We start from the raw sequence: 453,747 nt of genomic DNA on the forward strand, positions 1-453,747 counted from the left end.
CGGCAAGAGCGTCGAGGTCGACGGCCAGCGCATCCAGTGCGAGCACCTGCTGCTGGCCACGGGCTCCAGCAGCGTCGAACTACCGATGCTGCCGATCGGCGGGCCGATCATTTCGTCCACCGAGGCCCTGGTCCCCAAGGCACTGCCCCAGCACCTGGTGGTGGTCGGCGGCGGCTATATCGGCCTGGAGCTAGGCATCGCCTACCGCAAGCTCGGCGCCAAGGTCAGCGTAGTGGAGGCGCGCGAACGCATCCTGCCGACCTACGACGCCGAACTCACCGCGCCGGTGGCGGACTCGATCAACAAGCTTGGCATTGCGCTTTACCTGGGGCACAGCGTCGAGGGCTATACCGATGGTTGCCTGCTGGCCAGCGATGGCCAGGGCGGGCAACTGCGCCTGGAGGCTGACCAGGTACTGGTGGCCGTGGGCCGCCGCCCGCGCACCAAAGGCTTCGGCCTGGAAGGCCTGGACCTGAAGATGAACGGCGCCGCCATCGCCATTGACGAGCGCTGCCAGACCAGCATGCGCAACGTCTGGGCCATCGGCGACGTGGCCGGCGAACCGATGCTGGCGCACCGGGCCATGGCCCAGGGCGAGATGGTCGCCGAGATCATTGCCGGCAAGGCGCGACGTTTCGAACCCAGCGCCATCGCCGCGGTGTGTTTCACCGACCCGGAAGTGGTGGTGGTCGGCAAGACCCCGGAACAGGTCAAGCAAGAGGGCGTGGATTGCCTCGTCGCACAGTTCCCCTTCGCCGCCAACGGCCGCGCCATGAGCCTGGAGTCGAAAAGCGGTTTCGTGCGCGTGGTGGCCCGCCGTGACAACCACCTGATCATGGGCTGGCAGGCCGTTGGCGTGGCGGTTTCGGAGCTGTCCACCGCCTTTGCCCAATCGCTGGAAATGGGTGCGCGCCTGGAAGATATCGCCGGCACCATCCACGCCCACCCAACCCTGGGCGAAGCCGTGCAAGAAGCTGCCTTGCGCGCCCTTGGCCATGCGCTGCATATCTAGACACTGAAGCGGCACTAGCCGATTTGGCCCGCCGCGCCGCCAGGCGCTGCGGGCATTTTTTTGTTCGGCGACCCGATAGTTGCCGCTCCCGGCAATCCTGTGCCCCTTAAAGGCAAGCCTGTTCCCAGCGGCCGGCTGATGGAGCGGCCCAGGCGGCCTGTTTTATTCGCTTGCACGCACTGGCACAGCTTTTGCCAGTTTCGTCGTGCAGTTTCGAACACTCCAAGGAGGAGACATGCTGATCACCCCAACCGGCCTGGGCTGGCAGCCCGCCGTGCAACCCCAGAACCGCACCGGCAGCGAACAGGCGCCGGTCGCCTTCATGCCATCGCTTGAGGTCGCGGCAACCGGCAACACCACGGCGCAACAGAACAGCCAGGGCAGTGCCTCGCAGCAAAACGCCGAGGACAACCGCAAGGAAGCCTTCGCCAAGCTCATGGTCATGCTGCAGAACCCCGACGTTGCCGCCCGCCAGCAGGCCAGCGTCGGCAAGCAAGAGGAATCCACTGCCGTGCAGGACTTCCGCGATTACATGGCCAAGTCGCCAGCGGAGAAGATCAAGGAGAAGTTCCTTCAGGAGATGGGCCTGACGGAGGAGGAGTACAACGCCCTGCCACCGGAACAGAAGGCGAGGATCGATGAACAGATCGCCCGACGCATCCAGGATGACGTGAAAGAGAAAGCCCAGGCCAAGCTCGAGCAGCAGGCACTGCGGGCACAGGGCAACCTGAACGGCGGTGCACGGGATGACGAGAAGCTGAAAACAGCCGAACTCTGAATACCTGATCGCGGCCCGTCAACAGGCGGGCCGCATCGTTCAATAGAAGCGCTTCGGGTCGCCCGACTCGAGCAAGCTCGCCAGCTGTGTCAGGGCAAATCGCAGCTCTTCCTGACTGGTGGGCGACATCAGCACCACCCTCACCCCTCGCGGGTCCCCGCTGCGCTCCACCTGGAACTGACTGCCGCTCATGACGATCACGCCATTGGCCCGGGCCAGCAGAGCGAATTCGTCGCTGCGCCACTGTTCCGGCAGGTTCAACCAGACGTGGTAACCATGGGGCTGGCTGCGCAGCGCACCCGCGCCGAACACTTCACTGGCAATCGCCTGCCTCGCGGCGGCCTCGGCCCGGTGCATGCGAATCAACTGGCTGTCGAGGCCTTCGCCGATGACATGGCTGGCCAGCTGCGCAGTCAGCGGAGAAGGCATCCATACCGTGCTGCGCACCATGGAGGTCAAGCGCGACAGCAGCTTCGGCGGGCTGTACAGGTAGCCGATGCGCAGGGCCGGCAGCACCGACTTGGACAGGCTGGTGAGGTAGATCGAGCGGTCCGGGGCGAAGGTACTCAAAGGGCGGGTATCGGCATCGGTGGCCAGGAACCCGTAGATGTCATCGTCGAGCAGCAGGAAGTCGAACTCTTCGGCCAACGCGGCAATCTGCGCCCGCCGGGCATTGGACATGATCGCGGTGGTCGGGTTCTGGCAGGTGGCCACGCAGACCAGCATCGCCGGTTTCTCGCGCTGGCAGATTTCGCGCAGGGCCTCGGGGATGATCCCCTCTTCGTCCATCGGTACGCCACGCAGGCGCCGGCCAAGGCCGTGAGCCACCGAGATGATGCCCGGATAGCACAGCGACTCGCACAGCACCAGGTCGCCGGCCTCGGTCAGGGCACTGATTGCCACCATCAGGCCGTGCTGGGCGCCACTGGTAATGACCACCTGTTGCCACTGCGCACCCGGCAGCCAGTGCCGCAGCCACTGGGCGCCGGCTTCACGGTGCAGGGGGTGGCCACTATCGGGGGTGTAGTCCAGCGCCTGGTCGAGGTGGCTGGCGTTGGCCAGTTCGACCAGCGCGTTGCGCAGCCAGTACTGCAAGGTCTCGCCGTAGGGCTTGATGATCGACAGGTCGAGCTCTTCGGCGCGTGGCGAGTTTGCCGTGGTGAACAGTGGCCTTTGCACGGGCTTGCCGACGGAGCGCTCCTCGGCCTTGTCGCTGATCCGGTCGAGCACGTAGGTGCCGCGCCCCACTTCGCCTTGCGCCAACCCTCGGCGCGAGGCCTCGATGTAGGCACGGCTGATGGTGCCGGGGGTCACGTCCAGGGCGGCGGCCAGCTCACGCAAGGTCGGCAGCCGCTCCCCGCGCTTGAGCGTCCCGCTGGCGATGTCCCGGGCCAGCGCGTCGGCGATGGACAGGTACATTGGCTGGTTGCTTTCGCTGATCTGAGGAACCCACATGAGACGGCTACCGAGTGGTAAATGATTGTATTTTGATCATATCACATGACTTGAGTCGATCCATTAAGCGATTCAAATTGTATCCAACGTGTGTGAAGCGGCTCACAAGAGCACATTTCCAGCCTGTTCAACTCTCAAACTTAGCCACGCAATTTCAATGAGTTAACGCAATTCAGGGCCAATCCTGTTCGGCGGTTCGGTATTTTGTGTGGCGATTTTCACATTGAACCTATTGAAACAAATCAATGCATCGATATAGAGTCAATCTCATTCGACTCAATCGAATCAATCCCCCTGACACACCAATCCGGACGCACCATGGACACCATCAGAAAGGACTTTTCACTCTCAGCGCTGATCGCCGGCCTCATCGCGGTGATCATCTCCTACGCCGGCCCCTTGATCATCGTGTTCCAGGCCGCCCACCAGGCGCAGCTGAGCAACGAGGTCACCGCCTCGTGGATCTGGGCGATTTCCATCGGCAGCGGCCTGACCGGCCTGCTGCTCAGCTGGAAACTGCGGGTGCCGGTAATCACCGCCTGGTCGACCCCCGGCGCCGCCCTGCTGGTGTCGATGCTGCCGACCGTGTCGCTGGCACAGGCGGTTGGCGCCTATATCGTCGCCTCGCTGCTGATTACCGTGGTTGCCTTGAGCGGCGCCTTCGACCGCCTGATGAACCGCCTGCCCAAGGCCATCGCCGCCGCCATGCTGGCCGGCATCCTGTTCCGCTTCGGCGCCGAGCTGTTCAGCTCGATTCGCGTCCAGCCGTTGCTGGTGCTATCGATGCTGGTGGCCTACCTGGTGTTCAAGCGTCTCTCACCGCGCTACGCCATTCTCTCGGTACTGATTGTCGGCTGCGCGCTCGCCGCCGGGCTGGGCCAACTGAACACCCAGGCCCTGGTACTGGAGATGACGGTGCCGGTCTGGACGGCACCGGAATGGAACTGGCACGCCATCGTCAATATCGGGTTGCCGCTGGCCCTGGTCTCGCTCACCGGCCAGTCGGTACCCGGGATCGCCGTGCTGCGTACCTCCGGCTACCAGACCCCAGCCCGGCCGATCGTGTCGGTCACCGCCATCGGTTCGTTGCTGATGGCGCCCTTCGCCTGCCATGGCGTCAACCTGGCAGCGATCACCGCCGCCATCTGCACCGGCCGCGAAGCCCATGAAAACCCCGACAAGCGCTATATCGCCGGGATCGCTTGCGGCGCCATCTACCTGCTGATGGGCACTTTCGGCGCAACCCTGGCCTCGGTGTTCTCCGCATTGCCCAAGGAGCTGATCGCCGCCCTCGCCGGCCTCGCCCTGTTCGGTGCCATCGCCACCGGCCTTGCCGGTGCGATGGCCGACGAGAAGCAGCGCGAACCGGCGTTGATCACCTTCCTGGTCACCGCGTCGGGGATGAGCTTCCTCGGCCTCGCCGCTGCCTTCTGGGGGCTGATCTTCGGCCTCGTCGCCTACTTCGCCCTGGGCTACAGCCGCCCGAGCAAGACCAGCCAACACCAAGAGGCACGCGCATCATGAGCCAGAGCTTCGATTTCGTTGTCATCGGGGGCGGTATCGCCGGTGTCTCGGTCGCTTATCAACTCGCCGAACATGGCCGTGTCTGCCTGCTCGAACGTGAACGCCAGCTGGCCTACCACACCACCGGGCGATCGGCGGCCATCTCCATGGAAAGCTACGGCAATCAGCACATCCGTGCGCTGACCTGCGCATCCCGAGGCTTCTTCGAAGCACCACCGGCCGGGCTGGCGAGCACACCGTTGTGGTCACCTCGCGGCGCACTGATCGTCGCCACCCACGAGCGCGAGGCGCAGTTGCGCCATCGCTTCGAGGCGGTACGCCAGCATGTGCCCGACGCACGCTGGGCGGATGCCGAGCAAGTGATGGCACTGGCACCCTATCTGGCCCCTGGGCGCTGGAGCGCCGGCATCCACGAACCCGGCGCCTTCGACCTCGATGTACACGCCATCCATGGCGCCTACTTGACCGGCCTGCGCCAGCGTGGCGGCGAGGTCCGCCGTGACTGCGAGCTGTTCGGCGCTCAGCACCGGGATGGGGTCTGGCGCCTGCTCTGCGCTGATGGCAGCACCTTGCACAGCCGGCTCATCGTCAATGCCGCCGGCAGCTGGGCGGACACCTGCGCCGAACGCTGCGAGGTGCCGGCGATCGGCCTGCAGGCCCTGCGCCGCACCGTACTGGTTGTCGACCCCCATTGCGAGGTGCACAACACCCCTTACCTGGGCACCCTCGACGAAGACATCTTCATCAAGCCCGAGGCCGGCCGCCTGATCGTCTCCCCCTGTGACGAGACGCCCTCCGCGCCCTGCGACGCGCAGCCCGAGGAGCTCGACCTGGCCATCACCCTCGATCGCCTGGAGCAAGCCACCCAATTGCGCCCAAAACGTATCGTCAACCGCTGGGCCGGCTTGCGCAATTTCGTTGCCGATCGCACCCCGGTGGTCGGCGCCGACCCACGACAACCTGCTTTCGTCTGGCTCGCCGCCCTGGGCGGCTATGGCATCCAGACCGCACCGGCGCTGTCGCGCCTGTGCTGCCACAGCGCGCTTGGCCTGCCCATGCCGGCAGACCTCGCCGAACGCGGCCTCGACTATGCGCCGTTCTCACCCGAGCGCTGCCGCACCGCGACCTTCGCCACGCGCCGCGTGACCGAGGTCGCCCAGTTGCACTGATCCACCCACACAAAAACAAATGCCATCACAAGGAGTGAACACCATGCACAGCACCGCCCACGCCCAGGCCAGCCAAGCCCAGCCCTTCCTCACCGATGACAACGTCATCTACACCGACCAGGCGCCCTTCCCCCTGGGCACCTACTCCCAGGCCATCCGCGTCGGCGACACCGTCTACCTTTCCGCGCAGACACCAGTCGAGCCCAGCTCCAACGAAGTACTGGCCAAGGACTTCGAAGGCCAGCTGCGCCAGACCCTGGACAACCTCAAGGCCATGACCGAAGCCTGCGGCGGCAGCCTGGCCAACGTGGTCAAGGTCACCGCCTTCATTACCGACCTCAGCGAGTTCCCCACCCTCAACCGGGTGATGGAAGCCTATTTCAGCAAGCCCTACCCGGCGCGCACCACCGCCGGTGCCAGCGCCCTGGCCCGCGGCACCCTGGTGGCAATCGACGCGATCATGGCACTGCCACCGCGCTGACTCGCGCCTGCGGTGCCGTCATGTGACGGCGCCGCACCCTCCTTTTCCTTCTTCTGCGCGAGGACACGCAATGGACCGTCTTTGCAGGCCCTTCGTTTTGCAATGCATCACCTGCGGCACCCGCTACGCGCCGTACCAGGTCGAATACTTCTGCCCTCATTGCCGCACCGATGGCGCCCTCGACACCCTCTACGACTACGACAGCGTGCGCCGGGAATGCGACCGCGACAGGTTGGCGACCCAGGCCGGGCTGGGCATGTGGCGTTATCGCGCACTGCTGCCGCTGGACAGCGAGCGCTATGTGCCACGCCTGCTGGTCGGCAGCACACCGCTGTACGAACGCCCCGGCCTGCTCGAAACCGACAGCGGCATGAGAGTCTGGGTCAAGGACGAATCCCGGCAGCCCACCGGTTCACTGAAGGACCGCGCCAGCGCCCTGGCGGTGGCGCTGGCCCTGGAAAGCGGCGCCAGTACGGTTGCGGTAGCCAGCACCGGCAACGCCGCCTCCGCGCTCGCCGGCATGAGCGCCGAGCGCGGCCTGCGCAATGTGATCTTCATCCCCCGCACCACCCCACGGGAAAAACTGGCGCAGATGATCGGCTATGGCGCCGAGGTGATCCTGGTCGACGGCGCCTACGACGAAGCCTTCGAACAATGCCGCAACGCCTGCGAAAGCAATGGCTGGTACAACCGCACCACCGGCATCAATTCGTACATGACCGAAGGCAAGAAGACCGTCGCCTTCGAGATCTGCGAACAGCTGGGCTGGCAAGTACCCGACCTGGTCTTCGTGCCGGTCGGCAACGGCTGCATTCTCGGCGCGGTGCACAAAGGCTTCCAGGACTTGCTCAAGCTAGGCTGGATCGAACGTATGCCACGGCTGATGGGCGTCCAGGCACGGGACAGCAACTTCATGTACCGCGCCTGGTCCAGCGGCCTTCCCCTCGAGCAAGTTGAAAAACGCGCCCCGACAAGCCTGGCAAGCAGCATCAACGTGGCCTTCCCACGCGATCGCCTCAAGGCATTGCGTGCGGTACGCGACAGCGAAGGCGAGTTCCTCTGTGTCGACGACACGGCCATCGTCCAGGCCGCCTCGCGCCTGGCCGCTCGCACCGGGATCTTTCCCGAGGCCGGCGCCGCCAGCAGTTACGCCGGCCTGCTGCAGTACGCCGAACAACACCCGCACAGTCGCGAAAGCGCCGTGCTGCTGATTACCGGCAGTGGCCTTAAGGACACCTCGATCTACTTGCCCTCCACCCATACCGCCTCGTCTGCGGCTGCCCGGCAGACGCCGGCAACCGCCATTGCCTCTTGAAGGGAACGCCATGAACCTGGAAACCTGTGACGCCAACATCGCCCGACTGATTTCCCGCGAACGCTTCCGCCAGGAAATCCATATCGAACTGATCGCCTCGGAGAATTACGTGAGCCGCGCGGTGCTGGAAGCCCAAGGCTCGGTGCTGACCAACAAATATGCCGAAGGCTACCCTGGCCGACGGTACTACGGCGGCTGCCAGGTGGTCGACGAAATCGAGTCGCTGGCCATCGAGCGTGCCTGCGCGCTGTTCGGCGCCGAATACGCCAACGTCCAACCCCATTCCGGCTCGCAGGCCAACCAGGCGGCGATGCTGGCACTGCTGCAACCGGGAGACACCCTGCTCGGCATGGCCCTGGCCGACGGCGGCCACCTCACCCACGGGGCCAAGGTGAACTTCTCCGGCAAGTGGTTCAACGCCGTGACCTACGGCGTCAACCCCGAGAGCGAAACCCTCGACTACGAACAACTCGAGCGCCTCGCCCGCACGCACCGCCCGAAGTTGATCATCGCCGGGGCGTCGGCCTATGCGCGACCTATCGACTTTGCTCGGTTTCGCGCCCTGTGCGATGAAGTCGGTGCCTACCTGATGGTCGACATGGCTCACTACGCCGGCCTGATCGCTGCCGGGCTCTACCCGTCGCCAGTGCCCTACGCCGACATCGTCACTTCCACCACCCACAAGACCCTGCGTGGCCCGCGCGGCGGGTTGATCCTGGCCCGCCAGGAGCATGCCGCCGCGCTCGACAAGGCGATCTTCCCGATGTACCAGGGCGGCCCGTTGATGCATGCGATCGCTGCCAAGGCCGTGGCCTTCCACGAAGCCGACACGGAGGACTTCCGACGCTATCAGGCGCAAGTGATCGAGAATGCCAAGGGCATGGCCCAGGTGCTCACCGAACGTGGCCTGCGCATCGTCTCCGGCGGCACTGACTGCCACATGTTCCTGGTCGACCTGCAGCCCCTGGGGCTCAACGGCAAGGCCGCCGAAGCGCTGCTGGAAAGCGCGCGCATCACCCTCAACAAGAACGCTATTCCCAATGACCCACAGGCCCCGACGATCACCAGCGGCATCCGCATCGGTACCCCGGCCATCACTACCCGTGGCATGGGGCTGGAGCAGGCCAGGTTACTCGCACAGCTGATCGCCGACCTGCTGCACGCGCCGGACGACACCGAAGTGCACAGCGAGGTGTGCCGCCAGGTGGACCGGCTGTGCGAGGCATATCCCGTGTATCGCTGAAACCCGACGGCAGCCGACTCCGCACCATGGCTCAAACGGCCAGGGGTCGGTTGTATCGCTGGAGAGATATGAATGGAGCGGATGGTGTCCCAGGCAGGATTTGAACCTGCAACCTTCCCCTTAGGAGGGGGATGCTCTATCCAATTGAGCTACTGAGACCCTGAAGCCGGCAACGAACGCTGCGCGGCAGAGACGGCGAGCATGTTAACCAGCATGTAGCCATTTGTCATGCCTCAATCGGGCAATTTGCACGTCGGATTATTCTCAGGTGATGGGCCAAGCGCGCCATGCTCACCCAGCAACCTCAGCAAGGCTTCGACTGCATTGGATAATGAAGTCGAATTGTCCAGCACATGGACTGAAGCATCATAAGCCTGCATACCCGCGCTGCGCGCCAACCGCTGCTCGACTTCCTCGTGGCTTTCCCGGCCACGAGCCAGGAGTCGCTCACGCAGCACCTGCGGCGAAACAGCCAGCCCCACCGCCAGCAAGTCGGGATAACGCTCACGTGCTCGCGCCAGATAACCTCGCGAGCCATTGACCAGCACCGACAGCCCCTGGTCAAGCCAGTCATCCACCTGGATCGGAATGCCATAGGAAAGCCCATTGGCCTGCCACGACAGGGCAAATTCACCGGACTGGCGCATCGTTTCAAAGCGCTCAGCGCTGACACCGACAGCGGCCTCACCTTTCGCCTCGGCCGAGCGGGTTATCACACGCCGGGCAATTTCAACACCTTGCGTAAGCAGTTGCTCGCGCGCGGCATCGATCAGGGAATCTTTCCCGGAGCCGGACGGTCCTATCAGGAAGATCAAACGCCCCCTTGAGGATGGCGTGCCGCTTGCGTCATATTGCATAGCCACTATGCTCAATGTGAGGGGAACCCGTGCATTCTAGGTTTTTTCCCTGACCTTTGTCGCCATTTACCAGATTTTGACGACAAAGGTCTGACACCTTGGCGATTCGATAAATGTGAAACTTTTCAAACCAGTGCTCATTTCTGATAATTGGTACTGGCAAAAAGCCTTTATCCGGATCACTATTTGTCACAGAATTGACGCCAAGGAAACGGCGACCATGAGGCAAGATGAAGACCCAAAATCACATCACGGTTGAACATTTTGTCGTCGCCGCGGTCGTACTTCCACCGTGCGGCCAATTTGAGAACCGCTTCCCCTGAACCAGAACAACCGGTCAATTTATATGCGCCCAATGAAACAGGCTATCTATTCGAGCCGCACCGCTGACAAGTTCGTCGTCCGCCTGCCAGACGGTATGCGTGAGCGCATTGCCGAGGTAGCGCGCAACCACCACCGCAGCATGAACTCCGAAATCATCGCACGCCTGGAGCAGAGCCTTATCCAGGAAGGTGCGCTGGGTGACGAGCTGAGCATGCGCCTGGACAGCCCAGAGCTCAGCCTGCACGAACGCGAACTGCTGCAGCGCTTCCGCCAGCTTTCTCACCGCCAGCAAAACGCGCTGGTCGCCCTCATCGCTCACGATGTGGAAATGGCCGCCGACGCGTCCTGATAGCGATCTTCCAGCCGCACACAAAAAAGCCAGCGCAAGCTGGCTTTTTTGTGTGCGGAACAATCCATGCCCCATTGATTTGACGCGGCCTCTGTAGGAGCGGCTTCAGCCGCGATCACCCGCAAAGCGGGTGCCACACACCGCAGTGTCCGCATCGCGGCTAAAGCCGCTCCTACAGCAGGAACAGCGTCGCCAGACCCAGGAAGATGAAGAACCCGCCACTGTCGGTCACAGCGGTGATCATCACGCTGGAGCCCATGGCCGGATCGCGCCCCAGGCGCGCCAGGGTCATCGGGATCAGCACCCCCATCAAGGCGGCCAGGAGCAAGTTCAAGGTCATCGCCCCCGTCATCACCAGGCCCAGTGACCAACTGCCGTACAGCCAGAACGCCACGACACCGATCACCCCGCCCCAGATCAGGCCATTGAGCAGCGAAACCGCCAGCTCCTTGCGCATCAGCCGGCTGGTGTTGCCCGGCGAAACCTGGTCGAGCGCCATCGCGCGCACGATCATGGTGATGGTCTGGTTACCCGAGTTACCGCCGATACCGGCAACGATCGGCATCAACGCCGCCAGCGCCACGAGCTTTTCGATCGAGCCTTCGAACAACCCGATCACCCGCGATGCCACGAATGCCGTGATCAGGTTGATGGCCAGCCAGGCCCAGCGGTTGCGCAGCGAACGCCAGACGGACGCGAAGATGTCTTCCTCCTCACGCAGACCGGCCATGTTGAGTACTTCGCTCTCGCCCTCTTCACGAATCAGGTCGACCATCTCATCGATGGTCAGACGGCCGATCAGCCGCTCGCCTTTATCCACCACCGGCGCGGAAACCAGGTCATAACGTTCGAAAGCCAGGGCGGCGTCATAGGCATCTTCCTCGGGATGGAAGACCACAGGGTCATTGGCCATGACCTCCGCGACCTTCTTTTCCGGGTCGTTGACCAATAGCCGCTTGATCGGCAGGACGCCCTTGAGCTTACCGTCGTAATCCACCACGAACAGTTTGTCGGTGTGCCCCGGCAGCTCCTTGAGCCGACGCAGGTAGCGCAGCACCACTTCAAGGCTGACGTCTTCGCGGATGGTGACCATCTCGAAGTCCATCAACGCACCGACCTGCTCCTCGTCGTAGCTCAGGGCCGAACGTACGCGTTCGCGCTGCTGGGCATCGAGGCTTTCCATCAGCTCATGAACGACGTCACGTGGCAGCTCGGGCGCCAGGTCGGCCAGTTCATCGGCGTCCATCTCCTTGGCGGCGGCCAGCAGTTCGTGATCGTCCATGTCGGCGATCAGGGTCTGGCGGACGGCGTCGGAAACTTCGAGGAGGATGTCGCCGTCACGGTCGGAGCGCACCAACTGCCAGACCGTCAGGCGATCTTCCAGCGGCAGCGCTTCGAGAATGTAGGCAATGTCGGCGGGGTGCAGGTCATCGAGCTTGCGCTGCAGTTCGACGAGGTTCTGGCGGTGGACGAGATTTTCCACCAGGTCGTGGTGGTGACCTTCCTGACGGTGCGTCAGGTCCTCGACCACCCGCTGGCGCTGCAGCAGTTCGATCACCTGGGCCAGGCGATCCTGCAGGCTCTCTTGGGCTTTCTTTACTTCGACTTCGGTCATAGGCGAACTCCACTCCCAGCAGCGGAGCACGCCGGGAGAATCAATCGGTCAGATCTTTCTGTATGAATCGTGTTAGCGAGTAACTACTGGGTAAGTCCATGGTGGGATTCCACAAGCCCCGGCGGGGCTGACGGGCGCAATCATACACTGTGTAAGCTGTCGGATCGCTTAAAATTTTGGCCAGAACAATCGTTTGCGAGCCAAAGCTGTGACAACGCTCGAAGCCAACAGTGCGACGGTGGGGCGGGCGGAAAAAGCACATTGCTTTCAGGGCCGCCTAAAGACTTGGCGACCCACCTCGAACCGTAGGAGCCAGCCTTGCTGGCGAACCAGGCGACGCGAAGGATGGCACCGGCTGCGCCGGTGTTCGCCGGCAAGGCCGGCTCCTACACGGGCCGCGAGCCCCTACAGAAAAGCGTAGATGCACATCAGCGACAATTCAGTGCGCCAGAAAAACAAAAAGCCCGCTCAAATGAGCGGGCTTCTTGATGTATGGCGGACTCAGGAGGATTCGAACCTCCGACCGCTCGGTTCGTAGCCGAGTACTCTATCCAGCTGAGCTATGAGTCCGTGGGGTAGTTTTAGACCAGATTACCACTGGTGGTTGAAACAGCCTTGCAAGCAAAGCCACTTCAAAAGTGGCGGACTCAGGAGGATTCGAACCTCCGACCGCTCGGTTCGTAGCCGAGTACTCTATCCAGCTGAGCTATGAGTCCGTGGGGTAGTTTTAGACCAGATTACCACTGGTGGGTTGAAGCAGCCTTGCAAGCAAAGCCATTTCAAAAATGGCGGACTCAGGAGGATTCGAACCTCCGACCGCTCGGTTCGTAGCCGAGTACTCTATCCAGCTGAGCTATGAGTCCGTGGGGTAGTTTTAGACCAGGTTACCACTGGTTGATTGAAGCAGCCTTGTAAGCAAAGCCACTTCAAAAGTGGCGGACTCAGGAGGATTCGAACCTCCGACCGCTCGGTTCGTAGCCGAGTACTCTATCCAGCTGAGCTATGAGTCCGTGTCTTGCTGCGCATTTCAGGTCGCCTAAACATTTACATCCGCTTAAAGCGCCCTGAGCGAATAATGGCGGTGAAGGGGGGATTCGAACCCCCGATACCCTTATGAGGTATACTCCCTTAGCAGGGGAGCGCCTTCGGCCACTCGGCCACCTCACCGCAACACGAGGCGAATATTAAACACACCCTTCCTCGTTTGCAACCCTTTTTTTGAAAAAAACTTCAAAAAAATTAAAGGCTTGGCTCCTCGTCCTTCTCTTTCTTGATCCGCAGGTAGATTTCCTCGCGGTGAACAGCCACTTCTTTAGGCGCGCTAACGCCAATACGCACCTGGTTGCCTTTGACACCCAGGACCGTCACGGTGATCTCACCGTCACCAATGATCAGGCTCTCGGCGCACCGACGAGTCAGAATCAGCATAGTTTTCTCCTCACTTGAATCTTCAGGGACAACAGTCTTTGTTAACGGGGCCTGGCCGGGGACGACGGCATGAGGCCCAGGACAACTGCCAGCGGTGCCTGGACAGGGACACCACCAGCGGGCAGAAACGCGAAGGGCGCGGCAAGCCGCGCCCCTCCAGGCAGCGCCTTACTCGCCCTGTCGGGCAGGAGCATCGAGTTCGAACGCGGTGTGCAGCGCACGAACGGCCAGCTCCAGGTACTTCTCTTCGATCACCACCGAGACCTTGATCTCGGAGGTGGAGATCATCTGGATGTTGATGCTCTCCTTGGCCAGGGCCTCGAACATGCGGCTGGCGACACCTGCGTGGGAGCGCATGCCGACACCGACGATCGACACCTTGGCAATCTTGGTGTCGCCGATCACTTCACGCGCGCCGATTTCACGGGCGGTGTTTTCCAAAACGGCCAGCGCCTTCTCGTACTCGTTGCGGTGTACGGTGAAGGTGAAGTCGGTGGTGTTATCGTGCGAGACGTTCTGCACGATCATGTCCACTTCGATGTTCGCGGCGCTGATCGGGCCGAGGATCTTGAAGGCGACGCCTGGGGTGTCCGGGACGCCACGAATGGTCAGCTTGGCTTCATCACGGTTGAAGGCGATACCGGAAATGATCGGCTGTTCCATGGATTCCTCTTCATCGATGGTAATGAGGGTACCCGGACCCTCCTTGAAGCTGTGCAGCACGCGCAGCGGGACGTTGTACTTGCCGGCGAACTCCACCGAGCGGATCTGCAGCACCTTGGAGCCAAGGCTGGCCATTTCCAGCATCTCCTCGAAGGTGATCTTCTCCAGGCGCTGGGCCTGGGGCACGACACGCGGGTCGGTGGTGTAGACGCCATCGACATCGGTGTAGATCTGGCATTCGTCGGCCTTCAAGGCCGCCGCCAGCGCCACGCCAGTGGTGTCGGAACCGCCACGGCCGAGGGTGGTGATGTTGCCGTGCTCGTCGACGCCCTGGAAACCGGCGACCACCACGACACGCCCGGCCTTGAGGTCGGCGCGGATCTTCTGGTCGTCGATCTGCAGGATGCGCGCCTTGTTGTGCGCGCTGTCGGTGAGAATACGCACCTGGTTGCCGGTGTAGGACACCGCCGGCACGCCGCGCTTCATCAGGGCCATCGACAATAGGGCGATGGTGACCTGCTCGCCGGTCGAGACAATCACGTCCAGCTCGCGTGGTTCCGGCTGATCGGTGATCTGCTTGGCCAGGTCGATCAGGCGATTGGTTTCCCCGCTCATGGCCGACAGCACAACCACCAGGTCGGTGCCTTGCTCACGGAATTTCTTGACCTTGTCGGCAACCTGCTCGATCCGCTCGATGGAACCGACAGAGGTACCGCCAAATTTCTGTACGATCAACGCCATTTCAAAGGTGCCTCAGCCCTCAAGGGCCCCAAAAAACAATCCAACATGAAGAGGCCGGTGACTAGACCACCGGCCCCTTCATCTCAAAGTCCCTGCTCGGCGAACGGCACGGCGAGGGCCAGGGCCTGGTCCAGCGAGGCGACGTCGACGCCACCACCCTGGGCCATGTCCGGACGACCACCGCCCTTGCCGCCTACCACCGCGGCAGCTTGTTTCATCAGGTCGCCAGCCTTGAGTTGGCCGGAGAGGTCCTTGGTCACGCCAGCCACCAGCACGACCTTGCCCTCATGCTCGCTGCCCAACAGGATCACTGCGTGGCCGAGCTTGTTCTTCAGTTGATCGACGAGCGCCAGCAGGGCCTTGCCGTCCTGCCCATCCAGGCGGGCGGCGAGGACCTTGGCACCCTTGACCTCAACGGCCGCATTGGAGAGATCGTCCCCGGCGGCGCTGGCGGCCTTGGCCTGCAGCTGCTCGAGCTGCTTTTCCAGCTGGCGGTTGCGCTCGAGCACAGCCGACAGCTTGTCGATCAGGTTGTCGCGATTGCCCTTGACCAGTTGCGCGGCTTCCTTGACCTGCTCTTCGGCAGCGTTCAGGTAGGCCAGCGCGGCGGCGCCGGTGATCGCTTCGATACGGCGCACGCCAGAGGCCACACCGCCTTCGCTGATGATCTTGAACAGGCTGATGTCGCCGGTGCGCTTGGCGTGGATGCCACCGCACAGCTCGACGGAGAAGTCACCGCCCATGCTCAGCACGCGCACGGTATCGCCATACTTCTCACCAAACAACGCCATGGCGCCTTTGGCCTTGGCGGTTTCGATGTCAGTCAGCTCGGTCTGCACCTCGGTGTTGCGACGCACTTCGCGGTTGACGATGTCCTCCAGGGCCTTGATCTGCTCCGGCTTGACCGCCTCGAAGTGGCTGAAGTCGAAACGCAGGCGCTGGCTGTCGACCAGCGAGCCTTTCTGCTGAACGTGCTCACCCAGCACCTGGCGCAGCGCTTCGTGCAGCAGGTGGGTGGCGGAGTGGTTCAGCGAGGTGGCGTGCTGCACATCGGCATCGACGCGAGCATCAACAGTGGCGCCGACAGTCAGCGCGCCGCTGGCGATCACGCCGTGGTGCAGGAAGGCGCCACCGGTCTTGGTGGTGTCGCGCACATCGAAGCGCGCGGCACCAGCCTGCAGGTAGCCGGAGTCACCCACCTGGCCGCCGGACTCGGCGTAGAACGGGGTGCGATCGAGGACAACGACACCCTCCTCGCCTTCTGTCAGTTGCTCGACCGACTGGCCGTCCTTGTACAGAGCGATGACCTTGCCTTGGCCTTCGGTAGTGTCATAGCCGAGGAAGTCGGTGGCAGTGTCGACCTTGACCAGGCTGTTGTAGTCCATGCCGAAGGCGCTGGCGGAGCGAGCACGCTCACGCTGGGCTTCCATCTCGCGCTCGAAGCCGGCTTCGTCGATGGTCAGCTCGCGCTCGCGGGCGATATCGCCGGTCAGGTCCATGGGGAAGCCGTAGGTGTCGTACAGCTTGAACACCACGTCGCCCGGGACGACCTTGCCCTGCAGTTGGGCCAGGTCCTGCTCGAGGATGCGCAGGCCTTGCTCCAGCGTCTTGGCGAATTGCTCTTCTTCAGTCTTGAGCACGCGCTCGATATGCGCCTGCTGGCCTTTGAGCTCAGGGAAGGCTTCGCCCATTTCCGTGACCAGCGCGGCGACGATCTTGTGGAAGAAGCTGCCCTTGGCACCCAGTTTGTTGCCGTGGCGGCAGGCGCGGCGAATGATGCGGCGCAGCACATAGCCACGGCCTTCGTTCGAGGGCAGCACACCGTCGGCGATCAGGAAGCCGCAGGAACGGATGTGGTCGGCGACCACTTTCAGCGATGGCTGCTCGTCGTTGCTGCAACCGATGGCTTCGGCGGCGGCGGCCAGCAGGCTCTGGAACAGGTCGATCTCGTAGTTCGAGTGCACGTGCTGCATCACCGCACTGATGCGCTCCAGGCCCATGCCGGTATCCACCGACGGGGCCGGCAGCGGGTGCAGGACGCCATCGGCGGTGCGGTTGAACTGCATGAAGACGTTGTTCCAGATCTCGATGTAGCGGTCACCGTCTTCTTCCGGCGAGCCGGGTGGGCCGCCCCAGATGTCCGGGCCGTGGTCGTAGAAGATCTCGGTGCACGGACCGCACGGGCCAGTGTCGCCCATGGTCCAGAAGTTGTCGGAGGCGTACGGGGCGCCTTTGTTGTCGCCGATGCGCACCATGCGCTCGGCCGGCACGCCGACTTCCTGGGTCCAGATGTCGTAGGCTTCGTCATCGCTGGCGTAGACGGTGACCCACAGTTTTTCTTTCGGCAGGTTCAGCCACTTGTCCGAAGTCAGGAAGTTCCAGGCGAAGGTGATGGCATCGCGCTTGAAATAGTCGCCGAAGCTGAAGTTGCCCAGCATCTCGAAGAAGGTGTGGTGGCGGGCGGTGTAGCCGACGTTTTCCAGGTCGTTGTGCTTGCCACCGGCGCGCACGCACTTCTGGCTGCTCACGGCGCGGGTGTAGGCGCGCTTTTCCTGGCCGAGGAAGCAGTCCTTGAACTGGTTCATGCCGGCGTTGGTGAACAGCAGGGTCGGGTCATTGCCCGGGATCAGGGAGCTGGAGGCAACGCGAGTATGTCCCTGCTCTTCGAAGAAGCGGAGGAAGGCTTCACGGATTTCTGCGCTTTTCATAGGTTCTTCCACGGAAACGGCGGCCACACGTCGAATCGACGAAACGACGGCAAAGGGCCGCATTATATCGGTCCTGCAGTCTCGGTGCAGTGTGTTTATGCGATAGAAACCGTCGATTGGACGGTTTGCAGGGCTAAAGCAATAGAAAACGGCATGACCGCGATGCTATCGCCAGCGTTTCGCTACTGGCAAGCCAATTACGGCGCAGGTGGGAGGAAAATGGAATGGAGGGTGGATGAAAAGAGTTTCATCCGTGAAGGGATCCAAAACCGAGCCATTCCACCGGGCTTTGTACAAACCTCTGGGGCGGCCTCTGTAGGAGCGGCTTTAGCCGCGATCACCCGCGAAGCGGGTGCCTGGCACCGCGTCGCCTGCATCGTGGCTGAAGCCGCTCCTACACAAGGTTGGTGTCAGGCCAGGCGCTGGCCCGAGTCCGGCACAATCAGGATGCCGGCACGCAGCCCGTTCTTCACCTTGGGGTTGGGGAAGATGATCCGCGCGCCCTCCTCTTCGACGACCCAGCGCATCTCGGCCAGGTCCTCGGCCAGCAAGTAGCCCTTGCTCAGCTCGGAGAAGTTCTCGATGTCTGCCGGCAGGTGCAGGTGGAAGCTGTCGCTGTGCTTGATGATTTCGCGCGCGACGCTGAACAGTTGCAGGCCATCCAGGGTTTCTTCACTCGCAGGCTCCGAACCTTCGATGATCTGGACCAGGCGGGCTTTCAGACGGCTCAGGTTGACCTGCTGGTTCTGGCCGAACGGACGGGCCTTGCCTAGCTCCAGGGTGAAGGCTTCGGCATCCAGCTGCTCGTAGGTGAACGCACTGAAGGTGATCGACGACTTGCTCTGCAGCAACACCGCCTCCATTCCGGCCGCAGCCAGTCGCGCCAACTCACGGCGTGAGTGCTTGCGACCGTCCTTGTACGGATAAAGCGCGAACTGCTCGATCTTGGACCCGCGAATGGCGGTATGCAGGTCGTAATGCAGGCGAGTGCGCTCAGGCTTGCTGAAGAATACCCGGGCGAACTGCTCGAGCTCCGCGGCACGCAGTGCCTCGAAGCCACTGGAGAGTTCGTGGCGACCATTGAACAGGCGGTTGATGTCCTGCTCGATGAAGCGCTCGCCCTTGCGAATCGCCGCCGGGTTGCCGAACAGGAACAGTACCCGCGCACGGGGCTTTATCTCGCCGTTGGCGATACCGTGCAGCAACAACTCGAGCAACTCGATCGGCGCTGTCTCGTTGCCATGGATACCTGCCGACAGCAGCAGGTCGAGCCCGCAATCCTCGCCTTCGGGCGGGCGCACTTCCAGCGCGCCCTCCCCCAGCCAGCGCAGACGCACGCCCCTGGTGGTCACTTGGGTCTTCTCGGCCGGTTCGTGACCGGTCAGGGTCAGCTCAAGCAGTTTGCCAAGGGCAAGCATAGGCGCTTCCTTAGTGGTGGTGGCCGCAGTCCGGGCCATGGACGTGATCATCGTCACCGGCGACGTCGGCCGGTTCCATTTCCAGCTGCAGGCTAACCAGGTTGGTGGCCATCGGGCGCAGCAGCAGGTTGGCGTACTCAGTGTCGTCTTCCTCGACATCGACGCCGATCAGCAGCTGGCCACGGCCGTCCTGCTGGATCCACACTTCCTTGCCTTGCCAGACCACGGCAAAACGGGTGCAGGAGGTTTCCAGCTGGGTGCCGTCTTCATCTTCCAGGATCAGGCGCAGGGCGTCGGACATTGCTATTTCTCTCTATCAAGGTTGGCGTTGGAACGGATAGACCGAGCCCAGTTTCAGGATCTGGGTCAGCTCATCCAGTGCCGTACGGCATTCCACCAGCAGCTGCGGGTCGGCCAGGTCCGCCTCGCCGAGGCGATCGCGGTAGTGCTTGTCGACCCACTGCACCAAGGTGTCGTACAGCGAGGCGGTCATGATAACGCCTGGATTGACCGCCGCCAGTTCGTTTTCCTTCAACGCCACACGCAGGCGCAGGCAAGCCGGGCCGCCACCGTTCTGCATGCTCTGCTTGAGGTCGAATACCTTGACCTCCTTCACCGGGCCGCCCTGGCTGGTGAGCTGGCCCAGGTACGTCCAGACACGCTCATTGTTACGGCACTCTTCCGGCACCACCAGCAGCATCGAACCGTCCTCGCGGCTGAGCAGCTGGCTGTTGAACAGGTAGGAACGCACCGCGTCCTCCACCGTCACCGCCGCGCGCGGCACGCAGATGCCCTTGAAGTTGCCGCCCTTGCTGGCCAGTTTAGCCTGCAGTTGGCCAAGCACCGCGTCGGTCTCGAGGAAGGCATCCTCGTGGTAGAACAGCACCTCGCCGTTACCCACCGAGATCACGTCGTTGTGGAACACGCCCTGGTCGATCACCGCCGGGTTCTGTTGAGCGTAGACCACGCCATCATCGCTCAGCCCATGCAGGCGGGCGACGGCCTGCGAGGCCTCCAGGGTCTGGCGCGCCGGATACTTCTGCGGCGCGGGATAGCGGCTGTCGAAGGCGCTGCGGCCATAGACGAAGAACTCGACACCAGCCTCGCCATAGGCGCGGCAGAAACGGGTGTGGTTGGCCGCGCCCTCGTCACCGAATTGCGCCACGGCCGGCAGCGCTTCATGGTGGGCAAAGACCTTTTCATCGCTGAACATGGCACCCAGTACACGGCTGGTGGTCGGGTGCTCGATGCTGCGATGATACTTGCAATTGAGGTTGGCAGCGGTGAAGTGCACGCGACCATCGGCGGTGTCGGCACTCGGGCTGACGGTGGCGGCGTTGGCCACCCACATGCTCGACGCCGAGCAACTGGCGACCAGCAACGGCATGGCGTCTTTCGCGGCACGCTGGATCACTTCGGCATCGCTGCCGGTGAAGCCCAGGCGGCGCAACGCGGCGATGTCCGGACGCTCCTGCGGGGCCAGCACGCCCTGCTTGAAGCCCATCTCCATCAGGGCCTTCATCTTCGCCAGGCCCTGACGCGCCGCTTCGCGCGGGTTGGACCCCTGCTGGCTGTTGCTCTGCGAGGCTACGTTGCCGTACGACAGGCCGCCGTAGTTGTGGGTCGGCCCCACCAGGCCATCAAAATTCACTTCAAAGGATTTCATCGGCAAGGCTCCGAGACCTGTTGTTATAGGGTGACGCCCGGCGTCAGGGTCGCCGGCAGTGCAAGGCTCGCGGTCTCCAGCGAAGCCACGGGGTAGGCGCAGTAGTCCGCCGCGTAATAGGCACTGGCGCGGTGGTTGCCGCTGGCACCGACGCCACCGAACGGCGCACTGCTGGCGGCGCCGGTCAGCTGCTTGTTCCAGTTGACGATGCCGGCGCGGCTGCGCAGCCAGAAGTGCTGGTAACGGGCGTTGGAATCAGACAACAAGCCAGCGGCCAGGCCGTACTGGGTGTTGTTGGCCTCTTCGATCGCTGCGTCGAAGTCGGCGTAGCGGATCACCTGCAACAGCGGGCCGAAGAATTCTTCATCCGGGCGCCCAGCCACGGCGGTGACATCGATGATGCCCGGGGTGAGCAAGGCGGCATCGGCCTGTGGCTGGGTCATTTCCAGCAACGCCACCGCGCCCTTGCCGAGCAGTTCGGCCTGGGCCGCCAGCAGCGCGCGCGCGGCCTGCAGCGAGATCACCGAGCCCATGAACGGGGCAGGCTGCTGATCGAACGCGCCGACACTGATGCTGCGGCTGACATCGACCAGGCGCTGGATGAGCGAATCACCCCAGGCACCTTGCGGCACCAGCAGGCGACGGGCACAGGTGCAGCGCTGGCCGGCGGAGATGAAGGCCGACTGGATGATGGTGTACACCGCGGCGTCCAGGTCCTTGACCTCATCGACCACCAGCGGGTTGTTGCCGCCCATTTCCAGGGCGAGGATCTTGTCCGGGCGGCCAGCGAATTGTTGATGCAGGAGGTTGCCGGTACGGCTGGAACCGGTGAAGAACAAACCGTCGATGCCTGGGTTGGCCGCCAGCGCCACGCCAGTTTCACGTGCGCCCTGGACCAGGTTGAGCACACCGGCAGGCAAGCCGGCCTCGACCCAGCATTGCACCGTCAGCTCGGCGACCTTAGGGGTCAGCTCACTGGGCTTGAAGACCACACAGTTGCCGGCCAGCAACGCCGGAACGATATGGCCATTAGGCAGGTGGCCTGGGAAGTTGTACGGGCCGAACACCGCAACCACGCCGTGGGGCTTGTGGCGCAGCACGGCGGTGGCGTCCGCCAGCGGGCCACTCTTCTCACCAGTGCGCTCACGGTAGCTCTGCACCGAGATGGCGACCTTGTTGACCATGCTGGTCACTTCGGTGGCCGACTCCCACAGCGGCTTGCCGGTTTCTTCACCGATGCAGTGCGCCAGCTCTTCGGCGCGGGCCTTGAGCTTGCCGGCAAAGGCTTCCAGCACACCGATCCGCGCCTCCAGGCTCAACGACGCCCAGCCGGGGAACGCCTGGCGGGCGGCCTGCACGGCAGCCTCGACCTGGCCTGCGTCGGCACCCTGCCCAGTCCAGACCACGGCCTGGGTAACGGGATTGAGCGATTGCAGGGCTTCACCCTGGCCGGCCAGCCATTGGCCGGCGATGTAATGCGTGGTCATTTATTGAGCCTCCCGGCCGGCGGACAGCGGTACCGCGCGCACGTTGTCGCCAGCACCCAGGCGCAGGCGCCTGGCGGTTTGCGGATCGACCACAAGGGTGCCGGCCGCCAGACGTGCGGGCGCTGCGGTGATACGGCAGTCTTCGCGCTTGCGGTTATGGATGATGTAGGGGGTGGCGTCGTCGCCCGGCGTGCCCACGGCCAGCACCAGGGTCTCGCTGTCGCGCACGGCGCGGATTTTCGAGGTCTCGCACTCGATGGCCGGGCCTGCGTCGAAGATGTCGACGTAGCCCTGGTAATTGAAGCCTTCGCGCTTGAGCATGGCCAACGCAGGCTCGGTGTCGCTGTGCACGCGGCCGATCACATCACGTGCAGCTTGCGACAGGAAGCAGGTGTACAGCGGGAACCTGGGCATCAGCTCGGCGATGAACGATTTGTTGCCCACGCCGGTGAGGTAGTCGGCCTGGCTGAACTCCATCTTGAAGAAGTGCCGGCCCAGGCTTTCCCAGAACGGCGAGCGGCCCTGCTCGTCGGACATGCCGCGCATCTCGGCGATGATCTTGTTGCCGAACAGCTGGGGGAACTCGGCGATGAACAGCATGCGCGCCTTCGACAGCAGACGGCCATTGAGGCCGGTGCGGTAATCACCACGCAGGAACAGCGAGCACAGCTCGGAGTTGCCGGTCAGGTCGTTGGCCAGGAACAGCGTGGGGATCTCGCGGTAGATGTTCAGCTCCTGCGAGGCACTGACGGTCAGCCCGACCCGGTAGTTGTACCAGGGCTCACGCAGGCCGACGGCACCGGCGATGGCACTGATGCCGACCACCAGGCCCTCGTCGTTCTCCAGCACGAACAGGTAGTCGGTGTCGCCGCGCTCGGCTTCGCCACGGAAGCTTTTCTCGGCCCAGCCGACACGCTGGCCGAGGCGTTCCTCGTTGGCGGGAAGCGTGGTCAGCCCGGTGGTGCCGGTGCTGCGGGCCAACTCGATCAGCGCGGGTAAATCGCTGCTGCGTACAGGACGAACGATCATGCTATCTCCTTGTGCGGCGGTCTGTGCCTGCCGCGAAACTCTCTGTTCCGGCGTTTCAGACCGCGACCAGGCGCACGCTGGCACCGTCGCCGACACCCAGGGCCTCGGCGGCTTGACTGTTCAGGCTGACCGGTTTGCCCGGCACCCAGTCCAGCTCCAGCAGCACCGCGCGGTAATCCTGCAACTGGCCATTGCACACCAGGTACGGGCGCCCGCCCTTGATCGGGGCGTCGTCGAGCTTGACCGGCACCACGCGGCTCTGGGCGATGGAGCGGATGCCCGAGGTACGCGCATGCAGGGTTGGCCCGCCGTCGAAGATGTCGATGTAGTGCTCGGTCTCGAAGCCTTCGCGCATGAGGATGTCGAAGGTGATCTGCGCACGCGGATGAACCTGGCCCATGGCCTCCTGCGCCGCATCGGGCAGCAGCGGCACGTAGATCGGGTAGTGCGGCATCAGCTCGGCGAGGAAGGTGCGGCTCTTCAGGCCGCACAGGCGCTCGGCGTCGGCATAGTTGAGGTCGAAGAAGTTGCGGCCGATGGCATCCCAGAACGGCGATTCGCCCTGCTCGTCGCTATAGCCGACGATTTCGGTCACCACCGACTCGGCGAAACGCTCGGGGTGGGCGGCCATGAACAGCAGGCGACCGCGCGAGTTGAGCTCAGCGAAGGCACTGCTGACCAGCTCCGGCACCACATAGAAACTGGTCAGCAGGCTGTTGCCGGTCAGGTCGTGGCACAACGACAGGACGTGGATCTTGTTGTGGATCTTCAGCTCGCGCGAGGCGTGCACGAAGGTCTCGTTGCGAAAACTGTAGAACGGCTCGGAGTAACCGGCCGAGGCGACAATGGCCGAGCAACCGACCAGCTTGCCGGTGGTGCTGTCCTCGAGCACGAAGAAATAGCTCTCCTCGCCATTGAAACTGACTTCGGCGGCGAAGGAGGTTTCCGACGCGGCGATCTTGTCGCCCAAGCGGCTGGCATCGTCCGGCAGCGAGGTGACACCAATGGGGCTGTCGGCAGCCATGCGCTGCACTTCGTTCAGATCCGCCATTTGTGCGGGGCGCATCACCAGCATGGTGTCACTCCTTTCAGGAAAGCGCGCCGATCACATCGGCACGGAAAAACGGCGGGCACGCGCCACTACCTGCAAGCAGGTGCCCGCACTGAAATTCAGGTATCGCCGGCCCCGCTCAGGGCCGGCGAACAGACCGAGGGCTCAGCCCTGAGTCAGTTTGCGCACGGCGCGCTCGAAGCGAGCCAGGCCTTCATCGATGTCGGCATCCTCGACCACCAGGCTCGGGGCGAAGCGCACCACGTCCGGGCCGGCCTGCAGGACCATCACGCCTTCTTTCTCGGCGGCGTTGAGGATGTCCTTGGCCTTGCCTTTCCAGGCATCGCTCAGCACGCAGCCGATCAGCAGGCCGACGCCGCGCACCAGGGTGAACAAGCCGGTTTCCTGGCCGATCGCCTCCAGGCGGGTCTTGAAACGCTCATGCTTGGCTTTGATGCCTGCCAGGGTTTCCGGGGTGTTGACCACGTCCAGTACGGCGCAGGCCACGGCGCAGCCCAGGGGGTTGCCGCCGTAGGTGGTGCCATGGGTGCCGACTGCCAGGTGCTTGGCGATGTCGGTGGTGGTCAGCATGGCGCCGATCGGGAAACCGCCGCCCAGGCTCTTGGCGCTGGTCAGGATGTCCGGCGTCACGCCGTAGTGCTGGTAGGCGTACAGCGAACCGGTGCGGCCGACGCCGGTCTGCACTTCGTCGAAGATCAGCAGGGCATTGTGCTCGTCGCACAGCTTGCGCGCGCCTTCGAGGTAGGCTTTGTCAGCCGGGACCACGCCACTCTCGCCCTGGATCGGTTCGATGACCACGGCGCAGGTCTTGTCCGAGATCTGTGCCCTGAGCGCTTCCAGGTCGTTGTACGGGACGTGGCTGATGCCAGTGATCTTCGGGCCGAAACCGTCGGAGTACTTGGGCTGGCCGCCAACGCTGACGGTGAACAGGGTGCGACCGTGGAAGCTGTTCACGGTAGCAATGATTTCGTGCTTCTCGGGGCCGAAGCGGTCGTGGGCGACGCGACGGGCCAGCTTGAAGGCGGCTTCGTTCGATTCCGCGCCGGAGTTGCAGAAGAAGGCGCGCTCGGCGAAGGTCGCGTCCACCAGCTTGTGCGCCAGGCGCAGGGCCGGCTCGTTGGTGAAGACGTTGGAGACGTGCCATAGCGTATTGGCCTGCTCGGTCAACGCCTTGACCAGCGCCGGATGGCAGTGACCCAGGGCGTTCACGGCGATGCCGCCGGCGAAGTCGATCAGCTCGCGACCCGACTGGTCCCAGACGCGGGAGCCCTCGCCGCGCACGGGAATGAACGCCGCGGGGGAGTAGTTCGGCACCATGACCTGGTCGAAATCGGCACGTTGCACCGGGGCTTGCTCAACGGACATCTGAGTCTCCTGAAGAGGAACGCTGGCCTGGAAGTGGCGAGCGATGAGGGGATTGTAAGGACTGATCGGCGCCTGTCCTTGCTGCCAGGCGACAACTTGTTACAGCGCAAAACCCAGTTTTGGCAGGGTTTTCGGCAATGCGACAAACAGTGTCGCAATAGCGCAGTGTAACGGGAGAGAAAGGTATGGTGAACGGGTGTTCACTTTATAGAAGAGGCAGGTTGTTCCGGCCTCTTCGCCGGCAAGGCCGGCTCCTACACCTAGCGCTTGACTTACGCCCCGTAGGAGCCGGCCTTGCCGGCGAAGGGCCGGGCCTCGCCGGCGAAAGGCTCAGCCCTTCTCCGCCGGCGCCGAACTCAGCTCGAACGGGCTGCTGCTGCGCCGCTGGTTGCGATCTTCACGGGGTGTTGCGCCAAAGAAGTTGCGATACGCACTGGAGAAATGCGGCCCGGAAGAGAACCCGCACGACAAGCCGATCTGGATGATCGACTTGCTGGTTTGCATCAGCATCTGCCGCGCCTTGTTCAGGCGCAGTTCCAGGTAGTACTGGCTGGGAACGCGGTTGAGGTACTGCTTGAAGATCCGCTCCAACTGGCGACGGGACACGCACACATGCTGGGCGATCTCGTCGGTGGTCAGCGGCTCTTCGATGTTGGCCTCCATCAGCAGCACCGCCTGGGTGAGCTTCGGATGACTGGAGCCCAGGCGATTCTGCAGGGGGATGCGCTGGCGCTCGCCACCTTCACGAATGCGTTCGACCACCAGCTCTTCCGACACCGCCCCCGCCAGCTCCGCGCCATGATCGCGCGCCAGCACTGCCAGCAGCAGGTCGGTCACCGCCATGCCGCCGCAAGCGGTCAGGCGATCCCGATCCCAGTCGAACAGGTGGCTGGTGGCAATCACCTTAGGGAAGCGCTCGGCGAAATCATCCTGCCAACGCCAGTGCACCGCCGCCCGGTAACCGTCGAGCAGCCCCAGCGCCGCCAGTGGGTACACGCCCGCGGACAAACCACCGATCATGCAACCACTACGGGCCAGTTGCTTGAGCGCGCTCGACAGCGTGGAACCGACCGCAGCTGGCGGTTCATCGGCCAGCAGGAACAGCTTGTGGCACCCCTCCAGCCGACCGCTCCACGGCTCGCCCGGCAGGCGCCAGGCGCCGTCCTGGCCGGCCTCGGCCTGAAGGAAGGCCAGTTCGTAGACCACGTCCGGATGCACCCGCTGCGCCACCCGCAACACTTCCTCGGCCAATGCCAGGGTCAGCGGCCGGGTGCTGGGCCAGATGAGAAAGCCGATTCGCTGGGTGGTCATAGGGCGTGGTCCGAAACCTGGAAAGGAGGGGTCGCGCTTGTGGCGCCGAGGCATGCTGCGTGCGTTGCGCAGCATGCCCCATTCTGGTGCAAAAGTGCAGCGTTTACTTCAGGCTGCCGGAGAGGAACTGCTTGAGCCGCTCCGATTGCGGATTGACCAGCACTTCACGCGGACAGCCGCGCTCTTCCACCAGGCCTTTGTGCAGGAACACCAGCTGATTGGAAACCTCGCGGGCGAAGCCCATTTCATGGGTGACCACGACCATGGTGCGGCCTTCCTGGGCCAGCGACTGCATGACCTTGAGCACATCGCCCACCAGCTCCGGGTCCAGTGCCGAGGTAGGTTCGTCGAACAGCATCACCTCAGGCTCCATGGCCAGGGCACGGGCGATCGCCACACGCTGCTGCTCACCACCGGACATATGGCCGGGGAAAGCATCCTTGCGATGCGCTACGCCGACCTTGGCCAGGTAATGCTCGGCCTTCTCCAGCGCTTCTTTCTTGTTCACGCCCAGCACATGCACCGGCGCCTCGATGACGTTCTCCAGCGCGGTCATGTGCGACCACAGGTTGAAGTGCTGGAATACCATCGACAGGCGCGAGCGCATGCGCTGCAGCTGCTTCGGGTCGGCGGCCTTGAGCGCGCCGTCCTTGCCCGCCACCAGCTTCAGCTCTTCGTTGTTGAGCAGGATCTTGCCCGCGTGCGGCTGCTCCAGCAGGTTGATGCAGCGCAGGAAAGTGGATTTGCCCGAACCACTGGAGCCGATGATGCTGATCACGTCGCCTGCCTTGGCTTCGAGGGAGACGCCCTTGAGCACCTCATGGCTGCCGTAGCGCTTGTGCAGGTCTTGGATTTGGAGTTTGTACATGCTGTCGGATCTCACAGAGCGGTCAGTGCTTGCGCGGCGCCAGGTAGCCGAGCCAGCGGCGTTCGGCCAACTTGAACAGGCGCACGAGAATGAAGGTCAGGCACAGGTAGAACACGCCCGCCGTGATGTAGGCCTCGAAAGGCAGGTAGAACTGGGCGTTGACCGTGCGCGCGGCGCCGGTGATGTCGATCAGGGTGACGATCGACGCCAGGCTGGTGGTCTGCAGCATCATGATCACTTCGTTGCTGTACTGCGGCAGGGCGCGGCGCAGCGCGGAAGGCAACAGGATGCGGCGGTACATCTTCATGCGGGACATGCCGATAGCCTTGGCCGCCTCGATCTCGCCATGGGGCGTGGCCTTGAGGCTGCCTGCGATGATCTCGGCAGTATAGGCGCTGGTATTGATGGCGAAGGCCAGGCAGGCACAGAAGGTCGCGCTGGACAGCCATGGCCACAGGAAGCTTTCGCGCACCGCCTCGAACTGGGCCAGGCCGTAGTAGATCAGGAACAGCTGCACCAGCATCGGGGTGCCACGGATCACGTAGGTGTACAGCCAGGCGGTCATGTTCACCAGCGGCTGTTTCGACACCCGCATAAGGCCCAGCGGGATGGCCGCCAGCAGGCCGAAGAACAGCGACAGCGCCAGCAGCTTGAGGGTGGTCAGCAAGCCGCCGAGGTACAGCGGCATGGCGTCCCAGATGACGTTGTAGTCGAAGATCATAGTTCAGCCGCCTTGACGCCCACCGAGTAGCGCTTCTCGAGATACCGCAACGCCAGCAGCGAGACACTGGTGAGTACCAGGTACAGCGCCGCCACCGCCAGGAAGAAGGTGAAGGGTTCGCGGGTGGCATCCGCCGCCTGCTTGGCCTTGAACATCATGTCCTGCAGGCCGACCACCGAGATCAGCGCGGTCGCCTTGGTCAACACCAGCCAGTTGTTGGTGAAACCCGGGATCGCCAGGCGGATCATCTGCGGCACCATGATGCGGAAGAACACCTGAACACCGCTCATGCCGTAGGCCGCGCCCGCCTCGGCCTGCCCCTTGGGGATCCCCAGGAAGGCGCCGCGGAAGGTTTCCGACAGGTAGGCACCGAAGATGAAGCCCAGGGTGCCGATACCGGCAACCAGCGGGTTCAGGTCGATGTAGTCGTCATAGCCGAGCAGCGGCGCCACCCGGTTGAGGAGGTCCTGGCCGCCGTAGAAGATCAGCAGGATCAGCACCAGGTCGGGGATGCCACGGATCACCGTGGAGTACAGGTCACCCAGCCAGGCCAGCCAGCGGACCGGCGACAAGCGCAGCGCCACACCGACAAGGCCGAGGACGATGGCCAGGGCCATCGACGACAGGGCGAGCTGCAGCGTCAGCCACGCCCCGTCGAGGATGACTGCCCCATAGCCTTTCAACATGATTCGGATTCCTCAGGGCTTGGGAATGAAAAATGGTGCAAACCTCAGCGATTCTGCTGTTTGCACCATTGCACAGGTGAAACTCGACGGCTTACTTCGAATCAGGGCCGTAGATGTCGAAGTTGAAGTACTTGGCTTCGATCTGCTTGTACTTGCCGTTGGCACGGATAGCGTCGATGGCCGCATTGATGCGGTCGGCGTTTTCCTTGTCGCCCTTGCGCACGGCGATGCCCACGCCATCACCGAAGTACTTCACGTCGGTGAACGAAGGGCCGACGAAGGCGAAGCCCTTGCCAGCGTCGGTTTTCAGGAAACCGTCTTCCAGCAGGGTGGCATCGGCCACGGTGCCGTCGAGGCGGCCAGCGGCGACGTCCAGGTAGATTTCGTTCTGGGTGCCGTAAGGCACGACGGTGGCGCCCTTCGGTGCCAGGACTTCCTTGGCGAAGCGGTCGTGGATCGAACCGCGCTGCACGCCGATCTTCTTGCCCTTGAGCTCGTCCAGGCTTTCGCTGACGGTGGTGCCTTCCTTCATGACCAGGCGGGCCGGTGTCAGGTAGTAGCGCTTGCTGAAATCGACCGATTTCTTGCGATCGTCAGTGATCGACATGGACGACAGGATGGCGTCGATCTTGCGCACTTTCAGCGCCGGAATCAGGCCGTCGAACTCCTGCTCGACCCAGGTGCACTTCGCTTTCATCTCTTCGCACAGGGCATTGCCGATGTCGTAGTCGAAGCCGGCGATGCTGCCGTCGGGTTGCTTGAAGGCGAACGGTGGGTAGGCGGCTTCGATACCGATCTTCAACGGTTTCTCATCGGCGTGCGATACCAGGGAAAACACGGAAAGCGCCAGGGCGCCAAGCAGTGCGAGCTTCTTCATCAGGTAACTCCATCGGTACGGGGCAATACAAGGCAGTTGTAACGGCTGCCCGATATGCGAATGGGTACAACGCGAGCCGCGCAGGGTTCGACCAAGGTCGCAGACCACGAGCGAGTGAATGGCATTTTAGCGACAGCCCGGTAGTCGATATTTCTTCAAAGCGACAACTAGTTACAGAAGCGCCAGGAACCGCGGCGGGCGATATTGACAGCTCCTGCGGATTATGCAAGAGCAAAAAGAAAAATAACCTATACCCCAAGCAATAAGCGGGCCCATTATTGGCAAACCCTTGTAGCTCGGCAAGTGCAGCGTGCCGCGATGCACGAAATGCTCGCAGAAACGCACCAGGATCGCACATGAATGTTCCCGCAAGCCCCGCTTTCGCGCACAAGCGGTGACAGCCATGGTTACCGATGAATGTCGGAGTAACAGTCTGTTCATTAAAGCAAAAGCCCCGCCGATTGCTCGGCGGGGCTTTATATCGAACCTGTAGGAGCCGGCCTTGCCGGCGAACATTCCTCAGGCCGACGCCAGGTTCATCGCCTTGTGGGTGTCGATCAGGTGCTGCACCACACCCGGATCGGCCAGCGTCGAGATATCACCCAGCGCATCGTATTCGGCGGTGGCGATCTTACGCAGGATGCGGCGCATGATCTTGCCCGAGCGGGTCTTCGGCAAGCCGGGCGCCCACTGGATCACATCCGGCGAGGCGATCGGACCGATCTCCTTGCGCACCCAGTTCTTCAGCTCCAGACGCAGCTGCTCGCTCGGTTCCTCACCAGCATTGAGGGTGACATAGACATAGATACCCTGCCCCTTGATGTCGTGCGGCACACCCACCACCGCCGCCTCGGCGACTTTCGCGTGCGCCACCATGGCGCTCTCGATCTCGGCGGTCCCCATGCGGTGCCCGGATACGTTGAGTACGTCGTCCACGCGGCCGGTGATCCAGTAGTAGCCGTCTTCGTCGCGACGGGCACCGTCACCGGTGAAGTACATGCCGCGGAAGGTCTTGAAGTAGGTGTCGACGAAACGGTCGTGGTCGCCGTACAGCGAACGCGACTGACCCGGCCAGGAGTCGAGGATCACCAGGTTGCCCTCGGCGGCACCTTCGATCAGGTTGCCCAGGTTGTCCACCAGCGCCGGTACCACACCGAAGAACGGACGGGTTGCCGAGCCCGGTTTCAGCGCGGTGGCGCCCGGCAGCGGGCTGATCAGCACGCCACCGGTCTCGGTCTGCCACCAGGTATCGACGATCGGGCAGCGCTGCTTGCCGACGGTCTTGTAGTACCAGTTCCAGGCCTCGGGGTTGATCGGCTCGCCCACCGAACCCAGCAGGCGCAGGCTGGAGCCATCGGCACCGGCCACCGCCGCCTCGCCCTCGGCCATCATGGCGCGAATAGCAGTTGGCGCGGTGTAGAGGATATTGACCTTGTGCTTGTCGACGATCTTCGACACGCGAGTGATGTCCGGATAGTTCGGCACGCCCTCGAACAGCAGCGTGGCCGCACCATTGGCCAGCGGGCCGTAGACGATATAGCTGTGCCCGGTGACCCAGCCCACGTCGGCGGTGCACCAGTAGACCTCGCCCGGACGGTAGTCGAACACGCGCTCATGAGTCAGCGCGGCGTAGACCAGGTAGCCGCCGGTGGTGTGCAGCACGCCCTTCGGCTTGCCGGTCGAACCGGAGGTATAAAGGATGAACAGCGCTTCTTCCGCGCCCATCTCTTTCGGCGCGCAGTGGCTGGAGGCGACCTTCATCAGGTCTTCGTACCAGATGTCGCGGTGCTGGTGCCAGGCGATGTCGCCACCGGTGCGCTTGCACACGATGATCTTCTGCACGCTGCTGGTTTCAGGGTTGGTCAGGGCCAGGTCGACGTTGGCCTTGAGCGGGGTGCGACGCCCACCGCGCACACCTTCGTCGGCAGTGATCACCACTTTCGACTTGCAGTCGATGATGCGCCCGGCCAGTGCTTCCGGTGAGAAGCCACCGAACACCACCGAGTGGATCGCGCCGATGCGGGCGCAGGCCAGCATGGCGACCACGGCCTCGGGGATCATCGGCATGTAGATGGTCACCACGTCGCCACGGTGCACGTCCTGGCCACGCAGGGCGTTGGCGAACTTGCAGACCTGCTCGTGGAGCTCGCGGTAGGTGATGTTGCGGTGCTCGGAAGGATCGTCGCCCTCCCAGATGATGGCGACCTGGTCACCGCGCTCGGCAAGGTGGCGGTCCAGGCAGTTGTAGGAAACGTTCAGAGTGCCGTCGGCGAACCACTTGATATCGACATGGTGGTCGTCGAACGAGGTCTGCTTGACCTTGGTGAAGGGCTTGATCCAGTCCAGACGCTGGGCCTGCTCGCGCCAGAAGCCGTCCGGGTTGATCACCGATTGCTGGTACATGGCCTTGTAGGTGGCCTCGTCGGTCAGGGTACTGGCCGCAACCTCGGGACGAACGGGATACAGTGGAGCCGCACTCATCTGTGTTACCTCGGTGTAATAGTTGTTTTTGTATGGAACCGTTTGTAACTGTACCAGAGCGGCAAAGACCATTCGACGTTGGTAGTAACGTGACGGAAGGAAAACCCACCCTCCTAGCGCGGCCGCTCTAAGCCGGGGCACGGCACCATCCAGGCAGTGGAGCCGGGTAGTTTTCCACGGGATTGTTACAGATTCTGTCAAAAGACTTTATCAAAACCCCCTCTGTTTCAGCCCCAAGCGCACTCCTAGAATTCACCTCGCCAGCAACGGCAACGCGATTAACTTGGTAACAGCCCCCCACGAAGGCAACGTTAATCCGCACCTCATCCTGATAGTTAAAACTTGTTGTACTCGCGGCGCCACAAGCGTCGCGTGCCCCCTCACGACCTTAGACAGGTAAATGGAAAATGAAAGCTTTACTGGTATTGGCACTTGGCGGTTTTTGCGGCGCGGCACTGGCCGGCGAAGCAAAAGATGTCGAGCAGATTCCGGTTGAACAGTACAGTTACTCGCAGCACCTGGACATCGCCCGCGTTCTTTCCATGAGCGAAGTACCGAATGTCTGCGAAGTAGTGCCCGCCCGCATGACCTATGAAGACTCCAAGGGCCAGAAGCACATTCTCGAATACCGCGTGATGGGGAACGGCTGCTCCAACGGCTGATCCACTCAAGCCCGCTCCCACTCCGACCGCGCCAACCTCAAGCCTTGCGCGGCCCCTGTGGGAGCGGCCTTGTGTCGCGAAAAGGCTGCGTAGCGGCCCCAGAGTTTCAGTAGTGAACAAAGATCGCCGGGGCCGCCTTGCGACCCTTTCGCGACACAAGGCCGCTCCCACAGGGACAGGCGCAGCTCTCGATCAGGCTGGAAGACAACTGCCCCCGCGATTGCTATCGAACGCTAAAACTTTCCACACTCACTCAACCGACTTGCTCAACGAATAATCCCGCAACTTGTTGGCAATCGTCGTATGCGAAACCCCCAATCTTTTCCCCAGCGCCCGGCTACTTGGGAATTCACTCATCAGACTTTCCAGTACCGCTTTTTCAAACCGCCCGACAATCTGCGAAAGTTCGCCTTCCAGGGAGAACTCCCCCAACGGCTGGCGCGCGCCATAGTCCGGCAAACGAATATGTTCGCTCTTCACCACCCCGCCCTCGCACAGTGAAACAGCCTGGAACAACACGTTCTCCAGTTGGCGCACATTACCCGGCCAGTGGTACTGGCTGAGTTTATCCATCGCCGAGGTCGCCAAATGCGGCAGCGGGCAGCCGATCTGCCGGCTGGCCTGGTCGAGGAAATGCTGCACCAGCCCTTCCAGGCCATCCATGCATTCGCGCAGCGGTGGGATGTGCAGCGACAGCACGTTGAGGCGGTGATAGAGGTCCTGGCGAAACTCGCCACGGGCACACAGCTCGGACAGATCAACCTGAGTCGCACAGATTACCCGTACGTCCAGGTACACCTCCTCGTCGCTGCCGACCCGGCGGAAACAGCCATCCTGCAGGAAGCGCAACAGCTTGACCTGCAACCGCGGGCTCATTTCCCCCACCCCATCAAGGAACAGCGTGCCACCCGCAGTCAGCTCCAGCAGCCCAAGCTTACCCTCGGCCCGCGCGCCCTCGAACGCCCCCGGCCCGTAGCCGAACAGCTCGGTCTCGGCCATCGACTCCGGCAGGCCAGCACAGTTGAGCGCCATCAGTGGTGCCTGGCCGCGCGGACTGGCCAGGTGGCAGGCGCGCGCCAGCAGTTCCTTGCCGGTACCGGTCTCGCCCTCGATCAGCAGCGGCGCATCCAGCGGCGCCATGCGTCGCGCCTCGCGCACCACCGCCGCCATTACCCGCGAGCTTTGGAAGATACTGTCGAACCCGCGCAGCTCCTGCTTGCGCACGTTGTAGATGCGCTCGCCGATACGGTCGGCGCGGTGCAAGGTGATCACCGCCCCCGCCAAGGCCTCGCTGTCGTCATGCTCGGACTGCAACGGTGCGATATCGGCGAGGAACACATCCCCCTTGACCTTGATCCGCAGGCCATTGATCCGCGACTTGTTGGCCCGTATCAGCTCCGGCAGGTCGAAGTCCTCGACATAGCGCGACAACGGAATGCCGGGCACCTCGTCCACTCGCACTCCGAGCAACTGCGCCGCGCCACGGTTGGCGGCGACGATGCTGCCACCCATGTCGATCGACAGCACCGGGAAGTCCAGCGCCCCCAGCAGCGCGTTGAGCTCCATGTGTCGACGCTCGCTGGGCATCAACCCCACACGCTTGACCCCGAAAACCCCGGCGATCGATTCGAACTTCGGCCGCAACGCCTGGAACTGCAGATTGATCAAGTTCGGGCAATGCAGATAAATGGCATTGCCATGATCGCCCCCCACCTCGCCGCGCAACACGTTGATGCCGTACTCCACCAGCAGGTTGAGGATGTCCCGCAGGATGCCGATGCGGTTCTGGCAATGCACTTTGATACGCATGAAAGCTCTCGAAGCGGCCAGGTTTTTTCCTGGCACGCGGAAAAGTCGTAAAGATAAGCTGACAAAATCGACCCCAAGGCCAGCTCGATGCCCGTGATTTTCCGGCACTATGGTCATTTTGTAAAATTATCGTTACAAAACCTGGATGAGCGGATCACGAAAACTGCCTTGCCACCCCGTGCAAAGGGCTCAAGAGCGGGATATTCCTAAGGTATGTCCTGCACATAACAAGAAAGCCCTCACCAGGAGAGCCACATGAAACAGACGCAATACGTGGCACGCGAGCCCGATGCGCACGGTTTTATCGACTACCCGCAGCAAGAGCATGCGGTGTGGAACACCCTGATCACCCGCCAGCTGAAAGTGATCGAAGGTCGGGCGTGCCAGGAGTACCTGGACGGCATCGAGCAGCTCAAGCTGCCCCATGACCGCATCCCCCAGCTCGGCGAAGTCAACAAGGTGCTCGGCGCTACCACCGGTTGGCAGGTCGCCCGCGTACCGGCGCTGATCCCCTTCCAGACCTTCTTCGAACTGCTGGCCAGCAAGCGCTTCCCGGTCGCCACCTTCATCCGCACCCCGGAAGAACTGGACTACCTGCAGGAGCCTGACATCTTCCACGAGATCTTCGGCCACTGCCCGCTGCTGACCAACCCCTTCTTCGCCGAGTTCACCCACACCTACGGCAAGCTGGGCCTGGCGGCGACCAAGGAACAACGCGTCTACCTCGCACGCCTGTACTGGATGACCATCGAGTTCGGCCTGATGGAGACCGCGCAAGGTCGCAAGATCTACGGCGGCGGCATCCTCTCCTCGCCGAAAGAGACCGTCTACAGCCTGTCCAACGAGCCTGAGCACCAGGCCTTCGACCCGATCGAAGCCATGCGCACGCCGTACCGCATCGATATCCTGCAGCCCCTGTACTTCGTCCTGCCGAACATGAAGCGCCTGTTCGACCTGGCCCACGAAGACATCATGGCCATGGTCCACCAGGCCATGCAGCTGGGCCTGCACGCACCGAAGTTTCCACCCAAGGTCGCTGCCTGAGCGCCCCTGTCGATAACAACTCAAATCGGAAAACACCCATGAATGCCTTGAACCAAGCCCACTGCGAAGCCTGCCGCGCCGATGCACCAAAAGTCTCCGACGACGAACTGGCGGAACTGATCCTGCAGATCCCGGACTGGAACATCGAAGTCCGCGACGGCCACATGGAGCTCGAGCGCGTATTCCTGTTCAAGAACTTCAAGCACGCCCTGGCCTTCACCAACGCCATCGGCGAAATCGCCGAAGCCGAAGGCCACCACCCGGGCCTGCTGACCGAGTGGGGCAAGGTCACCGTGACCTGGTGGAGCCACTCGATCAAGGGCCTGCACCGCAACGACTTCATCATGTGCGCGCGCACCGACGAGGTCGCCAAGACTGCCGAAGGGCGCAAGTGATGCACTTCGCGGCCATCGGTCGGGTCCCCGGCGACCCGATCCTGGGGCTGATGGAGGCCTACGCCCGCGACGCCAACCCGGCGAAGTTCGATTTGGGCGTCGGCGTGTTCAAGGATGCCCAGGGCCTGACGCCGATCCCTGCCGCGGTCAAACAGGCCGAGCAGCGCCTGGTCGAGCGGCAGGCCACCAAGAGCTACGTCGGTGGCCATGGTGACGCGGCGTTCGGACGCCTGGTCAGCGAACTGGTGCTGGGCAGCGACTCGCCGTTGCTGGCCAGCCGGCGCGCTGGCGCCACCCAGACCCCTGGCGGCACCGGCGCCCTGCGCCTGGCGGCGGAGTTCATCGCCCACTGCCTGCCCGGCCGCGGGGTCTGGCTGAGCGACCCGACCTGGCCAATCCACGAGACGATCTTCGCCGGTGCCGGGCTCAAGGTGTCCCACTACCCCTACGTGGGCAAGGACAATCGCCTGAACGTCGCTGGCATGCTCGCCGCACTGGAGCAGGCACCGGAAGGCGACGTGGTGCTGCTGCACGCCTGCTGCCACAACCCGACCGGTTTCGATCTGGGCCAGGACGACTGGCGTGCGGTGCTCGACATCGTCAAGCGGCGCAACCTGCTGCCATTGATCGACTTCGCCTACCAGGGCTTCGGTGACGGCCTGGAAGAAGACGCCTGGGCAGTGCGCCTGTTTGCCACCGAACTGCCGGAACTGCTGATCACCAGCTCCTGCTCGAAGAACTTCGGCCTGTACCGCGACCGCACCGGCGCTCTGCTGGTGTGCAGCCACGATGCGGAAAAACTGCTGGATGTGCGCAGCCAACTGGCATTCCTTGCGCGCAACCTGTGGTCGACGCCGCCGGATCACGGCGCGGCGGTAGTCGCCGAGATTCTCGGCGATCCAGCGCTCAAAGCCCTGTGGGTCGAGGAAGTGAACGCCATGCGCCAACGCATCGCCGAACTTCGCGAAGGCCTGGTGAAGGCACTGGCCCCCCATGGCCTGGCCGAGCGCTTCGCGCACATCGCCGCGCAACGTGGGATGTTCTCCTACACCGGGCTGAACGCCGAGCAAGTGCGCCTGCTGCGTGAGAAGCACAGCGTGTACATGGTCGGCACAGGCCGAGCGAACATCGCCGGGGCCGACGCGCAACGCCTGGAGCAGCTGGCAGCAGCCATCGCCGACGTCTGCCGCTGATATCGCGGTACCTGTAGGAGCGGCTTCAGCCGCGAAGCAAGCGACGCGGAGCCAGCCCCGGCCTTGCCGGGGCTCGCGGCTAAAGCCGCTCCTACAGGGGTTTGCGCTGGCCACATCGACGCCAGCGGTGCGCTGATCGCCCACAAAAACCGACCAACGCCCGGCAAAAATCGCAAACTGTCATCCAGACTGCTGTATCCTGCCCGAGCTTTTCGAAGCCACACGCGCGCCGACGCGCCGCCTTTTCACTCACACTTGCGAGGAACGACGAGATGCATGAGATCCCGAATCTTCCCTTCCCAAGCCTGAACCCCGAAGAGCAATCCGTTGCCGCCCACGCCGAACCGACGCCCGCCGTCGACCAGAACGGCGACGATCAATCCAGCGCCGACCAGGAATAATCGCGCACCCCACCCGACTGTGTGAAAACGGCTGACCCACGGGATCACCCCATCATCGCGTTTTCACACCGTCCAGAATTCCTACCGCCGAAGGCCCCCATGCCCGATTCACCGCGCCCCCTTGCGGTCACCCTGCAAGTTGTCTCCATCGTCCTCTTCACCTTCATCGGCTACCTGAACATCGGCATCCCCCTGGCCGTACTGCCCGGCTATGTGCACAACGACCTGGGTTTCAGTGCCGTGATCGCAGGGTTGGTGATCAGTGTGCAGTACCTGGCCACCCTGCTCAGCCGCCCCACCGCCAGCCGCATCATCGACAACCTCGGCAGCAAGAAGGCGGTCATGTACGGCCTGTTCGGCTGCGGCCTGAGCGGTGTGTTCATGCTGGCCTGCAGCTTCCTGACACACCTGCCCTGGCTAAGCTTGACCTGCCTGCTCATCGGCCGCCTGGTGCTGGGCAGCGCCGAAAGCCTGGTGGGCTCGGGCTCCATCGGCTGGGGCATTGGCCGGGTCGGTTCGCAGAACACCGCCAAGGTGATTTCCTGGAATGGCATCGCCAGCTATGGTGCGCTGGCCATCGGTGCACCGCTGGGCGTGCTGATGGTCAAGCACCTTGGGCTGTGGAGCATGGGTGCGAGCATCATCCTGCTGGGCGTGGTCGGCCTGTTGCTGGCCTGGCCCAAGCGTGCCGCACCGGTGGTTGCCGGTGTGCGCCTGCCATTCCTGCGGGTGCTGGGCAAGGTGTTCCCCCATGGCTCGGGGCTGGCCCTGGGCTCGATCGGCTTCGGCACCATCGCCACCTTCATCACGCTCTATTACGCCAGCCGCGACTGGCCCAACGCCGCGCTCACCTTGAGCCTGTTCGGCGCCAGCTTCATCTGTGCGCGCCTGCTGTTCGGCAACCTGATCAACCGCATCGGCGGTTTCCGCGTAGCGATTGCCTGCCTGTCCGTCGAGACACTGGGATTGCTGATGCTGTGGCTCGCGCCCAGCGCCGAAATGGCCCTGGCCGGCGCGGCCTTGAGCGGGTTTGGTTTCTCGCTGGTGTTCCCGGCACTGGGCGTGGAGGCCGTCAACCAGGTATCGGCGGCCAACCGCGGCGCGGCGGTGGGTGCCTATTCGCTGTTCATCGACCTGTCGCTGGGGATCACCGGGCCGCTGGTGGGCGCGGTGGCGGCAGGGTTCGGATTCGCCTCGATGTTTCTGTTCGCGGCCGGGGCGGCAGGATGCGGGTTGGTATTGAGTCTGTACCTGTACCGCCAGGCGCAACGCTTGCGCAGGGCCTGACCCCATTCGCCGGCAAGCCGGCTCCTACGTAGGAGCCGGCTTGCCGGCGAACCATTCTTCAGCGCTGCGCGTACTGCAGCACCACCTCCAACGGATGGCGCAGCTGCTTCTCGGTCATGCGCTTGACCTGGCTGCGGCACGAGTACCCGGTGGCCAGTGCCTCACCCTGCTTGTCCAGCTTGGTCGCCCAGGACTGTTCGAAGATGGTCCTCGAGGCTTCCTGGTTACGCGCTTCGTGCCCATAGGTACCCGACATGCCGCAGCAGCCGGTAGCCTCGGTGACCAGCTTCAGACCAAGGCGAGCGAACACCTGCTCCCACTGCTTCGTACTGGCCGGCACGTTCGTCTTCTCGGTGCAGTGGGCCATCAGGCGGAAATTGTCGGCCTTGGCCGGCGTCTGCTCGGGCAACACGCTCATCAGCCACTCCTGAGGCAACAGCACCGAAGGGCACTCCACGCCCTCGACCTTCTGGTACTCCTGGCGATAGACCAGGGTCATCGCCGGGTCCAGCCCCACCAGCGGCACGCCGCAGTCGGCCAGGGCCTTGAGCTGGGTGGCGTTGCGGACCGCCGCCTTGGCAAAGGCGCCGAGGAAGCCTTGCACGTGCAGCGGCTTGCCGTTGGCACTGTAGGGCGCCAGGAACACTTTATGCCCCAGGCGATGGGCCAGTTCGATGAACGAGGCCAGCAATGGCGTCTCGAAATAACGGGTGAAAGCATCCTGCACCAGCACGATGCTGCGCTCGCGCTGGGCCGGCGTCAGCTCGCGCAGGGCCGGCACGCTGGCCACCTGGACACGGCAACGGGTCAGGGTGGACTGGAAGTTGAAGCGGCTGATCAGCGGACTGTCGACCATGCCGACCTTGTCCGCCAGCAACTTGCCCACCCACTTCGAACCCATCACGGCGTTGTACAGGCCTGGCGCATGGGCCAGGTACGGAATGGTGAACTCCAGCGAACCGATCAGGTAATCGCGCAGTGGACGCTGATAGCGGCCGTGGTACAGCTCGAGGAAGCGCGAGCGGAAGTCCGGCACATTGACCTTGATCGGGCACTGCCCCGCGCAGGACTTGCACGCCAGGCAACCCGCCATGGCGTCGTACACCTCATGGGAAAAGTCCGCCTGCCCCTGCTGGCGCGCACGGCTATTGCGTAGTCGCGCCGGCAGCCCCTTGAGCCAGGACGCCTTGCGCTGGGCGGCGGCCAGCACGTCGATGTTCGCCTCGCCCTGCAGGCGCAACCACTCGCGGATCAGCGAGGCGCGGCCCTTCGGTGAATGCTGGCGCTCGCGGGTGGCCTTCCACGACGGGCACATGGCGTCGTTGGGGTCGTAGTTGTAGCAGGCGCCGTTGCCGTTGCAGTGCACGGCACTGCCGAAGCTTTGCCAGACGCGCTCGTCGATGGTGCGATCCAGGTCGCCGCGCAGGGGCGCGCCATCCACCGGCGTCAGGCCTTCGGCACTGTCCGGCGGGGTGCAGATCTTGCCTGGATTGAGCTGGTTGTGCGGGTCGAACGCGCCTTTCAGACGCTGCAATGCCGGGTACAGCTCGCCGAAATAAGCCGGCACATACTCGGAACGCAGGCCCTTGCCATGCTCGCCCCATAGCAGGCCACCGTAGCGCTGGGTCAGCGCCGCCACGGCATCGGAGATCGGCTTGACCAAGGCCGCCTGGGCCGGGTCCTTCATGTCCAGCGCCGGGCGCACATGCAGCACGCCCGCATCGACGTGGCCGAACATGCCGTATGCCAAGCCATAGCCGTCGAGCAGGGCACGGAAGTCGGCAATGTAATCGGCCAGTTGCTCGGGTGGCACGGCGGTATCCTCGACGAACGGCTGCGGGCGCACCTCACCCTCGACGTTGCCAAGCAAGCCCACCGAACGCTTGCGCATGGTGTAGACCTTGGTCACCGCTTCCGCACCCTCCGCCAAGGTATGCCCCAGGCGCTCGACACTGGTGTCACGCTGCAAATGCTCGACGAACGCCTCGACCCGCGCATTGACCTCGACCGGGTCGTCACCGCAGAACTCCACCAGGTTGATGCCCAGGGTCGGGCGCTCGGCGTCGGCCGGGAAGTATTCGGCGACGCTGTGCCAGACGATGTCCTTCATCGCCAGCATCAACACCTTGGAGTCCACAGTCTCGATCGACAGCGGCTTGTGCGCCATCAACGCATTGGCGTCGCGCAGGGCATCCATGAAGCTGGTGTAGCGCACGTTGACCAGCACCGCGTATTTCGGGATCGGTAGCACATTGAGCTTGGCCTCGACCACGTAGCCCAGCGAGCCTTCAGCACCGCACAGTACGCTGTTGAGGTTGAAACGGCCCTGCTCGTCGCGCAGGTGCGCAAGGTCGTAGCCGGTCAGGCAGCGATTGAGCTTGGGGAAGGTGCTTTCGATCAGCTCAGCCTGGGTTTCCTGGATTTCCCGGGCCATGCGGTACACCTCGCCGACCCGGCCAGGCATGGCGCAGGCCTGTTCCAGCGCCGTGTCGTCGATCGGCAGGCTGTGCAGGCGCTCACCGCCGAGCAGCACGCTGTGCAGCTCGAGCACGTGGTCGCGGGTCTTGCCGTATGTGCAGCTGCCCTGGCCACTGGCATCGGTGTTGATCATGCCGCCGACAGTGGCGCGGTTAGAAGTGGACAGCTCCGGGGCGAAGAACAGACCGTGGGGCTTGAGCGCGGCATTGAGCTGGTCCTTAACCACACCTGCCTGGACCCGCACCCAACGCTCCTCGACGTTGATTTCGAGGATGGTGTTCATGTGTCGCGACAAGTCGACGACGATGCCGTCGGTCAGCGACTGGCCATTGGTGCCGGTACCGCCGCCACGCGGGGTCAGCTTGATATCGCGAAAACGTGGCTCGGCCATCAGCGTGGCGACCCGCGCCACATCGTCGGCATCTTGCGGGAACACCGCCGCCTGGGGCAGGCGCTGGTAGATGGAGTTGTCGGTGGCCAGTACCGTGCGGGTGCCGTAGTCGGCGCTGATCTGGCCACGGAAGCCGCTGTTCTTCAGGGCTTCGAGGAATTCGGGGTAGTGGGCGGCAGGCGCGCGGGGCGGCAGCTGGGCGATCATCGAAGGATGCCTCTTTGATATCGGCTGATTCACGGAAATCTTGTCGGTCCGGCATGAATGGCTCATGGGAGGATTTCGAATGCGCCAATGTTCCTGTAGTTTCGCGCCAGGGGCAAACGGATATTCCTGCCGCTATCGATGAGCTTTATGAATGAATTACCGTCACCTCACCCCTTCGATGTCGCTGCTGCTGGCCTTCGAGGCCGCCGCGCGACATGAAAGCTACACCCGCGCCGCTGCCGAACTGTCGCTGACCCAGAGCGCGGTGAGCCGCCAGGTGCAGGCACTGGAACAACAACTGGGGCTTACGCTGTTTCGCCGCGAGGGGCGCCAGGTGCAACTGACCGATGTCGGGCGCCTGTACCAGCGCGAGCTCAGCGAGGCGCTCGGGCGCATCCGCAGTGCCACGCTGCAAGCCCTGGCCTACCAGTCCGGCGTCGGCACCTTGCGCCTGGCGACCCTGCCGACCTTCGGCTCGAAATGGCTGCTGCCACGCTTGCATGCGTTCTACAGCGCGCATCCGGGCATGCTGGTGCACATTCATTCACGCATCGAAGCAATCAATTTCGACACCAGCGAGATCGACGCGGCCATCGGCGTGGCCACCCACGACCTGCCAGGGCTGATCTGCCATCGCCTGCACGCCGAGGAACTGGTGGTGATCCTGCCGCCGGACAGCGCGCATGACGGGCAATGCTGGAGCCCGGCGCGAATCAGTGAAGAGGTACTGCTCAATGTCGCCAACAACCCACACGCCTGGGGCGAATGGTTTTCCCATCACGCCCTGCCCCACCGCTCGATGCGCCTGGGGCCGAGCTTCGAGCTGACCTCGCACCTGATCCAGGCGGTGCGCGCAGGGATCGGTATCGGGCTGGTGCCGCGAATCCTGGTGGAGGAAGAGCTGGCCAGTGGCGAACTGTTCAGCCCCGGAGCACCGTTTGCCAGCCAGCGCAGTTACTACCTGATCTATCCACCGAGGAACGAGGCGCTGCCGTCGTTGCGGGCGTTTCGCGGCTGGCTCCTCCAGCAGATCTGATCATTCGCCAGCAAGCTGGCTCCTACAATTGCACGCAATATCCGTAGGAGCCAGCTTGCTGGCGAAAGGGCCGGCACAGACAACAAAAAACCCGACGCCGGTCACCCGGCATCGGGTTTTCTCCAAGCGCCTCAGCGCTTACTTGGCCACGCTACCGGCAGCCCCGTTGGCCTGCGCCCCACGCTTGCTCTTGAGCACGTAGAACACATACATCACCACCAGCCATACCGGCATCGCGTACACCGACACCTGGATACCAGGAATCATCAGCATGATGCCCAGGATCAGTACCACGAACGCCAGCACCAGGTAGTTGCCGTACGGATACCACAGCGCCTTGAACAGCGGCTTCTGGCCAGTGCGATCGAGGTGCTGACGGAACTTCAGGTGCGAGTAGCTGATCATCGCCCAGTTGATCACCAGGGTCGCCACCACCAGCGACATCAGCAGCTCCAGGGCATTCTGCGGCATCAGATAGTTGAGCAGCACCGCGATCAGCGTCACGGCCGCCGACACCAGGATCGAACGCACCGGCACGCCGCGGCGGTCGACCTTCGCCAGTGCCGCCGGAGCATCGCCCTGTTCGGCCATGCCCAGCAGCATGCGGGCGTTGCAGTAGGTGCCACTGTTGTACACCGACAGCGCCGCGGTCAGGACCACGAAGTTCAGCAGGTGCGCGGCCACGTCGCTACCCAGCAGCGAGAACACCTGGACGAACGGGCTGCTGCCGTAGCTGCCGCCGGAAGCGTCGATGCTGGCCACCAGGCTGTCCCACGGGGTCAGCGACAGCAGCACCACCAGGGCGCCCACATAGAAGATCAGGATGCGGTAGATGACCTGGTTGATCGCCTTGGGGATCACGGTCTTCGGCTTGTCGGCCTCGGCAGCGGTGAAGCCGAGCATTTCCAGGCCACCGAAGGAGAACATGATGAAGGCCAGGGCCATCACCAGCCCGCTGACACCATGCGGGAAGAAGCCACCATGGGCCCACAGGTTGGTCACCGACGCTTCAGGGCCACCACTGCCACTGGTCAGCAGGTAGGCGCCCAGGCCGATCATGCCGACGATGGCGGCGACCTTGATGATCGCGAACCAGAACTCGGCCTCGCCGAAGATCTTCACGTTCATCAGGTTGATGGCGTTGATCAGCAGGAAGAACCCCGCTGCGGTCACCCAGGTCGGGATCTCCGGCCACCAGTAGTGGATGTACTTGCCGACCGCCGACAGCTCCGACATGCCGACCAGGATGTACAGCACCCAGCAGTTCCAGCCCGACAGGAAGCCGGCGAAACCGCCCCAGTACTTGTGCGCGAAGTGGCTGAAGGAGCCGGCAACCGGCTCCTCGACGATCATCTCGCCGAGCTGGCGCATGATCATGAAGGCAATGAAGCCGCAGATGGCGTAGCCGAGGATCATCGACGGGCCGGCGGACTTCATCACGCCGGCCGAGCCCAGGAACAACCCGGTGCCGATGGCGCCGCCCAGGGCGATCAGTTGGATATGGCGGTTCTTCAAGCCACGCTTGAGTTCGCCGGACTGTGAGTTATGTCCACTCATGAACGAAGTCACCTGCTTGTTTTTATCTGTGACGGAATCGGACCCACCGCACTCGTGGCGCAGCGGAATGGGCAAGGTGGTTACCTTGGGTTCTTGGACAGGTTGGTCGCGAAAGCGCGGATCAACCGGGTGTCAGCAAGAGTGCGCGGTACGCAAGGGGGTCACAGGTAAAACGCGGCGCATTGTATACCCCTGCAAACGCGCAGGCGTCAACGCGTTGCGTCGTTTCCTGATGAAAAAACGCACCGGTCCTGGGGTGAAGGCCTGAAAAGGCGGAGTGATCGGCGTACATGGCGCCTCCGTTTTGTTGTTTTGATGCCTGGCGGTCCTGCCTGGCTTTGCACACGGCAATGGCGCTATCTCAGCGGTTGGGCGGGGGATTTGGAAGGGGGCGAATGCGGGCCCTGAGGCTCTGCGGCGAGGTTCTTGGAAAATTTTTGTTACGCAGAGCGGGAAAAATCGGGCAGGCCGGGTTATTCGGTCATTTTTGTATAAATTTATTTACAAGCCGGTTTGAAAACTTTCCACTTGCCAGGAAATTTTCAGTGCATTCAGGAACTTGGGCCGCTTTGCGGCCTTTCGCCGGCAAAGCCGGCTCCTACAGGTTGGTGTCGCCCTCCGTAGGGACCAGCTTGCCGGCCAAGCATGTCCAACAGGCACAAAAAAGCCAGCCCGAAGGCTGGCTCTTTCGTTACCAGGCGCAATCAGCCGCGTGGCTTGCCACGACCACGGCCGGCAGGCTTGTCGCCCTCAGGTCGAGCCGGGCGCTTGCGCATCTCGCTCGGGCGCTCGGCCACCGTGCTGCCACGGCCGCTCTTGCGCGGCGCTTCTTCACGCGCGGGACGTGCCGGGCGCTCGCCCTGACCTTCCTGGGCGGGACGCAGGGTGCGCACACGCTCACCACGCCCCAGCGGACGGGTCGACTTGCGCTGCAGGCGCTCGAGCTTGTCCTTGGCCTTGAGCTTCATCTCCGGCAGCGCCACCGGCTGCAGCCCGACTTCGGCGGCCAGGATGTCGATTTCGCCCTGGCTCATTTCGCGCCAGCGGCCCATCGGCAGGTCGGAGTTGAGGAACACCGGACCGAAACGCACGCGCTTCAGGCGGCTGACCACCACGCCTTGCGACTCCCACAGGCGGCGCACTTCGCGGTTGCGCCCTTCCATCACCACGCAGTGGTACCAGTGGTTGAAACCTTCACCACCCGGCGCCTTCTGGATGTCGGTGAACTTGGCCGGGCCGTCTTCGAGCATCACGCCGGCCTTCAAGCGGTCGACCATGTCGTCGTCGACCTCGCCACGCACGCGCACGGCGTACTCGCGGTCCATTTCGTAGGAGGGGTGCATCAGGCGGTTGGCCAGCTCACCGTCGGTGGTGAACAGCAGCAGGCCGGTGGTGTTGATGTCCAGGCGGCCGATGTTGATCCAGCGGCCCTCTTTCGGGCGCGGCAGGCGGTCGAACACGGTCGGGCGGCCTTCCGGGTCGTCACGGGTGCAGATCTCGCCGTCGGGCTTGTTGTACATGATCACGCGGCGGGTCGCCTCGGCGGCCTCGACACGCTTGATCAGCTTGCCGTCGACGGTGATGGCATCGTGCAGGTCGACGCGCAGGCCCAAGGTGGCTTCGACGCCGTTGACCTTGATACGGCCCTGGCCGATCCAGGCCTCGACGTCACGACGCGAGCCGACGCCGATGCGGGCCAGCACTTTCTGCAGTTTTTCGCCGGACGGCGGGGTGGGTTGTTGGTCTTGCAGGTCTTTGTCACTCATCTGGGCACCTCCCGGTGTAGTAGTGAAAGCGGGCGCGCATCATACGCGGTTCGGCGGGGGAACGCACTGGAGGGTAGAAGGTTTTTCCGGATGACCCATGGATTTCCGCCCGAAGGTGTCCTCCGTAGGAGCCGGCTTGCCGGCGAACGCGTCAGCCCTGACAACACGGGGCTCAATCCTTGAGCTCGCCCTCGGACTCACCCGCCTCTTCCGACATCTCATCGCGCAAATCATCGAAATCGGTCTTGAGCCCCTCTTCCATCGCATCCAGCTCTACGAGCAGCGAACGGAAACTGGTCTCCTCCTTCGGCTCCACCTCTTCCCCCTCCTCACCCAGGCTGGCATCGGCCAGGGCCTGCAGGTGAGCCGGCACCGGCGCCTCATCCGGGTCGAGCAGCGGCTCAGGTTCCAGTTCGCGCAATTCGGCCAACGCTGGCAGCTCGTCGAGGCTCTTGAGGTTGAAGTGATCCAGGAACGCCTTGGTGGTGGCGAACATCGCCGGGCGCCCCGGCACCTCGCGGTAGCCGACGATGCGGATCCACTCACGCTCCATGAGCGTCTTGATGATGTTGCTGTTCACCGCCACGCCCCGCACATCCTCGATCTCGCCCCGAGTGATGGGCTGGCGGTAGGCGATCAGGGCCATGGTTTCGAGCAGCGCGCGGGAATAGCGCTGCGGGCGCTCCTCCCACAGGCGGCCGACCCAGGGGGCGTAGTCTTCGCGGATCTGCAGGCGATAGCCGCTGGCCACTTCCTTGAGCTCGAAGGCGCGGCCATTGCACGACTTGCCCAGCACCTCCAGGGCCTTCTTGAAGACAGCCGGCGCCGGGCGCTCGGCCTCCTCGAACAACTCGTAGAGGCGCTCAAGGGATTGCGGCTTGCCCGAGGCGAGCAGGAAGGCCTCGATCAGCGACGCCAGTTCGCGGGGTTCATTCAGGTTCATCGGTAGTCGTCAGGTCACTCTGCCCGGGCACGGACGTGGATCGGGGCGAAAGGCTCATTCTGCACCAGTTCGATCAGGGATTCCTTCACCAGTTCGAGAATCGCCATGAAGGTGACCACCACGCCGAGCTTGCCCTCCTCGCGGGTGAACAGCTCGACGAACGGCACGAAGGCGCCGCCCTTGAGGCGCTCCAGCACTTCGCTCATGCGCTCGCGGGTGGACAGGGTCTCGCGGGTGATCTGGTGGCTTTCGAACAGGTCGTTGCGGCGCATGACCTCGGCCATGGACAGCAGGATCTCCTCCAGGGCGACCTCGGGTAGCAGCTTGCGCGCCTTGGCCTGAGGGGCCTCCAGGCGCGGCACCACGACCTCGCGGCCAACCCGTGGCAATTCGTCGATACCCTCGGCAGCAGCCTTGAAGCGTTCGTATTCCTGCAAGCGGCGGATCAGCTCGGCGCGCGGGTCGCCCTCCTCCTCTTCCACCTCGCTGGAGCGTGGCAGCAGCATGCGCGACTTGATCTCGGCGAGCATGGCGGCCATCACCAGGTACTCGGCGGCCAGTTCCAGGCGCACGCTTTTCATCAGCTCGACATAGCTCATGTACTGACGGGTGATTTCCGCCACCGGGATGTCGAGGATGTCGACGTTCTGCTTGCGGATCAGGTACAGCAGCAGGTCCAGCGGGCCCTCGAAGGCTTCGAGGAAGACTTCCAGGGCGTCCGGCGGGATATACAGGTCGACCGGCATCTCGGTCAGGGCTTCGCCGTAGACCAGGGCCAGTTGCAGCTGGAACGGCGCTTCAGCCTCGATGGCCGGCGCCTCGGGCGCGTCCACCTGGCTCACGCGTTGGCCAGGAACGGCGTGGGGTCGCCGCAACCTTCGCGAATCAACGCAGGTTCGTCGCCGGACAGGTCGATGACAGTGGATGCCTTGAGGTCACCGAAGCCGCCATCGATGATCAGGTCGACGTGATGCTCCAGGCGCTGACGGATCTCGTAAGGGTCGGTCATCGGCTCTTCATCGCCCGGCAGGATCAGGCTCACGCTCATCAAGGGCTCACCGAGCTCTTCGAGCAAGGCCAGGACGATGGGGTTGGAGGGTACGCGCAGGCCAATGGTGCGGCGTTTTTCGTGCATCAGCAGGCGCGGCACTTCACGGGTGGCATTGAGGATGAAGGTGTAGGGGCCTGGAATGTGCGCCTTGAGCAGACGGAAGGTCGCAGTGTCGATCTTGGCGAAGGTGCCCATCTGCGAGAGGTCGCAGCACAGCAGGGTGAAATTGTGGTTCTTGTCCAGCTGGCGCAGGCGGCGGACGCGCTCGATGGCGTTCTTGTCGCCGATCTGGCAGCCCATCGCATAGGCCGAGTCGGTCGGGTAGACCACGACCCCACCCTTGCGGATGATCTCGACCGCCTGCTTGATCAGGCGCGCCTGCGGGTTTTCCGCATGAATCTGGAAAAATTGGCTCACGAAGTCATCCTGTTCATACCGCCATAGGCTGTTCATGTCGGAATCGGCGCCACAGGGGTGGCAGGTCCTCGGGCAAGGGCCGGTAGGCACCGATCTCGCCCCAGGTGCCAGGGCCATGGAAGTCACTGCCGGCGCTCGCCAGCAGGCCGAACTCACGGGTGAGGATGGACATCGTCCCCACCTGCTCGGGCGGCATCATCCCATTGACCACTTCCAGTGCCTGCCCGCCTGCCTGAATATAGTCGGCAATCAGCCGTCTGCGCTTGCTGCGTGTCAGTTCGTAATGCATGGGATGGGCCAGGCTCACCCAGGCATTGGACTGGCGTAGCGTGGCGACAGTTTCCTCCAGCGTCGGCCAGTGCAGCTTGACGTCGCCCAGCTTGCCGGCCCCCAGCCACTTGCGGAAGGCCTCGCCACGGTCCTTGACGAAGCCGGCGCGCACAAGGAATTCGGCGAAATGCGGACGCGCCGGGGCGTTGCCGCTGTCGCCCAGCTCCTGCTGCACGGCCCGCGCGCCGTCGAGCGCGCCGGGCATGCCCTTGGCCGCCAGCTTGCGATCGATCTCCTCGGCGCGCAGCCAGCGGCCACGGTGCAGGTTGTCGATGGCTTCGAGCAGGGGTGGCGCATCCAACGGGAAATCATAGCCCAGCACATGAATGGTCGCGCCGCCCCAGGTGCACGACAACTCGACGCCGCTGACCCACTGCATGCCTTGTTCGGCGCACGCCTGGCGCGCCTCGGGCAGGCCTTCGAGGGTGTCGTGGTCGGTGAGCGAGAGTGTCCGCACCCCATGCTCGTGGGCCCGGGCGACCAGCGCCGTGGGCGACAGGGCGCCGTCGGAGGCCGTGCTGTGACAGTGCAGATCAACATTCATGGAGGAGCGCTTTCGCAGGAATCGATGTTTGTTATTATGCCGTCACATCCCGCTTCTGGCTGCCACTGTGAAACAATTCATCGATTTCATCCCGCTGCTGCTGTTCTTCATCGTCTACAAACTGGACCCACGCCCGGTCGAATTCGCCGGCCACGGCTTCGAGTTCGGCGGGATCTACAGCGCCACCGCCATGCTGATCGTCAGCTCCGTGGTGGTCTACGGCGCGCTGTTCCTGCGCCATGGCAAGCTGGAAAAGGGCCAGTTGCTCACCCTGGTCGCCTGCCTGGTGTTCGGCGGCCTCACGCTGGCCTTCCACAGCGAAACCTTCCTCAAGTGGAAGGCGCCGGTGGTCAACTGGCTGTTCGCCCTGGCCTTCGCCGGCAGCCACTTCATCGGTGACCGGGTGCTGATCAAGCGCATCATGGGCCATGCCCTGACACTTCCCGAAACAGTCTGGAACCGCCTTAACGTGGCGTGGATCGGCTTCTTCCTGGTGTGCGGCGCCGCCAACCTGTTCGTCGCCTTCACCTTCCAGGACTTCTGGGTCGACTTCAAGGTATTCGGCAGCCTGGGCATGACCGTGATCTTCCTGGTGGCCCAGGGTGTCTACCTGTCGCGCCACCTGCACGATGCCGACCCCTCCACCTCCAAACCCAAGGACTGACATGCTCTACGCCATCATCGCCAGCGACGTCGAAAATTCCCTGGAAAAGCGCCTGGCCGCCCGCCCCGCCCACATCGAGCGCCTGCAACAGCTCAAGGCCGAAGGCCGCGTGGTGCTAGCCGGCCCGCACCCGGCCATCGACAGCAACGACCCGGGCGCAGCGGGTTTCAGCGGCAGCCTGATCGTCGCCGAGTTCGACTCGCTGGCCGCCGCCCAGGCCTGGGCCGACCAGGACCCGTACATCGCCGCGGGTGTCTACGACAAGGTCGTGGTCAAGCCGTTCAAGCAAGTCCTGCCTTAAGCGCCAGCGCCGTAGGAGCCGGCCTTGCCGGCGAACACCGGCGTAGCCGGTGCCAGCCACCGCAGTGCCTGGTTCGCCAGCAAGGCTGGCTCCTACGGGTTACGCAGTACGCCCTATTCAAAATTTCCGACCTACGGCCGACAACCTCCTGAACCGATACGAATCAGGAGTTCCAATGCGTCAAGGTCCAATGTCCCTGCTGCTTTGCCTGTCACTGCTGTCCCCTCTCGCCGTGGCCGAGCAGCCGCTGTCGCTGGAAGCCGGGGCGCGGATCACCGAGCTGCAGCAGCGCCTGGAAGAAAGCGAGCAGCAACGCAATGCGTTGAACCAGCAGCTGCAGAGCCAGGACAGCACGCGCGAAAGCGCCCAACTGACCCGCCTGCGCCAGGACAACCAGCGCCTGAAACAGACCATCAAGGAATTGCAGGCCGGCGCCAACCTGCCCCAACGCCTGCTCACCGACCAGCAGCAATGGTTCCTGATCGGTTCGGTCGTTGCACTGTTGTCGGCAGTCTGCGGTATCTTAGCCAGCGGCGGACACAGAAGACGCCGTCAATGGTTGAATTGAGTGAAACATGAGCGAGCTGTTACTGATTGATGATGACCAGGAACTGTGCGAGCTGCTCGGCAGCTGGCTGACCCAGGAAGGGTTTGCGGTACGTGCCTGCCACGATGGCCAGAGCGCGCGCCAGGCCCTGGCCACCCAAGCCCCGGCGGCGGTGGTGCTGGATGTCATGCTGCCTGATGGCAGCGGCCTGGAACTGCTCAAGCAGCTGCGCAGCGAACATACCGACTTGCCGGTGCTGATGCTTTCGGCCCGCGGCGAGCCGCTGGACCGCATCCTGGGCCTGGAACTGGGCGCCGACGACTACCTGGCCAAACCCTGCGACCCTCGCGAGCTCACCGCACGCCTGCGCGCGGTACTGCGCCGCAGCCACCCCAGCGCCCCCAGTAGCCAGGTCGAGGTCGGCGACCTGGCCTTCAGCCCGGTGCGCGGCGTGGTCAGCATCGACGGCCGCGAGATGACCCTCACGCTCTCCGAGAGCCGTATCCTCGAAGCCCTGCTGCGCCAGCCCGGCGAGCCGCTGGACAAGCAGGAACTGGCGCAGATCGGCCTGGGCCGCAAGCTCACGCTGTATGACCGCAGCCTGGACATGCACGTCAGCAACCTGCGCAAGAAGATCGGCCCTCACCCCGACGGCCGACCACGCATCGTCGCCCTGCGCAGCCGCGGCTACTACTACAGCCTCTGATCCCTGTAGGAGCGGCTTCAGCCGCGATCACCCGCGAAGCGGGTGCCAGGTACCGTGGTGCCTGGATCGCGGCTAAAGCCGCTCCTACACCCGCCGCGCATCTTTACCCAGCCTTTACCCTCGCCTGACCGCCCTTGACCTTGCTTTCCCTAGACTGGGCTCATCCGGTAAACACCGGCCCATGACAGGAGAGACACCATGCGCAAGACCCTTATCGCCCTGATGTTCGCCGCCGCCCTGCCGACCGTGGCCATGGCCATGCCTGAAGGCGGCCCGCGTCACGACGGCCCGCATCATCGCGGTGACGCGCCTTTCGCCCAACTGGACCTGAGCCGCGACCAACGCCAGCAGATCGGCAAGCTGATGGGCGAGCAGATGCAACAGCGTCGCGACATCACCGAGCGCTACATCAACAAGCTGCCCGCCGCCGACCAGAAGGCCATGAAGGACGAGATCAAGGCCAGCCACGACAAGACCGAAGGCCAGATCCGCGCCCTGCTCAAGCCCGACCAGCAGAAGAAGTTCGACGAACTGCAGAAGGAGCGCGCCGCGCGCAAGGCCGAATGGCAGGAGTTCCAGGCCTGGAAAGCTGAAAAAGCCACCAAGGCCCAGTAAGCTGTCCACCCACGGCCCGGCCCGCAACGATGCGGGCCGGGCTTTGCCCATTGCATGGAGGTGCTTGTCGTGCGTTCACTGTTCTGGCGCATCCTGGCCAGTTTCTGGCTGGCCATCACCCTGGTCGCCGGCCTGTCGATCCTGCTCGGCCACATGCTCAACCAGGATGCCTGGATCCTCAGCCGTCATCCGGGCCTGAACAACCTGGCCAGCCACTGGGCCCAGCACTATGAACAGGAAGGCCTGGAATCGTCCCAGCGCTTCCTGGAGCGGCGCAAGCAACGCTACCGGATCGACGTCCAGGTGCTCGACGACAGTGGTGACGCCGTGGTACCCGGCACCTTCCCGCGCCGCGCCGCCGCCTTCGAGGCACGCCAGCACAACGACGAGCGCCGCCTGCCCTGGCGTCGCCTGACCGAGGAATACACCAGCCCCACCAGCGGTGAGACCTACTTGCTGATCTACCGCATCCCCCATCCGGAGCTGGCCGCTTGGCATCGCGAAAGCCTGATCTGGCCGCTCAGCGCCCTGGGGATCGCCCTGGTGGTGCTGACCTTGTTCAGCCTGCTGGTCACCCTGTCGATCACCCGCCCGCTCAGCCGCCTGCGCGGCGCTGTGCACGACCTGGGGCAGGCCAGCTACCAGCAGAACAGCCTGGCCCGCCTGGCGGTGCGCCGTGACGAGTTCGGCGTGCTGGCCAACGACTTCAACAAGATGGGTGCCCGCCTGCAGAGCCTGATCGGCAGCCAGCGCCAGTTGCTGCGCGATGTCTCCCACGAACTGCGCTCACCGCTGGCGCGCCTGCGTATCGCCCTGGCCCTGGCCGAGCGCGCCGAGCCCGAGCAGCGCCAGGCCCTGTGGCCGCGCCTGACCCGAGAATGCGACCGCCTCGAGGACCTGATCAGTGAAATCCTCGTGCTGGCCCGGGTCGACGCCGAGCAGGCCCATGCCGAACCCGTGGATCTCAACGCCCTGCTGGGCAGCGTGCGCAAGGACGCCCAGCTCAGCGCGCCGGAGCAGGAGGTGAAGCTGGAGGCGCAGCCGGGGTTGGTCCTGCAAGGGTGGCCGACTTTGATCGAGCGGGCGCTGGACAACCTGCTGCGCAATGCCTTGCGGTTCAATCCGGCAGGTCAGCCGATCGAGATTCGCGCGAGCCGCGAGCAGGAACGGATCGTGTTGAGCGTGCGTGATCATGGGCCTGGGGTGGCGGCGGAGCACCTGGCGCAATTGGGGGAACCGTTTTTCCGCGCTCCGGGTCAGGATGCGCCGGGGCATGGATTGGGGTTGGCGATTGCGCGCAAGGCGGCGGAGCGACATGGAGGGACGCTGACGGTGGGGAATCACCCGCAGGGTGGTTTCATTGCGACACTCGAGTTTCCCTGCAAGGTCAGGGTTGGCTGACCGATCCCGGGGCTGCTGCGCAGCCCTATCGCGACACAAGGCCGCTCCCACAGGTTATCGCAATCGTCTGTGGGAGCGGCCTTGTGTCGCGATAGGGCCGCACAGCGGCCCCATTTATCTCATTCGCCCCAGGCGCTGACGTACTGGGCGGTCTCCAGGATCGGCGCCGTGCGCGGCTCCCCCATCGGCGTACCGACATACAGGTAACCGATCACTTCCTCGTTCGCCTCCAGCCCCAGCCCCTTGTGCACATGGGCATCGAAAGCCATGTCGCCGGTGCGCCATACCGCACCGATGCCTTGAGCATGAGCCGCGATCAGAATGCCATGGGCAGCGCAGCCGGCGGCCAGACGCTGTTCGATCTTCGGCACCTTGAAATGGTCCTGCAAGCGAGCGACCACCACGATCAGCAACGGCGCGCGCAACGGCATCGCCCGGGCCTTGTCCAGCGCGGCCTGGGTGGCATCGCCCTTGGCCTGCACCGCTTCGGCGAACAGCTCGCCGAGCTTCTCGCGGCCCTGGCCTTCGATGGTCAGGAAGCGCCAGGGACGCAGCTGGCCATGGTCCGGTGCGCGCAACGCGGCCTGGAACAGCGCCTCGCGCTGGGCAGCGTTGGGCGCGGGGTCGGTCAGGCGCGGGACGGAAACACGGTTGAGCAATGCGTCGAGAGCCTCCATCGGCTACCCTCCTGGCAAGTTGAAAGTGCGGCCATTCTGCACTATTGCGCCGCCATCGTGGGAACGGGCTCGATCACGCGTTTACATCACCTCCCCCGCAGGTAGAATGGCGCCCTTTCCGTTGCGAGTCAGGGCAGATCACATGGCATTGCCGACCTTAAGGATCATTGGTTTCATCATCGGCATCTTCCTGATCACCCTGGCGGTGAGCATGGTCGTGCCCATGGCGACCCTGGTGGTCTTCGAGCGCACCGGCGACATGCCGTCGTTCCTCTGGTCTAGCCTGATCACCTTCGTCGCAGGGCTCGGCCTGGTCATGCCCGGGCGGCCCGAGCACGTGCACCTGCGCCCTCGCGACATGTACCTGCTGACCGTCAGCAGCTGGCTGGTGGTCTGCGTGTTCGCCGCCCTGCCGTTCCTGCTGACGCAACACATCAGCTACACCGACGCCTTCTTCGAAAGCATGTCCGGCATCACCGCCACCGGCGCCACCGTGCTCAGCGGGCTGGACACCATGTCACCCGGCATCCTGATGTGGCGCTCGATGCTGCACTGGCTGGGCGGCATCGGCTTCATCGGCATGGCGGTGGCGATCCTGCCACTGCTGCGCATCGGTGGCATGCGCCTGTTCCAGACCGAATCCTCCGACCGCTCGGAGAAGGTCATGCCGCGCTCGCACATGGTCGCCAAGTCGATCGTGGCGGTGTACGTCGGCATCACCGTGTTCGGCAGCCTGGCCTTCTGGTGGGCGGGCATGAACCCGTTCGATGCAATCAACCACGCCATGTCGGCGATCTCCACCGGCGGTTTCTCCACCTCCGACCAGTCCCTGGCCAAGTGGGACATCCCGGCGGTGCACTGGGTCGCGGTGGTGGTGATGATCCTTGGCAGCCTGCCGTTCACCCTGTACGTGGCCACCCTGCGCGGGCACCGCAAGGCGCTGATCAAGGACCAGCAGGTGCAAGGCCTGCTCGCCATGCTGGTGGCCACCTGGCTGGTCCTCGGCACCTGGTACTGGGCGACTACCGACCTGCACTGGCTCGATGCCTTGCGCCATGTGGCGCTGAACGTCACCTCGGTGGTCACCACCACCGGCTTCGCCCTGGGCGACTACAGCATGTGGGGCAACTTCTCGCTGATGCTGTTCTTCTATCTCGGTTTTGTCGGCGGCTGCTCCGGCTCCACCGCGGGCGGCATCAAGATCTTCCGCTTCCAGGTCGCCTACATCCTGCTCAAGGCCAACCTCAACCAGTTGATCCACCCACGCGCGGTGATCAAGCAGAAGTACAACGGCCACCGCCTCGACGAAGAGATCGTGCGCTCGATCCTGACCTTCTCGTTCTTCTTCGCCATCACCATCTGCATCATCGCCCTGCTGCTGTCGCTGCTGGGCGTGGACTGGATGACCGCACTGACCGGCGCCGCCGGCACGGTCTCGGGCGTGGGCCCAGGGCTGGGCGAAGTAATCGGCCCGGCCGGCAACTATGCCAGCCTGCCGGACGCCGCCAAGTGGATCCTTTCCGGCGGCATGCTGCTCGGCCGCCTGGAGATCATCACGGTGCTGGTGTTGTGCATGCCGGCGTTCTGGCGTCACTGATCACCAGGCGCGCGCGGTACTCGCTCGGGGTGGCGTCGAACCAGCGGCGAAACGCCCGGTAGAAATTGCTCGGGTCGGCGAACCCCAACAGGTAGGCGGTTTCCAGCAAGGTCGTGCCCGGCTGGGCGAGGTACTGCTCGGCCAGTTCCCGGCGGGTGTCGTCGAGCAGGGTCTGGAAGCTGGTGCCCTCGTCTTGCAGGCGACGTTGCAGGGTGCGCTGCGACAGGTGCAACGCCTGCGCCACGGATTCACGCTTGGGTTCGCCCTGGGGCAGGATGCGACACAACACCTGGCGTACCCGGTGGGTCACGCGGCTCTCCGAGAAGCGCGCCAGGTATTCACCGGCAAAACGGTCGTGCAACACCGCCATCGCCTCGTTGGCCGTGGGCAGCGGCGCTTCCATGTCGGCACGCTCGAACACCAGTGCGTCATGGGGCGCGCCGAACACCAGCGGCGCGTGGAACGCCACCTTGTACGGCTCGACATCGCGTGGTTGTGCGCCCTGGATCAGCACGCGCCGCGGCTGGATCGGCCGCCCGCTGAGCCAAGTGCTGAGCGATAACGCACAGGCCAATGAAGCCTCGGCGCTATGGCGGGTCGGCGGCAAGTGGTCGCCATGCACGGTCAACACCAGCGCATAACCTTCGGGGCCAAGGCGAAAGCTCAGGTCGGAGCTTTCCGCGATGATCCGCTGATACCGCACCAGGCGTTCAAAGCCCTCGGCCAGGGTGCGGCTGGACATCAGCGCATAGCCCACCACATGAAAAGAGGCCGGCCGCACCACCCTGGCCATGTTCAGGCCGATGGCCTCGTTGCCGGACAACTCGACCGCCAGCTGCCACAAACGCGTCATGGCATCCTGGGGGAAACGCGCGTCGGGGTCATCCAGCGCGGTGAAATCGAGCCCGAGTTGCTTGAACATGCTCCGGCAATCGAGCCCTTCCAGCTCGAGCGCCTTGACAATCCCTGATGCCCAGCTGGCTGACGTGGTTCTCTCACTCATGACAGGCTTCTTGTGCTGACCGCTCCTGCGGTGAACCAAAAGGATACTCAATTGGCGCTCATTGTCACTGGCCGGGGCCATCAGTGACTCTAGACTCGATTCAGGCTCCACGCCGTGTATGCTGTAGGCATCCGCGACTTCCGGAGCACCGCCATGACCAGCACCGCGCAGTTTCGCAGTTTTGCCGAGTTCTACCCCTACTACCTCGGTGAGCACAGCAACGCCGCCTGTCGCCGCCTGCACTTCATCGGCACCAGCCTGGTGATCGCCCTGCTCGCCTACACCCTTGCCAGCGGCAAATGGCTGTTGCTGCTGGCCGTGCCGCTGGCCGGCTACGGCTTTGCCTGGGTCGGCCATTTCTTCTTCGAGAAAAATCGCCCGGCCACCTTCACCCACCCCTGGTACAGCCTGGTGGGCGACTTCGCCATGTTCCGCGACATCCTGCTGGGGCGCATCAGCCTCTGATCGGCCCGCTGGGCCAGGTTCGCGTCCCGCCTGGCCACTGTCAAAGCCCAAGGCTTGGCCAACACTGGCGGCATACTCGGCAGCAGTGGCGCTCAGGTAATGAACAAACAAGCGAGCTTCAACCACATGCGCGACGGCACGGCCCAGGACTGGGCGATCATCGCCGACGACTTTCGCGCCTACTCCCGCCAGCTACCGCAACGCATCCTGGCCCACTTGCGCTTGCTGGACGGTGATTTCGGCGGTTTCCCCATCGATCGCCTGAGCCACTCGCTGCAGACCGCCACCCGCGCCTACCGCGACGGGCGCGACGAGGAGTACGTGGTCTGCGCCCTGCTCCATGACATCGGCGACACCCTGGGCAGCTACAACCATCCGGATATCGCAGCGGCCATCCTCAAGCCCTTCGTCAGTGCCGAGAACCTGTGGATGGTCGAGAAGCACGGGATATTCCAGGGCTACTACTTTTTCCACCACCTGGGCATGGATCGGCATCTGCGCGAGCAATTCAGCGAGCACCCGCAATACCAGCGGACCATTGAATTCTGTGCCCGCTATGACGCGGCGGCGTTCGACCCGGACTACGAAAGCCTGCCGCTCGCTTTCTTCGAACCGATGCTGGGCCGGGTGTTCGCCCAGCCACGGCAGTCGGTCTACAAGGCAGCGCTGTAGGAGCGGCTTCAGCCGCGATGATGTAGGCATCGCGGTATCTGGCACCCGCTTCGCGGGTGATCGCGGCTGAAGCCGCTCCTACAGAGGTAGAGTCAAACCGGCTCGCTCAGCGACGCCAGCTGTTCTGCTGCCTCACGCGCCTGGGCCTCAGCAAACCGATAAAGCTCGATCTGCCCGTCCCAGTGCTCGATCAGCGCCGTGCAGGACTCCACCCAATCGCCGCAGTTGAGATACTCCACCTCCCCCATCCGGCGAATCTCGGCATGATGGATATGCCCGCACACCACCCCCTGGAAACCTCGCCGGGTGCATTCATGGGCAATCGCATCCTCGAAATCGCTGATGAAGTTCACCGCGCCCTTGACCTTGTGCTTGAGATAGGCCGACAGCGACCAGTAACCGTAGCCGTAGCGCGCCCGCCAATGATTGAGCCAGCGATTGAGCACCAGGGTGAACTCGTAGGCCCGGTCGCCAAGGAAGGCCAGCCAGCGGTGGTAACGGGTGATCACATCGAACTGGTCGCCATGCACCACCAGCAGGCGCCGGCCATCCGCGGTCAGGTGCTCGGCCTCGTCCACCAGCTGGATATTGCCGAGGATCAGCTTGGAGTAACGCCGCAGGAACTCGTCATGGTTGCCCGTGACATAGATCACCTCGGTGCCGCGCTTGCTCATGGTCAGCAACCGGCGGATGACGTTGGTGTGGGCTTGCGGCCAGTAGATGCCGCCGCGCAGCTTCCAGCCATCGATGATGTCACCGACCAGATAGATGCGGTCGGCCTGGTAGCCCTTGAGGAAGCTCGACAAGTGCTCGGCCTGGCAATCCCGGGTGCCCAGGTGCACATCGGAGATCCACAGGGTGCGCACACGCTGCTTGCGTGACGGGCGGGCGAGTTCGGCATGGGTCATGGGCAGGCTCCGGCACTGTTTGCTGGAGACTGGCAGGCACGCATGACAGGCCGGTGGCAGTCCCATGACCATCCTGCGTGGGGCCTGGCACTGGGTGTACACTGCCTACCTGCCCTCGAGGACATCCCCCATGAGCACCGGCTCGCTGCTTTCGCTGCGCCACTACCGCCACGACCTGATCGCCCACAGCCACGACCACCCGCAGCTGGTGTTCGGTCTGGGTGGGCGCCTGAACTTCGAAGTACAGGGCCGTGGCGCACAGGTGGAGCGCCAGGACCTGATGGTGGTACCGGCCGGCGCGCATCACACCTGCGGCAGCCCCAGCGGCAGCCACTGCCTGGTACTGGACGTGCCGGATGAGCACTGGCTCGGTGAACACCTGGGCAGCCACGCCGACAACAGTCGCCGCCTGCTCGACCGCCCCGGCGCCCTGACCCTCGACAGCCGCCAACAGCAGTTGGTGGACTGGCTGGCGAGCAGCCCAGTGGATGATCCACTGATCGCTCGCCAGGGTGCCGTCCTGCTGCTGGCCAGCTTGACAGCGCAGGCCTGTGCGCCGGTGATCGCCAGCAAGCGCCTGCCCTACCCTGCCTTCGACGCGCATATCGAACGCCATGCCGCCCACCCGCTGCAGGTTGCAGACCTGGCTCGACTGGCCGGTTTGTCCAGTGCGCGGCTGCACGCGCGGTTCGCCAGCGAGTGCGGCATGACACCGATGGACTACATTCGCCAGCGACGGCTGCTCATGGCCCGACGGTTGCTGTGCGAAACGCTGCTGCCAGTGGGCGAGATCGCAGCGCGGGTCGGGTATGGCTCGCAGAGTGCGTTCAGTGCGGCAATGCTGCGCGCCTTCGGCAGCTCGCCGCTGGCCCTGCGACGAGAGTCTGGCGACAACTGACGCGAGGTGCGCGACAGACAGCGTTAGCTGCACCTTTTAGACTGCAGCCAACCTATTCGCCGGCAAGCCGGCTCCTACAGACCAGCACCCTACCCGTAGGAGCCGGCTTGCCGGCGAAAGGGCCTTCGCAAGCCCCCAAAATCCAAAGGACCACCATGAACCACCGCACCGCCCTCGGCGCCCTGCACATCGGCGCGCTGTTCTTCGGCCTCACCGGCGTCTTCGGCAAGCTGGCTGCCAGCGCCAGCCCCGCGATCATCGTCTTCGGCCGCGCCGCCTTCGCCGTGCTCGCCCTGGGCCTGTTCGCCAGCCTCGCCCGCCAGGCCTGGCAGCCACTAAAGGGTCGCGACCTGCGCCGCCTAGTGCTCGGCGGCGTGCTGCTGGCGGGGCACTGGGTGAGTTTCTTCATCGCGGTCAAGGTCGGCGGCGTGGCCATCGCCACGCTCGGTTTTGCCAGCTTCCCGGCCTTCACCGTCATCCTCGAGGGCCTGTTGTTCCGCGAACGCATCCGGCGCAACGAAGCGTTGCTGGTACTGCTGGTGAGCATCGGCCTGGTGCTGGTCACGCCCGCGTTCGACCTGGCCAGCGAAGCCACCGGCGGGCTGCTCTGGGCATTGCTCTCGGGCCTGCTGTTCTCGCTGCTGTCACTCACCAACCGGGCCGGCTCCGGGCGCTTGCCCGCCGTGCAGGCGGCACTGTGGCAGAACCTGGTGGTGACCCTGTGCCTGCTGCCGGTGGCCGCCCCGGGCCTTGCGGCCGTGGCACCCATGGACTGGTTGTGGATCGCTCTGCTGGGCATTTTCTGCACGGGGGTGGCCCACAGCCTGTTCGTCGCCAGCCTGGCGGTGATCAAGGCGCGCACGGCGGCGGTGGTGTTCGGCATGGAGCCGGTCTACGGCATTGCCGTGGCCTGGGCGGTGTTCGCCGAGACGCCGACCCCGAGCATGCTCGCCGGTGGCGCGCTGATCATCTTCGCCATCGTGCTGTCCAGCCGCCTGAGCGCCGAACAGCCGGCGAAACAGCGACCACTGGCCGAAGGCGCCTGATCAGCGATCGTTGTGGCCCAGGTCGCGTTGCGGGTCGATCTGGTCGCGAACCCGCTGTTTGAGCACCTTGGCCTCGGGGAAGCCACCATCGGCCTTGCGCTCCCAGATCTGCACGCCGTCGCAGGTTATGCGGAAGATCCCGCCAGTGCCGGGCTCAAGCGCCACTCGGCCAAGATCGTCGCTGAAGGTGCTGAGCAGCTCCTGGGCCAGCCAGGCGGCACGCAGCAACCATTGGCACTGGGTGCAGTAAGTGATGACAATTTCCGGCTTGGCAGTAGCCATGTGACATATCTCCAGGGAGGGGGCCGCTTATACTAGCGGTCTTTACCTCCTGGTTTGAGACTCACGATGCGCCGCCTGCTGTTCTGCCTTTTGCTGACGCTCACCTCCCTCACCGTGCAGGCCGCCGAACCGGCCCGGCCGAAGATCGGCCTGGTGCTGTCTGGCGGCGCTGCCCGCGGCATTGCCCACATCGGCGTGCTCAAGGCCCTGGAAGAACAAGGCGTGCGCATCGATGCCATCGCCGGTACCAGCATGGGCGCGGTGGTCGGCGGGCTGTACGCCTCCGGCTACAGTGTCGATGAGCTGGAAAAGCTGGCGACCACCCTGGACTGGCAGCAGGCACTGTCGGACGCGCCGCCGCGCAAGGACGTGCCCTTTCGCCGCAAGCAGGACGACCGCGACTTCCTGGTCAAGCAGAAGCTGAGCTTTCGCGACGACGGCAGCCTGGGCCTGCCGCTGGGTGTGATCCAGGGCCAGAACCTGGCGCTGCTGCTGGAAAGCAAGCTGGCCCATACGGCTGACATCCGCGACTTCGACAAGCTGCCCATCCCCTTCCGCGCGGTGGCCACCGACATCGCCAGCGGCGAGAAGGTGGTGTTCCGCCGTGGCCACCTGCCAAAGGTGATTCGCGCCAGCATGTCGATCCCTGCGGTGTTCGCCCCGGTGGAGCTCGACGGTCGCCTGCTGGTGGACGGCGGCATGACCGATAACATCCCGTTGGACGTGGTGCGTGAGATGGGCGTGGACCTGGCCATCGTCGTCGATATCGGTACTCCACTGCGCAACCGCAAGCAGCTGGCCACGGTGGTCGATGTGCTCAACCAGTCGATCACCCTGATGACCCGGCGCAACTCCGAAGAGCAACTGGCCAGCCTGCGCCGCGAAGACATCCTGGTGCAACCGTCACTGGCGAGTTTCGGTGTCACCGATTTCGGCCGCGCCCATGACATGATCGATGCCGGCTACCGCGCCACCGTCGCACTGGCGCCACGCCTGGCCGGGCTGCGCCAACCCGAGGCCGACAGCAACCTGGCGATGGCACGCTCACCCCGCCAGCGCACCCCGATCATTACCGCGATCAAGGTGGAGAACGACTCCAAGGTCAGCGACGACGTGATCCGCTACTACATCCGCCAGCCGATCGGCGAGCCGCTGGAGCTCGACCGCCTGCAGACCGACATGGGCACCTTGTACGGGCTGGATTACTTCGACCAGGTGCAGTACCGCGTGGTGCACAAGGGCGACGACAACACCCTGGTGATCAACGCCCGTGGCCGACGCGGCGGTACCGACTACCTGCGCCTGGGCCTGAACCTGTCCGACGACCTGCGTGGCGACAGCGCCTTCAACCTCGGCGCCAGCTATCGGGTCAACGGTATCAACCGCCTTGGCGCAGAATGGTTGACCCGCGCCCAGATCGGCGACCAGCAGGAGTTGTACACCGAGTTCTATCAGCCGCTGGATGTCGGCTCGCGCTACTTCATCGCACCTTACCTCGATTTCGGCTCACAGAACGTCGAGGCCACCCTCGACAACGACCCGGTCGCCGAGTATCGGCTGGAGCGCTACGGGTTCGGCCTGAACGTCGGGCGGCAGATCGGCACCTATGGCGAAGTGCGCCTGGGCGTGGGCAAGGCCTGGGGCGAGGCCGACGTGCGCATCGGCGACCAGGACCTGCCCAAGGTCAGCTTCAACGAGGGCTTCTACGAGCTCAAGTACTCCTTCGACACCTTCGACAACGTCTACTTCCCCCACAGCGGTGAGGAGATCGGCCTGACGGTGCGCAAGTACGACAAGTCGCTGGACTCGGACCAGAGCTACCGGCAATGGCTGTTCAACCTGGACAAGGCGTTGAGCAGCGGCCCGAACACCCTGGTGCTGGGTGGCAAGTACGGGCGCACGCTGGATGACGCCGAGGTGGTCACCTCGAGCTTCGTGTTCGGTGGGGCGCGGCAATTGTCGGGCTTCCGCCAGGATTCGGTTTCCGGGCAGAACATGAGCCTGATGCGCATGGTCTATTACCGCCGCATGACGCCGCGCGCCTACCTGCCGCTGGACTTCCCGCTGTATATCGGCGGGTCGCTGGAGCGTGGGCGTGCGTGGAACAACGATAACGAGTTCGACAGCGGCTACATCAATGCCGCGAGTGTATTCCTGGGGCTGGAAACACCGTTGGGGCCGTTGAACCTGAGCTATGGGGCCAACGATGCCCATGAGCGGGCGGTGTACCTGAACCTGGGGCATACCTTCTGAAAGGTTGGGGGCTGCTGTGCAGCCCATCGCCGGCGAGCCGGCTCCTACAGGTTATGCATTATCTGTAGGAGCCGGCTTGCCGGCGAAAGGCGGCCCCGCCTTCAAGACTTCTCGAGATTACCGAGGATCTTCGCATGCACCCGCATGCACACTTCCAGGTCAGCCTCGTCGACCCCGGTGAACAGCTCGGCACGCAGGGCATTGGCGATGGTCTCGATCTGGTCGATCAGCGGCTTGGCCGGTGGGCACAGTACGATCTTCTTGGCACGGCGGTCTTCCATCACCGCCTGGCGGCGCACCAGGCCCTGGCTTTCCAGGCTGTCGAGCAGGCGCGCCAGGGTCGGGCCTTCAACGCCGACACTCTGGGCCAGCTCACGCTGGGTGGGGGCCTCGTCGAAACGCGCCAGGTGCAACAACACCAGCCAACGCGCCTGGGAGAGGTTGAGCCCGGCCAGGCGGCGGTCCAGTTCGGCGCGCCAACCCCGGGACATCTGGGCCAGCTGCATGCCGAAGCGGTGTTGGTTGTCGGTCAGGGGCATAAGCAACTCATTGAATAGAACTAATTATTAGTCAGCTAACCATGCCCCGGCCGATCAGGCAACATTCAGCCGAGTGGAAACGTCGGATAATCCGGCCAGGGCATGACAAAGATCAGCAAATGGCACAAATGCCGGCTATCAGAGCCCGAACTCCACCGCCAACGCCGCCCTGACGCAATACAGGACACCTTCCGGAACCCGCGGACCGAACAGCGGCGCCACGGCGGAGACTGGTGGCAGTTCGCCCTCGCCATCGAGGAAGGCGTCCTGCACTTCCATCATCAGGTCTTCCGGCAGATCCAGCGCCTGCTCCAGGCCCAGCTCCTGGCGGCCGATGGCTTCGGCGAGCAGGCTGTAGACGTTCTTCTCGCTGCAATTGAGCTGCCCGGCGATCTGCGCTGGGGTCATGCCGGCGCGGGCCAGGCTGACCAGCTCGTGGCGCAGGTCCAGCACCACTTTCGGTGCCTCCTCCGTGCCACCGGCACCGTTGAGCACTTCGAGGAATGCCTGGCCGTAGCGCTCCAGCTTTCGCGCGCCGACACCGCTGACCTGGGCCATGTCGCTGAGGCTGGTGGGCATGCTGCGCATCATCTCCAGCAGGGTCGAGTCGGGGAAGATGACGTAGGGCGGCACGCTGTGCTCCTCGGCCAGCTTGCGCCGCAGGGTGCGCAACGCCTCCCAAAGCTCGCGCTCCTCGGCGCGCACCAACTGGCTGGCCGGGCTGCCGCCACTGCTGCCGGCGGATTTGGCCACCGTCTGCGGCTTGAGGTCGCGGCGCAGTTGCAGCGTCACTTCACCGCGCAGCAGCGGCCGGCAGCTGTCGGACAGGCGCAGGCCGCCGTAGCCTTCCAGGTCGATGTCCACCAGGCCGCGCGCCACCAGCTGGCGGAACAGCGAACGCCACTCGGCCTCGGCCAGCGGTTTGCCGACACCGAATACCGACAGCTTCTCGTGACCGAAATTGCGCACCTTCTCGGTATCCTTGCCCAGCAGCACATCGACCAAGTGGCCCACGCCGTAGCGCTGGCCGGTGCGGAACACCGTCGACAACGCCTGGCGCGCCGGCTCGGTGGCATCCCAGGTCTGCACCTGGTCGACACAGTTGTCGCAATGGCCGCAGGGCTGCTCCAGCACTTCATCGAAGTAGGCCAGCAGCGACTGGCGACGGCAGCGGGTCTCTTCGCACAGGGCCAGCATGGCGTCGAGCTTGTGCTGCTCGATGCGCTTGTGGCGCTCGTCGCCTTCGGAGTTCTGCAGCATCTGCTTGAGCATCACCATGTCCTGCAGGCCGTAGGCCATCCAGGCATCCGACGGCAGGCCGTCACGACCGGCGCGGCCGGTTTCCTGGTAGTAGGCCTCGAGCGACTTGGGCAGGTCGAGGTGGGCGACGAAGCGCACGTTGGGCTTGTCGATGCCCATGCCGAAGGCGATGGTGGCGACCATGATCAGCCCTTCCTCGTTGAGGAAACGGTGCTGGTTGGCCGCGCGGGTCTCGGCGGCCAGGCCTGCATGGTACGGCAGCGCCGGGAAGCCCTGCTCGCAGAGGAACGCCGCGGTCTCGTCGACCTTCTTGCGCGACAGGCAGTAGACGATGCCGGCGTTGCCACGCCGTTCGCCGAGGAACGCCATCAACTGCTTGCGCGGCGACTCCTTGGGCACGATGCGGTAGAAGATGTTCGGCCGGTCGAAGCTCGACAGGAAGCGCTCGGCGCCCTGCAGGTGCAGGCGCTGGACGATTTCCTCGCGGGTACGCATGTCGGCGGTGGCGGTGAGGGCGATGCGCGGCACGTGGGGGAACAGCTCGGCGAGCTGGCCCAACTGCAGGTATTCCGGACGGAAGTCGTGGCCCCATTGCGAAACGCAGTGGGCTTCGTCGATGGCGAACAGGGAAACCTCGAGGCCACGCAGGAACTCCAGCATGCGCGGCTGTACCAGGCGCTCAGGCGCCAGGTAGAGCATCTTTACCTCGCCACGGCGCAGGCGCCCGGCCAAGTCGCGCTGCTGCTCCGGGCTGAGGGTGGAATTGAGTGCGGCGGCGGCCACGCCCAGCTCGTCGAGGGTGGCGACCTGGTCGTCCATCAGCGCGATCAACGGCGACACCACTACCGTCAGGCCCGGGCGCAGCAAGCCTGGCACCTGGAAGCACAGCGACTTGCCGCCGCCAGTGGGCATCAGCACCAGGGCGTCGCCGCCGTTGGCCACACATTCGATGATCGCAGCCTGGCGCCCGCGGAAACTGTCGTAACCGAAGACATCCTTGAGGACGCGCTGAGCCTGTTCGAGCATTTGCCACTCCAAAATCGCCGTACCAACCCCGACTCAGGCTGGACGATAAATCCGCCGCGCGCGCAACGAATGCGTAAGCGGTTTTTGCCAGGCGGCGCGAAATTACCACCCAACATGAAAAAGCGCGGAGTATACCCGACTGCCCCACTACCCGGCATGCCCCGGTGACAGACGTTCCCTTTGCCCCCCGAGCGCCGCAAGGTGCTAGAATTCACCATCGTTTATTCCCCAAGGTAGCCCTGTAATGTCCTTCGCCGAGCAACTGACCCGCCTGCAAGCCTTCCTCGACGCCGATGAGCTGCACGAAGAAGCGCTGGACTACGTCGCCGCACACGGCTACCTGACCGCGCTGTCGATCTGCTCCGAGGAAGTTCCAGAACGCGAATGGATCGACGCACTGTTCGCCGAAGAGCCTCACTACACCAGCGACGCCCAGCGCACCGAAATCGAAGCCACCCTGGTCGCGCTCAAGGGCCACATTGCCCGCCAACTGGCCAGTGACGAAGAATTCGACCTGCCTTGCGACCTGGACCTGACCGACGAGCCGGACGATTCCGACCTGCGCGGCTGGTGCATCGGCTTCATGGAGGGCGTGTTCCTGCGTGAAGAGGCGTGGTTCGAGAACGCCGAGGAAGAAGTCAGCGAGATGCTGCTGCCGATCATGGTCGGTTCCGGCCTGTTCGATGAACAGCCGGAGTTCGAGGACATCGCCAAGAACGCCAACCTGCAGGACGACATGATCGTGCAGATCCCCGAGGCGCTGAGTGCATTGTTCCTGCTGCTGCACGCTCCAGACGAGAAGCCTGCCCTGCTCAAGCCACGTCACCACTGATCGACGTGGTGCGCTACCTGCTGCTGGCCATCGGCTGGCTCAGTGTCGCGCTGGGGGTGGCGGGTATCTTCCTGCCGGTGTTGCCCACCACCCCGTTCCTCCTGCTGGCCGCGGCCTGCTTTGCCCGCAGCTCGCCACGCTTCCATGATTGGCTGGTCAACCACCCCAGGCTTGGCCCGTGGATTCGCGACTACCTCAGTGGCGAAGGGATCCCGCTCAAGGGCAAGGTGTACGCCATCGGCCTGATGTGGGCGAGCATCGGCCTGTCGTGCTACCTGGTGCCGCTGTTCTGGGCGCGGCTGTTCATGCTGACCAGCGCGGTGCTGGTCAGCGCTTACATCCTCAAGCAGAAAACCTTGCACCGGCCGGGTTGATCACCGTTCGATGTAGGAGCCAGTCTTGCTGGCGAACCGCGGTTCGCCAGCAAGACTGGCTCCTACAGGCCTCACACGGTATCCACCTTCAGCGAATGATCGTTGAGCATGCCGTTGATGATGGTCGCGGTGTCATGCCCTGGGGCCACCACCCCGCCAGCGCCGGCCGTCACCCCGTAATGCTGCGCCAGGTCGACACCGGCCAGGTCGATGGTCTGGGTCGGCGCCGCGCCGGCGACGCTGCTGACTTCGATGGTCGACACTACGTTGCTGCCGGTGCCACTGACCTTGAAGTGCAGGTAGTCGTCCAGTGAAGCGCTGGTGGCGCTCTCACCCTGCAGCAGCTGTGACAGATCAAGCCGGTCGCTACCCGGGGTGAAATCAGTCACGGTGTCATGGCCGCTGTCCCCCTTCTGCCAGACGAAGGTATCGTTGCCGCCGCCACCGGTCAGGGTGTCGTCGCCCGCACCACCGGTGAGCACATTGTCGCCACCGTTGCCGATGAGCGTGTCGTTGTACTCCGAGCCGATCAGGTTCTCGATGCTGGTCAGGGTGTCCACGCCAGCCCCCACCGTGTTCTGCGCACCGGCATGGCCCAGGTCCACCACCACGCCAGCCCCCGCCTTGGCGAAGCTGACCGTGTCACTGCCCGGGCCTCCGTCCAGCAGGTCGTTGCCTGGCCCGGCGATCAGCAGGTCGTTACCCTCGCCACCATAGAGGTGATCATTGCCGGTTCCCGCCACCAGCACATCGTTGCCGGCGCCACCGTTCAAGGTGTTGTCACCGCTCCCGGCCAGCAGCACATCATCACCTGCCGTACCGTCGAGCACATGACCGGGCTGGTAGGTGATATCGACGTTACCGGTGGCTGAGCCGCCGTGACCGTCGCTGACGGTGTAGGTGTCATGCACCACCTCGTTGACCGCGTTGCTGTAGTCCACCACCAGGCTGAGCTTGTAGTTCTCGGCGGCCTTGCTGTTGCCCGTGGCATTGTCGGTGTTGACCAGGTGGATGCTGTACACCCCGTCATGACTGGCGGTGAAGCTGCCGCCATCGGCGATGCCCTGGTAGCTGCCGCCGGCCTCCTTCCACTCCATCATCAGGTTGCCGGCGGGGCGGTCATGGTCGAGGGTGAGGGTTTCGCCCTTGCGCAAGGTGACGGTCAGCGTGTCCTCATCGTTGGCGTTGCTGTTGCTGATCATGCCAAGGTAGCCCGCCACCACCAGCGCCGCGGTCATGGTCCCGGACAGGCTGGTGAACTCGCTGCGCGCCAGATCGCGGAACTGGTTCTCGGTTTTGTTCGGCGTGCCGTCGAACTGAAGGGTCTGGGCCTGGGTGCCGGCGGTGAAACCTGCGCCCTTGTCGGCGAAACCGGTGTTGAAGGTGGTTGGCGCGGCGCTCAGCCGATCATGGTCGGCATCACTGTCGTTGGCCAGCAGTGCCTCGGCCGGGACGCTGAGCGTGGCGCCACTGATGTTGGTGATGATGTGGTCGGAACCGGCCACGGGGGCGGCGTTGCCGTTGATGTTCACGGTCAGCGTGGCGCTGCTGGTGTCGCCGTCGTTATCACTGGCGGTGAAGGAGAATTTCTCCACCTGGCCGGCGCCGCCATCCTTCGGCGGTGTGTAGGTGAATTCGCCGGTATCCATGTTCACCAGCAAGGTACCGCCCAGGCTGGTCTTGATGCCGAGGCTGTTGCTGGCTGTGTCGAACACAGCCTTGTCCACACCGCCGCTGGCGGCATAGCCCCCCTGCCCGGCATTGGCCTTTGGATCGTAGGTGTAGCTGGTGCCATCCACCACCAGTACCTTGATGAAACCGCCATCGGCACCGAAGTCGCCACCGCTCATGAGGCTGCCGGTGATGGGCGCCCCTTGCACGGTGCCGGAGAGCACCGCACCCAGCTGGTTGAGGTCGGTGACCACCACCGCGTTGGTGTCGGTGTGGCTGCTGCCGTCGTAGGCCAGCGGGTCGAGGTTGCCGGCATTCACGCCACTGCCCATGCCGACAGCGAAGGACTTGATGCCGTTGTCGTCGAGGAAGGTTTCCCAGGTGGTTTCGCGGACAGCGGTGATCGAGTGACCACCGCTGGGCTCGCCGTCCGAGAAGAAGTAGCTGACATTCTGCGCCCCCACCAGCTTGCCCGCGCTGACGAAGGCTTCCTGGGCCTTGGTTGCAGCCGAGTCGTAGTAGGTCGAGCCACCGGCCGTGAGCCCGGCGATCAGGCTCTTGGCTTCACTGATCGAAACCCACACCGGGGTCTGCATCGTCGCGCCGGTGGAGAAGGTGACGATCTGGACCTTGATGTCCCCCATGTCATCGTACTTGTCGAGCAAGGTGTTGATGGCCTGCTTGGCCAGCTCCAGGCGTGTCAGGCCCGGTACACCAGACCCCGAGTTCATGCTGCTGGAGACATCGACCACCAGCAGGATGTTGGAGTCCACCTCGCCCGGGGTGATGCTGCGCACCGCGCTTTCGGCCTTGGGTACGTCGTCGACGATGTTGATGGCGATCGTGCTGATCACACTGTTGCCCAGGGCATCGGTAGCCTTGTAGGTGAACTGTTCGACGACCGTGTTGGCACCGTCGTTCGTGCCACCTGGCGTTTTCGGCGCCGAGGTCAGGGTGTAGGTGTAGGAACCGTCAGCATTCAACTGGATCTGGCCGTATTGGCCCGTGGCGTTGCCCACCAGGCTGTAGGTCAGGGCGCCGAACCCTCCGCTGACCGAGCCCACCAGGCTGCCGGAAGCGGTTTCGCCGGTCGAGCCCGGCTCGCTACCCGTTACGCTTCCAGCCGCCAAGTCATTGCCATCCTTGTGCAGGTCCAGCGCTTTTTCGTAGACCGTGACGTCGTTGTCCTGGCTGGCGACCAGCTGGCTGTTCTGCACGCTGATACGGATGACAGCGGTGCTCTCGTCACCATCGGCATCACGGAGGGTGTAGACGAAACTGTCGGCGGCAAACGGTGGCAACACGCTGTCGGGGTTGGCGTGATAGGTGGCGTTGCCTTGGGCATCGAGGGTCAGGTAGCCGTACAGCCCCGTGATCTGTTCACCCAGATGGCCGCTGGCGGAAGTCGAGGTGTCGTGGCCGAACCGCACACCCACCACGTACTGGCCATCGCCGCGCACATCGGCGCCAATTACATCGTTGGCCAGTACATTGCCGCTGATGTTGCCGCCCTGCTGCACGCCAGCGAAATCGTTCTGCGCCCTGGGCACATCGTCGACGATGCTGATGACGATGGTGCTGGTGGAGGTATTGCCCAGCGAATCCTTCACCTGGTAGGTGAAGCTTTCAGCCACGGTGTTCGGGCCGTCGTTCACATGATTGGGCGAGTTCGGTGCCGAGGTCAGGGTGTAGGTGTAGGTGCCGTCCGCATTCAACTGGATCTGACCGTACTGGCCCACGGCATTGCCCACCAGGCTGTAGGTCAAACCACCCACGCCGCCGCTGACCGACCCCACCAGCGAACCGGAAGCGGTTTCCGCAGTGGAACCCGGCTCGCTGCCAGTAATATGGCCCGCCGCCAGGTCGTTGCCATCCTTGTTCAGGTCGAGGGCCTTCTCGAAGACCTTGACCTCATCATCGACCGTGGCCAGCAACTTGCTGTCCTGCACGTTGATGGTGATGGTGGTGGTGCTTTCGTCGCCATCGGCATCACGAATGGTGTAGACGAAGTGGTCGGTGGCCCACGGTGGCAGCACACTGTTGGGGTTGGCGTGGTAGGTGCCATTGCCCTGGGCGTCGAGGGTCAGGTAACCGTACAGGCCCTGGATCGGGTCGCCGACATGGCCGATGGCGGAAGTCGAGGTGTCGTGGCCGAAGCGCACACCGACCACGTACTGGCCGTCATTGCGGCCGTCGGCGCCGATCACATCGTTGGCCAGTACATTGCCGCTCACGTTGCCGCCCTGGCTGACGTCGGCGAAGTCGCAGTGGGCCTTGGGCACATCGTCGACGATGCTGATGACGATGGTGCTGGTGGTCGCGTTGCCGAGCGAGTCCTTCACCTGGTAGGTAAAGCTCTCGGTCACGATATTCGGGCCGTCGTTCACATGATTGGGTGAGGTCGGCGCCGATGTCAGGGTGTAGGTGTAGGTGCCGTCCGCGTTCAGTTGAAGCTGACCGTATTGCCCTACCGCGTTGCCGATCAGGCTGTAGGTCAGGGCACCCACACCACCGCTGACCGAACCTGCCAACGAGCCGGATGCGGTTTCCGCAGTTGAACCGGGACTGCTGCCGGTGACCGTGCCCCCGGCCAGGTCATTGCCATCCTTGTTCAGGTCGAGCGCTTTCTCGAAGACCTTCACCTCATCGTCGACCACCGCCAGCAGCTTGCTGTCCTGCAGGTTGATGGTGATGGTGGCGGTGCTCTCGTCACCGTCGGCGTCGCGAATGGTGTAGACGAAGGTGTCGCTGGCCCACTGCGGCAGATCCTGGTTGGCGTAGGCGTGGTAGGTGCCCATGCCCTGGGCATCAAGCACCAGGTAACCGTACAGGCCCTGGATCTGGTCGCCCACGTGCCCGCTGGCCGAAGTCGAGGTGTCGTGCCCTGCGCGCACACCGACCACATACTGGCCGTCGCCACGCCCATCGGCGCCGATCACATCGTTGGCCAGCACATTGCCGCTGACACTGCCGCCTTCGGTGACATCGGCGAAGTCGCAATGCGCCCTGGGCACATCGTCGACGATGCTCACGTCGAGGGTGCCGCTGGCGCTGCTGCCATCGGTGTCCACGGCACTGACGGCGAACTGTTCGACCAGGCTGTTGGCGCCCTGCCCCGTGGCATGGCCCTCGTTGTCCAGCAACTGGTAGGTGTAGCTCACCACACCGGTCGCCGGATCATAGCCGGTGATGGTCAGGGTGTTGCCCAAGGGTGTGGTGATCGACTGGGGGAAACCTGCGGGAGCGCCGCCACTCACCACTGTGATGCCCGCCACGGTCAGGCTCTGCAGGCCGTCGAGGGCGGTCACGCTGAACGTGCCGCCTTGGGTCAGCGCACCTGGGTTGGGAGCGCTGCCGTCGGCGAGGTTTTTCTCGTAAACCTTCAGCTCGCCGCCTTCCACACCAAGGCCACCCAAGGTCACCGGGTCATTCAGGTTGCCAACGTTGAGGGTCAGGGTCGCCGTGCTGGTGTCGCCGTCGGCGTCCTTCAGCGTGTAGCTGAATTGCTCCACGCCATTGCCACCACCTTGCAGGTTCTTGAAGTCGGCATCCTCAGGATTGAGGGTGTAGGTGTAGGAACCGTCTGCCGCCAGTACCAAGGTGCCATAGGTGCCGACAAAGGTGCCGGCCACGACCGGGCCGCTGGGGATGCGGTCGGCGCCCTGGGTATCGTTGCCCAGCACATTTCCACTCAGTTCCAGGTGTTGCTCGGTGGCGGTCACCGGGTTGCTGTCGTTCACCGCCTTGGGCGCATCGTCGACGATGTTCACGTCCAGGGTGCCGTTGGCGCTGCTGCCGTCGGCGTCGGTGGCCGTCACGGTGAAATGCTCGCTGAGCCCATTGGCATCCGAGGCTGCGTGCAAGGTGTAGCTGTAGCTGACCACGCCGGTTGCTGGGTTATAGCCGGTGATGGTCAGGGTGTTGCCCAGTGCCGTGGTGATCGACTGCGGGAAGCCTGCCGCCACACCACCGCTAACCACGCTGATGCCGCCCACGCTGAGGGTCTGCAGGCCATCCAGCGCGGTAAGCGTGAACGTGCCACTCTGGGTCAGCGCGCCAGGGTTCGGTGCGCTGCCGTCGGCCAGGTGCTTCTCGAACACCGTCAGCTCGCCACCTTCCACACCCAGGCCACCGAGGGTGACCGGGTCGTTAAGGTTGCTGACATTGAGGGTCAGTATCGCCGTGCTGGTATCGCCATCAGCATCCTTCAGCGTGTAGGTGAAGTGCTCTACGCCATTGCCACCACCGTGCAGGTTCTTGAAGTCGGCATCATCGGGGTTGAGGGTGTAGGTGTAGGAGCCATCCGCCGCCAGTACCAGAGTGCCGTAGGTCCCCACGAAGGTGCCCGCCACCACCGGCCCGCTGGGGATGCGGTCGGCGCCCTGGATATCATTGCCCAGCACGTTGCCGCTCAGCTCCGGATGCTGCTCGGTGGCGGTCACCGGGTTGCTGTCGTTCACCGCCTTGGGCACGTCGTCAAGGATGATCACATCCAGCGAACCACTGGCGACATCGCCGTCGCTATCGCTGGCCAGCACGGGGAAATGCTCACCGAGGGTGTTGTCGCCGCTGGGGTGCTGTTCGGCGCCCGTCAGGGTATAGCTGTAACTGACCACGCCGGTCGCCGGGTTGTAGCCGGTGATGGTGAGCAGGTTGCCAAGCCCCGTCACGATCGAATGCCCCACGCCGGTCACGCTGCCCGCCGTGACCACATTGATGCCGCCGACACTGAGGTTGAACACGCCATCCGGCGCCACGACGGTGAAACTGCCGGACTGGGTCAGTGCCGCCGGATTGCTCGCCGAGCCTTGCGGCAGGCTGGCTTCGGACAGGGACAGCTCGCCTGGCTGAGCATTCAAGCCATTGAGCGTGACGGGGTTGTCCACCACCTCGGGGACAGGTGTGAGTCGCGGAGGTACTGCCGGCGCCCCCTCGTCATTGTGCGGGTCCAGTTCGCCAAGGTAACGGTTGTCCAGCTCGGGGATGCCATTGAAACCCGCGGTGGGAAAACCGATGGTGGGATCGACGCGCGCGGCCACTTCGGTCAGCAGCACGAAACTGTGCCCGCCCCCCAGTTCGCCATTGAAGGCGCCATGGTGCCCACCCGCCGCGGGCGCTTCGCCTTCCTTGGTCGGGTCGGCCCCTGCGGCAATGGCCCGTTGCATCCGCTCGACATCACTGAGCAGGGCATCGCTGGGCGCCGCATTCGGTGCATGGGCAGGTTGCGAGTGGCTGGCCAACAGTTCCGGGCTCAACGCCAGGCTGCTGTCACGCCCGAGGGTCAACAAACCGCCGTTCTGCAAACGCACGGCCACCGCGCCGGCGCCCCCCGTTTCCAGCTGTTCGCCGGCGAACAGGCGATCACCCTCCACCACCAGCCGACGATGGCCATCACCCTCCACTGCGAATACCTGGCCGACGACCTTGCTGACCACACCGAGTAACTTAGCCATGAGCGCACGCCTCCCCTGCCGATGGGTTTCTCGCAGTCCAAGGCTGGCGGGTCATGCATGCAATGCCCGACGCACAGGGCAGCCGGATCGTTGCTGTCACGTGCGTGGGTGATCACGCTCCCTGTGACGACTTCCGCGATAGCGGTACTGGACAGTGGCCATCATTCGATGCCAAATTTTTGTCGCCAAATTCCGCTTTCGCCTTCCTCCCCTGCTTCCTTAGCTGCAAAAAATATGGATCTTTCTCCGAGGCCCGAAAAACGCCTGTCCCAGCCGGTTCCCGTAACCACTTGAATGAAACAATGTCGCGGATTCCTTAGACCGCATAAGTTTTTTTTCGCATATACCTTATGAAAATTTCTTCTTAGCTCGCCTTATAAATGTTCTTAGCTCTGTTGTTACAAACCTGAAACGGTTTGATTCTTATATTTCGTCATTTTATTGGCGATCGCAGGACATTTTTTAAGACCAGGGAGAAGTACCCCATGCGCGTTTTAACCCCCATCACCAGTGCGATTTTGTTGGCCATGGCGTGTGCCAACACTCAGGCGATGTCGATTACCGAGGCCGTCCAGAGCGCCGTGGACCAGCATCCTGAAATCAGTGCCAGCCGCAACAGCCGGCTGTCCGCCGACGAAGATGTGAAATTTGCCCGCGGGGGGTACTACCCGACCGTCGACCTGGTGGCCGGGTATGGCCGGCAGCGTTCGGACAACACCAATACCCGTGGTTTCAATGCCGACGGCACGCGCAACCACAACAAGGAAACACTGAACTACACCCAGTCCGAGCTGCGCTTGCGGCAGATGTTGTTCGACGGCTTCAACACCGCCAACGAAGTCGGCCGCACCGAGGCGGTCGCCACGTCGCGCGCCTACTACACCCAGGCCACCGCCGAGACCGTGGCGCTGCGCGCCATCGAGGTCTACCTCGAAGTGCTCAAACGCCGCGAACTGGTGACCCTGGCCAAGAACAACCTGCAGGCGCACCTGCGGGTCAACGACCAGATCGGCCTGCGCAGCGAGCGCGGCGTGGGCAGCACCGCCGACCTCGACCAGTCCCGCGCCCGTCGCGCCCTGGCCGAGAACAACCTGGACACTGCCGAGGTCGACCTGGCCGACGCCGAAGCCAACTTCTTCAGTGTGATCGGGCGCATGCCCGATGAACTGGAAGCCCCAGCCACCATCAAGGGTGAAGTGCCGACTGACTTGCAGGGCGCTCGCCAGGGCATGCTGGAGAACAACCCCTACCTCAAGTCGGCCCAGGCCGATGTGCAGTCGGCCGAGCAGCAATACGAAGTGGCCAAGTCGCCCTTCTACCCGCGCCTGGACGCCGTGCTGGCCACCGGCGCCAACAACAACATCGGTGGCCAGAAAGGCCACGACAACAACGACTGGCAGGCTGGCGTCGAGCTCAGCTACAACCTGTTCCGCGGCGGCAGCGACAAGGCCCGCCTGCAATCCGACGCGCACAAGATCAACCAGGCCATGGATATCCGCAACAACGCCCTGCGCGAGCTGAACGAGAACCTCAGCCTGGCCTGGAACGCCATGAACAATGCACGCAAGCAGCTACCGAGCGCGCGCGAGTACGCCGAGACCACCCAGCGCGTGCGCGCCGCCTACCAGGACCAGTTCGGCCTGGGCCAGCGCACCCTGCTCGACGTGCTCGACAGCGAGAACGAGCTGTACAACGCCAACCGACGCTACACCGAAGTGCGCTACACCGAAGAGTTCTCCATGTACCGCCTGCTGGCCAACATGGGTGAGCTGCTGAGCAAGCAGCGCATCTCGTTGCCGCCGGAAGCCATTGCCAAGACCGAAGTGCGCAACGAGGCGAGGTTGCCCGACATGCGTTGAGGTTCGCCGCAACAGGCTGCCCGCCAGCGTCCAACGCGACAGGAGTAGGCCATCGTGACCAGTATGCAAAGCGCGCAACCGCGCCTGGATGTGGATGATCCGTTGCTCGATGGCCTGCTGATCCTGTGCAAGCTGCACGGCTGCCCCGCCAGCCGCGCCAGCCTGTGCAGTGGCCTGCCGCTGGCCGACCAGCGCCTGGGCCTGGCCCTGCTGCCGCGCGCCGCGGCCAAGGCCGGGTTGCAGGCGCGGGTGCTGCACCGTGAGCTGGACGCCATCTCGGCGCTCAACCTGCCGGTCTTGCTGATGCTCAACGATGGCCGCAGTGCGGTGCTGCAACGCTGGGGCGACAATGGCCGTGCGCTGCTGCTGCCCTGCGAAGCTGACGGCGGCGAGCAGTGGGTCGAGCGCGAGGCGCTGGCCGAGGCCTACAGCGGCCAGGTCCTGTTCGCTCGTCCCCGTCATTCTCTGGAGGAGGTGCGCGCCCCGCTGCTACCGCGGGTCAACGCCTGGTTCCGCGACACCCTGCGCCACTCCCGCTGGCTGTATGGCGATGCCCTGCTGGCCAGCCTGCTGATCAACCTGCTAGGGCTGATGGTGCCCCTGTTCGTGATGCAGACCTACGACCGCGTGGTGCCCAACCAGGCACTGTCGACCCTGTGGGTGCTGGTTGCCGGGCTGTTTATCGGTACCGCCTTCGAACTGGTGCTGCGCATGGTCCGCGCCCACCTGCTCGACCAGGCCGGCAAGAAGACTGACCTGATCCTTTCCGCCACCCTGTTCGAACGCATCACTGGCATGAGCATGAAGGCCCGCCCCGCCACCATCGGCGGCTTCGCGCAAAGCATTCATGACTTCCAGGGCCTGCGTGAATTCCTCACCGCGGTCACCCTGACCAGCATCATCGACCTACCCTTCGTCGCCCTGATGCTGCTGGTGATCGGCCTGCTCGGTGGCTGGCTGGTGTTGATCCCGCTGGTCGCCTTCCCGGTGGCCATGGGCCTGGCGCTGTTCATCCAGGTACGCCTGCGCGACACCGTGCAGAAGAGCCTGAGCCTGGGCGCGGTGCGCCAGGCCCTGCTGATCGAGACCCTGGGTGGCCTGGAAACCCTCAAGGCCTGCGGCGCCGAAAGCGAGCGCCAGTACCAGTGGGAGCACACCAACGGCGCCATCGCCCGCCTCGATGCCCACGCCCGCAACCTGTCGGCCCTGGCCAGCAACGGCACACTGTTCATCCAGCAGTTCTGTGGCATGGCCACCATCGTCGCCGGGGTGTACAGCATCATTGCCGGCAACCTGAGTGTCGGCGCCCTGGTCGCCAGCTACATGCTCGGCAGCCGCGTGCTCGCGCCGCTGGGGCAGATCGCCGGGCTGATCACCCGTTACCAGCAGGCTCAGCTGACCATGCGCAGCACCGACGCGCTGATGAGCCTGCCCCAGGAACGCCAACCTGAACACCAGGCGCTGGATCACACCGCGCTGCAGGGCGGCGTGAGCATCAACCACGCCACCTTCCGCTACGCCGGGCAGACCGCCCCGGCGCTCAATGACGTCAACTGTGTGCTCAAGCCTGGCGAGCGCATCGGCATCATCGGCCGCAGCGGTTCGGGCAAGAGCACCCTGGCGCGGCTGCTGATGGGCTTCCACCACCCCGACGAAGGCCAGGTGCTGCTGGACAACCTCGATCTGCGCCAACTGGACATCGCCGACCTGCGCAACCAGCTGGGCTACGTGGCCCACGACCTGCCGCTGCTGGCCGGCAGCCTGCGCGACAACCTCACCCTGGGCGCGCGCCATGTCAGCGACGCGCGCATGCTCGAAGTCGCGGAGCTGACCGGCGTCAGCGAACTGGCCCGCCAGCACCCGCAAGGTTTCGACCGCCCGGTGGGCGAGCGTGGCCAGCTGCTTTCCGGCGGCCAGCGCCAGGCCGTGCTGCTGGCCCGGGCGCTGCTGCTGGAGCCGCCGATCCTGATCCTCGACGAACCCACCAGCCACATGGACAACAGCAGCGAGGAGCAACTGCGCCAGCGCCTGCTTGCCTGGGTGCCGGGCAAGACCTTGCTGCTGGTGACCCACCGCACCTCGATGCTCAGCCTGGTGGATCGGCTGCTGGTGCTGGACAACGGCAAGATCGTTGCCGACGGGCCGAAGGACGCAGTGATCGATGCGTTGCGCAAGGGCCGTATCGGTGCTGCGCTGTGACACGAAAACCCGCCCCCACAGAGGGCCAATTTTCCTGGAGGTGAGACATGCCCCTCAGCCACAGCATCCGCAGCTACCTCCACGGCACCGACAAGCGCGCCGAACGCGACTACATGCCGGAACTGGCCGGCGCCACCCTGCAGGACTCGCCGAGCCTGTCACGCCTGACCGTGTGGCTGACCGCGACCCTGCTGCTGGTGGCGCTGGCCTGGGCCAACTTCGCGGTGCTCGACGAAGTCACCGTCGGCGAGGGCAAAGCCATCCCCTCCAGCAAGGTGCAGGTGATACAGAACCTCGAGGGCGGCATCGTCACCGAGATCTTCGTGCGCGAAGGGCAGATGGTGGACAAGGGCGCGACGTTGCTGCGCCTGGACGACACGCGTTTCAAATCCAACAAAGGCGAAAGCGAAGCCGACCGCTACGCCCTCACCGCCCAGGTCGAACGCCTGTCGGCGGAGTCAGAAGGCCGCCCCTTCGCGCTGTCGGATGAGGTGCGTGCCAAGGCACCGCAAGTGGCCGAGGACGAAGCCGCCCTGTACGACTCGCGCCAGCGCCGCCTGGCCAGCGAGAAACAAACGCTCAATGAACAGCTGCGACAGAAGACCCAGGAACTCGCCGAGTTCCGCTCCAAGGTCGATCAATACCGGTCGGCCTTGGGCCTGCTGCAGCAGGAGCTGGACATGTCCTCGCCGCTGGTGGGCAAGGGTGCCATCTCACCGGTGGAAATCCTGCGCCTCAAGCAGCGCACCGTCGAGGCTCGCGGCCAGCTCAACGCCACCAGCCTGGCAATCCCCCGCGCCGAAGCCGCGGTGGCGGAGATCAGGAGCAAGATCCAGGAAGCCGACGCGGGCTTTCGCTCCGACGCCGCCAAGGAGCTCAACGACAAACGCACGGAGCTGTCGAAGATCACCGCCACCAGCATCGCCATCGACGACCGGGTCAACCGCACCACCGTGGTGTCACCGGTGCGCGGCATCGTCAAGTTGCTCAAGGTCAACACCATCGGTGGCGTAGTGCAGCCCGGCAGCGACCTGGTGGAGATCGTGCCGATCGAGGACAACCTGCTGATCGAAGCCAAGGTACGGCCACAGGACGTGGCGTTCCTGCATCCGGGGCAGACGGCGATGGTCAAGTTCAGCGCCTATGACTACACCATCTACGGCGGGCTCAAGGCCAAGCTGGAGCTGATCGGCGCCGACACGGTGACCGATGACAAGGGCAATGCGTTCTACCTGATCCAGGTGCGCACGGAGAAAAACCATCTGGGTGGGGATAACAAGCCGTTGCTGATCATCCCGGGGATGGTGGCCACGGTGGATATCATCACCGGGCAGAAGAGCGTGCTGGACTATCTGTTGAAGCCGGTGCTGAAGGCACGAACGGAGGCGTTGCGAGAGCGGTGAGGCCACCCCCCTGTAGGAGCGGCTTCAGCCGCGATAAAGGCGACGCGGTGCCTGGTACCCGCTTCGCGGGTGATCGCGGCTAAAGCCGCTCCTACAGAGGTCTACCCATGATTACGTTGATAGGTCTCGGCCCCCATGGCTTCGATCTGCCCTTCGATCAACGCCTCGAACGGGCGCAGCAAGGCATCGAAACCGGTCGGCGCCTCCAGCACGTTCAACGCCTGCACCACCGCCTCCAGCGTCGACAGAGCGCCCGGCTCCGGCGCCTTGCGCAAGCGGTAGCGCGAGGGCGGAACATCGCCCAACGTCACCCGTGGCAGCGCCTCGAGCAACGGGTTCAGGTACAGCATCTTGCGCGCCTTGCGCCAGGTGCCATCGGGGACGATCAACAGCAGCGGCAGGCTGTCATCACTTCCATAAGCCTGCAGCACTTCGGCCCCCTCTCCAGGGAACAGCAGCACCGGTCGGTAGCCTGGCGTGGCCAGCAGTGCTTCCAGGTCGTCGAACACCTCGCCGATCCGCAGTTCAGCGTTGACCAGGCCAAGCGCCGCCAGCCGCGCGGTATTCAGGGCGTGCGAGGTTTCGCTGGGGTGCTGCAAGACGATCACTCGGGTACAGCTGTCGAGGCGTGGAATCAGCGGGCAGAGGCAATGGGAGAGCGGACGCAGGCAGCGGCCGCAGCGAGGTCTGGACATGGAGGGCTCCTTCGGGCGCGTAGTTTGCCACAGGGCTGCGTCGCAGCCCATCGCCGGCAAGCCGGCTCCAACACCAGACCGGGTAGGAGCCGGCTTGCCGGCGAACAGGCCTCAACGATTGAACCGCTCCGCCAGGCTGTGCAGGTACTCCGCCATGCGCTCCAGGTCCTGGCTGATCTCGGCGCCCTGCTTGGCCTGCCCGGCACTTTCATCGCACAGGTGGGCGATGCGCACGATCTGCTGGTTGATATCTTCGGCCACATGGCTCTGCTGCTCGGACGCCGTGGCCATCTGCTGGCTCATGCCGGTGATGCGGCTGACCGCCTGGGCAATGCCGGCCAGCGCCTCCTGCACGGCCTCGACACTGTGCACACTGTCCTGGGAGATCTGCTGGCCACGGCTGGCACTGGCCACCGCGCGGTCGGCGCCGCTGCGCAGGCTGGCAATGATGTGATGGATCTCCTCGGTCGAAGTACGGGTGCGCTGGGCCAGCGAGCGGACCTCGTCGGCGACCACCGCGAAGCCCCGGCCCTGCTCGCCAGCCCGCGCCGCCTCGATGGCGGCATTGAGCGCCAGCAGGTTGGTCTGCTCGGCAATCGAGGTGATGACATCCACCACGCCGCCAATCGACTGAGTCTGCTCAGCCAGCGCATTGACCGCCTGGCCGATATCGCCGACCGCCTCGCGCATGCTGCCCATCGCCCGCAGACTCTGCTCGGCCAGCTCGCTGCCCTGCTGGGCGAGGTGGTCGGCATCGCTGGCGGCGTGGGCCGTGCTCTGCACATTGTGGGTAACCTGCTGGATGGTCGCGGCCATCTGCGCGATGGCCGTGGCCGACTGGTCGGTCTCGCTGCGCTGGCGGTCGAGCATCTGCGCCTGGGCACCGGATAGGTCCGAGGACTGCGCGGCCCGTGACTTGACCCCGACCCCGGCGTCCACCAGGCGCGTCAGCGCGGTCTGCAGGCGCGCCTCTTCGCTGATGATGGCCAGGTCGAGCTGGCCCTGCAGGCCGGGGTTGTCGCTGTAGGTCAGGGCCACCAGCGGGCTGGTGAACGCCTTGGGGTGCTCTTCGAGCGTGCGGCGGATGGCCTGGTTCTGCCGGTGCTCGACCAGGTACCAGGCCGCCAGCAGGCTGGCCATCAGCACCCCGAGCGCCGCGTACGCGGGTAACCAGAGATAGGCGGCGGCCGACAGCAGGCCAGCGCCGATCAGCGGCCAACCATGCCCGACGCCGTGGCCCAGGCGGGCCGCCAGAGGCACCGGAGACCGGCCGGCGCGCAAGCGCGCATATAGATTTTCGGCCCGGCGGATCTGCTCACGGGTCGGCACCGAGCGTACCGACTCGTAGCCACTGATGCGGCCATTCTCGTAGATCGCCGTGACATAGGCGCTGACCCAATAGAAATCACCGTTCTTGGCGCGGTTCTTGACCACGCCCATCCAGGGCTTGCCTTGCTTGATGGTGTCCCACATATGGCCGAAGACCGCCGGCGGCATGTCGGGATGACGCACCAGGTTGTGCGGCTGGCCCACCAGTTCGTCGTAGGTGAAACCGCTGATGGCCACGAATGCGTCGTTGCAGTAGGTGATGCGGCTGTTCAGGTCGGTGGTGGAAATCAGCCGCTGGTGTTGGGGGAAGGTTCTTTCGTGCTCAGTGACGGGCAAATTCATGCGCATCGTTGGCGGTCCCTTGCTTATCCAGATGAATGGAAAAATCATCAAAGCAAGTAGATGTTTAGCAGAAGGCCATCACGTCAGCGGTCAAGTTTTGTAGGAAATTTACTCGACCTGACAGAATGTGCTGAGCAGGGCCTGGGTCAGCCTACGTTGAGCTGGCTCTTGAGCAGGTCGCGGAACGTCTGGATCAAGGGTTCCCGGCTACGACCACGGCGGATGATCAGGGAAAACGGCGCCTGGTAACCAAAGGTGGCCGGCGACAACACGCGCAGGTCGCCCTTGTCGACCCAGGCCTGGGCATAGTGCTCGGGCAGGTAGCCAATGTAGGCGCCGGAGAGAATCAGAATCAGCTGCGCCTCCATGCTCTCCACCGTGGCCGCGCTGTGCTTGAAGCCATGGCGGGCCAGTTCGGCCTGGCTCCAGTAGCCGCGCCCAACCATGCGCTGCTGGGTGACCACCGGTTCCGGGATGCGCCGCTCGGCGAACAACGGGTGGCGGCTGCTGCAATACAGCCAGTGCTGCTCGCGGTACAACGGTTGGTACACCAGGCCGCTCATCCGCGAGGAAAAGGCACCGATGGCCAGGTCCAGGCGGTTGTCCTGCACCCCCAGTTGCAGCTCGTAGGGGCTGGAGACCGACAGATGCAAGTGCACCGCCGGGTGCTCCTGGCTGTAGGCGCCGATGGCTTCGGCCAACGGCAGGGCGCGGTCGCCGACGGTGGAGTCGATCACCCCCAGGTTGAGGGTGCCGCGCAGCTCACCCTTGAGCGCCGCCGCGTACTGTTCGAAGCCGTCCAGCTCGCCCAGCAGGCGCAGTGTTTCCTGGTGGAACAGCTCGCCCTTGCTGGTAAGGCTGAAGCCGCCCCGGCCGCGATGGCAGAGCACGATGCCCAGGGCACTTTCCAGCTGGCTCATGTAGGTGCTGATGGCCGAAGTCGACAGGTTGAGGTCGCGCTGGGCGTTGGCGAACCCCTGGTGGCGCACCACGCTGGCGAAGATCCGCAGCAGTTTCAGGTCGGGCAGCGATGAGGCCATGGGGCAACGGGTCCGCGGGCTGGAAATGGCCAGAGTCTAACTCGCCTTCGCGCTGATAGTTCAGAAAATCCTGAACTAAGTTTTTGTCGGTAGCGATTCTTCCCGGGCACTACCTTGCGCAGACTGCGGCGAAATGTCCCTGTCCGCCGAGATGACCCGATCATCCAGGTGCACGGCGGCACAGGTTCGAACAAACAGAACAATCGACCGACTGATGAGGCCCACCGTGGACAAGATTCTCCACCAACCACTGGGCGGCAACGAAATGCCGCGTTTCGGCGGCATCGCCACCATGCTTCGCCTTCCCCACCTGCAAAGCGCCGCGGGCCTGGACGCCGCCTTCATCGGCGTGCCCCTGGATATCGGCACCTCGCTGCGCTCGGGCACCCGCTTCGGCCCGCGGCAGATCCGCGCCGAGTCGGTGATGATCCGCCCGTACAACATGGCCACCGGCGCCGCCCCGTTCGACTCGCTGTCGGTGGCCGACATCGGTGACGTGGCGATCAACACCTTCAACCTGCTGGACGCCGTGCGCATCATCGAAGAGGCCTACGACGAGATCGTCGAGCACAATGTCATCCCGATGACCCTGGGTGGCGACCACACCATCACCCTGCCTATCCTGCGCGCCCTGCACAAGAAGCACGGCAAGATCGGCCTGGTGCACATCGATGCCCACGCTGACGTCAACGACCATATGTTCGGCGAGAAGATCGCCCACGGCACCACCTTCCGCCGCGCGGTGGAGGAAGGCCTGCTCGATTGCGACCGCGTGGTGCAGATCGGCCTGCGCGCCCAGGGCTACACCGCCGACGACTTCAACTGGAGCCGCCGCCAGGGCTTCCGTGTGGTGCAGGCCGAAGAGTGCTGGCACAAGTCGCTGGAACCGCTGATGGCCGAAGTGCGTGAAAAGGTCGGTGGCGGCCCGGTGTACCTGTCGTTCGACATCGACGGCATCGACCCGGCCTGGGCGCCTGGCACCGGCACCCCGGAGATCGGCGGCTTGACCACCATCCAGGCGATGGAGATCATCCGCGGTTGCCACGGCCTGGACCTGATCGGCTGTGACCTGGTCGAAGTCTCCCCACCCTACGACACCACCGGCAACACCTCGTTGCTGGGCGCCAACCTGTTGTTCGAAATGCTCTGCGTGCTGCCAGGCGTGGTGCGCCGCTAAGGCGAGCCTCCCCCTGTAGGAGCGGCTTCAGCCGCGATCACCCGCGAAGCAGGTGCCAGAGACGGCGGTGCCTGCTTCGCGGCTGAAGCCGCTCCTACAGGCAATGAAAAGCACGCTGAAAGATTGACCCCGGCAGGAGCCATTCGGGAGGGCCATAGAGGCCCGCCAACACACGACAGGACCGCCGGGCGCCTTGCACCGTCCGGACGGCCGATCTCGCCATAATAAAGATAATCGGGAGACCCCCAATGGCCTTGGACATCATCGTTGTACTGATCTATGCCGTCGGCATGCTCGGGCTTGGCTGGTACGGCATGCGGCGAGCAAAAACCCATGAAGACTACCTGGTGGCCGGGCGCAACCTCGGCCCGACCCTGTACATGGGCACCATGGCCACCACCGTGCTCGGCGGCGCCTCCACCGTCGGTACCGTGCGCCTGGGCTATGTCCACGGCATCTCCGGCTTCTGGCTGTGCGCCGCGCTGGGCCTGGGGATCATCGCTCTCAACCTGTTCCTCGCCAAACCCCTGCTGCGCCTGAAGATCTTCACCGTGACCCAGGTGCTGGAGCGCCGCTACAACCCCATGGCGCGCCAGGCCAGCGCGGCGATCATGCTCGCCTATGCGCTGATGATCGGCGTTACCTCGACCCTGGCCATGGGTACCGTGCTGCAGGTGCTGCTCGACGTGCCGTTCTGGATGGCGCTGCTGTTCGGCGGCGGCGTGGTGGTGGTGTACTCGACCATCGGTGGCATGTGGTCGCTGACCCTGACCGACATCGTCCAGTTCATCATCAAGACCGTGGGCCTGATGTTCATCCTGCTGCCGGTGTGCCTGTACAAGGCCGGTGGCTGGGACACCCTGGTGGCCAAGCTGCCGGCGGCCAGCTTCAGCTGGACCACCATCGGCTGGGACACCATCATCACCTACTTCCTGATCTACTTCTTCGGCATCCTGATCGGCCAGGACATCTGGCAGCGGGTGTTCACCGCCCGTGACGAGAAAGTCTGCCAACGCGCCGGCACCACCGCCGGGATCTACTGCGTGCTGTACGGCCTGGCCTGCGCCATGATCGGCATGGCCGCCCATGTGCTGATGCCGGACCTGGCCAACCCGAACAACGCCTTCGCCGAGATGATCAAGGGCCAGTTGCCTGAAGGTATCCGTGGCCTGCTGATGGCCGCCGCCCTGGCCGCGATGATGTCCACCGCCAGCGCCGGCCTGCTGGCCGCCTCGACCACCCTGACCGAAGACCTGCTGCCCAAGCTGCGCGGCGGCAAGCAGTCGAGCCTGGGCGTCAACCGCCTGTTCACCCTGCTCACCGGCCTGGTGGTGCTGGGTATCGCCCTGGCGGTGAACGATGTGATCAGCGCCCTGACCTTGGCCTACAACCTGCTGGTCGGCGGCATGCTGATCCCGCTGATGGGGGCGATCTTCTGGAAGCGCGCCACCACCGCCGGCGCCATCGCCAGCATGTCGCTGGGCTTCGCCACTGCGCTGTTCTTCATGTTCAAGGATGGCCTGGACGCCAACTCGCCGATCTACTACAGCCTGGCCGTCGGCCTGGTGAGCTTCGTGGTGGTCAGCCTGGCCTCGCGCAAGCCGGTATCGGCAGTCAACCTCGCCTGACATGTTCGCCGGCAAGCCGGCTCCTACAGGATTTGTGTAGGAGCCGGCTTGCCGGCGAAGCAGAAACGCAAAAGGCCGCCGCATCGTGCAGATGCGGCGGCCTTTTGCCTGGTTTCAGCGGCGACGCGGCTGGCGCTTGCGCTGTTCTTCGTCGGTTGGAATCGGCACCGGCTGCAGCGGTGGCGGGAGCAAGCCCAGGGCGACGGCGAGGTCGTGGAGCCAGTTATACATGCGTTGGTTCATAATGCCCCCTTGACGGGTCAGCCTCACGGTCAATCGATTCTGCGATGCTTCATACAGATCATAGACCTATGTCCTGTACTGCGCATGCTTCTGATCTTACAGATATGGGCGATTTTGACCCGAATCAAGCGGACGCCGCAGCATCCGACGGCCGGTCAATCGTTTCGCTTTGTTGCAAATCGATCCACGCCTGCAGATTTGCACCGCGCATGCCCTGGCGCCACATCAACCAGGTCACGGCGTGATCGAAGGGTGCCTGCAACCGATGCGCGCGCACCCGGTCACGCCCAGGCAGGCTGTCGAGCATCGATTGTGCCATGAGCGCCACGCCCGCCCCAGCGATCACACACGCCAACATGCTCTGGTACGACTCGATTTCCATCACCCGGCCCATGGGCGTGTGGGCATGGGCGTACCAGGCCTCCAACCGCATGCGGTACGAGCAGCCCTGGCGGAAGGTGAACACCGCCTTGCCAGCGACATCCTTGGCGCTGTGCACCGCGGGGTGCTCGGGGCTGGTGATCAGCACCAGCGTCTCGTCGCACAGTGGTATGCCGTCCAGCCCGGCCAGGTTGAGCGGGCCGTCCACCAACGCCGCGTCCATCCGGTGGCTCAGCACACCTTCCAATAGTTCGCCGCTGGGCGCTGCCTGGACTTGCAGGTTCACCTGCGGATACGCCTGGTGGTAGCGCGCCAGCAGCGCCGGCAGATGGATGGCCGCCGTGCTGTACATGGTGCCGAGCACGAAGTCCCCCGCTGGCTGGCCACCTTGCACGGCGGCCATGGCCTCGTCACGCAGGTTGGACAGGCGGTTGGCGTAGTCCAGCAACACCTTGCCTGCCGGCGACAGTTGCAGGCGCTGACGTTCACGCAGGAACAGCTCCACCCCCAGTTGCTCTTCGAGCTGGCGCAGGCGCGTGGACAGGTTCGACGGCACCCGGTGCAGGCGCTCGGCGGCGCGGGTGACCGATCCTTCCTCGGCCACGGCCTGGAAGATGCGCAGTTGGCTGAACTCCATGATCTTCTCCAAAACAGAACAACTTGATCATCATTATTCAATTTTATTGAAAGTCAAGGCGCCCTACCCTGCCATCCATCACATCCCTTCGTGCAGGAGACTTTCCATGTCGCCCCTCGTACAACTGCTGGCCAGCGCCGTGGCGCTGATGATGGCCATGGGCATCGGCCGCTTCGCCCTCACCCCGCAACTGCCCCGGCTGATCACCGAGGGCCAGTTCGACCTGACCGCCGGTGGCCTGATCGCCGCGGCCAACTACCTCGGCTACTTTCTCGGCGCGGTAGACGGCATGTTCGCCCGCCAGCCGGCCCAGGTGCGCCTGCGCCTGCACGGCGGCCTGTGGCTGTGCGTGCTGCTGACCCTGGCCTCCTGGGCCGCCGATGGTTTCTGGAGTCACCTGTTGCTGCGCTTCGGCACGGGAGTGGCCAGCGCCTGGGTACTGGTGATGATCGCCAGCCTAAGCCAGCAGTTGGCCAGTGCCCATGGCCAACAGCGCCTCGGTGCCCTGGTGTTCGCCGGGCCGGGCGTGGGTATCGCAGTGACAGGCGCCCTGGCCTTGGCTGCGCACCTGCTCGGGCTGAACTCGGCGGCCCTGTGGCTGGTGTATGGTGTCGCCGCGCTGGTGATGCTGCTGGCGGTGCTGCCGTGGCTGCCAAAGGCACTGGAACCCGCCGCCGCAGTCACCGTCGACAGTGGTCAGCGGCGCGTCACCGGCATCGGCCGCCTGGGCCTGGTCTATGCGCTCTACGGGATTGGCTACATCCTGCCGGCCACCTTCCTGTCGCAGATGGCCAGCCAGCAGTTTCAAGGACAATGGCTGGCCGACCTGTTCTGGCCAGCGTTCGGGTTGGCATCGGCGCTGGGGGTGCTGTTGGTTAGCCTGCGTCGCCCGGGGCGGACTTCAGGCTGGCTGACGGCAACCCTGTGGTTGCAGGGGCTGGGCGTACTTGCCTGCCTGCTGGGCGGCGGCCTCGGCCTGGCCTTGGGGGTATTGCTGTGCGGTGGGCCATTCCTGGCCTGCATGCAGTTGGTGATGCAGCGCTCGCGGGAATTGGCACCCCATGCCACGCAGCGCAATGCCGGCCTGTTGACCGCGTGCTTTGCCCTTGGCCAGTTGAGCGGGCCGTTGCTGGCGGCATTGAGCAACCACTACAGCGCCAGCCTGCAGCCTGCATTGATGTTGGCGGCTGCAGGGTTGACCGTGGCGGGCATGCTGGTCATCACGGGAAACCGCAGTTTGCAGGGCTGCCCACCGGGAACCCGAATGGCCTGACAGGGAAAGCCCTGACTGCAAAAGGTAGAAACCATTTGCGGCCTTTCCCGCTGTATTTTATAAACTACATTCACCCGATGAAAACCATCGAATCCAGCAGTTTCAGGCGTTGGCTGATCGGGCTTCGGGATACCACGGCAAGGGCCAGAATCGTCGCTCGAATCAACCGGCTCAAGGAAGGGCTGGCGGGTGACGTTTCACCGGTCGGCCATGGCATGAGTGAGCTGAGAGTCCATTATGGCCCAGGCTATCGGGTGTACTTTCACCAATGCGGCGATACCTTGATCATCCTGCTTTGCGGCGGCGACAAAGGCAGCCAGCAGCGGGACATCAAGGCAGCCCGGCAGATCCTGCAGTCGTGGAGGATGCAAAATGACTGAAACGTTCCATGAGTTCGACGCCGCCGCCTATCTGACTTCCCCGGAAGCTATCGCGCAGTTCATGACCGATGCATTGGAGACAGGGGATGCAGCCTACGTGGCAAAAGCCGTAGGCGTGGTAGCTCGCGCCAAGGGCATGAGTGAACTGGCAAAGGAAACAGGCCTGTCTCGCGAACAGCTTTACCGCTCGTTCAGTGAACACGGCAATCCAACGCTCAAGTCATTCCTGACTGTAATGAAAGCGCTGGGAATTGACATGGCTGCCAGACCTCACCTGGTCCAGCAAGGCGTGGGCTGACCGACAAACGAATTACCTTGCCGGTCCCTTGGCGGCTAATGCCACTCAAGGGCCGGCACTTGCTTCTATCCTGTCATCCCACCAGCTTGCGCAACTGCTGCCGCACCCACGCCTCGGCGCTGACCATGACTACTCCGAGCAATACCATCACCGCGCCGATCACGAAGTTCAGGCTCAACGGCTCATCCAGCAACAGCACGCCGAAAGTCACGCCGAACAACGGTGTAATGAATGAGAACACCGCCAGGTTCGACGCCAGGTACTTGCGCAGCAACCAGAACCAGGTCAGGTAACTCAGGAAGGACACCACGATCCCCTGGAACAGCACACTGCCCACCGCCAGCGGGGTCAGCGAGAAATCGGCGATCTGCCCGCTGATCAGGGCGATCAGCACCAAGCCGACAAACCCCACCGCCAACTGATAGAACAAGGTCAAGGTCACCGGTGCCTCGGACAATCGCGAGCCACGCACCACCACCGTGGTCGCGCCCCAGGCCAACCCCGCCAGGATCGCCAGGCCATCGCCCAGCAACATGCGGCCATCGAGCTGATCGAGGGAAATGCCGCCAGCGAACGCCAGGGCGATCCCGCCGAACGCCAGCAGGATGCCCAACCACTGCAACAGCCGCAGCCGCTCGCTGGGCATCATGAAATGCAACCCGAGCGCTGTGAAGATCGGCGCGGTGTAGAGGAATACCGACATGTGCGCCGCCGAGGTCAGCTTCAGCCCCTCGGCGATGAACAGGAACTCCAGGCCGAACAAGCCACCGGCCAGCAGCCCGGCGCGCCAGGTCGTGCCAACCTGCCCCCAGCCACCTTTGAAGCAGACCAGCAGCCCCACCAGCAGGGCTGCTATGCCATTGCGAAACGCCGCCTGCATCACCGGGGCGATATCCACGGCGGCGGACTTGATCAACACTTGCTGGCAGCCCCAGACCAGGCACAGCCCCAGCATGACCTGGAAGGCGAAGGCGTCGGGGTTCTTGCGGGCCACCGTCATGGGCGCCCCCTTTGCAGATTGAACGACATGGCAAGGCTCGGCAGTGGGAATGGATCCTGATTATCAGACGCCAAGCCTTGTCGATACCAGCCTAAAATGCCCTGCCTGTGATTCGTGCGTCGACGGGTGACCGATCAAAGGTGTTCTCCTCCAGTGGGCCCCCTGCTGGTCCAGTTCCTGACGAGGGTGCCGACACCAATAGGGGGCCTGCATGGACTTAAGGCATCGCCAAAAAGGCACAAAAGGGAACACTTTTGCCTTTTTAGGTGTACGGTCCCGGAATGAGATGGTGCGGATTGATAGTGAAGCGCTCTGGGTTTTTCGTCCAGGCCTCACAGATCAACTTGAAGGGTGTGCGCCATCGCAGGGCCTTGAGATGTCTGGCGAAGTTTTAGGCCATCACAAAGGCCAGCACGTGCGCTTTCAGCGCTGCGAAGTCGGGATAGTGGAAGGCCTTGATCGTGGCCTCTTTGATCGTCCGGTTCATGCGCTCGACCTGGCCGTTGGTCCAGGGATGGTAGGCCTTGGTCAGACGGTGCTTGATGCCGTGTTCATGGCAGACGCGATCAAAAATGTGCCCACCGAAGCTATTGGTCGCGCCGTTGCGATACCGCGGCTGCTCAGTGAACGCTACGCCGTTGTCAGTGAGGATTGTGTGGATCCTGTAAGGAAACGCCTGCACTGTCTGACGTAGAAATTCAGCGCCGTTGCGCTTGGTTGCGGAGTCGAAAAAAGCAACGTAGGCGAACTTCGTAACGCGATCAATGGCTACGAACAGGTGCTGCTTACCACTCTCTGAATCGCCCCTGGTTTCGTAGACACCTCCAAGCCTCATAATGAGGCCCAAATAGGAGGTGCCATGAGTCGTCAGCGTTACCCCGAAGAATTCAAGATCGAAGCGGTCAAGCAAGTGACCGAAAAAGGCAAACCTGTCGCCGAGGTCGCCCAGCGCCTGGGCATGTCCGTACACAGCCTTTATGCCTGGATCAAGGTCTACAGCAAGCCCCAAGAGCAGCGTCAGCAAGACAATGATCAGCAGGCTGAACTGCGCAAGCTGCGCGCTGAACTCAAGCGGGTGACAGAAGAGCGAGACATCTTAAAGAAGGCCGCCGCGTACTTTGCCAAGGAGTGCGGCTGAAGTACGCCTTCATCAACAAGCACTCGACGGATTACCCAGTGCGTCGCCTTTGCCAAACCCTCAAGGTGCATCCCAGCGGCTACTACGCTTGGTTGGCCGAGCCTCAATCTGTCCGAGCCAAAGAAGATCAGCGCCTGCTTGGCTTGATCAAGCAGGCCTGGTTAGAAAGCGGCGGCGTGTATGGCTATCGCAAGATTCACGATGACCTGCGAGAGCTAGGAGAGATCTGTGGGCGAAATCGAGTCGGTCGCTTGATGCAGGCAGAGGGGCTGCGTTCGCAAACGGGCCATCGCCGTCGTACTGGGTTTTATAGCGGAAAACCAACAGCGGCATCGCCCAACCATCTGGCCCGGCAGTTCAAGGTCAGTGAGCCGAATAAGGTCTGGGTGACCGATATCACCTACATCCGCACCTATGAAGGGTGGCTGTACCTGGCGGTAGTGCTGGATCTGTTCTCTCGCCAAGTCATTGGTTGGTCAATGAAGCCCAGGATGAGCAGCGACCTAGCCATCGACGCCATGCTGATGGCCTTGTGGCGACGCAAGCCACAGCAGCAAGTGATGATTCACTCAGACCAAGGCAGTCAGTTCAGTAGCTCAGATTGGCAAAGCTTCCTGAAGGCCAACAATGTGATCAGTAGCATGAGCCGACGGGGAAACTGCCACGACAATGCCGTAGCCGAGAGCTTTTTCCAGCTTTTGAAGCGGGAGCGAATCCGACGAAAGATCTACGCAACGCGTGACGAAGCCCGAAGTGATATTTTCGATTACATCGAGATGTTCTATAACCCTAAACGCCGACACGGCAGCGCTATGCAGCTGTCGCCAGTAGAGTATGAGAAACGCCATTTTCTGAGCTTGGAGAGTGTCTAGAAAACCAGGGGCGATTCAGCGGTAGGTGGCAAAAGTACCAATATACGCCTCCAGCTGTCGGGTCACGTCATCAAGAAGCTTACTGGTCTCTACCGCACCTTTTGCACCAAACTGACTGACCCTTTATATTTTTAAACTTCGCCACATATCATTCAAAACAATTAACACCCTAGAATAAATCAGCAGCTTAACTTCAAAAACCACAACCCCCCCCGACAGATGAATTTCTAAAGGAATTGAAATATTCACATTCTGGGTCGCCGAAGCCTGCGAAAAAACCGCTGCAGATAGATAACTAGTAACACTTAATATATCAGAATAAAGAACATTAAAATGCTCCTCCTTAAAATTTATTGCTACGCCCTTTTCAAAAAACTTTAAGGCGCCGCCTTCTAAATAAATTTCATATACTCCCTGACCAAGCTCTGGATCACTACTGAGAGGTATATAGTCTCCAAAACCAGACACATTGAGGCTTTTCAGATGCTTGCTCGTTGCCTTTGGATGGTTCACTGCTTTAGCCCCCTCAAAAAATCTCTAAGCCCTTCTTTGGTGGCAGGAAAACTAAAAGAGAATTTCTCGCCAACTTTCCCTGCCCCTAATGCTGCGCCTTCCTCTGACGCATAGTAGCCTTTAAGGGTGACTTTCTTGGCTCCTTGAGACTGAGTGTACTCTAGGAGTTTTTTAAGTGGCCCTACTAATTCGGAAGCCCCGTCCGGACCATGACCAATAAAGCCTTTTGATGTACCTACAGCAAAGTCGTCAAATATAACCTCACCGGCATTCATCGTCACTTTTGGGGAGTATATAGTTCCGATCCCGTTAGCAGCATCAAAGGAAACTTTCCCAAGATCGGTTGCCGCAGGCAAGGTTGCTTTTGCCCCCACAACCTCTGCAGCGCTTTTCACTCCTATCCGTTCAAGCAACGGCCCCAGCAACTTACCAAGCAAAGGACCGCCAGGCACAGGCAACAGCGTCGCCAACAAACTGCCATCACTGATTGCCTTGGCATTCCGTGCCTCAATCCAGCGCTGTGTCTCCGGATCATTCTGGTCAACGTTACTTCCCGCCGCAACACATTCGGCGCTGCCACACGGGAAGTAACGCGGCGTGAAGACCTTGCCCTCGATTTCCACACTGGTGCGATAACCACCCTTTTCATCGAGCACATTACCGCTCAGACGATCCCGACCATTGCCAGCCCCCATGCCGGCCGGCCCTTCGTCTGACTGCGTCGGAGGCATCGTCCAGCTGTAACGGTCCGAGTTGGCCTTGATGTAGTCGATGACAGCAGGGTCAGGCCTGGTGAGGACCTGGACATAGGTATCCGGAAGCGTATTCACCCAATGGCCATCTTTGTCATAGATCTGCCCAGCGGAAGCCACAATGTCGCTGGCCGGGTTGAGCACGCCGTCCCGGGTCGAGGCCAGGCGTAACTGCTCTTCGATCTGGCCGACCGTGAAACGCCCATTGCTACGCGCCGCCAAGCGCGTGGCCAGGGACTTGTCGTCGTTGTGCAACTGGCGGTTATAACGCTCGGCGTTACCGGCAACCCAACTGGCGATCTGCGGATCGCCGCCTGCCAATGCCCCGGCGAGTACACCGATGACCTGCGCGGTACCAACACGGAACTGATCGTTGGTGGCAAAGCGCTGATCCAGGTACTTGCCCAGCTTGTCGCTTGCAATGGACGTCAGGCCTTCCGACGCTGCGGCCGCCATGGCACCACTGGTGAAGTTGCCACCACGCGCCTCGGCCAACGCCCCCCCCAGCACCGCATGCATCATGACCTTCGAGGCCGTCCCGGGGTCGATCCCCAGTGAATCCGCGAAGTCGCCCAGTTCCTTGTTGCTGCCTGCGGCGAGCAGGTCGAAGCCCTCCGAAACCAGGGCTCCGCCCAGGTTATCCTTGAGGCTGCCACCATTAATCGCCGTGTTGATAGTCCCGGCCACCAGGGCATGGCTGCCGCTACGCAACAGGTTCTGCCCGATGTTGTCCAGGCTGAGCATCTGCGAGGTATAACCGGGGTTGTTGACGCCGCTCTTGGTCAGGATCAACGCGCCATTGGTATTCCAGCCACTCACCAGGCTATCCAGCTTGCCCAAGGCCATCCCGGTGGCCCACTGTGTGGCGTAGCCCTTGATGGCTTGCATGCTGGTGGCGGACTTCAAGCCGGCACCGAGGTCGCCACCACCGTTGATGGTGCCCACGGCGAGGTTGCTGGCGAAGGCGCCAGCCAGCGGCCCGAGGTAGAAGCTGGCGATGATCGAAATGATCAACGCAGGCGCAGCGCCCAGGCTCGACTGGTTGTACTTCCAGCTCTCGTGAACCTCCTTGACCAGCCGCCAGTCGACATCACCGCGCGTCTCTGCGTCCTTGAGCCATGCGAGACCGGGTTCGGCGGCGACCATTGCGTCGATCGTCTGGCTGACCGTCTGCTGGTCAACCTGCTTGATATCGATATTGATCTTCCCGGCGGCACGAATGGCCAACTGGCCCTGGGCGATCAATTCGCTCTGGCGCAGGGTCTCATCCGTGCTGCCTTTGCCCTTCATGCTGGTCCAGGCCATGCTGCTCTTGGACTTCTCGTGGCTCTCCTGATGCAGGTCCTTCACCCCTTCGAAGGCGATCTCCCCGCCACTCTCCAAAGTCAGGTCCTTGCCACTCTCCAGCTTGGCCGCCTGGTAGCGCTGGTCACCGCCGCTCTCCAGCGTCAGGTCGCCTCCCGTGGTGATCTCGCTGCCGACGTGGCGCACGTCGGTCACTTCGTCGCGCTGGGTCTTCTTCTTGCCCCAGCTGCCCTTGCTCTTCTTGTCGTACAGCGAATAGTCGCTGTCGGTCTCGGCCAGCAGTTCGATATCGCCGCCGGCATAGAGATAGGCAGCATCACCGGCAGTGACGCTGCTGGACACCAGCTTCATGTCCTCACCGGTCCTCAGCGACACATCGCCACCCGCGATCAGCTGGGTGCCCACCTGGCGGACATGATCCTCCTGGATCGTCAGTTTCTTGCTCTTGGAGTAGAAGTGGTCCTCGTCGGCGGCGGAGGCCAGGGTCATGTCGCCCACCGCGTCGATGGCGATATCGCGCTTGGCCTCGATTTCACCGGCAATAGCGGCGAAGTCCCGGCCAGCCTTCAGGGTGACGTCACGGCCCGCACCCAGTTGCGAAACGGACTGGCGCACGGTGCCATTGAGCTGCCGGCCATTCTTCTCCAAGTGGTCGGCGCGTTCGGTCGCGCTGATCACAATATCGCGGCCGGTACTGACATTCAGGTCACGGCCGGCCTGCAGGACCGACCCGCCATTGAGCAGGTCGCGGCCGACATTCACCAGCAGGTCGTTACCGGCCTCGATGCGCGCGGCGCTGTCGAGGTAGTCGCTCTGCTGCTGATAGACACCGTAGTCATGCGTGATGCGCGTACGGTCGCGCTGGTTGATGAGATCGCCACTGAGGGTCGTCACGCTGACGTCGCGCCCGGTGATGATGCCACCCGCGTGGTTGACCATGTTGTTGCCCGCCAGCAGGTCGAGACGACCGCCCGACTCGATCAGGCCGGCGTTTTCCAGGTCGTTGCCCACCACCGCGGACAGGCCCCGCGTGGCGTGCAGGGTGCCGACGTTGTCGAGGTTGCGGCCGGCGAGCAGTTGCATGTCCTGGCCGGCGATCAGCGCGCCGTCCGGGCCCAGGCGGTTGTTGGCGTGGGCCAGGTACAGCACCGGCGCCAGGACTTTCTCGCCGCCGAACTCGCGCTCTTCGAGCCAGACGATGTCATGGGTCAGCGCCGCGACCTGGGCCGAGGTCAGGCCGACACCCAGGCTCAGGTTGAGCTCGGTCTTGCTGCGCACGGCATTGTCCATCAGCTGCTTGTACAGCTGCTCGCCCGAGGTCTGGCCATCGATGAACTGCTGGCCGGTGCGCGCCACCACCGCCTGCTGGATCAGGCGCTGCTCGTAGAAGCCGTCACCGAGGCGCTTCCAGCTCTTGTCCGGGTCGTAACCCAGGTTGCCGAGCAGGTAGTCGGAGCTCATGAACTGCTTGAGTTCGGTCAGCACCGGGTTGGTTTCGATCAGGTACTTGTGCGGCTGGCTGGTGTACTGGGTGTCCGGCATGCGCGTGATGCCAGGGACCTGCGCCGGCGTGCCGACCAGCGGCTCGCTGCCACGCCCCTGCGTGGCGTCCACGGCCGTGCCGACGGGGGCGTAGACACCAATGGCGCTGGCCTTGCCCGCGGGCGCCGAGCCCAGGTGGGCAACGCGCTCGATCTGCTGCTCGCTCAGCGTGGAGGTGGTGGCGTCCAGCGCCTGCAGCGAGCCCGAATGGCTGCCGGCCAGCGCCTGGCGCTGGGTAACGGCCAGGCTGGCGTTGCCCAGCGTCCATTGCGGCGCCAGGCCATTAGCCGTGTTGTTGCCTTGCCCACTCAGGCGAAACAGGCCGTTCTGGCCGACCGGCAGGCTGAAGCCCGGCAGCGCCGTCGGATCGACCTGCTTGTGCGCCAGGTCGGGCGGCAGCTGGGCATTGAGCCGGACCACCGTCGGCGGCGTGGCACTGGAAACCTGGGTATTGAACGCTTTGTTGCTGAGGCTCGAGGATGAGTGCTGCACCACTACGTTGTTGATGTCATAGGTGGCGTTGAGCTTCGCCATCCCGCCCGCCTGGATGATCGCGGGGGCGATGAACTGGCCATCGTTCTGGAGGGTGGACTCCTTGTCCCGGTCGTAGAAATACGCCACGTCGAACTTTGCGAGCAACGCCTTGAAGGCCGCCTCGTCGAAGGGGCCGGATTGCGGGTGGGCCTGGTTGTAGGCATCCACCTCGGCAATCAGTTGATTGAAGTATCTGCTCGGGATCTTCGAACCGGCGCCGATCTCTCTCTTGGACGTGCCAGAACTGGATCGAGTCCCTTCGTTGGTGATGGTGCCGGCCGTCAGGGTGAGATCATTACCTGCAGAAACGACACTGCGTGAGTTGCTGAAGGTGCCACCGTTGAAGTCCAGGTCATGGCCAGCCACCAGCGTGGCCATGGGCGAGTCTTCGTGGACAACGGTCGACTCCGTCTTGTAGACGAATACCGGCCCTCTCACCCATCCCGAGCTGCCACAGTGCTGGACGCACCAGATGGTCATGTAGCCGCCGGTGATGGACTCGGTCGCACGGAACTTGTTGCGCTCGTTGACGAAACTGGACGCTTGCAGGTCGATGTCGACACCCGCCTCGATGGTACCCGAGCTGTTCAGCACCTTGGCTGCGGCGCTGCCTGGGGCGACGCCGGCCACCAGCAGGTTGCCCAGGCTGTAGACATCCGCGTAGCGGTTGGTGAAATCACCGGCACGGATGGCCATGTCGCGGCCACTGAACAGGAAGCCGCGGCTGCCATCGGCAGCCTGCTCGTTGAGCACCGTGTCGGCCGTCAACACCAGGTCACGGGACGCGGCGATGGCGCCATGGTTGGTGATGCCAGCCGCGCGCAGCGTCAGGTCGGAGGCTGCGGACAGACGCCCCTCATTGATTAGTTGGCCGGCGATATCGATCCCGACATTGCCGCCGCCAGCGATGCTGCCGGCCCTGCCCAGGTTCATCTGTGCCGCGGACAGGGTCATGTCGGCCAGGCTGGCCAGGCGGCCGTCGCCAGAGAAGCGCCCACTCAGCGTCAGGCTGAAGCTGCCATCGCTGGCGATCAGCCCATCGTTGTGCCAGTTGCCACCGCTGCCGATCAGCGCATTCGTCGCCAGCAGTTGCCCACTGGCGGTCTGGTTGAAAGTGCCGACATTGAGCTTGAGCGTGCCGGCCTGCAGCACACTGCTGTTGGTCCAGCTGTCGGCGTTGAGGGTCAACGTGCCGCGGGTCGACAGCCTGCCGCCCGCCGCCATCACCTGCTGGCTGCTGATGCCAAAGTCGCCGAGGCCTACATGCAGGATCGTGCCATTGGCGTTGAGCAGGTCACCGGCCGCCAACGCAAGATTGCGGTTGGCGGTTTCCAGCTTGCCGTCACGGTTGTCGAGCACCCCGCCGATCTGGAAACGGCTGGTGTCGGCACCGCCCAGGGCACGAAGCTGGCCCTGCCGGTTGTCCAGGCTCGCCGCGGTAATGTCGAGGGTGCTGGCGCTTTCGATGATGCCGCCGCGGTTGTCCAGGGCGCCGCTCAGCACCATCTCGATGCGTTGGCCGAGCATCTCGCCACGCGCGTCCCCACCGTTGCGCAGGCTGGCGCCATCAAGCTTGAGCAGGCCGCCGGCAGAGAGAGCACCGTCGCGGTTGTCCAGCTCCCCGGTGCGGATCAGCGCATCACCGCTGGTCGCGGCCATCCGCCCACCGTGGTTGTCCAGCATGGCGCTCTGCAGGTCGAGGCTCAAGGCCTGGATGGTGCCGCGCTGGCCATTGGCATCACTGCCGTTGCGCAACACGCCAGTGGTGCGCACGCCGAGCGACTGCTTGAGGCTGGCCAGGATGCCACCACGGTTGTCGATGCTGGCGGCCGCCACATCGAGCGCACCGTCCTGGGCGATCAGCTTGCCGCCCTGGTTATCGACGTCGGCCGTGGTCTGGACGTTGATCGCGCCCTTGGCCTGGACGGTACCCTTGCTGTTGCCAAGGCTCGCCGCTTGCAGGCTCACGTCGCCCTGCTGGCTGTAGATCAGGCCGTCGCCCGCATTGCTCAACACCCCTGTGCTGTTGACCACAAGCTGGCCATTGGCGGCCAGGGTGCCGCGCAGGCTGTTGTCGACGCGGGTGGCGATCAGCTTGAGCAGGCCCTGGCTGGCGACCTGGCCACCCTGGTTGTCGATCAGGCTGGCGCGCTGGACCAGCAACGCCTTGCCGCTGTACAGCTTGCCCCGCTGATTGAGCAGGTCGCCCAGCAGGTCGAGGCTGAGGGCATCCTCGGTGGCCAGGCTGCCGTCGCTGTTGTCCAGGCTCGCACCGGTCAGGCTCAGCGCCTGGCGGGACGCCACGCGCCCACCGCGGTTGTCGAGGGACTGGGTGTCGATGTCGAGGCGCTCGCCCGCGTCGATCAAGCCACCGTCGCGGTTGTCCAGAGTACCGCCGACCGTCAAATGCTGAGCCCCCGCACTGGACAACACGCCCTTGGCGCTGTTGTCCAGGCTGGCCGCCGTCACGTCCAGGCGTTGCTGGGCGACCAGGGCACCGCCAGCACTGTTGCGCAAGGCGCCGGTGACGTCAGCCTGCACGGCGCCGAAACGGCTCGACAGGGTGCCCTGCTGGCGGTTGTCGAGGCTCTGGCCGATCACCTTCAGCCCCTGCCAGCCGGATATCAAGCCACCTTGGTTGTCGATGACGCCACTGTTCAGGGTCAGCTTCTGTTCACTGATCAGCTTGCCGCCACGGTTGTCCACCCCAGTCGCGTCGAACCGCAACCCCTGGGCGGTGGAGAGCTCGCCCGCCTGGTTGTCGAGCATCCCCAGGTGGTCGAGGGTCAACTGGCCGGCGGTACTGATCAAGCCCTTGCCGTTATCGAGGCTAGCGCCCCCCAGGTCCAGGGCGATGGCACTGCCGAGCAGCTTGCCGCCCTGGTTGTCGAGGCCCAGGCTAGCCAGGGTCAACGCGTCCCTGGCCTCGACCAGGCCACGGTTGCGCAGCAGGCCATCGACGGTCAGGGTCATGCCGCTCTGGCTGTTCAGGGTACCGCCGCTGTTGTCCAGCACGCCGGCGTGGACCTCCAGCGAATGGGCGCCGATCAGGCCTTTGAGGTTGTCCAAGCGCTGGCTCACGCGCAGCAGCAGGCCCTGGTTGCCGAGCAGGCGGCCATCGTTGTTGTCCAGTTGCTCGGCAGTCAGGGTGAAGGCCTGGTCGCTGGAGATCTCACCCGCCTGGTTGGCCACCGTCTTGAGGTTGTCCAGCACCAGCAAGGGGGCATTGATCAAGCCGCCGCGGTTGTCCAGGTGGCCGTGGCCCAGGTCGAGGTGGACCGATCGGTCGCTGAACAGCTTGCCGCCTTGCTGGTCGAGGCCGGTGATGGTGGCCGTGAGGTCTTCGTGGCTGCCCACACGACCGCCGTCGCGGTTGTCCAGCTGCCCGGCCTGGACCACCAGCGTGCTGTCGCCACCGATGCTGCCCTGGCGACTGTTGTCCAGGTGCCCGGTGGTCAGGCGCAGCGCGCCCTTGCCGGACAGTACGCCCTTGTCGGTGTTGTCGAAGCTGGCACTGGTGAGGGTGATGCCGCTGTCGCTCAGCAGCTTGCCGCCTTTGTTGCTCAGGTCATCCTCGGTGGTCAGCCGCAAGCTGCCTGCGCTGGTCAGAGTGCCCGTGTCGTTGTCCAGCCGCAGTGCCTTCAACGTCAGCTGGCCCTCGGCGCTGATCAGGCCCAGCCGGTTGAGTGCCGCGCCGGTCAGGGTCAGCGCCAGGTCCTGCTGGCTGGCCAGGTGGCCACCGTCGTTGTCCAGCGTCTGGCCGGTCAGGGTCAGGCCGGTCTGGGCCTCGATACGCCCATCGCGGCGATTGAGCAGTTGCTGCAGGGCCAGGGTCAGCCCGGTGCCGACAACCAGTTGCCCGCCGTCGCTGTTTTCCAGCTGTGTGCCGGTCACGCTGACGGCAGCCTTGCCAGAAATTTCGCCACCACGGTTGTCGACCTGGTCGACATCCAGGGTCATCGTCCCATTGCTGCCGAGCAGGCCCGCCTCGCGATTGTCCAGCTGGGTGCCCTTGATCCGTAGTTGCTCCAGGCCGACCAGCGAGCCTGCGGCATTCACCAGGGTGTCCGCTTCGATCTGCAAGTAACCCTTGCCGGAAATCTTGCCCTTGGCATTGTCCAGGGTCTTGGCACTCAGGTGGCCCGAAGTATCGCCAACCAGCGTGCCCTGGCGGTTGTCCAGGCGCTGGTCGATAGTCAGAACCAGGCTGGCACGGCTGCTGGCGATACCCTCGTGGTTGTCCAGGCTGGCGGCCTGCAGGTCGAGACCCTTGGCCGAAATCAGGCCCTTGGTGTTGGCCACTGCCTGGGCGATACGCACGATCAGTGCCTGTTCGCTGAGCAGCCGGCCTTGTTGGTTGTCCAACGACGTGGCCGCCAGGGTGAAGCCTTGCGGGCTGGTTATTTCACCGTGCTGGTTATCCACCTTGCCGAGGTTGTTCAGCACCAGGGTCGGCGCTTTGACCAGGCCATGGTTGGTCAACGTGCCCTGGCCGAGGTCAAGGGTGATCGAGGTCTTGCTCAGCAGGCGCCCCGCCTGCTGGTCGAGGCCGCTGGCGGTGAGGACCATTGCGCCATCGCTGTCGATACGGCTGTCGCGGCCGGCGTTTCTGACCTGGCCGGCCTTGATGGTCAAGCGGTCGTTGCCAACGACATGCCCGTTGTCACGGTTGTCCAGCGCGCCGGTGACGATGTCGATCGCGCCTTGGCTGCCGATCTCGCCAGCGCGGTTGTCCAGGCTCGCGCTGCGCAGGTCGAGGGTGCCATCAGCGGTGACCGAACCTCGCAGGTTACCGACCTCGCCCGTGGTGGCCAGGGTCAGCGTCCCGGCGCTGGTCAGCTCGCCGTCGGTGTTGTCGAGACTGGCGGCGCCAATATCCAGGTCACCCTCGCTGGTCAGCAGGCCCTTGCCGTTGCTCAGCGCCTGGCCCAGGCGCAGGCGAGCCCCCTGCTCGCCGGAAAGACGCCCGTCACGGTTATCCAGGGTCTGGCCGTCGAGGGTCAGTTGCCCTTTGCCACGCAGCAGGCCCTGGGCCCGGTTGATGACCTCAGCCACCGTGAGCGTCAGCGCCGTGTCGGCCAGTACCTGCCCAGCGCTGTTGTCCAGATGCTCACCGGTGAGGCTGAGCGCCTTGGCCGTGGACAGTTCCCCACCGCGGTTGTCGACGTTGCCCACGGTCAGGCGCATGCCCTGCCCGGCGCCCACCACGGCCCCCTGGCGGTTGACCAGCGAGCTGCCGCGCAGGGTCAGCTCGCCGTCGGCGGATAGCTTGCCGCCAAGCTGCTCCACGCGCGCGACCCGGCCATCGAGATCACCACCACTGGTCAGGCTGCCACCGCTGTTGTTCAGGTGTGCGGCCACAAGCGTCAGGTTGCCCCGCGCGCCGAATATACCGAGCTGGTTGAGCAGTTCGTTGCCGTTGTAGCGCACCCAGGCCTGGCCACTGACCAGGCCCTGATCGCGGTTGTCGAGGTTGTCGACCGTCAGTGTCAGCGCACCGGTCGCCTCGATCTTGCCGCCGCGGTTGTCCCAGTGCTGGCCCTCAAGGGTCAGCAGGTCCTTACCCACCAGCCGGCCACCACGATTGTCCACCCGCCCCGCCTCGATGCGGGTGGCGCCCAGGCCGCTTGCCAGGCCCTGGCCCTGGTTATCCAGCAGCCCGGTGATCCCGGTGGTCAACGTGCCATCGCTGAGCAGCTTTCCTTGTTCGCGGTTGTCAAGGCTGGCGGCCTTGAGCGTCAGCACCTTGCCCGCAGCCAGGGTGCCCTGGCGATTGTCCACGGCCTGCGTGATGGCCAGATCCAGCGTCTGGCCACGGGCAAGGCCACCCTGGCTGTTGTCCAGCACCTGGGCGGTCAGCTCGAGCGTGCCCTGGCTGTCGATCCGGCCGGCCCGGTTGTCGATCAGCCCCTGGCTGGTGACAGTGATGCCCCGGTTGGCCAGGACCCGCCCATTGCGGTTGTCCAGGCTGCCCAGGTTGAGCGCCAGGGCATCGAGGCCGGACAACTCGCCCGACTGGTTGTCAAGCAGCGCCCAGGTGGCACTCAGCGCCCCTTGGCTGGTGACCTTGCCACCGTCACCGTTGAACAGCTGGCCACCACCGAGGGTCATGCGCCCATCCGCGATAACCTTGCCTTGTTGGCGGTTATCCAGCGTTACGGCCTTGATATTGACGTCGCGCCCGGCGCTGAGGCTGCCACCCTGGTTGTTCAGCCGGTCAGCGCTGGTCAGGGTCAGGTCGCGGCTGGCGATCAGGCGCTGGTTGTGATTGTCCACCGCGCCCGCGTCGATCTTCAGGTCGGCGTCAGCCGCACGGCTGCCGTCAGCCCTGATACCCGCCTGGACCCCTCCCAGGTTGCTCAACTGGCCGCTGGCGTCAAGTCGCACCTGGCCCACGGCGGTCAAACCCGCCCGGTTGACCAGGTCGGCACGGCTATCCATTTGCAACGTTTGCCCGGCATGCACCGGCCCCTGCGCATCGATACCAGCCGCCTGTACCCGAACATCGCTAGCGGCGCTGGCCTGGGCCATGCTCAGCTGGCCATTGGCGTCCAATTGGATGTCGCCACCACTGGCGATCATCCGCCCGTCGAGCCGCACGCCGACGCCGGCCTCGGTGCCCACCAACCTGACCGCACCGGCATACATGCCGCCCAATGCGCTGGAGTCGATTGCCAGGGTCGGTTTCACGCTGCCGTCATCCTGACGTGCCGTGGCCGTCAATGTGCGCGCATCGACATCGTTGCGCCCGGCGACGATGGCCAGGTTGCGGGCCTGGATCTCGGCGTTGATCTTCGTGCTGCGGGCAATCAGCTCGAAGCTGTCGACGTTGCTGGCGTTGACCCCCGCCCCTTCAATGGCGATATGGCCCTGATCGACCTGGTAGCGACTCAACTGGCCGTTCTCGATCACCGGTTTGCCGGTGGTCAGGGTAGCCTGTGGCGTGTTGATGAAACCGCAACCATCGCAGGCGATGCCGTGGGCGTTGGCGACGATGACCTTGGCCGATTGCCCGGCCACTTCGGTGTAGCCGCGCAGCTGGCTGGCATTGGCGCCATTGACTTCGTTGATGATGGTGCTGGCCGCCTGGCCCTGCAGGTTCGGGTTGCCAAGGATGATGCCACCCAGTTGCGTGGCTTGCGTGCGCGCGGTGGCGTTGTTGAGGATCAGCCCCTGCTGGCCGACGTTGTAGTCGCTGAACTGGTTGTGCGACAGCCCGCTGCCGTTGGGCGTGGCGATGTTGACGATCGGCACGCCGTTGCCCGCCAGCCCCAGGCTGGTGCCCGCCCCGCTGACCGCGATGCCCTCGGCGGCCTGCGCCCACAACGGCTGCCAGAACATGACGTTGGCCAGCAGGAACGCCAGGCCGCGCTTGGGCAGCCCGCAGAAATGCGCGCGGGGCTGAATTTCAGCCGAGCGTTGGCGGGCCAGGAAGGCGAACAGGCGAACGTCCATGTCAGGTCTCGTGGGTCAGGCGGTCAAATGAAGAGGTCGAGGCGGAAATACACCGGGCGTTCCTTTTCAGGCAGCGCATCGGGGCGTTCCAGGCTGTGGGCGAAGGTCACGCTGGCGGCCAGGTGCTGGCCACGGGCGAAGAGCTCCAGCGAATGGCTGCTGGCGCGGCCGTGGTACTCGCCGTTGTAGCGGTCGTTGCTGATCACGCCCAGGTCGTAGCCCAGGCCCAGGCCGTACTCGGCCAGCATCGGCTGCAACACCGGCCAGTTCACCGGGCGGGTCCAGCGCAGGTCGCTGCGCCAGTAGCCGCCGCTGTCCCCGGACAACGACTGGTCCTTCAGCCCGCGCACCGACGACAGCCCGCCGAGGCTGATGCGTTGCGGGCTGAACAGCACGTCCTCGCTGCGCTGGCCGGTGGCCAGGCTGCTGAAACTCAGGCGCTCGCCCAGCACCTCGAAACCCTGCACATAGCTGAGCGTGGCGCTGTACTTGCGGTAGCGCGCCACCGGCTGGCCCGGGCGCGGGTGACCGTTGTCCTGGGCGTCGAAGGCGCCGATGCCTTCCTGCGTGCCCAGGTCGAGGTTGACGAAGGCATTGCCCAGGCGCCGGCCATGGTTGATGCCGAACTGTGCTTCGCTCAGGCGATTGCTGCTGGCCGCCAGGCGGCTGTCCTCGATGTAGTTGTTGGTGCGCAGGTGGGCGATGCCGGCATTGAGCGAGGTCTTGCTGGTGGCGTCGCGGTGAACCACGCGCTCGGCGCGCAGCTGGTGGTTCTGGCTGTCGCCGGTCTGTTTGAAGGCGAAGAGGTTGGCCTGGGCCAGGGAGCGGTACTCGCTTTCGCTGTAGCTGTAGGTGAAGTTCCACCAGCCCCAGGGCAGGTTGTAGTAAAGCACGCCATTCTTCGAGCCCAGAGTGTGGTCGCTGACCACGTCATGTCCACCGCGCAGCACCAGCTGGTCGGCCAGGCCCAATGGGCTGTCCCATTCCAGGCCGAGGTTGAGCATCTGCTCGCCGGTGCTGCGCTGGCCTTCGTTGTTGCGCGAGAGCGAGGCGCGCCACGGCTTCTGCGGGGTATTGCGCACCAGCACCTCGCTGCCGCCGACAGCCTTGCCCGGGGTCAGCTCCATTTGCGCCTTGTTCGACGGCAGACGGTTGAGCTGGTCGACCATCTGCTCGATCTCGCGCAGGTTCAAGCGCTCGCCGGTGCCGCCGGGGAACGTCATGGCCAGTTCATGATCGCTCAGGCCACTGCCGGCATCGGGACGCAGCCCTTCCAGGCGCCCTTCCACCACCAGCACCTGCAGATGGCCGGCGGACAGGTCCTGCTGCGGCAGGTAGGCGCGGCTGGTGACCAGGCCGCGGTCGAGGTAGTGGTCGGTGATGGCCTTGAGCAAGGCGTTGAGTTGGGTGACGCCCAGGCACTGGCCAATGAATGGCTTGAGCAAGGCGTCGCGCTCCGCAGCGGACAGGCTGTCGGCGCCCTTGAGTTCGATGGTGCGGATGGTGAAGCAGCGGGTGTCGGCCGCCGGTTGCGCTTCGCTGGGTTCGGCGGCATTGCCGGGCAAGGTGCGCAGCTCGTCGAGGCGCCGTTGCTGCTCCTGCAGTAGCCGGTCCTGGCGGTCGCGAATCAGGTCCTGGTCGCCGGGAGACGCCGCCCAAGCCGGATTCACGCTCAGCATTGCCCACAAGGCAAGGTAGGCCGTTCGGTGAGAAAAATGGAGACTTACGGACATGACTGGGCATCGAGCAAAATGGTGCGCGATGTTATTTTGCCATCACTGCAGTGTCAAATTAATATCGCCAAATTATTGGACGCCGAAAACTACAGGACCACCCGCCACTCGGGCCGTCGGTCGACCAAGCCGAACGCTCTCCCCGCCCCGCACCTCCACAGCACATACCCATTGCCGGAGATCGGAAGAATGAAAGCACTGCTATCCACTGCCTGTGCAGCCTGCCTGCTAGGCGCCCTGCCCGTCTGGGCCTGCACCCCGGAAGAGGCCACGCAGAAAAGGGAGGAGCTCGCCGGGCTGGTGAGTCGACTGACCGAACAGAATCCGCAGAAGGCCAAGGAGATCAATGACGAGCTCCAGGGTATGAAGCTCGATACGGCCAGCAAGGACCTGCCGGACAAGTGCCAGCTGATCGACAAGCGCATCCAGGAACTCAAGGCCGCGAAAAGCAGGACCTGAGATCAGCGCCGCTGTTGCGCCAGCATGTACTGGCGCAGCAGCTGGTTGATGCGGGTCTGGTAGCCCGCGCCCTGCTCCTTGAACCAGGCCAGCACATCGGCATCCAGGCGCATCGTCACGGTCTGTTTGGCGGGAACCCGCAGCTCGGCGCGGCGGAAGAAGTCATCATCGAGCTCGGGAATGTCCGAGGTGTCGATAGGTGTGTGGTCAATGCTTGCGGATGGTTTCGACATAGCGCGTTACCTCGCGTCGGGTGGCTCTTCGGGCAGAGATGATGCGGATCACATCCCCTTGCCTTTCGGTGTAGGCGACCACGCTGACCCACGCGTTGATCCAGCCCATGCTGATCCAGCGCGCCTCTGCGTAGTCGAACCGTTCATCGCGCAGCGCCAGCATCGGGTGCCGGAACATCTCGGGCACATCGTTGAAGTCGATACCGTGCTTGCGGATGTTGAGCAGGTTCTTCTCCTCGTCCCAGTCAAACGCCATGGGACACCTTGTATTTACAGCTGTACATACGCTACGCCCTCCTGGCTGAACATGCCAGAGGAGTATCGGGGTCAGCCGGTTAATTGCATGGGCTCGGGAGTAGTTTGGGAAATGGGCTACAAACACCTGGGGAAGGTGTGAATCAACCCGCCATCATTGCGATGGCGGGTTTGTCGCAAGCGTGCCTTACTCGGCCGCAGGCTTGCGCTTTTTCAGCGGCGCCAGGCCGTCGGCGCTGGCCAACGGGGCCTTGGCCTTCGGCTTGGCAGCCGGCTTGCGCTTGGCGGCGGCTTTCTTGTCGGTGCCAGTCTTCTTCTCGACCTTTTTCTTCTTGCTGCCGGCTGCCTTGCCCGACGCCTTGACCTTTTTCGGCCCGCTGTAGGTGCCCTTGACCTCTTTGATGACGCGGCGCTCGAACTGCTGCTTGAGGTAGCGCTCGATGCTCGACATCAAGTTCCAGTCGTTGTGGGTGATCAGCGAGATCGCCAGGCCTTCGCCACCGGCGCGGCCGGTACGGCCGATGCGGTGCACGTACTCGTCACCGCTGCGCGGCATGTCGAAGTTGATCACCAGGTCCAGGCCATCGATATCCAGGCCACGGGCGGCGACGTCGGTGGCTACCAGCACCTTGGAGCCGCCATCCTTGAAACGATCGATGGCCAGTTTGCGGTCTTTCTGGTCCTTCTCGCCATGCAGGACGAAGGCTTTGACTTCTTTGGCCACCAGGTGGCCGTAGATGCGATCGGCCAACGCCCGGGTGTTGGTGAAGATGATCGCTTTCTGGTAGGTCTCGTTGGCCAGCAGCCACTGCACGATCTGCTCTTTGTGCTGGTCGTGGTCGGCAGTGATGATCTGCTGGCGGGTGCCTTCGGCAAGCTGCGAGACGCTGTTGAGCATCAGGTGCTCAGGGTCCTTCAGCACCTTGCCGATGATGTCGCGCAGAGCCGCGCCGCCAGTGGTGGCGGAGAACAGCAGGGTCTGTTCGCGGTTCTCGCACTCCTTGCACAGGCGCTCCATGTCTTCGGCGAAGCCCATGTCGAGCATGCGGTCGGCCTCGTCGAGGATCAGCACCTTCACGTGGGAAAGGTCGAGGTTGCCGGCATTGAGCTGTTCGAGCAGGCGGCCCGGGGTGCCGATCAGCACGTCCGGTACCTTGCGCAGCATCGCGGCCTGTTCCTTGAAGTCTTCACCACCCGTCACCAGCCCGGACTTGATGTAGGTGAACTGGGAGAACAGTTGCACCTGCTTGAGGGTCTGCTGGGCCAGCTCGCGGGTGGGCAGCAGGATCAGCGCGCGGATTTCCACGCGTGGGCCGCTCAGGTCGACCAGGCGATTGAGCAGGGGCAGGACAAAGGCCGCCGTCTTGCCGCTGCCGGTCTGCGCCGTCACCCGCAGGTCACGCCCTTGCAACGCCAGGGGAATGGCCGCTGCCTGCACCGGCGTCGGCTCGACAAATTTCAGCTCGGCCACGGCTTTGAGCAGGCGTTCGTGCAGGGCGAATTGGGAAAACACGGCGTAACCTCGGGCAAGTGCGAAAAATTCAAGTTGCATAGGGTAACGTTTTCCTTCGTCGGAGCCGAACTTCTTTTGGTAACTTTGCCCCGATTGGCACTCTAAAGCCCCTTCGTACCGCTATACAGACCGCTTTCGCACCCATGGACATCCAACGCATCTGGCACGACACCCTCGACCTCTGGGGGACCCTCGACCAACATCCACTGCTGCATGCCGCGCTCGGGCTGGGCGTGCTGCTGCTCGTCTCGCTGCTGGTTGGCCGCCTGGCCCGCTTCCTGGTCCTGCATGCCAGCCGCCTGCTGGCCCGCCAGCCCGCGCTGCGGTGGCTCGACGACCTGCGCCAGAACAAGGTGTTCCACCGCCTGGCCCAGACCACCCCCTCGCTGGTGATCCAGTTCGGCCTGAAGCTGGTGCCGGAGCTCTCCGACACCGCCCAGCACTTCCTCGGCAACTTCGCCCTGGCCTTCACCCTGCTGTTCATGACCATGGCCCTGTCGTGCCTGCTCGATGCCCTGCTGGACATCTATGCCCGCACCGAGCATGCCCGCACCCGCTCGATCAAGGGCTACGTGCAACTGGCCAAGATGATGCTGTGGATCTTCGCCGCCATCGTGATCGTCGCCACGCTCATCGACCGCTCGCCGCTGTTGCTGCTGTCGGGCCTGGGCGCCATGTCGGCGGTACTGCTGCTGGTGTACAAAGACACATTGCTGTCGTTCGTCGCCAGCGTGCAGCTCACCAGCAACGACATGCTGCACGTGGGCGACTGGATCGAGATGCCCCAGGTCGGCGCCGACGGCGATGTGGTGGATATCACCCTGCACACGGTCAAGGTGCAGAACTTCGACAAGACCATCGTCTCCATCCCCACCTGGCGCCTGATGAGCGAGTCGTTCCGCAACTACCGGGGGATGCAGCAGTCGGGCGGTCGACGCATCAAGCGCAGCCTGTTCATCGATGCCGCCGGGGTGCGCTTCCTCACGCCGGAAGAAGAGCAGCGCCTGGGCCAGGTGCGCCTGCTCGGCGACTACCTGGCGCAAAAGCGCCAGGAGCTGCACAGCTGGAACGAGGCCCTTGGCCCGGTGGCGGAGCTGGCCGCCAACCGGCGCAAGCTGACCAACATCGGCACCTTCCGCGCCTTCGCCCTGGCCTACCTGAAAAACCACCCCAATGTGCACGCCGGCATGACCTGCATGGTCCGGCAGATGCAGACCACCGCCGAAGGCGTGCCGCTGGAGATCTACTGCTTCACCACCACCACGGCCTGGGCCGAGTACGAGCGTATCCAGGGCGATATCTTCGACTACCTGCTGGCGGTGCTGCCGGAATTTGGGCTGAGCCTGTATCAGCAACCGAGTGGCAACGACATGCGCGTCGGTTTGGCTGGCCGGTCTCAACGTGAGCAGGAACCTCGCGCCTTCAGCAACGCCTGAGAGTTGTGTTGACGGTACCGGCCCATTCGCCGGCAAGGCCGGCTCCTACAGGTACCGCGTTGAAGCGACCAACTCGTAGGAGCCGGCTTGCCGGCGAACAAAGACTCAGAAATTTATTTGCCAGGCTCAACGCAAAGCGTCATCAGAAACAAACAGTTACAACTATTTCAGAATTATTAAACGCCAGCCTTCGGCAAATACGAATACCCACCCTGCCCCGCATCTCCTACCCTGCAGCCAGCACACCGAACCGCGCCGCGCGGCTTTCGGCCAGGATTCGACACAAGGACTGCGAGCAAGCGATGCGTCAGGACATCTCCCTGGAAAAACTCGACGAACCGGATGGCACCGACCAGGCCACCCGCCGCAAGGCCCTGGCCGCGGGCAGCCTCGCCCATGGCGTGCACGACGGCCTGACCGATGTGATCTATGTACTGCTGCCGATCTGGCAGGCGGCCTTCGGCCTAAGCTATGCCCAGGTCGGCCTGCTGCGCGGCGCCTATGCCGGGATGATGGCCGGCTTCCAGTTGCTGGCCAGCCGGGGTGCGCGCCGCTGGGGCCGGCAGGCCCTGCTGGTCAGGGGCACTGCCCTGGCCGGCTTCGCCTACCTGCTGGCCGCGCAGGCCACCGACATCACCCTGTTGCTGCTGGCCTTGATGATCGGCGGCCTGGGGGCCAGCACCCAGCACCCCCTGGCCTCGGCTCTGGTCTCGGATGCCTATGATGGCAGTGGCCGGGTCAAGCAGGCCCTGGCCCAGTACAACTTCGCCGGCGATATCGGCAAGGCCATCATCCCAGGGCTCACCGGTTTGGCGCTGGTGTACATCTCCTGGCAGACCAACGCCACCCTGCTCGGTATGCTCGGCATTGCCGCCGCCTTCGCATTGTGGCTGCTGATGCCTCGGACCCAGGCCCACGACAAGGCCGGCAAGAAAGCCGGCAGCGCCGACAAGACCGGCAGCACTTCGGGCCTGATGGCGCTGATCGCCACCGGCACCCTCGACAGCGGCGTGCGCATGGGCTTCCTGACCTTCCTGCCGTTCCTGCTGCAGAGCAAAGGCGCCAACACCGAGCACATCGGCCTGGCGCTGTCGCTGCTGTTCATCGGCGGCGCCTTCGGCAAGCTGTTCTGCGGCTACCTCGGCGCACGCCTGGGGCCGGTGCGCACGGTGATCTGCACCGAACTGCTCACCGCCGTGCTGATCCTGCTGGCGCTGGTGCTGCCCTACGGCGCGCTGATGCTGGTGATGCCGCTGATCGGCGTGGCCTTGAACGGTACTTCGTCGGTACTCGGCGGCCTGGTGCCGGACTTCGCCCCACGGGACCGTCGCGACCGGGTGTTCGCCTGGTTCTACACCGGCACCGTCGGCGGCGGCGCGCTGGCCCCGGTGCTGATCGGCGCGATCTCCGACCAGGCCGGGGTGAACGAGGGGCTGGTGGTGCTGGCCTGCGTGCTGCTGCTGACCCTGCCCCTGTGCCTGGTCACTTACAACGGCATGAAGGGCTTGACCCGACGCTGAGCAGGATGCCCGCGGATCACCCACAACAAGGACGTGAACCATGACCTACGAACTCTCGGAGCGCGCCGGCCGCATCGGCGCGCCCGGCACCTCGAGCATGCGCAGCAAAGCCAATGCCTTGCGTGACGCCGGCATCAAGGTGATCAACTTCGCGGCCGGCGAGCTGGCCACGGACGCGGCGCCGGACATGCGCAGCGGCGCCATCGCCGCAGTGCACGAGCAGTGGAACCGCTATACCCCACCGCTGGGCAACCCGCGGCTGCGCCAGGCGTTGGCCAACAGTGTCAGCCAGCGCCTGGGCGTCAGCTATGGCGCCGATGAGATCGCCGTATCCAGCGGTGCCAAGCAGGCCCTGTTCAACAGCGCGATGGTACTGCTGAATCCTGGCGACGAAGTGCTCATCCCGCGCCCTTACTGGGAGACCTTCCCCACCCAGGTCGAACTGGCAGGCGCCAGGCCGGTGTTCATCGACACCCGGGCCGACCAGTACTCGTTGCGCAGTGCGGCGGTGAAGGCCGCCCTGTCGCCGCGCAGCAAAGCGATCATCATCAACACCCCGAACAACCCCACCGGGGTGGTCTACTCACCCCAGGACCTGCTCGCCATCGGTGAACTGGCCCTGGAACGCAAGCTGTGGATCATCTTCGACGAGTGCTATCGCGGCTTGCTGCGCGGCAGCCAGCAACACCACAACATCGTCAGCCTGCTGCCCGAGCTCAAGGACTCGGCCATCATCATCGACTCGTTCTCCAAGAGCCAGGCCGTGACCGGCTGGCGGCTGGGCTATGCCTGCGCCCCCAAAGCGGTGGTCACGGCCATGCACAACCTGCAGGCGCACACCACCTCCAACCCCAGCAGCCTGGCGCAATACGCCGCGTTGACCGCCCTCGATGGCGAGGCTTCCCTACGCTTTGCCGCCGACATCAACGCCCAGCTCGACCGCCAGTTGGCCACGGCTACCGCCCTGCTCGGCCAGCTTGAGGGAGTCCGCTTCGCGCCGCCCCAGGGCGCTTTCTACCTGTACCTGGATATCGGCGACCTGCTGGGCAAGCGCTACCAGGGCCAGCCCCTGCGTGACGCCAGCCACCTGTGCGAGCTGCTGCTGACCGAAGCGCGCATCGCCCTGGTGCCCGGCTGCAGCAATGGCGACCCGCGCGCCGTGCGGCTCTCCTACTCCGTGAGCGAGGACGACCTGGTCGAGGGCCTGGGCCGCTTCGCCACCTTCATCACATCGCTTGCCTGAACCCGGCCTTTCCACCCAACCGCGAGATCATGACATGAAGAAAACGGATTTCATGCTGTCATTCGTTGACCAGGCGCTGACCGATGTCCGGGACAAACGGCTGGCCAGTGCCCTGAGAAAGGGCTTCGACGTTCACGACGACCTGCTCGGCGACTACCTGGACACCTACCAGCGCATCACCTCGCAGCCGTGGTCGCGTGACAGCCTGTGCACCTTCTTCTGCGGCTGGCGCAGCCCGGATGGCGCGGCCCACGCGGTGTCCAGCATCATCGTGAGGCTGCTGCAGGAGTCCGAGGCACTCGACGATGACCAGGGCCGCCTGCGCCTGCTGGAAGCCGCGCGCCACTGCGGCGAGATCATCGTCGAGGACATCGGCCTGGGCGAGATGCACGGCCACCCGCACCACTCCAAGCTGTATGCGCGCATGGCCACGGCGATCTGCGGCTCGGACGACTGGCGCCTGCAGGACCGCTACCTGAACCCGGTGACCAAGGAATTCTCCACCTGGGTCGGCAACAAGCGCCCGCTCGCCCCGCAGTTGGTGGAAGCCATCGAGATGATGGCGATGACCGAACTGTTCAACACGGGTGAATACAACGTGATGACGCCATTGTGGAAAGACTGGCTGAAGCAGGTGCAAGGAAAGCCCGCGGGCGAAGCGCACCGTATCGCAACCTTCCTCAGCGTGCATTGTGGCGCGGTCGAGGCCCAGCATTTCTTCCATGCCACCAGCGCCCTCGAGCTCTACTGCCAGGCTACGAAGCAGCCACTCGACTACACACGGATCGAGGCGTTGTCGTGCGAGTACGTGCAACGCGCCTGCGAACACCTGCACAAGATGGAGTCGGTCCTGGCCGTCTGACACACCTCTGATCAAGGAAGTGGCCCCATGAACATCGTGAATCCCGATTCGCGCATCGACCTGCGCCAACTGTTCCATGACAAACCCTGCCTGCGCGTGCTGGAAGCGCACAGCCCGATATCGGCCATGCTGGCCCAGAGCGTGCGCCTGGAGGTCCGCGGCGCCAGCCTGGGCTATGACGCCATCTGGTCCAGTTCGCTGACCGATTCCACCCAGCGCTGCCTGCCGGACATCGAGATCCTTTCGCCCAGCGACCGCCTCGAACGGCTCAACGAGATCCTCGGGGTGTGCGACCTGCCGCTGATCTACGACGCCGACACCGGCGGCAAGGTCGAGCACTTCGCCATCCATGTGCAATGGCTGGCACGCGCCGGTGTCTCGGCAATCGTCATCGAAGACAAGTGCGGTTTGAAGAAGAACTCCCTGCTGGGCCTCTCGGTGCACCAGGAGCAGGAGACCGTGGAGCACTTCTGCGAAAAGATCAGGGCCGGCACGCAACACCGGCATGGCGACCGGATGATGATCTTCGCCCGCTGCGAGAGCCTGATCCTGGAAAAGGGCCTGGAGGATGCCCTGGCCCGCTGCAGCGCCTACACCGAGGCCGGTGCCGACGGCATCATGATCCACAGCCGCAAGCGCAGTGGCGAGGAAATCCTCGAGTTCGCCCGGCGCTTCAAGCACCGCCACCCCGCCACGCCACTGATCTGCGTGCCCACCAGCTACCCGCAACTGACGTTCTCGTGCCTGGCCGATGCCGGCTTCAACGCCGTGATCTATGCCAACCACATGCTGCGCGGCGCCTATTCGGCCATGCGCCAGGTCGCCACCAGCATCCTGGAGAACGACCGCGCCTACGAGATCGAGCCGGCCTGCATGCCGATCGACGAAATCCTCAGCCTGGTGCCGGGTACCCGCTGAGCCACAGCCGTCGCCAGGCGCGTCCGCCTGGCGACGGTGGCCTCTACCTCAGGCGGCGCTCAGGTAGGAGAGCAGCTCGGTGACATGGCGAGGCATGCTGTCGAAGTGCCTGACCAGCATCATGTGCTCCTGCCGCGCCCAGGCTTCCTCCAGGGGCCGGACCACCAGCGCACTGCAGCGCAGGTAGCGTTGCACCGCCGCGTCCGACACCACGCCGATCCCCACGCCCTCGGCGATCATCCGGCAGAGCGCTTCGCCCGTGGATACCTTGATCCTGAACTGCGCCTCGCTGCCATCGTCCCGCGCCTGCGCTTCGATGAGTCGCCCCAGGGCGGCATCGCTGCACAGCCCCACCTGCGGGTGCTTCAGCACCTCCCGCAAACGCAGTGCCGTGGCACTGGCCAACGGGTGCCGCCGGGGCAGCACGACCACGTAGTTGAGCGCGGGCATGGCAATCGAGGCGCAGCCTTCCACCGGCGCGCTACCCGCGACCATCCCCATGTCGACGGCGCCTTCGCGAATGCCGCGGACGATTTCCCCCGGGTTGCGCGCCTGCAGGTCGATGGCGATGTTCGCGTGCTCCGCCAGGTAGCGCACCAAACGCTGCTGGGTGGACTCGAAGGCGGTGAAGCCGTCGACGTACATGCGCATGCAGGGCACGGCCTGCTCTTCATGCCGCTCGAACTCGGCCTTGAGCACTTCCAGTTGGCCAAGGATCTTGCGGGCGTGGACCAGCAGGCGCTTGCCCGCCGCCGTCAGCACCAGGCCCTTGCTCTGGCGATGGAACAACCCCTCGCCCAGCTCGCCCTCCATCGACTTGATGCGCATGCTCGCCGCGCCGGGCGACAGGCAGGCGCGCCGGGCGCCCTGGGTCAGGCTGGGCGACTCGGCAATCTTTATGAACAGCTTCAGATCAGTCAGGTCAAGGTTCACGGTCTCTTCCTTGTATTGTTGTTCATGTCCATTTCATGACTGGCGATCTTGGTGTCACCTGCGCCTATCTTGCCCCTCTCCTTCAGCCTGGGCCAACCCTGGCCCCGATAAAGACAAAGGCGCCCACTGGGGGCGCCTTTGATGCAATGCGCTATCGATCAGCGCGACGAGGTCGCGCCGGGCTGTAGCGCACGCTGGCCACCCAGGCGGCTAAGCCACACCGACGCCAGGATGATGGAACCACCGATGGCCAGGCGCCCCAACGGTTCGTCCTGGTTCCAGATCAGCAGGTTCAGCAACAGCCCCACCGGCACATGCAGGTTGTTCATCACCGCCAAAGTGCCGCCGGACACCAGGCAGGCACCCTTGTTCCACCAGTACAACCCCAGCGCGGTCGGGCACAGGCCAAGGAACAGCAGCACCAGCCATTGGGTGTTGGTGCTCGGCAGGTGCTGGGCGTTGCCGAACAGCAGGAAGGCTGGCAGCACCACGATCAGCGCGCCGAGGTAGAAGTAGCCGAAGCGACGGTAATGCGGCAGGTCGCTGGGGTGGCGGGCGACCAGGTGACGGTACAGCACCTGCCCGGCGGCGTAGGTGAAGTTGGCCAGTTGCAGCAGCAGGAAGCCCATGAAGAACTCGCCGGAGATGGTGTCGAAGCGAATCACCGCCGCACCGGCCACCGCCACCAGCGCGGCCAGCAATGCCCAGGGGTTGAAACGCCGGTTCAGGGCGTCCTCGATCAGCGTGACGTGCAAGGGGGTGAGGATGGTGAACAGCAGCACCTCGGGCACGGTGAGCACACGGAAGCTCAGGTACAGGCAGACGTAGGTGATGCCGTACTGCAGCGCGCCGATCAGCAGCATCGAACGCAGGAAGCGCGGCTCGACCTGGCGCCAGCGGGTCAGCGGCAGGAATACCAGAGCAGCCAGCACCACCCGGGCGAGCACGGCGAAGTAGCTGTCGACATGGCCGGCCAGGTACTCGCCGATCAGGTTGAAGGAGTACGCCTGGATCAGCGCGACGATTATCAGGTAGCCCATGGTTGGCCCTCGTGGATCAAGGCGGGGACCTTAGCGGGTTGGCCTGACCGAGTTCAACCCTTGGAAATGTGGGGGCAGTAACGGCCTCTTCGCGGGCAAGCCCGCTACCACAAGCCTTGAAAGCAGTGCTTTATCTGTGGGAGCAACTGCCTTGCAGAGTATTCGTGGTTTGCGTTCGCCTTTATGGGAGCGGCCTTGCCGAGGCGTCGGACCGGTCGGAAAGGGCTGCGTAGCGGCCCCTGGACCTCAGTGTCGATGCAAAGATCGTCGGGGCCGCTTTGCGGCCCTTTCGCGACACAAGGCCGCTCCCACAAGGATCGCGCAAAGCGTGAGGCCAGCATAAAAAAGCCCGGCCATCGATTGGCCGGGCAGGCACACCCAAAGGAGCAACAAGGTGTCAGGTTGGGAATTCGTCGCCTGTCAGGCCACCGCGGCCAGCTTGGCCTTGGCCTGGTTCAGGCCCTTCTCGTGGAACTCGCCGCTCATGTTCAGGCCTTCGGCGTGGATGAAGTCCACGTCATGGATACCGATGAAAGCCATCACCTGGCGCAGGTAGGGTTCCTGATGGTCACTGCTGGCGCCGGCATGGATGCCACCACGGGCGGTCAGGACAATGGCGCGCTTGCCGTTCAGCAGGCCTTGCGGGCCAGTCGGGGTGTACTTGAAAGTGATGCCGGCACGCAGCACATGGTCCAGCCAGGCCTTCAGGGTGCTGGGGATAGTGAAGTTGTACATCGGCGCTGCCATCACCAGCACGTCGGCGGCCAGCAGCTCGTCGGTCAGGGCATTGGAGCGGGCCAGGGCGTCCCGTTCGGCGGCACTGCGCTGTTCATCAGGCTTCATCCAGCCGCCCAGCAGGTCGGCGTCCAGGTGCGGCACCGGGTTCACCGCCAGGTCACGCACGGTGATGTCGTCAGCCGGGTGCGCCGCTTGCCACTGCTGGATGAAATCGCGGGTCAGTTGACGGGAAACGGAATCCTGCTGGCGGGCGCTGCTTTCGATGATCAGTACGCGGGACATGGGGTGCCTCCATCGGCGGTAAGGGGTGGCGATTCGATGGAGGTGAGATTAAGGGTTGACCTATCGATAAAAAAGCGTAAAAAGTGGGATCAATCTATCGATTAATCAGTTTATTCCGCCTTGCAGTCCAGCAGGATCCGCAGCTTGATGATCTGCCGGTTGAACTTGGCGGTCACATCCACGCTCTTGCCGGCCGGCACGTTGACCCTGCGCACCCGTGGCGCCTCGGGGCCGTTGCGGAACATGACCTTGCAGGCCGCCGGTACCTGCCCATAGTTGTTCAGGGTGATGGCACCGATGTCGTAGGCCGTGTCATAGGCGGTGTAGTCGACCTTGACCCCGGTCAGCTCCTTCTCCACGTCGATGGGGTAAGCCATGGCGGTGAAGGGCAGGCACAACAGCAAAGCCGCACAACATTTCTTCATACGGGCGCTCTCCTTGAGAAGAGCGCAGCTTAGGACAACAGGAGCCCTAGATGAAAGCGCCGCGCGTAACCCTGGATCAGTGGCGGACCCTGCAGGCGGTGGTCGACCATGGCGGGTTCGCCCAGGCCGCCGAGGCCCTGCACCGCTCGCAGTCGTCGGTGAGCTACACCGTGGCGCGGATGCAGGAGCAACTGGGCGTGCCGCTGCTGCGCATCGATGGGCGCAAGGCGGTGCTGACCGAAGCCGGCAACGTGCTGCTGCGTCGCTCGCGGCAGTTGGTCAAGCAGGCCAGCCAGCTGGAAGACCTGGCCCACCACATGGAACAGGGCTGGGAAGCCGAGGTGCGCCTGGTGGTCGACGCCGCCTACCCCAGCGCCCGCCTGGTGCGCGCCCTGGCCGCCTTCATGCCGCAAAGCCGTGGTTGCCGGGTGCGGCTGCGTGAAGAGGTGTTGTCCGGGGTCGAAGAGGTGCTGCACGAAGGCATCGCGGACCTGGCCATCAGCAGCTTCAATATCGGTGGTTACCTGGGCACCGAACTGAGCCCGGTGGAGTTCATCGCCGTCGCCCACCCCGAACACGCCCTGCACCGCATGGGCCGCGAGATCACCTTCCAGGACCTGGAAAGCCAGCTGCAGGTGGTGATCCGCGACTCCGGCCGCGCGCAACCCCGTGACGTCGGCTGGCTGGGCGCCGAGCAGCGCTGGACGGTGGGCAGCCTGGGCACCGCCGCCACTTTCGTCGGCAGCGGCCTGGGTTTTGCCTGGCTGCCCCGGCACATGATCGAGCGCGAGCTGCGCGAAGGCGTGCTCAAGCCCTTGCCGCTGGACCAGGGTGGCAGCCGCCACCCGCTGTTCTACCTTTATTCGAGCAAGGAAAAGACCCTGGGTCCGGCCACGCAGATCCTCATCGAGTTGCTGCGCAACTTCGACACCGCGCCCCTGGACGTGCCCTTCGCCGCCCCCCCGCAAGCCTGAGAGGACCGCGCCCATGGCCTGTTTCGAACATGACGGTTGCCTGCTGCACTACGAGGAACATGGCCAGGGCGAGCCCCTGGTGCTGCTGCACGGTCTGGGCTCGAGCAGCCAGGACTGGGAGCTGCAGGTGCCCGAGTTCAGCCGCCACTACCGGGTGATCCTCATGGATATCCGCGGCCATGGCCAATCCGCCAAGCCGCGACGCGGCTACCGGATCAAGACCTTCAGCGAAGACCTGCTGGCCCTGCTCAAGCACCTGGGCACCGGCCCGGTGCACTTCGTCGGGCTGTCGATGGGTGGCATGGTCGGCTTCCAGTTCGCCGTCGACCACCCCGACTGGTTGCGCAGCCTGTGCATCGTCAACAGCGCCCCGGAGGTCAAGCGCCGCACCCGCAGCGACTGGATCTGGTGGCTCAAGCGCTGGGGCCTGGCGCGCCTGCTCAGCGTCGAGACGGTGGGCAAGGGCCTGGCCCAGCGGCTGTTCCCCAAGCCCGGGCAAAGCGAACTGCGGCGCAAGATGGCCGAACGCTGGGCACGCAACGACAAGCGCGCGTATCTCAAGAGCTTCGACGCCATCGTCGACTGGGGCGTGCAGGAACGCATCGGCCAGATCCGTTGTCCGACGCTGGTGATCGCCGCCGACCACGATTACACCCCGGTACAACTCAAGGCGCGTTATGTTGCCCTGATGCCCAACGCCAGGCTGGCGGTCATCGACGATTCGCGGCACGCTACACCCCTCGATCAACCCGAGGTCTTCAACCTCACCCTGCTGCAGTTCCTCGCAGCCGCCTCCACCTCTCAAGGATCTTTGAGCCCATGCTGAAAAAACTGCTGCTCACCGCCTGCTCGGTTGCCTTCGCCACCAGCGTCATGGCCTCCGACAAGACCCCGCACGTTGAGCTGGTCACCAGCTTTGGCAAAATCGAGATCGAGCTGAACGCTGAAAAAGCACCGATCAGCACGAAGAACTTCCTCGAGTACGTCGACAGCGGCTTCTACAACAACACCATCTTCCACCGCGTGATCCCGGGCTTCATGGTCCAGGGCGGTGGCTTCACCGACCAGATGGTGCAGAAGAACACCAAGGACCCGATCCGCAACGAAGCCAGCAACGGCCTGCAGAACACCCGTGGCACCCTGTCCATGGCCCGCACCTCCGACCCGAACTCGGCCACCAGCCAGTTCTTCATCAACGTCGCCGACAACGACTTCCTCAACCCGGGCCGCGACCGTGGCTACGCGGTGTTCGGCAAAGTCACCAAGGGCATGGAAGTGGTCGACCAGATCGTCAACTCGCCGACCACCGTCAAGAAAGGCATGCGCGATGTCCCGGCGGACCCGGTGTACATCAAGTCGGCCAAACGCATCGACTGACCACACGCCGCACAGGGACGTGGGTCGGGTCACACAGGAGTCTTGTCACCCATGCTGTACCGTCGTTTCGAGCAACTGATCGACATCTTCCGCGAGGCGCCCACCGAGGCGCCTCCCGGCCAGGTCTGGCCGTTCTACCTGTACTACCTGCGCCAGGTGTGGCCGAGCTTTCTCGCCCTGCTGATCGTCGGCCTGGTCGCCTCGCTGATCGAGGTGGCCATGTTCAGCTACCTGAGCCGGATCATCGACCTGGCCCAGGGCACCCCCAACGTCAACTTCTTCAGCGAACACAGCGGTGAATTGATCTGGATGCTGGTGGTCATCCTGCTGCTGCGGCCGTTGTTCTTTGGGTTGCACGACCTGCTGGTGCACCAGACCATCAGCCCGGGCATGACCAGCCTGATCCGCTGGCAGAACCACAACTATGTGCTCAAGCAGAGCCTCAACTTCTTCCAGAGCGACTTCGCCGGACGCATCGCCCAACGCATCATGCAAACCGGCAACTCCCTGCGCGACTCGGCGGTGCAGGCGGTGGACGCGCTCTGGCACGTGCTGATCTACGCCATCAGCTCGCTGGTGCTGTTCGCCGAGGCCGACTGGCGGCTGATGCTGCCGCTGCTGGTGTGGATTGCCTGCTACATCGCCTCGCTCTACTACTTCGTGCCGCGGGTCAAGGAGCGCTCGGTGATCTCCTCCGACGCTCGCTCCAAGCTGATGGGGCGCATCGTCGACGGCTACACCAACATCGCCACGCTGAAGCTGTTCGCCCACACCGATCAAGAACGCCAGTACGCCCGCGAGGCGATCCGCGAGCATACCGAGAAGACACAACTGGGCTCGCGAGTGGTCACTAGCATGGACGTGGTCATCACCTCGCTCAACGGCCTGCTGGTGGTCAGCACCACGGGCCTGGCACTGTGGCTGTGGAGCCAGTCGCTGATCAGCGTCGGCGCCATCGCCCTGGCCACCGGCCTGGTGATCCGCATCGTCAACATGTCGGGCTGGATCATGTGGGTGGTCAACGGCATCTTCGAGAACATCGGCATGGTTCAGGACGGCCTGCAGACCATCGCCCAGCCGGTCACGGTCAGCGACAAGCCCGATGCGCCGGCGTTGAAGGTCAGCCGTGGCGGGGTGCGCTTCGACCATGTCGACTTCCACTACGGCAAGGGCGGCAAGGTGATCGACGCGTTGAGCCTGGACATCCGCCCCGGCGAGAAGATCGGCCTGATCGGCCCGTCCGGCGCCGGCAAGTCGACCCTGGTCAACCTGCTGCTGCGCCTGTACGACATCGACAGCGGGCGCATCCTCATCGACGGCCAGGACATCGCCGAGGTCAACCAGGCCAGCCTGCGCGCGCAGATCGGCATGATCACCCAGGACACCTCGCTGCTGCACCGCTCGATCCGCGACAACCTGTTGTACGGCCGCCCCGGCGCCAGCGACGCGGAAGTCTGGGAAGCGGTGCGCCGGGCGCGGGCGGACGAGTTCATCCCGCAGTTGTCCGATGCCCAGGGCCGCACCGGCTTCGACGCCCATGTCGGCGAGCGCGGCGTGAAGCTCTCCGGTGGCCAGCGCCAGCGCATCGCCATTGCCCGGGTGCTGCTGAAGAACGCGCCGATCCTGGTGATGGACGAGGCCACCTCGGCGCTGGACTCTGAGGTCGAGGCCGCTATCCAGGAGAGCCTGGAGACGCTGATGCAGGGCAAGACCGTGATCGCCATCGCCCACCGCCTGTCGACCATCGCCCGCATGGACCGGCTGGTCGTGCTGGACAAGGGGCATATCGTCGAGAGCGGCAGCCACAGCGAGTTGCTGGCCCAGCAGGGGCTGTATGCGCGATTGTGGCATCACCAGACCGGCGGGTTCGTTGGGGTGGATTGAGCCACGCGTTGTCCGGTTCGCCGGCAAGCCGGCTCCTACGGTAGGAGCCGGCTTGCCGGCGAACCGGGCTATCAATCCCGGCGATACGGCAACATCCCCCGCGCCTCCTCGGCATAAGCCCGCACCCCGACCCGCTCCTGCCCAAGAAAATCCTCCACCGCCCGCCGCAACCCAGGATGGCGCAGGTAATGCCACGACCGCGTGATCACCGGCTCGAACCCGCGAATCAGCTTGTGCTCACCCTGCGCGCCCGCATCGAAGCGCTGCAGCCCCTCGGCGATGGCCAAATCCATCCCCTGGTAGAAGCAGGTTTCGAAATGCAGCCGATCGAACTCATCCAGGCAGCCCCAGTAACGCCCGTACAGGCTGTCGCCACCCAGCAGGCTCAAGGCCATGGCCACGTCCCGACCGTTCTGCCGGGCGATCACCACACGGATGGCCTCGGGCATGCGTTCGCCGACCAAGCTGAAGAACGCCCGGGTCAGGTACGGCGCGCGACGGCGCACGGCATAGGTGTTGGCATAGCAGAGGTAGACGAAATCCCACTGCGCCTCGCTCAGCTCATCGCCCTTGTACCAGGCGAATTCGATCCCCTGCCCGGCCACCTGCTCACGCTCCTTGCGCATCTGCTTGCGCTTGCGCGAACTGAGCGTATCGAGGAAGTCCTGGAAGTCCCGATAACCACGGTTACGCCAGTGGAACTGGCAGCCCAGGCGCTCCATCCAGCCCGGCAGGCTGGCAATGCTGGCGTCCAAGGCTGAATCCGTGAAGTTGATGTGCGCGCCGGACAACCCGCCCTTCTCGAGGTATTCCGGAATCGCCTGCAACAACAGCAAACCGTCGGCAGGGTCACTGGCCAGCAGCCGTGGCCCGCTCACCGGGCTGAACGGCACGGCCCCCAGCAACTTGGGGTAGTAGGCGATGCCCGCGCGCTCACAGGCATCGGCCCAGCCATGGTCGAACACGTACTCACCGAAGGAGTGCCACTTGCGATAAGCCGGCAGCAGTGCGCGCACCTCGCCATCACGCTCCAGCACCAGGTGCTCGGCGGCCCAGCCGGTATCGGGTACCACACTGCCGCTGTCCTCCATGGCCGTGAGGAACGCATGGCGCAGGAACGGCTGGCCGTCCGGCACCAGCGCGTCCCAGGTGGTCGCCGGCAGGTCGCGCAGGTGGGCAAGGCTGTGGAGGCTGGTCACATCGGCAACTCGCAGGACAAAGAACGCCAGTATTGCCAAACCGACCGTGACACTCAAATGACAGGCCGCTTACTTCACAGCAGTGCCACTGTTTAGACATTATTCTGTCATTCCCCCTCGCAATACTTGCGCCTGTTTTCCGGAACCCCAGAACCTGTCTATTCAGGCCCTTTCCGAAGACATGCCAACTTGGGGGTGGGCGCTTGAGCCTCCCCACTTTTTTCCAACGGGAGAACCTTATGCGTCTTGTTTCTACACTTACCGGAGTGAGCCTCACCGGCATGATGCTGGCTCTGAGTACTCCGGCCAGTGCTGCTGTCGACGCCAAGCTGCTCGAAATGCTCCGCGCCAATGGCTCGATCAACCAGGCGCAGTACAACGAACTGCAGGGCGACCTGGCAAAGGAAACCAAGGAAAAGGCCGACCAGAAAGCCCAGTCCGAGCGCCTGAGCTCCTTCGAACAGAAAGTGGCATGGGCCGCCAAGACCCAGATCAAGGGTGACGTGCGCCTGCGTTACGAAGACGTCAACGTCGACAACCCGATTGCCCGCAGCGGCAACCAGGACCGCGAGCGCGTCCGCGCCCGTGTCGGCTTCTACAGCGAGATCAACCCGCAGGTCGACGCCGGCGTGCGCGTGGCCACCGGCAGCAGCGCCGACGCCCGCTCCACCAACCAGAGCCTGGACAACTACTTCGAGAAGAAATCGCTGTGGGTCGACCTGGCCTACCTCGACTGGCACCCGACCGCGGTCCCCAACCTGCACCTGATCGGCGGCAAGATGAACCAGCCCTGGGTGAGCATGGGCGACATCATCTGGGACAGCGACATCAACCCCGAAGGCGTGGCGGTCACCTACAAGACCAACCTGGGCGGCGCCGAGCTGTTCGGCAGCGCCGGCCACTACAACCTGAAAGACAACGTCGACGGCGACGGCGTGCAGTTCAAGCACGACGCACAGCTGTACCACGGCCAGCTGGGTGCCAAGTTCAACGCGGCCGACACCGTCAAGCTCACCGTGGGCGGCAGCATCTACGGCTACGACAACGACAAGGAATCCGCGGCGCTGCGCTCGCTGGGCAACACCACCAACGAGTTCAACCTGGTGGAAGGCTTCGGCCAGCTGGACTTCACCGGCTTCGCCATCCCGCTGTCGGCCTATGGCCAGTTCGTCAAGAATACCGAGAGCACCGACGGCAAGGACAAGGCCTGGCTGGCCGGCCTGAAGACCAAGCTGGGCGCCTGGAGCCTGGACTACAACTACCGCGACGTGCAGCGTAACGCCGTGGTCAGCCTGTTCACCGACTCCGACTTCGGCAACGGCTTCACCGGCTCGCGTGGTCACAAGTTCAAGGTCGGCTACGAGATCGACAAGAACTTCACCGTCGGTGGCGCCTACCTGATGGCCAAGACCGACTATTCCAACCTGCCGAACAGCGACGCCGACGTCGACACGCTGCAGGTGGACCTGGAAGCCAAGTTCTAAGCCATCGCGCCCCTGCGTTGCTCAGGCGGGAAATGCCGACCCCATCCGGCATTTCCCGCCTTTTTTTGCCTTGTAGAAATGCGCAGCCCCTTCGCCGGCAAGCCGGCTCCTACAGGAGATCGCATCCCTCGGTAGGAGCCGGCTTGCCGGCGAAGGGGCCGGTAAAACCTCTACAAGACTCAGCGCTTGCGCAGCACCACGCTACCAATCGAATACCCCGCGCCAAACGAGCTCAGTACACCCAGCGAGCCCTTGGCCAGGTCATCCTGGTACAGGTGGAAGGCAATCACCGACCCCGCCGAACTGGTGTTGGCATAACGGTCGAGGATCACCGGCGCATCTTCCTCCGCCACTTCACGCCCCAGCAGCTTCTTGACGATCAGGTGGTTCATGCTCAGGTTCGCCTGGTGCAGCCAGAAGCGCTTGACGTCCGAAGGTTGCAGGTCGTTCTCGGCCAGGTGCTGGCCGATCAGCTCGGCGACCATCGGGCAGACTTCCTTGAACACCTTGCGGCCTTCCTGCACGAACAGTTTGTCCTGCGCGCCGATGCCCTCTTCCGCCGCGCGGTTGAGGAAGCCGAAATTGTTGCGGATGTTGTTGGAGAACGCGGTCAGCAGCTTGGTGCTGACGATGTCGAACTGGTGCTTCGAGGTGGCCAGGTCGGCACGCTCGACCAGCACGGCGGTGGCGGCATCGCCGAAGATGAAGTGGCTGTCGCGGTCACGGAAGTTCAGGTGGCCGGTGCAGATCTCCGGGTTGACCACCAGCACCGCGCGGGCCTGGCCCAGTTGCACGCTGTTGGCGGCGGTCTGGATGCCGAAGGTGGCCGAGGAGCAGGCCACGTTCATGTCGAAGGCAAAACCCTGGATGCCCAGCGCCTGCTGCACTTCGATGGCGATGGCCGGGTACGGGCGCTGCAGGTTGGAGCAGGCGACGATCACCCCGTCGACATCGGCGGCGCTGCGGCCGGCACGTTCCAGCGCCTGGCGGGCGGCGGCCACGCCCATCTCGCAGAGGATCGACTGCTCGTCGTTGCTGCGCTCCGGCAGGCGCGGCTTCATGCGCTGCGGGTCGAGGATGCCGGCCTTGTCCATGACGAAGCGGCTCTTGATGCCCGAGGCCTTCTCGATGAAGGCCGCGTCGGACAGCGGCGCCGCCACGACCTCGCCACGCTCGATGGCGGCGGCGTTTTCAGTGTTGAACTGCTGCGCCCAGGTGTTGAAGGAGGCCACCAGTTCTTCGTTGGAAATGCTCTGGGCCGGGGTGTACAGGCCGGTGCCGCTGATCACGACGTTGTGCACGGTCGTTCCTCTGGTCTGGGGCCGGCGCCAGACGGGCGCAGGCCAAAAATTGGGGTTCGATACTGGCACCTTGGTACCAGTTTACAATCGTAATAATCCGTAATGGCGAGGGCTTTGCCCTCGATCGCGGGTAAACCCGCTCCTACAGGGACACCACCGGCTTCAGAATCGGCGATAACCCTGTAAGAGCTGGCTTGCCAGCGAATGGGCCGCAATGCGGCCGCAAATTCCTGCAAGTGTGCCACAAATCAGCGAGGTTAGGCTTCCACCAGACTCCACTGCTTGCTCAGGCGCTTGTCGGAAACCGGCACCTTGGTGCCCAACTGCTGACCGAACAACGACACCCGGTACTCCTCCAGCAGCCAACGGTACACGGTCAGCTGCTCGTCACGCTTGCCCTCCTGGGCATGCTTGTCGGCCCGGGCCTTGTACTGCGCCCAGCAATTGGCCAGTTCGCCGCTCCATACCCGGTCCTTTTGCACCTGCGAACCCAGCTTCTCCAGGCGCAGTTCCACCGCCTTGAGATAACGCGGCAATTCCTTGAACCAGGCGCCCGGCGTCTCACGTACGAAGCCTGGATATACCAGATTGGCCAGTTGTTGCTTGATATCGTTGAGCGCCACCGCCTGGGTCAGGTCGATCTTGCCCTTGAAGCGCTTCTGCAAACCATGCCACAGCTTCAGCACCTCCAGCGTCTGGCGCGCCAGGCGCTCGGCATGCTCGGCCCAGTTGCCACGCTTGCGCTCGGCCAGCGAAGCGAGGCCTGCGCCGTCACGCGGCAACGGGTCTTCGCCTTCGAGCACACAGCTGTCCAGGCTGGCCAGCAGGATGTCCTCCACCAGCGCCTCGACCCGACCCAGCTCGCGGTACAGCAAGCCCAGCTCGGTCAGCCCCGGCAGCTTGCCGCGCAGGAACTTGGCCGGCTCCGCCAACTGCTGCAGCAACAGGCGCTGCAAGGCGCGGCGGTGCTGGAATTCAGCTTCGGCCTGGGTCGAGAAGCGCCCTTCGCGCACCGTGCCGTTATCCTCGACCAGCGCCGGGTACACGGTCATCGACAGCCCGGCGATCTTCTGCTGGGCGGTCTGCGCCACTTGCGAGAACGCCTTGGCCTGTACCGGTTGCTCGGCCTTCTCGTTACGCGGCAGGGCCAGCGCGGCCTGGCTGGCGGCGGCGAAGCGCGCAGTCAGCTCGGCCAGGTCGCGGCCTTCGCCAAGGAACTTGCCCTGGGCGTCGACCACCTCGATGTTCATGCGCAGGTGCCCCTCGACCAGGCTGGCGGCTTCGGCCCAGGCCTCGTCGGACACCCGTGCCCCGGTCATGCGCAGCAGCTCATGGCCCAGCGCCTGGGGCAGCGCGCCCTGCCCGAAGGCCAGGCGCGACAAGGCCGCCTTGACGAAGTCCGGCACCGGCACGAAGTTCTTGCGCAGGGCCTTGGGCAGGTTGCGCACCAGGGCGATGCACTTGGCTTCCAGCAGGCCGGGCACCAGCCACTCCAGGCGCTCGCCCGGCAGGTTCGGCAGCAGCGGCGCCGGCACCCGCACGGTGACGCCGTCACGTGGGTGGTTCGGTTCGAAGTGGTAGCTCAGCGACAGGCGCAGCTCGCCCACCTGCAGGTGGTCCGGGTACTGCGCGGCGGTGACTTCGCTGGCCTCGCGGGCCAGCACGTCTTCCTCGCGCATGATCAGCAGGTTCGGGTCCTTCTGGCTGGTCATCCGGTACCAGGCGTCGAAGGTCGCGGTCTGGTGGATTTCTTCCGGCAAACGCGCTTCATAGAAGGCGTACAGCGTCTCTTCGTCGGCGAGGATGTCACGTCGGCGAGCCTTGGCCTCCAGTTCGTCCAACTGTTCGAGCAGGCGCTTGTTCGCTGCCAGGCACTTGGCCCGCGACTGGATCTCGCCGCCGACCAGGCCTTCGCGGATGAACAGCTCGCGGGAAGTGGCCGGGTCGATCGGGCCGAAGTGCACGGGCCTGCGGCCGACGATGATCAACCCGTACAGGGTGATCTGCTCGTAGGCCACCACCTGCCCGCGCTTCTTCTCCCAGTGCGGCTCGAAGTGGTTCTTCTTGATCAGGTGGGTGGCCAGCGGCTCGATCCAGTCCGGCTCGATCTTGGCCACCATGCGCGCATACAGCTTGGTGGTTTCCACCAGTTCAGCAGTCATCACCCACTGCGGGCGCTTGCGGCCGATACCGGACGACGGGTGAATCCAGAAGCGGCGCTGGCGCGCGCCTTGGTAGTCGCCCTCTTCGGCCTTGTGGCCGATCTGGCTGAGCAGGCCGCTGAGGATGGCCTTGTGCATGCGTTGGTAGTCGCACGGTTCCTTGTTCACCGTCAGCTGCAGGTCGCGGCAGATCAGCGCCAACTGGCGATGGGCATCGCGCCACTCACGCAGGCGCAGGTAATTCAGGAAGTTCTTGCGGCACCAGTTGCGCAGCGGGCTGGCGGTCAGCGCCTGGCGTTGCTCCTCGAAACCGCGCCACAGGTTGACCAGCGCGGCGAAGTCGGAATCGACGTCCTTCCACTGCGCGTGGGCCTGGTCGGCGGCCTGCTGGCGCTCCGGCGGGCGCTCGCGTGGGTCCTGCACCGACAGGGCGCTGGCGACGATCAGCACTTCCTGCAGGCTGCCCTGGCGCGCGCCTTCGAGCAGCATGCGGCCCATCCGCGGGTCGATCGGCAGGCGCGCCAGCTGGCGCCCCAGCGGCGTGAGCTGGTTCTCGCGATTGACCGCCGACAGCTCCTGCAGCAGGTTGAAGCCGTCGCTGATGGCCTTGCCATCCGGCGGCTCGATGAACGGGAAGGCATCGATGGCGCCCAGGCGCAGGTGCAGCATCTGCAGGATCACCGCGGCCAGGTTGGTGCGCAGGATCTCCGGGTCGGTGAATGCCGGCCGGCCGTTGAAATCATCCTCGCTGTACAAGCGGATGCAGATACCCGGCTCGACCCGGCCGCAGCGACCTTTACGCTGGTTGGCGCTGGCCTGCGAGACCGCCTCGATCGGCAGACGCTGGACCTTGGCGCGGTAGCTGTAGCGGCTGATGCGCGCGGTGCCGCTGTCGATCACGTAGCGGATGCCCGGCACGGTCAGCGAAGTCTCGGCGACGTTGGTCGCCAGCACCACGCGCCGGCCGCTGTGGGACTGGAAGATCTTCTGCTGCTCGGCCGGGGTCAGGCGCGCATACAGCGGCAGGATCTCGGTGTGGCGCAGCTGGGCCTTGCGCAGGATCTCGGCGGCATCGCGGATCTCTCGCTCGCCGGGCAGGAACACCAGCACGTCGCCCGGGCCCTTGCCCTGGCTGCGCTCGTGGTGGGCAATCTCGTCGAGGGTGGCGAGGATCGCCTGGTCGACGGTGAGGTCGTCCTCGACCTGGTTGCCCTCCTCGTCCTGCTCGCTGGTCAGCGGGCGGTACCAGGTGTCCACCGGGTAGGTGCGGCCCGACACTTCGATGATGGGCGCGCCGTCGAAGTGCTGCGAGAAGCGCTCCAGGTCGATGGTCGCCGAGGTGATGATCAGCTTCAGGTCCGGGCGGCGGTGCAGCAGGGTCTTGAGGTAGCCGAGCAGGAAGTCGATGTTCAGGCTGCGCTCGTGGGCCTCGTCGACGATGATCGTGTCATAGCGTTCGAGGAAGCGGTCGTGCTGGGTCTCGGCCAGCAGGATGCCATCGGTCATCAGCTTGACCAGGGTGTTCGAATCGCTCTGGTCCTCGAAGCGCACCTGGTAGCCGACCAACGCCCCCAGCGGTGTGCCCAGCTCCTCTGCAACCCGCGCCGCCACGCTGCGCGCGGCAATTCGCCGGGGCTGGGTGTGGGCGATCAGGCCGTGGCTGCCACGGCCGAGTTCCAGGCAGATCTTGGGCAACTGGGTGGTCTTGCCCGAACCGGTCTCGCCGGCGATCACCAGCACCTGGTGCTCGGCCAGGGCCTTCTTGATCTCGTCGCGCTTGGCGGCGATGGGCAGGCTGTCGTCGTAGCGGATGGTCGGCACGCTCTGCTGGCGCGCGGTGACCTGGGCGCAGGAGGCCTGGACCTTTTCCACCCACTGCGCGAGCTTGCCCTCGTCGGGGCGCTTGCGCAGCTCATGCAGTTGCCGCCGCAGGCGATGGCGGTCGGCGATCATGGCGTGGTCGAGGTTTTGCAGCAACTGGTCGATGGCGTGGTCTGTCATGGGGCTTTTTAGTGATGCAGGTGAGGCCTGCTTTTTCATGATCGGCATTCGTAAGGGGTGGGATTGTCGCAGATTTGCCGGCCTGATGCTGCCTGTACCGGCCCTTTCGCCGGCAAGCCGGCTCCTACACCTAGCCCACCCTGTAGGAGCCGGCTTGCCGGCGAACCCCTTCAGAATGTTTACCCAACCCTGGAGTGAACGTCGCCATTCACTGCTTTAATCAACGTTACGCACCGTGTGAGTATCCAGAGCATGCTCCCCGACCCGATCATCGCCCGCCCGCTGTCCCGCCCTTCGCAAGCGAAGGCCAGGGCCCGTGCCGGCGAGAATCCGCTGGTCCACATCATTCTCGCCTTCTGGGCCCTGTGGCACTGCCGCCATGCGCGCCCACCGGATACTTCGCTCAAGCACCCCTGACCCAACCCGGCCATCAACGGCCGATTGACTCAGCCTGACCGCTCGCCTGCGCGGCGGTCGTGCGTGCCATGAGCGAACCCACCATGCACTTTGCACCTGTAGAGCAAGCCCGACGATTCCTGGCCGACAACCCCGATATCGACCTGATCGAACTGTTCATCCTCGACGCCAACGGCGTGCCACGCGGCAAGCTGCTGCACCGCGAGGAACTGCTGGCCGTGTTCGACACCGGTCGTCCGCTGCCCAGCACCATCCTCGGCCTGACCCTCAACGGCGACGACGTGGAAAACTCAGGCCTCGTGTGGGATGTCGGTGACATCGACTGCCGCGCCTACCCCTTGGAAGGCAGCCTGGTACGCCTGCCCTGGCGCCGCGTGCCGACCGCCGCCGTGCAGGTCAGCATGCACCCCAGCGAAGGCCTGCCGGCCAGCATCGCCGACCCGCGCCACGTGTTGATCCAGACCATCGAAGCCCTCAAGGCCGACGGCTATCACCCGGTCATGGCCTGCGAGCTGGAGTTCTACCTGCTCGACCAGCAACGCGACGCCAAGGGCCACCCACAGCCGGCGCTGGACAACGACGGCGGCCGCCCCCGCACCACCCAGGTGTATGGCCTGCGCGAACTGGAGCAGATCGAGCCGTTCCTCGCCGACCTCTACGCCGCCTGCAAGGCCCAGGGGATTCCCGCCCGCACCGCCATCTCTGAATACGCCCCCGGCCAGGTGGAAATCACCCTGGAGCACGGCGACGCGCTCGAAGCCATGGACCAGGCCGTGCGCTACAAGCGCCTGGTCAAGGGCATCGCCAACGCCCACGGCATGCAGGCCTGCTTCATGGCCAAGCCGTTCGCCCAACTGGCCGGCACCGGCATGCACATGCACCTGAGCCTGGCCGACGCCGCCGGCCACAACCTGTTCGCCAGCGAAGACAAGGCCGGCACGCCGCTACTGCGCCAGGCGGTGGCCGGCATGCTGCGCCACCTGCGCGAGTCGCTGCTGCTGTTCTGCCCCAACGCCAACTCGTTCCGCCGTTTCCAGGCCAACAGCTATGCGCCACTGGCGCCGACCTGGGGCGTGGACAACCGCACGGTCAGCCTGCGCGTGCCCGGCGGCCCGGCCAACAGCCGGCATATCGAGCACCGCATCTGCGGCGCCGACGCCAACCCCTACCTGGCCGCCGCCGCGATCCTCGCCGCCACCCACCAGGGCATCCGCGAGCAGCTCGACCCCGGCGCGCCGGTCGAGGGCAACGGCTATGCCCAGGCCACCGAGCACCTGCCCACCGACTGGCTCACCGCCCTCGACGCCCTGGAGCGTTCGAGCTGGGCCCGCGAAGCGCTGGGCGAGGCATTCCTCGGTGTGTACCTGAAGGTCAAGCGCGCCGAGTACCGCCAGTTCATGGCCGAAGTCAGCGAACAGGACTGGCGCTGGTACCTGCACCAGGCCTGAGCCCACGAGATTACAAGAAGGAACCACCATGAACGCAGCAGTGAACAACGGCGCGGCCCAGCGCGCGCCGTCCTATTACAGCGCCACCCTCAACGACCCGACCGAATACCCCACGCTCAAGGGCACGGTGCAGGTGGACGTGGCAATCATCGGCGGCGGCTTCACCGGCGTGGCGACCGCCGTGGAACTGGCCGAGCGCGGCCTGAAGGTGGCCATCGTCGAGACCAACCGCATCGGCTGGGGCGCCAGCGGGCGCAATGGCGGCCAGGTCACCGGCAGCCTGTCGGGCGACGAGGCCATGCGCACGCAGATGCGCGATCGCCTCGGCAGCGAGGTGGACGACTTCATCTGGCACCTGCGCTGGCGCGGCCACCAGATCATCGAGCAGCGCGTCGAACGCTACGGCATCCAGTGCGACCTCAAGCGCGGCCACCTGCACGCGGCAATGAAACCGTCGCACATGAACGAACTGCGCGCCTTCGAGGCCGAGGCCCAGCGCCGCGGCATGGGCGACCAGGTGCAACTGCTCGACCGCAGCGCCATGCAGCGCCACCTGCAGAGCCCGCTGTACCTCGGCGCGCTGAAGAACCGCCGCAACCTGCACCTGCACCCGCTCAACCTGTGCCTGGGCGAGGCCCGCGCCGCCCATGGCCTGGGGGCGCTGATATTCGAGAACTCCGAAGTGCTGGACATCGTCCATGGTCCGCGCCCGGCCGTGGTCACCGCCCAGGGCCGCATCGAGGCGCGCCAGGTGATGCTGGCCGGCGACGTGTACCACAAACTGGAAAAGCGCCAGCTCAAGGGCAAGATCTTCCCGGCCATGGGCGGCATCGTCACCACCGCGCCACTGGGCGAACTGGCCGAGCAGATCAACCCCCAGGACCTGGCGGTGTACGACTGCCGCTTCGTCCTCGACTACTACCGCCTGACCGCCGACAAGCGCTTGCTGTTCGGGGGCGGCGCCAACTACTCCGGGCGTGATTCGCGGGATATCGAGGCCGAGCTGCGCCCGTGCATCGAACGCACCTTCCCGGCGCTCAAGGGCGTGCCGATCGAGTTCCAGTGGAGCTGCGCCATGGGCATCGTGGTCAACCGCATCCCGCAGCTGGGCAAGCTGTCGGACAACGTCTGGTACTGCCAGGGCTATTCCGGGCACGGCATCGCCACCAGCCACATCATGGGCGAGATCATGGCCGAGGCGTTGACCGGGACGTTGGAAAAGTTCGACACCTTCGCGGCGTGCAAGCACATCAAGGTGCCGATGGGGGACTTGCTGGGGAACCCGTTGCTGGCGGCGGGGATGTGGTACTACCAGATGCTCGAGAAACTGCGCTGAGTCTTAACCCTACACAACCTCTCTGTGGGAGCGGCCTTGCGTCGCGAAAGGGGTGCGAAGCACCCCCATCGATTGATGCGTTGTCGCTGATATCCTGGGGCCGCTTCGCGACCCTTTCGCGACGCAAGGCCGCTCCCACACCGATCGCGCAGGCTGCGGGTCAGGCGATCTTCTTCAGGCCCTGCTTCTTCAGCTCTTCATCACGCAGCTCACGGCGCAGGATCTTGCCAACGTTGGTGGTCGGCAGCGCATCGCGGAACTCGATGTAGCGTGGCACCTTGTAGCCGGTGACGTTGGCGCGCATGTGCTCCATCACCTGCTCCTTGGTCAGGGTCATGCCCGGTTTGACCACGATGAACACTTTGATCACCTCGCCGGACTTCTCGTCCGGCACGCCGATCGCCGCGCTCTGCAGCACGCCCGGCAAGGCGGCGAGCACGTCTTCGAGCTCGTTCGGATACACATTGAAGCCCGAGACCAGGATCATGTCCTTCTTGCGGTCGACGATGCGCATGTAGCCATCGGGCTGGATCAGGGCGATGTCACCGGTCTTCAGCCAGCCATCGCTGTCCAGGATCTCGGCGGTGGCCTCTTCGCGCTGCCAGTAGCCCTTCATGACCTGCGGGCCCTTCACGCACAGCTCGCCCACTTCGCCCAGGGGCAGTTCCTGGCCGTTGTCGTCGATGACCTTGCACAGCGTGGAGGGCACCGGGATACCGATGGTGCCGACCTGGTTGGCATCGGACGGGTTGACCGCCGCCACCGGGCTGGTCTCGGTCATGCCATAGCCTTCGCAGATGGCGCAGCCGGTCACGGTCTTCCAGCGCTCGGCCACGCTCAGTTGCAAGGCCATGCCGCCGGACAAGGTGATCTTCAGCGCCGAGAAGTCCAGGTTGCGGAACGCCTCGTTGTTGCACAGGGCAACGAACAGCGTGTTCAAGCCGACGAAGCCGCTGAACTTCCACTTGCCCAGTTCCTTGACCATGGCCGGCAGGTCACGCGGGTTGCTGATCAGGATGTTGTGGTTGCCGATCAGCATCATGGCCATGCAATGGAAGGTGAAGGCGTAGATGTGGTACAGCGGCAGCGGCGTGATCAGGATCTCGCAGCCTTCGTGCAGGTTCGAGCCCATCAGCGCACGGCACTGCAGCATGTTGGCGACCAGGTTGCGGTGGCTGAGCATCGCGCCCTTGGCCACGCCGGTGGTGCCGCCGGTGTACTGCAGCACGGCCACGTCGTTGGGCTGCGGGTTGGCCTCGGTGACCGCCCCGCCCTTGCCCAGCGCCAGGGCGTCGTTGAAGCGCACGGCGCCCGGCAGGTTGTAGGCCGGCACCATTTTCTTCACGTACTTGATGACGCTGTTGATCAGCAGGCGCTTCAGAGGTGGCAACAGGTCGGCCACTTCGGTGACAATGACGTGTTTGACCTGGGTCTTGGGCACCACCTTTTCCGCCAGGTGCGCCATGTTCGCCAGGCACACCAGCGCCTTGGCGCCGGAGTCGTTGAACTGGTGCTCCAGCTCCCGCGCGGTGTACAGCGGGTTGGTGTTGACCACGATCAGGCCGGCGCGCATGGCGCCGAACACGGCGACCGGGTATTGCAGGACGTTCGGCAGTTGCACGGCGATGCGATCGCCGGGCTTGAGGTCGGTGTGCTGCTGCAGCCAGGCGGCGAAGGCACCGGACAGCGCGTACAGCTCGCCGTAGGTCAGGGTCTTGCCCAGGTTGCTAAAGGCTGGTTTATCGGCAAAGCGTTGGCAGGATTGCTTGAGTACCGCCTGGATATTGGGGAATTCGTCAGGATTGATTTCCGCCGTGACCCCGGCTGGGTATTTATCCTTCCAAAAATGTTCGATCATGGAAGCCCGCTCCTTCAGCAACAGCGAATTCGGTATGCGTCGATGCGCTTATTATTGATATGGGATGACGGTTCATTGCAAACCGGATCATCTGAAAGCGCGCCGAGAGTAACAGCTTTGCCAGGGGTCGCCTAGAGGCCAGGATAGGCTGAATGGTCACAAAAATGACTCAACGAACAATACAGGTCATTTTTAGAGTAATTATCCAAAATGTCGCAATAACGGCTGAAAAGGCCGAGATAGAGCCGCCAGAACCGCTACAGGAATCTGTGTGAGCGGGTTCACTCGCGAATGCGGTAGTGAACCGACCCACCCATTCGCGGGTAAACCCGCTCCTACAGGAAGCGCACCGGCCCGTTCGCCGGCAAGCCGGCTCCTACATTGAATCGCGCCGGGCGCCACACCTGTTAAACCTCACGCGATATCACGCAACTCGCGCCGCAGGATCTTGCCCACCGGTGTCATGGGCAGCGATTCGCGCACGACAATCTGCTTGGGCACCTTGTACCCCGTGAAGTTGGCCTTGCAATAGGCCTTGAGCTCATCGACATCGAGCCCGCCCTCGCGCGCCACCACGAACAACTTGACCGCCTCCCCCGAACGCTCGTCCGGCACGCCGATGGCCGCGCAGTTGGCCACTTGCGGGTGGTTCATCACCACGTCCTCGATCTCGTTGGGGTACACGTTGAAGCCGGAGACGATGATCATGTCCTTCTTGCGGTCGACAATGCGGGTGAAGCCGTCCGGGTCGATGATCGCGATGTCGCCGGTCTTGAACCAGCCTTCAGCGTCCAGCGCCTGGGCAGTGGCCTCCGGCTGCTGCCAGTAGCCCTTCATCACCTGCGGGCCCTTGATGCACAGCTCGCCCCGCTCACCCAGCGCCTGCTCGAGGCCGGCATCGTCGATCACCTTGAACGCGGTGTTCGGCACCGGCATGCCCACGGTGCCCAGGCGCGCCAGCTGGCCGTAGGGGTTGGTGCTGGCCACCGGCGAGGTTTCGGTCAGGCCATAGCCCTCGACGATGCGGCAACCGGTCAGTGCCTCCCAGCGTTCGGCGGTGGCCTTGACCAGGGCGGTGCCCCCCGAGTTGGTGACCTTCAAGGCGGAAAAATCGAGCGACTTGAAGCCAGGGTTGTCCATCAGCGCGACGAACAGGGTGTTCAGCCCCAGCAACGCCGAGAAGCGCCACTTGCCCAGCTCCTTGATGAAGCCCGGGATATCCCGCGGGTTGGTGATCAGCACGTTGTGGTTGCCGGTGACCATCATGCACATGCAGTTCGCGGTGAAGGCATAGATGTGGTACAGCGGCAGCGGCGCGATCATCACCTCCTGCCCTTCCTTGATCAGCGGCTGGCCGTCGGCGCCGCGCTGGCCGAAGCAGGCCAGGACCTGGAGCATGTTGGCGACCAGGTTGCCATGGGTGAGCATCGCGCCCTTGGCCAGCCCCGTGGTGCCGCCGGTGTACTGCAGCACGGCGACATCGTCCAGCGCCTGCGATACCGGCTTGTGGCCGAGCCCGCGCCCCTGGCGCAGCACCTGCTTGAACGACACGGCCTGGGGCAGGTGATAAGCCGGCACCATCTTCTTCACCTTGTCGACCACGGTGTTGATCAGCCAGCCCTTGAGCGCGGGCAGCATGTCGCCCATCTTCGCCTCGATCAGGTACTCGATGCCGGTGTCGTGCAGCACTTCCTGCACGCGCTTGCCGAACATGTTCAGGTAGACCAGGGCGCGGGCGCCGGAGTCCTTGAACTGGTGGCGCATCTCGCGCTCGGTGTACAGCGGGTTGGTGTTGACCACGATCAGCCCGGCGCGCATGGCGCCGAACACGGCGATGGGGTATTGCAGGACGTTGGGCATCTGCACCGCGATGCGGTCGCCCGGTACCAGCTCGGTGTGCTGCTGCAGCCAGGCGGCGAAGGCCGCGGAGTAGCGGTCGAGCTCGGCGTAGCTGAGGGTCACCCCCAGGTTGCTGAACGCCGGGCGGTCGGCGAAACGCTTGCAGGAGCGCTCGAAGACATCGACGACAGACTTGTAAGCATTCATGTCAATGGTGGAAGGCACGCCCGCCGGGCGCTTGTCGTTCCAGAAATCGGCTTGCATTTATTGTTGTTCCTCTGCCGGGACCGTCCCTGACCTGATCGCCGGGTGGCAAAAAGGCGTTCTGCCGACGTTAGCAGCAATGTCGAAGGTGGCAAATACGCCAAGTGCCGCCATTAACATTGTGAATCTTATTTCTGCCCTTCCTGCAATCTGGCCCTTTGCGCATACACTGTGTGGTCAACCTCAGCGCGCAAGGACCCGCCATGCCCCACGACGCCTTCTGGCTCCCCGCCAGCGAGCATTGCAGCCTGTATGTGCACCAGTGGCTGCCGAGCAAACCGGTCAAGGCCGTGGTGTTGCTGGCCCATGGCATGGCCGAGCACGCGGCGCGCTACCAGCGCCTGGGCCACGCCCTGAACGATGCGGGCTACGCCCTGTTCGCCCACGACCAGCGCGGCCATGGGCGCACCGCCGAGCTGGGCAGCTTGGGCCTGTTCGCCAGCCATAATGGCTGGAATGCCGTGGTCAACGATCTGGGCCTGCTGGCCCAGCACATCGGCCAGCAGTTCCCCGGCACGCCGCTGTTCCTGTTCGGCCACAGCATGGGCAGCTACATCGCCCAGGCCTACTTGCTGCACCACAGCGCCAGCCTGCAGGGGGCCATCCTCAGCGGCTCCAACTTCCAGCCCGTGGCGCTGTACCGCGCCGCGCGCCTGATCGCTCGGCTCGAAGCCTGGCGCCAGGGCCCGCTGGGCAAAAGCGCGCTGATCGACTGGCTGTCGTTCGGCTCGTTCAACAAGGCGTTCAAGCCCAACCGCACCGCCTTCGACTGGCTCAGCCGCGACGCGGCCGAGGTGGACAAGTACGTCGCCGACCCGCTGTGCGGCTATCGCTGCAGCAACCAGCTGTGGCTCGACCTGCTGCAGGGCCTGGCGCAGATCAGCCAGAAGCAGAACCTCGCGCAGATCGATCCGAACCTGCCGATCTTCGTATTGGGCGGCGAATGTGATCCGGTGAGTGCCGGCAAGCGTCTCACCCTTTTGGCCGATGCCCTACGCGCGACCGGCAACCGCCATGTGCAGTTGCGCGTCTACCCGGGCGCTCGGCATGAAGTGCTCAATGAAACCCATCGCGACGAGGTCACCGCCGACATCATCGGCTGGCTGGAGCAGGCGCTGGCCCTTGGCCGCCCCGCCCGCAGTGAATGATAGGCGCCCTCGCCCCCTCACAAGGAAGCCCCGATGACCCAGGTCACCAACACGCCTTACGAAGCCCTCGAAGTCGGCCAGAAAGCCGAATACCAGAAGTCCGTCGAAGAGCGCGACATTCAGCTGTTCGCCGCGATGTCCGGTGACCACAACCCGGTGCACCTGGACGCCGAGTTCGCCGCCAAGAGCATGTTCCGCGAGCGCATCGCCCATGGCATGTTCAGCGGCGCGCTGATCAGCGCCGCGGTGGCCTGCACCCTGCCGGGCCCCGGCACCATCTACCTGGGGCAGCAGATGAGCTTCCAGAAGCCGGTGAAGATCGGCGACACCCTGACCGTGCGCCTTGAGATTCTCGAGAAGCTGCCCAAGTTCAAGGTGCGCATCGCCACCAACGTCTATAACCAGAACGACGAGCTGGTGGTCGAGGGTGAGGCCGAGATCCTGGCGCCACGCAAGCAGCAGACCGTCGAGCTGGTGAGCCCGCCGAATTTCGTGGCGAGCTGATTGCTCGCACGGGGGCCTTGCCGGCGAACAGCCCGTACTGACTAGCCCAGCTCCCGCAGGCGCCGCTCGATATGCCGGCGCTCCGGCCCCTGACGGGCCAACGCCAGGGCCTGGCGCCAGGCGCCGCGGGCCTGTTCGACATGGCCCAATTGCCGATGCAGCTCCGCCCGCGTGGCATGGGCCAGGTGGTAGTCGCCCAGCTCGCCCCGTTCGAGAATCGCCTCCACCGCCCGCAGCCCCACCGCCGCGCCATCGCGCCTGGCCAGCGCCGCTGCCCAGTTCAGTTCCACCACCGGCGACGGCCAGTGGCGCAACAACAGCTCGTACAACCCGACGATCTCCGCCCAGTCCGTCGCCTCGGCACTGGGGGCCTCGGCGTGCAGCGCGGCAATCGCCGCCTGCACGCTGTACGGGCCAATCTCGCGGCCACCCAGGGCCTGGCGCACCAACTGGCAACCTTCCTCGATCTGCGCGCGATCCCACAGGCCACGGTCCTGCTCATCGAGCACCACCAGTTCACCCTCGTGGTCACTCCGTGCACGCTGGCGCGACGCCTGCAGCAGCATCAGCGCCAGCAGACCGAGCACTTCCGCGTCCGGCAGCAACTGCGCCAGCAGGCGCCCCAGGCGGATCGCCTCGTCGGTCAGCTCGCGGGTAACCACATCCTCCCCCGACGACGCCGAATAGCCCTCGTTGAACACCAGGTAGATCACCCGCAACACGCTCTCCAGGCGCTCGGGCAGCTCGGCCAGCGCCGGCACCTGGTACGGGATCTTCGCATCGCGAATCTTCGCCTTGGCCCGCACGATGCGCTGGGCGATGGTGGCCGGGCTCTGCAGGAAGGCGCGGGCGATCTGCTCGGTAGTGAGGTCGCAGACTTCACGCAGCGTCAGCGGCACCTGGGCATCGGCCGCCAGTGCCGGGTGGCAGCAGGTGAAGATCAAGCGCAGGCGGTCGTCGGCCAGCAGCTCCTCTTCGCCCGGGTCCTGGGCCTCGCCTTCGAGCAGCATGATCAGGTCGGCCTGTGAACGGTCGAAACGGGCGCGCCGACGCAAGGCGTCGATGGCCTTGAAGCGCCCGGTGGAAACCAGCCAGGCGCGCGGGTTGTCGGGGATGCCGTCGCGCTGCCAACGCTCCACGGCGATGAAGAAGGCATCGTGCATGGCCTCCTCGGCCAAGTCGAAATCGCCCAGCAGGCGGATCAGCGTGGCCAGGATGCGCCGCGACTCCTGGCGGTAGACGGTCTCGACCTGCCGGCGAACCTGTTCGGTGGGGGTCATCAGTCCGGCATCCGCTGGGTCACCACCTCCACCAGGCGGTCCAGGCTTTCTCCCCAGCCCTGGTGGAAGCCCATTTCCTCATGGGCGCGGCAGTCGGCGGCGGTCCAGTGCCAGGCGCGGGCGGTGTAGCGGGTCTTGCCCTGCTCGTCGTCGAAGCTGACCACCGCGGTCATGAAGGCCTTGTCGGAGGGCACCCAGCCAGGGCGAAAGGCATCGGTGAACACCAGCCGGTGCGGCGCATGGATTTCCAGGAACACGCCCTGGTGGGGGTACTCGGTGCCGTCGGGGGCGCGCATGAGGGTGCGGAACAACCCGCCCGGCCATAACTGCATCTCGCATTCCGGGGTGGTCATGCCATGGGGGCCCCACCACTGCATCAGCCACTCCGGCTCGGTCCAGGCGCGGAACACCTTGGCGGGCGGGGCGTCGATCAGGCGGCTGATGGCCAGCTCATGCTGGGGTTGTGCCGGTTGTACCAGAGTCATTGTTGTCGTTCTCCATCCGGTTCAGGGTTGCAGTTCGCGTACCGGCCGCACCTCGACGCTGCCGACTCGCGCGGCCGGGATGCCCTTGGCGATGTTCAGCGCCTCGTTGAGGTCACGGGCGTCGACCAGGTAGAAGCCGGCCAGCTGCTCTTTCGTCTCGGCGAAGGGGCCGTCGGTCAGGCTCATGCGGCCACCGCGCACGCGCACCGTGGTGGCGGTTTGCACGGGCTTGAGCGCCTCGGCGGCGAGCATCCGCCCTGAGCCCTGGATGGACTCGGCGTAGGCCATGCATTCGGCGTCTTCGGGGCTGTCGGGCAGGCTGTGCAGCAACCCCTCGTCACAATAGACCAGGCACAGGTATTTCATGATCGTCTCCAGGGTGAGGTGGCGATAGGCGGTCGACGGCGTTCAGGGTTTGAGATCGAACAGCGCTTTTTGCGTTTCCATGTCGAACGGTGCCGACCAGTGCTCATGGATCACCTGCCACTGCCCGGCGTTGCGCCGGTAGCCCACGGTGACGCGCATGAAGCCGCACTGGCTTTCGTCGTCCGCCGGGCCGCAGCGGTTGAGCCAGTGGGCCAGGCCCAGGTCGCCGTCGGCATGCACGGCCAGTTGCGCCACCTCGAACACCATGGGGCCGGTGCAGTAGCCCATGCACATTTCCCAGTGCGCGCGGTAGGCGGCCTTGCCCTTGAATTGCAGGGCCTGGATGGCGTCGAAGGCAAGAATGTCGTCGGCGTAGGGGGCGACGATGCGCGCCACATCGCGCTCGCGCACGGCCTCGATCCAACCTGCGATCAACTGGCGAATTTCGTTTTCGGCTGCGGTGTTCATCGGTGTTTTCTCCGAAGCATCTTCAGCAAGTGGCGCCAGGGCATTCCGGCGCCTTCAACACTGGTCGAACGGGAAAACGGCAAATCGACAACTGCCCGCACATTTTCAGTCGAGGGGCGTGACCGGCTTGAGGAAGTACACCACCCGCTCGGTCTCGGCAAAGCCCAGGGCCGCATGCATATGCTGGCTGCCAAGGTTGTCCAGTGCGGCGTCCGAGGCCAGTTCGCGGCAACCTTTGCCGGCCGCCCAGCGTTCGACGGCCGCGATCAGCTGGCGGGCGATGCCCTGGCCGCGCCGGGCCGGCTCGACGAAGATGCCTTCGAGGTACGCCACCGGCGACGTAGTGCTGCCATTGACGTAGTCATGGCGCACCGACGCCTCGGCCAGCCCTAGCGCCCCGCCCTGCTCGTCGTACGCCAAAAGGGCCACGAAGGTATCGGGGCGGCGGGCGATATCGGCCATTTCCGCCAGGTGCTCGGCCGCCGCGCTGTCGGGCCAGAGAGCACTGCGCAGGTGCAGCCAGGCCGGGGTGGTCGGGTTGGTACAAGGGTGAATCATGATCGCTCCAGGGGAATCCAGATTTCCATCAGGGCTTGCGGGGCCGTCGGGTCGTAGCCGGCCGGGTAGCGCTCGAAGACGGCGGCGTCGGCCTGGCGCTTGCCCGAGGCTGGCAGCCATTGGGTAAAGATGGCGTCGAAGGTCGTCTTGATGCACTCAAGGCTGCCCCGGTGTTCGAACACCGCATAGTGCTGGGGTGCCAGGACGAGGGTGGTGAAGCCCTCGGGGAGTGTGGCCGCGCCGGTCACCTCGACACCCGCCAGGTAGTCGAACGCGCCTTGGCCGTCGGGGTTGTGGCACACGCCGTAGCTGTCGTGGCCGTGCTGGCCGGGGACACGCCCGAGCCATGGGGCGAAGCGCTGCCAGAGCAGCTTGAGTTCGGCCAGGCGGGAGAAGTCGTAACGGTTGGACAAACCGGCCAGGTGCAGCGTGCGGCCGTCCTCGAAGCGAGCGGGGGTTGGCTGGGGCATGGGGGCAGGTCTCGGTGGGCGCATTCCAGGGAACCTTTCGGGCGGGGCTGCGCGTTGCCTTGGGGCTTGGAGGCACGGTAGTGGCAGCTTGCGTTTGCGTCAATCCGGGGGATTCGGGCTATAGGTTCAAGGAGCCTTCTGGCTAATTGCCGCCTCCTTATGCAAATAGCTCGATCAATTGAGCACACTTGGCCAGGATCTCCACCTGGCTTTCGGCTTCGTTTTCCTCAAACCAATTACGTATCAGCCCTACTCCCTCACGACCGTCCAAGTACGAGGGAACCATCTGAAATCCTCATCACATTCTTAATAAATACTAGATTCTTCAACAGCAACACCCTCACACACCAATAGCTTATCAAGCATCAGAAACACACAACCAACAGCACAACTACTTACCCCCTAAAATCTGCCAAACAACCCTACAAACCCAAAAACAAATTATAAAACTAGCCAGACACACAAACCAAGCACTTCACAACCGCCTAAAATCTATATCTTGCATCATCAAAACCCCCATAGAGCTTAAACAACTTATTACAGGCAACCATTATCATCACACTCTCAGAGCCAACACGTTCAGAGCGGACATTTTTCCCACACCAATCGCGAATATAGAAAGCCCCCACAGACATAGAACAAACGACGTACTCCCCCTTAAACTCAAACGACATCTCAGCCCCTTCAGGGTTTAGGTACACCGGGATATTTCCCGAATCCTCATCGCATTCCAGATACACTCCAGACATACCTATATTTACCCCTTTGCAAGCCAAGAGAGACTTGAGCAGACCCAGAATACAACTATCCACACCCGAACCGGAACAACGATAAATATCCATAAGACAGTTTTTAGGGATTTCACTCCTAACAAGATCACTCACGCCGCCGTACAGCCTAACCAATTTTTTGCAAGAATCCTTTACCCTTTCCCAGTCTGTAATCACATTCGCATCACACCACCGCTCTATATACTTAGCCCCCTCAGCCATCGAACAAACAACACTCTCATCAAAATATTCAAATGACATATCAAAGCCTTCAATATCCAGATAATCCGGAATACTGAGAGGATCACTATCACACCCAACAAATACTCCCCCCACCTCAAACCCCACACACTCAAAATCCAGAAGCCCATCAAGTAGAACATCCATATCACTTTCATACCACGCCCCATCCCACACATAAAAAATCTGCATACACGCCCTCATCACCCCTTCTTCATCACAAGTAAACATTAAGCCCCTCACAAAATAAAAATTAATTACACCCATGCAACACAGTATAACCTTCTAAAATCCATGCTTTGCATCATCAAAATCTTCATAGAGCTTCACCAGCCTATTACAGGCAGCCATTATCGCCACCCTTTCAGATCCAACACTTTCAGAGCGGAGGTTTTTTTTCACACCAATCACGGATATAAAAAGCCCCAACAGACATAGAACAAACGACGTACTCACCCATATAACCAAATGACATCTCAACCCCTTTGCCACTCAAATGCGCTGGGAAATTTTCCGGATCCTCATCACACCCCAGATAAACCCCAGACATACCTACACTTACTCCCTTGAAGTTCAAGAGAGACTCAAGCAGATCTCCAATGCAACCATTCACACCAAATTCAGAACAAAGAAAAACACCCAAAAGGCAATCTTTAGGAGTTTCATTCTTAACAAGGACAGTCATACCACCGTAAAGGCTCACCAACTTATCACAAGAGTTACTTACCCTCTCCCTTTCCGCGAGCACATTAGCACCACACCACTCCTTTATGAATTTAGCACCTTCAACCATAGAGCAAACAACATACCTATCCATATACTCAAACGACATATCAAAACCCTCAATATCCAGATAGTCGGGAATACTGAGAGGATCACTATCACACCCAAGATAGACACCTGCCATTTCCAACCCAACACACTTTAAGTCCAGAAGCCCATCGAGCAAAACACCTATAAAACTCCGGCACTCCAAGCTACTCGTCACTTCAAAAACATCCATACAAGCTTTCATTACCTTCTCATCGTTAGCGCCAATCATATTACCCCCTTCAAATACCCATTGACCCCACCCGCCAATCCAATCGGATCCGGCGTCAGATACCACCCCGTGTAATGCAGCCCGGTTTCCTCATCGTAGTACTGCCCCTGAAACCGCAGGGGTTGTCGATGTGGTCCACGTCCAGGCGCAGGACATGGCCGTAGGCGCGGTAGTAGTGCAGGGTTTCAGCGGGGCCATCGCCGTCGCGTAGAAACATTGCTATGTAGCGGAAGTTACTATCCCGTTTACGGAACTGCTCGACAGACCTGAGAGTACCCCTGCGAGCAGGGACTTACCCTTCTCCAGATTGCCCCTGCAAGCCCCAGATTTAACTTAACTATTTCAACAATAGACCCCTTATGTATACACTGCGAACCCCACCTCCAATCCAAAAATCCCTCACAGCATTTATAACCTCTGAATCCGCACGAAGCGCAGAGTAGGCTTTCTCATGCAGAAAATGATTACCCCCCTCATCCAACATATATCCATACAAGCTCTCCACCAAAATACATCCGACAGCAGCCCTAACCATCCAAGACTCCTTACACTCTTCAAGAATATGAATTGCCGGAGAAATCAAGGAAATGTCGGCCAGAATTATTTCCCAATCTTCCCCCATCTCCTCAACAGCTAGACCTAGCAGTTCGGAAACTCGCGCACACACATCTGACGGCGCCCCATAGTACGTCATCAAGCCCCTTCGAAACCCGTTCCATAGTGGATTACTAAACCAATACCTTTTTAAACACCAACCCTAGCGTCATCATACCCCTTGTAGAGCTCTACCAACTTATCACACGCAGCCATTACCACTGACCTTTCAGAACCAATCTCTTCAGAACGGACATTTTTCCCACACCAATCACGAATATAACAAGCCCCAACAGACATAGAACAAACAACGTACTCCTCCATAAACTCAAATGACATATTAGCCCCTTCAGGATTCAGGTAAACCGGGATATTATCTGGATCCTCATCGCATTCCAGATACACTCCCGACATACCTACCCCCACACCATCGAAGCTCAAAAGACACTCCAACAAAACTCCAATATGGCTATCCACATGCAAACTGGAGCAAAGATAAAAATCCAACAAGCTGCTTTTCGGAACATCACTACGCACAAGATCAGTCATGCCACCGTAAAGTCCCACCAGCTTTTTACAGAGACAAACCACTGACTCCCTTTCAAAGACTACATTTTTATCACACCACTCCTCTATATACTTCGCACCATCACGCATAGAGCAAACAACATACTCATCCATATACTCAAACGACATACAAAACCCATCAGCATCCAAATAGTCTGGAATGCTGCGCGGGTCGCTATCACATCCTAGGAAGACCCCCGACATTTCTGTACCAATGCCTTCAAGATTTAACAGCCTCTCAAGCAAAACACCAATAAAACTGTCACGCTCCAAGCTTTTACACAAATTGAAATCAAGCATGCAAGCCCCCATTACCCCCAAATCATTCTCACTAAACATAAAGCCTCCCGAAAATTATTTGATAGCCGGATGGAAATTTGACACCGCCTTAGTGTCCTTATCCAAGTAAACTCTAAAAGTCATACCATTATAGGACGAGCTATAACTAGTCGCACCTTCCGCAACTGCATCCCGATACTTTTTCAACGCCGCTCTTAGACCATTAAGATAAACCCTATCCGTTGAGTACTGAAGATCGTCATAAAGCGTTTTTGGCGTACCAAACTTCTTAATACCAACCACATTCAAACCTCTATCCAAAGCATTTCCCTCATAAAATACCTGTGTAATACCCTTAACATCACCTGGCGTTTCCGAAATAACGCGCAACCGTTTTTCATCCACCACTCTCATAAACTCACTACGACTATGCGCTCCTTTAACTCCATGCTTCTGGGTAAAGCCGTCAAACTTCTCCATGTGTTGCTTTATCCCCTTGTTAACTGGCATTCCCCGATAGGTGAATACCTCCGGACAGCACGCCTCCAACCCCAACGGATCCACCCACCCCGTCGGATTCACACCATACAAATACCCATTGACCCCACCCGCCAATCCAATCGGATCCGGCGTTAGATACCGCCCTGTCTGTGGGTTGTAATAACGGTGTCGGTTGTAATGCAGCCCGGTTTCTTCATCGTAGTACTGCCCCTGGAACCGCAGGGGGTTGTCGATGTGGTCCACGTCCAGGCGCAGGACATGGCCGTAGGCGCGGTAGCGCGCCGACCAGCGAACGCGCCCGCTGCTCGAGGTCAGCTCCTGGGGCGTGCCGAGGTGGTCGAGGTGGTAGTGCAGGGTTTCGGCGGGGCCATCGCCGTCGCGCAGCAACATCACCATGGGGCGGAAGCCGCCGGGCTCGTAGACGTAGCTGCGCCAGCGGCCCTGGCAGTGCTCGGCCAACAGGCGCTCGCCCTGCCAGATGAACGTGGTGACGGTGTCGCCGACGGCCTTGGACACGCGGCGGCCGAAAGCGTCGTAGCGATAGCGGGCCTGGCGGCCATCGGGCAGGTCGACGCAAGCCAGGCGGTGCTGGCTGTCGTAGTGATAATGGGTGACCAACTGCTGGCCATGGCCGCGGCGCTCGCTCACCTGGTTGCCGAAGCGGTCGTAGTCGTAGTGGCTGTCGCCGTGCATCAGCAGGCGGTTGGCCTCGACCCGCACATCGCGCGGGTCGCCGCGCAGGCCGCTCTGGGCCAGGAGGTTGCCGGCGGGGTCGTGGACGAAGTACTCGGCCAGTTCGCCGCGCACGGCGGTCAGGCGGTCCAGGGGGTCGTACTGGTAGGTGCGGGTGCCGCGGCGGGTGTCCTCCAGGCGGGTGAGGTTACCGCTGTCGTCGTAGTGGTAACGCCGCAGGAACACCGAGCCTTCCTTGCGATCGACCCGCTGGGCCAGCAGGCGGCCCTGGCCGTCGTACTGGAACTGGCTGAGCAGGTCGCCCTGCTGGCGGGCCACTTCGCGGCCGTGCTGGGTGCGATGGGCCGTCAGGCGCTGGCCGTCGAGGTCGATGGCCTGCAGGTGGTCGCCGGGCTGGTAGCGGTAGTCCAGGCGGCTGCCGTCGGGCAGCCGGCAGTGGCTGACCCGGCCCATGGCGTCGTAGCCGTAGTGCAGGGTCGCCCAGCCCTGGTGCTCGGTCACCAGGCGGTCGCACAGGTCATACGTGTAGGCCAGCGGCCAGTGGCCGTCAACCACCTGCACCAGGCGGCCGAGGGCGTCGTAGCGGTGCTCGACCTGCTGCCCGTCGGGCAGGGTCTTGACCAGCAAGCGGCCCTGTTTGTCCCAGGTGTAGCGGGTCAGCCACGGCTCACCGGTCTCGCCGTGCTCGGCCTTTTCCAGCAACTGGCCGTTGAGGTCGTAGCGGTAGCGGGTGACTTGCCCGTCGAAGCCGGTCTCCTCGGCGAGCAGGCCGTTGGGGTGGTAGGCCAGGCGGTAGTGTTCGCCGCGGGCGTTGACCACCTCCGACAGTTGCAGCTGGGGATTGTCGTAGCGGTAGCTGAGGAAGCTGCCATCGGGGTCGATGCGCCGGGACGGCAGGTGCAGCCCGTCGTCGTACTCGAAGCGGGTCACCCGCCCCAGTTCGTCACGCTGGGCGGTCACCCGGCCATAGGCGTTGTATTCGTAACGGCGCACGCCGCCGCCGGGCAACGACACCTCGCTGACGCGCCCGGCCAGGTCCCACTTGTACTGGGTGACCGAAGCGTTCTCGCGCTGGCGCATCACCAGGCGGCCCAGGGCATCGTAGCGGTAGCGCCGCGAGCCGCCGCCCGGCAGGGCTTCGCTGACCAGTTGCCCGGCGGCACTCCAGCCCAGCTCGTGCAGGCTGCCGTCGGCCTGGCGGATACCGACCAGGCGCCCCTGTGTATCGTAGAGGTAGCCGGTGACCTGCCCGCACGGGTCGGTCTGGCGGATCACATCGCCCTGGGCATTGCGCTGGTACAGCCAGCGCGCCTGCCCACGGCGCACTTCGCAGACATGGCCGTCGCGGTAGTGATAGTGGGTCGCTTCGCCGTCTTCGGGCTGCACCGACAGCAAATGCCCGGCTTCGTCGTAGCTGTAGACGGTTTCGGCGCCCAGGGGATTGCGCTCGGCCACCAGGCGGCCGTGGTCGTCGTAGGTCTTGTGGTGCTCGGCGCCGTCGGCGTCGACCTGGCGCACCAGCCGGGCCTTGTCGTCGTGCTGGTACACCTGCTGGCTGCCGTCGGCGTTGTGCACCGTGACGGCGCCCTGCCCGTCCCACTGGTAGCGGGCCTCCAGGCCCGGCACGCTGGACCAGTGGCGCACGCAGCGGACCTGCTTGCCTTCGCCCTCCCATTCCCAGTAGAACGCCGCGCCGCCCGCCAGCCGCCGCTCGAGGATGACGTTGGCGGCGTCGTAGCGGTAGCGCTCGCGCTCGTCCAGGCCGTTGCCGGCCTCGACCAGTTGCCCGGCGTCGTTGTAGTGGTAGCTGGCCAGGGTCGCCACGCGCACCCAGGGCGACTGCTCGCGCCCCTTCGCGTCCAGCAGCGGCTGGCGCACCTGCAGCTCCAGCGCCACCAGGCGGCTGCCCTGGTACGCCAGGTACAGGCGGTTGCCGGCGCCGTTGTCGACGTGTTCCAGGCGGCCGGCGCGGTCATGGCCGAGGGTGAGGCGATTGTCGTAGGCGTCGCTCAGGGCGACCAGGCGGCCATCGATGAAATGCAGGTAGCGCGGGCGCTCGCCGGCCTCGGCGATCACCAGTTCGCCCTCGGCCTCACCGAGGAAGATCGCCGCGTTGCTCAAGCTGTTGCAGATGAATGGGCGGCGGCTGTCAGGCATCGGGAAGCGGGTACGGCGGTTCTCGTGGTCGCACCACACCACGCCCTGGCCGTCGGCCTGCAGCTGGTGGCACAGGCTGTGGCTCCAGCCGGGGCCCAGGCCGTGGTCGATCTCGGCCGCGCTGGTGCGGTACATCCGCACCCAGGCCAACGGCAGCACGCCGAACAGCTCGGCATCCTGCAGCGTGAGCAGCTCCTCGCCGGTGACCATCGACACCGGGCAACGGTTGGTGACGGTCTCGTCGGCGCGCTGGGCGGGCTTGTCGCTGGGGGTGCGGGGCTGGCTGGGGGCGTCGGGCAGGTCCGCTTCCGGCTCCACCCGCAGCGCCGCCTGGCGCTTGCCGCGCACCACCGAGACGGCGTCGTCCACCACCATGTCGAGCTCTTGCGGGGCGCTCTTGATGGCCAGCGGCACCTTGGCCGCGCTGTTGACCTCGACGCTGCCGCCAGTGAGCAACGGCTTGGCCAGGCGGGCATGGGCCGCCAGGGCGTGGTCGCGGCTGAGGTCGATCAGCCGCTGCAGGCTGCCGAGCAGGTCGCTGGCAACGCCACCCGCGTGCTTGAGGCCCTTGGCGGTCAGCCGGAACGCCAGGCCCAGGCCACCGGACAGCACGACGCCCAGCAGCACGTCCAGCAACAGGCCGGCGTTGAGCATGGCGAAAGCCTGGGCCTGCCATTCGGGTGGGGTCAGGGCCAGCCACTGCAGGATCGCGGTGGCGTAGAAGAACATCAGCAGCTCGTCGTGGAGCATCAGGTTGGCGGTGTGCAGCAGGCTGGCCGCCTGGGCCTTGAGCTTCTGGAAGTCCGCCTCGCTGATGTGCTGCAACAGCTTGTCGCGGGCGCCATCGAGGTTGAACAGCAGCTTGACCAGGGTCTTGAGGTCGTCGAGCAGGTTCGTCAACACGCTTCTCACGCCCTTGTACATCGCCGCGTTGATGTCCTTCAGACGTTGCGAGGAGCCCACCGGCGGCATGCGGTCCCAGTACGGGCCGATGCGCTCGGTCCACTCGCTGTCCAGCCAGCCCTTGAGCTGGTCGAGCAGACCGTCGTAGGAGCCGTGCAGCGCCTGGATCTCGGCCGGGCCGACCTTGGGGTGGAACAACAATGTATAGCGGCGGTTGGCGTGGCAGCCGCTGATGGTGGCCCGGCCATGTTCGTCGAGCTGGCCCTCGAAGCGCTGCGGGGTTTGGCCTGGCGGCACCTGCTCCACCAGCGCGTAGGGCGTGCCGCCGATGGGCACGAAGGCCAGGCTCTCGAAGCGGTGCACGATGTTCAGCACGCCATTGGCCGGGCAATTGGCGTAGCCGGTGATCGCGCGCGCCCCCAGCCCCTTGGCCTGGCGCAGCACCTCGTTGCCCTCGCTGTCGGTGAAGCGCAGCTCCTGCTCCAGGTTCAGCGCCCAGCCCAGCCACAGGCTGTCCTGCAACTTTTCGAAAGTGGCCAGGCTGTGCTGGCGGAAATGGGTGATCCGCGCCGGGCCGTCGGGCTTGCGGGCGTCGAGGTTGTCGTAGAGGAACTTGGCGTAGATCAGGAGGCTCATGGGGTGATGTCCTTGTTCACGTGCGCCAGCAGCCGTTCCATGGCTGGCGTGTCGAGCGGGGCACCCAGGGCCAGGCGCTCGACCTTGCAGCGCAGGGTGGCCTCGGGGAGGGCGAAGTAGAGATCGGGGTGGACCTCGCGCAGCCATTGCATGAGGTTGTCGATGACCGGGCCGGGGTCGCGCCGGTGCAGGTGCTCGAGCAGTTCGGCGCTGACCGGCCACCAGGGGAATGGCTCGATGTTCAAACGCGCGGCCTGGCGCAGCGAGCGCGCCTGGCCGTTGCTCCAGACCCGGCTGAACACCGGCAGCAACGCGGGCGACCCAACCTGTTCGTGGTCGAGCAGGGCCAGCAACTGGTGGCCGTCCCACAGGCGCAGGAACACGGCGGTGCCGTCCGGCAGCTTCACCTGGGTCAGGCTGCGCAGGTAGTCGAACACCTGCGCGGGCGGGTGCGACGACACCGCCAGCCAGCCCCAGTCACGGCAGCGGACCGTGCCGCACCAGGCGAGGAACTCGCCCTGGGGCGCGGCCTCCACCAGGTAGGGCATGGCTTCGAGCCAGCCGGCGTAAGGGGTGCCTTTCCACAACGGCATGGGCACTTGAAGGCCGTCGTGGCGGCGGTAGGCCGCCAGCGCGTCGGCCTCGCTGACGCTGCCGAACACCACGTACAGGCGTTCACCATCGGCCAGGGGATTGGTCGCGAGCCAGGCTTCGGGGGTGAGGGCTTCACAGTTCACAGGCGCCCTCCTTGCACCGCTCGCACTCTTCGCAGAACGCGGCGTTGCGGCGGAAGGTGTCGAGCTGCGCCTGGGTCAGCGGCCGGCCTGTCACCGCCTGCTCGGCCTGGGCGGTGGCGCCCGGCGGCAGCGGCATGGCTGGGGTGCCACCGGCGACCTGTCCGTTGGCGTCGACACAGTAGGCTTTGCTAAGTGTCACGCCACTGGCATCGACCCGCAGGAAACCGCCACCGGCGCGCAGCACCACCTCGCAGCCGGCATCGAGCACCAGCCGCCTGCCGGCTGACAGGTGGACCTCCTGCCCGGCCTCGACCAGCAATGCCTGGCCGAGCTTCATGTGCCGGGAGTTGGCGATGCTCAGGTGATCGTCGCCGCGCAACTCGGTCTTGCGGTCGCCATGCACGGTGCGGTGTTGCTGGGCGTGGTACTCGCTGTGGACATCGCCGTGCACAGCGTCGTGACGCTCGTTGCGGACCTGAACGCGCTGGTCGTTGCCAACGTTCTGCTCCCAGTCGCGCTGGGCGTGAATGAAGATCTGCTCCTGCCCCTGGCGGTCCTCGATGCGCAGTTCGTTGCTGCCCTCAGCCCCCGGCGAGCTGGCCGTCTTGAACACGCTGCGGGTCTTGTTGGCGGGCAGTTCCAGGGGCGGCAGGTGCGCGGCGTTGTACAGGCAGCCGGCGACCACCGGCCGGTCGGGGTCGCCGTCGAGGAACGCCACCAGCACTTCCATGCCAACCCGGGGAATGACCAGGCTGCCGTAGCCGTTGCCCGCCCAGTTGCTGGCCACGCGCAGCCAGCAGCTGGTCTTTTCGTCGCGCTGGCCGTCGCGGTCCCAGTGGAACTGCACCTTGATCCGGCCAAACGCGTCGCAGTGGATCTCCTCGCCTGCCGGGCCGGTCACCCTGGCGGTCTGGGCGCCGTGGATGCGTGGCCGTTGGCCGGGGGCCGGTGGCCGATAGGGAGTACCCCAGGGCAGCGCCTTGAACTGGTTGCGATAGCCCTGCCAGGTCGCCGCCCCGCCTTCGCCGCCGGCCTCTTCCAGGACCTGTGGCTGATGGCCTTCGTGGGTGACCTCAGCCAGCAGCCACAGGGCATTCCAGGCGTCCCGGGGATGCGCTTCAAGCGTGAAGAAGTAACCACTGCGCAGGGCCGGCTGGTCGCTCTTGCCCTCGGCTTGCAGGTAGTCGGCCCGAAGGCTTTCGAGGGATCGCTGGCTCACATGGCGAGCGCCGTCGCGGTCGGTGAAATCCCCGGGAAAGCCGTAGTCCTCGACGTCCGGCTGGGGCACGGGCAGCTCGGGTTGATGCGCGCCGTGCAGCACCAGGTTGGGCTTCTCGAAGTCGTAGCCGCGCCGGCTGGCCCGGGCGGTGCGGGCCGCCACCCGCGCGCCGAACTGGTTGACCACCGGCTGGTCCCGCGCCTGACCACTGTCAGGCGCGAAGCGGGTCGGCCGGGCCAGGCGCGGGAAGGCGCTCTGGTCGTCGCCGAACACCAGCAGGTGGCCGTCGGGGCTGTGCTCGAAGTGGTAGTGCAGCCCCTCCTCCGCGCACAGGCGCTGGATGAACGCGAGGTCGGTCTCGTCGTATTGGGTGCAGTAGTCGCGCTTGGAGTAGACCGTGGGGCCGAGCTGGAAGCGGTAGGCGTCGGCGAGGATGCCGTGGGCCTTGAGCACTGCGGCGATGATCTGCGGCACGGTCTGCTGCTGGAAGATGCGCAGGTCGCGGTTGTGTTCGAGGTAGGCCAGGCGTGGGACCAGCTCCAGCCGGTAGTGGGTCAGCCGTGCGCCGGTGTCGCCCTGGGAGACGCAGGCGATCTGCCCGTGGATGCACTGGCCGTCGCCGCCGATCTGCAAGGTCGCCAGTTTGTGCAGCAGGTGTTCCAGGTCGATGGCCGGGTCTTCGCTGACCAGTTCGACTGCAAACAGGTAAGGCGTGCCGAGCGCCTCCTTGCCGGTGAAACGCAATACTTGCAAATCCGTTTGAACACCGTGGATCTGCAAGGTGAATCGGGGCTGATCTCCTGATCCGAACATTCGCCATCCTTATGCCAGGTACGCTCACGGCGCCGCACCCACACGAAAGTGCAAGTACGGGGCGCGTTGAAGCCGTTGAGAAGTACCTGAAGCATAAGGCAATGAAAGTGCGCAACCTTTGCGCACCCACACACAAATAAATGATTTTAAAAGAGAAACACGAATTTATTTCAATTTGTTTTTATATTAAATAACGCCAAATAGATACCCGTACAAAATAATCAATAAGACGCTTCCCAACACAAAGTAGGAGGCGTCCCACAAACCTAAAAATATCTAAACAAACTTATAAACAAAACAACGCACAAGTTCGCGCCACACATCCGCAACGAGCACTCAAACGGATGCAGCGAGAATGAATTCGCGATAACCGGAGACAATCACATACACCGCGAAATAGCAGAAAATGGCCGCCGACAGCAGGTAGGACCACGTCAGCAGCCGATCACCGAGCAGGCGCCCGCCATGGCTGGCGATGCCGCACAGCGACAGGCACCAGACCAGCCCGGCGGCGAAGAAGCCCCCCAGGAACAACCCAGCGTCGAGCAGGCTGCCGCCACCGGACCTGGAGATCAGCACCCCACCCACCGCCGCGAACCAGAGGATGGCGCTGGGCGAGGACATGGCCAGGAAGATCCCGCGCAGGAACTCGCGCCAGCCCGACTCCACCACCACCTCGCCCCGCGACTCCAGGTGCCCGCCGCGCCAGGCCGCCAGCAGCATCTTCAGGGCGAACCACACCAGCAGTGCCGAGCCGCCCAGCCACAGGGTCCAGCGCACGCTTTCGAACTGCAGCAGCACGGTCATGCCGGCCAGCGCGGCAATCGCGTAGACCAGGTCGCCGACACAGGTGCCCAGGCCCAGCCAGAACCCCTGGAGGAACCCGCGCTGCATGGCCAGGGTGATCATGGCGATATTGGCGATGCCGATATCCAGGCAAAGGGACAGGCTGAGCAGGAAACCGTTGGAGAAGGGCATGGCACACTCTGGACGAATTCAGGGGAGCCCATTGAACCCGAGGGTGTGCTTGCCGTACAGGAAGAAATTGCACGCAGTCAGCGGGGTTCCAGCTTGATGGTGCAATCGGAAAGATAGTCGTCTACGGCTTGTTGAAATGCCATGTGCAACCCAGGCAAGGTGCTGGCGTGAAAACTGATGATATCGACCACGCCGAGTACACGACCGACGAATATCTGGTCATACGCATCGTATTCAACACCGGCATCGTAGCCTTTGTAGTGCATGCAACCCATCATCGTTCTCCTGAAACACATTGCGAACGGGCAAAAATGCTACCAAACCGGGAAAGCACTTTTGCCCCAACATTCATTCAGGATTTTTCATCCCCCGCCAACACCTGCGCATACCGCCCCCGGTCCACATTCGCCCCACTGAGCACCACCGCGACACGCTTGCCGGCCTGGCGCTCGCGCTCCTGCAGCAACGCCGCCAAGGCTGCGGCGCCGGCGCCTTCGGCCGTGTTGTGAGTGGCTTCATGGTAAAGGCGCATGGCGGCCGCGATCTCACGGTCATCCACCCGCACGATGCGCGCGGCATTTTCGCGGACCAGGGCGAAGGCCTCCGGATGGGGCACGCGGCAGGCCATACCGTCGGCGAAGGTATCGGCGGTGGCGGTGGTGACGATGCGCCCCAGCTCGAAGCTCTGGGCATAGGCGTCCGCAGCGCTGGAGACCACGCCGACGATCTCGGTGTCCAGCCCCAGCAGGTTGCGCGCCTGGATCAGCCCGCAGATACCCGAGCCCATGCCGATCGGTACGTACACGCAATCCAGTCCGCTCACTGCCTCGAACAGCTCCAGGGCATAGGTGGCCACGCCGCGCACCAGTTCCGGGTGGAACGACGGCACCATCGCATAGCCACGGGCCTCGGCGATCCTCGCCGCTTCCTCCCGAGCCACATCAAAGTCGACGCCGTGCTCCACCAGTTCGGCGCCCAGTGCGCGCATGGCGGCGTTCTTCTCGCGGGAGTTGCCTTGCGGCACCACGATCACCAGCGGCAGGCCGGCCTGGCGCGCCGCCAGGGCCATGCTCTGGCCGTGGTTGCCCCGGGTTGCGGTAACCAGCCCGCGCGGCACCTGGCCGCTGGCCAACAGCGCGCGCACGTAGACCAGGCCACCGCGCACCTTGAAGGCACCGGTGGGCGCATGGTTCTCGTGCTTGACCCACACCTGGCAGCCCAGCCGCTCGGCCAGCAGCGGCCAGGCATGCTGCGGGGTTGGCGGAACGTGCTGGTGGACGAATGTGGCGGCTTCGCGCAGGGCAGGCAGGTCGAACATGGCGGGCATCCTTCATCGGTTGGGGTTGAACCGATGCTAAGCGCCGGGCATTGTATGGGTCCAAGGATATATTGCATGGGTAGCAATTTCGTGTGGACGCCAACACTGCCGGACAACAGCCAGCCCCGCTATCTCGCGTTGGTCGACGCCATCGCCAGCGCCATCGAGCGCGGCGAGCTCACGGTCGGCCAGCGCCTGCCACCGCAACGGCGCCTGGCCTGGGCCTTGGGGCTGAACCCCAGCACCACGCAGCAGGCCTACCGCGAAGCGGCGGCGCGGCACCTGGTCTCCGGTGAAGTGGGCCGCGGCACCTATGTGCTGGCGGGGAGCAAGGAGGCGACGCTGTTCCGCCTCAAGCAGCCTGATCACCAGCACCCGCTGATCGACCTGTCGACCAACGTGCCTGTGGCCGATCCGCACAATCGCGACCTGGAGCACAGCCTGCGCGTCTTGCTCGAACAGGGTGAAACCGCCCTGCTCGACCATTACCTGGGGCCCGACCAACTCATGCTGGGGCGAATCCAAGGCGCCCGCTGGCTGGCCAATCGCGGGCTGGACCTGGCACCGGAGGAGGTGCTGCTCTGCGGCGGTGCCCAGCAGGCGTTGACCCTCGTGTTGCAGTCGTTGTGCCAGGCGGGTGAGCCGGTGATGGTCGAGGCGCTGACCGCACCGGGCATCAAGGCCGCCTGCCGCCAGCTGCGCCTGCCGGTGCATGGCGTGGCCCTGGATGACCAGGGCCTGCGCCCGGATGAACTGGACCGTGTCGCCCGGGCAAGCGGTGCAAGGATTCTGGTGACCACCCCGACCCTGCACAATCCCACCGGGGCCTGCATGGACGAAGCCCGGCGTCGGGCGCTGGCGGAGGTCGCCAAGCGTCATGAGTTGCTGGTGATCGAGGATGATGTGTATGGCGCACTGACTGATCGGCCACCGCTCTACCCGTTGCTCGAAGGCCGTGGCGTGCTGATCAGCAGCTTGTCCAAGACCGTGGCTGCCGGCCTGCGCCTGGGCTGGATCGCGGCCCGGCCCGCGTTACTGGAGCAGATCGACCCTTACGCCCAGGCTACCCACTGGTCGGTATCACCCTTGAACCTGCGCATCGCCTGCCAGTGGATCGCCGACGGCACCGCCGCCCGGCGCCTGGCCTGGCAGCGGGAGGAACTTGGCGAACGCTGGCGCCTGGCGCGGGCGCTACTGGGGGATGCGCTGCCGATCGCCGGCGTGCCGTCGCCTCATGCCTGGCTGGCCACGCCAGGAGACGCCGAGGCAGTAGTTGCCCGGTGTCGGGCGCAGGGGGTGGAGATCGTGCCGGCCAGCGTGTTCGCGGTGGGCACGGACAGCGTACGGGCGGTGCGGGTCAGCCTGTCGGCGGCGCACAGCCGGGCGCAGTTGAAGCAGGGGCTGGAGCTCGTGGGAGCAACTGCCTTGCAGGGAGTTCGGGATTAACGCCTGAGTCTGTGGGAGCGGCCTTGTGTCGCGAAAGGGCCGCAAAGCGGCCCCGGCGACCTTTAAGCCAACACTGGAATCTGGGGCTGCTACGCAGCCCTTTCGCGACACAAGGCCGCTCCCACAGGGATTGCACAAGGCTCGAGGTTAACTCGCTCCCAAGAACCTTTTTTGTACGGCTCAATTCAACCGGCAACCCTCGCCCAGGGCGCGGTACTGGAGGGTATGCACCTGCCCCTGATGGTCCTCGTAGGTCATGGTGGCAGGCACCACTTCACACACGTTGGGGATGGTCGACAAGCTGATCACACGCTTGATGTCGAGGTTGGTGGAATAGTCGTACTGCTCGACCGCGGGTTGGGTGTCTGCGGTCTTGGCCTGGTCCGCGAAGGCGAACGGGGACATACCGACCAATGCAAGAATCAGTAAGGCTTTCATGGATATCGACCTTGATGGCTATCAAGCTGATCGCGTGACTTCTGATGCCGTCAATGGCGCGGAGAAGTTGTCATCGACTGCAGGGATGACACGAAGTACCGATCCCGCTTTATCGTACTGCCGGGGGGATGAGGGAAAGTCTACTCCCCGTTCGGAATAGTTGAACCCTTAGGTCGGATATTCACCCTTGCCGGATTTGCAACAATCTGCGACAAAGCTCGGCCTGACGTTCAGGGGCCGAATGGGTAGGTGCCTGTTCTGGCGCATTCGCCGGCAAGCCGGCTCCTACGGTGAGAACACTTTTGACCGCGCTGACCTGCATCCCTCTTCCACAGTTGCAACGCCGCCTGCTGGAGCACTTCTATCGACAGCACGGCTCGCGCATGCGCGCCAACGGCGAGGGAGAGCTGTGGGTGGCACGTGCCGATGAAATCGTTGGAGGGATGAGCCTGCAGGCCGAGGCTGACGGACACTGGCTTACCGGCCTGTTCGTCGCGCCACAGTGGCGTGGGCGGCAGGTCGCGTCACGCCTGGTCGAGGCGGCCTTGACGGCGCGCCCGGGCCCAACCTGGCTGTTCTGCCATCCGGACCTGGAGGGGTTCTACCAGCGCCTGGGCTTCACGCCCACCAGCGACCTGCCCGAAGCCCTGGCCTCGCGCCTGGCCCGCTACCAGCGCAGCAAGCCACTGTTGGCGATGACGCGGGGTCAGTCCTCGGCCACATCCAGACCGGGGAACAGCACCTCGGTGTAGCCGAACTTGCTGAAGTCCTGAATACGCGAGGGGTACAAACGGCCGATCAGGTGATCGCACTCATGCTGCACCACCCGCGCATGGAAGCCATCGGCAAAGCGGTCGATCGGGTTGCCGTCGGGGTCGACACCGGTATAGCTGATGTGCTTGTAGCGCGGCACCACGCCACGCAGCCCCGGCACCGAGAGGCAACCTTCCCAGCCGTCCTCGACCTCGGTGGACATCGGCGTGATCACTGGGTTGAGCAGGATGGTCCGCGGCACGGCTTCGGCATCCGGGTAGCGTTCGCTGCGCTCGAAGCCGAAGATCACCAGTTGCAGGTCGATGCCGATCTGCGGCGCGGCCAGGCCCACGCCACCGACGTGGGCCATGGTTTCGAACATGTCGTCGATCAGCTGGCGCAACTCTGCGCTGCCCAGCATGTGCTCGGGGACCGGCGGGGCGATGCGCAGCAGGCGTTCATCGCCCATCTTCAGAATGTCACGGATCATCAGGTATTCGGCTCGCGGGTCTGGGGGGCGTGTTCGACAGGGTGCTCATGGCCAAGCACGGTGATGGTATCCCGGTGCTGGTCGCCCGCGAAGTCCTTCTCGCCGGGGTTCTTGCCTTCGGCCGACAGGTGTTCGATCACCGCGTTCATCTCCGCCCCCAGCAGCAGCACGGCGGCAGAAATGTAGAAGTACAGCAACAGCACGATGATCGCACCGATGCTGCCGTACATGGCGTTGTAGTCGGCGAACGTCTTCACGTAGTAGGCAAAGCCCAGGGAAGCGACGATCCACACCACCACCGCCAGCACCGAGCCGGGGGTGATGAAGCGGAATTTCTGCTTCACATCGGGCATGACGTAGTAGATCAAGGCCACCGCCACCATCATCAGGATGATGATCGCCGGCCAGCGCAGGATGGTCCACACCACCACCACCGCCTCTTCCAGCCCCACCTGCGAAGCGATCCACTCCATGACCTGCGGCCCCAGCACCATCAACGCGGCCGCCGCCAGCAGCATGCCGGCGATGCCAACGGTGTAGATGATCGACAAGGGGAAGCGCTTCCACACCGGCCGCCCTTCCGGCACGTCGTAGGCGGCGTTCATCGCGCTCATCATCAGGCGCACGCCGGCCGAAGCGGTCCACAAGGCGATCACGATACCCACCGACAGGAGGCCGCCTTTCGATTGCTGTAATTGGTCGATCACCGGATTGACCTGCTCCAGGGCCTGGGGTGGCAGCACCAGTTCGGATTGCAGGCGCAGCCAGGAGAAGAAGTCCGGCAGGTGCAGGAAACCGATCAGGGCGATCAGGAACAGCAGGAAGGGGAACAGCGAGAACAGCATCTGGTAGGCCAGCGCAGACGCATAGGTGGACATCTCGTCATCGAGGAATTCCTTGACGGTGCGCACCAGCACGCGGTGCAGGGGCAAGCCGCGCAGGTCGGGGAAAATCATAGCGTCTCCTTTCGCCGCTTTGATCGTCGTGGCAATACGGACAAGTCTAATAGACCACGCCGCCGCTGTGACTACTCAACGCCAAATGCAAGAAAACGGCTACATAGGAATGACGAAACCGTAGGAGCCAGCTTGCTGGCGAACAGCACCTTCATGCCCGTTCGCCAGCAAGCTGGCTCCTACAGATCGCGTGGATCACCGGTTTATCAAGGCTTCTTCACCGCGTCCTTGACCTTGCCCACCGCCTGCTGCGCTTCGCCCTTGATTTCCTGGGCCTTGCCTTCGGCGCGCAGGCGGTCGTTGCCGGTGACCTTGCCGACGCCCTGCTTGATGTTGCCCACGGCCTCGTTGGCCAGCCCTTTCGCTTTGTCTTTGGTACCGCTCATGGGAAAACTCCTTGCGGGAAAGACACGGGAAATCGTGTCGACAACCGATCGACCCGCAGGCTTGCGCCAGAGTTTCAAATTGTTTGAACAGGGCCTGCCGAATGGCAAACAGGGGCATGTTGGTGTGTTGACTATACCGGCGCTTTCGCCGGCAAAGCCGGCTCCTACAGGTTCGGCGCTTGCCGCGCCCCGCGCCACCCAGCACAATGGCAGGCCTTTCTAGCGTCAACCCGCAGGAACCTGCATGAAACTCGACAAACCCACCGCCATCGCCTGCCGCAACGCGGCGCTGACCCGGCCGGTGCTCGACCGCGACAACACCCTGTTCGCCATCCTCGACAAGAAGCGCAACCTGTGGTGGTTCGAAGTGCCGGTGGCACTGCTGCGCAAAGGCCAGCCCGACTGGGTCAACCTGCTGCTGCACACCCCGGAAACCGACGAATTGCAGCACCTGAAGGTGCCGGTCAACTTCCTGCGCGCGCATCAGGAGCAGATGGAGGTGCGCCACCCCGGCAAGCGCCGCTCCACCATCAGCCTGGCCCTGAGCGCCGACCGCGATTCGCTGCTGCGCGACACCCGACCGGGTGGCGAGCAGCTGGACTTCCGGACCTTCGTGCAGGCCTGATCAGGCCCGTTCGATGCGATCGTCATGGATGACGATCCGGCCCTGCTTGAACAGCGCGCCGATCGCCTTCTTGAAGTTGCCCTTGCTGACATTGAACATCTGGCTGATCACCGCCGGGTCGCTCTTGTCGCACACCGGCAGCACACCGCCGGCCGCCTCCAGGCGTTGCATGATCTGCTCCTGCAGGGTGTCGGCCAGCGCCTCGCCGACCGGCTGCAGGCTCAGGGCGATCTTGCCGTCATGGCGCACTTCCTTGATGAAGCCCTTCTCGTGCATGCCCGAGCGCAGGAACTTGAACACCTCGTTCTTGTGGATCAGGCCCCAGTGGCGGTTGTTGATGATCGCCTTGAAGCCCATCGGTGTCTCGCCGGCCACCAGCAGCTCGACCGGCTGGCCGGCCTTGTAGTCCACCGGGGTGCGGTCCAGGTAGCGGTCCAGCTTGGCGGTGGCGGTGATGCGCCGGGTGCGCTTGTCGAGGTAGGCGTGGACCACGCAGTAGTCGCCGATCTTCAGCGGCCTGGACTCTTCCGAGTACGGCATCAGCAGGTCCTTCGAGAGGCCCCAGTCGAGGAAGATGCCGGCGCCGTTGATGTCCTTGACCTTGAGGCTGGCGAACTCGCCCACCTGCATTTTCGGCTTTTCGGTGGTGGCGATCAGCTGGTCTTCGCTGTCGAGGTAGATGAACACGTTGAGCCAGTCGTCGAGCTCCAGTTCGGCGTCCTTGGGGAAGTAACGCCGTGGCAGCAGGATTTCGCCGTCGGCGCCGCCGTCCAGGTACAGGCCGAATTCCACGTGTTTCACGATTTGCAAACTGTTGTAACGCCCAAGCAGAGCCATTTCCGAAGATCCTCAAGACAAGGCGGCTATTCTAACACCTGACCCGCCCGGCCGCCCGAGCGTCCATTCGCTCAGAACTGCCGCGCCCCCCTTGCATCCCAGCCCAGCAGGGATCCGCCCATGCTCAAGCGCCTGCTCATCGCCGTTGCTGTCGCCATCGCCCTGGCGGCCTGCAACCGCATCGACGTGGCCTACCGCAACCTCGACCACCTGGTACCCTGGTCGCTGGGCGACTACCTGGACATGAACCGCGAGCAGAAGCGTTTGCTCGACGAACGGCTCAAGGAGCAACTGGCCTGGCACTGCCGCACGCAGTTGCCCGGCTACCTCGACTGGCTCGACCAGGTGCGCTCGATGGTCGCCAACGACGCGGTGACCGATGGCGCCTTGCAACAGCGTGCCCGGGAGGCGCGCCAGGCCATCGGCCGGGTCGCCGTGGCCATCACCCCCTCGGCCACCGAACTGCTGCGCGGCATGAACGACGAGCAGGTGGCCGAGATGCGCCGGGCGTTTCGTGCCGACATCGCCAAGCGTCAGAAAGCCTACGCCGATACGCCGCTGGTCAAGCAGATCGAGCAGCGCGCCACGCGCATGCAGAAGCGCCTGGAGCCCTGGCTGGGCGAGCTCAGCACCGAGCAGCATCAGCGGGTGATGCGCTGGTCCCAGGCCCTGGGCGACCAGAACCGCCAGTGGATCGCCAACCGCGCCCACTGGCAGCAACAGCTGGTGCTGGCGCTGAACCAGCGTGGCGACGCCAGTTTCGAGCCGCGCCTGGCGCAGTTGCTGCAGCGCAAGGAGAGCCTGTGGACGCCGGAGTACCGCCAGGCGTTCCAGACCAGCGAGCAGGAGGCGCGCAGCCTGCTGGTGGACCTGATGAAACAGAGCAGCCCGGCGCAGCGTCAGTACCTGCAGCAGCAGTTGGGCAAGGTACGGGCGGATTTCAGTGAAATGAAGTGCCTGAAGCGTTGAGTAAGGCCTCTGTAGGAGCGGCTTTAGCCGCGATCACCCGCGAAGCGGGTGCCAGGCACCGCGTTGTCTGCATCGCGGCTGAAGCCGCTCCTACAGGGGATCCACGCCGGCGAACCGCTATCAACGCGACTTACGCCGGTAAGGAAACACATCGATCACTTTCCCGGCACGAATGGCCTCCTGCAGCCCCTTCCAGTAATCAGCGTCATACAACTCCCCATGCAACCGGCTGAACAACCGCCGCTGGCCGATATCGGCGAACAGGAACGGCGGGAACTCCTCGGGAAATACATCGTGCGGCCCGATCGAATACCACGGCTCCCCGGACATCTCGTCCTCGGGGTAGCGCGGCGGCGGGATATGCCGGAAGTTGACCTCCGTAAGAAAGCTGATCTCGTCGTAGTCGTAGAACACCACCCGGCCATGGCGGGTGACACCGAAGTTCTTCAGCAGCATGTCACCCGGGAAGATATTCGCCGCCGCCAGTTGCTTGATCGCCAACCCATAGTCCTCCAGCGCCTCCAGCACCTGACCCTCGCTGGCATGCTCCAGGTACAGGTTGAGCGGGGTCATGCGCCGTTCGGTCCAGCAGTGGCGGATCAGCACCGTGTCGCCTTCCAGGCTCACGGTGGAGGGCGCCACCTCCAGCAGTTCGGCCAGGCATTCGGGGTCGAACTTGCCCTGCGGGAAGCGAAAATCGGCGAACTCCTGGGTATCGGCCATGCGCCCGACACGGTCGACGCTTTTTACCAGGCGGTACTTCTCGATCACCGTGGCGCGGTCGACGGTCTTCGACGGCGAGAAGCGGTCCTTGATGATCTTGAACACGGTGTTGAAGCCCGGCAGGGTGAACACGCTCATGACCATGCCACGCACCCCCGGGGCCATCACGAAACGGTCGTCGCTGTTGGCCAGGTGGTTGATCAGGGCGCGGTAGAACTCCGACTTGCCGTGCTTGTAGAAACCGATCGAGGTGTACAGCTCGGCGATGTGCTTGCCCGGCAGGATGCGCTTGAGGAAATTGACGAACTCACCCGGCACCGGCACGTCGACCATGAAGTACGAGCGGGTGAAGGAGAAGATGATCGACACTTCGGCTTCGTCGGTGATCAGCGCGTCCGCCTCGATCCCGTGCCCTTCGCGGTGCAGCAGCGGGATCACCAACGGCCACTGCTCGTCGGGGGTGTACAGACGGCCGACCAGGTAGGCGCCTTTGTTGCGGTAGAGCACCGGGGTGAACAGTTCGATCTTCAGCTGCGGGTCCTTGCAGACCCAGTCGGGCAGGCACTCGCGCAGTTGCTCCTCCAGGCGTGACAGGTCGGCCTCCAGGTCGCCATAGGGCACGTCGAACGCATAGTCGGCGAAGATTGCCCGCAACAGCCCCTTGAGCCTGTCCGTCAGCGCATAGGTGCGCGTTTGCGCCGCACGCTCATGGACGCGCATCGAGGGCCGGGTGGTGTGGATGAACATGCAGCCGTCGCTGATCTGGTCATGGCTGAACAGGCTGCAGAACAGCGAGTTGTACCAGGTCTCCGACAATTCATCGTCCAGGCGCGGGTCGATCAGGCGGATATAGGCGTTCTTGACCAGCGGCCACTGCTCGACATCCAGCAGCACTTGCCCTTCGAACCCTTTGCGCAGCCAGCCGTTGACCTCGGCGACCTTCTCTTCATACAGGTTGATCCGCGCCGCTGCCGCGCGCTGGATGTCCTGCCAGCGTGCCTGCTCGAAGCGCTCGCGGGCACCGAGGGTGATGCGGCGGAAATGCTCGCGGTAGTCGTCGAAACCGTCGAGGATCACGCGGGCGATCTCGGCGGCGGGCCAGGGTTGGGACATACGGGGCCTCCGGTGCTGGGTGCAGCGCTGAGCTTAGCCCATTCCATTCACCGGCAAGCCAGCCCCCACAATCCAGTAGGAGCCGGCTTGCCGGCGAACAGCCTCCCCGTTTACACAGCAAGAAAGCACAAGAATCCCGCCCATCCCCTGACGTACACTCGCGCCCCTGCCCTACCGCCGGAGAATACCGTGAGCCCTACCGCCCTAGCCCGCCTGCTGACCCTCGCCGCCGTCTGGGGGGCAAGCTTCCTGTTCATGCGCATCATCGCCCCTGAGCTCGGCACGGTGCCGACGGCGTTCTTCCGCGTGTCCATCGCCTGCCTGGGCCTGGTGGCGATTCTGGCCGCGGCACGGGTGCGCTGGGACTTCCAGGGCAAGCTGGGAGCCTGCCTGGTGCTGGGGATGATCAACTCCGGGATCCCGGCAACCTTCTATTCGGTGGCCGCACAGGTGCTGCCGGCCGGTTACTCGGCGATCTTCAACGCCACCACGCCGTTGATGGGCGTGCTGATCGGGGCCTTGTTCTTCCGCGAGGCGATGACCCTGCCCAAGCTGTGCGGGATCTTCCTCGGCCTGTTCGGCGTCGGGATCCTCAGCGGCGCCGGCCCGGTGGCGCTGGACATGGCCCTGGTGCAGGGCGCCCTGGCATGCCTTGCGGCGACCACCTGCTATGGCTTCGCGGGCTTCCTCGCCCGGCGTTGGGTCGCCGGGCTGGACAGCCGGCTGTCGGCGCTGGGCAGCATGCTGGGGGCCACGTTGCTGCTCAGCCCGCTGTTCGCCTGGAGCGCACTGACCCAGCCACCGGCCAGCTGGGGCGGTTGGGAGGTGTGGCTGTCGTTGTTGGGCCTGGGGCTGCTGTGCACCGCGTTCGCCTACATCCTGTACTTCCGCCTGCTGGCCGAGATCGGGCCGGTCAAGGCCAGTACCGTGACCTTCCTGATTCCGGTGTTCGGGGTGCTGTGGGGGGCGTGGCTGCTGGATGAGCCGCTGTCGATGGCGCATCTGTATGGCGGGGTGTTGATTGGTGCGGCGCTCTGGCTGGTACTCAAACCTGCCAGAGCATGATTCGTCCTTGTAGGAGCCAGCCTTGCTGGCGAAGGCGGCCGCATTCGCCAGCAAGGCTGGCTCCTACAGGTTTACGCCTCGGCTGCGCGTAGCGCCGGCTTGCGGAACACGAACAGCAGCCCGACCACGATCAGCCCCATCCCCAGCAGGCTCAACGGCGCCAGGCGATTACCGAAGATGATGAAGTCCATCACCGCGGTCACCGCCGGCACCAGGTAGAACAAGCTGGTGACGTTGACCAGGTTGCCCTTGGCGATCAGCCGGTACAGCAGCAAGGTCGCCAGCAGCGATACCACCAGCCCCATCCACAACAAAGCGCCGATGAAGCTCATGTTCCATTCGACATGCAACGCCTGGAACGGCGCGAACACCGCGCACAGGGCAAACCCAGCCAGATACTGCAGAGGCAAGGTCCCCATGGGGTTGTCGGTGATGCGCTTCTGCAGGATCGAGCCCAGGGTCATGCTGGCCAGCGCCAGCAGGGCGAACAGCATGCCGGCGAGCGACACCCCGCCCAGGTTGATGCCCTGGTAGACCACCATCACCAACCCGGCCAAGCCAAGCCCTAGCCCGAACAAGCGGCTGAAGGAACGCTGGCGCTCCATCAGGACCACGGTGAGGATCGGCTGCACGCCCATGACCGTGGCCATGACACCCGGGGTGACATGGGTGTTCAACGCCAGCAGGTAGAAGATCTGGTAGGCGCCGAGCAGCACGCCCCCGGTGCCCAAGGCACGCAGGATCGCGCCGCGACCGCGCGGCCAGCGCAGCCCGAGCATCGGGCTGATCAGCAGCAGGCCGCACAGTGCCAGCGCCGAGCGCAACAGCAGGAAGGCGAACGGGCTGGCCTGGGCCAGGCCAAGTTTGGAGACGATCGCCCCGCTGCTCCACAGCAGGACGAACAGGCTGGTGGTGGCCGCCGAGGCCACGGATGCTTTGGATAAGACAGACATGTATTGCCACCTGTATACGGGCAAATGAGCCGTACGGAGGGCCTATCGCATAACGAGGGGATGGCCGACCGTGTTCAGTAGGGTGCGCGTGCGGTGGGGAGACGGCCAGCGGCCGGTCAGCCCAGCACCACGACTGCGCGAGTGGGCGGAGCTACGCCGCCTACGACGCCACTGACAGGTGGTGGGTAGTGACTGATCATGGCCGGCTGCTGGCTGCCACGCACGACCACGCCCGCGACAGGCGCGAGAACGTAAGCGGTGGTGGAAGGGATGGCTGGCATGAACAGGTCTTCTGGGAAGTGAGTCGTTCGGAATATAGCGGTGAATCGAGGCTTGGGCAATACGCCTTGTCGGCCTTGTTCGCCGGCAAGCCGGCTCCTACAGGGGTAGCGCATTTCTGTAGGAGCCGGCTTGCCGGCGAAATGTCAGAACAACCAGCGGTACAGCGCGTAGGCGACGACGACCGCCAGCACCGGCCGCAGCACGCGGTAGGCCTTGGGGTTGGCGCGCTTGAACTGCTTGACGCGGGTGCTGATGACATTGCTGAAGCGCTTGCTCCAGGCGTAGGCCTGGTTGATCCCGCCGACGCGTTCGTCATCGGTGTTCTGCGGCGCGGTGGCGCGGCCGAGGAAGGCGCTGACCTTGCGGTTGATGCGGGTCATCAGCGGGCTGTTGAGCGGGCGCTCGACGTCGCAGAACAGGATCACGCGGGTGACTTCGGTCTCGTTCTTGACCCAGTGCACGAACGTTTCGTCGAACATCACGTCCTCGCCGTCACGCCAGGCGTATGGCTGGCCGTCGACGTAGATGCGGCAGTTGTCCGAGTTGGGGGTGGACAGGCCCAGGTGATAGCGCAGGGAGCCGGCGAACGGGTCGCGGTGCGGGTTCAGGTGGCTGCCACCGGGCAACAGCGCGAACATCGCGCCTTTGACATTCGGGATGCCGCTGACCAGTTCGACGGTCTTCGGGCAGAGCGCCTCGGCCGACGGCAGCGGCTTGTCGTACCACTTCAGGTAGAAACGCTTCCAGCCCTTCTTGAAGAAGGAGCCGAAACCGGCGTCGTTGTCTTTTTCCGCGGCGCGGATGTAACCCTCGTCGAACAGGCGCATGGCCTCCTCGCGGATCACCTCCCAGTTGTCCTTGAGCACGTCCAGCTCCGGGAAGCGCTGGCGGTCCAGGTACGGTTTGGAGGGCACGCCGGAGAACAGGTACATCAGGCTGTTGTAGGGGGCGAACAGCGCCGAATGGTTGACGAACTGGCGCAGCACCGGCAGGCGCGCCTTGCCGCGCAGGTGCACGAACAGCACACTGCCGAAGAACACCAGCAGGACACCTGCCTTGGCGACGAAGGAAAAGGTCATGCAACACTCCTTGGAGGGGAAATCTGGCCATCCCCGGATAGCCGGACATCATAAACCCATCCTGCCCGGGTAAAAACAACCGGGGCAGGATCGCAGTGTTAAGGATTGTGCAATAAAGGTCTGGATCCGGTATTGCGCCGGATCATCGGTGAAGTGGAAATCCTGGGGACGCTGCGCGTCCCTTTCGCGACACGAGGCCGCTCCCACAGGAGTGCACGATCTGTTGTGGGAGCGGCCTTGTGTCGCGATGGGCTGCAACGCAGCCCCTCAAGGTTACTGCTGGTTTTCCTGCTCGGTGAACATGTCGCTGAACAGCATGCTCGACAGGTAGCGCTCGCCCGAGTCCGGCAGGATCACCACGATGGTCTTGCCCTGCATCTCGGGCTTCTCGGCCAGGCGCACGGCCGCCGCCATGGCCGCGCCGCAGGAGATGCCGCAGAGGATGCCCTCCTCCTGCATCAGGCGGATGGCCATGGCCTTGGACTCTTCCTCGGTGACCGTCTCGACCTGGTCGACGATCGACAGGTCGAGGTTCTTCGGCACGAAGCCGGCGCCGATGCCCTGGATCTTGTGCGGGCTGGGCTTGAGCTCCTCGCCGGCCAGGGTCTGGCTGATCAGCGGCGAGTTCACCGGCTCCACCGCCACCGACAGGATCGATTTGCCCTGGGTGTGCTTGATGTAGCGCGACACACCAGTGATGGTACCGCCAGTGCCGACACCGGCCACCAGCACATCGACCGCACCATCGGTGTCGTTCCAGATTTCCGGGCCGGTGGTCTTCTCGTGGATGGCGGGGTTGGCCGGGTTGTCGAACTGGCCTGGCAGGAAGTGCTGGGCAGGGTCCGAGGCGACGATCTCGTTGGCCTTCTCGATGGCGCCTTTCATGCCCTTGGCCTTGTCCGTCAGCACCAGCTCGGCGCCCAGCGCTTTCAGTACCTTGCGTCGCTCCAGGCTCATCGAGTCGGGCATGGTCAGCACCAGCCGGTAGCCACGGGCGGCGGCGACGAAGGCCAGGCCGATGCCGGTGTTGCCCGAGGTGGGTTCGACGATGGTCATGCCCGGCTTGAGCTTGCCGCTGCTCTCGGCGTCCCAGATCATGCTGGCGCCGATCCGGCACTTCACCGAATACCCCGAGTTGCGCCCCTCGATCTTGGCCAGGATGGTCACCCCGCGCGGGGCGATGCGGTTGATCTGCACCAGCGGCGTGTTGCCGATGGAATGGGCATTGTCGGCGTAGATACGGCTCATGGCAGGGGTCCCTTGAATGCATGGACGGGCGGATTGACCTTCAAGGGTAAGCCTGCCTTGCCAGGGCGTAAAGCCCGTTCCAGGGCGCGGGGTGACGGACCATTCAGGGACTGAATACCCGGTCTGCGTTTGCAGCCGCCAAGTGCGGGGTTATAGTCGCTGACAAATCACCAACATGTGTTGCCCGCCCCGCCCCTTCCGCCGACAAGCCAGTTCCCGTAGGAGCCGGCTTGCCGGCGAAAGGGCCCGCGCGGCCCCCCGCAGAGGATCGGTTCATGAAGTTCGAAGGCACCCGCGACTACGTCGCCACAGACGACCTGAAGCTGGCGGTCAACGCGGCCATCACCCTGGAGCGCCCACTGCTGGTCAAGGGCGAGCCCGGCACCGGCAAGACCATGCTTGCCGAGCAACTGGCCGCCTCCTTCGGCGCCCGCCTGATCACCTGGCACATCAAGTCGACCACCAAGGCCCACCAAGGCCTGTACGAGTACGACGCGGTCAGCCGCCTGCGCGACTCGCAGCTGGGCGTGGACAAGGTCCACGACGTGCGCAACTACCTGAAGAAGGGCAAGCTGTGGGAGGCCTTCGAGGCCGACGAGCGGGTGATCCTGCTGATCGACGAGATCGACAAGGCCGACATCGAGTTCCCCAACGACCTGTTGCAGGAACTCGACAAGATGGAGTTCTACGTCTACGAGATCGACGAGACGATCAAGGCCAAGCAGCGCCCGATCATCATCATCACCTCCAACAACGAGAAAGAGCTGCCCGACGCCTTCCTGCGCCGCTGCTTCTTCCACTACATCGCCTTCCCCGACCGCGCCACGCTGCAGCAGATCGTCGACGTGCACTACCCGAACATCAGCCAGTCGCTGGTCAGCGAGGCGCTGGACGTGTTCTTCGACGTGCGCAAGGTCCCGGGCCTGAAGAAAAAACCGTCCACCTCCGAGCTGGTCGACTGGCTCAAGCTGCTGATGGCCGACAACATCGGCGAAGCGGTGCTGCGCGAACGCGACCCGACCAAGGCCATCCCGCCGCTGGCCGGGGCCCTGGTCAAGAACGAGCAGGACGTGCAGCTGCTCGAGCGCCTGGCCTTCATGAGCCGGCGCGGCAACCGCTGACAGGAGCCGGGCCATGCTGCTCAACCTGTTCAATGAAATGCGCGCGGCCAAGGTGCCAGTATCGGTACGCGAGCTGCTCGACCTGCACCATGCCTTGCAGAAGGGCGTGGTGTTCGCCGACATGGACGCGTTCTATTACCTCGCCCGGGCCATCCTGGTGAAGGACGAGCGCCATTTCGACAAGTTCGACCGGGCATTCGCCGCCTACTTCAAGGGCCTGGAGAACCTCGACCGGCATATCGAGGCCTTGATCCCCGATGAGTGGCTGCGCAAGGAGTTCGAACGCTCGCTGACCGATGAGGAGCGTGCGCAGATCCAGTCCCTCGGTGGCCTGGACAAGCTGATCGAAGAATTCAAGAAGCGCCTCGAGGAGCAGAAGGAACGCCATGCCGGCGGTAACAAGTGGATCGGCACCGGTGGCACCAGCCCGTTCGGCTCGGGGGGCTTCAACCCCGAGGGCATCCGCGTCGGCGAGGCCGGCAAGCGCCAGGGCAAGGCCGTGAAGGTGTGGGACCAGCGCGAATACAAGAACCTCGACGACCAGGTCGAGCTGGGCACGCGCAACATCAAGCTGGCGCTGCGCCGCCTGCGCAAGTTCGCCCGCGAAGGCGCCGCCGAAGAACTCGACATCGACGGCACCATCGACCACACCGCCCGTGACGCCGGGCTGCTGAACATCCAGATGCGCCCCGAGCGGCGCAACACGGTGAAGCTGCTGTTGCTGTTCGACATCGGCGGCTCGATGGATGCCCACGTCAAGGTGTGCGAGGAGCTGTTTTCGGCCTGCAAGACCGAGTTCAAGCACCTGGAGTACTACTACTTCCATAACTTCATCTACGAGTCGGTGTGGAAGAACAACATGCGCCGTACCTCCGAGCGCTTCGCCACCTTCGACCTGCTGCACAAGTACGGCGACGACTACAAGGTGGTGTTCGTCGGCGACGCGGCCATGGCGCCCTACGAGATCACCCAGCCGGGTGGCAGCGTCGAGCACTGGAACGAAGAAGCCGGGTACGTGTGGATGCAGCGCTTCATGGAGAAGTTCAGGAAGATCATCTGGATCAACCCTTATCCGAAGCAGGCCTGGGACTACACCGCCTCGACCCACCTGGTGCGGGACCTGATCGAGGACAGGATGTTTCCGCTGACCTTGCAGGGGTTGGAAGACGGGATGCGTTACCTGTCCAAGTGATAGTGCCAGTACCGGCCTCTTCGCCGGCAAGCCGGCTCCTACAGGTTCGCCGCCAATCCTGTAGGAGCAGGCTTGCCGGCGAAGCGGCCGGCAGCCTCACCGCCAACGTTGCAGATAGCCCTGCTGCTCCCGCCACGCCTCATCCTGCACCACCGCCCTGAACCGCACCGCCGCCCCCGGCATGCACTGCGCCAGCCGCGCCAATGCCAACGGCGTCAACGCCCCCAGCCGTGGATAACCGCCAATGGTCTGCCGGTCATTGAGCAGCACGATCGGCTGCCCGTCAGGCGGCACCTGCACCGCCCCCAGCGGGATCCCCTCGGAAATCATCGGCGCGCCCTGGTACACCAGCTGTGGCCCGAGCAGGCGAATGCCCATGCGGTCGCCCCGGCTGTCCAGCGTCCAGTCACTGTTGAACGCCTCGAACAGGCTGGTGCCGCTGAAATCGCCGATCTGCGCGCCCATCACCAAGTCCAGCAGTGGCTTGTCGGCATACACCGGGCGCAGCGCTTCAGGCACTTCCCGTAGCACTGGCAAAGCTGCGCCGAAGGCCAGCACCTGTTCCTTGGCCAATGCCCTGCCCTGCCCATCGAGACCACCCAGTGCTTCGCGCACCACCGTTGCACAACTGCCCAGCACTGCCTCGCCCTGGAACCCGCCCGGCGCCGCCAGGTAGGCGCGCACGCCGTGCCGTGGCTGGCGCAGGCTCAGGCATTGGCCCTTGCTCAGGCGGAAACTGCGCCACGGCGCCAGCGGCTGGTCATCGATGCGGGCGTCCAGGTCGGCACCAGCCAACGCCAGCATGCAATCCTGCTCGGCCACTATCCTGAAACCACCCAAGGCAACCTCGACCACTGCATTGTCCAGGGCGTTGCCCAGCAGCCAGTTGGCCCAACGCATCGCCACCCAGTCCAGCGCGCCGCCTTGGGTCACACCCAGATGCCGCACACCAAAACGCCCGGCATCCTGCAACAGGCACAGCGCGGTGCTGGCCTCGATCCTCAACTGGCTCATGCCTGGGCCTCCAGCGGGCTGTCGTCACCGCCCAGGTTGATGAATTCCCTATGCTCGACCGCCACGAAACGCACCCGGTCGCCGGGCTGCAGCAGGCTGTTCCCTTTCCTGTCGAACAGACGCACCGGGGTGCGGCCAATCAGATTCCAGCCCCCCGGCGACACGGCCGGGTAGGCGGCGGTCTGGCGCTCGGCAATACCGACGCTGCCCGCCGCCACGCGCTTGCGTGGGGTGCTTAGCCGCGGCGTGGCGAGGCGCTCGTCGACCAGGCCCATGAAACCGAAACCCGGTGCGAACCCCAGGGCGAACACGGGGTAGTCACGCCTACTGTGCAGGCGGATCACCTCGGTTTCGCTCAGGCCTTCGCGGGCTGCCAATACCGGTAGCTCCGGGCCGACACTGGCGTGGTACCACACCGGAATCTCGTGCCGACGCCCGGCATCGCCGGCATCCGGCTGCAAGCCTTCCAGCGCTTGCAGGATCAGTTGGCGCGCCTCACTCGGCGCCAGCTCGAACTGCACCATCAATGTGGTATAGGACGGCACCAGGTCGATCAAGCGTTCACCGAACGCCGCCCGCAGACGCTGGCTGGCGGCAAGAATCCACGGCATGTTGGCTTCGTCGATGCGGTCGAACAGCCGCACCATCAGGCTGTCGATGGCGACCACTTCCAGACGTGCCTTCATGGCTGCTCCAAAGCATCGAACGCCTGGCGGATCTGGCGCACCGCAGCCACGGAGCTGTCGTTGTCACCGTGGACACACAGCGTACGCGCCTGCAAACGCACGGCACTGCCATCGTCGGCCACCAGCGTTTCGCCACGGGCCAGACGCACGGCCTGCTCAACCACCAATGCCGGGTCGTGATGCACCGCGCCGGGCAGGCGTCGTGACACCAGGTGCCCGCTGGCGGTATAGGCACGGTCGGCGAACGCCTCGAACCACAGCGGCACGCCGATCTCGTCGCCCAGTGCCTGGGCCGCACGGTCATCGGCGGTGGCCATCAGCATCAGCGGCAGGCCGGAGTCGTAGGCCGCCACGGCCTCGAGCACCGTGCGCAGCTTTTGCGGGTCGGCCATCATGTCGTTGTACAGCGCCCCATGGGGCTTGACGTAGGCCACCCGCCCCCCGAGTACCTTGCAGATGCCGTCCAGCGCGCCGATCTGGTAGTGCAGCAAGTCACGGATTTCGTCGTTGCTGCAGGCCATGGAGCGGCGCCCGAAGCCGACCAGGTCCGGGTAGGCCGGGTGGGCGCCGATGGTCACGCCGTGCGCCAGCGCCAGCGCCACGGTGCGGCGCATGGTGCCGGGATCGCCGGCATGGTAGCCACAGGCGATGTTGGCGCAGTCGATGTAGGGCATCACCTCGGCATCCAGGCCCATGCGCCAACTGCCGAAGCTTTCACCCATGTCGCAATTGAGTAGCAGGCGTTTCACCTGGCGGACTCCCGTGTCGATGTTCATGTGGCCTACCTTAACGCGCCTGGAGTTCTTTGCCGCGGGTTTCCGGCAGGCTCAGCGCCGCCAGGATCACCACGCCGTAGGAGACTGCGGCGAACGCGCCAATGCCCAGGCCCAACGGCACTTTTTCGCCCATCAGGCCGATCATCAATGGGAACAGCGCCGCGATGACTTTGCCGATGTTGTAGCAGAAGCCTTGCCCCGAGCCCCGGATGCGGGTGGGGAACAGCTCGGTGAGGAACGACCCCATGCCGCTGAAGATGCCCGAGGCGAAAAAGCCCAGCGGGAATCCGAGCCACAGCATCACGCCATCGCTGACCGGCACCTGCGTGTACAGCAGCACGATGACGAACGAGCCCACGGCGAACAGGATGAAATTCTTGCGCCGCCCCAGCAGGTCGCTGAGGTAGGCACTGACCACATAGCCGATGTAGGAACCGACGATCACCATGGCCAGGTAGCCCCCCGTGCCCAGCACGCTCAGGCCACGCTCGTTCTTGAGGAAGGTCGGCAGCCACGAGGTGATGGCGTAGTAGCCACCCAGCGCACCGGTGGTCAGCAACGAGGCGCGCACGGTGATCCAGAGCATGCCTGGGGCGAAGATCTCGTAGAAGTGCGAAGGCGCCTCGGCGGTTTCGGCGGCCTTGGCTTCGCGATACACCTCCGGGTCCTTGACCAGGCGGCGGACAAAGATCACGAAGATCGCCGGCAACAACCCCAGCAGGAACAGCGCGCGCCAGGCCTGCTCGGCCGGCAGCCAGGAGAACAGCAGCGCATAGAGGATCGCCGTCAGCCCCCAACCAATGGCCCAACCCGATTGCACCATGCCCACCGCCTTGCCACGGTCCTGGGCGCGGATCACCTCGCCGATCAGCACCGCGCCGGCGGTCCACTCGCCACCGAAACCGAAGCCCATCAGGGTGCGGGCGATCAGCAATTGTTCGTAGCTCTGGGCAAAACCGCAGAGGAAGGTGAAGAAGGCGAACCACAGCACCGTCAGCTGCAAGGTGCGCACCCGGCCGATGCGGTCGGAGAGAATGCCGGCGACCCAGCCGCCCAGGGCCGAGGCGATCAATGTGCTGGTGTGGATCAGCCCGGCCTCGGCGGTGGTGATGCCCCAGAGCATGATCAGCGTAGGGATGACGAAGCTGAGCATCTGGGTGTCCATGCCGTCCAGGCCGTAGCCGATCTTGCAGCTCCAGAAAGTGCGTCGTTGCTGGGAGTCGATGTCGCGGTACCAGGCGAAGGGGCCGCTCGAAGAACGGGCGGGGGCCTGCTGCTGCACGCCGGTCGGGTTCATGGATGCCTCGGCTTGTTGGTATTGTTTTATGGGCGACGTCGGGCGTCGCGGCCTGAGTATCATGTTCGAAGGGCGCGCCACTCGCGTCCAACGAGAAAAACAGCCGGTCTGGAACAAGAAAAACTGATCATGAACCTACGTTTCCTCGAAACCTTCGTCTGGGTCGCCCGGCTCAAGAGCTTTCGCCTCACTGCCGAGAAGCTGTTCACCACCCAGGCCTCGGTGTCCAGCCGCATTGCCGCGCTGGAGGCCGACCTGGGCGTGAAACTGCTGCTGCGTGATTCGCGTGGGGTCAGCCTGACGCCCGAGGGCGGCAAAGTGCTGGAATACGCCGAGCGCATGCTGGAGACGGCCAAGGCGATGAAGCAGTCGCTGGACAGCGACCGAGCCAAGACCGGGCGTATTCGCCTGGGGGTGATGGACACGGTAATCCACACCTGGATGAGCGCCCTGGTGGCGGAGCTCACCGAGCGCTACCCGCAGGTGGAGATCGAACTGGTGGCCGACACCGCGCTGAACCTGCGTGAGCAGCTGCAAAAGGGCTTTCTCGACGTGATCCTGCAGACTGACCTGTTGCGCGAGCAGTCCATCCGCAGCCTGGACCTGGCGCGCTACCCGATGGGCTGGATCGTGGCAGCCGGCTCGCCGCACCATCGCACTTATCCGTCGCTGGCGGAGTTGGCCCGCGAAAGGATCGTCACATTTTCGAAGAACTCGCGACCGCACCAGGAGGTGCTCAGCCTGCTGCAAGGCGCCGGGGCAGAGGCGCCGCGATTGAACTGCGTGAACTCGGTGGCGGCCATCACCCGGCTGCTGCGCGACGGCTTTGGTATCGGCGCCCTGCCACCGGCGTTGGTGGATGGCGAGTTGAGCCGGGGCGAACTGGTGTTGCTGGAAGGCTTGCAACCGCCGCCGAGCCTGGAGCTGGTGGTGGCCTGGCAGACTGGGGTGGCATTGGTGGACGAAGTGGTAACGGTCTGTCGCCAGGTGCTGGAGCGCTATGCGCGGGATGTAGGTGGGCAGCGGATCGTGCTGGTCTGAAAGGCCCATTCGCCGGCAAAGCCGGCTCCTACAGGTTGGGCGCGGCCCTTGTAGGAGCCAGCCTTGCTGGCGAATCGGCCCCTAACGCCAACTCTCTTTCACTGCCTTGCGCCGCCCGCCGAGAATTACCCAGCCCACCAACAGCAACAGGCTCTCGACCACGAACGCCAGCACGAACCCGGCGCCGATGCCCCAACCGATCGCCTCGGGCACCAGCAGGATCTGGTAGCTGTAGCCCTTGAGCGTCTCCTCACGCAACGCAGGCTCCGGTTGCACCAGTACATGCCAGGTGCGGCTCACCCAAGATCCCTGCAACGCCTGCCACTCGTGCTCGAGCAGTTGGTTGCGAATCAGCAGGCTCTCGATGCTGTTGGCATCGCTGTTGAACACCGGATCGTCACTGCTGCGGTAGTGCCGCACCAATGCCTGCAAGTCGCCATTGAAGAACCGCTGGGCAGTCTGACGGAAACCGTCGAGCGCCTGGCGCGATTCGAACAGGTGTGCCTCGACGCGCTGGCTGTAATCCTTGACCAACCCCGGGACCTGGATCCCGGCCAGCAGCCCAAAGGTGAACAACAGCAAGCGCAGGTAGCTTCTGAACATGCGGGGCGTCCTTAGCTCTGCCCGTGGGCGACGCACTCACCGTGGCGCCACAGGGCCCATTGGCCCGGCTCATAGCGGTGCCAGGTCTCGTTTTCAGTCAGGGCCTCGGTGGCGATCACCGTGACCACGTCGTTGGGGGTGGTCTCGGTGTGGAAATCAACGATCAGGTCGACATCCTTCAACCGGGCGGCGCCGAACGGCGCACGGCGGGTGATGTGCACCAGCTTGGTGGAGCAGAAGCAGAACAGCCAGTCGCCATCGCTGAGCAGGCAGTTGAACACGCCCTTGCCACGGTATTCAGCACAGGCCTCGACCAGCACCGGCAGCAACTGTTCGACCTCGACCGGTTCGGGGAAGGTGGCGCGCACGCGGTTGAGCAAGTCGCAGAACGCCGCTTCACTATCGGTGTCGCCCACTGGCCAGTAGAACGTACGCTGGCCGCTGAACTCGCCCAGCTGGCCGTTGTGCGCGAAGCACCAGTTGCGCCCCCACAGTTCGCGCACGAACGGGTGGGTGTTGGACAGGCAGACCTTGCCGACGTTGGCCTGGCGGATATGGCCGATGACCACTTCGCTCTTGATCGGGTAGCGCTGCACCAGGTTCGCCACCTCCGACTCGCTGCTCGCGGCCGGGTCCTGGAACAGGCGCAGGCCGCGCCCTTCGTAGAAGCCGATGCCCCAGCCATCGCGGTGCGGGCCGGTGCGCCCGCCGCGCTGCATCAGGCCGGTGAAGCTGAAGACGATATCGGTGGGGACGTTGGCGCTCATGCCCAGCAGTTCGCACATGTTCGCGGCTCCTGGCTTACAGACGGGGTTCGACGCGGCCCTGGCCGGGGCCGGGGCGACGTGCGGGCGCGGGGGCCGGGTCGTCGCGGTAACGGTCGCGGCGATCGGCGGCCACCGGGGCCTCGACCATCACTTCGTCGTCTTCCTTCGCCTGACGCTGGGCGGCAGCTTCCTGGGCGGCACGACGCTCACGAGCGCGTTTTTCCAACGGCCAGCGGATCAGTACGAAAACAATGTACAGGGCAAAGGCGATCATGCCGTACATGGCCAGGTCGGCGGCGGCGCGCAGCTCGTTGCTGCCCACCTTGAACGCTACATCGAGCGCGCCGATTGCGATGGCCGGGGCGAAGCTGTCCTTGACCGGGTCGACAATAGTGGGGGTGAACAGCAGGACGGCGACCAGCACCCGCAGCGGCTCGCGCAGCCAGCGCCACATCCAGCCGGTCAGCTTGAAGGCCACCAGCAGGCAGCCCAGGGCGGCAACGGCGTACAGGCCCCAGGCCAGCGTATAGTCGTGTTCGGTCATGGTGTTGGTGCATGCCAGGCAAAGAGACGCCTATGATAAACACTTTTACCGGCGCAGGCTGCCCCCGAGCGGCGCAGTGAGCCTGTCAGGGCCTCTTCGCGGGTAAACCCGCCTCCACAGGGATATCGCTGCACCTGTAGGTAGGAGCGGATTTATCCGCGAAGAGGCCAGCAGCCCCAACCAAGAGATCCCCAATGCCCAACGCCCCTCGCCCCCCCATTGCCCGCCCGGCCGAAGGCACCGACCCCTACGCCTGGCTGCAGAACCGCGACGCCCCCGAAGTGCTGGCCTACCTGAACGCAGAAAACGCCTACCAGGAAGCCTGCCTGGCCGACCAGGCCCCACTGCGCGAACAGCTGTTCGAAGAGATCAAGGGCCGCATCCAGGAAACCGACCTGTCGCTGCCCTCCCCTTGGGGCCCATACCTCTACTACACCCGCACCACTGCCGGCGACGAATACCCGCGCCACTACCGCTGCCCACGCCCGGCCGACGACAGCAACACGGTCGACGAAAGCCGCGAAGAGCTGCTGCTCGACCCCAACGCCCTGGCCAACGGTGGTTTCCTCGCCCTCGGCGCGTTCAATGTCAGCCCCGACCACCGCCTGCTGGCCTACAGCCTCGACACCAGTGGCGACGAGGTCTACACCCTGTACGTCAAGGACCTGGCCAGCGGCGCGCTGACCACCCTGCCCTTCGACGACTGCGATGGCAGCATGACCTGGGCCAACGACAGCCAGACACTGTTCTTCACCGAGCTGGACGACACCCACCGCCCCTGGCGCCTGCGCCGCCACACCCTGGGTGAGACCGGCGCGAGCACCGTGTTCGAGGAGCCCGACGGGCGCTTCTTCCTGCACTGCTACCGCGCCAGCTCCGAACGCCAGCTGGTGCTGCTGCTCAACAGCAAGACCACCAGCGAGGCCTGGGTGCTCGATGCCGCCACGCCGCAGGCCGCATTCACCTGCCTGGCAGCGCGGGTCGAAGGCCATGAGTACTATCCAGACCATGGCCAACTCGACGGCCAATGGCGCTGGTTCATCCGCAGCAACCAGGACGGCATCAACTTCGCCCTGTTCCAGGCGCCGGCGGACAGCGTGCCAGCCCGCGCGCAATGGCAGGTGCTGGTGCCGCACCGCGACGACATCATGCTCGAAGGCGTCAGCCTGAACGCCACGGCGCTGTCCCTGAGCCTGCGAGAAGGTGGCCTGCCGATCATCGAGGTGCACCCGCAAGGGTTGCCGGCCTACCGCGTCGAGCTGCCGGACGCCGCCTACAGCCTCTACGTGCAGGACAGCCTGGAGTTTGCCAGCACACGTATCCGCCTGCGTTACGAAGCGCTCAACCGCCCAGCCCAGGTGCGCCAGCTGGAGCTGGCCACAGGCGCCCAGCAGGTGCTCAAGCAGACCCCGGTGCTGGGCCCGTTCGATGCCGACGACTATGTCAGCCAACGCCTTTGGGCGGTGGCCAAGGACGGCACCCGGGTACCGATCAGCCTGGTGCGCCGTCGCGTCGACCTGGACAAGACCGTGCCGCTGTACCTGTACGGTTACGGCGCCTATGGCGAAAGCCTCGACCCATGGTTCTCCCACGCCCGCCTGAGCCTGCTGGAGCGCGGCGTGGCCTTCGCCATCGCTCATGTGCGCGGCGGCGGTGAGCTGGGCGAGGCCTGGTACCGCGCCGGCAAGCAGGAACACAAACACAACAGCTTCGGCGACTTCATCGCCTGCGCTGAACACCTGGTCGCCGAGGGCATCACCGCCCGTGATCGCCTGGCCATCAGCGGCGGCAGCGCCGGCGGCCTGTTGATGGGCGCGGTGCTCAACCTGCGCCCGGAGCTGTTCCGCTGCGCCATCGCCGAAGTGCCGTTCGTCGACGTGCTCAACACCATGCTCGACCCGGACCTGCCGCTGACCGTCACCGAGTACGACGAATGGGGCAACCCCGAGGAGCCCGAGGTGTACGCGCGGATCAAGGCCTATGCCCCCTACGAGAATGTCCGCGCCCAGGCCTACCCGGCCATGCTGGTGGTCGCCGGCTACAACGACAGCCGCGTGCAGTACTGGGAAGCGGCCAAATGGGTGGCGCGCCTGCGCACCCTCAAGACCGACCACAACCCGCTGTTGCTCAAGACCGAGATGGGCGCCGGGCACGGTGGCATGAGCGGGCGCTACCAGGGGCTGCGCGACGTGGCGCTGGAGTACGCGTTCGTCTTCAATGAACTGGGCGTGGTGTAAAACGCGTTTTTCGTTGTCATAGGGATCGGTCACCCCACCTGAAGGTGACGCGCTCCCTACGGGAGAAACTGTATTGCATTGCCTGCACTGGCCCATTCGCCGGTAAGCCGGCTCCTACGCGTTCAGCGCCATACCTGTAGGAGCCGGCTTGCCGGCGAATGGGCCAGTGCAGCCAGCACAAGACAGTTGCCCCCACAGGGTACCGCGGCGCTTTCCCGACATGCGAAGAAGAACAACACATGCCCGACACCCAGCACCTGAACGCCGAGATCCGCGACATGCTCATGGACTGCGGCTTGTTCGACACCCTGCAGCCTGGCGATTTTCTCACCGCCGCCGGTTACTTCAGCCTCACCGCCGTCGATGAAGGCCAGGCAATCTTCAACGAAGGCGACGCCGGCACCTTCATGTGCATCCTGCACCGTGGCGTAGTCTCGGTACGCAAGCGCGACGCCAACAGCACCTCAGTGGAAATCGCCACCCTGCGCAAAGGCCGGGCCTTCGGCGAGATGGCCGTGCTCGACGGCGAGCGGCGTTCGGCCACCTGCGTGGCGGCCAGCGACTGCCAGTTGCTGACCCTGGGCCGCGATTCGCTGGACAAGATGATCAACGACGCCCCGCGCATCGCCGCGCGCATCATTCGCGCCCTGGCCGTGGCCTTGTCCAAACGCCTGCGCATGCAGGACGGCCAGCGCCTGGCGCAACAGATCTAATCGTCGTCGACCGGCCCCTTGGGTGTCGGTGGTTGCAACCCAGGCAATGGCTGATCCTTGGGCGGCCCCGGCAGCGGCATGGGCGGCAGCAGCGGCGCGCCGGGCTGGTTGTCGCCTGCCTTGGGCGGCGTGCTGGGCGTGATCTGCGGGTAGGGGGTGGGCGTGGGCGTGCCAGGCGTGCCCGGCACCGGGGTCAAGGGCCGCTGTTGCAGGCCGGCGGCGTCGACCGCGGGCGCTGCGCCAAGCAACAGTGCGGCAAGAATCACAGGCAACATCTGCAGCCTCCCGTCTGAACCTTCCTACAGACTAAGCCCAATGCCACGGATTTGCCTGTCCGCCCGCCCCACAGGCGCGCTAGACTCGATGGCATAACCGTCATTCGCCTGAACCAGAAAAAAGGTCACACCATGAGCTCCACCTCCGACGCCACCGCCCGCCTCGACCGCATCCTCGCCGACGCCAAGCGCGACAAGGAAATGGGCTACCGCGACAAGGCGCTGAAAATGTACCCCCATGTCTGCGGCCGCTGCGCCCGCGAGTTCTCTGGCAAGCGCCTGTCGGAGCTGACCGTGCACCACCGCGACCACAACCACGACAACAACCCCCAGGACGGTTCGAACTGGGAGCTGCTGTGCCTGTACTGCCACGACAACGAGCACTCGCGCTATACCGACCAGCAGTACTTCGGCGAAGGTTCGCTGAGCACGCCGAAAACGTCGGTGGCCACCCACAACCCGTTTGCCGGGCTGGGCGCGCTGATGAAGAAGGACTGACCGTCGATTCACGCCCCTACCAGGTCCGCGAGCCCGTATAATCGCGCTCTTTTTTGCGAAGGGCCCCACAGGTGGCGAACAAACGGTACAGCTGCATTGGGTTGTTCAACCCCAAATCGGCGGAGAACGTCGGCTCGGTGATGCGCGCCGCGGGCTGCTATGGCGTCAATTCGGTGTTCTACACCGGCAAGCGCTACGAGCGCGCCCGCGACTTCGTCACCGACACCAAGCGGGTGCACTACGACATCCCGCTGATCGGCATCGACGACCTGCAGCGCATCATCCCCCTGGGTTGCACGCCAGTGGCCGTGGAACTGGTGGAAGGTGCCCGGCCGCTGCCGGAGTACACCCACCCCGACCGCGCCATCTACATCTTCGGCCCCGAAGACGGCTCGCTCGATGCCGACGTGCGTGCCTGGTGTGAAGAGACCATCTACATCCCCACCGAGGGCTGCATGAACCTGGCGGCGACGGTCAACGTGGTGCTCTATGACCGCATGGCCAAGGGCCTGAACACTCGGTCGGGGCCCAAGTTCAAGTAATTGGCAGGGGTGGCACCGGCTACGCCGGTGTTCGCCGGCAAGCCGGCTCCTACGGGGTTGCGGTGAAGCGCTGACTCAGTGCAGCAGCTTGCTCTGCAACACCTCGGACTGGCGCCCCAGCACGTTCTCGGCGATCTGCACGAACTCTTCGGTGCTGACACTGGACAAGCGCATCAGTGCCCGGGCGACGTCGTCCAGCGAGCGTTTGTCCTGGTTGTGAAGACGAATTTCGCGGTCCAGCGCCTGGAGCAGCAACACGCCCCGGGCGACCTGCGCGGCGTCGGCCTTGGCCCCCTTGAGTTGGGTGACTTTCGCGCCCTGCTTGTGCAGGCGGGCCTGCAACGCCTCATAGCGGTCATCGCTGATGCCGCCGGCCCTGCGCAGCAATTCGGTGGCGTAGTAGTCAGTGAGGCTTTCACCCAGCCAGTCGCTGCCATCGCGGTCGTTGATCTGGGCGAACAACTGCACCAGCTCACGTAACACCGGGCTGGTGCCATTCTCGTTGATCAACGGACGACCACTGTGCAGGTACAGCGAGTTGTTGCCGCCCAAGGCGCCGCGCCACATCTCGTCACGGGCACCGACCAGCAGCAGTTTGGGGGGATTGCGCGGGAACACCACTTGCAACTGCGGCCAGACGAACGTGAGCAAGGTCAACGTATCCATACGCCGCATGCCCTGCCCTTGCGGCGCGGCGACGGTCACTTCGGTTTCGCCCAGGCGCGCACGGCGGCTGCCGAGGTTGCCGGCGAGCATCCAGCCGGTGGGACGGTCGAACAGGCGTGATACGTCGTCGATGCGAAACTTCTGCCGACCGATCCGCGGCCAGGCGGTCTCGACACTTTTCCAACCCGGCGGCAGGTCGAAGGTCAGGCGTGCCACCAATTCAGTGCCGTCATGTTGGTCGAGCCGCGCCGGTGGCACCAGCTGGTCGCCGCGGAACAGGGCCCAGTGTGGGGTGATGCGCGTTTCATGGGCCGCACCTCGGGGCTGCTGGTCCAGCAGCACCCGATAGCTCAGGCTGGTCTTCCCGGCAGCCGGATGCCAGACGCCACGGCCACCCTGCACCTGCCACTGGCCATCGGCCAGGAAATCACTGTAGGCACCGCTTTTACCCAGGTCGAAATCCAGGCTGCGCACCACCGCGCCATCGGCCAGGGTCAGGCGCACTTCGGCCTGGCCACTCTGTGGCAGCAAGCGAACTTGATAATCAATGTCGACTTTCTTCGCCCAGACCTGAGCACTGGCCAGCAGGCCAAGAACCAACAACAGCGGGTGACGCATACAGAAACTCCTTGTTCCCCAGAGGCGGATGGCGGCTAGGCTGGGCGCCTCAACCGGCGCGGAAAATCAGATGGTCTTCCCAGTCATCCTCATCCACGTCGTTCTCGCTGAGCATGCGCCCCGAACGGGAGATCCGCTGCTCATGGACCTGCGTGCGGTCACCGCTGACCAGGTGGTGCCAGGCTGGCAGGTCCTGCCCTTCACTGACCAGGCGATAGCCACAGGTCGGCGGCAGCCACTTGAACTGGTCGGCCTTGCCCGGGGTGAGCTGGATGCAGTCGGGCACGTGCTTGAAGCGGTTGGGGTAGTCGCTGCACTGGCAGGTCTGCAGGTCCAGCAGCTTGCAGGCGATGCTGGTGTAGTAGACGCTGTTGTCTTCTTCGTCCTCGAGCTTCTGCAGGCAGCACAAGCCGCAGCCATCGCAGAGCGATTCCCACTCCTTGCTGTCGAGCTGGTCGAGGGTCTTGCGCCGCCAGAAGGGCGCGGTGTCAGCGTTCATCACACGTGTTCCTGCAGTCAACTTGAATCCGCGGCGCGCGGCGGCGCCAGTCTAGAGGCAGTCCGGCGGCAACGCCAGACCGCTTGTCAGTGCTCGCCGGACGCAGTAGCGTGCGGAGTTTCCCCCCGCCTCTCGCAGGAGCACCCATGAGCGCCAACCCTCGCATCGCCGACTACGCCATCAACGAGCAGTTCATCAACCGCTGGTCGCCACGCGCCTTCACCGGCGAGCCGATCAGCCAGGAGACCCTGCTGAGCTTCCTCGAGGCCGCGCGCTGGGCACCTTCGGCCTACAACTCGCAACCTTGGCGCTTCCTCTACGCCCGCCGCGACACGCCGAACTGGGAGCGCCACCTGAGCATTCTCAACGAGTTCAACCGCAGCTGGGCGCAGCATGCCTCGGCGCTGGTGCTGATCATCTCCAAGACCACCTTTGCCGCCCCTGGCTCCGATGAAGAGAAGCCTGCACTGTGGCACACCTTCGACACCGGCTCGGCCTGGGGCCACCTGGCGCTGCAGGCCAGCATCAGCGGTTGGCACACCCATGGCATGGCCGGTTTCGACCAGGAGCTGGCGCGCCGTGAGCTGAAGATCCCCGAGGGGTACGTGCTGCACGCGATGGTGGCGATCGGCAAGCTGGGCGACAAGGCGACCCTGGCCGAGGGGCTGCAGGCCCGTGAAGTACCGAGCCCGCGCCGGCCACTGAGCGAGCTGGCCGCAGAAGGCGAGTTCAGCCTGTAACGAGGGGGTTCGCCGGCAAGCCGGCTCCTACAGGTTTGCGTAGGAGCGGCTTGCCGGCGAACACTCAGTACCCCCGCGCGAAATCCACCTCGCCACGCAACCCCTGCCCTGCCTGGTACGCCCGCACATTCTCGACGAACAAGCGCGCCATCGCCGCCGGCGAGGTCGGTGCCGAGCTGTGCCCGGTCAGCAGCAACCCCCAGGCGGTCCAGAACGGATGGCGCTGGGGCAGCGGCTCCTGGCGGCACACGTCGATCACCGCGCCGGCCAGGTGGCCTTGCTTGAGCGCCTCCACCAGGTCGGCATCGACCACCGCCACGCCACGCCCGGCGTTGATGAACAACGCGCTGGGCTGGAAGCACTTGAACAGCGTCGCGTCATACAGGTCATGGGTGGACGGCGTATCGGGCAGCAGGTTGAGCACGTAGTCGGCCTGGCCGACCATGCGCGGCAACTGGTCCAGCCCCACCACCTCGGTGAACGGCGCCTGCTCGCGAGCGCTGCTGGCCACGCCATACAGCGTCACGCCAAATGGCACGAGGAATTCGGCAACCCGCTGGCCGATGTCTCCCGTACCAACGATCAATACCCGCCGCCCTTCCAGGGTTCGACCTGGGCGATCATCCCAACGCCGCTCTACCTGGCTCACCAGACGCGACAGCACCTCGCGCTCGTGCACCAGCATGTAGGTGAGCATGTACTCGGCCATCACCTGGCCGAAGATGCCCACTGCCCGGGTCAGCCGGTAGTCGCGCGGTAGCCCCTTGGCGAGCAGCGGGGTGATACCGGCCCAGGTCGATTGCAGCCACTGCGGCTTGTGGCCCTGGCGCAACAGGCTCGCCAGCAGGTCCGGCTGCCCCAGCCACACCGGGCAGTCGCAGGCCAGACGCGCCAGTTCGGCGGAATCGCCACTGGTCAGGACCTCCAGGTCCGGTGCCGCCTCGCCCAGCAGGCGAGCATAGTTGGCATGATCCTGTTCAGCGATCAGAACGCGCATGTGAAACACAACCTTGGCAAACAACGAAATGTGGCCCGGCAAGCGGGCCACGACAAAGAAAGGCGCTGCGGATCAGGCCGGGTCGTTGCGGCGCAGCAACTCTTCGGGCAGGTGCTCGATGTAGTCGTCGTCCGGTGGTGGCATCTGCAGGTGGTAGCCCTGGCTGTCGAGGTTCTCCAGCACTTTGGCGATGTCTTCGCGGGCCAGCTTGCGCTCGGGGCTGAGCACCAGGTCGAAGGCGTGCACGGGGGTACCAAAGAACGGCAGCAGCCCCTCGGGCACGCGCTCCAGGCCGTCGGCCTTGAGCACGTAGAGGTACATCTCGTTCTTGCGCGGGCTCTTGTAGATCGAACAGATACGTTTCATTGCTTGTCTCCGGCGCCCGCCAGGTCGTCCAGCAGGGCCTGGCCCATGCGCTCGCGGCGCCAGCCACGCAGCGACTCGGGCAATTGATAGGGGCCATTGGGGAAGCCGCTCTTGAGCAGGGCTTCGAGGGTCTTCTTGCGCAGCATCAGCTCCGGGGCGATCTGCAGGCGCTCGCCTTCGGCCTGGCCGATGGCGCGCAGGCGCTTGAGGATGCCGGAGGCCTCGATGGGCAGCGGCTCGGGCAGTGGCGCCGGCCATTGATCCTGCGGCAGGGCGGCGGCGCGCTTGATCAGCTGGATGAGGAACTCACCATCCTGGCGGATGGTGCGCGGGTGCATCTCGTCGATTCGCCCCAGCGCCGGCAGGCTGTCGGGCTGGCTCTTGGCCATCGGCCACAGCGAGTGCTCCTTGAGAATGCGGTTGCGCGGCACATCCCGGTTACGCGCCTCACGCTCGCGCCAAGCGCACAGCTCACGCAACACGGCCAATTGCTGGCGGCCGAGCTTCCAGGCCAACTTGACGTCGCGATACAGCGTCTCGGGATCGACCTCGCGGCGCAGCGCTGCCACCAGTTCGGCGCCGTCGTCCAGCACCCAGGCGAACTTGTCGTCCGACAGCCGCGGGCGCAAGGCGCTGAACAGCTCGGCCAGGTGCACGGCGTCTTCCGCGGCATAGCTGACCTGGGTTTCCGACAGCGGGCGCTGCAACCAGTCGGAGCGCGTTTCGCCCTTGGGCAGCTCGAGGCCCAGCACCTCTTGCACCAGGCGCGAATAGCCCATCGAGAAACCGATGTTCAGGTAGCCGGCCGCCAGTTGCGTGTCGAACAGCGGCTGCGGCAGCTTGCCAGTCAGGCGCAACAGTACTTCGAGGTCTTCGCTGCAGGCATGCAGCACCTTGACCACGCCGCTGTCGTCGAGCAGGTCGGCAAGCGGCTGCCAGTCACTGATCAGCAACGGGTCGATGAGGAAAGCCTGATTACCGTCGCCGATCTGCACCAGGCCGGCTTTCGGGTAGAAGGTGTCGACCCGCATGAATTCGGTGTCGAGCGCGACGAAAGGCAGCTTGCGCCAGCGTTGGCAATGCTCGGCCAGGGTCTGGTCGTCACGGATCCAGTGAATTTCGATGGCCACGAGGCTCTCCCACTTACATTGGCGCGCAGTATATACGGCGCGGGCGCTCTGGGTGAAACCTCGCAAGCCACGCCATCCTTGGTGCCGACCGTTGGTACGGTCAGCGGCCGGCTGCCAGCCATGGGCGGCAGCTGGCGAACATGTCCAGCGATTGCTTGTAGACCTCGGTATGCACCTGCAGCAAACCCAGCATGGAGTGGAACAGGTTGTCCTGCGACAGCGGTGCGTCGCGCAGCTTGGCCATGCAGTCGGTGTCCAGGCCGAAGTCCTGGGTGTAGCTGTCGGAGAACCAGGCCAGCAGCGGCACATGCTTCTGTTGATCCGGCGCCATCACGTAGGGGGTGCCGTGCAGGAACAGGTTGTACTCGCCCAGCGACTCGCCATGGTCGGAAAGGTAGATCATCGCGGTGTCGACCTTGTCCTGTTTGCTGCGCAGGGTGTCGATCAGCGAGGACAGCACCTTGTCGGTGTAGGCCAGGGTGTTGTCGTAGCCGTTGATGATTTCTTCACGGCTGCACTGGTTCAGGGCATTGCTGCGGCACACCGGGGTGAACGGCTCGGCAGCGCCGGGGTAGCGCTTGAAGTATTCCGGGCCGTGGCTGCCCATCTGGTGCAGCACCAGCACGGTGTCCTTGTCGAGGTTGTCGATCAGCTCGGCCAGGCCCTGCAGCAGGATCTCGTCATGGCATTCGCCGTCGGCACACAGGGCCGGGTCCTTGAGGTTGCTGACATCGATGAACTGCACGCGGTCGCAGGTGCCCTTGCAGCCGGACTGGTTGTCGCGCCACTGCACGGCCAGGCCGGCGCGCTGGAGAATGTCGAGCAGCCCCTCGCGGTTCTTCGCCACACTGGCAACGTAGTCCTTGCGCCCCATGCCGGAGAACATGCACGGCACCGACACGGCGGTCTCGGTGCCGCAGGAGTGGACATCGGTGAAGCTCAGCAGCCCCTGCTCCTTCGAAAGGTTTGGCGTGGTATCGCGGGCATAGCCGAGCAGGCCGAAGTTCTCCGCCCGGGCACTTTCGCCCACCACCAGCACGGTCAGCGACTTGCGCTCATGCTGCTGCCAGGCCACATCACGACGGGCATCCTCGCCATAGGCCTGGAACGGGTGCGCGGCGGTGCCGATCTGCTCGCGGACATAACCGATGGAGGCGCCGACGATATTGCTCGGGGTGAGCATCAGGCGCAGTTCGTGGTGATTGCGAAACAGCGAGGACAGCCCTTGGTAGTTGACCAGCGCCACCGACCCCAGCGCCGCCACGCACGCGCCGCTGACCACCAGTTTGCCGAACAGCTCGCGGTGCCAGGGGCGGTAGGCGATGGGGGCTTTCCATACCAGCAGGGAGGGCACGACACCGAGCAGCAGGATATACAACGCGAACTTGATCGACAGCAGGTCGCGAACTTCCGCGATATTGGTTTCGGCGACATTACGGAACATGCCCGCATCGATAAGCACGCCATATTGATTCATGAAGTAAGCCACGCCCGCGCCACTCATGAACAACAGGATCAATACCGGTTTCAATACATAACGGAAGGCCAACAACGTCAACACGAGGTTGAACGCGAACAACATCAGCACGGCGAACGCCAGGCTCAGCCACAGCCCCACCATGCCGGGCGGCACAATGGTTTCGAGGTGTTCCCAGAGAAAGGTGTTCAGGCCGATCAACAGGTAAAGGCTGGCCAGCAGCGTGACCCATTCAGTCCGCAGGGATTTGAATTTCAGCATGGTGTTCGCAGTGAGAGTTGTCAGCGGCCAGCGCGCCGGGAAGGCACTCTGGGAAGTTGGCCGAACTCTAGAAAGCGTAGCATCAATTTTTTGTGAAAAAGACGCCAACAATTGGTGGGAAGGCGTCTTTCATCGATTAAACAAGTTTCATTCAGCGATTGTTCAGCCAGGCAAGTGGAGCTTGGCGTACGGCTCACGATCAATATCGATTACTTCGACGCACAACTGGATATCCAGCCCGGCTTCGGCGGGAAGGGCTTCGTGGAGCACCTCCAGCAGGCTGCTGGACAGTTGCTGCTTGATCTGCTGAGAACGCCCGCTGAGGATCGCCAGGCGCACATGGGCAAAAGCACGCGCCCCCGGCACGGTACCGACACGGTACTGGGCGAAGGCCTGGGCGCGGCTCTTGATGTCCAGTTCGTCGGCGAACTGGCCGCTGCCGACCAGGGCGTGGTTCAGACGCAGCAGCAGTTGATCGACATTCAACTGGCGCAGGTTGTCGCTGTATTCCAGGTTCAGGTGAGGCATGGCGCGGGTTCCGGTCGCGGGAGAATGTGCGACAGCCTACCCCAGTCACGCAAAGCGGCAAAGGCGGCTATCCTCATGGTTCAGGCTCGTCTACCAACCCCTGAAAGAGGTGAACAAATGCCAGTTCCGCATGATTTGCTCGCAGACCTGCACGTTACCGCCGACCAGTTCCAGGCCCTCATCGACAAGAACCACGACCTGCACAAGCTGCACAAGGAATACAACGCCAAGGACAAGGAAGTGGTGGCCGCCGAAGGCAACGGCACCAACGACGACACCGTCAACCTGCTGCGCAAGGAGCGCCTGCTGCTCAAGGACAAGATCGAGCGGATCGTCCATCCGCCCAAGGCCTGATTACCCGATATCGATACCATCGCGGGGCAAGCCCGTTCCCACCGCTGCCGTGGGAGCGGGCTTGCCCCGCGATGTTTTCAGTTCAGGCCGACGCCTTGAGCGCCGTATCCAGGTCCTCGATCAGGTCGCGGTAGTCCTCGATCCCCATCGACAGCCGCACCAGGTTCTCGCTGATGCCCATCACGCCCTTCTGCTCCGGGCTGAGCGAGTTGTGCGACATGCTCCAGGAGTGGTTGATCATGCTCTCCACACCGCCCAGCGAGTCGGCCAGGACGAAGATCGACAGCGCCTCGACCAAGCGATTCACCGCCGCCCGGTCGCCCTTGATGCGCATCGCCACCACGGCCCCGCCGGTACGCATCTGGCGCTTGCTCAGCGCGTGCTGCGGGTGGCTTTCAAGGCCTGGGTAGTACACCTGCTCGACTTGCGGATGATGTTCAAGGAACTGCGCCACGCGCAGGGCGTTGGCGCTCTGACGCTCCATGCGCACGTCGAGGGTCTTGAGCCCACGCAGCGCCAGGTAGCAGTCGAACGGCCCCTGGATCGCGCCGACCGCCATGCTGATCTTGCGCAAACGGCCCAGCAGTTCGTGGTCGGCCGCCACCACCACGCCGCCGGTGAGGTCGGAGTGGCCGCCGATGTACTTGCTCGCCGAGTGCATCACCAGGTCCACGCCCAGGGTGATCGGCTGCTGGTTCCACGGCGAGCAGAAGGTGTTGTCGATGCAAGTCATCACGCCATGGGCGCGGGCCAGGTCGCACACCGCCTTGATGTCCACCAGGTGCAGCAGCGGGTTGGTCGGCGACTCGATCCAGATCAGTTGCGTGTCGGGGCGGATCGCCGCGGCCACGGCGTCGATGTCGTTCAGATCGACGTAGGTAGTGGTCAGCCCCGAAGTGCGCCCTCGGTAATCTTCCAGCAGGCGGAAGGTGCCACCGTAGACGCCGTTCATCACCACCACGTGGGCGTCCTTGGACAGCAGTTCCAGTACCGTGGCGGTGGCACTGACGCCCGAGGCGCAGGCGACCGCGCCGACGCCCTCTTCCAGCGCGGCGACGCAGGTTTCGTAGGCGTGCCTGGTCGGGTTGCTGACGCGGCTGTAGGCGTATTCGGGGTTGTCGTCCAGGCCGCGCTTGATGAACGAGCTGGAGGTGACGATGGCCGGGAAGATGGCATTGTCGGCGACGCTGGACTGCTCGCCAGCGTGGATGGTGCGGGTGGCGAAATTGCGCGGCTTGTCGGACATGGTCGGGTCCATTGACTGAGTGGAAAACCGCCACTATCTCATATCCATGACGGGCAGGTGCCGCCGGGAACGATCATTTCATCCTTGAGAGTGATCAGGTTCCAATGCATTCGCGCAACCGCTAATCTCTGGAAACTTTTTCCCGATTCGAGCCCCGCCACGCCATGGACAGTTTCGACCAGAACATCCTCACCCTGCTGCAGCGCGACGCCTCGATTTCACTCAAGGACCTGGCCGAGGCGGTCAACCTGTCGACCACCCCCTGCTGGAAGCGGGTCAAACGCCTGGAGGAAGAAGGCTACATCCGTGGCCGTGTCGCGCTGCTCGACCCTGAGCGCCTGGGGCTGGGCCTGACCGTGTTCGTCCAGCTCAAGACCCAGCGCCACGACAGTGCCTGGCTGGCGCAGTTCGCCGCGACGGTGACGGCGTTCGAGGAAGTGATGGAGGTGTACCGGATGTCTGGCGACTGGGACTACATGTTGCGGGTGGTGGTGGGCGACATCGCGGCGTACGACCGTTTCTACAAGAAGCTGATCACCAGTACCGACGGGCTGTCGAACATCACCTCGAGCTTTGCCATGGAGCAGATGAAGTACACAACGGCGTATCCGGTGTATCGCTGATTCTGGTGATCGAATCATTCGCGCTAACTTGTAGGAGCGGCTTCAGCCGCGATCACCCGCAAAGCGGGTGGCAGATACCGCGGTGCCTGCATCGCGGCTAAAGCCGCTCCTACAGAAACGGCGTTCAATCCGTGGATGATGCCTGGATCAGGTTGCCGGCCTTGGCCTTTTCCAGCTTGATCGCGACGAACTTTGAGGTCGGCGTGTAGGTGCCCTCGCCATAGCTCTCCAGCGGCACCAGCGGATTGGTTTCCGGGTAGTAGGCCGCCGCCTGGCCTTCAGGCACGTCATAGGCCACCAGGCGGAACCCCGACACCCGCCGCTCGCGGCCATCCTCCCACAGTGACACCAGGTCCACCTGCTCGCCCGGTTCGAAGCCCAGCCGGCGAATATCCGCCTCGTTGACGAACACCACCTCGCGCAGGCCGAACACGCCGCGATAGCGGTCATCCAGCCCGTACAACGTGGTGTTGTACTGGTCGTGGGAACGCAGGGTCTGCAGGATCAGGTCGGGCTTGTCGCCACGGGCCAGCACCTGCGCGTTGACCAGTTGCTCCGGCAACGGGCTGGGCGTGAAACGTGCCTTGCCGGTGGCGGTGCGGAAGTTGCGGTCGGCGGCGTTGTTGCCCAGGTGGAAGCCGCCGGGATGTTGCAGCCGCTCGTTGAATTCGCTGAAGCCAGGAATGACGTCGGCGATCATGCTGCGGATGCGACCGTAGTCGGCAATGGCGTATTCCCAGTCGATCGGCTTGTTGCCCAAGGTGGCCTTGGCCATGCCCGCGACGATCGCCGGCTCCGAACGCAGGTGGGGCGAGCGCGGTTTCAACTGGCCGTGGGAGATGTGCACCATGCTGAAGGTGTCCTCCACCGTCACGCCTTGCGGGCCTTCGCCCTGGATATCGATCTCGGTGCGCCCCAGGCATGGCAGGATCAGTGCATCTCGCCCGGTAACCAGGTGCGAACGGTTGAGCTTGGTGGAAATCTGCACGGTCAGCTCGCAGTTGCGCAGCGCCGCGTGGGTGCGCGGGGTGTCCGGCGTGGCCTGGGCGAAGTTGCCACCCAGCCCGATGAACACCTTGGCCCGCCCCTCCTCCATGGCCTTGATCGCCAGCACCGCGTTGTGCCCGTGCTCGCGCGGCACCTTGAACTGGAAGCGCTTTTCGATGGCGTCGAGCAGTTGAGCCTTGGGCTTCTCGTCGATGCCCATGGTCCGGTCGCCCTGCACGTTGCTATGGCCACGTACCGGCGACAGCCCCGCGCCCGGCTTGCCGACATTGCCGCGCAGCAGCTGCAGGTTGACGATTTCCTGCACGGTCGGCACCGAGTGGCGGTGCTGGGTGACGCCCATGGCCCAGCACATGATCACCCGCTCGGCCTTGCGGTACATGCACGCGGCCAGCTCGATCTCGGCCTTGCTCAGGCCGGACTGCTCGACGATGTGTTCCCAGGGCGTGGCGTCGACCACGGCCAGGTAGGCCTCGACACCGCTGGTGTGCTCGGCGATGAAGGCGTGGTCGAACACGGGCGGCTCATCGTTCAACTGCGCCTCGCGCTCCCACTGCAGGAGGTACTTGGCGATCCCGCGCATGGCCGCCATGTCACCGCCCAGGGCCGGGCGGAAGTAGGCGGTGTTGGTCGGCTCGGAGCCGTTGCTGAGCATCTCGAACGGGTGCTGCGGGTGCTGGAAACGCTCCAGGCCACGCTCCTTCAGCGGGTTGAAGCACACCACCTGGGCACCGCGCTTGACCGCCTCGCGCAGCGGCTCGAGCATGCGTGGGTGGTTGGTGCCGGGGTTCTGGCCGATGACGAAGATCGCGTCGGCCAGTTCCAGGTCGTGGAACACCACGGTGCCCTTGCCCACGCCCAGGGTTTCGGCCATGCCCACGCCACTGGCCTCGTGGCACATGTTCGAACAATCGGGGAAGTTGTTGGTGCCGTAGGCGCGCACGAACAGCTGGTAGAGGAACGCCGCCTCGTTGCTGGCCCTGCCGGAGGTGTAGAACTCGGCCTGGTCGGGCGACTCGAGGCCGTTCAAGTGTTTGGCGACCAGGGCGAAAGCCTCGTCCCAGCTGGTCTCGATATAGTGGTCGGTGGCCGCATCGTAGCGCATCGGGTGGGTCAGGCGGCCCTGGTACTCGAGCCAGTAATCGGTCTGCTCGAGCAGGGCGCTGACGCTGTACTTGGCGAAGAACGCCGGGTCCACCGAGCGCCCGGTGGCTTCCCAGTTGACCGCCTTGGCGCCGTTCTCGCAGAACTTGACCATGTCGCTTTCCGGCGACTCGCCCCAGGCGCAGCCGGGGCAGTCGAAGCCGCCGTTCTGGTTGGTCTTGAGCATGGCCCGCAGGTTCTTGAAGGCGTTCTCGCTGCCCAGCCAGCTCTTGGTCACGCTCTTGAGCGCGCCCCAGCCGGCGGCCGGCCCCTTGTAGTCCCTGATGTGTTCGTCCTGGCTCATGTTCTGTGTGTTCCGCGCGGTGTTTTTTCCAGCCTAAGAACCCACCTCGGGTGCGTCCAATCGAAATAAGTGAAGGCGTGATAAACCGTCTCGATCATGGCGCCGAAGCCACGGCCTGCAGGGCCTGGGGCCGTGATAGAGGAGACTGATCGAATGGTCGGGGAAAGCAATTTGACGCCAGGGGACGCAAGTAATAGCTTGAACCTTGTCTGCGGCTTTTCGCCGCCCCAACTCCCTTCACAGCCGAGCGCGAACGTGGAAAAGAACCCCCAGGCCCTGGTCGACGGATTCAACCGCAAAGTCGATTACCTGCGGATGTCGGTTACCGACCGCTGCGACTTCCGCTGCGTCTATTGCATGGCCGAGGACATGCAGTTCCTGCCGCGCCAGCAGATCCTTTCGCTCGAGGAGCTGTACCAGGTCGCCGAACGTTTCGTCGCCCTGGGCACCCGCAAGATCCGCCTGACCGGTGGCGAACCGCTGGTGCGTCAGGGCATCGTCGAACTGTGCGGGCGCATCGCCGCCCTGCCCGGCCTGCGCGAACTGTGCCTGACCAGCAACGGCTCGCAGCTCGGCCGCCTGGCCCAGCCCCTGTTCGATGCCGGCGTCTCGCGCCTGAACATCAGCCTCGACAGCCTCGACCCGGAACGCTTCCGTGCCCTCACCCGCACCGGCGACCTCAAGCAGGTGATCGCCGGTATCGACGCCGCCCGTGCCGCCGGTTTCCGCCGCACCAAACTCAACGCGGTGGTGCTCAAGGGTCGCAACGACGACGAGATCGTCGACCTGGTGCGTTTCGCCATCGACCGCGAGCTGGACATCTCGTTCATCGAGGAAATGCCGCTGGGGGTGATCAGCGAGCATGAGCGTGGAGAATCCTTCTGCTCCAGCGATGATGTGCGCAATCGCCTGGCCGAGCACTTCACCCTGGTCGAATCGGCCGAATCCTCCCAGGGCCCGGCCCGTTACTGGCGCCTGGCCGAAGCGCCCAGTACCCGGGTCGGCTTCATTTCGCCCCACAGCCACAACTTCTGCGCCACCTGCAACCGCGTGCGCCTGACGGTCGAAGGCCGCCTGCTGCTGTGCCTGGGTAACGAGCATTCCGTGGACTTGAAGCAGGTCCTGCGCCAGCACCCTGGCGACAGCGCACGCCTGGAAAAGGCCATCCGCGACGCCATGCAGCTCAAGCCCTACCGCCACCATTTCGAGGTGGGCGGCGAGGTGCAGATCCTGCGTTTCATGAACATGACCGGCGGCTGACCGGCCGCCTCTGGAACCGCCTTGATCGTCCACCCACGCCCCGACATGCTGCGCGTGCTGTTCACCCTCAAGGGCTCGATCGTCCAGCGCATCGCCCTGCGCTGCCTGGCAGTGACCCTGCTGGCGGCGCTGATCGTGCTTATCGAACGCCACTACCCGGCGCTGTTCTATCCGGTCAGTGCCACGCCCTTCACCTTGCTCGGCCTGTCGCTGTCGATCTTCATGAGCTTTCGCAACAACGCCTGCTACGACCGCTGGTGGGAAGGGCGCAAGGCCTGGGGCAAGATGATCATCGAAGTGCGGTCATTCGTGCGCGAAAGCGTGGTGATCGAGGATGAACAACTTCGCACCCGGATGTTGCGCAGCCTGTGCGGCTTCGCCCATGCCCTCAACGCCCGGTTGCGCAACGAAGAAGAATTGCCCCTGGCCCGCACCTGGCTGGCCGAGGACGCGCAGGTCACGGCACACAATGTCTGTGATGGCATCCTGCGCGATATCGGCAGGCAGTGTTCACAACTCGCCAAGGACGGTGCAATCAGCGAGTTCCGCTACACCATGCTGGAGCAGCGCCTGAACGGCTTGTCCGAGGTGCAGGCCACTTGCGAGCGGATCAAGGGTACTCCGCTGCCGTTCCCCTACACCCTGCTGTTGCACCGCACCATCTATATCTTTTGCCTGCTGCTGCCATTTGCCCTGGCCGAGCCGTTGGGCTGGCTGGCACCACTGTTCACCACCATCGTCAGCTACACGTTCTTCGGCCTGGATGCGATCGGCAACGAGCTGGAAGACCCCTTCGGACGCGACGAGAACGACCTGCCGACCGACGCCATGGTGCGCACCATCGAGCGCGATGTGCTGGCAGCGCTGGGGCATGAGCCGCTGCCGCCGGCGCTGGTGCCGGTGGATCATGTGCTGAGTTGATGCAGCCATTCGCCGGCAAGCCGGCTCCTACAGGTCATGTGTAGGAGCCGGCTTGCCGGCGAACCACGCTCACGGTCAGCCGCGGCTCTCGCAGGCCGCGATCGGCTTCAGATGCGCCACGAAGTTGCACGGCCGATGCCGCGCATCCAGCTGCTCGGCCAGAATCCCCTCCCAGGCCGTCCGACAAGCCCCGGTCGAACCCGGCAGGCAGCACACCAGAGTACCGTTGGCCAATCCGGCCAACGCCCGGCTCTGCACGGTCGAAGTGCCGATATCGAGGATCGACAGCGCGCGGAACAATTCGCCAAACCCATCGATACGCTTGTCCAGCAGGCAATCCACCGCCTCGGGCGTGCTATCGCGACCGGTAAAGCCGGTGCCGCCGGTGATCAGCACCACCTGCACCTGCTCGTCGGCGATCCAGGTGGCGACCTGGGCGCGGATCTTGTACAGGTCATCCTTGAGCAGCACCCGGTCTACCAGGCGGTGGCCAATTTGCACCGAGCGCGTGGCCAACAGCTCGCCGGAGGTGTCGTTATCGAAAGTACGGGTATCGCTGACCGTCAGCACGGCAATGTTGAGCGGCACGAACACCGCGTCCGGTTTCACACTCATGGGGTCTGCTCCAGGCTTGTCATCGCGCCACGTTAGAACCAAGCCCCGGCAGCGTCCAATCGATAAGGCGTACTGCATGATCAAGAGTGTCTATCACGGCGTGATCAACACCCTCTATCAAGCGGTCACCATTAAAGATTGGCCAGCCCGCGCGGAGTTGGTTAAGGTCGCGGGACCCGCCCACCCCGCTCGCCAGGCCGCCCCATGGACATCAAGCAGCTCAAGTTCCTCATCGCCCTCGACCAGACCCGCCACTTCGGCCAGGCCGCAGCGTTGTGCCACATCACCCAGCCGACGCTGTCCATGCGCCTGCGCAATCTCGAAGACGAGCTCGACCTGGTGCTGGTCAAGCGCGGCCAGCGCTTCGAGGGTTTCACCGAAGCCGGCGAACGCATCCTGGCCTGGGCCCGTACCCTGCTCGCTGCCCATGACGGGCTGCAGGCCGAGGCCGCCAGTTGCCGTGGCCAGGTGGTCGGTAGCCTGCGCCTGGGCACCGTGCCGCTGGCCAGCTTCAACCCCATGCAACTGCTGATGCCCTTGCGCGCGAAATACCCCGAGCTGAACTTCCAGTTGTCGTCGCTGAGCTCGGAACAGATCATCGACGGCCTGAGCCGCAACCAGCTCGACCTGGGCATCTGCTACCTCGACCAGGTCAATGCCAGCTTCTTCGACGTGATCGAGTTGAGCACCACCACCATGGGTCTGCTGCACGACACCCGGCACTTCGGTTTCGATACCGACACACTGCGCTGGGATGAACTCGGCGAGATCCCTCTGGGCTTGCTGAGCAAGGGCATGCACTACCGCCAGTCCCTGGACTTGAGTTTCCGCAGCCGCGGCCTGGAGCCCAACGCGGTGCTGGAAAGCGACTCGACCTTCCAGCTGATCCAGGCCATCAACGCTGGCGTGTGCTGTGCGGTCATGCCCCTGGATTGCGGGCTGGAGGAACTCAGCGAGCACATGCGCATCATCCCCGTGGCCGACGCCAGCATCCACAGCCCGGTCGGCCTGTTGCTGCGTCGCAGCGAACCTCGGTCGGCGATTGCCGAGCAGTGCTTCGACGAAGCTCGCGCACTCTTTCAGATTTCCTGACCTGTCGTAGCCTGCCGGTATTGCCTGGGGGTGAAACCGGTCAGTTGCTTGAACTGCCGGCTGAACGCGCTGTGGTCGGTATAGCCGCAACGCAGCGCCACGTCGATGATCGGCAGGTCGCTGTGCAACAGTTGGTGGGCGTGTTCCAGGCGGGCCTTGTGGATCATCTGCCGGGGCGTGAGGTGGAATACCCGCTTGCAGTAACGCTCCAGCTGCGCCACCGAGATCCCGGCGAGACGCGTCAACTCATTCATGCTGATCGGCTGGTGGAAGTGTGCACGGATATACGCATCCACGGCGGCCAGGCGCTGGTAGGCGGGGTGGGTGTCGGCGGCTGATTGCAGGTCGATGGAAATGCCCACCAAACCGATGATCCTGCCAGAAGGGTCATGCAATGGCCGTTTGTGGGTCAGGCACCAACCCGGCTCGCGACTGCCATACAAGTGCAGCTCCAGCTGATCCTCCAACACCAGCCCCTGCTCCAGCACCCGACGGTCCTGCTCGGTGTAGCCGGGCCCCAGCCGTGCCGGGAACACCTCGGCACTGGTCTTGCCCAGCAAGGGCTGCAACTGCTTGAGGCCACAGCGCTGGACCAGCGTGCGGTTGGCCAGCACATAGCGGGCCTGGTTGTCCTTGATGAAGATCGCCGCGTTGGCGATGACGTCGAGCATCGGCAACAGCCAGACCACACCGTTAAGCAAGGCCTCCAGGGATTCGGGGCGGTGCTGGTCGAGGGTCTGGTAAAGGGATATCAAGGGATTGTCGGGCATTCAGGCCTTACTCCGCAGATCAACGCACCCATTCGCCGGCAAGGCCGGCTCCTACAGGCATGGAGGACGATGCGTGACCTGTAGGAGCCGGCCTTGCCGGCGAATGGGCCAGGACTGACTGGCACAGCAGCAAGTGCTGCAGCCTATTCCCCCTCTCGGCATCCCTGCCAGCACTTTCGGCAACTATGCCGATTTCGTCATCTACCTTGGCGAAAACCATCAAGAACCCCGACCTCGATCGGTCCACTCTATGCCCCACGCAAGCCGCCCCACGACCTACAAGAGCGCGGCCGACCAAGCCGCATCGTGACATCAGACCTGCCTATCCAAAACCTACAAAAAGGCGCAACCATGTCAGGCAAATTCAAGAAACAGCTGTCATTGCTGGACCTCACCTTCATCGGCCTCGGCGCCATCTTCGGCTCCGGCTGGTTGTTCGCCGCCAGCCACGTCTCGGCCATCGCCGGCCCCGCCGGCATCCTCTCCTGGTTCCTCGGCGGCTTCGCCGTGCTGTTGCTGGGCATCGTCTACTGCGAACTGGGCGCCGCCCTGCCCCGCGCCGGCGGCGTGGTGCGTTACCCGGTGTACTCCCACGGTCCGCTGCTGGGCTACCTGATGGGTTTCATCACCCTGATCGCCTTCTCCAGCCTGATCGCCATCGAAGTGGTCGCCTCGCGCCAATACGCCGCGGCCTGGTTTCCCGGGCTGACCAAAGCCGGCTCCAGCGACCCGACGGTGCTCGGCTGGCTGGTGCAGTTCGCCCTATTGTTGCTGTTCTTCGCGCTCAACTACCGCAGCGTGAAGACCTTCGCCAAGGCCAACAACCTGGTCAGCGTGTTCAAGTTCATCGTGCCGCTGCTGGTGATCGGCGTGCTGTTCACCTTCTTCAAACCGGAGAACTTCTCGGTGCAGGGCTTCGCCCCGTTCGGCCTGTCCGGCGTGGAAATGGCCGTGTCGGCCGGCGGCATCATCTTCGCCTACCTGGGCCTCACGCCGATCATCTCGGTGGCCAGCGAAGTGAAGAACCCGCAGCGCACCATCCCCATCGCGCTGATTCTCTCGGTACTGCTCTCCACCGCCATCTACGCCCTGCTGCAACTGGCCTTCCTCGGCAGCATCCCGACCGAGATGCTGGCAAACGGCTGGGCCGGGGTGACCAAGGAACTAGCCCTGCCCTACCGTGACATTGCCCTGGCCCTGGGGGTCGGCTGGCTGGCCTACCTGGTGGTGGCGGACGCGGTGATCTCGCCCAGCGGCTGCGGCAACATCTACATGAACGCCACCCCACGCGTGGTCTATGGCTGGGCGCAGACCGGCACCTTCTTCAAGTACTTCACCCGCATCGACGAGCAGTCCGGTATCCCACGCCCGGCGCTGTGGCTGACCTTCGGCCTGGCGGTGTTCTGGACCCTGCCGTTCCCATCCTGGGAGGCCCTGATCAACGTGGTGTCGGCCGCCCTGGTGCTGAGCTATGCCGTGGCCCCGGTGTCGGTCGCCGCCCTGCGTCGCAGCGCCCCGGACATGCCTCGGCCGTTCCGGGTCAAGGGTATGGGCGTGCTTGGCCCGCTGTCGTTCATCATCGCCGCGCTGATCGTCTACTGGTCGGGCTGGAACACCGTGTCCTGGCTGCTGGCCCTGCAGATCGTGATGTTCGTGCTCTACCTGCTGTGCCGCCGCTTCGTGCCCACCGAACACCTCTCGCTGGGGCAGCAGGTGCGCTCGTCGGCCTGGCTGATCGGTTTCTATGCCGTGACCATTTTCCTCTCCTGGCTGGGCAGCTTCGGTGGCCTGGGGGTGATCGGGCATCCGTTCGACACCTTGGTCGTGGCTGCCTGCGCGCTGGGGATCTACTACTGGGGCGCGGCCACTGGCGTACCGGCGCGGCTGGTGCGGCTGGATGGGGAGGATGAGAGCGAGGCCAGTGCGCAGCCACAAGCAGCCCATCGTCCCGCAGTCATTGCTTCATGAACCGTGTGGGCCCTGTTCGCCGGCAAGCCGGCTCCTGTAGGAGCGGCTTCAGCCGCGAAAGGGCCCGAACAGACAGCACAAGACATTGCTCAATTCCAAATGGACACACTCATGAAACAACTTCATGTCATCGACTCCCACACCGGCGGCGAACCCACCCGCCTGGTGATGAAAGGGTTCCCAGCCCTCACCGGCCGCAGCATGGCCGAGCAGCGCGACGAGCTGCGCGAGCTGCATGACCATTGGCGCCGCGCCTGCCTGCTGGAGCCGCGCGGCAACGATGTGCTGGTGGGCGCACTGTACTGCCCGCCGGTCTCGGCCGATGCCACCTGCGGGGTGATCTTCTTCAACAACGCCGGCTACCTGAACATGTGTGGCCACGGCACCATCGGCCTGGTCGCCTCGCTCCAGCACCTGGGGTTGATCGAGCCCGGCGTGCACAAGATCGACACGCCGGTCGGGCAGGTCAGCGCCACCCTGCATGAGGACGGCGCGGTGACCGTCGGCAACGTGCCGGCCTACCGATACCGCCGCCAAGTGGCAGTCGACGTGCCCGGCCACGGCGTAGTCCACGGCGACATCGCCTGGGGCGGCAACTGGTTCTTCCTGGTCAGCGAGCACGGCCAGCGCATCGAACTGGACAACGTCGAAGCCCTCACCGACTACACCTGGGCGTTGCTCAAGGCGCTGGAAACCCAGGGCATCCACGGTGAGCACGGCGCGCTGATCGACCATGTCGAACTGTTCGCCGACGACGCCCACGCCGACAGCCGCAACTTCGTCATGTGCCCCGGCAAGGCCTACGACCGCTCGCCCTGCGGCACCGGCACCAGCGCCAAGCTGGCGTGCCTGGCCGCCGACGGCAAGCTCGCCGAAGGCCAGGTCTGGACCCAGGCCAGCATTACCGGCAGCCAATTCCAGGGCCGTTATGAACGCGAGGGCGATCACATCCGCCCGTTCATCACCGGCCGCGCCCACATGACCGCCGACAGCACCCTGCTGATCGACGAGCAGGATCCGTTCGCCTGGGGCATCTGACCCCGTTCATTTCCCACTGAATACCGCCAGGAGTGACAACAATGACCGACAATATCTTCACCGGCACCATGCCCGCCCTGATGACCCCCTGCACCGCCGAGCGCAAGCCGGATTTCGACGCCCTGGTGCGCAAGGGCCGCGAACTGATCGACGCCGGCATGAGCGCGGTGGTGTACTGCGGTTCGATGGGCGACTGGCCGCTGCTGACCGAGGCCGAGCGCCAGGAAGGGGTCGCACGCCTGGTGGCTGCCGGTATCCCGACCATCGTCGGCACCGGCGCGGTGAACACCCGTGAAGCCGTGTCCCATGCCGCCCACGCCGCCAAGGTCGGCGCCGCCGGCCTGATGGTCATCCCCCGGGTGCTGTCCCGCGGCGCCTCGCTGATCGCCCAGAAGCATCATTTCTCGGCGATCCTCGCGGCCGCGCCGAAGCTGCCGGCAGTGATCTACAACAGCCCCTACTACGGTTTCGCCACCCGCGCCGACCTGTTCTTCGAACTGCGTCGCGCCTACCCCAACCTGATCGGCTTCAAGGAGTTCGGCGGCGGCGCCGACCTGCGCTACGCCGCCGAACACATCACCTCCCAGGATGACGCCGTGACCCTGATGGTCGGCGTCGACACCCAGGTGGTGCATGGTTTCGTCAACTGCAACGCCACCGGCGCCATCACCGGCATCGGCAACGCCCTGCCCCGCGAGGTGCTGCAACTGGTCAGCCTGAGCAAGCGCGCCGCCAAGGGTGACGCCAAGGCCCGGCGCCAGGCCCGGGAGCTTGAGTCGGCGCTGGCGGTGCTGTCGTCGTTCGATGAGGGCTGCGACCTGGTGCTGTACTACAAGCACCTGATGGTGCTCAACGGCGACCGCGAGTACAGCCTGCACTTCAACGAAACCGACGCCCTGAGCGATGCCCAGCGCCACTACGCCGAGCAGCAGTACGCGTTGTTCCGCACCTGGTACGCCAACTGGTCGGCTGAGCAGAACCTGGCCTGACGCATCCCCATCGATTTGGCGTGACCTCTGTAGGAGCGGCTTCAGCCGCGATCACCCGCGACGCGGGTGCCACGCAGCGCAGTGCCTGCATCGCGGCTGAAGCCGCTCCTACAAACGCCACAGCGCATCCACGAAACTGCGAAGGAAGCCCCATGACCCTGAAAGGCAACCTGCTGATCGGCCAGACCAGCGTTCCCGGCAGCCGCGAAGCTGTCCGCGCCATCGACCCGGCCACCAACCAGGCACTCGAACCCGCCTATGCCGGCGCCAGCGCCGAACACGTGGCCCAGGCCTGCACCTTGGCCTGGGCGGCATTCGATGAATACCGCGAAACCTCGTTCGAACAACGCGCCTGCTTCCTCGAAACCATCGCCGAGCAGATCGAGGCCCTGGGCGACACGCTGATCGACCGCGCCCATGCCGAAACCGGCCTGCCCAAGGCTCGCCTGCAAGGCGAGCGCGCCCGCACCTGCAACCAATTGCGCACCTTCGCTCGCGTGGTGCGTGCCGGCGAATGGCTCGACGTGCGCATCGACCACGCCCAACCTGAGCGCCAGCCACTGCCACGCCCGGACCTGCGCCAGCGCCAGGTGGCCCTGGGCCCGGTGGCGGTGTTCGGCGCCAGCAACTTCCCATTGGCGTTCTCGGTAGCCGGCGGCGACACCGCCTCGGCACTGGCCGCCGGCTGCCCGGTGGTGGTCAAGGCCCATGGCGCCCACCCCGGCACCAGCGAACTGGTCGGCCAGGCCGTGGCGCGGGCGGTCAAGCTGTGCGAACTGCCCGAAGGCGTGTTCTCGCTGCTGTACGGCGCCGGCCGTCAAATCGGCATCGCCCTGGTCAGCGACCCCCGTATCAAGGCGGTCGGCTTTACCGGGTCGCGCAGTGGCGGTATCGCCCTGTGCCAGGTGGCCCAGGCGCGCGCCGAGCCCATCCCGGTGTATGCCGAGATGAGTTCGATCAACCCGGTCTTCCTGTTCGAGGCCGCCTTGCAGGCCCGCGCCGAGACACTGGCCCAGGGCTTCGTCGCCTCGCTGACCCAGGGTGCCGGCCAGTTCTGTACCAACCCAGGGTTGGTGATCGCCCGCCAAGGCCCCGCACTCGAGCGATTCATCACGGCCGCCCGCGACCACGTCCAGCAGACGATATCGCAAACCATGCTCACTCCCGGCATCGCCAGCGCCTACGCAAACGGCGTCACGGCGTTGAGTACCAACAGCAACGCCCAGGCAGCGGCCCGCGGTCAGCCCGCACAAGGCCCGAATCAGTGCCAGGCGCAGTTGTTCGTCACTCAAGGCCAGGCGTTCCTCAGCGATCCGGCGCTACAGGCCGAAGTCTTCGGCGCGGCCTCGCTGGTGGTGGTTTGCGACAGCGACGAAGAGATGCGCCAGATCGCCGAGCACCTGGAAGGTCAATTGACGGCCACGCTGCAGCTGGATGCGGGCGACCTGCCCAACGCCCGCAAGCTATTGCCCACCCTCGAACGCAAGGCCGGCCGCATCCTGGTCAACGGCTGGCCGACCGGGGTCGAGGTGTGCGACGCGATGGTCCACGGCGGCCCCTTCCCGGCCACGTCCGATGCCCGTGGTACCTCGGTGGGCACTGCGGCGATCCTGCGTTTCCTGCGCCCGGTGTGCTACCAGGACTTCCCCGACGCACTGCTGCCCAGGGCGTTGAAGCACGGCAACCCGCTGCTCCTGCGCCGGCTGCTCGACGGCAAGCGGGAAGGCGCATGAGCAATACCGATACCGACATCGCCGTGGTCGGCGCCGGCATCGTCGGCGTCGCCTGCGCCCTGCAACTGGCCCGCCAGGGGCAGCGGGTACTGCTGGTCGATCGTCAGGCCCCCGGCCACGGCGCCTCCTATGGCAACGCCGGGCACCTGGCCACCGAGCAAGTCTTCCCGATTGCCGATCTGTCGATCCTCAAGCGCCTGCCAGCCATGCTGATGGACCCGATGGGGCCATTGCGCCTGGACTGGAAGTACCTGCCCCGGGCCATCCCCTGGTTCACCCGCCTGTTGCTCAACCTGCGCCCGGCGCCCTTCCAGCGCAGCGTGGCCGGCATCCGCGCCTTGAACGAAGCCAGCCTCGGCGCCTGGCAACGCTTGCTCGGCAGCCTCGGGCGCAGCGACCTGCTCCGCGAGGATGGCTCGTTGCTGGTATTCGAACGTCCGGCGTCACGCCCGGCACTGGAGGCCCTGCAAGCGCGCCTGCAACAGCAGGCGGTGCCGGTCGACTTCTGGCCGGCCCGGGCGGTGCGGCATGCGGCGCCGCAGTTGAGCATGCAGATCCAGGGAGGGCTGTTCTTCCCCCAAACCGGCCATTTCCTCGATCCGTACAGGGTCGTCAATGCGTTGTTCGAAGCGGCCCAGGCGGCGGGCGTGCAGTTCGCCAACCGGGACATCCAGGACGGCCGATTGCACAGAAGCGGAGTGACGCTGAAAAGCAGCCAGGGCGAAGTGGATGCCAAACAGGTGCTGGTCGCCTGTGGCGCGCATTCGGCAAATCTGGTTGAAAACCTGACCGGCATCCGTGTCCCCCTGGACACCGAGCGCGGCTACCACCTGATGCTGCCCAACGAACAGCAGCGGCTGCCGTTCGCGGTCACTTCGCTGGAGCGCAAGTTCATCATGACGCCCATGGCCGATGGCCTGCGCCTGGCCGGCACGGTGGAGTTCGCAGGGCTGGACGCGCCGCCGAGCATGCAGCGGGCGTGGCAGTTGCATCGTTTGAGCCAAGGCTTGTTCCAGCGTGACCTGGATGCCCAAGGGGCGACGCCGTGGATGGGCTTCAGGCCTTCGCTGCCCGACTCTCTACCGGTGATCGACCGGGTAGCGGAGGGCCGGGTGCTGTTGGCGTTCGGGCATCAGCACCTGGGGTTGACCCAGGCGGCGGTGACGGCGGAATGGATTGGGCGGTTGGCGCAGCACCCTCGTGATGCGCATTTGGACGCGTACAAGGTGGATCGGTTTTGAGGGCGGGTTCGCCGGCAAGCCGGCTCCTACGGGGGCGACATAATTCCCGTAGGAGCCGGCTTGCCGGCGAACAGCGCACTCAGCGATAACGCTCAAGCCAGTGGGCGTAAGGTGCCGGCAACGTCCAGGAGGCCTTGTCCACCCCCAGTGCCTTGGCGGCGAAATATGGCCAATGCGGGTCGGCCAGGTGCGCACGCCCCACCGACACCAGGTCGAGCTGATCGGCCTTCAGTGCCCCTTCCGCCAGCTCCGGCGTACCGAAGCCCCATGCCGAGGTCACCGGAATGTCCGCCTCTCGGCGCACGCGTTCGGCGATCGGCCCCATGAACGCTGGCCCCCAGGGAATGTTCGTCTCGGGAATGGTGAACCCGACGCTGACACTCAGCAGGTCCAGCCCGCCCGCCTTGAAGCGGCGCGCCAGCTCGATGGACTCTTCCAGCGTCTGTTCGTCACGCCCGTCGTACTCCAGCACCCCGAAGCGCGCCGTCAGCGGCAGGTGCTCCGGCCAGACTTCACGCACTGCGGCCAGGGTTTCCAGGAGGAAGCGGCTACGGTTGTCGAAGCTGCCACCGTAGGCGTCGGTGCGCTGGTTGGAATGTTCGGAGAAGAAGCTCTGGCCCAGGTAGCCATGGGCGAAGTGCAGCTCGATCCACTCAAAGCCCGCGTCACGGGCGCGGCGAGCGGCATCGACGAAGTCCTGGCGAACCCGGGCGATGTCATCCAGGGTCATGGCTCGCGGCACCTTCGGCAGGTGCGCGCCAAAGGCGATGGCCGAAGGAGCGATGGTCTGCCAGCCACGGGCGTCATCGGCAGCGATATGGTCGTCGCCTTCCCACGGGCGGTTGGCGCTGGCCTTGCGTCCGGCGTGGGCGATCTGGATGCCCGGCACGGAGCCTGCGGCCTTGATCGCCTGCACCACCGGCACGAAGGCCTGGGCGTGGGTGTCGCTCCAGATGCCGGCGCAACCGGGGGTGATGCGCCCTTCCGGCGACACTGCGGTAGCCTCGACCACCACCAGGCCGGCGCCGCCACGGGCCAGGCCCGCCAGGTGCACATGGTGCCATTCGTTGATCAGGCCATCCTCGGCCATGTACTGGCACATCGGCGGGATGGCGATGCGGTTGCGCAGGGTGACGTCTTTGAGGGTGTAGGGTTGGAACAGGGCTGACATGGCAATTCTCCGGGGGAGATTCAATTACGGTAGTTCGATCATATTCGAACTATGGCAATTTATGAAACCCCCGTTATCATGTCGAGCATGCGAGCCTATACCCACCCCAACCCCGAAGACCTCACCCTCGAGCGCCTGCTCTACGCCCTGAGCGACCCTGTGCGCATGGAAATCGTCCGCCACCTGGCCGGCGTGCCTGAAGCCAGTTGCGGCGAACTTGACGGTGGCCGGCCGAAGTCCAGCATGTCCCATCATTTTCGCGTGCTGCGCGAAGCGGGGCTGGTGTTTACCCGCAACATCGGCACCACGCATATGAATTCGCTGCGTGGCGAAGAACTCGAGACGCGTTTTCCCGGATTGCTCGGCAGCATTCTCGGACAGCGCTGAGGCACACCCGGCCACACCAATCTCAAGCCTTGCGCGATCCCTGTAGGAGCGGCCTTGCGCCGCGAAAGGGCTGCGTAGCGGCCCCGGCATTTCGATGTTGAGCAAAGATCGCTGGGGCCGCAAGGCGGCCCTTTCGCGGCGCAAGGCCGCTCCTACAGGGGTAGGCGTAAATCCCTTGCCCGATTCTCGGGCATAAAAAAACCACGAGGCCGCCGGTGGCGACGCTCGTGGTGGGTGTTGCCGGGCTAGCCCGGCAAACCGTCTGGCCTTACAGCGCCATGTCGTTCGCAGGCTTGCTCTCGACCGGTGCGCGTGGCACGACGGTGGTACCGACGCTCTGGTCGATCACTGGCGGTTTTTCCAGCTGCAGCACTTCGGCGGTGTAGTTCCACTCTTTCTGGGTGGCAGCGGCCGAATCGTTCAGCTTGGTACCGTAGCTCGGGACGATCTCCTTGATCTTGGCCTGCCACTCAGGGGTGGCGACCTTCTCCTTGAACACGGTTTCCAGCACGTTGAGCATGATCGGCGCGGCGGTCGAGGCACCTGGCGAGGCGCCCAGCAGGCCGGCGATGGTGCGGTCCTGGGAAGCGACGACTTCGGTGCCCAGCTTCAGCACGCCGCCCTTCTCTTCGTCACGCTTGATGATCTGCACGCGCTGGCCGGCCTGCCACAGTTTCCAGTCTTCCTTCTTGGCGTTCGGGAAGTAGGTCTGCAGGGCGGCGAAGCGGTCGTCGTCAGACTGCATCAGCTGGCCGGCCAGGTATTCCACCAGTGGGTACTGGTCGATACCGACACGCGCCATCGGCCACATGTTGTGGGTGGTGGTGCTGCTCAGCAGGTCCAGGTACGAGCCGTTCTTCAGGAACTTGGTCGAGAAGGTGGCGAATGGCCCGAACAGGATCACGCGCTTGCCATCGAGCACGCGGGTGTCCAGGTGCGGTACCGACATGGGTGGCGCGCCGGTCGAGGCGATGCCGTAGGCCTTGGCCATGTGCTGCATGGCAACGGTCGGGTTCTCGGTCACCAGGAACGAGCCGCCCACCGGGAAGCCTGCGTATTCCTTGGCTTCCGGGATGCCCGATTTCTGCAGCAGCTTCAGCGCGCCGCCACCGGCACCGATGAACAGGAACTTGGCGTCGGTGGCCGATTCGGTACCGTCCTTCAGGTTCTTGTACTCGACGTGCCAGGAGCCGTCTTCGTTGCGGGTGATGTCCTGCACTTCGCTGGACAGCTTCAGGTCGAAGTTCTCTTTGGTCTTCAGGTGACCCACGAACTGGCGGGTGATCTCACCGAAGTTGACGTCGGTGCCGATCGGCGTCCAGGTCACGGCCAGCTTCTGGTTCGGGTCGCGCCCTTCCATCATCAGCGGCACCCACTTGGCGATCTGCGCGTGGTCTTCCGAATACTGCATCGAACGGAACAGCGGGCTGGCCTGCAGGGCCTCGTAGCGCTGCTTCAGGAACTTGATGTTGTCATCGCCCCAGACGAAGCTCATGTGCGGGGTAGTGTTGATGAACGAGTGCGGGTTCTGCAGCACGCCCTGGCGCACCTGCCAGGCCCAGAACTGGCGGGAGATCTGGAACGACTCGTTGATCTCGATGGCCTTGGTGATGTTGACCTTGCCGTCTTTGTCCAGCGGGGTGTAGTTGAGCTCGGCCAGCGCGGAGTGGCCGGTACCGGCGTTGTTCCAGCCGTTGGAGCTTTCTTCGGCGACGCCGTCCATGCGCTCGACCATTTCCATCGACCAGCTTGGTTCCAGCTCGTTGAGCCAGACAGCCAGGGTGGAACTCATGATGCCGCCGCCGACCAGCAGCACGTCGACTTTCTTGGTGTCTGCGGCGTGCGCTTGCATGAAGCTCGCCGCGACTGCCAGACCCAGCAAGGTCTTGCCAGCTTTCTTGAACATTGATCGATTCCAGTCAGTAGAACGGAGGGTGGGCCTGTGGCTGGCCCTGGTTTCCATGTTCTTCAGCGCAGGCTTGTTGTGATCATTGTTCAGCAGCCAGAGAGACATTGGACGCGCCAGCCTTTGGTCGGATTGACCGACAAGGCTGAAACGATTTACGGATTGTAACCGAATTGCCAGCACAAACAAACGCGGGCCGGGGCGTCAATACGACAGGTTGCCACGCGACAAGGCGCCACGCAGGACGGTGGCGAATCGCTGCGTCGAAAAACAAAAACCCCCGGCCAAGTCCTTGGCCGGGGGTCTTGGATCAAGCCGTAATCGGCCTGATCAGGGGTATCCCAGGATTACTGCTGCTGAGGCAGTTTATCGATCGGGCCGCAGCCGCCGATCATCTTGGAGATGGAAACCGATGGGTGGAACAGGTAGTCGTACGAGCAGTTCTTCGGCTGGTTGTAGACTTGGCCAGTGCAACCGGACAGCAGGGCAACGCCCGAAACAACAGCGACAGCAACAGTAGCTTTGATCAGCTTTTTCATAAAAATCCTTTAAGTCCATGATCCACCATCATTCTGATGGCGCGCGGATCATACGGGAAAATGGTAGTTGAATGAAAGGCATTAGCACACCTGCACTAGTTGCAGGCCATGAACTAGTGAGTTTTCAGCGCTGCAACTAAGCCTGCTAAATCGTTACAGGTTGCCTAATTTGGCATGAATCTGTAGGCAATCGATTTACAACAGGGTCATCTGTAGGAGCGGCTTTAGCCGCGATGCAGGCAACGCGATTTCTGGCACCCGCTTCGCGGGTGATCGCGGCTAAAGCCGCTCCTACAGAGGTCGCGCCAAATCAAAGAAATATGTTGTGCTCCATGAGCGCGCGTTTACCGGCAAAGTATCGAGAGCTGCCAAGGCAGATAAGGCTGATTGCAAAGATCAACTTGGCTGGTTATTCCTTCGCCGTCCTACAAGACCATCATCAGACTTTCCTGATTACATGTAGTCCATTTCCGAAGCACACTTCTGCCCCTTTCAAGCCATTGCAGCCACACGATGCGCGGCCTAGTCTCGACCCGTCGTTGCCAACTCAACGACCGGCTTTGACAGGCCGAATCTCTCCGAGCACGTGCGCCCCTCATGGCGGCAGTACGTGGGGCACCTCGTGTGCGCCGGGTCTCGGAGTCCTCGGTCTGTCAACCCACGTACCGCTGCCACCCTCTTGTTTGACAGCAAGCCTGTTGCAGCACCACCGACTCCGGAGATGCATATGCGCAAGATGGTTCCAGATCCGCCGACACACCTTGGCAACTCCCCGCATCAGATCGAAGACTTGCTGGTTCAAATTGCTGAATACCTTGTCTGTGCCCTAACCGCCGCCCAGCACGCCGCGATGATCCATACCAAACCACCTGGCCAGGTCATGGCATTGACCGCCGTCCACGAAATCGACAGCGCACGCACTTTGGTCGAGATGGCCTTGAGCCGTGTACAGGCAAGGCACTGATCGCGCCCCCCCCGCGAACAAGGAGAATCGGCATGAGCAACGAAAGGCCCGTTACCACTATCGGCATCGGAAGTTTTGGCGAAAGCGGTGAAATCAACAACGAACAACCGCTGTTTCGAGTCGTACCCGGCCACGCCCTGGACTACGTACTGGAGCACTCCACAACATTGATGACCTGTGCCTACACCCTGAGCGATATCGCGCTGACGCAGGACTTGAAGAACGCCCCTACATTGTTAGCCGCCGCACACTATCTCACCGGCATGGCCAAAGCACTGTCGCAAGATGTCTCCCACGCAGTTACAAACAACCCCTCTATTTAATACAAAAAGGCCCCGTAGCGCGAACTACGGGGCTCTCAGCCAAGAAGCAGGACGGGAAACTTGATCCCGTGCCCCCATGCAATGAAGTTCTCTCGAGCGAAAGAGGCGACTCTCTTCAAGGCGCGACAGATACGCAGACAGTAGCACTTAGCCATATCAACACCTTACCTAATAGCCGGTAGTCCATTTCCGAATCGAGCGTTCAGGCCTGCCAACGTATTGCCGCTGGCTGGGTGCTGCTCTAGGCTCTCCCTCGTCGGAGCCCTGGACGTACAGATCAAGGTGCTTCAGGAGCTATTCGTAGTGGAGGGCGCAGATGACTAAAAAAGACACACCAGGCGGTGGGCCGCGGAAACCTTGGGCCAACCATCTTCAGCGACTTCATGCAGCAGGCATGGGTTTGGGCGGGCGTGACAAGCCTGCAGAGTGGGTTGATGCTGCAACCATAAACGACCTGACCCGCGAAGAACTCAATGCCAAGTTCGAGACCATCGAGATCAAGATGGATGCTCGAGTAGAAGCCATTGCTTCGAAAATCGACGGTTTTCTCGGCGCCCAGACAGAACGCGACAAGCGTCTGGATGACTCGATCGCAGGTATACGTCGAGACATTGTTCGACTAGGGAACCTGAAGCTGAATATCTGGGGCGCCACGCTGACCGCTGTTGCGCTTGGTGTAGCGGTGGCAGCACTGAGCGTGACGCTCTATCAAACAGGTAAAGGCGACATCGCCATCCTGCCCCAGTCGTCACCCGCGATACAGGCACCCGCCCTGAGCCACGCCACACCCGACGCTTAGAAACACGCCGCAGCGAGTTTCTCGCTGAGCTTACCCACCTCCAAAACGACGAAGCCCCCGAAAACTTACGTTTTCGGGGGCTTCGACTACTTCGCGTATGGCGGAGAGATAGGGATTTGAACCCTAGGTACTGTTGCCAGTACAACGGATTTCGAATCCGTCCCGTTCGACCACTCCGGCATCTCTCCAATGGCGCGCATCATACCAGCGTTTTCGTTTCTGGCAAACTTTTTTTGAAAAAAATTCGCGTGGTATCAGGCGCTTGCGTGAACGCGCCGCTTACAGCGGCACGCCCAGGCGTTTGGCAACTTCTTCGTAGGCTTCGATCACGTCGCCCAGACCCTGGCGGAAGCGGTCCTTGTCCATCTTCTTGCGGGTCTCTTTGTCCCACAGGCGGCAGCCGTCCGGGCTGAACTCGTCGCCCAGGACGATCTGGCCGTGGAACACACCGAACTCCAGCTTGAAGTCGACCAGCAGCAGGCCTGCGTCATCGAACAGCTTGCTCAGCACTTCGTTGACCTTGAGCGACAGCTTCTTCATCTCGACCAGCTGCTCGGCGGTGCCCCAGCCGAAGGCGACGACGTGGGATTCGTTGATGAAGGGGTCGCCCTTCTCGTCGTTCTTCAGGAACAGCTCGAAGGTGGACGGCTCCAGCTTGATGCCCTCCTCCACACCCAGACGCTTGACCAGGCTGCCGGCGGCATAGTTACGCACCACGCATTCGACCGGGATCATGTCGAGTTTCTTCACCAGGCACTCGTTGTCGCCCAGCAGCTTGTCGAACTGGGTCGGCACGCCCGCTTCTTCAAGCTTCTGCATGATGAAGGCGTTGAACTTGTTGTTCACCATGCCCTTGCGGTCCAGCTGCTCGATGCGCTTGCCGTCGAACGCCGAGGTGTCGTTACGGAACAGCAGGATCAAGCGGTCGGCGTCGTCGGTCTTGTAAACCGATTTGGCCTTGCCGCGGTAGAGTTCGTCGCGTTTTTCCATGATGGGCTCCGCTTGCTTGAGTAGGTGGGCTAGGCGATCTGGCGCCAGTCGAGCCCATGGTCCTGGTTGGCCACCTGGAGCCAGTCCGGGTCGCACCCGAGGGTATCGACAAAGCACTGGCGGGCCAGATGTGGCAGGTTGTTCTTGCTGCTGAGATGGGCCAGCACCAGGTGCTGCAGGTGCTGCCAGCCCAGCTCGGCCACCAGGCTGGCGGCCTGGTGGTTGTTCAAATGTCCCTGGCTGCCGCCGACCCGCAACTTGAGAAAGTTCGGGTAATGACCGCGGGCCAGCAGGTCACGACAATGATTGGCCTCGATCAGCAGTGCGTCCAGCCCCTGGTAGCGCGACAACAGGTGGTAGTCGTAGCTGCCCAGGTCGGTGAGCATGCCGAAACGTCGGTGGCCATCGCTGATCACGTACTGCAAGGGTTCGTAGGCGTCGTGCTCGACCCGGGTGGCGCTGACCTGCAGGTCGCCGACCGGCAGCACATCGCCACAACCGAGAAAACCGGCCACTTCCACCGGCTTTCGCAACCCGCGCAACGTGCCTTGGCTCATGTAGACCGGTACATTGTAGCGGCGCGACAGCAACCCGACCCCATGCACGTGGTCGGCATGTTCGTGGGTCACCAGCACCGCGCTCAGTTGCGAGGCCGACACCCCGAGCAACGCCAGGCGCCGCTCGGTTTCCCGTAGCGAGAAGCCGCAGTCGACCAGGATGAACGTGTCACCACTGGCGATCAGCGTGCCGTTTCCCTGGCTACCGCTTCCAAGAACCGCGAAGCGCACTTAGCCCAGGTGGTCCTGGATCGCGCTCAGCACGCGGCGGGCTACATCAGCCGGGGCCACGGTGTTGATGTTCTTCTCGACAGTCACCTGGACGTTCTCACCCACCTTGCTCAGGCGCACCTGATAACGCTCGGCACGGGCTTCACGCTCTTCCTTGCTGGGTTCGCTGCCGAACAGGCGGCTGAAGAAGCCAGGCTCCTTCTGCTTGTCGTCGGGCTTCTCGGACAGGTTGATGTAGAACAGGCCCAGGCTGCGGTTGATGTCCTCGACGCGCCACTCGCCCTGCTCCAAGGCACGGCCCACGCCGGACCAGGCACGATCGAGGTCGGAGCCCAGGTACAGCACCGGGTTGCCGCTGCCGTCCTCGCTCAGGCTGACCTGGCTCGGGGCGTCGAAGTCACGTGCGGCGAGCAGCGACACCGAACCGCCCTTCTCGGCGTTGCGGTTCATGCTGGCAAGCATTTCGTCGACCAGCAGCGCGTCGGCGCCGGTATTGCTGGAGGTGGACGGGAAGCTCGGCTCAGCCGTGCTGCCGGCCGGGCGCTCGACGCTGACCACGTACACTTCGGAGGTGTTGCGCTGCACGCCCGGCTCCATGCGCACCCGCACACGAACTTCGCTGTCCGAGCTGCTGGAGGCGCTGGCCAGACGCTGGCCGAGGGAGGCGGACAACTCGTCGAAACGCTGCCAGGTGGTGCTGAACTCACCGGTCTGCGGACGCTCTTCGGCGATACGGAAGCCGTTGTCCTCGAAGAACTGGCGAGTCACCGGCCAGACTTCGGCCGGCGAGCGCTGGGCCAGCACCCAGCGGCTGCTGCCGCTGCGCTGCAGGCTGAAATCGCTGACTTCAGCGGTGGCCGACAGCGGTTGTGGGCGCGGCACTTCGAACTCGCCAGTAGCGCGATCATCGGCAACGTTGCGCGGGATCGGCAGCAGCGGGTCCATGCGTTTGACGTTGCTGGCGTCCGGCGGCAGCTGCATCGGCGCGGTGGGGTGCGCCTGCAGGTAGTCGCTGCCGCGGTCGCGGAAATAGCCATCCTCGCCCCACAGCCAGCCACACCCACTGGTGCTGGAAATGATCAGGGCGAGCGTGGAAAGACCAGCCAGTCGCTTCATGCGGTGTACTTCCTCGATTAAACCAGTACGCCGGACTGGCGCAAGGCAGTACGGACTTTTTCGTGACAGCCTTCGCTCAGCCAGGTCAGCGGCAGGCGGATACCCTTCTGCATCAGGCCCATTTCGACGAGCGCCCATTTCACCGGAATCGGGTTGGCCTCGCAGAACAGGTCCTTGTGCAGCGGCATGAGTTTTTCGTTGATTGCGCGGGCCTTCTCGGCATTGCCCTCAAGGGCGGCCTCGCACAGGTCGGCCATTTCGCGCGGGGCGACGTTGGCGGTGACGGAGATGTTGCCTTTACCGCCCATCAGGATGAGCTCGACGGCGGTCGGATCGTCGCCGGACAGGACGATGAAGTCCTTGTCGACGCCGTCCAGGATGGCCTTGGCACGCTGCAGGTCGCCGGTGGCTTCCTTGATGCCGATGATGTTCTTGACCTTCGACAGGCGGATCACGGTGTCGGCCTGCATGTCGCAGGAGGTGCGGCCGGGCACGTTGTAGAGGATCTGCGGGATGTCGACGGCTTCGGCGATGTGCTTGAAGTGCTGGTACAGGCCTTCTTGCGTTGGCTTGTTGTAGTACGGCACGACGAGCAGGCAGGCGTCGGCGCCGGCATTCTTGGCGTTCTTGGTCAGGTGCACGGCTTCGGCAGTGGAGTTGGCACCGGTACCGGCGATCACCGGGATACGCTTGTTGCTGTGCTTGACCCGCTCGACCACGTGCTTGATGACCAGGATGTGCTCTTCGACATCCAGCGTTGCGGATTCACCGGTGGTGCCGACAGCGACGATCGCGTGGGTGCCATTTTCCAGGTGGAAGTCTACAAGTTTGTCGAGGCTGTCCCAATCAAGACGCCCTTGTGCATCCATGGGTGTGACCAATGCCACCATACTGCCCGCAATCATGTAACTGCTCCTGCCGGAAAAAGAGAGCGGTAATGGTACTGGCGCCATCGGCCTTGCACAAGCGAAGCAGGCGGGCGGAGCATTCCCCTTCGCGCCGCTTTTCGCTACCCTTGATCCTTTGATCGTTGCAGCGCGGCCCGCCGGGCCGTCGACAGTGCGCCTCGCCTGCGTCCACAGCCATAGAAACTGGCCGGGGCCCGCTGATACTGGAGGCTTGCCCCCGTCCTGCATCGACCGCTCATCGCTTTAGGAATGCTGCATGTCCACCCCCACCGTTCGCGAACAATTCCTCGTCATCAGCGCCCTGGGCCCCAACCCCATGGAGCTGGCCAACGTCCTGAGCCGCGCGGCCTTCGACAACCGCTGCGCGGTGGTCACCTCGCGCCTGACCCGTCACGGCGAAACCAGCGCCCTGGTGCTGCAGGTCGGTGGCAGCTGGGATGCCCTGGCACGCCTTGAGGCCACCCTGCCTGGCCTGGGCAAGAAGCACGGCCTCACGCTGGACGTGGTGCGCAGCGCCGACCAGGAGGTGCGCCCGCAGGCCCTGCCTTATGTCGCCTATGTCAGCGCCGCCTATCGCCCGGACATCATCAACGAGCTGTGCCAGTTCTTCCTCGACCACCGCGTCGAGCTGGAAGCGATGACCTGCGACACCTACCTCGCCCCGCAAACCGGCAGCAGCATGCTCAACGCCCAGTTCACCGTGATCCTGCCAGCCGGCACTCAGATCAGCTGGCTGCGCGACCAGTTCCTCGACTTCGCCGACGCCCTGAACCTGGACGCGTTGATCGAACCGTGGCGCCCACAGAACCCCGTGTAAGGAAGCTCCCATGGCCGTAGCACTCGACCAACCCATTGCCGATTTCCAGGCACAGGCCACCAGCGGCCAGGCCGTCAGCCTCGCTGGCCTCAAGGGCCAGCAGGTGGTGCTGTACTTCTATCCCAAGGACAGCACCCCGGGCTGCACCACCGAGGGCCAGGGCTTTCGCGACCAGCACGCGGCGTTCCAGGCGGCCAATACCGTGGTCTTCGGCGTGTCGCGCGATGGCATCAAGTCGCACGAGAACTTCAAGGCCAAGCAGGCCTTCCCCTTCGAGCTGATCAGCGACAAGGACGAGGCGCTGTGCCAGCTGTTCGACGTGATCAAGCTGAAGAAGCTGTACGGCAAGGAGTACATGGGCGTCGATCGCAGCACCTTCCTGATCGACAAGGACGGTGTACTGCGCCAGGAGTGGCGTGGGGTGAAGGTGCCCGGGCATGTGGATGCCGTGCTGGCGGCGGCCGAGGCCCTGAACAAGGCCTGAGGCAGTCCATTCGCCGGCAAGCCGGCTCCTACAGGTCGCGATCAAGGTAGGAGCCGGCTTGCTGGCGAAAGCCTCACAACATCGGCGCGACCGACGACTCCTGCCGCGGCCAGGCATCCAGCACGGCCTTGAACAGCGTCGCCAGTGGGATCGCAAAGAAGATCCCCCAGAAGCCCCACAACCCACCGAACAACAGCACCGCGCAGATGATCGCCACCGGGTGCAGGCTCACCGCCTCGGAGAACAGCAACGGCACCAGCACGTTGCCATCAAGCGCCTGAATGATCGCGTACACCGCCATCAGGTAGATGAACTGGTCGCCCCAGCCCCACTGGAACAGCGCGATCAGCGTCACCGGCACGGTCACCACCACCGCCCCCACATAGGGCACCACCACCGACAACCCCACCAGCAGCGCCAGCAAGGCCGCGTAGTTGAGCCCCAGGCTGATGAAGGCGATGTAGGTGGCGATGCCGCAGATCAGGATCTCGATACCCTTGCCACGGATGTAGTTGGCAATCTGCCGGTTCATCTCGTCGCCCACCCGGTTGAGCAGCGTGCGCTGGCGCGGCAGGTAACCGCTGACCCAGCGACCGATCAACTCACGGTCCTTGAGGAAGAAGAACACCAGGATTGGCACCAGCACCAGGTAGATCATGGCGTTTACCAGCAGCGGCAGGCTCGATAACGAGAAGGTCAGCGCCCATTGGCCGAATTTTCCGATCTCGCCACGCACTGACTCGATGGCCCGCAGTACCTGCTCGTCGGACACCAGGTGCGGGTAGCGCTCCGGCAGCAACAGCAGCAGCGACTGCCACTTGCCGAGCATGCCCGGCAATTCGTTGAACAAGGTGATCAACTGATGCCAGAGCAGCGGCACCAGCACCAGCATGAATACCGCAAGGGCGCCCATGAACAAGGTGAACACCAGCCAAACCGCCAACCGGCTCGGCACCTTCAGCCGCTCCAGGGCGTTGACCAGCCCTTGCATCAGGAACGCCAGCACCATGCCCGCCAACACCGGCGCGAGCATGCCGCCCAACGTGAGCACCACGGTGAAGGCCAGGAACAGCAGGACCGCCAGCACCACCGCCTCCTCGTCGGAGAAGTAGCGCTGCATCCAGTCGCGAAGCACTTTGAACATTGACGATCCTTGAAAAAGACTCAGGCCTTGCGCAGCCAGTAGGTGTATACCCCGGCTTCGGCCGTTTCGCGCAGCAGCGTATGACCGGCAAGCTGGGCGAAAGTGCGGAAGTCGCGTTGCGAGCCGGCGTCGGTGGCGATCACTTTGAGCACCGCGCCGCTGGCCAGGCGGTTGAGTTCCATCTTGGCCTTGAGCAGCGGCAAGGGGCAGTTCAGCCCGCTGGCGTCGAGCTCGGCGTCGCAGGTCGGGGTATCGCTCATCAGGTACGTCTCCGGGGCGGGGCAGAAAAGTCCCGTAGGATAGCGCCACTGGTCGGCATCGCGCGACCCGGCTACAGTAAGCCTTTTGACCGACGCGAGCTTCTGCATGAATCTACTGCGCCCCACCCTGTTGACGCTGGCCTGCCTGATGGCCCTGCCCGGCCACGCCGACGACCTGCCGTCACTGGGCGATGCCAGCTCCGCGATCGTCTCGCCGCAGCAGGAACACCAGCTCGGCCGCGCCTGGCTGAGCCTGCTGCGGGGCCAGGTCAACCAGCTGAACGACCCGCAACTCAAGGACTACGTCGAGACCACCGTGTACAAGCTGGCCGAAACCAGCCAGGTACAGGACCGCCGCCTCGAGTTCATCCTCATCGACAGCAAGGAACTCAACGCCTTCGCCGCGCCCGGTGGCATCATCGGGGTCAATGGCGGCCTGTTCCTCAATGCCCAGACCGAAGGCGAGTATGCCTCGGTACTGGCCCACGAACTGGCGCACTTGTCGCAACGCCACTTCGCCCGGGGCGTCGAAGCCCAACAACGCATGCAGCTACCCATGATGGCTGCACTGCTGGCCGGTATCGTGCTGGCCGCCGGCGGCGGTGGCGATGCCGGTATCGGCGTCATTGCCGGCACCCAGGCCGCCGCGATCCAGGAACAACGGCGCTTCTCCCGGCAAAACGAACAGGAGGCCGACCGCATCGGCATCCTCAACCTGGAAAAGGCCGGCTACGATCCGCGCAACATGCCCAACATGTTCGAGCGCCTGGCGCGCCAATACCGCTATGACGCCAAGCCGCCGGAATTCCTGCTGACCCACCCGGTCACCGAATCGCGTATCGCCGACACCCGCAACCGCGCCGAACAAGCCCGCAAGGATGGCACCGAGGACACCTTGCGCTACCAGTTGATCCGAGCCCGCGTGGCTCTCACCTACGAAGGCACCCCAGGCCTTGCCGCCAAGCGTTTCCGTGCCCAGCTCGATGAGAACCCGCAGCTGGACGCTGCGCGCTATGGCCTGGCCCTGGCACAGATCAAGGGCGGCCAGCTCAACGAAGCGCGGGAGAACCTCAAGCCGCTGTTGGCCAAGGCGCCCAACGACATCACCTACAACCTGGCGCAGATCGACCTGGACATCACCAACAATCGCCTGGCCGACGCCCAGCAACGTGCCCAGCGCCTGCAGGGGCTGTATCCGGGCAACTACCCGTTGAAACAGGTGCGCGCCGACCTGCTGATCAAGCAGGGCAAGCCGGCAGAAGCGGAAAAGGTGCTGGATGACCTGGTCAAGAGCCGGCCGGACGATCCGGACGTGTGGTACGACGTTGCCGAAGTCCGCGGCCTGTCGGGCAACACCATCGGCCTGCACCGCGCCCGCGCCGAGTACTTCACCCTGGTCGGTGATTTCGACCAGGCGATCCAGCAGCTTGACTACGCCAAACGCCGTGCCGGCAGCAACTTCCCGCTGGCCTCGCAGATCGACCAGCGCCAGCGCGAGATCATGGAGCAGCAGCGGATGGTCAAGGAGATGATGGGGCGCTAAGCCCGTACCCATTCCTCTGTAGGAGCGGCTTCAGCCGCGATCACCCGCGCAACGGGTGCCAGGCACCGCGGTGCCTGCATCGCGGCTGAAGCCGCTCCTACAGAGGCAACGGCGTCAGGCGTTACCCGACACCTTCAAGCGCGCCGCCTGGGTGAAGTCCAGCATACGGTTCAGCGGCTTGATCGCCTTGGGAATCAGCGCCGGCTCGACGAAGATCTCGTTGCTGCCCTGACGCAGACAATCCAGCACCCGCTCCAGCGTGTTCATGGCCATCCACGGACAGTGCGCGCAGCTGCGACACGCAGCACCGTTGCCGGCGGTAGGGGCCTCGACGAACTCTTTATCCGGGCACAGCTGCTGCATCTTGTAGAAGATGCCGCGGTCGGTGGCGACGATGAAGGTCTTGTTGGGCAGTGTCTGCGCCGCCTTGATCAGCTGGCTGGTGGAGCCCACCGCGTCGGCCAGGTCGATCACCGCTTCCGGGGACTCCGGATGGACCAGGATCGCCGCGTCCGGGTACAGCGCCTTCATGTCGGCCAGCTGGCGCGACTTGAACTCTTCGTGGACGATGCAGGCACCGTCCCACAACAGCATGTCGGCACCGGTCTGCTTCTGGATGTAGCGCCCCAGGTGCTGGTCCGGGCCCCAGATGATGGTTTCGCCGTTGTCCATCAGGCTTTCGACGATTTCCAGCGCGCAGCTGGAGGTCACCACCCAGTCGGCCCGCGCCTTCACCGCGGCAGAGGTGTTGGCGTAGACCACCACGGTGCGCTCGGGATGCTGGTCGCAAAAGGCGGAGAAGGCTTCCACCGGGCAGCCCAGGTCGAGGGAACAGGTCGCCTCGAGGGTGGGCATCAGCACACGCTTTTCCGGAGTGAGGATCTTCGCGGTTTCACCCATGAAACGCACACCGGCCACCACTACGGTTTCGGCCGAATGATTCTTGCCGAAGCGGGCCATTTCCAGCGAGTCGGACACACAGCCGCCCGTTTCCTCGGCCAGCGCCTGGATCACCGGATCACAGTAGTAATGGGCGACCAACACGGCATTCTGCCGCTTCAGCTCTGCGGCGATGGCCGCACGGTAGTCGGCTTCCTGCTCGGGCGTCAGCGGATTGGACTGCTTGGCATCAAGGTGGGCCTGAACCAACAGGCGTTCGGAAATCTGGGTCATGATCGCTGGACCTGCGGGGGCGCGTGGGCGCGTCAGTCGAGTGTATCACCCGGCCCTGGCAGATCGGCTAATGGTGCCGGACGGCCAGCGTCACGGCCCCTCTGCGGGCGCGGATTATTATCGGACGCGAAGGCTACAGGCAATCAGGGCGATGCAAAAGGGGTTTTTGCGAAGGCCAGCAGGGCGATCGGCGTTACGCCGATCGCGGGGCAAGCCCGCTCCCACCATGGGTGAGCGGGCTGCCCCTGCGAGGTCAGCCTTGCGGCGACAGTGCTGCCAGGTGAGCGCTGATCAGCATGGCGAACTCTTCGACGGTCATTTTCTTGCCGTTGAAGTCGACCATGCCATCGGCGTACTGCAGGCTGGCTACGACGTCACTGCCCTGCACCGTGGCCATGCCGCTCTGCACGGCCATCATGCCGACCATTTCACCGGCCTGGCCGGACTGCTGGGCAATGGCTTGGGCATCGGTTTCGCCTTCGAGCAGCGCTTGCAGCGTCGCCAGGTCGCCGATCATCGGCTTGGACACACTCAGCTTGCCATGCAGTTGCGAAATCAGCTGCTTACCCAACTGATCCGGCGGCAGGTCGAAGGAGCTTGGGTTGGCGAAGTCCATCGACAGGCTGAAGCGGCTTTCGCCATTGGCAGTCTTGAACGCCAGGCTCTCCAGCGCCAGCTGAGGCTTGCCGGCGAGCATCTTCTGCAAGTCGCCCTGAACCTTGGCCTGCTCTTCAGGGGTCATGTCGAAGGACGGCATGGCCTCGCCCTCGGCGGCGGCCTGCTGGACCTCCGGCAGCTTGGTCTGGTACCACTCCATCAGCGCCTGCATGGCCGGGATGTCGATGGACTTCATGGTGAAGACCATCTCGCCGCTGCCCACCTTGCGCCCGGCGTAGCTGATGTCAGCGACCTTGTACTCCAGGCGGCCGAACAGCTTGTCCTTCGCTTCACCCTCGGCGTTGTACAGGTTGTTCTGCTGCAGCCCCTTGAGCACCAGCACTTCCTGCTTCGGCCCGCTGGTGATCTGGGCGTCGCCCAAGGCCATGTCGAGGTTGCCGACGTAGATCATGTCGTGGTCGGTCTCGGTGAGCTTGCCACCGATCTTGAAGCCATTGAACAGGATCTTGACCGGTGCCTGCTGCTCGTCGGCGAAGTTCAGTTCCAGGCGCTCTGCGTTGCCGTGGATCGTGACCGCCTTGCCATCGCGATCACTGCCCATCAGCAGTTGCAGGCCGGAGAAGTCCAGAACCTTGTCACCGTCCTGCTCGAGTTTGACCGGAGCCAGGCGGATGTCACTGTCGATGCCGCCGTCATAGCCCAGGCTGACCTGCGCGGTGACCGGCGCCTTGTCACCAGCGGCGGTGAACCAGCCGGCGGTGAAGTCATCCTTCTCCAGCGCGCTGTTGCTGGTGGCCATCACTGGCATCAGCTTGAACGCCTTGACCCGCGACCAGGGGAACGGGCCGTGCTCGATCTGGTCGACCACGCCAACGTCGAAGTTCAGCGCTTCGGCTTCACCGAGCTGCACGTTCTGGGCCTTGAGGCGGTAGTGCGCGGTGCTGGTGAAGAAGTGCTGCTCCAGCGAGGCCAGCTCGATGGTCATGCTGCCGCCGTTGCCGGCCAGGGCCTTCTTCAGTTCTTCGTTACCGCGCGCGACGGAGCGCTCCAGCTCCGCCGGCAGTTGCTTGCCGGTGTACCAGGCGCCAGCGGTGGTTGCGGCGGCGATGGCGACGGCCAGGCCGCAGAGGATGCCTACTGATTTCTTCATGAATAGAACCGATTGCTGTCCATAGGAGGGCGAATACGCGGCCCAGGGAGGTGGCTGCGCAAGGGTGCAAGAATATCACCGAAGGCCCGGGAACGCGGCGCTTTCGCTGGGTTTTCTGTCTGTCTGAGTCTTGCATGATCCTTGTAGGAGCGGCCTTGTGCCGCGAAAGGGCCGCAAGGCGGCCCTGGCGATCTTTGCGGCAACGCTGAACGCCTGGGGCTGCCATGCAGCCCTTTCGCGGCACAAGGCCGCTCCTACAAGGAGCAAGCACGGCCAAAAGATTGTCAATTTTTACGAACACCGAAATCGACTTACGCTCCCTGAAACGACAAAAACAAAGCAAAACGCGACCAAAAAACCCGATACCAATGAGGGGCATCCATCCCTTTGTCATGTTTAACTTGACACCCGCTCCCCCATCGTTTTTATTTCCCCCACCTTGCACGCGCCCCACTCACGAAGAAGAAAAAAGCGCCGCCATGATACCCAATCGCCCCAGCCCCCAAGCGCCGCCTTCCTCGCCCCGGCGCTGCCTGCCCTGATACCCGCGCCCACCCCGCGCACTCCCTTGCTCCAACATAAAAGGTGAACAACATGGAGCCTGTCCGCTCGACCTTGCCGTGCCCGCCGCACGCCGTGCCCGTTGCCCAGGATCAGGAGAGCCGCCCGCATGCAGCCTGACCACAGCGCCCCCGGCAACGGCCAATTCCGCAAATCCCTGCGCCTCTGGCATGTGGTGATCATCGGCCTGGCGTACCTCACGCCGATGACCGTGTTCGATACCTTCGGCATCGTCTCGGGCATCACCGCAGGCCATGTGCCCAGCGCCTACATCCTGGCCCTGCTAGGGATCCTCTTCACCGCAGTGAGCTACGGCACCCTGGTGCGACGCTTCCCGCAATCCGGCTCGGCCTACACCTACACCCAGCGTGCCATCAACCCGCACGTGGGCTTCCTGGTCGGCTGGTCGTCGCTGCTGGACTACCTGTTGCTGCCCATGGTCAACGCGCTGCTGGCCAAGCTCTACCTGTCAGCGATGTTCCCCGAGGTGCCGGGCTGGGTGTGGGTGACCGGCTTCGTCACCCTGATCAGCCTGATCAACATGCGCAGCGTCAACCTGGTGGCGCATTTCAACCTGCTGTTCGTCGTCGTGCAGGTGGCGATCATTGCCGTGTTCCTCTACCTCTGCTGGCGCGGCCTGGGCCACGGCGAGGGGCTAGGCACCGCCTGGAGCCTGGTGCCGTTCGCCGATGACCAGACCCAGTTCGCCGCGCTGGCCGCCGGCGCGACCATCCTGTGCTTCTCGTTCCTGGGCTTCGATGCGGTGACTTGCCTGTCGGAAGAGACCCGCAACCCAGGCAAGACCATCCCCCGGGCGATCTTCCTCACGGCCTTGATCGGCGGCGCGGTGTTCATCCTGGTGTCGTACTTCATCCAGGCCTACTTCCCGACCATGGCGCGCTTCCACGACCAGGAAGCGGCCCTGCCGGAAATCGCCCTGTACGTCGGCGGCAAACTGTTCCAGTCGGTGTTCATCGCCTGCACGGTGATCAACACCATCGCCTCGGGCCTGGCCTCGCAGACCAGCGTCTCGCGCCTGCTGTACGTGATGGGCCGCGACAACGTGATCCCGGCCAGCGTGTTCGCCCGCCTGCACGCGCGCTACAAGACCCCGGTGATGAACATCGCGGTGGTTGGCCTGATCTCGCTGTCGGCGATCTTCTTCGACCTGGTCACCGCCACCTCGATCATCAACTTCGGCGCGCTGGTGGCGTTCAGCTTCGTCAACCTGTCGGTGATCAACCACTGCTATATCCGCGAGGGCCAGAACAAGGGCCTGACGAACAACCTCAAGTATCTGGTGGCGCCGACGATAGGCTTCTGCATCATCGTCTCGCTGTGGCTGGACCTGAACCAGAACTCGCTGCTGTTCGGCGGGATCTGGGCCGCGCTCGGGGTGCTGTACCTGGCCTGGCTGACCAAGGCCTTCCGGGTCGCACCGCCCAACTACGTCGCTGAATGACACCCGCCCACGACAACGCCCGCGCCTGACCGCGGGCGTTGTGCTTGAACCAAAAGGAACGTCACCATGCCGCTGCGTCGCCTCTCCATCCAGTGGAAGATCACCTTGCTGGCCGGCCTGTGCCTGTTGGCCATCGTCGCCCTGCTGGTCGCCACCTCGCTCACCCAGGCCAGGCGCAGCGCGGCGCTGGTCAGCCAGGCCAACGCCGAGATGCTCGAGCACAGCGCGCGCCTGCGCCTGCAGGCCCACGCCGAGACCCAGGCGCTGCGCATCCAGCGTTATTTCATGGATGCCTACCAGTACGGCAACGGCTTCGCCCGGCTGGTACAAGTGCTCAAGGCACGCGGTGACGGCGACCTGCGCGCCACACTGACCGCCCAGGCCCGCAACGCCCTGGCGGGCAACCCTGACCTGACCGGGCTGTACCTGGTCTTCGAACCCAATGCCCTGGACCACCAGGACAGCCGCTTCGTCGCCCAGGCAGAGCTGGGCAGCAACGACAGCGGGCGCTTCTCGCTGTACTGGTCGCAATCGAGCCCTGGCGAGCTGCAAGCGGAAGCCATGCCCGAGTCGATGTTGGCCGACACCACGGTCGGCGCCAACGGCTCCCCCTACAACCGCTGGCTGACCTGCCCGCAACAGACTGCCAAGGCCTGCGTACTCGACCCTTACTTCGACGAGGTAAACGGTCGCCAGGTACTGATGACCAGCATCGCTCTGCCACTGCTCGAAGGCGGCAAGGTGGTTGGCGTGGTCGGCCTGGACATCGGCCTGGACAACTTGCAGCAACTGAGCCTGGATGGCCGCAAGGAACTGTTCGACGGCCAAGGGCAGGTCAGTATCGTCAGCCCTGTCGGGTTGCTGGCCGGCAACAGCCGCGATGCCAGCAAACTGGCCAAGCCCCTGGCGCAAACCGTGGCCGACGGCCTGCTACGCGTCGCCCGACCGTTCACCCCGATTCCTGACGCCGCACCCTGGCAAGTGTTGCTGGAACTGCACGAACAGGTGCTGCAGGCACCGGCGGTAGCCCTCAACCAGCGCCTGGACGCCCATAACCAGAGCGCCAACCTGAGCAGTCTGCTGATCGGCCTGGGCGCGGCAATCGTGGGCCTGCTGCTGGTGTGGCTGACCGCCCGCGGCGTGACCCGGCCGATCCTCGCCGTGGCCGCGCGGCTGAAGGATATCGCCAGCGGCGAAGGCGACCTGACGCGCCGCCTGGACTACGCCCGCGACGACGAACTGGGCCAGTTGACGGGCTGGTTCAACCGTTTCCTCGACAAGCTCCAGCCGGTGATCGCCCAGGTCAAGGGCTCGCTGCAGGAAGCCCGCGGCACCGCCGACCAGTCGGCGGTGATCGCCAGCCAGACCAGCGCCGGCATGCAGCAGCAGCACCGCGAAATCGAACAGGTGGCCACCGCCGCCAACGAGATGAGTGCCACCGCCCAGGACGTCGCCCACAACGCTTCGCAGGCCGCCCAGGCCGCCCGTGGTGCCGACCAGGCAGCCCGCGAAGGGCTGGCACTGGTCGACGCCAATCGCCAGGCCATTGATCGGCTGGCCAGCGGCATGGACACCGCGATGCAGGAAGCACGCACGCTGGAAAGCCGCAGCGAGCAGATTGGCTCGGTATTGGAGGTGATCCGCGCCATCGCCGAGCAGACCAACCTGCTGGCGCTCAACGCCGCCATCGAGGCGGCCCGAGCTGGCGAAGCGGGGCGTGGTTTTGCCGTGGTCGCCGACGAAGTACGCAACCTGGCGCAACGCACCCAGGTGTCGGTGGAAGAGATCCGCCAGGTGATCGAAGGCCTGCAACAGGGTACCCGGGATGTGGTCGAGGCCATGCATGGCGGCCAGCGCCAGGCCCAGGACAGCGCCACGCAGATGGAACAGACCCTGCCCGCCCTGCGGCGCATCGGCGAGGCGGTGGCGGTGATCACCGACATGAACCTGCAGATCGCCTCGGCGGCCGAGGAGCAGAGCGCGGTGGCCGAGGAAGTGAACCGTAACGTGGCCGGAATCCGCGATGTGACCGAGTCGTTGTCGGGGCAGGCCGACGAATCGGCGCGGATCAGTCAGGCCCTGAACCGCCTGGCCAACCAGCAGCAGGCGTTGATGGAGCAGTTCCGGGTATAAGCCGACGCCCATCGTACACCTCTGTAGGAGCGGCTTCAGCCGCGATCACCCGCACAGCGGGTGCCAGACGCCGCGTCGCCTGCATCGCGGCTGAAGCCGCTCCTACAGGGTCGACGCCACACCGAGACTTTCATGTCGCGTTGACGTTCTTTTCACGCAGCCTGCATTAGCGTCGCCTCCCTTACCGCCGCTCGCCGGATCCGGCATTTTCAGGCTCATCGAGGCATACGTGTCGACTTCTTCTACCTCCCCCCGCAAACGCATGGACTGGGCCGGCCTGGGTTGGCTGCTGCTGTTTTTCTGGTACTTCTCCGGTGTTACCCAGGCCCTGCTGCTGTTCAGCGGCACCACTGGCTTCGCCGGCTTCCGTGACGCCTTCATCCTCAGCAGTCTATGGTTGACCCCTGTGCTGTTGCTGCCGCGCCTGACCCGCCCGCTGTCCGCGCTGATCGGGTTGGTACTGTGGGCTTCGTCGCTGGTGGGCTTGAGCTACTTCGGCATCTATCACCAGGAGTTTTCACAGAGCGTCATCTTCGTGATGTTCGAATCGAACACCGCTGAAGCCAGCGAATACTTCAGCCAGTACTTCAGTGTCACCCTGTGCCTGGCGCTGTTGCTCTATACGGTCGTTGCCGTATTGCTTTGGCGACGCATCCGACCGGTCACCCTGCCCCTGCACACTCGCCTGCCACTGGTCATCGCACTGCTGGCCGCGCTCCTGGTCTACCCCTTCTACAAGCAGATGGTCACCCAGGAACGCTCGTTCGCCGATGCCCGGGAAAAGGTCGAACAGCGCATGGAACCCGCCGTGCCGTGGCAACTGGTGGTCGGCTACCGGCAGTACCGCCAGCAACTGGACAACATGCAGGAACTGCTTGACCAGAACGCCGCACTGCCTCCGCTGCAAGGCCTGAAGGACAACAATGGCGACACGCCTCGCACCCTGGTGCTGGTACTGGGCGAGTCCACCACCCGCGAACACATGCACCTGTATGGCTACAACCGCGACACCACCCCCAACCTCGATGCCCTGGCTGCCAGCGACAAGGGCCTGACGGTATTTCGCAACGTCGTCTCGCCTCGCCCCTATACCATCGAGGTGATGCAGCAGATCCTGACCTTCGGCGACGAAGAGCACCCTGACCGCTTCCTCACCGATCCGTCACTGATCAACCTGATGAAACAGGCAGGCTACAAGACCTTCTGGATCACCAACCAGCAGACCATGACCAAGCGCAACACCATGCTCACCACCTTCTCCCAGCAGACGGACGAGCCGGTGTACCTGAACAACCAGCGCAACCAGAATGCCAGCCAGTACGACGACGTGGTGCTGCCTCCCTTTGAAAAGGCCCTGCAGGACCCGGCGCCGAAGAAGCTGATCATTGTCCACTTGCTCGGTACGCACATGGACTACCGCTACCGTTACCCGGCGCAGTACGAGCACTTCAAGGACAACCAGGGGGCACCCACGGCGCTGTCGCCTGACCAGGTCGAAACCTACAACTTCTACGACAACGCGGTGCGCTACAACGACTTCGTGGTGTCCAGCCTGATCAAGCGCTATTCGGCGAGCACCCCGAACGGCTTCCTGCTGTACCTGTCCGACCATGGCGAGGACGTCTACAGTTCGGGCAACCACGACCGCCTGGGCCGCAATGAAGGCGATCCGACCCGGCCGATGTACACCATCCCGTTCCTGCTCTGGACTTCACCGAGCTGGCAAGCCAGCCACCCACGCGACCTGCAGGCGGCAGCCGCACGCCCGTACAGCAGTGCGCACCTGATCCATACGCTGTCCGACCTGGCCGGCCTCAGCTACGACCTTTACGAGCCGGCCAAGAGCGTGGTCAACGATCAGTTCGTCGCCACACCGCGCTGGATCGGTAACCCCTACGCGAAGAATGGCCTGCATGACTTCGACCAGTTGCCTACCGGCAAGGCCGACAAGCAGCAGACAGTCAGCAACGACATGCCGAAGCCGGGCAAGATCTGAGCGGGAAGGTGGCGCGGAGCCTGGCACCGGCTTTGCCGGTGTTCGCCAGCAAGGCTGGCTCCTACGGGGGCGGCGTAATGCCTTTGATCAAGGCGTGGAAACTTCCTGGCGCTTGCGTGCGTAGTCGAGGAAGGCGTCCAGGTCGCCACTGCTGAGCATGCGCGCCACCGCCTTCACTTCATCGACCGGCCAATCCCACCAGGCCGCCTCGAGCAGCGCCTCGCGTACCGGCTCGTCAAAGCGCCAGCGGATGAACTTGCAGGGGTTGCCCCCCACCACCGCGTAAGGCGGCACGTCGCGTGTGACCATGGCGCCGGCAGCAACGATCGCGCCATGACCAATGGTCACCCCGGAGAGAATCATTGCATTGGTGCAGATCCAGCAGTCGCTGCCGATCACCACATCGCCCTTGCTTGGGGCATAGTCCTTGATATCGTCCAGCCCCTTGATCATGGCCGGAAACGGATAGGTGGTCAGCCAGTCCGTGCGATGCTCACCGCCCAGCAACACCTGCACTCCCGCGGCAATCGAGGTGTAGTTGCCGATACGCAGCACCGCATCGTCACCGAACTCGGTGACCACCGGCGTGCCATAGCTGCCCACGCCCACGCTGGCGCGGGGGTAGCTCAAGCGGATCTTCTCCGCCGCCCGGTCGAGTTTATCCATGGCGCGCAGGCGTTTGCGCTCCCGGCGATTGATCAGTTTCTGCCAGAAATTCAAGAAATGTACCCAGGAGCGAAGTTGGAAGGAATCATCAACGGTGGAACAACAGGCGTTTGATACGCCTGAAGGTGGTCTTGTTGTAATGGCGCAGCGGGATGCCACGCAGCAACTTCCAGGCGTAACCCTTGTCCGACACCACCGCGTACTTCAAGGCTTTGTGCACCAGCACCGAACGCCCCCAGGCGTAGGCCGGGTGTTCGCGATACGGGGCGATGGTCTTGAGGTCGGCCTCGAGCAGCACCTTGAACTTGCGCGACAGGTTGTTGGGATGACGCCGGTAACGTGTGACGCACACTGGAAGCTCGTGGATCTCGTAGCCCTGCGACGCAATGCGCAGGGTCATCTGGAAGTCCTGGACCTTGATCGACGGATCATAGAACTTCGCCGCCCGCATGGCTTCCATGCGGTACAGCGATGCCGGAGCGCCGATCACCACGGCATCGCGCAGGATCTGCTCGAAGCTGAAGGTCTTGATCTCGCTGCGTTGCTGCACCTTGGTATCGCGGCCTTCCGTGTCCATGTAGGTGATCAGCGCGCCCACGCAACCGACTTGCGGGTGCTCGTCCAGATAACGGGCACGCACGCTGAGCGAATGCGGCAGCATGATGTCGTCCAGGTCCGGCGTCGACACATAGACGCCACGGGCATGGGCAAGCCCGGTATTCAGTGCACCGCTGACGCCCTGGTTGGCCTGGGTGAGGAGCGTGAAGTCGTAGGTCTTCTGGAGTTCGCGCAGCATTTCCACGCTACGGTCGCTCGAGCCATCATCGACGATTATGACTTCGAAGTTCGGATAATCCTGAGCAAAGATACTCTGCAGGGCTTCCAGCAGGTACTTCTCGGCGTTATAGCAGGGTGCCACGACAGAGATCAGCGGGGGCTGGGGCTCGGAGTGGTGCTCGCTTCCATGTGTCATTGATCTGAGGCGCCTCTGGCCGCGGTGGAATGGCCTCCCGACGGGCAACATGGCAGTGTTGCGCCGGGCGAATGAGAGTATTCGCGATCAGACAGTGAACACGACAAAGCCGGCATATGCAATGCCGCCCACGGACATCCGTCCTGTGGGGGAGGATCGTCACTGCCCCAGTTGCCCCAGGTCCGCCGCCAACTGCAGCCTCGCGGTATACCATTCGACCACCGAACTGACCCGGCGCTGTTGCGCGCTCGCCAGGTCGTTTTGCGCATTCAGCAGCTCGATGATGCTCCCGACACCTGCCTTGTAGCGCCCCAATGCCACCCGATGCGACTGGCTGGCACTGTCGACCAGGCGCCGACTGATGGCCAGGGCCTGGGTGCGCGCCTCCAGGGCCTGGCGGCTGCGCCACACACTCAGGGCAATGCTGCGCTCGGCTTGCTGCAAGTCTTGCTCGCGCGCACCGGCTTCATATTCGGCGGCGCGGGTTCGGCGCCGGGCAAGGAAACCGTCGAAGATCGGCACGGTGACTTGCACGCCCACCGTCCAGGTTTCGATCTGCTGGCGCGAAGCTACCTGTTCCACGGGTGTATCGTCATGCCGATAACTGCTGTACAAGGCGATCTTCGGGCGCCCCTGGGCGCGTTCCGCATCAGCCCTGGCCAGGCTCGACGACCATTCGGCGCGGGCCTTCGCCACGGACGGATGGTTGAGCCTGGCCTGCTCCATCAGGGCATCGACGCTGGCCATGAAGGCCGCTTCCTGCCCCTCGGGCTCATTCAGGGCCTCGAGTTGCAGCGGCGTGGATGGCGAAAGGCTGAGCGCACTGGCAAGTACCCCCCGGGCCGTGGCCAGGTCACCCTCGGCCAGCACCCGCTCGAGCCGGGCCTGTTCGTAGGTAGTCTGCGCCTGCAAGCGGTCGGCCTGCTCGCCCGCGCCAGCCTGGTGCTTGGCGGTCGTCACCTTGAGGCTGTCGGCGGCCAGCGCCTCGATACTGCGCCGCGCTTCGAGCAACGCGCCATTGGCCTGCACCTGGTAGAACGCCTTGCTGGTGTCGAGCACCACCTGCTGGATCTTCGCCACCCGGCTGCTGCTGGCTGCATTGAGCAGTTGCCGGGCACTTTCCACCTTGGCTTCGCGCAAGCCGAAGTCGTACAGCACCCAGTTGAGGTTCACGCCATAACTGCTGGTACGCGCATCCAACGTGGAGTTGGCGTCGGAAAAGCCCTCGTAACGGGTCTTGCGGTTGGCCCTGCCACTGCTGACGACGCCCTGCAGCGTCGGCCAGTAGGCCGACTGCTCAGCCGCCATGCTGGCCTGGCTGCTGAGCTGCGTACGCCAGGCCGCTTCGATTTCAGGGTCGGCGCACAGGGCCATGGCCACCGCCCGCGACAGCCCCAGCGCCTCACCCGACCGCAAAGGCCCGGGGCACGCCTGCAATGATTCCCCAGCGGCCAGGCATGGCAGGCTGGACAGCGCAAGCACTGCGGCCAAGCGAAGCCCCAGGCTCATGGCGCGGCGTCTTGCCGAGGACCATTGCCGGCCAACCGACCATTGACCAGGACCACCACGCGCTGGGCCGAACGTATGGTGTCTGGTCGATGGGCAACGATCACCCGCGTGATGTTCAACGTTTGCAGGGCCTGGTTCACCGCGTTCTCGCGCTGGATGTCCAGGTGACTGGTAGCTTCGTCGAGAAACAGCAACCGGGGTTTGCGATAGAGCGCACGCGCCAGCAGGATGCGTTGCTTCTGGCCGCCCGACAGTACCGTGCCCATGTCCCCAACCAAGGTGTTGTAGGCCATCGGCATGCGCACGATATCCTCATGCACTGCGGCCAGCCGGGCGCATTGCTCGACCCAGGCCTGGTCGACGTCACTGGCGAAGAAGCTGATGTTGTCGCCGATGGAACCGGCGAACAGCACGTCGTCCTGCAGCACCGTGGCGCTGATACTTCGCAGCCGGTCGAGGTTGTTCGCGTCCACCGGTTCACCGTCGAGCAGCACCTGCCCCTCGACCGGTGGCAGGATGCCAAGCATGACGTTGAGCAAGGTGGTCTTGCCACACCCGGACGGCCCGACAATGGCCAGCGATTCGCCCGGCTCGACGGTCAGCGACAAACCATCGAGCACCCAAGGCTCATGGTCTGAATAACGAAACCGCAATTGACGCACTTCCAGCCGCGGCACCGGACTATCCGGCGGCACATCCACCAACCCTCCCCGTCCCTCGGCCTGCTGCAGCACGATGTCTGCCAGACGCTCGCCGTGCAGGCGCAGCATCACCACATCCACCAGCTTGTCGATCAGGCCCGCCACCCGACCATTGAACTGGTCCTTGTAGGCATTGAAGGCAATCAGCATGCCGGCGCTGAACACCCCCTCGATCACCTGCCGGGCGCCCAGCCAGATCACCAGCAACGTCACCGTGCCGAACAGCAAACCGTTGAACGCGCGATAAAACAGTTGCAGTTTCTGCGGCCGCAGCCCGGCATTGATCTCGTCAACCAGCAAGCCCCCCCAGACGGTGGCGCGCTGCTCCTGGCGAGCAAACAGCTTGAGCGTGCGCACCCCGCGCATGGTTTCCAGGAAATAGCTCTGCTGCCGGGCGGCTCTCACCAGTTCTTCCTCGCTGGCCCGCCGCAATGGGCCGAACCAGGCCCAGCGCGCCAGCGCATAGAGCAGCATGGCGGCGACCGCGATCAAGGCCAGCGGCGGGCTGTAGAGAAACATCAAAGTCAGGGTGACCACCGTCATCACCCCATCGAGCAAGGCTTCGATGAACGACGTGGTCAGGGTGCGCTGGATCGCCTTGAGCGAGCCGAACCGCGAGACGATATCGCCCAGGTGGCGGCGCTCGAAGTAGGCCACCGGCAAACGCACCAGGTGGTTGAACACATTGATCTGCCACTGGCTGCCGAGCAAGGTGCCGAGGTACATCAGCGCCCAGGACCGCGCCAGCGACAGGGCCTGCTGGGCCACCAGCAACAGGCCGAAGCCGAGCGCCAGCACCGCCAGCAGGTCGCGGTCGGCACTGACCAGTACCTTGTCGATCACCGTTTGCAGGAAGAACGGCGTGAGGATCATGCACACTTCCAGCGCCGCGCCCAACGCCAGCACATGCCCCAGCACCCCGCCAAAGCCCTGCACCCGGCCGAGCAAACGCCGCAGCGGCAACGGGGTCTTCGTCTCACCGAGCTGAAAATCGCTGTGCGGCCACAGTTCAAGGGCAACGCCGGTAAACGCCTCGGACACCGCCTGGCGGGTCAGCCGGCACACGCCACGCGCCGGGTCGTGCAGCGTCACCCAACGCGGGCCGACTTCCTTGAGCACCACGAAGTGGTTGAAGTTCCAATGCAGGATGCAGGGCAGCTTGAGTTGCTCCAGCGCCTCCAGCTCCAGGCGCAGGGGCCGGCTGGCCAGGCCCAGCTGCGCCCCCATGGCCATCAACTGCTTGAGGGTCGCCCCCTTCATCGAGGGTGACAGTTTCTGACGCAGCGACGGCAGGTCGTGAACCTGCCCGTGGAAGGCCGCGATCATCGCCAGGCAGGCCTGGCCACACTCGGCCGCCTCGACCTGGAGGATGACCGGCAGCTTGCGACCGACGCCGAAATTCAAGGATTGGGCAATGCTCACAGTCGTTTCCCTATGCCGCGCAGCGGTTCGAGCAGCCATTCATAGAGCGGCAGGTTTTCCAGCATGATGTCAGCGTCCAGTTGCATGCCCGAACGCAGGCGTTCCTCGCGCCCGCGGGCGAACAGGCTCTGGCGCTCCAGGGTGACCCGCACCCGGTACAACGGGCCCTGCTCGCGCAACGCTTCGGAGGCCGCGCCCACGGTCATGATTTCATCGGCGGGCAAGGCGCTGCGTGAAACCGAAGCCACCGTCCCCCGGGCCAGGCCGAAGTGCTGGTAGGGATAGGCCTGGTAACGCAGCATCACGGCGTGGCCGGGGCGCACGAAACCGGCTGAGCGGCTGGGCACGTAGAGTTCGGCATAGAGTTGGCTGTTCTGCGGCACCAGGCTGAACAGGGGGCGGCTGACGTCGGCGCGGGCACCGTTGACCACGCCGATGGCGGTCACCTCCCCGGCGGCCGGGGCGGTGATGACGACCTGCCGCTTCACCTCGCTTTCCAGCAGACTGCTCTGGCTCTCCAGCAATCGTCGGTCGAGATCCGCCAGTTGCTTGGTCTGGTTGAAGGGCAACTCGGCAAGCTCGGCACGCAGGGCCGCACTGTCATTACGCAGGGCCAGCAACGAGCGGTTCAGCTCCTCGGCCCGCAGGCGAACTTCGAGCACCGCATCCTGCTTGTCTTGCAGCAGATCGCGGGAAACGAAGTCCTGGCGTTGCAGTTCCGTGTAACGCTCTGCGATGCCCTGGGCCAGGGCCAGCCGCTGGCTGGTCAGGGCGATCTGCGCGACGACCTTGTCCTGCTCGCCCTGCAACATCGCCAGGCGCCGCTGCTTGCCCTCGCGCTCCTGCTGGTGCAGCACCTTGGTTTCGACGATTTCATCGGCCAGGCTGCTGTTGCGGCGCTGGATCAGGCGGCTGATGGCGACCTGGTTCGCATCGGCATCGCCGTTGTGGGTGTCGCTGACCAAGGTCAGCAATGCTGCCCCCGCCTGTACCTGCTGGCCCTCGCTGACGGCAAGGTCCTGGACCACGCCAACCTGAGGGGCGAATACTTTGACCAGCCCCCCTTCAGGTACCAATACACCCGTGACAGCCTCGCGGCGGGTGTAGCTTGCAAGGCTGAGGAACAGCGCCAGCAAGATGCAGAACAGCACCGCGCCGGCACCCGCCAAACGCAACGACGGCGGCGAGACCAGCACCACGTTGCCCAGCTCCTTGTCCCTGCCTGCGTGCAGCGCTTCCTTTCGAAATAGCATTCCCTGACCACGATTCCGGCAAACCTGTACGGCCAGCCTAAACAGGCAGAAACCCATCGGCACTAGTACAGGTGGACTATTGCGCGAAGCTCATGGAGATCGGTTGGAGGGCGCCACGACAGTGGCATCGCGACATTAGGTCACCCGTGCTATTGCCGGAAACGGGCGGGACGGGAAAGTATTCCGCCATGCCCTGGACCTCAGGGCGTGCCTCAGACGGAACAACATCAACGAGAAAGAGGAAGCTCTCAATGAACACCGAACAAGAAAACCTCCGCACCCTAAGCACCGAAGAACTGGACCAGGTCAGCGGCGGCTTCTCGGTCGAGGCCTTTGGCTACCATGTCGGCGCCGACGTCGTGAACTATGGCCAGGGCGACATCCTGCATGTCAGCTGGGGCTCGGGCGGCTCCTACAACTTCAAGGAGTTCCAACTGTGCGCGCAGTGACTGGCCGCCTTCGGACATTCGCCTGAAACGCCATCGCCAGAGGCTCGACAGCCTTGGGCGGGCTGGACGGTGAAAACGAAAAACCCCGCTCCATTGCTGGAAGCGGGGTTTTTCATACTGCATATGGTGGGTCGTGTAGGATTCGAACCTACGACCAATTGGTTAAAAGCCAACTGCTCTACCAACTGAGCTAACGACCCGTTGGATGGCGCGTATATTACTGATTTCTCAGAGGAAATCAACACCCCATCAGAAATTTTTCAAAAATACCGGGTCGGGTCCTCTACACCGGCAGCCTTGAAGCCATCGGCACGCAGGCGGCAACTGTCGCACTTGCCACAGGCACGCCCCTCGTCATCGGCCTGGTAGCAGGACACGGTCAGGCTGTAATCCACGCCCTGGGCGATACCGGCCTGGACGATCTGGGCCTTGCTCAAGTTCTGCAAGGGCGCCTGGATACGGAAGCCCTGCCCCTCGACACCGGCCTTGGTCGCGAGGTTGGCCATGCGCTCGAAAGCCTCGACGAACTCAGGGCGGCAGTCCGGGTAGCCGGAGTAGTCGACCGCGTTGACGCCGATGAAGATGTCGCGAGCTTCAAGCACTTCGGCCCAGCCCAACGCCAGCGAAAGAAACACGGTATTGCGCGCTGGCACGTAAGTCACCGGAATGCCCTCACCCGGCGCCTCAGGCACATCGATGCTGTTGTCGGTCAGGGCCGAGCCACCGATGCCGTTGAGGTTCAAGCCGATCACCTTGTGCTCGACAACGCCCAAGTCGCGGGCGACCCGAGCCGCGGCATCGAGCTCGGCGCGATGTCGCTGGCCGTAGTCGAAGCTCATGGTGTAGCAGGCATAGCCTTCGGCCTTGGCCATGGCCACCACGGTGGCCGAGTCCAGGCCGCCGGAAAGCAGGATTACCGCGCGTTTGTCAGTCATGTCTTTTCTCTCAGCGTCCAGGTTCGTCGTTCCACAGCAGCTTGTGCAGCTGCAACTGGAAACGCACGGGCAGGTTGTCGGCGACGATCCAGTCGGCCAGGTCGGTGGCGCTCACCTGATGGTGGCTGGGCGAGAACAGCACTTCGCCCGCTCGCTCGGCCAGGTTGAACTGAATCAGCTTGGAGACCGCCCAGTCGTAGTCCTCGCGGGAACAGATGACGAACTTGACCTGGTCGTTGCGGGTCAGCAGTTCGATGTTCTCGTAGCGGTTGCGGTGCGATTCCTCGGAGCCCGGGGTCTTGAGGTCGACCACGCGGCTGACCCGGGTATCGGTGCCGGCGATGTCGAGGGCGCCGCTGGTTTCCAGCGACACCTCGTAGCCCGCGTCGCACAGGCGCTGCAACAGCGGCAAGGCGTTGGGCTGGGCCAGCGGCTCGCCCCCGGTGACACAGACGTAGCGCGGCTTGAAGCCGGCCACCTGCTCGAGGATCGAATCGAGAGTGCGCACAGTGCCGCCACTGAAGGCGTAGGCGCTGTCGCAGTACTGACAACGCAGGGGGCAACCGGTGAGGCGCACGAATACCGTGGGCAGCCCAGCCGTTCGCGTTTCACCCTGCAACGAGTAAAAGACTTCGGTGATGCGTAATGTGTCTTGCATGATCGCCACGGGCGTGACAGCTGAACAGGCTGTCCGCCTCCGTCAGGCACTGTCGCGGACTCGACATAGCGTTATCCGCGACAGCGTGTTTACAAAAAATGGGGTACGGATTCTAACGAAAAAACCCGCGACAGGCGCGGGTTTCTTTCAAATGCACTGCTTAGAGCTTCTGCAGGTCGCGTTGCGCCAGTTGCGCGGCGGAAGTGCCGGGGTACTGGGTGATGACCTGTTGCAGGATGCCCTTGACCTTGTCGGTGTGGCCCATGCGGCGCTCGACGTCGGCCAACTTGTAGAGCGAATCCGGCACCTTGCTGTGCTGCGGGTACAGTTGACTGACCTTGGCAAAGGCCTGGCCGGCACCCTGCAGGTCGCCCTTGGCAAGGTTGACTTCGCCAAGCCAGTACTGGGCGTTGCCGGCGTACTGGCTGTTGGGGTACTTGCGCAGGAAGGCAGCGAAGGCCTGGCTGGCCTTGTCGAAGTCCTTCTGCTTGATCAGGTCGAAAGCAGCTTCATAGAACAGCTTCTCTTTCGCCGGATCGCCCGGCTCGCCACTAGCGGCCGGTGGCTGCGCGGCACTTGCGCCGGCAGCGGCACCCGTGGCGGCGTTGACGGCCCCACCAGTGGAAGAATTGTCTGGAGTCGCGGCAGGTGCGGCACCGCTGCTGATGCGGCGGTCGAGATCCTGGTAGCGCTCGAGGTTTTCCTGCTTCATGCGCGACACATCGTTTTGCAGCTCTTCGATGATGCCTTGCTGGCGGGAAAGTTGGTCCTGCATCTGTTGCAGCTGCATGAACAGCTGGCCGTTTGCAGAAGCAGGGGCCGAAGCCCCTGCCCCGGCATAGGCGCCGCTCGTGCCATAACCCGCAGGTGGATAGCCACCCGCGTTGTCATCTACTACGGGAACTGCAGCCCACGCCGAGAAGGGCAGGCTGAGTGCGAGGACGGTCAAAGCACGACGGCACATACGCATAAGAACTTACTTACGCAGTTCTACGCGACGGTTTTGAGCCCAGGACTGCTCGTCGTTACCGGTAGCAACTGGACGCTCTTCGCCGTAGGAAACCAGTTCCAGCTGAGCAGGGGAAACGCCCTGCAGAACCAGGTAGCGTTGAACGGCCTTGGCACGACGCTCACCCAGAGCCATGTTGTACTCGCGGGTGCCGCGCTCGTCGGTGTTGCCTTCCAGAACAACGCGGTTGCCGTTGGACTTCAGGTCCTTGGCGTGAACGTCCAGGGAGCGCATGGCTTCTGGCTTCAGGTCCGAGCTGTCGTATTCGAAGTAGAAGGTGGTGATTGCGCGCAGGGCGGCTTCTTCGCTCAGGGAACCGTCAACAGCGCCAGTGTTGGCACCGTAGCCAGCGTTCGGATCAACAGCGCCTTCACCAGCGTTGTCACCGCCTTTCGAGGAGCAACCTACAGCTACAGCCATGGCCAGAGCCAGCGCAGCGAATTTACCAAACTTCAGCATTTCCATCGTGAAACTCCTAATGAAACCCCAGTGTGTTAAGCAAAAGTATTACGCCGCAATCAGTTCAGGTAAGGGGACCAGGACGGTTCTCTGACTTCACCTTGAGCGGTAGGAAGTGGGAGCCTCACGCGGCCATTAAGCGACACGAGCATCAAGACTCCCCGGCCCTGCTGGCGGGTGGCGTAGATTAGCATGGTGCCGTTTGGCGCAACAGTGGGAGACTCATCAAGACTGGTTTCGGTGAGAATCTTTACACTTCCGCGTTGCAAGTCCTGGGCCGCCACCTTGAAGTTGGTGAAGCCCTGCTGGCGATGGATCATCACCAGGGTCTTTTCATCCGCCGACAGTTTCGGGTTGGCGTTGTAGTTACCGACGAAAGTTACGCGCTCAGCACCGCCGCCACCAACCGACTGCTTGTAGATCTGCGGCTTGCCGCCACGGTCGGAAGTGAAGTACAGGGTGTTGCCATCCTTGCCCCAGAACGGCTCGGTGTTGATGCCCGGGCCGGCAGTGACACGGGTGATCTGGCGCGAAGCCACGTTCATCACGTAGATGTCCGGGTTACCGTCCTTCGACAGCACGAACGCCAGGCGAGTACCGTCCGGCGACCAGGCAGGGGCGCCGTTCAGGCCTTCGAAGTTGGTGATCTGCTCGCGACGACCGGTGTCGATGTGCTGGATGAAGATGCGTGGACGCTTCTGCTCGAACGAAACATAGGCGATCCGCTTGCCATCCGGCGCGAAGCGCGGCGACAGGATCGGCTCACGCGACTGCAACAGGGTCACTGCACGGGCACCGTCGTAGTCCGAACGCTGCAGGGTGTAGCGGGTGTTGTTGGTCGAGAAACGCTCGGCGGTCACATAAAGCATTCGGGTGGAGAAAGCACCCTTGATGCCGGTGAGTTTCTCGAACGACTGGTCGGCGATGTAGTGAGCCATGTCGCGCAACTGATCGACGCCACCTGCGACGCTACCGGTCAGTACTTGCTGTTCGGTGGCGACGTTGAACAGGGCGTAGCTCACCTGCAGGCGGCCACCGGATGGCACGATGCTGCCGACCATCACGTACTGCGCGCCCAGCGCTTTCCAGTCGCGGAAGATCACTTCGCTGGCCTGGGTCGGCAGGCTGATCATGTTCTGCCGCGGGATCGGCCCGTAGTAACCGGAGTTACGCAGGTCGTTGCTGATGATGTCAGCCATGTCTTCCGGCAGCACGCTGCCGCCCTGCACACCAAACGGCACTACCGCGATGGGGGTGGCCCGGTCGCTACCGCTGGTGACCAGGATGTTCTTTTCCTCTGCCATGGCCATGCCTGCCACGCAGCAGAGCAAGACCAGGAGTCCTCTCAGACGTTTAATCACAACGCTAGATCCTCAGGTGTAAATGTCATCTTGAATGAACGATACGGATTGAAATCGCTCGGCTTCAAGCCCTGCATCTCGGTCAACCGACCAATGTTCTTCACCGCGGCCACGGCCGAGCTGTCGAACGGGCCGTCGCCACTGGACTTGGCCACGCTCACATTGGTGACGGTGCCGTCCGGCAACATGTTGATCTGCAGAACTACCGTCATGCCCTTGCGCGCAGATGGCGGACGCGCCCAGCCCTCGGCCGCGCGCATGCGGATCAGGTCGTCGAAGTCGCCGGCCACCTGGTCACCCTGCTCGTCGGCCAGCGCCTGCTGCCGCTCGGTGGTGTCGGACAACAGCTCGGCCAGGGCCTGGGCTTTCTTGTCTTCCGCCGCCTTGCGGGCCGCTTCCTGTGCCTTTTTCTTCTGGGCGTCTGCAGCGGCCTTTTTCTTGGCCTCTTCAGCTGCCTTTTTCTTCGCTTCCTCGGCTGCCGCTTTCTTCTTGGCGTCCTCGGCGGCTTTTTTCTTCGCGTCTTCGGCGGCTTTCTTCTTCGCCTCTTCCGCAGCCTCTTTCTTGGCTTCCTCTTCGGCCTGTTTCTTGGCCTCTTCCTCAGCCTTCTTCTTGGCGATGTCGGCCTGCTGCTTTTCAGCTGCCTTCTTCGCTTCTTCGGCTTTCTTCGCCTCGGCGGCTTTCTTCTGTTCGGTAGCCTTGGCGGCTTCCTCAGCTTTCTTCGCTTCGGCGGCCTCGCGGGCTTCCTCAGCTTTTTGAGCGGCGTCGGCTTTCTTTTGTTCCGCGGCCTTCACGGCCTCCTGCTCGATCTTCTTCTGCTCCAGCTGCTCGACCTCGGTCTGGCGCGAAGCGGTTTTCTTCGCTTCCCCGGCAATCTTCTGATTGGTCTGGGTGGTCGCCTGGCTCTTCGACTTGAGCTGATAGAGCGTGGCCTGGACGATAGGCTTGGAAGGCGGCAGCTCGGGCGTCATGGCAAAGCTGACGAACAGCATGCCGAACACCAGCACGTGCAGGCCAATGGCCCAGACACTGGGCCAGAAGTAGCTTTCCGAGGCGGATGGCTCTCGCTGCTGCATCAGGGCGCCTCGGTAATCAGGCCAACGTTACCGACACCGGCCTTCTGCAACCCGCCCATGGCGCCCATGACCGCGCCATAGTCGACAGCCTTGTCGCCACGAATGAAGACCTGGGTCTGTTTGCCCTGATCACGACCGGCGGCGATGATCTTGGTGACCGCACCGGTCATTTCCGGCAAGGTCATGGCCTTATCCATCTGCTTGTCGGTGTCGACTTCGCTACCGAGGTTCCAGTAGTAAGTCTTGTCGGCCTTGATCGAGATAGTCAGAACCTGGACGTTGTTGTCCTGCGGCAGGGCTTCGCTGGAAACCTTGGGCAGGTCCACCTTCACGCCCTGGTTGAGCATGGGGGCGGTCACCATGAAGATGACCAGCAGCACCAACATCACATCGATGTAGGGCACCACGTTCATCTCGGCGACCGGCTTGCGTTTGTGGCGAACTCGGGCCATGGGTTTCTACCTGATCACTCTTCGCTGGTGTGTACTTTACGGTGCAGGATCGCCTGGAACTCATCGGCGAAGGTGTAGTAGCGGCCGATCAGTACTTCACTGCGCGCGGCAAAGCGGTTGTAGGCGATGACCGCCGGAATCGCGGCGAACAGGCCGATCGCGGTGGCAACCAGGGCCTCGGCAATGCCGGGGGCGACAGTGGCCAGCGTGGCCTGCTGGGCGCTGGCCAGGCCGCGGAAGGAGTTCATGATGCCCCAGACGGTACCGAACAGGCCGATGTACGGGCTGGTGGAGCCGACGGTGGCGAGGAACGGCAGGCTCTGCTCGAGCTTTTCTTCCTCACGGGAGATGGCGACGCGCATGGCACGGCCAACACCTTCCATCACCGCGTCCGGGTCGACACCTGGTTGCTGGCGCAAGCGCGAGAACTCCTTGAAACCGGCACGGAACACCTGCTCGACGCCCGAGTCCGGGTCCGGGTTGCTGCCCGCCTGGCGATACAGCTTCGACAGGTCGATGCCCGACCAGAAGCGCTCTTCAAAGGCGTCCAGCGCACGACGACCGGCGCGCAGCATGGTGCTGCGCTGGAAGATCATGATCCAGGACGTTACCGAGGCGGCCACCAGGGTGAGCATTACCAGCTGAACCACGACACTGGCATTGGCGACCAGGCTCCACATGGAGGTATGGTCGACGACGTTTGCTTCCACGCTTATTCTCCTGCGTTGGATTGAGTACCCGCACCCTCCGCCAGGAACGCGTCGCGCAGCGCTGGGGGAATGGCCCGGGGTTTGAAGGTGTCGGCACGCACGGCGGCCACCAGGAACTGCCCTTCGCAGAGCAGCGTTGCATCTTTTTCCCGCCAGACCTGCTGCACGAAGCGCAGGCTGGCGCGATTCAATTCAAGTACTTGCGCGGTTACCCGCAGTTCATCGTCCAGCCGCGCCGGCGCGTGGTAGCGCGCTTCGCTGGAATGGACCACGAACAAGAGGTTCTCACCGGCCAACTGCGCCTGGGAGAAGCCCAGATGACGCAGACGCTCGGTGCGCGCACGCTCCATGAACTTGAGGTAGTTGACGTAATACACCACGCCACCCGCGTCGGTATCCTCGTAATAGACGCGACAGCGGTGTGCGAACGGTTCCAGCCCATTTTGCGCGCGCATACTCTAGTGCTTACTCCTGTGCTTGCCAATCCGCCCCGGCAACTGTTTTTGCATCAACAATGTCGTATTGCCAGCGAGCGTATGGCATGCCAGCGGTAGGACCATGAAAATCCCGATTCGATCTGTCATTCGTCGTCCTGGGCGGCATATTCGCCACCTTCGCAGAAGCGCCCGGGGATATTCAGGCCGAAATGCAGGTAGGCATGCCGGGTGACCACGCGGCCCCGCGGGGTGCGCATGATATAGCCCTGCTGGATCAAATAAGGCTCGAGCACGTCCTCGATGGTGTGGCGCTCTTCGCCGATCGCTGCGGCAATGTTGTCGAGCCCCACCGGCCCACCATCGAACTTCTCGATCATGGTCAGCAGCAGACGCCGGTCGGAGTGATCGAAGCCACGCTCGTCGACATCCAGCAGGTTCAGCGCCATGTCGGCGACCGCCTTGGTGATCTCGCCCTTGCCACGCACCTCGGCGAAGTCGCGCACCCGCCGCAGCAGGCGATTGGCGATCCGTGGCGTGCCCCGCGCCCGGCGGGCGATCTCGAAGGCGCCCTTGTCGTCCATCGGCAGCCCGAGAATACCGGCCGAACGGCTGACGATGGTGGCCAGGTCCTTGTTGCTGTAGAACTCCAGGCGCTGGACGATACCGAAGCGGTCGCGCAGCGGGTTGGTCAGCATGCCGGCACGGGTGGTGGCACCGACCAGGGTGAACGGCGGCAGGTCGAGCTTGATCGAGCGCGCAGCCGGGCCCTCGCCGATCATGATGTCCAGCTGGAAGTCCTCCATCGCCGGATAGAGCACCTCCTCCACCACCGGCGACAACCGGTGGATCTCGTCAATGAACAGCACGTCATGGGGCTCGAGGTTGGTCAGCATCGCCGCCAGGTCGCCCGGGCGCTCGAGGATCGGGCCCGAGGTGCTCTTGACCGACACACCCATCTCCTGGGCGATGATGTTGGCCAGGGTTGTCTTGCCCAAGCCTGGCGGGCCGAAGATCAGGGTATGGTCGAGCGACTCATTGCGCCCGCGCGCGGCCTGGATGAACAGTGCCATCTGCTCGCGCACCACCGGCTGGCCGATGTACTCGTCCAGGCGCAGCGGGCGGATCGCGCGGTCCTGGACTTCTTCACGGTCGCGGCCACTGGCGGCGATCAGGCGGTCGGTTTCGATCACTTGGCAATCATCCCTTTAAGGCTGCGACGGATCAGCTCCTCGCTGCTCAGCCCAGCCTTGTCCTTGATCGCGGCAATCGCCTTGCTCGCCTCCTGTGGTTTGTAGCCCAGGGAGACCAGGGCGCTGACCGCATCAGCCTCGGCCGAGGACTCGCTGGCCACCGGCAAGGGACCGTCGGAGACCAAGGTGAACATCGCCGGGGAGGTTTCCCATGCCTTGAAGCGGTCCTTGAGTTCGACCAGCAGGCGCTCGGCGGTTTTCTTGCCGACACCGGGCACACGCACCAGTACCGAGGCGTCCTGGGCCTGCACGCAGCGCACCAGTTCGTCCACTTCGAGGCCGGACATCAGCGCCAGCGCCAGCTTCGGCCCCACGCCATTCAGGCGAATCAGCTCGCGAAACAGCTCGCGCTCACGCTTTTCCGCGAAACCATAGAGCAGGTGGGCGTCTTCACGCACCACCAGGTGAGTGTGCACGGTCACTGGCTCGCCGACCTTCGGCAGGCGGTACAGGGTGGTCATCGGCACTTCCAGCTCGTAGCCCACGCCGTTCACGTCGATAATCAGGTGCGGCGGCTGTTTTTCCGCCAGGGTGCCGCGCAAACGTCCAATCACGTTCCGATCCTTCCTCTCGGGCGCCGGTCGAAAACCGGTCCACCCTATCAGCAAATGCGCCGGGTGAGCGTGCCACCCGGACAAAATGTGTATCAGCGCATGAAGCGGTTACAGACGCAAGCGCCCGCCGCGCCGCCGTGCCGTGGCCAGCCCATGGGGAATCAGGCTGGAACGGGTGTGGGCATGGCACAAGGCGATGGCCAGGGCGTCGGAGGCATCGATCTGCGGCTTTTGTGTCAGCTTGAGCAGGTGCATCACCATCATCATCACCTGCTCCTTGTTGGCGCCACCGGTGCCGGCCACGGCCTGCTTGACCTGGCTGGCGCTATATTCGGCGATTTCCAGGCCGGCCTCGGCGGCAGCCACGATCGCCGCGCCGCGGGCCTGGCCAAGCTTGAGCGCCGAATCGGCGTTGCGCGCCATGAACACCCGCTCGATGCCCATGGTCACGGGCCCGTGCTGGCGGATGATTTCGCTCACGCCGCGAAAGACGATCTGCAGGCGCTCGTGCAGCTCACCACCGCCGGTGCGGATACAGCCCGAGGCCACGTACTCGCAACCACGGGCGGTCTGGCGAACAACACCAAAGCCGGTGATGCGCGAGCCGGGGTCGATACCAAGAATCAGAGTCATAACGCCTACGGACTTATGAAAATTTGCCGTCCCAATCGCGTGACAAGCCCGCTCCCACAGGTGCGACACAGGCTACCGGTGGGAGCGGGCTTGCCCCGCGATCGAACCGCTTTCAGAGGTTATCAGCCAAGCGTTTCCATGATCTCGTCCGAGATCTGCGCATTGGAGTAGACGTTCTGCACGTCATCCAGGTCCTCGAGCATGTCGATCAGCTTGAGCACCTTTTCGGCGCCCTCCTGATCCAGCTCGGCGCTGGTGGTCGGCTGCATCACGATCTCGGCGTCCGAGGCCTTGAAACCGCCCTCTTCCAACGCGTTGCGCACCGCATAGAAGCTGCTGAACGAGGTGAACACATCGAACGAGCCGTCTTCATTGTTGACCACGTCGTCGGCACCCGCCTCCAGGGCCGCCTCCATCAAGGCGTCTTCCTCCACCTTCAATTCGGCGGCGAAGCTGATCTGCCCCTTGCGCTCGAACAGGTAGGCCACCGAACCGTCGGTACCCAGGTTGCCGCCGCACTTGGTAAAGGCATGACGAACGGCGGCCGCGGTGCGGTTGCGGTTGTCGGTCATGGCCTCGACCATGATCGCCACGCCGCCCGGGCCGTAACCTTCGTAGCTCAGCTCTTCGACGTTGTCGCTTTCATTGGTGCCAGCACCGCGGGCCACCGCGCGGTCGATGATGTCGCGGCTCATGTTGGCACCCAGCGCCTTGTCCAGGGCCAGGCGCAGGCGCGGGTTGGAGGCCGGATCTGGGCCGCCCTGCTTGGCGGCGACGGTCAGCTCGCGGATCCACTTGGTGAAGACCTTGCCTCTCTTGGCATCCTGGCGTTCTTTGCGGTGCTTGATGTTCGCCCACTTGGAATGACCGGCCATAACGACTCCAAATCCTTGTAACAGAAACAGGTTCCGCCCCGAAGGGCGGAACGCGAAGAATCCTGCGCATCAAGCGCGGGGGCGCCCCACTGCAAGGGGCGCCCCGGCCGATCACTCGACCTTGGTCTGCTCGCGCAGACGGATGTGCAGCTCGCGCAGGGCCTTGGCGTCGACCAGGCCAGGAGCCTGGGTCATGACGCACGCGGCGCTCTGGGTTTTCGGGAAGGCAATCACTTCACGGATCGACTGGGCGCCGGTCATCAGCATGACCAGGCGGTCCAGGCCGAAGGCCAGGCCACCGTGGGGTGGTGCGCCGAACTTCAGGGCGTCGAGCAGGAAGCCGAACTTCTCTTCCTGTTCCGCAGCCTCGATGCCCAGCAGGCGGAAGACCGCTTGCTGCATCTCTTTGCGGTGAATACGGATCGAGCCGCCACCCAGCTCGGTGCCGTTGAGCACCATGTCGTAGGCACGGGACAGCGCGGTGGCCGGGTTGGCCTCGAGCTCTTCCGGGGTGCACTTGGGTGCGGTGAACGGGTGGTGCAGCGCGGTGAAGCTGCCGTCTTCGTTTTCTTCGAACATCGGGAAGTCGACGACCCACATCGGCGCCCACTCGCAGGTCAGCAGCTCGAAATCGTGACCCAGGCGGATGCGCAGCGCGCCCAGGGCCTCGCTGACGACCTTGAACTTGTCGGCACCGAAGAACACGATGTCGCCGTCGACCGCGCCAACGCGATCCAGGATGTTGTTGAGGTTGGCTTCCGGGATGTTCTTGACGATCGGCGACTGCAGGCCTTCGACACCCTTGGCGCGCTCGTTGACCTTGATATAGGCCAGGCCCTTGGCACCGTAGATGCCGACGAACTTGGTGTACTCGTCGATCTTGCTGCGCGGCATGCTGGCGCCGCCTGGCAGGCGCAGGGCGGTGACGCGGCACTTAGGATCGTTGGCGGGGCCGGCGAAGACCTTGAAGTCGACGTCTTTCAGCTGGTCGGCGACATCCACCAGTTCCAGCGGGTTACGCAGGTCTGGCTTGTCGGAACCGTAGCGGCGCATGGCTTCTTCGAAGGTCATGTGCGGGAACTCACCGAACTCCAGGTCCAGCACTTCCTTGAACAGCTTGCGGATCATGCTTTCGGTCAGGCCCATGATCTCGGACTCATCGAGGAAGCTGGTCTCGATGTCGATCTGGGTGAATTCCGGCTGACGGTCGGCGCGCAGGTCTTCGTCGCGGAAGCATTTGGCGATCTGGTAGTAGCGGTCGAAGCCGGCCACCATCAGCAGTTGTTTGAACAGCTGCGGCGACTGCGGCAGGGCGAAGAAGCTGCCGGCGTGGGTGCGGCTCGGTACCAGGTAGTCGCGCGCGCCTTCAGGAGTGGCACGGGTGAGGATCGGCGTCTCGACGTCGAGGAAGCCGTTCTCGTCGAGGAAGCGACGGATGCTGCTGGTGATGCGCGAACGCAGGCGCAGCTTGTCGGCCATTTCCGGGCGACGCAGGTCGATGAAGCGATAACGCAGGCGGGTTTCCTCGCCAACGTCGGAGTATTCGTTCAGCGGGAACGGCGGGGTTTCCGCTTCGTTGAGCACGTTCAGCTGATAGCCGAGGATCTCGATGGCACCGGAAGCCATGTTGGTGTTCACAGCGCCTTCAGGGCGCTTGCGTACCTTGCCGGTGATCTGTACGACGTATTCGCTGCGCACGCGGTCGGCGGCGGCGAAGGTTTCGGCGCGATCCGGGTCGAACACGACCTGGGCCATGCCTTCGCGGTCACGGATGTCGAGGAAGATCACCCCGCCGTGGTCGCGGCGACGATGGACCCAGCCGCAAAGGGTGACTTCCTGGCCGTCCAGGCTCTCGTTCAGTTGGCCGCAATAATGGCTGCGCATCATGATGGTGGTTTCGCTTCTCGTGATTCGTGTGTTCGGTGGAGGTCTTGGCCGCCCAAGGGGCTAATACTGCAAGACCTGGCGGGTGCAATTCAACTCAGTCGGCCTTGTCGCCGCCTGCCAGATTCTTCTTCGCCCCTGTCTTGAAGTCGGTCTCGTACCAGCCGTTGCCGCTCAGGCGAAAGCCGGGGACCGACAGCAGCTTCTTCAATGCCGGCGCCTGGCATGCCGGGCAATCGGTCAACGGCGCGGCGCTGATCTTCTGCAGCACCTCCATCCGGTGCTCGCAGGATGCACATTGATAGTCGTAAAGGGGCATGGTGTCTCTCGTCAACCACATCGCAGGCTGCCCAGGGCAGCAAAGAGCGGGATTATATATGGTTAAGCAGAGCCGTGCAGCCCGCCTGGCGATCAGTGCGTATCCGGAGCCTCCTGCAACCAGGTCACGCAGATGACGCGAACCAGCCCGCTGAAATTCCGCACCCCGCCGTGGCGCAGGTGCACCTCACGGTCTACATAGGAGAGCACCGTGCTGACCGAACAGCGGTTGGCCGCCGCGATCCGCTCCAGGATCCGCCAATACACGGCCTCAAGCCGCAGGCAGGTGGCAAAGCCGTTGAGCCGCACCGAGCGCGAGACCGGCCCGGCCTGGGCCATGTCGAAATCTGCCTTGAACGGATCGATACAGGGTCGCCCCGAGCCCCTCCCCTGCCTCGAACCTTCACCCATACCGCACATCAGATTGCCCATCGCTTCGCTCCATCGTCACGAAATCACGCCCTGTCGCTCATGCGACAGGGCTCCATTGCGTGCCAATGAAACGCGTTCACACCCCTGCGTAGCAGCGGCAAAGCCTTCCCCGTAAAAGAATGGGCCCGACACCTGGAAAGATGCCGGGCCCGTTTTCAGCGGCCTTGCCAGACGTGAGCGACGATCACTTGCCGTCGAGCAACACGCGTAACATCCAGGCCGTCTTTTCATGCACCTGCATGCGCTGGGTGAGCAGATCTGCGGTCGGCTCGTCGCTGACCTTGTCCACCACTGGGAAAATGCTTCGCGCGGTGCGTACCACCGCCTCCTGCCCCTGGACCAGCTGGCGGATCATCTCGTCGGCCGGCGGCACGCCTTCTTCTTCCTTGATCGAGGAGTGACGGGCGTAGAAGGCATAGGAACCGGGTGCCGGGAAGCCGAGGGCACGAATACGCTCGGCGATGGAGTCGACGGCCAGGGCCAGTTCGTTGTACTGCTCCTCGAACATCAGGTGCAGGGTACGAAACGCTGGGCCGGTAACGTTCCAGTGGAAGTTGTGGGTTTTCAGATACAACACATACGTGTCCGACAGCAGCCGGGACAGCCCTTCGACGATGGACTTGCGATCTTCTTCACTGATACCGATATCGATTGCCATGAAGTTCCCCTTTCCATAAGGCTTGATTGATCAAGCGGGCCCCGGAACTGTACCAAGAGATGCGCACCAGCGCCTCACGGTTTGAGAAGCCTGCGCCTTTGCTGTTAAATAGGCAGGGTGCCACCCGTGCGGATTGTCAATGCCGGGTGCATAGGCTGGCCCGCCACGTTTTCGCGCCTACACCACACGCGCACCGTGCAGCCAGCTCATCCTGTGATCGGCCTTATCAATGTGAGCCAAACCAAATGTTCAAGATCGTCCATCTGGTGACGGGCGTGGCTGCCTTGCTGCTATCGCTCATACCCAGCCTCAGAACCGACGCGACACCCTTCCTGCAACAACCCGAAGCCGTGTATCTGGCGCTGCTCGGCCTGCTCAACCTGGTCATCGCACCGGCGCTGCCGCTGTACTACAAGGGCATGCGCCAGCAACTGCAACTGGCCACCAGCGTCCTGCTGGTAGCAGCGGTCATCCTGCAGACCATCACCCTGCTGGCCCGCCCAGAGCTTGGCAACCTGCCAGCCCTGGCCTGCGCCATGCTCGCCACCGCGCTGCACCTGGCCGCAGGCTTTGCCCGCAGCGTGCGCAAGCCCCGCAGCCAGGGCACCCCCCTGGAGGCTGGCAAGCGCGATACCGGCACCGTGAAGTGGTTCAACACCTCGAAGGGCTTCGGCTTCATCTCCCGCGACTCGGGCGATGACATCTTCGTGCACTTTCGCGCCATCCGTGGCGAAGGCCACCGCGTACTGGTCGAAGGCCAGCGCGTGGAGTTCTCGGTGATGCACCGCGACAAGGGCCTGCAAGCCGAAGACGTGGTCGCAGTCTCGCGCCGCTGACCACGCACCTCCACCGCCCTCAGTAATGGGGCGGTGGAGGCTCCTCTCCGCCGCCAGCGTACTGGCCGACCATTTCTTCGTAGCGCTTGATCAGCTCGGCCACCTGCAACTGCAGGCGCTCGATCACGCGACTCTGCTCCACCACCTCGTCATTGAGTGCCTGGATGGTGTCATCCTGGAACGCCTGGCGGGTTTCCAGTTCGACGATACGCATTTCCAGCGACATTGCTCAGACCTCCTTGAAGCTATCGCCGAGCAACGCGCTCACCCGCTGGCGAATGCCTTCCACCTGTTCCGGCGCGTAGTCGACGGCCGGCACCCTGCCCCATACCGGCGCGGGCCAGGCTGCATCACCATGACGGCGAACGATGACATGCATGTGCAATTGGCTGACCACGTTGCCCAGCGTCGCGACGTTCATCTTGTCGGCGGCGAACGCATCTTTCAGGGCCTCGGCCAGGGCGGTGGTCTCCTCCCACAGCTGGCGCTGGTCAGCCTCGTCGAGCTCGAACAGCTCGCTGACATCGGCGCGGCGCGGCACCAGGATGAACCAAGGGTAGTTGGCATCATTGCTCAGCAGCAGGCGGCACAGCGGCAAATCGCCCAGCACCAGGGAATCCTGCTGCAGGCGCGAATCGAGGGTGAACACGGCAAACCTCCTTAACAAGGCGAATCGGCCCACAACAGCCGGTGGACACGGACGCGCAAGGATACCTTGCTTCCCCCGTCGCCACACAGAAGAACGCCAACGTGGCGCGGTCGTGCACGATTCTGGAGCGCCCAGCACTAGGCCAATGCACAACAGCGGTAACACTTCGCTACTTTTCGCACCAGAATGAGGCTGCCTTTCTCGCCCCCACCACACATTCGTCACATAAAACAGGCAGGATCAACAGTTGTCGGTAACACCTTGACTTTGAAGGCAGCTTTGCCGCCGAGCCAAGCGCGTTTCGCAGAAACGCCAGCAGGCAGGAAATCTCCCGTGTTTGCGGAGGTTTCAGCCATGCCCGCAAGGCAAATGTGAAAATTTCATCAACCGTTCGTAATTTTGAGCACGCTTGTTGCATTCACTCGACGCCAAGTCGGCACGACACCTGCATTGCCGGTGTACGCGACAAATAACAACAGCGGGTTTGGAATTACCAGGGAGTTTCACAAGCCATACTTTGTGTTTACACATTAATGACAGCTTGGAAACAGCGCTGGCGTTGTACGCCCCCTTAAACCGGGACGTGATTTGCGACAGGGACATAACCATGAGCGACAAGGCCATAAAGTTACCGAAAGGTTGATTACAGCCATATCGCCAAGAATAGTCAGCGTGATATACATTTTCGCCGACATAACAAGAAAGAGCTGCCCCCCATAACTAGAACACCCGGGCGCAGCGGTACTCTTCCTAAAAACCAAAGGAGCAAATCACGATGCGCGTGATGAAGTGGAGCATGATCGCCCTGGCCGTAGCGGCAGGGACCTCGCAGTTGGCTGTCGCCTCTTCGCAGGATGAATCCAAGGGCTTCGTCGAAGACAGCAAGCTGAACGTCAAGACCCGGATGCTGTATTTCAGCCGTGACTTCCGCAACGCCCCGGCTGGCACCAAGAGCCGCGCCGAAGAAACCGGCCTCGGTTTCCACGGCACCTTTGAGTCCGGCTTCACCCAAGGCACCGTTGGCGTCGGCGCCGACGCCATTGGCCTGCTCGGCGTCAAACTCGACAGCGGCAAAGGCCGCGCGGGCACCGGCCTGTTCCCCACCGGCTCCGACGGCCGCTCGGAAGACGATTACTCGAAAGGCTACGGCGCAGTCAAATTCCGCATTTCGGACACTGTCCTGAAATATGGCGGCCAGTACACCGCGATGCCGGTGTTCGCCACCGACGACAGCCGCCTGCTGCCAGAAGTTGCCGAAGGTTTCCTGCTGACCAGCAAGGAAATCAAGGGCCTCGAACTGAACGCCGGCCACTTCACCCGCCTCGACGCCCAGGCTGCCAGCTACAAAGACAGCATCGGCGGCCTCACCAGGGATCGCCAGAAACGCCCTGGCCTGACCGAGGCAAACGTCTTTGGCGGCACCTATGCCATCACTGATGGCCTGAGCACCAGCCTGTACTACTCGCGCATCGAAGATCACTTCCGCAAGTGGTACGGCAACGTGAACTGGGCACTGCCGATCAGCGACAAGCAAGGCCTGGTGTTCGACTTCAACATCTATGACACCAAGTCCATCGGTGAAAACCGCACGGGCGCCGCTGTCGCCAAAGCCGATGGCACCAACGAACTCGACAACATTGCAGCCAGCCTCTCGGCCGCCTACAACATTGGCGCCCACACCTTCACCCTGGCCTACCAAAAAATCAGCGGTGACGGCGACTACGCCTATGGCGTCGACGGCGGCGGCACCGTGTTCCTGGCCAACTCCATCGCCCGCTCCGACTTCAACGCCGAAGACGAGAAGTCCTGGCAGGTCCGCTACGACCTGAACTTCGCCGAATACGGCGTCCCAGGCCTGACCTTCATGACCCGTTACGCCCGCGGTACCGGCGCCACGACCGAGACCACCGACAACGGCAAGGAATGGGAACGCGACATCGACGTCAAGTACGTCCTGCAAAGCGGCCCGGCCAAGGACCTGAGCCTGCGCGTGCGCCAGGCCACCTACCGCTCCTCCGATGGCGTCTACTACGGCTCCAACTCGATCGACGAACTGCGTCTGATCGTCGAGTACCCGCTGAGCATCCTGTAAGCCTTTGCTTGCAATGCTTCGCGAATGAAGAAGCCCGGCCATCGCCGGGCTTTTTCTTGGCTGACAGAACCGCACAACTGCTGCATTCTGTACGCTTTCGTTTCGCCCCCGTACAATGCGGGGTCATTTCACATTCAGGCAATCGACACGGCTCACCATGCGCACCAGTCAATATTTGCTCGCGACACAAAAGGAAACCCCGGCAGATGCAGTGGTCATCAGCCACCAGCTCATGCTGCGCGCCGGCATGATCCGCAAGCTGGCCTCCGGCCTGTACACCTGGCTGCCGATGGGCCTGCGGGTCATGCGCAAGGTCGAAGCCGTGGTCCGCGAGGAAATGAACGCCGCCGGCGCCCTCGAAGTGCTGATGCCTAGCATCCAGCCTGCGGAGCTGTGGCAGGAATCCGGCCGCTGGGAACAGTACGGCCCCGAGCTGCTGCGCCTGAAGGACCGCCACGACCGCGACTTCTGTGTCGGCCCCACGCACGAAGAGGTCATCACCGACCTCGCGCGCAACGAGCTGTCCAGCTATAAACAGCTGCCGCTGAACATGTACCAGATCCAGACCAAGTTCCGTGACGAGATTCGTCCGCGCTTCGGCCTGATGCGCGGCCGCGAGTTCATCATGAAGGACGCCTACTCCTTCCATGCCGACCAGGCTTCCCTGCAGGAAACCTACGACCGCATGCACCAGGCATACAGCAACATCTTTACCCGCCTGGGCCTGGATTTCCGCCCCGTGCAGGCCGACACCGGCTCCATCGGTGGCAGCTACTCCCACGAATTCCACGTGCTCGCCTCCTCCGGCGAGGACGACGTGATCTTCAGCGACAGCTCCGACTACGCCGCCAACATCGAGAAGGCCGAGGCCATTCCGCGGGAAACCGTGCGCCCTGCCCCGACCGAAGAGCTGCGCCTGGTCGACACCCCGAACGCCAAGACCATCGCCGAACTGGTGGAAAACTTCGGCCTGGCGATCGAGAAGACCGTCAAGACCCTGATCGTGCACGGCGCCGAGGAAGGCAAACTGGTCGCCCTGATCGTCCGTGGCGACCACGAGCTCAACGAAATCAAGGCCGCCAAGCTGGAACAGGTCGCCGACCCGCTGGTCATGGCTTCCGACACTGAACTGCGCGCCGCCATCGGCGCCGGTGCTGGCTCCCTCGGCCCACTGAACCTGCCGCTGGAATGCATCATCGACCGTTCGGTCGCCCTGATGAGCGACTTCGGCATTGGCGCCAACATCGACGACAAGCACTACTTCGGCGTGAACTGGGAGCGCGACCTGCCGGTTCCACAGGTTGCCGACCTGCGCAACGTGGTCGAAGGCGACCCGAGCCCGGATGGCCAGGGCACCCTGGTAATCAAGCGCGGCATCGAAGTCGGCCACATCTTCCAGCTCGGCACCAAGTACAGCGAGGCGCTGAAGTGCCAGGTACTGGGTGAGAATGGCAAGCCGGTCGTGCTGTCGATGGGCTGCTACGGCATCGGCGTGTCCCGCGTGGTCGCCGCCGCCATCGAGCAGAGCTACGACGACAAAGGCATCATCTGGAACGACGCCCTGGCACCCTTCCAGATCGCCCTGGTGCCGCTGCGCTACGAAACCGATGTGGTACGCGAGGCCACCGACAAGCTGTACGCCGAGCTGACCGCCGCCGGCTTCGAAGTGCTGCTGGACGACCGCGACAAGAAGACCAGCCCCGGCATCAAGTTCGCCGACATGGAACTGATCGGTATCCCACACCGCATCGTCGTCAGTGACCGCGGCCTGGCCGACGGCAATCTGGAATACAAGCACCGCACCGAATCGGAAGCCCAGGCGCTGCCGCTCAATGAAGTGCTGACCTTCCTGCAGGCCCGCATCCGTCGCTGATCAACCGTTGCGCGAGTGAACATGTCCAAGCGAAGTACCTACACCCTGGGGGGCGCCGCACTGTGCGGCGCCCTGCTCCTCGGCGGCTGCGCCAACCAGATGTCCCAACGCAGCGACCACGAGGAGCGTGTCGAGCGCAAACTGCTCGAACACAGCCTGCAAATCGATGTCGGTGAGCCCAAGGTGATGGAGCTACCGCAGCGGCGTGTGCGCATTCACGAACAGAAGCGCTTCGAGGTCACCGAGTACGAAGTGACCCGCCGTTACGACCGCTACACGCCCTACCAGCCCTGGCGGGAGATCTATGAGATCCCGCTGGGCGCGGTGGCGGTGGTTGCCGGCATCGGCGCCAACGTGGTCAACGTGTTTGCCCTGGGCAACCTGCCGGACAGCGTCACCCATGACTGGCTGAGCTATGGCGTGGCCGGGGTCAACCCGTTCATGAACGCACCTTCCAACGGCCGCGCCCAGCAGAACCTGGCAGGCATCAGCGAAGTCGAGAAAGGCAAACGCGAGGAACTGGTCAACCTGCCCTGGAGCGAGCGCCTGGTCGAAGTGAAGGCCGGCAAGCTGAGCCATGAGCTGACCACCGACAGGAACGGCGTGCTGCGCCTGAACCTGCTGGACAGCCCGTTCTCCGAGCAGAACCTCAACCACATCGGCACCCTGCACCTGCAGGTGGTCGACGAAGAAAACAGCGTGCGCGGCGATGCCAGCCTGCTGGTCAGCGGCAATCTGCGCAACAAGCTGCTCGAAGCCCACGACCTGATCTTCGACGACCTGGAGGACGACGATGTCGGCCAATGGGTTCATCGGGTCAAGCGCCTTTCGGAGCTGGGCCTGGAAGAAGAGGCCAGCGAGCTGGAGCAGAGCCTGATCGAGCTGACCCGCAACGATCCGGAGCTGCAACAGGAATTCGTGCAATCCCTGACCAAGGCGACCGGGCGATTGGTTGCCGATCCAGGCGTGCAGTAATACGAGAGGGGTTGCTTTGCAGCCCCTCTTCTATATGTCTCCAAACAACTCCAACTGCTCATGCGCCCCGCGCAGGTCGCGCAACCGCACCCCTACCCCCAACAACCGCACCGGCTTGCCACCACGTGCAAACGCCTGGCTGAGCAACTGCCGGTAACTCTCCAGATCCCTTCCCGCCCCCGCCTGCTCCATCGTGGTCTGGCTGAAATCATGGAACTTGACCTTGACGAAGGGCTTGTCGGGCCGATAGCTGCTATCCATTCGCGCAATTCGTTCATTCAGACTGGATAGCAGTTCCGGCAGTTTCTCGAGGCAACTGTTCAGGTCGGGCAGGTCGTGATCGTAGGTATTCTCGACACTGACCGATTGCCGCCGGCTGTCATTCTGCACCGCACGTTCGTCGATGCCTCGCGCCAGCCCCCACAACCGTTCACCGAAACTGCCGAACTCGCGAACCAGCGCCAGCCTCGGCCAATCGCGCAACGCGTGACAGGTGTCGATCCCCAGCCGCGCGAGCTTGTCTGCCGTCACCTTGCCAACCCCATGCAGTCGCGCTACCGGCAATTGCGCGACGAACTCCTCGACCTGATCCGGGGTAATGACGAACAGGCCGTTGGGCTTGCGCCAGTCACTGGCGATCTTGGCCAGGAACTTGTTCGGCGCCACACCGGCAGAAACCGTGATGTGCAGTTGCTGGGCCACCCGTCGACGGATGTCTTCGGCAATACGCGTGGCGCTGCCGGCGAACCACTGGCTGTCAGTGACATCCAGATAGGCTTCGTCCAATGACAAAGGCTCGATCAGATCGGTGTAATCCCGGAAAATCGTGTGAATGTCCCGCGAGGCTTCGCGGTAGGCCTCGAATCGCGGCTTGACGATCTCCAGGTCCGGGCACAGTTTCAAGGCATGCCCGGAGGCCATCGCAGACCGCACGCCATAGGCACGCGCTTCGTAGTTGCAGGTAGCAATCACACCGCGCTGCCCCGGCTGCCCTCCCACCGCCATCGGCCGACCGGCCAGGCGCGGGTCGTCACGCATTTCGATGGCGGCGTAAAAACAGTCACAGTCGATATGAATGATCTTGCGCAGGGACATGGACGACAGCCAGTACTGTAAATTCATACAGATGTTACCCCAGCGCCACCCCACGAGACAGCCCGCAAGCGACAATCGGCCTGAAAGCCCCGCCCAGCCTGGCCCGCAGGCCTATTCATCACGCTAAGGGTTTGAACGAAAAAGGTTTTTTTGAAACTAATACTTGACACAGGGAAACAAATCCGTAGAATTCGATCTCACAGGCGCGGGATGGAGCAGCCTGGTAGCTCGTCGGGCTCATAACCCGAAGGTCGTCGGTTCAAATCCGGCTCCCGCAACCAGATTCAAGAAAAGGCCACTGTTTCGACAGTGGCCTTTTTTATTGCCACTCGAAAGACTTACGAAAAGTCCTGTCGAATCAACAATTAAGGTTTGACATCTCTTCGAAAGCCCGTAGAATGCGCACCTCTGACGCGGGATGGAGCAGCCTGGTAGCTCGTCGGGCTCATAACCCGAAGGTCGTCGGTTCAAATCCGGCTCCCGCAACCAGATTCAGAAAAAAGGCCACTGTTTCGACAGTGGACTTTTTTATTGCGAGTCGGAAGACTTACGAAAAATCTTGTCGAATCAATAATTAAGGTTTGACATCCCATCGAAAGCCCGTAGAATTCGCACCTCTGACGCGGGATGGAGCAGCCTGGTAGCTCGTCGGGCTCATAACCCGAAGGTCGTCGGTTCAAATCCGGCTCCCGCAACCATATTCGTCAGAACAAGCCCCGCCTATCGAAAGATAGCGCGGGGCTTGTTGCATCTGCCCCATCCTCTTCTCCTCGCGCTGCGCAAGCGCTATCTTCGCCAGCCCCAGCTCGCATGGCGTTGCGCCACCTTCCGCGCAGCTGAATGAACTATCTTTAACTATCCTGAAACAGATTAACGACCCGGCCCGGAGTAATATCTGGACACGTTTTCCAAAGGGACTTTCACTTGGCCGTACCTTGCCCGTACCTCGCGCTGACCGCTCGGGGTAATCCATGACCGCCCCCACTCCCGATACCCAGGCACCGCTGACCGCAGCCTTGCCCACAGCCGCCCATCGCCTGCCCTGGCTGGAACGCCTGAGCAAGTATCGCCAGCCCCTGGGGCTGGCGGTGACCCTGCTGTTGTTCGCCATGGGCCTGATCGCTTGCCGTCACCTGCTGAGCGAGCTGGACATCTATGCGCTGCACGACGCCATGCTCAGCGTACCGACCCATTCGCTGCTCGGGGCACTGCTGGCCACACTGGTCGGTTTTGTGATCCTGCTGGGTTATGAATGGTCCGCCAGCCGTTATGCCGCCGTGCAACTGCCGGCCCGCACGCTGGTGCTGGGCGGCTTCAGCGCCTTCGCCATCGGCAATGCCATTGGCCTGTCGATGCTCTCGGGCGGCTCGGTGCGCTACCGCTTGTATGCCCGCCAAGGGTTGGGCGCCGCCGAAGTCGCCCGCATGACCGTGTTTGCCAGCCTGTCGCTGGGTTGCGCCTTGCCTCCCCTCGCGGCGTTGGCCACCTTGAGCGACCTGTCGGCGGCGGCTACCGCATTGCGCCTGCCCGCCCCCTTGCTCGCTGGCATCGCCGTGGCCGTCCTGGTTGCAACCGCAGCCCTGGTCATCGGGCTGTATCGCCGTCGGCTGCCCGAGCAGCCTTTGGCGCACAGCCTGCTGGTGCAGTTCGGTCGCCGCACGCTGCGCCTGCCCAATGGCCGCCTGGCCGCCCTGCAACTGCTGATCACCGCACTGGATGTCGCCGCCGCGGCCACCGTGCTGTACATGCTGCTGCCGGAAGCACCGCCCTTCGGCGCTTTCGTGCTGGTCTACCTGCTCGCGCTCGCAGCCGGTGTGCTCAGTCACGTGCCGGGTGGCGTCGGGGTGTTCGAGGCAATCCTGCTGGCCGCCTTCGCCAACCAATTGGGGGCGGCGCCGCTCGCCGCGGCATTGCTGCTGTATCGACTGATCTATGTGGTGCTGCCGCTGCTGGCTGCCTGCGTGCTGTTGCTGGCCAACGAGGCGCGCCGCCTGCTGTTCGCCCAGCAAGCCATCCGCGCCGCCTCCGGGTTGGCGGCCCCGGTGCTGGCGATCCTGGTGTTCCTCTCCGGCGTGGTGCTGCTGTTCTCAGGCGCCACTCCCGAGATCGACAGCCGCCTGGAACACATGGGTTTCCTCATTCCACACCGCCTGATCGACGCCTCGCACTTCGGCGCCAGCCTGATCGGGGTACTCTGCCTGCTGCTGGCCCAAGGCCTGCGCCGGCGCCTGTCGGCGGCCTGGCTGCTGACCACCGTGTTGCTGCTGGTCGGCGCGGTGCTGTCGCTGCTCAAGGGTTTCGACTGGGAAGAAGCCTCGCTGATGTGCTTCACCGCCGCCCTGCTGGCCCTGTTCCGTCGCTCGTTCTACCGCCCCAGCCGCCTGCTGGAGCTGCCTTTCTCGCCGGTGTACCTGGTGGCCAGCGCCTGCGTGGTCGGGGCTTCGGTGTGGCTGCTGCTGTTCGCCTATCAGGACGTGCCCTACACCCACAAGCTGTGGTGGCAGTTCACCCTGGACGCCGATGCACCGCGCGGCCTGCGCGCCGCGCTGGGCAGCGCCGTGCTGCTGGTGATCGTCTCGCTCACCTGGCTGCTGCGCACTGCCCGACCGGTGATCCACCTGCCCAACGACGAAGAGCTGCAGCGGGCCAACCGTGTGCTGCTGGCCTCCGACCAACCCGACGGCGGCCTGGCCCTGACCGGCGACAAGGCGCTGCTGTTCCACCCCAGCGACAATGCCTTCCTCATGTACGCCCGCCGTGGCCGCAGCCTGGTGGCGCTGTACGACCCGATCGGCCCGGCCCAGGAACGCGCCGAGATGATCTGGCAGTTCCGCGACCTGTGCGACCTGCATCATGCCCGCCCGGTGTTCTACCAGGTACGCGCGGAGAACCTGCCCTTCTACATGGACATCGGCCTGACCGCGATCAAGCTGGGCGAGGAGGCACGGGTCGACCTGCGCCGCTTCGACATCGACGCCAAGGGCAAGGAGATGAAGGACCTGCGCTACACCTGGAACCGTGGTGGCCGCGACGGCCTGAGCCTGGAGATCCACGAACCCGGCCATGCACCGCTGGCGGAGCTCAAGGAAATCTCCGATGCCTGGCTCACCGGCAAGAATGTGCGTGAAAAGGGCTTCTCCCTCGGCCGCTTCAGCCCTGAGTACCTGCAGCACTTCCGCATCGCGCTGATCCGCTTCCAGGGCCGCCCGGTGGCCTTCGCCAACTTGCTGGAAACCCACAGCAACGAGCTGGCCAGCCTGGACCTGATGCGCGCCCATCCTGAAGCGCCGAAGCTGACCATGGAATTCATGATGGTCGGCCTGATCCTTCACTACAAGAGCCATGACTATGGCCGATTCAGCCTGGGGATGGTCCCCCTCTCCGGCTTGCAGCCGCGCCGTGGCGCACCCTTGACCCAGCGCCTGGGCTCGATGGTGTTCCAGCGTGGCGAGCAGCTCTACAACTTCCAGGGCCTGCGGCGCTTCAAGGACAAGTTCCAGCCGGACTGGGAACCCCGTTACATGGCAGTGCCGGCCGGGCTGGACCCGCTGGTGGCACTGGCCGATACCGCCGCCCTGATCGCTGGTGGCCTGACTGGATTGGTGAAACGTTGATGATCCGACGCTATTGGTTGTATGTACTGATTCCCCTGGTCCTGGCCGTCCTGGCCGGTGGCACGGCCTTCTGGCTGTGGACCCGCCCAGCGCCCGAGGTTCGCCTGGAACAGCTGACCTTGAAGGACGGCAGCAGCCTGACCCGTGCCACACCCGGTGTGCATGCCAAGGCCCGGGTCGCCATCGGCGTGCCCCAGGAGCAGGCCCTGAGCGACAAACAGCTGCTCGACCTGAGCCAGGCTGGTGAAGCCCAGCTGGTGCAGGTGATCCTGCCACCGGCCGACTGCGCCAAGCAGCAGGCCGCCATGGACGAGGCCATCGGCCAACTGGCCGACAAGCCCACTTTGGTCGCCGGTATCGGCCCAGGCGCCGCCCAGGCCTGGCGTTGGCTGGCTGCGCAGAACGACGACAAGGCCCGCGCCATCTCGGTGGACTTCACCGTCGAGCAGCCGGGTTGCCAGGCCGCCCTGCCCAAATCCGCCGCCCATGGCCACTGGAACGTCGCCTGGAACGACAACCCGGACGATGCCAGCGCCGCCTTCGTACGTGACCAGGCCAACGCCGAAACCAGTATCGCCGACTACGACATCCACCTGCCGCAGGTGCTCAAGGCCCAGCTGACCCAAGCCCTGGTCGGCCAGGACGGCAATGCCCTGGCAATTCCAGTGGTGGAAGTTCCGGCCGGCCAGACCACCGACACCGTGACCCTGTTCCTCTCCGGCGACGGCGGCTGGCGCGATCTGGACCGCGACGTGGCCGGCGAGATGGCCAAGCTCGGCTTCCCGGTGGTGGGCATCGACACCCTGCGTTACTACTGGCAGCACAAGACCCCGGAACAGAGCGCCGCCGACCTGTCCGAGCTGATGCAGCACTACCGCCAGAAATGGGGCACCAAGCGCTTCGTGCTGACCGGCTACTCGTTCGGTGCCGACGTGCTGCCGGCCATCTACAACCGCCTCTCCGCAGAAGACCAGAAGCGTATCGACGCCGTGATCCTGCTGGCCTTCGCCCGTAGCGGCAGCTTCGAGATCGAAGTCGAGGGCTGGCTGGGCAAGGAAGGCCAGGAAGCCCCGACCGGGCCGGAAATGGCCAAGCTGCCCGCCTCGAAGGTGGTGTGCATCTACGGTGTGGAAGAGACCGACGAAAGCGGCTGCACCGACAAGACTGCGGTGGGCGAGCGCATGAAGCTGCCAGGTGGCCATCACTTCGACGAGAACTATCCGGCACTGGCCAAGCGCCTGATCGACGAGATCGAGACACGCCAGGGGAAGTCCAGCGTCGCTGAGAAATGACATGAAAAAAGGGGCCGCATCTGCGGCCCCTTTTTTATGCCCTGCTAGCCCGGCTCCCGTAGGAGCCGGCTTGCCGGCGAACCGATCTCAAATTTCGACCTGGGTCCCCAATTCGATCACCCGGTTCAACGGCAGGTTGAAGAACCTCAGGTTACCGTTGGCATTCTTCAGCAGGAACGCGAACAGATTCCCCCGCCACCGCGACATCCCTTCAAGACGCGATGCGATCACCGTCTCGCGGCTGAGGAAGTAGGTGGTGCGCATCGGGCTGAAGTCCAGATCGTCCAGGTGGCACAGCTTCAGCGCCGCCGGCACGTCCGGCTCGTCCATGAAGCCAAAGTGCAACAGCACTCGGAAGAACCCATCACCATAGGCTTCGACCTCGAACCGCTCATGCTCTGGCACCCGCGGCCGATCCTCGCTGACCACCGTCAGCAGCACCACCTGGCTGTGCAGCACCTGGTTATGCAGCATGTTGTGCAGCAGCGCGTGAGGCACCGCATCGGCCCGAGCAGTGAGGAACACGGCCGTCCCCTCGACCCGGTGCGGCGGCTGCACCCGGATGCTGCTGATAAAGACCGGCAGCGGCAAAGCCCCTTCGTCGATACGGTCGACGAGAATCTGCTTGCCCCGCTTCCAGGTACTCATCAGCACGAACAGCACGATCCCCGCCAAGACAGGGAAGGCACCGCCCTGGACGATCTTCGGCACGTTGGCGGCGAAGAACAGCCCGTCGACCAGCAGGAAGCCCACCAGCAGCGGCACCGCCAGCACCGGTGGCCACTTCCACAGCAGCAGCATGACCGCCGACACCAGGATCGTGGTCATCAGCATGGTCCCGGTCACCGCCACGCCATAGGCGGCGGCCAGGGCGCCGGAGGACTCGAAACCGATCACCAGCAGCACCACGCCGACCATCAGCGTCCAGTTCACCGCGCCGATGTAGATCTGCCCCTGCTCGTCGCTGGAGGTGTGCTGGATTTGCATGCGTGGCACATAACCCAGCTGGATGGCTTGACGGGTCAGGGAGAAGGCTCCGGAAATCACGGCTTGCGAGGCGATTACCGTGGCCATGGTGGCTAGGCCGACCAGCGGCAGCAAGGCCCAGCCCGGCGCCAGCAGGTAGAACGGGTTGCGCGCGGCCTCCGGGTTCTGCAGCAGGATCGCGCCCTGACCAAAGTAGTTGAGCACCAGGGCCGGCAGCACCAGGGCAAACCAGGCGCGGGCGATTGGCTTGCGACCGAAATGCCCCATGTCGGCGTACAGCGCCTCGGCACCGGTCAGCGCCAGCACCACCGCGCCAAGAATGGCCACGCCCATGCCAGGGTGGACAATGAAGAAATTCAGCGCCCAGCCTGGGTTGAAGGCCTTGAGCACTTCCGGGCTCTGCGAGATGCCATGCACGCCCAGCGCCCCCAGCACCACGAACCAGGTGACCATGATCGGGCCGAACAGCTTGCCGATCTTCTCGGTGCCATGTTTTTGCACCAGGAACAACGCCACCAGCACCACCAGCGAGATCGGCACCACCCAATGGTCGATACCCTCGAAGGCCAGGCCCATGCCCTCCACCGCCGACAGCACCGACACCGCCGGCGTGATCATGCTGTCGCCATAGAACAACGAAGCGCCGACCAGGCCGCAGCCGACCATCAGCGCCCGCAGCTTCGGATACTCCGCCGTGGCCCGCCGCGCCAGCGCGGTGAGGGCCATGGTGCCGCCCTCACCCTGGTTGTCGGCACGCAGGATGAACATCACGTACTTGAACGACACCACCCACAGCAGCGACCACAGGATCAACGACAGGATCCCCAGCACCCCGTCGTGGTTGACCTGCACGCCATAGCCACCGGTAAAGACCTCTTTGAGGGTGTACAGCGGGCTGGTGCCGATATCGCCATAGACCACCCCGACTGCCGCCACGAGCAGGCCCATCGACCGCGCCGCCCCCTGCTTGCCTTCGTGCCCGCCCTCGGCGTGACTGCTTGCCTGAACCATCGACCACTCCCGAGAAGGCCCTAACCGACCAATAGAATCCTCACCCACGCCAGGGCATGCCAGACACCCGGACGCAACGGCGCGAAGCATAGCGCAGCGTTCGTCGCTTTTCTGCTGGTAAAGCGACCTTGTGCTCGCTAGAATTGCGCACTTTTTGATCAGAGGCGCCCAAAGCGCCCTCCAGAATCGCCCCCCGTTACCGGCCGGGCGACCTGTATTCAATACCGAGGTTAGCCATGTCCACCACTCCCGCCACCCCGAAGGTCGGCTTCGTTTCCCTGGGTTGCCCCAAGGCCCTGGTCGATTCCGAACGCATCCTGACCCAGCTGCGCATGGAGGGCTACGAAGTCGTGCCCACCTACGAAGACGCCGACGTGGTGGTGGTCAACACCTGCGGCTTCATCGACAGCGCAAAGGCCGAGTCGCTGGAAGTGATTGGCGAGGCGATCAAGGAGAACGGCAAGGTCATCGTCACCGGCTGCATGGGTGTCGAGGAAGGCAGCATCCGTGACGTGCACCCGAGCGTGCTGTCGGTCACAGGCCCGCAGCAATACGAGCAGGTGGTCAACGCCGTGCACGAGGTGGTTCCCCCACGCCAGGACCACAACCCGCTGATCGACCTGGTGCCGCCCCAGGGCGTCAAGCTGACCCCACGCCACTACGCCTACCTGAAGATTTCCGAAGGCTGCAACCACAGCTGCAGCTTCTGCATCATCCCGTCGATGCGCGGCAAGCTGGTCAGCCGCCCGGTCGGTGAAGTGCTGAGCGAGGCCGAGCGCCTGGTCAAGGCCGGCGTCAAGGAGATCCTGGTGATCTCCCAGGACACCAGCGCCTACGGCGTCGACGTCAAGTACAAGACCGACTTCTGGAACGGCCGCCCGGTCAAGACCCGCATGCTCGAGCTGTGCGAGGCCCTGAGCAGCCTGGGTGCCTGGGTGCGCCTGCACTATGTCTACCCGTACCCGAACGTCGACGACGTGATCCCGTTGATGGCCGCCGGCAAGATCCTGCCGTACCTGGACATCCCGTTCCAGCACGCCAGCCCCAAGGTGCTCAAGTCGATGAAGCGCCCGGCCTTCGAAGACCGCACCCTGGCGCGCATCAAGAACTGGCGCGAACAGTGCCCGGAGCTGGTGATTCGTTCCACCTTCATCGTCGGTTTCCCCGGCGAAACCGAGGAAGACTTCCAGTATCTGCTCGACTGGCTGACCGAAGCCCAGCTCGACCGCGTCGGCTGCTTCCAGTATTCGCCTGTCGAAGGCGCCCCGGCCAATGATCTGGGCCTGGATGAAGTGCCGGATGACGTCAAGCAAGAGCGTTGGGACCGCTTCATGGCCCACCAGCAGGCGATCAGCGCCGCGCGCCTGCAGCAGCGCATCGGCAAGGAGATCGAAGTACTGATCGACGAAGTCGAGGAGCAGGGCTCGGTCGGCCGCAGCTTCTTCGACGCGCCGGAGATCGACGGCAGCGTGTTCATCGATGGCGACCATGGCTTCAAGCCGGGCGACAAGGTCCGTTGCCGCATCGTCGATGCCGATGAATATGACATGTGGGCCGAGCCCATCTGAACGATGCCCAGCTGAAGATACCCCGCCCACTGGCGGGGTATTTTTTTGCATCTATGTTTTCCTCAATGGCCCTGAGGATCATCGGATGTCGCCCACCGTCACGCTGCAGACGCCCCACCTGAGCGACTACCCCGAGCTGGTCCGGGTCTGGGAGGCGTCGGTCCGCGCCACTCACGCCTTCCTGCCGGATGGCTACATCGTGCTGTTGCGCGAGCACGTGCTGTGCAAATACCTCGATGCCGTGATGCTGGTCTGCTGCAAGGACAGCAAGCGGCGCATCCTCGGTTTTGCCGGCGTGGCCAACGGCCGCGTCGACATGCTGTTCGTCGCACCCGAGTACCGTGGCCAGGGTATCGGCCGGCGCCTGCTGCGGCATGCGGTAAACGAACTCAACGCCGAGCGGCTGGACGTCAACGAACAAAACCCACAAGCCTTGGGCTTCTACCTGCACGAAGGCTTCGAGGTGTATGGCCGCTCGGAAACAGATGGCCTTGGACAGCCTTACCCCCTACTGCATATGAGGCTTGTTCGTACAACACCCTAGGACCTCCACTAACGAAACCGTCTTCCCTCTCCTAAAAGACGGAAATGACATCGATTTGCAGCCGCAGACCTGCGCGGACAGGTACAATGGAAGCTTTCCCTGCCTCGTGAAACCCGTGTCCATGTCCGAACCCATTCGCCTTTCCAAACGCCTCATCGAACAGCTTGGCTGCTCCCGCCGAGAGGCCGAACTGTACATAGAAGGCGGTTGGGTCACGGTCGATGGCGTGGTGGTCGAGCAACCGCAGTTCAAAGTCGCCGACCAGCGCGTCGAACTGTTGCCCGGCGCCCGCGCCGAAACCCTGGAGCCGGTGACGCTGCTGCTCAACCAGCAGGCGGGCCAGGACACGGCAGCCGCCCAGGCCAGCATGAGCATGGCCAGCCTCAGTGAAGCGCACCGCGAAGGCGTGCGCCCGCTGCACGGGCATTTTGCCCGCCAGGCTTGTATTGCCCCGCTGCTACCCGGCGCCACCGGCCTGCAGCTGTTCACCCAGGACTGGCGGGTAACCCGCAAGCTCGACGCAGACCTGCGCCGCATGGAGCAGGAATACATCGTCCAGGTGAGCGGCGAAGCCAAGCCCGGCGCGCTGGAGCGCCTTGCCCGCGGTGTGGAGCGCAAGGGCGTGGAACTGCCACGGGCCAAGGCCAGCTGGCAGAACGAACAGCACCTGCGCATGGTCCTGAAGAACCCGCAGCCGGGGCTGATCGAGCAACTGTGCGAGACCGCCGGCCTGAAGGTTCTGGCCATGCGCCGTATCCGCCTGGGCGGCGTGTCGATGGGCAAGCTGCCGTCGGGGCAGTGGCGCTACCTGGCCGCCACCGAACGTTTCTAGCCTCACCGCCGTGCCCCTGAGGGCGCGGCACCTGAACAGGATTCGCTGCAATGAACCACAACGATGTACTGCGCAGCCTGCGCTACATGCTCAAGGCCAACGACCAGAAGATGGCCGAGATCATCAAGCTCTCCGGCCTGGAGGTCACCGCCGAGGCCATCGCCGGCTACGTGAAGAAAGAAGAAGAACCTGGTTTCGTGCGCTGCCCGGAAAACGTCATGGCACATTTTCTCGACGGCCTGGTGATTCACCGTCGCGGGCGTGACGATAGCCGTCCACCGCAGCCCGTCGAAGTGCCGGTCACCAACAACACCGTGCTGAAGAAACTGCGAGTGGCTTTTGAATTGAAGGAAGACGACCTGCACGCGGTGCTCAAGTCGGTGAACTTCCCGGTCTCGAAACCCGAACTCAGCGCCCTGTTCCGCAAGGTCGGCCATGACAACTACCGCCCTTGCGGCGACCAGTTGCTGCGCAACTTCCTCAAGGGCCTGACACTTCGCGTGCGCGGCTGACCGGCGATGCAGCATACGGTCTCGCCAGTCGGCATCGTCCACTCCTGCTTCAAGGAGAAGTTCGCCATCCCGCGCCAGCCGCAGCTGGCACCCGCTGCTCGTGGCGTGCTGGAACTGTTGCCCCCGTTCGACAATGGCGATGCGGTGGCGGGCCTGGAGCAGGTCAGCCATGTCTGGTTGTTGTTCCTGTTCCATGAGGCGCTGGAGGACAAGCCACGGCTGAAAGTGCGGCCACCCCGCCTGGGGGGCAACAAGAGCATGGGGGTATTCGCCACCCGGGCCACCCACCGCCCCAATGGCATCGGGCAGTCGGTGGTGCGCCTGGAAGGTATCGAGCCCGGGCGCTTGCTGTTGTCGGGCATCGACCTGCTGGATGGCACGCCGGTGCTGGATATCAAGCCCTATGTGCCCTATGCGGACAGCATTGCCGGCGCGAGCAACCTGATGGCCAGCGATGCACCAGAGGCGATCATCGTCGAATGGAGCGAAAACGCCCTGCCCCAGGCCCATGATCAGGCACAGCGCCTGCATGAACCACTGGTGGAACTGATCGAGCAGTGCCTGGCACAGGATCCTCGACCAGCCTATCAAGTGCCACCAGCGGAACGGGTTTATGGGGTGAAGTTCTGGGATGTGCAGGTCAGGTGGCATTACCCACAACCGGATCGAATCCGGGTGTTGGAGGTGGTCCGGGAGGGCTGAAGCCCATCTGTTTGCAGGCCCGGCCCTTTCGCCAGCAAGCTGGCTCCTACAGGGTACCTGTATGGCAATCGCGATCTCGCAGGCATAAAAAAACGCAGGCCCAGGCCTGCGTTTTTGCGTTTACCGGAGTCCGCCTTACTTCTCGACGAATGCACGCTCGATCAGGTAATCGCCTGGCTCACGCATGCGCGGGGAGATCTTCAGGCCGAAGCTGTCGAGCACTTCGCTGGTCTCGTCGAGCATGCTCGGGCTGCCGCAGATCATGGCGCGGTCGTCCTGCGGATTGATCGGTGGCAGGCCGATGTCGCTGAACAGCTTGCCGCTGCGCATCAGGTCGGTCAGACGGCCCTGGTTCTCGAAGGGTTCGCGGGTCACGGTCGGGTAGTAGATCAGCTTGTCGCGCACGGACTCGCCGAAGAACTCGTTCTGCGGCAGGTGCTCGGTGATGAACTCGCGGTAAGCGACCTCGTTCACGTAGCGCACGCCGTGGACCAGGATCACTTTCTCGAAGCGTTCGTAGGTTTCCGGATCCTGAATGACGCTCATGAACGGCGCCAGGCCAGTGCCAGTGCTCAGCAGGTAAAGGTGTTTGCCCGGGTTCAGGTCGTCGAGCACCAGGGTACCGGTGGGTTTCTTGCTGATGATGATCTCGTCGCCTTCCTTCAGGTGCTGCAGCTGGGAGGTCAGCGGGCCGTCCGGCACCTTGATGCTGAAGAATTCCAGGTGCTCTTCCCAGTTTGGCGAGGCGATCGAATAGGCGCGCATGAGCGGACGGCCGCTGTCCTGCTGCAGGCCGATCATCACGAACTGACCGTTCTCGAAGCGCAGGCCCGGGTCGCGGGTGCACTTGAAGCTGAACAGGGTGTCGTTCCAGTGGTGCACACTGAGGACACGTTCGTGGTTCATGTTGCTCATCTAAGGGGCTCCTGAAGAAAGACGCGGCGCGCGCAAGACGCGCAGTTGCGCGATAGTTTAGGGGCAGCGACAATATCTGTTAACTGAATTATCAAGATATGTGTTATCGGTTATATAGATATGCGATTCACACTCCGTCAACTCCAGGTCTTCGTCGCCGTCGCCCAGCACCAGAGCGTGTCCCGGGCCGCTGGCGTGCTGGCCTTGTCGCAATCGGCCGCCAGCACCTCTATCACCGAGCTGGAGCGGCAATCCAGCTGCCAACTGTTCGACCGCGCAGGCAAGCGCCTGAGCCTGAACGCCCTGGGCCACCAACTGCTGCCCCAGGCCGTCGCCCTGCTCGATCAGGCCAAGGAAATCGAGGACCTGCTCAACGGCAAATCGGGGTTTGGCTCGTTGGCGGTCGGCGCCACCCTGACCATCGGCAATTACCTGGCCACCCTGCTGATCGGCAGCTTCATGCAGGTGCACCCGGAAAGCCAAGTCAAGCTGCACGTGCAGAACACCGCGCATATCGTGCATCAGGTTGCCCACTACGAAATTGACCTGGGTCTAATCGAAGGCGATTGCAACCATCCCGACCTCGAAGTGCAGCCTTGGGTGGAGGATGAACTGGTGGTGTTCTGCGCCCCACAGCATCCATTGGCCAAGGTCGGCCACGCCGGCATGGAGCAACTCGCCAATGAAGCGTGGATTCTTCGTGAACAGGGATCAGGCACCCGGCTGACCTTCGACCAAGCCATGCGCCATCACCGCGCCAACCTGAACATCCGCCTGGAACTGGAGCACACCGAAGCGATCAAGCGCGCGGTCGAGTCAGGCCTGGGGATTGGTTGCATCTCGCGCCTGGCGCTGCGTGACGCCTTCCGACGCGGCAGCCTGGTGCCGGTGGAAACCCCGGCACTGGACCTGTTGCGGCAGTTCTACTTCATCTGGCACAAGCAGAAGTACCAGACCTCAGCCATGCGCGAATTTCTTGAGTTGTGCCGTAGCTTCACAGCAGGTGTACGGCGCAGTGACGAAATCGTCCTGCCACCGATCGCCTGAGCACTAGCCCAGCAGGATCACGCCCCAGACCACGGCCACCATGCTCATGGCCACCAGTTGCGCGGCGCTACCCATGTCCTTGGCGTTCTTCGACAAGGGGTGGCGCTCCAGGGAGATGCGGTCGATGGCCGCCTCGACGGCGGAGTTCAACAACTCCACGATCAGCCCCAGCAAGCACACGGCAATGAGGATTGCCCGCTCCACACGGCTGACCGGCAGCCAGAAGGCCGTCGGGATCAACAGTACATTGAGCAGCACCAGTTGGCGGAAGGCGGCTTCGCCCTTGAAGGCGGTGCGCAGGCCATCCAGCGAGTAGCCGGCGGCGTTGAAGATGCGTTTGAGGCCGGTCTGGCCCTTGAATGGCGACATGGGTGCGTCACTTCACCGTTGAAAGGCCTGGAGGCTAGTTCAGTTCGAGTCAAAAAAGCGTGAACGTTCGGGCACTTAGCTGCCCGAAACCGATTCAAGTTGTTGCAGCAGCAAAGCCGCCTGAGTCCGTGTGCGTACACCGAGCTTGCGGAAGATCGCCGTCACGTGAGCCTTGATGGTCGCCTCCGAAACATTCAGTTCATAGGCGATCTGCTTGTTCAACAGGCCCTCACAGACCATGGTCAGCACACGGAACTGCTGGGGCGTGAGGCTTGCCAGGCCTTCGCTGGCGGCCTTGGCTTCAGCCGATACATCGACCTTTTCGAATGCCTGCGGCGGCCACCAGACATCACCGTCGAGCACATTGCGCACCGCTTCCTGAATCTTGCCCAGCTCGCTGGACTTGGGGATGAAACCACTGGCGCCGAACTCGCGGGACTTCACCACGACCGCCGCCTCTTCCTGGGCCGAGACCATCACCACAGGGATCTGCGGGTACTGCCCGCGCAACAGGACCAGGCCAGAGAAACCATAGGCGCCGGGCATGTTCAGGTCCAGCAGGACCAGGTCCCAGTCGGCTTTCTCGGTCAGGCTGGTTTCCAGTTCGGCGATGCTCGCCACCTCGACCAGGCGCACGTCCGGGCCCAGGCCGAGGGTAACGGCCTGGCGCAGTGCGCTACGGAACAGCGGGTGGTCATCGGCAATCAGGATTTCGTATGTGGCCATCGATCTAGGGATCCTGTTCTGTGCCAGGCGCGGGGGTACGGAATACGCCTGGCGGGCAACTCAAGGCACGAGCGGCAAGGCCGCTGGCCGGGATGGCACGGCGAAGTCCGGGGTAACGGCAGCTTCGTCATGCCTGAAGCGGCGCCAAGGATGCCGAGCACGCCCCGGGTGGTCAAGCCAATTGCCCGGTCGCCCCCGCCTACCCTGGCTGCCAGCCCGGACAGTATGTACCAATCCGTCGCGCCTGCCCCTTGGACTATAGGAAGGTATGCAAACGCCGATGCACCTCGTCCTGATCGTCCAGCGGCAGGCGACGCTTGCCGCTGAGATAGTGCAGGCTGAACACATCGAGGTAGGCATCCAGGGCCTGGGAGGCCTGGCTGTCGCCGGCCAGGTCCAGGCACATGGCCGCCACTTCCGCAGTGCAGAAATGATCGTCGCGCTTGGAACGGCGCAGGCGATAGCGTGACATCTGCTCGACCGCAAGGCTCAGCACCGGGAAACGGTCCAGGTAGGGGCTCTTGCGGAACATCTTGCGCGCTTCGGTCCAGGTGGCGTCGAGCAGAATGAACAATGGCCGTTTGCCCGGCTGGCGCACGACTTCATTGACCACCCGCTCCTCAGCCACGAATTCGCCCGGGAAGACGATATACGGCTGCCATTGGGGGTGCTCGAGCAATGCCAGCAGCCCTTCGTCCACCGACGTACGCAGCCAGCCGAATGCCGAGGTGTCCTCGATCAGGTCGGCGATCAACCAGCCGGTATTGGTCGGTTTCAATGGTTCGGTGTCATGCATCAACAGGCACACGCCGGACTCGGCCTGCACCCGTGGCTTCCAGGCACACAGGCAATGGGTGGCGATTACCCGACAATCCGGGCAGCGTTCGGCCCGGGAGCCACGGGCGACGAAGGGTTTGATGCTGCGCGCCAGGCGCTCGGCGCGCAGCCGCGCTACCGCATGGCTCATGGCTGCAGACCTTGGTATTGAAAGAGGAGGAACACGGGTACGACTCGGCGGGTAACAAGGCCCCAGTCTACCAGACGGCGTGTCATTTGCCGTGCAGGCATGCCGAGGGGTCCTTTATAATCGCAAGCTTTGGCGGCCGGGAAACCCAGCGGTTCCATGGAACGCCGCCCGCCGGCGCAGGTCAAAGCGCCAGTCATCGAACCAGGAGAGATCCATGCTGCGTGTTATTGCCCCGACCCTGAGCCTGCTGCTCGCCCTGCCTCTGGCTGCTCAGGCGGCGTCCAAGCAGGAATACGAGCTAACCCAGATGCTGGAGAAGGTCGCCAAGGAAAGCAGCGTTGGTACCCCGCGGGCCATCAACGAAGACATCCTCGACCAGGGCTACACCGTCGAGAAGGGCAAGGCCCTGGTCAACCACCTGAGCGTGCGCGAGAGCCACGCCGAACGCATGCGAGAAAATCCACAGCTGGTCCGCAGCCAGTTGGGCGACAGTGTCTGCCGCAACAATGGCTACCGCCAACTGATGTCCAAGGGCGCGGTATTGGTTTATCGCTTCACCGTCTACAAGACCAACCAGCCAGTCATGGACCAGGCCTTCGACGCGGCCAGCTGCGCGTCTGGCAACAAGAAGAAGTGATTCAGGCGGTCCGACCGTTGTGGCTGGCGCGTAGTTGCTCCTCATCGGCGCGCAGCTCCGCCAGCAACGCCTGCACATAGCGCGAATGGGGCTCGGTGCCCTGCAGGCGTCGCAAACACTCCCCCTCCAGGCTCAGATGATGAACCCGGGCCTCCCGCGCCAGGCACTGCAGCAATTGCCCATCCACCTCGATCACCAGCCGATGCATAACGCCACCTCCGCGCATCGCGCGCAACAGCACCTCCAGTAAACCAAAGCCTCTGCCAGGCAGGTTCCAACCCGACCGACGGCCTGTTCAGTTTGGGGCGGCGCGAAGCCGTGCCAGCGTCTAGATTGAAAGCGAGCACCTCACAACGACAATAAGATGGACTTGCCACTGCAACATGGCCTTGAAGGCCTACTGCAATGCCCGAGGCGCACACTCGGGCCACAGCAGCCAGCGACACACGCAGTGTCGCGGCCGGGACACCGCCATCGGCCCGGTCAGAGGTTTTGCTGCAGAAGGAGACGTTAATGCCCTACCAAACGAACGAGCGCCTGTTCAACCATTTCAAGGACAACGGCATCGACCTGAGCCACATCGACACACAGTTGCAACTGGTCGCGCCGAACAGCCCCAACCTGCCGCTCTACCGTGACATGATGCTGACCGTCCTGCGCATGGCCCACGACGACAGCAACCGCTGGAATGCCAAGATCACCTTGCAGGCCCTGCGCGAACTCGATCATGCGTTCCGTACGCTGGAACGCTACAAAGGGCGGCGCAAGGTTACCGTGTTCGGCTCGGCGCGCACCCCGCTCGAACACCCGATGTATGCCCTGGCCCGTGAGCTGGGAGCGACCCTGGCGCGCTCGGACCTGATGGTCATCACCGGCGCCGGGGGCGGCATCATGGCCGCCGCCCATGAAGGTGCCGGCACCAAGCACAGCCTGGGGTTCAACATCACCCTGCCCTTCGAGCAACACGCCAACGCAACGGTAGACGGCACCGACAAGCTGCTACCGTTCCACTTCTTTTTCATTCGCAAATTGTTCTTCGTCAAGGAGGCCGATGCCCTAGTGCTGTGCCCAGGCGGGTTCGGCACCCTCGACGAGGCCCTCGAAGTACTCACGCTCATCCAGACCGGCAAGAGCCCGCTGGTGCCCGTGGTGTTGCTGGACTCGCCCGGCGGCAGCTTCTGGCGCGACTGTCTGGACTTTATCGGCAGGCAGTTGGAAGAGAACCGCTACATCCTGCCCAGCGACCTGAAGCTGCTGCGCCTGGTGCACAGCGCCGACGAGGCGGTGGAGGAAATCAACCAGTTCTACAGCAATTACCACTCCAGCCGTTGGCTGAAGAACCAGTTCGTGATTCGCATGCTCCATCGCCTCAGCGAAGGGGCGCTGCACGATATCGAGGAAGGGTTCGCCGACCTGCGCCTGAGCGGCAGGTTCCACCAGCAAGCGGACAGTGGCGCCGAACACGAGGAAGGCAACTTCAGCCACCTGACGCGCCTGACCTTCGCCTTCAACGGTCGCGACCAGGGACGCCTGCGTGAGCTGGTTGACTTCATCAACCTGCCGGAAAACTGGGCCAAGCCCCAGCCCATACACACCACTCAGCGAGCAAGGGAAGCCTTGAAAGTCAGCTGAACGCAAAATGGCCCGCAGCGCTGCCCGATTAGAAGGGCAGCCCTGCGGGCCATCAGTCGTAGAGGTCGCGGCCGCTAAGCAGGCGCCCGATCATCTCCATGGAAAAACCACGGTAGGCGAGAAAGCGGGTCTGCTGAGCGCGGCTGCGCGGGTCTTGCGGGCGTTGCCCGGCGAACTTGCGTTGCCAGACTTCCTCCAACCGAGCCGCCCAATCCACCTCGCTTTCGCGCAGTGACTGGTCGATATCGCCACGGTCGAGGCCACGCTGACCAAGCTCCTCGCGAATACGCGCGGGACCATAGCCGGCATTGGAACGATAACGGATGAAGCTTTCGAGATAGCGGGCTTCGCTAAGCAGCCCTTCTTCGGCAAGCCGATCGAGCGCGGGCTCGATCAGCTCATCCGGTGCGCCACGCTGACGCAACTTGCGGGTCAGCTCGACGCGACCATGCTCGCGTCTAGCGAGCAGGTCCATGGCGGTCCGCCGAACGGCGACGGGGGTGTCGAGTACGGCGGACATGGGGCAGATCAATAACCGGCGTCGGCGTCAGCCATGTCGTCGGCATCGGCTTCGGCGGCAGCCGCCTTGGCCGCTGCGGCTACGGCGCCAGCGGTCAGCAGTTTCTCGCGGATCTGCTTCTCGATCTCGGCGCCAATGGCCGGGTTCTCTTGCAGGTACTTGGCGGCGTTGGCCTTGCCCTGACCGATCTTGTTGCCCTGGTAGCTGTACCAGGCACCGGATTTTTCCACCAGACCTTGAGCCACGCCCAGGTCGATGATCTCGCCGTTGCGGTAGATGCCCTTGCCATAGAGGATCTGGAACTCGGCCTGGCGGAAGGGAGGCGAAACCTTGTTCTTGACGATCTTGACGCGGGTTTCGCTACCGACCACCTCATCGCCTTCCTTGACCGCGCCGGTACGGCGGATGTCCAGGCGTACCGAGGCGTAGAACTTCAGGGCGTTACCACCGGTGGTGGTTTCCGGGCTGCCGAACATCACGCCGATCTTCATACGGATCTGGTTGATGAAGATGACCAGGCAGTTGGCGTTCTTGATGTTACCGGTGATCTTGCGCAGGGCCTGGGACATCAGGCGGGCCTGCAGGCCGACGTGCATGTCGCCCATCTCGCCTTCGATCTCGGCCTTCGGTACCAGTGCGGCCACGGAGTCGACGATGATCACGTCGACCGCGTTCGAGCGCACCAGCATGTCGGTGATTTCCAGGGCCTGCTCACCGGTGTCCGGCTGGGAGACCAACAGGTCGTCGACGTTGACGCCCAGCTTGCCGGCGTATTCAGGGTCGAGGGCGTGTTCGGCGTCGACGAAGGCGCAGGTGGCGCCGTTCTTCTGGGCTTCGGCGATGACCGACAGCGTCAGCGTGGTTTTACCGGAGGATTCCGGGCCGTAGATTTCGACGATACGGCCTTTTGGCAGGCCGCCGATGCCGAGGGCGATGTCCAGGCCCAGGGAACCGGTGGAGATGGCGGGGATGGCCTGGCGCTCGTGATCGCCCATGCGCATGACGGCGCCCTTGCCGAATTGGCGTTCGATTTGACCCAGGGCCGCAGCCAAGGCGCGCTTCTTGTTGTCGTCCATTGAAATCCTCACGTGATCGACTTGGCCCTGACGGCCGGAACAACTGTATAAGTAGCCAGTATTATTCCACAGGGATTCGTTTCCGCAAACCCCCACCGGGCGATTTACTCCGCGCCAAGCTGTAACAAGCCGTCTAGCGCGGCGATCACCGTCTGTCGGCGCACTGCTTCGCGGTCGCCGTCGAAGTGGCGGCGCTCGCTGATCACGTGCTCACCGTCGGCCCAGGCCAGCCATACGGTGCCCACCGGCTTGGCCGGCGAACCACCGTCGGGCCCGGCCACACCGCTGACCGCCACGGCGAAGCGCGCGCCACTGGCCGCCCGGGCTCCGCGTACCATTGCTTCGACCACTTGCTGGCTGACCGCGCCCACCTGGGCGAACAGCGCTTCGGGTACCTCAAGCTGCCGGGTCTTCTGCGCGTTGGAGTAAGTGATATAGCCGGCCTCGAACCAGGCCGAACTGCCCGGGATGCGGGTGATGGCCTCGGCGATGCCGCCGCCGGTGCAGGACTCGGCGGTGGTCACCTGGGCATTCAAGCGCCGCAGGTGTTCGCCCAGACGGGTGGAAAGCGCGGTGATCGGGTCCATATTCTGGCTCCTGGCAAGATTGCGCCCTACCCTACCACCCTTCACGGCGCCAGCGCGCGCACATAGGCCTGGCAGGCGCGCAGGGCGATCAGTCCGCGGTCGCCGTCGTCGGTGATGGCGACAATTCGTCGAGCATGCGCCGGGTCAAGTCGGGCGCGTACGGCGCCATGATCCACGCCGCCGGTGGCGGTGGTGGCAGGCACTGCGGCGCAGCCAGTGTCGCGCTCGACCAGGACCGACAGCCGAAGATCGGCAGTAGCAAGGCGATCACGCAGGCGAGCCTGAGTCTGTTGGGCATCGGTAAGCTCCTGGTAATGACGGGTTTCATCGTTGTGCAGGCGTTGCTCAAGGGCCTGGCGCCGGTCGCGTTCGGCAAGCAGTTGCTCATTGAGCGCCTCGACCTGTTCGACCTTCTGCTGCGCCTGCAACGCCTCGGACTCGGCCAGCAGGCGCTCGTAGCGCCAGCCCTGGACCTGCCAGGCCAGCGCCGCGCTGGACAGCACCAGCACGGCGCAAAGGCCCAGTTGCAGGCGGCTCAACACAGCACCTCGCGCGCCCGGTCCCAGAGTTCGACACGGTCGGCCAAGCCGTTCAGGCCACCATTGATATGGCGCGTGATGCGGTTGAACTCGCCGCGGTCGGCCAAGGCATTGAGCCCCCGCGAGTGCCAGAACCAGGCCGCCGATTCGCAGGCCCAGCGCGGCTGCTCGAGCATCTGCGGTTGGGCCAGCAGACGCTCGTCGCCGAACAGTGCCCGGCTACAGGCCTGGTAGTTGTTGCGCCCGGTCACCTGGATCAGGCCGCGCCCGCAATAGAGCTGGCCATCGCCGTCGGCCTCCGGTGTGTTGCCCAGGCGCACGGCCAGGCTGCCGGTGTCATAGCGTGCCAGGTAGCGGTCGCCACCGAGCTCCTTGACGTAGCGCAGTTGGCCGGATTCGTGCCCGACCTGGGCCAGGAACGCGGCAACGCGTTTGGGGTGGTCGATTTCCCAATGGCCCATGGCTTCGTTGAGGGCTGGCAGGAAGGTCGCGGCACGCTGGCCCGCGAGCGGGTAGATCTGTTTGAGCTGCTGTTCAGTGAGCGGCATCGGTGTGTTCTCCATGGCAGTCTGATCGAACGGCGGCCGGGGCCGCCAACGGCTCGCTCAAAGGCGATGGCTCGAAGCGCGTGGCTTTCACATGATTCAAGGTGCGGCAACGGCCGCACTTGATCTGGAGCTCGGAAGCGGGGGTGATGCGGGCCAGCAGTTTGTGGCAGTGGCCGCAGCGCAGGTCTTGGAACATGTGCGAGGTCCTGGAGATGTCAACGCCAGGACAACCCGGCGAAAGCGTGAGCAGGCCAATGCCTGTCTGCGTCCGACTATAGAAAGCGCGCCCGCCCGGCTGCACCGGGAAAACCTCTCCAAGTCCTTTTCAAGGCCTCGACGGGGCGGGCGTTGCTTGTGACGCTTGCGCGTCGCGTCATTGCTGGCGCAGTTGCGACGCCAGCCAGTCCGGCTCGCCAGGACGCTGCGAAGCGTCTGGATAAGCCGCAGATTGCGGCCAGTCACGCAACGCTTGCAGGTAGGCCAGCAGTTGCTTGTGCATCTCGCCCGTCAAAGTCGTGGGCCCTGCGGATGCCTGCTCGTCCATGTGACGTTCTCGCAGCCAACGCAAACGGGCGATCTGGGCATCACGCCAGTGCTTCTCATCCGAAACACTGCCCGTCTTCTCCACCGGCGCAGGCGTGTTGCCGGCTGCCAGCCAGGACTCGTATTCGTCCCAGAAGCGATGGCCACGCGGGACGGTGGCGCCATCCTCCAGGCGCAGTACCAGGTCGGCACTGCTGGTCAGTTGATATGCCATGATTGCTCCTCAGAGTTCGGCGTCGGCCGTTGCGTGGATGTAATAGGCCTGTGAAGGAGCCGCGACATCCGAGTTGTACACAATGGCGCCGCGGGTACCGGTGTACAACACGGCAGCGTTGGCCGTGGAGTGCGTGTCGCTGCCCGAGCGCCATTGCCCGGCCGTGCCGCCGAACGGGGAATACAACGCGATGCTGGGTACCGCACGCTTTTCCACCTTGAAAGGCCACTGCGTGTAGGGTTGCGACGCCGAGTTGGTCTGCCCCGCATAGACCCAGGACACCAACATGCCGCCCGTCCAGCCCTGGTTGTGGCCTGGCTTGGTGTTCAGGTCGAAGGTCTTCTCGTAGTAGCGCTGGCACAGCGCAAGTTCTTGCATCGCACTGCGTTGTTCGAACGGTGTCTCGACGGGCCCCTCCTCCAGTTGCACCTGGGCCAGGTCGAACATTTGCAGGGCGTTCAAGGGCAGGTTCCACTCCACCCGCAAGTAGTCGTTGCCGTTTGTACCCAGCACCTTCCCAGCGATGGAAGGCAACTGCACCACGACCACGTATTTCTGCCAGGTAGTGGTGATGTTCAGTTGGCCTGCCCCAACGCCGACACCTGCCGAGGGCGAACCGCCCGTGCCGAACGTCTGCCGGAAGCTCACGCTAATGCTGCGCAGCACGTCGCTCCTGGCCCAGAAACTCAGCGTCGCCTTCTTGCCGGCGAGGGTACCCACCCCCTCCACGGCCTGGGTGATCAGGTGCTGGGTGCTGCCAGTGCCGGCGATCGTCTGGTGCCAACGCAGGAAGTACTTCGGTTCGTTGGGCACCTCGGACTGCCCTGGCGTGAAACTCTGCCGGGAGATGACCACCCCTGCGTTGGCGTCCCAGTCACAGCGGTAGCGATCGGCCACATACCCGCCGATGTTGGTGGCCGGGTTCAACGTCCCACGCTGCCAGTAATCGAAGTTGCCGTTGATGATCAGGTTCCTGCGGTACACCTGCACCGGAAATTTCTGCATCGGGTCCAGTTTGGCCAGTTGCCGGATAGCCAGTACCAATTGGTCGTTGCGGTTCTCCGCCGGAACGATGCCGGCGGCCTGGATCGCATTGACCAGCTCCTCGGTCACGGCATTGCCCCAACTCGCCGGAATCAGCGACCCCGGCATCCCCGTCGCGGGGTTTTCGTCAACGAACTTGCCGTTCACCAGCCCGACGCTGGGAACACTTTTCGGATAATCCACGTTGCTTTCCTCTAGTCGTAATTGATCCGCACCTGCGTGTGCGCCGGTGCGCTGCGCCGTATCAGGCATTCCAGGGCGTTCCCCGGATTGACGCCGAATCGCTCGCCGAAATAGCTGGCACCGAAGCGCCGCCCCAGGCGCTGGCGCCCGCCGGTGTTCAGGGTCCAGATGAACTGCGCCTGCCAGGTACCGAAACAGTCCCGGCCAAAGCGCGCGCGGCCGAAGCGCGGCGCCTTGTGCTCGGTGATGCTCGGCGACGGGTAGCCCTGCCCGCGGGCCAGTTCCAGGTAGTAGGCGACGTGCTGCCCGCCCACCGCCAGCAGGCGCTGGCGCACGGCCAGGCGGCGATCCTCGAAGGCCGCCGACGGGCCGAGGCAGGCATCGGGCAGCTGCATCACGCGCTCCCAGTCCGCCACCAACTCGCTGAACGTCGCCGGGTCCATCTCGAACAGCAGGTCGCGGATGCGCCCGTCCAGGCGCGCCAGTTCCTCGGCGGCACCGGCCAGTACCTCATCCAGTTCCGGCACCCGTTCCGGATCCCAGGCCGGGCCGCTGGGCAACAGGGCACGCAGTTGCTGGTGGTAGTCGTCGGCGGTTCTCACTCCAGCCATTGGCAACCTCCGTACACCAGCAGCTGGTCGGGCTGCGCCGGCACATCGCTGCTGGGCCAGTCGAGGCGATGGTCGCGCTCACCACTGGCACCGCTGATGGCTTCGCGAATGTGGCTGAGCAGCAAGGGCTGGCCCAGTTCGGCTTCGCGTTTGTGCAGGTCGGCCAATTGCGCCTCGACGGCGGCGCGCACGGCGCTGCTGTCGGGGGTCAGGCGCAGGCGGTAGGTCACGGCGATCGGCGACGGCGCCAGCACGTGCACTTCGGCGGTGACCGGCCGCAGCGGCTCGATGTAGGCCTTGACCGCCGCCAGTTGCTGGGCGTCCGGCAAAGGCTCGGCATCCTCGTCGCGCATCACGAACACACCCACGGTGCCCGGCCCCAAGTAGTTGCGCCGGCACCACGCACGGGTTACGCCGGGGCATTCCAGCGCCCAGGTCACGTAGTCGTCGGCCGAGCCGCCATGGGGGATCACGCGGTAGGAGCGGATCACCCTCGCCCGCAGGGCCTCCAGGCTCTCGGCCGCCACGCCGCCGCGCAGGCCCGGCGCCATGACGCTGAAAGGCCCGCCGACACCGGCCACGGGCTGCACCGAGAACAGTGCCAGCCCGGCCTCGGCATTGCCGGCGGTGCCGGGGTCGAGGGCCTCGATCGCGACTTCGTTGACGCCTGCCACCAGCACCGGTGTTTCACTGATGCGGTAGCTGCGCCCATCGTCGCTCTGCAGCAAGGTGTCGGGCTCCAGCCGCGCACCGGCAAGGGCGCTGAAGGCCACCTTGCCGGTGGCGTGCTGGGCGGCCTTGCGCGGTTGCTTCAGGCGCAGCGCCGCCATGCGCTCGAGGGTTTCATCGTCGGCGCTGTCCGGGAGGATCTGCTCGGCGATCCAGTCCAGGTAGCCGTAGAGGCCATAGGCGGCGCCGCTGATGGCCCGGGCCAGGACCTGGGCGTCGGCGCGGCGCAGCGGCGCGCGGCCCAGGTCGTTCTGGGTACGGTCGATCAGTTGCGCCAGATTCGGGGTTTCAAAGGGCATAGTTCACCTGCCAGCTGTCTCCCAGGTTGATCTCCAGGCGCTCGCCATCGGCGAGCACCAATGTGGTGTGCAAGGCCAACCGCTGCAGACCGCGGCGTTCGCCGCGCACTTCGAGCGCGCGGCAATGGCCGTCGTCGACCAGCCACTGCAAGGCCTCGCGGGCATAGAATTCGGCGTCGCGGCGGGTCTGCTCGGTCAGCTTCACCCGCTGCAGCAGCCACAACCGCGAACCAATGCGGTCGTCGGCCACTTCCGGGAAGCTGTCGCCCCACCAGCCGTGGCGCTGCTCATCGTCGAGCGGGTCGTCCGGCGCCGCGCGGCGCCAGCTGAACAGGCTGATCAGCACGGCCCGCTCAAGGCCTGACTTTGTCGCAGGCGTCAGGCTCATGCCGGCCTCCCGGTCTGGCCGTTGCCGCCCTGCACGCCGCCGTGGACGTGTTGGACCTGGCTGATGCCGGCGGCCACCTGGTCGCCCTGGGAGACGATGCGCCCACTGTGGCTGAGCAGCGGCGAATCGATGTTCACCGCCTTGCCGGCGCGGATGTTCAGGGTCTCGGTTTCGATGTCGATGATCCGCCCGCGCTTGAAGTGCAGGCGATCACCTTCGTCGGTGTACAGCGCCACTTCACCGGGGGCCAGGGCCTGCAGGCGATAACGGCGGTCACTCAGGGTCAGCACCACGCCGTGGGAGCGGTCGCCACCAATGAAGGCGACGACCCCCTCGGCGCCAGGGTGGGGGTGGCTGGTGAGGCCATAGGGTTCGAAGTGCTCCAGGTCGTCCTGCAGCTCCCCGGCCAGCAGGCGCATCTGCAGGCGTTGGAGCTTGCCGGCGGATTGGGCGAGCACCAGGCTGCCGCGCGCCAGCATGCGCGTGAGTAGGTTCATGGGGATGTGCCTCTGTCGGGATCGATCAGCTGGCGGCGGCCTTGGGCCGCTGCGGATCGATCGGATTGAGTTCGAACTTGGCTGGCGGCGCGACCTCGAGGGTGGTCAGCGAACCGTTGGCGTCAAGGTCGTAGGTGACCTTGGCGATCAGCATCCAGCGGTCCAGGCCGATGATCGGGTCGAGGACCCGCACCCGCGTGTTCTGCCGCCACAGTTCGCCGTTGGACTGCCGCCAGCCCTGCACCTTGTAGGTGGCCTGCCAGGTCTGCGCCTCACGGCTGCGGGCTTCCCAGGCGACGCGGCGCTGGGCGTCGGCTTCGCTCATCGCTCGGCTTTCGTTGATCAGCAATACCCGTCGGCGCACCGCCGGGTCGAACGCCGTGGCCTCCACCTCGCAGGCCTTGCGCGCCTCCTCGCCATCCTTGCCCTTGCGCTGGCCGCACACACGGTACTCGGCGAAGCGCTTCTGCTGGCTGAGCGCGGCGCTGCCGGTCAGCACGTTGCGGCCCACCTCGAGGGCATCGCAGGCTTGCCCACCGCTGCCCGGGCGAATCAACACCAGGCACCCTTCAGCGTCGTCGGTGGAGTACGCCATCTGCACGGTCAGCAGGCGGTCCAGGGATTGAAACACCGTCTCGCCCGGTTGGATCGCATGGTGGGCGATCGGCTTGAGCGGCCCCAGTTCACTGCGCACGCGCACCCCGTAGGGAGCGGCGAGTGCCGTGGCGATCTGCTCCAGGCGCTGCTGGCGCCACTGGCCCGGCTGGTTGATTGCCGAGCATTCGACCAGGTCGACGGTCAACGACTCGCCCTGCACCGTCAGACCTGTCTGCTGGTGGCCATGGTTGATCGGCGTGGCCGAGACCCAGCCGGTCAGCACCAGGTCGGCGCCGATGCGCAACTCGCAGCGGTCGCCCGCCACGATACGCACCGCCGCGCCCTGCCCCGGCCATTGCCAGGTGATGCCAAGCTTGAAGCTGCGCGCCTGCTGCTCGAAACCGGCGCTGATGCTGACGTTGGTCCAGCCGCCGTAGTCCAGGCCGTTGACGCTGAGGGTCACGGCATTGCGAAGATCGTCCATGGGTCATTCCCTCGCTATCTGCAGCGGCTGCGGCGGCACGAAGCCGGGGTGACGCACCCGGTTGCGCTGGACGATCTCGCCGGCCCGGGTGGCGTCGGCAAAGCGCCGATAGGCCAGGACCAGCGCCGGCAGTGGCTGCTCTGGCGTTACCGTAACCAGGCGCACGCCTGAGGCCGCCACGGCGTCCAGGTGCGCGTCCAATTGCCGACGCAGGTCGCTCAGGGCCTGGTAACCCGCCGCATCGGCCTTGAGCGCGGCCTGCCAGATCACCTCGTCGAGCAACGCACGCAAGGCCAGCACATCATCGGCCACCGGTACCTGCGCACGGGCCACGGGGCTCACGCGCTGCACGGCCAGCGGCGGTACCTCGCGCAGGGATTCGCTGCGTGGGTTGACCGGCATGCGTGCCAGCAGCAGCGCCAGCTGCACCAGCAACGCCGCCTGCAGCAGGTCAGCTAGGGCCTGGGCGGCTTGCTGGGTGTCCTTGCCGCCACCTGGCGGCGGGGCATCGAGGGCGGCAGCCGCTTCGGCCTGTTGCGTGGCGCTGGCCAGCACGCCACGATAGCCGCGGCCCAGCGCCTGGTTCAAGGCGGCGGCCGAGTTCCCCGGCGCATCCGCAGGCGCGCCAGCGAAGCTGCCCAGGTTGCCTTGCAGGTCACTTAAGTAGTTGCCCAGCAACGCCCCCAGCGCCCGTGGCGCATTGACCAGCGAGTCCACCAGCGCGCCGAGGCTGTCGACCGTCGCCAGCAGCGGCTTGAGCTGCTGGTTGATCAGGTTGTAGAACCCGGACAACCGGCTGCGCAAGGCCTGCAGGTTGATCCGCGCCCGGTCGACCTGGGCCATGGCCGCCTGGAAGCGCGCCAACGCGACCTCCAGCAACGATTGCGAGGCCTGCTCCAGTTGCCGCCGGGTGTTGACCTGCGCGGTCGGGTAGGTCAACGGCGTATCCGGGTGGAACTTCATGACCAGGCTGGCCACTCCACCCGCCTTGCGCTCATGGCTCAAGGTGCACTCGCCCACCTTGACCTGCATGCGCCCCAGCCAGGGGTGCAGCAGCTCGCCACTGCCCTTGGCCAGGGCGGCGAGCAGGCGGTCACGCTGGGTGAAGCAGTCCGCACCGACGATGAAAGCCGTCAGTTCGTGCACCTGGGCCTGGCGGCCAAGGCTCTCGAAGTACGCCTGGTCGCGCTGCGGATACTCGTGCAGCGCGCCCTTGCGGCCGACCGGCACGCTGGCCTTGTCGACCCAGAACTTGACCCCGGCGAAACTCGCCGGCAACAGGCTCTCGGTCCAGTCACGCTTCATAGGCTCCTCCTTGGGACAGGGAACGCACGCCCACGTTGGAGCGGATGTTCAATCCGGGTTGATTGCTCTGGCTGGTGACCAGCGCCAGGCCGGGTGGCGGGTTCTCGAAACGCAGCAGCAGGCTGCCGTCGAGGGACGTGCGCCGGGCCTCGGCGGTCTGTTGCACCAGGCCGCTGCCGCCTTCGCCAACCAGCGGGCTGCGCAGCGGCGCGGCAGCGGCAGGCGCGGCGACAGCCTGCTGGTCGCCACCCGTCTCGCCAAAGGTGTCGAACACAGCGGAGAACGCACCGCTGAAAAACGCCCGGATCGGTTCGACGATAGGCGCCAGCTTGGCCCACCAGCCTTCCAGCCATGCCGCCACGGGCGTCCATTGCTGTTGCAGCGCGTCCAGGGGGGAACCGGCAAACAGGTTGGCCAATGCTTCCTGGATCGGCGCCATGCCGCTCAGCAACTGGCCCCACAGCTCACCGAAGAAGCCACTGACCGAGCCCCAGGCGGTGCCCAGCGCTTCAAGCGGCGACCAGTTGAACAACGTGGCGATCATCGACCAGCCTGCGGTCAGCACGCCCAAGGCCTGCCCGGCCAGCTCGCCGAGCCAGCCGACGACGGCGCCCCAGTTGTTGTACAGCAGCGCCAGCGGGCTCCAGGCGAGCACCGCCTGCAAGCCTCGCCAGCCCTGCGCAAGCATCGCTGGCACTTGGCCCGCCAGGTCGGCGAACCAGCCCACGATGGCGCCCCAGTTGTTGTACAGCAGCGCCAGCGGGCTCCAGGCGAGCACCGCCTGCAAACCTTGCCAGCCCTGCGCAAGCATCGCTGGCACCTGGCCCGCCAGGTCGGCGAACCAGCCGACGATGGCGCCCCAGTTGCTGTACAGCAGCGCCAGCGGGCTCCAGGCGAGCACCGCCTGCAAACCTTGCCAGCCTTGCGCAAGCATCGCTTGCACCTGGCCTGCCAGATCGGTGAACCAGCCCACGATGGCGCCCCAGTTGTTGTACAGCAGCGCCAGCGGACTCCAGGCCAAGATCGCCTGGAGCACGCCCCAGGCGCTCTGCAGGCCCGTCAGCAGCGGCTCACTGAGCTCACTGAAGAAACCTGTCAGCGCGCCCCAGGCACTTTGCAGCGTGGCCATTGGGTCCCATTGCAACAGCGCGTCGAATGCCGCCCCCATGCCCTGGAAGACGGCGCCGACACGTTCGCCAATCGCCGCGAAGAAACCTGAGATCGGCTCCCAGTACGCCACGATCAGGCCCACCGCCAAGGCCACGGCGCTGACCACCAGGCCGATGGGGGTGGCGTTGAACGCCAGCAGCGCCAGGGTTGCCGCGACCCTGAGTGCGGTGAAGGCCGCCGCCGCGGCGGCAACGCCCTCGACCAGCTGCGGGTTGGCCACGATCAGGTTGGACACGCCCTGAACCAGCGGCGTCAGCGCCTGGGCCACGGCCGTGAAAGCCGGTAGCAACGCCAGGCCGAAGGCCAGGGTCACCCCCTTGATCGCCCCTTGCAGTTGCTCGAGGCTTTCCTGGCCCTGGCGCACGCCGGCCTCGGGCAGCAGCTGGGCCAGCGCGTCCCGTTGCAGGCCGGTGTTTTCCAGCGGGTCGTCCTTGACCGGCCCTTGCTCGAGGTCATGCATGTGCTGCTCGAACGCCAGGGCCGCCTTGATGCCACTGACGAACGGCGCCGCAAGGCCTTCCCCCTTCAGCAGGCCGCCGATATCCAGCCCGCCGAGCTTGCTCTTCTCCAGGGCGTCGGAGAACCCTTCGACCTTGGGCGTCTGGGCCACCACCTGGCTGACCTGCTGGTTGACCTGCACCAGGTTCACCGCCAGGCGCCGGGCGTCGAGCACCAGTGAATTGAGCTGTAGTTGATCTGCCATCATTGCACCTGCTGCATCGCGTTGATCCGTTGTGCGTGCTGCAGGGATTCGCGCAGCACGTCCAGGGGCCTGGCCAGGATCTGCTCGGGATCCACCCGCCAGAACCAGGCCAGGTCATAGGCGATGGCGATCAGCCCGCCGATGCTGGTGACGCCGCACTCATGAAAAAACCGGCGACGACCCAGCTGGCGGTGTTGAGGTCGGCCAGGTCCATCTGGTTGACCGACGACGGCGGAATGCCGGCGCAGACGGCGATGTACTTGGCCGCCACGTCCATGTCCAGGCTGACCTCCTCGCTTTTGTCGATGCGGTAGGGCAGCGCCTTGATGGTGCGCACCTCCTGCACCGTGGGCCGGCGCAGGGCCAGTTCCTGCAGCACTTCGCCGTGGGCCTCCAGCGGCACGTTGAGCTTGAGTACCTGGGTCATTGCCAGCTCCCCTTGATGCCATCGAATTCCAGCGCCACTTCCGCGTCGTCGCCCTTGCTCACCGGCTCGCCCACCAGGTAGGCGCCGGCCAGCACGTACACTCGGCCGTTGCTGAACTCGCAGGTGATGGTCATGTCGGTGCCGTTGACCAGCTTCTTCAGCGGGAAGTCAGGCGTGTGCAGCGCAGTGACCTTGAGCGACGGGCGCCGCTCTTCTTCCTTGTAGTAACCCGGCACCAGGGTGGTGCGGTTGACTTCCATCAGTGGCGCCTCGCAGCCGCCCTTGATGGTCAGTTGGGCACCGTCGACCTTGACGTAGCAGGTGCCCGCGATTTTCTGCCCCATGGCATCTCTCCATAAAAACAGGCCCGCTCAGGGCGGGCCGGGATAGGTGGTGGCCGCTCAGGCGGCGTCTTCGTACTGCAGGCGGAACTGGTTGAGCAGTGCAAACACGCGCAGACCGTTGATGTAGTCCGGCGGGAACAGCACGTTGACCCGGCTCGGGTCGGTGCTCGAACGCTCCACCACTAGGTGCTCGGCGAACAGCTCGGCGTTCTCCACGTGGCCTTCCTGTTCGAGCCTGGCGTACTGGGCGATCAGCTCGCCGCGCAGGGTGCTCGGGGTGACGATCGGTTGGCCGGCGCCGAAGCGAGTGCCGTCGCTGGCCAGCTTGTGGCGGCCGTACTTGCTGGTGATCACGCCTTGCAGGCGGCGGATGATGAAAGCCGACTGGTGCAGGGTCTCGCTGTCCAGGTAGGAGTTGTCCGGCTGGCCGTAGGCGTTCTTCTGGTAGGTGGTGATCGCCCGCTGGATGCGCAGCGAACCGCCTTCGTAGTACGCCGTGGCGATGCCGTAGCTGAGCAGCGACTGGCGCTCGCTGAGGCTGAAGCGCTCGCTGGCCGGCGCCGGCTCCAGGCCTGGCAGGGTACCGCTCTGGGTCGGGCGGCTGGCGTCGGCGGAAATGAACGCCGCCGAACGCGCGGCGAAGCTGGCGGCATGCAGCCACACTGGCTGCGGCGCGCCGCGTTCGACCGCCAGCAGGCTGGCATGCTGGTCGTTGCGCAGTTGGCCGGCGGCCACCAGGCTGCCGACCGTACCGCGTTTGGCGCCATACACATGGCCATACAGCTGGCGGCTCCAGGACCAGCGGCCGGCGCTGTCGTCCATGGCCAGTTTCCAGGCATCCAGGCTATTGCTGTCAGACCACGGCAGGCAGATGAATTCGAACGGTTCGTCACCCACCGCCGCCAAGGCCTGGACCTGGTCCGGCACGCCCGCGCCACCGGCGAATGCCGTGATGGTCAGCACCAGGCCGGCCGGGGTTTGCTCGCCGTTGCTCAGGCCAAGGCGATTGAGTTGCAGGGCAATGTCGTTGCCGCTGTCACCGGTCCATTTGCAGCTCAGGCTGAGCACGCCCGCGCTGGCCACCGCCGTCACCGGCAGGTCGGGGTTGGCGTTGATCTTCAGCGCCAGGGCACTGGCCACCTGGGCGGCGGTGTTGCCCAGGGCCACGCCGGCCTGGACCCGAACGCCTGCCACGTAGAGATTGACCAGGCCTGCTTCGGTGGCGCTGCCCTCGACCTTCACCTCGGCCTTGGCCACGGCGCCTTCACTGTTGCGCAACGGCAAGCACCAGATCTCGCCCAGCGGATCAGCCTTGCGCCAGGTTTCGTACATGGCCGCGAGCATCGAGCCCTGGCCACCGAGCTGGCGCGCCACCGCCAGGCTGGGCACCAGCACCAGCTTGCCGGCCTGTTCGGCGCTGGCGTTGTCGTTCACCTGGGCGACGATCAGCCGGCGCAGGTTGGAAGAGGCGCTGTTGGCGACCGAGTTGTCCATCTCGGCGTAGAACAGCGGTACACGGATGTCCGCGGGGATGTTGCTGAATCCGACCGACATTATTTGGCTCCCTGTGGTTTTGCCGCCTTGGCGGCCTTGAGGATCACATCGCCGTCCGCCAGGCGACGGCGCCACCAGACGGTGTCTGGCACGTCGCGGCCCTCGGCGGGCAGCAGGTCGCCGGATTGCGGATCCGGCACCGCCCGGCCAGCGGCCGGGATCACGGTGATGCGTGCTGTCATGGGTTGAAGGTTCCTTGGAAGGTCATTTCGATGCGCCCGTCAGGCCCTGGCTGGCGCAGGTTCGGGTCCGCCGGGTCGATGGCGTCGACCTGCACGGTGACGCCGGTCAACGGCGGCAGTTGGTCGAGCTGGCGTTCATGCCAGGTCTCGGCGGGCTCGCTGGCCCGGCTGCGGCCAAGCTGCAGCGGGGCGATGAAACGGTGGCGATAGAGCACGCGGCGCGTGTCGCAGCGCAGCAGCTCGCCACCGGCGTACTCCACCGGCTCGCGGCCGGGGGCGGGTTTCCAACCGACCAGCGCCAACCACAGCTCGGCGCGCAGGTCGTCGAGCCGTTCGAGGGCATGGGCGGTTCCCTGCGCGCTGCTGTCGAGCAGCAACAGCACGTCGAAGCGCTCAAGCAGGCTCTGCCGCGTGGCGTTCTGCAGGTCGTTGCGGTCGGCCTCCTCACCGGCCAGCAGCAGGCAGGCGATGGGCTGGGGCCGTGGTGCGAGGTTGTCGATCGCCGTCAGGTCGAGACCGACCACGGCGGTGTCGCCCAAGCTTGGGCACAGCGCCAGTTGGGCGCTGAGGAGACTGGGTTTCATGGGGGCTCCAGGTTCGGATGGGCTGCGCAACAAGGCTCAGGCGCAGCGTGGGCGCGCTAGGCTTTCACCGCGCCTGCACGTCGTGGCGCCTGGCCCTTGGCCTTGGCCTTGCCCTGCTTGCCACCGTTGCATTGCACCGTGGTGCGCCAGCCGCTGCTGGTGAACACCTGCTCTACCGACTCGACCAGGTAGGGCCCATCGAGCCCGGCGAGGAAGCCGGTGATCGTCACGCTGCGCTCGGCGAACAGGTCGGTGCGCCCGGGCATGTCCAGGCGCACGGAGGCCGTGTCGCGGTTGAAGCTGGCCAGGCGCGCCTTGGCGGCCTGTTCGGCGGCCGCACGGTTGGGGTACAGGTGGCGGTCGGTGTGCACCGGCTGCAGGCCCTGCGGTGCGTCGCCATTGTCCAGTTCGACGACGTTCAGCTTGCCGGTCGCCGCGTCCTGGTGGCGGGTGCGCACCGCCTTGTGGGTGCTCTTGTCGGCCAGGCGGAACTGCCACTGGCTGACCTCGTTGCGGGCGATGGTCACTACCCCCAACGCCTTGCCGCTGGCGCTCTGCCCGCCTTGGCGCGGCAGCACCAGCAACTGGCCATCGGCAAGCTTGGCGATGCAGTCGTTCTGCCGGGCCAGGCGGGTGATGAAGTTGAAGTCCGACTCGCTGTACTGGTCGACCCGCGGCAACTTGACCGTCACCGGGCAGACCGCCTGCCAGCCATTGCGCGCACCGATCTCGGCGACGATGCGTTGCAGTGTCGCCGCCTCCCAGCTACCGCTGCGGATGGTCTTGCCGGTACCGCGCAGGTCACTGGCCTTGCCGCGAATGACCAGGGTGTCGGGTGGCCCCGACAGCTCGACTTCATCCACGGTGTAGCGCCCCAGGCGCGTCAGCGGCTGGCCGGCGTACCCCAGGTGAACCTGCAGCACGACACCTCGGGCAGGCAACGCCAGGGCACCGTCGCGGGCGTCGATGCGCAGCTCGAAGTCGTCCGACTCCATGCCGGGCTTGTCGGTGGTGCGCAGCAACAGCAGGCGGTCGTTGATCAGCGCGGTGATGTCCTTGCCGTCGGCCTCGATGCGGAAGATCGGTTGCATGGTTCAGGCTCCTTGCCGGTCAGTCCCACAGTTGCACGGTGTTCGCGGCCACCACGGCCAGCGCCGGCAACACGATGCGCACCCCGCTGCGAAACGGCTGGGCCTCGTCCGCCAGGCCCTGGTTGGCCTCAAGCACCGCTTCGACCGAACCATCAAGGTGGCCGTAGTAGTGCTGGCAGAGCGTATCGAGCACATCGCCCTCAGACGTTGTACAAATCCTGGCCATAGCTCACGAACTCCAGTGAAAACCCTTGTTTGCGCGGGATGCCGCCAGCCAGCAGGGCGCCCTGCTCTTCCTCGATGCTGGTCAGGCACCAGGTGCCGAGCACCTCGCCGTAGCCGGTGGTCAGCGACAGCGGCAGCAATTGGCGACCGATGCTGCGCAGTGTCTGCAACTGGCCGAGGCCGCCCTTGAAGCCAGGGAAGATCGCCCCGCGAATGCTGATGGTCTCTTCACCCAGGCTCACCGCCTGCTGCGCGGTGTCGCGGCTCAGCCGCTCCTGGCCGGCCCAGCGGAAGCGGGTCTGCCGGCGCAGCTGGTCGAAGGCGGCGGTGTCGAGGTTGAAGTAGTACGGTGCCGCGCCCGCCTTCAGCGGTTGCAGCACCAGCAGGTGCGGGAACGGCTTGACCGCTTCGGCGGCGGGGGTCGCTTCGGGCGCGAAGCCCAGCGTCGACAGCACGCCGTTGACAGTCGAGCGCACCGCCCCGACCACGCGACCGATCGCTGCGCCAGCCTTGGCGGCGTGGGCGGCGAAGCCGTCGATGCGATCACGCACCTGGCGCACCACCGCCATCGCCTGGTCGTACTTGGCGACTACCTTGGCGACACGGGCCTGGGCGTTGGTGATCGCGCGCATCGTGCGCTGCAGCTTGGCACCGATGATCGGCCCGACCACCGGCAACCCTTCCAGCTCGCCCACAGCGCCTTGTATATGGCCGATCGCGTCGTTCATGGGGTCGAGCATGGCGTCGGCACGCCGACGCCCTGCCTCTCCCGCCTTGACCAGGGCGTGCAGCGTGGCTTGCAGCTGCTCCAGGTAGGTCATGGGTCCTCCTGTTCAAAAAGAATTGGGGTGGTCGGGCAGTTGCGCGTGGTAGGCCTGCCGCTGCAGGTCCTGCATGACACGCCGGACCGCTTCTTCGAGTTGCAAGCTGAGCTGGTTCGGCGCATCCACACTGCCCTGCACGGTGATGGGTATGTTGGCGGTAAAGGTGAGCTGCTGAGTGATGGGTGGCGCCATCGAGCCTTGCCCTTGCATCGGGCGTGGCCCGGTATCCGGCAGCACCACCGGTGCAGGTGGAACGCTGAGCTGCGAAGCAGGCCCTGGTTCGGCCATGTGCTCAGGCAGGTACCTTCCTGCCGATGCGGCAACCGGCGCACCCGCCCCTGGCGACAGAGGCCCATGAGACTTGGGCAGTGACATCACCCCAATTGGCGAGCCTGCCTGCGCAAATGGCCTGAAATCGGCAGCGCGCTCGGCAAAATACTTGCCCACCGGTGCAACAACCTGCTTATCCGCTTCAAGCGCCATCGGTACCATGACGCCGCCTGTCGAGTGCATCGCATCGACTGACGTTCGAGGTTTGGGTGGCACCTGCGGCGTTGCTGACAGCAGTTGTCTGGCCATCCGTGTGCCGACCTGCTCGTCGAAGACTCCACGCCCAGGAGCGGGAGTGACCTGACGCGGGTCCCGCAGGGTGATCGCTGTGGCCGGCTTGCGAGGGGGCTCATCGGAGGCAGTGAAGAGCGTCTTGCCAATCCAACCGCCGATCACACCACCAACCTTGTCGCCGACCATGTTGCCGATCAGCATCCCGACAGGCGGCGTGACAAAGCTACCCAGCAACGCCCCTCCCAACGCCGTGCCCACCACGCCACCGATCGCACCGCCGTACCCCGCACCTTTTTCCTCGGGGGTCTTGGCGGTGGCGTAGGTGTAGACCCCCTTTACCCCGGCCTCCACCCACGGCATCTTGCCGGCTGCCTTGAAGGCAGCCTTCAAAGCGGCCCCGCGTCCAAGGGGAGCGTTGATGCCGGTAGGTGACGGCCCGGCATCCGCTCCCAGTGGATAGAGGTCGTCCACTGCCGTCACACCCTTGGCCCGGCCCAGATTACGCAGCCGGTCGCGATGCGTGTAGGCGGCAGCTCCCGCGCCTATCCCCACGGCACTGGCCAAGGTGCCCCACAACGTAGTCGCGGGAGATGGCGAGGCACCGCTCACCGACGGCGTCGGTTGCCCACTCCCAGTGTTCGTTGCCGGTGGACTTTGTGACGCATCACTGGGAGCGGCCATCAGCCCCTTGCCCAGCGCGCCACCGATCTTGTCGCCAATAAATGACAGCCCCATGGAAGCTGCTGGGGCGAGCGTCTTGAGTTTTCCACCCAACATGGCACCCGACACAGCCCCCATGAAGCCGCCAGCCGCACCGCCCACACCCTCACCCATCTGTTCGGGCGTGGAGGCAGTGGTCGCCGTGAAGATCAACTTCATCCCGGCGTCCATCCCACTCAGGGTTGCTGCCGACTTACCCGCCATCAGCGCCTGCGCCCAGCGCCCCGGTTCGGTGGGCCTCGGCATTGGTGCTGGCGCCGCATCCGCACCCAGTGGGTAGTCCTCGAAGACTGGAGCTCGATCGGTACCTTCGATGACCAACGGTGGCAGATACACCGTATCCGGCCGGCTGGACGAACTGGCTTGGGCACCGTCAGGATGGCCCTCGCTGCCAGTCGAGCCGGCCTTTGCGCTCAACGTCTTGCCGATCACCGCAGGTGCCTGGGCGATGCCTTTCGCCGCCAGGTAACCACCACCAGCAACTAGCAGCGACGTCGCTGCATCGCGCGCGGTCTGAGCGACCGGAGGCAATAGCCCCGGTGCAGGTGGGGGCGCCCGGTTGTTCAGGGCACGCTCCAGAAGTTCCTTGTTCTGCTGAAGCAGCCCAACCTGTTGTTGCTGTACTTTCAAGGACTCGGCCTGATCGTCCTTGCCCTCCACTGCCTCCGTCACTTGCCGAGGCAGGTCGACACCGCCACCGACATCAGGCGGTCGCTGGGTCACCCCCAGCGTCCCCATGGGGACCGTGCGGCGTCGCTCCTCCCCCACCGCCTCCCCAAGCTCTGGGACGGTGGCACCGACAGCGCCCAGCGCTGTCGTTGATCTGTTCGCCATCCGTGTCTCCCTTTCACTCCGCCAGCCACCAGACCATGTCGCTGAACGACATGGTCATGATTTCGCTCGCGGAAAAGTTCAGCTCCTTGGCCAGCCGCCTGGCGGCGGCCTTCTGCCGGGCGGGGTCAAAGCTCGTCGTCCTGCACCAGGCGAAAATAGCCGGTCTGCAGGCGGCTGTAGTCCTTCAGGGCCAGGCCCTCGAGGTCCTTGACGCCGACTTCGGCGAGCGAGGCGAACAGGTTCAGTTCGCGCTGCTCGTCGTCGCTCGTACCACCGGCCTGGGCATTGCGGATGTCACGCACGGTTGGGGCGCGCAGCGACAGGCTGTCGACCTGCACGCCGTTGGCCTCGCTGGGGCGCGACAGGCGCACGGTCACGCGCTCGGCGTTGACGGTCAGCCATTGCGGAAGCTGTTTCGCTTGAGCCATCGAACGTTCTCCTTAAAGACCCAGGGCTGCGCGCTGGGCGGCCAGCTGGTCGACACCGTCGATCACGCGCTTCATGCCCAGGGCATCGATTTCGTAGACCAGGCGGCCATCGACTTCGAGCTTGTAGTAGGTGACGGCGACGCTGTGCTTGATCTCGGCCTTGTCGCCGGATTTCCAGTCGCCCATGTCGATCTCTTTCAGCGAGCCGCGCAGGGTGACGATCACCGGGTTGATCTTGCCCTTCAGGCCCTTGAAGGCGCCGCGGAAGGTACCGTTGAAAGCAGTGCCGTCGGCCAGGCCGAAGAACTTCAGCGACTCGCGGCGCACGCCGGTGGTGGTGAAGGCGGCTTCCTGTTTTTCCATGCCCTGGTCCATCTGGACCGGCATGTCCATGCCGCCGGGGCGGTGCTCTTCCATCTTCAGGGTGAGCTTGGGCAGGGTCAGGCTGGGTACATCGCCCTGGAAGCTGACGCCATCGACGAACAGGTTCAGGTTGGCCAGGGTTTCGGGAATCATTGCCATGTAGATGCGCTCCTTAAGCGGCGGTATCGAGGACTTCGGTCAGCCACTGGTTGGTGACTTCGACGCGGAAATTGGGGTTTTCGGCAGGCGGCACATCGGTGAAGCGGATGTTCCAGTACACCTTGCCCTGCTCCAGCTGGCTGGCGGTGTTCAGCTCCGGGTCGGCGAAGACTTCGAAGTTGATGATCGCGCCCTGGTTCTTCAGGTCGCGCATGAAGGCCTGCAGGCCCTCGGTGACGTCCTTGACGTAGGTGGCGGTGATGGAGCGGTCCACGGCCCACTTGTGGCCGTAGAGGATCGCGTCCATGACGATGTCCATGGTGCGCACACGGGTGACGAAGGCCCATTTCGGGTCGCTCGACAGGGTGCGGTTGCCCCACAGGCGGAAGCCGTCGTCGCGGATGATGGTGGCGATGTTGGCGTTGTTCAGCAGGTTGGCGCGGCAGGTGTCGTCGCCATCGAGGAACTCCACCGCGCGGGTGGTACCGGTGATGCCGACGAACTCCTTGTTCGAAGGCGACGCCCAGAAGCCGTACTCGCGGTCGGTGTAGGCGAACAAGCCGGCGACCCAGGCCGAGCCCGGCGCATCGACGGTAGCCTCGGCGGCGTTGTCCCAGTAGCGCACGCCCGGGTCGACCAGGAAGGCGCGCTTGGCGCCGAAGTTCTTGGCGTAGGCGATGGCCGCTTCATCGGTGGTGTTGGGGCCGTCGATGATGGCGATGGCGCGCAGCTTGTCGGCCAGGGCCACCAGCGCGGTACCTACAGCCTGGGTGGCGCTGTGCTTGGGCGCTACCAGCAGGCGTGGCTGGGCGTTGAAACGGCTCTTGCCGTCGAGCAGCGCCTGCAGGCCGGTGCGCTTGCCGTCGGCCAGCACGTTGCCGATGATCGCCGCGGTCTGCTCGGCGCCGTCTTCGAGCTTGGCCACGCCGCAGGCGACGATGACCGCCTTGGCGCGGCTGTAGATGGCGCGGCAGGCCTTGGTGATCGCCGCGTCCTGGCCGAACGCCGCGACCGCTTCGCGCTCGCTGGTGATCAGGATCAGGTCGTTGGCCTTGGCGGTGACGCCCGGGCCTTCGGTGAAGGTGTCGACCAGGCCGATGATCGAGGACGATGGCAGTGCGATGCTGCGCGCGCCAGTGTCGACGTTGGTCACGGTGACGCCGTGGAAGAATCCACTCATGTAGGTTTACTCCAGGTACAGGTGTGAAAAGGCCCCGCTGGTGCGGGGCCTGGAAAGGTTTGCTTCAGGTAAGAAAACGCCCCGGCGGTGCGGGGCGTCAGGGGGTCAGTGAACTGATCCAATGCGGCGCATTCGGGCGCCTGGCCAGTTCGGGGAATAGTTCGGCTTGCGGCCACACGCGCAAGGCCTGCCGATAATCGAGCAATTCCGCGTACTGCGTGGGGGTCAACGACGGCTGGATCCCCAGATCCAGCTCCTCGCGATGACGCGATGTCAGCCATTGGCTGGCGTGCAATTGACCGTCTCGCCATGCACGCTCGGCAATCGTCCGGCCAACAGGCTCGGGCGTGGTGAAGTTTCCTTCGACCATCACATCACCGGGTTGTGTATCGGCCGGGCATTCAAGCCACTTCATCGAGGCGTGGAAGCGGCCTTGCGGGTCGATATCGGTTGTTTCTACAACGGTGTCGTCTACTAAAAGTGCCCACATAGGTCCTCCATCACCACCAAAGTTCGATACAGCCATGAGCACCCGGTGCGCCAGGTCCAAAACGCCCACCTCCACCGCACCCGGGCTTTCGAGGGCGGGAACTGTCGACTGCGGCAGCGATACTGAATGCGCCACCACCATGCCCTCCGTAAAGCGCTCCGTTAGGTATCGACACGGGAACACCACCATCTCCCATCGAGGTATTGAGATCGCCCCCATAGCCTTCACCGGAATAGGAGGAATTGCCATCGTTGGTGCCACCCGGGCCGCCGCTGGCGGAGCAAAACGTCACGAACGACGAGCTACCACCGGGCTGACCTGGTTGGCCATCATTGGCGGCACCGGCCCCACCCGCGCCAACAGCGATTTTCGCGGTGAACAAACCTGCAAGGCTTACCAGCTTTTCCGAGACACCGCCGCCGCCGCCGCCGCCAGGCCCTGGAGCTGCAGTACTCCGGGCACCGCCACCACCGCCAGCAGTCACACGCACACGCGCCAGCCTTCGGCCACTGCGCAAAACTGGTGGTACTACTGGTTCGCTGGTACCTGGGGTTTGCCAGACGATGTATCCGGTTGCCAGGCTCGCAGGCAGTTGAGCCTGCCCGACACACCACCATTTGCCCGCGCCATCAGCCCTGAGGGCCAGGAAGTCGCCCGCAAAGATGAGTTCCGTCGAAGCGAGCCCTTCGTTGGAGATCAGGGTGTCGAGCATGATCCGGTCATTGCCGCTTGCCTTGATCGACAGCGTGTTGGCCGATGTATCGCGTCTGCGCAAAATCACTTCCACCGCACCCAAGGGCTTGTCAGCGGCAGGGAGCGTGACGGTAAGGTTTCCAGCACTTGCATCAATGACGACATGCCCGAGACGCTCGGCTGACAATGACGTCGAAGCCACGATGGTATCCGCCTGCATGGTCAGTGAACGCAGCAGGACCATATCCAACTGCGAATGTAAGCTTGCCTGGCTCATTGTCCGTCTCCGGATTCGTTGATGAAATCAGGCGCTACCGGCCGCTTTCCGGCATCGGGGAATGCATCGGACTGGGGCCAATCACGCAGGGCCTGGAGGTAGGTCAATAGAGCATGGAATTGCTCGGGACTCAGATTCGTCTCAGCACCGCCTCCCAGCTCTAACTGGTCACGGTGACGATCACGTAACTTCAACGAATCCGCTAGCATCCGGTCGCGCCAACCTCGCTCGACAGCTGCGGCATTTTCAATAAGCTCTCGCAGTCCAGGCATGCCATTGCTTTCAACAACGATCTGCTTGCCGATTGCTTGGCCTCTCATCAGTACGGCATGCAGCTCTGCACTGATTTCAACCGCATCGTCGGGACGCATGCGGTCAAGCACCTTGGAGTCATAGAAACCTTGGTTTTGGGCTGAATAAAAGATCATGGGTTACCTGCCTACTGCGAAATACGAGTAAACGAGCGGGGACGACGTGTAGAAGTTGCGCACTGTAAAGGTCGACAGCGTTGTCGGTACGGCACCTCCAAACGGTGAAGTCGTGCCGTACTGAACGGTGTCTCTCACACTCACGAACACGTGGTAGAACTGGTTCGGAAAAGTGGTCGGCAACGAAAAACTATTCGTGGCATTCGCGGCAACTGTCACCTGCCCCCACTGAATGACAAAGCCACCCAACCAGCCAGGAAGTTTCAGATATCCCGCGTCAGCGAAACTGGCGGCGAAGCCCCAGCGCAGTTTTTTGGGGGTGACGGCCACTTCATCAATTTCACCCGCATTGACCTGGTCTTGAGACGCTAATCTGAGAATCCCAGGCTTCGTCTCCGTAGCCGGCCCCACTTGCGATACCAACGCGGCCACATCGACCTGCCCCTGATTCACAGGAGTACTCCAGGCCTTGATGCACCACATCACCGACTGGTTTCGAGGCCGCGTTTCAGCAGCGGCCCTAACTACCTTCGAAGCATCAAAGCGCGCGATATCACTAGCCGCTATTGAGGATGCATCTCGCGTAATCGTATTGGCGGAGGTTGATTCACCAAAGACTGTGGAAAATGCACCAGAGGCTCCTCCCATGACGCCAAGGCCAACGCCTGCTCCTCCGCGTAAGCCAATAGAGCCGGTGATGTTCTGAATCGCATCGCTCTGCGAAGTGCCCATACCTCGACCAGGATCCACGCCACGCCCATGGTCCCAGCCGCGCAGGAACTCGCCTCGGTAATCGGGGAGTCGGAAGTATCCTGCCGGCTCTGTGCCATTGTTATAGGAAGCACCGAGATAAGCCGCGAGATCCGGATAGGTCGCGACGCTTTGCAAGCTGCCATCGAGCTCGAGGTAACCAGCCGGTACCTCCGCCTTGGGGAACGGCAGGATCGCACCAACAGGTGTCGAAGAACGCAATGCCTTCAGTTCGGCAACAAGGGCCGCGACGTCGATCTGCCCCTGGTTCACCGGCGCATTCCAGGCCTTGATGCACCACATCACCGCCAAGTTGCGCGGGCGGGTCTCTGAATCGCCGGTGCTGCCAGAAATCAAACCGGCGATCGCGCCGCCCAAGGCCCCAGGAGCACTCTCCTTGTAGGCTTTTGCCGTCGCTGACGCGCTATTGCCATACGCTTTCCCGTAGATCGAGGTGACGTCTCCGGTGGCACCTGTCACAGCCGAGGCCCCTGAACCACCACCGACATTGTCGATGAACCCTACGTCCTTGTGGGTATGCGCCTTGAAGGATTCGCCCTGGGTGCTGCCCACGGCACGGCCGCTGTCTACACCACGGCCATGGTCCCAACCCCGCAGGAACTCACCACGGGTATCCGGCAGGCGGAAGAACCCTGCCGCTTCGTTGCCCGTGTTGAATGCTCCACCCAGATAGGCCGCCAGGTCCGGGTACACCGCCGCGCTCTGGGTACTGCCGTCGACTTCGAGGAAGCCCGCCGGCACCGTCCCCCTCGGGAACGGCAGCATGGTGCCCACCGGCAACGCCGACGCTGTGTTCAAGAGCGCCTGAGTCTCGGCCTTGGTGTAGCTGTTCGCGGCCTGGAACGAACTGAAGGCCAGGATCTCCACCGCCTCACCCAAGCTGCATGGGGCCTTGAAGGTGATCTTCTGGCCGTCGGACAGGTAGTCGGTGATCTCGCGGCCATTGCGCAGCACGATGGTGCTGCCGATGGTGTGCGCCAGGGTGAAGACGGTCTGGCCGACCGACGCCTCGAACGAGTAACGCTCGAATGCTTTGTTGGCACCAACGCCACCACCGAGCTGGAAGTAGGTGCCGTCGTAGTTCAGGTCGTACAAGGCGCCAGCGCGGATATCGCCGCCCACCAGGTCGACCAGGCCGTTATTACCGGACTTCTTTACCGCCACGGCGGCCAAGCCATTGATGCGCGCCGTTACGGCGCCGGTGTTGGTGGCGCTGGCCTGGAACTGGAAGCGCTGGCCAGCGGCGTAGGCCGCCAGAGCCGACTCGCCGCTCTTGAGCTTCAGCGTCAGGGCATCGGCGGTGCCGGTAGCGACACCCAGCCAGGCCAGCGGCCCGACGTCCTTGGCCGCATCGGCGCGGCGCAGGTACTGCGGGTGTGGGTCGGCGGCGTCCACGTGCGCCTTGAGCTGGTTGCGGGCGTAGAGCTCGGCCGCTTCGCGGGCCTTGTCCACGTAGTCACGCGTCGCAAGCACGATGCTCGGGTCGACTTTCAGCGTGACGTTGGCGAGGTTGCCGAACACCACGTGCATGCGGATGGTCTGGGTACGCCCGGAGCCTTGCGCCAGCAGCGGCTTGTAGCTGGGCGCCGGCTTGGCCACGGCGATGAAGTTGCCGTTGGCGTCTTCCAGCGCCAGCTCGCGGATCCACCAGCCACCGGTCTCCGGTGGCAGGACCAGCTCGGCGACCAGCACGCCAGGGTCGGCGGGCGATTGGTAGAGGGCGTTCAGTTGCGCCCGGTAGACCTGGCGCACCAGCGCGGTCTGGGTGGGTTTCGGGGTGGGATCGGGGGTCTGCGACGGGTCGCCGCCGGCATCGCCGATCAGCATGTGGGTGATGTTCCAGGGCAGCCCCAGCACGGCGGTATTGGCCTGCTGGGCGATGCCGGTGTTGGTCAGGAACCCACCGAATTGGGTGGTTGCGTTAGCCATTGAGGTAGATGTCCAGTATGTCCAGGGTTTGCTCGTTCACCAGGTTGCAGGCGCCCACATGCACATCGATGTCCGATGCCTGCCAGGGATGTACCTCCAGCAGCTCACCGTCGTAGAGGCCCACCGCCTGGTACGCGGGGATCAGGCTTTCCAGGCTGATGTCCAGGCCGACCAGGTGCCGGCTGACTGGCTTGGCGTCCTCGATCAGGCGGGTCAGCTCCTGGTAGGTCTGTTCGTCGATGCCGCTGTCCGCCACCCCGACCTTCAGGGCGAACGTGCCCGGCACCCCGGCAGGCTTGGCCTGCCACCATTCCTGCACCTCGATCAGGTAGCCGAACGGCTCGACCACCCGCCTGAGGGCGCCGAGGGTGCCCTTGTGGGCGTGGACGAAGAACGCCGAGCGGATCACCGAGCGCTTGATCGCCTCGCTCCAGCTGTCGTCCCAGCGGTCCACCGACCAGGCCCAGGCCAGCTGGTAGAGCAGGTGCGCCGGGCAGGTGTCGGGGTTGTAGAGGGTGCGCAGGCCGGCCTTGAGGTCTTCGTCGGCGGCCACTTCCAGGGCGCGCTCCAGCGGCGTGCGGTTGAGCGGCAGAAGGCTGTGCATGTCAGCCTCCGCGCTTGAGGTCGATGCCGGTGCACCAGGCCGCCTGGGCCTTGCTCGGGCGGATGTCGCTCCAGCCGATCAGCTCGACCCGGCTCACGCCGTCGATGTGCAACTGGGCGTCGATGCCGGAGCGGGCGACTTCCAGGCCGAGCCTGCGCCGTGGGTTGATCCAGGCTTGCAGGCGGCGCCGGCATTCGCCGAGGACCGTTTCGTACTCCGGGCCGTTGTCGGCCATGTGCAGCACGGCCTCGACGCGGTAGGGCAGCACCTCGGCGCTGCGCACGTTGACCCGGTCGGCGACCGGGCGAATGTCGTCGTCGTTGAGGTAGGCCTGCACCTGCGCCAGCAGCTCGGGGCTGGCCACGCCATCGCCATCCAGGCTCAGCACGGTGATGTCCACCACGGCGGGCGACGGGCTCTCGGCGGTCGCGTCAGCGACCCGGCCCGAGGCGTTGCGGGCGTGGAGGATGTAGCTGTTGCGCGGGCCGGCGGTGGTCAGGCCTTCGTAGACCAGTTGCACCCGCTCGCGCAAGGCATCGTCGGCTTCGAGGATGGCTTCGGTCGGCGGGATCGTGCTCGAGTCGGCGGCCTGGATCACCAGGCGTTGCAGGTTGACGTTGGCGGCCAGCTGGTCGAGGTCGCGGCCTTCGGCATAAGCCAGCAGCAGCGCCTTGGCGGCATCGTTGATGCGCGCCCGGTTGAGCAGCTTGCGGTAGGCGCCGACTTCCAGCAGCTTGGTGACCGGGTCGCTTTCCAGGTTGGCGTTCCAGCCATCGCCCAGCTGGGCGCGGAAGCTGGCCAGGTCCTCCTGGTACAGCGCCTCGAAATCGAGGTCTTCGAGCAGCTGCGGGGCCGGCAGCTTCGACAGGTCGACCTGGCTCATACGGTCACCTCCACCAGCGCGTCGTCGCCCAGGTAGCGGCCACTCAAGGCCAGGCTGACCTGGCCGTCGAGCACGGCCACGACCTTGACCCGGTCGAGCTTCAGGCGCGGTTCCCAGCGCCCGAGGGCCCGGGCCACTTCGGCCTGCACCGCACTCTTCCAGCCTTCGTTGACCGGCAGGTCGACGTAGCGGCGCAGCTGGCTGCCGTACTCGGGGCGCATGCGCCGGCTGCCCAGCGGGGTGGTGAGGATGTCCTCGATGGATTGGCGCAGGTGGGCGATGCCCGTCAGGGGCTGGCCGGTGCGGCGGTCCAGGCCGATCATGGGGCACCCCCTGCGGCAGGCGCACCCCGTGCTTGGGTATGCATGGCGTTCTCCTGATATGAAAGAGCCCGCAGGCGCGGGCTCAGTGCTTGTGATTGGCGGTGTTGCCAGCGGTATCGATGATCCGCCCGCCGCCGTTGATGTCGCCGCTGACCAGCAGCGGGCCATTGACCGTGACCTTGCCGGTCAGGGTGATGGCCGTGGCATCGAGGGCGATGGCGCCGTCGTTGACCACCAGGGTGCTGGCACCGACCTTGATGGTCGCGTTGCCGCTGGGCAGCTGGATGTCATAGCGCTTGGCTTGCCAGTCGTAAGCCAACGAGCCACCGTCGTCGAAGCGCCAGACCTCCACGTGATCGCGGTTGTCCGGCGCGGCGCCAGCATTGCCATAGAGGCCCGGCACGAAGGTGCCCTGGGCCGGCTCGCCACTGGGGCTGACCAGCACGCCCTGCTCGCCCAGGCTCGGTGCCCGCCAGTGGCGCGCCTTGCCGGCGGCCTGGCTGTGCCAGCGCACCCAGGCGCTGGTCCAGTCGCCGTCGGAGACCCGGACGCGGGCGGCGGCGAGGTCTACCGCCACTACCGAGCACGGGATCACCAGGCTGGCCAGCATGCGGTCGTGCATCGCCGTGGCGTAGCTCATGCCAGGTCCTCCGGGGCCAGGTACTTGTCCTTGTTGCCTGGCCCGGTATCGGGGGCGAAGCCCAGTACCAGGCTGCCCGGCGGCTGCTCGGGCCATTGCCAGTCAGGCTCGCCCAACAGCACGGGCTGATCCCAGGTCACCTTCCAGAGCGCGCCCTGGTACAGGGCCTGGACGTTGCGGACTGCCTCGACGAAGTCCAGGCCCCACAACTGCTGGCGCAACAGGTCCATCAATTGCGCGGCCAGCTCGCTGCCTTGCAGCCGAGCATCGGTGGTGCTCGGATCCGGCGTGATGATGGCCTCGCACATCACGACCAGCACCGAGCGCCCATCGCGGGGCGCCGCGTCGGCGACCATGCTGACGATGCCGTGACGCAGGGCTGGCAGCGTCGGGTTACCTGCCGTGCCCTTGTCGGCTTCGACCGTGGCCAGGTCGGGCATCGCCTTGCGAATGGAGGCCGTCACGGCCGCCTGCAGGATTGAAAGTTCACTCATGCCGGCTCCTTGCAGCCCGCTTCGAGCTGTCGTATACCGCGGCTGAACATCGAGCCATTGGCTTTCTCCGGGCAAAAAAATACCGCCGGGTGGCGGTTGTCGACTTCGAACCGTGGGCACTATGCCGGGCGCCGTGGGCGGTACTGTTGCTCGGGGAAGCCCTCGGCCCCCTCCTTCCATGCCCGCAGGGCAATCCGGTAGGCGCGCCAGTCGGCGGTGGTCATGCCTGGGATGGCAGTTGGGTCGTTGTCATCGAGCATCAGCAGCTGATCGGCGACCAGCTGCATCTGCTCGGCGACCCACAACCCCTCCTCGCCTTTCCTGACAGCCAACGCCTGGCTGTCGACAAAATCTTGATACTGCTCATCAGAGAGACTGACAAAGCCCTCCTGAAGATGCTGGTCCAAGGTGTCTTCGTTGTACGCGTAGATCCCGTCGGTGGCAGGGTCCTTGTAATAAAGCATGGCGGCTTCACCTCAGTTCGTAGAAATAGGCCAGGTTGGCAGTACCGTTGGCCGCCGCAACCGAATAGGCCGCCCCTGGAGGAATCACGCAGGTGGCCGTATTGATGTACGCACCAGCCACGCCAGCGTACTGCCCATAGATCGGAACACCACTGATATACAGGATGGCAGTTGTGTTGATGACACTGGCCGGGCCGAACAACGCCGAGACCTGGATGGGCCTGCCGGTGTCATTCGTGTAGTTGACCCCGGCGGCGCGTGCTGCGGTCATGTTCTGCCAGGACTGTCCCAGCCAGGACGGCGTGGTGTTGGCCCAGGCGCGCCATGTACTCCCGACGAGGAAGCGAACCGCTGCTTCATAACCCGTGACAGAGTACGCAACCTGAATGGCCTCGATGCCGCCGGTTCGCCCCAGGTGCAGCACCGCACCATAGGCGATGCTCGGTGGACGATTGAGGGTGTCGTTGTTGAACCTATAGATGCCACCCATCCCCACCAGTGCGTTGAGGTCGGTGGGTGTCGGCGCGTTGGTGCCGATACCGTGGTCCCCCACCTTGAGCAGCTTGCCAGCGGCGCTGTCGAATGGACTGCTGGCAAGGTCCTTGGCCGTGGTGATCTGGTTCCAGGCACTCCAGGCATTGTTGGTGAGTACCCGCAGGTATTTCAGCGGCTCTGCGGCGGGGGTGTACTCCTGAACAGAGTAAAGGTCGTTGAAGCTGCGCACCGACAGGTGCCCATTGACGTTACCGGGTACGACACCGGCCTGGTCGACATTGACATAGTAATCACCTGTCGAACGTAGCGTGTTGAGGGTCGAGGACGCCACCAACGGAGTGTGACCACCCACGCCAAAATCCCCGACCTTGAGCACCCGGCCAAGGGTGGCATCGGCGCTTGAAGTCGTCAGGCTGGCTGTCGCCGCCGTACCGAGCTTGGCTGCGTCGGCATGGACGGTCCAAACCGTCCAACTCTTGGTGTTGACGTTGTACGCCCGAGTCGCGGACTTGCCACTCACGACTTCGATGGCGAATTGAGTGACAAACCCTCCCGCGCTCACCGAGGTATGGATAAGCGGATAGGTAATGCCTGGTGGCAGATGCGCTGCGCTGCCACTCAAGGCCGACCACCAACCTGGCCCGGAAGCGTCATTGCAATCGGCAACATTGCGCGTAGCCGGGAGCAGGCCGGTGAGGCCTGTATTGTCCAGCACGGCGAAGTTGGCATTTATGCGGGAGAATGCCGTGCGGGCGTCATCGCCATCCAACCCGCTAGGCGGTGTACCCAGTCTTACTGGATCGAGTGCCATCGCTCCTCCTTGGAGCCAGTCAGATTGGCCTGGGCCAAGCAGATCGACTGGGTGTTCATCGCGACTCTCCAGTGTAGGATGGCCCCTTGCACAACGAAGGACGTGGTGCGTGCAGGGTCAGGCACAGGAGCACATTCGCGCCCGCGATCTGGTGTCCCCAGGCAAAAAAATACCGCCTGGCGGCGGTGGGTGGTGAACTTGGCCAAGTCAGGCCGGCGCTAGCGGCCAATCGATATCAGCGGGGTAACCAGGTTGCTCAGGCAACCGATTCAGCGCGACACGATAGCGCCGCCATTCTTTCAGCCGGGCGACTTCAGCCTCACTGGCTTCGTCGAGGTCGACGGCATCCTGCAGCGGAGCAATGGCTGTATCGGCAATGGCCCGAAGGCGCAGTGCTTCGGCCTGGGCAACAACCAAAGGATCAGGCGTCAGCAATTTCTGGTAGTAAGCCTCGACCTCGGCTTCGATCATTGGCACGAGGGCCTCGTTGATGTAGTCATCCTGCGAGCCATCGGCCTTGAACGCGTGGATCATAGCCAGGCCGTCCCATGGCTCGTCCCGGTAGTACTTCATGTCTGGATCAAACATCCCTGCCTCCTGTCATCGCATCTCGACCCAACTGTTCAGCGGCCCGGGGTTGTTGGCGCCGAACAGTCCGTACGACGCGCCTGTGGGGATGATGATGGCGCCGCTGTCGAGGTACTGCCCTGCGGCGCCGCTATAGGAGCCGGTAAGGGTGACACCATTGACGACCCATTGGAGATACGAGTTGACCTGAGTGACCGGGCCGACCAGGGCCTTGACCTGAATAGGCCGGCCGCTGTCATTCACATACGAGGTATTCAGCGCCCGGGCGGTCGCTTGCCAGCCCTGGCCAACCGTCCCCATCGGCGTGGTATTGACCCAGGCCGTCCAGGCACCACCAATCACGCGGCGCATGGCCGTGAACTCGTTGGTGACAGACCACGCGACCTGCACGCACTCACTGTTGGCACTGCGCCACATGGTGCGCACGACACCATAGGCAATAAAGGCCGGTCGATTGACGGTGGTATCGACAAATTGACAATCGCGGTTGTACTCGAAGTTCAAGTTGCTTGAAACAGACAAGCGAGTGGTGGGCGCACTCTTCTCATACCATCCGGTCCACGTGCCATTGATCAGCATGCGCTGGTAGATGCTGCTGTCGTTGTAGGCGGTAAAGGATTGCATGGCATAACTGCCGTTTACCGAGGTAACCCGCAGGTAACCATTGGTATTGAATGGCAGGACGTTGAGGCTCTTTCCTTCGACGTAGTAATCGCCGGTGGAGCGCAGGGCGTTGATATCCCCCTCTACCACGCCGGGGGTATAGCTGCCTATGCCGAAATCCCCCATCTTGAGCACGCGGCCAGGCGTGCTATCGACATTCGAGCTGGTCAGGCTGGCCATCGCGGCAGTGCCGAGCCTTGCCGCATTGGCATGGACAACCCAATCCGCCCAGCTCTGAGAGCTGGCATTGAAGGCCCGCGTCGCGGACTGTCCGCTCGCCACATCAATGGCGAGCTGGGTGACGAATCCACCGGCATTCATGGCAGTGTGAATGAAAGCGGACTTGATACCCGGTGGCAGATGCGCCGCCGTGCCGCTGAGTGCGGACCACCAGCCCGGCCCACTCGCGTCGTTGCAATCCGCGACATCCCGGACAACGGGTATGGGCCCTGCCAGGCCGTTTTTCTCCAATACGGCAAAATTGGCGTTGATGCGGGTGAACGCCGTGCGGGCGTCATCTCCGTCGATGCCGCTCGGTGGCGTGCCGAGCCTTACGGGGTCTAGCGTCATGATTCCTCCGTGAACGGTACCTGAGGCTTGGGATACTTGTCCTTCACGCCTCGAATGCTCCAGTAGAAGGCGTCGACAACCGGGAGTTGCCCCTTGTCCATTGCATGCCACAACGCATCGAGCTGGTCGGCCACCGAGGGATACTCGGCAGCGCGCAGCGCCCTGTGGTCTGGCCTATGCGAAATCTTCATGGATGAACCTCGCGTCCAGGTAAGGCCATTTCGAAACGACGATCTCATACCGCGCTGGGTACTCGAACTCGACTTCGATGGCCGGTGAGCCATCGGCGGTGTACTCGACCCCATCGATAGTGATCATGGCCCCCTCGGGAACACCCAGCAGGAACTGCCCATCTAAAGTGACCGGCATTTCAGGACGATCGACCACCTCGCGATCCTTGACGTAGCGGCGCACGTCATCGGTGTCGGTATGTTCGGGAAGGTAAAGACAGCCAGGGTAGTGTCTGGCCGCATCCATTGGGTCCGGCCAGGCGATCACTCGCAGGATCTGGCCGGTCGCCTTGTCGTAGTCGACGATCTTGATAGTTGAAAGCAACATCAGCGCTGAACCTCGAGAACGGTGATGGAACGGTTGTCACAACTCATGGACAGCCCCGTTATCTGACTGCCATTGGGCGCGGAGAACTGCAACCGCAGCTCGTTGTAGCCGCCATACCCGGTCAGCAGGGCCGTGGTATTGAAGCTGGAGTTCGGGCGCATGAGCGAATCCCGACCTGCCGAGCTGCAATACCCCTGCAACCAGACCGCACCATTGAGCAACACTCGCCATGAGCACCAGCCCGCCGACATCATCCCGACCTGGGCTGAAAACGTGCAAAGCTTCTCCCAGCCATTGCTGGTAAAGCCAAGGGCCTGGACCTCGACCCAATTGGGCGTGCCATGGTTGGGTGGGCTGTTGATCTGGCCGGCAGTGTAGGCCGAGTAAGGCAAAGTGACCGAGCGACCGGCGATCTTGAGCGTGTTGACGGAGAGATCAGCGATCTTGCCAGTGGTGACAGACAAGTCGGCAATCTTGGCGTTGCTGACCGACAGGTCGGCAATTTTTGCCTGGGTAATCGCTGCATCGACGATTTTCGTGCTATCGATGGTGGCTTTGCCAATGACTGTGTTGCGCATGAACACTTGGCCGTTGTCGACGGCGAATACTGCTTGCGGCTCGCCACCTGGCTGGTGCATTACGGCGAACCGGTCAGCCAGGAACAGGACCTGAGACTGCATTCCGTTCGGCGTGTTCTCCACACCGATGCCCATGCCGGCGCTGTAGTAACGCCCCTTGACGTCCACGCCGACCTTGATGCTGCGGGTCGCACGGACCTCACCATCGAGCTTGACCACCGCCTCGGATGTGTCCTCGAGCAAGGCCTTGGTTTCCCCGACCCGAGCCGTCAACGTCTGGTTGTCCCGCGCCAGCGCCGACATACCGTCGGAGAGCGTGTCAACCGTGCGTACGACCCGCGCCAGGCTGCCGTCCACCTGGGCTTTCACTTCGGTGACCTGCTGGGCGATGGCCCGGTCACCCTCGCTGAACGCGGCATACACCGACCAGGCGCCCGCATAGGCACCGGCCTGCCCGGCACGCCACCCCGCCGACTCACCCGCCATGTGCGGGCGCACTGCCGTTTCCACACCCAGCACACGGCTGGCCATGGCCGTCAGCTCACCGTCGAGTTCCTGGACGCTGGTCTGCACATTGTCCACGCGCACAGCCAAAGCGGTGACCAGGTCACCCAGCGACGAATAGACACCCATGTATTCCCAGCGAGTGGCATCGGTGACCGGCGTAGCGGCCGGCACATCGACCTTGGCCCGGTACAACTTGCCTTCATGCTTGACCAGGGCACCGGCCAGGTAGACGCCATCGGCCTTCCAGTCCGGAGCACCCGCCAGGTCGGCCACTTGCAGCGACAACGAGCTGATCTGGCGCTGCAACGCGGCATCACCGGCCTTGAGGCGTTCGTTCACCGAGCCTGGGCCGTTGCCGTCGATCTTGCCGATCTCGCCCAACAGTTGCTGGCCAAGGTGACTCTCGGCGATCTTGCCGTCCAGGTATTCGAGCACCGCCGAGGCATCCGCGCTCGACTGGCCGTAGATCCATTCGGACCATGGCCCGACGTTGCCAGTGCGGTCCACCAGCCGCGCACGGAAGTAACGCACCACCGCCGCGGCCATGCCCGAATGCAGGTAGGTCGAAGTCGGGTAGGCGAACCGGCCAAGAGCGATCGGATTCTGACCGGTACTTTCGGACGCCATCTCGATCTGTGTGTACGCCGTATCCTCGGCACCTTCGGGGAAGCCCCACGCCAATCGAATGGCGAAGATTTCCGACGATGGCCGCAAGAACGCCAGCGCAGGCGGGGCGCCTTCCTTGCCCTTGAGCGCGGTCAACATGGACAAGCGCCAGATCGAGGTGATCTCGCTCACGCTGATCGAGCGCACCCGGGCCAGATAGGCGCCCGCATAGATACCGACGACATCGACACTGGTGGCCCCGGTGCGTGGCAGGCTGATCCAGTTGCCGTCATCCTTGCGCCATTCCACCTCGTAAGCCACCGCGCCGGAAACCGCCGGCCAGGCGATGGTCAGGGTGCTGACCGCCAGGCCCTGGCTGATGGCATGGCTGCTGGAGAGGCTGACGCTGGCTGGAGGCGGCACGAGATTGATCGGCGTGACACTGATCGGCCGCTCCTCCAGGCGCGCACCGGTGTCGATGTGGTCGAACTTGCTCGGGTCGTACTGCACCGCGTTGATTTCGTAGATGCCCGGCTCAGGGCGCGAAACACTGGTGACACGGTACAGCGGGATGGCCAGCTCCGGTGCATCCAGGGCCCAGACCAGCTCGGCCCGCGGCTTGCGGGAATACGCGGTGGTGAGGGTTATCTGCCGGCCGACGACCGACTCGATGGTGCGCCCTTCGCAGGTGCCATCCGGCAGGTTGAGAATCAACCGGTCCCCAGGCTTGGCCTGAGTGTCGCGATCCAGGGTGACCTGCCGGGCAAAGCCTGTGACGAGGCGTCCGCCGACCGGGCGACCGGCCAGCAATTCGTCGGCCACCGGGATGACGTAGCCAGGCAAAGGAATACGCCCGTCCATACCGACCCGGAAGCTGATGCCGCGATCGCGTGAGTTGGTCAGCAGCGCCCATTTTCCGCGGCGCTGCGCTTCGGACTCTCGGGTACAGCCAATGGCACTGAGCTCCAGCGGGTTGTCGCCGTAGCGGCGCAACAGCTTGTCGTCGGCGATCACGGTGACATCGGTGTCGTAGTTGTTCAGCGGGTTGTCGTAGCTGACCAGCACGCGGCTGTAGCGGCTGCGCTCGGAACCGCTGGAATAGATGAACTTGCCGTCGACCACGTTGGCGCGGGTGTAGGCAAAGTCGAAATCGGTTGCCCGGGGCATGTCGGCCAGGCTGTACAGCTGGCCCTGGGCCCAGTAGGTCATGCCGCGGTAGATGCCGGCGATATCGCGCAGCAGCGACCAGGCCTCGGCCTTGCCCTGCAGGTTGAGGTTGCAGGTGAAGCGCGGCTCCTGGCCGCCCCGTCCATCGGGCACCAGTTGGTCGCAGTACTGGGCGATCCGGTACAGCTCCCACTTGTCGACCATCCACGGTTTGATCCGCCGGCCCAGGCCGAAGCGATCGTTGGTGGTGATGCCGTAGGTGACCCAGGCCGGGTTGTCGGTCCAAGCCTGCTTGAAGGTGCCGTCCCAGACGCCCACGTAGCGGCGGGTCTCGGGGTCGTAGTTACTCGGCACCGGCCATTTGCGGCCCTTGCACTCGACCGTCACCGCCGGAATGTTGCGGAACTGCTCGGCGGAGAACTCAATGTACAGCAGTGCGGTGTTGGGGTAGCGCAGCTTGGCGTCGATCACCTCGGTGATGCCGGCGATCTGCATGGTGTCGGCGATCTTGCCGGTGCTCTGGTTGGGCGTCAGGCGGCGTACGCGCAGGTTCCAGCCGTGCTCGGCCTTGGGCAGGTCGATACGCCGGGTGCGCTCGTAGGTGCTGGTGCTCTTACCATGCACGGCATCCTTGAGCACTTCCACGTAGGCGCCACCGTCGGTGGCCACGTCCACGGCGTATTCGATGCGGTAGCCGTTGACGTTGCCGGAACTGTCCATGGCCTGCAACGCGGGCCAGGCAAAGCGCAGGCGCACCGCCGACAGGCGGGTGTCATCGAGCGCGCGCACCCAAGGCTTGTCGTTGCGCAGTTCCACGCCCTGGGTGATTTCGTTGTCCACCGATGGGATACCGGGAATATGCGGCTGCTCCAGCGAACCTGGGCGCCACTCCCACTTGACCCCCGGGAAGTTGTAGCTGCCATTGGCATCCATGAGCGGGGTGCCGTCCAGGTAGATGTCCTGGGCGCTCGGTGTACCGGCGAACTCCCCCTCGCCGACGGCGATGAGCATCTTGGCGATGGCGACGGAGCGCAGGCTGTCGGGGGCCTCGACCGGTGCCTTCGGTTGTTTCTGACCACCTTTGCGACCGGTGATCACGGGTCTGTTGGTTTCGCCCATGGGTTCCTCCAGGCGTAAAAAAACCGCCTTCATGGCGGTTTGCTGTGCACCGGCGGCATCACGCCAAGGCGTCGATTCGCTCACGGGCCTCGGCGCGTTGGCGGGTGATTTGCTCGGGGATGGCCTTGCCGGTTTCAAGCAAGCGCACCACGTACCAGTCAGTGTCCTGCAATAGGCGAACATCCTCGGCCCGGCGGCTGTTGCGCATGGCCTCGTCCTGCCGCGCCTGTTGCGCCTCGGCGGTCACGGCCTGGCTGAAATCAATGTTCATCGCGGCGGCGCTCCTCACTCATCGGGGTTTCGTAGGGTGGCAACGCGACGGGGCCATCCTCGGTCACCTCCAGGGCTTCGGGAAAGCGCGTGGCCTGTGGCGCATGCACCCCATGGGGCAGCATCAGGGTCAGGTGCAGGCGCCCCTCGATACGACGCACATCGCCCATGAACCAGGGCGCGGCAATGGCCTCGACGGGCAACAAGGCGCCTTCGCCCAGGGCGCGGAAGTCGAAAGCCTCGCCATTGAGCGTGAGCACGTCGCCCTTGACCGACAGCGCCAGCGGCTGGTCGTGACGGACCGGAACCAGGTTGATGATCATCAGCGCCACCTCCCCGTGGCCGTGTAGTGGAAGACGACCCCCGCCCCTGTCGCGTAGCGGTAGGTCCATGAGCGCAGTGCCATATAGCCGGTGAAAATCGCCATGTAGGTGCCGTTCATGTTGACCAGGCCAGTGTCAGCCTGGGAGCCAGTACCAGCTGAGAATACGGGGTTGATCATGACTTTGGGCGCCTGGGCGAAGGTCGCGGCGAACACCGGGTTCACCGCGGCTTCGGCATTCAACGGCGCTGCTGGGAGAACGCACTCCCCCGTGCAGATCAAGGTGCCATCGGCGAACTTGGTGTAGTTGCCATTGGCGTTGCTGCCGGACTCGATGATCCCCCCAGCCGCGACACCGGACACCGCGCCGAGGATGTTCTGGCTGGTGTACACGCGAGCAAACGCTGGCGGAACCGTGGAGTTCTTGCTGATCGAGCGGTAGAACAGTTCGTTGGTCGACACCCCCATGGCCAGCTGGGTGCTCCACTGTGGGTCGGCGTGCCACAAGGTCTCGAGCACGCTCAGCGCGCCACCTGGTTCACCCGGCCCCTGGTAGTAGCCATAAAAGCCGGAATGCAGCTTTTGCGTGTCGATACCACGGCCACCGATGTTGCCACCGCCAGGCAAGGTCTTGCCGCCTTGGCTGGAGCTACTGATCCAGTGCCCCCAGGCGTTATTGTTGGGGTTGAAGGTTCGCACGGCCTGATCGCCGTAGATGATGTCGACCGCCTCCTGGAGGATCGCGCCATAGTCCGTGGTGCTGACCCGCAACACCACGTAGGTCAGGCCCGGTGGCCGGTTGCTGGCGGTGCCGGAGGTCGCCAGCCACACGCCCGGCGCCAGCGCCAGGTTGCAGTCCTGGATCGCGCGATCGCCGGCGACAGGCCCGCTGACCCCCATGGCATCCAGTGCCTTGAAATTGTCATTGATACGGGTAAACGCCGTGCGTGCGCTGTCGCCATCCACGGCACTGGGCGGTGTGCCCAGGTTCACTTGCTGCATGGGCATGTTGCCTCCTGGCTAACTGGACTCACAACCGATCCTCGGCATAGATCGCCGCGCTGATGATCGCCCCGCCCCACCGCCGCTTGCCCACGCACAAGGCCACCGGGTTGCCGGAGGCCGTTGTGTTGCGGGCGCTGCCGAAGGCATAGCCCGGGGTGTTTTCCGGCCCGGCGCTCATGTTCAGGCCTTTGGGCTGCGGGCTGAGCAGCTGCATCACGCCGCCCATGGCCATGGAGAACCCCACGGTGGCCATGGTGCCCCAGCCTCCGGCGGTGAACGGCAGCGAAGAACCCTGGGTGGCGATCGCCGCCACGGCGATCAGGACGACACCGATGATCGTCTGCAGGCCTCCGGCGCGCTTGCTGCCGGCAACCACGGGCACGATTCGGATCTCGTCACGGGCCTGGAAATCCAGCTCAGCCTCGCCGACATTGCGCTTGTCGCTGTAGACGGCGAACTCCAGGCCCCGGGAGCTGGCGTTGGCCAGGAAGCGCTCGAACCCCGGCAGTTGCACGCACAAGGCTTTGATCGCTTCGCGCGGGGTACGCACCGCCAGTTCGAACGCCTTGCCGAACTGACGCAGTTGGCCGCTGAGCCTGACAGTGGTCAGCGGTGGATGAATGATGGCAGCTGACATTGCAACTCCTTCTGCAGGGGGCGACCGCCTCGAGGTCGCGGTAACGAGGAAACCGGTCGCCTGCGCTCAGTCCGCCGCAGCGGCATCGCGATGGCGCAGGACCAGCCGTGTTCGGTCCAGCCAGGGGCCGCCGAAGACGATGACCTCCGATGGCCGGCCATAAAGGTGGTGCAGCAGGAACGGCCCGGCCCCACAAGGGGACCACGACTCGCCCGGCAGACGTGGGTCATGGCCGAGGAAGATCCCCGCATGGTTGGGGTGGGCGGTGCGCCCGATGGCCATGACGACCAGGTCGCCGTGGCGAGGCGCATCTACCCTGACGAACCCGGCATCGGCATAGGCCTGCTCATACAGGCTTGGCCCATGCGGGTCCTCCCACCAGCCATCCTCGCGGGCATAGGCCGGAAACGTCAGGCCCCACTCGCGGCGATACCAGTCGGCGCAGACCTGCCAGCAGTCCCACAGCCCATGCACGAACGGCCGGCCGAGCAAGGGCGTGTCACCCTTGGGCAGCACAGTGCGCAGGTCCCCTTCGGGCCAGGACAGGATGTGCCAGGGCAAGCCGGTGGCCTCGCACATCGCCAGGTCGCAGCTGGACGGCCGGCTGCTGGCGTCGGGGTGCGAGTGCACCACCGCCACGATCTCGCCCAGGTCTTCCGCCGCCGCATAGTCGCGCGGGTCGATGCGGAACTCTTCGCCAGGGTCGGAGGCGGTGTTGCGACAACGCTGGTAATCGAGCCGCCCCCCCCGGTCGATGACCAGGCCGCAGGCCTCGCGTGGGTAGTCGGCGGCCGCATGGCGACGGATCGCTTCGAGCAGGTGCGCGTCCATGGCTCAGTTCCGGGCAATCAGCGAGACAGCCGGGAAGCCACCATGGGGCAGCTCCGCCGCATCGCCGAAACGCAGCTTGCAGGACGACAGCCCACCCTTGCAGCGATCCTTCGCCGGGTCGTCCACCGGGCGGTCCTCGTCGTCGAACAGCCGGTTGCCGGTATAACCGCAGTTGGGGCCACGGTAGCCATTGGTCATCGCCCAATGGCAGTAGGTGGTCATCTGCCGGCCCGGCAGGCCATGGCTGTCGATCTCGCCAGGGGACGACAGCTCCCACTGCACCTGCTCATCGTCTTCCTGGGTCTTCTGGTCGAGGAACCAGATTTCCAGCGCTTCCTGGGTCGGGTCCGCCTGGGCGTTGCCTGCGGCGTAATTGCGCGCATCCAGGTACTGCCCCAGCGTCTGGCGCACGGTCAGCTTGAACTTGAGCAGGTCCTCGAAGGCCAGGCACAAGGCGGTGACACGACCGTCGACGTTGCCCGCACTGAACTTTGGCCGGGTCGCCCGGCCGTTGCTGTTGGCGCCGATGCCCTCGATCTGCACCGGCCAGGCCGCATACTCCTGGCCCTGCCACCAGATCGAGCGGGCAGGCAAGGTTGCCGCCTCCCCCGCCGCGGCCACCTCACCGGGTTCATGGGCGATGGCATGGCCGTGGAAGCGCAAGGTGTCGGCCCCGAACTCGCTGCCGTCGATCTCGAACAGGGTGATCTCCGCGCCCGGCTCCAGGGTCTGGATATCAGTGATCAATGCCATGCTTGAAGGCCTCCGGGGTCATGGGTGGAACGCCTGCTCGAAGGTGGCGCTGAGGCTGTACAGGCCACCGCCCTTGGCGGTCGGCTGGTAGCCCTTGCAACGGAACAGCCCCGGCTCGCCCAACGGCGCGGTCCAGCGGAACGCCCGGCTGCCCGCGTGGCGGTCGAGGAAGGTGGCGATGGCGCGAATCTTCGCCTCGTCGCCGAGGAACACCAGCGGCCAGGATTGGCTGCGGTTGTTGAGGCCATCGCCTACCGCCTGCTGATAACCATCGCCGAACTGCACTGTGCGCACGCGGTACTCGACAGTGCCGGTGGGCTCGGTCCTGGGGGTCCAGGTAAAGGTTTCCATGAAAGTTCTCCTTGCTCAGCGGCCGTGGATCGCGGCCCAGATCTGCCCGCCGGGCATCAGCTCGCGGGAAATCTGCTCGCTGGCGCCCTGGCGGGCGGCACCGGCGTAGGCGTTGGCCACGCGCTGGGTATTGGCCTCGCCAGGTGCGGCATTGCCGTCCGCGGCTGCCACGTTGATGGTCTGCTGGATCACCACTTCGCTGCTGTGGCTGTTGCCCGAGCCACCACCCAGTGCGCGCACGCCCAGAGCACCATCGGCGCCACGCGTCAGCGGCATGATGGCTTCAGGGCCGGCTTCGCCGAACAGGGCCATCGGCGCCAGGGTCGGTGAAGTCGCGACGCCGTTGGTGAAGGCGCCTCCCTTGGCGAAGACGGTACTGCCGTAAGAAAGCCCGGCGGTGTTGATCTGAGGGTTGAAGGTCGTGGTGCTGCCGCCAAGAGTCATGCTGGTGGCGGCTGGCGCGGAGCCACCGCTGAACCACGAACCGACGAGGTTCATGCCAAACCCAAGCAGGCTGCTCAGCGCCTTGGAGGCTGCAGTCTTGGCGGCCAACGCCGCCATATCGGCGATCACCGACTTGGCGAAATCGGAGAACGACAGCTTGCCGGTGGTGGCGAAGGTCTGCACGGCGGTGCCCATGCGGTCGAAGACGCTGGCAAAAACGGCTTGCGACTGCGCCGCGACATTGCTGGAGGTATCGAGGTACTCCTCCCAAGCCGCAGACGCGCCGACCATCCAGTCGCCGCGCGCCTGGCTCATCATGTCGTAGTCGTTGAGCACTTGGTTGGTCATATCGGTATGCCGGGCGCGCATGTCTTCCAACTGCTGCTGGTAGTTCGCGCCATCGGGGCCATTGGCGCCCAGCGGGTTGGCCTGTTCGAACTGGGCCCGCTCGGCATAGTAGCCCTCGTCCACCTTGAACAGCTGGTCGGCCAGCCCTCCCTGGCGTTTACTCATGCCCATCTTCGCCACTTCGAGCTCGGCCGCGGCGTGTTGCTTGCGCAACGCTTCGCTGTAAGGCCTGACGGGATCAGGCTGCTGGGCTTGCGCCCAATCCGGCGGCTGGTATGCCGTCTGGAAGCGGTCGAGTGCCTTTTTCGAGATATTCAGGCTCGAGTCGGCAACGGCGCCGACGCTCTTGAGGTACTGCTTGTTGAAAGCCTCGACGTTCTTCTGCATCTCGCGCAGGGTGCGGTCACTCAGGGCCGAGGCCCTGGACAGTGCCCATTCGAGGCTGGTGAGATCGATCGACGGGCTGAAACTGGCAATGCTGGTTGCCATGGGCCTACTCCCTGATCATTGAGAAACCCGCCGGGGCGGGCTTCGTGAAGAAAGTGGTGCCGACCATCAGCACCACTGCTGCATGGCGCTCTCGAGCGACACGCCCAGGCGTCGCTCGTGCGGCATGAAATCGATCAACTCGGCAGTGCCACCGACCTGATGGTTGGCCTGCAGCGCCAGCATGGCGATGCTGGCCTCCAGCCGGCGACCGCCGTGCAACGAGCCATGGCGCTGGATGTACTGCGCCCAGGCCCGGGCTTCTTTGTAGCTCAGCCGTTCCTTGGCCTCGCTGATCGTGCGGCCGCCGATGCCGTTGAGCACCAGCTCATGCCAGAACTCATCGGCGGCCGTCAGTTCTTTGCCGGGGTGTTACCGGTGCCGTTGACTTCGTTGATGGCGTTGAGCAACAGGAAGCCCAGCGACGGCTCGAGGTTGAAGGCATCCTCGACGTTCAGTGCCTCGTCACCCTCTTCGCCCAGGCTAATAGAGGCGGCGAGGTAGTGGGCATTGCGGCTATGGGACGACTCCTGTTCGGCGAACAGGCGCTCGATCACCCCGAACGAATGGCGACGCACATGCACCACCAGGGTCTGCGCGATCATTTCGCCATTGAGCGAATCAGGACGGTTCCAGACGACTTCCTTGCGTACCTTCTGGCTGTCGACGATGCCGCCCAGAGCCTTGAGTTGATGGATGTTCATTCAGGTCCTCCGGCTCAGGCCTTTTTCACCCAGGTGGAGCCGCCGGTGCGCTGGATGCTCACCGAGGTGGTGACCACCGCATTGAGCGCGAAGTTGAACGGGAAGTCGGCCACGTAGCCTTCGAAGGCGAACCAGGTACGGGTGGCCGGCAGCTCGAAATCGTCGCCCTTGCTGTTGACGGTGGGCGCCAGGTCCTTGCCGTCGGACCAGCCCACCACCCATTTGACGGTGGTGTTGCCCTTGGCCTCGGAAAGTTGGTGCAGGCGGATGTGGCTGGCGTTGGTCGGGTCGGCGTTGAGGCCGAGGGTCGCGGTGCCAGGGGTGCGCAGGCCTTTCTTGTAGGTGCGTTCGGCGGCATCGAGAGTGGTGTCCTCGATCTGCTCGGCCGGCGCGCCGCCCGGTTCGAACGAGGTCACGTGCTCGACTTCCAGCACGCTGAACGGGCCGTTGCCGGAGACCGGTGGGACCAGTGCGTAGATCTGGGTGCCTTGGGTAAGAATCGACATGGGGTGTTCTCCTTGAACATGATGAAAGCCGCCGCGGGGAATCCCGGACGGTCGGGTGCTTCGGGTGTTGCGTTGCAAGGGACGATCAGGCTGGCCTGGAGCCGTCCAGGTAGGGAGGCGCGTCCGGGTCCGGCTCGCGGCTCTTCAGGTAGGCCACCAGCTGCTCGTTGCTCAGGGCCAACCGTTCGATCGACTGGCCCAGGGCCGTCTGCACGGAGGCCTGGTTGCGCAAGGCCGCCAGCAGTTCGTCAAGTTGTGCTTCGTTCATGCTTCGCTCCTTGCTCAATGCCCACGGTCATCGGCGTCCGCGCCGCTGACCGGTTGCTCGATGCCCAGGCGGCGCAGCGCCCAGCGCTCATAAAGGCCGATGGCGACATCGGCCCCCGCCATGGCCGTCAGGCAACCGAAGGCGCTGGCACTCCAGATCGACATGCCGCTGGCATACAGCAGCATGACCGTCGACACACCGCAGACCATGCAGGCCCCGGAGCGCAGCGCCAGGCGCCGCAACAGCCCCCAGCCCCTGGCCCCGGCCTTGTCGGCCCGCCACATCTCGCCGGAAAGACCGCCCAGCAATGCCAGGACGATCACCAGCCAGAGCGGCATCTCCAGCAACGTCTGTTGCTCGTTCGTCACTGTCCTGTCTCCTGTGTGATGCCCGCCAGCGGCATGCCGGCGAGCGTTGTTTGTCGTTTGACTCGACATTCCAAAAAGCCCGCGTCGCAGGCTCTTCAGTAATGCGTTGTCGAACCGCCGGCCACGTCTGGTGACACCGTGCGGTTCCGCTTCAAATTGGTGACTCCGACCGCGGCCGCCTGCCCGCCGGATAACTGATCGTGGTGCTTTACGCTGCACACCCGGGCCAGTTGCCAACCCTCTGAACAGTCGAGGCCTGTTCATCGCTGCCTGTGTAACAACCGGTTGCTGACCGGCTTGAGACACAGGTTATGCATCCATGCATATGCAGTCAATGCATTTTGCAAAATATTTATGCATTGGATTTTGCTGAAATGCATGAAGGCTTTGTCCTGCATGGCGTGTAGGGCTTTTCTACAGACGAAAAAAAACCCGCCGAGGCGGGTTTTCGTTGGCGGGTGCCGGGATCAGCGGGCGTACATGCCCCACCAGAAGACATGGCCCAACAGGCTGATCTGCTCTTCCTGCATCTGCTGGAAGCTGTAGTCCTCGTCGGGATGCTCATCGCGGTTGAAGCTGCGCAGGCGAATGCCGGTGGGCAGGCGATAGACCTGTTTCACCCGTAGCTGGCCATTGTGATTGATAGCGTAGAGGTCGCCATCGATGATGTCACCAATGGTGCACTTGCCGGTGTTGACCCCAACCGTGGCGCCGTCGCGCAGCACCGGCAACATGCTGTTGCCACGCACCGTCACGCATTTGGCATGGTCGAACTGAACACCGTTGTGCCGCAAGCTGCGCTTGCCGAAGCGCAAACGGGCGTTCTCGCTCTCCTCGATGACGAATCTTCCTGATCCAGCTGCCAATTCGACCTCACGAAGAAAAGGAACGGACACCTCGTCGTCCTCGACGGGTGTTTCATCGTCCCACAGGCTGATATCGCTTAGAGCCGCGTGCACCGGCGTGAGCGCCGCCGCTTCGCGCGGCTCGCCCAGCTCCGCACGGCCGCGCAGCTGGTCGGTGCTCACGCCGAAATACTCGGCGATTCTCGACACGTGCTTGTCCGACGGGTCGACGATCTTCTCGCTGAGAATCCGCGACAGGGTGGATTGAGGGACGCCCGTGCGCCGGTGCAGCTCTGTCGGGGACAGGCCGTGGCGGTCGAGCAGTGCTCTGAGTACGGAGGCTACGTTGCGTTTTTGCATAGCGTGCATAATGCAGCCGTGACGCATGAAATGCAATGGCGTCGTGCAGGTGTGTCCCGCCAGAACCTGTTACTTGCGGACTGCGCAGATTTGCCCCACCCATCCGCCCTGCGCCGGGTGCAAAAAGCCTGTACTATTAGCGGTTTCGAAATTTGCCACCAGACCACCCGCTGTAAGGCCCTGAATGTCTGATCTCTCCGCACACACCCCGATGATGCAGCAGTACTGGAAGCTGAAGCACCAGCACCCGGACCAGCTGATGTTCTACCGCATGGGCGACTTCTACGAGATCTTCTACGAAGATGCGAAGAAGGCCGCGAAACTGCTGGATATCACCCTGACCGCCCGCGGCCAGTCGGCGGGCCAGTCGATCCCCATGTGCGGGATTCCGTTCCATTCACTGGAAGGCTACCTGGCCAAGCTGGTCAAGCTCGGCGAGTCGGTGGTGATCTGCGAGCAGATCGGCGACCCGGCCACCAGCAAGGGCCCGGTGGAGCGGCAGGTGGTGCGCATCATCACCCCAGGCACGATCAGCGACGAAGCGCTGCTCGACGAGCGCCGCGACAACCTGATCGCCGCCCTGCTGGGCGATGAGCGCCTGTTCGGCCTGGCGGTGCTGGACATCACCAGCGGCAACTTCACCGTGCAGGAGATCAAGGGCTGGGAAAACCTGCTCGCCGAGCTCGAACGCATCAACCCGGTAGAACTGCTGATCCCCGACGACTGGCCGCAGGGGCTGCCCGCGGAGAAGCGCCCTGGCGCCCGTCGCCGCGCGCCCTGGGACTTCGACCGCGACACCGCGCGCAAGAGCCTGTGCCAGCAATTCGCCACGCAAGACCTCAAGGGCTTCGGCTGCGACAAGCTCACGCTGGCCATTGGTGCCGCCGGCTGCCTGCTGGGCTACGCCAAGGAAACCCAGCGCACCGCCCTGCCCCACCTGCGCAGCCTGCGCCACGAGCGCATGGACGACACGGTCATCCTCGACGCCGCCAGCCGCCGCAACCTGGAGCTGGACATCAACCTGGCCGGTGGTCGCGACAACACCCTGCAATCGGTCATCGACCGTTGCCAGACCGCCATGGCCAGCCGCCTGCTGACCCGCTGGCTGAACCGCCCGCTGCGCGACCTGAAGGTGCTCAAGGCACGCCAGGACTCGATCCGCTGCCTGCTCGACGGCTACCGCTTCGAAAAGCTGCAACCGCAGCTCAAGGAGATCGGCGACATCGAGCGCATCCTGGCGCGTATCGGCCTGCGCAACGCCCGCCCACGCGACCTGGCGCGCCTGCGCGATGCCCTGGGCGCCCTGCCCGAGCTGCAGAACGCCATGGCCGAGCTGGAGGCGCCGCACCTGGCGCGCCTGGCCGCGATCACCGGCACCTATCCCGAACTGGCCGGCCTGCTGGAGCGGGCGATCATCGACAACCCGCCAGCGGTGATCCGCGACGGTGGCGTGCTCAAGACCGGCTACGACAGCGAGCTCGACGAGCTGCTGGCCATGAGCGAGAACGCCGGCCAGTTCCTCATCGACCTGGAAGCACGCGAGAAGGCCCGCACGGGCCTGGCCAACCTCAAGGTCGGCTACAACCGCGTGCACGGCTACTACATCGAGTTGCCCACCAAGCAAGCTGAACAGGCGCCTGGCGACTATATCCGCCGCCAGACGCTCAAGGGCGCCGAGCGCTTCATCACCCCGGAGCTCAAAGCTTTCGAGGACAAGGCACTGTCGGCCAAGAGCCGCGCCCTGGCCCGCGAGAAGATGCTCTACGACGCACTGCTCGAGACCCTGATCGGCCACCTGGCGCCACTGCAGGACAGCGCCGCGGCCCTGGCCGAGCTGGACGTGCTGAGCAACCTCGCCGAGCGCGCGCTCAACCTCGACCTGAACTGTCCAAGCTTCGTCGACGAACCCTGCCTGCGTATCGAGCAAGGCCGCCACCCGGTGGTCGAGCAGGTGCTGACCACGCCGTTCGTGGCCAACGACCTGGGCCTGGACAACAGCACGCGCATGCTGATCATCACCGGCCCGAACATGGGCGGTAAATCGACCTACATGCGCCAGACCGCACTGATCGTGTTGATGGCCCATATCGGCAGCTTCGTGCCGGCCGCCCGCTGCGAGCTGTCGCTGGTCGACCGCATCTTCACCCGTATCGGCTCCAGCGACGACCTGGCCGGCGGGCGCTCGACCTTCATGGTCGAGATGAGCGAGACCGCCAACATCCTGCACAACGCCACCGACTGCAGCCTGGTGCTGATGGACGAAGTCGGCCGCGGCACCAGCACCTTCGACGGCCTGTCGCTGGCCTGGGCCGCCGCCGAGCGCCTGGCCCAGCTGCGCGCCTACACGCTGTTCGCCACCCACTACTTCGAGCTGACCGTGCTGCCGGAGAGTGAGCCGCTGGTGGCCAACGTGCACCTGAACGCCACCGAGCACAACGAGCGCATCGTCTTCCTGCACCACGTGCTGCCAGGCCCTGCCAGCCAGAGCTACGGCCTGGCCGTCGCGCAACTGGCCGGCGTGCCGGCGGTGGTGATCCAGCGTGCCCGCGAACACCTCGGCCGGCTGGAAACCACCAGCCTGCCCCATGAAACGCCGATTGCCAGCAAGAGCAAAGGCGAGCCTGACGTGCCGCACCAGAGCGACCTGTTCGCCAGCCTGCCACACCCGGCCATCGAGAAGCTGGGCAAGCTGGACCTGGACGACATGACGCCGCGCCAAGCTATCGAAACGCTATATCAACTAAAAAACCTGTTATAACGGCCCACCGCGCAAGCTGGTAGAATCCGGCGCGGTTCGCGAGCGCTGCAGGTTATTAGCCTGGCCTGCAGCCACAACCGTGAACCGCGCTGCCCTGGAAGGAAGGGCAAGCTGCCGTCGCCTGAGGAGAGAACTAGAAATGACCTTCGTCGTCACCGACAACTGCATCAAATGCAAGTACACCGACTGCGTGGAAGTCTGTCCGGTGGACTGCTTCTACGAAGGCCCGAACTTCCTGGTCATTCACCCGGATGAGTGCATCGACTGCGCGCTGTGCGAGCCAGAGTGCCCGGCCCAGGCGATTTTCTCGGAAGACGAAGTGCCTGCCGGCATGGAGAACTTCATCGAGCTGAACGCCGAGCTGGCGGAGATCTGGCCGAACATCACCGAGAAGAAAGACGCCCTGCCGGACGCCGAAGAGTGGGATGGTAAGCCAGGCAAGATTGCCGATCTGGAACGCTGATCACCTCCAGACACGAAAAAGGCCCTTTACGGGCCTTTTTTCGTTTTCTGCGGGCAAAAAAAAGGGGCGGTTTGACCCGCCCACATTTTTTCCGTAGTCCCTGTTTGTCCCAATCATCATCCTGATGAATCGCATCCTGCGATGTCCTTGGCCTCCATCCTTGAAAGCCTGTGTCAGTCCGTAGACACAGTTCGAATACTAGCGATTCCTGCGCGCCGGACAAGCAGTAAATCTCTCGGGAAGTTTCCGCCGACATGTCTTTCAATAAAAATAAAAACCTTATATTTCAATAAGATAGAAAAAGTACGGCACTGAAAACGACTTTGATTTACTGGCCCATGCAGTGATCGCTTACAACAGCTGTAAGTGAATGCTTACACGCAAAGTAACAGAGGTAGCCAAGGAAACATTTCATTCGCATCAACGAAAACGCCCCGAGGTCATCGGGGCGTTCTGCTTGCCGCGTCGATTGCTACTGGAACAGCGATTCGCTCGACAAGCCGTTCTTCTCGAGGATCTCGCGCAGGCGCTTGAGCCCCTCGACCTGGATCTGCCGCACTCGTTCACGGGTCAGGCCGATTTCCAGCCCCACATCCTCCAGGGTGCTGCTTTCATGGCCCCGTAGCCCGAAGCGGCGCACCACCACTTCACGCTGTTTGTCGGTCAGCTCGCCCAACCATTGATCGATGCTCTGCGACAGGTCGTCGTCCTGCAGCAGTTCGCAAGGGTCGGTGGGGCGGTCATCGGTGAGCGTGTCCAGCAGCGTCTTGTCCGAGTCAGGCCCGAGCGAGACATCCACCGAAGACACCCGCTCGTTGAGCCCGAGCATGCGCTTGACCTCGGCAACCGGCTTTTCCAGCAGGCTGGCGATTTCTTCAGGGGAGGGCTCATGGTCGAGCTTCTGTGTCAGCTCGCGGGCGGCGCGCAGGTAGACGTTGAGTTCCTTGACCACATGGATGGGCAGGCGGATTGTGCGGGTCTGGTTCATGATCGCACGTTCGATGGTCTGGCGGATCCACCAGGTGGCATAGGTCGAGAAGCGGAAGCCACGCTCGGGGTCGAACTTCTCCACCGCCCGGATCAGGCCCAGGTTGCCTTCCTCGATCAAGTCGAGCAGCGACAGGCCACGATTGACGTAACGGCGAGCGATCTTGACCACCAGGCGCAAGTTGCTCTCGATCATGCGCTTGCGACCGGCAGGGTCGCCTTTTTGCGACAGGCGCGCGAAATGCACTTCCTCCTCTGGCGACAGCAGAGGCGAGAAGCCGATTTCATTGAGATACAGCTGAGTGGCATCGAGTGCCCGGCTGTAATCGATGTACTTGTGCTGCTTGAGCGATGCGCCTTGTTTCGACTTGGTCCGAACCGACGGTACAGCAGGTTCGTCTGACACCACATCCGTTTCCAAAACGATGCCTGTCTCCATCAGAAGCAGGTCATCGTCGATGTCAAACTCCGGCACTTCTTTACTGAGAGCCATTGTTATAGTCCTTTGCTGAGTTCGAACTCAGACTCGAGCGTCACCCTTCCATGGCAGCGCTGGAGCCTGTCCCCTCTACATCCAAGGAACAGGCCGGGACAATGATCAACGGCGTGGCAGGAACTGGAGAGGATCGACGGGTTTGCCCTGGCGGCGAATCTCGAAATGCAGCTTCACCCGATCAGTGCCCGTGGACCCCATTTCTGCGATCGTCTGCCCTGCCTTGACCTGCTGCCCCTCCCGAACCAAAAGCCTGCGGTTGTGACCGTAGGCACTGACGTAGGTATCGCTGTGTTTGATGATGACCAGTTCGCCGTAGCCCCTCAAGCCACTGCCGGCGTAAACCACCGCACCATCAGACGCAGCAAAAACAGGCTGTCCCAAATCACCGGCGATATCAATGCCTTTATTCAAACTACCGTTTGAAGCGAATTTTCCAATCAATACGCCGTTCGCCGGCCATGTCCAACCACCGACGGCGCGCTCTGCGGCGGGCACCTGGGCAACCGTTTGCGAGGTGGAGGATGGCGGCGTGGTCGTGGTTTTTCCGTTTTCGGCAGGTGGTGCGGTGGTCGTGACCGGGCGGCGAATGACGGTGGTCTTGCTCGACGACGATGGACTGCTCACCACGGTGGTGGTGCCACCCGAGGCGCTGCTGAAGCGGATCGGCTGACCGGGGCGAATGGTGTAGGGGGCGGGAATATTGTTGCGCGCAGCGAGTTCCTTGTAGTCCCAGCCATAACGGAAGGCGATGGAGAACAGAGTGTCACCCGGCTTGACGATGTATTGCCCCGAGGTCACGGCCGCGCGCTTGGGTGGCGCGCTGTTGCGGTCGACCACACGGGCGCCGCTCGATCCGGTGCTGGAGCAGCCGGCCAACAGGGTCCCCATGGCCAACGCAATCACCAGAAGCTTCAAACCCGATCGATCCTTGCGCTGCCGAATGACTGTGTGACCCACCCGCGCTCCCCTCATGGTGCCTTTTAACGAAAAAATGAAATGCAATATTGTTGCAATTATAACCGAGCCTCCCTGCTTGGGGTGACCCGGTTTGAACACGACACCCAACAGGCGCCACGCCAGATAGACCAAGGCCAGGCGCAGGAATTCGCTAGCGGCGCAAATATTCCCGTGGCGTGCTCAGGCCAGGGGGCCGTTGAGCAACGGCACGAAGCGCACCGCGCCCAATACACGCCGGGAGAACCCCTGCTCCTCCCGAACGATCAGCATCAGTTGCTGGGTTTCCCCTGCCGGCCCGACCGGGATCACCATGCGCCCACCCGGCGCCAGCTGGTCCAGCAGCGCCTGGGGTACTTCCGGCGCCACTGCGGTGACGATGATGCCGTTGTAGGGCGCCAGCGCTGGCCAGCCTTCGCAACCATCGCCCCAGCGGAACACTACGTTGCGCAGGTTGAGCTCCACCAGGCGCTCCTTGGCACGGTCCTGAAGGACCTTGATGCGCTCCACCGAGAACACCCGCTCCACCAGCTGCGCCAGGATCGCGGTCTGGTAGCCGGAGCCGGTGCCGATCTCCAGCACCTTGTCCAGAGGGCCCGCTTCGAGCAACAGCTCGCTCATGTGGGCGACCATGAAAGGCTGGGAGATGGTCTGGTTATGGCCGATCGGCAGCGCGGTGTCTTCGTAGGCGCGATGCGCCAGGGCCTCGTCGACGAACAGGTGACGTGGCGTTTTGCGAATGACCTCGAGCACCTTGGCGTTGGACACGCCCTCTTCATACAGGCGCTGGATCAACCGCTCCCGCGTGCGCTGGGAGGTCATGCCAATGCCACGGCGCATCAGATCGTCCTGTTCACGCATCAGAGCACGCCCTCCAGCCAGCCATCGAAGCGCTCGAAGGCATCATTGAAGGTGCGATCCAGCTGCAACGGGGTGATCGAGACATAACCCTGCATGACTGCGTGGAAATCGGTGCCCGGCCCACCATCCTCGGCATCACCGGCCACGGCGATCCAGTAGCCCTCCTTGCCGCGTGGGTTGACCACCTTGGTCGGTGCCGCCGCACGTGCCCGATGCCCCAGGCGGGTGAGCTGGATACCCCGGATGTGCTCCAGCGGCAGGTTGGGGATGTTGATATTCAACACCGTGCGCGGTGGCAACTCCAGCCGCGACTGCGCCTCGACCAGGCGGCGGGCGATGTAGGCGGCGGTGGGCAGGTTGTCCGGCAGGCGCGAGAGCAACGAGAACGCCAGTGAAGTGCCGCCGAGGAAGCGGCCTTCGAGTGCGGCGGCGACCGTGCCGGAGTACAGCACGTCATCGCCCAGGTTGGCGCCCAGGTTGATGCCCGACACCACCATGTCGGGGGTGTGCTCGAGCAGGCCGTTGAGCCCCAGGTGCACACAGTCGGTCGGCGTGCCGTTGAGGCTGATGAAGCCGTTGGCCAGCGTCTGCGGATGCAGCGGCCGGTCCAGCGTCAGCGAGCTGCCGGCACCGCTCTTGTCTTGATCCGGGGCAATCACCACGCACTCGGCATGGTCAGCCAGCGCTGCGTGCAGCGCGGCGATGCCAGGTGCGGTAACACCGTCGTCATTCGAAATCAGAATACGCATGGGCTGTCCGTCTGCCCTGCCGGCACCAGATCGACGAGTTCGCGCACCACCACGGTGGCGAAGCATCCGGCCGGAAGGACGAATTCCAGTTGCAGGATATCAGGCTCGGGATAATGCCACGTCAGCCGCCCAATAGGGAGCCGCAGGATGCGCCGTTCGTGATCCATGCCCGCTCGCGCCAGCCATTGGCACAGTTGTGGGTGGCGGGCGCCGACTTCAGTCTCGAGCGCTTGCGGCGTGCCGCCACCAGGCGCCGGCCCTTCGCCCCACAGCGGGCCGGTGGGGTGCAGGTCGAGGATTGCCAGGCGCGGATCGCTGCACTCGGCCTCGCCCGCCGCGAAGAAGCTGCGGCTGTCGGTGAAGGCCAGCAGGTCGCCGACCTGGGCATGCTGCCAGCTGCCATCGGCGACACGCGCCGCCAGCACCTGGTTGAACAGGTAGCTGCGCGCGGCGGAAAGCAGCCGCGAGCGGACATTGCGCTGCTCCGGCAGGGCCTGGCGCGTCGCCCAGTCCAGGGCGTCATGGACATTGCCGCCGGCGTGGCCGAAGCGCTGGGCGCCGAAGTAGTTGGGCACACCTTGCTGCTTGAGCTGTTCAAGACGGGCGTCGAGCGCCGGGTGATCGGCCTGCAACCCGGTCAAGCGTAGGGTGAAGCCATTGGCCGAGTGAGCGCCACGTTGCAGCTTGCGCTGGTGGCGCACCTGCTTGAGCACGCGCAAGGTTTCGTCCTCGGCGCGGGACAGGTCCGGGTCGGCCTTGCCTGGCAGGTGCAGGCTGAACCACTGCCGGGTCAGGGCCTGGCGGTCCTTCAGGCCGGCATAGCTGATCGAGCGCGCTGGCACACCGGCGGCGCGGGCCAGGCGGCGGGCGGCTTCCTCGGTGTTGAGGTCGCGCTTCTCGACCCACAACCACAGGTGCTCGCCCTGGCCGGACAGAGGAATGTCGAGGACTTCATCGACCTGAAAATCCTCGGCGACCGCCTTGAGCACCGCAGTGCCCAACGCGTCGCCCGAGGCACGCGGCCCCAGCAGTTCCAATTCGGTCATGCTGGCAGCAACAGGGCGACCGCATGCACGGCGATGCCCTCCTCGCGTCCGGTGAAGCCCAGTTTCTCTTCGGTGGTGGCCTTGACGTTGACCTGGTCGAGCTCGACCTGCAGGTCGGCGGCAATCTGCTGGCGCATGGTCTCGATATGCGGGGCCATTTTCGGCGCCTGGGCGACGATGGTGGCGTCGACGTTGCCGACCTTCCAACCTTTATTGTCGACGATACCGACCACATGGCGCAGCAGCACACGGCTGTCGGCGCCCTTGAACTGCGGGTCGGTATCGGGGAAATGCTTGCCGATGTCACCCAGCGCCGCGGCACCCAGCAGGGCGTCGCTCAGGGCATGCAGCAACACGTCGCCGTCGGAATGGGCCAGCAGGCCGTATTTGTGGGGGATACGCACCCCGCCCAGGGTAATGAAATCACCGTCGCAGAAGCGGTGGACATCGTAGCCGTGGCCAATACGCATAGAAAAACGCCCTGATTGAGTCAGGGCGTGATTCTACCTGCTTTGCAGGGGCTTGGGCGGATGTGTTTGGGGCTGTACGGGCCTCGTTCGCCGGCAAGCCGGCTCCTACGGGATCCGGTAGGAGCCGGCTTGCCGGCGAACGAGGCCCGTTGGGCTACAGCCTGCCCAACGCCACCGCATGGTGACGCAGGTGCTCATCGATAAAGCTGGCGATGAAGTAGTAGCTATGGTCGTACCCCGGCTGCAGGCGCAGGGTCAGCCGATGCCCGCCCTTGCGCGCCGCCTGTTCCAGCGCCTGTGGCTTGAGCTGTTTTTCCAGGAAGTCGTCACGATCCCCCTGATCCACCAGCAGCGGCGGGCATTCACCGGCCTCGGCCAGCAGCACGCTGGCGTCCCACTCGCGCCAGCGCGAGCGGTCTTCGCCCAGGTAACGGGAGAACGCCTTCTCGCCCCACGGGCAATCCATCGGGTTGCTGATCGGCGAGAAGGCCGACACCGAACGATAACGCCCAGGGTTGCGCAAAGCGCAAACCAGCGCGCCATGGCCGCCCATGGAATGACCGCTGATACTGCGCTGGTCGGAGGCCGGGAAATGCGCCTCGATCAGCGCTGGCAGCTCCTGCACCACATAGTCATGCATGCGGTAGTGCTGCACCCAGGGCTGCTGGGTGGCGTTCAGGTAGAAACCGGCGCCCAGGCCGAAATCCCAGGCGCCCTCCGGATCGCCTGGTACCTGCTCGCCACGCGGGCTGGTGTCCGGCGCGACGATGATCAGCCCAAGCTCGGCGGCCAGGCGCTGGGCACCGGCCTTCTGCATGAAGTTCTCGTCGGTGCAGGTCAGGCCGCTGAGCCAGTACAGCACCGGCAGCGTCTCACCCTGCTCGGCCTGGGGCGGCAGGTAGACGGCGAACACCATGTCGCAGCCCAGCACCTTGGAACTGTGCCGGTAACGCTTGTGCCAGCCGCCGAAGCTTTTCTGGCAAGAGATGTTTTCCAGCGTCATGGCAATGGCCTCAGAAGTGGATCACGCTGCGGATGCTCTTGCCCTCGTGCATCAGGTCGAAGGCCTTGTTGATGTCCTCCAGGCCCATGGTGTGGGTGATGAAGGTATCCAGCGGGATTTCGCCCTTCTCGGACATCTCGACGTAGCTGGGTAGCTCGCTGCGGCCACGCACGCCACCGAAGGCCGAACCGCGCCAGACGCGGCCGGTGACCAGCTGGAACGGACGGGTGGCGATTTCCTGGCCGGCACCGGCCACACCGATGATCACCGACTCGCCCCAACCCTTGTGGCAGCACTCCAGCGCCGCACGCATCAGCTGGACGTTGCCCACGCACTCGAAGGAGAAGTCCACGCCACCGTCGGTCAGGTCGACGATGACCTCCTGGATCGGGCGGTCGTAGTCCTTCGGGTTGACGCAATCGGTGGCCCCCAACTGACGGGCGATCTCGAACTTGCCCGGGTTGATATCCACGGCAATGATGCGCGAGGCCTTGGCCTTGACCGCGCCGATGATCGCCGACAGGCCGATGCCGCCCAGGCCGAAGATGGCGACAGTGTCACCGGCCTTGACCTTGGCGGTGTTGAGCACCGCGCCGATACCCGTGGTCACGCCGCAACCGAGCAGGCAGACCTTCTCCAGCGGCGCTTGCTTCTGGATCTTGGCCACGGAGATTTCCGGCAGCACGGTGTACTCGGAGAAGGTCGAGGTACCCATGTAGTGGAACAGCTGCTGGCCCTTGTAACTGAAACGGGTGGTGCCGTCGGGCATCAGGCCCTTGCCCTGGGTGGCGCGGATGGCCTGGCACAGGTTGGTCTTGCCGGAGCGGCAGAATTTGCACTGGCCGCACTCCGGGGTGTACAGCGGGATCACGTGATCGCCGACTGCCACCGAGGTCACACCCTCGCCGATCGCCTCGACGATTGCGCCGCCCTCATGGCCGAGGATCGACGGGAAGATGCCTTCCGGGTCGGCACCGGACAATGTGTAGGCGTCGGTGTGGCATACGCCGGAGGCCACCACGCGCAGCAGCACCTCGCCAGCCTTGGGCATGGCCACGTCCACTTCGACGATTTCCAGGGGTTTCTTGGCCTCGAAGGCTACGGCAGCGCGGGACTTGATCATCAAAGGTCTCCAGACAGAGTGTCGATTAGTGCCTTGCAGTGTAATTCACCCTGATTTGATTAATAATCTGGTCACTCACAAAACATTATTGCCATGCAGGGATAATCCATGAGCAGCCGCTGGGAAGGCATCGACGAATTCGTGGCCGTGGCCGAGTCGGGCCAGTTCACCGCAGCAGCCGAACGCCTGGGGGTTTCCTCGTCGCATATCAGCCGGCAGATCGCCCGCCTGGAAGAGCGTCTGCAGACCCGCCTGCTGTACCGCAGCACACGGCGGGTGACCCTGAGCGAGGCCGGGCAGACCTTCCTGCAACATTGCCAGCGCCTGCAGGATGGCCGGGAGGAAGCGCTGCGTGCCATGGGCGACCTGGCCAGTGAACCCAAGGGGCTGCTGCGCATGACGTGCGCCGTGGCCTATGGCGAGCGCTTCATCGTGCCGCTGGTGACGCGCTTCATGGCGTTGTACCCACAGTTGCGGGTTGAGGTGGAGCTGAGCAACCGTACGCTGGACCTGTTGCATGAGGGCATGGATTTGGCCATTCGCCTGGGCCGCCTGCAGGATTCGCGGCTGGTGGCGACACGCCTGGCGCCACGGCGCATGTACCTGTGCGCCTCGCCAGCTTATCTGGAACGCTACGGGCGGCCCCACAGCCTGTCTGAGCTGGCGCGGCACAACTGCCTGGTCGGCAGTTCCGACCTGTGGGCGCTGCAGCAGGATGGCCGCGAGATCAGCCAACGGGTGCAGGGCAACTGGCGCTGTAACAGTGGGCAGGCGGTGCTGGATGCGGCATTGCAAGGGATGGGGTTGTGCCAGTTGCCGGACTATTACGTGCTCGAGCATCTGAACACGGGTGCGCTGGTGTCTTTGCTTGAAGGGCACCAGCCACCGAACACGGCGGTGTGGGCGCTGTATCCGCAGCAGCGGCACCTGTCGCCGAAGGTGCGCAGGCTGGTGGATCACCTGAAGGAGGGATTGGCGCAGTTGCCCGAGTACCGTTCCACGCCCCTGTAGGAGCGGCTTTAGCCGCGATGCAGGCAACGCGGTTCTGGCACCCGCTTCGCGGGTGATCGCGGCTGAAGCCGCTCCTACAGGGATGGAGCCAGACAGGTGCTTAGCGGCGACCAGACCAGCGCTGGCGCAACCACTCCAGGTCTTCCGGCCGGGTCACCTTGATGTTGTCACTGCGCCCTTCGACCAGGCGCGGCGCATGGCCGGCCCATTCGATGGCCGAGGACTCGTCGGTAACGGCCACGTCCGACACCAGGCACTCGGCCAGCGCCCGGTGCAGCATACCGAGGCGGAACATCTGTGGCGTGTAGGCCTGCCAGACGGTGCTGCGATCGACAGTGGCAGCCACGCGGCCATCGGCGCCGGCACGCTTGAGCGTGTCCCGCGCAGGCACCGCCAGCAATCCACCGACAGGATCATCAGCAAGCTCGGACAACAACTTGTCCAGGTCGCTACGTGCCAGGTTGGGGCGCGCCGCATCGTGCACCAGCACCCAGTCATCATCAGACGCCCCCTGGGCGTGCAGCAGCAACAAGGCATTGAGCACCGAGTCGGCGCGCTCGCGGCCACCCGGCGCGCGTTGAATGCGCAGATCGCTGGCACAACGCAGGCCTGGCCAGTACGGATCGTCTTCGGCAATGCTGACCACCACGCCCTTGAGCGCGGAATGATCGAGGAAACAGTCGAGGCTATGCTCGAGGATGGTCTGCCCGCCCAGTTGCAGGTACTGCTTGGGACGGTCGGCAGCCATGCGGGCACCAATGCCCGCGGCGGGAATCACGGCCCAGAAGGCCGGCAGTACAGTCGTCATTTCTGCGGCAGCTGGTAGAGGGTTTCACCCTCCTTGACCATCCCCAGTTCATGACGAGCCCGTTCTTCCACGGTCTCCATACCTTTCTTCAACTCCAGGACTTCAGCGTCGAGCACGCGATTACGCTCCAGCAGCCGTTCGTTCTCCGCATGCTGGTCGGCGATCTGCTGCTTGAGTTCGGTCACTTGCGCCAGGCTGCCATTACCCACCCAAAGGCGATATTGCAGGCCACCGAGCAGCAGGAGCAGGACGAGGAACAACCAATAGGGACTGCGCATGAAGATATCCAGGGTAGAAAAGGCCGCCGCAGCGAGCTTCCGATAGCACGAAGCCTGGCCGAGGCCAGGCTTCGTCGACAGAAACCGGTTGGAGACAACCGAACGATCAGAGCGAACGTTCAGCCGGCCCCGGCTGCTGCCTTTTTACCATCTCTTGCTCAGCCGCGAAACTCGGCACGACCGCGATATACGGCCTTGGCGCCCAGTTGCTCTTCGATGCGCAGCAGTTGGTTGTACTTGCTGACGCGGTCGGAACGGCACAGCGAACCGGTCTTGATCTGGCCGGCAGCGGTACCCACGGCCAGGTCGGCGATGGTCGAGTCCTCGGTTTCACCGGAACGGTGCGAGATCACCGCGGTGTAGCCAGCGGCCTTGGCCATCTGGATGGCTTCCAGGGTCTCGGTCAGCGAGCCGATCTGGTTGAACTTGATCAGGATCGAGTTGCCGATGCCTTTCTCGATGCCTTCTTTCAGGATCTTGGTGTTGGTGACGAACAGGTCGTCGCCCACCAGCTGGACCTTCTCGCCGATCTTGTCGGTCAGGATCTTCCAGCCCGCCCAGTCGGACTCGTCCAGGCCGTCTTCGATCGAGATGATAGGGAAGCGCTCGGTCAGGCCTTTCAGGTAGTCGGCAAAGCCTTCGGCGTCGAACGACTTGCCTTCGCCGGACAGGTTGTACTTGCCGTCTTCGTAGAACTCGGAAGCTGCGCAGTCCAGGGCCAGGGTGACGTCGGTGCCGAGCTTGTAGCCGGCTTTCTCGACAGCTTCGGCGATGGCGCCCAGGGCGTCTTCGTTGGAGGCCAGGTTCGGGGCGAAGCCACCTTCGTCACCGACGGCGGTGTTCAGGCCACGGGCCTTCAGCACGGCTTTGAGGTGGTGGAAGATCTCGGTGCCCATGCGCAGGCCGTCGGAGAAGGTCTTGGCGCCAACCGGCTGCACCATGAACTCCTGGATGTCGACGTTGTTGTCGGCGTGCTCGCCGCCGTTGATGATGTTCATCATCGGAACCGGCATCGAGTACTGGCCCGGGGTGCCGTTCAGGTTGGCGATGTGGGCGTACAGTGGCAGGTCCAGGTCCTGGGCCGCGGCCTTGGCGGCGGCCAGCGACACGGCCAGGATGGCGTTGGCGCCCAGCTTGGCCTTGTTCTCGGTACCGTCCAGCTCGATCATGGCGCGGTCCAGGGCTTTCTGGTCAGCCGGGTCCTTGCCCAGCAGCAGGTCGCGGATCGGGCCGTTGATGTTGGCGACGGCCTTCAGCACGCCCTTGCCCAGGTAACGGCTCTTGTCGCCATCACGCAGCTCCAGCGCTTCGCGCGAGCCAGTGGAAGCACCCGACGGCGCGCAAGCGCTGCCGATGATGCCGTTGTCGAGCAGTACATCGGCTTCCACGGTGGGGTTGCCACGCGAATCGAGAACTTCACGACCTTTGATGTCGACGATCTTTGCCATTGTTGTAAGCACTCCAGAATTGACGAAAACAACGCAGCTTTGGGAATTCTTGCCGTTCACCAGGCGACATGGCACGGGCAGGCCTGGCGAAGGGAGCCCCTGACCGAAAGGTCAGGGGTGGAACGGGCGGTACTTTACCCGAGAAACGAGCTTTACGCGGTTTCTACCGTCGGAAAACTTTTCACCAGGTCGTCCAGTTGCTTCAGTTGCGCCAGGAACGGCTCCAGCTTGTCCAGGCGCAGCGCGCACGGGCCGTCGCACTTGGCGTTGTCCGGGTCCGGGTGGGCCTCGAGGAACAGGCCCGCCAGGCCCTGGCTCATGCCGGCCTTGGCGAGATCGGTGACCTGGGCGCGGCGCCCGCCGGCGGAGTCGGCGCGACCACCCGGCGTTTGCAGCGAGTGGGTCACGTCGAAGAACACCGGGTACTCGAACTGCTTCATGATGCCGAAGCCGAGCATGTCCACGACCAGGTTGTTGTAGCCGAAGCTCGAACCGCGCTCGCACAGGATGAGCTGGTCGTTGCCGGCCTCGACGCACTTGGCGAGGATGTGCTTCATCTCGTGGGGCGCCAGGAACTGCGCCTTCTTGATGTTGATCACAGCGCCGGTCTTGGCCATCGCCACGACCAGGTCGGTCTGGCGCGACAGGAAGGCCGGCAGCTGGATGATGTCGCACACTTGAGCGACCGGCTCGCACTGGTAGGGCTCGTGCACATCGGTGATCACCGGCACGTTGAAGGTGCGCTTGATCTCCTCGAAGATCTTCAGGCCCTCTTCCATGCCCGGGCCGCGGTACGAGTTGACCGACGAACGGTTGGCCTTGTCGAAGCTGGCCTTGAACACGTACGGGATGCCGAGCTTCTCGGTCACCCGCACGTACTCCTCGCAGACCTTCAGGGCCAGGTCACGGGACTCCAGGACGTTCATGCCGCCGAACAGGACGAACGGCTTGTCGTTGGCGATCTCGATGTTACCGACGCGAATGATCTTCTGAGTCATGGATCAGGCCTTGTTCTTCTGTGCCAGGGCTGCCTTGACGAAACCGCTGAACAGCGGGTGACCGTCACGTGGCGTGGAGGTGAACTCCGGGTGGAACTGGCAAGCGACGAACCATGGGTGGTCCTTCGACTCGACCACTTCGACCAGCGCACCGTCTTCGGAGCGGCCGGAAACCACCAGGCCGGCATCCATCAGCTGCGGCAGCAGGTTGTTGTTGACTTCGTAGCGGTGACGGTGACGCTCGGTGATCACGTCCTTGCCGTAGCAGTCGTGGACCTTGGAGCCGGCAACGATCTGGCAGTCCTGCGCGCCCAGGCGCATGGTGCCGCCCAGGTCGGAAGCTTCGGTACGGGTTTCGACCGCGCCGGTGGCATCGGCCCACTCGGTGATCAGGCCGACGACTGGGTGGCCGCTGTTGCGATCGAACTCGGTGGAGTTGGCGTCTTTCCAGCCCATGACGTTACGGGCGAACTCGATCACGGCCACCTGCATGCCCAGGCAGATGCCCAGGTACGGGACCTTGTTCTCACGGGCGTATTGCACCGCGGTGATCTTGCCTTCCACACCGCGCAGGCCGAAACCGCCCGGGACCAGGATGGCGTCGGCGCCTTCCAGCAGGCTGGTGCCCTGGTTCTCGATGTCTTCGGAGTCGATGTAGCGCAGGTTGACCTTGGTGCGGTTGGTGATGCCGGCGTGGCTCATCGCTTCGATCAGCGACTTGTACGCGTCCAGCAGCTCCATGTACTTGCCAACCATGGCAATGGTCACTTCCTGCTCAGGGTTGAGCTTGGCGTCGACGACCTTGTCCCACTCGGACAGGTCGGCGCTGTTGCATTGCAAGCCGAAGCGCTCGACGACGAAGTCGTCCAGGCCTTGTGCGTGCAGCACGCCAGGAATCTTGTAGATGGTGTCGACGTCTTCCAGCGAAATCACCGCACGCTCTTCGACGTTGGTGAACAACGCGATCTTGCGACGCGACGAAGCGTCGACCGGGTGGTCGGAGCGGCAGATCAGCACGTCAGGCTGCAGGCCGATGGAGCGCAGCTCCTTGACCGAGTGCTGAGTCGGCTTGGTCTTGGTCTCGCCAGCGGTGGCGATATACGGAACCAGCGTCAGGTGCATCAGCATGGCGCGCTTGGAGCCCACTTCGACGCGCAGCTGGCGGATGGCCTCGAGGAACGGTTGCGACTCGATGTCGCCCACGGTGCCGCCGATCTCGACCAGCGCGACGTCGGCGTCACCGGCGCCCTTGATGATGCGGCGCTTGATTTCGTCGGTGATGTGCGGGATGACCTGGATGGTCGCGCCCAGGTAGTCACCACGGCGTTCTTTACGCAGCACGTGCTCGTAGATGCGGCCGGTGGTGAAGTTGTTGTTCTGGGTCATCGTGGTGCGGATGAACCGCTCGTAGTGGCCCAGGTCGAGGTCGGTCTCGGCGCCGTCGTGGGTGACGAACACTTCACCGTGCTGGAACGGGCTCATGGTACCCGGGTCGACGTTGATGTACGGGTCCAGCTTGAGCATGGTGACCTTGAGCCCCCGCGCTTCCAGGATGGCCGCCAGGGAAGCCGAGGCAATGCCTTTCCCCAATGAAGAAACAACACCGCCCGTGACGAATATGTAGCGCGTCATGAAAAACCCTAGAAGTCTGCGTTAAGGCGGCATGGGCCGCCGGAGAAAGCGAAGGAAGGCCGAAGCCCCCGATCACCTGCGTCAATCACAGTGCATCTCGAACAACTGCCGCGTCTGTACAGACCGGGGGTATCCCCGGCATGGAGCTCGCTCGTCATTTTAAGAATCAGCCCAGCAAAAAACTGCTTGGTAATCGGCAACCTCTGTGTTTTCGCGGAACCCACAGAAGCTGTATCAAGAAGGGAGGGTAGTCTACCCGAATGTACCCTTCAGCTCAAACCTTGCACGTTCGTCGGTGGTTGCCAGTGCAACTGCCAATCGGCCTGCGTCAGTCCGGGCAGGTTGGCCACCGCCAGCAATTGCTCGCCGCGATACAGCAGCGGCAGGCGTGGGCGCACGAAGTGCGGCACCTGCAGCTCGTTGAGCAGGCGTTTGAGATCGCGCCGGCCGCGGTCGGGCACCTGCACGACCTCGCCGCCCTGGCGGTAGCGGATACGCAGGCCTTCCCCCACCTGGCCGGGTGCCAGGTGGACGCTGCCATTGCCCGGCAGGATCAGGGGCTGGGCGCTGTCCGGCCAGGGCTGTTCACCCGACACGTCGGCCAACCAGTCGCCACTCAACCACCAGATCCGCCCATGGCTGCGGTGCAGTTCGCCATCGGCCAGGCGCCAGATCGGAGAGGCATCGGGGGCGGCATCGCGCAGGTCGTTCCAGCCGGCCCAGTGGCGGCTGTCAGGCAGGCGGGAACGCTGGCCGAGCCAGAATTGCAGGGCATTGCGCTGGCGGGCCGGTGAAAGTGCCGCCAGCGACTCAAGACTCAGGGAGTCCAGCCCCAACCAGGGCAGCGGCGCATTGTCGCAGGCACACGCCAGGTCGCTGGCGGCCAATTCATCCAGCAGCCCCAACGCCTCGCCCAGGTGCTCGGCGCTGCGCGCCAGGTTGGCCTCGGCCTGGGGCCAGCGACTGCGTAACAGCGGGAACACCTCGCCACGCAGGAAGTTGCGGGCGAAGGCCGTGTCGCGGTTGGAGGGGTCGTCGACCCACACTAGGCCGTGAGCCTCGGCATAGGCCTGCAACCGCTGGCGCGACAGCCCCAGCATCGGCCGCACCAGCCCCCCCCGACCCAGCACCCGGTGTACCGGCATGGCAGACAATCCGCGCAGGCCTGCGCCGCGCAGCAGGCGAAAGAGCAAGGTCTCGGCCTGATCGTCGCGGTGCTGGCCGGTGAACAGCACATCACCAGGATTGAGCAATTGTTCGAAAGCGCCGTAGCGGGCATTGCGCGCGGCCTGTTCGAGGCTGGCGCCGGGAGCTACCTGGACAGGGATCACGTCGAGTTCGATACCCAGGGCAGCACACACCGCTCGGCAGTGATCGGGCCAGGCATCGGCGGCGGCTTGCAGGCCGTGATGAACATGGATGGCGCGCAAGGGCGGCGCAGGATGGTGCCGGGCGTAGTCGGCAAGCAGGTGCAGGAGGACAGTGGAATCCAAGCCGCCGGAGAAGGCGACATACCAGGCGGGGGCGGTGAGCCAGGGAGAGAGCTGGGGGGTGAGGTTGATCATCAGTGCCTCACTGGCCTTGCGCCTGGTTCGCCGGCAAGCCGGCTCCTACAAGGTCTGCGCAATCTTGTAGGAGCCGGCTTGCCGGCGAACGGGCCGCTGAATCAGATGCCGTAGCTCATCAGGCGATCGTAACGGCGCTTGAGCAGCGTGTCGTTGTCGAGCTTGCCGAGCATGTCCAGCTGTTCGATCAAGTCGGCGCGAACGTTCGCCGCCATCTTCGCCGGGTCACGGTGGGCGCCGCCCAGCGGCTCCTGGATGACCTTGTCGACGATGTTCAGGCTCTTCAGGCGCTCGGCGGTGATGCCCATGGCTTCAGCCGCATCGGCGGCCTTGTCGGCGGTCTTCCACAGGATCGAGGCGCAACCTTCCGGCGAGATCACCGAGTAGGTGGAGTACTGCAGCATGTTCAGCTGGTCGCACACGCCAATGGCCAGTGCGCCGCCGGAACCACCCTCACCGATCACGGTGGCGATGATTGGCGTTTTCAGGCGCGCCATCACACGCAGGTTCCAGGCAATGGCCTCGCTCTGGTTGCGCTCTTCGGCGTCGATGCCCGGGTAGGCGCCCGGCGTATCGATGAAGGTCAGGATCGGCATCTTGAAGCGCTCGGCCATTTCCATCAGGCGGCAAGCCTTGCGGTAGCCCTCAGGGCGCGGCATGCCGAAGTTGCGGCGGACCTTTTCACGTACTTCGCGGCCTTTCTGGTGACCGATGACCATGACCGGCTTGTCGTTCAGGCGCGCGGTGCCACCAACGATCGCGGCGTCGTCGGAGAAGTGACGGTCGCCGTGCAGCTCTTCGAACTCGGTGAAGATGTGTTCGATGTAGTCGAGGGTGTACGGGCGGCGCGGGTGACGGGCCAGGCGGGCAATCTGCCAGCTGGTCAGGTTGCCGAAGATGCTCTCGGTCAGGGTGCTGCTCTTGTCCTGCAGACGGGCAATTTCATCGCTGATGTTCAGCGAGTTGTCGTTGCCCACCAGGCGCAGCTCTTCGATCTTGGCTTGCAGGTCGGCAATCGGCTGTTCGAAATCGAGGAAATTCGGGTTCATAGGCTTCCGTCTTGGGTCTACGGCCAGGCGGCCGGCCGGTTGATCCGTTTGGCGCCCTACCTTAAGGGATCAGGCGCATAAAGGTCGAGATTAAAATGCGTCGTTTCAACGGTATTGCAGGAAGACGTTCTCACGCCCGAACTGGTCACGCAGTGCCTGAATCAGGCCGTCGGCCGGGTCGATGGACCACTGGTCGCCGAACTGCAGCATGGCCTTGGCATCGCTGCCGGTGTACTCCAGGGTGATCGGGCAGCCACCGCGATGGCGGTTGATCAGCTCGCCCAGCCAGCTGAGGCGGTCACCCTTGAGTGCCTCGTGGCTGAGCTTCAGGCGCAGGCTCTCGGCCAGCTTGGTGCGTGCATCCTCCATGGTCATCACCGTCTTGACCCGCAGGCGCAGGCCACCGGAGAAGTCGTCGTTGCTGACCTCCCCCTCCACCACCACCATGGCGTCGGTCTGCAACAGGGCCTGGGCGGCCATGAAGGCGTCGGCGAACAGCGAGGCCTCGATACGCCCGGAGCGGTCGTCGAGCGTGACGAAGCCCATCTTGTCGCCTTTCTTGTTCTTCATCACCCGCAGGGCAATGATCATGCCGGCAATGGTTTGGGTGTCGCGCGCCGGCTTCAGGTCGACGATACGCTGGCGGGCGAAGCGACGGATCTCGGTTTCGTATTCGTCTATAGGGTGACCGGTCAGGTACAGGCCAAGGGTGTCCTTTTCACCCTTGAGGCGCTCTTTGAGTGTCAGCTCGCGTACCTTGCGATGGTTGGCGTAGACGTCCACATCCGCCTCGTCGAACATGCTCCCGAACAGGTCGACGTGGCCACTGTCCGCGGTATGCGCGGCCTGCTCGGCAGCCTTGACAGCCTCGCCAAGCGCCGACAGCAAGGTCGCGCGATTGATGTCGATGTTGGCCTGATAGGCCTTGATCTCGTCATGGAAGTGCGGCCCCAAGCGGTCCAGTGCACCACTGCGGATCAGCGCATCGAGGGTGCGCTTGTTGACGCGCTTGAGATCGATCCGCTCGCAGAAGTCGAACAGGTCCTTGAACGGGCCACCCTGGGCACGGGCCTCGACAATGGCCTCGACCGGCCCCTCGCCCACGCCCTTGATCGCGCCCAGGCCATAGACAATGCGGCCTTCGTCGTTGACGGTGAACTTGAAGTCGGAGAAGTTCACGTCCGGCGCGTCGAGGCGCAGCTTCATGCTGCGCACTTCCTCGACCAGCACCACCACCTTGTCGGTGTTGTGCATATCCGCCGACAGTACCGCGGCCATGAACGGCGCCGGGTAATGGGTCTTCAGCCAGGCCGTCTGGTACGACACCAGGCCGTAGGCGGCGGAGTGGGATTTGTTGAAGCCGTAGCCGGCGAACTTCTCCACCAGGTCGAAGATGTTGCCCGCCAAGTCCGCGTCGATATTGTTGGCCACGCAACCTTCGATGAAGCCACCGCGCTGCTTGGCCATTTCCTCGGGTTTTTTCTTACCCATGGCGCGACGCAGCATGTCCGCGCCACCGAGCGTGTAGCCCGCCATCACCTGGGCAATCTGCATCACCTGTTCCTGGTACAGGATGATGCCGTAAGTGGGTGCCAGGACCGGCTTGAGCCCCTCGTACTGGTAGTCCGAGTGCGGGTAGGCCAGCTCGGCGCGGCCGTGCTTGCGGTTGATGAAGTCGTCCACCATGCCCGATTGCAGCGGGCCCGGGCGGAACAGTGCCACCAGTGCGATAAGGTCTTCCAGGCAGTCGGGCTTGAGCTTCTTGATCAGCTCCTTCATGCCACGGGATTCGAGCTGGAACACGGCCGTGGTCTCGGCCTTTTGCAGCAGCTCGTAGGTCTTGCGGTCATCCAGCGGGATGAAGTCGATGTTGACGTCAGGCAGATTGTTCTTTTTCTGCTCGCGGTTGATGATCTCCATCGCCCACTTGATGATCGTCAGCGTACGCAGGCCCAGGAAGTCGAACTTCACCAGGCCCGCGGCCTCGACGTCATCCTTGTCGAACTGGGTCACCAGGCCGCCGCCCTCTTCGTCACAGGCGATCGGCGAGAAGTCGGTAAGCTTGGTCGGCGCGATCACCACGCCACCGGCGTGCTTGCCGGTACCACGGGTGACCCCCTCGAGCTTGAGCGCCATGTCCCAGATCTCGCGGCCGTCCTCGTCGCTTTTGAGGAAGTCGCGCAGGATCTCTTCCTGCTCGTAGGCTTTCTCCAGGGTCATGCCCACTTCGAAGGGGATCATCTTCGACAGGCGGTCGGCCAGGCCGTAGGACTTGCCCTGCACCCGCGCCACGTCGCGCACCACCGCCTTGGCGGCCATGGTGCCGAAGGTGATGATCTGGCTCACCGCGTTACGGCCATAGGCCTCGGCGACGTAGTCGATCACCCGGTCGCGGCCGTCCATGCAGAAGTCGACGTCGAAGTCGGGCATGGAAATACGTTCAGGGTTGAGGAAACGTTCGAACAGCAGGTCGTAGGCCAGCGGGTCGAGGTCGGTGATCTTCAGTACGTAGGCCACCAGCGAGCCGGCACCCGAGCCTCGGCCCGGCCCGACCGGCACGTCGTTGTTCTTGGCCCACTTGATGAAGTCCATAACGATCAGGAAGTAACCGGGGAAGCCCATCTGGATGATGATGTCCAGCTCGAACTTCAGGCGGTCAAGGTAGACCTGGCGCTTCTCTTCGTAATTCGGTGTGGTCTCTTTCGGCCACAGTACCGCCAGGCGCTCTTCCAGGCCTTCGTGGGAGACATGGCGCAAGTAATCATCGATACCCATGCCATTAGGCGTGGGGAAGTCGGGGAGGAAGTACTTGCCCAACTGCACCGTGATGTTGCAGCGCTTGGCGATTTCCACGGTGTTGGCAATTGCGTCGGGCAGGTCGCTGAACAGCTCTGCCATTTCCTCGGCCGACTTCAGGTACTGCTGGTCGCTATAGCCACGCGGGCGGCGCGGGTCATCGAGGGTCCAGCCCTCGCCGATGCAAACCCGGGTCTCGTGGGCGTCGAAGTCCGACTGTTTGACGAAACGCACGTCGTTGGTCGCCACCAGCGGCGCGCCGAACTGGTCGGCCAGCGCGACGGCGGCGTGCACATACTCCTCATCGCCGGCGCGGTTGGTGCGCTGCACCTCGACGTAGAAGCGCTCCGGGAACATGCCCATCCAGTCACCGAGCAGCACCTCGGCTTCAGCCTGGCGACCGGCCATCAAGGCCATGCCGATATCGCCCTCCTTGCCCGCGGACAGGGCGATCAACCCCTCGCTCGCCGGGGCGATCCAGTCGCGCTGGATGATCACCAGGCCGTTGCGCTGGCCATCGGTCCAGCCGCGCGAGATCAGTTCGGTGAGGTTGCGATAGCCCTTGGGGTTCATGGCCAGGAAGCAGATGCGCGACAGCGGCGCCTCGGAGTCGGCCCCGGCCAGCCACAGGTCGGCGCCGCAGATCGGCTTGATCCCGGCGCCCATGGCGGTCTTGTAGAACTTCACCAGCGAGCACATGTTGCTCTGGTCGGTGATCGCCACCGCCGGCATGTTCATCCCGGCCAGGGCCTTGGCCAGCGGCTTGATCCGCACCAGGCCGTCGACCAGGGAGAATTCGGAGTGCACGCGAAGGTGAACGAAGGAGACCGACATGGAGGATCCTGTAGCAGAGCTGAACGACAAGGGCGGGATTGTAGCGCAAATGGCGGTGGGTTTCGGGCCACGCCGTGGCCCGTTCGCCGGCAAGCCGGCTCCTACGAGGGCACGCGCTTTGTAGGAGCCGGCTTGCCGGCGAACAGGCCCCTGATCAGATCAGGGTATTGGAATGCCCCTCACGGGCTTCCCACGCGGCGCGAACAGGTGCGAACGAACGCCGATGAATGGGGGTCGGGCCCAGCCGGGCCAATGCTTCGAGGTGCACCGGCGTCGGATACCCCTTGTGCCCGCCAATCCCGTAGCCAGGGTAGATCAGCTCGAACTCGCTCATCTCCCGGTCCCGGGTGACCTTGGCCAGGATCGAAGCCGCCGCAATCGCCGGCACCTGCGAGTCACCCTTGACCACGGGCGCCGCCGGCACCGCGAGCTTAGGGCAGCGGTTGCCATCGATCAACGCCAGTTTCGGCGTGATATGCAGCCCTTCGACCGCGCGCTGCATGGCCAGCATGGTGGCCTGGAGAATGTTCAGGCGGTCGATTTCCTCGACCTCGGCCCGGGCGATGCAAAAGCTCAGGGCCTTCTCACGGATCTCGTCGAACAGCGCGTCACGCTTGGCCTCGGTGAGTTTCTTCGAGTCGTTCAAGCCGAGGATCGGCCGGCGCGGGTCGAGAATCACCGCCGCGGTGACCACCGCACCGCACAGCGGGCCACGGCCCACTTCATCGACGCCGGCCACCAGTTCCTCGACCAGGTTGAAATCCAGTCCCATCTGCATGTCAGCGGTCCTTCAACAAGGCAAGTACGGCGTCAGCGGCCTGATTGGAGGCATCGCGGCGCAGCGTGCGGTGAATCTGGTCAAAGCTGTCGGTCTGTTGCGAGCCGTCCCCGACCAGTGGCGCCAAGGTCTGCGCCAGGGCTTCACTGGTGGCGGCATCCTGCAGCAACTCCGGCACCAACATGCGCTGGGCCAGCAGATTGGGCAGCGACACGTAAGGGCTTTTGACCATGCGCTTGAGAATCCAGTAGGTCAGTGGCGCCAAGCGATAGGCCACGACCATGGGGCGCTTGTACAGCATCGCCTCGAGCGTCGCCGTGCCAGAGGCGATCAACACCGCGTCGCAAGCGGCCAAGGCCTGGTGCGAGCGGCCATCGAGCAGCGTCAGCGGCAAGTCGCGCCCCTCGAGCATCTGCTCGACCTGGGCACGCCGCGCGGCATTGGCGCAGGGCAAGACGAAACGCACGCCCGGCACCAACTCGCGCAAACGCTGCGCGGCGTCCAGGAACAGCGCGCCCAGACGCCCCACTTCGCCACCCCGGCTACCCGGCATGAGGGCGATAACCGGGCCTTCGGCCAGACCGAGCTCGGCACGTGCGGCACCGCGATCAGACTCAAGGGGAATGGTGTCGGCCAGGGGGTGGCCGACGAAGCGCACCGGAACACCCTGCTCTTCATAGAAGCGTGCCTCGAAAGGCAACAGGGTGAGCATCAGGTCGCAACCTTCGCGAATCTTCAGCACACGCTTCTGCCGCCAGGCCCAGACCGACGGGCTGACGTAATGCACGGTCTTGATCCCGGCCTGACGCAGCTTGAGTTCGATGTTGAGGGTGAAGTCGGGGGCATCGATGCCGATGAAGACGTCGGGTTTTTCGTCGATCAGGGTGGCAATCAGCTCCTTACGCCGCTTCAGCAGCTCGCGCAGGCGCCCGAGCACCTCGACCAGCCCCATGACCGCCAGGCGCTCCATGGGGAAATAGGAGCTCATGCCCTCGGCTTCCATCAATGGGCCGCCGACACCAATGAACCGTACATCGGGGTGGCGCGCCTTGATGGCGCGCATCAGACCGGAACCGAGGATGTCGCCGCTGGCCTCGCCAGCGACCAGCGCAACACAGAGTTGAGCCATGTCAGCGGGTAATGCCGCGAGCGGAGTTGGCGATCGACTGGCGGAACAATTCGACTTCGGGGAACTGAGCGACCAGTTCGTCCAGCTCCTTCATCGCCTGTTCGACGGTAAGACCCTGACGGTAGACGATCTTGTAGGCGCGGCGCAGGGCGTGCAGCACTTCATCGCTGAAACCACGGCGACGCAGGCCTTCGAAGTTCATGCTGCGTGCTTCGGCGGGGCTGCCGAAGACCGTGACATAGGCCGGTACGTCCTTGCCAATCGCCGTTCCCATGCCGGAAAACGCATGGGCGCCGATATGGCAGTACTGGTGCACCAGCGTGTAGCCCGACAGAATCGCCCAGTCGCCCACATGCACGTGGCCGGCCAGCGCCGTGTTGTTGACCAGGATGCAGTGGTTACCGATCACGCTGTCGTGGCCGATGTGGGCATAGGCCATGATCAGGTTATGGTCGCCCAGCGTCGTCTCCGAACGGTCCTGGATGGTGCCACGGTGAATGGTGACGCCCTCGCGGATCACGTTGTGATCGCCCATCACCAGGCGCGTTGGCTCACCCTTGTACTTCATGTCAGGGGTGTCTTCGCCAATCGACGAGAACTGGTAGATGCGGTTGTGCTTGCCGATGCGGGTCGGCCCCTTGAGCACCACATGCGGACCGATGACGGTGCCTTCCCCGATTTCCACATCGGGGCCTACGATCGACCAGGGGCCGACCTCGACCCCTTCGGCCAGCTTGGCCGAAGGGTCGATGATCGCCCGAGGATCAATCGAACTCATAGGGAGCGTTCCGCGCAGGTGATCTCAGCCGAGCAGACGGGCTTGCCGTCGACCAGGGCCCGGCACTCGAACTTCCAGATCATGCTCTTGCGGCTGAGGAACTTGGCTTCCAGCACCAACTGGTCGCCCGGCAGCACAGGCTGGCGGAAGCGCAGCTTGTCGGAGCCGACGAAGTAGTAGAGGGTGCCGTCGGCCGGCTTGGCGTCGAGCATCTTGAACCCGAGAATACCGGCCGCCTGGGCCATCGCCTCGATGATCAGCACGCCGGGCATGATCGGATGCGCCGGGAAGTGGCCATTGAAGAACGGCTCGTTGATGCTGACATTCTTGTAGGCACGAATGCTTTGGGCCTCGAAGTCCAGCTCCGTCACACGGTCCACCAGCAGGAACGGGTAACGGTGAGGCAGGTATTCGCGAATCTCGTTGATGTCCATCATTTCGGGGGGAAGCCTGTAATAAGAATAGGGAGCGCAGGTACCGACCACACGCTCCTTTTGCAGATCCAAAGAGGAGCCAGCCAGCGACTATTAACGCTCACTCAGGAGAGGGTATCAGCCTTCTGATGTCGGCTGGCCACCTGAGGTCACGGTGTCAACTCGTTTTTCCAGCTGCTGGAGACGCTTGGACATCTCGTCCAGCTGGCGAATGCGCGCGGCGCTCTTGCGCCATTCGGCCAAAGGCTGCATGGCCGTACCGGAAGAATAGCCACCCGGCTCGGTAATGGAGCGGGTCACCATGGTCATGCCGGACACGAATACGTTGTCACAGACATCGATGTGGCCAACCATGCCGACGCCACCGGCGATCATGCAGTGCTTGCCGATACGGGTGCTACCGGAAATCCCGACGCAAGCCGCCATCGCGGTGTGGTCACCGACCTGCACGTTGTGGGCGATCTGGATCTGGTTGTCGAGCTTGACGCCATCACCGATACGCGTGTCCGACAAGGCGCCGCGATCCACGGCGGTGTTCACGCCGATTTCCACATCATCGCCCAACGTCACGCCGCCAATCTGGGCGATCTTGCGCCAGATACCCTTCTCGTTGGCAAAGCCGAAGCCCTCGCCGCCGATCACTGCACCGGACTGGATCACCACACGCTTGCCGATGATGACATCGTGATAGAGCGTGACGCGCGGCGCGAGCCAGCCACCTTCGCCGACCACGCAGCGAGCACCGATAAAGCAATGGGCACCGATGGTCACATCGGCACCGATGCGGGCACCGCTTTCGATCACGGCAAACGGACCGATGCTGGCGCTGGTATCGACCTGCGCATCTTCAGCCACCACGGCGCTGGGATGAATTCCCGCTACAGCCTTGGGCTTTGGATCGAACAGGTGCGAAATGCGCGCATAGGCAAGATAAGGGTCGGCCACGATCAGTGCGTTGCCGGCAAAGCCTTCGGCGTCCTCTGCCTTGAGCAGCACCGCGCTGGCCTGGGAACTCTCCAGGAATTTGCGGTACTGCTTGTTGGCGAGGAAGCTCAACTGCCCGGAACCGGCCTCCTGCAAGGTGGCCAGCCCGGTGATCTGCAGCGCCTCGGGGCCTTTCAGCGTGGCCCCGAGGGCCTCGGCCAGTTGGCCGAGTGTCATGGTCACGGTCATATCAACGCGCTTGGTTCATGCGCTCGATGACTTGGCGGGTGATGTCGTACTGAGGCTTGACATCGATGACCGCGCCGCGCTCGAGCACCAGGTCGAAGCCGCCCTTCTTGATCACTTCCTCGACAGCGCCGTCAAGCTTGGGCTTGAGCTGCTTGAGCATGTCGCGGTCGGCAACGGCCTTGGCTTCGTTCAGCTCTTTCGATTGGAACTGGAAGTCGCGGGCTTTCTGCTTGAACTCGAGCTCCAGACGCTCACGCTCTGGCTGAGGCATCTTGTCGCCGCCCTTGATCAGGCGGTCCTGGATACCTTTGGCGCTGCTTTCCAGGCCCTTGAGCTTGGTCAACTGCGGGCCGAATTTTTTCTCGGCGTCGACGGCGTACTTCTTGGCCGCGTCGGATTCGAGCAGGGCCATCTGATAGTTCAGCACGGCTACCTTCATTTCGGCGAAAGCCGGGGTGGCGACCAGCGCCGCGGCCAGGATGGCCAGTTGGGTCAACTTACGCACGATGAACTCCTGGATAAACCGTTGTCGTTAAACCAGGGCCGACCTCAGAAGGTCTGGCCCAGAGAGAATTGGAACACTTGCGTGTCGGCGTCGTCCGGCTTCTTGATCGGCATCGCCAGGCTGAAGCTCAGCGGGCCCAGCGCGGTAATCCAGGTCACGCCCAGACCGACGGAGCTGGCCATGTCCGAGAAACCGACCTTCGCACAATCAGGCTTGCTGCCGCAGTTGGTGTCGAACACGTTACCCACGTCCCAGAACACGGAAGTGCGCAGCGAACGCTGGTCCTTGACGAACGGCAGCGGGAACAGCAACTCGACACCGCCCTGCACCAGCACGTTGCCACCGAACGGCAGCGGATCCTGGTCCGGGTCGGCGATGGTGCCTGGCTTGCCGCCAGGGTTGCCTTCACCGCGGCTAGGCGTGCTGCGTGGCCCGAGGCTGCTGTCCTTGAAGCCACGTACGGAGTTGAAACCACCCGCGTAGTAATTCTCGTAGAACGGCAGGCCCGAAGTGCCACCGAAACCATCACCATAGCCCAGCTCGGTGTGCAGGCGCAGGGTGTAGTCGTTGTTGATCGGCTTGAACAACTGGCCACGGTAGTCGAGCTTGTAGAACGACAGGTCGCTGCCCGGGATGGTGGACTCCAGGGTCAGGCTTTGCGAGTGACCACGGGTTGCCAGCACGCCTTTGTTCAGGGTCGATTCGGACCAGCCGATCGAGGCCTTGAAGTTCAGGAAGTTGTCGCCTTCCTTGTCGACGAAGTCGAAGATCTCATCGACGGTGTACTTGCCGGTCTTGAGCTTGTCCTGCTGTACGGTCAGGCCATAGGTCAGGCGCGAAGTCTCGCTGATCGGGTAGCCGAGGCTGACACCGGCACCCAGGCTGTCGACCGCATAGCTGGCCACATCGACGTCGAGGTCGTCGTAGTTGGTGCTGCGGTAGAAGGCGTTGTAGCCCAGGCTGACACCGTCGGCGGTGAAGTAGGGGTCGACGAAGCCGAAGTTGTAGCGGGTCTGGTATTCGGAACGGGTCAGGCCGATGGAGACCTTGTTACCGGTACCCAGGAAGTTGGTCTGGCTGATCGAGCCACCCAGGATCAGGCCCGCGCTCTGGGCGAAACCGACGCTGGCGGTGATCGAGCCGGAAGCCTGCTCTTCGACGCTGTAGTTGACGTCGACCTGGTCGTCGGTGCCTGGCACCGGCGGGGTCTCGACGTTGACTTCCTTGAAGAAGCCCAGGCGCTCGAGACGGGTCTTCGACTGGTCGATCAGGTAGGTCGAGGCCCAGCCACCTTCCATCTGGCGCATTTCACGACGCAGCACTTCGTCTTCGGTCTTGGTGTTGCCGCGATAGTTGATGCGGTTGACGTAGGCACGCTTGCCCGGATCGACGACGAACATGATGTCGACGGTGTGATCCTGGTCGTTAGGCTGTGGCACGCCGTTGACGTTGGCGAAGGTGTAGCCTTCGTTACCCAGGCGACGAGTGATCAGGTCGGACGTGGTGGTCATCACCTTGCGCGAGAACACCTGGCCTGGCTGCACCAGCAGCAGCGACTTGACCTGGTCTTCCGGCACCTTGAGGTCACCGGACAGCTTCACGTCGCGAACGGTGTACTTCTCGCCTTCGTTGATGTTGACGGTGATGTAGACGTGCTTCTTGTCCGGGGTGATCGACACCTGGGTCGAAGCGATGTCCATGTTGATGTAGCCGCGGTCCAGGTAGTAAGAGCGCAGGCGCTCCAGGTCACCGGACAGTTTTTCGCGGGCGTACTTGTCATCGTTCTTGAAGAACGACAGCCAGTTGGTGGTCTTGAGCTCGAACAGCTGCCCCAACGTTTCGTCGTCGAACACCGTGTTGCCCACCACGTTGATGTGCTGGATCGCGGCCACGGTGCCTTCGTTGATCTTGATCTTCAGGCCGACGCGGTTGCGCGGCTGGGGGACGACTTCGGCGTCGACTTCGGCGGAGTAGCGCCCTTGAGCGACGTACTGGCGCTGCAGTTCGTTACGCACGCCTTCGAGCGTGGCACGCTGGAAGATCTCGCCTTCGGCCAGGCCCGACTGCTTCAGGCCTTTCATCAGGTCTTCGGTGCTGATCGCCTTGTTGCCTTCGATCTCGATGCTCGACACCGACGGGCGCTCGACCACGTTGATGATCAGGACATTGCCGTCGCGGTTCAGCTGGATGTCCTGGAAGAAGCCGGTCTTGAACAGCGAGCGGGTGGAGTCGACCAGGCGGCGATCATCGACCTGGTCGCCGACGTTCAGCGGCAACGCGCCGAACACGCTGCCGGCGGAGACCCGCTGCAAGCCGTTGACACGAATATCGGAGATGGTGAAGGACTCGGCGTGAACTTCAGCGATCATCAGTGCGGAGAGCACCGCAGTTAGCAGCAGACGTTTCATGAAGTCCTTTTATTCCAACTGGCAATAAACAACCCGCCGCGATGAGGCGGCAGGTTTCGCGATTGAGCGAAGCTTTTATAGTCGACCCAGATCATTGATCAGGGCGAGCAACATCACCCCGACGACCAAACTGATACCGATCTGGACCCCCCAACCTTGCACCCGATCCGAGAGCGGACGACCGCGCGCCCACTCGATCAGGTAGAACAGCAAATGCCCCCCATCCAGTACTGGGATGGGCAGCAGGTTCAGAACCCCCAGGCTTATGCTCAGATAGGCCAGGAAATTCAGGAAATCCCCAACGCCCGACTGGGCTGAAGCGCCCGCCACTTTAGCAATGGTTATCGGTCCGCTCAAGTTTTTTACCGAGAGCTCTCCGAACAGCATTTTCTTCAGCGATTCGAGGGTCAGTACGCTCATGTTCCAGGTGCGCGAAAGCCCCTCCCCCACGGCCTCCAACGGCCCGTAACTGACCTCGCGAAGCATCTGCGCCGGCCATTGCGCCGCCTTGACGCCAGCGCCCAGGTAACCACCGGAAGCTTGACCTTCGCCCTTGCGCGCCAGGGTGACCGGCACCTCCAGCTGCGCGCCATCACGCTCGACGCGCAGGCTAACCTTGCTTTCAGGGCGGGCACGCACCGCGTCGACCACCTGCTGCCAGTCGCCCAGCACGGTGCCATCGAGGGCAAGCAGCTTGTCGCCCGTCTTGAGCCCCGCTGCGGCGGCCGGGCCTTTCGGATCGATCTCGGCCAGCACCGGCTCGACCGCCGGGCGCCAAGGGCGCAGCCCCAAGGACTGGATCGGATCGGGCTCGTCGACACCCTTGAGCCAGTGACTCAGCTGAATATCGTGCTGACGCTCGACCGTGGCACCCTCGTCGAGCACACCGACCCGCAAGGTGCCACTCTCACCGAGGCGGCGAACCAATTGCAGGTTGACCGCCGACCAGCCATTGGTCGGCTTGCCATCGATGGAAACGATTTCCTGCCCGACGTTCAGACCAGCGGTCGCCGCCAGGCTACCCGTCTCGACCGCGCCAATGACTGGGCGCACCTGCTGCGTGCCCAGCATGGAGATGAACCAGAAGAACAGGATCGCCAGCAGGAAGTTGGCGATGGGGCCAGCGGCAACGATGGCGATGCGCTGGCGCACCGACTTGCGGTTGAACGATTGCTCGACCAGCGCAGGCGGGACTTCACCCTCACGCTCGTCGAGCATCTTGACGTAACCGCCCAGCGGGATCGCCGCGACCACGAACTCGGTGCCGTGCCGGTCATGCCAGCGTATTAACGGCGTACCGAAGCCCACCGAGAAACGCAGCACCTTGACCCCACAGCGACGCGCCACCCAGAAGTGACCGAATTCATGGAAGGTGACCAGCACGCCCAGAGCCACCAGGGTGCCGATAATCATGTAGAGCGCAGTCATGTCCTATCTCCGGATGACGTTCGGCGTGGCGGGCCACCGCCGATCAGCGGCCGTGGCGCCTCAACCATTCCCGGGACAGTTCCCGGGCACGCTGGTCGGCAGCGAACACCGCATCCAGCGTGGTGAGCGGTACCACAGGCTCCTGGTCGAGCACCTGTTCGATCATACCCGCGATCTCCGGGAAGCGGATACGCCGCTGGAGGAACGCATCCACCGCCACTTCGTTGGCGGCATTGAGCACGGCGGGCGCACTGTTACCGGCCTCGGCAGCCTGACGCGCCAGGCGCAGGCAAGGGAAGCGCTGTTCGTCGGGCGCCTGGAAATCCAGACGAGCGATGGCGAACAGGTCCAGCGGTGCCACGCCAGAGTCGATGCGCTCGGGCCAGGCCAGGGCGTTGGTGATGGGCGTGCGCATGTCCGGATTGCCCAACTGGGCGAGCACCGAGCCATCGACGTAATCCACCAGCGAGTGGATGACGCTCTGCGGGTGCACCACCACCTCGACCTGGGCAGGCTTGGCGTCGAACAGCCAGCAGGCCTCGATCAGCTCCAGCCCCTTGTTCAACATGCTGGCCGAATCGACCGAGATCTTGCGCCCCATGGACCAGTTGGGGTGGGCGCACGCCTGCTCCGGCGTGACATCCTGCAACGCCGCCACGGGCGTTTCGCGGAACGGCCCGCCCGAGGCGGTCAGCAGGATGCGCCGCACACCGACATTGCCCAGCCCGCGGGCGAAGTCGGTGGGCATGCATTGGAAAATCGCGTTGTGCTCGCTGTCGATCGGCAGCAGCACCGCGCCACTGCGCCGCACCGCATCCATGAACAAGGCACCGGACATCACCAGCGCTTCCTTGTTGGCCAGCAGGACTTTCTTGCCAGCCTCGACCGCCGCCAGCGTCGGCCGCAGCCCGGCAGCGCCGACAATGGCCGCCATCACGGTATCCACTTCAGACGCCGCCGCCACCTGGCAGAGCCCGGCTTCACCCTCGAGAACCTCGGTGGCGCAACCGGCGCGCGCCAGGCCCTCACGCAAGCGCGCAGCGGCGTCGGCGGAGGGAACGACTGCATAGGCAGGCCGATGGCGCTCGCACAAGGCCAGCAACTCGTCGAGACGGGAGTAGCCGCTCAGGGCGAACACCTGGTAGCGATCAGGGTGCCGGGCAATGACATCGAGGGTGCTCAAGCCAATGGAGCCAGTGGCGCCCAGCACGGTTATGCGTTGAAGACGGCTCACATCACACCCCACTCGGCAGCCCACAGCAGTACAGCGAACATCGGGATGGCCGCGGTCAGGCTGTCGATGCGGTCGAGCACGCCACCATGGCCAGGCAGCAGGTTGCTGCTGTCCTTGATGCCTTCACGGCGCTTGAACATGCTCTCGGTCAGGTCACCCACCACCGAGGACATCACCACCACGACCGCTCCCAGCAACCCCAACAGCAGTTGGCCGACACTCCAGTCCCGCGCCAGGCCGACACCCAGGGTGATCAACAGGCTGACCACCAGGCCGCCGTACACCCCCTCCCAGCTTTTACCGGGGCTGACCTGCGGCGCCAGCTTGCGCTTGCCGAAGGCCCGCCCGGAGAAGTAGGCGCCGATGTCCGCAGCCCACACCAGCACCATGACCGCCAGGATCAGCCAGTTACCCAGTGGCCAGTGCTTGAGCAGGACCAGGCCTTGCCAGGCCGGCAGCAGCACCAGCAGGCCGATGAGCAGGCGACAGGCAGCGCTGCTCCACAAATCGTTGCTGCGCGGATAGGTGAGCACCAGCCAGGTGGCCAGGGCCCACCAGATCACCGAAGCCCCCAGCACCCAAGGCGCGAGGTCCGGCATCAGGTAGAGCAGCATCAGCGCCCCGGCGACTACCGCGGCGTATGCGATACGCACGGACTGGGCCACCAGGCCGGCCAGGCGGGCCCACTCCCAGGCGCCCAGCGTGACCACGAAGCCGATGAACAGCGCGAAATCGCCACCATTGAGCAGGAAGAACCCACCCAACGCGACCGGCAGCAGGATCAGCGCAGTAATGATGCGTTGTTTAAGCATTAAGCACGAGCTCCAGCCTCGACCTGCTCGCTGGTCTTACCGAAGCGGCGCTGGCGCGAAGCGAAATCGGCCAGCGCGGTGCGCATGGCCTCGTGTTTGAAGTCCGGCCAGAACAGGTCGGAGAAATACAGCTCGGCATAGGCCAGCTGCCACAGCAGGAAGTTGCTGATGCGGCGCTCGCCACCGGTACGAATGCACAGGTCGGGCAACGGCAGGTCGCCGGTGGCCAGGCAGGCCTGCAACAGGTCAGGCGTGATGTCGTCCGGGCGCAGGTGACCGGCCTGAACCTCACGCGCCAGGCGCTGGGCGGCCTGGGCGATATCCCACTGACCGCCGTAGTTGGCGGCGATCTGCAGGATGAAGCGGTTGTTGCCCGCCGTCAGCGCCTCAGCCTCGCGCATGGCCGCCTGCAGTTCCGGATGGAAGCGCGAACGGTCACCAATGATGCGCAGGCTGATGTTGTTCTCGTTGAGGCGCTTGGCTTCACGGCGCAACGCCGAGAAGAACAGCTCCATCAGCGCCCCGACCTCTTCCGCCGGACGCTGCCAGTTCTCACTGGAGAAGGCGAACAGGGTCAGCACCTCGACCCCGGACTGGGCACAGACTTCGATGACCGCACGCACGGCATCGACGCCAGCCTTGTGCCCGGCAACACCGGGCAGAAGGCGCTTCTTCGCCCAGCGATTATTGCCATCCATGATGATCGCGACGTGACGCGGCACCGAGGACGGTGCCGCCAGCTTGGTCTTTTCCATTAAAAAACCTCGGCCTTAAACGGCCAACAGGTCCTTTTCCTTGGCTTTGAACGCAGCGTCGATTTCGGCGACGAACTTGTCGGTCAGCTTCTGGATCTCATCAGCGGCGCGACGCTCTTCGTCTTCGCTGATTTCCTTGTCCTTGGTCAGCTTCTTCAGGTCGGCCAGGGCATCACGGCGTACGTTGCGCACGGCGACCTTGGCGTCTTCTGCAACACTGCTGGCCTGCTTGGTGTAACCCTTGCGGGTTTCCTCGGTCAGGGCCGGCATCGGTACGCGGATGGTGGTGCCGGCGCTGGACGGGTTCAGGCCCAGGTCGGAGGTGAGGATGGCCTTCTCGATGGCGGCGCTCAGGTTCTTGTCGTGGGCGACGATCTTCAGGGTGCGGGCATCCTCGACGGTGATCGCGGCCACCTGGTTCAGCGGCATGTCGCTACCCCAGGCCGGGACCTTGACGCTGTCCAGGATACTTGGGTGGGCACGGCCGGTGCGGATGGACGCCAGGTTGCGGCCCAGGGCCTCGATGGACTTGCCCATGCGCTCCTGCGCGTCTTTCTTGATGTCGTTGATCATGCTTGGCCTTCCTCGATCAGAGTACCTTCAGCGCCACCCACCACGATGTTCAGCAGGGCGCCAGGCTTGTTCATGTTGAATACCCGCAATGGCATCTTGTGGTCGCGGCACAGGCAGATTGCGGTCAGGTCCATGACACCGAGCTTGCGATCCAGCACCTCGTCGTAGGTGAGGTGATCGAATTTCTCGGCGTGCGGGTCCTTGAATGGGTCGGCAGTGTACACACCGTCGACCTTGGTCGCCTTCAGCACCACATCGGCGTCGATTTCGATCGCGCGCAGGCACGCTGCGGAGTCGGTGGTGAAGAACGGGTTGCCAGTACCGGCGGAGAAAATTACCACATCCCCGGTGTTGAGGTGGCGAATAGCTTTGCGACGATCGTAATGATCGGTGACGCCGACCATGGAAATGGCCGACATGACCAGCGCCGGGATGTTCGAGCGCTCCAGGGCGTCACGCATGGCCAGGCCGTTCATCACGGTGGCCAGCATGCCCATGTGGTCGCCGGTGACACGGTCCATGCCGGCCGCGCTGAGCGCCGCGCCGCGGAACAGGTTGCCACCACCGATCACCAGGCCCACCTGAACACCGATCCCGACCAGCTGGCCGATTTCCAGGGCCATGCGATCCAGCACCTTCGGGTCGATCCCGAAGTCTTCCGAGCCCATCAGGGCCTCGCCGCTAAGTTTGAGCAAAATGCGTTTATAGCGAGGTTGGCGACCACTCACCTGCTGAGCCATTGCGAGTCTCTCCTGCGGCGTACTTTTAGAAAATTCCGTGCGGGCTGTTTGCAGCCTGCTAACTGTAGCGTGGCACTGCTTCAGTGCCAGCAGCCTTGGGCTTTATAAACCCGCGGCCGTTTTGACAAAGAGGCTGCGCGCGTGAGCGGGCAGCCTCTTTGGGGCGACAGACGCGTCTGTCTTACTGCTTGGCGGCAGCTACCTGGGCGGCAACTTCTTCAGCGAAGTTGTCAACCGGCTTCTCGATGCCTTCGCCAACCTTGAAGTAGGTGAAGGAAACGATTTCAGCACCGGCTTTCTTGGCCAGTTCGCCAACCTTGACTTCCGGGTTCATGACGAAGGCTTGCTCTTTCAGCGAAGCTTCGGCTTTGAACTTGGTGATACGGCCGTTGATCATGTTCTCAACGATGTTTTCCGGCTTGCCAGCGATCTTGTCGGCGTTCAGCTGCAGGAAGACGTTCTTCTCGCGCTCGATGGCCTCGGCGGAGATTTCCGACGCGTCCAGGAACTCTGGGTTCGACGCTGCAACGTGCATGGCGATGTTCTTGGCCAGCTCGACGTCGCCGCCTTTCAGGACAACGACAGCACCGATCTTGTTGCCGTGCAGGTAGGCGCCGACAACGTCGCCTTCTACGCGCACCAGGCGACGGATGTTGACGTTTTCGCCGCACTTGGCAACCAGGGCTTCACGCGCGGATTCGCGCGAGGCGATCAGGGGAGCCGCGTCGGTCAGCTTCTGGGCGAAGGCTTCTTCGATGCTTTCGGCAACGAAGTTCTTGAAGTCGTCTTGCAGGGCCAGGAAGTCGGTCTGCGAGTTCACTTCCAGCAGGACAGCGGCTTTGCCGTCGGTCTTGACAGCGATAGCGCCTTCAGCGGCAACGTTGCCAGCTTTTTTGGCGGCCTTGATGGCGCCCGAGGCACGCATGTCGTCAATGGCTTTCTCGATGTCGCCGCCGGCCTTTTCCAGGGCCTTCTTGCAATCCATCATGCCTTCGCCGGTACGCTCGCGCAGTTCTTTGACCAGCGCCGCAGTAATTGCTGCCATTTCAAAATCCTCTTGGAAAGTTTTTCAACCATTCCACCCGTTTGTCACGGGCGTTAAATTCTGCAAATCCGCTGTTTTTACATCAGCCAGCCCATAATGCGGAGCCTTCGCTGACAGCAGGATTTCAAGGTGGCAAAAAGGGGGCCAAGCCCCCTTTTTGCGTGCCAAGTCAGACGCTAAGCGTCAATTACTCAGCAGCAGGTGCAGCCGCTTCTTCAGCGTAGACTTCGGTGCCGCCAGCAACGTTGTTGCGGCCGCGGATGACGGCGTCAGCCATCGAAGTCATGTACAGCTCGATGGCGCGGATGGCGTCATCGTTACCTGGGATGACGAAGTCAACGCCTTCCGGGCTGCTGTTGGTATCGACAACGCCGATGACCGGGATGCCCAGCTTGTTGGCTTCGGTGATGGCAATGCGCTCGTGGTCGACGTCGATCACGAACAGGGCATCAGGCAGGCCGCCCATGTCCTTGATACCACCCAGGCTGCGATCCAGTTTTTCCAGGTCGCGGGAACGCATCAGGGCTTCTTTCTTGGTCAGCTTGGCGAAAGTGCCATCTTCGGCCTGGGTTTCCAGGTCGCGCAGACGCTTGATCGAAGCACGGATGGTCTTGTAGTTGGTCAGCATGCCGCCCAACCAGCGGTGGTCAACGTATGGCGAACCGCAACGAGCAGCTTGCTCGGCGACGATCTTGCCGGCGGAACGCTTGGTGCCGACGAACATGATCTTGTTCTTGCCCTGGGCCAGGCGCTCTACGAACGCCAGGGCGTCGTTGAACATCGGCAGGGTTTTTTCCAGGTTGATGATGTGAATCTTGTTACGCGCGCCGAAAATGTACTTGCCCATTTTCGGGTTCCAGTAACGGGTCTGGTGGCCGAAGTGCACACCGGCCTTCAGCATATCGCGCATGTTGACTTGGGACATGATAGTTCCTTGATAAGTCGGGTTGGGCCTCCACGTATCCCAATGACCAACCCGCATCTCCGAGGAAACCGGGCACCCAGGCCATCGTGTCGACACGTGTGTGGGTTTGAGCTTACGGAGGTCATCCCCCGAAAGCGGCGCATTTTATACCACAGACCACGCACGAACGAAACCCGAATAATGATTCGTCCGTCAGCGGCTTTTGCAGCACCCGGGCTTTGGGGCCAGAATGCCTTCAATAGACCACTGGATCCTCGGGATTATCCCGCCAGATCGCCGCCATGCTCTGGTAGAATCCGGCCTTTCCCGTTCGTTCGCGCCGCATGCGGCGCCGTAGAGAGCCTGTAATGACCGTCACCATCAAGACCGCAGAAGACATCGAGAAGATGCGCGTCGCCGGCCGCCTGGCCGCCGAAGTCCTCGAAATGATCGAGGAACACGTCAAGCCCGGCATCACCACCGAAGAGCTCGACCGCATCTGCCACGACTACATCGTCAACGTCCAGCAGGCCATTCCGGCACCGCTCAACTACAAGGGCTACCCGAAGTCGATCTGCACCTCGATCAACCACGTGGTGTGCCACGGCATCCCCAACGACAAGCCGTTGAAGAAGGGCGACACGCTCAATATCGACATCACCGTGATCAAGGACGGCTATCACGGTGATACCAGCCGCATGTTCCATGTCGGCGAGGTCCCTGAGTGGGCCGCGCGCCTGTCGAAGGTGACACAGGAGTGCATGTACAAGGCCATCGAGCTGGTCAAGCCGGGCTGCCGCCTGGGCGACATCGGCGAAGTGATCCAGAAGCACGCCGAAAAGAACGGTTTCTCGGTGGTGCGCGAGTTCTGCGGCCATGGTATCGGCAAGGTGTTCCACGAAGAGCCGCAGATCCTGCACTACGGCAAGGCCGGCACCGGCATGGAGCTCAAGGAAGGCATGACCTTCACCATCGAGCCGATGATCAATCAGGGCAAGGCCGATACGAAGGTGCTCGGTGACGGCTGGACCGCCATCACCAAGGACCGCAAGCTCTCGGCCCAGTGGGAACACACCCTGGTGGTGACCGCCACGGGCTACGAGATCTTCACCCTGCGCAAGGACGACACCATCCCGCGCACCTCGGCCTGACCTTCACATCACAGGAACGCGACTCGATGCCCCAGGTGGATCCCGAGCTGTTCGACCGCGGCCAGTTCCAGGCGGAACTGGCCCTCAAGGCAAGCCCCATCGCCGCTTTCAAGAAAGCCATCCGCATGGCCGGCGAAGTGCTCGACAAGCGTTTCCGTGAAGGCCGTGAGATCCGCCGGCTGATCGAGGACCGCGCCTGGTTCGTCGACAACATCCTGCAACAGGCATGGAACCAGTTCGACTGGGGCAACCCGGACGGCATCGCCCTGGTGGCGGTGGGCGGCTATGGCCGGGGTGAACTGCACCCCTACTCCGACATCGACCTGCTGATCCTGCTCGACGCCGCCGAGCACGAGCAGTACCGCGATGCCATCGAGCGCTTTCTTACGCTGCTGTGGGACATCGGCCTGGAAGTCGGGCAGAGCGTGCGCACCGTCGACGAGTGCGCCGAACAGGCCCGGGCCGACCTGACGGTCATCACCAACCTGATGGAAAGCCGCACCATCGCAGGCCCCGAGCCACTGCGCCAGCGCATGCTCGACGCCACCAGCACCGCACACATGTGGCCGAGCAAGGAGTTCTTCCTGGCCAAGCGCGCCGAGCTGAAAGCCCGCCACCACAAGTACAACGACACCGAGTACAACCTGGAGCCCAACGTCAAGGGTGGGCCGGGCGGCCTGCGCGATATCCAGACGGTGTTGTGGGTGGCGCGTCGCCAGTACGGTACGCTGAACCTGCACGCCCTGGCTGGTGAAGACTTCCTGCTGGAGAGCGAGAACGAACTGCTGGCCTCGTCCCAGGCCTTTCTCTGGCGCGTGCGCTACGCCCTGCACATGCTCGCCGGGCGCGCCGAGGATCGCCTGCTGTTCGATCACCAGCGCAGCATCGCAACGCTGTTGGGCTTCAACGACGAGAACCCCAAGCGCGCCATCGAGCAGTTCATGCAGCAGTACTACCGGGTGGTGATGAGCATCAGCCAGCTATGCGACCTGATCATCCAGCACTTCGAGGAAGTGATCCTCGCCGATGATGACAGCGGCACCACCCAACCGCTCAATGCCCGCTTCCGCCTGCACGACGGCTATATAGAAGCGGTGCACCCGAACGTGTTCAGGCGCACGCCGTTCGCCATGCTGGAAATCTTCGTGCTGATGGCCCAGCACCCCGAGATCAAGGGCGTGCGCGCCGACACCGTGCGCCTGCTGCGCGAGCACCGCCACCTGATCGACGACAAGTTCCGCAACGATATCCGCAACACCAGCCTGTTCATCGAACTGTTCAAGTGCGAAATCGGTATTCACCGCAACCTGCGGCGGATGAACCGCTACGGCATCCTCGGCCGCTACCTGCCGGAATTCGGCCTCATCGTCGGGCAGATGCAGCACGACCTGTTCCACATCTATACGGTCGATGCGCACACCCTCAACTTGATCAAGCACCTGCGCAAGCTGCAGTACACCCCGGTTTCGGAGAAATTCCCACTGGCCAGCAAGCTCATGGGCCGCCTGCCCAAGCCCGAGCTGATCTACCTGGCCGGCCTGTACCACGACATCGGCAAGGGTCGCCAGGGCGATCACTCCGAACTCGGCGCGGTGGATGCCCATGCCTTCTGTGCCCGCCACCAGTTGCCCGCCTGGGACAGCCGCCTGATCGTCTGGCTGGTCCTGAACCATCTGGTGATGTCCACCACCGCCCAGCGCAAGGACCTGTCCGACCCGCAGGTGATCAACGATTTCGCCCTGCACGTGGGCGACGAGACACGCCTGGACTACCTCTACGTGCTGACCGTGGCCGACATCAACGCCACCAACCCCAGCCTGTGGAACTCCTGGCGCGCGAGCCTGCTGCGCCAGCTCTACACCGAAACCAAGCGCGCCTTGCGCCGAGGCCTGGAAAACCCGCTGGACCGCGAGGAGCAGATTCGCCAGACCCAGAGCGCCGCACTGGACATCCTGGTGCGCGAAGGCACCGACCCGGACGATGTCGAGCAGCTATGGTCGCAACTGGGTGACGACTATTTCCTCAAGCACAACGCCGCCGACGTGGCCTGGCACAGCGACGCCATCCTCCAGCAACCCGCCGACAGCGGCCCGCTGGTGCTGATCAAGGAAACCACCCAGCGCGAGTTCGAGGGCGGCACGCAGATCTTCATCTATGCCCCCGACCAGCACGACTTCTTCGCCGTGACCGTGGCCGCCATGGCGCAGCTCAACCTGAACATCCATGACGCCCGCATCATCACCTCCAGCAGCCAGTTCACCCTCGACACCTATATCGTGCTCGACAACGACGGCGGCTCGATCGGCGACAACCCACAGCGGGTCAAGCAAATCCGCGACGGCCTGACCGAAGCGCTGCGCACCCCCGAGGACTACCCGGCGATCATCCAGCGCCGGGTGCCACGCCAGCTCAAGCACTTCGATTTCCCACCGCAGGTGACCATCCTCAACGATGCCCAGCGCCCGGTGACCATCCTCGAGATCACCGCCCCCGACCGCCCCGGCCTGCTGGCGCGGATCGGACGGATCTTCCTGGAGTTCGACATCTCGCTGCAGAACGCCAAGATCGCCACCCTCGGCGAACGGGTGGAGGACGTGTTCTTCATTACCGACGCCGACAACCAGCCGCTGTCCGACCCGCAGCTGTGCAGCCGCCTGCAGGAAGCCATCATCCAGCAGTTGCAGGCCGGCCAGGCCAGCGAAGCCAGCCCTTCCCGCATGACCTTTTGACGATTACGAGACCTTGCGCCGATGAACCATGCCCTGACCCAGCTTCAGCCCTACCCGTTCGAGAAACTGCGCGCCCTGCTCGGTAGCGTGAAGCCTGCGGCGGACAAACGCGCCATCGCCCTGTCGATCGGCGAGCCGAAGCACGCATCGCCGGCGTTCGTCGCCAAGGCCCTGGCCGACAACCTCGACAAGCTGGCGGTCTACCCGAGCACCCTCGGCCTGCCCGCCCTGCGCCAGGCCATCGCCCAGTGGTGTGAGCGCCGCTTCCAGGTACCGACCGGCTGGCTGGATGCCGACCGCCACATCCTGCCGGTAAACGGTACCCGTGAAGCGCTGTTCGCCTTCACCCAGGCCGTGGTCAACCGCGCCGACGACGGCCTGGTGGTCAGCCCCAATCCGTTCTACCAGATCTACGAAGGCGCGGCCCTGCTGGCCGGCGCCACCCCGCACTACCTGCCTTGCCTGGAAAGCAACGGCTTCAACCCGGACTTCGATGCCGTACCAGCCGAGGTCTGGAAACGCTGTCAGATCCTGTTCCTCTGCTCCCCGGGCAACCCCACCGGCGCGCTGGTGCCGATACAGACGCTGAAACAACTGATCGCCCTGGCCGACGAGCACGACTTCGTCATCGCCTCCGATGAGTGCTACAGCGAACTCTACTTCGACGAGGATGCCCCACCACCGGGTCTGCTCACCGCCTGCGCCGAACTGGGCCGCAGCGACTTCAAGCGCTGCGTGGTGTTCCACAGCCTGTCCAAGCGTTCCAACCTGCCGGGCCTGCGCTCGGGCTTCGTCGCCGGTGACGCCGAGATCATCAAGCCGTTCCTGCTGTACCGCACCTACCACGGTTGCGCCATGCCGGTGCAAACGCAACTGGCCAGCATCGCCGCCTGGCAGGACGAGGCCCACGTGCGCGACAACCGCGACCAGTACCGCGCCAAGTACGACGCGGTGCTCGATATCCTGCAGCCGGTGCTGGATGTACAGCGCCCCGATGGCAGCTTCTACCTGTGGGCCAAGGTGCCGGGCAACGATGCCGACTTCACCCGCGACCTGTTCGAAGCGCAGCACGTGACCGTGGTACCAGGCTCGTACCTGTCGCGCGAGGTGGATGGCGTCAATCCAGGTGCCGGGCGCGTGCGCATGGCGCTGGTTGCTCCACTGGCCGAGTGCATCGAGGCGGCCGAGCGGATTCGTGCGTTCCTGAGCCGCTGACAGCGCAGCACTATATACCGCACGCAGGCACGCCAGCAGAGGAAAACTCTGGGTTTCGACCACGGAGTTTTCCCATGTCTCAACTGATTTTTTCCCACCGCCTGAAGCCTGCCGACCCACATCTCGCCGAACGGCTGGCGCGACTGGAGAATCCCGGCAACGCAGCCACGACCGTTGGCGGCCGACAAAAGCGGGCCCTGGCCATGACCCGCAAGCTCTGGCGCCCCGGCCGTGTGCTGAAGGTGGCGTTCCTCGGCAGCCCCGATGAGTTCCTGAAGTCGGAAATATTCAGAACGGCTTCACAATGGCTGCTGCGCTCGGGGGCCAACCTGTCGCTTGCCCTGACCTGGGACAACGACTCCCAGGCGCAGATCAAGGTACGCACCGGCAGGACGCTGCCACGCAACGAATCCTGCGCAGGAACCGACGCCCTGGCCATGCCCGCCGAAACCATGAACCTCAACGTCGAGCCCGGCGACGCCACCTTCGAGCACGTCGTCCTGCACGAGTTCGGCCATGCCCTGGGGGCGGAACACGAACACCAGCACCCCGACGCCAGCATTCCGTGGAATGTGGAAGAGGTTGTGCGCGTGGCCAATGCGGAGCAGGGCTGGACGCGTCAGCAGGTGATGGAGGAGATGATTGCCAGGCGCACCGACATTGGCCTGGTGAAGACCCCTTACGACCCTGCTTCGGTCATGCATTACCCGGTTCCCCAGGCCTTCACTTTGGGTGACTGGGAGATTGGACTGAACAGCGGCTTGAGTGAAAAGGATCTGGCTTTCATGCGCCTGGCCTACCCTTTTCCAAACAATGCCGTCCAGACAGTTACCTGACCTGGCCCAGGTTGGCCTCACTCATGTCCAGCTCGCCCAGTACCTGCCGTACCACTTCATCGCCCACCTGATGCTGGCGATGCAGGTTGTACAGCTCCAGGCGCTGGGCGCGTAGCGCACGCAGGCGCAAGCGGCGCTCCAGCAGGTCCATCTGCTCGGCCAGGGCCCGGGCTTCGGCGGTGTCGTTGTAGCTGTCCAGCTCATCCCGGTACTCGGCCATCAGCCTGGCCTTGAGCTCGATGGCCAGCGTCGCCTGCGCAGCGTCCTGTGGTGCGCCTGCGTCACTGACCTCCTCGGCCTCGAGAGCATGAATGGCCGCTTCGGCGGTACGCCGCCAAGCCTCCTGTACTTCCTGGCGCAGGCGTTCGTCCGGACTTTTGGTAACGCCGCGCAACAAGATCGGCAGGGCGATGACGGCACTGATCAGCGACAGCAGGATCACCCCGGCGGCAATGAAGATCAGCAGGTCACGCTCGGGGAACACCTTGCCCGCGCCCATCAGCAAGGGCACCGACATCACGCCTGCGAGTGTCACCGCGCCGCGTACGCCGCCCAGCGTCAGCAACCAGCACGACCGGGCGGTCGGCATCAGCACCAGCTCGGGCTTGCCGCGCCAGCGCCGCACCACACCGATGGCCCGCCAGATACTTTGCACCCAGACAAATCGCAGCAGCACCAGTGCGGCGAAGATCGCCACTACATCCAGGCAGCGCCAGGCCAGGGTCGGCCAGACCGCCGCCTCGTCACTGACCACCGCCTTGACGATGTCCGGCAGCTGCAGGCCGAGCAGCAGGAAAATGAGGCCATTGAAGGCGAACTCCAGCAGCGACCAAACGCTGCGGTTGAGCAGGCGGGTGCTGGTCTGGCGTGGCAGCAGGTCGAGCCAGCTCTGCATCATGCCGGCAGCCACCGCCGAGAGAATGCCCGACACCCCGAGGCGTTCGGCCAGCACGTAGGCCGCGAATGGCAACAACAACATGAACACCACGTGGGTCGCCGGGTCGTCCCAGCCACGGGTGATCATCCACATCCGCAGCCGCCCGACCAACCAGCTCAGCGCAACCCCCACCGCCAGCCCGCCGAGGGCGACGAGCACGAAGGTGAGGCTGGCTTCGGTCAACGAGAACACGCCAGTAATTGCCGCCACCAAGGCGAACTTGAACGTCACCAGGCCCGAGGCGTCATTCATCAAGGCTTCGCCTTGCAGCATGTGCATCAACGGGGTGGGCAGGCGGTCCTGGGTAATGGCCGACACGGCCACGGCATCGGTGGGCGAGAGAACCGCGGCCAATGCGAAAGCCACGGGCAATGGAATAGCCGGCAGCAGCCAGTGGATGAAGTAACCGGCCCCGACCACGGTGAACAGCACCAACCCCACCGCCAGGGCCACCACCGGTCCGCGGATGCGCCAAAGTTCACGCTTGGGCATGCGCCAGCCGTCGGCGAACAGCAGCGGCGGCAGGAACAGGAACAGGAACAACTCCGGGTCCAGCGCCACATGCAACCCAAGTGTCGGCCAGGCCAGCAAGGCGCCGGCGCCGATCTGCACCAGCGGCAGTGGCAGCGGCACCACCCGACCCACCAGTTTCGACACGCTCACCAGCATCAGCAAGATAAGGACGGTATAGGCTGACTGCATCGGTGAGCTTCCTGTTTGAACGGAGAATCGACAGCGGGGCGCAACAACGCCATTGAAACAATATGTTAGCGGGGAGCGTCTATCGTGGGCCGCTGCACGATAGTCGCAGCTCGCCTCCGAATATGTAACACAATGATTCGTGAGAAGCTGTGATACACATCGCCCCCGCCTTCGAGCCCGTGGCCGTGGCGCCAACCCCATCGATACCGCATAATCGGCCCCACCCTATCTTCACGGAGTATCGGGCTGCCCGGCGGCCCTGGCATTCAATGGCTTACACTCTCTACGGCATCAAAGCCTGCGACACCATGAAAAAAGCCCGCACATGGCTTGAAGAAAAGGCCATCGGCTTCGAATTCCACGACTACAAGACCCAAGGCATCGACCGTGACAGCCTGAACCGCTGGTGCACCGAGCACGGTTGGGAAGTCGTGCTGAACCGCGCCGGTACCACCTTCCGCAAGCTCGACGATGCCAGCAAGGCCGATCTCGACCAAGCGAAGGCCGTAGAACTGATGCTCGCCCAGCCGTCGATGATCAAGCGCCCGGTACTGGACCTCGGCGACCGCACGCTGGTCGGCTTCAAGCCCGACCTGTACGCCGCGGCACTGGCCTGATCCCCGCATTACGCTCCCCCCCCCTTTCGCACGAGGTAATCGCATGTCTCAATCCCTGTTCAGCCTGGCCTTCGGTGTCGGCACCCAGAACCGCCAGGGTGCCTGGCTGGAAGTGTTCTACGCGCAGCCGGTGCTCAAGCCGTCCGCCGAGCTGGTCGCCGCCATTGCGCCGATCCTCGGTTACGAAGCTGGCAACCAGGCCATCGCCTTCACCACCGCCCAGGCCGCACAGCTGGCCGACGCGCTCAAGGGTGTCGATAGCGCTCAAGCTGCCCTGCTGACCCGCCTGGCCGAAAGCCACAAGCCGCTGGTCGCCACCCTGCTGGCTGAAGACGGCGCCCTGGCCTCCACCCCCGAGGCCTACCTCAAGCTGCACCTGCTGTCGCACCGCCTGGTCAAGCCGCACGGTGTCTCGCTGGCCGGCATCTTCCCGCTGCTGCCCAACGTCGCCTGGACCAACCAGGGCGCGGTCGACCTGGCCGAGCTGGCCGAGCTGCAACTGGAAGCGCGCCTGAAGGGCGAGCTGCTGGAAGTGTTCTCGGTAGACAAGTTCCCGAAGATGACCGACTACGTCGTGCCGGCCGGTGTGCGTATCGCCGACACCGCCCGTGTGCGCCTGGGCGCCTACATCGGCGAAGGCACCACCATCATGCACGAGGGCTTCGTCAACTTTAACGCCGGCACCGAAGGCCCAGGCATGATCGAAGGCCGCGTTTCCGCAGGCGTGTTCGTCGGCAAAGGCTCCGACCTGGGCGGCGGCTGCTCGACCATGGGCACCCTGTCCGGTGGCGGCAACATCGTCATCAAGGTCGGCGAAGGCTGCCTGATCGGCGCCAATGCCGGTATCGGCATCCCGCTGGGTGACCGCAACACCGTGGAAGCTGGCCTGTACATCACCGCCGGCACCAAGGTGAACCTGCTGGACGAGAACAACCAACTGGTCAAGGTGGTCAAGGCCCGCGACCTGGCCGGCCAGACCGACCTGCTGTTCCGCCGCAACTCGCTCAACGGCGCGGTGGAGTGCAAGACCCACAAGTCGGCCATCGAGCTGAACGAGGCGCTGCACGCCCACAACTGAGTACCTGCGGGTTCGAAGTGATAAGATCGGGTCTTGCTCTTACGGGCAGACCCGATTTTTCTTTCCAGGCCCCGCGAACATGTTCCAGCCCTCCCCCTGGCGTGCCGACTTCCCCGCCATCGCCGCCCTGCAACGGCAGCACCAGACCTACCTGGACAGCGCCGCCACCACGCAGAAACCCCAGGCACTGCTTGACGCCCTGAACCATTACTACGGCCATGGCGCAGCCAACGTGCATCGTGCGCAACACCTGCCAGGCGCCCTGGCCACCCAGGCTTTCGAAGGCACCCGCGAGAAGGTTGCCGCCTGGCTCAATGCGCCGGACACACGGCAGGTCATCTTCACCCACGGCGCCACCTCGGCCTTGAACCTGCTGGCCTATGGCCTGGAACATCGCTTCGAGGCGGGTGACGAGATTGCCGTCAGTGCGCTGGAACACCACGCCAACCTGCTGCCCTGGCAACAACTGGCGCACCGCCGCAACCTGCGTCTGGTGATTTTGCCGGTGAATGACCAGGGGCATATCGATCTGGAACAGGCCCTGCAACTGATCGGCCCACGCACCCGCCTACTCGCGATCAGCCAACTGTCCAACGTGCTAGGCACCTGGCAACCGCTGGCACCGCTGTTGGCACATGCTCGCGCCCAGGGCGCCTTGAGCGTTGTCGATGGCGCTCAGGGTGTCGTCCATGGTCGCCATGACGTGCAGCAGTTGGAATGCGACTTCTATGTGTTTTCCAGCCACAAGCTGTACGGTCCAGACGGTGTCGGGGTGCTATATGGACGCCAACAGGCGCTGGAACTGCTGCGCCATTGGCAGTTCGGCGGCGAAATGGTCCAGTTGGCCGACTACCAGAACGCCAGTTTCCGCCCTGCGCCGCTGGGCTTCGAAGCCGGTACGCCTCCTATCGCCGGCGTCATCGGCCTGGGCGCAACCCTGGATTACCTGGCCAGTCTCGACACCAACGCGGTTGCCGCCCATGAAGCCAGCCTGCACCAGCATCTGCTGCGAGGATTGGCTGATCGCGAAGGGATTCGCCTGCTCGGCTCTCCCCAGGCGGCGCTGGCCAGTTTCGTCATCGACGGCGTACACAATGCCGATATAGCCCACCTGCTGACAGAGCAGGGCGTCGCCGTTCGCGCAGGGCATCATTGTGCCATGCCGTTGCTCAAACACCTGGGGCTGGACGGTGCTATCCGTGTATCACTTGGACTGTATTCCGATAGCGACGACCTACAGCGCTTCTTCGACGCGCTCGACCAGGGCCTGGAGCTGCTGCGATGAATCTGTCGGCAGAGGCCAGCCAAGCGCTGGAAAGCTTCGAGCAGGCTCGGGGCTGGGAGCAGCGGGCACGGCTGCTGATGCAGTGGGGGAATCGCTTGGAACCGCTGGACGAAACAGAGAAAAGTGAACACAACCGAGTGCACGGTTGTGAAAGCCTGGTGTGGTTGGTGGCCACGCTGGATAACGACCATTGGCACTTCAAGGCGTCCAGTGATGCGCGTTTGCTGCGAGGTTTGCTGGCGCTATTGCTAGTACGGGCACAAGGGCTGCACAGCACGGAACTGGCTGCGCTGGACTTGAGTGACTGGTTCGCCCAGCTGGGGCTGGAGCGCCAGTTGTCACCCTCACGCAGCAATGGACTACATGCGGTGTTGCTCAGGATGGCCGAGTTGGCATCGGCAGGCTGATGCGCCACACCGCACACTTGTAGGAGCCAGCCTTGCTGGCGAACACCGGCAAAGCCGGTGCCAAATACCGTGTAGGGGTCAACGCCGCTATTGTGCCTTGACCCGCTCCGAAGGCCGCCGCGCACCGGCCACCAGCTTCTCCACCGCCTTGCTCGCGGCCACCATGCCAAAGGTCGCCGTCACCATCATCACCGCGCCGAATCCGCCCGCGCAATCCAGACGCACACCCTCGCCCACGAAGCTCTTCTGCAGGCACACGCTGCCATCCCCCTTGGGATAACGCAGCTGCTCGCTGGAAAACACGCACGGCACGCCATAGTTGCGGCTGGTATTGCGCGAGAAGTTGTAGTCGCGACGCAGGGTCGAGCGCACCCGCGAGGCCAGCGGGTCGTTGAACGTCTTGTTGAGGTCGCCGATCTGGATCTGGGTCGGGTCGATCTGCCCACCCGCACCGCCAGTGGTGACAATGGCGATCTTGCGTCGGCGGCACCAGGCGATCAGCGCGGCCTTGGCCATCACGCTGTCGATACAGTCGATCACGCAGTCGAGGTGTTCGGTGATGTACTCGACCATGGTGTCGCGGGTGACGAAATCGGCCACCGCGTGCACCGTACACGCCGGGTTGATCGCCCTCAGCCGCTCGGCCATGACGTCGACCTTGGGCCGCCCGACCTGCCCTTCCAGGGCATGGGCCTGGCGGTTGGTGTTGCTGACGCACACGTCATCCAGGTCGAACAGGGTGATTTCGCCCACGCCACTGCGGGCCAGGGCTTCGGCCGCCCACGAGCCAACCCCGCCGATACCGACGATGGCCACGTGGGCCTGGCGCAGGCGCTGCAAGCCGTCGTCACCGTACAGCCGGGCGACACCGGCAAAGCGTGGATCTTCTGTGCTCATGGCTCAACCTCGAAAAAACGGCGCGCATTATATGCCAAGCGGGCTGATCTGGGGGTTGTCGTTGGCAAGCGGCCGACCAAGCCTGCTTTAATGTTCAATCAATGAAAAAGATATGGACGACAACCGAGCGGGCCCAGAACTTCATCCTGATCCGAAAATCCAACGGATTGCCCCTTACGGCAGTGTAGGACTGGCACCCTGGTCATCCTGCCCCGCTCCACTCTTCGGAACCTCTAACACCTATGTCATCACGCAAATTCGGTCTCAACCTGGTGGTGGTCCTGGCCATCGCCGCGCTGTTCACCGGGTTCTGGGCGCTCATCAACCGCCCGGTGTCCGCCCCGGCTTGGCCGGAACAGATCTCCGGCTTCTCCTACTCGCCGTTCCGCTTGGGACAGAGCCCGCAGAAAGGCCAATACCCCAGCGAGGATGAGATACGCCAGGACCTCGAGCAGTTGAACAAGCTGACCGACAACATCCGTATCTATACCGTCGAAGGGACCCAGGCCGAAGTCCCGCGCCTGGCCGAGGAGCTTGGCCTGCGCGTCACCCTGGGGATCTGGATCAGCGACGACCTGGAGCGCAACGAGCGCGAGATCGAGAAGGCTGTCGGCCTGGCCAATACCTCTCGCAGCGTCGTGCGAGTAGTGGTGGGTAACGAGGCGCTGTTCCGCAAAGAGGTCACCGCTGAACAGATGATCGGCTATCTGGACAGGGTTCGCGCCGCGGTCAAGGTGCCCGTGACCACCAGTGAACAGTGGCACATCTGGAAAGAACACCCGGAACTGGCCAAGCACGTCGACCTGATCGCCGCGCACATCCTGCCGTACTGGGAGTTCATGCCCATGAAGGATTCGGTGCAGTTCGTTCTCGACCGCGCCCGCGAGCTGCGCAAGCAGTTCCCGCGCAAGCCGCTGCTGTTGTCCGAGGTCGGCTGGCCCAGCAATGGCCGCATGCGCGGCGGTGCCGACGCCACCCAGGCCGATCAGGCCATCTACTTGCGGACACTGGTCAACACCCTGAACCGCCGGGGCTACAACTATTTCGTCATCGAAGCCTACGACCAGCCCTGGAAAGCCAGCGACGAAGGCTCGGTGGGCGCCTACTGGGGCGTGTTCAACGCCGCGCGCCAGCAGAAATTCAACTTCGAGGGCCCGATCGTGGCGATCCCGCAGTGGCGGGCCCTGGCCGTGGTCTCGGTGGTGCTGGCGATGATTGCCCTGACGGTGCTGCTGATCGATGGCTCGGCCTTGCGACAGCGCGGGCGCACGTTCCTGACCTTCATCACCTTCCTCTGTGGTTCGGTGCTGGTGTGGATCGGCTACGACTACAGCCAGCAGTACAGCACCTGGTTCAGCCTGACGGTCGGGGTGTTGCTGGCACTGGGCGCCCTCGGCGTGTTCATCGTGTTGCTGACCGAGGCCCATGAGCTGGCCGAGGCGGTGTGGACGCACAAGCGGCGCAGGGAGTTCCTGCCGGTGCAGGATGACAGCGCCTATCGCCCGAAGGTATCTGTGCACGTGCCGTGCTACAACGAACCGCCGGAGATGGTGAAACAGACCCTCGACGCCCTCGCGGCCCTGGATTACCCGGACTACGAAGTACTGGTGATCGACAACAACACCAAGGACCCGGCCGTGTGGGAGCCACTCAAGGCTCACTGCGAGAAGCTCGGTGAGCGCTTCAAGTTCTTCCACGTCGCGCCCCTGGCCGGCTTCAAGGGCGGCGCGCTGAACTACCTGATCCCGCACACCGCGAAAGATGCCGAGGTGATCGCGGTAATCGACTCGGACTACTGCGTCGATCGCAACTGGCTCAAGCACATGGTGCCGCATTTCGCCGACCCGAAGATCGCCGTGGTGCAATCGCCGCAGGATTACCGCGACCAGCACGAAAGCGCCTTCAAGAAGCTGTGCTACAGCGAGTACAAAGGCTTCTTCCATATCGGCATGGTCACCCGCAACGACCGTGACGCGATCATCCAACACGGCACCATGACCATGACCCGGCGCACCGTGCTCGAAGAACTGGGTTGGGCCGAATGGTGCATCTGCGAGGACGCCGAGCTGGGCCTGCGGGTGTTCGAGAAAGGCCTGTCGGCCGCCTATGCCCACAACAGCTACGGCAAGGGCCTGATGCCCGACACCTTCATCGACTTCAAGAAGCAGCGCTTCCGCTGGGCCTACGGCGCCATCCAGATCATCAAGCACCACGCCGGCGCCCTGCTGCGCGGCAAGGGCAGCGAGCTGACCCGCGGCCAGCGCTATCACTTCCTGGCCGGTTGGCTGCCGTGGATCGCCGATGGCATGAACATCTTCTTCACCGTCGGCGCGCTGCTGTGGTCGGCGGCGATGATCATCGTCCCGCACCGGGTCGACCCGCCGCTGATGATGTTCGCCATCCCGCCGCTGGCGCTGTTCTTCTTCAAGGTCGGCAAGATCCTGTTCCTCTACCGCCGCGCGGTGGGGGTGGACCTGAAAGACGCCTTCGCCGCGGCGCTGGCGGGGCTGGCGCTGTCGCACACCATCGCCAAGGCGGTGCTGTATGGGTTCTTCACCAGCAGCATGCCGTTCTTCCGCACACCGAAGAATGCCGACAGTCATGGTGTGCTGGTGGCGATCTCCGAGGCCCGCGAAGAGCTGTTCATCATGTTGATGCTGTGGGGCTCGGCGCTGGGGATCTACCTGGTGCAGGGGCTGCCGAGCTCGGACATGCGCTTCTGGGTGGCGATGCTGCTGGTGCAGTCGTTGCCGTACCTGGCGGCGTTGGTGATGGCGTTGTTGTCGTCGTTGCCAAAGCCTGCGGAAAAGGCTGCCGAACCGCAGCAGGCTTGAGATCGCCGGGGGCGCGGTGCGCCCTTTCGCGACACAAGGCCGCTCCCACAGGATCACCGCAGCCCAGAAGACCTGTGCGACGCCTGTGGGAGCGGCCTTGTGTCGCGAAAGGGCCGCACAGCGGCCCCATTGGCTTATCGGTTTGATATAAGATAACGCCCCTCTGTATTCCCCGCCTTGCCCCGGAGTCCTGCAATGACGGCCCCAGCCGAGCTCTCGCCTACCCTGCAACTGGCCTGCGACCTGATCCGCCGCCCCTCGGTCACCCCGGTCGACGCCGACTGCCAGACCCAGATGATGAACCGCCTGGGCGCCGTCGGCTTCCAGCTCGAACCCATGCGTTTCGAGGATGTCGACAACTTCTGGGCCACCCATGGCACCCAGGACGGCCCGGTGCTGTGCTTCGCCGGCCACACCGACGTGGTACCGACCGGCCCGGTACAGCAATGGCAGCATGAACCGTTCGAAGCGCTGATCGATGCCGACGGCATGCTCTGCGGCCGTGGCGCCGCCGACATGAAGGGCAGCCTGGCTTCGATGGTGGTGGCCAGCGAGCGCTTCGTGCAGGACTACCCCAACCATCGCGGCAAGGTCGCCTTCCTCATCACCAGCGACGAGGAAGGCCCGGCGCACCATGGCACCAAGGCCGTGGTCGAGCTGCTCAAGGCGCGCAACGAGCGCCTGGACTGGTGCATCGTCGGCGAACCCTCCAGCACCACACTGCTGGGTGACGTGGTCAAGAACGGCCGTCGCGGCTCGCTCGGCGCCAAGCTGACCGTACGCGGCAAGCAGGGCCACGTGGCCTACCCGCACCTGGCACGTAACCCGATCCACCTGGCCGCTCCGGCCCTGGCGGAACTTGCCGCCGAGCACTGGGACGAAGGCAACGCGTTCTTCCCGCCAACCAGCTTCCAGATCTCCAACCTCAACTCCGGCACCGGCGCCACCAACGTGGTGCCGGGCGATCTGACGGCGCTGTTCAACTTCCGTTTCTCCACCGAGTCGACCGTCGAAGGCCTGCAAGAACGGGTCGCGGCGATCCTCGACAAGCACCAGCTGGAGTGGTCGATCGACTGGGCGCTGTCCGGCCTGCCGTTCCTCACCGAACCGGGCGAGCTGCTGGATGCCGTGTCGTCGAGCATCAAGGCGGTCACCGGCCGCGAGACCCAGCCCTCGACCAGCGGTGGCACCTCCGATGGCCGCTTCATTGCCACCATGGGCACACAAGTGGTCGAGCTCGGTCCGGTCAACGCCACCATCCACCAAGTGGACGAACGCATCCTGGCCAGCGACCTCGACCTGCTGACCGAGATCTACTACCAGACCCTGGTGCGGTTGCTCGCCTGATGCTTGCCTGCCCTCTCTGCCAGGCGTCCCTGGCGCGGCTCGACAACGGTGTGGCCTGCCCGGCGGGTCACCGTTTCGACCGCGCCCGCCAGGGTTACCTGAACCTGCTGCCGGTGCAGCACAAGAACAGCCGCGACCCGGGCGACAACCAGGCCATGGTCGAAGCCCGTCGCGACTTCCTCGACGCCGGCCACTATGCGCCCGTCGCCCGTCGCCTCGCCGAGCTGGCCGCCGAACGTGCCCCGCAGGCCTGGCTGGACATCGGCTGCGGCGAAGGCTACTACACCGCGCAGATCGCCCAAGCGTTGCCGGCTGCCGACGGCTATGCCCTGGATATCTCCCGCGAGGCAGTCAAGCGTGCCTGCCGCCGCGCCCCGCAGGTGACCTGGATGGTCGCCAGCATGGCCCGCGTGCCAATGAGCGACGCCAGCTGTGGCTTCATCGCCAGCGTGTTCAGCCCGCTGGACTGGCAGGAAGCCAAGCGGCTGCTCGCCCCCGGTGGCGGCCTGATGCGGGTCGGACCGACCAGCGGCCACCTGATGGAACTGCGTGAAGTGCTCTACGATGAAGTGCGCCCTTACGCTGACGACAAGCACCTGGCATTGATCCCCGACGGCATGGTCCACGCCCACAGCGAAATTCTCGAATTCCGCTTGAGCCTGGTAGAAGCCAAGGCCCGCGCCGACCTGCTGGCCATGACCCCGCACGGCTGGCGCGCCAGCGCCGAGAAACGCGCCCGGGTGATCGACCAGCCCGAGCCGTTCGAGGTCACCGTTTCCATGCGTTATGACTATTTCGTGCGCCAAGACTGAGCACACCGGAGCCCCCAGATGCGCCAACCCGATATCGAGATCTACCTCAAGGACGCCGACGTCGATCACAAGCAGATCGCCGACTGGCTGACCCAAGCCCTGGGCCCCTGCAGCGAGTGGAAGCAAAAAGGCCAGACCTTCAAGTGCACGGCCGGTAACATCCCGGTCACCTGGTTACCGAAAGCTGTGGGGAAATGGAACAGCCTGTACCTGGAAAGCGACCAGACCCCATGGGCCGATGACATCGCCTGCGCCCGCGCGGCCTATGCCGCACTGAACGTTGAAGTCCGTTGCGCGCCCGGTAGCTGGGCAGAGGAAGATGGGGAAGAAGATGCTGACCGCTGGATCCGCATCAGCGCCGACGGTGAACAGGAAATCACCTGGCGTACGAGCTGAAGTTCAAGCTCGATTGCATCAGGCTGCAAGCTCCACGGACAGCTTGCAGCTTGAAGCTTACCGCTTGAGACAGCGGTCAGAGACCGACGACGTCCTCGGCCTGCAGGCCTTTCTGGCCTTGCACCAGGGCGTATTCAACCTGCTGTCCCTCGACCAGGGTGCGATGCCCCTCACCACGGATAGCCCGATAGTGGACGAACACGTCCGCGCCACCTTCGCGCTGAATGAAGCCATAACCCTTGGCATCGTTGAACCACTTCACATTCCCAGTCTCACGAGACGACATCTGAACTACTCCGGTTTTTTATTTTGAAGATCGCCTTGCCGGCCTGGGGTCAGCACCCAGGGCCTTCGCAGCTTGCCCGAATATCCTGCAAGCAGCAGGCCGAGTATATGACACGGAACAAAAAAAAATCATGACGGCACTGATTTTTGCCGATTTTTGCTGAACTTACGCAGATACGGCAGACTATCGGCCTGGAAAACACCGAAACTCTCACCCAGGGCCCACCCCCATGACCCGTTCCCCCCTGCGCCGCCTCATCTTCGGCGCCCTGCGTCGCGTTCTCTACCTGTGGGTGCGCTCCGAAACCATCAACCAGTCCTCGCTGACGCTCAAGCTCGACCGCAGCCGCCCGGTATTCTATGCCCTGTCCTCACCGTCGCTGACCGACCTGGCCGTTGTGGACCACGAGTGCACCAAGGCGGGGCTGCCGCGTCCGGTACTGCCGGTGGCCGTCGGCCCGCTGCAGGAGCCCGCCGGGTTCTTTTACCTGACCCCCGACCCCGACTGGCTGGGCCGCCAGGACAAACGCGGCGCCCCACCCACCCTCGAACGCCTGGTCGCGGCCATCAGCCAGCACGCCGAGGAAGATACGCAGATCATCCCGGTCAGCGTGTTCTGGGGCCAGACCCCGGCCAGCGAGTCGAGCCCCTGGAAACTGCTGTTCGCCGACAGCTGGGCGGTCACCGGGCGCCTGCGCCGCCTGCTGAGCGTGCTGATCCTGGGGCGCAAGACCCGCGTGCAGTTCTCCGCCCCCATTCATCTGCGCGAGCTGGTCGACCACAACAAGGGCCATGAACGCACCGTGCGCATGGCCCAGCGGGTGATGCGCGTGCATTTCCGCAACCTCAAGACCGCGGTGATTGGCCCGGACATCTCGCACCGACGCAACCTGGTCAAGGGGCTGGTGCACGACCCGCTGGTGCGCCAGGCCATCAGCGACGAAGCTGAACGCGAGAAGATCCCCTACGCCAAGGCCGAAGCCAAGGCGCTGCACTACGGCAACGAAATCGCCTCGGATTACACCTACACAGCGATCCGCTTCCTCGAAGTGGTACTCAGCTGGTTCTGGAACAAGATCTACGACGGCGTCAAAGTCAACCATATCGAGCAGGTGCAGGGCATCGCTCCAGGCCACGAAGTCATCTATGTGCCCTGCCACCGCAGCCACATCGACTACCTGCTGTTGTCCTACCTGCTGTTCCGCAACGGCCTGACACCACCGCACATCGCCGCCGGCATCAACCTCAACATGCCGGTGATCGGTGGCCTGCTGCGCCGGGGCGGCGCATTCTTCATGCGTCGCACCTTCAAGGGCAACCCACTGTACACGGCAGTGTTCAACGAGTACCTGCACACCCTGTTCACCAAGGGCTTCCCGGTGGAGTACTTCGTCGAAGGGGGGCGCTCGCGCACCGGGCGCATGCTGCAGCCCCGCACCGGCATGCTGGCGATCACCCTGCGCAGCTTCCTTCGCTCCTCGCGCACACCGATCGTTTTCGTCCCGGTGTACATCGGCTATGAGCGAGTGCTAGAAGGCCGTACCTACCTGGGTGAACTACGCGGAGCAAGCAAGAAGAAAGAGTCGATCTTCGACATCTTCAAGGTGATTGGCGCACTCAAGCAGCGCTTTGGCCAGGTCTATGTCAACTTCGGTGAACCAATCCGTCTGGCGGGCTTCCTCGACGAGCAGCAACCGGGCTGGCGCGAGCAGGAACTCGGCCCGCAGTTCCGACCGACGTGGCTCAACGAGACCACCACGCGTCTTGGTGAGACCGTCGCCCGGCACCTGAACGAAGCGGCGGCGATCAACCCGGTCAACCTGGTGGCCCTGGCCTTGCTGTCGACCAGCCGCCTGGCCCTGGATGAGCGCGCCTTGACCCGAGTGCTCGACCTGTACCTGGCCTTGCTGCGCCAAGTGCCCTACTCGCCGCACACCACACTGCCCGAAGGTGATGGCCAGGCCCTGATCAAGCATGTACTGGGCATGGACCTGCTGGCCGAGCAAAAGGACGCAATGGGGCGCATCCTCTACCTGGACGAAGCCAACGCGGTGCTGATGACTTACTACCGCAACAACGTCCTGCACATCTTCGCCCTGCCAGGGCTGCTGGCGAGCTTCTTCCTCAGCAGCTCGCGCATGAGCCGCGACCTGCTGGGCCAGTATGTGCGGGCGCTGTACCCCTACCTGCAGGCCGAACTGTTCCTGCGCTGGACGCCCGAACAGCTGGACGAGGTGATCGACCAGTGGCTGGCGGCGCTGGTCAGCCAGGGTCTGCTGCGCCAGGAGAACGACATCTACATGCGTCCGGCCCCCAGCTCGCGGCAGTTCGTCCTGCTGACCCTGCTGGCCCGCACCATCACCCAGACCCTGCAACGCTTCTACATGGCCACCTCGCTGCTGCTCAACAGCGGCCAGCACACGCTGAGCGCCGAAGAACTGGAGGAGCTGTGCGTGATGATGGCCCAGCGCCTGTCGATCCTGCATGGCCTGAATGCGCCGGAGTTCTTCGACAAGACCCTGTTCCGCCACTTCATCCAGACCCTGGTGCGCGAGGGTGTGCTGCAGCCCGATGGCGATGGCAAGCTCGGCTACCACGACAAACTTGCCGAGCTGGCCGAGGGCGTGGCCAAGCGGGTGTTGTCGGCGGAGTTGCGCCTGTCCATCCGCCAGGTGGCGCTGCACCGGGATGAGCCGCAGGAAAACCCCGAAACCTGACACTTTGGATACGCCGTTTGTAGGAGCGCTCCACAAGGAGCGCCTCCTCAATCTGTCTATCCAGCAGAAACTACTTCCCTCTGATCGTTACCCCACCTGTTTCCCACAATGGCATCCGACACCAGCTACCGGTGTTACCCACCTACCGTGCTTGAAACAGGAACATTACATGCCAAATGAAAACATCATCGAATTGCATGGTTCGATCGATCTCGTCGACATTCCCGAATTCGACGCAGCGCCGGTTCGCGTGCTTGTGGCGGTGACTCACCCCGGCATCATTCCCCGCTCCGAATGGCTGGCATCCTGTGTCCAGCAGTACAGCGGCGCCCCGATTCCCTATCAGTTGCACCTCGATAAGCACACTTTCGAGGCCGGTGAGGCGTTGGAACTTGAAGCGATTCTGATCGCAGGCTGGGGGGAAGGCTCCGAAAAGGCACGCGTCACACTCCCGCTGGCTCTCGATCACGCCGCCACTCGCGTCGAACAGAACATCACCTTCGCGGGCTCGGAACCTGGCGGCCAGCGAATGGCGGCCCCCGACTTCAAGCAGATCACTGGCAGTGTGCTGGCCGCGAACATCGAGGATTTGTCCGGTCATCAACTGTTCACCGATTTGTATGAAGTACGTCTGAACGATGACGGGCAGAAGGTCTTCAACCAGATCTCCGAGAATGTCTACCAGATGCGTGACCTCAATGCCCCGTTCTCGCTGTACTACGACCAGCAGGTGCTGGAGAACGATGGCGTCAGACACGACCTGAGCTTCATGCTGCAGGCCCCCTCGGGCAACTTCGTTGCCGGCCGCAACCTGCGTAACATCGATCTCGAAACATTGGAAGCCGGCATGCAGGTCGAGCTGCGCAACGCCAGGTTCTGATCGCTTCACGGCAAGATCGCCCCAGGCGATGAATTTCCGCTAAAGTCCCCGGGTTGGCCACAAGCCGGCCCAAGGACTTTGGAGATTCCATGAAAAAGCTCGTCCTGCTGTGTTGCGCATCCCTGCTCGCAGCCTGCTCCAACCATGCCCCGTCCAACCAGGCCAGCCTGGACGGCGAAGTCTTCTACCTGCAGCGCATTGCCCTGCCACCGGCCGCCACGTTGAGCGTCGCCCTCCAGGATGTATCGCTGATGGACGCCCCGGCAGTGACCCTGGCCCGTCAGGCCGGCCCGGTCAAAGGCAACGTGCCGCTGCCCTTCCACCTGAAATACGACCCCGCCCAGGTCAAACCTGGCCATCGCTACGCGCTCAGCGCGCGCATCGAGCTGGACGGCAAGCTGCTATTTATCAACACCGAACACCACGGCGTGCTGCTTGATGGCAGCGACCCGCAACCTGTTCGCATCAAGGTCGACCCGGTCCGCTGAACCCGTTCCATTCTGTCTACAAGGAAAAACTCATGATTCGCACCTCCCTGCGCTTCACCACCCTGTGCGCCGGCCTGCTGCTGTCGGCCAGCGCCCTGGCCTTGTCGCTCGGCGACCTGTCCCAGAGCGATGCCTCCGGCGGCCTGAAGGACGCGCTCACCCAAGGCGCGCAGATCGCCGTCAAGCAGTTGAGTTCACCAGGCGGTTTCAGCAACAACCCCGACGTGCGCATCGAGCTGCCGGGCAACCTCGGCAAAGCCGCCAAAGCCATGAAGATGTTCGGCAAGGGTGACCAGGTCGAGGCCCTGGAAACCAGCATGAACAAGGCCGCCGAAGCCGCCGTGCCGCAGGCCCAGGCAATCCTGGTAGACGCGGTGAAGAAGATGACCGTGACCGATGCCAAGGGCATCCTCAGCGGCGGTCAGGACTCGGCCACCCAGTACTTGAACAAGAGCAGCCGCGAACAGATCCGTGCCAAGTTCCTGCCGATCGTCAAGCAGGCCACCGACAAGGTCGGCCTGGCCCAGCAGTACAACAGCTTTGCCGGGCAGGCCAAGGGCCTGGGGCTGATCAAGGATGACGCCAACATCGAGAACTACGTGACCGAGAAAGCCCTGGATGGGCTGTTCGAGATGATCGCCAAGCAGGAAGAAAGCATTCGGCAGAACCCGGCCCAGGCGGCGACCAGCCTGGCCAAGAAAGTGTTCGGCGCGCTCTGAGCCTCGACGCGCCCACCGGTTGGCGCCACGCAATACCTGTAGGAGCGGCTTTAGCCGCGAATCAAGCGACGCGGTGCCTGGCACCGGCTACGCCGGTGATCGCGGCTAAAGCCGCTCCTACAAAATCAACGCCGCGCCTGTAGGAGCCGGCTTGCCGGCGAACCGATCTTCACCCCTTCTTCACCCTGAACCACGCCGCATACAACGCCGGCAGGAACAGCAGCGTCAGCACCGTGGCCACGATCAACCCACCCATGATCGCCACCGCCATCGGCCCGTAGAACACGCTGCGCGAGAGCGGAATCATCGCCAATACCGCCGCCAGCGCGGTCAGCACGATGGGGCGGAAACGCCGCACCGTGGCCTCGATGATCGCCTGCCAGCGGTCCAGCCCCGCCGCGATGTCCTGTTCGATCTGGTCCACCAGGATCACCGAGTTGCGCATGATCATCCCCGCCAGGGCGATGGTGCCGAGCATGGCGACGAAACCGAACGGTTGCCGGAACACCAGCAGGAACAGGGTCACACCGATCAAGCCCAGGGGCGCGGTGAGGAACACCATGAACATCCGCGAGAAGCTGCGCAGCTGGATCATCAGCAGGCTCAGCACCACCACGATGAACAGCGGCATGCCGGCATTCACCGAACGCTGGCCGCGTTCGGAGTCTTCCACGGTACCGCCCACTTCCAGCAGGTAACCGTCAGGCAGCTCGTCCTTCACCTGCTGCAAGGTTGGCAGGATCTGCTTGACCAACGTGGCCGGCTGCTCCTTGTCGTAGATGTCGGCACGCACGGTGACCGTCGGCAGGCGATTGCGGTGCCAGATGATGCCTTCCTCGAAACCGTATTCCAGGGTGGCCACCTGCGACAACGCCACGCTCTGGCCATTGTCGGTGGGCAGCGCCAGGCTTCCCAGGTTGCCCAGCTCGCGACGCTCCTCCGGAGTGCCACGCAACAGGATCTCGATCAGTTCGTTGTCCTCGCGGTACTGGCTGACGTTGCTGCCGGTCAGCGAGCTCTGCAGGAAACTCGACAACTGCGCGGTACTCACGCCCAGGGCGCGGGCGCGGTCCTGGTCGATGTCCAGGTAGACCGCCTTGCTCGGCTCCTCCCAATCCAGGTGCACGTTGACCACGTGAGGGTTCTCGCGCACCTTGGCCGCCACTTCACGGGCCAATGCCCGGACCTTCTCGATATGCTCGCCGGTCACGCGGAACTGCACCGGGTAACCCACGGGCGGGCCATTCTCCAGACGCGTTACCCGCGAGCGCAAGTCGGGGAACTGCTCGTCCAACGTGGTGATCAGCCAACTGCGCAGGCGCTCACGATCTTCCAGCGACTTGGCCAGCACCACGAACTGGGCGAAGCTCGCCGCCGGCAGTTGCTGGTCCAGGGGCAAATAGAAGCGTGGCGAGCCGGTACCGACATAGGCGACGTAGTTATCGATGCCGTCCTGTTGCTTGAGCAGCGCTTCCAGTTGCTTGACGCGTTCGGCGGTGTTGTTGAGCGAGGCGCCCTCGGCCAGCTTCAGATCGACCATCAGCTCCGGACGCCCGGAAGCCGGGAAGAACTGCTGGGGCACGAAGCGGAACAGCAGGATGCTGCCGACGAAGGCCGCGATGGTCAGCAGGATCACCGTCTTGCGTCGCCGCACGCACCACTCCACCATCCGCCGCACACGCTGGTAGAACGGTGTGGCATAAGGGTCCGGCGCATGCCCGTCGCTGCCGTGGCGCGCCGCGTGCAGCTTGGCCAGGTCGGGCAGCAGGCGCTCGCCCAGATACGGTACGAAGACCACCGCCGCCACCCATGATGTCAGCAAGGCGATGGTCACCACCTGGAAGATCGACCGGGTGTATTCGCCGGTGCTCGAAGCCGCCGTGGCGATCGGCAGGAAGCCCGCCGCGGTGATCAGGGTGCCGGTCAGCATCGGGAACGCCGTGCTCGACCAGGCGTAGCTGGCCGCCTTGAGCCGGTCGTACCCCTGCTCCATCTTGATCGCCATCATTTCCACCGCGATGATCGCGTCATCCACCAGCAAGCCCAGCGCCAGCACCAGCGCGCCCAGCGAGATCTTGTGCAGGCCGATGCCGAAGTAATGCATGCTGGCGAAGGTCATCGCCAACACCAGCGGAATCGCCAGGGCGACCACCAGGCCGGTGCGCAGGCCCAGGGAGAAGAAGCTCACCAGCAGGACGATGGCCAGGGCCTCGACCAGCACCTGGACGAACTCACCAACACCCGCCTTCACCGCCGCCGGCTGGTCGGAAACCTTGCGCAGCTCCATGCCCGCAGGCAGGCCCTGGGCCAGGCGGGCAAATTCGCCTTCAAGGGCCTTGCCCAGCACCAGGATGTCGCCACCGTCCTTCATCGAAACCGCCAAACCGATGGCGTCCTCGCCCATGAAGCGCATGCGGGGCGCGGGTGGGTCATTGAAGCCGCGTTGCACCTCGGCGACATCGCCGATGCGGAAGGTGCGGTCACCGACGCGAATGGGGAACTGGCGGATCTGCTCGACGCTGTCGAAGCGCCCGCTGACGCGCAGTTGCAAGCGTTCGCTGGAGGTCTCGAAGAAGCCCGCGGTGCTGACCGCATTCTGTTCGCGCAACGCCTGCTGCACCGCCGCAAGCGGCACGCCCAGGGTGGCCAGCTTGACGTTGGACAGCTCGATCCAGATTTTTTCGTCCTGCAGGCCGATCAGCTCGACCTTGCCCACGTCCTTGACACGCTGCAGCTGAATCTGGATACGGTCGGCGTAATCCTTGAGCACGGCATAGTCGAAACCGGAACCGGTCAGGGCGTAGATGTTGCCGAAGGTGGTGCCGAATTCATCATTGAAGAACGGCCCCTGGATCTCCGGCGGCAACGTATGGCGGATGTCCGCGACTTTCTTGCGGATCTGGTACCAGAGCTCGGGGATGTCCTTGGAGTGCAGCGAATCGCGGGCCATGAAGGTGACCTGGGACTCGCCCGGGCGGGAAAACGAGACGATCTTTTCGTACTCGCCGGTTTCCATCAGCTTCTTTTCAATGCGCTCCGTGACCTGGCGCGAGACCTCCTCGGCGGTCGCGCCCGGCCACAGGGTGCGGATGACCATGGCCTTGAAGGTGAACGGCGGATCCTCGCTCTGCCCGAGCTTGGTGTAGGACATTACCCCGATCGCTGCCAGCAGGATCATCAGGAACAGCACGATCTGGCGATTGCGCAGCGCCCAGGCGGAAAGGTTGAAACCCATCGGGACTTACTCCTTGGTCGCCAGGTTCACTTCACGGTTGCTGCGGTCCACCGGGCGCACCTGCTGCCCTTCACGCAGTACGTGGCCACCGGCGGCCACCACCCAGTCGCCGGCCTGCAGGCCTTCGAGCACCGGCACGGTGTCGGCCCCGTAGGCACCAAGGCGAACGGCGGCGCGCTCCAGGCGATTGTCCTTGCCAACCCGCCACACATAGGCCTGCCCGGCTTCGGCGGTGACCGCTGACAACGGCACGGCAAGCGGCGCCTGCTCGGTGTGGGCGATGAACACACGGGCGCTCTGGCCCAGTTCAGCGGGGGTATTGCTGGAGGTGAAGGCGATGCGTGCGGCGAAGGTGCGCGAGCGCGGGTCGGCCGCTGGCGACAGTTCACGGATACGCCCTTCGAAACGCTGGTTGGGGTGCGACCACAGCTCCACGCTCACCGTCTGCCCAACGTTGAATCGGGCGAATTGCTGCTCCGGCAAGCCGATCGCCACCTCGCGCTCACCATCGGCGGCCAGGGTGAATACGGTCTGGCCCGCGGCGACAACCTGCCCCACTTCGACCTGACGCTTGGCGATGACGCCGGCCTGAGGTGCGCGCAGCACCGCGTAATCGGCCTGGTTACCAGCAACCTCGAACTCGGCCTTGGCTTGTTTCAAGCGGGCAAGGCCAGCGCGGTAGAGATTTTCGGCGTTGTCGAACTGCGAGCGGCTGACCATTTGCCGCTCCAGCAATTTCTGGTAACGGTCGCGCTCGGCGCGCACCAGCGCCAGGTTGGCCTCGGCGGCGGCCAGTTGGGCGCGATTGGCCTCCAGTTGCAGGCGCACATCCTGCGGGTCGAGTTCGGCCAGAGCCTGCTCGGCCTTGACCCGCTGCCCCTCCTCCACCAGGCGTTTGTTCACCTTGCCGCCGATGCGGAAGGCCAGCTCAGGCTCGAATCGCGCCCGCACTTCACCGGGGTAGCTGTCAGCCGAAGCGCCGGCAGGTTGGGGCTGGATCACCAGCGCCGGGCGCGGGGCCGACGGTGGCGCGGCCTGCTGGCCACAGGCGGCAAGCAGCGCGAGGGCAGCGGGCAAGGCAAGGGACAACGCACGACGCAACATGATGGAGGACCTTTGGCAGAGGGCGCATCGAATATTTATACTGACGGGTATATTAAGTCAGGGAATCGGGTCGGGGAAGCAGGCGGCTGACAGAAAAAGCGGAAAAACGCGGCGACGCGCGTTGCAGCCGGATGGCCCTCGAACCGGTAAGATGGGCGGTTTCAGAACAGATGCGGATACCCATGTCCAACGACGCACCCATCGGCCCAGGTCGGCCCAAGGACCTGGCCAAACGCGAGGCCATCCTCGAAGCGGCCAAGTCGCTGTTTCTCAGCCTTGGCTATGCCAACACCAGCATGGATGCGGTCGCTGCGGCGGCAGGTGTTTCAAAACTCACGGTCTACAGCCACTTCACCGACAAGCAGACCTTGTTCGGCGCGGCAGTCATGGCGACCTGCCAGACCCAACTGCCCGATCTGATCTTCGAGTACCCCGACAGGGTGGCGCTGGAGGACGTGCTGTTGAACATCGCGCGGGGGTTCCAGGCGCTGATCAGCTCGGACGAGTCGGTCAAGCTCAGCCGGCTGATTTTTGCCTTGGGGAGCCAGGATCCGGGGTTCGGGCAGTACTTCTACGAGGCGGGGCCGAAGCGGGTGTTGGCCGGGATGGAGGCGCTGTTGCGCTGTGTTGACCAACGCGGGCTGCTGCGCATCGACAACCCGCTGCGGGCGGCGGAGCACTTCTTCTGCCTGGTCAAGGGGGCGCCGGATTATCGGTTGTTGCTGGGGTGTGCGCCGGCGTTGACGGGGGATGAGGTGGAGGTGCATGTGCGGGAGGTGGTGGGGGTGTTCATGCGGGCTTATGGGGGATAGGCGCTCAGCTCTCAGCTCTCAGCGTGATGGTCTTTGGTTTTTTGAGCATATCCATTGGCGATGGAGACGCTGATTCACCTTTCCGCCCTTACGGCGGCCTACTTTTTTCTTGGAAAAAGTAGGCAAAACCGCTCGCTCCATCATACGGCCCCTGCGCTTCGCTCCGGGGTTCCCTCGCTCCGTTCTTGCTCCCGTGGGTACCGCGCTGAACGCCCCATCCTGGGGCGCAGCGCTCGACGGCCATCCATGGCCGTCGCCCCACTACGCAAGAACTCCACTCGGCCTCCTGAAGTCGCAATGGGCGGCGCCTGAACTACCGCGCACCAAGATCAAAAGCCGGGCGAGGCGCTGCGCGCTCGCAGAAGCGAAGAGCGAAGAGCGAAGAGCGAAGAGCGAAGAGCAGAAAGTTTGATAGTTATGTAGTGAAGTGATGGTTGTGGTGTTTGCACCAATGGTTCGCCGGCAAAGCCGGCTCCTACAAGGGTGCGGCGTGCACTTTGCCGACGAATGCGTATTCAAGGCCATGAATAAACAACTAGCGACAGCTGCGTCTGCCTAGGCGCCGCCCGTAACTTCGCGACTTCAGGAGGCTGAGCGCAGGCGTCTGGAGGGCCAGGTGCGCAGCACCCTTCGGCGTTAGCCGAAGGCGCGAGATGTAGACTTGCGCAGCAAGTCGTAGGCCGCGCGGGCCTGGAAGGCGCCGGAGCGAAGGGACCCCGAAGCGCAGCGTAGGAGCCGTATGATGGAGCGAGCGGCTTTGCCTACTTTGGCCAAGACCAAAGTAGGCCGCCGTAAGGGCGGAAAGGTGACTCTGCGTCTACATAGCAAACGGATATGCCCACATAGCCCAGAACCAACCAACTAACCAACCAACTAACCAACTAACCAACTAACCAACTAACCAACTAACCAACTAACCAACTAACAGGAAATCACCGCGCTTCCATATGCGCAATCATCAACTGCACACTCTCATTCCCCCGAAACTCATTCACATCCAGCTTGTAGGCCAACTCCACCCACCGCACTGTAGGATTCGGCCAAACCTCCCGATCCACCCCAAAGGCAATCCCATCCAGCGTCACCGCCCCACACTCGCTCTTGAGCACGACCTTGAGATGCCGCTCCCCCACGACCCGCTGCGAGACCAGCTGAAACACCCCATGGAACAATGGTTCAGGGAAGTGCTGCCCCCAAGGCCCGGCATTACGCAAGGCCCGCGCCAGCTCCAGGTGAAACTCCTCGACCGCCAGCGAGCCATCCGACAGCAACCGCCCCGTCAGGTCCTCCTCACGCAACTGCCGCCGCACCTCCGCATCGAAGGCCTCGGCAAACGCCGGGAAGTTGTCGGCAGGCAACGACAACCCAGCGGCCATCGCATGCCCACCAAACTTGCTGATCAACGACGGATATCGCGCCGCCACCGCATCCAGCGCATCGCGAATATGGAAGCCCGCCACCGACCGCGCCGAGCCCTTGAGCATCCCCTCCCCCGCATCGGCAAAGGCGATGGTCGGGCGGTGGTAACGCTCCTTCAGGCGTGACGCCAGAATCCCGATCACCCCCTGGTGCCAGTCAGCGTCGAACAGGCAAAGCCCATAGGGCATGGACTCCACCGGCAGATCCTTGAGCTGGGCCAGCGCCTCGCGCTGCATGCCCTGCTCGATGGACTTGCGGTCCTGGTTCAGGCCATCCAGCTCCTGGGCCATGTCTAGCGCCAGCGCAGCGTCCTCGCACAGCAGGCATTCAATGCCGAGGCTCATGTCATCCAGTCGGCCGGCTGCATTGAGCCGAGGGCCGAGAATGAAGCCCAGGTCGGTGGAGGTGATACGCCGATGGTCACGCCGGGCCACCTCGAGAATGGCCTTGAGCCCAGGCCGCGCACGGCCGGCGCGGATACGCTCGAGCCCCTGGTGCACCAGGATGCGGTTGTTGGCATCCAGCGGCACCACGTCGGCGACACTGCCCAACGCAACCAGATCGAGCAGTTCGCCGATGTTCGGCTGCGCCTGCGTTTCGTAGCGCCCGAGGCTGCGCAGGCGCGCGCGCAGGGCCATCAGCACATAGAAGATCACCCCGACGCCCGCCAGCGACTTGCTCGGGAACTCGCAACCAGGCTGGTTCGGGTTGACGATGGCATCGGCATCCGGCAACTGCTCGCCAGGCAAGTGGTGGTCGGTGACCAGCACCCTCAACCCCGCAGCCTTGGCGGCCGCCACACCGTCGACACTGGAAATGCCGTTATCCACGGTGATCAATAGCTGCGGCTGACGCTCCAGCGCAACCTGGACGATCTCGGGCGTCAGGCCGTAACCATACTCGAATCGGTTGGGTACCAGGTAATCGACGTGGGCCGCGCCCAGCAGACGCAGGCCCAGCACCCCCACCGTGCTGGCGGTGGCACCGTCGGCGTCGAAATCGCCGACAATGAGAATCCGCTGGCGCTGGTCGAGGGCCTCGACCAGCAGGTCCACCGCCGCATCGATACCTTTGAGCTGCTGGAACGGCAACAAACGCGCCAGGCCCTTGTCCAACTCGGTTTCCGACTGAACGCCACGGGCGGCATACAGGCGGGTCAGCAAAGGCGGCAGGTTACCCAGAAACGGCAGGGTCGACGGCAGGGGACGAGGTTCGATACGCATGGGGCCTTCGGCAATCAGATAAAGGGCAGGTCAGCCGCGCTCGCCGAGCAGCCACTCGAGCTGAACTTCGTGCTGGCCACGGTCGTCGGTGACGAACACCGTGCCTTCGCTGATCATCACGTCCCACTTGATGGTCCGCGGCATGTCGGTGGCCAGGGTTTCCAGCACCTCCTGCGGTACCGCGGCGATGCTCAGGTTCTTCAGGCCCTTGACCGCATCGACCACTTTGTTCTGCCACACCCGCAGACTACCGTAGGCCAGCAGGCTGGTGCGCTCGGTACGGCGCGAGCACCAGGTCAGGCGCTCGGCATCGGGCTGGCCGACTTCGATCCAGTGCAGGATGCGATCATCCAGGCTCTTTTCCCACAGTGCCGCTTCGTCGACGTCCGACAGGCCACGGCCGAACGACAGCTGCTCGTTGTACCAAAGAGCGTAGGCCAGCAGGCGCACGGCCATACGCTCCTCGGTCTCCGAGGGGTGACGGGCGATGGTCTGGCGAACGCTCTCGTATACACCGCGGTCGAGGTCGGTCAGATTCAGTTCGAACTTGTAGGTGGTGGACGGCTGGGCCATGGGCGATGGGCTTCTTGCGGGGAGAAAAGTGGCACAGTCTAACTGATCCTGGGCGGCAGCGGGGCGCGTGGCATTCCTGGCCCGGCTATGCCGGGCATCGCCAGCAAGGCTGGCTCCTACAGATGTGCGCAGGCGCAGGGTACCTGTAGGAGCCAGCTTTGCTGGCGAATGGGCCGGCACAGGCGACACTGGGCCATCGCCCAAGCCCTCTCCACGCGGCCATCAAACTCCGATTGTGCGGACACATTTCTTGTGCCACGCGACAGTACCTGCCGCCGCCGAGCTGTGATACAACCTGCCCTCACGCCCATTCGTCAGGATGCCCCATGCCCACGCCCAGCAAACCTCTCGCCGGCCTGAAAGTCATCGAGCTCGGCACCCTGATCGCCGGCCCCTTCGCTTCGCGCATCTGTGCAGAGTTCGGCGCCGAGGTGGTCAAGGTGGAATCGCCGGACGGCGGCGACCCTCTACGCAAGTGGCGCAAGCTGTACGAGGGCACGTCGCTGTGGTGGTTCGTCCAGGCGCGCAACAAGCAATCGCTGACGCTGAACCTCAAGCACCCCGAAGGCCGCGAGGTGCTCAAACGCCTGCTGGCCGAAGCCGACATCCTGATCGAGAACTTCCGCCCCGGCGTGCTGGAGAAACTCGGCCTGGGCTGGGATGTGCTGCATGCGCTCAACCCGAACCTGGTGATGGTGCGCCTGTCGGGCTTCGGCCAGACCGGTCCGATGAAGGACCAGCCAGGTTTCGGTGCAGTGGGCGAATCGATGGGCGGGCTGCGCTACATCACCGGCTTCGAGGACCGCCCACCGGTGCGTACCGGCATCTCCATCGGCGACTCGATCGCCGCGCTGTGGGGCGTGATCGGCGCGCTGATGGCCCTGCGTCATCGCGAAGTCAATGGCGGCCAGGGCCAGGTGGTGGATGTGGCCCTGTACGAAGCGATCTTCGCCATGATGGAAAGCATGGTCCCGGAGTTCGACGTGTTCGGTTTCATACGCGAGCGCACCGGCAACATCATGCCGGGCATCACCCCCTCTTCCATCCACACCACGCTGGATGGCCGCCATGTGCAGATCGGCGCCAATGGCGATGCAATCTTCAAACGCTTCATGCAGGCCATTGGCCGCGACGACCTGGCCAATGACGCCACGCTGGCCAGCAACGATGGCCGCGATGCGCGCCGTGACGAGCTGTACGGGGTGATCGACCGCTGGGCCAACAGCCTGCCACTGGCCGACGTGATGCAGACGCTCAACGCGGCCGAAGTACCCGCCAGCCGCATCTATTCGGCCGAGGACATGTTCAACGACCCGCAGTACCTGGCCCGCGAAATGTTCCTCCAGGCCCGGCTGCCGGATGGCAAGCCCTTCAAGATGCCTGGCATCGTGCCCAAGCTTTCCGATACGCCGGGCTCTACCGAATGGGTCGGCCCAGCCCTCGGCGAGCACACCACCGCGGTACTTACCGGCCTGGGCTACGACGCGGCGGCCATTGCCCGCCTGCGTGAAGCCGGCACGGTCTGACCTGCCTGCCGCATGCGCCTCGGTCGCCTGCCCGCGCTGTGCTGCCTGATGTTGGCCCTGCTTGCAGGGCCAGCAGCCCAGGCCAAGGAGCGCCTGCTCTGGCTGGTGCGCGACCTGCCGCCATTCACCATTTTCGAAGGGGCCGCCAAAGGCCAGGGTGTGATCGATCAGTTGTTGCCATTGCTGATCGCGCAGATGCCCGAGTACGAGCACAGCATTGTCCGAGTCAACCGCGCCCGGGGCCTGCAGATGCTTCAGGAGCCGAGCTTCACCTGCGACCCCACCTTGCTGTGGACCCCTGAGCGCGAGAAATACGTGCACTTTTCCCTGGCATCTTTGGGCGTGCTGAGCAGCGGGCTGGTGGTGCGCAGGCAGGACGAAGCACTGCTTGCCCCGTTCCTGGATGAGCAACAGGTCGACCTCAAGCGATTGCTGAACCAGACCCAGCTCAAGCTTGGCATCGTCGCCGAGCGCAGCTACAGCGCCCAGGTGGACGAAATCCTTCGCCAGCTGCCCGACAGCGCCTTCAGCCGTCACTACGGCAACGACGCCACCGCCAGCCTGTTGCAGATGCAGCAGCTGGGGCGCCTGCAACTGGTACTCGGCTACTGGCCCGAAATGCGCTACCTCATTCAGCAACAGGGCGGCTCGCTGGACGACTATCGCTTTCATCCGATCCAGGGCGTGAACCGCTATCAGTTCCTCCATGTGGGCTGCTCGGACACCCCCCTGGGGCGCGAAGCCATCGCCCATGTCGACCAGTTGTTGCCCGAATTGCGAACCGACACGCTACCTGGGCTATATGCGCGCTGGCTGGACCCTGAGCTGCAAACGGACTATCTCGAACAGGCCCGGCACTTTTTCGACGATCAATCACCGCGCTAGCCAGGCAAAAAGAAACCCCGGCCGCTGGGGAAGACGACCGGGGTCAAGCGAAAGTCCTCAGGGACTTGCGGCGGTAGCCTGGCAATACCGGAGCAAAGCACCACCAGGCCACCCTTGATCATTCTGACGGGACACTCAGGCAAAGGTTCCCTGGCGTTCCTGACGATGTTGCAAGGCAGCGATCACACAAGGTTGCAGCCGGCCCTCGGCAATCTGCAGGTCACGGTGCAGGCCATCGACCAGATCGACCAGCAGCTGTTGCTCGACCAACTGTCGCGCGCACACCTGGCGCCGCAACGTCTCGGCACCCTGTTCGTCATAGAGGGTCAGTTGGCGATTACCGCTGGCGTCGAGGGCGCCAAGCGAGGCGTGGTAAGGGGTCAGAGCGTCGTTGAGCAGCCTGCAGATTCTTTCCATCCGGATCACTCGCTGGGTGGTGGACATGGAGGAACTGACCATCGGACCTGTTGGAAAGTTCTCCACTCCAGGCCCTTCCCGACGAGCATGCGCGGTGAATATGACAGTTCAGCCAGCCCGCCCTACCCCATCGTCGGGTGAGCTTTTCAGGCGTTTGAGCGCAGCGTCCAGCACGCTGGTCGACAAAGGCCAGGGCAGCTCGGCAATAACCCTCAGCCCCCTCTTGCGGGCCTCCCTGGCCAGATCCGGGCCCTTTTCGTCGGCTTGCCCGACGAACAGCAAGGGCCGCGGCTCCGACACACGCTCAAGATGATCGATCAACGCCTGCCCGGTGCGCCTGGGCATGCCATGGTCAAGTACCAGCACATCCAGAGCGCTCGCCTGGGCGAGGCTGGCCTTGGTGGCGGACAGTTGATCGTGCAGGCGCACGTCGAACACCCCAAGGGCGTTGAAGGCCTGGTGCAGGAGGATCTGATGGGAGGGACGGACTTGGTGGATGAGGACATGAAGCCTGCGCATGTGCTTCTCCTGTTCGTGGCTGCCAGCTCGGATGGGCGCTCACTCTAGGAAGGACTGCGGCAGCCAGATATAGGAAAAAACTGAAAAAAACATGGGATTGGTCCTTAAAGAAAAAACCGCCCAAAGGGCGGCTTTTTCACTGACCGGATGGCGCTTACAGAGGCTTGCCGCGGTTACCGTGCTGGCTGACGAAGGCCTGGACAGTCTTCAGGTCGTTGGCCAACACCGTGCAGCGTTCTTCACGGCTGAACAGGTCGCTGAGGTGCGCGGGCAGCTCGAGGGCCTTGCCAACGCCGGCCTTCTCCACCGCTTCGGGGAACTTGACCGGGTGCGCAGTGCCCAGCACCACCATCGGTGTGTCCAGGCTGCGGCGGCACTCACGGGCGGCCTTGACGCCGATCGCGGTGTGCGGGTCGAGCACTTCGCCGGTGCTCTTGAACACCTCGGCGATGGTTTCGCAGGTCTGCTCGTCGGTAACGGCCAGCGAGTCGAACAGCTTGCGGGCTTCGGTCCAGCGATCTGCCTCGACACTGAAGCCGCCGCCTTGCTTGAAGGTGTCCATCAACGCGGCCACGGCGGCGCCGTTGCGGCCGTGCAGGTCGAACAGCAGGCGCTCGAAGTTCGACGAGACCATGATGTCCATCGATGGCGACAGCGTCGGGTGCAGGGCATCCTTGACGTACTGGTTGCCGCTCATGAAGCGGTGCAGGATGTCGTTGCGGTTGGTCGCCACCACCAGCTGGCTGATCGGCAGGCCCATGTTGCGAGCCAGGTAACCGGCGAAGATGTCGCCGAAGTTGCCGGTCGGTACCGAGAACGCCACCGAACGGGCCGGGCCACCCAGCTGCAGGGCGGCGTGGAAGTAGTAGACGATCTGGGCCATGATCCGCGCCCAGTTGATCGAGTTGACCGCTACCAGGCGAGTACCCTTGAGGAACGACTGGTCAGCGAAACTGGCCTTGACCATCTCCTGGCAGTCGTCGAAGTTACCCTCGATGGCGATGTTGTGGATGTTGTCACCCAGGATGGTGGTCATCTGCCGGCGCTGCACTTCCGACACGCGCTGGTGCGGGTGCAGGATGAAGATGTCGACGTTGTCGCAACGGCGGCAGCCTTCGATGGCGGCGGAGCCGGTGTCACCGCTGGTGGCGCCGACGATCACCACGCGCTCGCCACGCTTGACCAGCACGTGGTCGAGCAGGCGGCCGAGCAGTTGCAGGGCGAAATCCTTGAACGCCAGGGTCGGGCCGTGGAACAGTTCCATCACCCACTCGTTGCCGTTCAGCTGACGCAGTGGCGCGACGGCGGCATGGGCGAAGTTGCCGTAGGTCTCTTCGAGAATCTTCTTGAAATCGGCGTCGGCGATGCTGCCGTCGACGAACGGGCGCATCACCCGGAAGGCCAGCTCGTGGTACGGCAGGCCGGCCCAGGAGGCGATCTCTTCCTGGGTGAAGCGTGGCAGGTTCTCGGGAACGTACAGGCCGCCATCGCTGGCCAGGCCAGCCAGCAGGACGTCTTCGAAGTTCAGGGCCGGAGCCTGGCCGCGGGTACTGATATAGCGCATATGCAAACCTTCGGTGCTGGGCGCGGGCCGCCGTGGCGGCCCGCCGCTGAATTAATTGAGCTGTTCGACGCGGATGCGCACGACCTTGCCGACCACATCCTGGAGCGCTTCCAGGGCGACGATGGCGTCGTCGATGCGCTGCTCGACCACACGGTGGGTAAGCAGGATCATCGGCACCAGGCCATCCTGCTCTTCCGCTTCCTTCTGCATGATCGACTCGATGTTGATGCCGCGCTCCGAGAGGATACTGGCGACCTGGGCGAGCACGCCCGGGTGGTCCTTGGCCTGGATGCGCAGGTAGTAGGCGCTTTCGCAGGCTTCGATCGGCAGGATCGGGTGGGCCGACAGCGCGTCCGGCTGGAAGGCCAGGTGAGGGACGCGGTTCTCAGGGTCGGAGGTCATGGCGCGAACCACGTCGACCAGGTCGGCGACCACCGACGACGCGGTCGGCTCCATGCCGGCTCCAGCGCCATAGTAGAGCGTGGAACCAGCGGCATCGCCGTTGACCATCACCGCGTTCATCACGCCGTTGACGTTGGCGATCAGGCGGTCGTTGGGGATCAGCGTCGGGTGCACGCGCAGCTCGATGCCGGCGCTGGTGCGACGGGCCACGCCCAGGTGCTTGATGCGATAGCCCAGGGCCTCGGCGTAGTTGACGTCGGCTGTGGTCAGCTGGGTGATGCCTTCGGTGTAGGCCTTGTCGAACTGCAGCGGGATACCAAAGGCGATGGACGCCAGGATGGTCAGCTTGTGCGCGGCGTCGATACCCTCGACGTCGAAGGTCGGGTCGGCTTCGGCGTAACCCAGCGCCTGGGCCTCGGCCAGCACGTCGGGGAACGCGCGGCCCTTGTCGCGCATTTCGGTGAGGATGAAGTTGCCGGTGCCGTTGATGATCCCGGCCAGCCAGTTGATATGGTTGGCCGACAGGCCTTCGCGGATGGCCTTGATCACCGGGATGCCACCGGCCACCGCGGCCTCGAAGGCGACGATGACGCCCTTCTCGCGGGCCTTGGCGAAGATCTCGTTGCCGTGCACGGCGATCAGCGCCTTGTTGGCGGTGACCACGTGCTTGCCGTTGTCGATGGCCTTGAGCACCAGGTCGCGGGCGATGGTGTAGCCACCGATCAGCTCGATGACGATATCGATCTCGGGGTTGCTCGCGACTTCGAATACATCAGCGGTAATGGGGGTACCGGTAATCTGGCAATTCGGGTTCTGCGAGCGCATGGCAATCTGTGCCACTTCAATACCGCGCCCGGCACGGCGGGCGATCTCCTCGGCGTTGCGCTGAAGTACATTGAAGGTTCCGCCACCGACGGTCCCCAACCCACAGATGCCTACTTTGACCGGTTTCACTGTGAACTCCCCATTGAACGGCCGGCACCTGCGCCGACCGTGAAACATGCCGTCACCCCATGACGACGGCGTACTGAATGATTTACTTGGCCGCTTGCTGCTGGCCGGCCAGGGCCAGCTTGGCCACCTGCGGTGCCGGCTGGTAGCCCGGGATCACCTGGCCGCTTTCGAGCACGATGGCCGGCGTGCCGTTGACACCGATCGACTGGCCCAGGGCGAATTGCTTGCCCACCGGGTTGGCGCACTTGGCGGCCTTGATCTCTTTGCCGTCGACCATCTTGTCCAGCGCCGCGCGGCGGTCGCTCGAACACCAGACCGCCTGCAACTGCTCGTCACCCGGCGAACCCAGGCCCTGGCGCGGGAAGGCGACGTAGCGCACTTCGATACCGCGACGGTTGAGCTCGGGCACTTCGGCATGCAGCTTGTGGCAGTACGGGCAGGTGGTGTCGGTGAACACGGTGATGTGCGACTTGGTCTCGCCCTTGGCCGGGTAGACGATCATCTCGCCCGCCGGAATACCGTTGATGAGCTTGGCGATGCCTTGGCGCTCGGTCTTCTCGGTGAGGTTGACCGGCTTGCCGTCCTGGATCTGGAACAGGTAGCCCTGCATCACGAACTGGCCGTCGGCGCTGGCATACAGCACGCGGCCGCCCTGCAGCTTGACTTCGTAAAGGCCGCTGAGCGGGCTGCTGGCAACGCTCTCGACAGGCACTTCCAGCTCGAGGTTCTGCAACGACTTGCGGATCGCCTGCTCGGCGCCGGCAGTCGTCTCGGTGGCCGCGGCGGCGGCAAAGGTGCTGGCCAGCGCCAGGGCGGCGGCGGCGAAAATCTGGGTCACGCGCATGGGAACTCCTGAGGGCGGACGGGGCCGGAGGGGCGTCGCCCGCGCCTTGAACGCGGCGAACGGTCGGCCCTTGCAACAAACCGTCCAAGCCTACCACAACAGACCGGCGCAGTAGGGGTCCTCAGGCACCGGTCGGCGGAACATGAATATCATTCATCCACGCGGGTGGTGCTGGGCGTGCAGCTGCTGCAGGCGCGCCTTGGCCACGTGGGTGTAGATCTGCGTGGTGGAGAGGTCGCTGTGCCCCAGCAACATCTGCACCACGCGCAGGTCGGCGCCGTGGTTGAGCAGGTGGGTGGCGAACGCGTGGCGCAGGGTGTGCGGCGACAACGGCTTGTCGATGCCCGCCACCCGCGCGTGGTGCTTGATCCGATGCCAGAAGGTCTGCCGGGTCATCTGCTCGCCGCGCAGGCTGGGGAACAGCACGTCGCTGGGCCGCCCGTTGAGTAGTTCGGCACGACCATCACGCAGGTAGCGTTCGAGCCACAGCACGGCCTCCTCACCCATCGGCACCAGGCGCTCCTTGCTGCCCTTGCCCATCACCCGCAACACGCCCTGGCGCAGGTTGACCTGGTCCAGCGTCAGGCTGACCAGTTCGGTCACCCGTAACCCGCAGGCGTAGAGCACTTCGAGCATGGCCCGGTCGCGCTGGCCGATGGCCTCGCCCAGGTCGGGGGCCTTGAGCAACGCTTCGACATCGGCTTCCGACAGGGATTTGGGCAACGGACGGCCGAGTTGCGGCATGTCGACCTGCAAGGTCGGGTCGACGGCGATCATCCGCTCGCGCAGCAGATAGCGGTAGAAACCCCGCACGCCAGAGAGAAACCGTGCAGTCGAACGGGGCTTGTAGGCCTGGTCGAAACGCCAGGCCAGGTGGTCGAGGATCAACTCGCGACCGGCGTCAGGCAGCGCCACGCCCTGCTCCTGAAGCCAGCCATTGAACAGCGCCAGGTCGCTTCGATAAGAGGTGCGGGTGTTGTCGGACAGGCCCTTCTCCAGCCAGAGGGCATCGAGGAACTGGTCGATCAGGGGGTGGTCTAGGGCTGGCATGCAGACTCGGTGGCAAACGGCGAAATGGCGCTTAGTCTTTCATAACATTGCATGCCGAGGGAGCCCGCATGAACGAACAGCAGATTCTTTTGAGTGTCGGCGGCATTGGCGCGGCGGCGCTGCTCTGCCAATGGCTGGCCTGGCGCCTGAAGCTGCCGGCGATCCTGTTCCTGTTGCTGTGCGGTATTCTCGCTGGGCCCGTACTGGGCTGGCTGCAACCCCAGGCCCTGTTCGGCCCGCTCTTGATGCCGCTGGTGTCGCTGGCCGTGGCGTTGATCCTGTTCGAAGGCAGCCTCACCCTGCACCTGTCGCAATGGCGCGAGATCGGCAGCGTGGTTCATCGCCTGGTCACCGTCGGGGCGCTGAGCACCTGGCTGGTGATCGCCCTGGCCACCCACTGGCTGCTCGGCTTCGACTGGCCCCTGGCGATCCTGTTCGGCACCCTGACCCTGGTCACCGGCCCCACGGTGATCGTGCCCATGCTGCGGGTGGTGCGGCCCAAGGCGGCGATCGCCAACATCCTGCGCTGGGAAGGGATCGTCATCGACCCGATCGGCGCGCTGCTGGCGGTGGTGGTCTACAGCTTCATCATTGCCAGCGCCGCCGGTGACGGCGTGAGCCAGAGCCTGGTGACCTTCGCCGGCGTGATCTTCTGCGGCAGTGCGCTCGGTGTCGCCGGCGGCTGGTTACTCGGGCAGGTCATGCGTGAGCAGTGGCTGCCGGAATACCTGCACAACCTGGCTTCGCTGGCGGCGGTGCTGGGCATCTTCATCGCCGCCAACCAGATCGTCCATGAATCCGGCCTGCTGGCGGTCACGGTGATGGGCATGTGGCTGGCCAACATGCCTGGCGTGGATGTGCGGCAGATTCTGCACTTCAAGGAGAATCTGAGCGTGCTGCTGATCTCCGGGCTGTTCATTCTCCTGGCCGCGCGGCTCGATCTGCATGCCTTGCTGGGCCTGGGCCCGGCGGTGCTGGCGCTGCTGCTGGTCATCCAGTTGCTGGCGCGGCCGTTGAACGTGTGGCTGTCTACCCTGGGCTCGCCATTGAACTGGAGGGAGCGCGCGCTACTGGCCTGGATTGCGCCACGGGGCATCGTCGCCGCGGCGGTGTCGGCCATCTTCGCCATCCGCCTGGACGAGGCCGGCCATGAGGGCGCGCTGCTGCTGGTGCCGCTGACCTTCGCCGTGATCATTGGCACCGTGGTGCTACAGAGCGCCACGGCCAGGCCGCTGGCGCGTCTGCTCAAGGTGGCAGAGCCAGCGCCGAGCGGGTTCCTCGTCGTGGGTGCCAACCCACCCGCGCGGGCCATCGCCAAGGCCCTGCAACAACTGGGCTGCCGGGTGCTGCTGACCGACTCGAGCTGGGAGAACATCCGTGCCGCGCGCATGGAGAACCTGCCCACCTACTTCGGCAACCCGGCCTCGCAGCATGCCGATGCCCATCTGGATCTGGTCGGCCTGGGCCACCTGCTCGGCCTCTCGCCGGCAGGCGAGCTCAATGCGTTGGCCTGCGCGCGTTTTCGTCATGATTTCGGCCACGGCCGGCTGTTCGTGCTGGCTAGCGGGCTGGAGAAACAGCGCAGCGACAAGCACCGGGCCAGTGAAGAACACCGCGGGCAACTGCTTGGGTCGAGTCCGCTGACCTATGCACAGCTGGCAAAGCTGTTGCACCAGGGCGCCGAGTTGTACAGCACCACGTTGACCGAGGCATTTACCTGGGCGGACTACCAGCAACTGCACGGTGAGCGCGCGACATTGCTGTTCGCCCGCGACAGCAACGGTTGGGTGCATGTGGCCAGCCCGGAAAACCCGTTCAAGCCTCAACCGGGTTGGACGCTGGTGGCGCTGGTGGCACCGGAGCCCAACCTGTAGGAGCCAGCCTTGCTGGCGAACGCAGGCGCCACCGTTCTGTCATGGTGCGCAGGTTCGCCAGCAAGGCTGGCTCCTACAGGGATGGGGAACGTCAGGAGGCTGGCAGCACCGGCACCGGGCGCTTGTCCTCGTCGATGGCGACGAAGCTGAATACGCCATGAATGGCCCGCTCGCGGCCATCGAGGTACATGTTCTCGACGAACACATCCACCTGCACCTGCAGGCTGGTGTTGCCGACCTTGACCACGCTGCCCACCAGTTCGACGATCGAGCCCGCCGGAATCGGGTGCTTGAAGTCGATGCGGTCGGTGGATACGGTCACCAGCGGCAGGCGGCAGAAACGGGTGGCGGCGATGAACGACACTTCGTCCATCCACGCCAGGGCAGTGCCGCCGAACAGGGTGTTGTGGTGGTTGGTGGTGTTGGGGAACACCGCCTTGGTCACGCGGGTCACCGACAGTTCGGTGCGGCGCTGGATTTCCTGGTCTCGGCTGGTCATCTTCGGGTCACATCGCAAGGGCAGGTTTCAGAAAGCAAAAAAGCAGCCCGAAGGCTGCTTTTTTCTCGCAAGGCGGCCTAGGCCGCCAGGCAAACTGTACTCAGGACAGTTTTTCCTTGATGCGAGCGGCTTTGCCGGACAGGTCGCGCAGGTAGTACAGCTTGGCTTTACGCACGTCACCACGACGTTTCACGGCCAGGCTGTCGATCTGCGGGCTGTAAGTCTGGAAGGTACGCTCTACGCCAACGCCGCTGGAGATCTTGCGCACGGTGAAGGCGCTGTTCAGACCGCGGTTACGCTTGGCGATAACGACGCCTTCGAACGCCTGCAGACGCGAGCGGTCGCCTTCCTTCACTTTAACCTGGACGACAACGGTGTCGCCTGGTGCAAAGGTCGGGATCTCTTTGCTCATCTGCTCGGCTTCGAGCTGCTGGATGATCTTGTTGGTCATGCTGTGCTCCTAAGATGGATAACGCGATCCACCATCGATACGTTTAACTATCGTCCCGCTCGCGGAGGTATTCCTCGAGCAGCTTCTTCTCTTCTCCAGAAAGCGAGCGACTTTCCAGAAGATCGGCGCGTCGTTCGAAGGTCCTACCAAGGGACTGCTTCATCCGCCAACGCCGGATATGTGCATGGTTGCCACTTAGCAACACGTCGGGTACACGCTGATCCGCATACACCTCAGGTCGGGTGTAGTGCGGGCAATCCAGCAGACCGTCGGTGAAAGAATCTTCCTCCGCCGAGTCCACATGCCCTAAAGCTCCGGGCAGCAGCCGCGTAACCGCATCGATCAGTACCATGGCCGGCAGCTCGCCACCGGAAAGCACATAGTCGCCAATCGACCACTCCTCATCGACATGAGCCTCGATAAAGCGCTCGTCGATGCCTTCATAACGACCGGCGATCAGGATCAACGACTCCTGTTCGGCCAAGCCCTTGACCGCCTGCTGAGTCAGCTTGCGGCCTTGTGGCGAGAGGTAGATCACCTTCGCCGCAGCTCCAGTCGCTTGCCTGGCACTGGCCAGGGCGTCTTCCAGAGGCTTGATTTTCATCACCATGCCCGGACCACCGCCAAACGGCCGATCATCCACCGTATGGTGACGATCTGTGGTGTAGTCCCGCGGGTTCCAGCAGGTCACTTGCAGCAACCCCTGTTTCACCGCGCGGCTGGTAATGCCGTACTCCGTGATGGCCGAGAACATCTCGGGGAACAACGTGACGACTTCTACGCGAAGGGTATCCATCGTTTAGAAATCCGCGTCCCATTCAACGCGCATCACACCGGCTTCCAGGTCGACTGCCAGCACGCATTGCCCGGTATAGGGCAACAGACGCTCGCGATCATCCAGGCTGCCTGCACAAGGCTTGACCACCAATACATCGTTCGCGCCGGTCTCCAACAGGTGATCGATCTTGCCGAACAGGTGTTCGTCCTGATTGATGACCTTCAGGCCCACCAACTGGTACCAGTAGTACTCGTCGGTTGCCAGGTTGGGCAAAAGGCTTCGCGAAATGCAGATTTCATGACCACTCAGAAGACGGGCTTCATCGCGATCATCGAGGCCTTTGAGCTTCACGACCAGGCCCTTCTGGGAGCCACGACCGCTGACCAGCTCGACCTGCTTTACCTTGCCTTCATGCCGAAGCGTCCAGCGCGGATAATCCAACAGGTTTTCAATCGGATCGGTAAAGGAATACACCTTCACCTCGCCGCGAACGCCGTGAACCGAAAAAATCTTGCCAACGACGATGAGGTCGTCAGCCTTTTCTGGCGTCGCGTTCATACTGCTCAGGCTGCAGCCTTGGCAGCTTCCTTCAGCAGCTGAGCAACGCGCTCAGACGGCTGTGCGCCCTGGCTCAGCCAGTAGGTGACGCGCTCTTGGTTGACCGACAGCTTGACTTCGGCGCCCGATGCGATCGGGTTGAAGAAGCCAACGCGCTCAACGAAACGGCCGTCACGGGCGTTACGCGAGTTGGTCACGGTCAGGTGGTAGAATGGGCGCTTTTTCGAGCCGCCACGGGCCAGACGAATGGTTACCATGTGAACATCGTTCCTATAGTCGGTGCTGCAAAACTGAATGCCCAATGGGCACACGGGTGCCCAAAAGGCCGCATATTCTCGGGGAATACACGGACATTTGCAAATGCCTTTTTCGGCGAGCACATGCCCGACCGCTCAGTTCTGCCGGTTTAGCCGCTATGTTGCGGCCGTTATCCCGCCGAGGCGGGGGCTGGAGGGCTGCCGCGCTTCCTATATAAAGCAGGGCGGCCCTCCGGATTCGCTTACATTTTTGGCATGCCGCCACCTGGCAGCATCCCGCCAAGGCCACGCATCATCTTGGCCATGCCGCCCTTGGCGGAGAATTTCTTCATCATCTTCTGCATCTGCTTGTGCTGCTTGATCAAGCGGCCGATGTCCTGCACCTGGGTGCCGGAACCGAGGGCGATACGACGCTTGCGCGAACCACTGATCAGGTCGGGGTCGCGACGCTCGGCCGGGGTCATGGAGTTGATGATCGCCTCCATCTGCTTGAACTGCTTCTCGGCGGCGCCCTGGGCGTTGCCCATCTGCGACAGGTTCATGCCGCCGATGCTGGGCAGCTTGTCCATCAAGCCACCGAGGCCGCCCATGTTTTTCATCTGCTGCAGCTGGTCGCGGAAATCTTCGAGGTCGAAGCCCTTGCCCTTCTTCAGCTTCTTGGCGAGCTTGTCGGCCTTGGCCTTGTCGATGTTCTGCTCGGCCTGCTCGATCAGGCTGAGCACGTCACCCATGCCGAGGATGCGCGAGGCGATACGGTCGGGGTGGAACGGCTCGAGGGCTTCGGTCTTCTCGCCCATGCCGATGAACTTGATCGGCTTGCCGGTGATGGCGCGCACCGACAGGGCGGCACCGCCACGGGCGTCACCGTCGACCTTGGTCAGCACCACGCCGGTCAGCGGCAGGGCATCGCCGAAGGCCTTGGCAGTGTTGGCGGCGTCCTGGCCGGTCATGGCGTCGACCACGAACAGGGTTTCGATCGGCTTGACCGCGGCGTGCAGGGCCTTGATCTCGTCCATCATGTCGGCATCGACATGCAGGCGGCCGGCGGTGTCGACGATGACCACGTCGATGAACTTGAGCTTGGCTTCGCGGATCGCCGCTTCGGCGATGGCCACCGGCTTCTGGCTGATGTCGGACGGGAAGAAGGTCACGCCGATGTCGTTGGCCAGGGTTTCGAGCTGCTTGATCGCCGCCGGACGGTAGACGTCGGCCGACACCACCATCACGCTCTTCTTCTTGCGTTCTTTCAGGTGGCGCGCCAGCTTGCCGGCGGTAGTGGTCTTACCGGCACCCTGCAGGCCGGCCATCAGCACCACGGCGGGTGGCGCGGCGTTGAGCGTCAGCTCTTCGTTGGCCGCGCCCATCAGGCTTTCCAGTTCGGCCTGGACGATCTTGACGAAGGCCTGGCCTGGCGTGAGGCTGCGCGACACTTCGGTGCCGACCGCGCGTTCCTTGATGCTGTTGACGAAATCCTTGACCACCGGCAGGGCGACGTCGGCCTCGAGCAGGGCCATGCGCACTTCGCGCAGCGTGTCCTTGATGTTGTCTTCGGTCAGCTTGGCCTTGCCGGTGACATGGCGCAGCGTCTGTGACAGGCGGTCGGTCAGGTTTTCGAACATGGTGATCCTTTCAGGCCCAGTAAAGCCGAGGTTTTTCAGGCGCCCAGGTGAACAGGTACACGCGCTGGGCACAGCAAGGCGGCGATTATAGCGAAGAGCGACGGCGGCGCACACCTTGACGCCTGTCGGGTAGATATTCGGTGACATCAGCAGGTAAAGAGATCGCGCGCCCCACACCGGCAGGAGCCGGCTTTGCCGGCGAATGGGCCGGCATATACGGTACAAGTCGCTCGCCAGGCACAGGGGCAGGCTTCCCGGTCTTCCTTGCCCACCGCGATCTATGCCAAACTCCGTCCCTTTAGGGCTTGCCTGCCAGGACTTATGCTCTCTTCACCCAGCCTCATCCCCAATCTGCTCGCCGCCTTCCTTTATGTGGCCGCGACCATCTTCCAGGCCACCGGCCTGGCCCGTGGCGCCCGTGCCGACAAACGGCTGCTCGGCCTGCTCGGTACATTGGCAGTGTTCGCCCAGGGCGGCGCGCTGTTCTTCCAGCTGATCACACCGCTGGGCCTGAGCCTCGACTTCTTCAGTGCCGCCAGCCTGATCGCCGTGGCGGTGATCGCCCTGACGCTGGTCGCCTGCCTGAGCATTCCGGTGGAAAACCTGCTGGTCCTGCTGTTCCCGCTCGGCGCGGTGACCGCCCTGCTGGCCCAGTTCGCCCCGCCCGGCACGGTGCCGCTGATCAACGAGGAACCGGGCATACTGGCGCACATCCTGCTGTCGATCCTGGCCTACGGCCTGTTCACCATCGCCGTGTTCCAGGCCCTGCTGCTGTTGCTGCAGGACCACCAGCTGAAGAACAAGCACCCGTCCGGGCTGATCCGCAACTTCCCGCCGCTGCAAACGATGGAGAGCCTGTTGTTCGGTTTCCTCTGGGCCGGCTGGGGCCTGCTGTCGCTGTCGCTGATTTCCGGCTGGTTGTTCCTCGACAACCTGTTCGCCCAGCACCTGGTGCACAAGACCCTGCTGGCCTGCGTGGCCTGGATCGTCTTCAGCGTGCTGCTGTGGGGCCGCACCCGCCTGGGCTGGCGCGGCCACAAGGCGATCCGCTGGACCCTCGCCGGTTTCTGCCTGCTGATGCTGGCCTATTTCGGCAGCAAGCTGGTCCGCGAATTCATCCTGCATATCTGACGGCCGCCCATGGACACCCTGCCGTACGCCCCGCTGCTCGGCACACTCACACTGGCGCTGCTGTGGTCGGCGCTGTTCACTGCCGTGGACGCCGCCCGCCAGCAACTCAATGGCCAGGCTGAACCGACGCTGCCGGCCCAAGCCCTGGTGCTTGGCGCCAGCCTCGGCAAACTGCTGGTGCTGGGCCTGGCCTGCCTGATCGGCCAGCGCCACAACGGTGAGCATGGCTTCTGGCTTGCCGGCCTGGGCGCCACGCTCATGCTGCTGGTGCTGGCCGAATACCTGCCGCGGCGCCTGGCCCGGCGCAACCCGCAAGCCTTCCTCAGCCTCGGGGCCAGCCTGCTCAAGCTGCCGCTGGCCACCCTGCAACCCTTGGGCTGCCTGCTCGACGGCTGCGCCAAGCTGATCCTGCGTCCATTTCGCATCCAACCCACCGCCGTGGCGCTGCATCCCCAGGAGCACGACGACTTCGACGAAGACCCGGCCCACGATCCGGCCCGCAATGGGCTACTCGAAGGCCTGCAGGCGCTGGACAAGGTCACCGTCAACGACATCCTGGTGCCACGCAACGAAGTGGACGGCATCAACCTCGACGACCCCATCGAGCAGATCATCGAGCAACTGATCGTCAGCCGGCATACCCGCCTGCCGGTCTACCACAACGACATCAACCAGGTCGAAGCGGTGCTCAACACCAAGCTGATCAGCCATCTGCTGCCCCGCGCCGAGCTCAGTTTCGAGAAACTCCAGGCCGCCTGCTACGAGCCCTACTTCGTCCCCGAGAGCACCCCGTTGCAGATGCAGTTGCTGAACTTCCACAAGCAGCAGCGGCGCATGGGCGTGGTCGTGGACGAGTACGGCGAAGTGCTGGGCATCGTCACCCTGGAAGATATCCTCGAAGAGATCGTCGGCGAGTTCGAGGACGAACACAGCCTCGACAACCCCCATGTGTATCCGCAGCCCGACGGCACCTTCATCATCGAGGGCACGGCGTCGCTGCGCGAAATCAATCGCACCCTCGGCTGGCACCTGCCTTCCGACGGCGGGCCGAAGACCCTCAACGGCCTGGTCACCGAAGCGCTGGAAAGCATTCCGGAAAGTGCGGTGTGCCTGAAAATTGGCAGATACCGCCTGGAAATCCTTGAAACCGAGGACAATTGCGCCAGCAAGGTACTGGTCTGGACCGTGACCCGATAGCTATACTCGGGTCACGCTTACCCAGCCCTGCCGTCCCGCCTGCTACCCGCACCCGGCGCTTCACGGCCAGTCCGCACCACTGACACGCCCCGCGGTCCTGCTTCAACACCCCGAACAGCGCCCGCTCCCCGCCTCTATCCCCTGGGCTATCGTCAGTCGGGCGACCAACAACAATACGCTCCGGCTCCCGTGTGCCTGCCACATGGGCCGTGCCCCATGGAGCATGACTGTCAGGGACCTTCGCATGACTACCAGCAGCACCTACGCCGAACCGGCTTCGGCGACCCCGGCCAATTCGCCTGCCCGGGTGGCCACCGCCAGCTTCATCGGCACCGCCATCGAGTTCTACGATTTCTACGTCTACGCCACCGCCGCCGCCCTGGTGATCGGGCCGGTGTTCTTCCCTTCGGGTTCAGGCACCGCGCAGATGCTCGCGGCCTTCCTCACCTTTGGCATCGCCTTCCTCGCCAGGCCGCTGGGCTCGGCGCTGTTCGGCCACTTCGGCGACCGTATCGGACGCAAGTCGACCCTGGTCGCCTCACTGCTGCTGATGGGCGTGTCCACCACGCTGATCGGCGTGCTGCCCGGCTATGACAGCATCGGCGTGTGGGCGCCGATCCTTCTCTGCCTGCTGCGCTTCGGCCAGGGCCTGGGGCTGGGCGGCGAATGGGGTGGCGCGGCGCTGCTGGCCACCGAAAACGCCCCGCAGGGCAAGCGCGCGTGGTTCGGTATGTTCCCGCAGCTCGGCCCTTCGATCGGCTTCCTGGCCGCCAACGGCCTGTTCCTTACCCTGGCCCTGGTGCTCAGCGACGCGCAATTCCGCGAGTGGGGCTGGCGCATTCCGTTCCTGCTCAGCGCCGCCCTGGTGCTGGTCGGCCTGTACGTGCGCCTGAAGCTGGAGGAAAGCCCGGTATTCGCCAAGGCGGTCGCCCGCCACGAGCGGGTGAAGATGCCGGTGGTCGACCTGTTCGCCCGCTACTGGCTGCCGACCCTGCTGGGGGCCGCGGCGATGGTGGTGTGCTACGCGCTGTTCTACATCTCCACAGTGTTCTCGCTCAGCTATGGCGTAACCACCCTGGGCTACAGCCGTGAAACCTTCCTGGGGCTGCTGTGCTTCGCCGTGGTGTTCATGGCCCTGGCCACGCCACTGTCGGCCTGGCTGAGCGACCGTTTCGGGCGCAAGCCGGTGCTGATCGTCGGGGGTGTGCTGGCCATTGCCTCGGGCTTCACCATGGAGCCGCTGCTGACCTCGGGGTCGACCACGGGCGTGGCGCTGTTCCTGGCCATCGAGCTGTTCCTGATGGGGGTGACCTTCGCGCCGATGGGGGCATTGTTACCGGAGCTGTTCCCGACCCATGTGCGCTACACCGGTGCTTCGGCGGCGTACAACCTGGGCGGCATCGTCGGCGCCTCGGCGGCACCGTTCTTTGCCCAGAAGCTGGTGAGCATGGGGGGATTGAGCTGGGTGGGAGGGTATGTGTCGGTGGCGGCGGTGATCAGCCTGATTGCCGTGTTGTGCCTGAAAGAGACGCGCGATACAGCGCTTTGAACCCTTGGGGCTGCTTTGCAGCCCATTCGCGACACAAGGCCGCTCCCACAGGGTCTATGCGATACCTGTGGGAGCGGCCTTGTGTCGCGAAAGGGGCGCGAAGCGCCCCCCAGCAGCATCAGATCAGAACTCGACCTTGACCGCCTGCGAAGCACGGGTCGCCTTGGCACGAGCGGCCTCGACCGACTCGTCGCGCGCCAGGCACACGCCCATGCGGCGGGTACCATTGATTTCCGGCTTGCCGAACAGGCGAATGGCGGTATCCGGCTCGCTCAAGGCCGCACCGAGGTTGGCGAAGCTGGTCTGCTGCGACTGGCCTTCCGGCAGGATCACCGCCGAAGCCGAAGGACCGAACTGGCGCACCACCGGGATCGGCAGGCCAAGAATCGCCCGGGCATGCAGGGCGAACTGCGACAGCTCCTGGGAAATCAGGGTCACCAGGCCTGTGTCGTGCGGGCGTGGCGAGACCTCGCTGAACCACACCTGGTCGCCCTTGACGAACAACTCCACGCCGAACAGGCCACGCCCCCCCAGTGCATCGGTGACCGCCTGGGCCACGCGCTGCGACTCGGCCAAGGCTTTCGGGCTCATGGCCTGGGGCTGCCAGGACTCTTGATAGTCGCCCTTCTCCTGACGGTGACCGACCGGCTCGAGGAAGGTGGTGCCGCCTACATGGCGCACGGTCAGCAGGGTGATTTCGTACTCGAAGTCGATAAAGCCCTCGATGATCACCCGGCCCTTGCCGGCACGGCCGCCCTCCTGGGCATAGTCCCAGGCCTTCTGCAGATCGTCGGCGCTACGCAGCAGGCTCTGGCCCTTGCCCGAGGAACTCATCACCGGCTTGACCACGCAGGGGTAGCCCAGGTCGGCGACCGCCTTGCTGTAGTCTTCGAAGGTATCGGCGAAGTGGTACGGCGAGGTTGGCAGGTCCAGCTCTTCGGCGGCCAGGCGGCGGATGCCTTCGCGGTTCATGGTCAGCTGGGTGGCGCGGGCGGTAGGGACGACGTTGAAGCCTTCGTTCTCCAGCTCCACCAGGGTGGCGGTGGCGATGGCCTCGATCTCGGGGACGATGTAGTGCGGTTTCTCGGCCTCGATCACCGCGCGCAGGGCCACACCGTCGAGCATGTTGATCACATGGCTGCGGTGCGCGACCTGCATGGCCGGGGCATTGGCGTAGCGGTCAACGGCGATCACCTCGACCCCCAGGCGCTGCAACTCGATCACCACTTCCTTGCCCAGCTCGCCGCAGCCGCACAGCAGTACACGGGTCGCGGTCGGCGACAATGGGGTTCCGATACGGGTCATTTCAGGTCCTCGAAGGCGTCCGGGGCCGCGCCACGCTGGCTGCCGCCCGCTGAAAAATGGACCGGTATTCTACATCAGGATGCAGCGATCGCGCGCCGTGCCCGCCAAGCCATGATCAGCCACACCGCCGTGACCCCGGCGAACTTCGAGGCCAGTGCCGTGCCGATCACCGCCGGTGTCAGCGCACCGATCATGCCGAAGAAGATAAAGGTGTCCACCGGGATGCTCAGGGCCGAGCTCAGCCACAGGCGATCACGCAGGGGGCGGCGGGTGACGCTGAACACCAGCCAGTCGATCAGTTCGGAGACGAAGAACGCGGTGGCGCTGGCCAGGGCAATGGCCGGCTCCGACGTGGCGTAGGACAGCACCAGCGCCACCAGCATCGCCAGCAACGCGCCGTGGCCGTAGCGGGTCTGCACCATGTCGCGCAGGATGAACACCAGGCCACCCCAGGCGGACCAGATCACGTCCAGGTGCGGCGCGCTGGAGAAGGCGTAGTTGATCAGCACCACGCTGCTGATGTAGGCGATGAGATAGAACATGGTCTGGGTATTCAGGTGGGCAAGCCGCTCAGAGTAGCGTCGGGGCAGCCACTGGACAAGCCTGCGATCCTCGCCTTGCTGGCGAATGTGACGCCGGCAAGGCGATGCCTTGCTTTCGCCAGCAAGGCTGGCTCCTACAGGCCGATGATCAACCCAGCGGCGACCGCCCGCTCATGGCACAGTTTGAGTACCGCGCGGCGTTCCGTGTTGTCCATCCGCCCCCAGCGGGTTATTTCGGCCACCGTGCGCTGGCAGCCGGTGCAGATGTCCTGCTCGTCCAGCGCGCAGACGCTGACACAGGGCGAGGCCACCGGTTTTTCGTCACTCATCGTCAACTACCAGGTCGCGGGCATAGCGCTGGGCATTGTGTACGTAATGGGCGGCGCTGGCTTCGAGCATGCGTTTCTGCTGCTCGGTCAGCTCGCGTACCACCTTTCCGGGCGAGCCCATCACCAGCGAACCGTCGGGGATTTCCTTGCCTTCCGGGATCAGCGCGTTGGCGCCGATGATGCAATGCTTGCCGATGCGCGCACCGTTGAGGATCACCGCATTGATGCCGATCAGGCTGTAATCGCCCACCGTGCAGCCATGCAGCATGGCGTTATGGCCAATGGTCACGCCCTTGCCGATGTTCAGCGGCGAGCCCATGTCAGTGTGCATCACCGTGCCGTCCTGGACGTTGCTGTCTTCGCCGATGTCGATCAACTCGTTGTCGCCACGCAGCACCGCACCGAACCACACACTGGCACGGGCCTGCAGGCGCACCTTGCCGATCAGGGTGGCGTTGGGCGCGGCCCAGCTGCTGGGATGGGCCTCGACCCGCAGGTCGCCCAGGCGGTATTTCATGTCTCGCTCCTCACGGTTGGACGCAGGTGACGGGGTGGGCCCCGTTCAGTTCTGGATGAAACGCTCCGGTGGCTGGTGCAGGCTGATGCCGGCATCGAACAGCACGTTGACCAGCTCGACGATCATGATCGCCGACAGCCCCCAGATCTTGTAGTCGCCATAACGGTAACTGGGCACATACCAGCTGCGGCCCTGGTAATCGATGCGGTGGGTGTGCTCGCGCGGGTCCTGGCGGAAGAATGCCAGCGGCACGCTGAACACGGCGGCGATTTCCGCATCGTTGGCGCGGTACTCGACGTAATCGGGAATCAAGCCGACGAACGGTGTCACCTTCAGGCCATGCAACGAGATCAGCGGGCTGAGCGGGCCGAGCACCTCGACCAGGCCGGGGGGCAGGCCGATTTCCTCTTCGGCTTCACGCAAGGCGGTGAACACCAGGTCCGGGTCTTCCGGATCGCGCCGGCCGCCAGGGAACGCCACTTCTCCGCCATGGGTGGAAAGCCCCTTGGCACGCAGTGTCAGCACCAGCTCCGGCTCTTCGCCGCGGGTAATGGGCAGCAGCACCGCCGCTTCGGGGAAACGGCGGTCCGTCTCCAGTGACGCGGGGGTATGGTTGCTCATTCGGCGAAGAAGCTCGTCCAGCATTGCGCACTCTCGATTCCAAGGCCTGCCCTGCATGATGCACCAAAGCCACGGGGCACCCAAGCCCCGCCCGCGGTCCGCTTGCGGTGGGCGGGTCGGGCGCGCCAAGATAGCCCGACCACACAGGAATGAAAGCATGAAATTCTGCAGCGCGTGCGGCCAGCCGGTCACCCAGCGAATCCCCGACGGCGACAGCCGCCCACGGTATGTCTGCGACCATTGCCAGACCATCCATTACCAGAACCCGAACATTGTCGCCGGGGTGCTGCCCACCTGGGGCAGCCAGGTGCTGCTGTGCCGCCGCGCCATCGAGCCGCGCCGAGGCTTCTGGACCTTGCCGGCCGGCTTCATGGAGAACGGCGAGACCCTCGACCAGGCCGCCCGTCGCGAAACCGTCGAGGAAGCCTGCGCCCGGGTCGGTGAAACCCACCTGTACCAGCTGTTCGACCTGCCGCACATCAACCAGGTGCATGTGTTCTTCCGCGCCGAGCTGTCGGACCTCGACTTCGCCGTGGGTGTCGAGAGCCTGGAAGTGCGGTTGTTCGAGGAACATGAGATCCCGTGGGGCGAGCTGGCTTTCCGGACTGTCACACGCACACTAGAATGCTACTATCGCGACCGCATCAGGCAGCTGTACCCGATAGGCCATGAATACCTGCCGCCGATGAACGTCTCGTCGTCCACCACCTAAGTCTCAGGGATACGGTTTCATGCGCTGGTTGCTTGCCCTCTTCTGCCTCAGTGTCGCCTCGGTGTCGCAGGCTGCCTTCACCGAAACCATCATTCGCAAGCCAGCCTCGACGCAGCAGCCGGCGTCTCTGGCCATGGTTGCCCCGCAAGGGCCGCAGATCGACAAGGTGCTGGTGCTCAAGTCCGAGCGCCGCCTGCAGCTGATCAGCCGCGGCGAACCGCTCAAGACCTACCGCATCTCCCTGGGCAAGCAGCCCAAGGGCGCCAAGGAACGCGAGGGCGACAAGAAGACCCCCGAAGGCTTGTACTGGCTGGACTGGCGCAAGGTCAGCGACCGCTACAACCTGGCCATGCACATCTCCTACCCGAACATCACCGACGCCGCCAAGGCCCGGCGTGACGGGGTGGCGGCCGGCAGCATGATCATGATCCACGGCACGCCGATCAACGAGGAGTACCCGGAGTGGTACTTCCACACCCTCGACTGGACCGAAGGCTGCATCGCCATGCGCAACGACGACATGCGCGAGGTGTGGAGCATGGTCAAAGACGGCACCATGATCGAGATCCGCCCCTGAGCCATCGAAGCACGCCTACCCTGTAGGAGCCGGCTTTGCCGGCGAATGCGGTAGTGATCCCACCGACGCAATCGCGGGTAAACCCGCCCCTACAGGTATCGCGCGCGCCTCAAGATCTATTGCGACGCTGTCCCTACCAGCGGATTTCCCGCTGTCCTTGCAGCGCCTCGGCACCCAACCACTGCCCCCCACGCAACACGGGTGTCAGCGCCGCGTTGGGCTGCACCTCGACACTCACCTGAGCCCGCCGCGCCAGCAGATCGCCGCTCACCGCCAGGCGATGCTGCCCGTCCTGTGCCAAATATCCTGACACCTGCCACCCATCCGCGCAGCTCATCTCGATACCGCCCTGCCCCAGCCCCAGCGACCAAGGCTCGACCAGCGCCAGGTCATTCACCTCGAGCCGCCCCTGTGCCTCGCGGCACCGCCCGCCACTCCCCCGCATATGCAGCACGCCTTGCCAGAGCCCGGCCAGGCGATACCCCTGGGCGACACTGGATTGAGCGCTCAGTGCTTCGACTTCGGCTTGCCAGAGCCAAGGCCAGCCACTGGCATGCAACCGCCACCCCTGCCCCTGGAACCCCATCCATACCTGCACGTCCCGGCGCCACGGTCGCAGCTCCCAGCGCAAGGGGCCAACCGCCCCCAGGCGCATCGCCTGCCCTTGCCACAGGCTGCCCATCACGCCCTCTGCCGGCAGCCCGCTCATCCATGCCAGCCAAGGCGCAGGCAGCTCGACCAGCAGGCTCAGGCAGAACACCACCCCCAACCAAACACCCAAACGCCGGCTCAAGGCTGCACCTGCACATCGAAGCGCAGCCCGTCGCCCTCTCGTGACAACCCCCACTGCACCAACCGCGCGCCCTCCGTGCGAAGTGCCTGCAACCAGTCCAGCAGGGACTGGGCATCGCCGACCTTGCCCCGCACCTGCCAGCCTTCATCCTGCGCCTGCACTTCAAGCAACTCGACACGCCGGGCCTGAGCCGACTGGCGCAGGCGCTCAAGGCTCAAGGTCGGCCCGGTTCGCATCCCGACCGCCGACTCGGCCAAGGCGCGCCATTGCGCCAGCTCCCGCCAATAGCCGAGCCCTTCACGAAGCACCAGGAAGCACGCCAGCAACGCAATCAGCAGCCAGGCCAGCAGCATCCGCCGTCGCTGCCACCACTCGCGGCTCATGAGGCCTCCTCCAGGTCGAACACCACCTGCCGTGCTCCCTGTTCGATCTGCACCTTGCCCCCCACGGCCGCCGCCATCTCTTGCCAAGGAGGCGTCGCACCATCCCCCTCCAATGCCAACCGCCAATGCCGACCATCGAAACGCACAGCCTGCAACCGCCAGCCTGGGTTCGCCTCCAGCCAAGCCTGCAATTGCGCCTGCAACCCCTCCAGCTGGCGCAGGCGCAGTTGTTCTTCGCCGTGACTGTCACGCAAGCGCTTGAGCGCCTGGGCCGCCTGGCGTGGCGTGGCCTGCGGGCCGGTCACGGCCAGCACTTGCTCACGGTAGACCTGCGCCTGGCGCCACTGCTGGGCCAGCCAGAGGCCACCCCAACTGACGGCCAAGGCCATGCAGGCAAGGGCGAGCCGCCGCTGCGCTGGCTCCAGCCGAGGGTACTGGCGTGGGCTTCGCGCCTCGAACAAGCCAGGCAGGCCCTCCAAGGGCGCCAGCTCCTTGGGCCAGTCACCTTCGACGGGGGCCCGCGCACCTGCCGGCCAAACCATGGCGGGCACCTGGCCGAGTGACTCGGGCCAGGCCAGCCAATGGACACGCCCCTCGGCGCCCTTTCCAAGCTGCAACAGCCTTTCGCCTCGACGCCATTGCAAACATTCGTCCGCTTCAGGTTCGGGCAGCAACTGAAACTCCCCCCAACATCGCTCCACGGACAACGCCCATTCGACGCACTGGGCACGCCATTGAGCCAACCGCTGCCGGGCCACCACCAGCAGCCGCAGTTGGCCCGGAGGCCGGCCGATGCAGGCACAATCAACTTCATCCACCCCTTGCAACAGCCGGTCCTCCAGCAACAGCGGCCACTCTTCGCGCTTGAGCCCAGGCGGCGCGGCCAGCTGGAAGTGGCTGCAATGTTCACCCGGAACAATCAGGGCAACCCGCGCCGACAGGCCCGCAGGCGGCATGCCCTGCCCCTGACGGGTGGCCACGCCCTGCTCCACCAGCGCCCAGTCCCACACCGGGCCCGGACGCAGCAACAGCCACGGCCGCAGCGGCGTACGGCGCCGCCACTCAAGTTTCACGAGCGCCCCCAGGGCAGCACGAAGGTACAGGCATAGGGTGCTCCATCACGCACGAACTCCAGGCGTACACCCCGTCCGGGATGTGTCGGTTGATCGGAAGGCCAGGCCAGCCACTGGCCGGACTGGTGGTAAAGCAGGCTCATCGCGCTGACCCGCTCCAACCGTTCGCGCAACACCCACTGCGGGCTCGCGGCGGCATACAGGTCAGCGGAGGTTTCCACCAGCAACTGCTGCTCACGCGCCTCGAAGCGCAGGCGCTGACGTTGCAGCCGCGAACCGCCTTCGGCCTGCGGCCACGCCGCGGCGGCCACCCAAAGCAGTTGCTGGCGGTCGGGCTGCCAGTCCAGCCAGCGCACCGGCAAGGGCAGGCGTTGTTCATACACACGGCGCAGCACCGGGCTGTCGAAGCGCCGCTCCAACGCCAGGCAGAAGTCCACGACCTGGGTTTCCCGCTGCGGCTGATCGAGCCGCTCACGCACCCTCAGCCAGCCATTGACCAGCGCGGCCAGCAGCAGCCCAAGCAAGGCAGTCAACGCCAGGGCCACCATCAGTTCGATCAGGGTCATGCCTGTCTGCCTGCGCTTCATGGACGCTCCAGGAACACCGTGTATTGCCCCAGCGGCAGACGCTGGTCGCGGTCGGCAAACAGCAGAAGCTCGCCGCGGCGCAGGTCACGCACGCCCGTGCGCCGCAACTGCAAGTGCCAATGGCAAACCTGCGCGCCCTGGGTCAGCTCGCCAGTGTCATGATTGGTCGCCGGCCAGTACTGCTCGACCACGAACCGCGCCTGCAACTCACGGGCGCAAAGCACACCCAGGCGATGCTGCTGCACCGTGTCCTGCACCGCCAGGCGCTGACGCAGGACCTGACTGGTGATCACCGCCAACACGGCGGCAATCGCCAGCGCGACGCTTACTTCAAGCAGCGTAAAACCCTGCTCCCTGTGCTTCATTGGGCGCGGCTCACCTGCAAGCGGCCATCACGCCCCCAGTGCCAGCCCAGGCTGCCTTGCGCCCAGTACCAGCGCACACTGCCGGGCCGGGCCCAACCGTCGGGGGTGAATACCAGCACCGGCGCCGGGCTGCTCGGCCAGTCTGGACGCAGGCCCTTTGGCCACGCGCCCAGGGCCACCGGCTCGACCACCCAGCGTCCACGCTCCTGGCGCACGAACTCCGGACGCTGGCCGCTCCAGCGCAGGCCACGCAACTGCCCGGCATGACGCGCCAGGTCGCCCTGGGCCACGGTGGCAGTCGCCAAACGCTCCAGCGCCTGATCGACACCGCCGTTGCCGCTGTCGAGCCAGGCCACGGCCAGGCTGGTCATCAACCCGGCGATGGCCAGCACCACCAGCAGCTCGAGCAGACTGAAACCACCCTGGCGACGCATGTCACAACGCCCAGTTGCCCAGGTCGGCATCCAGCCCTTCGCCACCGGGCACACCATCGGCGCCCAGCGAATACACATCGACCCGGCCATGCTCACCAGGCATGCGGTACTGGTACGGCGTGCCCCACGGATCTTCCGGCAGGCGGCGGATATAGCCATCGCTGCGCCAGCTGCGTGGCAGCGGTTCCTGGGTCGGTTTCTTCGCCAGCGCGGCCAGGCCCTGCTCGTTGCTGGGGAAGCGCAGGTTGTCCAGGCGGTACATGTCCAGCGCCTGCTCCAGGGTGGCCAGGTCGGCCATCACCTTCTGCTTCATCGCCTTGTCCTGGTTGCCCAGCACACTGGGCGCAACCACGGCGATCAGCAGGCCGATGATGAAGATCACCACCATGATTTCCATCAGGGTGAAGCCACCCTGGCGCTTGTGTCGTTGCTGCATCGAAGTTCTCCTTGTCACAGTTGCAATCCCTGGTTGAGCTGCATGATCGGCAGCAACACCGCCAGCACGATGAACAGCACCACGCCACCCATCACCAGAATCATCAGCGGTTCGAACAGCGCCATCGCGGTGTCCACCTGGCGGGCGAAGCCGCGCTCCTGGTCATCGGCCACCCGTTCGAGCATGTCGGCCAGGGTGCCACTGGCCTCGCCGCTGCCAACCATGTTCACCAGCAACGGCGGAAACTGGCCTGCGCCGTCCAGCGCCCGGTGCAGGCTGGTGCCGCCCTGCACCTGCAGGCGCACCTGCTCCATCGCCACGCGGATACGCCGGTTGCCGACCGTCTCGGTGGCCACCTGCAACGCCTCGAGCAAGGCCACGCCGCTGCCGCAGAGGATCGCCAGGCTGCGCGCCAGCCGGGCGCTCTCCAGCACCTGCAGTACCTGGCCGATGCGCGGCAGGCGCAGCAGCAGGTCGTCGCGGCGCAGGCACCAGTGGGGCTTGCGCAGCAGCACGCCTGCGAACAGCGTCAGCATGAGCGCCAGCAGCAACAGGTATGGCCCGGCATGGACCAGCCCCTGGCTGAGGCCGATCAGCAACGAAGTAATGAAGGGCAGGCTCTGCCCGGAATGGGCGAATTGTTCGGTGAGCTTGGGCACCACGAAGGTCATCAGGCCGACCACCACCGCCAGCGACACGCCCATCAGCACCGCCGGGTAGATCAACGCGGTGCGCGCCTTGTGCCGCTGGCGTTGCACCTGCTCGAGGTGATCGGCCAGGCGCGCCAGCACCTGGCCCAGGCGCCCCGAGCGCTCGCCGGCCTCGACCAACGCGCAATACAGGCCGGTGAAGGGCTGCCCCTGGCGCGCCAGGCTGCGGGCCAGGCCGAGGCCTTCGGCGAGGGAGCCGCGCAAGGCCACCAGCACGGCGTGCAGGGCCGGCTGGCGCAGCTGCCGTTCCAGGGTGGCCAGGGCGTCGACCAAGGGAATGCCGGCGCCGACCAGGGTTGCCAGCTGGCGGGTCAGCTCGCACAGCTGGGCACGGCTCAAACGCTGGCGCCGTGGCTGGGCCTGGCCGGCTTCATGGCGCTGCAGGTGCCGGGCGAACAACCCCCGCTCGCGCAGCAACTGGCGCGCATGGCGCTCGCTGTCGGCCTGCACGCTGGCCTTGTGCGCCTTGCCGGCGAGGTCCACGGCCTGGTAGCGATAAGTCGGCATAGGTCAGCCCTGCACCACGCGCAACACTTCGGCGAGGCTGGTCTGGCCCTGCGCCAGGCAGTCGGCGGCCATCGCCACCAGGCTCTGCCGGCGACCCTCCAGGTAAGCCTGCATGGCCAGTTCACTCTGGCCGTCGTAGAGCAATGCCACCAGCCCGTCGTCCAGCTCGATGAATTCGTACAACCCCAGGCGCCCGACATAGCCGTTGCCCTGGCAACGCTCGCAGCCCAGCGGGTGGTAGGTTTCGGTCAGTTGCGGCCACAGCTCGCGCTCCGCGCTGTGCAGCGGCCGCGCCACCGCGCAGGTGCACAGCCGCCGCACCAGGCGCTGGGCCAGCACACCGCGCAAGCACGAGGCAATCAGAAACGGCTCGACGCCCATGTCGCGCAGGCGGGTCACTGCGCCCACGGCACTGTTGGTGTGCAGCGTCGACAGCACCAGGTGCCCGGTGAGGCTGGCCTGCACGGCGATCTGCGCGGTTTCCTGGTCGCGAATCTCACCCAGCATGATCACGTCCGGGTCCTGACGGAGAATGGCCCGCAGACCGCTGGCGAAGGTCAGCCCGGCCCGTGGGTTGATGGCGGTCTGGCCGATGCCGGCGATGGCGTACTCAACAGGGTCTTCGACGGTGAGGATATTGCGGCTGCCGTCGTTCAGGCTGTTGAGGCTGGCATACAGGGTGGTGGTCTTGCCCGAGCCGGTGGGGCCGGTGGACAGTACGATGCCGTTGGGCCGCGCCAGGCAGCTGCGCAGGCCGCGCAACACGGCGGCGGGCATGCCCAGGTTGTCCAGCGCCAGCAGGCTGGCCTGCTTGTCGAGCACCCGCATCACCACCCGTTCGCCGTGGATGCCGGGCAGGGTCGAGACACGCACGTCCACCTCGCGCCCGGCGGCGCGCAGGGTGATGCGGCCGTCCTGGGGCTGGCGCTTTTCGGCGATGTCCAAACGGGCCATCACCTTGATTCGCGACACCAGCATCGCCGACAGCGCCCGTGGCGGGCGCAGTACTTCGCGCAGGTGACCGTCGACCCGCAGGCGCACCACCAGGCTCTGCTCGAAGGTTTCGATATGGATATCCGAGGCGCGCAGGCGCAGGGCCTGGCCGAACAGGCCGTTGATCAGGCGGATCACCGGCGCTTCGTCGTCGCTTTCCAGCAAGTCCTCGATACGCGGCATCTCGCTCATCAGGCTGTCGAGGTCGACCTGTTCGCCGATGCCTTCGATCAACGCCTCGGTCGCCGCCTCGCCGGCCTGGTAGAGCTGGCCGAGACGCTCGTCGAACTGAGCGTCGTCAAGGTGTTCCAGCGCACTTGGCTGGCCATGGACCCGCAACAGCTCCTGGAGCTGGTCGCTGTCGGCGTCGCTGCGCAGCCACAACTGCCAGCCGCCTTCGGCAGGCGCCATGGCCAGGCCTGTCTGGCGCGCCAGGCGATAAGGCAGCATCACCAGTCACCGCCGTCGAGCCGCGCGCGGCTGGCCGGGAACGCCTGCAGCAACGGCATGCCTTCGGCCAGCGCCGGCAGCTTGAGCGATGTGCCCTGTTGCAAGCTTTGGTATTTCTGCTGGCTGAGCCCGGCCAGGCTCTCGCCATCGCGCAGGATGCGTGGGCGGATGAACACCATCAGGTTCTGCTTGGTGCCCTTGCTGGCGTCGGAACGGAACAGCCGGCCCAGGCCGGGAATATCGCCGAGCAGCGGCACGCGCTGGTTGCTGGTGCTGCGCTCGTCACTGATCAACCCGCCGAGGATCACCAGGCCGTTGTCCTCGACCATGACCTTGGTCTTGATCTCGCGTTTGTTGGTGATCACATCGCTGGCAGCGCGAGACTCGGCGATCGACGACACTTCCTGGACGATGTCCAGGCGCACGCTGTTGTCGACGTTGACCTGCGGCTTGATGCGCAGCTTCACCCCCACTTCCTTGCGCTCGATGGTCTGGTAGGGGTTGGCGTTGTTCTGGGTGACGGAGCCGGTGACGAAGGGCACTTCCTGGCCCACCAGGATCGACGCCTCGGCGTTGTCGAGGGTCAGCAGGGTCGGGGTGGACAACAGGTTGAAGCCGCTGTTGCCCTTGAGCGCGTTGACCAGCATGGCGAAGTTGAAGCCACCGCCGAAATGGCCGAAGCCGGCCGTGGCGCCGGTGGTCGCCGACAGCAGCTTGCCAAGCTTTGCGTTGTCGCCACTGCTGGCCGCACCCGCGATGCTGGCGATGTTCACCCCGTTGCTGCCGAAGTTGACGATGCCCGCGCCGAATTTTTCGTCGGCGAACAGCCATTGCACACCCAGCTCCTGGGCGCTGCTGTCGGACACTTCGGCGATGATCGCCTCGACCACCACCTGCGCCCGGCGGATATCCAACTGTTCGACGATGCTACGGTAGGCGGCCAGCTCGCTGTCGGGGCCGACCATGACCACGGCATTGGTGCCCTCTTCATATTCGAGGCGGATGCCGGAATCGCTGGCCGCCTGCAACGGCTTGTCCTTGCCATCGCCCTCGCCGCCTTCGGCCGGCACCGCGCCCGACTGGCTCAGCCCACGCAGCACCTTGACCACTTCGGCGGCATTGGCGTGGCGCAGGTACATCACCTGGGTGTTGCTGCTGTGCAGGTTTTCACTTGGCCGGTCCAACTGGGCGAGCAAGGCGCGCACGCGCTCGCGGCTGTCGGCGCTGCCGCGTACCAGCAGCGCGTTGCTGCGCGGGTCGGCGACCACCTGGGCGCCATCGGCGCCCTGCTCGCGGGCCAACAGTCGGGTCACCAGCCCCGCCGTGTCGGCGGCGCTGGCATGCTTGAGCGGCATCACCTGCAACGGCTCGTCACTGACCTGGTCGAGCTGGCGCAGCAGGCTGTCGATACGTTCGAGGTTGCTGCGCCAGTCGGTGACCACCAGCAGGTTGGCGGCCGGGTATGGCGTGATCACCCCGACCCGCGGGTCGATCAGCGGCTTGAGGATATTAAGCATCTGTTCGCTGGCAGCGTTACGCACATTGAACACCCGAGTGGCCACGCCATCGCTGCCTTCGGACTTCTTGCCCGGCCGTTCCACCGGCACCGGCTCCAGGCGCGCGGCCTGGTCGGGGACGATCTTCACGCTGCCGTTGGGCAGGTCCACCGTGGCAAAACCCTGGGCGCGCAGCTGGGCCAGGAAGATGTCGTAGATGGCGTCGGCATCATGGCGATCGACCGTGCGCACGGTGACCTTGCCCTGCACCCGCGGGTCGACGATGAAGGTGGTGCCGGTGATGCGCGACACGCTGTCGATGAACTCGCCCAGCTCGGTGTCGACGAAATTCACCTCATACAGCGGCGTGCCGTCGTCGGCGAACACTTCCGGCTCCTCGGCCCAGGCCAGGGACAGGCACAGGGTCAGCAACCCAGCCACGCAGTACCGTGTGATCATCATTCATCCTTGGCGCTTGAAGCCGGTCACGGCGGGGCGTGGCGGCCAGGGCAGGCGCTCGCGCCGCCCGTGGTTGTCGAAAATCAGGCCCTGGGCGTCGATGTCCTGCAGCACGATACCCGGCGCCAGGCGCTGGCCACGGCCCAGGGTGCGGACCTGCTCGCCGTGACGCAGCACCACCACGCTGGCCGACAGGGGCTGGGCCTTGAGCCCGCCCAGGTAATGAAGAGGCAAGCGGGTCAGCGGAATGACGCCGTCGTCCACCGGTGCCTGCCAATGCCCGACCAGCAAGCCCGGCAGCAGCGCCTCGGCCTGCTGCGCGGCCTGGGCCGGTTGCGGCTGGCGGCTGAGCAGCAGCACGCATTGCGCCGCCAGCCAGCCGGCGAGGGTCAGCAACAGACCCGTGACGATGCGCGGCATACCGATCACACCGCCCCCTGGCGCGGATGCCAGCCAGGGTGGCCCTGCACGTAGCGCACGTCGGGCAGTTGCAACGGTGTCAGGTGCCAGCCCGGCGCCTGCCGCGCCAGCCAAGCCTCGACGGTTTGCCACAACGGCACGCCCGCCTGGGCATCGACATGCAGGCCGAAGGTCCGGCACAACCCCTGCACAGGTTCGAACCCGACAATGCGCTTGCCGGTCGGGCTGTAGTTCACGTGCCAGGCTTGGGTCTGCCAGCGGGGCAGGTCCTGGCTGTTGTCCAGCAGCAGCGGGTCGCCGAACAACTGCTCGGCGGCGTTCTCCAGCACCTGCTCGACGGGTTGCGCGGGCACTTCGAGCACCGGTGCGGGGTAGCCACCAGTCAGGCTGATCAAGTGTTCACGGGTAATGGATTCACCGGCCTGCACGGGGAAGTCGTAGCGCAGGCCGGGAAGCAGCACCGGCATGCTCGAACCATCGGCCAGGGCCTGGTGCAACAGGTTGTCCCAGCTGCCGCCACGGGTATCGCGACGCCACAGCGCCTGTGGGGCCCGGGCCAAAGGCTGGTCGAGCCAGGCGGCATGGCCGCTGCGCTGTTGTTGCAGCACGCCGCGCAACTGACCGGCCCGGGCCAGGGTGGCAGGCGGGAGGCTTTGCTCGAACGCGGGGTAGAACCGGGCGTCGAACTGCCATTGCCCGCCCGCCTGCCGGCAACGCAGGCGAAACGCGCCACTGGCCCGACACCCGGCGAACAGCACTGGCACCCGCCGCCCACTGGCCTGGGTAACCTGCACTGGCGCAGGCCACAGATCCTGGCCCCGGGCGCACAGCAGCACGTCAATTTCAGGAATACGCTCGGCCAGCCACAGCCCCGGCCCACTGCCGACATCGGCCAGGGCCACCACCAGGTCGCCCTCGCGACGCGCCTGCTGGAAGCTGGGCAACAACGCCTGGTACCACTGCTTGAGGGAAGCTTTCTGGTCCTGGGCATAGGGGTCGGTGACACCGACCACCGCCACCCGCACACCGCCGCGCTGGAACACGTGCACACCCGCGACCCCCAGCGCCTTGGCCTGCTCGCTGGCCAGACCCGCGCCCAGGGTAATAGAAGAAGACTGTCGGTACAGCACCGTGCTGCGCTGCGGCCAGAGTACGCGTTCGTCGCTGCTGACCCGCGCCTCGCTGCCCAGCAACTGGCTGCCCTGCACCCCACTCTCACCTTGGGTGAGGTAGGCCAGGCCACTGCCGTTCCAGCACTGACCGTTCTCCAAGGTCAGGCAGCGCTCGGCACCGGCCTCGCCACGCAATTGTTCGAGCAGCGCCGCCAGCACCGCGTAGCCCCCCGTGCGAGCCTGCGCGGCCTGGTCGGCATCGAGCAACGGCGCCAGCTCCGGTTGCGCGACGCGGGCATTCGGGCCGCTCATCCAAGGCGCGCGGCCCAGGTGGCTCACCGGACCCAGGCGGGTCGCCGGGACCACGGCCTGGCCAGGCTGGCGGGCGTCCAGCGTGTCAGCCACGTACAGCAGGTCCACCGACCGCTCACCGCCAGCACCGGGCAGCGGCAGCGCGGAACAGGCGCCGAGCAGCGGTGCCAGCGCACCGATGCCCATCCAGCCAATCACGTCCCGCCTGCCCATGTTGCTTGCCATCGACCCCGCCATCCTTATCCGAGTACACATTGGGTCCCGGATAGTGCGGCGTTCTCGTGACAGTTTAATGGCAGAAAAGCGCTGTTAATTCCAAAGCATTATTTATTCAACCCGATTAAGAACCGCCCGTTTTAACGGCGCGTCACATTTCTGCAAATCAATCATCATACTTACGCCCTAAAGTCGCTGTTTCCTCCCACTCAGCCAACATAAGGACACCCTGATGAGTCGAGAATCCGGCGACAACCTGGACCGCAACCCAAGCGACAACCTGCCGATGGCCAGCGTCATGGACGCCTACCTGAGCCGTCGGAGCGTGGTGCGCGGCAGCCTGGGCGCGGCCATCGCGATGATCGCCGGCGCAGGCCTGAGCGGCTGCTTCGACAGCGGCGGCGGCTCCAACCATGACGACCCGGTCAGCGAACCACCGGTGACCACCCCGGACCCGAAGCCGGAAAAACCCAAGCTCAAGCTCGGCTTCAATTCCATCGCCGGCTCGCGCACCGACGCCTGCGTGGTCGCCGCTGGCTATAGCGCTTACGTGCTGGCGCCCTGGGGCACGCCCATCAACAGCAACGGCAACCCCTGGAAATCCGATGGCAGCAACACCGCCACCGACCAGGCCAACGCCATGGGCATGCACCATGACGGCATGCACTTCTTCCCCATCAACGGCAGCTCCGACGACGGCTTGCTGGCGATCAACTTCGAGTACATCGACACCGCGGCCCTGCACCCGGCCGGCCCGACCACCGACGCCAGCGGCAAGCGCCCGGCCGAGGAAGTGCGCAAGGAGATCAACGCCCACGGTGCCGGCGTGGTACGCCTGACCAAGGTCAACGGCCGCTGGCAGGTGATCCAGAACGACCCGCTCAACCGCCGTTTCACCACCGCCTCGCTGATGAACATCGCCGGCCCCCTGCGTGGCACCGACCACGTCAAGACCAAGTTCTCGCCCAGCGGCACCCAGTGCCGCGGCACCAACAACAACTGCGGCAACGGCTACACCCCGTGGGGCACCTACCTGACCTGCGAGGAAAACTGGCCCGGCATCTTCGTCAACAAGGGCACCCGCCCGGCCAACCAGACCCGCATCGGCGTGGGCAGCTCCAGTGGCCAGTACAAATGGGAAAGCGCGGCCGGCGATGCCAGCGAAGTGGCCGACGAATTCGCCCGTTTCAACATCACCCCGACCGGTGCCGGCGCCACCAGCGACTACCGCAACGAGGCCAGCACCTACGGCTACATCGTCGAGATCGACCCGTACAACAGCGCCACCCTGGCCGTGAAGCGCACCGCGCTCGGCCGCTTCCGCCACGAAGGCTGCTGCCCCGGCCTGCCGGTGGCGGGCAAGCCGCTGGTCTGGTACACCGGCGACGACTCCAACAACGAATACCTCTACAAATTCGTCTCCGACGCAGTCTGGGACCCGGCCGACGCCAACCCCGCCGACCGCCTGGCCACCGGCGCCAAGTACATGGACAAGGGCAAGCTCTACGTGGCGCGCTTCAACGCCGACGGCAAGGGCGTGTGGCTGCTGCTCGACGTCGCCACCCCGACCACCAACGGCAGCACCCTGGGCGCCCTGTTCGGCGACCTGCCGGGGATCATCCTCAACACCCGTGGCGCCGCCGACGCCGTGGGCGCGACGCCCATGGACCGCCCCGAGTGGACCGCCGTCAACCCGCTCAACGGCGACGTCTACCTCACCCTCACCAACAACAGTGCGCGCACCGCCGCCAAGGTCGATGCCGCCAACCCGCGCGGGCCGAACCGCCACGGCCATATCATCCGCTGGCACGACAGCGACGATCACAAGAGCTTCACCTGGGACATCTTCGTGTTCGGCGCCAACGCCGCCGGCGCCCCGGACATCAACCGCTCCGGCCTGACCGAACTGAACCAGTTCGCCAGCCCCGACGGCATGAGCTTCGATAGCCGTGGCGTACTGTGGTTCGAGACCGACAACGGCGAAACCACCCTGACCAACTACACCAACGACCAGCTGCTGGCGGTGATCCCCACCGACCTGGTCGACGCCACGGGCAAGCAGGTCCCGATCAACGCCACCAACCAGGCCGACCTGCGGCGCTTCTTCGTCGGGCCAAATGGCTGCGAAGTGACCGGTATCACCTTCACCCCGGACAACAAGACGTTGTTCATCAACATCCAGCACCCGGACAACTGGCCCTACACCGACAAGGCCACCGATACCACCCCAGCCGGCAGCACGGTGCGCCCACGGGCCGCGACCGTGGTGATCCAGCGCAACGACGGCGGCGAGATCGGCACCGCCTGACCACGTGGATCGAGGGGCGCTCCGCGCCCCTTTCAGCCACATGACCCGCCCATTACAGATCGGTTATCTGCGCGGATTCGCTCGCCACATGTCGTAACATCGCTGCGCTTGACCCTGATACAGCTACAGGGTTGAGAATCGCCGCCTTTCTTCCGACCGAGCCCGACCATGCGCCTACTGATCATCGAGGACGAACCCCGTACCGCCGACTACCTGCAGCAAGGGCTGCGCGAAAACGGCTACGTGGTCGACTGCGCCCACACCGGTACCGACGGCCTGCACCTGGCCCGCCAGCAGCCCTACGACCTGGTGATCCTCGACGTCAACCTGCCCGAACTGGACGGCTGGGGCGTGCTGCAGCGCCTGCGCGCAGAATCGTCCACGCGGATCATGATGCTTACCGCCCACGGCCGCCTGGCCGATCGGGTCAAGGGCCTGGACCTGGGCGCCGACGACTACCTGCTCAAGCCTTTCGAGTTCCCCGAACTGCTGGCGCGTATCCGTAGCCTGTTGCGGCGCAACGACCAGCACCTGCAACCCAGCACCCTGAAGGTCGCCGACCTGGAGCTCGACCCCGGCCGCCATCGCGCCTGGCGCGGTGGCCAGCGCATCGACCTGACCGCCAAGGAGTTCGCCCTGCTGCACCTGCTGATGCGCCAGAGCGGCGAGGTGCTGTCGCGCACCCAGATCATCTCGCTGGTGTGGGACATGAATTTCGATTGCGACACCAACGTGGTCGAGGTGTCGATCCGCCGCCTGCGGGCGAAGATCGACGACCCCTTCGAGGACAAGCTGATCCACACCCTGCGCGGTGTCGGCTATGTGCTCGAGGCCCGGCCTTGAAACGCGCCAGCCTGTCCCTGCGCCTGGGCCTGACCGTCACCCTGCTGGGCGCGGCGCTGGTGCTGCTGCTCGCCTGCCTGGCGGTGTTCGCCCTCGACCACGAGTTGGACAGCCGCGCGCGCAAGGACCTGGCGCGCAAGATGCTGCAGGTCGAGCACAACCTGCGGGTCGACCTGCGCAGTGACGACCTGGGCACCCGCGCCCATCCGCTGCTCGACCTGGTGATGGGGCACGACAACCTCAGCCTCAGCGTGATGGCCGTCAATGCACGCCACCCGGCCCTGATCAGCCTCGGCCCGGCGATGCAGTCACAGCATCTTCTGACGCTGGAAGTCGACGCCCGGCTGACCTTCCATGAATGGCGAGATGCGGACGGCAAGCAGATCCTCACCGCCAGCAGCCTGATGCGCCTGCGCGACGACACCCCGGTCAAGGTGCTGATGTCGCTCAATCGCGACGACGACAATGCACTGCTGCAGGCGTACCTGAACTCCACCCTGCTGGCCCTGCCGTTGTTGCTGCTGTTGATCGGCATCGCCGCCTGGAAACTGGTGCAGCGCGGCTTGCGCCCCCTACGGCACTTCCGCCGCATCGCCGGCCAAGTCTCGGCCCAGGACCTGGGTCATCGTTTGCCCGACAGCGACCTGCCCGTGGAACTGGCCGACCTGGCCCGGGCGATCAATGTCATGCTCGACCGCCTCGACGAGGGGGTGCGCCAGCTGTCGCAGTTTTCCGACGACCTGGCCCATGAACTGCGCACCCCAATCGGCAACCTCATGGGCAAGGCCCAGGTGACACTGGCCCGCGAGCGAGATGGCGAGCGTTATCGAGAAGCGTTGGAAGACAGTGTCGAAGAACTCACCCGGCTCAACCGCATCATCAACGACATGCTGTTCCTCGCCCAGGTCAGCCAGCCGCAGACACAAGTAGTCCTATCGCCCGTGGCGCTGGCCGACGAAGTGGCTCGGGTAAGCGAGTTGTTTGCGTTCAGTGCCGAGCTCAAGGACATCATCTTGAAACGCCAGGGTTGGGGCACGGCGCTGGTCGACCGACTGATGTTCCAACGGGCACTGTCGAACCTGTTGAGCAACGCCCTGCGCCACAGCCCGGAAGGCCAGCCGGTAACCGTGGGCATCGAACGGCGGGGGAACGAGGTAGCGGTCTGGGTGGAGAACCAGGGGCCGGGAATAGCCGAGGCGCATCAACCACACCTGTTCGAGCGGTTCTACCGGGTGGGTGCCGGGCGTTCGCGGCTGGAAGGTGGAACCGGGTTGGGGTTGGCGATCGTGAAGTCGATCATGCAGTTGCATGGCGGGCGGGTCGAGGTGTGTAGCCAGCCCGAAGGGCCGACACGCTTCACCCTGGTGTTCCAGGCCGAATAGGCGGGTTCGCCGGCAAGCCGGCTCCTACAGTGGGAATTGCGCATGCCCGTAGGAGCCGGCTTGCCGGCGAACAAGGTCAACGCGAAGCCGCGACGATCAGCGCCTTCATCTCCGCCACCGCCGCCTTGAAGCCAACGAACAAAGCGTGAGCCACCAGCGCATGGCCGATGTTCAGCTCGTTGATACCCTTGATCGCAGCGACCGCCTCGACGTTGTGATAATGCAGGCCATGCCCGGCATTGACGATCAGGCCCTGCCCCACGCCAAAGGCGACGCCATCGACGATGCGCTTGAGCTCTTCGGCCACGTCGGTCGGGGTTTCGGCATCGGCGTAACGCCCGGTGTGCAACTCGATGGCCGGGGCCCCCACACGACGCGAGGCCTCGATCTGCCGTTCGTCGGCATCGATGAACAACGACACTTCAGCGCCCGTACGCGACAGGCGCTCCACCGCCGCCTTGATTCGCGCTTCCTGGCCGGCCACGTCCAGGCCACCTTCGGTGGTCAGCTCCTGGCGGGTTTCCGGCACCAGGCAGATATGCGCCGGGCGAATCTTCTCGGCGAAAAGCATCATCTCCTCGGTGACGCCCATCTCGAAGTTCATGCGGGTCTGCAGCACGTCCTTGAGCAGCAGCACGTCGCGCTCCTGGATGTGCCGACGGTCCTCGCGCAAGTGCACGGTAATGCCGTCGGCACCCGCTTCCTCGGCGTCCAGCGCGGCCTTGACCGGGTCCGGATAGCGGGTGCCCCGGGCCTGGCGCAGGGTCGCCACGTGGTCGATGTTGACACCGAGAAGCATGCGGTTGCTGTGAGTCACGAAAGGGCTCTCCTGAAGATTGAGGCCCACAGCATACGTCGTGCTCAACGCTTGCGAAACAGTTCCCGGCTGACCAGCGGCTTTGTGCCCAGGTGCACCGCCAACGCCTGGCGCATCAGGCGCTTGGCCGCCAGCAAGGCGCCCGGCGCGTCCCAGTCGGCCTCGGCCAGCGCCAACAGCTCGCTGCCCTTGAACAATCCAGGCTGGAACAGCTCGACCCGCTCTAGTCCGGCATCCACCCGCAGGCGGTAGAGGCCGTCGGCAACCACCGCTGCATCATTGACGTCCTGGCTCAGGGAGAAGGCGTACCCCAGCTCATCCAACAGGCGCCATTCGAACGAGCGCAGCAACGGCTCCAGCGGCCGCCCGGCCGCCAGGGCCTGCAAGGTCAGGGTGTAGTGTTCGAACAGTGCGGGGTACGGTGCTTCCGCCGGCAGCAGGCGCATCAGCAGCTCATTGAGGTACAGCCCGCTGAACAGCGCGTCGCCATGCAGCCAGGCGGCGATGCCGGTGCTATCGAGGCGCCCGACGTTCTTCAACTCGCCACGCCCGCGCAATTCGACTTCAAGCGGCACGAATGGCCGTACCAGGCTGCCACCCTTGCCCCGCGCCCGGCGCAGCACCGCCCGCACCCGACCCTGTGGGGTGAGGAAGTCCACCAGCGCACTGGTTTCCTTGTAGGCGCGGCTGTGCAGTACGTAGGCGGGTTGGGGGGCTGGTTGTTCCATGACGATCTCTGAACCCGAGTTTGACGCAGCCACTGTTGGAGCGGCCTTCAGCCGCGAAAGGGCTGCGCAGCAGCCCCAAGATCTCGACTGCTACGTGGATCCTGGGGCCGCTTCGCGCCCCTATCGCGGCGGAAGGCCGCTCCTACAGAGAAAGTGCGTGGGCTTACAGGTCGCCGTAACCCAGCGAACGCAGGGCACGTTCGTCGTCGGACCAGCCGCCTTTGACCTTGACCCAGAGGTTGAGCATGACCTTGGAGTCGAACAGCACTTCCATGTCCTTGCGCGCCTCGGAACCGATGCGCTTGATGCGCTCGCCCTTGTCGCCAATGATGATCTTCTTCTGGCCGTCGCGTTCGACGAGGATCAGCGCATGGATGTGCAGCACATGGCCCTGCTGCTTAAACTCTTCGATTTCCACGGTGATCTGGTACGGCAGCTCCGCCCCCAGCTGACGCATGATCTTTTCGCGTACCAGCTCAGCCGCGAGGAAGCGGCTGCTGCGGTCGGTGATCTGGTCTTCCGGGAAGAAGTGATCGTTTTCCGGCAGGTGCTTGGCGATCTGCGCTTCCAGCGCATCGAGGTTGTGCCCCTGCTGCGCGGAAATCGGCATGACTTCAGCATTCGGCAGTTGTTCCTGCAGCCACTGAAGGTGCGGGATCAGCTCGGCTTTCTCTTCCATGCGGTCGGTCTTGTTGACCGCGATGATCAGCGGGCCTGTCACGTACTGCACGCGCTCGAGCACCAACTGGTCCTCGTCGGTCCAGCGGGTACGGTCGACCACGAAGATCACCACGTCGACGTCTTTCAACGCCGCCGAGGCATTGCGGTTCATGTAGCGGTTCAGCGCTTTGTCATTCGCTTTGTGCATGCCGGGGGTGTCGACATAGATCGCCTGCACGTCACCCTCGGTCTTGATGCCGAGCATGTTGTGGCGGGTGGTCTGCGGCTTGCGCGAGGTGATCGCCAGCTTCTGCCCGAGGATGTGGTTGAGCAGCGTCGACTTGCCGACGTTGGGGCGGCCGACAATGGCGACGTAGCCGCAACGGGTCGAAGTGTTCTCAGTCATTGCCATTCTCCACGCCCAGGGCGATCAGTGCGGCGGCGGCGGCGACTTGCTCGGCGATACGCCGGCTCACGCCCTGCCCGCGGCTTTTCTTGTTCAGCAGGACCACTTCGCATTCGACGAAGAAGGTCCGGCAGTGCGGTTCGCCCTGGATATCCACCACTTCGTAACGCGGCAGCTCGCAGGCACGCGACTGCAGGAACTCCTGCAGGCGGGTCTTGGGGTCTTTGTTGGTGTCGACCAGGGTGAGCCCGTCGAACTCGTCGGTCAGCCAGGCCAGGATGCGCTCGCGCGCAGTCTGCATGTCGGCGTCCTGATAGATCGCGCCGATCAGGGCTTCCAGGGCGTCGGCCAGAATCGACTCGCGGCGGAAACCGCCACTTTTGAGCTCACCCGAGCCCAGGCGCAGGTAGTCGCCCAGGTCGAAGCCGCGGGCCAGGCGCGCCAGCGTCTCGCCTTTGACCAGGCGTGCACGCAGACGCGACAGCTGGCCCTCGCGGGCCTGGGGGAAGCGCTCGAACAGCGCCTCGCCGACCACGAAGTTGAGGATGGCATCGCCGAGGAATTCCAGACGCTCGTTGTTGCGCCCGGCATAGCTGCGATGGGTCAGGGCCAGCAGCATCTGGTCCTGATTCTTGAAGGTATAGCCGAGCTTGCGCTCCAGGCGGTCAAGGGAAGCGCTCATGGGGCCACCCCTACAATGTTCAACGCGTTGTTCAAATCAACATCCTGAAAGACGGTGTGGCTGTGATCTGACGCCGGAAACGGCGAAATCTCTCGCTCCCTGAGAACACAGCCTATGTCAGAAATGCAATCGGCGCCGTCCGTGGACAGCGCCGTCGATGCTCAATGGATCAAGCCGACCCGCGACAGGTTCGGGAGGTGGCTCAGCTTGGGTTCCGGCCAGCTCATCCAGACTGCGAACGCCTTGCCGACGATGTTCCGATCCGGAACCATGCCGTGCAGTTCCTTGGGAATGTTCGGATCATCCCAGAAACGGCTGTCGTTGGAGTTGTCGCGGTTGTCACCCATCATGAAGTAGTGACCGGCCGGCACGGTCCATTGCTGGTCCGGCGGCATGCGATAGCGGGTCATTTCCTTGCGGATCAGGTGCTCGGCTTCGCCGAGTTTTTCCTTGTACAGCTCGGCGCTGCCCAGGGTGCCCGGCTCGCTGCCGACCAGTTGCTCGGCGATCGACTGGCCGTTCACGAACAGGCGCTTGTCGCTGGTGTAACGCACCTGATCGCCCGGCAGGCCAACCACACGCTTGATGTAGTTGACGTTCGGGTCGCTTGGGTAGCGGAACACCATCACATCCCCGCGCTGCGGATCACCCACCTCGATGACTTTCTTGTCGATCACCGGCAGGCGAATGCCGTAGGAGAACTTGTTCACCAGGATGAAGTCGCCCACTTCCAGCGTCGGTTTCATCGAACCCGACGGGATCTGGAACGGCTCGACCAGGAACGAGCGCAGCACCAGCACGATGAACAGTACCGGGAAGAACGACTTGCCGTATTCAACCAGCAAGGGCTCCTTGTTCAGACGTTCGACCACGGCCAGCTCGGGCTGGCTGACGCTGCCCTGGTAGTTGGTGATCGCCGCCCGCCGGCGCGGAGCCAGGAACAGCAGGTCGATCAGACCCAACAGGCCACAGACAGCGACGGCGATGACAAGCAACAGCGGGAAATTTAGCGACATAGGACCTAGCTATCCAACCTGAGCACGGCGAGGAAGGCTTCCTGTGGAATCTCCACGTTACCCACCTGTTTCATGCGTTTCTTACCGGCCTTCTGCTTCTCCAGCAGCTTCTTCTTACGGCTGACGTCGCCACCGTAGCACTTGGCCAGTACGTTCTTTCTGAGCGCCTTGACGGTTGTCCGCGCGATGATCTGGCCGCCAATGGCTGCCTGGATCGCCACGTCGAACATCTGCCGAGGGATCAGTTCCTTCATCTTTTCGGTCAACGCACGACCTTTGTAGGCGGCGTTGTCGCGGTGCACGATCAAGGCCAGGGCATCGACCTTGTCACCGTTGATCAGCACGTCCAGCTTGACCAGGTTGGCCGACTGGTAGCGATCGAAATGATAGTCCAGCGAAGCGTAGCCGCGGCTGGTCGATTTCAGGCGATCGAAGAAGTCCAAGACCACTTCGTTCATCGGCAGGTCGTAGCGCACCTGCACCTGGCTGCCGAGGAACTGCATGTCGCGCTGCACGCCACGCTTCTCGATGCACAGGGTGATGACGTTGCCCAGGTGCTCCTGGGGTACCAGGATGGTCGCGGTGACGATCGGCTCGCGGAAATCGTTGACCGCCGAGACGTCCGGCAGCTTCGACGGGTTATCGACGGTGATGGTTTCGCCGGTCTTGAGCTCGAGCTCGTAGATCACGCTCGGGGCGGTGGTGATCAGGTCCAGGTCGTATTCGCGCTCCAGGCGCTCCTGGATGATCTCCATATGCAGCATGCCGAGGAAGCCGCAGCGGAAGCCGAAGCCCAGGGCGTCGGAGCTTTCCGGCATGTATTGCAGCGACGAGTCGTTCAGCGTGAGCTTCTGCAGGGCGTCGCGGAAGTCCTCGAAGTCGTCGGAGCTGACCGGGAACAGGCCGGCGTAGACCTGCGGCTGGATCTTCTTGAAGCCTGGCAGCACTTCGACTTCAGGCGTGTTGGACAGGGTCAGGGTGTCGCCCACTGGCGCGCCGTGAATGTCCTTGATGCTGGCGATGATGAAGCCTACTTCGCCGGCTTTCAGATCAGCGGTTTGCGTGTGTTTCGGGGTGAATACACCGACGCTGTCGACCAGGTGCACCTTGCCGGTGGACTTGACCAGGATCTTGTCGCCCTTCTTGACGCGGCCCTGGCGCACGCGCACCAGCGAGACCACGCCCAGGTAGTTGTCGAACCAGGAGTCGATGATCAGTGCCTGCAGCGGCGCATCGATCTCACCTTCTGGCGCTGGAATGCTCTGTACCAGACGCTCGAGCACCTCGTCGACGCCCATGCCGCTCTTGGCACTGCAGGCCACGGCGTCGGTGGCGTCGATGCCGATGATCTTCTCGATCTCGTCCTTGACGCGGTCCGGGTCGGCCTGGGGCAGGTCCATCTTGTTCAGCACGGGCATGACTTCCAGGCCCTGCTCGATGGCGGTGTAGCAGTTGGCGACCGACTGTGCCTCGACGCCCTGGCCGGCATCGACCACCAGCAGTGCACCCTCACACGCCGCCAACGAGCGCGAGACTTCATAGGTGAAGTCGACGTGGCCGGGGGTGTCGATGAAGTTCAGCTGGTAGGTCTTACCATCCTGCGCCTTGTAGTGCAGCGTGACGCTGTGGGCCTTGATGGTGATCCCGCGCTCGCGCTCCAAGTCCATGGAATCGAGGACCTGGGCTTCCATTTCGCGCGCCGTCAGGCCACCGCACATCTGGATGAAACGGTCGGCCAGCGTCGACTTGCCATGGTCGATGTGGGCGATGATGGAGAAATTGCGGATATGACTCAAATCACTCACGGGTCAACACTCGAAAAGGCTGCGAGCCGGACGCCCGCCGAAAAATAGCCGGGAATTGTACCTCAAGCTGCGGGGATATGGGAGATTCCTCTATCAGTTGCGCCCGTGTTCGCCGGCAAGGCCGGCTCCTACAGCATTTGCAGCCTGCCCGGTCCCGTAGGAGCCAGCCTTGCTGGCGAATCAGGCAACGCGATGGATGGATGACGCCCACCTGGAACAGGGGCTGATTGTTTGCTTTACGAAAAAAGGGCAGCCGAAGCTGCCCTTTTCCTACTTCAGAACCCGCTTATTCAGCCAGTTTGAAGGTAATGAAGCTCGCACGCCCCTGGCGCAGCACACGCATGGACACCGACCGGTTCTTCGGCAGCTCCTTGGCGATTTCAGTAAACTGCTTGGCCGAAGCGATGGCCTGGTTGTTCAGGTGGCTGATGACATCGCCCGGACGCAGGCCAATCAGTGCCGCCGGGCCATCCTGGACTTCCTTGATGACCACGCCGCCCTTGAGCTCCAGCGTCTTCTTCTGCTCGGCGCTCAGGTCGGCCACGGACACGCCCAGGCGGTTGCTGCTGCGCTCGGCGCTGCCGTCGGCCCCCAGACCTGCGCCGATGTCGGCGTCATCTTCCGGCAGTGCGCCGATGGTGATGTCGAGGTTCTGGCGCTTGCCGTTGCGAATGATCTCAAGCTTGGCCTTCTCGCCGTCCTTGAGGCTGCCGACCAGGTGCGGCAGGTCGGCGGACATGATGATCGGCTGGCCGTTCATGCTCAGGATCACGTCACCCACCTGCAGGCCGCCCTTGGCCGCCGGGCCGTTTTCCAGGACCTGGGCCACCAGGGCGCCGGCCGGCTTGTCCAGGCCGAAGGATTCAGCCAGGTCCTTGTTGACCTCCTGGATCACCACGCCCAGCCAGCCACGGCTGACCTTGCCATCTTTCTTCAGCTGGTTCGACACATCGATCGCCACATCGATCGGGATGGCGAACGACAGACCCATGAAACCGCCGGAACGGGTGAAGATCTGCGAGTTGATACCCACCACTTCGCCCTTCATGTTGAACAGCGGGCCACCGGAGTTGCCCGGGTTGATCGCCACGTCGGTCTGGATGAACGGCACGTAGGTGTCGTTGGGCAGGGTACGGCCCTTGGCACTGACGATACCTTTGGTCACCGAGTGATCGAAGCCGAACGGCGAACCGATGGCCAACACCCACTCACCCACTTTCAGCTTCTCGGAGTCACCCAGCTTGACGGTCGGCAGGTTCTTGCCCTCGACCTTGAGCAAGGCCACGTCGGTGCGCGGGTCGGTGCCGACCAGCTTGGCTTGCAACTCGCTGCGGTCGGACAGGCGGACGATGATCTCGTCGGCGTCGGCCACCACGTGGTTGTTGGTCAACACGTAGCCATCGTCGGAGATGATGAAGCCCGAGCCCAGCGACTGCGCCTCGCGCTGGCGGTCGCCACGGGGCGAGCGTGGTTGCTGCGGCATGTTGCGCTCGAAGAACTCGCGGAACATCGGTGGCAGGCCTTCGAGGTCGGGCATTTGCCCGGCGGCGATGCGGCGGTCCGGCAGCTTTTGCTTGGTACTGATGTTGACCACCGCCGGCGAGGCCTGCTCGACCAGGGTGGTGAAGTCCGGCAGGGACTCCTCGGCCTGGGCACTGAGCACCTGGCCGAGCATGAGCACGGCGGCGAACATCGAGAGATAGGTTTTCAAGCGTGGTATTGACATACGGCTCCCGTCACAACGAGCGTAGTTAGCAGTAAGGTCCCTGCAGAAGCAGGAAAGGCCAGACTCCGAGAAGCCTGACCTATAGAAAATTTGCGGCAGGATTGCAAATGACAATGCCTTAATTTCATGTCAGCTCTGTGTAACAAGAGCTGTCAGGAGGCACGCCGTCATTGACGCGCCTGGGCATCCTGGGCCCGCATCGACAGGGCGACACGCTCGGCGGTGCCCAGGGGGATCTCGCCGACCACGGTAACCATCACCTTGCCTTTGGGGGTGGTGAGCCGGCGCGACACCGCCACGGTCGGGCCGAGTTGCGTGCGGATATCGTTGCCGCCACTGTCACTGATCGGTTCGAGGAAAACCGAGAAGCGTGCCAGGCCATCGTCATACATCAGGCTGCTGACCGTGCTCTTGCGCTCCGGGTCGCGACGCACGGCACTGCTGATCAATTCAAAACCAGGTGGCAGCCAGTCGGAGCGCCAGCCCGCGACCGCTTCGGACGAAGTGGTCGCGACATGCTCAACAGGCTTGCACGCCGCGCTGGCGCTGAGGTCGGCATCGGTCGGCTGGTCGTCGGTATCCAGGCGGGTCATCTGGAAGCGTTCGAGCAACTGGCCCTTGTCGTTGAGCATCAACGACCGCAAGGGCAGGCCGGTACGACGGTCCAGATGCAGTTCGAACGCATAGCGGTGCTGGTCGCGCGGGGTGAGCGTGACGATCACCGCGTCGCGGTCGGCGACGCGGGACTTGCCGGCCACGCTCAGGTCATACCAGCCCATCAGTTTCAGAGGATCGAGCACACGCGGCGCGGAATCAGGCGGTGAACCCACTCCGCTGGCCAGGGCACCACTGACGCATTGCACCTTGCCATCGACCCGAACGATTTCCTGGGCAGCGCCATCGAGCTGCAACAACCGCTCGCTGACCTTGCCATCGCGCACGCGATGCCAGATATCGTGGGTGGAGAAGCTGCCATTGCGTTCATAGACGAAGGCGCCCTGGTAACTCTGCTCTTGTTCAGCTCGTGCCAGCCTGTTCAGCCACTCGCTCGCCTCAGGCGAGGAGTTGGCCGCCAGGGCCTGCACCGTCAGGCTGCTGCCAAGCAGCAGCGACAGGAGAGGTAGCGCGCGCATGATCCTCCTTAATTAGCGGTTTTCCAGGCTGGCGGCGCGGGCGTAAGGGAGTGCGGTCTCGTTACCCTTGAGTGCCGATTCCTGGGCATGCTGGCGCAGATAGCCCGGCAGGCGCTGATCCCAGCCGGCCTGGTTCTGCAGGACACCGTTGGCCATCGGGCCAGTCGGTTGTTCGCTGCTTTCACTATAGCCTGCCAAAACAGCCGGGCCCTGGGTCTGAGGCATGCTCAGGCCTTGTTGCACAGGCTGCTGGGCGGCCAGTTCGGCGCCAGTGATCTCGTCCTGGTTGTAGAAGCGCACGCCTGCCAGCACAGCGACGGTTACCGAAGCGGCCACGGCCAGGCGGCCGATGCTGCGCCACGGGCCCTGCTTGACCTTTACTGGCACGGCCTCGTCGGCCAGCGCCGCGGACACCGCCGAGGCGATATCCAGCTTGGGCAGCAGCAGTTCCTTGTGCATCGCCGCGCGGGCGACCTGGTAACGCGACCAGGTGGCACGGGTTTCGGCATCGTCCGCCGCGTTCAGCACGCGACGCAGTTCAAGCTCGTCCGCTTCGTTATCCATCACCGCGGACAGCGATTCCTGCAAAGCTTCACGACTCATGGCGGTTCCTCTCTTGGCTATCGCCGCTGTCTCAGGATTCCTGCAACAACGGTTGCAGGGCTTTATCTATGGCCTCCCGAGCGCGAAAAATTCGAGAGCGCACGGTACCCACCGGACATTGCATGACGCTGGCAATGTCTTCGTAACTCAGACCATCGAACTCACGCAGGGTCAGTGCCGTGCGCAAATCTTCCGGCAGTTGCTGGATGGTGCGATGGACAGTGCCTTCGATTTCATCCCGCAACAACGAGCGCTCTGGGGACTCGAGATCCTTGAGACCATGATCGCCGTCGTAAAACTCCGCATCCTCGGAGCTCACATCGCTGTCAGGTGGCCGCCTTCCACGGGACACCAGATAGTTCTTCGCCGTGTTGATGGCGATGCGGTACAGCCAGGTATAGAACGCACTGTCACCGCGAAAATTACCGAGCGCCCGGTACGCCTTGATAAAGGCTTCCTGCGCCACGTCTTGCGCTTCATGGGTGTCGTGGACAAAACGCACGATCAACCCGAGAATCTTGTGCTGGTACTTCAACACCAACAGATCGAACGCTCGCCTGTCGCCGCGCTGCACGCGCTCGACAAGCTGCTGATCCTCTTCCTGGGTTAGCATGAACACTCCTCAGTGAACTCGAAGGAGCGTTGCGACAGCCATCGTTCAGGCTTGCAAACATAGACTCGGGCTTTGCGCAAAAGTTCTCCCCTCCAAGCAAGTTTCCTGCGGCCCTCGGTCGGCTCGCACGAAAGACGCGGCGCGGTCACGGCCGGCAGCGTCGATAATCTGGTTTCATACACGCAGGTGTCAGCCCGGGATAGAGCTGCCGCCCTGCGTCGCCGCGACAAAATGTGGCGTGCGGGCAGCCTTCATAGGATTTGCGCCAGCGCCGGAAAGTTCCCCGGGACGTCGCCATTGCTCCGCAAGCGCCATTGGAAATCAGGCCCCCGGGGCTGCTATAAAGGCATCCCCGGCCAGGTTTCACGATAGTTTCACAATGCCATCTGCGCCCGACTATTGTGCCGTGCCCCCTCCAAAGAATACTAGTGTCCTGACATGAGCAAACAATTCCAACATGATGTCCTGGTGATTGGCAGTGGTGCCGCCGGTCTCAGCCTGGCACTGAACCTCCCTGGCCACCTGCGTATCGCCGTGCTGAGCAAGGGCGACCTGGCTAATGGCTCGACCTTCTGGGCCCAGGGCGGTGTCGCCGCGGTGCTGGACGACACCGACACCGTGCAATCCCATGTCGAGGACACTCTCAACGCCGGGGGTGGCTTGTGCCACGAAGACGCAGTGCGCTTCACCGTCGAGCACAGCCGCGAAGCCATTCAATGGCTGATCGAGCAAGGCGTGCCGTTCACCCGCGACGAACACTACAGCGTCGACGATGGCGGTTTCGAGTTCCACCTGACCCGCGAGGGCGGCCACAGTCACCGGCGCATCATCCATGCCGCCGACGCCACGGGTGCGGCCATTTTCACCACCCTGCTGGAACAGGCGCGCCAGCGCTCGAACATCGAACTGCTCGAACAACGCGTGGCGGTAGACCTGATCACCGAGCGCCGCCTGGGCCTGGAAGGCGAACGTTGCCTCGGCGCCTACGTGCTGGATCGCAACACGGGCGAAGTCGATACCTTCGGCGCCCGCTTCACCGTGCTGGCCACGGGCGGCGCGGCCAAGGTCTACCTCTATACCAGCAACCCCGACGGCGCCTGCGGCGACGGCATCGCCATGGCCTGGCGCGCCGGTTGCCGGGTGGCGAACCTGGAGTTCAACCAATTCCACCCGACCTGCCTGTACCACCCGCAGGCCAAGAGTTTCCTCATCACCGAAGCCCTGCGTGGCGAGGGCGCGCTGCTGCGCCTGCCTAACGGCGAGCGCTTCATGCCGCGCTTCGACCCCCGTGAAGAGCTGGCGCCACGCGATATCGTCGCCCGTGCCATCGACCACGAGATGAAGCGCCTGGGCGTGGACTGCGTGTACCTGGACATCAGCCACAAGCCGGCGGACTTCATCAAGGGCCACTTCCCCACCGTTTACGAACGCTGCCTCACCTTCGGTATCGACATCACCCGCCAGCCGATCCCGGTGGTGCCCGCGGCGCACTACACCTGCGGCGGGGTGATGGTCGATGAGCGTGGCCACACCGATGTACCGGGCCTGTACGCGATCGGCGAGACCAGTTTCACCGGCCTGCACGGCGCCAATCGCATGGCCAGCAACTCCCTGCTCGAGTGCTTCGTCTACGGCCGCGCCGCCGCCACCGACATCGAGGCGCACCTGGAACAGGTCGCCATGCCCCGTGCCCTGCCCTGCTGGGATGCCAGCCAGGTCACCGATTCGGACGAAGACGTGATCATCGCGCACAACTGGGATGAACTGCGGCGATTCATGTGGGACTACGTGGGGATCGTGCGCACCAGCAAGCGCCTGCAACGTGCCGAGCACCGGGTACGCATGCTGCTGGCCGAGATCGACGAGTTCTACAGCAACTACAAGGTCAGCCGCGACCTGATCGAGCTGCGCAACCTGGCACAGGTGGCCGAGCTGATGATCCGTTCGGCGATGCAGCGCAAGGAGAGCCGGGGGCTGCATTACACGCTGGATTACCCAGGCATGCTGCCCGACGCCAAGGACACGATCCTCAGCCCGGGATGAACGCGATCGAGGTAGGCGCCAGCCTTGCTGGCGAACCGGGATCAACGCAGGCCTCAGGTCCGGGGGTGACGCCGTTCGCCAGCAAGGCTGGCTCCTACAGGTTCAGACCACCTGCGCCGGCTGAATTTCAGCCGCACTCTCAGGCGGCGATGCTCATCAGGGGCAAGTGCGTCATTGGCAACACACTGGCCCTGCCCCAACCACCGCCCCTGGCGAACGAAACGCAGTACCACCAATCCCGGCAACGCCACGCTATCCCGACATAGCCGCACCGGCTGCCAGCCTCGGGCCCGGCAATACAGCCGCCAGCCTTGCGCGTCACGACGCAGGCCGGTGATGGCTTCAGGATGAGTCAGCAAGATCCGGCGGGGAATGGCCCAGCATGCATGGGCGAGGCAGGCAATCAGCAAAAGGCCGCACAACCAGGCGGGTATCGCAACCACGGCAAGCGTGATGAGCGCCAGCGCCAGGCTGGCGAGGTAGGCCGTCAGCAGGCGCCTAGAGCCCTGCCAACGGCACTCGAAGCTGTCACTTGGGCTGGACACGGTCCAGGATGATGCGGACCATGCGCTGCAGCTCCGGGTCTTCCGATTCGCTGCGCTCCATGAACCAGCCGAACATGTCCTGGTCTTCGCAGGTCAGCAGCCGACGGTACAACGCCCGGTCATCTTCGCTCAGGCTTGGGTAGACTTCCTGGGTGAAGGGGACCAGCAGCACGTCCAGTTCCAGCATGCCGCGGCGGCTGTGCCAGAAAAGCCGGTTGAGTTCAGTTTGTTCGACCATGGGGCCCTCCTCGAATGGTCGCGCAGTATACCGCGCAGCGGACGAAGCGACACAGGGCGTTGGTCTAGTCACCTACCTATTTTGTTACTGGCGTTCTATGATGGCCGCCAGTCTTTAGCTACCGCGATGACCATGGCCGATTCCGTTTTCTTCTGTACGCTCTCCCACGAAGGCATCCTCGCAGTCCGCGGCTCCGACGCCGGCAAGTTCCTGCAAGGCCAGCTGACCTGCAACCTCAACTACCTCAGCGACGACCACGCGAGCCTCGGCGCGCGCTGCATGGTCAAGGGCCGCATGCAGTCGAGCTTCCGCATCCTGCCCGAAGGCAATGGCTACCTGCTGGCCATGGCCAGCGAGCTGCTCGAGATGCAATTGGCCGACCTGAAGAAGTACGCAGTATTCTCCAAGGCCACCCTGGCCGACGAAAGCGCGGCCTGGGTGCGCTTCGGCCTGCAGCAGGGCGATAACGCGCTTCAGGCACTGGGCCTGGAGGTACCGGGCGAAACCGGCGCGACGGTTCGCCATGAAGGCCTGATCGCCGTGACTGCTTCCACCGGCCGCGTGGAACTGTGGGCACCCGCCGACCAGGCCGCCAACGTTCGTGAAAAGCTCGCCGCGCAGCTGCCTGAAGGCACCCTCAACGACTGGCTGCTGGGCCAGGTCCGCGCCGGCATCGGCCAGGTCATGGGCCCCACCCGCGAACTGTTCATCCCGCAGATGATCAACCTGCAGGCGGTCGATGGCGTGAGCTTCAAGAAAGGCTGCTACACCGGCCAGGAAATCGTCGCGCGCATGCAGTACCTGGGCAAGCTCAAGCGTCGCCAGTACCGCCTTGCGCTCGACGAGACAGCGGTACCCGCGCCGGGCGCCGAGATCTTCTCGCCCACCCACGGCTCGTCGGTCGGCGAGGTGGTGATCGGTGCCAGCAGCGGCAATGCCGTCGAACTGCTGGCTGTGCTCAGCGCCGACGCGGTGGCCGATGACAACCTGCACCTGGGCAGCCTGGAAGGTCCGCGCCTGACACTGCTTGACCTGCCTTACGAACTGGACCGCGACCGGGAAATCCAGCGCTGACCAGCCCGCCCCGTCGATTTGGCGGGGCCGCACCACCTTTGCAGTAGAGAAGTCCATGAACAAGCTGGCCGAGATGGTCCAAGCGCAATTGCTCGCCGCCATCGACAACGACGACCTGGTCCTGCCAACGCTTCCGGAGGTTGCCCTGAGCATCCGCGAAGCCGCCGAGGACAGCGAGATCAGCGTGTCCGACCTGAGCAAAGTGATCGGCCGCGACGCCGCGCTGTCGGCGCGCCTGATCAAGGTGGTCAACAGCCCGCTGCTGCGCGCCGCCGTCGAAGTCACCGACCTGCACACCGCCATCACCCGCCTGGGCATCAACTACAGTTGCAACCTGGCCATCGGCCTGGTGATCGAGCAGATCTTCCACGCACGCTCGCCGGCGGTCGAACAGAAGCTGCGGGATATCTGGGCCAGCAGCCTGGAAGTGGCGGGGATCAGCTACGAACTGTGCCGGCGGTACACGCAACTGAAGCCCGACCAGGCCACCCTCGGCGGCCTGGTGCACCAGATCGGCGCGCTGCCCGTGCTGATCTATGCCGAAGAGCACAACGAACTGATTTCCGACCCGGTTTGCCTGCATTACGTGATCGAGCAGATCCAGCCAGCGCTGGGCGACAAGATCCTCAGTGCCTGGGAGTTCCCCGAGCAACTGGTCAAGCTGCCCAGCGAGATCCAGGACCTGGACCGGCGCACCGACACCCTGGACTACATCGACGTGGTGCAGATCGCCCGCTGCATCAGCCAGCGCGGGCGCAGCCGGCCGCTGGCCGCCCTACCCGCCTACCGGCACCTGGGGCTGCCATTCGGTACCGAACTGGATATGGAAGAATTGCTGGATGCGCGGAACATGCTGCGTTGACCCGGTTCGCCTGGAGGAGCGGCTTTAGCCGCGATGCTGGCGTCGTGGTGTCTGGCACCCGCTTTGCGGGTGATCGCGGCTGAAGCCGCTCCTACAGCGATCGCAGCTTCAATCGGCGATGAAACTCACCCGTACCTTCAACCCGCCCCGCTCCCCGTCATGCAGGCTGATCTGCGCCAGGTGCGCCCGACAGATCTCGCCGACGATGGCCAGCCCCAGGCCACTGCCCTGGGCACTGCGCCGATAGAAGCGCTCGAACACCCGCTCGCGCTCCCCTTCGGGAATCCCCGGCCCATCGTCCTCCACTTCGAGCACGGCCGGTGCCAGCACCCGCAGAACCACATCGCCACCCGGCGGCGTATGGGCCAGGGCGTTGTCCACCAGGTTGCTGAGCAACTCGTTGAGCAAGGTCGGCTCGCCCTTGAGCCACACCGGCGCCTCGGCCTCCAACGCCAGGGACACACCACGGGCGTGGGCCAGTGGCGCCATGGCCATGCCCAGCTCCCGGGCCAGCTGGCTCAGGTCCAGGCGCTGGGCCCCGCCCTCGGCGATGGCCCGCGCGCCGTTTTCCACCCGCGCCAACGACAGCAGCTGATTGGCCAGATGGGTCAGGCGATCGGTGCCCTGGGCCGCGGCTTCCAGTGTCTTGCGCCATTCGTCGGGCTCTTTGGAACGCAGGCCCAGCTCGACCCGGGCCTTGAGTGCCGCCAAGGGGGTGCGCAGCTCGTGGGCGGCATCGGCGATGAACTGCGCCTGGCGCTCGAACTGCCCACGCAGCCGCTCGGTGAAATGGTTGAGCGCGCGCACCAGCGGCCCCAGTTCGCGTTGCACCTGCACCACCGGCAAGGCGCGCAGGTCATCGGGCTGTCGCTCCTCCACCGCGCCCCGCAGCCGCTCCAGCGGGCGCAAGGCCGCGCTGACCGCGAACCACACCATCACCAGGGCCCCCAGCGCCAGCATCCCCAGGCGCAGCAAGGTGTCGGCCATCAGGCCACGGGCCATGCGCACCCGCGCCTCTTCGGTCTCGGCCACGCGGATCTCGGCCATGCCGTTCATGTTGGGTTCGCTGACCGGCTTGAGCAGGCTGACCACGCGCACGTCCTGGCCGAGGTAGGTGGCGTTGTAGAAACGCGCCAGGGCCGGGTAGTCGTCGGTACGCGGCGTGCCCGCAGGTGGCGCGGGCAGGTTCTCGTAGCCGGAGATCAGCTTCTGGTGGATATCCAGCACCTGGTAGTAGATGCGCCCGGCGCTGTCGTAGGCGAAAGTATCCAGGGCCACGTAGGGCACGTCGGCGCTGAGGGTGCCGTCGCGCTGTGACAAGCCTGCGGCGATGGTCCGCGCCGAAGCCAGCAAGGTACGGTCATAGGCGGTGTCGGCGGCCTCGCGACCGTTCCAGTAGGCGCTCAGGCCGCTGGCCAGCATCAGCACCACCAGCAACAGTGCCAGGTTGCCCAGCAGGCGCCCGCGCAGGCTGACGTTGTCACGCATCGCGATGCTCGAGCAGGTAACCCAGGCCGCGGAAGGTGACGATGGCCACCGGATGGCCGTCGAGTTTCTTGCGCAGGCGGTGGATATAGATCTCGATGGCGTCGGGGCTGGCTTCTTCGTCCAGGCCGAACACCTGGGCGGCCAACTGCTCCTTGCTCATCACCCGCCCCGGCCGGGCGATCAACGCCTCGAGCACGCTCTGCTCGCGTTGCGTGAGGGTCAGCGGTTCATCGCCCAAGGTGAATCGGCGGGTGTCGAGGTCGTAGACCAACGGCCCACAGCGCTGCTGGCGCTCGCCGCCGAGCACGCTGCGGCGCAGCAGCGCCTTGACCCGAGCCTCCAGCTCGGTCAATTCGAACGGTTTGGCCAGGTAGTCGTCGGCGCCCAGGTTCAGGCCGTGGACCCGGTCCTTCACATCGCTGCGCGCGGTGAGCATCAGCACCGGCAACGTCTTGCCGCGCCCGCGCAGGCGCGCCAGCACCTCGAAACCGTCCAGGCGCGGCAGGCCGACATCGAGCACGGCCACGGCGTAGTCCTCGCTGGCCAACGCCAGGTCGGCGGCCACGCCGTCGTGCAACACATCCACGGTCAGGCCCTGGCTCTTGAGAGCCTGGGCCACGCTTTCAGCCAGTTGCAGGTGGTCTTCGACCAGCAGCACACGCATCGGATTCTCCCAGCTTGGGTGGGTCGGTTGGCGCGGAGTGTACCGCCGTGAGGGGGCCTGTGAAGCCCTCGCAAGAAACCTTTCACGCTGAAAGGTTAGCGAAAGGTTGGTTACCTAGCATCGCACCACGGTCGCCCCGCGCGCCGCAAAAAGCACCAGCAAGGTGCAACACATAAGAACAATAAATGGAGTCACCGACGATGCTGTCCATGCAGCCGCAGGCGTTCGCGCCTACCCGTTCGTTCGCCGCCCGACCTTCCGCCCTCGCCAGCGCCTTCGCCCTTGCCGGGGTCGCGCCCCTGAGCCAGGCCGCCTTCTTCGAAGACAGCACGGCCACCTTCGAAACCCGCAACATGTACTTCAACCGCGACTTCCGCGACGGCACCAGCGCGCAGCAATCCAAGCGCGACGAATGGGCTCAGGGCTTCATGCTCAACTTCGAGTCCGGCTACACCGAAGGCACCGTGGGCTTTGGCCTGGACGCGCTGGGCATGGTCGGGGTCAAGCTCGACTCCAGCAAGGACCGCACGGGCACCGGCCTGCTGCCCACCCACGACGACGGCAAGGCGGCCGACGAGTATTCCAAGCTGGGGCTCACCGGCAAGGTGAAAGTGTCGAAGACCGAACTGAAGATCGGCACCCTGATCCCCGAACTGCCCACCCTGCAGCCCAACGACGGGCGCATCCTGCCGCAGACCTTCGAAGGTGGCCTGCTCACCTCGAACGAGATCAAGGGCCTGACCTTCACCGGCGGGCGCGTGGACAAGGCCAAGGACCGCGACGACACCAATTGGGAAGACCTGGCCCTCAACAACAAGAATGGCCGCTTCGGTGGCACCTTCAGCGCCGACAACCTCGACCTGGGCGGCGTCGACTACAAGTTCACCGACCGCATCACCGGCAGCTACCACTTCGCCCAGCTCGAAGACATCTACCGCCAGCACTTCATCGGCATGGTCGCCACCCAGCCCTGGGGCCCGGGCACCTTCGGCGCCGACCTGCGCCTGGCCGTGAGTGACGACGCAGGCTCCGCCAAAGCCGGGCGCATCGACAACACCACCTTCAACGGCATGCTCAGCTACGGCCTGGGCGGGCACAAGGTCAGCGCCGCCTGGCAGCAACTGACTGGCGACAGCGCCTTCCCCTATGTCGATGGCGCCGACCCGTACCTGGTCAACTTCGTCCAGATCAACGACTTCGCAGGCGCCGACGAGCGCTCCTGGCAGGTGCGCTACGACTACAACTTCGCAGCCCTCGGTATCCCCGGGCTGACCTTCATGACCCGCTACATCAACGGCGACAACGTCAGCCGCGCCGATGGCAGCGAGGGCAAGGAGTGGGAGCGCAACACCGAGTTCAAGTACGTGGTACAAAGCGGCCCGTTGAAAAACGTCGCCGTGCGCCTGCGCAATGCCACCTTCCGCTCCAACTTCACCCGCGACGCGGACGAAGTGCGGCTGCTGGTGAGCTACAGCGTGGCGCTGTGGTAAGCCAATTGCGGTAACCCATAACAACAATGCTCATGGAGTTAGACGATGACTTTTTCACTGCGCCGCCTCGTCCTCGCCACCGGTTGCCTGCTGCTCGCCGGCAACGCCCTGGCAGGTGAACCGAAACGCCCCGAATGCATCGCCCCGGCCTCGCCCGGCGGCGGTTTCGACCTGACCTGCAAGCTGGTGCAAAGCGCCCTGGTCAACGAGAAGATCCTCAGCAAGCCCATGCGCGTGACCTACATGCCCGGCGGTGTCGGCGCGGTGGCCTACAACGCCGTGGTCGCCCAGCGCCCGGCCGACGCCGGCACGCTGGTGGCCTGGTCCAGCGGCTCGCTGCTGAACCTGGCCCAGGGCAAGTTCGGCCGCTTCGACGAGAACGCGGTGAAATGGCTGGCGGCCGTCGGCACCAGCTATGGCGCCATCGCGGTGAAGAGCGACTCGCCCTACAAGACCCTCGATGACCTGGTCGCGGCGCTGAAGAAAGACCCGAGCAAGGTGGTGATCGGCTCCGGTGGCACCGTGGGCAGCCAGGACTGGATGCAGACTGCGCTGATCGCCAAGGCCGCCGGCATCAACCCGCGCGACCTGCGCTACGTGGCCCTGGAAGGCGGCGGCGAGATCGCCACCGCGCTGCTGGGCGGGCATATCCAGGTCGGTTCCACCGACATCTCCGACTCCATGCCGCATATCCAGAGCGGCAACATGCGCATCCTCGCGGTGTTCTCCGAAAAACGCCTGGACGAGCCGGAGATGAAAGACATCCCCACCGCCAAGGAGCAGGGCTACGACATCGTCTGGCCGGTGGTGCGCGGTTTCTACCTGGGGCCGAAGGTCAGCGACGAGGACTACGCCTGGTGGAAGGCCTCGTTCGACAAGCTGCTGGCCTCGGACGACTTCGCCAAGCTGCGTGACCAGCGCGAGCTGTTCCCGTTCGCCATGACCGGCGAAGAACTTGATGGCTACGTGAAGAAGCAAGTGGCGGACTACAAGGCGCTGGCCCGTGAGTTCGGGCTGATCCAGTAAGCCCGCCACCGTCCCTGTGGGAGCGGCCTTGTGTCGCGAAAGGGCCGCAAAGCGGCCCCAGGCTTCTAGCGTCCGCACATAGATCGCTGGGGCTGCTGCGCAGCCCTTTCGCGACACAAGGCCGCTCCTACAGGGGCCACGCCGTGTCGAACATTACCGAGGATTCCCCCATGATCCTGCAACGCCTCTTCGCCCTGGCCCTGCTCGCGCTGTGCGCCGTGCTGGCCGTGATGGCCTGGCCCTACCAGGCCGCCTTCTCCTATGAACCGGTGGGCCCACGCGCCTACCCGCTGCTGATGCTCGGCCTGATGAGCCTGGGCCTGCTCTACCTCGCCATCCGCCCCACGCCCATCGTGCGCAAGGACGACGAACCTGAGCTGGACCGCGAGACACTCATCAAGATCAGCGCCTGCGTCGGCCTGCTGATCGTCTTCGCCAGCACCTTCGAAGCCCTGGGCTTCATCCTCAGCGCCATCCTCGTCGGCGTGCCCATGGCCCGCCTGTACGGCGGCCGCTGGCTGCACAGCGCCCTGGTGGTGGTGGGCATGAGCCTCTTTCTCTACTGGCTGTTCGACCGCGTGATGGACGTGCCCCTGCCCCTCGGCCTGCTCGACGTACTGGAGAACTGACACATGGATACCTTGAGCTACCTCGGCCAGGGCTTCGGCGTCGCCCTGAGCCCGTACAACCTGGTCACCGCCCTGACCGGCACCCTGATCGGCACCGTGGTCGGCCTGCTGCCGGGCCTGGGCCCGATCAACGGCGTGGCGCTGCTGATCCCCATCGCCTTCGCCCTCGGTTTGCCGCCTGAGTCGGCGCTGATCCTGCTGGCCGCCGTGTACCTGGGCTGCGAATACGGTGGGCGCATCAGCTCGATCCTGCTGAACATCCCCGGCGAAGCCTCCACCGTGATGACCACCCTCGACGGTTACCCCATGGCGCGCCAGGGCCTGGCCGGCGTGGCCCTGTCGCTGTCGGCCTGGAGTTCGTTCATCGGTGCCTTCATCGCCACCTGCGGCATGGTGCTGTTCGCCCCGCTGCTGGCGAAATGGGCGATCGCCTTTGGCCCGGCGGAGTACTTCGTGCTGATGGTGTTCGCCATCGTCGCCCTCGGTGGCATGGCCGGCGACAAGCCGCTGAAGACCTTCATCGCCGCGCTGATCGGCCTGTTCCTGTCGGCGGTGGGCATCGACGCCAACAGCGGTGTGTACCGCTTCACCGGCGACAGCGTGCACCTGGCCGACGGCATCCAGTTCGTCGTGCTGGTGCTGGGCCTGTTCTCCATCAGCGAAATCCTGTTGCTGCTGGAGAAGACCCACCACGGCCATGTCGCGGTGAAAGCTACCGGGCGCATGCTGTTCAACTTCAAGGAAGCGGCGTCGGTGTTCTTCGTCAACATCCGCTGCGGCCTGCTCGGCTTCTTCATGGGCGTGCTGCCCGGTGCCGGCGCGACCCTGGCCAGTGCCGTGGCCTACATGACCGAGAAACGCCTGGCCGGTGAAAAGGGCAAGTTCGGCAAGGGCGACGCCCGTGGCCTGGCCGCGCCGGAAACCGCCATCGGCGCCTCCTGCTGCGGCGCCCTGGTGCCGATGCTGACCTTGGGCGTGCCCGGTTCCGGCACCACCGCAGTGATGATCGGCGCGCTGACCCTGTACAACATCACCCCGGGCCCGCTGCTGTTCGAGCAACAGCCGGACATCGTCTGGGGCCTGATCGCCTCGCTGTTCATCGCCAACCTCATGCTGATCATCCTCAACGTGCCGATGATCCGCGTGTTCACCCGCATCCTCGCCGTGCCGAACTGGGCGCTGGTGCCGGTGATCGCGATCATTACCGCGATCGGTGTGTACGCCGTGCATGCCACCACCTTCGACCTGTTCCTGATGGTCGGCATCGGCATCATGGGCTACATCCTGCGCAAGCTGGACTTCCCGCTGTCGCCGATCCTGCTGGGGTTCATCCTCGGCGGGCTGATGGAGCAGAACCTGCGCCGCGCGCTGTCGATCTCCAACGGCGAGCTGGGCATCCTCTGGTCGAGCCCGATCAGCATGGGCGTGTGGGTGCTGGTGGTCTGCATGCTCAGCCTGCCGCTGCTGCGCGGCTGGCGCAAACGTGCCCTGCAACGCCGGGCCATGGCCGATGCCTGACCGGTCGTTGCCGCTGTTCTGGGCCACAGGGCTGGTCGGCCTTGCGGGCGGTTATGCCGCCAGCAAGGTCGGCTGGCCCTTGCCGTGGATGGTCGGTTCGCTGCTGGCGATCATCCTGGTGCGCTGCCTGACGCCCTGGCAACTGAGCGAGATCCCCAACGGCCGCAAGTGCGGCCAGTGGATCATCGGTATCGGTATCGGCCTGCACTTCACCCCGGCGGTGATCGAGCAGGTCGCCGATCACTTTGCGCTGATCTTCTTCGGCGCGCTGTTCACCACGCTGTCCAGCGTGATCAGCGTGTGGCTGTTGCGGCGCACCGGCGAGGACCGTGCCACGGCGTTCTTCGCCAGCATGCCGGGTGGTTCGGGAGAGATGGTCAACCTGGGCGCGCGCAACGGCGCGGTGCTCAGCCAGGTGGCGGCTGCGCAAAGCCTGCGGGTGCTGGCGGTGGTGCTGTGCGTGCCGGCGCTGTCCAAGTTCCTGCTGGGCGATGGCGTGCCGCTGAATCATGCGGGCAGTGTCAGTTGGGGTTGGCTGGCATTGATCGCGCCGCTGGGCGTGGTCGTGGCGCTGATCTGGCAACGCCTGCGCCAACCCAATCCGTGGCTGTTCGGGCCGTTGCTGGTGGCGGCCACGGTAAGCCTTGCGGGCAATCTGCAGATCGGCTTGCCCAACGGCGCCAGCCAGATCGGCCAGTGGCTGATCGGCAGCGGCCTGGCCTGCCACTTCAACCGGGCGTTCTTCCGCCGCGCGCCGTCGTTCCTCGGGCGCACCTTGCTGGCCACGGGGCTGTGCATGCTGATCGCCGCAGGCGCGGCATGGGCGTTGAGCCTGCTCACGCACCTGGACCTGCGCTCGCTGACCTTGGGGATGATGCCGGGTGGCATCGCGGAGATGAGCCTGACGGCGGAGACGTTGCAACTGTCGGTGCCGTTGGTGACGGCGTTGCAGGTGATGCGGTTGTTGTTCGTGTTGTTTCTGGCGGAGCCGTTGTTTCGGCGTTGGAATGCGGGCAGCGACTGAGCAAATTGAACAACTGGTATTTTTGCCAGTTTCGCTCATCACAACCGAGGCGTTGAATGGGAGCTCCTCTGGCGCGTAGGAGTACACTCAATGGCCATGGTTCCGTTGACCGACCTGGAAGCCCTCATCTCACTGGTCATACAGAGTCATCAGCCCAAGCCGTGCATGGTGCTGATCCACTCCGACCAATGCCCACCCTGCATGGCGCTTCATCCAAAGCTATCGGGATTAGCCAGTGACATGGAGGGATACGCGTTCTACGCATTCAACGTGGATTCTTGCGACCCACCTTGGAAGGACTATGTGCTGACCTTACTGTTCAAGGAGTGGGACGTGAAGTACCTGCCTACACAGATACTTCTCGCCACTGGCAGAGCGCGCAAGGTCATCTTCACCACGAATTTGGACACCATTAAGAGCGAGCTTGCAGCTCTCGATGGTACGCGCGCGCAGACCCCGCTTCAGAAGTCGTAACGCACGCCCACATTCACACCATAAGGCTGTTCGATGTTCTTGCCATTGCTGTATTCCACATCGGCATGCACACGGAACTGCTTGGACAGCGCCAACGATACCCCGGCACCCAGCTCGGCACGCGAACCGGACAGGTCATTGTTGAACACGTTGTTGTTGACCTGTACCTGGTTGCGCTGGGCGAACTCGTGGGCGAAGGCGCCTTTCACGTAAGGCTGCACCATGGCCCCGCCATCGAGCGGGATGGTCTTGCCGACGGTGGTGCCCACCTTGCCCAGCAACGACTTGGCCATGTCGCCTTCGGCGCGCAAGCCATTGTCGAAGGTGTAGTCCTTGCCAGCGACGGCGGCGGTGGCCACCTGCACGAAGGGTTCGATGAAGTAGCCATCGTTGAGTTTGATGTGCTTGCCCGCCTCCACCGACGCGCTCACACCGTGGGTGTCATAGTCGCCCTTGCTGCGGGTGTGGTCGCTCATGCCGACCTTGGCATTGTTCTGGTAGCGGTTGTACTTGAGCACGGTGTCGACGTAGAAGCCGGTCTCACGGTCCAGCCAGGTGGCGTAGCCGCCCACGTAGTAGCTGTCGACGGTGCCGGAAGTACCGTAGTCGAGGTTCAGGTCCGAACGGCTGCTACCGGCCAGCACACCCACCAGCCAATCGCTGTCGGACAGCTGCATGTCCGCGCCCAGGCTCAGGCCGCGCTGGTTCTGCTGGTAACCCGCGCCCAGGGAGGCACCGCTGACGTTGTACTGGTTGCCGTAGGCACGCATCCAAACACCGGCATTGCGCCCTTCGCTGTAACGCAACTCGCCCATGCGGCTGCGCAGCGAGCTGAGTTCGCCGTAGGCCACGGTGATCGGCGTGTTGAACAGCGCCATGGCGGCCATGGTGATCGGCGCGACGGTGCGGGTCTCACGGTTCAGTACCCAGTCATTGCCGTCCTGAGACAGTTCGTAGGAGTACGCGCCCACATCGACCCGCTCACGGTCGTTGAGCAGGTGGAACTGTGCGCCGCCGTCGGCGGTGCGTACCAGTGAGAGCGACTCAACACTTGCCTCCTGGCCAGTGCTGGCTACCAACAGCCCATGGTTTCCACTGGAAGTGCCGGTGACAACCAATTGGTCCGCTTGGCCAGTGACGAAGTCACCGCCCATATGGAAGTTGCCATTGCCGGAGAGGTCGGTAACGGTAAGGGTATGGAAGCTTGGCGTGTCACCGAAGACGACGGTACCACCGCCCATGGACAATTTGCCGACATCACTGTTACCCGTAAGGGTCCAGATGGAGTCCGGGCCAATGCTGGCCTGGCCCAGCCCAATGGTGGTGCCGGTCAGTTGGGCGCCGCTGTCCAGGGTCAGGGCCCGCACTTGTTGTAAATTGCCGGTCAGCTGCGAGTGGTCAGCCAGTGCCACCACAACATCGCTACCCTCTGCGGCGACAACATCGCCGGTCAGCGTGGCGCCTTGCAGTGCCAGGTTCGCCTTGCCTCCTGCCAGCACGTTGAGATTACCGGTCAGCTGCGAACGATCAGCCAATGCCACCGCAACATCGCTACCCTCTCCGACAATAACGTCGCCGGTCAGCGTGGCACGCTGCAGTGCCAGGTTCGCCTTGCCACCTGCCAGCACGTTGACGTTACCGCTGATTGTCGAATCACTGGCGGTAAGGGCAAGGTTGGAGAAGCCGGCCACCTGGATCGCCGTCCCATTGCCAGCCTTGATAGAAGCACCGTTGCTCAGGTCGATGACCGCATCGCTGCGGGTTCGCACATCGACGCCAGGGCCTGCGGTGCTTGTTACATCACTACCGTCCAGGCGCAAGGTTGCCACGGTCGGTCGGGCCACTTCAGTCAGCATGAGCACACCGGCGCCTTGCCCGACGATACTGCTGCCGCTGACCTGA

At 64.1% G+C, this 453,747-nt stretch carries 422 protein-coding genes, 11 tRNA genes and 4 pseudogenes (2 of these 437 running past the window's edge); 146 read left to right on the plus strand and 291 right to left on the minus strand.

Annotated elements, in window-relative coordinates:
- Positions 1–1,012 carry the 3' portion of a dihydrolipoyl dehydrogenase gene (lpdA, locus tag PSEEN_RS17795; protein WP_011534948.1) on the plus strand. 368 nt of this gene lie to the left of the window's left edge, so 1,012 of the gene's 1,380 nt are visible here — the last part of the coding sequence; its start codon lies beyond the left edge, outside the window; its stop codon occupies positions 1,010–1,012.
- Positions 1,013–1,247: 235 nt separating this feature from the next.
- Positions 1,248–1,790, plus strand: a complete 543-nt coding sequence (locus tag PSEEN_RS17800; RefSeq protein WP_011534949.1) for a hypothetical protein — start codon at positions 1,248–1,250, stop codon at positions 1,788–1,790.
- Between the two features lie 39 nt (positions 1,791–1,829).
- On the opposite strand, the gene PSEEN_RS17805 is transcribed toward PSEEN_RS17800, so the two are convergent.
- Positions 1,830–3,245, minus strand: coding sequence for an aminotransferase-like domain-containing protein (locus PSEEN_RS17805; protein WP_011534950.1), 1,416 nt, complete (start codon positions 3,243–3,245; stop codon positions 1,830–1,832).
- A gap of 318 nt (positions 3,246–3,563) precedes the next feature.
- On the opposite strand from PSEEN_RS17805, the gene PSEEN_RS17810 reads away from it, so the two are divergent.
- The 5 genes from PSEEN_RS17810 to glyA all read left to right on the plus strand — a co-directional run bounded on the left by PSEEN_RS17810 (position 3,564) and on the right by glyA (position 8,977).
- On the plus strand, positions 3,564–4,769 hold the full coding sequence (locus PSEEN_RS17810) for a benzoate/H(+) symporter BenE family transporter (protein WP_011534951.1): 1,206 nt from the start codon (positions 3,564–3,566) through the stop codon (positions 4,767–4,769).
- Positions 4,766–5,938, plus strand: a complete 1,173-nt coding sequence (locus PSEEN_RS17815; protein WP_011534952.1) for an NAD(P)/FAD-dependent oxidoreductase — start codon at positions 4,766–4,768, stop codon at positions 5,936–5,938. Before PSEEN_RS17810 ends, PSEEN_RS17815 begins: the two co-directional genes overlap by 4 nt.
- 43 nt (positions 5,939–5,981) lie before the next feature.
- A complete protein-coding gene (locus PSEEN_RS17820; protein ID WP_011534953.1) occupies positions 5,982–6,419 on the plus strand; it encodes a Rid family detoxifying hydrolase in 438 nt (145 codons plus the stop codon).
- A gap of 70 nt (positions 6,420–6,489) precedes the next feature.
- On the plus strand, positions 6,490–7,734 hold the full coding sequence (gene thrC, locus PSEEN_RS17825) for a threonine synthase (protein ID WP_011534954.1): 1,245 nt from the start codon (positions 6,490–6,492) through the stop codon (positions 7,732–7,734).
- A 10-nt stretch (positions 7,735–7,744) separates the two neighbouring features.
- Positions 7,745–8,977, plus strand: a complete 1,233-nt coding sequence (gene glyA / locus PSEEN_RS17830) for a serine hydroxymethyltransferase (RefSeq protein WP_011534955.1) — start codon at positions 7,745–7,747, stop codon at positions 8,975–8,977.
- Between the two features lie 82 nt (positions 8,978–9,059).
- On the opposite strand, the gene PSEEN_RS17835 is transcribed toward glyA, so the two are convergent.
- Together PSEEN_RS17835 and phnN are read right to left on the minus strand one after the other, a co-directional pair.
- Positions 9,060–9,136, minus strand: a tRNA-Arg gene (locus PSEEN_RS17835).
- Between the two features lie 74 nt (positions 9,137–9,210).
- A complete protein-coding gene (phnN, locus tag PSEEN_RS17840) occupies positions 9,211–9,834 on the minus strand; it encodes a phosphonate metabolism protein/1,5-bisphosphokinase (PRPP-forming) PhnN (protein WP_011534956.1) in 624 nt (207 codons plus the stop codon).
- Positions 9,835–10,180: 346 nt separating this feature from the next.
- On the opposite strand from phnN, the gene PSEEN_RS17845 reads away from it, so the two are divergent.
- On the plus strand, positions 10,181–10,507 hold the full coding sequence (locus PSEEN_RS17845) for an Arc family DNA-binding protein (RefSeq protein ID WP_003254499.1): 327 nt from the start codon (positions 10,181–10,183) through the stop codon (positions 10,505–10,507).
- Between the two features lie 172 nt (positions 10,508–10,679).
- On the opposite strand, the gene mgtE is transcribed toward PSEEN_RS17845, so the two are convergent.
- From mgtE to acs, 22 genes are all read right to left on the minus strand, one after another.
- Entirely contained in the window at positions 10,680–12,122 is a 1,443-nt protein-coding gene (gene mgtE, locus PSEEN_RS17850) for a magnesium transporter (RefSeq protein WP_011534957.1), read from the minus strand.
- A 493-nt stretch (positions 12,123–12,615) separates the two neighbouring features.
- Positions 12,616–12,692, minus strand: a tRNA-Arg gene (locus PSEEN_RS17855).
- Between the two features lie 69 nt (positions 12,693–12,761).
- Positions 12,762–12,838: transfer RNA gene (locus PSEEN_RS17860), tRNA-Arg, on the minus strand.
- A 70-nt stretch (positions 12,839–12,908) separates the two neighbouring features.
- A tRNA-Arg gene (locus PSEEN_RS17865) sits at positions 12,909–12,985 on the minus strand.
- A 70-nt stretch (positions 12,986–13,055) separates the two neighbouring features.
- Positions 13,056–13,132 (minus strand) — tRNA-Arg (locus PSEEN_RS17870).
- Between the two features lie 66 nt (positions 13,133–13,198).
- Positions 13,199–13,289, minus strand: a tRNA-Ser gene (locus PSEEN_RS17875).
- A gap of 72 nt (positions 13,290–13,361) precedes the next feature.
- A complete protein-coding gene (gene csrA / locus PSEEN_RS17880; protein ID WP_003254503.1) occupies positions 13,362–13,550 on the minus strand; it encodes a carbon storage regulator CsrA in 189 nt (62 codons plus the stop codon).
- Between the two features lie 168 nt (positions 13,551–13,718).
- Positions 13,719–14,954 (minus strand): aspartate kinase, encoded by a 1,236-nt coding sequence (locus tag PSEEN_RS17885; protein ID WP_011534958.1) that lies wholly within the window; start codon positions 14,952–14,954, stop codon positions 13,719–13,721.
- Positions 14,955–15,037: 83 nt separating this feature from the next.
- Positions 15,038–17,662, minus strand: coding sequence for an alanine--tRNA ligase (gene alaS / locus PSEEN_RS17890; protein ID WP_011534959.1), 2,625 nt, complete (start codon positions 17,660–17,662; stop codon positions 15,038–15,040).
- A 410-nt stretch (positions 17,663–18,072) separates the two neighbouring features.
- The gene (gene astE / locus PSEEN_RS17895) at positions 18,073–19,080 is read right to left on the minus strand and encodes a succinylglutamate desuccinylase (protein ID WP_044488312.1); all 1,008 of its coding nucleotides are present in this window, start codon (positions 19,078–19,080) and stop codon (positions 18,073–18,075) included.
- A 10-nt stretch (positions 19,081–19,090) separates the two neighbouring features.
- Complete coding sequence (locus PSEEN_RS17900) at positions 19,091–19,381, minus strand: hypothetical protein (protein ID WP_011534960.1); 291 nt, start codon at positions 19,379–19,381, stop codon at positions 19,091–19,093.
- 15 nt (positions 19,382–19,396) lie between these two features.
- On the minus strand, positions 19,397–20,746 hold the full coding sequence (gene astB, locus PSEEN_RS17905; RefSeq protein WP_011534961.1) for an N-succinylarginine dihydrolase: 1,350 nt from the start codon (positions 20,744–20,746) through the stop codon (positions 19,397–19,399).
- A gap of 23 nt (positions 20,747–20,769) precedes the next feature.
- Positions 20,770–22,233: a succinylglutamate-semialdehyde dehydrogenase gene (gene astD / locus PSEEN_RS17910; RefSeq protein ID WP_011534962.1), complete on the minus strand. Its 1,464-nt coding sequence runs from the start codon at positions 22,231–22,233 to the stop codon at positions 20,770–20,772.
- Positions 22,234–23,262 carry an arginine N-succinyltransferase gene (astA, locus tag PSEEN_RS17915; protein ID WP_011534963.1) on the minus strand — a complete coding sequence of 343 codons (1,029 nt, stop codon included), beginning with the start codon at positions 23,260–23,262 and terminating at the stop codon, positions 22,234–22,236. It abuts the gene before it with no gap.
- A 55-nt stretch (positions 23,263–23,317) separates the two neighbouring features.
- Positions 23,318–24,337: an arginine/ornithine succinyltransferase subunit alpha gene (gene aruF, locus PSEEN_RS17920; RefSeq protein ID WP_011534964.1), complete on the minus strand. Its 1,020-nt coding sequence runs from the start codon at positions 24,335–24,337 to the stop codon at positions 23,318–23,320.
- A gap of 141 nt (positions 24,338–24,478) precedes the next feature.
- Positions 24,479–25,699, minus strand: a complete 1,221-nt coding sequence (locus PSEEN_RS17925; RefSeq protein ID WP_011534965.1) for an aspartate aminotransferase family protein — start codon at positions 25,697–25,699, stop codon at positions 24,479–24,481.
- A 330-nt stretch (positions 25,700–26,029) separates the two neighbouring features.
- Positions 26,030–27,010: a transcriptional regulator ArgR gene (argR, locus tag PSEEN_RS17930; RefSeq protein WP_011534966.1), complete on the minus strand. Its 981-nt coding sequence runs from the start codon at positions 27,008–27,010 to the stop codon at positions 26,030–26,032.
- Positions 27,011–27,113: 103 nt separating this feature from the next.
- Positions 27,114–27,878, minus strand: a complete 765-nt coding sequence (locus PSEEN_RS17935) for an ABC transporter ATP-binding protein (RefSeq protein WP_011534967.1) — start codon at positions 27,876–27,878, stop codon at positions 27,114–27,116.
- A gap of 22 nt (positions 27,879–27,900) precedes the next feature.
- Positions 27,901–28,599 (minus strand): ABC transporter permease, encoded by a 699-nt coding sequence (locus tag PSEEN_RS17940; RefSeq protein WP_011534968.1) that lies wholly within the window; start codon positions 28,597–28,599, stop codon positions 27,901–27,903.
- The gene (locus tag PSEEN_RS17945; protein WP_011534969.1) at positions 28,596–29,285 is read right to left on the minus strand and encodes an ABC transporter permease; all 690 of its coding nucleotides are present in this window, start codon (positions 29,283–29,285) and stop codon (positions 28,596–28,598) included. Before PSEEN_RS17945 ends, PSEEN_RS17940 begins: the two co-directional genes overlap by 4 nt.
- Positions 29,286–29,376: 91 nt before the next feature.
- Positions 29,377–30,162 carry an ABC transporter substrate-binding protein gene (locus tag PSEEN_RS17950; protein ID WP_044488314.1) on the minus strand — a complete coding sequence of 262 codons (786 nt, stop codon included), beginning with the start codon at positions 30,160–30,162 and terminating at the stop codon, positions 29,377–29,379.
- Between the two features lie 519 nt (positions 30,163–30,681).
- Entirely contained in the window at positions 30,682–32,643 is a 1,962-nt protein-coding gene (acs, locus tag PSEEN_RS17955; protein ID WP_011534971.1) for an acetate--CoA ligase, read from the minus strand.
- Between the two features lie 407 nt (positions 32,644–33,050).
- On the opposite strand from acs, the gene PSEEN_RS17960 reads away from it, so the two are divergent.
- Positions 33,051–33,305, plus strand: coding sequence for a DUF2790 domain-containing protein (locus PSEEN_RS17960; RefSeq protein ID WP_011534972.1), 255 nt, complete (start codon positions 33,051–33,053; stop codon positions 33,303–33,305).
- Between the two features lie 249 nt (positions 33,306–33,554).
- Here the strand turns inward: PSEEN_RS17960 and PSEEN_RS17965 are convergent, their stop codons facing one another.
- Positions 33,555–35,114 (minus strand): sigma-54-dependent phenylalanine hydroxylase transcriptional regulator PhhR, encoded by a 1,560-nt coding sequence (locus PSEEN_RS17965; protein WP_011534973.1) that lies wholly within the window; start codon positions 35,112–35,114, stop codon positions 33,555–33,557.
- Between the two features lie 255 nt (positions 35,115–35,369).
- Here PSEEN_RS17965 and phhA point away from each other — a divergent pair, with 255 nt between their 5' ends.
- The 5 genes from phhA to PSEEN_RS17985 all read left to right on the plus strand — a co-directional run bounded on the left by phhA (position 35,370) and on the right by PSEEN_RS17985 (position 39,434).
- The gene (gene phhA / locus PSEEN_RS17970; protein ID WP_011534974.1) at positions 35,370–36,158 is read left to right on the plus strand and encodes a phenylalanine 4-monooxygenase; all 789 of its coding nucleotides are present in this window, start codon (positions 35,370–35,372) and stop codon (positions 36,156–36,158) included.
- Between the two features lie 38 nt (positions 36,159–36,196).
- The gene (locus tag PSEEN_RS17975; protein WP_011534975.1) at positions 36,197–36,553 is read left to right on the plus strand and encodes a 4a-hydroxytetrahydrobiopterin dehydratase; all 357 of its coding nucleotides are present in this window, start codon (positions 36,197–36,199) and stop codon (positions 36,551–36,553) included.
- Positions 36,550–37,746, plus strand: a complete 1,197-nt coding sequence (locus PSEEN_RS17980; RefSeq protein ID WP_162042927.1) for an amino acid aminotransferase — start codon at positions 36,550–36,552, stop codon at positions 37,744–37,746. The genes PSEEN_RS17975 and PSEEN_RS17980 overlap by 4 nt, the downstream gene beginning before the upstream one ends.
- Positions 37,747–38,018: 272 nt before the next feature.
- Positions 38,019–38,147, plus strand: coding sequence for a hypothetical protein (locus tag PSEEN_RS27120; RefSeq protein ID WP_269446431.1), 129 nt, complete (start codon positions 38,019–38,021; stop codon positions 38,145–38,147).
- A 99-nt stretch (positions 38,148–38,246) separates the two neighbouring features.
- Entirely contained in the window at positions 38,247–39,434 is a 1,188-nt protein-coding gene (locus PSEEN_RS17985; RefSeq protein ID WP_011534978.1) for an MFS transporter, read from the plus strand.
- A 58-nt stretch (positions 39,435–39,492) separates the two neighbouring features.
- On the opposite strand, the gene ydiJ is transcribed toward PSEEN_RS17985, so the two are convergent.
- The gene (ydiJ, locus tag PSEEN_RS17990) at positions 39,493–42,510 is read right to left on the minus strand and encodes a D-2-hydroxyglutarate dehydrogenase YdiJ (RefSeq protein ID WP_011534979.1); all 3,018 of its coding nucleotides are present in this window, start codon (positions 42,508–42,510) and stop codon (positions 39,493–39,495) included.
- A gap of 151 nt (positions 42,511–42,661) precedes the next feature.
- On the opposite strand from ydiJ, the gene PSEEN_RS17995 reads away from it, so the two are divergent.
- A complete protein-coding gene (locus PSEEN_RS17995) occupies positions 42,662–43,546 on the plus strand; it encodes a LysR substrate-binding domain-containing protein (RefSeq protein WP_011534980.1) in 885 nt (294 codons plus the stop codon).
- 138 nt (positions 43,547–43,684) lie between these two features.
- On the opposite strand, the gene PSEEN_RS18000 is transcribed toward PSEEN_RS17995, so the two are convergent.
- The 6 genes from PSEEN_RS18000 to PSEEN_RS18025 all read right to left on the minus strand — a co-directional run bounded on the left by PSEEN_RS18000 (position 43,685) and on the right by PSEEN_RS18025 (position 50,154).
- Positions 43,685–45,103, minus strand: a complete 1,419-nt coding sequence (locus tag PSEEN_RS18000) for an amino acid permease (RefSeq protein ID WP_011534981.1) — start codon at positions 45,101–45,103, stop codon at positions 43,685–43,687.
- A 704-nt stretch (positions 45,104–45,807) separates the two neighbouring features.
- Positions 45,808–46,869 carry a 23S rRNA pseudouridine(2605) synthase RluB gene (gene rluB, locus PSEEN_RS18005; RefSeq protein WP_011534982.1) on the minus strand — a complete coding sequence of 354 codons (1,062 nt, stop codon included), beginning with the start codon at positions 46,867–46,869 and terminating at the stop codon, positions 45,808–45,810.
- Positions 46,870–47,041: 172 nt separating this feature from the next.
- A complete protein-coding gene (scpB, locus tag PSEEN_RS18010; RefSeq protein ID WP_011534983.1) occupies positions 47,042–47,812 on the minus strand; it encodes an SMC-Scp complex subunit ScpB in 771 nt (256 codons plus the stop codon).
- A gap of 14 nt (positions 47,813–47,826) precedes the next feature.
- Positions 47,827–48,525, minus strand: a complete 699-nt coding sequence (locus tag PSEEN_RS18015; protein WP_162042954.1) for a segregation and condensation protein A — start codon at positions 48,523–48,525, stop codon at positions 47,827–47,829.
- A gap of 125 nt (positions 48,526–48,650) precedes the next feature.
- Positions 48,651–49,280: an L-threonylcarbamoyladenylate synthase gene (locus PSEEN_RS18020; protein WP_044488858.1), complete on the minus strand. Its 630-nt coding sequence runs from the start codon at positions 49,278–49,280 to the stop codon at positions 48,651–48,653.
- A 13-nt stretch (positions 49,281–49,293) separates the two neighbouring features.
- Entirely contained in the window at positions 49,294–50,154 is an 861-nt protein-coding gene (locus PSEEN_RS18025) for a PHP domain-containing protein (protein ID WP_011534986.1), read from the minus strand.
- A 67-nt stretch (positions 50,155–50,221) separates the two neighbouring features.
- On the opposite strand from PSEEN_RS18025, the gene PSEEN_RS18030 reads away from it, so the two are divergent.
- From PSEEN_RS18030 to PSEEN_RS18055, 6 genes are all read left to right on the plus strand, one after another.
- Positions 50,222–50,818 carry a septation protein A gene (locus PSEEN_RS18030; RefSeq protein WP_011534987.1) on the plus strand — a complete coding sequence of 199 codons (597 nt, stop codon included), beginning with the start codon at positions 50,222–50,224 and terminating at the stop codon, positions 50,816–50,818.
- 1 nt (position 50,819) lies between these two features.
- On the plus strand, positions 50,820–51,119 hold the full coding sequence (locus tag PSEEN_RS18035) for a YciI family protein (RefSeq protein WP_011534988.1): 300 nt from the start codon (positions 50,820–50,822) through the stop codon (positions 51,117–51,119).
- Between the two features lie 175 nt (positions 51,120–51,294).
- Complete coding sequence (locus PSEEN_RS18040; RefSeq protein WP_011534989.1) at positions 51,295–51,687, plus strand: SH3 domain-containing protein; 393 nt, start codon at positions 51,295–51,297, stop codon at positions 51,685–51,687.
- Between the two features lie 7 nt (positions 51,688–51,694).
- Positions 51,695–52,372, plus strand: a complete 678-nt coding sequence (locus PSEEN_RS18045) for a response regulator transcription factor (protein ID WP_011534990.1) — start codon at positions 51,695–51,697, stop codon at positions 52,370–52,372.
- Positions 52,373–52,570: 198 nt separating this feature from the next.
- Positions 52,571–52,987: a Spy/CpxP family protein refolding chaperone gene (locus PSEEN_RS18050; RefSeq protein ID WP_011534991.1), complete on the plus strand. Its 417-nt coding sequence runs from the start codon at positions 52,571–52,573 to the stop codon at positions 52,985–52,987.
- A 54-nt stretch (positions 52,988–53,041) separates the two neighbouring features.
- Positions 53,042–54,388, plus strand: a complete 1,347-nt coding sequence (locus PSEEN_RS18055) for a sensor histidine kinase (protein WP_044488319.1) — start codon at positions 53,042–53,044, stop codon at positions 54,386–54,388.
- A 119-nt stretch (positions 54,389–54,507) separates the two neighbouring features.
- On the opposite strand, the gene PSEEN_RS18060 is transcribed toward PSEEN_RS18055, so the two are convergent.
- Complete coding sequence (locus PSEEN_RS18060) at positions 54,508–55,065, minus strand: NAD(P)H nitroreductase (RefSeq protein WP_011534993.1); 558 nt, start codon at positions 55,063–55,065, stop codon at positions 54,508–54,510.
- Positions 55,066–55,207: 142 nt separating this feature from the next.
- Between PSEEN_RS18060 and PSEEN_RS18065 the strand changes: the two genes are divergently transcribed.
- Positions 55,208–56,662 carry a TrkH family potassium uptake protein gene (locus PSEEN_RS18065; RefSeq protein ID WP_044488320.1) on the plus strand — a complete coding sequence of 485 codons (1,455 nt, stop codon included), beginning with the start codon at positions 55,208–55,210 and terminating at the stop codon, positions 56,660–56,662.
- On the opposite strand, the gene PSEEN_RS18070 is transcribed toward PSEEN_RS18065, so the two are convergent.
- Positions 56,619–57,665 carry an AraC family transcriptional regulator gene (locus PSEEN_RS18070; protein WP_011534995.1) on the minus strand — a complete coding sequence of 349 codons (1,047 nt, stop codon included), beginning with the start codon at positions 57,663–57,665 and terminating at the stop codon, positions 56,619–56,621. The two genes, PSEEN_RS18065 and PSEEN_RS18070, sit on opposite strands and share 44 nt — an antisense overlap.
- Positions 57,666–57,818: 153 nt before the next feature.
- Between PSEEN_RS18070 and PSEEN_RS18075 the strand changes: the two genes are divergently transcribed.
- Both PSEEN_RS18075 and PSEEN_RS18080 read left to right on the plus strand, forming a co-directional pair.
- The gene (locus PSEEN_RS18075) at positions 57,819–58,130 is read left to right on the plus strand and encodes an Mpo1-like protein (protein WP_011534996.1); all 312 of its coding nucleotides are present in this window, start codon (positions 57,819–57,821) and stop codon (positions 58,128–58,130) included.
- Between the two features lie 99 nt (positions 58,131–58,229).
- Positions 58,230–58,802 (plus strand): HD domain-containing protein, encoded by a 573-nt coding sequence (locus tag PSEEN_RS18080; RefSeq protein ID WP_011534997.1) that lies wholly within the window; start codon positions 58,230–58,232, stop codon positions 58,800–58,802.
- A gap of 92 nt (positions 58,803–58,894) precedes the next feature.
- Here PSEEN_RS18080 and PSEEN_RS18085 read toward each other — a convergent pair whose 3' ends face one another.
- Positions 58,895–59,710 (minus strand): UDP-2,3-diacylglucosamine diphosphatase, encoded by an 816-nt coding sequence (locus tag PSEEN_RS18085; RefSeq protein WP_011534998.1) that lies wholly within the window; start codon positions 59,708–59,710, stop codon positions 58,895–58,897.
- Between the two features lie 130 nt (positions 59,711–59,840).
- On the opposite strand from PSEEN_RS18085, the gene PSEEN_RS18090 reads away from it, so the two are divergent.
- Together PSEEN_RS18090 and PSEEN_RS18095 are read left to right on the plus strand one after the other, a co-directional pair.
- The gene (locus PSEEN_RS18090; protein ID WP_011534999.1) at positions 59,841–60,608 is read left to right on the plus strand and encodes an AraC family transcriptional regulator; all 768 of its coding nucleotides are present in this window, start codon (positions 59,841–59,843) and stop codon (positions 60,606–60,608) included.
- A gap of 155 nt (positions 60,609–60,763) precedes the next feature.
- Positions 60,764–61,654 carry a DMT family transporter gene (locus PSEEN_RS18095; protein WP_011535000.1) on the plus strand — a complete coding sequence of 297 codons (891 nt, stop codon included), beginning with the start codon at positions 60,764–60,766 and terminating at the stop codon, positions 61,652–61,654.
- Here PSEEN_RS18095 and PSEEN_RS18100 read toward each other — a convergent pair whose 3' ends face one another.
- The gene (locus tag PSEEN_RS18100; protein WP_011535001.1) at positions 61,655–61,936 is read right to left on the minus strand and encodes an Rdx family protein; all 282 of its coding nucleotides are present in this window, start codon (positions 61,934–61,936) and stop codon (positions 61,655–61,657) included.
- Between the two features lie 66 nt (positions 61,937–62,002).
- On the opposite strand from PSEEN_RS18100, the gene PSEEN_RS18105 reads away from it, so the two are divergent.
- Complete coding sequence (locus PSEEN_RS18105) at positions 62,003–64,189, plus strand: patatin-like phospholipase family protein (RefSeq protein WP_011535002.1); 2,187 nt, start codon at positions 62,003–62,005, stop codon at positions 64,187–64,189.
- 101 nt (positions 64,190–64,290) lie between these two features.
- On the opposite strand, the gene PSEEN_RS18110 is transcribed toward PSEEN_RS18105, so the two are convergent.
- Positions 64,291–64,728 carry a MarR family transcriptional regulator gene (locus PSEEN_RS18110; RefSeq protein WP_011535003.1) on the minus strand — a complete coding sequence of 146 codons (438 nt, stop codon included), beginning with the start codon at positions 64,726–64,728 and terminating at the stop codon, positions 64,291–64,293.
- A 138-nt stretch (positions 64,729–64,866) separates the two neighbouring features.
- On the minus strand, positions 64,867–67,014 hold the full coding sequence (gene recQ, locus PSEEN_RS18115; RefSeq protein ID WP_011535004.1) for a DNA helicase RecQ: 2,148 nt from the start codon (positions 67,012–67,014) through the stop codon (positions 64,867–64,869).
- 244 nt (positions 67,015–67,258) lie between these two features.
- On the opposite strand from recQ, the gene PSEEN_RS18120 reads away from it, so the two are divergent.
- Both PSEEN_RS18120 and PSEEN_RS18125 read left to right on the plus strand, forming a co-directional pair.
- Complete coding sequence (locus tag PSEEN_RS18120) at positions 67,259–67,846, plus strand: YecA/YgfB family protein (RefSeq protein WP_011535005.1); 588 nt, start codon at positions 67,259–67,261, stop codon at positions 67,844–67,846.
- Between the two features lie 8 nt (positions 67,847–67,854).
- Complete coding sequence (locus PSEEN_RS18125; RefSeq protein ID WP_044488323.1) at positions 67,855–68,220, plus strand: YbaN family protein; 366 nt, start codon at positions 67,855–67,857, stop codon at positions 68,218–68,220.
- 71 nt (positions 68,221–68,291) lie between these two features.
- Here the strand turns inward: PSEEN_RS18125 and PSEEN_RS18130 are convergent, their stop codons facing one another.
- Positions 68,292–75,344 carry a retention module-containing protein gene (locus PSEEN_RS18130; RefSeq protein WP_011535007.1) on the minus strand — a complete coding sequence of 2,351 codons (7,053 nt, stop codon included), beginning with the start codon at positions 75,342–75,344 and terminating at the stop codon, positions 68,292–68,294.
- A 485-nt stretch (positions 75,345–75,829) separates the two neighbouring features.
- On the opposite strand from PSEEN_RS18130, the gene PSEEN_RS18135 reads away from it, so the two are divergent.
- The 3 genes from PSEEN_RS18135 (at position 75,830) to PSEEN_RS18145 (ending at position 80,805) form a co-directional block, all read left to right on the plus strand.
- Entirely contained in the window at positions 75,830–77,203 is a 1,374-nt protein-coding gene (locus tag PSEEN_RS18135) for a TolC family outer membrane protein (RefSeq protein WP_011535008.1), read from the plus strand.
- A 63-nt stretch (positions 77,204–77,266) separates the two neighbouring features.
- A complete protein-coding gene (locus PSEEN_RS18140) occupies positions 77,267–79,402 on the plus strand; it encodes a type I secretion system permease/ATPase (protein ID WP_086009447.1) in 2,136 nt (711 codons plus the stop codon).
- Positions 79,403–79,449: 47 nt separating this feature from the next.
- A complete protein-coding gene (locus tag PSEEN_RS18145) occupies positions 79,450–80,805 on the plus strand; it encodes an HlyD family type I secretion periplasmic adaptor subunit (RefSeq protein ID WP_011535010.1) in 1,356 nt (451 codons plus the stop codon).
- A 101-nt stretch (positions 80,806–80,906) separates the two neighbouring features.
- Here the strand turns inward: PSEEN_RS18145 and PSEEN_RS18150 are convergent, their stop codons facing one another.
- The 4 genes and pseudogenes from PSEEN_RS18150 to PSEEN_RS18160 form a co-directional block, all read right to left on the minus strand.
- Entirely contained in the window at positions 80,907–81,500 is a 594-nt protein-coding gene (locus tag PSEEN_RS18150) for a tRNA-uridine aminocarboxypropyltransferase (RefSeq protein ID WP_011535011.1), read from the minus strand.
- A 111-nt stretch (positions 81,501–81,611) separates the two neighbouring features.
- Positions 81,612–82,640 (minus strand): methyl-accepting chemotaxis protein, encoded by a 1,029-nt coding sequence (locus tag PSEEN_RS18155; RefSeq protein ID WP_373694299.1) that lies wholly within the window; start codon positions 82,638–82,640, stop codon positions 81,612–81,614.
- Positions 82,641–82,874: 234 nt separating this feature from the next.
- Positions 82,875–83,219, minus strand: a pseudogene (locus PSEEN_RS27375) (PAS domain-containing protein); the annotation flags it as partial.
- A 98-nt stretch (positions 83,220–83,317) separates the two neighbouring features.
- A complete protein-coding gene (locus PSEEN_RS18160; RefSeq protein WP_011535013.1) occupies positions 83,318–84,211 on the minus strand; it encodes a LysR family transcriptional regulator in 894 nt (297 codons plus the stop codon).
- A 226-nt stretch (positions 84,212–84,437) separates the two neighbouring features.
- On the opposite strand from PSEEN_RS18160, the gene speB reads away from it, so the two are divergent.
- The gene (gene speB, locus PSEEN_RS18165; RefSeq protein ID WP_044488326.1) at positions 84,438–85,388 is read left to right on the plus strand and encodes an agmatinase; all 951 of its coding nucleotides are present in this window, start codon (positions 84,438–84,440) and stop codon (positions 85,386–85,388) included.
- Between the two features lie 248 nt (positions 85,389–85,636).
- Complete coding sequence (locus PSEEN_RS18170) at positions 85,637–87,016, plus strand: sodium:solute symporter family protein (RefSeq protein WP_011535015.1); 1,380 nt, start codon at positions 85,637–85,639, stop codon at positions 87,014–87,016.
- A gap of 114 nt (positions 87,017–87,130) precedes the next feature.
- Here the strand turns inward: PSEEN_RS18170 and PSEEN_RS27125 are convergent, their stop codons facing one another.
- Together PSEEN_RS27125 and ptrR are read right to left on the minus strand one after the other, a co-directional pair.
- Entirely contained in the window at positions 87,131–87,259 is a 129-nt protein-coding gene (locus tag PSEEN_RS27125; RefSeq protein ID WP_256660254.1) for a PA1414 family protein, read from the minus strand.
- A 124-nt stretch (positions 87,260–87,383) separates the two neighbouring features.
- Positions 87,384–88,277, minus strand: coding sequence for a putrescine utilization regulator PtrR (gene ptrR, locus PSEEN_RS18175; RefSeq protein ID WP_011535017.1), 894 nt, complete (start codon positions 88,275–88,277; stop codon positions 87,384–87,386).
- A gap of 106 nt (positions 88,278–88,383) precedes the next feature.
- On the opposite strand from ptrR, the gene PSEEN_RS18180 reads away from it, so the two are divergent.
- The 3 genes from PSEEN_RS18180 to PSEEN_RS18190 all read left to right on the plus strand — a co-directional run bounded on the left by PSEEN_RS18180 (position 88,384) and on the right by PSEEN_RS18190 (position 90,228).
- The gene (locus PSEEN_RS18180) at positions 88,384–89,550 is read left to right on the plus strand and encodes a YbfB/YjiJ family MFS transporter (RefSeq protein ID WP_011535018.1); all 1,167 of its coding nucleotides are present in this window, start codon (positions 88,384–88,386) and stop codon (positions 89,548–89,550) included.
- Between the two features lie 77 nt (positions 89,551–89,627).
- Complete coding sequence (locus PSEEN_RS18185; protein WP_011535019.1) at positions 89,628–89,930, plus strand: type II toxin-antitoxin system RelE/ParE family toxin; 303 nt, start codon at positions 89,628–89,630, stop codon at positions 89,928–89,930.
- The gene (locus tag PSEEN_RS18190; RefSeq protein ID WP_011535020.1) at positions 89,923–90,228 is read left to right on the plus strand and encodes an addiction module antidote protein; all 306 of its coding nucleotides are present in this window, start codon (positions 89,923–89,925) and stop codon (positions 90,226–90,228) included. The genes PSEEN_RS18185 and PSEEN_RS18190 overlap by 8 nt, the downstream gene beginning before the upstream one ends.
- Positions 90,229–90,301: 73 nt before the next feature.
- On the opposite strand, the gene PSEEN_RS18195 is transcribed toward PSEEN_RS18190, so the two are convergent.
- Positions 90,302–91,228, minus strand: coding sequence for a DMT family transporter (locus PSEEN_RS18195; protein ID WP_011535021.1), 927 nt, complete (start codon positions 91,226–91,228; stop codon positions 90,302–90,304).
- 262 nt (positions 91,229–91,490) lie between these two features.
- A pseudogene (locus tag PSEEN_RS18200) lies at positions 91,491–92,018 on the minus strand (integrase core domain-containing protein); the annotation flags it as partial.
- Positions 92,019–92,087: 69 nt separating this feature from the next.
- Here PSEEN_RS18200 and PSEEN_RS18210 point away from each other — a divergent pair.
- A protein-coding gene (locus PSEEN_RS18210; RefSeq protein WP_086009448.1) for an IS3-like element ISPen2 family transposase occupies positions 92,088–93,238 on the plus strand; the annotation gives its coding sequence in 2 pieces (ribosomal slippage) (positions 92,088–92,322 and positions 92,322–93,238; 1,152 coding nt in all).
- Between the two features lie 123 nt (positions 93,239–93,361).
- Here the strand turns inward: PSEEN_RS18210 and PSEEN_RS26710 are convergent.
- Genes PSEEN_RS26710 through PSEEN_RS18220 form a run of 3 tightly spaced genes read right to left on the minus strand, consistent with a single transcriptional unit; the run spans position 93,362 to position 107,018 of the window.
- Positions 93,362–93,751 (minus strand): hypothetical protein, encoded by a 390-nt coding sequence (locus PSEEN_RS26710; protein WP_158020264.1) that lies wholly within the window; start codon positions 93,749–93,751, stop codon positions 93,362–93,364.
- Positions 93,748–105,339, minus strand: coding sequence for a two-partner secretion domain-containing protein (locus tag PSEEN_RS26715; RefSeq protein ID WP_011535025.1), 11,592 nt, complete (start codon positions 105,337–105,339; stop codon positions 93,748–93,750). The genes PSEEN_RS26710 and PSEEN_RS26715 overlap by 4 nt, the downstream gene beginning before the upstream one ends.
- A gap of 23 nt (positions 105,340–105,362) precedes the next feature.
- Positions 105,363–107,018: a ShlB/FhaC/HecB family hemolysin secretion/activation protein gene (locus PSEEN_RS18220; RefSeq protein WP_044488330.1), complete on the minus strand. Its 1,656-nt coding sequence runs from the start codon at positions 107,016–107,018 to the stop codon at positions 105,363–105,365.
- A gap of 243 nt (positions 107,019–107,261) precedes the next feature.
- Here PSEEN_RS18220 and PSEEN_RS18225 point away from each other — a divergent pair, with 243 nt between their 5' ends.
- On the plus strand, positions 107,262–107,531 hold the full coding sequence (locus tag PSEEN_RS18225) for a hypothetical protein (RefSeq protein WP_011535027.1): 270 nt from the start codon (positions 107,262–107,264) through the stop codon (positions 107,529–107,531).
- Between the two features lie 2 nt (positions 107,532–107,533).
- Here the strand turns inward: PSEEN_RS18225 and PSEEN_RS18230 are convergent, their stop codons facing one another.
- From PSEEN_RS18230 to PSEEN_RS18240, 3 genes are all read right to left on the minus strand, one after another.
- Entirely contained in the window at positions 107,534–107,764 is a 231-nt protein-coding gene (locus tag PSEEN_RS18230; protein WP_011535028.1) for a BrnA antitoxin family protein, read from the minus strand.
- A complete protein-coding gene (locus tag PSEEN_RS18235; RefSeq protein WP_011535029.1) occupies positions 107,739–108,020 on the minus strand; it encodes a BrnT family toxin in 282 nt (93 codons plus the stop codon). The genes PSEEN_RS18230 and PSEEN_RS18235 overlap by 26 nt, the downstream gene beginning before the upstream one ends.
- A 186-nt stretch (positions 108,021–108,206) precedes the next feature.
- Entirely contained in the window at positions 108,207–109,532 is a 1,326-nt protein-coding gene (locus tag PSEEN_RS18240) for a DEAD/DEAH box helicase (RefSeq protein ID WP_373694298.1), read from the minus strand.
- 143 nt (positions 109,533–109,675) lie between these two features.
- Between PSEEN_RS18240 and PSEEN_RS18245 the strand changes: the two genes are divergently transcribed.
- The 5 genes from PSEEN_RS18245 (at position 109,676) to aepX (ending at position 115,511) form a co-directional block, all read left to right on the plus strand.
- Positions 109,676–110,968, plus strand: coding sequence for a mechanosensitive ion channel family protein (locus PSEEN_RS18245; RefSeq protein WP_011535031.1), 1,293 nt, complete (start codon positions 109,676–109,678; stop codon positions 110,966–110,968).
- A gap of 302 nt (positions 110,969–111,270) precedes the next feature.
- Positions 111,271–112,488, plus strand: coding sequence for an MFS transporter (locus tag PSEEN_RS18250; RefSeq protein WP_044488332.1), 1,218 nt, complete (start codon positions 111,271–111,273; stop codon positions 112,486–112,488).
- Between the two features lie 40 nt (positions 112,489–112,528).
- The gene (locus PSEEN_RS18255; protein ID WP_011535033.1) at positions 112,529–113,731 is read left to right on the plus strand and encodes a pyridoxal phosphate-dependent aminotransferase; all 1,203 of its coding nucleotides are present in this window, start codon (positions 112,529–112,531) and stop codon (positions 113,729–113,731) included.
- Between the two features lie 52 nt (positions 113,732–113,783).
- Entirely contained in the window at positions 113,784–114,593 is an 810-nt protein-coding gene (locus PSEEN_RS18260) for a hypothetical protein (protein ID WP_011535034.1), read from the plus strand.
- A 27-nt stretch (positions 114,594–114,620) separates the two neighbouring features.
- A complete protein-coding gene (gene aepX, locus PSEEN_RS18265; RefSeq protein WP_011535035.1) occupies positions 114,621–115,511 on the plus strand; it encodes a phosphoenolpyruvate mutase in 891 nt (296 codons plus the stop codon).
- Positions 115,512–115,559: 48 nt separating this feature from the next.
- On the opposite strand, the gene PSEEN_RS18270 is transcribed toward aepX, so the two are convergent.
- The 4 genes from PSEEN_RS18270 to PSEEN_RS18285 all read right to left on the minus strand — a co-directional run bounded on the left by PSEEN_RS18270 (position 115,560) and on the right by PSEEN_RS18285 (position 118,929).
- Positions 115,560–116,444 carry a LysR family transcriptional regulator gene (locus PSEEN_RS18270; RefSeq protein ID WP_011535036.1) on the minus strand — a complete coding sequence of 295 codons (885 nt, stop codon included), beginning with the start codon at positions 116,442–116,444 and terminating at the stop codon, positions 115,560–115,562.
- A 158-nt stretch (positions 116,445–116,602) separates the two neighbouring features.
- The gene (locus tag PSEEN_RS18275) at positions 116,603–117,484 is read right to left on the minus strand and encodes a carboxylate/amino acid/amine transporter (protein ID WP_011535037.1); all 882 of its coding nucleotides are present in this window, start codon (positions 117,482–117,484) and stop codon (positions 116,603–116,605) included.
- Positions 117,485–117,904: 420 nt separating this feature from the next.
- On the minus strand, positions 117,905–118,504 hold the full coding sequence (locus PSEEN_RS18280; RefSeq protein WP_011535038.1) for an FMN-dependent NADH-azoreductase: 600 nt from the start codon (positions 118,502–118,504) through the stop codon (positions 117,905–117,907).
- Positions 118,505–118,614: 110 nt separating this feature from the next.
- Positions 118,615–118,929 carry a 3-phosphoglycerate kinase gene (locus PSEEN_RS18285; RefSeq protein ID WP_011535039.1) on the minus strand — a complete coding sequence of 105 codons (315 nt, stop codon included), beginning with the start codon at positions 118,927–118,929 and terminating at the stop codon, positions 118,615–118,617.
- 50 nt (positions 118,930–118,979) lie between these two features.
- Between PSEEN_RS18285 and PSEEN_RS18290 the strand changes: the two genes are divergently transcribed.
- Genes PSEEN_RS18290 through PSEEN_RS18305 form a run of 4 tightly spaced genes read left to right on the plus strand, consistent with a single transcriptional unit; the run spans position 118,980 to position 123,164 of the window.
- Positions 118,980–119,903, plus strand: a complete 924-nt coding sequence (locus PSEEN_RS18290) for a LysR family transcriptional regulator (protein ID WP_011535040.1) — start codon at positions 118,980–118,982, stop codon at positions 119,901–119,903.
- Positions 119,904–119,916: 13 nt separating this feature from the next.
- On the plus strand, positions 119,917–120,729 hold the full coding sequence (locus PSEEN_RS18295) for an alpha/beta fold hydrolase (protein WP_011535041.1): 813 nt from the start codon (positions 119,917–119,919) through the stop codon (positions 120,727–120,729).
- Positions 120,723–121,280 (plus strand): peptidylprolyl isomerase A, encoded by a 558-nt coding sequence (locus PSEEN_RS18300; RefSeq protein WP_011535042.1) that lies wholly within the window; start codon positions 120,723–120,725, stop codon positions 121,278–121,280. The genes PSEEN_RS18295 and PSEEN_RS18300 overlap by 7 nt, the downstream gene beginning before the upstream one ends.
- Before the next feature lie 51 nt (positions 121,281–121,331).
- Positions 121,332–123,164 (plus strand): ABC transporter ATP-binding protein, encoded by a 1,833-nt coding sequence (locus tag PSEEN_RS18305; RefSeq protein WP_011535043.1) that lies wholly within the window; start codon positions 121,332–121,334, stop codon positions 123,162–123,164.
- 71 nt (positions 123,165–123,235) lie between these two features.
- Here PSEEN_RS18305 and PSEEN_RS18310 read toward each other — a convergent pair whose 3' ends face one another.
- The gene (locus tag PSEEN_RS18310) at positions 123,236–124,363 is read right to left on the minus strand and encodes a GNAT family N-acetyltransferase (RefSeq protein ID WP_011535044.1); all 1,128 of its coding nucleotides are present in this window, start codon (positions 124,361–124,363) and stop codon (positions 123,236–123,238) included.
- A 239-nt stretch (positions 124,364–124,602) separates the two neighbouring features.
- Between PSEEN_RS18310 and PSEEN_RS18315 the strand changes: the two genes are divergently transcribed.
- Complete coding sequence (locus tag PSEEN_RS18315; RefSeq protein WP_011535045.1) at positions 124,603–125,847, plus strand: putative porin; 1,245 nt, start codon at positions 124,603–124,605, stop codon at positions 125,845–125,847.
- Positions 125,848–126,026: 179 nt separating this feature from the next.
- On the opposite strand, the gene PSEEN_RS18320 is transcribed toward PSEEN_RS18315, so the two are convergent.
- Entirely contained in the window at positions 126,027–127,148 is a 1,122-nt protein-coding gene (locus PSEEN_RS18320) for a beta-ketoacyl-ACP synthase III (RefSeq protein WP_011535046.1), read from the minus strand.
- Between the two features lie 257 nt (positions 127,149–127,405).
- Positions 127,406–131,311 (minus strand): ATP-dependent RNA helicase HrpA, encoded by a 3,906-nt coding sequence (gene hrpA, locus PSEEN_RS18325; RefSeq protein ID WP_011535047.1) that lies wholly within the window; start codon positions 131,309–131,311, stop codon positions 127,406–127,408.
- Between the two features lie 237 nt (positions 131,312–131,548).
- Here hrpA and PSEEN_RS26720 point away from each other — a divergent pair, with 237 nt between their 5' ends.
- The 3 genes from PSEEN_RS26720 to PSEEN_RS18335 all read left to right on the plus strand — a co-directional run bounded on the left by PSEEN_RS26720 (position 131,549) and on the right by PSEEN_RS18335 (position 134,512).
- Complete coding sequence (locus tag PSEEN_RS26720; RefSeq protein ID WP_011535048.1) at positions 131,549–131,728, plus strand: hypothetical protein; 180 nt, start codon at positions 131,549–131,551, stop codon at positions 131,726–131,728.
- Positions 131,729–131,811: 83 nt separating this feature from the next.
- Positions 131,812–133,176 (plus strand): glutamine synthetase family protein, encoded by a 1,365-nt coding sequence (locus tag PSEEN_RS18330; RefSeq protein ID WP_011535049.1) that lies wholly within the window; start codon positions 131,812–131,814, stop codon positions 133,174–133,176.
- Positions 133,177–133,204: 28 nt separating this feature from the next.
- Positions 133,205–134,512: an NAD(P)/FAD-dependent oxidoreductase gene (locus PSEEN_RS18335; RefSeq protein ID WP_011535050.1), complete on the plus strand. Its 1,308-nt coding sequence runs from the start codon at positions 133,205–133,207 to the stop codon at positions 134,510–134,512.
- Between the two features lie 160 nt (positions 134,513–134,672).
- Here the strand turns inward: PSEEN_RS18335 and fadD1 are convergent, their stop codons facing one another.
- Together fadD1 and fadD2 are read right to left on the minus strand one after the other, a co-directional pair.
- On the minus strand, positions 134,673–136,370 hold the full coding sequence (fadD1, locus tag PSEEN_RS18340) for a long-chain-fatty-acid--CoA ligase FadD1 (protein WP_011535051.1): 1,698 nt from the start codon (positions 136,368–136,370) through the stop codon (positions 134,673–134,675).
- 414 nt (positions 136,371–136,784) lie between these two features.
- Positions 136,785–138,473: a long-chain-fatty-acid--CoA ligase FadD2 gene (gene fadD2, locus PSEEN_RS18345; protein ID WP_011535052.1), complete on the minus strand. Its 1,689-nt coding sequence runs from the start codon at positions 138,471–138,473 to the stop codon at positions 136,785–136,787.
- Between the two features lie 203 nt (positions 138,474–138,676).
- Between fadD2 and PSEEN_RS18350 the strand changes: the two genes are divergently transcribed.
- Together PSEEN_RS18350 and PSEEN_RS18355 are read left to right on the plus strand one after the other, a co-directional pair.
- On the plus strand, positions 138,677–139,621 hold the full coding sequence (locus PSEEN_RS18350; RefSeq protein ID WP_011535053.1) for an alpha/beta hydrolase: 945 nt from the start codon (positions 138,677–138,679) through the stop codon (positions 139,619–139,621).
- A gap of 33 nt (positions 139,622–139,654) precedes the next feature.
- Positions 139,655–140,125: a MaoC family dehydratase gene (locus tag PSEEN_RS18355; RefSeq protein ID WP_011535054.1), complete on the plus strand. Its 471-nt coding sequence runs from the start codon at positions 139,655–139,657 to the stop codon at positions 140,123–140,125.
- A gap of 41 nt (positions 140,126–140,166) precedes the next feature.
- On the opposite strand, the gene PSEEN_RS18360 is transcribed toward PSEEN_RS18355, so the two are convergent.
- The 16 genes and pseudogenes from PSEEN_RS18360 to PSEEN_RS18430 form a co-directional block, all read right to left on the minus strand.
- The gene (locus PSEEN_RS18360) at positions 140,167–141,405 is read right to left on the minus strand and encodes an RNA polymerase sigma factor (protein WP_011535055.1); all 1,239 of its coding nucleotides are present in this window, start codon (positions 141,403–141,405) and stop codon (positions 140,167–140,169) included.
- Positions 141,405–141,890, minus strand: a complete 486-nt coding sequence (locus tag PSEEN_RS18365) for an SRPBCC family protein (protein WP_011535056.1) — start codon at positions 141,888–141,890, stop codon at positions 141,405–141,407. The genes PSEEN_RS18360 and PSEEN_RS18365 overlap by 1 nt, the downstream gene beginning before the upstream one ends.
- Positions 141,891–141,911: 21 nt before the next feature.
- Positions 141,912–142,256: a YciI family protein gene (locus PSEEN_RS18370; protein WP_011535057.1), complete on the minus strand. Its 345-nt coding sequence runs from the start codon at positions 142,254–142,256 to the stop codon at positions 141,912–141,914.
- Between the two features lie 42 nt (positions 142,257–142,298).
- The gene (locus PSEEN_RS18375; protein ID WP_011535058.1) at positions 142,299–142,724 is read right to left on the minus strand and encodes a YybH family protein; all 426 of its coding nucleotides are present in this window, start codon (positions 142,722–142,724) and stop codon (positions 142,299–142,301) included.
- 105 nt (positions 142,725–142,829) lie between these two features.
- The gene (gene aac(6') / locus PSEEN_RS18380; RefSeq protein WP_011535059.1) at positions 142,830–143,282 is read right to left on the minus strand and encodes an aminoglycoside 6'-N-acetyltransferase; all 453 of its coding nucleotides are present in this window, start codon (positions 143,280–143,282) and stop codon (positions 142,830–142,832) included.
- The gene (locus PSEEN_RS18385; protein ID WP_158020265.1) at positions 143,279–143,752 is read right to left on the minus strand and encodes a GyrI-like domain-containing protein; all 474 of its coding nucleotides are present in this window, start codon (positions 143,750–143,752) and stop codon (positions 143,279–143,281) included. The genes aac(6') and PSEEN_RS18385 overlap by 4 nt, the downstream gene beginning before the upstream one ends.
- Before the next feature lie 485 nt (positions 143,753–144,237).
- Complete coding sequence (locus PSEEN_RS26330; protein ID WP_231845279.1) at positions 144,238–145,029, minus strand: hypothetical protein; 792 nt, start codon at positions 145,027–145,029, stop codon at positions 144,238–144,240.
- A gap of 112 nt (positions 145,030–145,141) precedes the next feature.
- Positions 145,142–145,804 carry a hypothetical protein gene (locus PSEEN_RS26335; RefSeq protein ID WP_011535062.1) on the minus strand — a complete coding sequence of 221 codons (663 nt, stop codon included), beginning with the start codon at positions 145,802–145,804 and terminating at the stop codon, positions 145,142–145,144.
- A gap of 14 nt (positions 145,805–145,818) precedes the next feature.
- Positions 145,819–145,979, minus strand: a pseudogene (locus PSEEN_RS27380) (RHS repeat-associated core domain-containing protein); the annotation flags it as partial.
- Between the two features lie 569 nt (positions 145,980–146,548).
- Positions 146,549–147,265 carry a hypothetical protein gene (locus tag PSEEN_RS18400; protein WP_158020266.1) on the minus strand — a complete coding sequence of 239 codons (717 nt, stop codon included), beginning with the start codon at positions 147,263–147,265 and terminating at the stop codon, positions 146,549–146,551.
- Between the two features lie 54 nt (positions 147,266–147,319).
- Positions 147,320–152,134 carry an RHS repeat-associated core domain-containing protein gene (locus PSEEN_RS18405; protein WP_011535065.1) on the minus strand — a complete coding sequence of 1,605 codons (4,815 nt, stop codon included), beginning with the start codon at positions 152,132–152,134 and terminating at the stop codon, positions 147,320–147,322.
- Complete coding sequence (locus PSEEN_RS18410) at positions 152,131–152,871, minus strand: DUF4123 domain-containing protein (RefSeq protein ID WP_011535066.1); 741 nt, start codon at positions 152,869–152,871, stop codon at positions 152,131–152,133. The genes PSEEN_RS18405 and PSEEN_RS18410 overlap by 4 nt, the downstream gene beginning before the upstream one ends.
- Positions 152,861–154,903: a type VI secretion system Vgr family protein gene (locus PSEEN_RS18415; RefSeq protein ID WP_011535067.1), complete on the minus strand. Its 2,043-nt coding sequence runs from the start codon at positions 154,901–154,903 to the stop codon at positions 152,861–152,863. The genes PSEEN_RS18410 and PSEEN_RS18415 overlap by 11 nt, the downstream gene beginning before the upstream one ends.
- A gap of 336 nt (positions 154,904–155,239) precedes the next feature.
- Complete coding sequence (locus PSEEN_RS18420; RefSeq protein ID WP_011535069.1) at positions 155,240–155,881, minus strand: LysE family translocator; 642 nt, start codon at positions 155,879–155,881, stop codon at positions 155,240–155,242.
- A gap of 77 nt (positions 155,882–155,958) precedes the next feature.
- Positions 155,959–156,156 (minus strand): hypothetical protein, encoded by a 198-nt coding sequence (locus tag PSEEN_RS18425; protein ID WP_083789192.1) that lies wholly within the window; start codon positions 156,154–156,156, stop codon positions 155,959–155,961.
- 77 nt (positions 156,157–156,233) lie between these two features.
- Positions 156,234–157,199 carry a threonine dehydratase gene (locus tag PSEEN_RS18430; RefSeq protein ID WP_011535070.1) on the minus strand — a complete coding sequence of 322 codons (966 nt, stop codon included), beginning with the start codon at positions 157,197–157,199 and terminating at the stop codon, positions 156,234–156,236.
- Positions 157,200–157,274: 75 nt separating this feature from the next.
- Here PSEEN_RS18430 and PSEEN_RS18435 point away from each other — a divergent pair, with 75 nt between their 5' ends.
- Positions 157,275–158,645, plus strand: coding sequence for an aminotransferase-like domain-containing protein (locus tag PSEEN_RS18435; protein ID WP_086009449.1), 1,371 nt, complete (start codon positions 157,275–157,277; stop codon positions 158,643–158,645).
- Between the two features lie 180 nt (positions 158,646–158,825).
- Here PSEEN_RS18435 and PSEEN_RS18440 read toward each other — a convergent pair whose 3' ends face one another.
- Positions 158,826–159,083, minus strand: a complete 258-nt coding sequence (locus PSEEN_RS18440) for a DUF2790 domain-containing protein (RefSeq protein WP_011535072.1) — start codon at positions 159,081–159,083, stop codon at positions 158,826–158,828.
- A gap of 347 nt (positions 159,084–159,430) precedes the next feature.
- Here PSEEN_RS18440 and PSEEN_RS18445 point away from each other — a divergent pair, with 347 nt between their 5' ends.
- On the plus strand, positions 159,431–159,835 hold the full coding sequence (locus PSEEN_RS18445; RefSeq protein WP_044488867.1) for a GNAT family N-acetyltransferase: 405 nt from the start codon (positions 159,431–159,433) through the stop codon (positions 159,833–159,835).
- On the opposite strand, the gene def is transcribed toward PSEEN_RS18445, so the two are convergent.
- The 3 genes from def to PSEEN_RS18460 form a co-directional block, all read right to left on the minus strand.
- Positions 159,790–160,326, minus strand: a complete 537-nt coding sequence (gene def / locus PSEEN_RS18450; RefSeq protein ID WP_011535074.1) for a peptide deformylase — start codon at positions 160,324–160,326, stop codon at positions 159,790–159,792. The genes PSEEN_RS18445 and def overlap by 46 nt on opposite strands.
- Complete coding sequence (locus tag PSEEN_RS18455) at positions 160,326–161,282, minus strand: YihY/virulence factor BrkB family protein (RefSeq protein WP_011535075.1); 957 nt, start codon at positions 161,280–161,282, stop codon at positions 160,326–160,328. Before PSEEN_RS18455 ends, def begins: the two co-directional genes overlap by 1 nt.
- Positions 161,283–161,488: 206 nt before the next feature.
- Complete coding sequence (locus PSEEN_RS18460) at positions 161,489–161,668, minus strand: CsbD family protein (RefSeq protein WP_011535076.1); 180 nt, start codon at positions 161,666–161,668, stop codon at positions 161,489–161,491.
- A 244-nt stretch (positions 161,669–161,912) separates the two neighbouring features.
- Between PSEEN_RS18460 and PSEEN_RS18465 the strand changes: the two genes are divergently transcribed.
- Positions 161,913–162,293, plus strand: coding sequence for a hypothetical protein (locus PSEEN_RS18465; protein WP_011535077.1), 381 nt, complete (start codon positions 161,913–161,915; stop codon positions 162,291–162,293).
- Here the strand turns inward: PSEEN_RS18465 and PSEEN_RS18470 are convergent, their stop codons facing one another.
- On the minus strand, positions 162,294–163,130 hold the full coding sequence (locus tag PSEEN_RS18470; RefSeq protein ID WP_011535078.1) for a CvfB family protein: 837 nt from the start codon (positions 163,128–163,130) through the stop codon (positions 162,294–162,296).
- Between the two features lie 120 nt (positions 163,131–163,250).
- Between PSEEN_RS18470 and PSEEN_RS18475 the strand changes: the two genes are divergently transcribed.
- Positions 163,251–164,099 (plus strand): DUF6279 family lipoprotein, encoded by an 849-nt coding sequence (locus tag PSEEN_RS18475; RefSeq protein ID WP_011535079.1) that lies wholly within the window; start codon positions 163,251–163,253, stop codon positions 164,097–164,099.
- Positions 164,100–164,219: 120 nt separating this feature from the next.
- On the opposite strand, the gene aceK is transcribed toward PSEEN_RS18475, so the two are convergent.
- The gene (aceK, locus tag PSEEN_RS18480) at positions 164,220–165,935 is read right to left on the minus strand and encodes a bifunctional isocitrate dehydrogenase kinase/phosphatase (RefSeq protein WP_011535080.1); all 1,716 of its coding nucleotides are present in this window, start codon (positions 165,933–165,935) and stop codon (positions 164,220–164,222) included.
- A gap of 189 nt (positions 165,936–166,124) precedes the next feature.
- On the opposite strand from aceK, the gene PSEEN_RS18485 reads away from it, so the two are divergent.
- Positions 166,125–167,000: a DMT family transporter gene (locus PSEEN_RS18485; RefSeq protein WP_011535081.1), complete on the plus strand. Its 876-nt coding sequence runs from the start codon at positions 166,125–166,127 to the stop codon at positions 166,998–167,000.
- Positions 167,001–167,071: 71 nt separating this feature from the next.
- Here PSEEN_RS18485 and PSEEN_RS18490 read toward each other — a convergent pair whose 3' ends face one another.
- The 4 genes from PSEEN_RS18490 to cysK form a co-directional block, all read right to left on the minus strand.
- Positions 167,072–167,953, minus strand: coding sequence for a DMT family transporter (locus tag PSEEN_RS18490; protein WP_011535082.1), 882 nt, complete (start codon positions 167,951–167,953; stop codon positions 167,072–167,074).
- Between the two features lie 116 nt (positions 167,954–168,069).
- The gene (locus PSEEN_RS27040; protein WP_167535663.1) at positions 168,070–168,234 is read right to left on the minus strand and encodes a hypothetical protein; all 165 of its coding nucleotides are present in this window, start codon (positions 168,232–168,234) and stop codon (positions 168,070–168,072) included.
- Between the two features lie 144 nt (positions 168,235–168,378).
- Complete coding sequence (locus PSEEN_RS18495) at positions 168,379–169,314, minus strand: aspartyl/asparaginyl beta-hydroxylase domain-containing protein (RefSeq protein WP_011535083.1); 936 nt, start codon at positions 169,312–169,314, stop codon at positions 168,379–168,381.
- 273 nt (positions 169,315–169,587) lie between these two features.
- A complete protein-coding gene (cysK, locus tag PSEEN_RS18500; protein ID WP_011535084.1) occupies positions 169,588–170,562 on the minus strand; it encodes a cysteine synthase A in 975 nt (324 codons plus the stop codon).
- A 275-nt stretch (positions 170,563–170,837) separates the two neighbouring features.
- Here cysK and PSEEN_RS18505 point away from each other — a divergent pair, with 275 nt between their 5' ends.
- On the plus strand, positions 170,838–171,683 hold the full coding sequence (locus PSEEN_RS18505) for an AAA family ATPase (protein WP_011535085.1): 846 nt from the start codon (positions 170,838–170,840) through the stop codon (positions 171,681–171,683).
- Between the two features lie 13 nt (positions 171,684–171,696).
- Positions 171,697–172,875 carry a vWA domain-containing protein gene (locus PSEEN_RS18510; protein ID WP_011535086.1) on the plus strand — a complete coding sequence of 393 codons (1,179 nt, stop codon included), beginning with the start codon at positions 171,697–171,699 and terminating at the stop codon, positions 172,873–172,875.
- A gap of 96 nt (positions 172,876–172,971) precedes the next feature.
- On the opposite strand, the gene PSEEN_RS18515 is transcribed toward PSEEN_RS18510, so the two are convergent.
- From PSEEN_RS18515 to PSEEN_RS18530, 4 genes are read right to left on the minus strand one after another with little or no spacing between them, the layout of a single operon-like run.
- A complete protein-coding gene (locus tag PSEEN_RS18515; RefSeq protein ID WP_011535087.1) occupies positions 172,972–173,889 on the minus strand; it encodes a 5-oxoprolinase subunit C family protein in 918 nt (305 codons plus the stop codon).
- Positions 173,886–174,575: a 5-oxoprolinase subunit PxpB gene (pxpB, locus tag PSEEN_RS18520; protein ID WP_011535088.1), complete on the minus strand. Its 690-nt coding sequence runs from the start codon at positions 174,573–174,575 to the stop codon at positions 173,886–173,888. Before pxpB ends, PSEEN_RS18515 begins: the two co-directional genes overlap by 4 nt.
- Positions 174,572–175,351, minus strand: coding sequence for a 5-oxoprolinase subunit PxpA (locus tag PSEEN_RS18525; RefSeq protein WP_044488343.1), 780 nt, complete (start codon positions 175,349–175,351; stop codon positions 174,572–174,574). Before PSEEN_RS18525 ends, pxpB begins: the two co-directional genes overlap by 4 nt.
- Before the next feature lie 10 nt (positions 175,352–175,361).
- A complete protein-coding gene (locus PSEEN_RS18530) occupies positions 175,362–176,648 on the minus strand; it encodes an MFS transporter (RefSeq protein ID WP_011535090.1) in 1,287 nt (428 codons plus the stop codon).
- A 129-nt stretch (positions 176,649–176,777) separates the two neighbouring features.
- Between PSEEN_RS18530 and PSEEN_RS18535 the strand changes: the two genes are divergently transcribed.
- Positions 176,778–177,689 carry a LysR family transcriptional regulator gene (locus PSEEN_RS18535; protein ID WP_011535091.1) on the plus strand — a complete coding sequence of 304 codons (912 nt, stop codon included), beginning with the start codon at positions 176,778–176,780 and terminating at the stop codon, positions 177,687–177,689.
- A gap of 81 nt (positions 177,690–177,770) precedes the next feature.
- On the opposite strand, the gene PSEEN_RS18540 is transcribed toward PSEEN_RS18535, so the two are convergent.
- From PSEEN_RS18540 to PSEEN_RS18550, 3 genes are read right to left on the minus strand one after another with little or no spacing between them, the layout of a single operon-like run.
- On the minus strand, positions 177,771–178,292 hold the full coding sequence (locus tag PSEEN_RS18540; protein ID WP_011535092.1) for a DUF2937 family protein: 522 nt from the start codon (positions 178,290–178,292) through the stop codon (positions 177,771–177,773).
- Positions 178,293–178,303: 11 nt separating this feature from the next.
- Positions 178,304–179,077 carry a class II glutamine amidotransferase gene (locus PSEEN_RS18545; protein WP_011535093.1) on the minus strand — a complete coding sequence of 258 codons (774 nt, stop codon included), beginning with the start codon at positions 179,075–179,077 and terminating at the stop codon, positions 178,304–178,306.
- A gap of 16 nt (positions 179,078–179,093) precedes the next feature.
- Positions 179,094–179,603, minus strand: coding sequence for a hypothetical protein (locus tag PSEEN_RS18550; RefSeq protein ID WP_011535094.1), 510 nt, complete (start codon positions 179,601–179,603; stop codon positions 179,094–179,096).
- A 194-nt stretch (positions 179,604–179,797) separates the two neighbouring features.
- On the opposite strand from PSEEN_RS18550, the gene PSEEN_RS18555 reads away from it, so the two are divergent.
- Positions 179,798–181,840: a S9 family peptidase gene (locus PSEEN_RS18555; RefSeq protein WP_011535095.1), complete on the plus strand. Its 2,043-nt coding sequence runs from the start codon at positions 179,798–179,800 to the stop codon at positions 181,838–181,840.
- A 239-nt stretch (positions 181,841–182,079) separates the two neighbouring features.
- On the plus strand, positions 182,080–182,553 hold the full coding sequence (locus tag PSEEN_RS18560; protein ID WP_011535096.1) for a cyclic nucleotide-binding domain-containing protein: 474 nt from the start codon (positions 182,080–182,082) through the stop codon (positions 182,551–182,553).
- Here the strand turns inward: PSEEN_RS18560 and PSEEN_RS18565 are convergent.
- Positions 182,550–182,828, minus strand: a complete 279-nt coding sequence (locus PSEEN_RS18565; RefSeq protein ID WP_011535097.1) for a hypothetical protein — start codon at positions 182,826–182,828, stop codon at positions 182,550–182,552. The genes PSEEN_RS18560 and PSEEN_RS18565 overlap by 4 nt on opposite strands.
- A gap of 132 nt (positions 182,829–182,960) precedes the next feature.
- Here PSEEN_RS18565 and PSEEN_RS18570 point away from each other — a divergent pair, with 132 nt between their 5' ends.
- Complete coding sequence (locus tag PSEEN_RS18570) at positions 182,961–183,326, plus strand: YajD family HNH nuclease (protein WP_011535098.1); 366 nt, start codon at positions 182,961–182,963, stop codon at positions 183,324–183,326.
- A 71-nt stretch (positions 183,327–183,397) separates the two neighbouring features.
- Positions 183,398–183,868 carry an RNA methyltransferase gene (locus PSEEN_RS18575; protein ID WP_044488345.1) on the plus strand — a complete coding sequence of 157 codons (471 nt, stop codon included), beginning with the start codon at positions 183,398–183,400 and terminating at the stop codon, positions 183,866–183,868.
- A 75-nt stretch (positions 183,869–183,943) separates the two neighbouring features.
- Here the strand turns inward: PSEEN_RS18575 and PSEEN_RS18580 are convergent, their stop codons facing one another.
- Entirely contained in the window at positions 183,944–185,152 is a 1,209-nt protein-coding gene (locus tag PSEEN_RS18580; RefSeq protein ID WP_011535100.1) for a hypothetical protein, read from the minus strand.
- 49 nt (positions 185,153–185,201) lie between these two features.
- On the minus strand, positions 185,202–185,651 hold the full coding sequence (locus tag PSEEN_RS18585) for a YcgN family cysteine cluster protein (RefSeq protein ID WP_011535101.1): 450 nt from the start codon (positions 185,649–185,651) through the stop codon (positions 185,202–185,204).
- Positions 185,652–185,797: 146 nt separating this feature from the next.
- Between PSEEN_RS18585 and PSEEN_RS18590 the strand changes: the two genes are divergently transcribed.
- Positions 185,798–186,391: a nitroreductase family protein gene (locus tag PSEEN_RS18590; protein WP_011535102.1), complete on the plus strand. Its 594-nt coding sequence runs from the start codon at positions 185,798–185,800 to the stop codon at positions 186,389–186,391.
- A gap of 64 nt (positions 186,392–186,455) precedes the next feature.
- Here the strand turns inward: PSEEN_RS18590 and PSEEN_RS18595 are convergent, their stop codons facing one another.
- The 5 genes from PSEEN_RS18595 to PSEEN_RS18615 all read right to left on the minus strand — a co-directional run bounded on the left by PSEEN_RS18595 (position 186,456) and on the right by PSEEN_RS18615 (position 191,150).
- Entirely contained in the window at positions 186,456–187,388 is a 933-nt protein-coding gene (locus PSEEN_RS18595; RefSeq protein WP_011535103.1) for a D-2-hydroxyacid dehydrogenase, read from the minus strand.
- Between the two features lie 72 nt (positions 187,389–187,460).
- A complete protein-coding gene (locus tag PSEEN_RS18600) occupies positions 187,461–187,754 on the minus strand; it encodes a YcgL domain-containing protein (RefSeq protein ID WP_011535104.1) in 294 nt (97 codons plus the stop codon).
- Entirely contained in the window at positions 187,751–188,884 is a 1,134-nt protein-coding gene (gene rnd / locus PSEEN_RS18605) for a ribonuclease D (protein WP_011535105.1), read from the minus strand. The genes PSEEN_RS18600 and rnd overlap by 4 nt, the downstream gene beginning before the upstream one ends.
- Before the next feature lie 100 nt (positions 188,885–188,984).
- A complete protein-coding gene (locus PSEEN_RS18610; protein WP_011535106.1) occupies positions 188,985–190,622 on the minus strand; it encodes a phosphoethanolamine transferase in 1,638 nt (545 codons plus the stop codon).
- Between the two features lie 162 nt (positions 190,623–190,784).
- Positions 190,785–191,150, minus strand: a complete 366-nt coding sequence (locus tag PSEEN_RS18615) for a 5-carboxymethyl-2-hydroxymuconate Delta-isomerase (RefSeq protein ID WP_011535107.1) — start codon at positions 191,148–191,150, stop codon at positions 190,785–190,787.
- 117 nt (positions 191,151–191,267) lie between these two features.
- Between PSEEN_RS18615 and PSEEN_RS18620 the strand changes: the two genes are divergently transcribed.
- Positions 191,268–191,504, plus strand: a complete 237-nt coding sequence (locus PSEEN_RS18620; RefSeq protein ID WP_011535108.1) for a DUF465 domain-containing protein — start codon at positions 191,268–191,270, stop codon at positions 191,502–191,504.
- Between the two features lie 82 nt (positions 191,505–191,586).
- Here PSEEN_RS18620 and PSEEN_RS18625 read toward each other — a convergent pair whose 3' ends face one another.
- On the minus strand, positions 191,587–192,762 hold the full coding sequence (locus tag PSEEN_RS18625; protein WP_011535109.1) for a trans-sulfuration enzyme family protein: 1,176 nt from the start codon (positions 192,760–192,762) through the stop codon (positions 191,587–191,589).
- Positions 192,763–192,914: 152 nt separating this feature from the next.
- Here PSEEN_RS18625 and PSEEN_RS18630 point away from each other — a divergent pair, with 152 nt between their 5' ends.
- On the plus strand, positions 192,915–193,373 hold the full coding sequence (locus PSEEN_RS18630; RefSeq protein WP_011535110.1) for an Lrp/AsnC family transcriptional regulator: 459 nt from the start codon (positions 192,915–192,917) through the stop codon (positions 193,371–193,373).
- 124 nt (positions 193,374–193,497) lie between these two features.
- On the opposite strand, the gene PSEEN_RS18635 is transcribed toward PSEEN_RS18630, so the two are convergent.
- Complete coding sequence (locus PSEEN_RS18635; protein WP_011535111.1) at positions 193,498–195,825, minus strand: FdhF/YdeP family oxidoreductase; 2,328 nt, start codon at positions 195,823–195,825, stop codon at positions 193,498–193,500.
- A gap of 255 nt (positions 195,826–196,080) precedes the next feature.
- Here PSEEN_RS18635 and moaA point away from each other — a divergent pair, with 255 nt between their 5' ends.
- Together moaA and PSEEN_RS18645 are read left to right on the plus strand one after the other, a co-directional pair.
- Positions 196,081–197,085, plus strand: a complete 1,005-nt coding sequence (gene moaA / locus PSEEN_RS18640; protein ID WP_011535112.1) for a GTP 3',8-cyclase MoaA — start codon at positions 196,081–196,083, stop codon at positions 197,083–197,085.
- 21 nt (positions 197,086–197,106) lie between these two features.
- Positions 197,107–198,006: a bestrophin family protein gene (locus PSEEN_RS18645; RefSeq protein WP_011535113.1), complete on the plus strand. Its 900-nt coding sequence runs from the start codon at positions 197,107–197,109 to the stop codon at positions 198,004–198,006.
- Positions 198,007–198,081: 75 nt separating this feature from the next.
- Here PSEEN_RS18645 and moaB read toward each other — a convergent pair whose 3' ends face one another.
- The gene (moaB, locus tag PSEEN_RS18650) at positions 198,082–198,621 is read right to left on the minus strand and encodes a molybdenum cofactor biosynthesis protein B (RefSeq protein WP_011535114.1); all 540 of its coding nucleotides are present in this window, start codon (positions 198,619–198,621) and stop codon (positions 198,082–198,084) included.
- 204 nt (positions 198,622–198,825) lie between these two features.
- Between moaB and PSEEN_RS18655 the strand changes: the two genes are divergently transcribed.
- Complete coding sequence (locus PSEEN_RS18655; RefSeq protein WP_011535115.1) at positions 198,826–199,713, plus strand: LysR family transcriptional regulator; 888 nt, start codon at positions 198,826–198,828, stop codon at positions 199,711–199,713.
- On the opposite strand, the gene PSEEN_RS18660 is transcribed toward PSEEN_RS18655, so the two are convergent.
- Positions 199,701–200,483, minus strand: coding sequence for an AraC family transcriptional regulator (locus PSEEN_RS18660; RefSeq protein WP_011535116.1), 783 nt, complete (start codon positions 200,481–200,483; stop codon positions 199,701–199,703). The two genes, PSEEN_RS18655 and PSEEN_RS18660, sit on opposite strands and share 13 nt — an antisense overlap.
- A 351-nt stretch (positions 200,484–200,834) precedes the next feature.
- On the opposite strand from PSEEN_RS18660, the gene PSEEN_RS18665 reads away from it, so the two are divergent.
- From PSEEN_RS18665 to PSEEN_RS18685, 5 genes are all read left to right on the plus strand, one after another.
- Positions 200,835–202,451 (plus strand): APC family permease, encoded by a 1,617-nt coding sequence (locus tag PSEEN_RS18665; protein ID WP_011535117.1) that lies wholly within the window; start codon positions 200,835–200,837, stop codon positions 202,449–202,451.
- A 111-nt stretch (positions 202,452–202,562) separates the two neighbouring features.
- Positions 202,563–203,489, plus strand: a complete 927-nt coding sequence (locus PSEEN_RS18670; protein ID WP_011535118.1) for a 4-hydroxyproline epimerase — start codon at positions 202,563–202,565, stop codon at positions 203,487–203,489.
- 41 nt (positions 203,490–203,530) lie between these two features.
- Positions 203,531–204,478 carry a dihydrodipicolinate synthase family protein gene (locus PSEEN_RS18675; protein WP_011535119.1) on the plus strand — a complete coding sequence of 316 codons (948 nt, stop codon included), beginning with the start codon at positions 203,531–203,533 and terminating at the stop codon, positions 204,476–204,478.
- Positions 204,479–204,630: 152 nt separating this feature from the next.
- The gene (locus tag PSEEN_RS18680; protein WP_011535120.1) at positions 204,631–206,211 is read left to right on the plus strand and encodes an aldehyde dehydrogenase (NADP(+)); all 1,581 of its coding nucleotides are present in this window, start codon (positions 204,631–204,633) and stop codon (positions 206,209–206,211) included.
- The gene (locus tag PSEEN_RS18685) at positions 206,208–207,452 is read left to right on the plus strand and encodes an NAD(P)/FAD-dependent oxidoreductase (RefSeq protein ID WP_011535121.1); all 1,245 of its coding nucleotides are present in this window, start codon (positions 206,208–206,210) and stop codon (positions 207,450–207,452) included. Before PSEEN_RS18680 ends, PSEEN_RS18685 begins: the two co-directional genes overlap by 4 nt.
- Positions 207,453–207,531: 79 nt before the next feature.
- Here PSEEN_RS18685 and xenA read toward each other — a convergent pair whose 3' ends face one another.
- Positions 207,532–208,623: a xenobiotic reductase XenA gene (gene xenA, locus PSEEN_RS18690; protein WP_011535122.1), complete on the minus strand. Its 1,092-nt coding sequence runs from the start codon at positions 208,621–208,623 to the stop codon at positions 207,532–207,534.
- Between the two features lie 51 nt (positions 208,624–208,674).
- On the opposite strand from xenA, the gene PSEEN_RS18695 reads away from it, so the two are divergent.
- Entirely contained in the window at positions 208,675–209,010 is a 336-nt protein-coding gene (locus PSEEN_RS18695) for an ArsR/SmtB family transcription factor (RefSeq protein ID WP_011535123.1), read from the plus strand.
- A 268-nt stretch (positions 209,011–209,278) separates the two neighbouring features.
- Here PSEEN_RS18695 and mqo read toward each other — a convergent pair whose 3' ends face one another.
- The gene (gene mqo / locus PSEEN_RS18700; protein WP_011535124.1) at positions 209,279–210,916 is read right to left on the minus strand and encodes a malate dehydrogenase (quinone); all 1,638 of its coding nucleotides are present in this window, start codon (positions 210,914–210,916) and stop codon (positions 209,279–209,281) included.
- Positions 210,917–211,263: 347 nt separating this feature from the next.
- Positions 211,264–211,455 carry a DUF4223 family protein gene (locus PSEEN_RS18705; protein ID WP_011535125.1) on the minus strand — a complete coding sequence of 64 codons (192 nt, stop codon included), beginning with the start codon at positions 211,453–211,455 and terminating at the stop codon, positions 211,264–211,266.
- A gap of 727 nt (positions 211,456–212,182) precedes the next feature.
- Here PSEEN_RS18705 and PSEEN_RS18710 point away from each other — a divergent pair.
- From PSEEN_RS18710 to PSEEN_RS18720, 3 genes are all read left to right on the plus strand, one after another.
- Positions 212,183–212,419 (plus strand): hypothetical protein, encoded by a 237-nt coding sequence (locus PSEEN_RS18710; protein WP_011535126.1) that lies wholly within the window; start codon positions 212,183–212,185, stop codon positions 212,417–212,419.
- Between the two features lie 32 nt (positions 212,420–212,451).
- On the plus strand, positions 212,452–212,742 hold the full coding sequence (locus PSEEN_RS18715; protein ID WP_011535127.1) for a DUF3077 domain-containing protein: 291 nt from the start codon (positions 212,452–212,454) through the stop codon (positions 212,740–212,742).
- A 316-nt stretch (positions 212,743–213,058) separates the two neighbouring features.
- Positions 213,059–213,541, plus strand: coding sequence for a hypothetical protein (locus PSEEN_RS18720; protein ID WP_011535128.1), 483 nt, complete (start codon positions 213,059–213,061; stop codon positions 213,539–213,541).
- Positions 213,542–213,639: 98 nt separating this feature from the next.
- Here PSEEN_RS18720 and PSEEN_RS18725 read toward each other — a convergent pair.
- The 5 genes from PSEEN_RS18725 to dapA all read right to left on the minus strand — a co-directional run bounded on the left by PSEEN_RS18725 (position 213,640) and on the right by dapA (position 217,340).
- Positions 213,640–213,729 (minus strand) — tRNA-Ser (locus tag PSEEN_RS18725).
- 91 nt (positions 213,730–213,820) lie between these two features.
- Complete coding sequence (purC, locus tag PSEEN_RS18730; protein ID WP_011535129.1) at positions 213,821–214,531, minus strand: phosphoribosylaminoimidazolesuccinocarboxamide synthase; 711 nt, start codon at positions 214,529–214,531, stop codon at positions 213,821–213,823.
- Between the two features lie 29 nt (positions 214,532–214,560).
- Positions 214,561–215,319 (minus strand): MBL fold metallo-hydrolase, encoded by a 759-nt coding sequence (locus PSEEN_RS18735; RefSeq protein WP_011535130.1) that lies wholly within the window; start codon positions 215,317–215,319, stop codon positions 214,561–214,563.
- Positions 215,320–216,435 (minus strand): outer membrane protein assembly factor BamC, encoded by a 1,116-nt coding sequence (gene bamC, locus PSEEN_RS18740; RefSeq protein WP_011535131.1) that lies wholly within the window; start codon positions 216,433–216,435, stop codon positions 215,320–215,322.
- 17 nt (positions 216,436–216,452) lie between these two features.
- A complete protein-coding gene (gene dapA, locus PSEEN_RS18745) occupies positions 216,453–217,340 on the minus strand; it encodes a 4-hydroxy-tetrahydrodipicolinate synthase (protein WP_011535132.1) in 888 nt (295 codons plus the stop codon).
- A gap of 259 nt (positions 217,341–217,599) precedes the next feature.
- On the opposite strand from dapA, the gene PSEEN_RS18750 reads away from it, so the two are divergent.
- A complete protein-coding gene (locus PSEEN_RS18750; RefSeq protein ID WP_011535133.1) occupies positions 217,600–218,160 on the plus strand; it encodes a glycine cleavage system transcriptional repressor in 561 nt (186 codons plus the stop codon).
- Between the two features lie 10 nt (positions 218,161–218,170).
- Positions 218,171–218,644 (plus strand): peroxiredoxin, encoded by a 474-nt coding sequence (locus PSEEN_RS18755; protein WP_011535134.1) that lies wholly within the window; start codon positions 218,171–218,173, stop codon positions 218,642–218,644.
- Between the two features lie 73 nt (positions 218,645–218,717).
- Here the strand turns inward: PSEEN_RS18755 and PSEEN_RS18760 are convergent, their stop codons facing one another.
- On the minus strand, positions 218,718–219,788 hold the full coding sequence (locus PSEEN_RS18760; RefSeq protein WP_011535135.1) for an AI-2E family transporter: 1,071 nt from the start codon (positions 219,786–219,788) through the stop codon (positions 218,718–218,720).
- A gap of 20 nt (positions 219,789–219,808) precedes the next feature.
- Complete coding sequence (locus PSEEN_RS18765; RefSeq protein ID WP_011535136.1) at positions 219,809–220,048, minus strand: sulfurtransferase TusA family protein; 240 nt, start codon at positions 220,046–220,048, stop codon at positions 219,809–219,811.
- Between the two features lie 106 nt (positions 220,049–220,154).
- Here PSEEN_RS18765 and PSEEN_RS18770 point away from each other — a divergent pair, with 106 nt between their 5' ends.
- Entirely contained in the window at positions 220,155–221,591 is a 1,437-nt protein-coding gene (locus PSEEN_RS18770; RefSeq protein ID WP_011535137.1) for a M48 family metalloprotease, read from the plus strand.
- 114 nt (positions 221,592–221,705) lie between these two features.
- On the opposite strand, the gene nadA is transcribed toward PSEEN_RS18770, so the two are convergent.
- Together nadA and PSEEN_RS18780 are read right to left on the minus strand one after the other, a co-directional pair.
- The gene (gene nadA / locus PSEEN_RS18775; RefSeq protein WP_011535138.1) at positions 221,706–222,764 is read right to left on the minus strand and encodes a quinolinate synthase NadA; all 1,059 of its coding nucleotides are present in this window, start codon (positions 222,762–222,764) and stop codon (positions 221,706–221,708) included.
- A 253-nt stretch (positions 222,765–223,017) separates the two neighbouring features.
- The gene (locus PSEEN_RS18780) at positions 223,018–224,532 is read right to left on the minus strand and encodes a YdgA family protein (protein WP_011535139.1); all 1,515 of its coding nucleotides are present in this window, start codon (positions 224,530–224,532) and stop codon (positions 223,018–223,020) included.
- 670 nt (positions 224,533–225,202) lie between these two features.
- On the opposite strand from PSEEN_RS18780, the gene PSEEN_RS18785 reads away from it, so the two are divergent.
- The 4 genes and pseudogenes from PSEEN_RS18785 (at position 225,203) to PSEEN_RS18795 (ending at position 230,684) form a co-directional block, all read left to right on the plus strand.
- On the plus strand, positions 225,203–226,555 hold the full coding sequence (locus PSEEN_RS18785) for an APC family permease (RefSeq protein ID WP_011535140.1): 1,353 nt from the start codon (positions 225,203–225,205) through the stop codon (positions 226,553–226,555).
- A 285-nt stretch (positions 226,556–226,840) separates the two neighbouring features.
- Positions 226,841–227,830 (plus strand): annotated as a pseudogene (locus tag PSEEN_RS27385) (cache domain-containing protein); the annotation flags it as partial.
- 102 nt (positions 227,831–227,932) lie between these two features.
- Positions 227,933–228,688, plus strand: a complete 756-nt coding sequence (locus tag PSEEN_RS27390; RefSeq protein WP_373694297.1) for a methyl-accepting chemotaxis protein — start codon at positions 227,933–227,935, stop codon at positions 228,686–228,688.
- Between the two features lie 229 nt (positions 228,689–228,917).
- A complete protein-coding gene (locus PSEEN_RS18795) occupies positions 228,918–230,684 on the plus strand; it encodes a phosphoethanolamine transferase CptA (RefSeq protein WP_011535142.1) in 1,767 nt (588 codons plus the stop codon).
- Between the two features lie 87 nt (positions 230,685–230,771).
- Here PSEEN_RS18795 and PSEEN_RS18800 read toward each other — a convergent pair whose 3' ends face one another.
- The 5 genes from PSEEN_RS18800 to PSEEN_RS18820 form a co-directional block, all read right to left on the minus strand.
- Positions 230,772–231,350 (minus strand): CatB-related O-acetyltransferase, encoded by a 579-nt coding sequence (locus PSEEN_RS18800; RefSeq protein WP_162042956.1) that lies wholly within the window; start codon positions 231,348–231,350, stop codon positions 230,772–230,774.
- Positions 231,351–231,438: 88 nt separating this feature from the next.
- Complete coding sequence (locus PSEEN_RS18805) at positions 231,439–232,323, minus strand: glycosyltransferase family 2 protein (RefSeq protein ID WP_011535144.1); 885 nt, start codon at positions 232,321–232,323, stop codon at positions 231,439–231,441.
- Between the two features lie 159 nt (positions 232,324–232,482).
- Positions 232,483–233,832, minus strand: coding sequence for a TolC family protein (locus PSEEN_RS18810; protein WP_011535145.1), 1,350 nt, complete (start codon positions 233,830–233,832; stop codon positions 232,483–232,485).
- Positions 233,829–235,955, minus strand: coding sequence for a peptidase domain-containing ABC transporter (locus tag PSEEN_RS18815; protein ID WP_011535146.1), 2,127 nt, complete (start codon positions 235,953–235,955; stop codon positions 233,829–233,831). Before PSEEN_RS18815 ends, PSEEN_RS18810 begins: the two co-directional genes overlap by 4 nt.
- Positions 235,952–237,208: an HlyD family secretion protein gene (locus tag PSEEN_RS18820; RefSeq protein ID WP_011535147.1), complete on the minus strand. Its 1,257-nt coding sequence runs from the start codon at positions 237,206–237,208 to the stop codon at positions 235,952–235,954. The genes PSEEN_RS18815 and PSEEN_RS18820 overlap by 4 nt, the downstream gene beginning before the upstream one ends.
- A gap of 251 nt (positions 237,209–237,459) precedes the next feature.
- Between PSEEN_RS18820 and PSEEN_RS18825 the strand changes: the two genes are divergently transcribed.
- Positions 237,460–237,657, plus strand: a complete 198-nt coding sequence (locus tag PSEEN_RS18825) for a bacteriocin (protein ID WP_044488353.1) — start codon at positions 237,460–237,462, stop codon at positions 237,655–237,657.
- A gap of 124 nt (positions 237,658–237,781) precedes the next feature.
- Here PSEEN_RS18825 and PSEEN_RS18830 read toward each other — a convergent pair.
- The 18 genes from PSEEN_RS18830 to PSEEN_RS18915 all read right to left on the minus strand — a co-directional run bounded on the left by PSEEN_RS18830 (position 237,782) and on the right by PSEEN_RS18915 (position 251,355).
- A tRNA-Lys gene (locus PSEEN_RS18830) sits at positions 237,782–237,857 on the minus strand.
- Positions 237,858–237,917: 60 nt separating this feature from the next.
- The gene (gene queC, locus PSEEN_RS18835) at positions 237,918–238,592 is read right to left on the minus strand and encodes a 7-cyano-7-deazaguanine synthase QueC (protein WP_011535149.1); all 675 of its coding nucleotides are present in this window, start codon (positions 238,590–238,592) and stop codon (positions 237,918–237,920) included.
- 10 nt (positions 238,593–238,602) lie between these two features.
- A complete protein-coding gene (gene queE, locus PSEEN_RS18840; protein ID WP_011535150.1) occupies positions 238,603–239,250 on the minus strand; it encodes a 7-carboxy-7-deazaguanine synthase QueE in 648 nt (215 codons plus the stop codon).
- 160 nt (positions 239,251–239,410) lie between these two features.
- Entirely contained in the window at positions 239,411–240,220 is an 810-nt protein-coding gene (gene ybgF / locus PSEEN_RS18845; protein ID WP_011535151.1) for a tol-pal system protein YbgF, read from the minus strand.
- A gap of 6 nt (positions 240,221–240,226) precedes the next feature.
- Positions 240,227–240,724 carry a peptidoglycan-associated lipoprotein Pal gene (gene pal / locus PSEEN_RS18850; protein WP_011535152.1) on the minus strand — a complete coding sequence of 166 codons (498 nt, stop codon included), beginning with the start codon at positions 240,722–240,724 and terminating at the stop codon, positions 240,227–240,229.
- 53 nt (positions 240,725–240,777) lie between these two features.
- Positions 240,778–242,028 (minus strand): Tol-Pal system beta propeller repeat protein TolB, encoded by a 1,251-nt coding sequence (gene tolB, locus PSEEN_RS18855; protein WP_044488355.1) that lies wholly within the window; start codon positions 242,026–242,028, stop codon positions 240,778–240,780.
- Positions 242,029–242,075: 47 nt separating this feature from the next.
- The gene (tolA, locus tag PSEEN_RS18860; RefSeq protein WP_011535154.1) at positions 242,076–243,152 is read right to left on the minus strand and encodes a cell envelope integrity protein TolA; all 1,077 of its coding nucleotides are present in this window, start codon (positions 243,150–243,152) and stop codon (positions 242,076–242,078) included.
- Entirely contained in the window at positions 243,152–243,604 is a 453-nt protein-coding gene (gene tolR, locus PSEEN_RS18865) for a protein TolR (protein ID WP_011535155.1), read from the minus strand. Before tolR ends, tolA begins: the two co-directional genes overlap by 1 nt.
- Before the next feature lie 14 nt (positions 243,605–243,618).
- Entirely contained in the window at positions 243,619–244,314 is a 696-nt protein-coding gene (tolQ, locus tag PSEEN_RS18870; RefSeq protein WP_011535156.1) for a protein TolQ, read from the minus strand.
- A gap of 2 nt (positions 244,315–244,316) precedes the next feature.
- Positions 244,317–244,769: a tol-pal system-associated acyl-CoA thioesterase gene (ybgC, locus tag PSEEN_RS18875; RefSeq protein WP_011535157.1), complete on the minus strand. Its 453-nt coding sequence runs from the start codon at positions 244,767–244,769 to the stop codon at positions 244,317–244,319.
- Between the two features lie 125 nt (positions 244,770–244,894).
- A complete protein-coding gene (ruvB, locus tag PSEEN_RS18880; protein WP_011535158.1) occupies positions 244,895–245,941 on the minus strand; it encodes a Holliday junction branch migration DNA helicase RuvB in 1,047 nt (348 codons plus the stop codon).
- Positions 245,938–246,555, minus strand: coding sequence for a Holliday junction branch migration protein RuvA (ruvA, locus tag PSEEN_RS18885; protein WP_011535159.1), 618 nt, complete (start codon positions 246,553–246,555; stop codon positions 245,938–245,940). The genes ruvB and ruvA overlap by 4 nt, the downstream gene beginning before the upstream one ends.
- A gap of 108 nt (positions 246,556–246,663) precedes the next feature.
- Positions 246,664–247,188 (minus strand): crossover junction endodeoxyribonuclease RuvC, encoded by a 525-nt coding sequence (gene ruvC / locus PSEEN_RS18890; protein ID WP_011535160.1) that lies wholly within the window; start codon positions 247,186–247,188, stop codon positions 246,664–246,666.
- A gap of 122 nt (positions 247,189–247,310) precedes the next feature.
- On the minus strand, positions 247,311–248,063 hold the full coding sequence (locus PSEEN_RS18895) for a YebC/PmpR family DNA-binding transcriptional regulator (protein WP_011535161.1): 753 nt from the start codon (positions 248,061–248,063) through the stop codon (positions 247,311–247,313).
- Positions 248,064–248,174: 111 nt separating this feature from the next.
- Positions 248,175–249,950, minus strand: a complete 1,776-nt coding sequence (gene aspS / locus PSEEN_RS18900) for an aspartate--tRNA ligase (RefSeq protein WP_011535162.1) — start codon at positions 249,948–249,950, stop codon at positions 248,175–248,177.
- A gap of 94 nt (positions 249,951–250,044) precedes the next feature.
- Positions 250,045–250,266, minus strand: a complete 222-nt coding sequence (locus PSEEN_RS18905) for an FmdB family zinc ribbon protein (protein ID WP_003254776.1) — start codon at positions 250,264–250,266, stop codon at positions 250,045–250,047.
- 92 nt (positions 250,267–250,358) lie between these two features.
- Positions 250,359–250,685: a ribbon-helix-helix domain-containing protein gene (locus PSEEN_RS18910; RefSeq protein WP_373694296.1), complete on the minus strand. Its 327-nt coding sequence runs from the start codon at positions 250,683–250,685 to the stop codon at positions 250,359–250,361.
- Between the two features lie 196 nt (positions 250,686–250,881).
- Positions 250,882–251,355 (minus strand): Dps family protein, encoded by a 474-nt coding sequence (locus PSEEN_RS18915; protein ID WP_011535164.1) that lies wholly within the window; start codon positions 251,353–251,355, stop codon positions 250,882–250,884.
- Between the two features lie 245 nt (positions 251,356–251,600).
- On the opposite strand from PSEEN_RS18915, the gene PSEEN_RS27130 reads away from it, so the two are divergent.
- On the plus strand, positions 251,601–252,191 hold the full coding sequence (locus PSEEN_RS27130) for a cold-shock protein (protein WP_011535165.1): 591 nt from the start codon (positions 251,601–251,603) through the stop codon (positions 252,189–252,191).
- Between the two features lie 19 nt (positions 252,192–252,210).
- Here PSEEN_RS27130 and PSEEN_RS18925 read toward each other — a convergent pair whose 3' ends face one another.
- The gene (locus tag PSEEN_RS18925; protein ID WP_011535166.1) at positions 252,211–252,417 is read right to left on the minus strand and encodes a SlyX family protein; all 207 of its coding nucleotides are present in this window, start codon (positions 252,415–252,417) and stop codon (positions 252,211–252,213) included.
- 3 nt (positions 252,418–252,420) lie between these two features.
- Positions 252,421–252,840 (minus strand): HIT family protein, encoded by a 420-nt coding sequence (locus PSEEN_RS18930; RefSeq protein ID WP_011535167.1) that lies wholly within the window; start codon positions 252,838–252,840, stop codon positions 252,421–252,423.
- Positions 252,841–253,615: 775 nt separating this feature from the next.
- On the opposite strand from PSEEN_RS18930, the gene PSEEN_RS18935 reads away from it, so the two are divergent.
- The 3 genes from PSEEN_RS18935 to PSEEN_RS18945 all read left to right on the plus strand — a co-directional run bounded on the left by PSEEN_RS18935 (position 253,616) and on the right by PSEEN_RS18945 (position 257,780).
- The gene (locus PSEEN_RS18935) at positions 253,616–254,932 is read left to right on the plus strand and encodes an OprD family porin (protein WP_011535168.1); all 1,317 of its coding nucleotides are present in this window, start codon (positions 253,616–253,618) and stop codon (positions 254,930–254,932) included.
- A gap of 157 nt (positions 254,933–255,089) precedes the next feature.
- Positions 255,090–256,805: a proline--tRNA ligase gene (locus PSEEN_RS18940; RefSeq protein WP_011535169.1), complete on the plus strand. Its 1,716-nt coding sequence runs from the start codon at positions 255,090–255,092 to the stop codon at positions 256,803–256,805.
- 21 nt (positions 256,806–256,826) lie between these two features.
- Entirely contained in the window at positions 256,827–257,780 is a 954-nt protein-coding gene (locus tag PSEEN_RS18945) for a hypothetical protein (protein ID WP_011535170.1), read from the plus strand.
- A 30-nt stretch (positions 257,781–257,810) separates the two neighbouring features.
- Here the strand turns inward: PSEEN_RS18945 and dinB are convergent, their stop codons facing one another.
- Positions 257,811–258,869 carry a DNA polymerase IV gene (gene dinB / locus PSEEN_RS18950; protein WP_162042958.1) on the minus strand — a complete coding sequence of 353 codons (1,059 nt, stop codon included), beginning with the start codon at positions 258,867–258,869 and terminating at the stop codon, positions 257,811–257,813.
- Positions 258,870–259,079: 210 nt separating this feature from the next.
- Between dinB and PSEEN_RS18955 the strand changes: the two genes are divergently transcribed.
- From PSEEN_RS18955 to PSEEN_RS18975, 5 genes are all read left to right on the plus strand, one after another.
- A tRNA-Met gene (locus PSEEN_RS18955) sits at positions 259,080–259,156 on the plus strand.
- 131 nt (positions 259,157–259,287) lie between these two features.
- Positions 259,288–259,364, plus strand: a tRNA-Met gene (locus PSEEN_RS18960).
- Between the two features lie 132 nt (positions 259,365–259,496).
- Positions 259,497–259,573: transfer RNA gene (locus tag PSEEN_RS18965), tRNA-Met, on the plus strand.
- Between the two features lie 273 nt (positions 259,574–259,846).
- Positions 259,847–262,489, plus strand: coding sequence for a bifunctional lysylphosphatidylglycerol flippase/synthetase MprF (mprF, locus tag PSEEN_RS18970; RefSeq protein ID WP_011535172.1), 2,643 nt, complete (start codon positions 259,847–259,849; stop codon positions 262,487–262,489).
- A complete protein-coding gene (locus PSEEN_RS18975; RefSeq protein WP_011535173.1) occupies positions 262,489–263,781 on the plus strand; it encodes a virulence factor family protein in 1,293 nt (430 codons plus the stop codon). Before mprF ends, PSEEN_RS18975 begins: the two co-directional genes overlap by 1 nt.
- An 87-nt stretch (positions 263,782–263,868) precedes the next feature.
- Here the strand turns inward: PSEEN_RS18975 and PSEEN_RS18980 are convergent, their stop codons facing one another.
- Complete coding sequence (locus tag PSEEN_RS18980) at positions 263,869–265,716, minus strand: potassium transporter Kup (RefSeq protein WP_373694295.1); 1,848 nt, start codon at positions 265,714–265,716, stop codon at positions 263,869–263,871.
- Between the two features lie 299 nt (positions 265,717–266,015).
- Here PSEEN_RS18980 and rimO point away from each other — a divergent pair, with 299 nt between their 5' ends.
- The 5 genes from rimO (at position 266,016) to tsaA (ending at position 269,937) form a co-directional block, all read left to right on the plus strand.
- The gene (gene rimO / locus PSEEN_RS18985) at positions 266,016–267,347 is read left to right on the plus strand and encodes a 30S ribosomal protein S12 methylthiotransferase RimO (RefSeq protein ID WP_011535175.1); all 1,332 of its coding nucleotides are present in this window, start codon (positions 266,016–266,018) and stop codon (positions 267,345–267,347) included.
- 85 nt (positions 267,348–267,432) lie between these two features.
- Positions 267,433–267,891 (plus strand): GNAT family N-acetyltransferase, encoded by a 459-nt coding sequence (locus PSEEN_RS18990; RefSeq protein WP_044488358.1) that lies wholly within the window; start codon positions 267,433–267,435, stop codon positions 267,889–267,891.
- Between the two features lie 121 nt (positions 267,892–268,012).
- A complete protein-coding gene (locus PSEEN_RS18995; protein ID WP_011535177.1) occupies positions 268,013–268,723 on the plus strand; it encodes an rRNA pseudouridine synthase in 711 nt (236 codons plus the stop codon).
- A 50-nt stretch (positions 268,724–268,773) separates the two neighbouring features.
- Positions 268,774–269,235 carry a YehS family protein gene (locus tag PSEEN_RS19000; protein ID WP_011535178.1) on the plus strand — a complete coding sequence of 154 codons (462 nt, stop codon included), beginning with the start codon at positions 268,774–268,776 and terminating at the stop codon, positions 269,233–269,235.
- A 6-nt stretch (positions 269,236–269,241) separates the two neighbouring features.
- On the plus strand, positions 269,242–269,937 hold the full coding sequence (gene tsaA, locus PSEEN_RS19005) for a tRNA (N6-threonylcarbamoyladenosine(37)-N6)-methyltransferase TrmO (protein WP_011535179.1): 696 nt from the start codon (positions 269,242–269,244) through the stop codon (positions 269,935–269,937).
- A gap of 135 nt (positions 269,938–270,072) precedes the next feature.
- Here the strand turns inward: tsaA and fpr are convergent, their stop codons facing one another.
- Complete coding sequence (gene fpr / locus PSEEN_RS19010) at positions 270,073–270,852, minus strand: ferredoxin-NADP reductase (protein WP_011535180.1); 780 nt, start codon at positions 270,850–270,852, stop codon at positions 270,073–270,075.
- A 120-nt stretch (positions 270,853–270,972) separates the two neighbouring features.
- Between fpr and PSEEN_RS19015 the strand changes: the two genes are divergently transcribed.
- Entirely contained in the window at positions 270,973–271,899 is a 927-nt protein-coding gene (locus tag PSEEN_RS19015) for a LysR family transcriptional regulator (protein ID WP_011535181.1), read from the plus strand.
- A 3-nt stretch (positions 271,900–271,902) separates the two neighbouring features.
- Here PSEEN_RS19015 and PSEEN_RS19020 read toward each other — a convergent pair whose 3' ends face one another.
- The 3 genes from PSEEN_RS19020 to PSEEN_RS19030 all read right to left on the minus strand — a co-directional run bounded on the left by PSEEN_RS19020 (position 271,903) and on the right by PSEEN_RS19030 (position 273,961).
- Entirely contained in the window at positions 271,903–272,268 is a 366-nt protein-coding gene (locus PSEEN_RS19020; protein ID WP_011535182.1) for a diacylglycerol kinase, read from the minus strand.
- A gap of 75 nt (positions 272,269–272,343) precedes the next feature.
- On the minus strand, positions 272,344–272,994 hold the full coding sequence (gene erdR, locus PSEEN_RS19025) for a response regulator transcription factor ErdR (RefSeq protein ID WP_011535183.1): 651 nt from the start codon (positions 272,992–272,994) through the stop codon (positions 272,344–272,346).
- A gap of 256 nt (positions 272,995–273,250) precedes the next feature.
- Positions 273,251–273,961: a tRNA-uridine aminocarboxypropyltransferase gene (locus tag PSEEN_RS19030; RefSeq protein WP_011535184.1), complete on the minus strand. Its 711-nt coding sequence runs from the start codon at positions 273,959–273,961 to the stop codon at positions 273,251–273,253.
- A 214-nt stretch (positions 273,962–274,175) separates the two neighbouring features.
- On the opposite strand from PSEEN_RS19030, the gene PSEEN_RS19035 reads away from it, so the two are divergent.
- Positions 274,176–274,598, plus strand: coding sequence for a quorum-sensing-regulated virulence factor family protein (locus PSEEN_RS19035; RefSeq protein WP_011535185.1), 423 nt, complete (start codon positions 274,176–274,178; stop codon positions 274,596–274,598).
- Between the two features lies 1 nt (position 274,599).
- Here the strand turns inward: PSEEN_RS19035 and PSEEN_RS19040 are convergent, their stop codons facing one another.
- Positions 274,600–274,806: a hypothetical protein gene (locus PSEEN_RS19040; RefSeq protein ID WP_044488360.1), complete on the minus strand. Its 207-nt coding sequence runs from the start codon at positions 274,804–274,806 to the stop codon at positions 274,600–274,602.
- Positions 274,807–275,111: 305 nt separating this feature from the next.
- On the opposite strand from PSEEN_RS19040, the gene PSEEN_RS19045 reads away from it, so the two are divergent.
- Positions 275,112–276,230, plus strand: a complete 1,119-nt coding sequence (locus PSEEN_RS19045; RefSeq protein WP_011535187.1) for an LOG family protein — start codon at positions 275,112–275,114, stop codon at positions 276,228–276,230.
- A gap of 52 nt (positions 276,231–276,282) precedes the next feature.
- Here the strand turns inward: PSEEN_RS19045 and recX are convergent, their stop codons facing one another.
- The 57 genes from recX to PSEEN_RS19335 form a co-directional block, all read right to left on the minus strand.
- Positions 276,283–276,750, minus strand: coding sequence for a recombination regulator RecX (recX, locus tag PSEEN_RS19050; protein WP_011535188.1), 468 nt, complete (start codon positions 276,748–276,750; stop codon positions 276,283–276,285).
- An 8-nt stretch (positions 276,751–276,758) separates the two neighbouring features.
- Positions 276,759–277,826 carry a recombinase RecA gene (gene recA / locus PSEEN_RS19055; protein WP_011535189.1) on the minus strand — a complete coding sequence of 356 codons (1,068 nt, stop codon included), beginning with the start codon at positions 277,824–277,826 and terminating at the stop codon, positions 276,759–276,761.
- A 104-nt stretch (positions 277,827–277,930) separates the two neighbouring features.
- Positions 277,931–278,413, minus strand: coding sequence for a CinA family protein (locus PSEEN_RS19060; protein ID WP_011535190.1), 483 nt, complete (start codon positions 278,411–278,413; stop codon positions 277,931–277,933).
- A 41-nt stretch (positions 278,414–278,454) separates the two neighbouring features.
- Positions 278,455–278,955 (minus strand): lysis system spanin subunit, encoded by a 501-nt coding sequence (locus PSEEN_RS19065; RefSeq protein ID WP_011535191.1) that lies wholly within the window; start codon positions 278,953–278,955, stop codon positions 278,455–278,457.
- Positions 278,949–279,500 carry a glycoside hydrolase family 19 protein gene (locus tag PSEEN_RS19070; RefSeq protein ID WP_011535192.1) on the minus strand — a complete coding sequence of 184 codons (552 nt, stop codon included), beginning with the start codon at positions 279,498–279,500 and terminating at the stop codon, positions 278,949–278,951. Before PSEEN_RS19070 ends, PSEEN_RS19065 begins: the two co-directional genes overlap by 7 nt.
- Positions 279,487–279,696 carry a Com family DNA-binding transcriptional regulator gene (locus tag PSEEN_RS19075; RefSeq protein ID WP_011535193.1) on the minus strand — a complete coding sequence of 70 codons (210 nt, stop codon included), beginning with the start codon at positions 279,694–279,696 and terminating at the stop codon, positions 279,487–279,489. Before PSEEN_RS19075 ends, PSEEN_RS19070 begins: the two co-directional genes overlap by 14 nt.
- 177 nt (positions 279,697–279,873) lie before the next feature.
- On the minus strand, positions 279,874–280,257 hold the full coding sequence (locus tag PSEEN_RS19080; protein ID WP_011535194.1) for a phage tail assembly chaperone: 384 nt from the start codon (positions 280,255–280,257) through the stop codon (positions 279,874–279,876).
- Between the two features lie 9 nt (positions 280,258–280,266).
- Positions 280,267–281,484 carry a hypothetical protein gene (locus tag PSEEN_RS19085; RefSeq protein ID WP_044488363.1) on the minus strand — a complete coding sequence of 406 codons (1,218 nt, stop codon included), beginning with the start codon at positions 281,482–281,484 and terminating at the stop codon, positions 280,267–280,269.
- Positions 281,485–281,495: 11 nt separating this feature from the next.
- Positions 281,496–282,095, minus strand: coding sequence for a YmfQ family protein (locus PSEEN_RS19090; RefSeq protein ID WP_044488366.1), 600 nt, complete (start codon positions 282,093–282,095; stop codon positions 281,496–281,498).
- Positions 282,083–283,123 carry a baseplate J/gp47 family protein gene (locus tag PSEEN_RS19095; protein WP_011535197.1) on the minus strand — a complete coding sequence of 347 codons (1,041 nt, stop codon included), beginning with the start codon at positions 283,121–283,123 and terminating at the stop codon, positions 282,083–282,085. The genes PSEEN_RS19090 and PSEEN_RS19095 overlap by 13 nt, the downstream gene beginning before the upstream one ends.
- Positions 283,113–283,511, minus strand: a complete 399-nt coding sequence (locus PSEEN_RS19100; RefSeq protein WP_011535198.1) for a phage GP46 family protein — start codon at positions 283,509–283,511, stop codon at positions 283,113–283,115. Before PSEEN_RS19100 ends, PSEEN_RS19095 begins: the two co-directional genes overlap by 11 nt.
- A complete protein-coding gene (locus PSEEN_RS19105) occupies positions 283,508–284,008 on the minus strand; it encodes a phage baseplate assembly protein V (protein WP_011535199.1) in 501 nt (166 codons plus the stop codon). Before PSEEN_RS19105 ends, PSEEN_RS19100 begins: the two co-directional genes overlap by 4 nt.
- Before the next feature lie 25 nt (positions 284,009–284,033).
- The gene (locus PSEEN_RS19110; RefSeq protein ID WP_011535200.1) at positions 284,034–285,089 is read right to left on the minus strand and encodes a phage baseplate assembly protein; all 1,056 of its coding nucleotides are present in this window, start codon (positions 285,087–285,089) and stop codon (positions 284,034–284,036) included.
- Positions 285,090–285,092: 3 nt separating this feature from the next.
- Positions 285,093–286,394 (minus strand): DNA circularization protein, encoded by a 1,302-nt coding sequence (locus PSEEN_RS19115; RefSeq protein WP_011535201.1) that lies wholly within the window; start codon positions 286,392–286,394, stop codon positions 285,093–285,095.
- Positions 286,384–288,267 carry a phage tail tape measure protein gene (locus PSEEN_RS19120; RefSeq protein ID WP_011535202.1) on the minus strand — a complete coding sequence of 628 codons (1,884 nt, stop codon included), beginning with the start codon at positions 288,265–288,267 and terminating at the stop codon, positions 286,384–286,386. Before PSEEN_RS19120 ends, PSEEN_RS19115 begins: the two co-directional genes overlap by 11 nt.
- A 130-nt stretch (positions 288,268–288,397) precedes the next feature.
- Positions 288,398–288,694, minus strand: a complete 297-nt coding sequence (locus PSEEN_RS19130) for a phage tail assembly protein (protein WP_011535204.1) — start codon at positions 288,692–288,694, stop codon at positions 288,398–288,400.
- The gene (locus tag PSEEN_RS19135; protein WP_011535205.1) at positions 288,691–289,038 is read right to left on the minus strand and encodes a phage tail tube protein; all 348 of its coding nucleotides are present in this window, start codon (positions 289,036–289,038) and stop codon (positions 288,691–288,693) included. Before PSEEN_RS19135 ends, PSEEN_RS19130 begins: the two co-directional genes overlap by 4 nt.
- 57 nt (positions 289,039–289,095) lie before the next feature.
- Entirely contained in the window at positions 289,096–290,592 is a 1,497-nt protein-coding gene (locus PSEEN_RS19140; protein ID WP_011535206.1) for a phage tail sheath subtilisin-like domain-containing protein, read from the minus strand.
- Complete coding sequence (locus tag PSEEN_RS19145) at positions 290,592–290,774, minus strand: DUF2635 domain-containing protein (RefSeq protein ID WP_011535207.1); 183 nt, start codon at positions 290,772–290,774, stop codon at positions 290,592–290,594. Before PSEEN_RS19145 ends, PSEEN_RS19140 begins: the two co-directional genes overlap by 1 nt.
- Positions 290,771–291,358 (minus strand): phage tail terminator protein, encoded by a 588-nt coding sequence (locus tag PSEEN_RS19150; RefSeq protein ID WP_011535208.1) that lies wholly within the window; start codon positions 291,356–291,358, stop codon positions 290,771–290,773. The genes PSEEN_RS19145 and PSEEN_RS19150 overlap by 4 nt, the downstream gene beginning before the upstream one ends.
- 56 nt (positions 291,359–291,414) lie before the next feature.
- Positions 291,415–292,449, minus strand: coding sequence for a phage late control D family protein (locus tag PSEEN_RS19155; RefSeq protein WP_011535209.1), 1,035 nt, complete (start codon positions 292,447–292,449; stop codon positions 291,415–291,417).
- A 19-nt stretch (positions 292,450–292,468) separates the two neighbouring features.
- Positions 292,469–292,675 carry a tail protein X gene (locus PSEEN_RS19160; RefSeq protein ID WP_044488368.1) on the minus strand — a complete coding sequence of 69 codons (207 nt, stop codon included), beginning with the start codon at positions 292,673–292,675 and terminating at the stop codon, positions 292,469–292,471.
- Entirely contained in the window at positions 292,650–293,495 is an 846-nt protein-coding gene (locus tag PSEEN_RS19165; protein WP_011535211.1) for a phage tail protein, read from the minus strand. The genes PSEEN_RS19160 and PSEEN_RS19165 overlap by 26 nt, the downstream gene beginning before the upstream one ends.
- Before the next feature lie 12 nt (positions 293,496–293,507).
- A complete protein-coding gene (locus PSEEN_RS19170; RefSeq protein WP_011535212.1) occupies positions 293,508–295,616 on the minus strand; it encodes a hypothetical protein in 2,109 nt (702 codons plus the stop codon).
- Between the two features lie 125 nt (positions 295,617–295,741).
- Positions 295,742–296,044: a phage tail assembly protein gene (locus PSEEN_RS19175; RefSeq protein ID WP_011535213.1), complete on the minus strand. Its 303-nt coding sequence runs from the start codon at positions 296,042–296,044 to the stop codon at positions 295,742–295,744.
- Positions 296,045–296,056: 12 nt separating this feature from the next.
- Positions 296,057–296,566 carry a phage major tail tube protein gene (locus PSEEN_RS19180; RefSeq protein ID WP_011535214.1) on the minus strand — a complete coding sequence of 170 codons (510 nt, stop codon included), beginning with the start codon at positions 296,564–296,566 and terminating at the stop codon, positions 296,057–296,059.
- A gap of 13 nt (positions 296,567–296,579) precedes the next feature.
- Positions 296,580–297,746, minus strand: a complete 1,167-nt coding sequence (locus PSEEN_RS19185) for a phage tail sheath subtilisin-like domain-containing protein (protein ID WP_011535215.1) — start codon at positions 297,744–297,746, stop codon at positions 296,580–296,582.
- A gap of 97 nt (positions 297,747–297,843) precedes the next feature.
- On the minus strand, positions 297,844–298,236 hold the full coding sequence (locus PSEEN_RS26725) for a phage tail assembly chaperone (protein WP_044488370.1): 393 nt from the start codon (positions 298,234–298,236) through the stop codon (positions 297,844–297,846).
- Positions 298,237–298,246: 10 nt separating this feature from the next.
- Positions 298,247–299,206 (minus strand): glycine-rich domain-containing protein, encoded by a 960-nt coding sequence (locus PSEEN_RS26730; protein ID WP_158020267.1) that lies wholly within the window; start codon positions 299,204–299,206, stop codon positions 298,247–298,249.
- Positions 299,203–299,634 carry a phage tail assembly chaperone gene (locus tag PSEEN_RS19200; RefSeq protein WP_011535218.1) on the minus strand — a complete coding sequence of 144 codons (432 nt, stop codon included), beginning with the start codon at positions 299,632–299,634 and terminating at the stop codon, positions 299,203–299,205. The genes PSEEN_RS26730 and PSEEN_RS19200 overlap by 4 nt, the downstream gene beginning before the upstream one ends.
- Positions 299,635–299,637: 3 nt before the next feature.
- Positions 299,638–302,334 carry a phage tail protein gene (locus PSEEN_RS27050; RefSeq protein ID WP_011535219.1) on the minus strand — a complete coding sequence of 899 codons (2,697 nt, stop codon included), beginning with the start codon at positions 302,332–302,334 and terminating at the stop codon, positions 299,638–299,640.
- Positions 302,327–302,938 (minus strand): phage tail protein I, encoded by a 612-nt coding sequence (locus PSEEN_RS19210; protein WP_011535220.1) that lies wholly within the window; start codon positions 302,936–302,938, stop codon positions 302,327–302,329. Before PSEEN_RS19210 ends, PSEEN_RS27050 begins: the two co-directional genes overlap by 8 nt.
- 1 nt (position 302,939) lies before the next feature.
- Positions 302,940–303,821 carry a baseplate assembly protein gene (locus tag PSEEN_RS19215; protein WP_011535221.1) on the minus strand — a complete coding sequence of 294 codons (882 nt, stop codon included), beginning with the start codon at positions 303,819–303,821 and terminating at the stop codon, positions 302,940–302,942.
- Positions 303,818–304,144 (minus strand): GPW/gp25 family protein, encoded by a 327-nt coding sequence (locus tag PSEEN_RS19220; protein WP_011535222.1) that lies wholly within the window; start codon positions 304,142–304,144, stop codon positions 303,818–303,820. The genes PSEEN_RS19215 and PSEEN_RS19220 overlap by 4 nt, the downstream gene beginning before the upstream one ends.
- 82 nt (positions 304,145–304,226) lie before the next feature.
- Positions 304,227–304,784, minus strand: coding sequence for a phage baseplate assembly protein V (locus tag PSEEN_RS19225; protein WP_011535223.1), 558 nt, complete (start codon positions 304,782–304,784; stop codon positions 304,227–304,229).
- Positions 304,781–305,278: a hypothetical protein gene (locus PSEEN_RS19230; protein ID WP_011535224.1), complete on the minus strand. Its 498-nt coding sequence runs from the start codon at positions 305,276–305,278 to the stop codon at positions 304,781–304,783. Before PSEEN_RS19230 ends, PSEEN_RS19225 begins: the two co-directional genes overlap by 4 nt.
- A 119-nt stretch (positions 305,279–305,397) precedes the next feature.
- Complete coding sequence (locus PSEEN_RS19235; RefSeq protein WP_011535225.1) at positions 305,398–305,742, minus strand: hypothetical protein; 345 nt, start codon at positions 305,740–305,742, stop codon at positions 305,398–305,400.
- 7 nt (positions 305,743–305,749) lie between these two features.
- Positions 305,750–307,048: a pyocin knob domain-containing protein gene (locus PSEEN_RS26735; protein ID WP_011535226.1), complete on the minus strand. Its 1,299-nt coding sequence runs from the start codon at positions 307,046–307,048 to the stop codon at positions 305,750–305,752.
- A 207-nt stretch (positions 307,049–307,255) separates the two neighbouring features.
- Positions 307,256–307,636 (minus strand): tail fiber assembly protein, encoded by a 381-nt coding sequence (locus tag PSEEN_RS27135; RefSeq protein WP_011535227.1) that lies wholly within the window; start codon positions 307,634–307,636, stop codon positions 307,256–307,258.
- Positions 307,637–307,648: 12 nt separating this feature from the next.
- Positions 307,649–308,869 carry a pyocin knob domain-containing protein gene (locus tag PSEEN_RS19250; protein WP_011535228.1) on the minus strand — a complete coding sequence of 407 codons (1,221 nt, stop codon included), beginning with the start codon at positions 308,867–308,869 and terminating at the stop codon, positions 307,649–307,651.
- Positions 308,866–309,060, minus strand: coding sequence for a hypothetical protein (locus tag PSEEN_RS19255; protein WP_011535229.1), 195 nt, complete (start codon positions 309,058–309,060; stop codon positions 308,866–308,868). The genes PSEEN_RS19250 and PSEEN_RS19255 overlap by 4 nt, the downstream gene beginning before the upstream one ends.
- Positions 309,044–309,427 carry a hypothetical protein gene (locus PSEEN_RS25870; RefSeq protein WP_011535230.1) on the minus strand — a complete coding sequence of 128 codons (384 nt, stop codon included), beginning with the start codon at positions 309,425–309,427 and terminating at the stop codon, positions 309,044–309,046. Before PSEEN_RS25870 ends, PSEEN_RS19255 begins: the two co-directional genes overlap by 17 nt.
- Positions 309,427–313,404: a TipJ family phage tail tip protein gene (locus PSEEN_RS19265; RefSeq protein WP_011535231.1), complete on the minus strand. Its 3,978-nt coding sequence runs from the start codon at positions 313,402–313,404 to the stop codon at positions 309,427–309,429. Before PSEEN_RS19265 ends, PSEEN_RS25870 begins: the two co-directional genes overlap by 1 nt.
- A gap of 58 nt (positions 313,405–313,462) precedes the next feature.
- Positions 313,463–313,675: a hypothetical protein gene (locus PSEEN_RS19270; RefSeq protein WP_158020268.1), complete on the minus strand. Its 213-nt coding sequence runs from the start codon at positions 313,673–313,675 to the stop codon at positions 313,463–313,465.
- Positions 313,665–313,997 carry a hypothetical protein gene (locus PSEEN_RS19275; RefSeq protein WP_011535233.1) on the minus strand — a complete coding sequence of 111 codons (333 nt, stop codon included), beginning with the start codon at positions 313,995–313,997 and terminating at the stop codon, positions 313,665–313,667. The genes PSEEN_RS19270 and PSEEN_RS19275 overlap by 11 nt, the downstream gene beginning before the upstream one ends.
- Complete coding sequence (locus PSEEN_RS25820) at positions 313,997–315,004, minus strand: hypothetical protein (RefSeq protein ID WP_011535234.1); 1,008 nt, start codon at positions 315,002–315,004, stop codon at positions 313,997–313,999. Before PSEEN_RS25820 ends, PSEEN_RS19275 begins: the two co-directional genes overlap by 1 nt.
- Before the next feature lie 22 nt (positions 315,005–315,026).
- Positions 315,027–315,638: a tail assembly protein gene (locus tag PSEEN_RS19285; protein ID WP_011535235.1), complete on the minus strand. Its 612-nt coding sequence runs from the start codon at positions 315,636–315,638 to the stop codon at positions 315,027–315,029.
- 66 nt (positions 315,639–315,704) lie between these two features.
- Positions 315,705–316,469, minus strand: a complete 765-nt coding sequence (locus PSEEN_RS19290) for a C40 family peptidase (RefSeq protein ID WP_011535236.1) — start codon at positions 316,467–316,469, stop codon at positions 315,705–315,707.
- Between the two features lie 3 nt (positions 316,470–316,472).
- Positions 316,473–317,222 (minus strand): phage minor tail protein L, encoded by a 750-nt coding sequence (locus PSEEN_RS19295; RefSeq protein WP_011535237.1) that lies wholly within the window; start codon positions 317,220–317,222, stop codon positions 316,473–316,475.
- Between the two features lie 18 nt (positions 317,223–317,240).
- Entirely contained in the window at positions 317,241–317,573 is a 333-nt protein-coding gene (locus PSEEN_RS19300; RefSeq protein WP_011535238.1) for a phage tail protein, read from the minus strand.
- A gap of 15 nt (positions 317,574–317,588) precedes the next feature.
- The gene (locus PSEEN_RS19305) at positions 317,589–318,854 is read right to left on the minus strand and encodes a phage tail tape measure protein (RefSeq protein ID WP_011535239.1); all 1,266 of its coding nucleotides are present in this window, start codon (positions 318,852–318,854) and stop codon (positions 317,589–317,591) included.
- A 66-nt stretch (positions 318,855–318,920) separates the two neighbouring features.
- Entirely contained in the window at positions 318,921–319,175 is a 255-nt protein-coding gene (locus tag PSEEN_RS19310) for a hypothetical protein (RefSeq protein ID WP_011535240.1), read from the minus strand.
- 29 nt (positions 319,176–319,204) lie between these two features.
- Entirely contained in the window at positions 319,205–319,555 is a 351-nt protein-coding gene (locus tag PSEEN_RS19315; protein ID WP_011535241.1) for a phage tail assembly chaperone family protein, TAC, read from the minus strand.
- Positions 319,556–319,569: 14 nt separating this feature from the next.
- Positions 319,570–320,139, minus strand: coding sequence for a phage tail tube protein (locus tag PSEEN_RS19320; protein ID WP_420806596.1), 570 nt, complete (start codon positions 320,137–320,139; stop codon positions 319,570–319,572).
- 7 nt (positions 320,140–320,146) lie between these two features.
- Entirely contained in the window at positions 320,147–320,329 is a 183-nt protein-coding gene (locus PSEEN_RS19325; protein WP_011535243.1) for a hypothetical protein, read from the minus strand.
- A 14-nt stretch (positions 320,330–320,343) separates the two neighbouring features.
- A complete protein-coding gene (locus PSEEN_RS19330; protein WP_011535244.1) occupies positions 320,344–320,697 on the minus strand; it encodes a phage holin family protein in 354 nt (117 codons plus the stop codon).
- A gap of 467 nt (positions 320,698–321,164) precedes the next feature.
- Positions 321,165–321,911: a LexA family transcriptional regulator gene (locus PSEEN_RS19335; protein WP_011535246.1), complete on the minus strand. Its 747-nt coding sequence runs from the start codon at positions 321,909–321,911 to the stop codon at positions 321,165–321,167.
- A 175-nt stretch (positions 321,912–322,086) separates the two neighbouring features.
- On the opposite strand from PSEEN_RS19335, the gene mutS reads away from it, so the two are divergent.
- Together mutS and fdxA are read left to right on the plus strand one after the other, a co-directional pair.
- Positions 322,087–324,660: a DNA mismatch repair protein MutS gene (gene mutS / locus PSEEN_RS19340; protein WP_011535247.1), complete on the plus strand. Its 2,574-nt coding sequence runs from the start codon at positions 322,087–322,089 to the stop codon at positions 324,658–324,660.
- Between the two features lie 139 nt (positions 324,661–324,799).
- The gene (gene fdxA / locus PSEEN_RS19345) at positions 324,800–325,123 is read left to right on the plus strand and encodes a ferredoxin FdxA (RefSeq protein ID WP_011535248.1); all 324 of its coding nucleotides are present in this window, start codon (positions 324,800–324,802) and stop codon (positions 325,121–325,123) included.
- Positions 325,124–325,595: 472 nt separating this feature from the next.
- Here fdxA and rpoS read toward each other — a convergent pair whose 3' ends face one another.
- The 8 genes from rpoS to PSEEN_RS19385 form a co-directional block, all read right to left on the minus strand.
- Positions 325,596–326,603: an RNA polymerase sigma factor RpoS gene (gene rpoS / locus PSEEN_RS19350; protein ID WP_011535249.1), complete on the minus strand. Its 1,008-nt coding sequence runs from the start codon at positions 326,601–326,603 to the stop codon at positions 325,596–325,598.
- Between the two features lie 105 nt (positions 326,604–326,708).
- Positions 326,709–327,563, minus strand: a complete 855-nt coding sequence (locus PSEEN_RS19355) for a peptidoglycan DD-metalloendopeptidase family protein (protein WP_044488887.1) — start codon at positions 327,561–327,563, stop codon at positions 326,709–326,711.
- 180 nt (positions 327,564–327,743) lie between these two features.
- Positions 327,744–328,382 carry a protein-L-isoaspartate(D-aspartate) O-methyltransferase gene (locus PSEEN_RS19360; protein ID WP_162042960.1) on the minus strand — a complete coding sequence of 213 codons (639 nt, stop codon included), beginning with the start codon at positions 328,380–328,382 and terminating at the stop codon, positions 327,744–327,746.
- 38 nt (positions 328,383–328,420) lie between these two features.
- On the minus strand, positions 328,421–329,170 hold the full coding sequence (gene surE, locus PSEEN_RS19365; protein WP_011535252.1) for a 5'/3'-nucleotidase SurE: 750 nt from the start codon (positions 329,168–329,170) through the stop codon (positions 328,421–328,423).
- Positions 329,158–330,216 carry a tRNA pseudouridine(13) synthase TruD gene (truD, locus tag PSEEN_RS19370; RefSeq protein ID WP_011535253.1) on the minus strand — a complete coding sequence of 353 codons (1,059 nt, stop codon included), beginning with the start codon at positions 330,214–330,216 and terminating at the stop codon, positions 329,158–329,160. The genes surE and truD overlap by 13 nt, the downstream gene beginning before the upstream one ends.
- Positions 330,213–330,686, minus strand: a complete 474-nt coding sequence (gene ispF / locus PSEEN_RS19375) for a 2-C-methyl-D-erythritol 2,4-cyclodiphosphate synthase (RefSeq protein WP_011535254.1) — start codon at positions 330,684–330,686, stop codon at positions 330,213–330,215. Before ispF ends, truD begins: the two co-directional genes overlap by 4 nt.
- 154 nt (positions 330,687–330,840) lie before the next feature.
- Positions 330,841–331,689, minus strand: a complete 849-nt coding sequence (gene fghA, locus PSEEN_RS19380; RefSeq protein ID WP_011535255.1) for an S-formylglutathione hydrolase — start codon at positions 331,687–331,689, stop codon at positions 330,841–330,843.
- A gap of 10 nt (positions 331,690–331,699) precedes the next feature.
- Positions 331,700–332,812: an S-(hydroxymethyl)glutathione dehydrogenase/class III alcohol dehydrogenase gene (locus PSEEN_RS19385; protein WP_011535256.1), complete on the minus strand. Its 1,113-nt coding sequence runs from the start codon at positions 332,810–332,812 to the stop codon at positions 331,700–331,702.
- A 108-nt stretch (positions 332,813–332,920) separates the two neighbouring features.
- Between PSEEN_RS19385 and PSEEN_RS19390 the strand changes: the two genes are divergently transcribed.
- Positions 332,921–333,823 carry a LysR substrate-binding domain-containing protein gene (locus PSEEN_RS19390; RefSeq protein ID WP_011535257.1) on the plus strand — a complete coding sequence of 301 codons (903 nt, stop codon included), beginning with the start codon at positions 332,921–332,923 and terminating at the stop codon, positions 333,821–333,823.
- A 100-nt stretch (positions 333,824–333,923) separates the two neighbouring features.
- Here PSEEN_RS19390 and ispD read toward each other — a convergent pair whose 3' ends face one another.
- The 23 genes from ispD to rpsB all read right to left on the minus strand — a co-directional run bounded on the left by ispD (position 333,924) and on the right by rpsB (position 359,948).
- Positions 333,924–334,631 (minus strand): 2-C-methyl-D-erythritol 4-phosphate cytidylyltransferase, encoded by a 708-nt coding sequence (gene ispD / locus PSEEN_RS19395; RefSeq protein ID WP_011535258.1) that lies wholly within the window; start codon positions 334,629–334,631, stop codon positions 333,924–333,926.
- Complete coding sequence (gene ftsB / locus PSEEN_RS19400) at positions 334,628–334,909, minus strand: cell division protein FtsB (RefSeq protein WP_011535259.1); 282 nt, start codon at positions 334,907–334,909, stop codon at positions 334,628–334,630. Before ftsB ends, ispD begins: the two co-directional genes overlap by 4 nt.
- A gap of 158 nt (positions 334,910–335,067) precedes the next feature.
- Complete coding sequence (eno, locus tag PSEEN_RS19405) at positions 335,068–336,357, minus strand: phosphopyruvate hydratase (protein ID WP_011535260.1); 1,290 nt, start codon at positions 336,355–336,357, stop codon at positions 335,068–335,070.
- A 152-nt stretch (positions 336,358–336,509) separates the two neighbouring features.
- Complete coding sequence (gene kdsA / locus PSEEN_RS19410; protein WP_011535261.1) at positions 336,510–337,355, minus strand: 3-deoxy-8-phosphooctulonate synthase; 846 nt, start codon at positions 337,353–337,355, stop codon at positions 336,510–336,512.
- Between the two features lie 3 nt (positions 337,356–337,358).
- Complete coding sequence (locus tag PSEEN_RS19415; protein WP_011535262.1) at positions 337,359–338,987, minus strand: CTP synthase; 1,629 nt, start codon at positions 338,985–338,987, stop codon at positions 337,359–337,361.
- 269 nt (positions 338,988–339,256) lie between these two features.
- A complete protein-coding gene (tilS, locus tag PSEEN_RS19420; RefSeq protein WP_011535263.1) occupies positions 339,257–340,552 on the minus strand; it encodes a tRNA lysidine(34) synthetase TilS in 1,296 nt (431 codons plus the stop codon).
- A gap of 101 nt (positions 340,553–340,653) precedes the next feature.
- Positions 340,654–341,601 carry an acetyl-CoA carboxylase carboxyltransferase subunit alpha gene (locus tag PSEEN_RS19425; RefSeq protein WP_011535264.1) on the minus strand — a complete coding sequence of 316 codons (948 nt, stop codon included), beginning with the start codon at positions 341,599–341,601 and terminating at the stop codon, positions 340,654–340,656.
- Positions 341,602–341,706: 105 nt separating this feature from the next.
- On the minus strand, positions 341,707–345,231 hold the full coding sequence (dnaE, locus tag PSEEN_RS19430) for a DNA polymerase III subunit alpha (RefSeq protein WP_011535265.1): 3,525 nt from the start codon (positions 345,229–345,231) through the stop codon (positions 341,707–341,709).
- A gap of 154 nt (positions 345,232–345,385) precedes the next feature.
- Positions 345,386–346,009 carry a ribonuclease HII gene (gene rnhB, locus PSEEN_RS19435; protein WP_011535266.1) on the minus strand — a complete coding sequence of 208 codons (624 nt, stop codon included), beginning with the start codon at positions 346,007–346,009 and terminating at the stop codon, positions 345,386–345,388.
- A 1-nt stretch (position 346,010) separates the two neighbouring features.
- The gene (gene lpxB / locus PSEEN_RS19440) at positions 346,011–347,138 is read right to left on the minus strand and encodes a lipid-A-disaccharide synthase (protein WP_011535267.1); all 1,128 of its coding nucleotides are present in this window, start codon (positions 347,136–347,138) and stop codon (positions 346,011–346,013) included.
- Position 347,139: 1 nt separating this feature from the next.
- The gene (gene lpxA, locus PSEEN_RS19445; protein WP_011535268.1) at positions 347,140–347,916 is read right to left on the minus strand and encodes an acyl-ACP--UDP-N-acetylglucosamine O-acyltransferase; all 777 of its coding nucleotides are present in this window, start codon (positions 347,914–347,916) and stop codon (positions 347,140–347,142) included.
- Complete coding sequence (gene fabZ / locus PSEEN_RS19450) at positions 347,913–348,353, minus strand: 3-hydroxyacyl-ACP dehydratase FabZ (RefSeq protein WP_011535269.1); 441 nt, start codon at positions 348,351–348,353, stop codon at positions 347,913–347,915. The genes lpxA and fabZ overlap by 4 nt, the downstream gene beginning before the upstream one ends.
- A 114-nt stretch (positions 348,354–348,467) precedes the next feature.
- Positions 348,468–349,523 carry a UDP-3-O-(3-hydroxymyristoyl)glucosamine N-acyltransferase gene (lpxD, locus tag PSEEN_RS19455; protein ID WP_011535270.1) on the minus strand — a complete coding sequence of 352 codons (1,056 nt, stop codon included), beginning with the start codon at positions 349,521–349,523 and terminating at the stop codon, positions 348,468–348,470.
- A 1-nt stretch (position 349,524) separates the two neighbouring features.
- Entirely contained in the window at positions 349,525–350,028 is a 504-nt protein-coding gene (locus PSEEN_RS19460; protein WP_011535271.1) for an OmpH/Skp family outer membrane protein, read from the minus strand.
- Positions 350,029–350,072: 44 nt separating this feature from the next.
- Positions 350,073–352,436, minus strand: coding sequence for an outer membrane protein assembly factor BamA (gene bamA, locus PSEEN_RS19465; protein WP_011535272.1), 2,364 nt, complete (start codon positions 352,434–352,436; stop codon positions 350,073–350,075).
- A 75-nt stretch (positions 352,437–352,511) separates the two neighbouring features.
- Positions 352,512–353,864, minus strand: a complete 1,353-nt coding sequence (rseP, locus tag PSEEN_RS19470) for an RIP metalloprotease RseP (RefSeq protein WP_011535273.1) — start codon at positions 353,862–353,864, stop codon at positions 352,512–352,514.
- Between the two features lie 43 nt (positions 353,865–353,907).
- The gene (gene ispC / locus PSEEN_RS19475) at positions 353,908–355,098 is read right to left on the minus strand and encodes a 1-deoxy-D-xylulose-5-phosphate reductoisomerase (RefSeq protein ID WP_044488379.1); all 1,191 of its coding nucleotides are present in this window, start codon (positions 355,096–355,098) and stop codon (positions 353,908–353,910) included.
- Positions 355,095–355,910, minus strand: coding sequence for a phosphatidate cytidylyltransferase (locus PSEEN_RS19480; RefSeq protein WP_011535275.1), 816 nt, complete (start codon positions 355,908–355,910; stop codon positions 355,095–355,097). Before PSEEN_RS19480 ends, ispC begins: the two co-directional genes overlap by 4 nt.
- Positions 355,910–356,665, minus strand: a complete 756-nt coding sequence (uppS, locus tag PSEEN_RS19485) for a polyprenyl diphosphate synthase (RefSeq protein ID WP_011535276.1) — start codon at positions 356,663–356,665, stop codon at positions 355,910–355,912. The genes PSEEN_RS19480 and uppS overlap by 1 nt, the downstream gene beginning before the upstream one ends.
- A gap of 15 nt (positions 356,666–356,680) precedes the next feature.
- Positions 356,681–357,238 (minus strand): ribosome recycling factor, encoded by a 558-nt coding sequence (frr, locus tag PSEEN_RS19490; RefSeq protein ID WP_011535277.1) that lies wholly within the window; start codon positions 357,236–357,238, stop codon positions 356,681–356,683.
- Positions 357,235–357,978: a UMP kinase gene (gene pyrH, locus PSEEN_RS19495; protein ID WP_011535278.1), complete on the minus strand. Its 744-nt coding sequence runs from the start codon at positions 357,976–357,978 to the stop codon at positions 357,235–357,237. Before pyrH ends, frr begins: the two co-directional genes overlap by 4 nt.
- A 181-nt stretch (positions 357,979–358,159) precedes the next feature.
- Positions 358,160–359,023, minus strand: a complete 864-nt coding sequence (gene tsf / locus PSEEN_RS19500; protein ID WP_011535279.1) for a translation elongation factor Ts — start codon at positions 359,021–359,023, stop codon at positions 358,160–358,162.
- A 187-nt stretch (positions 359,024–359,210) separates the two neighbouring features.
- Positions 359,211–359,948 (minus strand): 30S ribosomal protein S2, encoded by a 738-nt coding sequence (rpsB, locus tag PSEEN_RS19505; RefSeq protein ID WP_011535280.1) that lies wholly within the window; start codon positions 359,946–359,948, stop codon positions 359,211–359,213.
- Between the two features lie 347 nt (positions 359,949–360,295).
- Between rpsB and map the strand changes: the two genes are divergently transcribed.
- From map to PSEEN_RS19525, 4 genes are all read left to right on the plus strand, one after another.
- Positions 360,296–361,078, plus strand: a complete 783-nt coding sequence (gene map / locus PSEEN_RS19510) for a type I methionyl aminopeptidase (RefSeq protein WP_011535281.1) — start codon at positions 360,296–360,298, stop codon at positions 361,076–361,078.
- Between the two features lie 26 nt (positions 361,079–361,104).
- Positions 361,105–363,807 carry a [protein-PII] uridylyltransferase gene (locus tag PSEEN_RS19515; protein ID WP_011535282.1) on the plus strand — a complete coding sequence of 901 codons (2,703 nt, stop codon included), beginning with the start codon at positions 361,105–361,107 and terminating at the stop codon, positions 363,805–363,807.
- Between the two features lie 21 nt (positions 363,808–363,828).
- Complete coding sequence (gene dapC, locus PSEEN_RS19520; RefSeq protein ID WP_011535283.1) at positions 363,829–365,022, plus strand: succinyldiaminopimelate transaminase; 1,194 nt, start codon at positions 363,829–363,831, stop codon at positions 365,020–365,022.
- Between the two features lie 74 nt (positions 365,023–365,096).
- Complete coding sequence (locus PSEEN_RS19525) at positions 365,097–365,858, plus strand: M12 family metallopeptidase (protein ID WP_011535284.1); 762 nt, start codon at positions 365,097–365,099, stop codon at positions 365,856–365,858.
- Here PSEEN_RS19525 and PSEEN_RS19530 read toward each other — a convergent pair.
- Entirely contained in the window at positions 365,851–367,497 is a 1,647-nt protein-coding gene (locus PSEEN_RS19530) for a Na+/H+ antiporter (RefSeq protein WP_011535285.1), read from the minus strand. The two genes, PSEEN_RS19525 and PSEEN_RS19530, sit on opposite strands and share 8 nt — an antisense overlap.
- A 269-nt stretch (positions 367,498–367,766) precedes the next feature.
- Here PSEEN_RS19530 and PSEEN_RS19535 point away from each other — a divergent pair, with 269 nt between their 5' ends.
- From PSEEN_RS19535 to PSEEN_RS19550, 4 genes are all read left to right on the plus strand, one after another.
- Positions 367,767–368,114: an ArsC family reductase gene (locus PSEEN_RS19535; RefSeq protein WP_011535286.1), complete on the plus strand. Its 348-nt coding sequence runs from the start codon at positions 367,767–367,769 to the stop codon at positions 368,112–368,114.
- Positions 368,115–368,157: 43 nt separating this feature from the next.
- The gene (gene dapD, locus PSEEN_RS19540) at positions 368,158–369,192 is read left to right on the plus strand and encodes a 2,3,4,5-tetrahydropyridine-2,6-dicarboxylate N-succinyltransferase (RefSeq protein WP_011535287.1); all 1,035 of its coding nucleotides are present in this window, start codon (positions 368,158–368,160) and stop codon (positions 369,190–369,192) included.
- A 79-nt stretch (positions 369,193–369,271) separates the two neighbouring features.
- Positions 369,272–370,477 carry a cysteine desulfurase gene (locus PSEEN_RS19545; protein WP_011535288.1) on the plus strand — a complete coding sequence of 402 codons (1,206 nt, stop codon included), beginning with the start codon at positions 369,272–369,274 and terminating at the stop codon, positions 370,475–370,477.
- Positions 370,474–370,884, plus strand: a complete 411-nt coding sequence (locus PSEEN_RS19550; RefSeq protein ID WP_011535289.1) for a SufE family protein — start codon at positions 370,474–370,476, stop codon at positions 370,882–370,884. The genes PSEEN_RS19545 and PSEEN_RS19550 overlap by 4 nt, the downstream gene beginning before the upstream one ends.
- Positions 370,885–370,971: 87 nt before the next feature.
- Here the strand turns inward: PSEEN_RS19550 and tcdA are convergent, their stop codons facing one another.
- Complete coding sequence (gene tcdA / locus PSEEN_RS19555) at positions 370,972–371,781, minus strand: tRNA cyclic N6-threonylcarbamoyladenosine(37) synthase TcdA (RefSeq protein WP_011535290.1); 810 nt, start codon at positions 371,779–371,781, stop codon at positions 370,972–370,974.
- Positions 371,782–372,023: 242 nt separating this feature from the next.
- On the opposite strand from tcdA, the gene PSEEN_RS19560 reads away from it, so the two are divergent.
- The 4 genes from PSEEN_RS19560 to PSEEN_RS19575 all read left to right on the plus strand — a co-directional run bounded on the left by PSEEN_RS19560 (position 372,024) and on the right by PSEEN_RS19575 (position 377,170).
- Complete coding sequence (locus PSEEN_RS19560) at positions 372,024–374,615, plus strand: glycosyltransferase (protein ID WP_011535291.1); 2,592 nt, start codon at positions 372,024–372,026, stop codon at positions 374,613–374,615.
- Positions 374,616–374,810: 195 nt separating this feature from the next.
- Positions 374,811–375,962, plus strand: a complete 1,152-nt coding sequence (gene dapE / locus PSEEN_RS19565) for a succinyl-diaminopimelate desuccinylase (RefSeq protein WP_011535292.1) — start codon at positions 374,811–374,813, stop codon at positions 375,960–375,962.
- Positions 375,962–376,774 (plus strand): putative RNA methyltransferase, encoded by an 813-nt coding sequence (locus tag PSEEN_RS19570; protein WP_011535293.1) that lies wholly within the window; start codon positions 375,962–375,964, stop codon positions 376,772–376,774. Before dapE ends, PSEEN_RS19570 begins: the two co-directional genes overlap by 1 nt.
- An 18-nt stretch (positions 376,775–376,792) precedes the next feature.
- Positions 376,793–377,170 (plus strand): hypothetical protein, encoded by a 378-nt coding sequence (locus PSEEN_RS19575; RefSeq protein WP_011535294.1) that lies wholly within the window; start codon positions 376,793–376,795, stop codon positions 377,168–377,170.
- Positions 377,171–377,246: 76 nt separating this feature from the next.
- Here the strand turns inward: PSEEN_RS19575 and PSEEN_RS19580 are convergent, their stop codons facing one another.
- Positions 377,247–377,456 (minus strand): cold-shock protein, encoded by a 210-nt coding sequence (locus PSEEN_RS19580; protein ID WP_011535295.1) that lies wholly within the window; start codon positions 377,454–377,456, stop codon positions 377,247–377,249.
- Between the two features lie 229 nt (positions 377,457–377,685).
- Between PSEEN_RS19580 and plsB the strand changes: the two genes are divergently transcribed.
- The 4 genes from plsB to PSEEN_RS19600 all read left to right on the plus strand — a co-directional run bounded on the left by plsB (position 377,686) and on the right by PSEEN_RS19600 (position 382,259).
- Positions 377,686–380,172 (plus strand): glycerol-3-phosphate 1-O-acyltransferase PlsB, encoded by a 2,487-nt coding sequence (plsB, locus tag PSEEN_RS19585; protein ID WP_011535296.1) that lies wholly within the window; start codon positions 377,686–377,688, stop codon positions 380,170–380,172.
- Positions 380,173–380,341: 169 nt separating this feature from the next.
- Positions 380,342–381,052, plus strand: a complete 711-nt coding sequence (locus PSEEN_RS19590) for a hypothetical protein (RefSeq protein WP_011535297.1) — start codon at positions 380,342–380,344, stop codon at positions 381,050–381,052.
- Between the two features lie 89 nt (positions 381,053–381,141).
- A complete protein-coding gene (locus tag PSEEN_RS19595) occupies positions 381,142–381,540 on the plus strand; it encodes a YbaY family lipoprotein (RefSeq protein WP_011535298.1) in 399 nt (132 codons plus the stop codon).
- 32 nt (positions 381,541–381,572) lie between these two features.
- Positions 381,573–382,259 (plus strand): DUF4197 domain-containing protein, encoded by a 687-nt coding sequence (locus tag PSEEN_RS19600; protein ID WP_011535299.1) that lies wholly within the window; start codon positions 381,573–381,575, stop codon positions 382,257–382,259.
- 169 nt (positions 382,260–382,428) lie between these two features.
- Here the strand turns inward: PSEEN_RS19600 and PSEEN_RS19605 are convergent, their stop codons facing one another.
- The gene (locus tag PSEEN_RS19605) at positions 382,429–385,494 is read right to left on the minus strand and encodes an efflux RND transporter permease subunit (RefSeq protein ID WP_011535300.1); all 3,066 of its coding nucleotides are present in this window, start codon (positions 385,492–385,494) and stop codon (positions 382,429–382,431) included.
- Positions 385,495–385,500: 6 nt separating this feature from the next.
- On the minus strand, positions 385,501–386,598 hold the full coding sequence (locus PSEEN_RS19610; protein WP_011535301.1) for an efflux RND transporter periplasmic adaptor subunit: 1,098 nt from the start codon (positions 386,596–386,598) through the stop codon (positions 385,501–385,503).
- Positions 386,599–386,768: 170 nt separating this feature from the next.
- Here PSEEN_RS19610 and PSEEN_RS19615 point away from each other — a divergent pair, with 170 nt between their 5' ends.
- Complete coding sequence (locus PSEEN_RS19615; RefSeq protein ID WP_011535302.1) at positions 386,769–387,410, plus strand: TetR/AcrR family transcriptional regulator; 642 nt, start codon at positions 386,769–386,771, stop codon at positions 387,408–387,410.
- Positions 387,411–388,342: 932 nt separating this feature from the next.
- Here the strand turns inward: PSEEN_RS19615 and recJ are convergent.
- Both recJ and PSEEN_RS19625 read right to left on the minus strand, forming a co-directional pair.
- Complete coding sequence (gene recJ, locus PSEEN_RS19620; protein WP_011535303.1) at positions 388,343–390,052, minus strand: single-stranded-DNA-specific exonuclease RecJ; 1,710 nt, start codon at positions 390,050–390,052, stop codon at positions 388,343–388,345.
- Between the two features lie 30 nt (positions 390,053–390,082).
- Positions 390,083–390,625, minus strand: coding sequence for a YaeQ family protein (locus tag PSEEN_RS19625; RefSeq protein ID WP_011535304.1), 543 nt, complete (start codon positions 390,623–390,625; stop codon positions 390,083–390,085).
- Positions 390,626–390,951: 326 nt separating this feature from the next.
- On the opposite strand from PSEEN_RS19625, the gene PSEEN_RS19630 reads away from it, so the two are divergent.
- Both PSEEN_RS19630 and PSEEN_RS19635 read left to right on the plus strand, forming a co-directional pair.
- Positions 390,952–392,151, plus strand: a complete 1,200-nt coding sequence (locus PSEEN_RS19630) for a CaiB/BaiF CoA transferase family protein (RefSeq protein WP_011535305.1) — start codon at positions 390,952–390,954, stop codon at positions 392,149–392,151.
- A gap of 12 nt (positions 392,152–392,163) precedes the next feature.
- On the plus strand, positions 392,164–393,036 hold the full coding sequence (locus PSEEN_RS19635; RefSeq protein WP_011535306.1) for a TIGR02285 family protein: 873 nt from the start codon (positions 392,164–392,166) through the stop codon (positions 393,034–393,036).
- Positions 393,037–393,171: 135 nt separating this feature from the next.
- Here PSEEN_RS19635 and PSEEN_RS19640 read toward each other — a convergent pair whose 3' ends face one another.
- The 6 genes from PSEEN_RS19640 to xerD all read right to left on the minus strand — a co-directional run bounded on the left by PSEEN_RS19640 (position 393,172) and on the right by xerD (position 398,786).
- Positions 393,172–393,453 (minus strand): DUF3509 domain-containing protein, encoded by a 282-nt coding sequence (locus PSEEN_RS19640; protein ID WP_011535307.1) that lies wholly within the window; start codon positions 393,451–393,453, stop codon positions 393,172–393,174.
- A gap of 108 nt (positions 393,454–393,561) precedes the next feature.
- Positions 393,562–393,972: a response regulator gene (locus PSEEN_RS19645; RefSeq protein WP_011535308.1), complete on the minus strand. Its 411-nt coding sequence runs from the start codon at positions 393,970–393,972 to the stop codon at positions 393,562–393,564.
- Positions 393,973–394,126: 154 nt separating this feature from the next.
- Complete coding sequence (gene thrC, locus PSEEN_RS19650; protein WP_011535309.1) at positions 394,127–395,536, minus strand: threonine synthase; 1,410 nt, start codon at positions 395,534–395,536, stop codon at positions 394,127–394,129.
- A gap of 51 nt (positions 395,537–395,587) precedes the next feature.
- Positions 395,588–396,892: a homoserine dehydrogenase gene (locus tag PSEEN_RS19655; RefSeq protein ID WP_044488383.1), complete on the minus strand. Its 1,305-nt coding sequence runs from the start codon at positions 396,890–396,892 to the stop codon at positions 395,588–395,590.
- Positions 396,893–396,974: 82 nt separating this feature from the next.
- Positions 396,975–397,736, minus strand: a complete 762-nt coding sequence (locus PSEEN_RS19660) for a DsbC family protein (RefSeq protein ID WP_011535311.1) — start codon at positions 397,734–397,736, stop codon at positions 396,975–396,977.
- Between the two features lie 153 nt (positions 397,737–397,889).
- Complete coding sequence (gene xerD / locus PSEEN_RS19665) at positions 397,890–398,786, minus strand: site-specific tyrosine recombinase XerD (protein WP_011535312.1); 897 nt, start codon at positions 398,784–398,786, stop codon at positions 397,890–397,892.
- A gap of 68 nt (positions 398,787–398,854) precedes the next feature.
- On the opposite strand from xerD, the gene PSEEN_RS19670 reads away from it, so the two are divergent.
- Positions 398,855–400,660: a cation:proton antiporter gene (locus PSEEN_RS19670; RefSeq protein ID WP_011535313.1), complete on the plus strand. Its 1,806-nt coding sequence runs from the start codon at positions 398,855–398,857 to the stop codon at positions 400,658–400,660.
- A 91-nt stretch (positions 400,661–400,751) separates the two neighbouring features.
- On the opposite strand, the gene PSEEN_RS19675 is transcribed toward PSEEN_RS19670, so the two are convergent.
- From PSEEN_RS19675 to ffh, 6 genes are all read right to left on the minus strand, one after another.
- Positions 400,752–401,159 carry an acyl-CoA thioesterase gene (locus PSEEN_RS19675; protein WP_011535314.1) on the minus strand — a complete coding sequence of 136 codons (408 nt, stop codon included), beginning with the start codon at positions 401,157–401,159 and terminating at the stop codon, positions 400,752–400,754.
- A 100-nt stretch (positions 401,160–401,259) separates the two neighbouring features.
- Positions 401,260–401,610: a 50S ribosomal protein L19 gene (gene rplS / locus PSEEN_RS19680; protein WP_011535315.1), complete on the minus strand. Its 351-nt coding sequence runs from the start codon at positions 401,608–401,610 to the stop codon at positions 401,260–401,262.
- 43 nt (positions 401,611–401,653) lie between these two features.
- Positions 401,654–402,406, minus strand: coding sequence for a tRNA (guanosine(37)-N1)-methyltransferase TrmD (gene trmD / locus PSEEN_RS19685; protein ID WP_011535316.1), 753 nt, complete (start codon positions 402,404–402,406; stop codon positions 401,654–401,656).
- 3 nt (positions 402,407–402,409) lie between these two features.
- Entirely contained in the window at positions 402,410–402,946 is a 537-nt protein-coding gene (gene rimM, locus PSEEN_RS19690; protein ID WP_011535317.1) for a ribosome maturation factor RimM, read from the minus strand.
- Positions 402,947–402,951: 5 nt separating this feature from the next.
- The gene (rpsP, locus tag PSEEN_RS19695; RefSeq protein WP_011535318.1) at positions 402,952–403,203 is read right to left on the minus strand and encodes a 30S ribosomal protein S16; all 252 of its coding nucleotides are present in this window, start codon (positions 403,201–403,203) and stop codon (positions 402,952–402,954) included.
- 242 nt (positions 403,204–403,445) lie between these two features.
- Positions 403,446–404,822, minus strand: a complete 1,377-nt coding sequence (gene ffh, locus PSEEN_RS19700; RefSeq protein ID WP_011535319.1) for a signal recognition particle protein — start codon at positions 404,820–404,822, stop codon at positions 403,446–403,448.
- 321 nt (positions 404,823–405,143) lie between these two features.
- Between ffh and PSEEN_RS19705 the strand changes: the two genes are divergently transcribed.
- The 3 genes from PSEEN_RS19705 to PSEEN_RS19715 all read left to right on the plus strand — a co-directional run bounded on the left by PSEEN_RS19705 (position 405,144) and on the right by PSEEN_RS19715 (position 408,699).
- A complete protein-coding gene (locus PSEEN_RS19705) occupies positions 405,144–405,953 on the plus strand; it encodes a cytochrome C assembly family protein (RefSeq protein ID WP_011535320.1) in 810 nt (269 codons plus the stop codon).
- A gap of 9 nt (positions 405,954–405,962) precedes the next feature.
- Positions 405,963–407,150 (plus strand): transporter associated domain-containing protein, encoded by a 1,188-nt coding sequence (locus PSEEN_RS19710; protein WP_011535321.1) that lies wholly within the window; start codon positions 405,963–405,965, stop codon positions 407,148–407,150.
- Positions 407,151–407,394: 244 nt separating this feature from the next.
- Complete coding sequence (locus PSEEN_RS19715; protein WP_011535322.1) at positions 407,395–408,699, plus strand: MFS transporter; 1,305 nt, start codon at positions 407,395–407,397, stop codon at positions 408,697–408,699.
- Positions 408,700–408,822: 123 nt separating this feature from the next.
- Here PSEEN_RS19715 and purT read toward each other — a convergent pair whose 3' ends face one another.
- The 5 genes from purT to PSEEN_RS19740 form a co-directional block, all read right to left on the minus strand.
- On the minus strand, positions 408,823–410,004 hold the full coding sequence (gene purT / locus PSEEN_RS19720) for a formate-dependent phosphoribosylglycinamide formyltransferase (RefSeq protein ID WP_011535323.1): 1,182 nt from the start codon (positions 410,002–410,004) through the stop codon (positions 408,823–408,825).
- 74 nt (positions 410,005–410,078) lie between these two features.
- Positions 410,079–410,546 carry a VUT family protein gene (locus PSEEN_RS19725; RefSeq protein WP_011535324.1) on the minus strand — a complete coding sequence of 156 codons (468 nt, stop codon included), beginning with the start codon at positions 410,544–410,546 and terminating at the stop codon, positions 410,079–410,081.
- 134 nt (positions 410,547–410,680) lie between these two features.
- Positions 410,681–410,875: a DUF1289 domain-containing protein gene (locus PSEEN_RS19730; RefSeq protein ID WP_011535325.1), complete on the minus strand. Its 195-nt coding sequence runs from the start codon at positions 410,873–410,875 to the stop codon at positions 410,681–410,683.
- Positions 410,868–411,392, minus strand: coding sequence for a gamma carbonic anhydrase family protein (locus tag PSEEN_RS19735; RefSeq protein WP_011535326.1), 525 nt, complete (start codon positions 411,390–411,392; stop codon positions 410,868–410,870). The genes PSEEN_RS19730 and PSEEN_RS19735 overlap by 8 nt, the downstream gene beginning before the upstream one ends.
- Positions 411,393–411,437: 45 nt before the next feature.
- Complete coding sequence (locus PSEEN_RS19740; RefSeq protein WP_011535327.1) at positions 411,438–412,037, minus strand: CoA pyrophosphatase; 600 nt, start codon at positions 412,035–412,037, stop codon at positions 411,438–411,440.
- Positions 412,038–412,170: 133 nt separating this feature from the next.
- Here PSEEN_RS19740 and PSEEN_RS19745 point away from each other — a divergent pair, with 133 nt between their 5' ends.
- Positions 412,171–412,725 (plus strand): NUDIX hydrolase, encoded by a 555-nt coding sequence (locus tag PSEEN_RS19745; protein ID WP_011535328.1) that lies wholly within the window; start codon positions 412,171–412,173, stop codon positions 412,723–412,725.
- 19 nt (positions 412,726–412,744) lie between these two features.
- A complete protein-coding gene (locus PSEEN_RS19750; RefSeq protein ID WP_011535329.1) occupies positions 412,745–413,302 on the plus strand; it encodes a L,D-transpeptidase family protein in 558 nt (185 codons plus the stop codon).
- Positions 413,303–413,435: 133 nt separating this feature from the next.
- Here the strand turns inward: PSEEN_RS19750 and PSEEN_RS19755 are convergent, their stop codons facing one another.
- The 12 genes from PSEEN_RS19755 to PSEEN_RS19810 are packed head-to-tail and all read right to left on the minus strand — an operon-like array spanning position 413,436 to position 424,057.
- Positions 413,436–414,095, minus strand: a complete 660-nt coding sequence (locus PSEEN_RS19755) for a general secretion pathway protein GspN (protein WP_044488387.1) — start codon at positions 414,093–414,095, stop codon at positions 413,436–413,438.
- Positions 414,092–414,478, minus strand: a complete 387-nt coding sequence (gene gspM, locus PSEEN_RS19760) for a type II secretion system protein GspM (protein ID WP_011535331.1) — start codon at positions 414,476–414,478, stop codon at positions 414,092–414,094. The genes PSEEN_RS19755 and gspM overlap by 4 nt, the downstream gene beginning before the upstream one ends.
- A complete protein-coding gene (locus PSEEN_RS19765) occupies positions 414,475–415,551 on the minus strand; it encodes a GspL/Epsl periplasmic domain-containing protein (protein ID WP_011535332.1) in 1,077 nt (358 codons plus the stop codon). The genes gspM and PSEEN_RS19765 overlap by 4 nt, the downstream gene beginning before the upstream one ends.
- Complete coding sequence (locus tag PSEEN_RS19770; protein WP_011535333.1) at positions 415,548–416,138, minus strand: prepilin-type N-terminal cleavage/methylation domain-containing protein; 591 nt, start codon at positions 416,136–416,138, stop codon at positions 415,548–415,550. Before PSEEN_RS19770 ends, PSEEN_RS19765 begins: the two co-directional genes overlap by 4 nt.
- On the minus strand, positions 416,135–416,503 hold the full coding sequence (locus PSEEN_RS19775) for a type II secretion system protein GspI (protein ID WP_011535334.1): 369 nt from the start codon (positions 416,501–416,503) through the stop codon (positions 416,135–416,137). The genes PSEEN_RS19770 and PSEEN_RS19775 overlap by 4 nt, the downstream gene beginning before the upstream one ends.
- Positions 416,500–416,937 carry a type II secretion system minor pseudopilin GspH gene (gene gspH / locus PSEEN_RS19780; protein ID WP_011535335.1) on the minus strand — a complete coding sequence of 146 codons (438 nt, stop codon included), beginning with the start codon at positions 416,935–416,937 and terminating at the stop codon, positions 416,500–416,502. Before gspH ends, PSEEN_RS19775 begins: the two co-directional genes overlap by 4 nt.
- Position 416,938: 1 nt before the next feature.
- On the minus strand, positions 416,939–417,373 hold the full coding sequence (gene gspG / locus PSEEN_RS19785) for a type II secretion system major pseudopilin GspG (RefSeq protein WP_044488392.1): 435 nt from the start codon (positions 417,371–417,373) through the stop codon (positions 416,939–416,941).
- 14 nt (positions 417,374–417,387) lie between these two features.
- Positions 417,388–418,590, minus strand: coding sequence for a type II secretion system inner membrane protein GspF (gspF, locus tag PSEEN_RS19790; RefSeq protein ID WP_011535337.1), 1,203 nt, complete (start codon positions 418,588–418,590; stop codon positions 417,388–417,390).
- 3 nt (positions 418,591–418,593) lie between these two features.
- Positions 418,594–420,033, minus strand: a complete 1,440-nt coding sequence (locus PSEEN_RS19795; RefSeq protein WP_011535338.1) for a GspE/PulE family protein — start codon at positions 420,031–420,033, stop codon at positions 418,594–418,596.
- Positions 420,033–421,988 carry a type II secretion system secretin GspD gene (gene gspD / locus PSEEN_RS19800; RefSeq protein ID WP_011535339.1) on the minus strand — a complete coding sequence of 652 codons (1,956 nt, stop codon included), beginning with the start codon at positions 421,986–421,988 and terminating at the stop codon, positions 420,033–420,035. Before gspD ends, PSEEN_RS19795 begins: the two co-directional genes overlap by 1 nt.
- A gap of 3 nt (positions 421,989–421,991) precedes the next feature.
- Positions 421,992–422,408 (minus strand): pilus assembly protein PilZ, encoded by a 417-nt coding sequence (locus PSEEN_RS19805; RefSeq protein WP_011535340.1) that lies wholly within the window; start codon positions 422,406–422,408, stop codon positions 421,992–421,994.
- Between the two features lie 5 nt (positions 422,409–422,413).
- Positions 422,414–424,057: a bifunctional UDP-sugar hydrolase/5'-nucleotidase gene (locus PSEEN_RS19810; protein ID WP_044488394.1), complete on the minus strand. Its 1,644-nt coding sequence runs from the start codon at positions 424,055–424,057 to the stop codon at positions 422,414–422,416.
- A 223-nt stretch (positions 424,058–424,280) separates the two neighbouring features.
- On the opposite strand from PSEEN_RS19810, the gene PSEEN_RS19815 reads away from it, so the two are divergent.
- From PSEEN_RS19815 to PSEEN_RS19825, 3 genes are all read left to right on the plus strand, one after another.
- Entirely contained in the window at positions 424,281–426,356 is a 2,076-nt protein-coding gene (locus tag PSEEN_RS19815; RefSeq protein ID WP_011535342.1) for a PhoX family protein, read from the plus strand.
- A gap of 168 nt (positions 426,357–426,524) precedes the next feature.
- Complete coding sequence (locus PSEEN_RS19820; RefSeq protein WP_011535343.1) at positions 426,525–427,199, plus strand: heavy metal response regulator transcription factor; 675 nt, start codon at positions 426,525–426,527, stop codon at positions 427,197–427,199.
- Positions 427,196–428,581 (plus strand): heavy metal sensor histidine kinase, encoded by a 1,386-nt coding sequence (locus tag PSEEN_RS19825; RefSeq protein ID WP_011535344.1) that lies wholly within the window; start codon positions 427,196–427,198, stop codon positions 428,579–428,581. Before PSEEN_RS19820 ends, PSEEN_RS19825 begins: the two co-directional genes overlap by 4 nt.
- A gap of 76 nt (positions 428,582–428,657) precedes the next feature.
- Here the strand turns inward: PSEEN_RS19825 and pdxJ are convergent, their stop codons facing one another.
- The 10 genes from pdxJ to rpoE form a co-directional block, all read right to left on the minus strand.
- Positions 428,658–429,380, minus strand: coding sequence for a pyridoxine 5'-phosphate synthase (gene pdxJ / locus PSEEN_RS19830; protein WP_011535345.1), 723 nt, complete (start codon positions 429,378–429,380; stop codon positions 428,658–428,660).
- Between the two features lie 62 nt (positions 429,381–429,442).
- On the minus strand, positions 429,443–430,126 hold the full coding sequence (recO, locus tag PSEEN_RS19835; protein WP_011535346.1) for a DNA repair protein RecO: 684 nt from the start codon (positions 430,124–430,126) through the stop codon (positions 429,443–429,445).
- Between the two features lie 163 nt (positions 430,127–430,289).
- Positions 430,290–431,192, minus strand: coding sequence for a GTPase Era (gene era, locus PSEEN_RS19840; RefSeq protein ID WP_011535347.1), 903 nt, complete (start codon positions 431,190–431,192; stop codon positions 430,290–430,292).
- Positions 431,185–431,874: a ribonuclease III gene (gene rnc, locus PSEEN_RS19845; protein ID WP_011535348.1), complete on the minus strand. Its 690-nt coding sequence runs from the start codon at positions 431,872–431,874 to the stop codon at positions 431,185–431,187. Before rnc ends, era begins: the two co-directional genes overlap by 8 nt.
- Positions 431,875–432,035: 161 nt before the next feature.
- A complete protein-coding gene (gene lepB / locus PSEEN_RS19850) occupies positions 432,036–432,890 on the minus strand; it encodes a signal peptidase I (protein ID WP_011535349.1) in 855 nt (284 codons plus the stop codon).
- Positions 432,891–432,895: 5 nt separating this feature from the next.
- A complete protein-coding gene (gene lepA, locus PSEEN_RS19855; RefSeq protein ID WP_011535350.1) occupies positions 432,896–434,695 on the minus strand; it encodes a translation elongation factor 4 in 1,800 nt (599 codons plus the stop codon).
- 286 nt (positions 434,696–434,981) lie between these two features.
- Positions 434,982–436,388, minus strand: coding sequence for a DegQ family serine endoprotease (locus tag PSEEN_RS19860; protein WP_373694294.1), 1,407 nt, complete (start codon positions 436,386–436,388; stop codon positions 434,982–434,984).
- 200 nt (positions 436,389–436,588) lie between these two features.
- Complete coding sequence (locus tag PSEEN_RS19865) at positions 436,589–437,554, minus strand: MucB/RseB C-terminal domain-containing protein (RefSeq protein WP_011535352.1); 966 nt, start codon at positions 437,552–437,554, stop codon at positions 436,589–436,591.
- Between the two features lie 12 nt (positions 437,555–437,566).
- Positions 437,567–438,157: a sigma-E factor negative regulatory protein gene (locus PSEEN_RS19870; RefSeq protein ID WP_011535353.1), complete on the minus strand. Its 591-nt coding sequence runs from the start codon at positions 438,155–438,157 to the stop codon at positions 437,567–437,569.
- Positions 438,158–438,188: 31 nt separating this feature from the next.
- Positions 438,189–438,770, minus strand: a complete 582-nt coding sequence (gene rpoE, locus PSEEN_RS19875; protein ID WP_011535354.1) for an RNA polymerase sigma factor RpoE/AlgU — start codon at positions 438,768–438,770, stop codon at positions 438,189–438,191.
- A 438-nt stretch (positions 438,771–439,208) separates the two neighbouring features.
- Here rpoE and nadB point away from each other — a divergent pair, with 438 nt between their 5' ends.
- Positions 439,209–440,813, plus strand: a complete 1,605-nt coding sequence (nadB, locus tag PSEEN_RS19880; RefSeq protein WP_011535355.1) for an L-aspartate oxidase — start codon at positions 439,209–439,211, stop codon at positions 440,811–440,813.
- A 53-nt stretch (positions 440,814–440,866) separates the two neighbouring features.
- Here nadB and PSEEN_RS27060 read toward each other — a convergent pair whose 3' ends face one another.
- Together PSEEN_RS27060 and PSEEN_RS19885 are read right to left on the minus strand one after the other, a co-directional pair.
- Positions 440,867–441,358, minus strand: coding sequence for a protein YgfX (locus tag PSEEN_RS27060; RefSeq protein WP_011535356.1), 492 nt, complete (start codon positions 441,356–441,358; stop codon positions 440,867–440,869).
- Complete coding sequence (locus PSEEN_RS19885) at positions 441,342–441,596, minus strand: FAD assembly factor SdhE (protein WP_011535357.1); 255 nt, start codon at positions 441,594–441,596, stop codon at positions 441,342–441,344. The genes PSEEN_RS27060 and PSEEN_RS19885 overlap by 17 nt, the downstream gene beginning before the upstream one ends.
- A 132-nt stretch (positions 441,597–441,728) precedes the next feature.
- Between PSEEN_RS19885 and ygfZ the strand changes: the two genes are divergently transcribed.
- Both ygfZ and PSEEN_RS19895 read left to right on the plus strand, forming a co-directional pair.
- The gene (gene ygfZ, locus PSEEN_RS19890; protein ID WP_044488888.1) at positions 441,729–442,670 is read left to right on the plus strand and encodes a CAF17-like 4Fe-4S cluster assembly/insertion protein YgfZ; all 942 of its coding nucleotides are present in this window, start codon (positions 441,729–441,731) and stop codon (positions 442,668–442,670) included.
- A 55-nt stretch (positions 442,671–442,725) separates the two neighbouring features.
- Positions 442,726–443,532, plus strand: a complete 807-nt coding sequence (locus PSEEN_RS19895; RefSeq protein ID WP_011535359.1) for an HDOD domain-containing protein — start codon at positions 442,726–442,728, stop codon at positions 443,530–443,532.
- A gap of 108 nt (positions 443,533–443,640) precedes the next feature.
- Here the strand turns inward: PSEEN_RS19895 and PSEEN_RS19900 are convergent, their stop codons facing one another.
- Together PSEEN_RS19900 and PSEEN_RS19905 are read right to left on the minus strand one after the other, a co-directional pair.
- A complete protein-coding gene (locus PSEEN_RS19900) occupies positions 443,641–445,020 on the minus strand; it encodes a sensor histidine kinase (RefSeq protein WP_011535360.1) in 1,380 nt (459 codons plus the stop codon).
- Positions 445,013–445,684, minus strand: a complete 672-nt coding sequence (locus tag PSEEN_RS19905; RefSeq protein ID WP_011535361.1) for a response regulator — start codon at positions 445,682–445,684, stop codon at positions 445,013–445,015. The genes PSEEN_RS19900 and PSEEN_RS19905 overlap by 8 nt, the downstream gene beginning before the upstream one ends.
- Positions 445,685–445,884: 200 nt before the next feature.
- Here PSEEN_RS19905 and PSEEN_RS19910 point away from each other — a divergent pair, with 200 nt between their 5' ends.
- The 6 genes from PSEEN_RS19910 to PSEEN_RS19935 all read left to right on the plus strand — a co-directional run bounded on the left by PSEEN_RS19910 (position 445,885) and on the right by PSEEN_RS19935 (position 451,845).
- A complete protein-coding gene (locus PSEEN_RS19910; RefSeq protein ID WP_011535362.1) occupies positions 445,885–447,174 on the plus strand; it encodes an OprD family porin in 1,290 nt (429 codons plus the stop codon).
- Between the two features lie 45 nt (positions 447,175–447,219).
- Positions 447,220–448,200 carry a Bug family tripartite tricarboxylate transporter substrate binding protein gene (locus PSEEN_RS19915; RefSeq protein WP_011535363.1) on the plus strand — a complete coding sequence of 327 codons (981 nt, stop codon included), beginning with the start codon at positions 447,220–447,222 and terminating at the stop codon, positions 448,198–448,200.
- Between the two features lie 170 nt (positions 448,201–448,370).
- Entirely contained in the window at positions 448,371–448,829 is a 459-nt protein-coding gene (locus PSEEN_RS19920; RefSeq protein WP_011535364.1) for a tripartite tricarboxylate transporter TctB family protein, read from the plus strand.
- 3 nt (positions 448,830–448,832) lie between these two features.
- Positions 448,833–450,347 carry a tripartite tricarboxylate transporter permease gene (locus tag PSEEN_RS19925; protein ID WP_011535365.1) on the plus strand — a complete coding sequence of 505 codons (1,515 nt, stop codon included), beginning with the start codon at positions 448,833–448,835 and terminating at the stop codon, positions 450,345–450,347.
- Positions 450,340–451,371: an AbrB family transcriptional regulator gene (locus tag PSEEN_RS19930; RefSeq protein WP_011535366.1), complete on the plus strand. Its 1,032-nt coding sequence runs from the start codon at positions 450,340–450,342 to the stop codon at positions 451,369–451,371. Before PSEEN_RS19925 ends, PSEEN_RS19930 begins: the two co-directional genes overlap by 8 nt.
- 90 nt (positions 451,372–451,461) lie before the next feature.
- Positions 451,462–451,845 carry a TlpA family protein disulfide reductase gene (locus tag PSEEN_RS19935; protein ID WP_011535367.1) on the plus strand — a complete coding sequence of 128 codons (384 nt, stop codon included), beginning with the start codon at positions 451,462–451,464 and terminating at the stop codon, positions 451,843–451,845.
- On the opposite strand, the gene PSEEN_RS25875 is transcribed toward PSEEN_RS19935, so the two are convergent.
- Positions 451,833–453,747, minus strand: the 3' portion of a protein-coding gene (locus PSEEN_RS25875; protein ID WP_158020269.1) for an autotransporter outer membrane beta-barrel domain-containing protein. It continues 416 nt past the right edge of the window; the window shows 1,915 of its 2,331 coding nt (coding positions 417–2,331); its start codon lies off the right edge, out of view; its stop codon occupies positions 451,833–451,835. The two genes, PSEEN_RS19935 and PSEEN_RS25875, sit on opposite strands and share 13 nt — an antisense overlap.

Source organism: Pseudomonas entomophila L48 (assembly GCF_000026105.1).
GTDB lineage: Bacteria > Pseudomonadota > Gammaproteobacteria > Pseudomonadales > Pseudomonadaceae > Aquipseudomonas > Aquipseudomonas entomophila.

Excerpts from the sequence above, each read along its gene's own strand:
- PSEEN_RS26330 (WP_231845279.1), bottom strand. The coding sequence starts at position 145,029 with ATGGGTGTAATTAATTTTTATTTTGTGAGGGGCTTAATGTTTACTTGT.
- pyrH (WP_011535278.1), bottom strand. The coding sequence starts at position 357,978 with ATGGCTCAGCAGGTGAGTGGTCGCCAACCTCGCTATAAACGCATTTTG.
- PSEEN_RS19630 (WP_011535305.1), top strand. The coding sequence starts at position 390,952 with ATGCCCACGCCCAGCAAACCTCTCGCCGGCCTGAAAGTCATCGAGCTC.
- PSEEN_RS18255 (WP_011535033.1), top strand. The coding sequence starts at position 112,529 with ATGACCTACGAACTCTCGGAGCGCGCCGGCCGCATCGGCGCGCCCGGC.
- PSEEN_RS17940 (WP_011534968.1), bottom strand. The coding sequence starts at position 28,599 with ATGATCTTCGACTACAACGTCATCTGGGACGCCATGCCGCTGTACCTC.
- PSEEN_RS19095 (WP_011535197.1), bottom strand. The coding sequence starts at position 283,123 with ATGCCCTTTGAAACCCCGAATCTGGCGCAACTGATCGACCGTACCCAG.
- fadD1 (WP_011535051.1), bottom strand. The coding sequence starts at position 136,370 with ATGATCGAACATTTTTGGAAGGATAAATACCCAGCCGGGGTCACGGCG.
- PSEEN_RS18195 (WP_011535021.1), bottom strand. The coding sequence starts at position 91,228 with ATGACGGTGGCCCGCAAGAACCCCGACGCCTTCGCCTTCCAGGTCATG.
- gspG (WP_044488392.1), bottom strand. The coding sequence starts at position 417,373 with ATGCAGCAACGACACAAGCGCCAGGGTGGCTTCACCCTGATGGAAATC.
- PSEEN_RS18705 (WP_011535125.1), bottom strand. The coding sequence starts at position 211,455 with ATGAAAAAGCTGATCAAAGCTACTGTTGCTGTCGCTGTTGTTTCGGGC.
- PSEEN_RS18050 (WP_011534991.1), top strand. The coding sequence starts at position 52,571 with ATGCGCAAGACCCTTATCGCCCTGATGTTCGCCGCCGCCCTGCCGACC.
- PSEEN_RS27120 (WP_269446431.1), top strand. The coding sequence starts at position 38,019 with ATGCATGAGATCCCGAATCTTCCCTTCCCAAGCCTGAACCCCGAAGAG.
- mgtE (WP_011534957.1), bottom strand. The coding sequence starts at position 12,122 with ATGACCGAAGTCGAAGTAAAGAAAGCCCAAGAGAGCCTGCAGGATCGC.
- PSEEN_RS19180 (WP_011535214.1), bottom strand. The coding sequence starts at position 296,566 with ATGGCAATGATTCCCGAAACCCTGGCCAACCTGAACCTGTTCGTCGAT.
- PSEEN_RS17960 (WP_011534972.1), top strand. The coding sequence starts at position 33,051 with ATGAAAGCTTTACTGGTATTGGCACTTGGCGGTTTTTGCGGCGCGGCA.
- aepX (WP_011535035.1), top strand. The coding sequence starts at position 114,621 with ATGAACATCGTGAATCCCGATTCGCGCATCGACCTGCGCCAACTGTTC.
- PSEEN_RS27050 (WP_011535219.1), bottom strand. The coding sequence starts at position 302,334 with ATGGCTAACGCAACCACCCAATTCGGTGGGTTCCTGACCAACACCGGC.
- PSEEN_RS25820 (WP_011535234.1), bottom strand. The coding sequence starts at position 315,004 with ATGCCCATGCAGCAAGTGAACCTGGGCACACCGCCCAGTGCCGTGGAT.
- PSEEN_RS17965 (WP_011534973.1), bottom strand. The coding sequence starts at position 35,114 with ATGCGTATCAAAGTGCATTGCCAGAACCGCATCGGCATCCTGCGGGAC.
- PSEEN_RS18720 (WP_011535128.1), top strand. The coding sequence starts at position 213,059 with ATGACTAAAAAAGACACACCAGGCGGTGGGCCGCGGAAACCTTGGGCC.
- PSEEN_RS18095 (WP_011535000.1), top strand. The coding sequence starts at position 60,764 with ATGAACCACCGCACCGCCCTCGGCGCCCTGCACATCGGCGCGCTGTTC.
- PSEEN_RS18400 (WP_158020266.1), bottom strand. The coding sequence starts at position 147,265 with ATGCTTGATTTCAATTTGTGTAAAAGCTTGGAGCGTGACAGTTTTATT.
- PSEEN_RS19015 (WP_011535181.1), top strand. The coding sequence starts at position 270,973 with ATGCGATTCACACTCCGTCAACTCCAGGTCTTCGTCGCCGTCGCCCAG.
- PSEEN_RS17985 (WP_011534978.1), top strand. The coding sequence starts at position 38,247 with ATGCCCGATTCACCGCGCCCCCTTGCGGTCACCCTGCAAGTTGTCTCC.
- map (WP_011535281.1), top strand. The coding sequence starts at position 360,296 with ATGACCGTCACCATCAAGACCGCAGAAGACATCGAGAAGATGCGCGTC.
- PSEEN_RS19175 (WP_011535213.1), bottom strand. The coding sequence starts at position 296,044 with ATGGCTCAAGCGAAACAGCTTCCGCAATGGCTGACCGTCAACGCCGAG.
- PSEEN_RS18425 (WP_083789192.1), bottom strand. The coding sequence starts at position 156,156 with ATGGGTTGCATGCACTACAAAGGCTACGATGCCGGTGTTGAATACGAT.
- kdsA (WP_011535261.1), bottom strand. The coding sequence starts at position 337,355 with ATGACTCAGAAGATCATTCGCGTCGGTAACATCGAGATCGCCAACGAC.
- PSEEN_RS18290 (WP_011535040.1), top strand. The coding sequence starts at position 118,980 with ATGAAAGCGCCGCGCGTAACCCTGGATCAGTGGCGGACCCTGCAGGCG.
- ffh (WP_011535319.1), bottom strand. The coding sequence starts at position 404,822 with ATGTTCGAAAACCTGACCGACCGCCTGTCACAGACGCTGCGCCATGTC.
- PSEEN_RS18305 (WP_011535043.1), top strand. The coding sequence starts at position 121,332 with ATGCTGTACCGTCGTTTCGAGCAACTGATCGACATCTTCCGCGAGGCG.
- rimO (WP_011535175.1), top strand. The coding sequence starts at position 266,016 with ATGTCCACCACTCCCGCCACCCCGAAGGTCGGCTTCGTTTCCCTGGGT.
- PSEEN_RS19580 (WP_011535295.1), bottom strand. The coding sequence starts at position 377,456 with ATGTCGTCTCGTGAGACTGGGAATGTGAAGTGGTTCAACGATGCCAAG.
- PSEEN_RS19225 (WP_011535223.1), bottom strand. The coding sequence starts at position 304,784 with ATGAGCTACGCCACGGCGATGCACGACCGCATGCTGGCCAGCCTGGTG.
- PSEEN_RS17945 (WP_011534969.1), bottom strand. The coding sequence starts at position 29,285 with ATGTTGAAAGGCTATGGGGCAGTCATCCTCGACGGGGCGTGGCTGACG.
- PSEEN_RS19810 (WP_044488394.1), bottom strand. The coding sequence starts at position 424,057 with ATGGCAAGCAACATGGGCAGGCGGGACGTGATTGGCTGGATGGGCATC.
- tsf (WP_011535279.1), bottom strand. The coding sequence starts at position 359,023 with ATGGCAGCAATTACTGCGGCGCTGGTCAAAGAACTGCGCGAGCGTACC.
- PSEEN_RS19900 (WP_011535360.1), bottom strand. The coding sequence starts at position 445,020 with ATGCGTGACAACGTCAGCCTGCGCGGGCGCCTGCTGGGCAACCTGGCA.
- hrpA (WP_011535047.1), bottom strand. The coding sequence starts at position 131,311 with ATGACAGACCACGCCATCGACCAGTTGCTGCAAAACCTCGACCACGCC.
- nadB (WP_011535355.1), top strand. The coding sequence starts at position 439,209 with ATGAGCAAACAATTCCAACATGATGTCCTGGTGATTGGCAGTGGTGCC.
- PSEEN_RS19590 (WP_011535297.1), top strand. The coding sequence starts at position 380,342 with ATGCCAAATGAAAACATCATCGAATTGCATGGTTCGATCGATCTCGTC.
- PSEEN_RS18070 (WP_011534995.1), bottom strand. The coding sequence starts at position 57,665 with ATGAGTGAGAGAACCACGTCAGCCAGCTGGGCATCAGGGATTGTCAAG.
- purC (WP_011535129.1), bottom strand. The coding sequence starts at position 214,531 with ATGGAAAAACGCGACGAACTCTACCGCGGCAAGGCCAAATCGGTTTAC.
- PSEEN_RS18940 (WP_011535169.1), top strand. The coding sequence starts at position 255,090 with ATGCGCACCAGTCAATATTTGCTCGCGACACAAAAGGAAACCCCGGCA.
- PSEEN_RS18220 (WP_044488330.1), bottom strand. The coding sequence starts at position 107,018 with ATGCTGAGCGTGAATCCGGCTTGGGCGGCGTCTCCCGGCGACCAGGAC.
- PSEEN_RS18785 (WP_011535140.1), top strand. The coding sequence starts at position 225,203 with ATGCAGCCTGACCACAGCGCCCCCGGCAACGGCCAATTCCGCAAATCC.
- PSEEN_RS17900 (WP_011534960.1), bottom strand. The coding sequence starts at position 19,381 with ATGTCCGACGCCCTGCGCCTGATCCTGGAAGATGAAGACGGCACCCAG.
- PSEEN_RS19305 (WP_011535239.1), bottom strand. The coding sequence starts at position 318,854 with ATGGCAACCAGCATTGCCAGTTTCAGCCCGTCGATCGATCTCACCAGC.
- xerD (WP_011535312.1), bottom strand. The coding sequence starts at position 398,786 with ATGCCAGCCCTAGACCACCCCCTGATCGACCAGTTCCTCGATGCCCTC.
- recQ (WP_011535004.1), bottom strand. The coding sequence starts at position 67,014 with ATGCTCGAACAGGCTCAGCGCGTCCTCAAGGATGTCTTCGGTTACGAC.
- PSEEN_RS17845 (WP_003254499.1), top strand. The coding sequence starts at position 10,181 with ATGCGCCCAATGAAACAGGCTATCTATTCGAGCCGCACCGCTGACAAG.
- PSEEN_RS19040 (WP_044488360.1), bottom strand. The coding sequence starts at position 274,806 with ATGCATCGGCTGGTGATCGAGGTGGATGGGCAATTGCTGCAGTGCCTG.
- purT (WP_011535323.1), bottom strand. The coding sequence starts at position 410,004 with ATGACCCGTATCGGAACCCCATTGTCGCCGACCGCGACCCGTGTACTG.
- pdxJ (WP_011535345.1), bottom strand. The coding sequence starts at position 429,380 with ATGCTTCTCGGTGTCAACATCGACCACGTGGCGACCCTGCGCCAGGCC.
- PSEEN_RS19735 (WP_011535326.1), bottom strand. The coding sequence starts at position 411,392 with ATGAAATACCGCCTGGGCGACCTGCGGGTCGAGGCCCATCCCAGCAGC.
- PSEEN_RS19390 (WP_011535257.1), top strand. The coding sequence starts at position 332,921 with ATGAGCAGCCGCTGGGAAGGCATCGACGAATTCGTGGCCGTGGCCGAG.
- PSEEN_RS18495 (WP_011535083.1), bottom strand. The coding sequence starts at position 169,314 with ATGACCTTTTCCTTCGTCGCCAAGGCAGGTGTCCTGCTGGTGTTCTTC.
- PSEEN_RS18680 (WP_011535120.1), top strand. The coding sequence starts at position 204,631 with ATGACCCTGAAAGGCAACCTGCTGATCGGCCAGACCAGCGTTCCCGGC.
- rnc (WP_011535348.1), bottom strand. The coding sequence starts at position 431,874 with ATGAGCGCTTCCCTTGACCGCCTGGAGCGCAAGCTCGGCTATACCTTC.
- PSEEN_RS18695 (WP_011535123.1), top strand. The coding sequence starts at position 208,675 with ATGGCAATTTATGAAACCCCCGTTATCATGTCGAGCATGCGAGCCTAT.
- PSEEN_RS19170 (WP_011535212.1), bottom strand. The coding sequence starts at position 295,616 with ATGGCGAACAGATCAACGACAGCGCTGGGCGCTGTCGGTGCCACCGTC.
- PSEEN_RS18895 (WP_011535161.1), bottom strand. The coding sequence starts at position 248,063 with ATGGCCGGTCATTCCAAGTGGGCGAACATCAAGCACCGCAAAGAACGC.
- PSEEN_RS19045 (WP_011535187.1), top strand. The coding sequence starts at position 275,112 with ATGCCCTACCAAACGAACGAGCGCCTGTTCAACCATTTCAAGGACAAC.
- thrC (WP_011535309.1), bottom strand. The coding sequence starts at position 395,536 with ATGCGCTATATCAGTACCCGCGGCCAGGCTCCGGCCCTGAACTTCGAA.
- astE (WP_044488312.1), bottom strand. The coding sequence starts at position 19,080 with ATGCTTGCCCTTGGCAAACTGCTTGAGCTGACCCTGACCGGTCACGAA.
- rnhB (WP_011535266.1), bottom strand. The coding sequence starts at position 346,009 with ATGCAGATGGGACTGGATTTCAACCTGGTCGAGGAACTGGTGGCCGGC.
- PSEEN_RS19635 (WP_011535306.1), top strand. The coding sequence starts at position 392,164 with ATGCGCCTCGGTCGCCTGCCCGCGCTGTGCTGCCTGATGTTGGCCCTG.
- pal (WP_011535152.1), bottom strand. The coding sequence starts at position 240,724 with ATGGAAATGCTGAAGTTTGGTAAATTCGCTGCGCTGGCTCTGGCCATG.
- PSEEN_RS27135 (WP_011535227.1), bottom strand. The coding sequence starts at position 307,636 with ATGTTTGATCCAGACATGAAGTACTACCGGGACGAGCCATGGGACGGC.
- mqo (WP_011535124.1), bottom strand. The coding sequence starts at position 210,916 with ATGTTCAAGAAAGCTGGCAAGACCTTGCTGGGTCTGGCAGTCGCGGCG.
- PSEEN_RS18765 (WP_011535136.1), bottom strand. The coding sequence starts at position 220,048 with ATGAGCGATACCCCGACCTGCGACGCCGAGCTCGACGCCAGCGGGCTG.
- PSEEN_RS18105 (WP_011535002.1), top strand. The coding sequence starts at position 62,003 with ATGCGCCGCCTGCTGTTCTGCCTTTTGCTGACGCTCACCTCCCTCACC.
- PSEEN_RS18595 (WP_011535103.1), bottom strand. The coding sequence starts at position 187,388 with ATGCGCGTTCTGATCGCTGAACAGGATCATGCCAACTATGCTCGCCTG.
- PSEEN_RS19670 (WP_011535313.1), top strand. The coding sequence starts at position 398,855 with ATGAACGAACAGCAGATTCTTTTGAGTGTCGGCGGCATTGGCGCGGCG.
- PSEEN_RS18490 (WP_011535082.1), bottom strand. The coding sequence starts at position 167,953 with ATGTCTGTCTTATCCAAAGCATCCGTGGCCTCGGCGGCCACCACCAGC.
- PSEEN_RS19295 (WP_011535237.1), bottom strand. The coding sequence starts at position 317,222 with ATGGCATTGATCACTGATATCCAGACCCTGGAGCCGGGCGCGGAGATC.
- PSEEN_RS19860 (WP_373694294.1), bottom strand. The coding sequence starts at position 436,388 with ATGTTCGCCGCCGTGCTCATGCTCGGCCAGGTGCTCAGTGCCCAGGCC.
- PSEEN_RS19775 (WP_011535334.1), bottom strand. The coding sequence starts at position 416,503 with ATGAAGCACAGGGAGCAGGGTTTTACGCTGCTTGAAGTAAGCGTCGCG.
- PSEEN_RS18045 (WP_011534990.1), top strand. The coding sequence starts at position 51,695 with ATGAGCGAGCTGTTACTGATTGATGATGACCAGGAACTGTGCGAGCTG.
- PSEEN_RS17935 (WP_011534967.1), bottom strand. The coding sequence starts at position 27,878 with ATGTACAAACTCCAAATCCAAGACCTGCACAAGCGCTACGGCAGCCAT.
- mutS (WP_011535247.1), top strand. The coding sequence starts at position 322,087 with ATGTCTGATCTCTCCGCACACACCCCGATGATGCAGCAGTACTGGAAG.
- PSEEN_RS18780 (WP_011535139.1), bottom strand. The coding sequence starts at position 224,532 with ATGAAGAAATCAGTAGGCATCCTCTGCGGCCTGGCCGTCGCCATCGCC.
- lepB (WP_011535349.1), bottom strand. The coding sequence starts at position 432,890 with ATGTCGCTAAATTTCCCGCTGTTGCTTGTCATCGCCGTCGCTGTCTGT.
- PSEEN_RS17885 (WP_011534958.1), bottom strand. The coding sequence starts at position 14,954 with ATGGCGTTGATCGTACAGAAATTTGGCGGTACCTCTGTCGGTTCCATC.
- rpsP (WP_011535318.1), bottom strand. The coding sequence starts at position 403,203 with ATGGTAACCATTCGTCTGGCCCGTGGCGGCTCGAAAAAGCGCCCATTC.
- PSEEN_RS19140 (WP_011535206.1), bottom strand. The coding sequence starts at position 290,592 with ATGTCGGTCGGATTCAGCAACATCCCCGCGGACATCCGTGTACCGCTG.
- acs (WP_011534971.1), bottom strand. The coding sequence starts at position 32,643 with ATGAGTGCGGCTCCACTGTATCCCGTTCGTCCCGAGGTTGCGGCCAGT.
- nadA (WP_011535138.1), bottom strand. The coding sequence starts at position 222,764 with ATGACCCAGATTTCCGAACGCCTGTTGGTTCAGGCCCACCTTGATGCC.
- PSEEN_RS18685 (WP_011535121.1), top strand. The coding sequence starts at position 206,208 with ATGAGCAATACCGATACCGACATCGCCGTGGTCGGCGCCGGCATCGTC.
- PSEEN_RS19770 (WP_011535333.1), bottom strand. The coding sequence starts at position 416,138 with ATGAAGCGCAGGCAGACAGGCATGACCCTGATCGAACTGATGGTGGCC.
- astD (WP_011534962.1), bottom strand. The coding sequence starts at position 22,233 with ATGACCACGCATTACATCGCCGGCCAATGGCTGGCCGGCCAGGGTGAA.
- PSEEN_RS18230 (WP_011535028.1), bottom strand. The coding sequence starts at position 107,764 with ATGTCGAAACCATCCGCAAGCATTGACCACACACCTATCGACACCTCG.
- PSEEN_RS19795 (WP_011535338.1), bottom strand. The coding sequence starts at position 420,033 with ATGCTGCCTTATCGCCTGGCGCGCCAGACAGGCCTGGCCATGGCGCCT.
- rseP (WP_011535273.1), bottom strand. The coding sequence starts at position 353,864 with ATGACTGCGCTCTACATGATTATCGGCACCCTGGTGGCTCTGGGCGTG.
- PSEEN_RS18150 (WP_011535011.1), bottom strand. The coding sequence starts at position 81,500 with ATGTCCAGACCTCGCTGCGGCCGCTGCCTGCGTCCGCTCTCCCATTGC.
- PSEEN_RS19645 (WP_011535308.1), bottom strand. The coding sequence starts at position 393,972 with ATGCGCAGGCTTCATGTCCTCATCCACCAAGTCCGTCCCTCCCATCAG.
- lpxD (WP_011535270.1), bottom strand. The coding sequence starts at position 349,523 with ATGACCGTGACCATGACACTCGGCCAACTGGCCGAGGCCCTCGGGGCC.
- PSEEN_RS18660 (WP_011535116.1), bottom strand. The coding sequence starts at position 200,483 with ATGCCCGACAATCCCTTGATATCCCTTTACCAGACCCTCGACCAGCAC.
- PSEEN_RS19120 (WP_011535202.1), bottom strand. The coding sequence starts at position 288,267 with ATGGCAGATCAACTACAGCTCAATTCACTGGTGCTCGACGCCCGGCGC.
- PSEEN_RS18065 (WP_044488320.1), top strand. The coding sequence starts at position 55,208 with ATGGCATTGCCGACCTTAAGGATCATTGGTTTCATCATCGGCATCTTC.
- PSEEN_RS25870 (WP_011535230.1), bottom strand. The coding sequence starts at position 309,427 with ATGTTGCTTTCAACTATCAAGATCGTCGACTACGACAAGGCGACCGGC.
- PSEEN_RS19000 (WP_011535178.1), top strand. The coding sequence starts at position 268,774 with ATGAACCACAACGATGTACTGCGCAGCCTGCGCTACATGCTCAAGGCC.
- PSEEN_RS19235 (WP_011535225.1), bottom strand. The coding sequence starts at position 305,742 with ATGCTTTATTACAAGGACCCTGCCACCGACGGGATCTACGCGTACAAC.
- PSEEN_RS18990 (WP_044488358.1), top strand. The coding sequence starts at position 267,433 with ATGTCGCCCACCGTCACGCTGCAGACGCCCCACCTGAGCGACTACCCC.
- PSEEN_RS18570 (WP_011535098.1), top strand. The coding sequence starts at position 182,961 with ATGAGCTCCACCTCCGACGCCACCGCCCGCCTCGACCGCATCCTCGCC.
- surE (WP_011535252.1), bottom strand. The coding sequence starts at position 329,170 with ATGCGTATTCTGATTTCGAATGACGACGGTGTTACCGCACCTGGCATC.
- PSEEN_RS18510 (WP_011535086.1), top strand. The coding sequence starts at position 171,697 with ATGCTGCTCAACCTGTTCAATGAAATGCGCGCGGCCAAGGTGCCAGTA.
- PSEEN_RS18805 (WP_011535144.1), bottom strand. The coding sequence starts at position 232,323 with ATGACACATGGAAGCGAGCACCACTCCGAGCCCCAGCCCCCGCTGATC.
- erdR (WP_011535183.1), bottom strand. The coding sequence starts at position 272,994 with ATGGCCACATACGAAATCCTGATTGCCGATGACCACCCGCTGTTCCGT.
- fdxA (WP_011535248.1), top strand. The coding sequence starts at position 324,800 with ATGACCTTCGTCGTCACCGACAACTGCATCAAATGCAAGTACACCGAC.
- rpoS (WP_011535249.1), bottom strand. The coding sequence starts at position 326,603 with ATGGCTCTCAGTAAAGAAGTGCCGGAGTTTGACATCGACGATGACCTG.
- PSEEN_RS19230 (WP_011535224.1), bottom strand. The coding sequence starts at position 305,278 with ATGAGTGAACTTTCAATCCTGCAGGCGGCCGTGACGGCCTCCATTCGC.
- PSEEN_RS18755 (WP_011535134.1), top strand. The coding sequence starts at position 218,171 with ATGGCCGTAGCACTCGACCAACCCATTGCCGATTTCCAGGCACAGGCC.
- PSEEN_RS19075 (WP_011535193.1), bottom strand. The coding sequence starts at position 279,696 with ATGTTCCAAGACCTGCGCTGCGGCCACTGCCACAAACTGCTGGCCCGC.
- bamC (WP_011535131.1), bottom strand. The coding sequence starts at position 216,435 with ATGAAGCGACTGGCTGGTCTTTCCACGCTCGCCCTGATCATTTCCAGC.
- PSEEN_RS18040 (WP_011534989.1), top strand. The coding sequence starts at position 51,295 with ATGCGTCAAGGTCCAATGTCCCTGCTGCTTTGCCTGTCACTGCTGTCC.
- PSEEN_RS19530 (WP_011535285.1), bottom strand. The coding sequence starts at position 367,497 with ATGCAGTCAGCCTATACCGTCCTTATCTTGCTGATGCTGGTGAGCGTG.
- PSEEN_RS19255 (WP_011535229.1), bottom strand. The coding sequence starts at position 309,060 with ATGAAGATTTCGCATAGGCCAGACCACAGGGCGCTGCGCGCTGCCGAG.
- mprF (WP_011535172.1), top strand. The coding sequence starts at position 259,847 with ATGACCGCCCCCACTCCCGATACCCAGGCACCGCTGACCGCAGCCTTG.
- ybgC (WP_011535157.1), bottom strand. The coding sequence starts at position 244,769 with ATGCGCGCGCAAAATGGGCTGGAACCGTTCGCACACCGCTGTCGCGTC.
- PSEEN_RS18585 (WP_011535101.1), bottom strand. The coding sequence starts at position 185,651 with ATGAACGCTGACACCGCGCCCTTCTGGCGGCGCAAGACCCTCGACCAG.
- gspM (WP_011535331.1), bottom strand. The coding sequence starts at position 414,478 with ATGAGCCGCGAGTGGTGGCAGCGACGGCGGATGCTGCTGGCCTGGCTG.
- PSEEN_RS19815 (WP_011535342.1), top strand. The coding sequence starts at position 424,281 with ATGAGTCGAGAATCCGGCGACAACCTGGACCGCAACCCAAGCGACAAC.
- ptrR (WP_011535017.1), bottom strand. The coding sequence starts at position 88,277 with ATGGAGTTCAGCCAACTGCGCATCTTCCAGGCCGTGGCCGAGGAAGGA.
- PSEEN_RS26735 (WP_011535226.1), bottom strand. The coding sequence starts at position 307,048 with ATGGCACTCGATCCAGTAAGACTGGGTACACCGCCTAGCGGGTTGGAT.
- PSEEN_RS19615 (WP_011535302.1), top strand. The coding sequence starts at position 386,769 with ATGCGGATACCCATGTCCAACGACGCACCCATCGGCCCAGGTCGGCCC.
- PSEEN_RS18810 (WP_011535145.1), bottom strand. The coding sequence starts at position 233,832 with ATGAGCCTGGGGCTTCGCTTGGCCGCAGTGCTTGCGCTGTCCAGCCTG.
- PSEEN_RS18620 (WP_011535108.1), top strand. The coding sequence starts at position 191,268 with ATGCCAGTTCCGCATGATTTGCTCGCAGACCTGCACGTTACCGCCGAC.
- PSEEN_RS19740 (WP_011535327.1), bottom strand. The coding sequence starts at position 412,037 with ATGCTGGACGAGCTTCTTCGCCGAATGAGCAACCATACCCCCGCGTCA.
- PSEEN_RS18060 (WP_011534993.1), bottom strand. The coding sequence starts at position 55,065 with ATGGAGGCTCTCGACGCATTGCTCAACCGTGTTTCCGTCCCGCGCCTG.
- phhA (WP_011534974.1), top strand. The coding sequence starts at position 35,370 with ATGAAACAGACGCAATACGTGGCACGCGAGCCCGATGCGCACGGTTTT.
- PSEEN_RS19930 (WP_011535366.1), top strand. The coding sequence starts at position 450,340 with ATGCCTGACCGGTCGTTGCCGCTGTTCTGGGCCACAGGGCTGGTCGGC.
- ispF (WP_011535254.1), bottom strand. The coding sequence starts at position 330,686 with ATGCGTATTGGCCACGGCTACGATGTCCACCGCTTCTGCGACGGTGAT.
- PSEEN_RS19915 (WP_011535363.1), top strand. The coding sequence starts at position 447,220 with ATGACTTTTTCACTGCGCCGCCTCGTCCTCGCCACCGGTTGCCTGCTG.
- PSEEN_RS19060 (WP_011535190.1), bottom strand. The coding sequence starts at position 278,413 with ATGGACCCGATCACCGCGCTTTCCACCCGTCTGGGCGAACACCTGCGG.
- PSEEN_RS19135 (WP_011535205.1), bottom strand. The coding sequence starts at position 289,038 with ATGGGGCAGAAAATCGCGGGCACCTGCTACGTCAAGGTCGACGGTGCC.
- PSEEN_RS19130 (WP_011535204.1), bottom strand. The coding sequence starts at position 288,694 with ATGACCCAGGTACTCAAGCTCAACGTGCCGCTGGAGGCCCACGGCGAA.
- PSEEN_RS18190 (WP_011535020.1), top strand. The coding sequence starts at position 89,923 with ATGACTGAAACGTTCCATGAGTTCGACGCCGCCGCCTATCTGACTTCC.
- PSEEN_RS19215 (WP_011535221.1), bottom strand. The coding sequence starts at position 303,821 with ATGAGCCAGGTCGACCTGTCGAAGCTGCCGGCCCCGCAGCTGCTCGAA.
- fabZ (WP_011535269.1), bottom strand. The coding sequence starts at position 348,353 with ATGATGGACATCAACGAGATTCGCGAATACCTGCCTCACCGTTACCCG.
- PSEEN_RS18100 (WP_011535001.1), bottom strand. The coding sequence starts at position 61,936 with ATGGCTACTGCCAAGCCGGAAATTGTCATCACTTACTGCACCCAGTGC.
- PSEEN_RS18360 (WP_011535055.1), bottom strand. The coding sequence starts at position 141,405 with ATGACCCCCACCGAACAGGTTCGCCGGCAGGTCGAGACCGTCTACCGC.
- truD (WP_011535253.1), bottom strand. The coding sequence starts at position 330,216 with ATGACCGAATTGGAACTGCTGGGGCCGCGTGCCTCGGGCGACGCGTTG.
- recA (WP_011535189.1), bottom strand. The coding sequence starts at position 277,826 with ATGGACGACAACAAGAAGCGCGCCTTGGCTGCGGCCCTGGGTCAAATC.
- PSEEN_RS18225 (WP_011535027.1), top strand. The coding sequence starts at position 107,262 with ATGAAAGCACTGCTATCCACTGCCTGTGCAGCCTGCCTGCTAGGCGCC.
- PSEEN_RS18300 (WP_011535042.1), top strand. The coding sequence starts at position 120,723 with ATGCTGAAAAAACTGCTGCTCACCGCCTGCTCGGTTGCCTTCGCCACC.
- tilS (WP_011535263.1), bottom strand. The coding sequence starts at position 340,552 with ATGATCAACCTCACCCCCCAGCTCTCTCCCTGGCTCACCGCCCCCGCC.
- PSEEN_RS18375 (WP_011535058.1), bottom strand. The coding sequence starts at position 142,724 with ATGAACACCGCAGCCGAAAACGAAATTCGCCAGTTGATCGCAGGTTGG.
- PSEEN_RS19150 (WP_011535208.1), bottom strand. The coding sequence starts at position 291,358 with ATGAAACCCAGTCTCCTCAGCGCCCAACTGGCGCTGTGCCCAAGCTTG.
- PSEEN_RS18155 (WP_373694299.1), bottom strand. The coding sequence starts at position 82,640 with ATGGCCAGCCTGCTGGCGGCCTGGTACCTGGTCGAGCACCGGCAGAAC.
- PSEEN_RS18085 (WP_011534998.1), bottom strand. The coding sequence starts at position 59,710 with ATGACCCATGCCGAACTCGCCCGCCCGTCACGCAAGCAGCGTGTGCGC.
- PSEEN_RS18525 (WP_044488343.1), bottom strand. The coding sequence starts at position 175,351 with ATGAACATCGACACGGGAGTCCGCCAGGTGAAACGCCTGCTACTCAAT.
- rimM (WP_011535317.1), bottom strand. The coding sequence starts at position 402,946 with ATGAACGCGACGCCAGAAAAGGCTGACGACCTCATCGTCGTTGGCAAG.
- PSEEN_RS19605 (WP_011535300.1), bottom strand. The coding sequence starts at position 385,494 with ATGGGTTTCAACCTTTCCGCCTGGGCGCTGCGCAATCGCCAGATCGTG.
- PSEEN_RS18140 (WP_086009447.1), top strand. The coding sequence starts at position 77,267 with ATGCAAAGCGCGCAACCGCGCCTGGATGTGGATGATCCGTTGCTCGAT.
- PSEEN_RS19560 (WP_011535291.1), top strand. The coding sequence starts at position 372,024 with ATGTCATCACGCAAATTCGGTCTCAACCTGGTGGTGGTCCTGGCCATC.
- PSEEN_RS19600 (WP_011535299.1), top strand. The coding sequence starts at position 381,573 with ATGATTCGCACCTCCCTGCGCTTCACCACCCTGTGCGCCGGCCTGCTG.
- PSEEN_RS17950 (WP_044488314.1), bottom strand. The coding sequence starts at position 30,162 with ATGAAGAAGCTCGCACTGCTTGGCGCCCTGGCGCTTTCCGTGTTTTCC.
- rpoE (WP_011535354.1), bottom strand. The coding sequence starts at position 438,770 with ATGCTAACCCAGGAAGAGGATCAGCAGCTTGTCGAGCGCGTGCAGCGC.
- PSEEN_RS18540 (WP_011535092.1), bottom strand. The coding sequence starts at position 178,292 with ATGTTCAGAAGCTACCTGCGCTTGCTGTTGTTCACCTTTGGGCTGCTG.
- PSEEN_RS18295 (WP_011535041.1), top strand. The coding sequence starts at position 119,917 with ATGGCCTGTTTCGAACATGACGGTTGCCTGCTGCACTACGAGGAACAT.
- PSEEN_RS18180 (WP_011535018.1), top strand. The coding sequence starts at position 88,384 with ATGTCGCCCCTCGTACAACTGCTGGCCAGCGCCGTGGCGCTGATGATG.
- alaS (WP_011534959.1), bottom strand. The coding sequence starts at position 17,662 with ATGAAAAGCGCAGAAATCCGTGAAGCCTTCCTCCGCTTCTTCGAAGAG.
- PSEEN_RS18080 (WP_011534997.1), top strand. The coding sequence starts at position 58,230 with ATGAACAAACAAGCGAGCTTCAACCACATGCGCGACGGCACGGCCCAG.
- PSEEN_RS19870 (WP_011535353.1), bottom strand. The coding sequence starts at position 438,157 with ATGAGTCGTGAAGCTTTGCAGGAATCGCTGTCCGCGGTGATGGATAAC.
- tsaA (WP_011535179.1), top strand. The coding sequence starts at position 269,242 with ATGCAGCATACGGTCTCGCCAGTCGGCATCGTCCACTCCTGCTTCAAG.
- PSEEN_RS18610 (WP_011535106.1), bottom strand. The coding sequence starts at position 190,622 with ATGCTGAAATTCAAATCCCTGCGGACTGAATGGGTCACGCTGCTGGCC.
- PSEEN_RS18280 (WP_011535038.1), bottom strand. The coding sequence starts at position 118,504 with ATGTCCCGCGTACTGATCATCGAAAGCAGCGCCCGCCAGCAGGATTCC.
- PSEEN_RS19805 (WP_011535340.1), bottom strand. The coding sequence starts at position 422,408 with ATGCCGCGCATCGTCACGGGTCTGTTGCTGACCCTCGCCGGCTGGCTG.
- PSEEN_RS18135 (WP_011535008.1), top strand. The coding sequence starts at position 75,830 with ATGCGCGTTTTAACCCCCATCACCAGTGCGATTTTGTTGGCCATGGCG.
- PSEEN_RS18565 (WP_011535097.1), bottom strand. The coding sequence starts at position 182,828 with ATGTTGCCTGTGATTCTTGCCGCACTGTTGCTTGGCGCAGCGCCCGCG.
- dnaE (WP_011535265.1), bottom strand. The coding sequence starts at position 345,231 with ATGTCGGTCTCCTTCGTTCACCTTCGCGTGCACTCCGAATTCTCCCTG.
- PSEEN_RS19705 (WP_011535320.1), top strand. The coding sequence starts at position 405,144 with ATGCTCTCTTCACCCAGCCTCATCCCCAATCTGCTCGCCGCCTTCCTT.
- PSEEN_RS19905 (WP_011535361.1), bottom strand. The coding sequence starts at position 445,684 with ATGCGTGTGCTGCTGGTCGAAGACCACCTGCAACTGGCTGAAAGCGTG.
- PSEEN_RS18025 (WP_011534986.1), bottom strand. The coding sequence starts at position 50,154 with ATGAATGTTGATCTGCACTGTCACAGCACGGCCTCCGACGGCGCCCTG.
- PSEEN_RS19675 (WP_011535314.1), bottom strand. The coding sequence starts at position 401,159 with ATGACCAGCCGAGACCAGGAAATCCAGCGCCGCACCGAACTGTCGGTG.
- frr (WP_011535277.1), bottom strand. The coding sequence starts at position 357,238 with ATGATCAACGACATCAAGAAAGACGCGCAGGAGCGCATGGGCAAGTCC.
- PSEEN_RS18750 (WP_011535133.1), top strand. The coding sequence starts at position 217,600 with ATGTCCACCCCCACCGTTCGCGAACAATTCCTCGTCATCAGCGCCCTG.
- PSEEN_RS19920 (WP_011535364.1), top strand. The coding sequence starts at position 448,371 with ATGATCCTGCAACGCCTCTTCGCCCTGGCCCTGCTCGCGCTGTGCGCC.
- dapA (WP_011535132.1), bottom strand. The coding sequence starts at position 217,340 with ATGATTGCGGGCAGTATGGTGGCATTGGTCACACCCATGGATGCACAA.
- PSEEN_RS18455 (WP_011535075.1), bottom strand. The coding sequence starts at position 161,282 with ATGATTTTCCCCGACCTGCGCGGCTTGCCCCTGCACCGCGTGCTGGTG.
- PSEEN_RS19710 (WP_011535321.1), top strand. The coding sequence starts at position 405,963 with ATGGACACCCTGCCGTACGCCCCGCTGCTCGGCACACTCACACTGGCG.
- lpxB (WP_011535267.1), bottom strand. The coding sequence starts at position 347,138 with ATGGCTCAACTCTGTGTTGCGCTGGTCGCTGGCGAGGCCAGCGGCGAC.
- glyA (WP_011534955.1), top strand. The coding sequence starts at position 7,745 with ATGAACCTGGAAACCTGTGACGCCAACATCGCCCGACTGATTTCCCGC.
- PSEEN_RS27040 (WP_167535663.1), bottom strand. The coding sequence starts at position 168,234 with ATGCCAGCCATCCCTTCCACCACCGCTTACGTTCTCGCGCCTGTCGCG.
- PSEEN_RS19265 (WP_011535231.1), bottom strand. The coding sequence starts at position 313,404 with ATGGGCGAAACCAACAGACCCGTGATCACCGGTCGCAAAGGTGGTCAG.
- PSEEN_RS19210 (WP_011535220.1), bottom strand. The coding sequence starts at position 302,938 with ATGCACAGCCTTCTGCCGCTCAACCGCACGCCGCTGGAGCGCGCCCTG.
- PSEEN_RS19200 (WP_011535218.1), bottom strand. The coding sequence starts at position 299,634 with ATGATCTTTTATTCAGCCCAAAACCAAGGTTTCTATGACTCCAAGGTG.
- PSEEN_RS19550 (WP_011535289.1), top strand. The coding sequence starts at position 370,474 with ATGAATCTGTCGGCAGAGGCCAGCCAAGCGCTGGAAAGCTTCGAGCAG.
- cysK (WP_011535084.1), bottom strand. The coding sequence starts at position 170,562 with ATGAGCCGTATCTACGCCGACAATGCCCATTCCATCGGCAACACGCCG.
- PSEEN_RS18145 (WP_011535010.1), top strand. The coding sequence starts at position 79,450 with ATGCCCCTCAGCCACAGCATCCGCAGCTACCTCCACGGCACCGACAAG.
- ftsB (WP_011535259.1), bottom strand. The coding sequence starts at position 334,909 with ATGCGCAGTCCCTATTGGTTGTTCCTCGTCCTGCTCCTGCTGCTCGGT.
- PSEEN_RS18905 (WP_003254776.1), bottom strand. The coding sequence starts at position 250,266 with ATGCCCCTTTACGACTATCAATGTGCATCCTGCGAGCACCGGATGGAG.
- phnN (WP_011534956.1), bottom strand. The coding sequence starts at position 9,834 with ATGCAATATGACGCAAGCGGCACGCCATCCTCAAGGGGGCGTTTGATC.
- PSEEN_RS18415 (WP_011535067.1), bottom strand. The coding sequence starts at position 154,903 with ATGTTCGGATCAGGAGATCAGCCCCGATTCACCTTGCAGATCCACGGT.
- uppS (WP_011535276.1), bottom strand. The coding sequence starts at position 356,665 with ATGGAAAAGACCAAGCTGGCGGCACCGTCCTCGGTGCCGCGTCACGTC.
- PSEEN_RS19080 (WP_011535194.1), bottom strand. The coding sequence starts at position 280,257 with ATGGCATATCAACTGACCAGCAGTGCCGACCTGGTACTGCGCCTGGAG.
- PSEEN_RS18590 (WP_011535102.1), top strand. The coding sequence starts at position 185,798 with ATGAGCGCCAACCCTCGCATCGCCGACTACGCCATCAACGAGCAGTTC.
- PSEEN_RS19525 (WP_011535284.1), top strand. The coding sequence starts at position 365,097 with ATGTCTCAACTGATTTTTTCCCACCGCCTGAAGCCTGCCGACCCACAT.
- PSEEN_RS19725 (WP_011535324.1), bottom strand. The coding sequence starts at position 410,546 with ATGTTCTATCTCATCGCCTACATCAGCAGCGTGGTGCTGATCAACTAC.
- tolR (WP_011535155.1), bottom strand. The coding sequence starts at position 243,604 with ATGGCCCGAGTTCGCCACAAACGCAAGCCGGTCGCCGAGATGAACGTG.
- PSEEN_RS18405 (WP_011535065.1), bottom strand. The coding sequence starts at position 152,134 with ATGAGCCTCCTGATCTACGCCAAGTTCCTCTACGACAACCTCGACGCC.
- PSEEN_RS18460 (WP_011535076.1), bottom strand. The coding sequence starts at position 161,668 with ATGAGCGGTACCAAAGACAAAGCGAAAGGGCTGGCCAACGAGGCCGTG.
- PSEEN_RS18555 (WP_011535095.1), top strand. The coding sequence starts at position 179,798 with ATGCCCAACGCCCCTCGCCCCCCCATTGCCCGCCCGGCCGAAGGCACC.
- PSEEN_RS18335 (WP_011535050.1), top strand. The coding sequence starts at position 133,205 with ATGAACGCAGCAGTGAACAACGGCGCGGCCCAGCGCGCGCCGTCCTAT.
- rluB (WP_011534982.1), bottom strand. The coding sequence starts at position 46,869 with ATGAGTGACAAAGACCTGCAAGACCAACAACCCACCCCGCCGTCCGGC.
- PSEEN_RS18545 (WP_011535093.1), bottom strand. The coding sequence starts at position 179,077 with ATGTGCGAACTGCTGGGCATGAGCGCCAACGTCCCCACCGATATCGTC.
- queE (WP_011535150.1), bottom strand. The coding sequence starts at position 239,250 with ATGCAAGACACATTACGCATCACCGAAGTCTTTTACTCGTTGCAGGGT.
- PSEEN_RS18000 (WP_011534981.1), bottom strand. The coding sequence starts at position 45,103 with ATGAGTGGACATAACTCACAGTCCGGCGAACTCAAGCGTGGCTTGAAG.
- fpr (WP_011535180.1), bottom strand. The coding sequence starts at position 270,852 with ATGAGCAACATGAACCACGAACGTGTCCTCAGTGTGCACCACTGGAAC.
- PSEEN_RS18600 (WP_011535104.1), bottom strand. The coding sequence starts at position 187,754 with ATGAAACGTATCTGTTCGATCTACAAGAGCCCGCGCAAGAACGAGATG.
- PSEEN_RS18535 (WP_011535091.1), top strand. The coding sequence starts at position 176,778 with ATGAACCTACGTTTCCTCGAAACCTTCGTCTGGGTCGCCCGGCTCAAG.
- PSEEN_RS19895 (WP_011535359.1), top strand. The coding sequence starts at position 442,726 with ATGAACAAGCTGGCCGAGATGGTCCAAGCGCAATTGCTCGCCGCCATC.
- PSEEN_RS19090 (WP_044488366.1), bottom strand. The coding sequence starts at position 282,095 with ATGGCTGGAGTGAGAACCGCCGACGACTACCACCAGCAACTGCGTGCC.
- PSEEN_RS18670 (WP_011535118.1), top strand. The coding sequence starts at position 202,563 with ATGAAACAACTTCATGTCATCGACTCCCACACCGGCGGCGAACCCACC.
- PSEEN_RS19335 (WP_011535246.1), bottom strand. The coding sequence starts at position 321,911 with ATGCACGCTATGCAAAAACGCAACGTAGCCTCCGTACTCAGAGCACTG.
- PSEEN_RS18925 (WP_011535166.1), bottom strand. The coding sequence starts at position 252,417 with ATGTCGCTGGAAATGCGTATCGTCGAACTGGAAACCCGCCAGGCGTTC.
- PSEEN_RS18665 (WP_011535117.1), top strand. The coding sequence starts at position 200,835 with ATGTCAGGCAAATTCAAGAAACAGCTGTCATTGCTGGACCTCACCTTC.
- PSEEN_RS19270 (WP_158020268.1), bottom strand. The coding sequence starts at position 313,675 with ATGAACATTGATTTCAGCCAGGCCGTGACCGCCGAGGCGCAACAGGCG.
- PSEEN_RS18420 (WP_011535069.1), bottom strand. The coding sequence starts at position 155,881 with ATGCCCTTCTCCAACGGTTTCCTGCTCAGCCTGTCCCTTTGCCTGGAT.
- PSEEN_RS19300 (WP_011535238.1), bottom strand. The coding sequence starts at position 317,573 with ATGGAAACCTTTACCTGGACCCCCAGGACCGAGCCCACCGGCACTGTC.
- PSEEN_RS19480 (WP_011535275.1), bottom strand. The coding sequence starts at position 355,910 with ATGCTTAAACAACGCATCATTACTGCGCTGATCCTGCTGCCGGTCGCG.
- dapE (WP_011535292.1), top strand. The coding sequence starts at position 374,811 with ATGACGGCCCCAGCCGAGCTCTCGCCTACCCTGCAACTGGCCTGCGAC.
- rpsB (WP_011535280.1), bottom strand. The coding sequence starts at position 359,948 with ATGTCCCAAGTCAACATGCGCGATATGCTGAAGGCCGGTGTGCACTTC.
- PSEEN_RS18625 (WP_011535109.1), bottom strand. The coding sequence starts at position 192,762 with ATGGACCCGACCATGTCCGACAAGCCGCGCAATTTCGCCACCCGCACC.
- pxpB (WP_011535088.1), bottom strand. The coding sequence starts at position 174,575 with ATGAAGGCACGTCTGGAAGTGGTCGCCATCGACAGCCTGATGGTGCGG.
- queC (WP_011535149.1), bottom strand. The coding sequence starts at position 238,592 with ATGACTGACAAACGCGCGGTAATCCTGCTTTCCGGCGGCCTGGACTCG.
- PSEEN_RS19105 (WP_011535199.1), bottom strand. The coding sequence starts at position 284,008 with ATGAACCTACTCACGCGCATGCTGGCGCGCGGCAGCCTGGTGCTCGCC.
- PSEEN_RS18245 (WP_011535031.1), top strand. The coding sequence starts at position 109,676 with ATGGACATCCAACGCATCTGGCACGACACCCTCGACCTCTGGGGGACC.
- tcdA (WP_011535290.1), bottom strand. The coding sequence starts at position 371,781 with ATGAGCACAGAAGATCCACGCTTTGCCGGTGTCGCCCGGCTGTACGGT.
- PSEEN_RS18615 (WP_011535107.1), bottom strand. The coding sequence starts at position 191,150 with ATGCCTCACCTGAACCTGGAATACAGCGACAACCTGCGCCAGTTGAAT.
- tolA (WP_011535154.1), bottom strand. The coding sequence starts at position 243,152 with ATGCAGCAGCGAGAGCCATCCGCCTCGGAAAGCTACTTCTGGCCCAGT.
- scpB (WP_011534983.1), bottom strand. The coding sequence starts at position 47,812 with ATGAACCTGAATGAACCCCGCGAACTGGCGTCGCTGATCGAGGCCTTC.
- PSEEN_RS18530 (WP_011535090.1), bottom strand. The coding sequence starts at position 176,648 with ATGAACCCGACCGGCGTGCAGCAGCAGGCCCCCGCCCGTTCTTCGAGC.
- PSEEN_RS18760 (WP_011535135.1), bottom strand. The coding sequence starts at position 219,788 with ATGTTCAAAGTGCTTCGCGACTGGATGCAGCGCTACTTCTCCGACGAG.
- PSEEN_RS18120 (WP_011535005.1), top strand. The coding sequence starts at position 67,259 with ATGTCCTTCGCCGAGCAACTGACCCGCCTGCAAGCCTTCCTCGACGCC.
- PSEEN_RS17995 (WP_011534980.1), top strand. The coding sequence starts at position 42,662 with ATGAATTACCGTCACCTCACCCCTTCGATGTCGCTGCTGCTGGCCTTC.
- PSEEN_RS27390 (WP_373694297.1), top strand. The coding sequence starts at position 227,933 with ATGCAGCAGCAGCACCGCGAAATCGAACAGGTGGCCACCGCCGCCAAC.
- PSEEN_RS18580 (WP_011535100.1), bottom strand. The coding sequence starts at position 185,152 with ATGCGTCACCCGCTGTTGTTGGTTCTTGGCCTGCTGGCCAGTGCTCAG.
- PSEEN_RS17925 (WP_011534965.1), bottom strand. The coding sequence starts at position 25,699 with ATGTCCGTTGAGCAAGCCCCGGTGCAACGTGCCGATTTCGACCAGGTC.
- dapC (WP_011535283.1), top strand. The coding sequence starts at position 363,829 with ATGAACCATGCCCTGACCCAGCTTCAGCCCTACCCGTTCGAGAAACTG.
- xenA (WP_011535122.1), bottom strand. The coding sequence starts at position 208,623 with ATGTCAGCCCTGTTCCAACCCTACACCCTCAAAGACGTCACCCTGCGC.
- bamA (WP_011535272.1), bottom strand. The coding sequence starts at position 352,436 with ATGAAACGTCTGCTGCTAACTGCGGTGCTCTCCGCACTGATGATCGCT.
- PSEEN_RS18315 (WP_011535045.1), top strand. The coding sequence starts at position 124,603 with ATGCGTCTTGTTTCTACACTTACCGGAGTGAGCCTCACCGGCATGATG.
- PSEEN_RS18675 (WP_011535119.1), top strand. The coding sequence starts at position 203,531 with ATGACCGACAATATCTTCACCGGCACCATGCCCGCCCTGATGACCCCC.
- PSEEN_RS18800 (WP_162042956.1), bottom strand. The coding sequence starts at position 231,350 with ATGGATAAACTCGACCGGGCGGCGGAGAAGATCCGCTTGAGCTACCCC.
- fghA (WP_011535255.1), bottom strand. The coding sequence starts at position 331,689 with ATGACGCTGGAAAACATCTCTTGCCAGAAAAGCTTCGGCGGCTGGCAC.
- PSEEN_RS19595 (WP_011535298.1), top strand. The coding sequence starts at position 381,142 with ATGAAAAAGCTCGTCCTGCTGTGTTGCGCATCCCTGCTCGCAGCCTGC.
- PSEEN_RS18185 (WP_011535019.1), top strand. The coding sequence starts at position 89,628 with ATGAAAACCATCGAATCCAGCAGTTTCAGGCGTTGGCTGATCGGGCTT.
- PSEEN_RS19160 (WP_044488368.1), bottom strand. The coding sequence starts at position 292,675 with ATGGCCAGGATTTGTACAACGTCTGAGGGCGATGTGCTCGATACGCTC.
- PSEEN_RS19610 (WP_011535301.1), bottom strand. The coding sequence starts at position 386,598 with ATGTTGCGTCGTGCGTTGTCCCTTGCCTTGCCCGCTGCCCTCGCGCTG.
- era (WP_011535347.1), bottom strand. The coding sequence starts at position 431,192 with ATGACTGAGAACACTTCGACCCGTTGCGGCTACGTCGCCATTGTCGGC.
- moaB (WP_011535114.1), bottom strand. The coding sequence starts at position 198,621 with ATGAGTGTGAAACCGGACGCGGTGTTCGTGCCGCTCAACATTGCCGTG.
- gspD (WP_011535339.1), bottom strand. The coding sequence starts at position 421,988 with ATGATCACACGGTACTGCGTGGCTGGGTTGCTGACCCTGTGCCTGTCC.
- PSEEN_RS26715 (WP_011535025.1), bottom strand. The coding sequence starts at position 105,339 with ATGGACGTTCGCCTGTTCGCCTTCCTGGCCCGCCAACGCTCGGCTGAA.
- PSEEN_RS19750 (WP_011535329.1), top strand. The coding sequence starts at position 412,745 with ATGCGCTGGTTGCTTGCCCTCTTCTGCCTCAGTGTCGCCTCGGTGTCG.
- PSEEN_RS19185 (WP_011535215.1), bottom strand. The coding sequence starts at position 297,746 with ATGAGTGGATTCTTCCACGGCGTCACCGTGACCAACGTCGACACTGGC.
- eno (WP_011535260.1), bottom strand. The coding sequence starts at position 336,357 with ATGGCAAAGATCGTCGACATCAAAGGTCGTGAAGTTCTCGATTCGCGT.
- PSEEN_RS18430 (WP_011535070.1), bottom strand. The coding sequence starts at position 157,199 with ATGTTCGACCTGCCTGCCCTGCGCGAAGCCGCCACATTCGTCCACCAG.
- PSEEN_RS17815 (WP_011534952.1), top strand. The coding sequence starts at position 4,766 with ATGAGCCAGAGCTTCGATTTCGTTGTCATCGGGGGCGGTATCGCCGGT.
- PSEEN_RS19885 (WP_011535357.1), bottom strand. The coding sequence starts at position 441,596 with ATGGTCGAACAAACTGAACTCAACCGGCTTTTCTGGCACAGCCGCCGC.
- PSEEN_RS18635 (WP_011535111.1), bottom strand. The coding sequence starts at position 195,825 with ATGAGCCAGGACGAACACATCAGGGACTACAAGGGGCCGGCCGCCGGC.
- PSEEN_RS18130 (WP_011535007.1), bottom strand. The coding sequence starts at position 75,344 with ATGGCTAAGTTACTCGGTGTGGTCAGCAAGGTCGTCGGCCAGGTATTC.
- recO (WP_011535346.1), bottom strand. The coding sequence starts at position 430,126 with ATGGAACAACCAGCCCCCCAACCCGCCTACGTACTGCACAGCCGCGCC.
- ruvC (WP_011535160.1), bottom strand. The coding sequence starts at position 247,188 with ATGACTCTGATTCTTGGTATCGACCCCGGCTCGCGCATCACCGGCTTT.
- PSEEN_RS19745 (WP_011535328.1), top strand. The coding sequence starts at position 412,171 with ATGAAATTCTGCAGCGCGTGCGGCCAGCCGGTCACCCAGCGAATCCCC.
- PSEEN_RS18350 (WP_011535053.1), top strand. The coding sequence starts at position 138,677 with ATGCCCCACGACGCCTTCTGGCTCCCCGCCAGCGAGCATTGCAGCCTG.
- PSEEN_RS18630 (WP_011535110.1), top strand. The coding sequence starts at position 192,915 with ATGGACAGTTTCGACCAGAACATCCTCACCCTGCTGCAGCGCGACGCC.
- recX (WP_011535188.1), bottom strand. The coding sequence starts at position 276,750 with ATGTCCGCCGTACTCGACACCCCCGTCGCCGTTCGGCGGACCGCCATG.
- argR (WP_011534966.1), bottom strand. The coding sequence starts at position 27,010 with ATGACCACCCAGCGAATCGGCTTTCTCATCTGGCCCAGCACCCGGCCG.
- PSEEN_RS19820 (WP_011535343.1), top strand. The coding sequence starts at position 426,525 with ATGCGCCTACTGATCATCGAGGACGAACCCCGTACCGCCGACTACCTG.
- PSEEN_RS19730 (WP_011535325.1), bottom strand. The coding sequence starts at position 410,875 with ATGAGTGACGAAAAACCGGTGGCCTCGCCCTGTGTCAGCGTCTGCGCG.
- PSEEN_RS18715 (WP_011535127.1), top strand. The coding sequence starts at position 212,452 with ATGAGCAACGAAAGGCCCGTTACCACTATCGGCATCGGAAGTTTTGGC.
- PSEEN_RS19415 (WP_011535262.1), bottom strand. The coding sequence starts at position 338,987 with ATGACGCGCTACATATTCGTCACGGGCGGTGTTGTTTCTTCATTGGGG.
- PSEEN_RS18090 (WP_011534999.1), top strand. The coding sequence starts at position 59,841 with ATGAGCACCGGCTCGCTGCTTTCGCTGCGCCACTACCGCCACGACCTG.
- gspF (WP_011535337.1), bottom strand. The coding sequence starts at position 418,590 with ATGCCGACTTATCGCTACCAGGCCGTGGACCTCGCCGGCAAGGCGCAC.
- thrC (WP_011534954.1), top strand. The coding sequence starts at position 6,490 with ATGGACCGTCTTTGCAGGCCCTTCGTTTTGCAATGCATCACCTGCGGC.
- PSEEN_RS19385 (WP_011535256.1), bottom strand. The coding sequence starts at position 332,812 with ATGATCAAGTCCCGCGCTGCCGTAGCCTTCGAGGCCAAGAAACCCCTG.
- PSEEN_RS19660 (WP_011535311.1), bottom strand. The coding sequence starts at position 397,736 with ATGCGCGTGACCCAGATTTTCGCCGCCGCCGCCCTGGCGCTGGCCAGC.
- PSEEN_RS19290 (WP_011535236.1), bottom strand. The coding sequence starts at position 316,469 with ATGGACGCGCACCTGCTCGAAGCGATCCGTCGCCATGCGGCCGCCGAC.
- PSEEN_RS26730 (WP_158020267.1), bottom strand. The coding sequence starts at position 299,206 with ATGAGCCAGGCAAGCTTACATTCGCAGTTGGATATGGTCCTGCTGCGT.
- lpxA (WP_011535268.1), bottom strand. The coding sequence starts at position 347,916 with ATGAGTTCGATTGATCCTCGGGCGATCATCGACCCTTCGGCCAAGCTG.
- PSEEN_RS18560 (WP_011535096.1), top strand. The coding sequence starts at position 182,080 with ATGCCCGACACCCAGCACCTGAACGCCGAGATCCGCGACATGCTCATG.
- astB (WP_011534961.1), bottom strand. The coding sequence starts at position 20,746 with ATGAAATCCTTTGAAGTGAATTTTGATGGCCTGGTGGGGCCGACCCAC.
- PSEEN_RS19515 (WP_011535282.1), top strand. The coding sequence starts at position 361,105 with ATGCCCCAGGTGGATCCCGAGCTGTTCGACCGCGGCCAGTTCCAGGCG.
- PSEEN_RS18550 (WP_011535094.1), bottom strand. The coding sequence starts at position 179,603 with ATGACCGAACACGACTATACGCTGGCCTGGGGCCTGTACGCCGTTGCC.
- PSEEN_RS19535 (WP_011535286.1), top strand. The coding sequence starts at position 367,767 with ATGGCTTACACTCTCTACGGCATCAAAGCCTGCGACACCATGAAAAAA.
- PSEEN_RS19545 (WP_011535288.1), top strand. The coding sequence starts at position 369,272 with ATGTTCCAGCCCTCCCCCTGGCGTGCCGACTTCCCCGCCATCGCCGCC.
- PSEEN_RS18385 (WP_158020265.1), bottom strand. The coding sequence starts at position 143,752 with ATGCCCCAGCCAACCCCCGCTCGCTTCGAGGACGGCCGCACGCTGCAC.
- PSEEN_RS18285 (WP_011535039.1), bottom strand. The coding sequence starts at position 118,929 with ATGAAGAAATGTTGTGCGGCTTTGCTGTTGTGCCTGCCCTTCACCGCC.
- ygfZ (WP_044488888.1), top strand. The coding sequence starts at position 441,729 with ATGGCCGATTCCGTTTTCTTCTGTACGCTCTCCCACGAAGGCATCCTC.
- PSEEN_RS27130 (WP_011535165.1), top strand. The coding sequence starts at position 251,601 with ATGTTCAAGATCGTCCATCTGGTGACGGGCGTGGCTGCCTTGCTGCTA.
- plsB (WP_011535296.1), top strand. The coding sequence starts at position 377,686 with ATGACCCGTTCCCCCCTGCGCCGCCTCATCTTCGGCGCCCTGCGTCGC.
- PSEEN_RS18160 (WP_011535013.1), bottom strand. The coding sequence starts at position 84,211 with ATGGCCTCATCGCTGCCCGACCTGAAACTGCTGCGGATCTTCGCCAGC.
- rplS (WP_011535315.1), bottom strand. The coding sequence starts at position 401,610 with ATGACCAACAAGATCATCCAGCAGCTCGAAGCCGAGCAGATGAGCAAA.
- PSEEN_RS19625 (WP_011535304.1), bottom strand. The coding sequence starts at position 390,625 with ATGGCCCAGCCGTCCACCACCTACAAGTTCGAACTGAATCTGACCGAC.
- PSEEN_RS18710 (WP_011535126.1), top strand. The coding sequence starts at position 212,183 with ATGCGCAAGATGGTTCCAGATCCGCCGACACACCTTGGCAACTCCCCG.
- ispD (WP_011535258.1), bottom strand. The coding sequence starts at position 334,631 with ATGACGACTGTACTGCCGGCCTTCTGGGCCGTGATTCCCGCCGCGGGC.
- PSEEN_RS17820 (WP_011534953.1), top strand. The coding sequence starts at position 5,982 with ATGCACAGCACCGCCCACGCCCAGGCCAGCCAAGCCCAGCCCTTCCTC.
- PSEEN_RS26335 (WP_011535062.1), bottom strand. The coding sequence starts at position 145,804 with ATGATTGGCGCTAACGATGAGAAGGTAATGAAAGCTTGTATGGATGTT.
- PSEEN_RS27125 (WP_256660254.1), bottom strand. The coding sequence starts at position 87,259 with ATGAACCAACGCATGTATAACTGGCTCCACGACCTCGCCGTCGCCCTG.
- astA (WP_011534963.1), bottom strand. The coding sequence starts at position 23,262 with ATGATCGTTCGTCCTGTACGCAGCAGCGATTTACCCGCGCTGATCGAG.
- PSEEN_RS18055 (WP_044488319.1), top strand. The coding sequence starts at position 53,042 with ATGGAGGTGCTTGTCGTGCGTTCACTGTTCTGGCGCATCCTGGCCAGT.
- PSEEN_RS18075 (WP_011534996.1), top strand. The coding sequence starts at position 57,819 with ATGACCAGCACCGCGCAGTTTCGCAGTTTTGCCGAGTTCTACCCCTAC.
- PSEEN_RS18250 (WP_044488332.1), top strand. The coding sequence starts at position 111,271 with ATGCGTCAGGACATCTCCCTGGAAAAACTCGACGAACCGGATGGCACC.
- gspH (WP_011535335.1), bottom strand. The coding sequence starts at position 416,937 with ATGCGTCGCCAGGGTGGTTTCAGTCTGCTCGAGCTGCTGGTGGTGCTG.
- PSEEN_RS18110 (WP_011535003.1), bottom strand. The coding sequence starts at position 64,728 with ATGCCCCTGACCGACAACCAACACCGCTTCGGCATGCAGCTGGCCCAG.
- PSEEN_RS18935 (WP_011535168.1), top strand. The coding sequence starts at position 253,616 with ATGCGCGTGATGAAGTGGAGCATGATCGCCCTGGCCGTAGCGGCAGGG.
- PSEEN_RS18820 (WP_011535147.1), bottom strand. The coding sequence starts at position 237,208 with ATGCTATTTCGAAAGGAAGCGCTGCACGCAGGCAGGGACAAGGAGCTG.
- PSEEN_RS19155 (WP_011535209.1), bottom strand. The coding sequence starts at position 292,449 with ATGCAACCGATCTTCCGCATCGAGGCCGACGGCAAGGACATCACCGCG.
- PSEEN_RS19110 (WP_011535200.1), bottom strand. The coding sequence starts at position 285,089 with ATGGACGATCTTCGCAATGCCGTGACCCTCAGCGTCAACGGCCTGGAC.
- PSEEN_RS19935 (WP_011535367.1), top strand. The coding sequence starts at position 451,462 with ATGGCCATGGTTCCGTTGACCGACCTGGAAGCCCTCATCTCACTGGTC.
- def (WP_011535074.1), bottom strand. The coding sequence starts at position 160,326 with ATGATCCGTGACATTCTGAAGATGGGCGATGAACGCCTGCTGCGCATC.
- PSEEN_RS18355 (WP_011535054.1), top strand. The coding sequence starts at position 139,655 with ATGACCCAGGTCACCAACACGCCTTACGAAGCCCTCGAAGTCGGCCAG.
- csrA (WP_003254503.1), bottom strand. The coding sequence starts at position 13,550 with ATGCTGATTCTGACTCGTCGGTGCGCCGAGAGCCTGATCATTGGTGAC.
- recJ (WP_011535303.1), bottom strand. The coding sequence starts at position 390,052 with ATGCGTATCGAACCTCGTCCCCTGCCGTCGACCCTGCCGTTTCTGGGT.
- PSEEN_RS19325 (WP_011535243.1), bottom strand. The coding sequence starts at position 320,329 with ATGAACGAAGCACAACTTGACGAACTGCTGGCGGCCTTGCGCAACCAG.
- PSEEN_RS18440 (WP_011535072.1), bottom strand. The coding sequence starts at position 159,083 with ATGAAAGCCTTACTGATTCTTGCATTGGTCGGTATGTCCCCGTTCGCC.
- PSEEN_RS19165 (WP_011535211.1), bottom strand. The coding sequence starts at position 293,495 with ATGACCTACCTGGAGCAGCTGCAAGCCACGCTGCACGCCCTGGTCAAG.
- tolB (WP_044488355.1), bottom strand. The coding sequence starts at position 242,028 with ATGGCCATGGCAGAGGAAAAGAACATCCTGGTCACCAGCGGTAGCGAC.
- aceK (WP_011535080.1), bottom strand. The coding sequence starts at position 165,935 with ATGTCCCAACCCTGGCCCGCCGCCGAGATCGCCCGCGTGATCCTCGAC.
- PSEEN_RS17810 (WP_011534951.1), top strand. The coding sequence starts at position 3,564 with ATGGACACCATCAGAAAGGACTTTTCACTCTCAGCGCTGATCGCCGGC.
- PSEEN_RS19070 (WP_011535192.1), bottom strand. The coding sequence starts at position 279,500 with ATGCCGCTCACTGAACAGCAGCTCAAACAGATCTACCCGCTCGCGGGC.
- PSEEN_RS17975 (WP_011534975.1), top strand. The coding sequence starts at position 36,197 with ATGAATGCCTTGAACCAAGCCCACTGCGAAGCCTGCCGCGCCGATGCA.
- PSEEN_RS17805 (WP_011534950.1), bottom strand. The coding sequence starts at position 3,245 with ATGTGGGTTCCTCAGATCAGCGAAAGCAACCAGCCAATGTACCTGTCC.
- aspS (WP_011535162.1), bottom strand. The coding sequence starts at position 249,950 with ATGATGCGCAGCCATTATTGCGGCCAACTGAACGAGAGCCTGGACGGC.
- ybgF (WP_011535151.1), bottom strand. The coding sequence starts at position 240,220 with ATGCGTATGTGCCGTCGTGCTTTGACCGTCCTCGCACTCAGCCTGCCC.
- PSEEN_RS19910 (WP_011535362.1), top strand. The coding sequence starts at position 445,885 with ATGCTGTCCATGCAGCCGCAGGCGTTCGCGCCTACCCGTTCGTTCGCC.
- PSEEN_RS19020 (WP_011535182.1), bottom strand. The coding sequence starts at position 272,268 with ATGTCGCCATTCAAGGGCCAGACCGGCCTCAAACGCATCTTCAACGCC.
- PSEEN_RS19115 (WP_011535201.1), bottom strand. The coding sequence starts at position 286,394 with ATGAAGCGTGACTGGACCGAGAGCCTGTTGCCGGCGAGTTTCGCCGGG.
- PSEEN_RS18475 (WP_011535079.1), top strand. The coding sequence starts at position 163,251 with ATGCTCAAGCGCCTGCTCATCGCCGTTGCTGTCGCCATCGCCCTGGCG.
- PSEEN_RS18365 (WP_011535056.1), bottom strand. The coding sequence starts at position 141,890 with ATGACTCTGGTACAACCGGCACAACCCCAGCATGAGCTGGCCATCAGC.
- PSEEN_RS19030 (WP_011535184.1), bottom strand. The coding sequence starts at position 273,961 with ATGAGCCATGCGGTAGCGCGGCTGCGCGCCGAGCGCCTGGCGCGCAGC.
- PSEEN_RS18995 (WP_011535177.1), top strand. The coding sequence starts at position 268,013 with ATGTCCGAACCCATTCGCCTTTCCAAACGCCTCATCGAACAGCTTGGC.
- PSEEN_RS19250 (WP_011535228.1), bottom strand. The coding sequence starts at position 308,869 with ATGACGCTAGACCCCGTAAGGCTCGGCACGCCACCGAGCGGCATCGAC.
- PSEEN_RS18170 (WP_011535015.1), top strand. The coding sequence starts at position 85,637 with ATGGCCTTGGACATCATCGTTGTACTGATCTATGCCGTCGGCATGCTC.
- PSEEN_RS17800 (WP_011534949.1), top strand. The coding sequence starts at position 1,248 with ATGCTGATCACCCCAACCGGCCTGGGCTGGCAGCCCGCCGTGCAACCC.
- PSEEN_RS19925 (WP_011535365.1), top strand. The coding sequence starts at position 448,833 with ATGGATACCTTGAGCTACCTCGGCCAGGGCTTCGGCGTCGCCCTGAGC.
- PSEEN_RS18770 (WP_011535137.1), top strand. The coding sequence starts at position 220,155 with ATGAATCTACTGCGCCCCACCCTGTTGACGCTGGCCTGCCTGATGGCC.
- PSEEN_RS19715 (WP_011535322.1), top strand. The coding sequence starts at position 407,395 with ATGACTACCAGCAGCACCTACGCCGAACCGGCTTCGGCGACCCCGGCC.
- PSEEN_RS19285 (WP_011535235.1), bottom strand. The coding sequence starts at position 315,638 with ATGTCAGCTGCCATCATTCATCCACCGCTGACCACTGTCAGGCTCAGC.
- PSEEN_RS19275 (WP_011535233.1), bottom strand. The coding sequence starts at position 313,997 with ATGATCATCAACCTGGTTCCGGTCCGTCACGACCAGCCGCTGGCGCTG.
- PSEEN_RS18945 (WP_011535170.1), top strand. The coding sequence starts at position 256,827 with ATGTCCAAGCGAAGTACCTACACCCTGGGGGGCGCCGCACTGTGCGGC.
- PSEEN_RS19035 (WP_011535185.1), top strand. The coding sequence starts at position 274,176 with ATGCTGCGTGTTATTGCCCCGACCCTGAGCCTGCTGCTCGCCCTGCCT.
- PSEEN_RS18910 (WP_373694296.1), bottom strand. The coding sequence starts at position 250,685 with ATGTGCGGTATGGGTGAAGGTTCGAGGCAGGGGAGGGGCTCGGGGCGA.
- trmD (WP_011535316.1), bottom strand. The coding sequence starts at position 402,406 with ATGGATACCCTTCGCGTAGAAGTCGTCACGTTGTTCCCCGAGATGTTC.
- PSEEN_RS18330 (WP_011535049.1), top strand. The coding sequence starts at position 131,812 with ATGCACTTTGCACCTGTAGAGCAAGCCCGACGATTCCTGGCCGACAAC.
- PSEEN_RS18465 (WP_011535077.1), top strand. The coding sequence starts at position 161,913 with ATGAAACTCGACAAACCCACCGCCATCGCCTGCCGCAACGCGGCGCTG.
- PSEEN_RS18470 (WP_011535078.1), bottom strand. The coding sequence starts at position 163,130 with ATGGCTCTGCTTGGGCGTTACAACAGTTTGCAAATCGTGAAACACGTG.
- PSEEN_RS18370 (WP_011535057.1), bottom strand. The coding sequence starts at position 142,256 with ATGAAATACCTGTGCCTGGTCTATTGTGACGAGGGGTTGCTGCACAGC.
- PSEEN_RS18975 (WP_011535173.1), top strand. The coding sequence starts at position 262,489 with ATGATCCGACGCTATTGGTTGTATGTACTGATTCCCCTGGTCCTGGCC.
- PSEEN_RS19640 (WP_011535307.1), bottom strand. The coding sequence starts at position 393,453 with ATGGAAAGAATCTGCAGGCTGCTCAACGACGCTCTGACCCCTTACCAC.
- PSEEN_RS19570 (WP_011535293.1), top strand. The coding sequence starts at position 375,962 with ATGCTTGCCTGCCCTCTCTGCCAGGCGTCCCTGGCGCGGCTCGACAAC.
- PSEEN_RS19865 (WP_011535352.1), bottom strand. The coding sequence starts at position 437,554 with ATGCGCGCGCTACCTCTCCTGTCGCTGCTGCTTGGCAGCAGCCTGACG.
- PSEEN_RS18435 (WP_086009449.1), top strand. The coding sequence starts at position 157,275 with ATGGGTAGCAATTTCGTGTGGACGCCAACACTGCCGGACAACAGCCAG.
- PSEEN_RS18260 (WP_011535034.1), top strand. The coding sequence starts at position 113,784 with ATGCTGTCATTCGTTGACCAGGCGCTGACCGATGTCCGGGACAAACGG.
- PSEEN_RS18980 (WP_373694295.1), bottom strand. The coding sequence starts at position 265,716 with ATGGGCCTGCTCGTGGCGGCAGTCGGGGTGGTCTATGGCGATATCGGC.
- PSEEN_RS18035 (WP_011534988.1), top strand. The coding sequence starts at position 50,820 with ATGCTCTACGCCATCATCGCCAGCGACGTCGAAAATTCCCTGGAAAAG.
- PSEEN_RS18505 (WP_011535085.1), top strand. The coding sequence starts at position 170,838 with ATGAAGTTCGAAGGCACCCGCGACTACGTCGCCACAGACGACCTGAAG.
- ydiJ (WP_011534979.1), bottom strand. The coding sequence starts at position 42,510 with ATGATCGCCCAGCTGCCGCCCCGCGCGCCTGCCGCCCACTACCCCGAA.
- PSEEN_RS26725 (WP_044488370.1), bottom strand. The coding sequence starts at position 298,236 with ATGTGGGCACTTTTAGTAGACGACACCGTTGTAGAAACAACCGATATC.
- PSEEN_RS18235 (WP_011535029.1), bottom strand. The coding sequence starts at position 108,020 with ATGGCGTTTGACTGGGACGAGGAGAAGAACCTGCTCAACATCCGCAAG.
- PSEEN_RS19360 (WP_162042960.1), bottom strand. The coding sequence starts at position 328,382 with ATGACCTCCCAGCGCACGCGGGAGCGGTTGATCCAGCGCCTGTATGAA.
- PSEEN_RS18825 (WP_044488353.1), top strand. The coding sequence starts at position 237,460 with ATGAACACCGAACAAGAAAACCTCCGCACCCTAAGCACCGAAGAACTG.
- PSEEN_RS19425 (WP_011535264.1), bottom strand. The coding sequence starts at position 341,601 with ATGAACCCGAATTTCCTCGATTTCGAACAGCCGATTGCCGACCTGCAA.
- PSEEN_RS19100 (WP_011535198.1), bottom strand. The coding sequence starts at position 283,511 with ATGAGCCTGACGCCTGCGACAAAGTCAGGCCTTGAGCGGGCCGTGCTG.
- aruF (WP_011534964.1), bottom strand. The coding sequence starts at position 24,337 with ATGCTGGTGATGCGCCCCGCACAAATGGCGGATCTGAACGAAGTGCAG.
- PSEEN_RS18275 (WP_011535037.1), bottom strand. The coding sequence starts at position 117,484 with ATGGGCTACCTGATAATCGTCGCGCTGATCCAGGCGTACTCCTTCAAC.
- PSEEN_RS18515 (WP_011535087.1), bottom strand. The coding sequence starts at position 173,889 with ATGAGCCAGTTGAGGATCGAGGCCAGCACCGCGCTGTGCCTGTTGCAG.
- PSEEN_RS18655 (WP_011535115.1), top strand. The coding sequence starts at position 198,826 with ATGGACATCAAGCAGCTCAAGTTCCTCATCGCCCTCGACCAGACCCGC.
- PSEEN_RS19575 (WP_011535294.1), top strand. The coding sequence starts at position 376,793 with ATGCGCCAACCCGATATCGAGATCTACCTCAAGGACGCCGACGTCGAT.
- fadD2 (WP_011535052.1), bottom strand. The coding sequence starts at position 138,473 with ATGCAAGCCGATTTCTGGAACGACAAGCGCCCGGCGGGCGTGCCTTCC.
- dapD (WP_011535287.1), top strand. The coding sequence starts at position 368,158 with ATGTCTCAATCCCTGTTCAGCCTGGCCTTCGGTGTCGGCACCCAGAAC.
- PSEEN_RS19145 (WP_011535207.1), bottom strand. The coding sequence starts at position 290,774 with ATGACAGCACGCATCACCGTGATCCCGGCCGCTGGCCGGGCGGTGCCG.
- PSEEN_RS19315 (WP_011535241.1), bottom strand. The coding sequence starts at position 319,555 with ATGAACATCCATCAACTCAAGGCTCTGGGCGGCATCGTCGACAGCCAG.
- PSEEN_RS19220 (WP_011535222.1), bottom strand. The coding sequence starts at position 304,144 with ATGATCGGCCTGGACCGCCGCACCGGCCAGCCCCTGACGGGCATCGCC.
- PSEEN_RS18915 (WP_011535164.1), bottom strand. The coding sequence starts at position 251,355 with ATGGCAATCGATATCGGTATCAGTGAAGAAGATCGCAAGTCCATCGTC.